Origin of the sequence: Legionella sp. PC997, from assembly GCF_014109825.1 — a bacterium.
In the GTDB taxonomy this organism is placed as follows: domain Bacteria; phylum Pseudomonadota; class Gammaproteobacteria; order Legionellales; family Legionellaceae; genus Legionella.
The window spans coordinates 583,357-1,044,729 of sequence record NZ_CP059576.1; the positions used below are offsets into that span (position 1 = coordinate 583,357).

Genomic DNA, 461,373 nt, shown 5'->3' on the forward strand with positions numbered 1-461,373 from the left:
GGAAAAGCGCTCCATTTCATGAGCAAGCCGATGGCTATGTCCCTGGCGAAGGCGTTGTTGTGCTGCTTTTGAAAAAGGCAAACAAAGCACTGGCTGACGGGGATTCGATTTATGCATTGATTAAGGGTTTAGCATTAAATCATGGAGGGATGGGCAGTGGATTTACTGTTCCTAATGCGGCTGCCCAAGCAAAGGTGATGCAGCACGCTTTAGCCAAAGCGCGAATTAAACCTGAGCAAATCGATTACATTGAGGCACACGGAACAGGAACCTCTTTAGGTGATCCAATTGAACTTGCTGCATTAAAGCAGGTATTTGGTACGCGTTCAGTGCAAAAACCATTGTACGTGGGTTCGATTAAAAGTAATTTTGGGCATTTGGAAGCAGCTGCCGGTATGGCTGGGATTGTGAAATTGATTGCCCAATTCCAAGCGCAAGCATTAGCACCGTCCATCAATGCATTGCCTTTAAACCCGGGGTTAAATATCAATGCGGCACCCATTCAAATATGTACCCATTACTTGCCGCAACAAACACTTCACTTTGCTGGACTGAGTAGTTTCGGGGCCGGTGGCAGTAATGCACATTTAATTTTACAAAATTATTCACAAAATCTCATTGCACGACCCAAAACTCAATACAACAAACAAAATTATTGGTTGCCTGATGCAGAAATAGTGACTCATCATTGTTATCGAATGGATCGGATTATGTGTAACGTGGAGCCTGTTTCAATTTTTGAAGAGCTCTGCCAGCTGGATAATGGAGTCCAGCAAATGTATTTCAAACGGGCTACCATAGAAACACGAGGGAAAAAAGTAGTCATTGTTTTTGGGGAAGCACGCTTTACCTCAGAACAGCTTATTGCCTGGATAAGCCAATGTATTGTGGTAAATCCGGAGGTTCAATTTATATTTATCCATCAAAGTCGGACTCAATGGATGGAGTCGCATGCATTGATGATGTCTTTGCCGAATCAAGTAAAATATTATCATAAGAATATTTTAATTCCTCATTTATTTTCTTTGTCTCCTTCTGAGGTAGCCAATATAGTGAGTAATGAAGCGCAACAGCTCGATCATCGCTTGGTGGTATATGATACAACCCGCCAGGCAATTAGTTTAAGTTTAGTAACCACGCCACTTCACCCAATACGACTCCAATCGGAACTGCGGGTAGTTGTATTGGGTGGTTTGGGCGCTATTGGATACCAATTTTGCCACACATTAATAGCTGCCGGAATTTATCGATTTGATGTTATTGGACGCAGTGCCCTGGATGTGAAACGACACCAGATGCTTGCTGATTTAGGAGGCGAAATTCAGTACATCCAACATGATTTTTCTAGTCCATATCATCGTTCTTTTACTTACGATTTCATCATTAATTGTTTAGGAGTGATGCCTGGTAAAAACAAAAATGAAGTGGCACAACGAAAAAAAATACAACCTCACTTAAGTCGATTTATTCAACTAAATCATCCCCATAAACTAATCAGTATTTCTTCTTTATCTGCATTAGCTGGATTTAGTAACCAAGAGGATTATGCAATTTATAATGCTGCTTTGATTGCACATTCTGACTATTGCCAAGAACATGTGTGTGTCTACTTACCTTTTGTCATGACGGAAACCTCAGCATCATCTGCTGAGTTAAATTGGTTGAGATGGAGTAAAAATACTCAGGGTTTAGAACCGTTAACGACGGACAACATACAAAGTATTTGTCGCCAGCTACTTACTTTAGAAGCAGGTGAGTACATTCCGTTTAAGGGGGATCCTCAACAATTTCATAAATATTTAACCCAAGAATGTTTGACGGTTCAAGTTAAGAAATTGCAGGAACGTATAAGCCTCAATCAAGGGAATTCATTATATGAATTAATTGAATCCATTTTGGGAATTTCTGCTCAGCAAATTAAAGCAGAGAATACTTTTTATCAATTGGGATTTAATTCATTGACGCTTAGTGAATTCGCCGAAGCAATCGCCAAACAGTATCATATACACATTGATCCTAACCAGTTTTTTGAATTCCATACGCTACAGAAACTACATGAATATTTACAGAATAATACCAAAAATTTTCCTCTCCCGTTGTCCAAAAAACTGAATTCAACCTCAGTCGGTGTGGTTATTTGTGGCTATCATTGTTCTTTCCCTCAATGTCCTACCCCCGAAGAATACTGGCACGCTTTATTGACTGGTAAAGATTGTACTCAGATGCCTTTAAAGATCCGTTTTAAGGATGAGCACGATGAATCACGTAAGATAGGCTTTATTGACCATTATGCGGATTTTGATTTTCACTTTTTTGAGTTGGGTTTGGAACAAGCAAAATATATGGATCCCCAACAGCGCAAGCTATTAGAACTATCCTGGCATGTATTCGAGCAGGGGGGCGTTTCACCTGCCACATTGAAAGGAAAAAATATCGGGGTATTTGTTGCTATCCAATTTGATGATTATGCACGTCTATTGGATCGGAGTCAGATAAATAGTCTTTATCAAATTACCGGGTGTGCAAAGACTTTCGCTGCAAACCGCATTTCCCATTTTTTTGATTTCCATGGTCCGAGTGAGACCATTGATACAGCTTGCTCGAGCAGTTTTACCGCCTTGAACCGTGCTGTTGCGGCAATTAAGAACGGTGAATGTGAGTCCGCACTGGTTCTAGGTGTGAGTTTGCTTTGTGATATAAAAACACTTGAATTGACGACCCAATTAAATGTTCTCTCACCCACGAATTATTGCCGTCCTTTTGATGCCCAAGCGGATGGGTATGTAAAAGGTGAAGGGGTTGCTGGTCTATGGTTGGTGGGGGATACTTTGGCGGCCGCGCAAAAGTTACGTATTGAAGCCACAATAAAAGCGATTCAAGTCAATCATGGAGGGCAATCACAATCATTAACTGCTCCGAATCCGCTGGCACAAAAACAATTATTATCACAAGTGTATCAGGGTGGAATATCGATTGATGAAATCGATTATTTTGAAGCACATGCGACCGCAACTCGTCTAGGGGATCCCATTGAGTTCTCGGTCTTACAGGAGTTATTTGCGCCACGAATAAAGCCGCTTTATATCGGTTCGGTAAAGAGTAATATAGGTCATACCGAGCCTGTGGCAGGCCTTGCGGGGGTGATTAAAGGATTGTTGATGTTGAAACACCAAATAATTCCGCCGCAGGCAAATTTTCAGGAAGTGAATCCCCTCATTCGACTTGCTGAAAGCCCGTTTCGAATTGCCAAAAAAGCGGAGGTTACTCAATTAACAACGATTGCGATTAATAGTTTTGGTTTTGGGGGCAGTAATGGTCATTGTATTTTGACGCGCGATGAGACCTCCTCAGAACAATTACCGAAGCTGCCTTATGTTCCGATCAAATTATCCGCCAAGAGCAATGAAGCGTTGGTAAGAATTTCAGAACAGCTACTGGATTATGTATGTACTGTACCCGATAGTGTTTGTCTGACTCAATTAAGTTATACCTTAAACGTAGGACGTGCTGATTTTGAATGCCGCAAGTTATTGATTGTGGAAGACCTTGATGATTTGTGTGAACAATTAAAAAGGGAGGGTAAATCATCTAATTCGGTACATGAGAATTACTCCCAGGAACAGACTCTTCTTGGGTTGCAGCATATTCCTCATCAATTGAAGGGTTATTTAGAAAGGCTTGCCCTTGTCTATCAAGAGGGTCGTTCAATTGATTGGCAACATGTTTATGAGGGTATTAATGCCATTCCATTGGTATTACCTGTTTATCCTTTTGCAACCCATTATTGTTGGTTTGACGCTCCAGAGACATCTAAAGCTATTAATAAAGAGATTGAAGCGTATGAGCCAATTTGGAGGAAAAAAAATGTTCGTTCGCTGGAGTTGCATCGTTATCAGCACCGGGCTCTATTTTTAACGCGAATGCAGGAGCAACAGGTAAAAGAAGCGCTGCAGCAAATTCCCTATAAAGGGATGAGTTGTTTTATCTTTGTTGAAGAGCAGGATTCAGTAGAACAGGGCATGCGATGGCTGCACGAACACCCTTGTGAATTGATTTATTATTTTGCGGGGATGTGTCAAGAGCCCATAAACACGATATCTCTTCTGGACTCCCAGCGCTTGGGAATGGCAGGCTTTTTAGATTTAATTAAAAGGCTGGAAGAACTGGCCTATCGTGAAAAATCCTTAACCCTTTATATTTTTAGCAATAATGCTTATGGATTAAAGGAATCGGTTATTAATCCTTATGCGGCAAGCATGCATGGTTTAGCCCAATCATTAAAAAAGGAACATCCATTTTGGTTGATTGAGTGCATTGATCTTGCGGACAATAGGATTAGTGCTCAAGCGCTTGTTTTATCAAATCAAGGCCAAGCTTTTCCTTTGGTTTTGGCGCATGACGGAGTGTGGCACCGGCAACTTAAAGCTGTGAATCATACATTAAATCCCTGCCAACGTACTGATGAGGTCATCGTGCTTATTGGTGGTGATGGGCACGTAGGAAGGCTTTTGGTGCCCAAGTTTATTGAACGTAATCCTCGCGCACTCATTATTGTTGGTCGCTCTATCAAAACACGAACCGAAGGAGTCCTTCATTGGAAAACAATGGATTGCACGGTAGCGGTTGAAGTTGACTCTTTGCTAGATGAGGTGATTCAACGCTATGGGACAATTGATTGGCTCTATCATTTAGGCGCTTGTTATAGTGAATCTCCGGTGACTTCATTGAATTATGAAGATTATTTGTCGCAAATGAGTGTGAAGGTATTAGGTACTTATCATTTAATCAAAGCATGTCATCGTAGGGAAGTGAAACACGTTATCATCACTTCTTCAGTACAAATTTATACGCAAAATAAAAATAGAGGTGCTTACTCTGCAACCTGTTATTATGCGGATGCATTAATTAAGGCGTTGCGTTCTGAGAAAACGAAATTGGTTCATTGGGGTTTTTGGCAACAAGACGATGAGGTTGCAAACCAATTGATGCTCTCCTCAGGGATTTCTCCGATTACTCCAGAGCAAGGTTATCATTCCTTACAATTGACAGCTTCTTTGCCTCAGTCTGATCTAAGTTTTTTCAATGTTTCAGAATCAGTAAAAACCATGATGCCAATTTGCACGGATTCCCTAACCCAAGAAACCGAGGATTTGCTTCTCTTTAATCGAGGATTATTTGAGTTAGAGTATTTTTGTTTTCACTTAATGAAACATCATTTGCAGACCCAAGGGTTAGTTTGGAGTCAAAATTATTCAAGATCAGAAGTGCAAAAGGACTATGAACCTTATTATTTAGCATTAATCAACATGCTCAAAGATTTTGAACGAAATCATGTTTCTCAAAACCCACATCAAATTAAATCCCACGTTGAATTACTTCACGATCAATTGCAATTAATAAGGAAATACCCTCAAATTAAACCGTTTGTTCAATTACTTAAGGTGTGTGGACTGCATTTTACTGAGGTAGTTACAGGGCAAAAAACCATCCAGCAGATTATGTTCCCTTTTGGCCGAGATGATTTAGTTCGTGGTATTTATCAAAAGAATCTTTTGGCACATTATTACAATCAAACCATTGCCTCTTTAGTTAAGGACATTAGTGATGCCCGTCATACTCAGGTTGATATTCTTGAGTTAGGAGGGGGTACGGGGGCCACAACAGAAGCAATACTCACGCAATGTGCACATAAGGTTCATTTCACATTCAGTGACATTAATCCTCAATTTGTGGCGCGGGCTAAAGAATACTTCTCTAAGTATGCTGAAGTGGAAACATGTATTCTAGATATTAACAAGCCCATGATGAACAAACAATTTGATCTCATTATTGCAAGTAATGTATTGCATACTACTGATAATATTCGTCAATGCCTGCTGAACATTATTCCATTACTTCGTAAGGATGGTGTATTGATTATCAATGAAGCAACAGCGAATAGCTTATTTCTTGCTTGTACCTTCGGCTTATTTAAGCAATGGCATACCAATAAAGATGAATATCGTATCCCCGCAAGCGCGTTACTCCATGCAGAAACTTGGGAAAAACTACTGCAAGAAATTGGTTTTTCAGTGGAGATGTTGGCGATGCCTAAAGAGGTAGATCAATCGATTTTTGTGGCACGCTTAAAAATAGGACCTCGCCCTCATACTTTGGTACAAAAGGCGATGGTCTCTCAAAAAGAGAGGGAATTGATGCCTGCAAAAACTGCGAATTCAGATGAGTTATTGACACTTTTTGCAAGACATGTACATTGTGCAACAACCACCTTGGATTTAAATCAATCATTAGTCCATTACGGCTTAGATTCATTGGCAGCAATTCATTTGGCAGAGCAAATTAAAGGTGAGTTAAAACTTAATATTTCACCCACTGTATTACTTGAGCCTGTTTCTATATTACAACTCATTAATTCTATTGCGAAGAAGAAGGAAGAACTTTTATGTTAAGTAATGAAGAATATACTGAAGTGAGAAAATCACTGAATTTTAAGCGTCAACTTACAAAGAGTCTTGGTTTTTTAATTGCTGATATCGCTTTGCTTTATGCTGCAGTTATTTTGTTGGGAAAAAACAACTTACTATTCTATTGCCTGGGTGAACTTTTTTTGGCGATTTTATTTCTGCATAATTTTATTTTACTGCATGAGTGTGGTCATAATACTTTATCGAATAAATCCTGGCTCAATGTGGTTCTGGGTCATTACATGAGTATTTTTTGTTGTATGCCATTTTATCCATGGAAAATCATTCATGAAGAGCACCATAAGTGGACTGGGCATATCGATAAAGATCCGGTATTTGAATTACTGAAGCAGGCCAAAATAAGTAAGAAGTTACCGTGGATCTTTCATGTAGGCTGGAGAACCTTTATTCCCTTAAATGTGTTGTTCTTACATCTGGTTTATTGGACTTATCCTCTTAAATTGCTCAAACAAAAAAAACTATCCCAAATCAGGTTTCGACAATGTTTGTTTTCGGTACTCTTTTTATTTTTTGCTTATGTATTTTTAAAATGGTGTTTCCCTAGTTTTGTAACGTTTAAAAACCTAGTTCCAGCGATTTTGATTTATGGAGTCCTCTGGGAAACTTTGTCTACTCCGCAGCATTTAGGTTTAGAACCTACTCAACATCGACCTACCCTAAAAGAACATACTTTAACGACGCGAAGTACCTGGTTTCCACGATGGTTACAGCATTATTTATTTTTAAACTTTGGTTATCACGTGGAGCATCACTTTTTTCCAGCTTTACCTTGGCATGAATTGGAAAAAGCACATTACAAAATTAAGCCCTTGTTAAGTAATGAATATCAAATGGTAACAGGTGGAATATGGAATATTCAAATGCGTAGCCAAAACATGGAGAAGGCGATTGGAGTGCGTGATGATTAAGATTTTGAATGTGACTCATTTTGAGCCCGTAACATGTGAAGCGGCATTGTGTTTGGAAAAACAAATAATCGTTAGTGAGTTTCAAGCCGGAAAAGGTTCTAAAAGTCACTATATTGATTATCTCGATTTAACAACTTCCTATGTCATGCTCATTGCAGAGCAAGATGCGCAATTCTTGCTATGGGAAAGTGAAGCATTGCTAGAACATTGTCAGGAAAATTATATTATAAAGATTCATTTCAAATTGTCTGCTAATGAGCTTGCACTATTTGAGGGAGAGAAAGCATTAGAATCTTGGTGTGCGCGAAACCGTATGGTTTTACGGAAACTCAAAGATGAGGCCCATATCTCGTATTATTTTACGTTGTTTGATTCTCATAAAATCACCGGTGAGCTGCTGGTGTCTCCAGTACTTTATTTTGATAAAAATCCAGTCTTTACCCTGCAAACGGAAGAGGATGTAGTATCGCGGTTGGTTGAGGTAAAACCTGTTGTTTTAGAAGTCAAAAAAAATCAGCTTATTTGCTTTGATAAGTACCATTATCAAATGATGTATCACCCTGATTTTAATTTTATACGAGTTCATGATGTACATCGAAATCATTAAAACCCAGCGATTCAAATTTATAAATTACTGTCCTGTTGTTGTCGATACAGAAAATAAAACGTGCATTTTTATCGATCCTTCATGGGAAAAAAGAAAATTTCAGAATTTTGTAACGCGCAATGAATTAAGGGTTGTCGCAATTTTGTTAACCCATCATCATCTCGATCATTCGCATTTGGCGAATTATTTTGCCAAATATTATGAGTGTCCTGTGTTTATGAGTAGTTCTGAAATAGAGTATTATGGATTTCAATGTCATAATCTTAAAGCGATTTATCCTTTTCAAAACCTCCTTAATTTAGAGCATCTTCCCAGCATCATCATCCATCAAACCCCGGGACATACTTTCGGCGGTCTTTGCTTTCAAATTGATAACGTTTTATTTACAGGGGATACTTTGTTTAATGAAGGGTGTGGGTTTTGCCATAGCAAAGGTGGAGATGCAGGCATGATGTTTGATTCCCTGAATTATCTAAAAAAAATGATACCTGATGAAGTGTTGGTGTATCCAGGCCACCGTTATCATCATGATCTGGGGCAGTGTTTTTCGGAAGTGAAAAAAATGAATATTTATCTAAATATTGAAGATCGCAACGATTTTATCCAGTTTCGTACTCGAAAAACAAAAGGGTTATTAAATTTTAGGTGAGCTATGAGTGTATTATTATTTCCAGGACAAGGATCTCAACACAAAGGGATGGGAAAGGAGTTATTTACATTATTTCCCGAGATGGTGGAGCAAGCAAATCAAATACTCGGTTATGACATTAAGCAAGCTGTATTTAGCGAAGTAATAAATCAAACACGATACACCCAACCACTCATTTACTGTATTTCGATTATGGCTTGGCTTGAGAGAAAAGCTGATTTAAAAGTGGATATGGTGTTGGGACATAGTTTAGGGGAATATGCAGCACTGTATGCCTCTGAAGTTTTCGATTTTGCGACGGGATTAAACATCGTTAAACGCCGCGCAGAATTGATGAGTGAGGCTAAAGAAGGGGCCATGGCGGCAATTGTAGGAATAGGTCCGATACAAATTCAGGAGATTATCGAAAAAAAACAACTGTCGGTTGTAATTGCTAATTATAATTCCCCAATGCAAACCGTAATTGCAGGAACAAAGCAATCAATTGATGCCAGTTCCAAATTATTCGTTGAAGGACGCTTTATTCCCTTAAAGGTAAGCGGTGCATTCCATTCACCCTTGATGCATGAGGCTGCTGATACCTTTTATTCTTATCTCAAGGAATTCAAATTGAATCCACCGCGATATCCCATCATCTTCAATGCAACCGCACGGGCACATGTTGATTGTCCAATAGAGATGGCGAAACTACTTAGCCAGCAGTTAGTGAGTCCTGTATTTTGGCATCAAAGCATAGAATATTGTTTAGCTTTGGGATATTTGGATTTTGTTGAGCTGGGACCAGGTCAGATCTTAACTTCCTTGGTGGATGCGATTCTTCACGATCCAGTAATAACAAGTGCCGTCAACTGACTCCAGAGGCTCAGCAATCTGATGTTGTTTGCGATACTCATCCACCGCTCTTTGGCATTCAGTAAAGCCACCATAATCATCAATAATGCAAATACCATTTTGCGCGAGCTTGGGATATAAGGTGTTAAGCACATCCAACGTGGATTGATAAAAATCAGCGTCAATCCGCAAAAGAGCAATCTGTTCAATTTGCTCTTGCATTTGCGGCAAGGTGTCTTTAAACCAGCCTGGCATTAATTTGATGGTGTCATCATACAAATCATATCGTTTGAACGCCTCTAAAAGATCCTGATGAGAAGTTGAAATTAATGATTCTTTTTTAATATAGGTCAATGAATTGGCGAGAGCAAAAATCTTACTTAAAGTAGTTTTATCATATTGTTCATTAGGAAAGGCTTCCATCACATAGTTCGCCAAACGTTGTTGAGATTTTTTGGGCAAAAGCCTTCTGATTTTTAATAAACTTTTAAGACGAATTAATTTAGAATAAGAAGTCACTAAGGAGCTTGATTCAGGGAATAAATCAGCACCCCAAACATTCCTTTTGAGTACGTCCTGATCACCATAAGCATCCAGACAAGCTTTTAAATACAATAAAGCACCGCCTCGCCAGCATCCTGCTTCAACAACATCCCCCACTACACGGTTACTCGTTATATGTTTGATTGATTGTTCTATATTATCTAAGCGCTTAGGACCGATAAGTGTTCTTACTTGTCCGTTCGTCATAAATGACCTAAAGGCTTTGGTGGAAGCAATGTTAAATTGCCAGTGGTCTGGTTGAGAAGTGTCTAATGAACCAGTAAGTGATTTTTTAATTACAGTGAGATACTTTTCTGCGATTTTATGTAGTGAATTCATTGTATATTATAAGTAGCAAACAGATTAAATGGATTAAGAATGAAACGACTCATTGAATATTCCGCCTAGTTTTCCGGGAATTATTATACAGATTAACTTATTGTTTTGTATCAATTAATATGAGGTTTGATTGAAAAAAATTAGATACCGCGCATAAAGCGCGGTATCTGGAGATCCAGTCTTGACCTAAAATTGATACGCAGTACTTTGTTCGTATTGGGTATTGATGTCTACACCGTAGGTAGCCTGGCCAAATTTTCTTAATGTTTCCCATGAGTTGGGAAATTTATAAGGATCAAAATAGTGAAAGAAACGATATACCGCTGAACCATAGCCGATAACATCTCCCTTGGTGCTGGTTGTGACATTGAAATGAAGTTGTAATGGTTTTTTTAAGCCTTCTATTTTCGCTAAAAAGTCTTCTAATGATGTGGTCTCTTTGACGTGCTCCACAAGCGAATTTTTTAGTTCTTGCCACTCATTTTGATTTTGTTGGGCTCGGGCATTGATTAATTGAACTTCAAATTGTTTCGGATCGAGATCATCTATAACGGGGACGGATTTTACCCCGGATTTAGCCTCCTCAACTGAGTGTTGCTTTTTTAACGCTGCGGTTTCCATTTTCCCACAATTAGGTAGACCCGCGTATGGCAAAGGTTTTTCTCCGGATAAAACGCGTTCCAGATTTCTAAAATTGTGGAATTTTTTGTGCAGTCTTGTTTGTTCTTCTTTGGATTTATAGTCTATATGCTTTAAAAATTCATTCTCATCGCGATAAGTCTTAATCAGAAAACCATCAGAGTTCCAATAATCTCTACTGACGATTTTATCGGCGATTTTCGTAGCATATTCAGACGCGGTAAGTTCAAGATGGGTTTGGACTTCTTTAGTCCTAGAATATGAGGTCTCATCCTTTACCTCTTCAGTTAAAACAAATGTGGCTTTCGCATGAGGATCTACTCCATGTGCGATTAGAGCTTGAATTATTGCAAGATGTTTCTCGATTGATTGCATCGAATCATCAGTCCGAGTCATATTATCCAGGTAGAAATGCAACAAAGTCATATTTTTTGCCGATACTTTTCTCTTACTACTATATGCATCACTCCTGAACGGATCAGTATAAAAAGTACGCTCAATGGTTTTATCAAACTCAGCTCCCTTCTCTTTGAGAGTCGATAGGAGTTTTAGAATATCGAGTTGTCTTAATTTGTTATCATCTTCAAATAACTGAAAAATTAAATAGAAAGGGGAATGTTTCGCACGATGGTTTAATGTCGCTGTACCTGCTTTCTCCAATAAGAAATAAAATAGATTTTTAAACCCCAAATTCATCGCAGCCATCAAGGGGACGTGTCCATTATTAGGGTTCGTTACATCAAGGGTAGCCCCGTGATCAAGCAGTGTTTTTACGATTTCGAATATGGCTGCTTCTCGTGCATTATGACGATATAACACTGGAGCTGATATCACTTGCATGATTGCAGGTAAATTAAGCGCATCAGAAGTTTGAGGATTGGCTCCTTGTTGCATTAAATAGTTTAGTATCTGTAATGAATTTTCTCGGCCATCAAGAACAGCCATAATTGCTGGATTAAGAACACTCATTCGACTGATGTCACCTGCTTTTTGAATGCTACCTGCAGCAAGGATTATATTTCGAACTAAATCTATGCGACCAGCGGCAATTGCAACATGAAGAGGAAGCTCATTTAAATACTGCTTTTTAGGAATTAATTTTGCGGTTTTAAATTCTTCAAACAACTTTGGATGTTGAATGAGCTTTTCCCAAGTGAATATGGGACTCTCTTTATCGGTCATAACCCATTTAAATATTGATACTTTATCCTTAGAAGAAAATGGAGAAAAATAATCATTTGCGAGAAGATCCAGTACAGAGGGCAGGTCCGGTTTGGGTTTGAAAAAAGGGCTGGCTCCAAGCTTTACTAATAATTGGAACACTTCAACAGAACCTGAATTTATTGCTGCTTCCAGAGGTGTGTATCCTAAATAAGAAGACTCATCAAATAAATCGAGTGTTTTGGATTCTTTAAGAATTTTCTGTGCTTGATCTTCAATGGCTTTTAATTGCTTCTTTAGTTTTTTCTCGGTTCTAGCATTTTTACTTATTGTTTTTAACAATTCTCTTAAAGACTTGCCCATGAATTTTCCTAACCCTTCAAGTTTATAAAAATTTAAAATTAAAAATCATTTTTTAATCTTCATGCGCAGTTTATCACCGAGAATAGGGTTCCTCAACCGACCATTGAATTGCAAATAAGTAACAGTTTGTGGGTATCTTCATTGAATGATTAGTAGGAATTTTAGAGCAGGGCTAATACCAAGTCGCTTTACTTTTAAAGGGGTTCACGTCTTACATAGCTATATTTTTAGTAGTTTCTGAAAAATCGGGGACCACGATGCTCTCATCGCTGCAGACCGCTTCCATTTTGGCTTGAAGTTCCTTCTTCCAGTCAGTTGGATTATCACCTTGGATGCCAAAAACTTTTCTTAAACCTTCATCCTTAGAGATTTCATTAATTAAATTTATAGCGGATGTTGTTGATGTAGAATAGGATTGCATAATATTGGTTCTTGTTTTACATACAGTCTTAAGTAGGAGGTTAATGGCCTCTTCTAGTTTTTGTTCGTCTCCTTTCATGTAATAAACACTTATTTTTATTAAATTTTGTTTAATATAATTCTCTTTTTTATCTTTAAACTTTCCTTCTTCCTTATTCACCAATTCCTTTTGAAGATGAATAGGATTAAGTTCAGGATTTTTTTGCAACATCATGCGAATTTCGTCTTCCGATAAATTTGCATAGGGATTTTCTGGAGATTTACTCACTAATACTCTTTGTTCAACCGGGGACAAACTAGCGACCGGGGCATGGACAAATTGCTCTTTTTGTTTGGCATACGCTTCCATCATTTTTTGCCAGCCTTCCTGATATCTTGAGGCAAATTGTGGATCTAAGTTCATTTGTTGTTGATAAAATTGATGAAAATTAGGTGGATTAGCAACAGTGTCTTTACTCGGAGGTGATACCTGATAACCAGGGATCAGATCCAATGCGTATTGGGCTGGTCCAAGCACCTCATGCAAGCTATGAAGCCCTCCGCTTACCATATACGCAGATACCGCGGATAAATAGTGTTGCTTTGCTTCAACACTTGTAAAATTCCCATAGTTTTCCATGATCCCCATAAATAAACTGGTCATCCCGGATGGCCCTGCGGCATAGATTGCATCATTTTCAATTAAGTCGCGAGTAAAGGGTGCATCTAGATTTGGTTCTTGATACTTCGAATCAGGAGTCCAGCTAGAGCGGTCTATATCCAATCCTTCTTGATTTTGCCCTACACGCATAAGCCCCATTTGGCTTGAGAACGTATTAGGTAAACTTCCTTCGCGCCCTCTTGTTGGATCCGCTCTAAATAATTCGGAACCATATATCTGTATATCAGAAATAAATTTTAATTTCAGGTCATCAAATTCTTGAAAAAATGCTTGGGGATTATCTCGATATTCTCCATTGTTGTATTCTTTGACTAATTCAAGCATTTTCCCTGTCGGCGCATTCCTATTAGGAGGTAGTATCGACTCGGGTAGTTTTCTCATCCACTTTTGCGCAAAGAGAAATTGGATAAACATGATTTGATTAAAATCATTAGGGTCATTTCTTTGTAAAATTTGTTTCACTTGATCTAGATTAATTTGTACTGGCTGGGAGCCAAACCCAGTCTGCTCTTTTCCGCTTGTCAAATTTTCTGCAAATTCATCCAAAATATCCCCGTAGCCCTGGTGTTCTATTTGTTCAAAAACATTTAATAAGGCTTGGGATACATGGTTAACGGATTCCATCATTTTATCCGTCGGATTCTTGAGTAAGGCGATTTGCATTTCTGATTCAAAACGCCTTGCTAATGGATTTTCATATTTTTCTTGTGGTGTTTGTTGATAGGCACTATGTTCAATAGTTGAAGCAATGTCACGAAGCAATGTTTGGTGTTCCTCATTTGTAATTTTTTCTGCAAGAGTAGTTAGAAGAGTAGCAGCTTTCTTTGGATCCTGTTCATGATTTTCAATTAGGATTTTCATCTCTTCTATAGTGTTCATTTCTTTCATTGCGTCACGGGCATTACTATCGTTTTTTTCAAGCTCCATCAAGTTGTACAAAGCAAAAAAATAGGCTTCAGATTTTGATTTGAAGGGGGATTTTTCTACTTTGATATCATGTGCAATAGCTTGTAAACTTTCTTTTGCCTGCTGTACACTGAAACGTTGATCGGCATCAGGATGAGTTAAACCGAGAACCAGCGCTTTAAATTTTTGACCTTTGGGGGATTGAAATACGTCCTCATCACACTTCAGAAAATCTGGATGATCTTTAGCTTCTTTAGGAACATGGTTAATCTCTCTTCCTGTTAAATAACAATACAAGCTAAGACCCATAAGATAGGAATGTTCTTTCTCTGCAGAGAAGGATAATGCTCCAGCATGCTCCGCCTGTTCAAATTGTAAGGAACGAAATCCCAATGTATATTGTAAATAACCTTCTTGGTGTATTTTAACCGGATCCACAAGTCCATTTACGGTATTTATGAACGATTTTGTATCCGCGATAAGCACCTGATCAAATTCAGTCACTAAAAAATTTGTGGGCTTTGCATCCGGAAAAAAAGCATTATTTGCTTGAAAATTTAAAAAAGTATCAGCCATTTGGCCATAAATATTGACTGCATTCAAAATTTGGATTTCTTTTAGCTGAGCAAGTATTTTTTGTTTTTCATCCACTAAAACTTCAGCTTCAACTGAAACTTCATCTGCATCTGTGAGTTTAAATTCATCGTATAATTTTTGTAATTCTATCTGGTCTGTCTCTTCAATGGTGCCTGCGATATCTTTTTCAATGAGTGCAATTTTTGCTTGGATTTTTATGCCATGAGATAAAACATCCCCTTTAGCGCAAAACTGCGTCAGCTCAAGACTATACATGTAATCACTAAAATACTGCTGGATGGCTTGTTGACCCGCATATACTTCTGCAATATTGTCCCTAACAGAGGTTTCTTTAAGTCGCTCATATGTTTTTCGGTAATTTCCTTTATGGGGGGTAATTTTTAATACTTGTCTCAAGCCGGTTTCATTGTCTGTAAGCAAATAATTTTTAGAATTTTCACCACCTAAAAATTTTATTTCATATTTTTCTATTCCTGGGATTACTGGGTCAAATTCTTGATGAAATGTTTCAGCATCAAACTCACCGGGGTTAATAAGCATCGTGGTAATTTTTTTTACGTGCTCAAAGCTTAAATTGTCAATGGTTTGAGCCAAATCGATATCTTCAGGGGGGTAAACTTTAGAACGTAATTGAGGATTATTTTTTACTATGTTAAACAAGCGGTTATTTATTCTACCAATAAGATCATTTAATTTTTCTCTATCTGGGGTAGAAATGGTTTCTGATGCAATTAAATCACGAAGAGATCGTTTTAATCTAGAAAGTTGGTAATAATTTTCTTCGGTATTTTCAGAAACGATTCTAGGATCGAGCTCTTTCAATAAACGAGTTGCTTTTCCTATTGCTGGTGATGTTTGTGTACCGAAAATTTGTGAAAAGAAATCTGGCTTGTTTTCTTTTTCAAATAATCCAGCTGAAGGGATACTATCAGTCTTTTTACACGTTTCAATGTCCCATTGATTAATTTGTTTCGCACTGAACCCAGGACACCCTAAAGCATTCAACTCATTGCGAATTTCTCTAGATAAATCTTGATAAAATTTAGTGTAAGGAAAGTTTGTAGCAATTATTACAACGGCTATGGTACCCCCAATATTCGCATCAATTTTAAGTAATTGTTGGCGCACCTGTAATAACGCTTCCGCTTTTTGGGCATGTGGAGCTAAGTTATAAACATCAATTAAACGATTTAATTTTTCTATATCCCGATTAATATCGTCTATATAAGTATCCTCATCATCTTCTTTTTTAAATAACTTGGCTTTATTTATCATAGGGCACCACGCAGTGTAAATTAGGTGAGTGTACTCACAACAGGCCGATCCCATTTGCTATTAATATAGCTTTGTAGGGATTGATCCATTTTATCCGTTAGCTCGAGCTGGGCTCCCGCTTCGAGAAGAGTATTTACTAATGTCTCAACTTTATGGAAGTTGGGCTCCTCTTTGTCTACTTCGCGAAATTCATGTAATAAATTCATTAGAGCGGTTCGTCCCGATTTATCTTGTTGATTCACATTGATCCCTTCAACATTAGTAAGCAGCCAGTTGACCAATTCAGCATTGAGTGACATCAATGCATAATGAAGAACATCCTTTCCATATTGATCCTGCAATGTCACATTTGCACCTTTTTGAATGAGTAGCTTAACTTGTTCCGTATGTCCTTGTTCGGCTGCTAACATTAATGGGGTTTTTAAATTAAGGTCTTGAGCGTCGAGATAAGGATTCCTCGCAAATTGCCCTAGCATGGATCCTTTGCTGTACATCGCGGCATAATGAATCGGCAATCGACCATTTTTATCAGGTATAGCTAATAAAGCTTCATCTTTGATTAGAACGTCTACACATTCGCTTTGGTTATTTAAAATTGCAGAATGAAGTGGAGTATGAGTAGCTGAATTCTTCATCTTAAGAAGGCTTGGATAATCAAGGAAATCTTTAAGAATGTCAGTAAATCCATTTTCAGCCGCAATATGTGCTAAGGTATTATCACTGTCATCAGTTGCATTGATACTTCTTGGATTATCAACCCATAGGTCATAAAAAATGGTTTGCTTTCTTTTTAAGAGACACGGTTTATCTTTAGCTAAAATAGACGGTGGCATGGTCAGGGCTAAATGAGCTGGGGTTTGATGAAGTCGAGTCGGTAAATTAGATTTGGCGCCGTGCTCAAGTAATACTGTTGTGGTAAATGGGTGGCCATAAAGTGCAGCAAGATGCAAGGGAGATAATTGGCCATTTGTAACCACATTAACTGCACTTCTATCTTGTTCTAAAATCTTATTCAAGTAGAGATCATATCCCTTCTTACTGGCGTATTGTATCGCATTCATACCACCTAAATGATCAAATTTTTCAGAACACTTGACGACGGGAATGTCAACAACTGTATCAAGAAAATGAGAAATCTCTTGTTTTAAGAGCGTTAGTTTCTTATCCGCCGTAGTCGAATTTTCATAAAGAGGTTGTTTACTAACATTCTGTAAATACCATAGCTCAACTTTGCTTACGTCGCGCGGAGCAAGCTTTTGAGGATTTAAGGATAAAGATTTAAGTAGCTCTTCCCATTTTGACACGTTATTCTCCAAATAAATTTAAATGAATTAGTATTTATATCATTATAAAAATATTGAGGTTAATTTATAATCAAAAACTTTTTTATAAGTATAATACAATATAAGCACATTGCTTTTTTATTAAGCAGTAGCCTATCTTGGATAGAGAAGAAATTCTCTTGTTCTTTAAGCAGGGCCTTTGTTTAGGAACAACAAAAGAATATAGAATTTAATTGTTCTAAAAATGTAGCAGCCTCTTTGGGCTCCGGGTAATTTTGAATGGGTATTAGCTCAGGATATTGTTCAACCATCCAACTCATTGTACTTTCCCAAGCACGATTAATATTCCTTGATATTACTTGATTGTTCCTAAATAATTTAAAGAAATCGCTATAGTTTCCTGCATGAGGTCCATCCGTTTTGTAGTTAGGTAATAAGCCTAAGCGCTCATGAATCACAGTGAGGGTTTCATGAATACTATGGAGCCCTCCACCTACCATAAACACGATAATTGCTAAAATATAATGGTAGTGCTCTTCCAGGGTTTGAAATTGTCCCATAAATAACATACTGGCACTTAACAAAGAGGTCATTCCAGATGGACCTGCAACATAAGGGATGCCACGATGAATAAGAGACTGCGTGTACTTTGAATCCAAATCTGCTTCTTGACAAATGCAATCAGGATTCCATGTCGTTTCAAATGAGGGGAATTGTTTACGATCCTCTTGAGTGATACAGATACCTAGCTTTTTGGAACTACAATATTTAAATTCGCCTCTACCCCTATCATGATATAAGGGAAATGAAGAATAATTCCAGAAAAAAGTACCAATATTCGTCTTATTTTCTAAAATAAATTGTCTCAGACTCCCTTCATATCTAAAGCCTTTGATATGCATTTGAGATTGTAGAGGGAGCTCAAAATGAAAATAAACATCTCGCATAAACATAAAATGAATTAACATGATTCTTGCGAAATTTCTTCGTTCTTTAAGCGTTTCTATAATCTCCTTAATATCTGGAGTCATTAAATAGCGTCCAAAAGCCAAAGCGAGCTTTGGATTTTGTGGTTCTCCAGGATCAGGGCCTAAATTTTCGAGAAACACGTCGAAGATTTTTTGATCATAGTTTGATTCTATAAATTGAATGATGTTGTTACTTACTTTATTCATACAATCCCAGGTTGTTTTGCTGAGATTTTGCAACATGACGGTTGCGATATTAGATTCAAAAATACGAGCTATTCGGCATTCAAGATCTTCAGTATGGATCTCCGCCTTTTTAAAGTAATTTAGAAAATCAGAATTACTTGTTTTTTCAATCACATGGTTAATAAAATATTTAAGAGGTTCTGAAATGTTTGGATGTTGGTTTAAATGGTGTTTTAAAGTGAATGCCAGGGTCACAAAAGATTGCTCATGATCAAGGAAAGAATTTTTTAGATCAGAAATTATTGACCGAATAAATTGGTTATCCTGGGCAATTGCTGTCTTATGCAAAGAGAGCTTTGTGATGATCAAAGCAAGTACGTTAAGTTTTTCTTTGCCAGGCAATTGGCGCACTTCCTGAAAAAAATCTCGCATAAGTTTTCAAAATAGCAGTCAGATTTCCAAATGGTACCACATTTCACTTCGATTATAGATTCATAAATCAACACAAGGCATCAAACTCAACTATACTAACTGCAGAGATGTACTATTAACGACCATCATTGGTAATATAACTGTGGAGTGTCAAATGTTAGTAAAAAATATTCAAAAGATTTTAATGATTTTCATTATGAGCAGTTTTGTATCGAGCTCTTTTGCTGCTTGGGGATATCATAAAAGCTCTACGAAGTGCTACAACGGTACATGTTATCATAAAAGCGTTAATAAAGGTTGTGCTAACGGTAAATGCGGTAAAGTACGGACGGGGACTACCTGGCACAGATAATAGAGAAATTCTTATTCTTCGTTTGGAAAAAAGTCAATTTGGCGCACCAAATGATGATTTGATTTTTTTACACAACTCTTTATAGTACTAACTCTGCTACTACGGCACAAAACAAGACCACAATCCAGGCTTGAACACGCCAAAATTGCAGCAAGAGAAATGCCGTCATGGCTAACAAATAATCATTTAATGAAAAAATTGCACTGGTCCAGACGGGTTGGTAAAAAGCAGTTAATAAAAGACCCACTACGGCGGCATTAATTCCTAATATTGCTCGTTGCATGGATGGATGTTGACGCAAATTCTCCCATAAAGGCAATGCTCCGATTATCAATAAAAACGAAGGCAAGAAAATAGCAATTAAAGCAACCAAGGCTCCAACCCATCCATTGGGGGTATTGGTTGACACAGCACCAAGGAAGGCTGCGAATGAAAAAAGGGGGCCAGGTAAGGCTTGTGCTGCACCATAACCAGCAAGAAAAATAGAATTATCAACCCATCCAGTAGGGACAACTTTCGCTTGTAATAAAGGCAAAACTACATGCCCTCCACCAAAAACCAAAGATCCTGCCTGATAAAAGGCATTAAATAGTTGCAAAGGGTACTTTGCGAGGTAAGAAGATAACCAGGGTAATAAAGTGAGTACAATAAAAAAAACAAGCAATACAATGATTCCAGTGCGTTTACTGAGATTAACTGTTAATTCACTAGGAGGGAGTGATTTTTGGGGAGAAAGAAAAAATAAGCCAAAAAAGCCACCAATTAGGATCATGAGTATTTGTCCGCTGGCATGTGGAATCATGCTTGAGCCGATGCAGGTCAATACTGCAAGACTTGCTCTGGTTTTATCAGGGCATAAAGCAAGGCTCATTCCCCAAAGTGCTTGGGCAACAACCGCCACCGCCACAACTTTTAGGCCATGTAGCCATGAAGGATTATCATGAATGCCTATCTGGATCAGAGCAAAACCAAACATTACCATCAATAAAGCCGAGGGTAGAGTAAATCCAAGCCAAGCCGCAGCTGCACCCCGAATACCGCCTTTGGATAGTCCAAGAGCAATACCCACTTGGCTACTCGCAGGTCCAGGCAAAAATTGACATAATGCGACTAAATCGGCATATGCATGGTCGCTTAACCATTTTAACCGACCCACAAATTCATCGCGGAAATAACCCAGATGAGCTATTGGGCCACCGAAGCTAATGCATCCTAGCTTCAGAAAAATTAGGAATATTTCTAATATTGGGAGGTGTTCTTTTTTATACTTTTGGTTAATCAAAGACCTCTCCATAAGTATATAGTTTTTGTGAATTTCAGAGAAAAGCCTAACATTAAATGATGAGGCTCCACAACAAATAGGATCTCCTAAATGTATAGTGGCCTACTTTAAATAGATAGGCATGAATTATTAATGGAAAAAGAAAACTTAGCTTGCATTAAAAATTTTTATAGCTAGGGCGTTGCTAGGATACTCTGTTCTTTTGCGCATATCTTCCAAACTGGTGAAGAAATTAAATGTCCAATTGCAATCTTGATAAGCACCTGTATGTCGTCCAGATGTTGTCCCTGCGTCTCGCTCAAGAAATCCTTTTTCAGAATCTGAATCTGCAATATTTACCAAGGCATGAATGGGATTAGATGCATCCCTCTTAACCAGGCAGATACCCTGATTTAAGCCAATATCTTTAAAAGAACAATCAACAATTTTATATTTTTTTACACTTCTCAACGCGCGAACAAGTAATTGAATATCTGCTACTTGTGTACTCGCCTTAATTGTAAAAACAGATGTTTTTTTAGTATATGAAATCCTGACATTGTTCTTATTCAGGGTATTATCATATTTGTGAAGGAGACTCAAAATCGCTTTTTTTTCATCTCGAGCATTCATTTTTTTTGTACTACAGGATAATGGAATTAGATACATCACCTTCTGTTTGGATTTAGGTTCAGATTCTGATTTAAAGTTCGCCACTTTATCCTGCATAGCGATTACATGTTCTGTTGATGCCAAGCAAGAAACCGGCAAAGTAGGGGATTTAGATGTTCTTGAAATAATATAGTGAGTTTTATCGATCTTTTGTTTTTTTACAATAGAAGTATTCACGTCCACGCTTCTCCCATGAAACATATAGGATGAATAACCGGATTCCCGGGAAGTATGTGGAGGGGGGCTGGAGTGCCGTTCCATAAATTGGTCAATTTTTCTTTGTTCTTCTTCATCTTCTATGCAAACAAGGCTCGTGCCCACTTCTTTATAATAATGCTGTTCCTGTTCACTTGGGGGAAATTTTCTTTTCATGGTTATCTTGGTAAAAAAAAATCAAAACGATTAATTGTAACCCAATTTTATATGGAAATTAAGTTAAGAACAATAAAAAGAGCATTTTTTAAACACTTTATCGGTCTTTATAGGCTCAATTTGTTCTATAATGTATCGCAGGAGGTGATTGCTATGATTTTGAATATTACTGCAACGCAATTTCCTGATATGACGCTTGATGATATTGAATACAGTCGAAATATCTATAAAAGCATTGATTTCAACTTCGGTAAAGATGCCAGCATTGCATTAAATGAAGCCAATCTGGAGCGATTTACAAGTCGATTTAAGGCGATTCATAGTACTCATGCTAAACCGCTTGATGGAATCATTACTCTAGGAAGAATGAAAAATGTTTCTCCAGATACCATAAAATTGCTCTTAACTATGGATGATTTTTCAGACATGCTGGATTATCGAAGTTTTTTAAAGTTAGTAGTAAGCTCTGATGAAATAGCGCAATTTGTACTCGATAATCCTAAACTTAAAGCAAAACTCGATAGTATTGAACCTTCGATAGACACCCAAAAATTTAAAAACTCGTGTACAGCAAGGGCGATAATGAAAATACTTTTGGAGCGAGGGAAGATTGAACCAAGTGATTACACACCAAGCAAAGAATTGGAAATATATAAAGAAATTTGGCTAGAACCGGGAAAAGTCGCCTCACCCGAAAAGATCGTGGATTACTTCCGCAAACATAACCTGGATGCAATTGGAGTTGAAATTCGAGAGCTATCTAAAGCTTCACTCAATAAATACTCAAAAAACACACTTATAACCTCACTCTATTCATTGTTTAAGACCGATGTTTCCACAAGAAAAAAAGTAACTCTTGTGGGAATGAGCGAAGCTGATTTTCCTGACGGAATGACCGCGCTGATTGTCATCAATACTGGAGTACTCCATACCTTATTAGGTAAGAAATGCGATGGGCAGTTTGAAGTGGTCGATCCTCAATTTGGCGACAAAAAATTATATAAGGGATTCATGGATTTTCTTGAAAAAGAGAGAAGAAGTCTCGGTGTTTTTTTTGAAATTTCTTCGGAGCCTGGGGAAACTTTTAGGCCTTAAGGTTCCCGCAATATAAAACCCTGGTTTCGCTGGAAAAATCAGAGCTGCTTCCTTAAAAATCGTTCTTTGTATAACTCTCTTAATAATCCGAATTGCGAGCTGCTTCAGGCTTATGCTCCCACAACCACTTTTCTTTCAAAAGAAAAATGGCTGAGTACTTCATAGGTGCTAGTATATTCAGCAACAAGGTCAAGATGGAACTCGAGTATTCCTTGGTTGTGGTCAATTCTTTTAAATGATGTCCTTGACAAGGACATTGTGAATTACAATAATTTCAGTTGATTTTTTGATAATCACATTGCTGCAGGGATTGCCGGCCCTAACTAGGAAAAAAAATGAACAATAAAATAGTTATGTTGGCTCTGACCTCCTTATCTTTTACGTATTCGCTCTCTACCTATGCTGCTGATTACAATTTAGATGGCTTATCATTAAGTACCTCCGTAGGAATACTTTCCGGAACGGCTCACGAATATGTTTATTATCCAAAAACAAATACTAAGCTAAGCCAGCTCGATTGGCGCATAAAAAATGCTGCAATAATTAATGGGGAATTAAATTATGATTTACTCGGGTGGCTTAGCATGAATGGACGAGGCTGGACCACAATAGCAAAAAATAAGGCGGCTATGGATGATTATGATTGGTTCAACCCCAATCAAGAAGCTTGGACCCATTGGTCGCATCATGACGATACTCATCTAAATTATGCCAATCAATTTGATTTAAGTTTAAGAGCATGGCTCATGCAAAAATCAGATTATCAATTGGGCTTGGCTGCTGGGTATCAGTGGGATTCTTTCCGTTGGCGAGCAATTGGTGGTTGTTATCAATACAATAACGGAACCGAGATTGGTTGTTTTCCTAGTACTCAAGCTGGAATTGGCTACCAACAAAAATTTAGAACTCCTTATGTGGGTGTAGCCGGAAAATATTTCATTCATAATTTTGAATTTAATGCAATTTTAAAATTTAGTAATTGGGTTTCAGCGCGGGATCACGACGAGCATTATGCTCGCAACATCACGTTTGACGAGCATGGAACTAACTTTAGATATTATGCGGCAACGATTAATTCTGGTTATTTTGTAACACCTAACGCGAAAGTTTTTGTTGAGGCTTCCTACAACCATTATTCGAATGGACGCGCCGATACCGAAATAACAGATAATGATACGGGTGAAAACGGTTATGAACTTAATTCCGCGGGTTTATCCAATAAAAACTATTCTCTAGCACTAGGTTTACAGTATCTTTTTTAACAATAAGCATAGCAAGGTAGGTTGTTTGACTCAACCTACTTACTGCGCTTTAACTCCTAGCACAAGTGATATTAGTCATAAATTGGTTTCGCCCAATCATCATCGTAATAGGTTACTGCTTCTTTGGCTCGATGGGATATAAGCTCATCAAGTGATTGAGTGTAATAGTGTTTTTTGAATAAATCATCAGATGCAATAACAGCACGGTCTTTCATCAAATCCGCTTGGGGTTCTTGCGGATTTGATTGGAAAAAATAGCCCATAAATTCTGGGTGGAGTTCAACCAATTTTTGAAGTGTGTTGTTAAAAGGATTGTCAATTCCACTGTGCTTGGCATAAAACTCAAGATAAGCGGCAACATATTCTCGGAGCGCTAATTGTTCATCGTGATGGTCTATTTTCTGCGTGTATTTATTTCTTAAAAGTGAAACAAACTGGCAGTAGAGACCATGGAATTCTTTTATCGCTTCTTGATTATCACTAGAAATAGCTACATAGAACGGATTATTGACTTCTTTTTTGTTGATTGTAATTTTTTTTATACTGCAATAAGGTACAGCTAAGGCCACATGCTCTGTTTCCCGCTCCATCCGCCCAGGAAGGTTGAGGCTATTGTGACGATATGTTGCATGAAGATCTACAGCAAAAGTACGGAACAAAGTAGGGTCAATTGTAATAAAACATCCTTGTCCCCAATCTAGTGCAACTAGAGGATTTTCAGACATACTTACCATGTGAAAATCATTGGAAAGATTTGTTAATTTGTGCTGTTTAATCTCTTCAATAGTTATAACTTCAGGGTAAACTCTACCAAAAATACCCATAAGAAGGGTGGGAATTCCAAAAATGACAGAGGGGAGATTCTCCTCCCCTCGATACAAATTGGAAATATCGGGCGATGTTTTTATAACATTTGAAAACTTAATACCTGAACTTGAGTTTTCTTTTTCATTTTGAAAAAATTGGGGATATTTACAGTACATAGATAATGACTTTGCGATTCAAATTTGGAGAAAATAATAACATATATTGCTATTTTTTTACAGAAAAGGTTGGGTACTTTATTAAATAACGAAAAATGAAATCAAACTGTACTATTTTAGGGTGAGGTTCGAGCTGGGCAGGGTTGGCATTTCTTCAAAAACTTTACGCACAAAATTATTCATTAATGCGGATTCGGCTTTTTTTCGAAATAACATATTAACGAAATCTGCGGCTTCGGTAGGCCAATAATCTTCAGGGTTTGATTCCTTGCTATTTTCTTCAGTGATTAGGTTATCATTTTCTTTTAAATGGGCTTTTATTGCTTCTTCATCGTATGCTACAAGAGCTCCAGAACGTATACTTAAAAATCCACCCTTGGGGATTACTTTGTATTCTTTTTTATCGGCCATATGGATGTATTTATTTTTATTCGAGTCATAGGCATACAACTCATCATCGGTAGGAACTGGGATAATAAAAAGTTTTAGTCCTCTCTTTTTCAACAACTGATGCACTTGAAAGGGTTCAAATCCAGACTCACGGATCGTATTGAGGGGCAAATAACCCAATGCTTTTGTTTTTCCAACTTGTGCCAAATCCTTCATTTCTGGATGTGAGAAAAAGTCATAAGTGGGTTTTGTTGGTGCAAATAGAGGCTTACTTGTGCTGACAGGTTCGTCATCGGAAGACTTCGTGGTTAACTTATTTTGTTTTCCCGATGGTTTCTTTTTAAAAAGTTCTTTTAATGATTTCATGTTGAGCAAATAAAGAAACGTTTGTATAAATTATATGCAATTTATGGAGATTCATCAAAGCTCGTGACAGTAAGGGGAATCAAAAACCTGTACTAAATTTATGTTTGTTGAATTTTGTTATTCAATTTTGACAAGGGCGGGTGATTTTGCTTTGAGTTTTTTTTGGGGAATATTCTATACTCTTAGATAAGTCAAACACGAGGTCATAAAAATGGACTATAAAAGGCCCGAAACTGAGTCTCTAGATGATGCTATCCTAAAAGTTCTAAATACATTATTAGAATTGGAGATGGCAGGTGTAGTACGTTATACCCATTATTCCTTTATGGTCTTTGGCTTTAATCGCATTCCTATCTGTAAATGGATGCGTGAGCAGGCCCAAGAAAGTTTAACTCATGCTCATTTGTTAGGCGAGCTTATCACGCATTTTTCCCAGCATCCATCGCTTAAGATTGGCAAATTATTAGAAACTCATCAGCATAATATTGGGAATATTTTAGAAGAGGCTCTGGAGCACGAAAAACAGGGCTTGGATTTGTATTATCAATTATTGCAGCATGCAGAAAAAAAATCGGTATTGATTGAAGAGTTTGCCAGAAAAATGATTCAGGAAGAAGAAATGCATATTGGTGAAATTCAAAAAATGTTAACTCCTCCTGGCATGTTAAAAAATTAGAATATTCCTCTAATACATGCATTTATGGCGATACTACCCCGATTTATTTGATAAAAAATCAAATTTGATGAGACCTATTTTAAAAATTATGAGCATAAGGTAGTCTGCAAAAAATAGACTTAAATTGTAACTTATTGTATGGCGAGATATAAATTTGAAGTAACTTACTTGCAAAACGAAGATATCCGTATATCAGCCCGAGATAGAGTAACAAGTGAACTATATGGATATGTTCAAATCAGCTCTTCGTTGAACTTGGAAAAAAAAGAATTAATAGAAATAGCGCAGCTCTATGTTATTTCCAATAAAAGAGGTTCTGGGTTAGGAAGTATACTTACATCCAGAGCCATTGAGTATGCTCTAAAAATAAATAAGGGCATTCATATGTTGATCCAACCTGGCTCTGAAGGATTTTGGAAAAAATATTTTAATGCTCGTTTTAATGGAAAAAGAATGACCTTATTGGGTGGAGAGACCTTAAATTCAAAACTCTATGAAGGAGCTGTATTCGAAATATCAATGATGAGTTTAATTCGAAACTATAAGTTTCCTCTGGATAAAGAGTTACGTTTACCTGGTGTTGAGCGAGCATGTCGGATTGTGTGATAAAAATGCAAAATGGGGAAGATAATTTCTTTATGGGTTTCCGATTTGCTATTCGCATTAATCAGACTACTCTATAAATATTAGACACAAAAGAAGTCCATCTTGGAGGGAACCAAATGAAAAAATTACTGATTTCTACATTCCTCACTGCATTAAGTACGGTTGCCACCGCAGACAGTGTGATTGTGACGCAAACTCAATCCTGGCAAAGTGTGCCTATTGTAGTAAATACGGAGAAACATATTTATACCATTGAAAAACCCGTACCTAAAGGTAATTTTTATTATACCTATTCGGGTTATCGATGCTTAAGAGAGCAAACTAATATTGTGGGTGTCAATGCAGTGGTTCTACATGCAGGGGTTGCTGGTGAAAGTGATATATATTGTTACCCCGAGTAATTTAGGAAAAAAAATTCTCCTTTTGACTGGGTAGCTGGCTTGTTTTGCAGACAAACTCCCACTATCTAGTGTAATGGGGTTGCTTTTATGGGATTTTATTCCGTTGCAACCTGCGGACAAGCAATCTGACTGTCAGATTCACTACGCTGTCCTCCTGTTAGGACCGTAAGGTAGAATTAAGTTGTATAATTCCTAGCTCACCATTGCTCTTCCGACCTATAGTTAAATCAATCTTAAGTAATTGCGTTACATTACCATTTTCAAATTGATAATTAATCTTTAAAGGAAGGGTGAGTGTCCATTGATTATATCTCGAGTCAATGAGTTGAGGTGGCCCGTCTATTTGACTTATTGCACTTAGTTTTTTGGTCTTAAATGCCTGCATGTTTCCTGATTTTTCAAGGGCATTTATAAATTGATTCCATCCCTGTTCCGTATAGCAAGATTGCAGTTTCTGCAATTGGTTATCTATGGCCTCCGAATCAAAATTAAATGATTTAATGGTAGCATATTCAGCCCAAGCTAAAATTGTGGCTTGATTAATATCTCCTACACCATTAGGAGTTTTATAATCACAATCGATAAAGTCTGCTGTTTTTTGGGGTGCTAGAGCAGATGAATGCATATTGTTTAAGCTGGGTTGATTAGATTGAGCTACTGGAGATTGATTGTTTGTTGCGGTATTGTTATTTACCGAGTCTTTGAGCGCGGCAACAATTCGCATAATTCCAAATTCACCACTCAGTTTACGTACCATCGTTAAATTAACATTCAGGAATTGAGTTACGTTGATTTGTTTGTTTTGATAAACAACTTTTAAGGGAAGCTCTATATTCCATTGATTATTTTTCGTCCTAATGAGTTTAATTTGGCCATCAACCTTGCTGGTCATAGTAAAATTTTGTGATTGAATCGCCTCAATATTTCCTGATTTCTCTAAAGCACTTTTAAAATTTTCCCAGCCAGTTGCAGTATAACAGGACTCTAATTTCTTTAATTGAGAGGGTATCGATAAGGAATTAAAATCAAAAGATTGAGTTGTGGCATATTCTGCCCACTTTATTATCAGATCTTCATCAACCTTGGTCATCTCCTCAGGAATTTTATAATCACAATTAATTATCTCTGATCCTTTTAATTCCTCAGAGGGTTTATTATAGGTCATTTGAGGGATTTTAGAGGATTTCGAAGGTGTCCCATTTTGAGCGAGTTGTATTTTATTATCTTGCAGTAGTTTTTGAGTCGGAGCTCTTCGATTAGAAAATAAATTCATATTGGATGCCAAAGGCGAAGCACGATTGGAGGATAAAGGAAGTACACTCGGAATGGTTTTCATTTGTAAAATGACAAGCTCCCCACTCATTTTCTTGCCTAAAGTTAAATTAATATTAAATAGCTGGTTAATTTGATTCTTATTATTTGGATGAGCTATGTGTAATGGTAAGGAAGTCCCTGCTTGATTTTTAAGAGGGGATTCTTTTTTTCTTTGCTGATTGACTGGGTTTTGAGTTTTAATCATTTTTAAATTATCTAAATCACTCAATGCGGAATAAAATTGGGCGGATTCGATTTTTTTAAAATAGGCGAATAATTGAGGCCATTTCGTATCAAAAATATCTGATATAATAGCGCTAAAGTGATTATTAAACCATTCATACCCATATGCAAGGGCAGGTGTGGCAATAGATTCCTCTTCAACATCTTTTTTATAGTTTTCCGAAGTTAATTGTGCTACCTGAATATGGTTTACTCTACCCGGATCGAAGCCTTGATCATTTGGTGCTTCAATAATATTCTGAAAAAATTTGATATTACTGTGTTCTGATTTTAAACACAAACCGGGCTGATTTAAGGCTCTGTCCATCTCAGAAAAGATGATGTTTGGATCCGATATGAATAAAGAACTTAGAAATGCAGCCCCCCTTTTTTTTAGGTTTTCCAAAGTGTTTATTTGATCAGTCACGCCCCAAGAAAGACTTCTCATCGCCTCTCTAAGTGATGAAGCTTTTATGGATATGGAGGCGGAACGTGGGGTGGTGATCATTTGCACAATTCCAAGTTTAAATGCATTTCTCCAGCTAATGATGATGTACACATTCAGAAAATGAGTTACCTCTTCTTGATCATTCTTGTAAAAAACTTTAATAGGAACCGTTATTTTCCATTGATTTTCCTGATCATCAATGACTTGGACTTCTCCATCCAACGTACTGCTTACTGTTAGATTTTGGGTTTTAATTGAATTAATATTTCCTGATTCTTTTAATGCATTAGTAAAACCAATCCATCCATTTTCTGTATAACATGCTCTTAAATTTTTCATCTGCGAATCAAAGGATGGAAAATCAAAATTAAAAGAATGAAGTACAGCATATTTTGCCCAATTTATGATTAAGTTTTTATCAATTTTTTGAGTGTCCCCAGAAATTCGATAATCACAATTGATTTCAAGTGACAGGGGTTTTGTTATAGCGTTTGTTTTTTGGGACTGAGCCGACTTTGCACGGGTAGATATTTTTTCGGAAATCGTATCTGAAGTTTGAACAGCATATACTTGAGTACAGATTAAATTAAATAATGCTACGCAAACTATATTTTTTTTCATGTGATAACATCCTTATTAATATCTAGTAGGTTCTTGCTAACATCCTGTAATTATAGTTAATATTTTTAATAATTTCTTATTAAGTGTATTCAATAGTACGGGAATTTCAACACAGAACGGATGAATCTTTTACTAAAAGTAATTTTGTTAATTGTTCCGGGGCGGGGCCTATAGGAGCTCGGAAAAATGACGCGTAATCCGAGAAATTCAGCAAAAAAAACCGGGGTTCAGGCTTACGCCTTCACCCTGGATACAATTAGTTGTAGATAAGCAAATATGCAGTGCTTAATTGCTATACTGAACTTAATTTCATTGACGTTAAAGTTTGCTCTTCCAGCTCCTTTCCTTCTTTCTTTAAATTTGAGAGCTGTTTTCCTAAATCATCTTGTTTGACTTTATTGTTCCAAATGAGCAAATGAGTTTTTTTCGATATTTCTTCTTTAATCGTAGCAATTTGCTTAGGGGTAAGTTCCTGTGTATGACGATAATAAGCATAAAGTTGGGCACATATTTCTTCGATTTTTGCTTCTTCGCTTAAACCATCATTCTCCGGTTTTAGATGAAAATCGATCACGGAGCACAATGTAGCTCGTACATTGTTCATGTGAAACGCAGACATAAATGCCCGGTAATATGCGCTATTACGAACAAATAAAGGAATGACTGGATTTTGCAAACTCCAAAAACCATCAAGTCGAATCACATGAATAGGTACTTTATTCATCAATGCAAGTCGGGCTGCACCCGTGTAGACTCTAGGTGGTTCTTGACCTAATCGTGAAAAATTCCCTTGTGGAAACAGCGCGACGCATCCATTTTCATTAAGCGCTTTACTCGCCTCCTCTAACGCACCGGCATTAGCAGGACGTCCAGCCTCACTTTTAGTAGCTTTTGACTCTACGGGTATTGCATGAAACATTTTTAAAAATCCCTTCACCCCGGGTATATTATTATAAGCATCTGTTGCAAAAAAACGTGGGGGTGTGCCTTTTATTTTTGAGGCAACAACAACTGCTTCCCAGCCCGTTCTATGTGGGCCTACTGCAATGAGTTGTTTTTGGGTATCAGTAAGTTCTAAGTCTCCCCCTTTGGTATGCATCATTCGCGTCATAAGCAATAAAAAACCAGCTAATATCCGCGCAAAACGATTTTCATAGTTTAGGTGATTGTTAGATTCAGCGATTCTTGCAATCGCATAGGTCATCATCGTAAGGCCAGCAAGTAAGAACAATAGGGTAAAGGTACTTGATCCAGACTCATCATTATTATTAAGTTGTTCTAAATTGGAATACATGTTGATTACTCCTTGTAAAGACTAGATATATTAAGCGCTAGCCATCCAAAATCTGTTATAGTACCTTTAAAATTAATGTTGTCAATTAAATACCCAAAAAGAAAGAATGAAATATTTTGGGGCACTTTTAGTAAACAGTGATTAGTATTTAGGGGTGTGGTGGGAGAGTGAATCGATCCTGGTTTGTGCAATAAATAGAAGAATATTGCTGCACACTCGTCCTATAATTAGTGCTATAGAGGCGCTGAGCAGCCCATTCATTGGATAAAAATTATAGAATAAAACGAGTGGGAGAACTAACCCAATTAATTCCGCAAAAACAGACCATGTTAATACATGGGTTTTCAGTTGATGAATTATTACAGAACGCTGCCAAATAACGAGTAATGTCAATAGAGGATAGATGATTAATATTTTTAATGGTAGAACTGCAGCTTGAGACAGATCAGATTGCAGTACGTTGATCTTTGTTAAATAAATATTTAATAAAGGGGTAAAAATAATTCCAAATAAAACTGCAAACATAATAAGAGTGATAAGAGCAAAAAACTTTTTTAACTGTAACTTGTTTTCCTCACTAAGATTTAAAAAATAAATGACTACGTTCTGCAACGACATTGCAGTTGATTTAAAAATCATAATAAACCCATTGATAACCGGAAAGACAGCTAGTGACAGGGTTGGGTTCAGGCCATAATTCAGAAAAATGGTAATAATAGGAGTGGTTATAATACTGGCTACGGTGGTTATAATTAACGGATAATAGAAATGTGAAATTCTATAGTAGGAAAGCTTATAAGAGGATTTCACCTCAAAGATTCCATGGATGGGTTTTCTGGCAAACACACGAGTTATTGTCGCTTCAACGAACAAACCAATCGAGAACCCAATTGCCGCCACATAAGCACTGTTTAAAGAGCTAAAATTTGCCAGACACACCGCAGTAACTACACTCGATATAAATCGAAAAATAATCGCATAAAATATGATGGGCTGCTTATCTCGAGAAATTAATACTCCTTGATAAAAAGCTTTAAATCCCGCAATAGCAAAAGCAGGAAGAAGAATTGTAACTACATGTTGGCTAATAACTGCAATAGTTCTATCGAATGATAATCTTGTGATGAATAAATATTGATACAGAGGCGTCAATACAAACAGCATCATGCAAATTAATAAAAAACTTACTACGTAAATGAAGAAATTTCTAACTTTTTCATAAGACTGTTTATTTTTTATAAGCTTTATAGCCACTGTATTGAACATTAATAATGGTGATTCTGCGAGCAAGAATAAGGAGTAGGCAAGACCAAATGCAGCTAAATTAAGTTGTTTATCGGGCAGGTACGTAATTATTATGGTTAATAGAGGAAATTCAAAAGCGAGCACCAGCCATAAAAATAACAAAGGGGCCCAAAAAATAAAGATTGTTTTATTGCTAAGCACTTGTGCTGTCATGAAGTTATTATTCGCTCAATTGCTTCTAAAAAATGATCAATTTCTTCACTTGTATTCGAATAGCCCAGACTTACTCTCACAGTACCATTTGGAAATGTTTTTAATGCCTTATGGATCAGTGGAGCACAATGCAACCCTGTTCTAACAATAATATTATAATTATCGGAAAGCAACGCGCCAATATGTGAAGGCAACATGTTATTCACGGAAAATGATATAAGGGGTATTTTCTTTTCAGAGTCCTCAGTACCATAAATTTTTATTCGATCAAATCGTTTCAAACCAGCGAGGCATTTGCTATTTAACGCTTGTTTATGAGCAAACATGGTTTGAAGATTTTGTTGCTTGATATATTCAATTCCTGCGGCTAAGCCAGCGATTCCGATATAATTTGGAGTTCCTGCCTCAAATTTTTCTGGCGCCACAATGGGATGAAAGAAGGGGGCTGAATTTGTGCCCGTCCCGCCAGTGATTACTGAATCGACACATTTCGTATCTCGAATGTAGGCCAGACCAATGCCAAAAGGCCCCAGTAAACTTTTATGACCGGTTACAAATAAAAAATCGCAATTTATTTGTTCCACATCAATGGGTAAAATTCCGGCAGATTGTGACGCATCAACTGCAACTTTTACATTAAATTGCTGCGCTATTTTTATGACGTCCTCAATTGGATTAATATTCCCGGTGACATTCGATACATGATTAACGATAATTAATTTGGTATTACTTTTTATAAGTTGCGGTAACACATCCAATTGTAACTCGCCCTTGAGATCACAAGGAATACGGCTCAATTCGATATGCCGGCAATCTTGCAAATAATGTAATGGACGAATGACTGAATTATGCTCCGTATCCGTGTAAATTACATGATCTTCATTTTTAATAAACCCTAGTAGCACTTGGTTGATGGCAAAAGTAGCATTCAAGGTGAAAATAATATGATCCACGCTAGGGATATTGAAAAATTCGGCAATGTTTTCCCGGGCATGTGCAATCCCTTTATCCGGTTTGATCTGATGCTCGCTGCTGGCCCGTTTTGCACAGCTATCCATGGTCTGCATTAATTCTACAATGGCATTGATCACTTCTGGGGGCTTGGGAAATGAAGTTGAACCATGATTTAGATAAATAATGTCTTTATTCATTTGGCTAACCTATTAAGAATAGGCATGTAATTTTCAATGGCTTTATTTACTAAATCTAAATTGGTATGTGTTTCCCAATTTGAGCGCTCTGGATAGCCAATTTTATTGCAAATTAAAGTTCGCAATAAATGTGACTCTACTTGGCTGTCAGAAGCTGGGTATATATTGATATGACCTGAAAAATCCTCGAAATATAAATAACTCCCGTATCGCTCAAAAAATTGAAAAATTTGCGAATATTGTTCTAATTCCATTTGGATAAATAATTTTTCCAACTCAGAATTAATGGATACTTTTAGGGGGAGTACATGCAAATGAAAATGATCACATTTTATTGCGGTATTGACTATGGTTGAACAATGGCCAGCTCGCCCATGCTCGTAATAAGCCGCAGCACCATAAGCTGTTTTTACAATCTCACCTGCGACTTTTTTTAAGATTAAATATTCCTCACGAAGCATAGGATCGATTTCACCTGAACACCCAATGTGGGTATTAGAGGTAATCATTAAATGTCCGTCTACAATCGGTGAAATATCACAAATCAGTGAGAAATTAGCAGTGCGAGCAAGAATTTCGGTTTCCGAATCAGGTTTACATAAAAAGCATCCATGAATGAGTTCCGGAACCTGTTGCATGTAACTTGGCACAATTTTATGTAGAGATATAACTTCGTGATTATTTAACATGGTAACCACACTTATGAAACAACTTAATTGAATTATAGTTAAAAAATTATGATTTTGGGCGATAGCAAAAGATTTGAATGTGTTTTATAGCAAACGCTATGATCAATATTTTGTGTCTAAACTCCTCTCATCGGGCCAGCGGTTATCCCTCTACATATCAAGCGTCATTCGCGGTATGTCGGTTTATACCTCATCTAGATCAAGTAGCAATTACGGGTGTTGAACTTTGCAGATAGGGGCGGTTTGTAGTTAAAAGTTCATCCCGTTGTCAACATGCCACAAGATATACCTGTGACTGTTTTTCTTAAAAGAGGTAAATCATTTCTTTTCATCGCCTCAATCTGGATAAGGTTCAAAGGATGAACCAAGGTTGATCTTAATTGAATACTTTCCCCAAGCCAGGGTTGATGAAAACAAAAATCAGTTTCACCAGTTATTTGCTGGAAGAATTGAACGGTTGATTCCAGTTCTGATTGAAATGGTTTGAGATATTTATTAGAGCCAGTTAATTGACATAAGTACTGTTCCCAGATTGGGAGGTATACTTTGGAAAGGGTTACGCCTACTTGTTTTATAAAAGCAGCGAAAAGAGAGTTTTCTGTATAAAGCACCTTAAGCTTATTTTTTTCAAGGTTATTAAGCTCTAGCCAGGTTGAGCCAAGACCCCACCACGTTGGGAAAAGAAGTCGTGTTTGAGTCCAACATAAAATCCAAGGGATGGCTCGAAGCTTTCTTTGATCGGGCCCTGATTTACGTTTGGTTGGCCGTGAACCAATTTTCAACTCAGTCAAAAAATGATATGGAGAGGCCTGTTCAATTGTGGGCCAAAACCATTCGCTTTGAATCAGGTCTTTATATTTCTGACTGACTTTATTCGAAAATACCACCAACTCCTCGGGATAACCATTATCTATGTTGTTTTCTTTTTGTGAATAGATATCAATAAATTTGTCAACCTGACTTTTGAGTATGGAACTCGAACCAAAGAGTCTTGCAACCATCTCTCCTTGTATCGTCACTTTATAATGAGTCATCATTTCTTTAGACCAGGAGGCCGTTTGTTCTTTGATATCCCCGCCTCCTCGCTCAATACTGCCGCCCGAGCCATGAAAAAAAATAGGCTTAAGGTTTTTTCTTTCTAGGGTAGACTGAATACTTTTTAAACTTTTAGCAATCATAACCCGGGAAGGTAAAACGCCATTTTCTTTGGACGAGTCTGAATAGCCCAGCATGACTTCATAATTTCCACCCCACTGTTGAAGATGCTTCTGTCTAATATCTTCAGTAATCGAGTGATTTAAGATTGTATCAGCGCTGGTCAGCGCAAGTTGGTTTTCAAACAAGGGGACGACAGGTAAGGCGTAACTTTTAAAAACATGTTTTACTAGGTTAATGCCATTTTTTATATCTTCAGCAGATTCAACCATGCTGAGAATAAAACCGCGGATGTAATTTTTGGGCTCTGCCCCTTGGGTAATCGAGTAAACCTGCTCCAGCATCTTGATAATCGTGGTTTTTTTTATACAGGTTAAACTTTCTTTTACAACCCCTGAATCTTCCCTGAGTTCTAGGGGTATAACCAGTCCGGGATAAAGTTGAAAAATACTGAAAATAATGGAAAATTGTTCGGGTTTGAAATTCAAAAATTGTAAAGTATTTTTTTGTAACGAAGCTAATTCTTCTTTGAATACAGATACTTTTTCGTGATCCCGTGGTTTTATTTTCCTGAGTTCCTGCGCTTTTTGAGCACTCTGTTTGATTTGATTTGTCAAAGTTTTGTCTTTGTCTAAAGCGGTGGAGAGTTTGACAATTTCTAGTACTTCTTGCAGAGATTCTTGAATGTAGGTTATAAAAAAAGAGCGAGAAAGTTCGAGACTCCTAACCATGATTTTTTCATTAACACCAGAGTGTCCATCTTTATCCCCGCCTACCCAAGTACGTAATTGGATAGGAATGCCTTGAGTTAAAAAGGAATGATACAGTTCAACATTAAGAGGATTAAGAGCGTATTGATAGATATAGCGCGCCTCGTCTTCTACGCTTGGTTTTTCGTGATAGGAAATATTAATTTGCAGTGAGATTTTAAGCATTTGATCTAAATGAGTCTCATTCATTAGATAGGGGGATTTAAGTACTTCAACCAGATAATCCCTAATTGCTTTAAACAGTTTTAAAAATTCATTGGTTCGCGCTTCTGTGGGATGTGCAGTTAAGACATAATGAATACCTTGAGGCTTCTCAGAAAAGACTTTTTCCTTTCTTTGATTAATACGAAAAATCCGGTAGGCACTTTCACAAGCATTGATGAGCTCCATCATGAGGGAAAACCCATGTGCAATTTGATAAAGCTGCTTTCCTTTTAGCGTGGAAAGCTCCATTTGCAGACTGTGAAGTGCCTTTCTTAGTGCACCGGTGCCACTGCCAATAGTATCTTGCATGGACAGTCGAATTTGCTCAATTTGTTCATAGGTCTCCTTCCCATAAACTTCTGCAATGGATTTTCCCAACCGAGTAAGGGACCATGAAACCATGTGGCTCAGTTCCCTTGGCAAATGGGAGACATTTTGTTTCATCGGTAACTCCGTGTAATAAAAGGATCTAAATAGTTCCATTCTGCAATCCGTCACGCATCATCTAATTCGATTCTAGGCGCCATTAAAAGAGCTTCCTCAACTGGTTAAAACACGTTTAATCTAAATGCCCATTAAAGAAAAATCTTAAAATGTTCAAATATACTTATACTGGAAAATAGTTTGTTTTACTAATCTCTCTGTCAAAGAAATGCAATTACCCAAAGCAAATTACCTATCAATTTTTTACGTTTTTATGAGTGTCTGGTGAGTTTATTTGAATGGCTTGGGCAGAAGTGATGGTACTGCCCCTTTTAAATCCTTAATTTTAATTTAAATGCTCGCAACCCGAGTCTGGGCTGTTAAAGCCCGGACTTAGCGCACCTCGGCCATTGCATCAGTTATTTCTGAATTTATTTTAGCTAGCTCCATCAATAAAAGAGGTTGCAATTTTTTCTGATAAAGCTTTTTCACAAAAAAAATTCAAAAGTAAATTAACTTTTTGTTCATCCGCCAGGGACTTGGGAAAAATTGCGTAAAGATTAATATCGGGAGACGATTCGTGAGGTAACACTGGGATTAAGGTTTCATTTTTTATTTCTTCATAAACTGAAAAATAAGGGGCCCATAGAAGCCCTACATCTGCAACGGCCGCCTGTTTTAAAACGGCTGCATTATTGCTTTTAAAATTTCCGGAGACAGGAATAATTTTTTTATTAAAAACCCATTTATTTTGAAGACCATAAAGCGAATTAATCAAACAATTATGCTTTGGTAAGTCATCGATCGTTTGAGGTGTTCCATGTTGCGCAAGATAACCCGGTGCGGCAAAGACACTCCGTTGGATCGAAAATAATTTTTTGCAAACCAGTTTAGAATGCTTCAGATCTTCAAATGAAATAGCTAGATCAAATGTAGAGGAATAAAGTTCTTTTATATCAGAGCCTACGATAACATCTAGCTCAATCTTAGGGAATTGTCGCATGAATTCAATAGATAATGAGGTTAAATAGGGAATGGCTGGGGTAACGGTAAGATAGAGTTTAATTGTGCCAATAAGTTCGACCTGAGCTGGTGTCGCAATTCCCTTTACTAACTCCAACTGCTCGAAAAGTTTCAATGCCTTTTCATACAGCTGATGCCCTGATTCAGTGACAACTAAGCGTGTTGTAGAGCGAATCAATAGGGTAACTTTTAATTCCTCCTCCAACCAAGTTATTTGCTTACTCAATTTAGAGGGAGATATATATAATTTCTGAGCGGCTTTTGAAAAACTTTTACAGTCAACTGTTGCAATAAAGCCTTTCAAACACGATAAGATATTCATATTTAATTTAATTTTAAATTTAATTCTTTCTAAGTGTATAGACCTATATGATTGTTTTGTAAATTCACATCTAATAACTCAGCGAGGGGAAGCTCCTATTGCTTCTGAAAATGATTAAAGATATCAATATGATATAATTTTGCCCCCGTAACTGTTTTTATATTTATTGTTTAAAAGCTATGCCTAATCCTATTTGTTTTATTAATCCAACTTTAACCAAAAATATCCCTACTGTTGAAGCACTTATGAATTCAGTACATGGGGGGATCTAGGATTAGTAGAGGCCTATAAAGTTTATTGTGTGCCCAGTCAACTGGTGAGGATATACGCTTCGTACTTTCACCTGTTTTTTATTCAAAACAGTCGCTCCAGCGAATGGTTGTATCTTCATAAATTATAAAGAAGGACAAATAATCAGAAATCTCAAGTTTACAAAAACGTAGAATAATTGTATTTTCCGCTGGGATTCTTACGGTACACGATTTGAATCGAATGATCCTATACGCATCCATGGAAAAGTGGGTCACAAAGCGTATTTCTTTATTTTTATTCATGAGGTTTAATATGAAATTGTTTCGAATGATATTGCTAGGCTTTTTATTTTCTACTGCCCTAATTACTCATGCTGCGGCTGTTCCGACGGAAGATTATGATTTTCAACAAGAGCGAATGAAGCTTACGCCTGATTCTGTGATGGTTATTTCAACGTTTGATAGTCAAGATCATGTTACTGCCTATACCTATGCTGGAGTCCGTTTATGGAATGTCCCTTTCCACGCTAAAATATTATCATGGCAAATTGCAGGAGATTACGTTTTTGTTTTTTCAAAAGATCGCAAAGGAACAAAAACTTATATTACCTGCCTAAACCGACATACCGGAGCCCCAATTTGGCAAAAGCCTTAAGGCTTTAGTTCACCTGCTCTTTCATGTACCTTTTGAGAAAGTAATGGCAAATGCTCTGTCTATAAATCCTTATTTCTATAGAGCCCATTGTTCCATTCATTGCTCTCTATAGTCATGGTTTTCTTGAGTGTCATTCCCGCTTAGGCGGGAATACGTCCCTCCAATTAATTTCCTATTTGAGCTACGGATTCCGGCTGCGCAGGAATGCCTTAAATTTATGGAGGGTAAGAGATAGATGATGCTCGTTAGAGTAAAATAGGTTTGTATTTATTTAAAGATTTATGTATAAGCATTTCTTTTTTAACGTAAACAAGAGAAATAATATGCCAAAAACAATAAAAAATAATTGTCCTGGAGATGAAAACGCTTATGTTGAATTTGACAGTGGTTCAAAGATTTTTCGCGCAGTAGTACAAGATGTGGAATTTTTTGACACTCCAACAGCCTTAACTCATGTGAAAGTGGATTTTAATCGCGATGAAGCGAGGGTGGAGTTAAGTTTTGTTATTTCAGATAATCAATCCGTAGCAAAAAATCAAGCAAGTGAATTTCAAAATTTAGTAGGAAAATTAAACGCTACAAGCTTTTTAAATCAATTTTACCTTTCTCGAACCGACTTTTTTCAAAAACAATGCAAACATTTTGTCGGCTTGACTTCTAATGCCTCCAGTGAGAAGAAAAGCTCCATCACAAATCCCCATGAAAGCAATAGCCACAATGGAAATTTTGCATTTTAATTTTAAATTAGAATAGGTTGTTTTGATCAACGTTAGAATTTTGACAATAGTGGTTGAGTCAAACGACTCAACCACTAATGAGCCATTACTTTCTTGGTGGAATCATTTTCAATAACTAAGTTTTGAGTATAAAGACTAGGTTTTCGGGTTAATATAGCAAAACCAAACACCAGCAGGCTAAAGAGTAATAAATACACTAAATCCCAATACGGAGGGATAATATGTTTGCCCCCGTAATTACCAAGATAAGAGAAAATACCTAGACCAACAAGATACAATATAAACCACAGGGCTTGTTTAACATCCAATTCACGGTTCTCTTTCTTTTTTATAAAACAATAAAAAACGGTCCATCCTAGTCCCAGAAGCGTGATTACCAATAGTTTTCGCACGCTGTTGAACCCGGCCCAATAAACACCAACTGTGCAAACATAAAACCCGATAAAAGCAATAAGATTGCAACTCGGTAATTGAAAAGGTCGTTTATAGTTTGGTAATTGTTTACGTAAACAAATAAGTGCGATAGGCCCGATGGAATAACTAACCATTAATACCGCCACAAGAAAAGCGGACATTTCCTGCCATCCATGTAATACAAGTGACATTATCGCAGCAAGAACAAAGTTCACGCCTAAACTCACCCACGGTACTTGGTACTTATTGCGTTTGGCAAGGAGTTTAGGTGTATGCACAACCGAGCTCATACTGCTTAACATATGAGCTGCTGTCGTTGAATACACCAGACCAGTTGAATAAGGTGATATGAACGCATCAATGTACAATAAAATACTCAACCATACTATGCCGGCTAGAGCAGCTAGAGCCGCGAATGGTCCTGCGTCTCCTATAAACGATAAATTCATCCAGCCCTTTGCAAGTGAAGGACCACTAACACTGCCTATAAAAGCCCATTGTAAGCCTGTGTAAAGTAACGTTGTAAATAACAATGAACCACACAAAATCAACGGAATGTATTGGCCTGGTTTCTCAAGCTCGCCCATCATGATCACCACTTGCCTAAATCCCAATAAAGAGAAAAGTACACCACCACTTGACATCGCAGCCATAATCCCCTGCCAACCGTAAGGCATGAAACCACCATATTGAAAAAAATTACCTGGGTGATAACTCATGGTTACTAAGCTTGCGATGGTGAGTACGGGGATTATTATCTTCCAGACCGTAAATGCTGCATTAATGCGGGCAAATAAACCAATTCCAAAATAATTGAACAAAACAAAACTCATTAATACTATTAAGGACAGTAGATAGCCTAAGGGAGTATTTTTATAATTAACCCCATGCTGCATTACTAGACCGGGGATATAATTACTGGCGTATTGAATGACTCCTTGGGTTTCAATTACCGGCAGGATGGCTAACGAAAACCAGGTCATGCTGTTCACGAGCGCACTTGTTAAACGCCCATGAGTATATAAAGACAAGCAGGCCAAGCTATCGGACTGCGGAAACATCGTACCTAACTCAGCATAGGATAAGGCCACAAATAAAAGTAAAAACCCTGCAATTGGCCAGGCAATAATGGCAGCCGGGCCAGCAAAATGAGCTGAATATAAAGAACCGAATAACCATCCAGAACCTACCATGCTGGTAATAGAAATCCAAAGTAAACTCAGTGGGGTTAAATTATTCTTCATCTGAATTTCCATGTCCTTATGGTTGATGCAAGCAACTTCAGCTCTACGAGCATAAGTAATTAATTGTAAACAGAAATTTCCAGGTTACCAACTATAAAAATAAACGAGAGTGCCCTTTCGTTCCTTATAAAGATCTGAGAGGGGGACCTTGTGATGATGATCACCCAAGGCTCAAATGAGTTAGCCCTGACAAACTTTATGAAAATGAATCAGAGAAATACGGAATGTGAGCCCAAATCAAAACTAAAACATGCACGAGAATTTTAGTAGAACAGACAAAAAACATAGAGTCATTATTTCAACTATCCACTCATTTGGAAATTATTACTTTCCAAATGAGTATATTCTCAAAATTTACAAATTGTTTAAAATAAGACCATTTGATAATGAATTAGGATTTGATATGAGAAATCGGACAGCGGCGCAAAACTTTCTTACTCGAGTGGAACAATTTATTACCCCTCAATCAAATCCGCAAATTATGAAACAATTATTCTCTGCACTGGGTCTAAATGAACTGACCACGACCAATGAAGAATATAAATTTTTTATTCAAACAATTAAAAAACGAGCAATTGATCTGAATCCCCTAATCTCAAAAATCAAAGAAGGTATATTAAATAATGAGTCCGTATGTAGATTACTGGCCTATATCGAAAAACATGAATTAATCAATGATGCAGAACTCCAAAACGCGGCTTCGACGATCCAGTTACAGATCAATTTACTATGCCTTTTAGAAGCGATCACCATTACTATGGCTAATAGTAACGATTTTGCTCATGACATGTATAACCATATGATGAAGCAGAGGGGAAGCGGGCCAACAGGTAATCCTTTTTACAACCTATTAATTGGAATCCCTTCACGGGCAACTTTATTCGAACGTTTAAAACTGATTTCGATAGATCCTGGTGTAACAAGTATCATATTTCATCGACTGATGGAAACCAATCCTGAAACTCCCGAAGATCTTCAGGATTTTGTAAATCAAAAACATTTGTCTGGATGGAATGCCGATATCGAACTTGCTAATATGGATGTTGCATCAACCAGCACACTCCCCGCAATGGCTGTTAATATTTTAGAAGCAGTATGGGAAGACGCTACAGGCCACAACAAAAATACCAGTGGTATGTTGAATGCCCAAGCAGGTTTAGGACTAATTGGTTTAATGGAAGAAAAAGAATACACAACTTCTTTTAAACTTGCTGAAACCACCTTACCTCAAGGAACTACGATTGCATCAGATTTAAGCTATTCACTGATACCCGAACTGAAAGTAGATAACTCAGTAAAAAAAGTATCCCAGTTTCATATCGATAAGGAATGGATGAATTTATACAATAGTTGGAATTTATTGTTTGTAATTGCAAATATTGATCCTGTATTCGTACCCATTAAATTGTTAATACCTAGTGTTTTTTCTGCCGAGGCATCCAATTACAAGGAAACGAGAGTACTCGCCTTATTCCTGGTAGCGAATCTCTTTTTAAATGAGCAGACTTCAAGCAATCCGCTTTTCACTAATAATTATTTTTTTCAAAACGGAACTGCAATTCTGAAAAAATGGGGTGAAATTAATAAAAATCATTCGAATGAATTATTGCAACAGTTATCTCCCCAAAAGGGCAATGACTCTCAGGTCTTATATAATCAAGTTCTTGGGGAGCATCCTACTGTAAACTTTGGATTAAAACTTCTATCTTACTTTCAAGATTCACATCAGTTTAGACTCACTAAAAAAGCAAAAGAAAATACATTAAATAATTATTCTTTTTTCTTAGGTAATGCAGAGTCTAGGAATCCTGTAAAACCTGTGAATTTAGATACTCCGAAGCCAGTGTTGGGATAAATTAATTAAGATTTATTAGTAATGATTAAAAATAGGAATTATTGTGTATAGTCCATGCGAATATGTTGCACCCTCGTTGGATAAAACAAAAGACAACAAATACAAAAAATTTGTGCGAGAAATAACAGAAAATTATAACTCTCGTTCTTTTGCGGAAAAATTAGAGAAGTTTTTTGCTGCTTCCACAGAAAGAAATCCACCGCGAGTAGCCTCGCTTCCTGATTTGTTAAAGACGAACTTTATTGTAGGCGAAACCCACCATGATCGCGCTCCTAAGAATTTTTTAATTGAAAATATGCGCATTCTAAAGGCAGCAGGTTATACTACTTTATTCCTGGAACATCTATATTACGATGATCAGCAAGAGCTTGATGAGTACGATCCGGACTGGTTCTGTAACTCAGAAAAATATCAGCGAACTGAAGCTCGTATCGAACGTTTAAATGATGATTTTTCCTACCCTCTGGAAGTAAGAGCTGCTCATGATGAATCTTGCCATTGCCGACAATGTACTTATTTGGAAAAGAATCATTTTTTACAACTGGTCAAGGCGGCCAAACGTTGTGGAATCCGTGTGGTAGGAATTGATACGGAGTATACTTATTCGGAACAATATAATGAGCGGCATAAAGAATATGCTTATGGCGGTCCAACAACTGTAAATAAGGATTCGTTTCGCGAAAGAAGTATGAATTATACTGCCGCCAAAATTATAGAGAAAGAAACCCAAGAGCATACTGGGAAATGGTTCGCTTTAATGGGAGAATATCACTGCTATTCATCAGAAGAATTTAGTGGTGTACCCCAGCTTACAGGAGCTACAACGGCTCTTGTAAGTACGGACAAAAAATTGGATAAAATAAAAGTACAATTCGATGGAGTTGCGTCTTCCGAGGAGTCCATAGAATTTGGGAGTAATTTGACGCGAATAGTAAAGGTTCCTTACGGTGTCAATATTCAGACACCTCTTTTCAAATCCATTCCAGCTATTAAAAGCCCGGTAGTTCAGACTATGGATTCCCGAAAGGAAGAAGAAAAAGAGCAATTACGAAGAGAGTTTCCTCGCCGCTGTGCAGCTCAAATTAAACGTTTGGATTCCCTCTCAAAAATATTTAACAATCCCCATGCGAGGGAGAAAAAGAGAATTCTTGAATCAGCGCAAAAAATCTTGAATAATGAGAACTTAAGTGTAAGCGATAGATTCACTGCATTTCATACATTTATTAATGACAACCGGGCTATTTTAACCAGACCTCATAGTACGATCCCCAAAGATGTGATGAAGGGATTGCTGGTTTTTGTTGTTTCCACACTTTTAGTGGTTCCGGGTATTTTGCTTGGCATGCGCTTTTTTAGTTCGCATCGCTCCACTACTATAGAAGAAGAAATAGTAAAACCATTAAATGATCTCACGTTATAGAAGATGTAAGTCTTTGTAAAGGAGCCCAACAAGCGCATTTTTTTGCCATTAGATTCCTCCCAATTAAATTATCCCCTCTCCTCAACTTTATAGAATCATGATATGATCTCAATTTAACCAAATTGCTTTTTTAGAGGGTTGATTTGCAAGGTAAACGAGAACCACAAGCTTATGTTGATGCTTTAAGAAAGGGTGATTACGTCTTTGCAGCTATCGGTTTAAGCAAACTAATGTATGCTAAATATCAGCCATTAAGTAATAGGGTTCTGTTTGCGGATGATGTCACCCCTTTATTGACTAATTTATTTGCGGAAACAGACCTTTCTATTAACGACTTACCACTTATCCAATTCGGAATATTATATAATCAGGCATCCAATGAGTCAGAGGTTACCTATTATTTGACTCAAATGATGGCATCTGCCGCAGAGCTATTAAGTCATGAAGAATGGTTAAGAGAACAAGAAGGTAATCGAAATAAATCACCTAAAGATATTCGTCAATTAGTTAGGGATGAAATAACTGAAGCTTTTAAAAAACAAAATGGACTTCAGGAAGCTGAACGAATAACTGAAGGAAAAATGGGTATGGATCCGGGTGTTTTGGTTGCAAAAGAAACAACGTACAAAAAGACATGGGCATACGCTGTTAATCATTTAATAAATGAAAATAATGTTCTAATACGAGAAACCGGAAAAATACTACTTGATCGTCTCGACGAAGTAGGAGCTGAAATAGAAGAATTAGATCGAAAAGCTGTTTCCAAAGAAGGCGATAAAGAAATAGTAAGATTATGGCGAGAAACTCGGAAACATCAAAGAGAAGTAGAGGATCAACTTTCGATACTGATGGTTCAGCCGAAAGAGTTCCATGCAAACAAAGCTTTATCTTGGGTGATGGATCAAGATTTTTTGTACGAGGTAAAACAGCAAACTGAAGCCTATTTAAACTTTTTAAATAACAATCCTGTTGACGAACCAGAGAAACATAAAGGATTGTTAAAAACTTATGATGCACGTAAATATGCTACAGCAATGATGCTTACAGCCATTAAAACAGCTTTTTTAAGACCACCTCAAGCAACATTGGCCATTTTACAAGATAATGCTAAAAAAATTGAAAATAACCGTCCTGGCTTTTGGGAATTAGGTATTGTTGCTTGGATAATTGATCATTTCATTAAGAAATCCGAGATGACAAAAATAACCGACATGACTTTAAAGTTAACTAAAGATGAGATAAAAAAACTAGGAACTAATAATTTTTTTTACAAAAAAGCGCATCATGAAACCATATCTGAAAGGAGCGGACCTGAAGTCGTGATGAGGAGACTCCAAGTTAAGAATTAACAAGTCGACGTCGAGCCCTTAGCCCGACGTCCCCTGGTTAATAACAAGCATTTTTAAAAAACCAGTCTTCAATAAAATAACTCAACTCGCTTTAAGTAAATTCAAAACTTTTAATCTGCTCATTAAGATTCGGTTTTCCCTTCACAGTTATTTCCTTTTCCTGAAAAAAATGGTGAACGTTTTTTTTTGCAAATTGGCTTTTTAGGAAGGACTCTATACTTGAAAAGAATGCTTCTGGAACATCTGATTCCATTGAATGGTCGGCTTGGGGAAATATAATAAATTGATTGTCTGGGATCTTGCTCGCCATGAGTTCGGAATGTTTTTTGTCGGTAATCCAATCTTCTTCGCCCACAAGGATGAGTGTTTTACAGGCTATTTCATGTAAGCGATCTTCATAATCAAATGTCCTTAAAAAACCTCCAAATCCTTGATTCAAAGGTTCATGAGCAAAGATATAATCAGGAGCTGGTCGAGTCACGGGGATATGATGTCTTTTTTTCCAGGAATACATAGAATCCATAATATCAAAAAATTTATCTAATTCTTCATCACTGCTAAAACTGCCTTCCCATAACTGTTCACAGGCTTTTTGTTGCTCTAAGTTTCCTCTATTTTTGACATTTAAGCGTGCTGTATCAAGGTTTCTAAAACTTGGAGAGCCTGCTGCCAGCACCAGATTGGAAACATGGCTGGGGTAGGCAAGTGTATATCCTAATGCACACATTGCTCCATAAGACTTACCCAATAAAATGATTTTATCCAGCTTGAGATAGGTACGAATTTCTTCAACATCCAGAATATAATTTTCCATAGTATATAAGGACGGGTCGTGTTTATCGCTTAATCCACATCCTCTGGGATCGATAAAAACCATTGTTCCAATAGTGGCAAGACATTCATAATCTTTGTAATGAGAGTGATTCGCACCTGGTCCACCAGGCAGCATAAAAATGTAGGGCTTTTTATCGAGATGGTTTTCATTTTCACTCACTATCTTGATATGCAAACGAGTTGGGGGTGCATTATCTCGCGCAGGAATATCAATAAATAAATCCTTACACCACATGTATTTCTCCTGAGTATTTTTACAGACCATCTTTAAATTAACTTGTAATCAGATTTCAAACAGCCAAGTAGATTTAGGTTGTAGACCCAAGCTATTTCTTAGAAAAAATACCATAGAACAATCAGAAAGTAATCTTGTATTTACTATAGTTTGTCGGGCAACGACCCCGACAAACTCGGTAAAATATGAGACAGAAAACCAGTTGTATAGGGGTCCTAAAACAATCTCAGTCTTCAAACAAACCTCTTTTGAACTCCTTTAGAATCTGATTCCTTACTTATCTCTACCTCTTCTTTTGATGTCTTAGCTAATTCTTCTTTATTATTCCCCTTAAATATAGACAAGTTAATAAGACTGCTTTCTTCTTTAGGATTTTTCTTGTCTGTGATGACATCTTTAATAAGGCGGGCTATTTGCTCATTATTTTTTAAAATATTCCATGCTTCACTATCGTTGTAGAGTGCTTGAGCTAATTGAGGATAGTTTGGAAGGAATTCTAAAGTAAAGGAATGAAATAAGGACTTATCATCAGTTGCTGCTCGTTCAATGAATAGAGTGGCTAGTGTTCTTAGTAAAGAATGGTGTTCCGGGGACAATAATCCTGTTCTCTTGATTGCGAATAAAACAGCTATTAATTCGTCAGAACCAATTAAAGTTCTTAAATCACGAAGTATTAGAAAAAGAAGGTGAAAATAGGATTCTGATTTCTTAAAAAACGTATGAGCTAGGGATTCCACGAACTTATTCAAAGCTTCTTTCGATAAATCCTGTTTGGAATGATAGTGTAGAAGAAGCGTTGTTAAATGCTCTGGGGCAATATATTGTGAGATCTCAAAATTCCGAATAATGGGTAGAAGAGTTTGTTGGTTATCATCTGCATAACTAGGACTACTAATAAGTAATTGATTGAGTTCATCAATCGCAGGAGGAAAACCCACTTTTGCTGCACACAGGACTGAAGACAGATCACTGTTTTTCCCTTTGCATTTTACTTGATACTGATTTTGATACCATGCAACAAGGTTAGAGTTTTCTATTGCTGCAAATTTCAACAATAGAGGAGATAATTTAGTTATATCTTTATCATGCCAATAGACTACTGCCGCTAAAGCGACTGCAGGCACCTTCATAATTAATTCTTCGAATACATCAAAAGCCGCTTGATCATTTGTGCGAACCAGTTGCATGAGTGTCTCAATGGCTTCCTTTTGCTTTTCACCAGTGTGTTCTAAAATCATCGTTTTGACTTGCAGTACCTGCAATTCTTTTTGGAGACCTTGAATTTCCTTATTTCGTATACCCGAAGCAATATCTAAATAATGGTGCGCTTTACTAAAGTTTCCTGTATTAGAATAATAAGAAGCAAGCTCTTTTGCTACTTCAATCATATTTTCTATGTTCTTATCCGTATCATTTTGACTACATAGTGCATCCAAAGTTTCAACTGCCTCAGGCATCCTTTGTTTCACCGCCTGTAAAAGATAATTAACCCCTCGTCTCAAATAATAACTAACTTCCTGCCGGGCACCAGGTTTTGCATCAGGACGCATCGCTTTGATTTTCAATGCCATTGCGTAATGACAGGTTAACTTACCTAATTCACTTAGAAAAACCGAATTTTTCTTGTCTATGAGTTCCTCCGCTTTTTGTTTGCACGGACCTTCTGTGAGAAAAAAATATCGATAAATTTTTATAAAATCATCAGGCTTATTGGAAATAAAATGCATTAAATTAAATGTTTCAGGCATGTGTTCATTATCATTAGGGGTAATTCCCAGGGCTTCAAAAATTTTGAGGTACACGCGTGCTTGTAGAGTGGGTGAGGTTGCACCACTACCACTCAATAATAAGAAAAGGTACATTATTTCAAGACGACTTAATGATTCCGACTTTTCTTGCTTATTGTTATTGTTGGTAACTTCTCCTTCAATATCAAAAAATTGGTGCCCTTGATCATATAAAAATTGTGTCATTATGGCCGCACCTTCCAAATAACACTTAAGGGACAAGGAATCGGGGTGGGTGATTTGACGCCCATAATATGCCTCAATCAATGCCTTTAAAAGGATATTAAATTTTTTATAAGGACTAATTTTTTTTAGATGAGTTACTTTGGAGTCTACAGGATTTAAGTTTTGAATCGCTTTGATTAAATCCTTTTGACTTATTTCTAGATTTTGCTTTAGCGTGGAGAGCATGTTATGAAGAGAAGACTGGCCATCTGGCTTTAATAGTTTCATGCTATTTTCAAGCATCTCAATCTCAGCTTGCAATTCGTTAACTATTTTTTTAAGAGTAGTTACCTGCCCATTTGTAATCTCGTTGATTTGCGTTCCTTGTATAAAAGAAAGGAGTTGTGGTTTAGGGTCCTTTTCTAATTCAGCGAATTCTGCAAGGACATCAAAATCAGAAATAGATAACTTTTCGAACTCTTGAATCAGTAACTCAAGTTGCTTGATAAACTCCTCGGGTTTTTCTTGTAAGAAAGTCTGTAAGAAATTAGTCAAATATTCAGTAGTATACTGGCCAGCTCCCTTTAGTAAAGTCATTAAATCAAGAGAAGAAATACGATCAAAAGGGATATCCAATCCCAACGCTTCATTTAACGCGTTTTTTACTTCTGGAGGATAATTCGTATCTTGGCTTTTACTAAATCCATCAGAACTGAATATGTTTTCATAAATGTTGTCCCAATAAGTTGGACCGCTCTCCCCATCAATCCAAAACCATATATATCCATTAGATACACCAATTACTGTTGCGAGTCCTTTTGGAGACATAACCCTATCTAAAAAATAGGTTCCAAAAGGTTCGGTTGCTATCTGGCTAATCTCGAAGGAAATTAGTTTCTTGGATTTAGAAGAGATTTTGATCGTTGATACAGGCTTAATAGAATTTAAAATTTCAATTTTTTTCTGCACAATTTCACCTTGATTACTAAGATTTAGGAAAGGACATTTTTTGGCATATTAAAACAAAAAATTCAAAACGAGAACAGATACTTTATATAAAAATCATATTGATCAACAAATCCCCAGAAGGGTTTTAAATTGAAAAGTAAATTATGAAGAAAAAATGGTAATTTTCGCGCACGATGGAGTGTGCGCGCGAAAAAAAATTTTACTTGACTGGGAAGCGGTGATTTACTTGTTCTGAAAGGTTATCATGGAGTACGTTTCTGCTGTATAATATGGTTCTTCATCCACTTTGTATTCTTTGGCTAACTCTGCTGCCGTTTTATGATCAATGCATGCTATCCCAAGTTTTTTACATAGAAGCACAATCTCACCTGGCTCAAAAAATGTCTTGAAAGGGGATTTTTTATTAGCAAACTCATCTAAAGTTTTTTCTAAGCATTGTTCTTTCGCAGTGGAGTCTAATTGTTTTGCGCCAGTTTGCATCAGAGTATGCATGTAGTCGAAGGTAATGGTTAAATGGCTAAATTTACTTGATAAATCACGTAAAATTCGTATTACTTCTTCTTTTTCGAGATAAAAAGTATTTCCTTCCCATAAAATTAAAGTTGGCTTTGTGAATTCAATATCATTGTTTGCTAACTCAGCGATTAAATCCCCCTTAACATAGTCTAAACCAATATACGTGGCATTTTTATTAATACTTTGTTCGGAATAAACTTGTTCCTTGCATTTTAAAATTTGCGGATGGTCAATTTCAAAAAATCGTGCACCGAATTGTTGAGTATATTTCATTTTACGAGCGGGTAGGGTATCAAAGCCGCTTCCTAAAATGATGATTTGTGTAACCTCTTTGTTTTTGACTGCATCGGATACGGTACGTCTAAAAAAACGGGTGCGGGTAGCTAACGGCAACCACATTCTTTTATCTAAACGTTGTTCGGCTTCTTCTTTAACTTGCTCGCTCACGAAGTTTTGCATCAGAGGATCTTTAAATAAATCTTTTTCTCTTGTGCCTTGTTTTTGGGTTAATGCCGGCCAATTTTCTTTAGATTTAGCCTCTTTTTTCCAATAATTCGCTAATAGGGAAGTGGTTGCAACATTATTATCTTTTAAGATTTTTTCACGCATAAAGGGACTTTCTCTTATTTTAATAATTCATCTATAATCGGGCGCACGCCTGAATAATAAGCGGCATGATCGGCGTCTAAATATACAATATTATCGGTAACTTCTCTACTCATCCTTAGCTGATCACTTAGGAGTAAAACTTTATCATTTCGGCAAACTAAAGAACGTTTCGGAATGCAAGTATAGTGTGCGCCAACAGGGACTGGTTCGGTAAACGGACGTAAAGGTTGAGGTTGTAACCGAACCATTGCTTTTTGGGCATCCTGCGGGCGACAACAGTTAAACATTATATTGGCTAAATTCGAGGAATACTGAAGGCGAATTTCTTGTAATGTTTCATCAATGATCAAAAAAGGAGTAAGATTATTTGATTCGGATTCTTGCGCCAATGAAAACAGAGATTTATGGTTTTGCGGAACATAGGCTGCGACAAAAATGAGTTCACGAATAGCATTAGGAATAATCTCAGCAACCGCTGCAATGACTAAACCTGCCATACTGTGGCCAACCAAAGTGACCCGTTCGGGTTGTTGCTGAATCAAACTAACAACACTTTGCACATAGTGATTAAAATATATAGAGCTGCTTAGTTGATTGTTTATACCATGACCCGGCAAATCTGGCATCAATACCTTATGCCCTTTGGAGAGGAGCTCTTTTGCAATACGCCTCCAACACCAAGAAGCATGCCAGGCACCATGGATAAAGATAAAAGTTTGTGAACGTCGCATAAAACGGGACTTAGTTAATGATGATCAATTTAATGGTCATTTTATGAAAATTGAATTATTAAATAAAAGCTTTATTTCAAATTAATGAAGTGACCTTAGATTTTGAAATTTAAATTCTCTAGCCTAGGCCCAAAACTATTAATAATAAATTAATGTTGAACTGATATAATAAAATGGTAGCGATATCTCCTAGGTTATAAATCAATTTCTATCGCTACACCCTCCCTATTTTCATATCAACTTACTCCTGCATAATTTTTTTATTCTAATCGCCCAAAAAAAGATTTATTTTTTAAAGACCTATGCTATTTTACTTACCCGTTGAGGACTATATTTTCAGAAAAGAATATCTACCTCGCTGTACTATTCTGACTTTAAAAATCGATATCGGGAACAATAAATCTCCTAGCAATTTGCTAAGGAACGTTTTATTTATAATTTGACACATACTATTCCTAAATGAGAAGACCTATGCTCGAACATACAAAAAAAAATCTAACAAATACTGAGGATGCAACTCTTTCGTCAACTAATCCATCGCAACCATCCCACGAACTGAAAGTAACTCAGGGTCAAACAGAGGAAAAGGATCTCTTGAAAACATCGGACGAAGCACCTCAACTTAATAGCAAGCCGACGCTCAGTACCTCTCTTTCCGAAAATAAAGTACCCTCATTAATATCGGCACCCACAGTGAAAAAAGAACTTAAATTCACAAAGTCTTTAAAAGTAAATGATATGCACCTATTTCTTAAAAATGAAATGCCCCTTGGAGCGCTTTATGCTGATCCAGAAAAAAAACCTTCTGGACCAAAGGTATTAAAAATCAATACGACTTGGAAAAAAAATACAAAGCAAATTCAGCTACTTGCAAACAAACAGCGAAGAATACAACACGATAAATTACTCAAGAAATTATTATTACTTATTGAAACCCTTCTTGAACAACCAACGGTATTCCGCTACCTCGATCATTTAGAAAAATTTTCTGTGAAACTTCCTAATAATCTTACGAGATTTATTAATTTTTTTAATCTTTTAGAGGAAATTCGTTTCGCCATTCAGGATGCTACGATAGAAACTAAAACGGCGACTTGGTTTGCAATGAATTTAGACGGGCCCTCATTAAAGGATGATCTATTTTTAGAAGAAATCCGTTACTTTCCCGAGCGGATATCGGGTTTGATAGAAAAATTTTTTACGACTCTTGTAATTGAAGAAAAACTAAATAAGGATGTATTAACAGCAAAATTCAATGAAATTTTTTCAAAGGCTCCTCCCAATAATGAGCATATTTTTCATAATATTAACCAAAGTGTGCTTGACGCTGCCAAAGAGCTATTTTTGCAGCAAGTCAAAGAGGATTTAATTGCTCTGCGAAATAGCATTGATCACAGTTTTGATTCTTCAACATTTAAGCAAGAAAGATTCCTTTCAATTAATTCTTCTCCAGACAAGTTAACTCCCTGCAATACCTCTGCATCCAAATTACACGATGAGAAATTTTCAGATCTATTTGGCATGCTAAGAGCGATGGAATTTTCTAACTTGAAAGGAATAGTGATCCATGATTTTAGTGACTTTCAGAATAAATCTAAACTTACTCAGTTATTGTTCTTTATTGAAAAAAATCAGCAAACCTTACAGAAAGTAACAATTCTTAAAGGAGGTACTAGTGAGGATATCGTCAGTTTCCGTAGCAAATTGGAATCTTTTTCGAACATCACTTTAAATATTGAAGAAAGTCCTGCTTCTCAGCCTCAATCAGAAAAAAAAGGCTTTAAGTTCTTTAAGCGCCCAATTTTCCGACATGATGAAAGCAAGGCTCATTCTGTTGGTTCAAGGTTCAGCCAGTCTAATTCCTAGCAAAAGGCAGAAAATAGGTTGGGTCGTTTGACCCAACCTTTTGCCAGGGGTATTAAATTGTAACTACATATTCAATCCATCCATTTTTACTTCATTATGTTCCTCTCTTTTTTTAGGAGCATGAAAAATACTGTTTCTAGGTTTAGAAGGATGGGAGAGTACTAACTGTGTTTTAGAGTTGTCTAATGTAGTTAAAATTTTTATAGCCTGCGTTTGTGTAAATCTTCGAAACAATTGAGTATTAATAAAGACCATAGCCCTTTTTTCAATCTGAGGATATTCTTTCTTAAATTCGATAGGACCTCGGAGCATTAAAGTGAGGGTTTCTCTTTTATAAGTACTAAAATAAAGATTTTTAATAGTATTTTGACTCTCCTGGATCAGAGCACAGGCATTATTAAATTCCGCAATAGCTTTGGGAATTTTATTATTTTCTCTAAGTCTTTTATATTGTTTTTTCGTAGGTACAATACTTTGTTCAGCTAGTATTTTCATAGCATATGAAAAATTGCTTAGTTCATTACTTGAGTGTCTTTTAGGTGATGCGTCTCGGGGGTGGTTTAAGGGTTGAACTAATAGTTGTCGCAGATGTTTTTCCAATGTTCTCAAAGTTGGCCGATGTTCTGGCTGGTGGACGAGACATAATTGAATGAGACGATTGAGATCCGCGGAGGGTTTTAAAATGGATTGCATCATAGCGCCTAGAGCATAAACATCCATACTTTTTTGGGCAGTTATCGGCTTTTGAGACCAGCACTCGGGTGCAATTTGCGTATATTTCTTTTTATTTAATATCCGCTCCTCGTTCGTTGTTACACAAAAGATATCCGGGTCGAGTGGCCTACCTTTTTTTACAGAGATCCCTCCATCAAGCAAATAACTTTTTCCCGTGTTCTTGTCATAATGGATATTATCCGCTTTTAAATCCAGAACAATATACCCTTTATTATGGCAGTCTTTTAATGCTTCAATTGCAGAAAGAAAAAGCTTTATTTGTTGCCTTTCATTAGTCAAGCGCAACTTTTCATAGGGTACTCCGGCAATATAGGGAAGCACCAAGCGATAAGTGTCATCGCGCTCTATTAATACATGATTTTGTTTCGGATAGAGCGTCTTAAAAAATGTGTATTTATTATAAGCCTCGATAAAATCAATATCGTCTTTATCCACAGGTTTAAGCACGGCAAGTGAGCGTTGACCATCAGGAGATTGGAATTTTCGTGCTCTGGCGTACGTTCCAGAACCAATGTTTTTTTGGGGATAATATTTCGTTTCTCCGTCACTTTCATAACAAGATTCTTCAGAAGTACTATCATCATGGAATTTATAGTTTTTTGGCATATCCTTGCCCTCTCATCCCTGAATTCTTTAAATCCATTTTGCTTATTTTATATGATAAAGTCCATTATTAAAAATTCACTGACTTAAAAATTGGCCAATTCAATCAAACAGTTAAACGCCAAAGACGCGCGCCGGACATAAAGAATGGGACTTTATCTGACGCATTTTGAACCATCCAATTGGTTTGTTTTTTTAATAATATTTTGGTGCTGAATTATCGGATTTTTCTGAATTAGATTGCTCCGATTCCTGCAGTTTTTTCGTTTTACTTATACTTTGGATAACAGCAACACTAGAAGCTCTTCCTTTGCCTTTAAAATCACTTCGTTTATGAGAAACGTTCTCTTTTTTGTCTTCTTCTATCTGTATTGTTTCTCTTGTTGTTTGCGGCGTTTTATCTCTAAACATTAAATGCTTTTCTAAATCACGATGTGAATATTGGCTTGATTTTAGGTTCAACTTCGGAATGGATTTTTTTTCTTGCTCCGGTGTTGTTTGTTCCAATTCTGGATCAACGGCATATGAAGCAGAAGAAGAGGCTAATTCCTGTTCTGGCAACATTTTAATGGAAGCTTTTTTCTTGGTCTTATGTTTCTTCTTCTCTGGGACACTGGCTCTTGGGACATTTAATGGCGGGGAAGATAGCTCTGAATTTGGATTAGCAGTTGATGAAATAACATGCTTCTTCGTAGCTAGCTTTAGAATTAATAAAGCTTGGGAAAACTCCATCCGTTTACTTGATTCCTCATGAGTTAAGCCGCGGATAACCTTTCGTACACTCTTGCCTAAGGGAGAGTTAAATACGGGATGGTTAAAATCGAGTCGTGTAGCGGGTCCTTGAATACCGAGTTGATCTACATAAGCCGATAAATTGGTAACAGCCAACTGAATGGTCTGTATATCCAATCCCAGGGTGGATATGTCTTTTGTTAATTCATACTGTTGTTTGCTCATGAAGTTAAATAACGATTTCTTTGAGTTCCCAAAATTACTGGCAACCCGGATCCCTGTTATCACTTCATAAATACTAATTCCCATTTTATATCGGGATTTATAATCAATTTCCGAAATTGAATATTCATTAGTATTATCTGAGTTGGGTGTTACGCTGAGTGATGTGGGTCTGGAACGATAGATAGGGGTTTGAGCCACTTCCATCTTTGGAATAGAGCTTTCTGTGTATACATTCAATAAAGACTTAATATCAGAAAGGACTAAACGTCCATCATCAGCAATAATAAAATTACTCGGTTTAATATCGGTAAAACGAAAGCCAGCCCTCTCTATATCTACCATTTGCTGTAACATTTTCATGGAATAATCCAAAGAAGTATCGAAATTCTCTGCATCTTGCTCAAGACTTCCCTTGGCACAATATTCTATTAGCTCAAGGTAATAACTACTTTTGCGATTTTTGAAAGGAAGTAAAAGATATCGTTCGGGAAAGTGCTTAGCAACCTCTGGATTTACTCGCAGGACATCATAGGCTGCGACATATTTTTCTTCAGCGGATAACACGCGAAATATAACACTAATATCTTTATATGTTGCTGAAAAAAGAGATATCGCTGATCCACCTAGGAATTTGATTGTAACCGGCTTTTTATCAATTGTAATCAGTAAAACTTGCGGATTATCACCAGCATTAATAAGTGCTGCTAATGGAGCTTTTGCCTGGCCATTCTCTGTCACCAGTTTCTTAAATGCTGCAGTTAATTTCTCAATAATTTTGTTTCTCATTTCCGCAGTTTTGCTAACTTTCCCCATGAGTAAAACCTATAAACAAAAAGGAATAGTATTATCCATTCCAGTGATTTAAAGTCAACGAGTCCGCCTAGATTTTAAACATGCCGAAAACGATGTTGATTAAGTTCCTGTCTAAAACAATTTTTCAATCAAGTAAAATCACTGGCTTTTTGTGGCTCACCCAACTACTTTAAAAGACACGCAAAATTATTCTACGGAAACGGCACTAATACGAAAGGAAGTGAGTATGAAACGTCAAGCAAAAATTGCTTTGGTTTTGCTTCTATTTTTTTTTTTAGCATGCCCACCGCTTGTGCCATGCAGTTTAATATTCATGGTACGCAAGCAAAAAAACTATACAATACGCTCACAGAGCCTGGGTTTCAAAAAGAAGGTGCAGCGGGACATTCGTATCGTAAAGGAAAAAACATTCTTTGCCGTTATACCAATGCTGATATGAGTAAGAATGGAAAAGAAGTTCCTAAGAAGTCGCCATCTCGTTACGGGTGTTCCATTCATTTTAACCACAATGGATTAGCTACTCCGGACAAAATCCAAAATAAACTCCTAGCAAATCGAAGTTAGGTCGTTTGACCCCACAGACGTGTTGATTTGTCCTATAATTAAACATCATTTAATACTCCGAGATTTTTATGGAAAAAAATCCATTTAATATAGGTACTTCAGGATGGAGCTATTCAGGATGGTTGGGTAATTTCTACCCTGAAAAGATCAAATCTAATCTAATACTCCCTTATTATGCTGAGCTGTTGAATAGTGTGGAGCTTAATAACAGCTTCTATCAAATCCCTAAAGAAAAAAATATAAGGAACTGGGTAGAAATAACACCCCCCGATTTTACTTTTTCATGTAAAGCAAACCGATACATTACCCATTTTCAAAAGTTAAAAGACAGCACTGAAAGTGTAGATAAATTACTTAAAGCCTTTAGTAATTTTGAAGAGAAGTTAGGACCTATACTGTTTCAATTTCCTCCTTGGTGGAAAATAGAAATTCCTACTTTGAAGACATTTATACAGCACCTTCCTAAAAATTATTTATACACCTTTGAATTCAGACATAAGAGCTGGTTTTGCGAAGAACTGTATGAGCTGTTAGATAAAAACCAAATGTCACTGTGTTTTTATGATCATAAAATGTATCGTTCACCGGAAATAATCACTAGTTCCTTTATCTATATCCGCATGCATGGACCTAATATAGAGGCTTATAAAGGAGCTTATGAAGAAACTACTTTAGCGGAATATGTGGAGAAATTTGTTAATTGGCATAAAGAGGGGAAAAGGATTTATTGTTATTTTGACAATGATGAAAAAGCCAATGCGCCTAAAGATGCACAACGCATTAATCAATTATTGAAAAATAAAACTGCTTTAATAAGGGCGAATTAGCTTAGTCAGGAATTAACGGTTCCCATCCAAAAACACTCCTGCCACCATACATAGGAGAGGCCTTTTTTTCATGAGCCATTATTTCTTCTACAGAGGGACCAGAAATAATATGTTGTTCTAATTCGCGTGCTTGATTATCAAGTCGTTTAATGGCATCCAATTTATCGCTTTGACCTAAATTTGCTTTTTGTATTGCAGTTTTCAACACCCCAATGGTTTCGTCATAGACTTTAACTGGAACAGGGAAGGGGTGACGATCTTTTCCGCCATGAGCCAAAGAAAAGCGGGCAGGATCGGAAAATCTGTAGGGAGCCCCGTGAATGATTTCAGCTACAAAGGCCAAAGCGAGAATAGTTCTTGCCCCAACGCCAGGTGTTAAAAGAAGCTCGGTAAAATCTTCTGGGCCTCGATTGATGGCTGCAGCAATATTGCCATGCAAACGGGTAATGGAAATATTTTCGGCTCGAACATCATGATGTGCAGGTAAGTCGAGATGGGGGAACGGAAGTTGTGCTGTTGAGTCATTTACTGACTTTAGGCCATTCTTTTTTTGCTTGGATATCTCTGCAAGAATACGCTCAGGAGAACACGTTTTCAAAAGCTCAATTTGCTTAAATCGTGATAATTGAGCCCGTTGATCGGTAAGATTGATTATATTACCTTGATGAAATCCTTCTATGGCAGTATGAGGTGCCTCAATAAAACTCGTCAATCCTTCAGATAACCAGTGATATCGTCGCGCTTGTTTATTAATCGTATTCATGCCTTGTTGAATAATTGTCCACTTGCCATCATCAGTAACGATGAAACCATGCAAGTATAGATCGAATCCATCCTGGACCGCCGCACTATCCACTTTAGCTACCAGACGGCTGCATTGCGCTAACTGCTGCCCGTCAAAACCGACTTTGCTACCAATACTAAGAAGCTCCTGCGGAGTTTGTCGTGAATATTTGCCTCTGCCACCACAAACATGAACCCCAAGTTCTTGCGCAAGTGGTGTTAAACCTCGCTTCAGGGCACCAATAACACTCGTAGTAATCCCCGAAGAATGCCAATCCATGCCCATAACTGCTCCAAAGGATTGGAACCAAAAGGGGTTTGATAAACGGCGAAGAATTTCATCTCGGCCGTAATGATGAATGATAGCTTGACATATGATCGCACCTAATTTTGCCATACGCTCCGCAAGCCAAGTAGGCACACGACCATAATGCAAAGGTAAATTGGCGCTGCCCGTTTTATGAGCCATAGAGTCTTTTTAATGAATTGGAAGTTAATAAAATTATAGCAAATTGCTGTATCAAGAAGCATTAAAATAAATAGGTCGTCTAACTTGTTTTGTCATTTCCCTGCGGGGAATCAATTCCAGAAACACGTAAGAATTAATTTGAGGGATAGATTCCCGCCTACGCGGAATGGCACTATACAGGCATGAGCTTATGTGTGAAATTTTGATAAGAAGTGTGAAGCAAAAAGGTTGGATCGAAAAGATTCAACCTCGTATTGCGCCGAACGCCAACCTGCTTGGTGGTCTAGCTTGCTGTGTTATAAGAATTAAGTCTAGATGAACTTTCGGAATGGGATGGGGCTAGAGACTCAACTACTGGAGCTAATCATGTTTAGAGTCACTCGTCAAACGAAACTCCTGAATGCATGCCTTAAAATCCCCTACATTAATTTCCTTAGCCAACATAGGTGCATCACCTTTGTTTCGATAACTGGTATAATCTATTTGAGGTATCGACTTCGATATATACCAATAATCCGGATTGATATTCTGACTACAAGGACCCTTAGAGGTTAGAGTTGCTCGTTTTGTCAAGATGCAACGGTTCGGTGTTTCAATAAATGATAAATCTTGTTTAATTGTATCTCCTTTGTAACCATAAGTAATTATTAGTGTTACAGTAGAGTAGCCTTGCCCAAGCTCACCGATAGGGCTCTCTATGTCAATTGACCGATTGGGTTTATTTAATAAGTCAGCTTGCATCAGAATAAATTTATCGCAGTGTGTCATTCCATAGTTATGAAACTGCTTTAGTAATTGCTCATTATCACTTAGTGCAACAACCTTAAACGATTGTAAGCTCAAAACAAGAAAGAGGGCGTAAAATTTTTTGTTCATTAAAAAGTTCATCTCATTAAATCGGGAATCATTGAAAACGTTAAATTTGAATCTCTAGAAAGGACCATAATCATGTTTACATTACATGATTTTTTGCTATTTTTCTAAAACTTTCGGAGTATTACATTGTAAATTTTTTTAAAAAATTGCTCAAAGGTCCTTCGACTTCCTCGTATTTTTTTGACCAGACCTCAAGTACACTGGATATTTGAGTTTGTTCTGCTTTTGAATTTTCATCAAATTTTTGCATTTCGCGCTCTATATCACCTTGCGGATCAGAGCTTTCGAGTGAAGCTTTTTTGACGGCTTTCAGTTTATCTTCTCTCTCAAAAGGTTGATAAAAACCTAAATTACCATATCTGAATTCCTTGGCTAATCCATTATTTAGTTGTTCATAATCTCTTAACATTTCTTCCTGATGTTCTATCAGATATTCAAATCGGAGAATTCCTTTTTTAATTTCTTTTATCCTCTGCTCTTTACTATAAAGGTCGATTCGATTTGGATTATATAAAATTGTCCATTTTATACCATTTGATATCAATAATAAGTTAATCAATAAATAATTGGTCCGAAGATTTACGTCATAATATAAGTGTAGAATCTCTAATTCATGGGTTAGTTTATCAATGGCTTTTATTTTATCATCCACTGTAATGGCTTCTTTAATTTCTTTATTATATATTTTAACCGCATCTAAAGCATATTCATAAGCTAACTTAGGCTCTGGAGTTAGTATATAAACAGGTACCCCTTTTTTGATTTTTTGATAAATGTTTTGAGCGAGCGCTTCTATTTCATCATCCTTAAAATTTTGAATGTTCGTGCTGGTAGCTGAAGAAGTTTCACCAGCACATGCGAGTGCATTTTTCCTCGCATCTCTAATTACATCAATTAACTCTTCTTTACTTGAAAATTCTAATTTTGAAGGACTGCCAAGCATAAATCCCTCTGCGTTGTCGTCATTTCTAATTCGAAATAATAATTCTTTGATTCCTTCTATCGTTGCTGTATCTTTGAAAATTGGAAATCCGTTGTAAATAGTGCGGTATTCATTAAGACCTTCTCCATCCCCCTCCATTTGAGCCAAACCTTGACTCAGTTGAAGATGCAATCTGTTTATGATCTCAAGTGATATATGAGTTTTAATTTTTGGATCAAACCTATATAGTTCGAGAATTGTAGTAGTGGTTTCAAACAAATTCTTAACACAATTTCGTTCCCTAAACTCATAATCAATCCAATTTTCCTTGCCATGGTGAAATAACTCAAAGTCAACAAATAATAAATATCGTAATTTTGGAGGGATTGCAGAAATATCTTTTATAATTGAGTGGGTTTTAAATTGGTCTTCCTCAACATCGTCCTTATACGATATATTTTCCTCTTCTTCTTGTTCGTGTTTTGCTGGATCGAGTTCTGCTCGAGTTATGATTATTCCACTCGTATGAGTGATGGATTCTAGCCCCTTTATAAATTGTTCTTGGTTTAACTCTTCTCCCATGGTTGTTCCATCAATTTTAATCTTTGCAATCCCAGTATGATATAATTTATGGGGATAACCATGTCGTTGTAATTCAATTCCTGTTTTTTTATATAGTTTTTTCGATGCATATGCTGCTTTTTTGAAGTCTGGGTAAGTTTTTACAGGAGTTTCTGAAATGGATTGATGTTCTGTAAAAGTTATATGGGCAATACTTTCTAAGGTTTCTCCTGCTCTTAACAACCTAGGAAAATCATTTACAAGAACATAAACATACTTGTGTTTAAGAATGCTCTTCTCTTCCATATATATTCCTCTAAACCAAAATACCTTTTAATATTAATAATAATAGATCATTTATAGACCAGTTTGGTCGTTAATTGTTGATTATGCAAGTAACAGTTTTGAAGATGTGAAAACGATTAACTCATCACAGGCGCAAGGTGAGACTTGCTTCGAGATTGGAAGAAAACAAACAGAGTTAATAGAGTCCAGGGTCTTTAACCCTGGGCGCCCCGATGGGCAACAAGTTCCGGTTTATAAAAATGTTCGATTAAATCGATGTATTCGGCAGTTTTATTGCCTAACCGAGATGTAGTGAGTGCACTAAATTCTTTGTCCTCTAATGGCTTGGTATCCGATTTTTGTTCAAGAAGGTCTATTAAATGACGAGCAGCATTTATTTTTTCTTCAACGCTCGATTCAAATTTGACTTCAATTAGTTTGGTTTTGTATTGTTTGGATGACTCAATATCTTTTCCCAACTCATCTTTTTTTGTCTGTATGTAATGGGATAAGATATTAATTAGCTTTAAGGTTCGGTCAGATTCGGATGCCTGCAGAGGTACATCCGCTTCATTTGGGTGAATTCCAGTGGTATCCAGTAAGGAATCGTCAACAACGGTTTGAACGTGTAGTTTTTCAATGGAATTTTTATCCAGTCGTTCTTTTGAAATGTCTGGGAGACCCTGGGTATTTTCTTTTATATTTTCCTGAGGAATGCTTGCTAAAAGTCTTTGAATGGCTGGATGCAAATCATGCGCTTTCACACGGTGTTCGATTTGGAAATTAAGTTCTTGCAATGCAAAATCTGCATGAGTTTGAGTGTATTGAGGTGCTGGGACTTTAGAAATTATTTCTTTATAAGTTCTATCCAGCAAAGCAACGTTGTTAATATCGTGTTCATATCTATTTAATGCCTGATCAATATAGTCCAGCTTCAATAATAGATTGTCTGTTGTAGATAGAGCATTATGGATACCCTCCAGGGTTAAGTCATCTTCTTGGTCAGATAATAAGGGATTTTCTTTTACTTGGAGTGCGTATTTTCCTAAGTTTTCATTGGTGTCAAAAAAATCTTGAGACGATATTAAATTATTTTCTTTGCCATGCATTGGGTGGAGAATATGCATATGATATCCAAAAATGTCCTCTCCGTTATAAATCGCCATGGTATTTTGGATGCCACGTTTAAGGACTGCCACATGATTACCAAAGGCATCATAAAGGTTAGGCTGGAATAGGGTAGCAGGGGGAAAGCCGTTTTGAATTAATAAACGATTTTGTAATAGATTGACGAATGTTCTGCCATTAGCATCTCCAAAAGGGTGAGTTCGTTCGAAGGCCTCCGTTGTTTCACCAATTAATTGTAAAATTTCATCAGGTTCTGTTAACGTTTTAATTTTCTCATTGTAGTTATTTATGATTTTTTCCATGATCTCATGAGGAGCTTCAGCTGCTTGGTATCTAATCTTCTCACAACGTTCTATCATAAATTTTGCTAAAGCAGAGTTACTATTTTCAATGCTGTATTTTTCTGCAATTTTTTTTCGTGATTCAGTAATGGTTGAGTGTGATAAAAATAAATTTCCGTCTTTTAAGAATGAGTATAGGTATTGCGCTTCGCCATCATTGTCATCTTCATTATCTAAAGAAAAATATCCTTCCTCCATCTTGTCAAGTAAATCAGTAAGACCTTCAACTGTCATCCATTCAGGTGCTAAATCAAAAACTGGAGTTCGTTCCCTGTAGCTTCCTCTTGGGAGGGTGTTAGTTGCACCAATAAAAGACACATCCTTAGAAACAAGAGCATGCAGTTGAAAAATTAATTCATGAGATATGAATTTATCTTCGATATTATCTAAAGCGATATTCAGCGCTGGAAAGAAAGAATTCAAAGAATTAGGCTCTCGTCGAGCATAGTCTACCCATCCATTTTCTCCACCAATTCGTTCACCGCCAATTGTACCTACTGTCTTGCCATAGAGATTTCCATCAACGGCTAATTGCCATAATCGATTTTTAGGGTAATGCTCCTTAAACATTTGCAGGGCTTCAGAAGAACTAAGCGGCTTTATTTCAAAGGATTCATCAGGCATTAATGCTTTTTGGTGGCGTTGATTGTAGGTAACTAAATGTTCCAACTTATAATACCAATCATTCAGTTGCTGGACGTCATCAAGGGTGTAATGTTCAAAGGTAATTTCTTTCAAGTCATCGAAGGAACTATTTTTTGAGCGAAGAAGTTCTTCAATTTGCTCTGAAGGTGCTGGTTGCTTTTTTATATCAATGCTTAACCTATTAGGAGAACCGGATTTTAAAAACAAATGTACTTTCATTTTAACTCTTCAACGAACTTTGGAAACTAATAAGCAGTATAGTAATTGACTTAAAAATGAGCAAACTTTGGCACTACACATTCTTTGTTGGAGTCCCTGGTTAAGTGATCAAAATCTATAAATTCGCATCAGTTAAGTTGGGTCGTTTGCGACCCAACTTCGGTACCACCTACAACAGGTTATTTTAAAAAACCGTACCTAAGCTCAATATTTCATTTATAGTGAGAAGCAGCTCCGGGCTGTTTTTCGCTCTAAATTAGGGCTGCCACGGTGCTCTTCATTCGAGCTTTCATCAAAAAATCTTAGGCCCGCTTGTTTACCTTTAGAATTATTTGATTTGGAGGATTGTTCGGAGGGTGGAGTTAGAGGGTTGTTTTGAAGTGATTGAGAAATAGGGCTTTGATTCATTTTTTTTATCAATGATTGTTCCATCTGTGAAGGATTTCGAGACGATTCTTTCCTATGAAAAACGGTTGGCCAAGTAAAAGCGACGGATACGAATACTAATATGATTGGAGACAAGATTGCCATGGTAATGGTTAAGGCAAGTTTTGCCCCTATGGCCTCACCCAGTGTTTCCCCAACATGAATTCCGCTTCGGATTCCACCGGCTACAGAATACGCAAGGGAATCACCAATCAAAGCTAATAATTTGAGCATATTGAGGGCTCCATATTTTATCTTTTCTGCTTTTGTTTGGCCTTCTTCCAGGGGTTGATATATTGATTCAAATTTCTCTTTAAGGTCGACATAGGTTTTCGGGTTAAAAACTTTATAAACTTGTGAAAAAGTATTAACAACCATGGTTGTCGAAGTACATATCATGGCAATCATATGTGCTAACAAGGTATTAGAGTTCGCCCCTATCGCATTAAAAAGCTTATTAACTCCGGATACCGTAGTAAACCAGGTTAGTGTTGCATAAACAGCTAAAAAAATCGTACTCACAACTCCTAATAAGACACATCGCAACAGACCATAGGGTTTTTGGTAATCTTCAATAAAAAGATTTTTGAATTTTGTATAATTTTCACGTATCCCTACAGCTTGAAACGAATAGAAAGAAACCGCTGCAATAAGAGATAGTCCAATCGTAACTGCCAAAACCAGAGGGTTAGAAGCCATCATACCTGCCCCTAAAAAAGTGAGCAGTCCTACGAGACCAGCATATCCGGAAATGCCCGCAGAAATACAGGCTAATAAGGTTACGATACCAAAAAATAATTTCTGACCTCTATCCAATACCGTTTTTTCTTTAATATTTTCTTCAAGAATCTTAAAGGTTTTTTGCTTTTGAGGTTGAAAGCCAGCACTATCAAGCATGGCTTGGCCACGGCTTAATAAACACACGATGCCGTTACAAAAAGACAAAACTATCGCCAAAGCGAGGCTCAACCCAAAGGGGGCTCCTAAAGTACTTAATAATCCCAGGCAAAACACCATACAAAGTGCCATGGAAGTAACGACTTTACCGGTGACTAATGGCACTCCCTTTAACAGTCTATTTCTATTTTGAGTGGGAGTTCTTGCAAATTCCTGGCCATTGCTAGAGTAGGTTGCGATTTGTAAGACTTCTTGCTTGGATAGTCTTTTTCCACCTGAAAGTATTTCCCCCCACTTAAAGGTGAGGAAACTCCAAAAATGGTGATAAAACGGACGCTCCAGAAGATCGGTTATTCGCAGATCGCCATTTAAAATAGCTTTTTGGACTTGTTGCGATTCTTTTTCGGTAAATTGATATTGGTTGAACGAAGTAATAATCCAGTCTTTTTGCGTATTGAATTTTCTCTTTAAAACCATTAGGACATCAGGACGTTTATAATTAACAAAACTGGATGGCTCTTGTTTTAATAAACTTATTATTTCTTTCATTACGACAAATCCCTTGAATGCAAATCGTGTAGCTTATTTATAATTTCACAAGAATTCCATTTAAATTTTTAATTAGTTATTAATAGATATGAGCTGCTATCATTTTAATTAGAAATGATTTGACATACTTTGTGAGTTACATTCTAATCTTATTTTTTTATCATGATGATGGATAATCATGGCATTTGTGAATTTTTTAAAACCAGCTCCATATCTTGATGAAATTCAGGATAAAACCGTTGTTAAACAGCAATATCGTTATTGGCGTATCCGCACCTTTTATGCCATGTATCTAGGATATGTTTTGTTTTATTTTACGCGAAAAAGTTTTATCTTCGCGATGCCTGCGTTGCAAAGCACCCTAGGAATGACCAAAACTGAACTCGGAATGATCGCTAGCATTTTGAGCTTAAGTTATGGCATCAGCAAATTTTTGAGTGGAATTCTGGGCGATAAGTCAAATCCCCGTTACTTAATGGCGATTGGACTAATTTTGACAGGTGTTTTTAATATTTTGTTTGGTTTGTCTTCCACTTGGTGGTTATTTGCAATCTTTTGGGGATTGAATGGTTGGTTTCAAGGCTGGGGATGGCCAGGATGTACTAAATTATTAACGCATTGGTATTCACAATCAGAACGTGGTCGTTGGTGGAGCATTTGGAATACATCACATAACGTGGGGGGTGCATTAATTCCCTTGATTGTTGCGATGTGCGCGCAATATTTCGGTTGGCGTTCAGCCATGTTTGTGCCGGGAGTAATCTGCATTTTTGGAGGCGTTTTTTTAATCAATCGTTTAAGGGATACCCCGCAATCGCTGGGTTTACCTGCGATAGAGCAATATAATAACGATTTTTCTGGTTCAACAAATCACCACCCAGAAAAAACAGAATTCTCAGTTAAAGAAATTCTTTGGAATTATGTATTAAGCAACCCATATATTTGGATTCTTTCTATTTCTTACTTGTTTATTTATGTGGTTCGAACGGCCATTAATGATTGGAGCATGCTGTACTTAACCGAAGCGAAGGATTATTCATTAATCACAGCAGGTAGTTGTGTCATATGGTTTGAGGTAGGTGGTTTTTTTGGAAGTCTGGCCGCGGGCTGGCTGTCGGATAAAATATTTCAAGGTAAACGCAATCCGATAAATGTGCTCTTTACCGCAGGTGTATTTGTCACTTTGTTGCTCTTTACATTCACTCGAGGATATACACCATTTCTCGATTCATTGTTTCTTTTTTTCTTTGGTTTTTTTATCTTTGGACCACAAATGATGATTGGTATGGCATGTGCGGAGTTAGCACACAAAAAAGCAGCGGCAACCGCAACTGGCTTTGCCGGATTTTTTGCTTATTGTTTAGGTGCTGTTCTGGCTGGTGCTCCTTTGGGTGCAATTATCAAAAATTACGGCTGGGATAATTTCTTTCTCACGCTGTTAATTTGTTGCTTGATTCCATTATTTTTGATGTTGCCACTCTGGCATGTGAAAGCCAATACAAGAGAGGGTAAATCAGAATTTTCAGGCAATTCTGAATTTGCTTAGTTTGCGTAGAATGAGTAGCCCTCTATCAAAAGGGGTAACGCACTGCTATATGTTCTTGTTTTACAAAAATGAGGATATTAGTGAGCTGCGAATTCAATTATGTAAAGAATAGGAAAAAAGTTTCAGAGATGTTATACAAAAGCTCTGGACTATCCTGACATAATCATGTGTAGGTGATATTTATTTACATTCAACAATATATCTTCCTACAAGCTGAGAAATAAATATAGCTAAATAAGCTTGGCCACAGAAGGCTTCCATCCAAGACAGGCATTGCATAATAGGGCCTGTAGCTACCACATCGCCAAATCCCACAGTAGTTAATGTGATGAACGAATAATAAATTGCTCGGGTCTCAGCATGGGGCTCCAAACCTGATATCGATTGAGGGACCAGTTCATAAATAAGCAAGTATAAATAGGCAAAGGTTAATCCAATAAAAAGATAAGCAGAGAGGGAACCAAATAAGGTTGTGATACTAATCTCTAATTTAATAGAAATATTGATTTGAAGTACTGAACTCCCATATTTCGCTTCGCTAATTCGGGCTCCCTATTTGAACCTGACCTATAATGCTAAATTACCCTGGTTGTTCTAGATTATGTTTCAAGACCGCTGAAAGCTTGCTCTTGGGAAAGGCGACAATCCCGTTCAAATTGTTCTATGGCTTGCAACGTTTTCGTTTCTAATACTTTAGCCGTCCTAATAATCTCTTGTCTTATATCTATTAATGAGGTGATGCGGGTCTCTTTTCCTATTTTCAAAAGAGTTGATGAGAGACGATTTAATTCACTTAGGGGAGTGTGCAAGCTAATTTCCAAAATTTGTTTTTTTAGTTCGCGATGCGTATTACTTATGGTTCTAATCTCTTGTAATAAACGACAATATGTTTCAAAAAATTTAAGCTTCAACATGCCGTTTTCGAGAATCAATATGTGGGTTTGATAAGTTTCTGGGGCGTAAAAACGCATGCTTTCTAAGGTGCTGCGTGCTGCTGGGAATAAACCGTTATAAGTGCATCGGAATAAAAGTGCCAAATCGCAGTTCAGTGCTTTGAAAACACACTGGTATACTTCATCAATTGTTCCACAAAATGCCGGGTCATCTGAATTTAAAGAAATCATTTCTTCTTTAAATAAAGCTTGGAATTGAGTATGGGCTTGTAAATCTGGAATGGATTTCGGAAAAAATGCAACATCACTTAAAGGACATATTTCAAGAGTCATCCCCGAAGTTTTAAGTGTTTTTTTGAGCTGGGGATAATCTGCAATATTTCTACCATGGGCAAACCAATCCAAATAATTTCTTGCAACTTCGATGGTACGTTCAGGGGACTCCGGCTCCACATGGGCAGTAAGAAAATACCAGGGATTGCCCATTTTTTGTCTAAAATGATTGAGTGATTCAAAAAATTCAAAAAAATTATCCAATGGAAAACCATCTTCTGATCCGGCAAGGCCTATAGTTGTTATCATAGGATTAGGATATTGTTGAATCATGTCCCATATTTTTTGAAATTCTTCTGAATTTATATGTCGTTCTTGATAATAGCGTAACCTCAATGTAGTGGTGTCACCAAAATCCTTGATACCTCGGGCAAGACCCCGATTATAGGCTTGGTTAAATTCAAGGAAAGTCATTTGTTCTTTACATTGAATCCAAGAAATTCCTGGCAAAGCGAAGATGACACGATGTTCATAACAGTGTTTATAAAATGCATAAATAATGTCTTCAATATCTTGCGGCGTTTGCAAAATATTTGAAATACGTCGAAAGTCTTTGATAAATTGATCAAGATTATCCGAACCAGTAAATTTCCATTGCTGAGTTTGGTCGTCGACCAAGTCATCGGGAAAAGGGATATTATTGCGGGCTGCTATTATTTTGGCTAATTTGGTATCGATCAAAATGCCCGCTTCAGCGTGAACATGCAAATCTGTTTTTGGCATTTTTTGAATAAGCAGGGTATTTATATCAATCCCTTCATCACATAAGGTCTGTAAATGATCCAAATCTTCTGAACTGAGCAAAGGTAATGAAATTGAAAATTCAGAGCGGGTTACTTTAAAAAATCGTTCTTGCATATCATCCTCTTTAAAATATGAGCCATATCCATTCTTGCTGGATATGTTCCCACAGCAACTTATTGTTTTCAAATGAAAAAATATTTAGATTACCTTTTTCAGCGGATAATTTAGTTTGCTGACTGCATGTAAACATGATCAGCTATGAAATTGGTTGTTTGTAACAGTATATTAAGATAAAGACGTCCTTGTTTCTCGTTAATTTTAATGTTTAAATTCTTAATGGCCTGATTAAAAACCGTAACGACAGTCTTTGGTCGGGATTATATTTTTTTTCAGGGAGGAAGAACTATGTCCAATATTATATTTAAAGCAACGCTGATTGGTTTGCTTAGCCTAGGATCTATAGGTATAACATTTGCTGCAGATGAAACCATGAAGGCCGAAAAGCCAACACTGTTTACCCCAAAGGATATGCAATGGAGCGAGGGTCCGAATTCAATACCAAAAGGTGCAAAGATTTCTGTATTAGAAGGTGATCTATCTAAAGAAGGGCCTTTTACAATTCGAATAATGTTGCCAGCTAATTACACTATTTCTCCCCACACTCATCCTGGAATTGAACATGTAACTGTAATTTCTGGGGAATTTAATATTGGTATGGGAGACAAATTAGATAAAAACATTGCAACAAAATTACCTACTGGGAGTTTCGCTTTTATGGATCCTCAAATGCATCATTATGCATTTACTCGAGGTAAAACTGTTATTCAATTGCATGGTATTGGACCTTGGGATATTATTTATATTAATCCAAAAGACGATCCAAGAAATAGCAATAAAACCCATGAAACTATGTAATTTATTAGAAACTGTAGGAACAAGCTCCATTGCCTCTTGCTCCTCAAAGTTCTTTCATTTTGCCTCAAGGATAACATGCACATATGGGCTTCAGACAACACACCTAAAAAACGGACCCACATTACCTCATTGAGCAAGGGGCTTTTTCAAGAGGAAGAGAGTGTGACAGGGGGAGATTTTCTTGTTTTCCAGGTAATGGGGTTATAAACTAGGAAGAGATTCTTAAAGTTCTTCCTGGTGTATACAAGTTAATTTAATCGGATTGCCCACAAACGCTCTTGGAGATGTATTGCTACGAGGATCCGCCCCATCGTAAAGTGCTATATACTGAGCACGATACCCGTGTGTAGTTTTTGTATATTTAACCGTTTCTGGTAGCGCATAAAAATATCCCATAAAAAGTTCACCATTTTCAGTAGGTTCAACAAAATAAATGGTAAATACTTTTTTATTTAGCGCTTCAACTATGTAGAGGTCTCCATATTTCTCTCTCTTTGAGCAGTATATATCACTACATTTATCCACATAACGCAGTACATGATCATTTATTTTTATTTTTAAATCATAGCCTTCACCTCGGGGATAACCTGAAATGACCATATGTTCGGATAAAGATTTACAATCAAGATTAAGTTGTGGGACACCTGCAAGGAGAGGTACAGAATAGTTTACTAAAATTAAATTAACTAAAATAATAATTAATTTTCTCACAATGTACACTCCATTATTTATGGTTTTTGCAGTGCTCTCGTTAAGTTAGTCAATAATCCATGATTCATACATGGCCTTAGCAATAGGGAGATTTATATCATATTGATCTGAAGGGGCAGTATACGCCCAAGTATAAAAAGCCAATTCATCATCTCTGGAAATGATAAATTCCAGTTGTTTAAACGTTTTACCCTTAAAAGTATAAGTAAAAACAAGGTATTCCCCATGAAATCTCTTGGGATTTTTAGGTAACTCTCCCTCACCTTGAGACAAAATTTTCGCATTAGATGCTTTCGTGGAAAGTTGTGTTTTTAAATCATCCACTATTTCTTTGATACTTGAATACTTACCTCCGGATTTTTTTGAAAGTATGGTTTGAATATTAACATTAACATGATAAGCAGCGGTTCCTTTTTTACCCATGAACACAATAGTCCCCTTTGAAGGAGAGACATAGGACCAATCGTCAGGATATCTGATTGAATATTTATTGCCCTTAGCTTCAAATAACTTGGGTAAAGAATTTTCTTGAGATGGTGTAGTACTGGGGGGCTCACTAGTTTTATTATTTATCATTATCGCTGCACCAGTAGGAACCACCTTAATATTTAAGATTTTCCAAGTATCATCTTCTTTTATTAAGCGATATTCGATTGGTGTTTTAGCACCATCTTTTGCAGTTAAAGTTCCCTTCACAAATCCTAAATTATTCTCAATTTCTCTTGTGTTAAAAAAATAGCTTTCATTATTTTTTATTGAGGGATATTGGTCTAAAAATTTTTTGAAATCATTTATAGAGGTGGTTTTTTGAAAATCTTTCGATGTATATGAGTACGCTTTTTCAATATTGCCAGATTGTAGAGCATTCAGCTGATGCTCAATGGTATAAACCAGCCCACTAGTAAAGTAAAATACGAGTGCCAATACCATAAGTACATACAATAGCAACCATGCTAAAACTGTACTAATCACTATTATTGCTGTTTTGAATGGTGAAGAGTTTTGGGTTAACTCCAATAAACCTCCTTGCTTGTCTTCAAACTTGTTAGTCACAATAAGAATCAAATCAACCAAAACCCAAATACCAAACCCACCTATTGTAACGAGCATTAATAATCCAGTGCCTATTTTACCGACATATAACCTGTGTGCACCCAACACTCCTAAAAAAAAGTTGAGGAGAAGTGCTGTGGTTGCTGATTTTGGGCTTATATGTTTAGACAATTGAATTGTTTCTTTTGGAGCTTGATCGTGTGATAAATTAGACTCATTTTTCGCACCACATTTACTACAAAATTGATCAACTGATTCAAGAGGGTTTCTGCATTGTTTACAAAAACTAGCACCGTCCATGATTTTCCTTTTTGGACACCTACTCGGCCATGACACCGAAAAATATAAGCATCACATTTGTTTTATTAAATTAATATGCATTATTTTTATAATAGGCTAAAAAACGATAATATCAACGCAAATAGATCGTAAGAGGCAAAGCGATTTCTTCTTTTGTGTTTTCTGACTTTTCGGGTATTTGTTTATTATAAATTCCTAAAAAATGCATTGCGTCACTCATAGTCAGCTTTTCATAGGGTGACTAATTGATTCATTGATATACGAGTACTCTATTCTACCTAGAAAAGAGTACTTGTATATTTCCAGACATGATTAAATCGTGGCACTACTATATCAATCAAAATGATCTGCATTCATAACTTTCGCCCAGGCAGCAACAAAGTCCTGCACGAATTTTTCTTTGTTATCATCCTGAGCATACAATTCCGCATAGGCGCGAAGAATTGAATTAGAACCAAAAACAAGATCCACTCGAGTGGCGGTCCACTTTAATGCTCCAGTTTTACGGTCACGAATTTCATACAAATTATTGCTTATAGGATTCCAGGTGTTGGCCATATCGGTCAGGTTGACAAAGAAGTCATTTGTTAGAACTTCTTCACGTTCAGTAAACACTCCATGCTTCGTACCGCTGTGGTTAGACCCTAACACACGCATGCCTCCAACAAGAACGGTCATCTCTGGGGCAGTCAGTCCCATAAGTTGGGTGCGATCGAGCATAAGCTCTTCGGCACTGACCGCATAATCTTCTTTAAGCCAGTTACGATAACCATCATAAAGTGGTTCTAACACAGCAAAAGAGGCAGCATCAGTCATCTCGTCAGTCGCATCACCACGTCCTGGAGTGAAAGGGACGGTGATGTCAAATCCAGCTTTTTTGGCAGCCTGCTCGACTCCGACATTACCTGAAAGCACAATCACATCAGCCACACTGGCGCCTGTCTCAGCGGCGATAGCCTCTAAAATCTGCAATACTTTTGCAAGACGTTGCGGCTCATTACCTTCCCAATTCTTTTGCGGTAACAGTCGGATACGTGCTCCATTAGCACCGCCTCGCATATCAGAACCACGGAAAGTTCTCGCACTATCCCATGCGGTAGAAACCATTTGACTAATACTCAGCTTGCTGGAAGTGATCTTGGCTTTGACAGCAGCAACATCATAATCTTTCTTACCTACAGGTACTGGATCCTGCCAAATCAAATCTTCCTTCGGTACATCAGGCCCAATGTAGCGTGCTTTTGGCCCCATGTCTCGGTGGGTGAGTTTGAACCAGGCTCGCGCAAAAACTTCTGAAAAATATTCAGGGTCTTTGTAAAAGCGTTCAGCAATTTTACGATAAACGGGATCCATCTTCATTGCCATATCAGCATCGGTCATGATGGGATTGTAACGAATGGAAGGATCTTCGACATCCACCGGCTTATCGTCTTCCTTGATATTAATCGGCTCCCATTGGTTGGCGCCGGCCGGGCTTTTCTTCTGTTCCCAATCATAATTGAGAAGCATATAAAAATAGCCATTATCCCACTTTGTGGGATGGGTCGTCCACGCACCTTCAATACCACTCGTAACCGTGTTACGACCAAAGCCTCGACTGGTTTTGTTAATCCAACCAAGGCCCTGATCTTCAATATTCGCCGCTTCAGGAGCAGGTCCTAAAAGATTTGTGTCGCCATTACCATGACATTTGCCAATAGTATGACCACCAGCAGTCAGTGCGACTGTTTCCTCATCATTCATAGCCATGCGTCCAAAGGTCACACGGATATCCTGAGCTGTGTTAAGCGGATCAGGGTGACCATTCACTCCCTCGGGGTTCACATAGATCAATCCCATTTGTACCGCGGCTAGCGGGTTTTCCAGCGATTCACGACTGTCGTCATCGTAACGCTTGGCGCCCAACCATTCTTTTTCTGAGCCCCAGTAAACATCTTTTTCAGGATGCCAAATATCTTCGCGGCCAAAACCAAAACCAAAGGTTTTAAGCCCCATTGATTCATAAGCGATGGTACCTGCTAACGCAATCAAGTCCGCCCAACTAATCTTGTTTCCATATTTTTTCTTAATAGGCCATAACAAGCGGCGAGCCTTGTCTAAGTTCACATTGTCAGGCCAGGAATTCAAGGGCGCAAAACGCTGATTACCTGTACCAGCACCACCACGACCATCGGCCACACGATATGAACCAGCAGCATGCCAGGACAGACGAACCATCAAACCGCCATAATGTCCCCAATCAGCAGGCCACCATGCCTGACTGTCGGTCATTAAAGCATGCAAATCGTTTTTAAGTGTCGCAAAATCAAGTTTTTTGACTTCTTCACGGTAGTTGAACTCCTTTCCCATTGGATTAGTCTTGCTATCATGCTGATTCAAAATATCGAAGTTCAAAGCATTGGGCCAAAAGTCCCTGGTCGATTCGCCTGTGACCGTTATACCACCATGCATCACTGGACATTTAGCAGCTGCGTTCCTATTTTTCCCATCCTTAGCCATCTCATCAACACCTTAATTTAAATTTGAACCTATAGCTTAACAGGATGGTCTGAGCAATCGAAGCAGGTCTTATTAAATATCTATAAAAATCGAGAGCCGGATTATGAATTACCGTAATATAAACGCAGTATGATTTCTAATTATCTTGATGGTCGAAGAGGATCCAATTTGGGCGAAATCATACCGTATAGACTTCAAAAGCAAGTGTGTTGGATAAGCTAGTTCACTAATGATGCTTTACACTCAATCGAACATTTCTTATCAGGAGAAACCATTGGTAACTATTACCCGCGGAGTTGATTGCAAACGAGGTCGCACACATGTCATCCAGTTGTGATTTAAAATCGAAACCATCACCTTGCAAGTTAGCAAAACAGACAATATCCAAATATCAATTATTAAGGGAGTTTTATGCCAAAGAAGTGAAAGGGCGACATCAAATTTAAGAATGCTGGAGTTGGTTGCATCATCGTTGTTTTGTCTTTAGGCCAGTATTATAAGTTTGGGTATTTACTTCACAAAAGGTTTGGGGTAAAGGATATGCATCAGATGCGTGATGTTTCTTATAGGGTTGGCCAAGGAGAACACTCGAACAAATTATATTATTGCATTTGCTAGGGTCGAACATGTTGGTTCAGTTCTGGTTATACCAAAATGTGGCATGTTGTCTTTATAGAATTAGAAATATTTAGCTTATAGAGAACACAATGAATTTTTTTAAAAAATTGTCTTTTGAGGATGAGTCTGAATTAGAATCATTTCTTAGTCGCTATCCAGAAACCTCAATGTTTTTACGCTCGAATTTACGTAATTCAGGTATAGAATATAAAAGTAATATTCCATATCACGGGGAGTATTTTTCGTACTGCAATTCTTTGGGGGAGATTCAAGGCGTCGTAGCGCATTATTGGAATGGAAATATTATGATGCAGTGCCCAGATCTAACTGCATTAAAGGAGTTATTCCATTATTTTAAATCGCATTGCTCTAGGCCCATTTGTGGGATCTTAGGGGATGAAATACAAGCTAAAATTGTGATTGATTTGCTGGAGATTAATTCGTCATCTTTTGCTTTAAATGCAACGGATGGTTTGTATCAGTTGTTAGTATCAGAAATGAGGGTGCCAAATTCGGTTTATCAATTAAAAAAAGCAAAGCACTGTGCTCCAGATATTGTAAAAAGATGGTTAACTGATTACCACGTTGAAGCTTTAGGTGCCGATTTAAGCAACCTATCTGATGTAGAATCAATAAATAATTCAATAAAAGAAGCCTCTAATCGTGATGATCTGTGGATCTTAGAGGATGACGGATTACCACTTTCTTTATGTGGGTTTAATGCCTCATTACCAGATATTGTGCAAATAGGACCTGTTTGGACGCCTGTTGAATATCGTAATCACGGATATGCTAGAGCCGTCGTTGCTTTATGCTTGTTGGAAGCACAAAAAAATGGGGTTAAGCAAGCGATACTATTCACAAATAATCTGGCAGCAGAACGCGCATATTTTTCAATTGGATTTAAGAAAATAGGAGAATATAGGCTAGCAATATTGAGAGATAAAATATCAAATTAATAAGGCGTAAAAATGAATCGAATTATTGAGACAGAGCGAATTTTATTAAGACCTTTTTGCATCGAAGATATTGAGCGATTTGCTGAAATTTGCGCAAATCCAAATGTGATGCGTTATATTGGTGATGGCAAACCTGTTAGTCGCGATGTTATTGCGGAGAAAATACATGAGTGGATTGAATTGTATGAAAAACAAAAATACGGTTTGATGGGGCTTGTTATGAAGGAAACTGATGAACTCATTGGGTTTTGTGGCTTTATTCATCAAACAGTCGATGAGAGCGAATATATTGAATTGGGCTACCGTTTAGATGAAGCATACTGGGGGAAAGGTATTGCAACAGAAGCTGCTGTGGCGGTTAGAGATTACGCTTTTAATGTGCTTGGGATTCCTATGTTGATTTCGATTATTAACCATAAAAATGAGGCTTCGAAGCGCGTTGCAAAAAAGGTTGGCATGCAATTGATGAAACAAACGAATTTCAAAAATGTTTTGGTTGATGTATTTTGTCTTAAAAGAGAAGAGGCCAGTTAACTGTATGAAAAACATTATTATTCGTGAGCCTAAAATTAAAGATAAAGAGAGTTTTTACAAGCGTAGTTATATTCCATCACATAATTGAGAATATAAAAATCACAGAAAATATTATCAATATTACAATAAATTTAGTGCTACTTTGCAAATTAGCTTGAAGAAAAGAATGCAAAAGCAACTCAAAGCGGGCTGGCTAAGAGCTGGCAAAGATGGCAATCCTAGCCATAAGAATACCGGGGAGTTGGCACGCCAGGCTGCATGTTTCTTCGCGCAAGATATGGAATAATGAATAAAATAGTTGGGACAGAGAAAATTCATTATTAACTGAGGGTTCACTGTATTTGATTGATTATTGTTCATTATGGTATGATTTTGATTTTTAGCATAATTGGAGATATGAATGTTTTATAAAGTAGAGTTTCCAAAAATATCTGAGCAAAAGATGAAAGAATATGAATCTAAGTGGGGTTGTTTTAAACAATGGGAGGCAGATGAACGTAAATTATTCTTTGGAACTGAAGGAAAAAAAATGAATCAAAATGCTTTCTTCTATCAACCAGAGCCTACTTATGAGGGGCCAAGTCGTATCAGTGAAGATCCTCGTGTTAAATAGTGTCCCAAATTTTAAAATGGTTTGGGACAAGTTGCGACATATAAACTTCAGTATTTACAATGTGTCTCGGATGTCCCAATTGCCCCAGTAATTATTTCTTCAAGTTCAGCTTATTCCGAGATTTTATTTTTTATTACACTTATCTCACGGCATTGAGAAAAATGAATTAGCTCTTTGCGTCGCTGGGAGATATTGAGCTCAAACCCAAAAACCCATTACCTTGCAAGATACTAAGAACCACGAAATCCACCCCCTGCTTATATCTGATTTTGTTTATGAGTTAATGGGGCGAGGAAGCCGGAATAAGATTTAGGGAGTTTGTATGCCAGCAGAAAGTAAAACGGTTATATCTATCCAACCTATAAAAGCGGTGAATTGGGTGGTGGAATTATTAGGTGTTCCCTTATTTGCATGATCTGAGAAAAACATTCGTCACTATTTACTAATTGCCTTGATCTACCCCTTATGACTTGAAGCGATTACTCAATCACAAAATGAATAATGAGGTGACAGAAGGGTATATCATGAAAGACGGAGTGATTAAGAAAACCCATGCAATAAGTAAATAATTTTATTCTTGGGCATAGAGAAGGCTGAGTTCAGTTAACCCAAAAAATTGAATCGCTTGCACCGTTGCTCTAACAATTCCAGATATTTTTCCTGCATCGGTTGAGATATAAAACTGAAACTAATCAGCTCTTGCCATTTCGGTATTACCTGATGGAACTCTTGTATGATCCCATCGATGACATTCTGGTTTAATCTTAATTTTTCAATGGCAAAATATTTAAGAAAATCACTCTGCATTAATTCACCATAAATTCCTGTTATAGCGGTAAATTTAATTGTTTTCCTGTTTTTCCCATATCTATTGAGTATAAATTTGTAAAAATTACTGTTATCGCGGTAAATTATCACGGGACTAATGGATACCCACGAATTTGAATTTATAATAGGCAGTAAATATGGGATCGAGTCACGCCAAACTAGCTATAAGGCTTTTTGCCCGCTTATGATTTAAACTGACTTTCTTAATCATAAAATAAATAACGATATTACAGCTCGAGAAAGCAATGCAGCAAATTTCTAATTTTTTAGTAAAAAAATGACTGAGCTTGCGACGAATAACCGCACATAAATTATGTTCTGTCAAAAGAGCAGTCAAAAGAATTTTTCAGTGCTGCTGGATCTCAGATAAAACACATTCCTGAAAATAGGAACGTTGAGGTTTTGAATGATTTCGTGGTTGAATACTTTAAAGCGTAATGGCTATTTCCTAGCAACTCAATAGCTTGAACTTTAAACTCTTTTATATACGTTTCTGCCATTATTACCCCTTGTGGATTAGTTTTGTCTTTTAAACAAGGGTACGGCTATTCGAAGAAAGATCACTTATTTGTTTAAAGAATAATGCAAGCTATTTTAGCTGCTTTATTGGCATTTTATTGGAAATAAACACTCTCGTTCGAGTGTATGAAACAATTATTTATTCATGAGGCATTCTTCGGAGCCAATCCTCAATGTAGGTACTGGTTTCTCCGATAGTACTTACTGCTTGGAAATAAAGCTCTTCAAATAATTCACGTTGCCCAGTTTTCCAGTAGCGTTCAACATATTGGCAGGCATACTTCATTCGTCTCAAACCAAGATAAACACTACCCCCTTTGATTTTATGGGCTAATTTTTCAATGGATGTAAAATCTTGCTTTGAGAACGCCAATTTCATCTGTTCTAAATCAGAAGGAATTTCATTAGTTACCATCAAGTAAAGCATATTTTTAAATAATGATTCATTTCCTCCGCAGTTTTTAATTCCCTCCTCAATGTGTAGTAGTTCAAACTGTTCTAATTGAAATAAATCTTCTTCTGTTGCAGGAAGATCTGCCCCAGGATCTTTGTAAACAGTGTCCTCTGGTTCAGTTATTGGTATTGAAAGATTAGTGGAGTATGTATCAATCAACTTTTGGATAAGAGCCGCATTGGCAGGCTTGGTAAAGACATCGTTCATCCCTGATGCAATACATTCCTTATAGGCTGTATCGCGAGCATGTCCGGTTAATCCTACAATAGGATGTGGGTCTAGGTTATATTCTTTCTCCCATGAACGAACTAAGGAGCAAAAATCTGTACCAGAAATCCCAGGTAAGCCAATATCTGTAATTATTAAATCGAAATGGGTAGACTTTATTAAATCTAAAGCATCTTCTCCATTTGTTGCTGATAAATACCGGCAACCTGCTTTGGAGACTAAAGATTCCAGTACTCTGAGTGCGGTTGCATTATCCTCGATTAATAAGCAATAGGGTAACGGGGCAGGGGGCTTGTTAATTTTTGGGGTCGGTGAAGGAGTACTATTATCCTCATTTTTTTGGCTTAATGAGGAAATGGACTTTTCTGTAGCCGTTTGGCACTGTAAATCAAATTGAAAAGTACTTCCTACACCTTCTTTACTAATTAAAGTGATTTGTCCACCTAATAAATGGACATAAGTTCTTGCAATGTGTAATCCTAAACCATGGCCTTTATAAACCCCTTTATAAGAGGGAGTCGAGCGAAAAAAACGATCAAAGACTTTGTCTTGAAATTCTTGAGGAATACCAATACCCGTGTCGGAAACACTAAATTTCATTTTTATCATTTCATTGTTTTGTTCAACGCATTGTACCTTAACTGTAATGTGACCTGATTGGGTGAATTTAATCGAATTACCCAATAAATTTAAAAGGATACGCTGAATTTTTTTACGGTCGCCTATGATTTTTTGTGGAATGGCTTTATCTATTTCGACAAAGAGCCCAAGATGCTTGGTCGTAGTTGTGGGGCGTTCAAGTTTGATTAAATCATCGATACATTCATATAAATTGAATAGTTTTTGATGTAATCTTCCATCATTAAAACTCCCTGCCTTAGCATCATCGAGGATGTCATTTAACATGGCGAGGAGTTCTTCGCCACTTTCATGTATGATATGAGCTTCAGTTTTATGCTCTATGTTATCTAAGGCGTTCTCTAATAGTTCTGCCATTCCGATAACTCCAGTTAATGGAGTTCGAATGTCATGTCCCATGTTGGCGATAAACTCAGTTTTAGCACGATCAGCTGCTTCTGCTGCTTCTTTTGCTAATTTCAGATCCATTTCCATTTTTTTTCTTTCGGTAATGTTGGTTGAGATACCCAGCATTCCTATAATAGTACCATCAGGGCCATGCAACGGTACTTTGTTCGACAAGTAGACAAGCTTTGTGCCATCTGGTTGATATAATGGTTCTTCAATACTTAAGGAAATTCCATTCTCCATCACCGATTTATCTGATTTCTTATAAAAAGCTGCGGATTTTTTATCATATAAATCTGCATATGTTTTACCTACGATATCATGGCGAGAAGGTAAGTTGAATAATTCGGCCATGCTGTTACTGCAGCCTAAATAGACATAATCTCTATTCATCCAATAAACGCTTACGGGAATTTCTGAAATGATGGATTCAAGATAATCAAAGTTATCCATAGTGTCATTTGGATTGGAACGATCATGTTTTTGTAACGGTTTCTGTTCACCAAAATCTGTCTTTGCCTTAGCCTTTGATTGTTCTTCACAGACAATTAACGCATAGCAACTGTACTGCTTCTTCTTGATTAGTAGGGTTATTTGCTCCAGGCTTGCATGAGTTAGTTTATTTAGGTCATCGTTTGAGCAATAAGACGTTAAAAAGGTACCAATAATTTGATTTTTCTTTATAGGAAACTTATGTTCAGCACAGAGATTGATATCACTAATGAGATAGTGTTCAGACACAGTGATAATTGGTTCTTGAGCCATTTGTAGAATCGTTGATAATGCTTGTTTATCTATAGCTATCATTTCATTTAAAATTCCGTATTGATTCAAAATATCAAACAACGAAATGCGCAAGAACTAATTAAGTTATAGCAAACTATCTAAGCTGTTTAAACAAACATTGAGTTTATTGGCTAAAGTTTTTATGTTGGGTTCAGAAAACATGCTTTCATGATTCCCAGGAACCAAATAGTATGTGATTTCGTCTGCCGTATAATTGTCCCACCAATTTAGAGGGGCATCATAATTAAAGAGGTTGGTCAGGGATTCTGCTTTAAATAAAATTAAATTGGTTTTAATACGGGGTAATTTGTAGTGCATGAGCATTTTTTCTCTATGCCATTGCAATTCTAATAAATTATCGGAGTTCGTAATCTGATGCTGTTTATGATGTTCTGAAATCCGGACATTGTGTTCACGCATTAACTCTTTAAAATGATCCTCATCTCTTTGAAGAGCTGGATATTCAGCCCATCCATCCAGCGAAATAATCGCTTTTACTCGTTCATCCATTTCTTGAAGTTGCTGGGCTATCTCAACAGCAACAGTGCTTCCGAAGGACGCTCCTCCAATAATATAAGGACCATGGGGTTGAATCGTCTGAATGACCTTGATGTATGTTTCTGCCATTTCTTCTATGGTTTTAAAAAAGAACTCTTCGTATTCAAGGCCAGGATCTTGTAACCCGTATAATGGAATATCTTGCTCAAGATAGACTCCCAGCGATTTATACCAAAAAATACTTCCCCCAATAGGATGAATAAGAAATATCGGAGTTTTATTACCTGACTCTTTAATAGGAATGAGGATGTGCTCATATAGTGTTAATTTATTGGTAACCTGCTGATTAGTATCCAATAATTGCTTGATTTCAATCGCCAATGAATGAATCATCGGAAAGTCAAATAATGTTCTGATACTTAATTTAATAGAAAATAGTTGTTGAATTTGTGAAATAACGTTCATCGCCGATAGAGAGTGACCTCCCATTTCAAAAAAATCATCATAAATACCTAAGTATTCGTTGTTCAACACAGCACACCAAATACCGTGTAATACCTTTTCAATATCATTTTGTGGCGTAAGATGTTCTTTACTCGAAAAAAGCTGCTTTAACGGTACAATAGCACTGGTTCTATCCAGTTTTCCGTTGGGGGTGGTTAATAGCTTGTCAACCACAAAAAAACGGGTTGGAATCATGTAATCTGGAAGTTCATCCTTTAAAAATGAGCGGATGTCGGTCGCGTTTACCTCTTCGTTATCTCTTAGTACCAGATAGGCGCAGAGGAATGGGTCGCCGTTCTTTGATTTTTCTGGCTTGACAAGGCATTGATAAATGGAGGGAATTTTATCAAGGGATGATTCAATTTCGCTAATTTCTATTCTAAACCCACGAATCTTTATCTGGGTATCGCGACGTTCATGATATTCTACGGTACCATTATTTTGCCATTTTACGAGATCCCCCGTTTTATAAATTCGGTTGTAGTAACTCTCAAATGGGTTGGGTAAGAATTTTTGTTGGGTAAGTTCTTCATTATGGAGATAGCCATAGGCTAATCCATGTCCTGAGATGTACAGCTCACCTAATATCCCTGTCGGAACAGGCTTCATGTGATCGTCTAATATGTAGACATTTGTATTCGAAATGGGCTTCCCTATTCGACTGACATGGGAGGTCTCGTCTTGAGTTGAGCAGGTGTGTGTCAGTGCATCAATGGTTGCTTCAGTTGGACCATACAAATTATGTAGCTTACATCCTGCACTATTATATTCATAAAAGGCATGGATAGTTTCTGGCAATAGTACCTCTCCTCCACAGAATACATGCCGTAAAGAAGAACACGATTTAAATTTTGGTGTTAAGATCATTTCCCGAAGCATTGAAGGAACAAGTTGGAGTATGCTTACTTTGTTCTTTTTCACGAGGGCAATTAATTCTTTTGGGCTTGCATGTGCGTCACGTGGAGCAATGACTACGGTTGCTCCAACCCAAAGAGGCATAAAAAATTCCCATACGGAGGCATCAAATGAGAAGGGCGTTTTTTGTAAAAATACATCACTATCATTAAAATCATACGTCTGTCGCATCCAATGCATGTGATTAGATGCAGCAAGATGTGAAATGGTAACACCTTTAGGTTTTCCCGTAGTTCCTGATGTATATATCACATAGGCTAAATCAGAAGGTTTAGTCGCGATATGAACAGGATGAGAGATGCTTCCTGTGGATTTAATAATATCTTCAACATCGATAATTAAACCCGAATAGCCATGAATGTGTTTTGATACTGATGCTTGATGAGTCAACAGAATTTTTGATTGACTGTGGCTTAGCATGTAATTAATTCGCCTATCCGGATAATGGGGATCTAGGGGTAAATAAGCTGCTCCAGATTTTAAAACACCAAGAATACTAATTAACATATACATCTCGCGGTGAATGTATATACCTATTATATCGCCCGGTTTTACTCCATGAGAGGTCAGATACTGGGCTACTTGATTAGCCTTTATATTGAGTTCTTCATAGGTGATGGTGACATTATTAAAAATAGCAGCAATGGATAGGGGGGTCTTTGCTGCCTGTCTTTCAAATTCATGATGCAGTAAAACATTCGAGTCATAAACGCTGTGAGTGTCATTCCATTCATGTAAAAGACAATGCTCTTCCTCTTTATTCAGGATGGATAATTCAAAAATCTTTGAGTCAGAACGGTTTAATGCATCTTCTAGTAATGTATGCAGATGATGTTCCATATAGTTAAAGAATGCATATGATTCTTCCTGTGATTGGTATTCCGTATTATTGTGAACGTAAATAGAGGAGCCATCTTCTGGAATGTAAAAATTTAGCTTTTTTTGAGATGACAGGGGAGGGCGGCTTGAGGTATCACAAAAAGTAAAACTGATATCAATTTCCTTGGTTAACCCTTGTAACTCTGGATAACGAATAAATACATCCTTGCAAAAGGTTGCATAAGGATTAATGCGCTCATTTTCATCTTCAATAAAAGATAAAATGTCTCTAAACGAATGGCTACTTTCAAAATGGGTGGTTAAAGGGACATGTCGTTCAAGTATATTGTCTAAACATTCAATGGTTTTAGCAAAAGAGGTTGGGCTGTAGCCTAACGAGAAGTTTTTATAGTTATTCAGTCTATAAATATAAGTCAGTAGTACTCCAAAAATAATATTTTTAACCTGAACAGAGTGATTTTTTGAATATTCCTTCATCAGAGTAAATAAGTTGTCCGATATGGTTATTGTTTTGTACCGTGGCTGATCTAATGATTGTTTGTCATTGCCTACAGTAAGATGTGATAAAAAGGAGACGCCACCATGGATACATTGTAACAGTTCTTTTAACCAGAATTGTTCTACACGAGTTTGATTGACAGCCGGATGAGATAACATTCTTTGAATGTACAGAGTATCAATATCAGGTAGTCTCTGCCCCACCGCTAATGCATAGTCTTCAATAAGTCGTTCTATAGGATACTCGTCACCTGTTAAACTCATTAATTCATAGAGGACTATATCAGTTGATCCGGTGGTAATTTGCAGATCCGTATTTGATATATGGACAATGATTCCTGGACGCTCTCCAGAAGAAATACCTAGTTTCCGGTACGATTTAATGACCAATACTTGCCCTTGAATTAATAGTTTGGGAGTGGCGAGCTCGTTTTTATAATGACCAAAAGTTAATGCCCGGCATAATCTGTCAATATGTTCCGATGGGTTTTCCCATGAAATAAAGCCATAATATTCTGGCTTATTTTGTAATCCGTAGTATGAGCGAAAGGCTAAGTTTTGTTTCACTAGAGTTGTCGTGTTGGTTTCAAATTCAATTAACAATTCATGAAAGGCTTTGACTGCATGCTCATAACATTTTAGATTTAAACTCAGTGCTGTTTCGTCGTCTTCAATTGAAAACCAGGATTGTTTTAAAATATCTCCTGAATCAACCTGTTCGTGCATGACGTGCCAACTAATTGCATGTTCCTTTTCATCATTTAGAATTGCCCAGGTGGTGGCATATAATCCAGCATATTTAGGCAAAGGGCTGTTATGATAATTCACTGCATGTACACGTGGGTAATTGAGAATAGAAGGGGGGAGAATGGCGCCATTGGCTATGCTAAACAAATAATCACATGACTGATTCATGTGATTATTTTCGAATTCCTTAATATTCTTTATATAGGGAATATCGTTTGCCTTACACCATTTTTTGATGTTTTTGGATTGGGAAATCAAGCCAAGCAATTGATGGTTTCTTGCACGTATCATCGATGCACATTGCAGAGTTATATTATCATCTCCTATGAGATAACAGCTGAATGATTTACCTTGCAATTCTTAGCCTTTTCTATTGTTATTTCATAATCAACATCAATGTACTTATGTTATTTTGATGTGACTTAGCATGAGTATTATAGCATAGGGGCTTGTAATCGATCACTTAGATTGAAATTTGATTTTTGAGCCTATATTATTCGCATAATTGAAAGTTTTTGGAAATCATTGCAAATATAGCTTTATTTTTAATAATTTCAGAGATTATTTGTACAAGTCATTATTTATATCAATTAAATTTCGCGCGTTCTTTAGTCTTCATAAGAATAACATTCTCAGTTAAGAATGTTCCTGAAAAAATTGTATATAAATGGAGTTACAGGATACTATCAATAATCAATCTTCTGAAATCGATTTAGATAATGATGAAACTGTTGTGTTTGATGATGTAAATATAATCCTTTGAATCGTTTACTGAAGTAAGAACAAAAAATATCCAGTCAAAATTACAATCAATAAGAACAATGCTAACTGATTACCTTTCTGGACAGAGGGTCGCAATATTGCAGCGATGCTTACCAGAAACTACTGAAACAATACGGCTTTATTTGCTCAATGAGTGGCTCAGGTAACTGTTACGATAATGCGGTAATGGAAAGTTTTTACCATACCTTAAAAATCGAGGCTGTCTATGGCGAGTCTTTTTAAAACGAGAATAGAGGCTCAACGAAGTCTTTTCGATACATTGAAGTCTTTTACAATCGCATGCGAATTCACTCAACTCTCGGCTATCAAACGCCAGTTGAGTTTTGGTTAGTGGCTTAATATTGGTGTACGGTTTTTCGAGGATGGATCAAAATAAAGAAGCTGATTATGGCGTACTGAATGATCTGGCACGTGGTTGCGCAAATCCCCAACGTATAGAACAACATTGGGATGACATGATGAGAATAGCCGGTTCACTCAAGCTTGGTACAGTTCAGGCATCAGAGCTTATTCGTTCTTTATTAAAAAGCGATAAACCATCAAGTTTAGCAAAGGCAATTATTGAGGTGGGTAGAATTAATAAGACGTTGTACCTTCTTAACTATATTGATGATGAAGATTACCGTCGTCGGATACTAACTCAATTAAATCGTGGTGAAGGAAGGCATAGTGTTGCTAGAGTCATTTTCCATGGCCAACGTGGAGAAATTCGTAAACGTTATCGGGAGGGACAAGAAGATCAGCTAGGTGCTCTTGGCTTCGTGACTAATGCTTTTGTTCTCTGGAATACTATTTATATGAATGCGGCAAGAAATTATTTAGAGCAAAAATCTATCGTCATAAAAGAGGAGAATGAAGCCAGACTTTCACCTCTTCAACATGGCCATATTAATGTTCTTGGCCACTATTCATTTACTCTAAGTAATTCGATTCTGAAGGACAGCTAAGGCCATTTAATCAGCTAGTGGAGGTTATTGAAGATCCTTAGCGTACGTTTTTGTACCATTGGACTTCAAACCCCATCATTTAGCCAAAGTAATTTTTTTTGGTTATTTAAAGCAATATAATTATATATTGCGCTCTTTGTTTAATTAATATATTCTTTGCGCTTGTATAATTTTTAATTTATAGGCTTAAATTATGTTCAATCCACGAGATAAAAGGGCTTCAACTTCCAATCCTTCAAAACGAAGTAGGACAGTTGGAATTAATGAGTGTCAGAAAGACGCATTATTTGAATTGCAAGACCAGGGTCTTACTTATGAAATGTTAGTCGAATATAGCGCAGAAGGTCATGCATTTTATAAGGAACACTTCTTTGCTCTAGTTAATCTAGTTAAGGAGCGCGATTATTCTGTAGTAGATGCCTTATCAGAAGTTGCTGGGTTAACTAAGAAACAAGCTAAAGGCATTGAAAACGGATTAACTCGGCAGGATGTTTTGCCTTTAACGAATGTTTGGCATATTACTGCTTTAGAAGATTTAAAAAAGGATGGCTTAACTGCGGATATTCTACTAACGTTTGACGAAAGTATATATAAGTTTGGGCCTGATCATTACAGTGCTTTGGTTTTTTTAATAAGAAATTGTCAGTATAGGGCAAAAAAGGCATTAGCAGCAATTGATGGAATAAGTGGCGAAGAAGCGCTTGAGGTAAGTGAAAAAGGTTGGTCGAATCACCGTATTGGTTCAATATTTCAGCCACGGTTTAATAGTATAAGGCCGTCATTTACGCCTTGTGACAATGTAGGGGACTCAGAAGACACAAAGCTTCTTGCTAGGTCTTTGTAATTAAAATGTGAGTGTTAATTGAAATAGTTTTGACTTAATCTGACATACCCACTTGAAAAGGTGAGAGTTTCCGGTTTTGATAGAAGTGCGAACTTTTAATCAAACCAAGAGGAAAACTCTCATGATAGATAATTCGGAAAAATGACTTTAGATTCGATTCATATGGGTACTTTGCAACCGTTTATTGACGGGCGACGTCAGGATCAAGTTAAAACAAGAACGATTAACCATGGTCTAAAAATTGTTCGCCGCATTTGTAATCTGGCTGCAACCGAGTGGATTGATGAATTTGGGCTGACTTGGTTGCTGAATGCACCCAAAATTAAATTGCTGCCAGAAGACGATTTACGCAAACCTTATCCACTAAGTTGGGATGAGCAACATAAACTCTTGCAGAGTTACCTACGCATTTAGAGCAAATGGCACTATTTGCAGTGAATACTGGATGTAGAGAAAGTGAGGTATGTCACTTGCAATGGGATTGGGAAATTAAGCTTCCTCAATTGCCGCATCTTTTAGTGTTCATCATTCCTCCTGAAATGGTTAAAAATGGTGAAGAGCGCTTGGTAGTCTGTAATCAAACGGCAAAGTCGGTAGTTGATAGCCAAAGAGGAAAACATAAACAGTTTGTGTTTACCTTTAAAGGCAATCCGATTACCCGAATAAATAATACAGGTTGGAAAGAAGCTCGTAAGAAAGCTGGTTTGGAGTTTGTGCGTGTTCATGATCTGAAACACACCTTTGGCCGACGCTTGCGTTCTGTTGGTGTGAGTTTTGAAGATAGGTAAGATCTGCTTGGGCATCGTTCAGGTCGTATTACAACGCATTACTCATCAGCTGAATTGCAGAATCTATACGAAGCTGGAAACAAGGTTTGCGAAAAGCAACAAAGTGGGGTGGTTCTCACGTTGCTTCGTAATCCAAATAATAGAAAAGAGAAAGATACATCTCAAGGACGTAAGGTAGTTAGTTTATGAGTTTGTGTCTACTATGCCCCACAAAATCCCCACAATGGCTTTTGAGGGGTTGGGATAGTCAATTGCAAGTTATTGATTTTACTGGCTTTAATTGGTGGGCCCACTAGGACTTGAACCTAGGACCAACGGATTATGAGTCTGTAAAATAGGGGTTTTAGCACGTTTTATCAAGTTTTAAATTCTGTCAAAAACCTTTTAAAATCAACGTTTATAAGCCATAATTTGCCATATTGAAATTTATTTAGTTTTAATTAATGTGTCTACATGGCGTCTACATGGGATTTTAGAGGTGAATTATGGCGGAAGCAGAAAAGGGTATTAAATTAACCAAAACCATCGTTGATAAACTCGAACATATTCCCGGAAAAACCCAGACATTTTATCGTGATCATGATTTAAAAGGCTTTGCTTTAAGAATTACCTCTGGTGGTGTTAAAAGTTTCATTGTTGAAACCAGAATTAGTGGCAAGGTGAAAAGAGTCACCTTAGGTAAATATGGAAACTTGACGGTTGAGGAAGCCAGAAAGCAAGCCAAGAGTCTTTTGGGTAGTGTAGCAAGAGGTGATGATCCCATTGCGGAAAAGAAAACCAAAAAAGTTCATGCTATGACCTTACAGCAAGTTCTGAATGATTATCTCAAAGCAAGAAAAGATTTAAAGCCGCGCACTTTAAACGATTATCAATGTGTACTGCATGAAGTAGTCCCTGACTGGCTTGATAAACCGCTGGTGAATATTACTCGAGAGATGATTGCTAAACGACATACCAAGCATGGGCAGGCAAATAGTAAGGCACGCGCCAACAATGCAATGAGGGTATTAAGAGCCATTTTTAATTATGCTATGTATGAATATCAAGACGGCAATGGCCATCCAATCATCACCATTAACCCGGTCAAGTATTTATCTCATACACGGGCATGGTATCGAGTAGATCGAAAACAAACTGTTATTAAACCGCATCAGCTAACTGACTGGTATAAAGCGGTTATTATACTGGTGGAAACTGATAACTACCGCAACGCTTTATTGTGGCATGATTATTTTTTATTGCTCTTGTTTACCGGCATGCGAAAAATGGAAGCAGCCTCTTTACGCTGGGAGGATATTGATCTCAAATCCAAAACCATCACACTGCAAGACACTAAAAACCATGAAATCCACACGCTACCCATGTCTGATTTTGTCTATGAGCTAATGGAACGCAGAAGCCGGAATAAAACCAGTGAATTTGTATTTCCAGCTGATAGTAAAACTGGTTATATCTATGAACCTAAAAAAGCAGTGAATAGGGTTGTGGAATTATCTGGTGTGCCATTTACTTTGCATGATCTGAGGAGAACCTTTGCGACTATAGCAGATAGTCTTGATTTACCTGCCTATGCTTTAAAGCGGCTTCTTAATCATAAAATGAACAATGACGTTACTGCTGGATATATTATGAAGGATGTGGAGCGGTTACGTAAGCCAATGCAGCAAGTTGCTAACTTCCTGCTAAAGCATATTGAAGAGGTTAATTCATTAAATGTCATGGTGATTTGACGAAAATGGTTATTATTTAGTATAATTAACTTACTACTTCCCCTAGGACTTCTCTCCTAGGGCGCAGAGCCTCTTCGGAGGCTCTTGTTTTTTCCGGCTTTCAAAAATGAATAAAAAACGCACTACTATATACGTTGATGGATTTAATTTGTATTATGGGTGCCTAAAAAATAGTCCTTATAAGTGGTTAGATCTAAAATCTCTCTTCTCTAATTTATTAGACCCATCACATGAAATTGTTAAGATAAAATATTACACCGCCCATATTTCCAGTCGCTCGGGTAACAATGACTCAATGTTGAGGCAAAAGTATTATCTTCAAGCAATACAAAAATATATTCCTGAACTTGAAATTTATTATGGACATTATTTAATACATCAAATTACTGCGAAAGTGGTAAATCCACCGCCTGATTTTATCAAAGTCTATAAAACAGAAGAAAAGGGATCTGATGTTAATTTAGCTTTACATGTTCTAAATGACGCATGGTTGAATGAATATGACTGCGTAGTTGTTGTTTCAAATGACAGCGATCTAGCGGAATCACTGCGTTTAGTAAAGAGCCAAAATAATAAGACAATAGGTCTAATATTTCCAAATACAAGTAGCAAACGGAAACCTTCTCGAGAATTATCTCAATATGCTAACTTTATTAAACATATTCGTACTAATGTTTTAAGTAAGTCATTACTTCCAGAAAACATACCTGGGACAGGTATTCATAAACCTACGGAATGGTAATAAGGATAGATTTTTTACCTATAGTTAACTAAATGTTCATGTTAAGAAAACTTAGAATTTTAAACATGACTTACTCTTCATGTTAAAGAAATCGAATTTTCTTAACATGTCAAAAATTTAGACTCTAGGTTTTGAATGCAAAGAATTCTATTAATAATCATTGAACCCACATAATTTTAGATATCATCAATCAAATGGTTGCTCAAACTAATGTTGATATGGTCATTCATTCTGGTGGCTTGGAGGTTTATGATGAACAAAACAGCATTGGGTAAATTAAAAAAATCTATCGGTATGGTTATAAAAAATTGGGTTAGGTTAAAAACCCGCACGATTTGAGCTTAAAGACCGAAGTTTACATAGGCTTGGCGGGTATGTTAACTGAAATTGTAATTAGATAAATATAATTATGCAAATACAGGAATTAATTTCGTTAGAACAACTTTTTTGATGTTTAGATAGCTATCCTAAGTTTCGTCAAATATGGATTATTATTCCGTCCATTATGGATTATAAGTCCGTCTAATATGGAATATAACCTCGTCCAAAATGGAATGTAAATGAATTTTGTTCATTAGCGTTTGTAGACTTATAAAAAATGCTTGGGACCAAGGGGACAAGTGGGGCATCCATGTCATTACTGGGCTAGACACGTCCCTAACTTATTTTGCAGCGCTGGGACGTATGGGACACAGATAAATCTAATAATACCAAAAGTTATGATAAATTCGCGATTCGCGAATTGCGAATTTATGACATGTTATATTTCATTTTTAGTATCAATATCCTTCGATAACACATCTTTGAAATTGATCTTTTGTGCTTGACATTCTTTGAGGGAATACGAGATACTTTTTCCAAGCTTAAGGAGTAAGCCCGATGTTCCAACAAAATGTAGGCAGTTGGAAGTCAAAGGATTAGGAGAAAAGAATATCAATCAATTGTCCATGGTGATACTGGATGATGCGTTGAGTTCTGTTCAAGGAAGATACATCTCGGCATTTGGCTGAGGAGTAAACAATTGAGGAATTTCCTATGACTTTAAAAAAACCATCCCGTTTACATCTATTAAACGAATTTGAATCTGCGCCACATTCTGCGCTTTTTAATCAACAAACGATCGCTGCAGTTTTAAGCTGCTCCACCCAGTTACTTGAACGTAACCGCTGGGCGGGTGGTGGTGTTCCCTATTTAAAAATTGGTCGCAAGGTGTTGTACCGAAAAAGCGATGTGTTGAATTTTCTCCAACAACAAAAAATTTACTACTCAACCAGTGACGAAGGTCAGTTACCGCTTGTTGAGAGCGCATAAATTTAAAATTCGTCAGAATGAATTGGATTCATTCCGATGGTTGACTGTTGCTTGGAGAATAATCTATGTCACAAAATCATGTTATTGAATTAGCCAATACACTAAAGCAGCGCCCAATTGTATGCGACTATGCCGGTGGTCGCTTTCGGTTAACTAATGAGGGGCTAACCTTTATCGGTATTGATAAGGATGGCACTCCTTTATCACCACGGTGGATATGTGCACCATTGCATGTCATTGCCAAAACTCGAGATGCTCGGAGCGGTGAATGGGGTCGTTTGCTGGAATGGCAGGATGATGATGGGGTAACTCATCAGTGGGCGATGCCATTGGCTTTGTTGCAAGGTGATGCCTCTGATGTGAGGCGGGAACTGGCAAGATTGGGATTGAGCATTTCTCCCAATAGGACTGCTCGCGATTTATTAGCCTCCTATTTACAGGTTTATCCAGTAGACGCTCGCACACGTTGTGTTGATAAACTGGGTTGGTATGGGGATGTCTTTGTAACAGCTTTTCAATGCATCGGGAACTCAACAGAAAAAATTGTATTCCAAAATACCAATGCCATTGAGCCGGCTGTATCCGTTAAGGGCAGTGTTGAAGAATGGCGTGACTCAATAGGTCGTCTGGCTTCCGGCAACTCAAGACTGGTATTTGCCATCTCGGTAGCACTTGCTCCAGTTCTGGCAAAGATTGTTGGCGAAGATTCAGGAGGCTTTCATTTCAGAGGGGCATCTTCATCAGGCAAAAGCACTGCATTGAGCTTAGCTGCCTCTGTTTGGGGAAACCCACAATCTTATTGCCGTTTATGGCGCAGCACCACCAATGGGCTTGAAGGCTTGGCTGCATTACACAATGATGGCTTGCTCATTCTTGACGAACTCAGTCAAATGGATCCCAGAGAAGCAGGGGAGGCGGCTTATTTATTAGCCAATGGCCAGGGAAAAACACGCGCCTCTCGTACTGGCACAGTTAGGCAATCCTCCCGATGGTCGCTATTTTTCTTATCTGCTGGTGAAGAGTCTTTGACAGCACTCATGGCAAAATCAGGACAGCGCATTAACGCAGGTCAGGAAATCAGGCTTGCTGATATTGAAGCCGATGCAGGTTGTCAGATGGGGATCTTTGAAACAATTAACGATCAACTAAGCCCAGCTAGTATGGCATTATCTCTTAAGAAATACAGCAGCCAATACCATGGCGCAATCGGTATGGCGTGGTTGAATAAAGTAGTTGCCAACCGACAAACAATCAGCCGATATATCACCGATACCATTCAAACCTTTGTTGATGCAGTCATTCAGCCCGATGCAACAGGTCAGATAATCCGAGTTGCCAGACGCTTTGCATTAGTTGCTGCTGCGGGAGAACTAGCTAGTCAATTTGGTCTGACAGGTTGGCAAAAAGGCGAATCTTTCAATGCTGCGAAGACTTGCTTTATTGCATGGCTGGATGCTTTTGGGATTGATGGCCAGCGCGAAGATCGCGTCATTATGGCGCAGGTACGCGCATTCTTTGAATCTCATGGTGCCAGCCGTTTTGATAATGCCAACTCACCCAACAATGACAAGATTCTCAACCGAGCAGGATTTTATCATACCGATGGCGAAGGATTTCGAATCTATATGGTGTTAACTGAGACGTACAAAAATGAACTGTGCAAAGGCTTTGATCAACGCACCGTAACCAGAGTTTTATTACAAGCCGGGTGGCTGAAACCCGCATCTGATGGCAAAACCTCACACAAGCCAAGAATCAAAGGAGTTGGAACTCCAAGATTGTATGTTTTTACAGGTAAGATTTGGGGAGGTGAATAAAAATTGACTATACCACCGGTTTTTACGTTGAGCACCGAAGGTGCGAATAAGACTCGTGAAGTTTGGTAACCAGCTCGCTGGTTAGCTAACTTCACCTATCTTGCCCTGTATTTTGAAATTTATTTTGGAACCGTATTTTGGTAATTATTCGTAATTGTTCGTTATATAACGATTAATAATGAAAATAATCATGAATAAACGGAAATAAATAATAAATTACCGAAAATTACCAAAAAGGGCTTTGTCAGTGACCGAAAGTGTCGACAATAAATAGAAATAAACATAACTACTCACCCCTACGCCCCGCTGCTTGTCAGCGGGGTCCAGAGTTCTTAAGTAGATCGCATGGATCCCGCTGACAAGCAGCGGGAGGTAGGCAGAGAGGAGGGCAGTTACAAACAAACTATAAAACTCAAAGGATTGGATAACCAGTAATATGGAGAGAAAACAATGAAAAAATCCTTAGTAGGAAACATAACATCTTCTAAACAAAGCAAACAAACAACAAACGCCAGAAAACATAAAGTGGAATTCCTGGCTATGCGTCAAAACATTTCTGAGGCCTTGGAAAAAGGCTGGTCGATAACCATCATATGGAAAACGCTTAGGGATGAGGGAAGCTTCACAGCAACTTACAATACGTTCAGGTTATACGTATTGAGATACTTGTATGGTCAAAAGTCAGGGTGTCCACAAAAGGAAGTCAACGATCAGCAACCAAAGAGACTGGCCGTAAATCAGGACAAAGAGAAAAAACCAACTGCTAAGCCTTCATTTACCTTTAATCCAAAACCCAATTTAAAGGAACTTTTATGATTGAATGGATTTTTATTGATGGATATAGTTTCCAATAAGTCCCACATGCCCCACCTTCATGGCAAAGGGTGGGGACGGCTAAAACCTAGTAGTAACGCACCTGCCCCAGTTGTCCCTTTTGTCCCCGAAATATTGGCTAACATGTTTATGTGAATTTATTTTTTGATGATATATGTTAATCCATCAAGTCAGACCTCATTGATTTCTCTCATAAGTCTATCAGTTATCGTGAACGAAAATAGAGTCTGAATATTAACCTATATGTTGTATGCTAAACTGAAATAAGTTAAGGAAAAATTGGAGTATACGTATGGAAACGCTAAAAGAGATTTTTACCCATCTAGAATTCTTAGGATATGAGATTAAAGATGGTTCTAACGATGACGGTGGCTCGAAATACTATTTGGCGCTTCATCCCAATTTGAATAATCAACTTATTTTAGAAGTACGACCGAATTTTATTACTTTTCTTGGTAGGTCTACATCTAGCAAACCAATATCAATAGAGATGATTAAGTATATAAATACTGCCAATGTATCCATGTTTATTTCTAATGCATACTATGAGAAGTCAGAAGAGGATAAAACAATAATAACTTTTAAGGCAACCTATATTGGGAACTATTCAAAACAGCTATTTGGCCAATTTTGTAATTTTTTAGAAGAAGATCAACATATATTTAAATCCCTAGAACATTTTGATGAATTATTCGTTAATTAATTTAACACAAGAAAATTATAGCTTGATGAAGAGAGGCGCGTTCCACTAAGTGGTTAATAAAGGGAGGATAGTTTGTTCAATTTAATCGTTAGCCAAAGTGGATGGGGGAAAGGACGTGACATGTTCCCTAGCAGCAGGATTTTTGAATATACTGAACCGTCGTTGGAAAATAGATTTAAACCTGGAGGCCAGCTTGATTTGGTGGCACTAGCAAAGCTGCCAACTGTCTTTGTTCAGGAGATGTTTGGAGAAGGTGAGCAAATTGCTAGAGTTGGAGGGATTATTCGCGCGTACATATCTAGGCAAGATTTGGCACTTGAGTATTTCTTCTATCCAGATATTCCGCCTATTCTAAATCGAGACCTTCAGAATTTTGCATCCGAACTTGGAATTATTGATTTCCAGTTCTCGAGAACTCATTGGTCTGTTAAGGACGTTGATTTGTACCGCGTGCTGCTTGGCAATTTGAAGCAACGCCGGAGTCGGCCGACTGTTTTTCAAATCTCTGATCCTGAGGTCATTGAACCAAAGCTTATTTCAGCCATGATGCCGTTTCACCCAAACTTTATGCCGGTCTACAAAACACTTCAAGGTGTAGCTAATGCCTTGGGTCTGAATTGTCGTCGGGCCGACGATATTTGGGAGAATCCGGCCGTAATTCAAGATGTGGTGTCTCTTATTGACCGTTCCAAAGTTATTATTTGCGATTGCTCAAGCCGCAATCCCAATGTGTTTTACGAGATTGGAATTGCTCATGCCCTTGGCCGAGAGGTAATTCTGATTACGCAATCAGTTGAAGATATTCCTTTCGACTTGAGGCATCTTCGCTATGTGCATTATTTAAATAATACTGAGGGTCGCAAAAAATTGGCAGAGGTTCTCCAGCCTCGACTGGAAACCTTGTTTGTATGAGTCCGCCGATGTATCCCCCTTTTTGTTGCCCAATAATCTATGCACATACGAAAAACGTAATATGGAGCGTTTTCCAGAAGAATTGGCTCTACCCCAACAAACACCCGTGGGGTCAGGCCTTGAATTTTGAATTACAACCACGTGCCAATAAAAAACCGGTACAATTCACAATTCAAGGCCTGACCCCATTGATGTGTTAGTGCTGAATATGTTCATTTTACTGGGTAAAATTAAGAGTGGTTTTCTGCGTCACTGCACAGATTGCAGTGGCGCAGGAATAAAAATAGTATTATTTGTTTTCTAAAAAATGATTGCTAAGTTGATCTAATATTTGGCTAGTTCTATTCAGGATATTTTTAAAAGAAGTGATAAAGTTGGATGGTTTTATCTCGAGTTTTTCAATTGCTTTTGTATAATTTTTCCCTTTTCTATGTCCTACACCTGTTGACCGAACATTATATAAATTTTTTAAAAAATCAATTATATTTTGTGCGTCTAGATGGTTATTTTCCTTTAAAAAGATATTGAAAAGGCCAATACCCTTTTCGTCATTATACTTATTAATGTTTTTTTTGATTTCCTCGACATTTATAGAATCTATTATAACTTTGCAAAGTGAAAGTATTTGATTATCAAATTCAGCTTGTTCATTTTTCATCGGTACTCTTAAAGATTGGAAATTGTGCTCATCATTTGGCGAAAGGGGCAAAAAAAGATTCCATTTAAATTTTTTCAGCCAACTATTTTGAAAAGTAATAAATTTATTTTTAAAGATTAAATCTTCGGATGAAGGGGGAGTGAATTCGGCTAGTATACTTCTTTTAAAATATGTTTCACTTATAGTTCCATCAGGAGCCACATTATAACTTTTCCAGTAAATTTGTTCTTTTTCAGGAAGGTCTCGTCCAAGATCTCCTAGGTACACAACTATATACTCATTATGATTGTTGTCTATTCTTAAGCTCCATACACCACAGCATGATAAATGATTATCATCTATCTGATAAAGTGATGGATTGTTATAATATTTTGATAAGACATCTCGTTTAAAAAATACTGGTGTTAGATAATGCGGGGAATCTAACGTGTTTTTGTCGAGATTATTTCTTAGTTTATTGGGGTTGGAAGTGAAAAAAGTTGGATGACCAGCCTCATCTTCATTAATTATAAAATCTTGATATTCTTTAACTGAGGGATTTATTTGTTTTAATTTATTGAAGTCTCCACAGGGGATTAATTTTTTGCCCATTAAATGACCAAATGAATTGAACTTCAAAGAGCCATCAAATTCATTTGCTCCTCTACTGTACCGAAGATTGTCAGTTTTTAAGTCTTTTTCAAATTGAAGCCAGTCTATTTGGCTAATACTCTCTACATTTGACATAATTGTAATGTCAAAAAATATCATTAGATCCAATTGCTTTGCAGATATAAAATCAAGTAAAAACTTCTTCTTAATTTTAATCTCACTGTCACTATATTTTATAACCTCTATTTCTTCTCCTTCATCAACGGAAACATATCTATTATTCTCTCTATCGTTATAAAGGTTATGAAACAGTATGATTTCCTCAGCCATTTCTGGATAATTTTCTTTAACGCCGTGAAAGCTTCTGAGCCTTACCAAAGGCTCACAACTTGATGTGTTTGTATAGTAATGAATTTCTGGTTGACTATTTTCATAAGTAGTTATAAAACCAGGAACAGCTTGATCCCAACAAAGGTCCCAGTCTGTGTGGTCTAGCATTTGTTTACTATCTACTTTTGGAACCAAAGCACTATAAATTGCTTCTGATATTTCTAAGTTTTCACTATCTTTGACTTTATATTTATAAATAGTAATCCAGGCTTCATTACCAAGTTTATTTTTTATGTAGCTTATCCAATCTTCGAAATAGTATTTATCTATGTTCATTATGTTTCCCTGGTTAAACACTTCAACATTAAAATAACGATATAAGGTAGAGGATGCTTCAAGAAAGATTGATCATTTTACTTAACAAGCAGCTATCTGTGAAATATAAATGAGCAATGTGTTTTGAAGCATTTCCAAATTTAACCCTATAATTAACATATTAAAAAAGTATAGCAAGCGTGGTTCGGCTTCTTGCAACTGCAATTTACTGAGCTAAAAGTGACTTAATTATCCTTTAAAAGAACTTTGCTATTCACGAAAGTCATATTCAGCACCTACATCAATTGGGACTATTAGAGGCTCACTATAATATTGACAAAGATCTAGGTATTCCGGAGTTTGATAGCATTACAGGTAAGATGAAGTCATCGGGATTTAGTATTACTGAGTTAGGCAAGAGTTTATTAAAATATATCGAGAACCCAATTTAGAGTGTCTACATTGCGTCTACATGACTTTTTCTAACTTTCTAAAAACTACCGTAACTACTTGATTTTATTGGTGGGCCCACTAGGACTTGAACCTAGGACCAACGGATTATGAGCCCGTCAATGCTAAAATAAGTCATTGATTTTATTATAATTTTAATCGCAGGAAACCACTACAATTGTCGTACGAAGTATAACAGAGTCGTACTCAAATACGCAAATTCCCCACAATGGATTTTTACGGCATTATTTTAATTTTGAAACCCATTTGACGTTATTGGGTTTTAATATTAAAATTACGGGTATGAAACTAAGTAATGAAATTACATTGAAAGATCTGTTTGCAAGACCAGTCTTTCACGCCGCAGAGGCACGTGAAGCAGGTATCCACCCCAGCCGGCTCAGTTATTATGTAAAAACTAATCGAATTGAACGCATTGGTCACGGTGTTTATCGCGGTGTTGAATCGACTGTTGATGCTGATTTTCAATGGGAAGAATTGATTATCATCGTCAAAAGTATTCCACATGGCGTAGTATGCCTAGTCTCAGCTTTGGCTCTCTATGAACTGACGGATGAAATGCCAAGAGAGAATTGGATAGCCGTTTCTCATTCTACAACAGCACCTAAGCGAGAGCATGCCCGAGTTGTTAGAATGCGTGATATGGAAACAGGTAAAACAATGTACACAATTGGAGGGGAAACGGTCGCCATTTTTGACAGAGAAAGAACGATAATAGACTCTTTTCGTTATCTCAGTAAGGAGATAGCCATAAAAGCTCTTAAAGCAGCAGTTAGTAGTAGAGCTCCCCAAAAATTGGATATTAAAAAACTTCAGAAGTATGCGAAACAATTTGGGCTTAATCTTGAACCTTATATTTTGGCGGTAACAACATGAATGGCGGGGTCCATACATGGCAATGAACTTATTAAGCAACTTTAATCGCCAATATTTTTTCAACACACTCTATTCAAAGAATCAATATCTTCCTCTTATTCCTTAAACTGTATATGTTGTATTCTTATAACCACATACGTTGAAAAACTTTGTCTCTGTTAATAACAAGATGTTTAATTGCAGCAAGAATATGAAGTGCGATTAATCCAACTAAAATCCATGCAACCACCTCATGCACTTCGAAAAACTGTTCTGATATAGCATGACTTTGATTAACCCAATTTGGTAATTCTACTCCAAAAAAAATAATACCATGTTTGCTAAAAGAAGCTCCGATAAAGCCAGTAATTGGCATTATGAGCATGCAAAAATAAAGCAACAAATGAATTCCTCTTGATACAATAGTTTGCCAATGTGGAACACTTGATGGAAGTGGGGCGGGTTTATGGGTAAATCTCCATATCAATCTAAAAAAAATCAGCATAGCAGCGATAAGGCCAAAGGATTTATGAAGGTTAAAATACCAACCACTATTAGGCTGATCCTCTATGGACATCATATACCAACCTATACTGATTAACCCTATCAAAAGAAGGGCTATAACCCAATGAAGCAATCTAGTGATAGTGTCATAATGCCAATTTTTATTGCTCTCCATGACAGCTCCTATCCAACCGGTTTATTTAATCCTTAGCCATTTTTCTAGGTTAAGTTATCTATCGGTATTAAACAAGCTCATAAGTTGATATATTGAAAGAAGCTAATTTAAATTATGGAGAGCATTTATGAGAACAATCGGAATAAAAATAGCCTTTATCTCTACATTATTAGTATCAGGTTTAATCTCACCATCGTTATTCGCAGGTTCTAAAGATGCAGCTAACAATAAAATAAATGCTGTCATTTCCTCCAAAGTTTTTGAAATGGCAAAAAAGAATGAGAACTGGAAATTAGCACTGGTGACAGGTAAAGATGCGCAGGTTGTTTTCATGAATATCACACCTAAGACCAACCCCAACAATGAGATTGGGCTCGAAACACATCCATTTGATCAAGTCATATTTGTTGTTGAAGGTCAGGCTAAATCTGTCCTCAATGGCAAAAAATCAACTGTTACAGCAGGTGATATGATTTTTGTCCCTCAAGGGATTCCTCATAATTTTATTAATCTCAATGTAAAGAAACCATTCAAAATAATTAGCGTTTATTCGGCTACTGATATCCCTGAAAATGCGGCATATAAACAGAAATCTGATACACCACAAGAGTGACTCTGTAACAAATTAACGCAGATTTATTCAGTATAGGAGTTCTGATATAGATGCAACATAAAGAATATCATCGAATTGAACGAATTGGCTGGTTACGTGCTGCAGTATTGGGTGCAAATGACGGTATTATCTCTACCGCGAGCTTATTGATTGGTGTTGCTGCTGCTCATACCCCCTATAATGGAATATTTGTAGCAGGGATTGCAGGATTAATTGCTGGCGCCATGTCTATGGCTGCAGGTGAATATATATCAGTAAGCTCTCAAGCAGATACCGAAAAATCCGCCTTAAAACGTGAAATGACAGAACTTCAAGAAAATTTACCGAATGAAATAGAAGAATTAACTACTATATATATTAATCGTGGATTGCAGCGTGATTTTGCTGAAGAAGTTGTAAAGCAATTGATGGCTAAAGATGCATTGGGCACACATGCTCGCGATGAGCTTGGTATTACTGAAGTAACCAGTGCGCGCCCACTTCAGGCAGCTCTGTTTTCTGCCTGCAGTTTTACTGTTGGCTCGTTATTACCGTTATTAATGATTTTTATTGTTCCTAGAATCTACCTTATTCCATCAGTATCAATAATGGCGGTTCTATTTTTGGCATTACTCGGAGCAGTGGCTGCAAAGGTTGGCGGAGCTCGAATAGTATTAGGATCATTGCGTGTTGTGATATGGGGAACAATAGCGATGCTTGTAAGTGCGGGTATTGGCTCGCTGTTAGGCATAGGCGTATAAAATGCGACTACCAGGTATGCCAACGGTCTAATCGTAAAGCAAGAAAAAGAGCATTACCTATGCTTCAGTTTGAGAATAAAAATCATAATGGAACAATTTAATTGGTCTTGCATCATACCTGAATATTTACAAACTGAATCTTTAGTACAACAGACAAAGGAATTAGTATTGGATAACATGTCTAATAAACTCGAATTAGTAAGATTAGGACTGGATACGAAAGATGAATTTATAGTCTATATCCATGCTGGATGTTCTATTGATAAATCAGAAGCCAATGATCCAACTAGAGAATCAATGTGGAAAGCTTTTTTGAGAAAGAATGAATTAGAGCAGAAATCATTAACAGAAGTTATTGCTGTTATCAGAAATTTGATTCAAACGCCATTTTCTTTGGCAAAGTAAAATCTTATTTTCCTGGAGAAGATAGCTTATCAATCAGAAATTCCAGGTTTTAAACAAGCTATGGACGGCGATGTTTTGACTAATTTTATCTAGTTTCGCACTTTATCATTAAGTGACGTAGTTAAGTTAACTAGGTTTAAGCGTTGGTGTTTTTTTTGATTGCGTTAAAAGATTGTTTTCCTCAGTAATAACCTTTGATTGTTGTGCCTGCTTCTGAATGTCATTCATATCGCTGCCTAGTTCTCCTTCTGCTTGCGTGACTAAGGTTTGTGACTCCTCATTTATAGATAGTGGCTTATTTACTGTTTCATGTTTGGACTTTTTTTCTGGAAGAGAAATTTCATTAGCAATGTTTATTTTTATTTCAGTTCCTGGAATATGAATTTCTGCATCTTGAAATGCGCGCTTTAGCAAACGAATTGCCGATGATTTAACTTTTAGCCAATTATATTGGCTTCCATCCAACCAAAAATAAATGCATAAAACAACATTACCAGATGTTAAACTATTAACTAAAACTAAGGGTTCAGGCTCTTGCAAAATAGCAGGATGATTTTTAAGTGTATTTAAAGCCAGTTCTTGAGCCGCAGAAATAGACGCTGTGCTGGCAATTTCAATTAAAAATGTTTCTCTGCGATTTGGATTACTTGTAAAATTATATATATTACTTTGGTATACAATAGCATTAGGAATTTGCACCTCATGTCCATCTTGAGTCATCAATAAAGTCGCTCTAATAGTTAACCCCTGTACATACCCTGTAACTCCAGCAACTTCTATCAAATCATCATTTTTGAATGGATTTTGAACGCTTAGTAAGACACTTGCTAAAAGATTCTCTGTAATATTTTTAAAAGCGATACCCAAAATAATACCCAGTACACCCGTTCCTCCCAGAATAGTCAGCGCAATATTTGTTAATCCTAAAAGTTTCAAAATGAAATAAATTCCAATAAGTACACATAAGAAAGCTGCCCCGCGAGATATTACATGGGATAAAAGGGGGTGAAGTTCTCGAGAATTTAAATATTTGCGACTTATAGTTTTTACTATTAACGCAATAATCCAGAAAATTATGAGGATTAAAAAGGATAAAATAATTATTGGTATACTTCTTAGAAAATTTTGCCACTGCTCTTTAAAGCCAGCACTTACTAATGAGCTCACGTCCCATACTGATGAAGTAAGAATCTCTATTTGATTAACAACAGCCACGACGTCCTGGGTATTTTTTGCTAAGGATTCAGCCCATTTTTTATGTTCACTCGTTTTAGTTTTTCCTTTTAAAAACACAACCCCATTTGTTACTTCTACCTTTGGATTTTCATACCAAGTAGTTGCATTAAGTATCTTTTCAATTCGATCGCTTATTTCCGTATCTCGAGCGATAGGCTTTACATCTACTTTATTAGAAACATCAGCTATTGGCGCTGAGGAAAGAGATTGCGATACATTTGATTTTATATTTTCTCCCAAAGCAGGAGTAATAAAACTTGCCCAAAACAAACCAATCAAAATAGGTATTAATTTATTTCTTCTGAGCTCTAATTTTTTTACTCGCATGAGAGGTAATATCCTTAAATAGGTTCCGTTTTATGGTCCGTTTTTCCTGCAACTATTTTGCCAACGCCCTGTAAGTTAAAATATTTACTTATTGGTTCTCACATGAATATCCTAAAGACTCCAGTCCTTTCTCCAAATAATAAGCAATAGTGGGTTTGGAGAATAAATGGGCTGTTAAATCTGGGGGTAAATTATTTCTTGCTTCCTTATGTGCACTACTCCAATCGCTTTCAACAAAATCACCTCTCCCTATATACATCAAAGAAAGGAGATCAACTTTCTCATCAATACCTAGGTCTTCTATTGTTTGTTTTACTTCAGTATAACTAAGGTCATCAGCATGGTCTGCCAAAATTTGTTGCATATCATACTCATATTCTGAGTTCGGCGCTTCTTCCGGAAAAGTAACACCCTCTTTTGCCTGAAACTCCTTTGCTTTAGCAATTATAAAACAAACAGTCTCAGGATTAATATTTAATATATTTGAATTTAACATGTTTATCTCCTTTCCCTCATTAACAAAGCAAGAAACAAACTTTTGCTTTGATCTAACTAGTTGCAGAGGATATAGGCTCTACTTTGGCTTCTGATTTAGGTTTTGTGTTAACGGGATCAAAAATCCAATATGCGATGAGCTTCACACGGTCAGTTACGAGTACCCAAACAAGCGCATACCCCCATACGAATCCTGCCCACTTCCAGCCGAGAGGCGGCATCAGGAAGCCATAAACCGCAATAAACGTCGCCAGGATTTGTGTCCCCAACACCGCCATCCATAATATACGTGCCGGGCGTATGGACCAGAATGGGCCACGCGTGCGAGTAATAAAGATGGTCATATGACCGGCCACTGACAGCATCAAATACATCATTGGTTGGAGGTGCTTGTGAGTGAGGTGAAACACTTGGTCGCCAAGGTAGAATAGGCCAAAAGCAGCTATGGGGCCAATGATGCCCAAAACTGAGGCGATCCCTAGCACCATGCGCATGTTCCATGCCTCCGGCGCATCCTTGTAATGAACGTTATCATAGGCAATGGATAGGATGGCCCCGTCATTGAGTAATGCCAGCATCACGATCATCACTGCCGTCAAGGGATAAAAATTGAAGATAAGGATGGCTGCTGTCATAAACAACAGGACACGCAAGGTCTCGGCGATACGGTAAATCGCATAGCTATTCATGCGCTGGAAAATTTTCCGGCTTTCTTTGATTGCATCAATAATCACTGATAGGCCAGGTGTTGTTAATACGATGGACGCTGCCGCACGTGCTGCATCCATGGCACTCGACACCGCGATGCCGCAATCCGCTTTTTTTAGTGCAGGGGCATCGTTCACTCCATCGCCTGTCATGCCAACCATATGTCCGCTTTTTTGCAAGGCATCTACGATGTGAAATTTCTGCTCGGGAAACACTTGGGCGAAACCATCTGCATTTTCGATGTACTTGGTCATCTTTGTCGTTTCTTTTCGATTTGCATCACCCAAAGTACTGGCATCAAGAATATTTGAGCCCATCCCCAGTTTCTCTGCAGTTTCCTTTGCGATTGCTAAAGCATCGCCAGTAACCATTTTGATCTTTACGCCCATTGCAAAAGCAGTCGCAATAGTTTTCTTGGCATCTTTGCGCGGCGGATCAAACAAAGGTAGCACACCAACAAACTGCCATTTACCCTCTCCCTCAGCGCGTGCCACACCCAACGAACGAAAGCCACGTGCTGCGAACTCATCGACCGCCTTGGTAGCATCAGCTTTTATCTGAGCGGCATTGGCTGCTAATTTCAAGATCACCTGCGGTGCGCCCTTGGTTACCTTAAACTCCTTTCCGTCTGGGCCCTTAATCGTGGCCTCTGTGCGTTTGTGTACTGGGTCAAATGGTATGAAATGAAGCATTTTATAACCCTTTAACGAATCTTTGCTTTTCAATCCAGCCATGACAGCCATATCAATGGTGTCGTTATCGTCCACTCGTGAAGCCAATGCACCATTGAGAATCACTTGTTCAGCGGTGAACTTTTTGGCACAGAATGGGTCGCCCAGCGTCAGTTTGTTTTGAGTCAGAGTGCCAGTCTTATCAGCGCACAACACATCAACACCCGCTAACTCCTCAATAGCCACCAACTTGCTTACAATCGCTTTTTTCTTGGCCAGCAAGCGCGCACCAACCGCCATGGTCACCGATAACACTGTTGGCATTGCCACAGGTATAGCAGCTACGGTCAACACCAAAGCGAACTGTAACGTGGTAAGGATAGGGTCGCCACGATAGATCGCGACACTAATAATCCCCGATACCATCACTAAAGCAAAAATGATGAGGTAATTACCAATTTTAAGTACCGCGCGTTGAAAATGGCTGACCGTGTGTGCCTCCTCAACCAGTTGTGCCGTCTTACCGAAGTAGGTTTTTTGACCCGTAGCATAGACCAGCGCACTGATTTCACCCTGACGAATGATAGATCCTGAAAATACGGCCTCGCCGGATTGGCGTGTGATAGGCAATGATTCTCCTGTTAGTGCCGACTGATCTACCTCAATTGAGTCGCCGTCTAGCAAACGCGCATCTGCGGGTACAATATCGCCCAGTCGCATCCGGATAATATCACCAGGTACCAATTCACAAGCAGGTGGGGTTATCCATTTCCCATCTCGTTTCACCAAAGATTTAATGGCTAATTTTGCTTTAAGAGCCGCGATGACATTACCAGCCTGATATTCTTCCCAAAATCCCACTACAGCATTGGAAATGAGGAGGATTAAAATGATGAAAAAGTCCGGCCAGTGCTGAACCACAGCAGACAAAATCACCGCTACTTCAATCATCCAGGGTATAGGTCCCCAAAAATAGGTAAGAAATTTTAAGAAAGGATTAATGTTTTTTTCTTCAAGCTCATTAGGACCATATTGAATCAATCGCTTTTTTGCCTCAGCTTGACTGAGTCCATTCTGTGTTGTATCCAATTTTTTCAATAATTCCGCCATGGGAATCGATTTGAGGTCGTTCTTGGTGTTTTGTTTCGATTTTTTAGCATGGTGCTTATTGGTACTTGTTTTCATCATTTTATCCTTTTGAAACAGTACTAATTAATAGTTTCAACTATTCCATCCATTGTATGTTTAGCAATCATGTATTCTTCATTGGTTGGGATGACACCTACTTTAATTTTGCTCGAGTCCTGGCTAATGACGGATGCATTAGTGCTATTTGCCTTCTCATCCAAGACAACACCTAACCAGTTTAATCGGTCACAGATTTTTTTTCTAACGAGTACCGATTTTTCACCAATACCTGCCGTAAAAATAATTGCATCGCATCCTTGTAAGATGCCACATAGTGCACTTAGTTCTCTCGCCGCGATAAAACAAAATAAATCAACCGCCTCTATTGCATGGGGTTCATCGCTTGATTGAAGTTTTCGCATATCGCTGCTAATGCCAGAGACGCCTAATAAACCAGATTCTTGATAAAGCAGGGTAGTTACTTGTTCCACTGATAATTTTTTTTCTTGCAATAAATACAATATTAATCCAGGATCAATCGAACCACTGCGAGCACCCATCATCAACCCATCCAAAGCGGTAAGTCCCATCGAGGTGGCAACACTTTTACGTTGATGCATGGCGCACATACTCGCACCACTACCTAAATGAGCCACAATCACCCGTTTATTGCCTATATCGCCAATATGTTGGGTGATGACTGAGGCAATGTATTCATAGGAAATACCATGGAATCCATAACGAATCAGACCTTCGTCTGTTAACTTTCTTGGGATAGCAAAAAGCGTTGCCAAATGCTCTTGGGTGCGATGAAAGGTGGTATCGAAACAAACCACTTGCGGCATGTCAGGGTAAATCGTTTTAATGCTCTTAATGGCCTCGAGACTCTGCGGCTCATGAAAAGGGCAAAAAGGAATTAAACTGGTTATTTTTTTCACGACCTCATCAGTCACTAATGTAGGATGAGAAAAATAGGTGCCTCCATGCACTACACGATGTCCTACTGCTTTTAATTTCATGGAGTCGGGTAAATGCTCAAACCAATTAAAAAACGCTCGTAACCCCGCTTCGGTTCCTTTAGATGAAATTTTTTTGTCTACTATTTGTGTATGGTTCGCGTCTAAAATGGTTAAAGATGGAGATTCTGAAATACTTTCAATTTCGCCATGATAGAGTAAATTTAATTTTTTTTGACAGGCAAAAATCGAAAATTTAATGCTTGAAGAACCTGTATTAATCACTAATAGGACTTCAGTCATGTAATTTCTCCTTATTACGAACATATATCAGCGCCATAGCACAAGATGCTTTACGAGAAATATCATCACTTCCACGACTGGTTAATATAATGGGGACACTCGCACCCATTACCATGCCAGCGGCTTCCATGCCCGACATATAAGTCATTTCTTTATAGAGCATATTGCCTGATTCAATATCGGGTACGATAATGATGTCAGCATAGCCCGCAACCTCTGATTTAATATTTTTCTCACGTGCAGATTCAATAGAAATGGCATTATCAAATGCCAGGGGGCCATCGACAATAGCGCCAGTTATTTCACCTCGGTCTGCCATTTTACTTAGTGCTGCGGCATCAAGCGTGGATTGCATTTTTTCATTGACTGTTTCGACAGCGCAAACAATGGCGACTTTTGGCGTGCCAAAGCCTAAGGTATGAAACAAATCAATCGCATTTTGGGTGATGTCCTTTTTTTCTTCTAAACTAGGCCGAATGTTGAGTGCGGCATCAGAGAGAAATAAAGGTTTGAAATATTTTGGGGCTTCGACATAAAAGACATGGCTCATTCTCCGTCCAGTGAGTAAGCCCGTTTCTTTATTTACCACTGGCCCCATCAATTCGTCAGTGTGGATTTTCCCTTTCATCAACGCCTCTGCTTTGCCTTCTTTTACAAGTTTTACTGCAACTTCAGCTGATTCATTGCTATGGCGAGTTGCAATCAGCTCATACGCTGAAATATCCAGTTTGGCCTCAAGGGCTGCCGCAAGAATTTTATCCTTTGGACCAACAAGAATGGGGATAATGAGATGTTCATTTGCTGCATCAACGGCACCTTGTAGGGCAAGTGGATCGACAGGATGAACTATAGCTGTTTTAAGAGGTGTCATATCTTTTGTTAATTTGATTAACTTTTTATACCATGTACCTTTAGGCTCCTTTAAAACGGCTTTGGGTAATTCAATTCGTTCTCTTTTCACTTTAAGGGTTGGTGCCATCACTGTGGCAACACCACTGATTACCACTTTATCATGTTGATTCACGCACTTGCATTCTAAAACAACAATATGGTGTTCAGGTTTTTTATCGGTCACTGTTACGCTAATCGTGATTGTATCACCGGGGACAACAGGGGCGGAAAATCGAAGTGTTTGATCTAAATAGATGGTTCCAGGGCCTGGGAGCTCTGTACCAAGTACTGTTGATATCAGTGCAGCACCCCACATACCCTGTACAATGATTTGATGAAACATATCATTTTTTGCATATTCAGCATCCACATGAGCTGGATTTACATCACCAGACATGATGGAAAAGAGTTCAATATCTTTTGGAGTTAATGTGCGCTCTATGTGTGCTGAGTCACCAATTTTAAGCTCATCAAATGTTCGATTTTCAATAAAAGACATCTTAATGCTCCTTGATAATCATCAACTCATAATGGAGTAACCTGCATCAACATAATGTACTTGTCCGGTCATATCCATAGCCGCATCGCTGGCAAGGAATGCTGCTAAATTACCGACATTTTTAATATCAACCAAACGATGCAACGGGGAGCGCTGCTTTTCTGCATCGATGTACTCATAAAAATTAGGAATTCCAGATGCAGCCCGTGTTTGGATGGGGCCTGGTGAAATGGCGTTGACTCTAATGTTTTTGGGTCCTAATTCATATGCCAGGTATCTAACCGATGCCTCTAATGCCGCCTTGACCACACCCATTAAATTATAATTAAGTATGACTTTTTGGCTGCCATAATAGGTCATAGTCAAGATACTACCGCCATTTTTCATCAAGGGTGCGGCGTATTTTGACAGTCGAATTAAAGAATGACAGGAGATATCCATCGCTTCGAGGAACCCCTCCTTAGTACAATCAACCAGTTGGTCTTCCAAGTCAGTTTTAGGGGCAAAGGCCATCGAATGCAACATGAAGTCAAGCTTCCCCCATTTTTTTTCAATAGCAGCAAATAAAGCAATAATCTCTTCTTCTTTTTGCACATCACAAGGAAGAATAAGTGGAGACTTTAATTCTAGTGCTAAAGGGTGCATGAAGGGTTCTGCTTTGGCATTAAGAAAGGTTGTTGCCAATTCTGCATTCGCTTCACAAAATTGTTCCGCACATCCGTAGGCAATGCTGTGTTCATTGGCGATGCCGGTTACTAAACCTTTTTTGTTTGTCAGGTCAATTATCATGTAAAATCTCCCTTTTATTTACAGATTAAGGCATCATTTCCACTACGACGGCAGTTGCTTCTCCACCGCCGATACACAATGCTGCAATACCACGATGTAATTTTTTTTGGTGCAATGCATTTAATAGTGTGACGATGATTCTCGCTCCTGTATCACCCAGTGGATGGCCCAGTACACAAGCACCACCAAAAAAATTCACCTGTTTTTCTGAGAGTTTTAACTCTTTAATGGCAGCCATAGGTACAACGGCAAACGCTTCGTTAATTTCATATAAATCAATATCCTTTGTGGTTAATCCTGTATTTTCAAGCACCCCGTTAATGGCACCGATGGGAGCAGTAGTAAACCAGGCGGGATCATGGGCAAAGATACAATGCCCTAAAATTTTGGCAATTGGTTTGATTCCTCTTTTTTCGGCTTCTGATTGGCGCATGATTATCAGTGCAGAAGCTCCGTCTGAAATCTGACTGGAAGTCCCCGCGGTCACTGTTCCATCTTTTACAAATGCCGGATGAAGCTTTGGAATTTTTTCAGGATCGACACAGGATATTCCTTCATCTTGAGAGACAGTCACTACGTTGTGATGTTTATCAGTCACTGAAACGGGACAGATTTCAGCTGCAAAGTATCCCTTATCGGTCGCATGTTTAGCTCGGTGGAAGGATTCAATGGCATAATCATCCTGTTCTTTTCGCGAAAATTTATATTTAGTGGCACACTGTTCTGCGAAAAAGCCCATGGCTTTTTTCGAATAAGGATCTTCCAAACCATCGAACATCATATGATCAAGGATTTCGCCATGCCCCAGTCGATAGCCAAATCGCGCTTTTGGAAGCAAGTAAGGAGCTCGTGACATATTCTCCATCCCACCTGCAATAATAATATTGCGGCTATGGGCTTGTAGCTCATCATAAGCAAAAATGACTGTTTGCATGCCCGAGCCACACACTTTATTTACAGTCACACAAGGAACTGAAGTCGGAACCCCAGCTAATATTGACGCTTGGCGAGCAGGAGCCTGACCAAGACCTGCGGGTAATACACATCCCATCAATACTTCCTGGATGTCAGCTGGTTTGAGTTTAGCTCGCTCAATGACAGCCTTAATGGCTGTGGCACCAAGCTCTATAGTGGAACAATTTTTGAAATATCCACCGAAATGACCAATTGGAGTCCGTACAGCGCTGACAATAACAATAGGATCGTTTTTATGGTCCATGATATCTCCCTTTTCATGTATTGATGATTCTTCTTCATCAATACATATGAATTCCACCATTGACCGCCAAGTTAGAGCCAGTCATAAATCCGCTACGCTCTGATGCTAAAAAAGCAATTGACCACGCAATTTCTTCGGGTTTTGCCAAACGGCCTACAGGTATATTTTCTATGATTTTTAAACGAACAGGTTCTGGAACCGACATGACCATTCTACTTTCAACATAACCTGGAGAAATAGTATTGACAGTAACTCCGTGTTTCGCAACCTCCTGGGCCAGACTTTTGGTAAATCCATAAACACCTGATTTTGCTGATGAATAATTGGTTTGACCAAATTGACCTTTTTCTGCGTTAACCGATGAGATATTAACAATACGTCCATAGCCGCGTTCAACCATTCCATTAATAAATTGTCGTGTCACATTAAACATACTGTCCATATCGGTATGGACTACTTGATTCCATTGTTCTGGTGTCATTTTCCGCAAGGTAACGTCATTAATCGTACCTGCAGCGTTGACTAAAATATCAATAGGGCCAAAACGTTGTTCAACATCTTTTGCCAAAGCAACACAGCTTTCAAACTGAGTAACGTCCATGGAGGCAATCCCCATCTCAAACCCGAGTTTCTTTTGCTGGGCTTGCCATGCCAATGCTTTGTCTTTATCTAAACGATCGGCAGCAATAACCTTAGCTCCTCGGTTACAAAATTCGTGGCAAATGGCCGTTCCGATATCTCCCATTCCTCCAGTAATTAAAGCAATACGATTTTTCATAAAAACTCCTTTTTTTAAGCTTCAATCTATTTTTGCAATACATAGGTACCTGGTGCATCACATAAAACTTTATAGCCTCGTTTCGCATTTCCCATAGCTGGTGGCAACACTTTTTTACCAGAATAACTGGCGAGCCATTGTTGCCAAGCAGGCCACCAGGATCCTTCGTTTTGTGAGGCCTTTTGTTGCCAAAGTTCTGGAAAAATATCTTTATCGCCTTTTTTATGGGTCATGAGTTGATAACTACGTCCAGGGTGACCTGGTTCATTGACCACACCTGAATTATGACCACCATTGGTTAATACAAAGGTGATGTCTGTATCAGTAAAATAATGAATTTTATAAACAGATTTCCAAGGGGCGACGTGATCTCTTAAGGCGCTTTCTGCAAAAATAGGAAGCTCAATATCCTGCAAGGTAAGAATTTTCCCATTCACACAGTAATGGCCTTCTATAAGATCATTATTTAAAAATAATTTTCTAAGGTATTCTGAATGCATCGCATAGGGCAGCCGGGTTGTATCATAATCCCATGCCATAAGATCGTTGATTGGTCTTCTTTTTCCCAATTGATAATCAAGCATAATTTTAGACCAGATAAGATCAATGGATTGCAGCATACTAAATGTTCCTGCCATTTGTTGCCCATCTAAATAGCCTTTTGTCCACATGATGTCTTCAAGATAGGCTATTTGACTCTCATCGATAAAGAGCATGAGTTCGCCCGCATCCTTAAAATCGACCTGCGATGCAAACAGGGTGATGGACTTTAATGGATTATCCTTTTCTTTTGCTATGCTTGCCGCCGCGAGCATTAATAAAGTGCCACCAAGACAATATCCGACTGAATGAATTTTTTGTTTCGGCACAATACTCGTTATCGCGTTCATTGCATCCATTGCGCCGAGACTGATGTAATCTTCCATAGTCAAATTTCTATCTTTTTCATCAGGATTTCGCCATGAAATCATGAATACGGTGTGTCCTTGATCTACTAAATATTTGACCATTGAATTATTGGGGGAAAGATCAAGAATGTAATATTTCATAATCCAGGCAGGTATCATGAGAATAGGTTCCAGGTATACTTTTGGAGTAGTAGGCTCATATTGTATGAGTTCGATTAAATGATTTCGATAGACCACTTTTCCCGGGGTAATCGCAATATTTTTCCCGACCTTAAATTGTTCTGAACCAACGGGTGGTTGTTTATTGAGTTTACGCGAAACATCTTCAATCCAATTATTTAATCCATTAACAAAATTAGCCCCCCCCTCGTTAATAGTCGCTTCAATCACTTCAGGATTTGTGAAAGGAAAATTAGATGGAGCAAACATGTCGAGTATTTGTCGGGTGGTAAAATTTACCAGATTTTCATGATGCTCCGACACCCCTCTGATAGCGGTTGTCGCTTCATTCCAAATGTGCTCATTCATTAAAAATGATTGTGCGTACATATTGAACGGGAATTGTTCCCATAATGTATTTTGAAATCGATGATCCGATTGTCTCACCCCAATGCAAGGTTCACATTTTTGACCGCTGCAAGAATGCATAAGATAATCTATAAATTGTATGTTTTTTTGTGTGGCTTCGTTGATTATATCTAATTTTTTACCAGGAGAATTATTAAAATGGGTTAACCAATCAAAATAAGCCGAAATGACAGCAGGTGGTGATAACCAACCAGTAAAATGACTTAACCACGCATGTAATGGTTTATCTATATTTATTTTAAGAGAGTCTTTTGATTCATTATCAGATACATTTGATTTATCAATTAATGATAATGAGTTTTTATTGTGCTTCCGGACTCTTCCCTGTTTTTTCATAATCCTCTCCATTTATGAAAGCCGACAAATATGTGAATTTCGATGTGTTATCCAATGTTGTTCGAGTTTTCTTGATAACAAGCTTTATGGGAAGATTATTTAACAAATTCAGTTCTTTTTTAGCGATGCCGCCTGCTAGGATGAAAAGTGAGCAAATCTCTTTATCTTCAGTTAAGATCTTAAAGTCATTATCAATAGTGAACTTGAGTATTAATCTCTAATTATAGTAGATGAAATATAAAACAAAAATCAAAACGCCATTTTAGCAAATGCGTTTTAAATTTTGATCAAAATCGCTATACCATTATTTGTTGTGTTTATACGATGTTCTACAAGACATGTACCACAATAGGATATAAGGATGAATACACTGGATTTTGTTGAAATTGCAGTTGGTACTGAATATTTTGATGGGCAGGACTATTTAGCATTTTTCAAGGAATACCACGCTTACTCAGGCAGATCCTGAATTTACCGTAAGGAGATTAACGTAATGAACATCCCTCAGGAAACAGTTGTCTCTGAAACAGGAGATGGTCAATTTACACAGAAAATTATTATAGGAAATCATATTTTAACAGCTGATGAGCCTATTATAAATGGTGGAAAAGATACTGGTCCCTCACCCTATGATTTTTTACTTGCTGCATTAGGTTCATGTACTTCGATGACGTTACGTATGTATGCAAAACTTAAGAAATTTCCTCTGGAACAAGTTATTGTGAGATTAAAACATGAAAAAATTCATGTTGACGATTGTATTGGATGTGAAAACAATAATTCAAAACTCGATCATATTGAGCGTTTAATTGAGTTGGAAGGAACACTGACTCAAGAACAACGTACTAAACTATTAGAAATAGCCGATAAATGTCCAGTGCATCGAACATTAACGTCCAAAATCATTATTACAACAAAGCTGGTTGAAAACCAATCTAAATAATCTTAAGGAGCATCGCGATGAAAGCACTTATATACCAAGGGCCTGGGAAAAAAGCTTTAGAGGATAGGCCTGCTCCAGAAATAATACATTCAACAGACGCGGTTATTAAGATCACAAAGACTACAATTTGCGGCTCTGATCTTCATATACTTAAAGGAGATGTATCAACATGCCAGCCTGGCCGAATTCTTGGTCATGAAGGCATAGGGGTGGTCCAGAAAATTGGTTCGGGAGTAACTGGATTTAAGGAAGGAGAGCATGTTCTTATTTCTTGTATCACATCCTGTAGCAAGTGTGAGTATTGTCGTAAAGGAATGTTCTCACATTGTGTAAACGGTGGTTGGACCCTTGGAAATACAATTGACGGTACTCAAGCTGAGTATGTTCGAATACCCTTTGCAGATACCAGTCTTTATAAAATTCCTGAAGGGGTAGATAAAGAAGCCCTAGTAATGCTGAGTGATATTTTACCTACAGGTTTTGAATGTGGCGTACTCAACGGCAAAATACAACCAGGTAATACTGTTGCGATTGTTGGTGCGGGGCCCATTGGCTTGGCAGCACTTCTTACTGCGCAGTTTTATTCACCCGCTGAAATTATAATGATTGATTTGGATGATAACCGTCTGGAAATAGCAAAGCGATTTGGAGCGACAGCGACAATCAATAGCCACGATGGCAAAGCCGCTGAAAAAGTAATGAAAATGACGGATGGGCGTGGAGTGGACACTGCTATTGAGGCGGTCGGAATTGGCAAGACATTTCTTATCTGCCAGGACATTGTGGCACCAGGTGGTACTATTGCAAATATTGGTGTCTATGGTGCGAAAGTAGATTTACATTTAGAGCGATTATGGTCACAGAACATCGCCATTACTACCCGACTTGTAGACACAGTTACTACACCCATGTTGCTCAAAACTGTATGTGCAAAAAAAATTGATCCTACTTTATTGATTAGTCATCATTTTAAATTTGAAGATATTACGGATGCTTATGAAACGTTCGAAACTGCAGCTAATACCCATGCACTAAAGGTAATAATTGAAGTAGCATGATCTCCAAAGCAACCCAATTCACTAGAATAGCTAACGTCAGGCTATTTATTTAAGATCCGAGAAGTGTGATTAGAGGATATCTGAGGGCTTTATTGTCTTTTATAGAGAGACAATGGAGTCCCGTTTATTCAAATAATTGACTATACTTAATGATACACACTAAGGAGATCATAATGAAACTCTATGAGCATCCAGAGGTGGTAGATATTAATAATACTTGTGACATTTCTCCACCGCCACAATATACCTCCGATGTATGTGAACTAGTTAAGGCTAATAAAGTGATTTTATTGAAGACTGTGACTACACGCATTAAAAATGACAGAGAGTTAGATCAGGCATTGAAGGACACTTTTCCAGCAAGCGATGCTATTACTAAGTATTAATAGAGTGATAATTATCAATAGTTCTTCATAAGGGCACGTCTGGCCCTAATTTGCACAATCAGTTCAATTTTATTTGGGGAAATTAGCATGAGTCATTATGATAAAAAGTTTGAAGATGAATCACAAGATGCACGTCGTAACGATCGACATGATGAAGTTCACCCTGATGATAAACTGGTGAGGCACATTGTTAAACCTACTGATAAAGTTAAATCTACTAATAAAGATAAACCAGAAGACCATAAGAAATAAACTTGATACGGAACGCTATATTCGACGTTGGGGAATTCTGGTTAGGACTTACTTGATTCTGCTTACGGTAAAACTTAGTACCATGTTTATGCTCTAATATATAACAGGTGGAGAAGGCCGTCCCATTATCACTTCGCAAAGTTGACGCCCTACATTGTCGCTTCTTCCTCTGTTCAGTAAGTTTCGAAATGGCGATCGGCGGCTACTCGACCATCCCAAGTAGGAGAAAGATCAGGAATCCCACGAAGAACATTGTAGTAGTTACGGACGTGTTTGCTGACTTGTGCGCCTCTATCAGTAGTTCTTCTGTTACCAAAAAGAGGAGCGCCGCACAGCCGAAAGCAAGCAGTCCCGCCAGGGTATGCACAGAAGCATCGGCCAGGAGGGTCCGACCGAGAATGGCGCCGACGATCATCAGGCAAGCAATTCCAGTCGGCGCAAGCACGCGCACCAGCAGCTTTGAAGTCCCGAACTCCAACGCCATTGTGAGGCCGAGAGAGAAGAACTCGAGCGTGAGCGCAATGGTGAGAAGCAGACCCTGTTTCAGCCCGGTTGTCATCGCAATGCCAATGAGGATCCCGTCGAGAAGAACATCCACGCCGATAGGGACGAGCTGCCCGGGTGATGGTCCGCTTGGAGCGCCTTGTTTGCCTCCATGATTGAATCGCTTCACCGCCGCGTCAATGATGAGCATGAACACTACCCCTGCCGCAAACGTCCAGCCGACCTCGAATGGATCATGTCCCCTCCGCACCTCGGGCAACAGTTCCACCGCAATGACTGAGAAGATGACACCCGCGGCGAAGTGTTGGATGCTGCTTCGAACGACAAGACCAGGTGCGCGCAGAGCGGCAACTACCGCGCCAAGGAACGCGGCGACAACAGGAATTGTCGAGACTAGGACGACGTAAAGTAAGCTTGGGGCTAGTACCCTCATAAGTAAATGTTACCGAACAGAGACGTAATTAACATAATTGTCCTATTTTATTTTCCTGTACAGCAACAAGAAGGGAAATACTATTAAAGCTGGAATAACCCCCGCTAGAAACCAAAGCATCGGACTGTATTGATATATATTTAAGGCAGGAACTATTTTATCAACTAAACGATATAGACTAAAAAATAAAGGTCTTTGAATTCCAATTACCTTTATTGTTGGCTCAAGAATCTTTGCTGCACGTCGCCCAGATTCAGTAGCACTTTCCATCTCAAACATATCAGTGTCTGTTTTAGTATAAGCGGTTGCAAAATACATATTTTTTAAATGAGTCTTATTTTCAGGACGCAAATAAAATGTACCTTGATTCGTACTGAATTTAGGCTCATAAGTATCTAGTTTTTTTCCATTATAAACATATGTATCCCAGACGTTGTAATCAATTATTTGCACAGCATCTAAATGCAAATACTGATTAAACTCTGATTGTAGTATTTGATACCAAACTTCCTGTTTAATTTCTTCATGCGAACATTCTACAAAAGGCTTTTTAATTAAAAGTCCCGGATGAACTGAGTCACATAAGCCAATTGACCATAAATCAGCAATTCCATTGTAACTTTTCTGCCAAATCGATCCTTGCGGCTCAATGACTAATTGCCATGGACTATCAGGTATATACATCGCTGTATTTTGATAAGGAAGATTAATTTTTTTATCAAAATATAATTGGATACTCATCATAAGTTGGTAGGAGCGCTTAGCTAACTCACTTATTCCAGGAATTTTTAATGATTCGAGCCGCGCTACACTTTCCACTGGTAGCGAACAGAAATATTCATCACCAGATACTTTAGTATTATCAGCCAAAAGAATATGTTTTATCTCATCCTCCTCAACATGAATTGCTGTTATTTCAGAGTTTAGATGAAAAATTACGCCTTTACTCTCCAGGTAGATTTTCCAATGTTCAAACCACACCTCATTCGTTGGTCCATTCATCACACTAATGGGGCGATTTAAGATTTTAAAAGATTCCAGAGTTTTAGCAACAGAGGGTACATTAACTTTTTCAGCATCAGCTCCTAGATATGGTCCCATAATATCGATGATGTATTTTTTCATGTCATGACAAAGCGAATTATCCGGATTAATGTAATTAGCCCAGGGCAATTTATCCAGAGCATTTAATCGCTTGGTCGAAATCAAAAAACAGTAGATTATTTTATTTAAAACCTGAATTTTTTGTTTTAATGGAACTTTTTTAAAAACCCGTCGCAAATCGAATAAGGTGCCGGGCCTATTGTTCATATGTACTACCGTTTGTTGATCGGCTATCAAATAATTGGAAATATCAATTAGATTATCATGTACTGTTTTGCTTGCATCATGCTTTAAGGGGATTTGCTTCAGGATATGCCGTAAATTATTATAATTGGGCCCATAAATACGCCAGCAATATTCTGTTGGCAACATGGTGTCACATCTGTTTTTCAGACCACTTCTGGCCATGCCACCAATTATGTTATGTCGATCATAAAGATGAATTTCATAAGTTGAATCTATGGAGCTAACAAGCTCGTGAGCAACCGTCAATCCACCGATGCCACAGCCCATTATAATAATTTTTGGCATAATTTAATAACCTGTCAAAAACTGCTAATCAATCAGTAAAGCAAAGTTTTGGTTAATTGTACAATCCCAATCATAATACTTCTTATCAATAGCAATACGCACAGATATGGCCAAAAATTAGACAGATCGGGTTATCTGAACTATAGTTAACATGTAGGTACCGTGGAAGCATTTATGCAGAAATGGTCCAACAACATAAGGCCACTCTTGAGTGGTTTTATGCTATTTACTACCGCTGGTTCACAATCCAGAAATTTAGTTCTCTTCAAAGAGTGTAATCGGTCATTCTTTACATGCTCTGTATCGAAACTTTGTCATACATTAATTAATATTTCATATTAGGCTGCTCAACGAATTTTGCGGTATATTATAGATTATCAATTCATTCAAAAAAGTATCATCAAAATGTTCTATACTTTATATGTGGTTTAACTCGCCAAGGAAGATATCATGCTAGGAACAATCATATTAGTTTTATTAATCCTTTTTCTCGTTGGTGGTTTACCTCATTGGGGTTATAGTAGAGGATGGGGTTATGGACCAAGCGGTATTATCGGACTTATATTGGTAATCTATCTAGTACTTGTTTTAATTGGCAGAGTACCTATAGGGTTTTAGATACAATGCTATCAATCAATAAATTATTACAAGTTAATGTTAACTATAAGCAGTGAATAGTTTGGCTCTAAGAGTGTTTGCGTTGAGCCAATTTATTCATGTGCACTCAAATCAATGTGCTATGTTCTCATATCTTTCAATTCGTAAAGACACTCTGTAAACTAATTTTTTACCTCTTTTTGCAAAAGCATATGACAAAATCCGATTCTTTTTATAATTTGGAGACTCTAGGCGGCATTTTATTATTTATCGCAGCAGTCATAGCGATAGTAGTCGCCAACTCTCCCTATCGTCATATATACGATCAATTGCTCCATATTAAAGCAACGGTTGGTGTCGGCTCGTTCCTTATAAAAAAACCATTGTTACTGTGGATTAACGATGGCTTGATGGCCATTTATTTTATGTTAATCGGTCTTGAAATAAAAAGAGAAATTCGACGTGGTGTGTTAAGCCATAAAAAGAATCTAATTGTTCCTATTATTACAGCCTTAAGTGGTTTACTCGTCCCCGCTTTAATATTTTCTTGGTTTAATGTTCATAATCCTGTTTACTTGCAAGGCTGGGCAATACCTACTGCCACTGATATCGCATTCACTTTAGGAATTGTGTCATTGCTAGGCTCACGTGTGCCGCTGTCTTTAAAAATTCTGCTGACAGCAATTGCCATTTTTGATGACATTGCTGCAATTGTCATTATTGCTTTCTTTTATACTAAAAACCTATCTTTGCTCGCACTTTCTTTTGCTCTATTATTTACCTTTATTTTAATAGGCTTAAATTATTTTAAATGTCGCCGGGTTTCTTTGTTCATAGTGGTAGGCATCTTCTTATGGATTGCAGTATTGAAGTCAGGGGTTCATGCTACATTAGCAGGAATAGTGATTGCGATGACTATTCCTGATGAGAGCAGGGGGTCGATGCTTGCCCGCCTCGAGGATGGTTTACATCCTTGGATAGTGTTTTTAATTCTCCCTGTATTTGCCTTTGCCAATGCAGGCGTAACATTTTTGGGGCTTGATGCATCGATGTTTATTCACCCTATTGTGCTAGGAATAGGATTAGGATTATTTATTGGCAAACAAATAGGGATATTTTTATCTTTAGGCTATTTTGTTAAATTTAAACACCTCCTTAAGGCCGATAACATTACCCTTGGCCAAGTTTATGGCATTGCGTTAATTTGTGGGGTTGGTTTCACCATGAGCTTGTTTATTGGCTCTTTAGCCTATCAGCATAACGATTTGAATTTAATGCCTTTAGTTAAAATAGGTGTTGTCCTTGGCTCTTTGACCTCTGGAATTCTAGGATTTATAGTATTAAAGAGGGCTTCATCGTAAGTCACCAATTGCAAACAGATTATGGATTAACACTATTATCGTTATGGTTTATTGAATTGGCTTCTAATATTGAATAAGTGATTGACGAAACAACTATTATAGGGACGAAAAATGAAGTCAAGATTATTAAACTTTCTATCAGAAACTCGAGCAAGTTATTGGTACATTCCTTTGCTTATGTCCATAGCCGCTTTATTGTTTTCTATTCTATCCCTGCGTCTTGACCATCTCTTCGTCTTGCATTGGTTAGATACATGGGGTTGGTTTCATGCGAGTAATCCTGAAGGGGCAAGAGCAATTTTATCAACCATTGCTACTTCCATGATTACAGTCGCCGGAGTCACTTTTTCGATGACTATTGTGGCTGTTGCCTTTGCTGCCAGCCAAGTGGGTCCGAGGCTTATCTCAAATTTCATGCGCGATAGGGCAAATCAAATTACACTAGGCACTTTTATCGCCACCTTTTTGTTCTGCCTGTTCATTTTAATGGCTCTTTACAATGCCAATAAAGTTGGGGTTAGTGAATCTGATGGATTGGTTTTTATTCCCCAGATATCGTTACTCATGGCTATTTTCTTTACCATAAGCAGCATCATCGTTTTAATCTATTTCATTCATCACATTCCTGAAAGCATTAACATGTCCAATGTGATTGCTCAAATCGGCGAGGAATTAAATAGGCAGGTGGATTGTTTATTCCCGATAAATGTAGGAAAAGAAATGTCTAAACAATCCGCTCATATCCCCAAAAACCATCAACATCGTGACGCTGTTGTTGCAACAAAACTGGGTTATGTCCGCATCTTAGATGGGAACACCCTTATGGCTATCGCAAAGAAACATGATTTAATCATGCAGCTGGAAGCCGGATATGGCACTTATGTTACTGAAGGTTCAACCTTACTCTATATCTATTCTTCAGAAAAAATTGAGAAGCTTATTCATAAACAATGTGTTGATGCTTTTGCTCTTGGACATCAGCGTAATCAGGAACACGATATTATTTTCCTAATCGATGAGATGGTGGAGATTATAGCTCGTGCTCTATCACCTGGTATTAATGACCCATTCACAGCAATGACATGTCTGGATTGGCTGCAATCAACTTTGCAAAAAATATCAAAAACCAGTCAACCCTCTGCGTATCGCTATGATACAGAGGATAAATTGCGATTAATTGCTCAACCCATTGCTTTTACTGAATTTTGTGACTTGATTTTTTGCAGAGTACAACCCTATGTATGTAAAGACAGAAACACCGCAATCCACATGATGGAGATGATTAACACCATTCATGCCCGCATTACTAATGATGAGCATAAAATTACCTTAACATCGCATGCCGCATCGCTCAAAAACGCAGCACTTGAATGCCTGTCAATCAATGAGGATCGAAAAAAGCTTCAAAGTCTGTATGAAAAGCACTTTGTTAATTCATTGTAAAAGATCATTCTTTAATCGAAGGAAACAAACGGATTGGTCCGCGTGTTTTAAGCTAAATGACCTCACTGAATATGCCAGTTTCTGTAAAAGTGAAGTATTGTCTGTTTAGAGTAATCGCTACCGTAATTTGATTTATTCAATGCCGAGTTTAGCAGTAATATCGATTATTCCCCAGCCGTTTTTTTGGCAAAATAGAACTATAATTTATGTACTACCACTATTCACGGAAGTAATAAATGACTAAAACACTAAAATATTTAATGCATGAGCTTAAGGGAAAGACTCTTTTGGTTTCAGTCGGTGATGAAAAATTTGATGTAGATTTAAATGATTTTGATTCTTATTCACATGAAGGAATGACTTTTATAAAGGTTACTGCCTCAGGGAAAACTCGATATATAAATCAGGCCAAAATAAAATATTTTGAGATTACCTAAAAAAAGCAGTCCAGGATCCTCACATTAAAACACAAAATATCATTCAATCATCTATACTGTACAAATTAACAATTTAGTTTCTACTGGAGTAACAATAATGGACTTACTTACTCAAGATTTCCCTGACACATTTCTTAATCCATCTGAATTACCGTGTATTTCTCTTTATCAGCCCACCCATCGAAGTCACCCTGATAATGAGCAGGATGTAATCCGTTTTAAAAACCTTACAAAAGAAATACAGCACTCATTAGAAAAAAAATATTCGAAGAGTACAATTCAATCTCTACTGAAACCATTTCATTCCTTAGCGGAAGATTTTTCATTTTGGACTCACAATAGAGATGGTCTGGCTATTTTAGCAAACCCGCAATTGTTCAAGGTATACAAGCTTAGCCACCCAGTTCCTGAGCTCACTGTTGTAGCAGATAGTTTTCACATTAAACCGTTGATACGAATAATGCAGTCTGCAGATCGATATCAAATTCTTGCCCTTAATCGTCAACAGATAAAACTTTTTGAAGGAAACCGTAATGGACTTGAAAAAATAGAACTAGAAAACGATTTTCCAAGTACGATAACCAAGGCTTTAGGTAAGGAATTAACTCAGCCATACGTTACTGCAGGGAGTTATGGTATGGGGACTGAAGGTCCTTCGATGCACCATGGACAGGGTAGCAAAAAAGATGAGATTGACGTTGATGTTGAGCGATTTTTCCGTGTGGTTGACGAGGCCATTCTAAAGTTTCATTCAGAGACTTCAAAGTTGCCTTTACTGCTGGCTGCATTACCAGAATATCATAATCTTTTTCATAAAATCAGCAAAAATCCTTTTTTAATAAAAAACGGCATCCAAATCAATACTGATGATTTATCCATAGAAGAGCTCTGTAAACAGGCTTGGAAACATATGGAGCCTCATTATTTGGAAAGACTGGATACATTAAATAAGCAATTTTATGAAGCACAATCTAACGAATTGGGGACTGATATACTGAAAGATATAGCCAAGGCAGCGGTTTCTGGACGAATATCAACATTATTGGTCGATGCAGATCGTCAGATTGCGGGCCAAATTGACCATGAATCAGGTGATATAAAACTTGATGAACTCGTAAATCCTGATATTGATGATCTTTTGGATGATTTAGGCGAATTAGTATTAAAAACAAAAGGAGAGGTTATTATTCTACCTAGCGAACGAATGCCCACGAATACTGGAGCCGCAGCCATTTTTCGCTATTAAGGCCTGGTAGTAGCCTGTCTGTAGCGAGTTGCTAATTTCTAATAAATATACCTGATTTACAATTCGCTAAAGACAGGATCAAAAAGGAACTTTTGTTCCTTTATCCCACAATATATTGCACTTTTCTTTTGCCGCACAGGAAAATAACTCAATCAACGGAAAAGCATGTGTTTCCAAGCTCACATCTTCGTCCTCTTCTTCACTCTGCGGGTTAGATATAGTCAGTTCAGCTGAGTTATTTTCCTGCTTAAATGCACTTTTTAATCGAGTAAGAGCTGCAGGGACATCTTTAGCTATAATCGCACCAGGTACAGAACCACTGTGCCCCATTATTTTGAGCAGTGGAATAGCAACGTCATCTAGCATTGTAATATCTGGATAGACGTCGCATCTAAAAGTTACCAGCATAAAAATTTCCTATTAAAAATATCTTTTGAATAAGTATAGTCCTCTTCTCGTATTAATTAATTTATCTATGACTTTTGGAGCAGGTTTAATGACAACTCCAAAAAATTTTCTTATCATAAACTTAGCAAGAAACTATGTTAACGTTCACTTTGCAGCAAAAAAAGCGTTGATTCATTATTTTCACTAATTGGTGAGTAGATCCACTGCGTCGCCCCAGTGAACCCCTCTCCAGTTGCATAACTATAAACATCCTATAATATGGTTTATATTCATGATTATCTTAAAAAATCAATAAGAAAGAGCAACATAAAGGCACAAGGTACAGTCAGCATTGCAACCGATGATAACAATGTAAACCAATTTGTTTTCCGCGTTTGTTGAGTCAAATATCGCGCTTCTGTCAGTGACTCTGATATCAGCCTTTTCATGGCATGAACAGATTCACTAGTGGTTTCTCTCAATATTTTGTCCATCGCCTCTTTACTGCTTGCCAATGCAGCATTAAGCACTTTCTCGGCTTTTTCCTTAGCATCATCCTTCCACTGAGAGGAAATGTCCTCCATTTCCTCTTTAAAGTGAGTCAGCATATCCTGTTGGGCCTTTCGGTTTTCCTCAATCAGCCTCTCGTTCATCGTTTGGAGAATGAGAACCGGATCATCTTTACCCAAAACCACACCATGTTTGACTGCAATGTCTTGAATGGCTTCATTAATTTTAACTGACATTAGATCACCATGGCGTTATCAATCTGGCTAAATAGTTGATCTCGTATAAGCTTTAATCGCTGCCTGGTCATAATATTTCGATCAGGGGAGTCGATTGCTTCATTAAATGTAATTTTTTGTTGAAGCATGTTTGACAGATCTAGGCCGAAGGTTTCTTCCTTTAAGTCAGGGATCTTGATTATCGCCGCTATTCTGTCTTTTGTTTCTTTGTATACCCTCATTTGCTCAAATGACCTTCCTTCACTCTCAATTTTTCCCCAATAGGGATTTAGCCATACAACAAAGCGAACATCTTGTGGAAATTGGTTCACCAGTTGAGAAAATCCGTGTGTTGTATCCAGTAGTGCTTGACCACCGGTGATAACGGTATGGATGATGAGTTCATGCCCCAGTCCTTTTAACAAGGTCGGCACCTGGTTGGTGAGGAGGTAATGCGATAAAGGAACAAATGAGCTGGCACCATTATCAATAATCACATCATTTTGTGTGTTTGCAATTTTTTCAATTAAAGCGTCAAAGTGGCGTGGGTTTATTTCATCTCCATCCATAATATCCAGGCGTTCGACGTTAAGTGATTTAAAACCATGAAACGTGGCATTAATGGGATCGGTATCAAAACAAAGTGGTGGTTGTTCTTTGTAGAGTTTGTATTGAGCAGTGGTTGCTGAGACAAAGGATTTGCCTACACCACCTTTGCCTTGCATCGTAATATGTATTTTTGCCATTACAAGAGTTCCTTCGGGTTGGGTATTGGATTAAAAGTAAAACCTTTGATTTCATGTGTTGTTTTACTTTTGCCCTGTTTCTCATCCTTGGTGTTTTCCTGCGCTGACTTAATTAACTTAAGTACGTAATGTCTAAATGCTTTATAACCAAATGAAATATGACCTTCATCAGACAAAGTTTCCCAAACAGCTTTCATCGAACATCCCTTATCAAGGGCTTCTTTAATGTCTTCTTGGAGTGCTATAAATTCAATCTTTGCACTGATTCGCCTGGCCTTTTTTTCTGACTGGCTCTGGATTACCCGTTCTGAAAGTGGTTTTTTCATTCTTCTTTGGCGTCACATTTTTTTATTTAAAAAGTCTAAATCATAATTCGGTTTGGAACAAGGGGAAAAGGAATTTTCTGGAATTATTAGGAGCTTACTCGAATACATAAAGGGTTTTTTAGGTCCTTTAAAGGAACTTTTATGAATAATTTGGATTTATTTGGTCCCGTGGTCGAAAAAGTTCTATAAAAAGCGTTGCAAGTTCCAAAAAGTTCCTGCTATGATTCCAAAAAGAGATCTCAAAACGCAGGGCAAGATAGGTGAAGTTAGCTAACCAGCAAGCTGGCTACCAAACCTCACAAGTCTTATTCGCACCTTCGGTGCTCAACGAAAAAACTGTTTTTTGAGATTAAATCAATACCCAAAGGATTGCATAACCACTTAATCAAGAGGTCAGCATCCTTATGGACGAGAAACTTAAGACACCCACCAGAAAAAATGGTCGCCATCTTCGCGTACCTGTCTTGCCTTCTGAAGAAATTCAAATTAAATCGAATGCAGCCACTGCCGGTCTTTCAATTGCCGAGTACTTAAGACGGATAAGTCTCGGTTATCAAATTCAAAGTAGTATTGATAAAGATCATATACTGCAGCTAGCCAAAATTAATGGGGACTTAGGACGGCTTGGTGGACTGTTAAAACTATGGTTGACTCAGGATAAACGCGTCGCGCATTTTGACCTCCAAACAGTAAAAACATTATTAAACCGTATTCAAACTACCCAGGATGCAATGTTGGAAGTGGTGAAAAAACTATGATTATTCGCCATATTCCTATGAAGAAGACAAGACTTAGTAGTTTCTCTGGTCTTGTTAAATACCTGTGTAATCAGCAAAACAAACAGGAGCGAGTGGGTAAAGTCAGATTATCAAACTGTAATAGCCTGGATCCCATTTGGGCTGTTCAGGAGGTATTAGCAACTCAAGCTAAAAACCAAAGAGCCACTGGAGATAAAACCTACCATATGCTTATTTCTTTCGCTCCAGGAGAAAACCCTTCCCCTCAAGTTTTACGTGAAATTGAGGATAGAGTGGCATTGTCGATTCGACTTAAAGAACACCAAAGAATCTCAGTTGTTCATCATGACACAGACAATCTTCATATTCATGTTGCGATTAATAAAATTCACCCTCAAACCTTTAATATGATTGAACCTTACAGGGCTTATAAGACCTTTGCTGAAGTTGCATCCCAGCTCGAAATTGAATTAGGTCTTCAAATAACTAATCATCAAACTCGGAAAAACCGTTCGGAAAATCTTGCAGACGATATGGAGCGCCATTCAGGTATTGAAAGCTTGATTAATTGGATGAAGCGTCACTGTAAAGAAAAAATAGAGGCAGTTAGAAGCTGGAAAGAGATTCATAGTATTTTGGCAGAACATGGGTTGATGATCCGTGTTAAAGCCAATGGTTTTGTTTTCTGCAATGTCCAAGGACTCACCGTTAAAGCAAGTTCAATTTCCAGAAGCTTTTCTAAAAAAAATCTCGAATCCAAGCTAGGTTCTTTCATAGCATCCTACTCAGAAGGCGATGCACCTGAGTCTAATGTTTACCGTTATGAACCATTAAATAAAAAGGTACTTGGCTCTGAGCTCTATGCCACATATAAGCATGAAAAATCACACAATAAACACATTATTTCAGACAAACTTAAAAACTTGCGAGAGGCCAGAGCCAAACTTATTGAAAAGGCTAAAAAGCGAGGTCGAATTAAAAGAGCGGCTTTGAAATTAATGAACCTTTCTAAAATACAGGAAAAATTTCTATATAGTCACATCAACAAAACGTTACTTAATGAGATTGATAGCATAAGAAAAAATTATGCCAAAGAACGAAGCAAGTTATTAGATTCCCACCGGAACAAAATCTGGGCTGATTGGTTGAAACAAAAAGCACAAGAGGGCGATCAGGAGGCCTTAGTGGCAATGCGTTATCGTAATCGTAAAAATAATCATGATTACACCATTTCAGGTAAAGACTCAGTTTCTACTATTTTCAATTTTAGAAAAATCGACTCTGTTACCAAAGAAGGCACTGAGATTTATAAGAAAGATAAGAGTGTTATTAGGGATAATGGAAAGGAAATTTTCATTTCTAAAGGTGGTTCTATTTCGGCTCTTAAAAGAGCGTTGGATATGGCGCGGCAGCGTTATGGGGACTGCATTTGTGTGAACGGGTCTCCACTATTTAAAAAGATTATTTTGCAAATTGTCATTCAATACCAAATGCCGATCACTTTTGCTGATTTGGATTTGGAAAATCAACGTCAAAAACTAAACTTTGAGCAGGAGAAATCTCATGAACAATCAAGATCAAGTGGACAAAACCATCGAGGAAGAACTTCAGGAGGCTATGAGACTATTGGAGCAGCCAATGAAAATAGAAAGAGCCGAGGCACAAAGCCCAACACTTTCAGCATTAGACAAGGCTCGCCAGCCAAAGATCACAACGGCTTGCGAAACTTGTCCCAATGCGATCTGGTTCAGTTCACCAGAAGAGGTCAAGTGCTATTGCAGGATGATGCACATGATCACCTGGAGCGGCAAGGATTCAAACCTGATAACCATGTGCGACGGGAAGTTTCTCGATTAAAGAAGAATAGGAAGGGTTATAAGAATTGAAATCTCTCTGAGACTTCAAACCAACAATTTCCTTACTATTTTGTTAGGCTCTATTGAAAATTGTTTATATGTTTTTATTGTCGTCTCTGTGTCGTGCTACTGTCGTGGTTGACAAACCTTACATTGATACAATAAAAGCTTATTTATTAACCAGTGAGGTAAGGCAATGACAAATGAACAAAATAATGGCACATACGGTCCTATACCAGCAAAATATCTTGCTTTCTACATTGTACTGTACCGCAAACAGAGAGGATGGACGCAAGAAACCGTGGCAGAACTCACGAAACTTAATGTGAGGACGATTCAGCGAGTTGAAAATGGTAAAGGTTCGAGTCCGGATGTGAGAAGAGCTCTGGCCAGTGTTTTTGGGCTTGAAGATATTGATATATTTAACAGACCCTTTCAACATCCCGATGAAGTAGCTCTAAGAGAAGAGTATGAGCGGCTAGAAAAAGAAACTATCACACTCTCTGTCAAGAAAGTCACATGCGGCAAGCAGCTTCGAGAAATGGCTGAAGAGGCACAAGCACATCAGTTTGAAGCAAGAGAAGGTCTTTCAAAGGAGTCTGAACACTGTTTTGCTGAGCTTCAAGATTATCTTCAGGATTGTGACGGGATATATCAGGAAATGACAGCAGTACAGAAATTGGAAATCAATGAAGAACTTCAGAGTATGCTTGAACGGTTTAAAAATGCAGGAGTGAGTCTTGGTATTGCCGTTGGAAGTCTTAAAATGGGGGATGATAAAGATCCTTTTTCCATAAGAAGCAATTGTTATATTGCTGCACCCAATGACAGCTTTCCAGAAAAAATTATGTTAAATAAAAGTGTACGTATGAGTATGTAATCCATTGAGAAGTGTCTTACGTTTAACCCAGGTCGGATGATTATAATACATATAATATGAATTGAATTAGTTTTGACTTAATGGCGATCATCGAATGATCGCCATTGAAATTGAATTTATGTGATACGAACCACATTCGACTTTTGCGTTAATTGCAGGCGACTGTTTTGCTTAGCAACACTATCAATTTTTGATTTTAACTGCCGTTTCACTCCCGCAATTCCCAGCTGACTTTTGTTAGCCAGATCATTAAAATCGCTAAACTGTCGAGGGTTTGATAACTGCTCTCCAGGAGCAAAAGTCGGTAGAATCATGAAACCATTAACTGAATTTGCCGCTTCACTACCTTTTTCTTTTCCAGGATTGATGCCCTTTGTTAACTCAAGATGTTTGTCATCATCTGAAGCCACAATAATTGGTGTATTGGGAAATTTATCACGTAAAGCTTTAGCGACTGGCTTGAGGTTACCGGAATCAAAGGCGGAGACGATAGCTGGTAATTTGGTTGCATCTTTTATAGTTGCAGCAGTAGCGTAACCCTCCGTAATTACAATAACAGGTGTTTCTGCTAGTTTTTCGAGACCACCCAATACATGAAAACATCCCTCTTTTTTTGAGTCTTTCGCAAAGCGTTTGGCTCCATCTTCAGAAATGTACTGAATAGTCCAAAGAGTTCCTTCGCAATCTGTTGCAGGGATGCAGGTTAGTCGTTTCTCACTATCTGTATATACTCCGTAATGATTCAGGATACCCTTAGCCTGCATATAAGGCGTGGGTTCCACAACCTCTGTCATCAGGGATAATTTTTGCTTGAGTTTTAATGCAGTACTTTTTTGTTTGGATTCCAGCTCACGTTGGCGAATTTGTTGATGTTCAAGCGCTTCTGCCTTAAGCGTTGACTTCTGTTCGTCAGTTAAAATGTAGCCTTTGCATTTCCAGTTAAGCTCAGTACCAGTTCGGTTGTTTTTAATATATCCTGCTGGGATACCGTCTAAATGGGCTACATAAAATCCTGCTTTCTCACTATTTTTATCACCCTCAGTGGAAATACGATGTGGTTTACCATCCATAATCGGATGCTCACCTGAAACGATAGCGCCAAGGCTTATCAATGCCGCTTTAAATTCGTCCTCAGGGATAAGCGCTTTTTCCTGAGTTAATACCTGATGCTCAGGAAGCCAGGCTTTGATTTTCTCAACAGAAACGCCAGGGTTTGCATACCAACATTTTTGTACTTTATCCCAGGCAATACCTGGTGTTCCATCAGGGAGTTTTCCTATAGTGGATTTGGCAATTTCTTTTTGTTGGAAGGGGATGCTTAGCCAGACCTTTTCGGAACGGATGTTTTCAGACGCCATAACGACTTCCTCTTTGAGTTTATCATCCTTGATTTCAACAAGTTCTCCCAGATTAATGTTTTGGGTTTGCTCTAAAGCACATAAGTGATTCACTATTTTCTCTGCATCTGCGGATGCCCTGAATATTTCTAAAGGATCGTCTTCTAAAACTCGTATCCATGATTTGATATATGCAGTGTGTTGAGAAGGGTCATGGCCTATACCCAGTTCGGCACCTAACAGCATGCTTGCAATTTCTGCTCTTAATTCTTCTTTGGCATAAGCATCTGAACCAAAGGGATGGCCTAAATCTCTATCCAATCTTGAGGGATGACCGCTCCAATGCCCTAGTTCATGTAGGGCAGTAGTATAGTAGTTGGCCGCAGATTTAAATTGCTCTTTAGGGGGAAGATGAATGCTATCAGTCGATAATCTATAAAAAGCTTTGTCTGCTTCTGAGTGAACAATTTTAGCACCAGAGTTATGTAGTAGTTTTTCAGCTTTTTCCATTAAGGACCAATCTGGCTCTTTTGTAATGAGTTCTGGCATATTATCAATTTGCGAGGCATGAAATACCGTTGCATAAAACACTTTGGGTCGTTCAAGATTCACCTGCACTTTTAATGGATTACCCTGTTCATCAAGAACAGGTTTACCAGTATCATCATGTTTGGTTTGTTCTTCATGAAATTTCCAATATTGGATTGTGGTGCCTTTTTCTCCCTTGCGAACTTGTGCATCCATACTTTGTGCTTGTTTGTAGGTTAACCAACGATTGTCATCACTTTGATTCACCATTAAATACAAAGCATTGATCCCTCGATAACGCTTCCCGGTGACTGGATTATATGGAATTTGACCATTGCCAACACCTGGCTCCCATGGTTTTAACCAGGGAGCGGTTCCTGCTTTCAGGCTTTCAATAATTTGATTGGCAACGACTTCATGGTAAGGCATTTTAGTCATAAATAGCCTCCATCGCATCTTCTTCATTGAGTGCATCTTCTACAAATGCTCCCATGATGTCCGCTTCTATCGGACTGACTTCAAGAAGAAATCCAGGGATTACTAAATCCTCAAATTTTTCTGCAATCACGTCCATTAACTCGGTTTCATGATTCATGTGGTTCTCTCCGTTTATTAATTACCCATATGGGTGTGATCATTCCTTTGAGTTGTCCTGTGTGAACAAGACCATAATATCGACCATCAAATGACCATTCGCTTTGACTGGTCATAGTCATCACTTCATCGTTTTGGAGTTGGTAATTCATTACTTGCCATTGAGGTAAGGAGCGCTTCATCCCATCCCGTGGTTTTGGTTTTGAGTAGGGGGTTAGTATTTGATTAACAAAAACCCCTTTATTGGTCACCGAGAGGATATCGCCAGATACAGCCACTACTTTTTTCATTAAATAACCATATCCATCACAGAAAAGACCATGGTCTATATAACCTCTATCTTTTGCTAACCTAAACGATTTCCTGCTATCAGGACAAAAAATCACATAAGCATTTTTGATAGGTGCTTCGCCGGTGATACGATATAAACCTATTGGAATGGATTCAGTCAGATTTATCCTAAAACCCATAGTATGAAATAGTACGCATAAAACAATAAGGCTTATCAAAAACATAGAGGTAAAGATTGACAGTTTTTTCATAGCCTGATGACCTCATCTTCACTTAAACGAGTACGTAAAATATCTGAGTGAGCAGGAGCATCAACTGATGCTCTTGTCATGAAGATCGGATCTTTAAAGTAAAGAGGTTGTTTACCATAAATAGCAGGGAAGCCCGCTGCATATACGACCATGTCGCCTGCTTCAACAATCAGGCCATTAGCATCTTTTTTAGGTCCTGGCATACGCAGACACTCATCAACGGTTAAGAGCGGTCTCGATATTTCCTGAACGGTTTTTGAGATTTGATTTAAGAACGTAGAAAAGCGTTTTCCACTGGTGGTGATGTGTTCTTTAACAATAGTTGTTTGACCTGTCAGCTTGGAAAGATGTTCTGCGGTTTCAACTCTGTTGGGTGGATAAGCATTTTGGATATGACAATTTGAAGTGATGGTTTCATCGGGGCCATAACCTCGCTCACGGCTTTTCAGCTGATTAATGTCCTGACAAATTAAGTAAAACTTTAAACCATAGCCTGCAACAAAAGCTAATGATTCTTGCAGTATGTCGAGTTTTCCAAGACTTGGAAATTCATCAATCATGCAAAGCAGTCGATGCTTATAGGTTTTTTTAGCACTTACATAAGATAATCCTCTGGCATCGGATACACGCTCAAATTCCATTCTGTCGGCCAATAGTCTCACTATCATATTAATCATGACTCTAACCAGAGGCTGAAGCCTTGCCTTGTCATTGGGTTGAGTAACGATATAGAGGCTCACAGGACATTCATGGTTCATTAAATCGCGGATGCAAAAATCTGAGGCAGAGACGTTATGCGCAACTACTGGATCACGATATAGCGCTAAATAAGATTTTAAAGTAGATAACACAGAACCTGCTTCTTCTTCGGGCCTATCAATCATGTCACGAGCAGAGGCTGATATAACAGGATGGGTTTTACCCTCAACATGCGGATATTGGGTCATTTCAATGAGCAGGTCAGCAATATTAATATTGGGATCAACCAGCATGCGGTCAATGTTGGGAAATGTGGCTGGTTCTCCTTGGGTTTTCAATTTATAAATCGCATGCAGGATAAAACCAACTAGAAGGGCTTGAGAGGTTTTCTGCCAGTGGGTTTCCAACCCTTTACCATCTGGATCAACCACAAGCGTTGCCAAATTTTGTACGTCACCCACCTCTGATTCTGTATCCACTCTGATTTCATCCAGAGGGTTCCAGCGTGCGCTTCCTTTTAACGTTGCAGGTTCAAATCGAATAACCTTGTTGGTGGCATGTTTTTGCCGCCATCCAGCAGTCATTGCCCAGAGCTCGCCTTTTAAATCTGTAATAACACAAGAGTGTTTCCACGATAGAAGAGTTGGAATCACAAGGCCAACACCTTTCCCTGAGCGCGTTGGTGCATACGTTAAAACATGCTCAGGCCCATTATGGCGTAGATAATGAATGGCTCCTTTGTCATCTTCAAACGCGCCAACATAAACTCCTTCATCATGTCCAATGAGACTAGCACTGTTTAAGTCTTCCCAATTAGCCCACCTGGCTGAACCATGGAGGTAGTCACTCACACTGTTCTTTTTAAAATACTTGGAAGCCAACACGATCATCATTAAAAAGAGACAACCCATCATAACGATGAGACCAAAGGCGGCATTAAAAGAATCTGGGTAATAGGGTTGATACTTAATAGCCCAGGTAAAAATCTGCCAAGGCATATAAATAGGGGCGAATGTCCCTCCAAGGGCGTCAGCATAGTGAAATTGATGCGCGAAGAATTGAGTTCCAATGTGCATGCTGATTAAGAAAGAACAAATCACTAGCAAGACTAAAGTTCTATTGATCTTGCTGTGATTTTTTTCTCTGACTTGAGGACCTATGGCTTTATTAGGTTTGTTTTGGCTCATTGGCTCTCTCCAGATGCCTTTTGGTTCACAAATTGACTGACCTCATCTGATGTCTCAAATCCCGAACTGAGACTACCTGCAGGTGTGCCCATAGATAAAATGTTTTGCGCGTTAGATTCTTGCGATTCAGAAGTGGATGTATCTACCTTGTTATGAATTGCTTCGGCAATTTTTCCACCTGTTGTGTCAGCGATTTTTTCAGCAACTGCTTCTTTAATCGAATTAGCTTTCTCACGAGCTATATCCATAGTCCCTGAGGCTAAATGTGAACCAAAAGAGCCTGCAAATTTGGCAGCACTTCCCATTGCCTCAGCTAAGCCACCGGTTTTGGAGCTTTTATCCATCCCAGACAGTGCATTGGTATCACCTGAGTTGGTTGATTGACTGGCTGCTTTAAATGCAGCATTAAGTGCAGATAATCCACCACCGCTTTGAGCAAGTACGCTACCTGCGGCACCTGCCATGGCTGCTCCTGCAATTCCAGCAGCTCCCATTGCACCACCAAGACCGAGTCCACCGCCACCACCAGAACCGCCTCCTGACACAATGGAGGCGAGTGCAGGTGGAATTTTATCTATAAGAACCAGCAACAGCACGGCAACAACTAGCATGACAAACATCTCTTTGAGCATGATGTTTTCAGACATCGCTGCGTAATATTGATCTACAAAGGATTTACCGATACCAATAATCAAAATCATGGCAAAAGCTTGTAATGCGATACCTAATACGGTTTTGTAGTAGTTAATCGCAATATCCTGTGTCCAACGGCCACCGCCAAACCCTAATAAAACAATGCCACCATAGGTTAAGATCCAAGCGGTTATTAAGATAATGAGCATGTTAATACTGACTAAAGCAAGAATAATCAGAATTACCCCTGCAACGAGCAATCCTACTGTAGTTGCTGCGGGGGACCAGATAGATGAGCTGTCTATAGCTTTTGAGACAATATCAAACCCAACATCTACAATATCAGAAGGGGAGACATGTTCATTAATTCCAGAAGCCTTGGCTGCAAGTTGCCGCATGGAGTCTATGATTGCTTTTGCAATGGCCGGTCCATTGTCTAAAATCCAATAGAAAAAACCGACAACTACAAAAAACCGTACCGTTTCAGCTAAGAATTCTTGAATGTCTGCTTTACGCAGTGCCATCAAGCCGTATGTCCACACCATACTAATTGAGGCTAAAGACCAAAAAAGATATCTGGCGTAACTCAACATAGTTTTGCTCCATAGTGCGGATGTGCTAGCAAAACGCTGTAAAATATTATCCAGTAAATCACGACTATCCATGCCATGCCCTTTGGCATGGCAGCAAGCAGAAAACCCAAATAAACCAAACGCAATGACATAGGGGATGATTTTTTTATTCATAGCATTACCACTTCTTACCAGAGCTTTTGGAATAACTACCCCCTCGGAAACACGCATCACCAATAGCTTGCAGTTCTTCTGTAGTTCGACCCTCTCTGGGGCTGCTACAGGTGAGTGTTGCCAAGTGCTCAGCTTTTTTCTGAGCCTTGGATTCAGCACTGTCGCAACCTGACAACACACAAACAACAACCATAATTGATAAAAATAAGATCTTCATTTTCCTCTCCTTTTTATGATGGATTACCACTTTTTTCCTGAACTTTTATGGTATGCGCCTGATCTGAAATGCTCATCCCCTGCGGTCTGTATCGCTTCTTTGTTGGCACTCGCTGCATCTTTGACCGCTTGAGCATTCTGCTGCGCTAATAACACGCCTCGGATTTGAAGCAATTGATGAGATTGATTACTGGCTAATTGAGAAGCTGCTTGAAGAGCCTGTTTTTGGCCTGCAGCACTTTGTGCCTGAGATTGCAAAGTACGCAACTTTGCAGAATCATTTTTTAAGCTCTGTTGTTGTTTATCAATCCCTTTAAGCATAGCGTCATTGGATCGCTTTTCAGCAACAGAAGCTGCTAATCTGCTTTGTTTGATTTTTCTAAGTTCTTCAGCAGAACATTGACCTGTGCCATTAAAACACGGGGTCTTTTGGTAGTATTCCTGACTTTGGAATCGGTCCAAGTATCCTTGGAGGCTGCCAGCTTCCTGCTTGTAGTAATCAATGGTATCAGTCGATTCAAGCAAATTATTAATAACTGAGTTGGCATTATCCCATTCAAAGGAAGTCAGTGACTTGGTGTTGTCTAACATGTTTTGGTATTGATCCATCTGATTCTTGTATTGATCGACTTGCGTTTTATATTCACTAAGCTGGGTTGCAATCATTTTTCCATTTTGAATCCAATTCGCAATATCAAACACAGGCGCGCCACCCGCGAATACTGGTAAAACAAAGCAATAAATAATCATGGATTTAAATTTCATAATGCTCTCCTTCATTAATAAGCAAATTGCTTATAGGGCTGTTTAAAGGTTAAGTCTTTCACCACGATGATATTGAAACGATAACCTGGGCGAACATTTATGGTGGGGGACACATTCAGGTTTTTTGAAACCAGTTGCGAAGTGACCTCGCCCAACTGTTGTCCTAAAGCCTGACTCATGACGCTGCCAGCTGTGGGCTGGGCATAACCGAATTGGCTAGATTGATTGGTATTTTGGCTATAAGTAATACCAGCAATAATGCCTGACATTAAAAGAGCTGAACCATAAATTCGTCCATAATGATGATCTACCTGATCACGAAATCCGGCATATCCTGCACTATCAGCACCAGGCATAGAGCCAATATCCAGGGCTTTGCTGTCTGGAAAAACCAAGCGTTGCCAGGCAACTAATACAGAGTTTTGGCCAAAAGGGACATCACTGGAATAAAGCCCTAATATCTTGGTACCTTGGGGTATTAAAAGATATTTCCCGGTAGCGGTGTCATATACGTTTTGTGATACTTGGGCAATAATTTGACCTGGTAATTCAGAGGAAATGCCACTAATCATTACACCTGGGATCACGCTGCCAGCTCTTAGTTCGTATCGACTGTTTGGGCTTTGAAGTGTTGAATTTAAATGCCAGCGCATTTCATTTTCTTCACCACCCAAGGTTTGTGGCATGGGTTTGGCTTGCCTTCCTTGTAATAATGCGAGCTGCTCTTTAAACGCCAATGAAGGGTCGATGTTTATTGCCATCTCATTGCTATTCATGGACGTTTTGGCAGTGTCGCGATTATTCAATCGTGGGTTATCTACCATTACGGAAGTCTTAGCTTTTACAGCCTCTTCAAATTCTTGAGTTTTTTCCTGACGAATGCGCTCGATTTCAGCTTCAGATACATCTTGTGTGAGAACATCTTCTTTAGGTAGAAGTTGTTCAGGAATAGGCAAAGGAGCTGCTTCATTGTTAGCAATCGTGACACTCTGGGGCGGAATTACTGCTGATTTATGGTTTCCTACCACGTCATTGGCAAGGCTCATGGTATTTTTCTTTGGGTTTTTAATCTTCACTATTTCTGGTGGCTGGTTTTGCGCATTAGCTCGTTTATTGGCAACCAATGCGATGAGCACCACAAAAAGAGTTAAAATACCAATTGCAATCATGAGGGGTACATTATTCACTCGTTTTACACCTGCGGTTTGAAGCTTTTGCGGTGAATTGTCTGGCGACAAATAATCATTATTTTTATTCATAGTTCTTATTCCTTATGAGTCCATGTGCTGATAGGGATGATGTTTTCATGGCTTTTTGCATACAGACGGCTCAATGTTTGCATTCCCACAAAAAGACTTACTCGATAACTTTGAGGTTTAAGCTCATCAAGCACGTAGAAAAAATTAGCTTTATTCTTAGGGCATTGATTTTCATTGATGCCATAACCCTTTTTTCTCAAGTTTTGAATAAGACTTAAGCCAAAGCCATCGTTGACTGCCTGACCAATACAAAATGTATTTTGAGCCGGTGGATATACTCGGGTTAATTGAGTGGCTGCATCTGCCGCCAAATAAGCATCTTTGCCTTGAGACATTTGAGTGAAATTGCCATAACGCATGCTGGCACAGCTTGATAACAAGACAGCAGCCAATAAAACACTTAATTTTTTCATCTTCAGCACCTTGTAATCGTAATTTTTTCTTGAGAAGAACCGCTGCCGATAACTAAGATGGCTTTATCAAAAACTCCATCTACGATGTAACGACAACCCTGAAGACGATAATTGACCATGACGGACTCCGATTTTTTAAATATCCCTCGACTTCTTAAAACCAGCAGCGCAGGCGCTTCACTTTGAGCCATGGTTCTTGGCATCTCAATAATTGTTTTGACACCATTGTTATAAACTCTAACTGGCTTAAATCGAGCATTGCCTTGAATTCGATAATTGAAGTTAAGATCGCCTAGATATTCATTGGTTTCTGGTAAGGTATCTACTTTTCTTCTTTCAGCCTGAATGCGTTCTAGTAACTGCCATTTTGCTTTTGCTTCATCAGGATAACTAAATGAAATGTAAGGCATAAATTCAGTTCTATCTGACTTTAATCTAAAGTGATATGTTCTTCTGTCTGTGGTGATTACCAAAGAAGAATCAAGCCCTACATCTTTAGGTTTTATTAGCAGATGGATTTGTTGCATAGCTCCAGATCCTGTGAGAGATGGTTCAACAACAAAGCGTGGGTCACCGACGTTCATGTCGTTAAACTGCTCACCTGGTTGAAGGGCAATATCACACACTTGTAAAGGGGCACAAACTACCCTGATTTGCCCTGAACCATAAATAAAACTGACTGAGCCATCAGCAGAAGCAAAGGGTATACTTGTCTTTTCTCCTTGTTGTGTACGCTCTGCAATATCTAAACCTTGTTTTTCCTGACTCGATAGCTTGGGTACAGTATCCGAAAAATAATGCTCGGCCAGAATAGTGTTATCCAATGCAAAACTTGTGAGCGGTGTTAATAAACAAAATAGCTGCATTACTCTTTTCATTGCTGTTCTCCATGCTTTAATTCGTAGGACCAGTTAAAATCGCGCACATAAATCAGGTGGGGATTTTTCAAAATGGACTCACTGGTGGCATCATTGAGTTCATTCTCCTGATACATCGTAATCATCGCTTTCATCATGCGAGGCTTTTCTTTAAGTGAGCCATCACGATTTCTCACTGTTTCAATCCAGTCAACTTGCCAGGTCTCATCTGACTCTTGAAGTACTGAACGAATGTCTATGCTCACAATCTCAAAAGCTGCTCTTTCAAAGGGATTAGATTGTTGTTTGTCGCTGTAGAATTCTTGAACCTTGGCAAGGGCTGCATCATTGGCATTTAAATAGGAATACACTTGAAACACTGCCTTCTTTTGTAGTTCCGCATCAAGGCTTACCATGCGAACGTTTTCAATGAAATGCGCTGCTGCAGCACGATAATCATCAATGCTTGCCTCACCAACCTTATCAGCACGGGTAACCGATAAGGTATTGCCATTGGCATCTTGTTGAAACACCAAAGGGATAAATTTGGATTGGCTACCTATCGCGATGAGTCCAGCAACTGCCGCCAATGCGATTAATAGGCTACCTAATCCCACCAATTGCCAAACTTGTAGTGATTTCATAAGTCCTGCGGTATGAACATTCCATGCCCGTCTGGCATTAAGATAAGGATTATTCGTTACACTTTTTTTCATGCTTCTTCTCCGTATTGTTCCATTGGAATACCTTTTTCTGAAAGCCATTGACCAACCCATTCCTCCCCATGCTTCAACTCCAGTTGCTTCATTCGTGCAATAGAATCGGGATCGGTAGCACCCACAAACGCCAAGGCATAAGGTCCAAGCGCTAATTGATAAAGACGCTGGCCTTTTTCACTGACATAGTAGTAATCACGCTTGGGTTGGGCTGCTGCGATGATGTCAATCTGACGCGGATTTAAGCCCATACGCTCATAAATGGTTCGTGTTTCAGGATCTCTTGCATAAAGATTGGGTAAAAAGATTTTGGTAGCGGTTGATTCGACAATAATGTCTAAAATGCCAGAATTGGCTGCATGCGACAGATGTTGGGTTGCCATAAACACAACACAGTTTTTCTTAGCCATTGAATCAAGCCATTCAGCAATTTTGTTTTTAAACACAGGATGTGCCAGCATTAACCAGGCTTCATCAAGCAAGATTAGGGTGGGGCGACCATCTAATGAGGTTTCAATACGCCTAAAGAGATAAAGCAACACAGGCAATGCAAATTTTTCACCTAAGCCCATTAAATGCTCGATTTCAAAGGTCATAAAGGAAGACAAACCAAGCCCATCACTTTCTGCATCCAATAAATGCCCCATTAACCCATCTATGGTGTACTGCTTTAACGTTTCTCTAATGGGCTCATCTTGAATCGTCATGACAAATTCAGATAAGGTTTTAGAACCACTTTGGTGCATGCTTAGAATGGCATGGCCGATTTCATTGCGCTGAGCTGGTGTGGTATTCAAACCATTCAAAGCTAGAATCGTATCAATCCACTCCATAGCCCAAGCTCTATCGGCTTTAGTTTCTAAAAACTGCAATGGCGCAAAGGCAAGGCGTGAGTCTTTATCTGCGATGGTGAAATGCTCCCCACCTGTTGCCTTGCAAGTTGGATACATGGACATGCCTTTATCAAAAGAATAAATGCGGGCATCTTTATATCGACGCCAGGACAATGCCAATAAACCAAGATGGGTTGATTTACCGGAGCGTGTGGGACCAAACATAATGCCATGGCCTAAGTCTCTGACATGAAGATTCAAACGAAATGGAGCATTACCGCTGGTGACACAGTGCAGCAAAGGCGGTGATTGAGGGGGAAATAGTGGGCAAGGCGCTTTATTTTCACCAGTCCAAATGCTGGATGTTGGTAACAAATCAGCCAGATTCATGGTATTCATTAGAGGCCTTCTGATGTTTTCAACACCATGACCAGGTAGGCTACCCATATAGGCATCCATGGTATTAATGGTTTCTGTACGTGCGCTAAACCCTAATGCATTGATATTCTTTTCGATGAATAGGGCTGCTTTTTCAACGTTCGCTCTATCTTCGTCCATTAACACCACAACCGATGTATAGTAACCTTGGCCTACCATTCCGGAATTGGTTTCGGCAATAGCTGCTTGCGCATCATTAACCATGCCGAGCGCGTCTTCATCAACGACACCCGAGTTGGTATTAAACATTTGGTCAAAAAAGCCTCTGACCTTTTGTTTCCATTTTTTACGGAATTTAGTGAAATGAGCTACAGCCTCATGGGGATCCATGAATATGAAGCGAGAGTTCCAGCGATATTCCACAGGCAGTTGAGTCAACAGTGTTAAAATACCTGGGTAAGACTCCATGGGGAATCCTTCAATAGCAACACACTGAATGAACTTTCGGCCAATTTTAGGTGTAATTCCTGGAGTTAATTCTTGACCGCCTATTAAAGCATCCAGATAAATTGGATTTTTAGGCAGATTCACAGGGTGATTAATCCCTGTGACACAATATTGAATGTGTCTTAAAAAGTTATCTTGAGTGACTTTATTGTTTTCATTGATGAATAGTTCTGAGCCTAGCCTTTCAAGGTGAAGTGCCGCACTCATACGTGACTCAAAGTTCCTGCATGATTGCTTGAAGGTTTCAATTAATTGATGGGTTTTGGCTTTTTGGTTTAACTTTTCCCCTGAGTCATCAAACATCAATTCCACAAAACGCTTTTGTGCCAATACCGGTGGATACCAGGTTAGTGTTATAACAAAATAACCTTCATACAATGCCCCTATACTTTCAAAGTACAGTCTTCTTTCTTCATCAACAGCTTTTGATACCGGATCCGGGAAGTATGAAGCACTCTGCTCACTGTAACCTGGAGCAGCACGTCTTATGGCATCGACATGAATCATCCAGCCATTACCCAATGAGGACATTGCCTGATTGATTCGAAAAGCCATCATTTCACGGGCTTCATCTGTAGTGTTGGCTATGTCTTCACCTTGATACAACCAGGCTGCCATAAAAGAGCCATTTTTACCTACAATCACACCATCATCGACTACTGCTGCATAATTCAGTAAATCAACTAGTCCCGCTGTATGACTTCGATGTCTTCTAACATGGTTCTTACGGCTTTTCATTCGAGCTGCGCTAAACAATGTACCCAACAACAAAAGCCCAGTAATACTGATTAAAAAAGTAATGAATCCAATCATAGGTAACCCCCTTTATTATTACGAAAAGGGGTAGAACGTGCTGGATAATAAGCCTGATAGCCTCTTTGTCTCAGATAGACTGCTCTCATATAAGGATCAGCTTTTGCCATGAGCCTTAGACCTTTTAAGGATAAAAACCAAAGGGCAAAGCCAAAAATAGCGGCAAGCCAATCTTGAGCTGCAAATACTAAGATTGCTGAGAGTAAACCTGAAAACATAACCAGCTCGCGGTCACCACCCATGAAAAGGCTTGGGCGGTTACCACATCTGCGTATAGGAATGGTGCGTAGGCTCATGGCTGCAACTCCGTAGCACTCGTTAAAACTGAGGGTTTAGCAATTTCAGCTCCCTTGCCTGTAATCGCGGTCATGGTATTTTGTGCGGCAACCAGGAATGAAAGCACTAATACAATAAAGAGAAGGGTTCGCAAAAAACCATTCATTTCACCACCAAAAATCAGCGTGGCTCCTGCACCAACTAAACCAATAATTGCAGCAGTAAAGGCAAATGGGCCGGTAATGGATTTTTGTATTTTGGTTAAATAGGAGTCAAAAGGTAAACCTCCACCGGCACTAGAAGCACATGCAGGATCTGTTATAAACAGAAGCAATAAAACAATCGCTCCTATCATCCATAGACTTCGATAATTTATATTGATTGCTTGGTTCATTCATATTCTCCTTAAATAAGTTGTTCAATGTTGTAATGACCATTTTCATATCCTTTAACCGATATGATTTCTTCAACTCTGCGTCCTTGCGGGGTTCTTGCGATATGCACCACACAATGAACTGTCTCACCAATCAAAGGTTCAATTTCGGTAGGCGCTGCGGGGTTACGGGTAATAAGTGATTTCAAACGATGGAGTCCTGCGAGGCAGTTATTAGCATGCAAAGTGGCAGCACCGCCCTCATGACCTGTATTCCAGGCATCAAGTAAATCCAGCGCTTCACTGCCTCTAACTTCACCAACCAGGATTCGGTCTGGCCTCATCCTAAGCGTGGTTTTCAAAAGCTGGGTCATATTGACATCAATGGTGGTGTGATATTGGACGCAGTTCTCTGCAGCACATTGAATTTCACCAGTATCTTCAATGATGAAGACACGCTCGGTTGGTGAGCTACAAACCATTTCATTGATAATGGCGTTTACTAAAGTAGTTTTACCTGAACCTGTGCCGCCAATGACGAGAATGTTTCGATGTGCAATAACAGCCTTCTTAATCACCGCACATTGTGCTTCTGTCATAATTCCTGATTTTACATAGTCATCTAGTGTAAAAACTGAAATGGCTTTTTTACGAATCGCAAATGTTGGTTTTGATACCACTGGTGGCAGCTGCCCTGCAAAACGTGAACCATCCAATGGCAGCTCACCTTCCAATATTGGATTAAAACGTGTTATCTCCTTACCATGAAAGCCGGCAATAGTTTTAATGATGGATTCAGCACGCGCGTCATTGATACTACCGATACAACGCATGGTTTCACCAAGGCGTTCCTGCCAAAGCTTGCCATCTGCATTGAGCATGATTTCAACGGTTTTAGGATCACTTAACGCTTGTTCAATCATGCCACCCAAGTCACGCCTTAGCTTTTCACGGGCGCGGTCTTTAACTGTGATCCCTTGTTCTTCTTGTGCATTCATACGATATAATCCTTGATTACTGATGCCTTTAAGCTGACTTCAATCCGTTTTTGAATTTGCTAATTAAACGATCAACAATGCTTTCCTTATTGGAGGGAAAGTCGCTGAACCATTGATCTTTTTGACGTTCATGATAAATGCGTCTTTGAATTTCATCACGGTGAACTGGGATTGATTGAGGGGCATCGAAAGCAAGGCGAACATTACCATCTCGATAACCCACCACAGTGCAGTAAACTTCCTCACTGATAACAACTGATTCACCAACTTTTCTTGTTAAAACCAACATAATGCGTCTCCTTAAAGTTATTTAAATAAATAGGCCTTGCACTGCCTGATATTCTCTTCAACCACTTCTTTGCTGGCTGGTTGATATTTTTCTGGTCTGACATTAAAAGCATTTCGCCTTTTGATATCACGACAAAAGCCAATCATTTGCGGCAGGGTAGGTGGCATTTCGCAATGATCTCGGCAATCAATGACGGCCTGATTCAAAATCTCATCACTGAACTGACTTAACCCCTCCAACCACTCCTTCTTGGCAAACTCCAAAAAACCATCATTCTTGAACTGACTGCGCCACAAATGCCCGTAGTAAACTGCAAAGCGGGTAAACAGGTTTTCAATACATTTTTTTCTACTGTCGGTAGCATTGCAGGTTGATGACGTTTGACTGCTTGTATTCGTCTTCATCGGTGCTTGCTGTCTCTCCTGTTTCTGGGTTCCAGAATGGATCAATGGCTCCGCTCTTAGTATTTGTGCCGCGCTTCTCATTCCTTTTCTCCTGCGTTAATTCGATTTTGACTTCATCTTCCCAACATTTTTGAGATAGCCAGTTAGCTGGAAATTTCCATGCTGGAACCCATTCTCCATGTGCTTCTTTTGCTTCACGCGCTGTGATTTGTTGATAAAGTGCTTGCAATATGCATTGCAGCAAAGGTTCGTCTGGATTGATTTGTGTAAAGATTTCAAAGGCACGTTCACGAGACTTTTTCTCGGGGTACATACGCCAAAAATGGTCGAAGCGTTGTAATAAATAAATATAATTATTTTCTTTTATTAGAGGTGTGTCGGCTTTTATGATTTCATTTGTGTCGGCTTTTTCACATACACGCTCGGAATACCCTGTATTTACAGGGGGGGTTGCATGCGGCTTTGTGTCGGCTTGCTGTGTCGGGTTTGTGCCGGGTTTATTTTGGACACAATAACTGATATCCGCTAAAAGGCATTTTAAAATAAGATGTTTATCTAAAGACTGAATGACAATAAGTCCTGCTCGTTCAAGCCCTTTAATGACCCGACGAATTTGCTGACGGCTAGGACTTCCTGACTCAGTAATACCTTGATGAGGTTCAATATAAAGTGTCTCAGCCAAGGATTGGTAACTAATCCGTCGCTTAATTCCTACTATGAAAGTATTGCGATCCATATAGGGACGAATACCTCTTAAGTAGGTAATTTGCTGGATATATGAAAGTCCACAGAGCGCATCCAATTCATTGTCATTCACTGTAAAGTACATAAATAGTCCGTTATTCCTTAACTAAAAGTCTTAGCGCTCAATGAAACTTGTGATAACATTTTGAGAACTTAAGACAAAAAATAGCTCTTAATGAGCTTAACTACTCGAAACGAGTAGTTATTGAATCTCAAAATAACACATATTGAGCTATAGTCAATATGTAAATGGATTAATTTATTAACCAAAAACCGTGGAATAGGTATGAACATCAAAGAGAAAATCGGCCAAAGAATCATGAATGAACGAAAGGCCAAAGGATTGACGAGAAAAGCATTGGCTGAGTTGACCAGTGAGTTGAAAATTTCACGTATTAATAATTATGAAAGAGGGGACCGTACCCCGGGCCCAACAGAAATTAAATTGCTGGCTGACGCGCTGGAAGTTTCAGCCTCTTATTTAATGTGTTTAACCGATAACCGTGAAGGGAAGATGACAAAATCCCTTGGCATGGGGGCATTGATTCCTGTTTTGGATTACAAACAAGCAATTGATTCAGCTACTTTCATCCAGAAAATCAAAGAGGATGTTGATACTAAAGTTGAGTTTATTCCTGTCAGTACAGCTGTCAGTGATAGCATTGGAAAAAATGCTTTCGCTCTCCAGATTAAGGATGAAAGCATGATGCCAGAGTTTCGGATTAGTGATGTACTTATCGTAGATCCTGATACAAGCCCTAAACCTGGCGATTTTATAGTGGCATTGATTGAAGGAGATCAGGAAGTCATTGTTCGCAAGTATAAGCAATTATCGGCCTCTAAAGAGGCTCACCAATTTGAATTAATTGCACTTAACGAGGATTGGGCTGACATTCGAGTGGGTTCCAGCGAAATGCAAGCCCAGATTATTGGGTGTGGTGTTAGCTTGGTTCGAGGATTGAAAAACTAAATACTTAGGAATCTCACACCGCAATCCAGATAGTCATTGCCATGACATGTTAAGAGTATTATTTGATGTTTTTGTAGGATTTGTTTCATTTTCTCGCATCTGAGATCATCAGAATTAACCAATGACATGTTTTTCTCCGTTAATGTTGAACACAACAAAAAAACTTAGTTTGCTTTATGAAAGTTCAATTGAAGCGGTGATCCATTTAGTTTGCTAAATTAATGGTTCCATTACAGCGATTATTTGGTGGTCCCTTTGAAGGTGAATGACAATTGCTATCAAAATAGTTTTGCTATAATTAACAACATAATCAAAGCATGCAAGGAAGAGTCATCATGCCATTTGATCCAACTATTCTAACTGAATCAAATCTAAATAGGTATGATAAGCAACTGGAAAGAATTTCCAATGACTCTGGTTATACGGAAAATATCCAAGAAACAGTTGTTAATGCAATTGATAACATTACCACTGGTTGCAAGTCATTTGTGATTTATGGAGAGCCACAAAGCGGAAAAACTGAGATGATGATCGCTTTAACGGCAAAATTACTTGATGAAGAAAATAAGATAATCATTATACTACTAAATGACAATGTACAACTACTAAATCAAAATTTGGATAGGTTTAAAAGATCAGGTATCAATCCGACGCCAAGAACCTTCGATGAAGTTATTAATCAAGTTACAGATATTAGAAATAGCGAATGGATTATCTTCTCCAAAAAAAACTCCAAAGATTTACAGAAGCTTCTTACAATTGTTGGTTCCGAAAAAAATAAAGTCATCATCGATGATGAGGCAGATTATGCCAGCCCAAATGCTAAAATTAACAAGCAAGAACAAACAAAAATAAACGAATTAGTTGAAAAACTTATAAGTGATAATGGTATTTACATTGGTGTTACAGCAACTCCAGCAAGGCTAGATTTAAATAATACATTTCGCAATGAAAATCAAAAATGGGTCTACTTTCATCCCCACGAAAATTATTGTGGACATGATATCTTCTTTTCTCCGGCAGAGCCGATTGGCAATCTTATTAAATTAATACCAGACAGCGAGGATAGCAAAAAATCTTTAAGTACTTGTCTATTTAGTTTTCTTATAAATATTGCATACTTAAACCTACGAAAGAATAGTAATGAGGAAAATTATTGTATGCTTGTTCATACAAGCGGAAAAAAAATAGACCATATAGAAGATCAAAAAAATCTTGAAAAGATATTCAATATCTTAACTCATCAGAGTGATTCTAAATTTACGAAATACTATGAAAAAATATGGGAAATAACTAATAATAAGTTTAATTGTGACGAAGAGTTAACCCAGGAAATAACTAAATATATTCGAAACAATATCAAACGTTACCAAATAATTGTAATAAATAGCGAACATGACAAAGAGAAAGTAAAAGGAGCTACAAGACCATCATCATTATTTACAATTGCAATTGGCGGGAATATTGTATCAAGAGGAGTTACTTTCGAAAATTTAATTTCCATGTACTTTACAAGAACAACTAAACATTACATTCAGCAAGACACTTACATTCAACGTGCAAGAATGTTTGGATATAGAAAAGGATATTTAGGACAATTTGAATTACATATTCCCGAACAGCTATACAAAGAATGGCAAAAATGCTTTGTTTATCACAGGTTATCCTTAGAGTTAATTAAGACAGGTCGAGGTGTTCCTAGCTGGTTTGAAGATAAAAGAGTTACATCCGTAGCTAAACCTAGCATAGACAAAAATACGGTCTTGTTGTATCACGGTGAAATGGCATTTGCGATTTTCAAATACACTAATGAAATAGAAAGCATCATCAATAAAGAAAGTCATTTTTATTTTGAAAAATTAACAAAACTGCACACCATTATAGGTGAAAAGTCACTTCCTATGTGTTTAATAGACTTTATACATCGAACATCAAACGGTCATAATGATAAAATTGCTATCCATAACCCTGGTTCTGTTTCAAACAGACGAACGGTTGATCCTATTACGATAACGCGAACTGGTGGAGGTATGCTGGGTACTGGTGACTTAGAGTTAAACAAGTTTCCACATGCATATCATCATATTAAGATTTTCTATACTGAAAATGGCGACGCTAAACTTTATTATAAATATCAGCGTGAACGGATAAAGATACGTAGAAATGTAGGTAATAATTATGATTAAGGAATATTATCAATATCACGGAATTGTTTTTACGCAACTAATTCAAGAGTCGTCCAGTAGTTTACAATTCAAAACATACTCTCACTCTAACAATTCAGCCTATATTATCAATGATAAAATAGGCATCTATATTAAATATTGTACAAAAAGATTTTCTCCTTGGCGCTTTACTTTATTAAAATCTCACCAAGACACTCTTTTAGAGATGAAACAATCTCTCGGAAATGTTTATTTAATCTTGATGTGTGGTAAAGATGGAATTGCTGTATTGGATTGGATTGAACTGAAGACTATTCTTGACTCAGTACATGAGGAGGTAGAGTGGATTGCGGTATCACGTGGAAAAAATCAAATGTATTCTCTATCTGGGTCAGATGGTAATCTGCAATATAAATTAGGGAGAAGTGATTTTCCATCCAAGATACTGAAACATCTGTAACTGGCTAACTAACGCCTCCTTGTTAGGAAAAATCAAGTTTAGGTATATTACGCATGTCATTAATTTGGAGGGATTTACGTTAAACGGAAGGAGTTCTTCTAATTGTTCAAGAATTTGAGCGGTATGGATATTTTATTGCACATTTAAAGCCATGCAAGGCATCTACCTAGTGCTGTTTACAGGTTTCAATCAGTGAGAAGGAGAATGCTTCCTGTGTGAGCACCGACTTCATTGCCATGGAATAGCCAGTTTTGCGGCCAATAACAAAGGGTTTAATAATCGAATGTTCAGTACGATTATTGTCAATTTCATTTAACTCTTTCAACATAATAACTCCATCATGAGCTACGATTTAATTATTTAAAAACTGAATTAACCCATTGCACAAACTCCGTCATACTCATTAACTCATGTTACGCACACCTTCTTGCAGTCCATTAAAATATGAATAAAATTTCGCCCTGAATTTTAGGGAGAAAGACGAATGGATATGCTTGATTTGTATACGGATTATTTGATATGCCAGAACAAATATGCAACAGCGACTGGTTTATCAGAGCTATTGGATGGTGAATTTGCTCACGACAAGGTGACACGTTTTCTTCGACAAGAAGATTATGACTCCAAGTCGCTCTGGGGCTATGTAAAAAAACCTGTTCGAGAAAAAGAAGCAACTGGTGGTGTTCTGCTGCTTGATGACTCAATTGAAGAAAAGCCTTACATGGATGAGAATGACATCAACTGTTGGCATTATTCTCATGCAAAAGGTGTTGTTTTGAAGGGTATCAACATCCTAACCTGTATGGTTCGATACGATGATTTTAGTGTCCCTGTGGGTTATGAGGTTATCAAAAAGGATATTTCCTACAGTGATATCAAAACAAAGCAAGAACGAAGAAAATCATCCACCACCAAGAATGAATTGTTTCGAAGTCTCATTGACCAAGCAGTTAAAAATAACGTGCTGTTTGATTATATCCTGGCTGATAACTGGTATGGCTCGAAGGCCAATATGGCTCATATCCATAATGACCTTCACAAATCGTTTATCATCGGTATTAAATCTAATCGTACATTAGCTTTATCTGAAAACGATGCCAACAACGGGCGGTACCAACAAGTAAGAGCATTAGAGCATGAAGAGGATATAGCACACACAGTCTGGCTTAAGGGCCTAGACTTCCCAGTGAGGCTCCTGAAAAAGGTTTTCAAAAACGAAAACGGCTCAACAGGCATCCTGTATCTCGTTTCTAATGACATGACTAGCAGTGCCGAACGTCTTTATGAAGTCTACCAGAAACGGTGGCGAATTGAGATCTACCAGTCATACTACCTCCGTAAAAGTCAAATGAAAATTAATGAACCTTCGTTACTCGAGAATGATAAATCCACTGCCTGGGTTGATCCTTTAAAGATCGCAGCCTAGCAATTTCAATTTCATCCGCTGTAATCAACCAAACGCCGCCGTGCGATGTATTTGTATCACGTCGTGCTTTTAGTATTCCTTTTTGCATCCACCTATATAAAGTGGGCTCTGGGGTATTCGTTTTTTGTGACAGCTCTCTAAAAGTCCACTCGTTTAGTTGTCGATTTACTTGCTGTGAACGTGTTGTTTTATTACTACTGACCTTGCTACGAGATAACAAAGAATGAACCATATCAGCTTTAAATAAAGGGCTTCGTTTAGGAGGTTTCCAGCCCTCTTGATTTAAACTCTCAGCAATTTCACTAAATGATTTACCTTCATTACGAAGTAGTTCAGCACGTGTAATGAGTTCATTGTAATAACTGAGTTGCTCAAGCTTTGCAACGGGACGAATTAAATTTGCTTGTGTTTTATGACCACCTGCCCAATGGATTTCTACAAAAACTTTTTCTGTCTTACCTTCTACAGCTACAATAATACGCTCAATTAATAAGCGTATTATTTCTTGGCGCTCATCTGAAGTGGTTGTGGCTGCGGACCACAGCGCAGGAATATCCGATGCTAATTGACGAATGGCATCACGTTCAGAAGCAGTTAATGCTGCTGGTTGTTTGTCTAAAAATTGCGCATAATCACGTTTTAATTTTTCTTCAGCAGATAAAGCTTCTTCCCATTTTTTTTCTAGTGTTCTTACAACAAGACGATTTTCAGGCTCAGTTGCATTGTATTGTCGATAGGAACGCTCAACCTCATAACGTGCGCGTTCTAATTGCTTATCCCAATGGCCTAAAAGATTTTTTCGTTCTCGCTCAATATCTTCGGCAACTTGCAAGCTGATTTCTAAAGCAGATGGCTTTAATGCGTCTAAAATCTGCTCTTCTATTAGCTGATCTAATGGATTACCTACTAATGATTGACAAACAGGATCATGATAATCAACGGACATTCTGGTGCAACTATAACGCAATTTATTACTATTATTGGTGTAATAAGTAGACATGCGTAAACCGCATCGTCCACAGATGAGTAATCCTGATAATAAAGATGGCCCCTGACGCGGAACGCCAATACCTTGCATTGAATTTGCTTCCAGTTGTCTCTCGTTACGTTCATATTGCTCCCAAGTAATATATGCGGGAAGCTTATCTTTTATCAAGACCTCCCATTCAGAAGGCTTGGCAACTGTGCGTCCTGTTGCTGGGCGCCCAGGTTTTTTCTTTCTAGGATCAGTCGGCCTACGACCGTATACATACGCACCAGCATAAATTGGATTATGTAATAAATTACCTAATGTGGGGCGATTAGGACGACGCCATACAAGTTCACCTTTTTCTAACCCTATACGCACACGATCTGGCATAAGTAGTTTATTTTTAACAAAATAAGCAAGTACAGCATTGATCGTAGAAAATTTATCAAACAATTCAAAAACAAGGCTAATGGTTGATTGAACTTGTTCGTCAGGATCTTTAATAATTTCTCCAGAAGGACGTTTTATATATCCTCTTGGAAGTTGCATACCTAACTCTCCTCGACGAGCCTTTGCTTTTTTTCCTTCAACCATTCGTTGTTTGAGCACGTGTAATTCAGCTTCAGACATGGTTCCTTTTAGCCCCAGTAATAAACGATCATTATAAGAGGTTGGATCATAGACCCCATCGGAATCACCGATCAGTGTTCGAAACAAAGCACATACTTCCAATAATTGATACCAATCACGACATGAGCGTGCTAAACGAGACATTTCTATGCCTAACACAAGCCCAACGCGATCTAACCCAACTTCTGCAACTAATCGTTGGAATCCTGGACGACCTTCAGCATTTGAACCAGATCGCCCCAAATCATCATCAATAACAATAATTTGATCTCTTGACCAACCCAAAGCGTGCGCTTTTTCGACTAAACCATATTGTAACTTAGTCGACTCACCATGTCGCTCTACCTGCTGTAATGTCGATTGTCTTATGTAGACTATTGCTAAACGATCTTGATGGTAACCTTGTATCTTGGCATTCAACTGGGACCGTTGATGTATATTGTGGGATAGGACTGTCATTGATTATCTCCTTTTCTACTATATCCATTTTGAATTTCTTCAATGCTATCTGACCCAATAAACTGATTAGTCGGTTGCTTTTCTGTTTCGGTATTTGATCCAAATCCATAGGGCTCAAGCGAGTTACTCCTGTCACGATATTTAGCGAGCCATTCCACGATGGCTAACAACGCTGCACGCCCGATTCTCGGAAATTGACTTGATTTTGTCAAGTTGAAGTTTATAGATGTTTTATCGATGGAATATCGAAGAGTATCATAAATCAATAAAACAAAATGCGAGTCTTACAAGATCCCCTGCTCGTACTGTAAAAACTCAATCCAACCATATCTTTGCCTCAATTATCGCATACTGCAAACTGGAAATGCTTAAAATAAAAACAAAACTGAATCACTTTGCGATTAAATATAAATTGATCATCAGGGCTAACCAAATCGCATTGAAGGAATTAAAAAATATGGCAAGCTAAAACTGGTTGTGCGTAACATGAGTCATTAAATCAATCTTTCGTTTTGAAGTTGAAGCTTCTTTTATATTAAATTTTTCACAAGCATCACGAAGCCATTCTATTGCTCCAGGCTTTGCCCCGCCTCCATCTAGCAAAATAATAATGTGGGGTTCCATCATTTTTTCAGAACAATTTAAAAATAAATAAGGAAGCTTTTCATCAACACTCCCAGAAACTTGCTGCCATTTACATTCAATCCTAGTGTTTAGATTGTATGCTTTTGACATTAAAACAAATTCTGTAGCACTAGCGTGTTTATAAAGTCCTTCATATGGAACGTTTTTTAATAATAGTTCTTCACCATAGCTAGATGGATTTAATTTCCAATCTTTATAACGGACAACTGTAAACCCTTTTTTTGTAAGAGCAAACTCGACTAGTCCTTCGAGAACCCCTCCACTACTATTTGCATATGAACCACCTTGTTTCATAACATTGCCCCTAATCAAATAAGGCAAGCAATTCTCGTGCCCGTCCCCTTGTGCTTCCGTTGCAACTTATATTACGCTGCACGTCAAAACTGATGATGCTTGATCCTTGATATAAATTCTGTGTAAAAGCCGTATCATGATTAGATAAAATGACAGGAACGCCTTTGGACGCTAATTCTTTAGCTAGATCAACTAATCTTCTCTGGTCTTCTTGACCAAAGGCAGTGGAATGATATTTTGTAAAATTGGCCGATGCAGATAACGGTACATATGGGGGATCGCAATAAACTACATCTCCTTTAGTAGCTTCATTCATAATTAAACTATAGTCAGCACATTTAAACTCCGCCTTTTCTGCTTTTTGAATGAAAGCTAGCATTTCATTTTCTGGAAAATAAGGCTTTTTATAATCGCCAAAAGCCGTATTGAACTTGCCAGAACTGTTGTAACGGATTAGGCCATTAAAAGCATGTCGATTAAGGTAAAGAAATAATGCAGCCTTTAAGTGGGTGTCTTTAGTCGAATTAAACTCTGAACGCAACGATAGGAAAGTAGATTTTTTATTAAATTCATTACTAAAAAATTGCTTACAAAAATAAATAAAATCATGCTGTTCATACTTCAGATGTTCAAACAAATTAATGAGATCAGCATTGATATCAGCAAGAAGAAACTTGCCATAGTCCATATTTAAAAATACTGCTCCAGAACCTACAAACGGTTCAATCAAACGAGAGCCTTTTGGTAGGCTGCTTCGAATCTTATTTATTACCTGGAACTTACCGCCAGCCCATTTTAAAAATGGCTTAATATGAAATTCCTGTTCTTTCCCTGAAGTATTGTTTTTTGTCATTATTCATCCTTTTTATCTAATTTTAGTCTAGTTTAGAAAATTAGGATTCATTGATGTCCTATAATTAAACAGTGGCGCTCTGCCTTTTGTTATTTCAACATTGAGTGATTGCTTGACTACTGGGCAATTAAGCTCAAGTACCTAGGCTTGTTCCTAGCGAAATAACAAAAAGGAGTTTTTATGCTATATAGCAAAAAAACCGTTTTTGTAAGGCAACATTGGAGAAAGCTATACAGCGATCCCATTCATGTTCAGTCTTACTGGCGGTCACCTCCTAAGAGGTAAACTCTACTAAAGGCATTTGCGCCACCCATATTCCGATTAGATATACAACAAATTAGAGGTAAAAATTTAAACCAATAAGTTTGTTTTTGCTTACAAATTAAAATCGCCCTAGAAATTTAGCTGATTTATTTAATATGTAGTTTGATGAAAAATAAATTTAAATAAGAAGGTTAAAATTATGATAGATCGCTTAGGAACAAGAGATACCCCTTGCCCTTGCAGAGATTCTGGGTGGTAGAATTAAAAGCGAGTTAATGTCCAATCAGCATGCTGAAATAATGGAATAGGTTGCGTGCTTTTGAAGGTCCTAAGAACTCTTTTCCAGCCAACACCTGGCTGAGCATCATTGGACTGGCTTCAAGTATTTGGGCTAGCTCTTTACAGTTCAATTGACTGTAAGACAGGATATAATCAATCAAATACTTTTGAGTATCTTTTTTTAATTGAAACTTAACATCAATAATAGGTTCTGAAACCTCGATAAAACATTCCATGTAACATCCTCACTTTCATCTTAATACGGCATAGTCCAATTGAAAAACAGTAAACCATAGCCGTAATATCGATAAAATTAGTTTTTTTACATGGAGAAGATCACAGGTAAAATGCAACTTTGATTAATTTATTACCTTTTTGCCTCTCCTTAAGCGGTTGTTAGAACCTCGGATGGATCTGAATCTTTTGTTTGCTCAATAACGGGTCTGATTCTTTTCGCGATCAAGTAAAGAAAAATAGCACCTAATAATGCCCACATGCCCAGCTGGTTAAATACATGCAGGTAATCGCCATTGGATAGCAATGGATTCGTTGACTCACCTTGAGTCATAGCATTGGAAAAGTAATGAGATAACGATGCTGATACCCCTGATACCATCATCCAGGTGCCCATCAGCACTCCTTGTAATTGGGGTGGAGAAATTTTACCAATCATGGCATAGCCGACAGGCCCTATTAATAACTCTGCAATTGCTTGGGTGGTAAAATGGAGCATTACCCAATAAACACTCACATATCCATGTTTATTGGCAAAGAGGATACCGCTGGCAAGACAGAAGAATGAACCTGCTAATATCAGAAATGCCCATGTAAATTGTTTGGTTATTGATACATTGTATCCTTTTGCTTGCAGTTGTGTGAGTACAGTGGATAACAATGGAGCGCCAATAATGATCACAAGTGCATTGATATTCACAAGCCATTGAGTCGCTATTTCATAATGGTACAGATGTTTATCAACATTATTTTTAATGAATAGGGTTACACCCATTGGGCCTGTGAAGTAGATCATCCAGAACAGGATTGATGTTACTGTCAGGACTAGAAAAGTCATAATCTTTTGCTTATCCAAAGTCGATTTTTGTTGGTAACCAAGGTATAAAATTACAAAAAACATCATAACGCTGAGTCCTACTACAACTCCATTGCTGAACTGGGCTTTATGAAAACAAAGCAAGGTAAATGGGATAAGAGCTAATATAATTCCCCAGCCAAAAGATTTTTTTAAATTCAGGGAAGCTTTATTTGTAACTTTAATTAAGGGGGTATCGCGATCATTCAAATTCGACCAGTAACTCCACATAAGTAAAAGTGTGATTACGTTTGGAATTATGCTGGCATAGAGTAGTGTTTGATATTGATTGGAGTAATCAAAAAAGCCGCTTATGATATAGCCAGCGCAAAAGCCTACATTCATGTAGGAGTAGCTCAAGAAAAAGGCTTTATCTCTGCGGTTATCATCCGGCGCAAAGCGTTGTGTCAGTATGCTGTTGTATGCGGTAGTGTTTAAGCCACATCCTACCAGAAATAAACTCAGTCCAAGATAAAGCAAGGACTTAACTGAAAGTGCCAAAAGTAAAATACCAATCGTTTGTATGGCTGTGGTAATCAAAAATAAGGCTCGGTTACTTAGATATCGTCCACCAACCACTCCGCCGAGTAAATGCAGAACATAGTTAAATGCGAGAAATAACCCAACAATGCTATTTGAAAGAGCATTCGACAACCCTAATTGTTTAGTGAGAAACAGGGATAATGAGGAATATAGAATTGCATAAGAGAAGGTTGAAAATGCCTGTATTAAATACAGGGGCATGATTCCTTTGGGCATTTTTTCTGGTGACAACATATTTTTTCCCTAAAACTATTTTGGAAGGTGACTCTAACATTAAAAATGGATAAACTTAATCCCTTTCTACAATTATCCTGATTTTCAAGGGATGATAATTGATGTATGGGTGTTTAGGAATGAACAAAATTAGTAGAGTTTCATGGGATGAAATCAAGCATCAAGTAAAGCAAGTTAACGAATCCATATATCATGTCATTGAAGAAATTAAACCTGGCAATACAATCCCTTTCTTTATAGCTCGATATAAATTTGGTGAGCATTTCGGCATTAAAAATCATGCTTACCTACCGACAAGCAGTGGTCAAATGGAAAAGATTGACAGCAAGCATACCGATAATGAGTTATTCAATCATCTTGGGTATGGTAAAAATAGTCTACCCCTAGGCTTAATATTGGATAAGTTTTGCGAGTGGCATTATTTTGGTGAAAATGAACGCATCTTTCCGGACTGTGTTCAGGGACCTGGTGCAATTTTTAATATGCAGGTTATTTTTGATGAGGATCAGACTGTAGATAATAATGTGCTGTCTGTTTCTTCTGGTGCACTTTCATCCTTTTTATTGCCGAATATCGGTTGTAAAAGGAAGCATGCACGAATTCAAAAATATTTTAATGTCACTGCTCCGGCACCTAAATCGCCTTATGAACATTATCTAGTATTTAAAGAGATATTGAAGGATAAAAATACTATCGATAACTGGTATAGCGAGATTCTTTATTTTTCCGAGCAGTTTATTAATGAAGTCAAACATAATGATAAATGGCTTAAGCTGAAACTATATTTCTCAGAGTCATTAAGAAAAAAACTAACGCAAAATACCTATGATGCTTCTTGTAACGATTTATTTCTCAGTGCCAAAAGTATTAATCGTTTCAGACCTACGCCATTCATCATGGATACAGCAAAATATATTTTTAATATCTGTATGGGATCAGGTATTGGTGTGAAGCCGGCAATTGATGAACAATACTTTCCAGTTAAAACAATTCAGAAAATTTATAATGAATGTTACGACTTAGAATACACAGCGACAGTAATGGTCCCGTCCGCTTTGAATGGCCAGCCTGATAGTGTTTACTATCCCTTACAGTGTCCTTTTGCTAAGATTAATACATTTAAAACCAATCAAAGTAATAGTGCTTACAGTGAACTTGAAATGCTAAAAAATGTGTTATTGGCTTATCAATCGGAGTTTACTGCAGATAACAGTTCTGCTTTTGGAAGTCTGCTTTATCATGTAAGCAAACAAACGGAATTTTCTTTTTACCATTATAAATCTTCTAGTAATAAGAGTATTAATAGCTCTGAAGAATTAGGAGGTACTGATAACAGATTTGCTTTTTCCTATTGTAGCGATAGAACGCAATTTGCCAGTGATGCGAAGTTATTTAGAGGTTGCGTTAGATTAAGCAAACAATAAGGCTATATAGATGAGAATATTAGAAACAGAACGATTATTTCTGCGGACTTTTCAAGAAAATGATGTGGAATCATTAATTGCCATTAGCCAGGACGAAAAAGTCATGCAGTTTTTTCCTGCCATACCTACTCGAGAAGAAATCATTGCATTCATAGATAGAATAATTACACATCAAGAAGAAAAAAATTTCTCCCTATATGCTGCTGAAATTAAAAATACTGGTGAGATGATAGGTTTTGTAGGTTTGTTTACAGCAACATTTAAAGCTCATTTTACTCCTGCTATTGAAATTGGTTGGCGTTTATCTTCAAAACACTGGAACCAAGGTTATGCAACAGAGGCCGCCAAAGCAGTCCTTGATTATGCTTTTAGGAAACTAGATTTGGATGAAGTTGTCTCGTTTACATCCGAATTAAATAAGCCGTCTATTCGAGTAATGCAAAAGATCGGATTACATACCAATTCAGAAGATAATTTTGATAACCCTAAAGTACCGTCAGGTAGCCCTTTAATGGGGCATGTGTTGTATAGATTAAAACGATCAGAGTATTTATCAACTCAGTATTAAATCATCAATTTTCAGATTGAGTAATTTCAGGTATTTGTTGCTAATGGCCTTTTTTTCGATCGGTGGAATATATACTGTTGTTATTGAAGAAATAGCTGATAGTTCGAGATTACTAAGTTGTATCCATTCTATTCGGGAAGGGCAAGTAGGAAGAGAGGGTGCCTCATAAAGACAAATGGAGTAATCTGCTGGATAGTATCCACTTAGATAATCTTTTAAAATTGATAGGTTGTTAGTTTTTTTTCCATCAGTTCTACCAAAATTTGCTACCTGCCAAAGTATTAAATGCGCATGAATATCAATGCACCGTTCAAATAATACCAGCTCTGTGGCTTCAATTGAAAAACATCCTTGATCGCCTGGATCAATTTCTAGATCACTAAACAAGCAGTCTTGGGAAGATATTGCAGGTAAAATAATTGCTTCGCCATTATCCTGTTTAATTTGTCTCACGGCATTAAGTGCAGAATCTGCAAATACGGTAGGATGGCCGTAAAAAACAACGCATAAAATTGAAACCTTTTTATATTCTTCAATGATATGAGTTGTTAGTGCCTGATACGCTTCAACCCGTTTTTCGCTACTAAAATAGATAGAATCCAACGATTCAGAATTTTTCGCTTCTCGTTGAATCCAGTGTTTAAGGTTATCTTCATTAATGAGATAGAGTACCTTATCAGCACTTTGAATAACCCGTTTAGTTTCTTCGGTCAGATGAGAAATCGATTTTATTCCTGACCCTACTACTATTAGTTTATGCATTAACTCGCTTTATATTAACTATCTTATTGCTATCAGGCTGATACTGTTTTTGTATTGAGACTATTTTATTAGAATAAGCCTGCCTCTGTGTATTTTGATTAGTGTTTAACAATAAATTTTTGTGGCTTATCAAATACTCATTTCCTACAGCGGCTTCAAGTTCTTCCATTAAACTCATTTGATGTACCTTTTATTAAACTTTGATAGCCATTGTACAAATAAAATTCTTATAGGTATAGCCTAAAAAAACAATTGCAGTGATTTACTCATTATGCTCTAATAACTACTCGTATCGAGTAGTTATGATTTGAGAATTACAGGAGTTGAGAAGTCATGAGCAATATTCATCTAATCCCCCGTTTGATTCGCTTAAGAGATGCTCCTACCTATGTAGGTATGGATCGACACAGATTTAATAAAGACGTTAGACCAAATTTGGTAGAAATTCCGATGGGAATTCAGGGAATTGCATTTGATCGACTTGATTTAGACGCATGGGTCGACGATTATATACAGTGTAGTGGTCGTCCTGCGGTAACCAAGCATAGGAGTTTGGAACAATGGGACGAAAAAAATCGCCGGGTCTCTTCAAAAGAGGTGACTATTGGCACATCGATAAAGCGGTCTTTGGATGCAGAATTCGAGAAAGCACTGGTACGGGCAACCTCGAAGAAGCAGAAAAATACTTTACAAAACGTATAGAAGAAATAAGGCAAGCGAGTGTTTTTGGAGTAAGACCCAAACGCACGTTTATGGAAGCAGCCATTAAATTTTTGGATGAAAACCAACATAAGCGAAGCATTGATTCTGATGCAGGGCGTTTACGTGTTCTGGTTCAGTATATTGGTAAAATGCCTTTAGACTCGATTCATATGGGAACTTTACAGCCATTTATTGATGGGCGACGTCAGGATCAGGTTAAAACAAGAACGATTAACCATGGTCTAAAAATAGTTCGTCGAATTTGTAATTTGGCTGCAACCGAGTGGATTGATGAGTTTGGGCTGACTTGGTTGCTGAATGCCCCCAAAATTAAATTGCTGCCAGAAGATGATTTACGCAAACCTTATCCACTAAGTTGGGATGAGCAACATAGACTCTTTGCAGAGTTGCCTGTGCATTTAGAGCAAATGGCGCTATTTGCAGTGAATACTGGATGTAGAGAAAGTGAAGTATGTCACTTGCAATGGGATTGGGAAATTAAGCTTCCTCAATTGCCGCATCTGTTAGTGTTCATCATTCCCCCTGAAATGGTTAAAAATGGTGAAGAGCGCTTGGTAGTCTGTAATCAAACGGCAAAATCGGTAGTTGATAGCCAAAGAGGAAAACATAAACAGTTTGTGTTTACCTTTAAAGGCAATCCGATTACCCGAATAAATAATACAGGTTGGAAAGAAGCTCGTAAGAAAGCTGGTTTGGAGTTTGTGCGTGTTCATGATCTGAAACATACCTTTGGTAGACGATTAAGATCTGTTGGAGTGAGTTTTGAAGACAGGCAAGATCTGCTTGGGCATCGTTCAGGTCGTATTACAACGCATTACTCATCAGCTGAATTGCAGAATCTATATGAAGCTGGAAACAAGGTTTGCGAAAAGCAACAAAGTGGGGTGGTTCTCACGTTACTTCGTAATCCAAATAATAGAAAAGAAAAAGATACATCTCACGGACGTAAGGTAGTTAGTTTATGAGTTTGTGTCTACTGTGCCCCACAAAATCCCCACAATGGTTTTTGAGGGGTTGGGATAATCGATTGCAAGTTGTTGATTTTACTGACTTTAATTGGTGGGCCCACTAGGACTTGAACCTAGGACCAACGGATTATGAGTCCGCTGCTCTGACCAACTGAGCTATGGGCCCGGAGAGGGGGTCATTTTAAACTTAATTTGCTTAATGTTCTAGTTTTTTTTGTGATTTTTTTAGAGTGTTTTTCCTCTCCCATTAGGGAGAGGGGAGGGAAGGGAAAGAGGCATCACAAATTCCTTTTTCCTTCCCCTTAATTTGGATCACTAACCTTCATCGCCTTCTAAGAAGCTTCTCAGCTTTTCTGAACGAGATGGGTGGCGTAGTTTGCGGAGCGCTTTGGCTTCGATCTGACGAATCCGCTCGCGGGTTACGTCAAATTGTTTGCCTACTTCTTCCAAAGTATGGTCGGTATTCATTTCAATACCAAAACGCATGCGGAGTACTTTAGCTTCTCTTGGCGTTAAAGTTTCCAAGATTTCTAAAGTGGCTTCACGCAGACCTTCGGCGGTTGCCATGTCGATTGGCGATTCGATGTTATTGTCTTCAATAAAATCACCTAAGTGCGAATCATCATCGTCACCGACTGGGGTTTCCATGGAAATAGGTTCTTTGGCAATTTTTAACACTTTACGAATCTTGTCTTCGCTTAATTCCATTTTTTCAGCCAATTCTTCAGGTGTGGCTTCACGGCCAGTTTCCTGCAGAATTTGTCGGGAAATACGGTTCAGCTTGTTAATCGTTTCGATCATGTGTACCGGAATACGGATGGTACGGGCCTGATCGGCAATCGAACGAGTAATTGCCTGTCTAATCCACCATGTTGCATAAGTAGAGAATTTGTACCCTCGGCGGTATTCAAATTTATCTACTGCTTTCATCAAACCGATGTTGCCTTCTTGAATTAAATCAAGGAATTGCAAGCCACGATTGGTGTATTTTTTAGCAATGGAAATTACCAAACGTAAGTTTGCTTCAACCATTTCTTTTTTGGCGCGTCGTGCTTTGGCTTCGCCAATCGACATTTTACGATTGATGTCTTTAATTTCACCAATGGTTAAGCCGTATTCGATTTCGAACGCGACCAATCGAGATTGGATGCGCAAAATTTCCTCGGTATATTCCTCGATACGGACCATATCGAGTTTTTTGCCGTGTTTGCTGATAATGGAATTGAGCCATTCCATATCGGTTTCCTGACCTGGAAATGTATCAATAAATAGTTTCCGTGGAATACGCGCTTTTTCTATGCAAAGACGCATAATGCTGCGCTCAAATTCTCGAATGTGGTTACGCAACTGACGGAAATGACGTGTTAAGCGATCTACCTGTCTTGACGTTAGCTTGAGCTTTAAGAATGACTCAGACATGGATTCCAATGCTTTTTCGCTTTTAGCATGTTCTCTGCCAAATTCTTTTAAAGCAGCGGCAGCAACTTCATAAGTTTCACGTAATTCATCAAAATAAATTTTAGCTTGCTCTGGATTTGGGCCATCATCGACTTCTCCCAAACCGCCACCTTCGCCTTCTTCATCTTCTTCATCAGACAGCAGTAATTCACTCACTTGCTCTTCATCAAGCATAGAGCCAATACTCGAAGCAGGAGCTATTTCATCTTCCACATCAGAGAAACCACTGATAATTTCATTCAAACGAATTTCTTGAGCATTGAAACGATCGTAATCGTCAAGCACTAACTGGACCGTTTCTGGGTAATGAGCTAAAGACTTAAGGACTTGATAAATACCTTCTTCAATCCGTTTCGCAATGCGGATTTCACCTTCACGGGTCAACAGCTCGACGGTGCCCATTTCACGCATGTACATACGAACTGGATCGGTAGTACGACCCGTTTCTTTGTCGACAGAGGCCAGCACCATTGCGGCTTCTTCGATATCAGGTACTTCTTCAGTATTCAGCAGAAGTGCCAATTCATCATCACCGGGCGGCAATTCAAAGACTTTGATGTTCATGCCTTCAAGCATGCTGATAATTACATCAAAATGTTCTGTATCGACGATATTAGGCAGCAAGTCATTGATTTGACTGTAAGTCAAATAACCTTGCTCCTTGCCTAGGCTGATGACTTTGGTTATCTGTGAGCTTTGCTGTTCTTGATCATTCATGGTCATAGGCACTTCTCTAGGGACAATTGGATATTTCCTAAAAAACAATGGAATCTACAGTATCTATAACACTAATTGGATTTAGATTGCTTCTTTAGGGTTACAAAACCTTACAATTATAAACCTTGATACTGCAACATACCAGTAGTTTTTCATCGCTTTTTTCTGAACACCTTCTTTACAAGATTTTAGCACATTATGAACAACTCCAAGAGTTGGGGTTAATACCAATTGCAAAGCAATAAACTTATTCAAGCTAAATACCACTTCAAATATGGCGTTCTTTTAACATTTCTTGTAATTTTATTCGTTCTATTTCACTCAATCCTTGCTGACGTGATTTATTAATCAACTGACGTATGGTTAATTCGCGATTTTGCTTTTGTAAAAAAAGCATAATATCGATAAATTCTTTAACTAATTCTGGTTCTGGAACCAGATGTTCCCAAGCTGCTAGCTTGTTCATGGAGCCAAAGTAAGGATGATCACGCCAGGATTCAATAAGGGTTGCGGTAGTCGCCTGTGGATTGTTTGCCAATTGCTGTAACACCTGCAAGAGGATCTCATGTTCTTGCGGATCGAAAAGCTCAAGGTTGATTTTGGGTTTAATCTGAGCATAAATTTCTGGATGTTGGAGTAGCAATGCCACCGCGATACGCATCGGCGTACGCGCAATAGTCATCACCTGTTCCTGTTGAGGGGTTTTAGACTCCTCAGTAATTAATTGATTCAGTCGATGCGTTTCGATATGGGTTAAACGTGCCAAATCTTCAATGAGCAATTGTTTGTATGACCCTTCATCCATCTTTTGTAAGAACGGCTTGGCCAAATTAATGAGTTGCGTTTTTCCTGAGGGGCGAAGTAGATTGAGATCTTTGGCTAAGCTGTCAAAAAGAAAACGATGTAATGGGGTGGCTTGATTGATACGATTTAAAAAATTTTCTTTGCCTTCCTGGCGAACCAAGCTGTCCGGATCCTGACTATCTGGCAAAAACATAAAACTGGCATCGAGCCCTAAGTTCAAATGAGACAGGCTGCTTTCTAGCGCGCGCCATGCGGCTTGTCTTCCTGCATTATCCCCATCAAAACAAAAAATCAGTGATTTGGTGTGTTTGGCCAGCAGCTGAATATGATAAGTACTGGTTGCTGTGCCTAAGGTGGCTACTGCATTCATAATTCCGTGTTGGGCTAAAGCAATCACATCCATATAGCCTTCAACCACAATGATGTATTCAATGGTCTTTTGCTGGCTTAGAATTTGATGCAAGCCATATAATTCCCTGCTTTTTTGAAAAATCACCGTTTCAGGAGAATTGAGGTATTTGGGTTTTTGGTCCTTATCGAGGACGCGTCCGCCAAAGCCTATAATTCGCCCATGGCGGTCATGAATGGGGAACATGATCCGGTTACGATACCGATCATAGATTTTTCCATCATCGTTTTTAATCAACATCCCAGTAGTCAGAAGTTCGCGTTGATTGCGAGGAAACGCTTTTTCGAGGTTATGCCAACCTTCGCTTGCATAACCTAACTGGTACAGCTTTGCAATTTCTCCGCTTAAACCTCTTCCTCGCAAATAATCAATTGCCGGTTGCCCTTCATGTTTTAATTTTTTTTGATAATAAAGACTGACATTCGCCAGGAGTTTATAAAGATCCTGAGAGGAATTATTTTTCTCGTTTTGTTTGTCTCGAGGAATAGTTAAACCCACGCGGGTAGCTAGAGTTTCAACTGCATCAACAAATCCCTGATTAAGGTAATTCATGACAAAGCTGATCGCATTGCCTGATGCACCACAGCCAAAGCAGTGATAAAACTGTTTTTTAGCAACAACGTTAAACGAAGGGGATTTTTCGTTATGAAAAGGACAGCAGGCAATATGACTGTTCCCTCTTTTTTTCAAGGGAACATAGCTGTCAATTAGTTCAACCAGATCCGTTCGGTGGAGGAGATCATCAATGAATGGCTGCGGGATTAAGCCAGACATGTTGCTCCTTAGCTTAATTGGGCCTTAATCATGGCACTAACATGAGCCATATCAGCACGTCCTTGCAAGCTAGGCTTTAAGATTGCCATTACTTTACCCATGTCAGCCATTTTTTCAGCTCCAGTTGAAGCAATAGCATCTTGAACCATTTGTTTTATTTCTGCTTCAGATAAAGGCTCTGGTAAATATTTTTTAATAATATCCAATTCAAATTGTTCTTGGGCAACTAAATCATTACGATTCGCTTTTTCGTATTGCGCTATAGATTCTTTGCGTTGTTTGCTCATTTTATCCAGAATTACCAACATACGCTCATCATCCACTTCAATGCGCTCGTCCACTTCGACTTGTTTTACTGCTGCAGTAATTAAACGAAGTGTAGATAAAAGCTCTTTATCCTTAGCCCGCATTGCATCTTTGACATCGTTATTGAGACGTTCTTTAATTGTCATTTGTTATTCCTTAAAATCTAACGAGCAGCTCGCCCTAATTCTGGAACGGCTTTCTGGCTCATCTTGAACAAACCGAACCGTTTCTCAAGATTTTTATATATTTTGAAAAGCTAAAGGCCACTAGATACGACATCATAATCATAATTATTTGTGACTATGCGCTGTATATGTGGCCTTAGTAAAAAATACAGGACAGAGAATCCTATTTACGTCGGCGTTTTCCGCCTTGTTGTTTTGCTGTCATATCACGAGAAATTTTCTTCAGATGACGTTTTACCGCTGCTGCTTGTTTGCGTTTACGCTCAGCAGTTGGTTTTTCATAAAATTCACGACGGCGTAATTCGGTTAAAATACCGGCTTTTTCACAAGAGCGCTTGAAACGGCGCAATGCATATTCTGGATTTTCGCCTTCTTTGACGCGAACGGTAGGCATTAAACTAGTCCTCTGGTTATTTGATCTTAATAGGTGGGCAATTCTAGTGCTAGTTGAAGCACTCGTCAAGTTTTAAGTAGATAAATTTTATTTTTAACTCAGTTAGAGCTCTTTTGAAACTCAGGGGAAAGAGGGATCGTTTCGTCGAAAAGGTGCTTAAATATGTGATACAATGGTTGAATTTTTTTATCAGGCTCTAATTTATGTTGGTTTTAGGTATTGAATCCTCCTGTGATGAAACCGGAGTAGCGATTTACGATTCAGAGGCAGGTTTATTAGCGCATGCCTTGCATTCGCAAATCGATACTCATCGTGTGCATGGCGGGGTAGTTCCAGAGCTGGCTTCACGTGATCATATTAATTATTTGGTGCCTTTGCTTGATAAAGTATTACAACAAGCAGGGCTAGATAAAACAGCACTGGATGGAGTTGCTTATACTGCGGGTCCGGGTTTAATTGGCGCATTATTAGTTGGATCCTGTTTTGCCAAAAGTCTGGCTTATGCCTTACACATTCCTGCTTTAGCCATTCATCATTTAGAAGCCCATCTCTTGGCCGCAAAAATGGAAACGCCTTCCCTCGAATTTCCCTTTATTGCCCTTTTAGTTTCTGGCGGTCATTGTCAATTGGTTGAAGTCAAGGAACTGGGGGATTATCGAATCCTCGGCGATACTTTAGATGATGCTGTGGGCGAAGCTTTTGATAAAACGGCCAAACTGATGGGAATTCCTTATCCAGGAGGGCCGGTACTTGCCGCTTTGGCGGATCAATGCGAATCCACTCCTTATCGATTTCCGCGTCCAATGACGGACAGGCCTGGTCTTGATTTTAGTTTCAGTGGCTTAAAAACCTTTGCATTAAATACCTGGAACCAAAGTACTAAAGATGAGCGTGCCTGTGCTGAGATTGCCAAAGCATTTCAGCAAGCAGTGGTTGATACCCTAATGATTAAATGCAAACGAGCCGTCCAGGAGTCGGGATGCAAACGATTAGTGGTTGCTGGGGGAGTCGGTGCAAATAAAGCCTTACGCTTGGGCTTGCGTGAATGGATTGAGAGCATTGGGGGTATGATTTATTTTCCGGCTTTAGAATATTGTACCGATAATGGCGCTATGATTGCTTATGCGGGATGTTTGCGGATGTTACGTGGAGAAAAAGATTCAAGTCTGGGTGTTGATGTAAGAGCAAGATGGCCTTTAGCTTGATATTGTCCTGGTCTACCTAATGTAAATTAGGAGAGAGAAGAAGTGGTATCAAATAATAATAATTTATTGAATACCACGTGTGTTAATGAGTCGAACTATATTAATATGGACAGGAAAAATAAGATGAGATCTCTTGTTTCTCAATACTCTCACCCTCGTCACCTAGGCCCTGGGAGAGATCTCTAATTTTGCTAGATTCCATATGAAAGAGTTTTCTTGCAGCATCAATAAATAGTGCCCACCAACCTCTAGTGTCTAATAGTTTTTTTGCTTGTGCGCTGCCATAATTAATTCCGCAATTGGTTACGGTCGCTTTCGCTAATACTTTATCTTCATGTGCTCTTAAATCGACATCTATAGTCATCAACGCTTGATAAACGTATGGCTTTTCACCGTTTGGGTCATCCGGAGAAATTTTAAATCGCTCTGCCCCCCCAATTACAAATAAAGCTTTTTGAGTTACTACTTCTTGGAGAATGAATCCTTTTTCAGTGGTAATGAAATTGAGCGCTCTTTTTTGGCAAACAGGGTCGGATATCGTATCTGGATCTATTGCAGGCACTGTGATTTGAGGTTTACTTTTTTGACGCTCAGGGTTGTTGAAAAATGTTGTTCCAACAATTCCTTTTTTATTAATAACACCGAAAGCGTGATCGGCAGCGGTAGTGGCGGGGCGAAGCCCTCCTTCGCTCAAGAGAATCATTACTTGGTGAAGAGCATCCTCTTGCTGTTGCTTAGGCATACGAGATACAAGATGCTTCTCAAAAAAATCTCTTAGTTCTTTCTTTGAAGTAAAATAACTTCCATCATTATATTTTGCAAATTTTCGGTCGTTTTTGAGTAACTGCTCTAAGCTCATACCGTCAATTGTAATTGAGGCGTGCTCGGTAAATCTGGACCAATCTATAGTTTCAGATCTTGGTTTTATTTCAAACTCATGAAAAGGGCTGGCTGTTGTTGTATCAAAAGAATAATACTCTTCCTTCGGGTTCTTTTCGAACACATAGTTTTGATCTTTATATGCCATAAGCCACCCACAAAATTTGAACTTACTGGGTGTTATTATACACAAGTGAAGAACTAATGTACATATTGTTGCTTGCTTGAGTTTGATTTATTAACTAAATGAATGTTCTATTCTAATTAATAAAAGGGCGGGGGTTAGCCGTATATTAATTATAGATATGGGTACAGAATCTATACCCTTATAGTTTGGCTAAAAATTAAAGAAAATTTCTAGATTAAAGCAACTAAACTTGTGGTAATTGCTGAAATACAACGCCTTTCGATAAATTAGTTATTCTTTCTTTTCTTTCTTTATTTTAGGTTTTACAGGGGCGGATTTTTTAGCCGCTTTGGTTTTCTGTTCGGGTTCCTCAGTTTTTTTAGAAGTTGTTTTTTTTACTTTAGGTTTAGTCACCACAGTTTCAGTGATAATAACTTCTTCTACTTCAATGACTGTCTCTGTAGGTATGGTTTCATTTTTGGTGGAGGTAGGGGCGGGCTCCGTTTTGCCCTCCATCATGCTGTCCAGAACATCATTTTTCAATTTTATTTTCGGTTCTTTCTTATCAATAAGACGAATAATATTCTCTTTATGCTTGTAAAGAATTAAGAGCGCCATAATGAAAATGGGGGGAAAAATATCCAGGCGTTGAATCAACAGTAGGGAATAAAATGGAGCGAAACCAACTGCAGTTATGGATGCTAAAGAGGAATAGCGTGAAAATTTGGCAACCAGCAACCACGTTGCTGCCACTAAAATACCCACCAAAAACTGGAAGCCTAAGAGTGCGCCAATTGCTGTTGCAACTCCTTTTCCTCCTTTGAAGCCGAAGAAAACAGGGTACATATGACCAATAACAGCAGCTAGAGCGGTAAATCCAATGGTTACTGGGTCAGCACCTAAGAGTTTGGCAATGAGTACTGGAATAGTACCTTTGAGAAGGTCGGCCACCATAACCAAAGCCGCATATTGTTTTCCGGCAATGCGTAATACATTGGTGGCACCGGGATTTTTTGAACCCTCTGTACGTGGATCAGGTAAGGAGCAAGCCCTGCAAACAATCACCGCCGAACAGATAGATCCCATTAAATAAGCAAGAACTACCAAAAATATGAATAACATCACCGATTGCTCCTTATCCGGAAAGTAACTTATTATTAATTAATCTTTATTGGGTAGCAAGTACTTGTGCCGTAACTTGAATTTTGAACTTGAAACGCGTTATCCGAGTTTAGATACGCTGCATACAGGCTACAATTTTTATTATAAAAATAATGCTTGTAAGTCATTGGTATAACGTCTGCCAAAAGCCGTGACTTGCCAATGAGCATCGGTTAGCGTGATGAGTTTTTTTTGTTCGGCTATTTTGAGCTTAGGGAGTAAAGCGCTCAGTGGTCTTCCTGTAGTCTGGGTGAACAGTTCTAATGGAATCGGTTGTTCTAGGCGGGTGGTGTTGAGCATAAACTCAAATAGCAGATCTTGGGGTGTCACTATATCCCTACTGGCCAAAAAAGGTTTATTTGAGTCGAGATATTCTTTAGGTTGACGATGCTTACGTGTTCTTAGGATACCTTCTGAGGTTGTTATTTTGCCATGAGCTCCGGCCCCTATACCTAAGTAATCCCCAAATAACCAGTAATTCAAGTTATGCCGAGCTTGTCGAGTAGATTGCGCAAATGCAGAAATTTCATAGCGTTCAAAACCAGATTCCTTAAGTAAGGCGAATCCTTCTTCTTCTAAGTGCCAAGCATCATCTTCGGAAGGTAAGGGAGGTTTTTCTTTGTAAAATACCGTATTTGGTTCTATGGTTAACTGGTACCAAGACAAATGTTCGGGTTGATGGGCAATCGCCGTCTTTAAATCTTCGATTCCTTGGGCTACGCTTTGCTTGGGTAAACCATGCATAATATCCAGATTTAGATTGTTAAATCCGGCATTTCGTGCGGATTCGATGGCCCGATGCGCCTGTTGGGCATCATGAATACGGCCCAAAGTATTTAAATGTTCCGGATTGAAGCTTTGAATCCCTAAGGATAGTCGATTAATCCCAATGTGTCGGTACTCAGTAAAGCGTTGTTGCTCTACAGTGCCAGGATTGGCTTCCAGAGTAATTTCAATATCTTCAGCAAAGGATAAAAGCCGTCTTAATTCGGTAAATAAGGTATCGTATGCTTGTGCGGAAAAAAGGCTAGGAGTGCCACCGCCAATAAAAATAGAGCAAATTTCACCTGCTTCAAAATGTTCCAGATCAGTTTTTAAGTCAGCAATAAGTGCCTGGACATAATTTTGTTCCGGTAAACTCTCAGGACTTTTATGGGAATTAAAATCGCAATAAGGGCACTTGCGAATGCACCATGGAATATGAATATACAACGATAAAGGGATCATTACTCTCTTTAAGACTGGCTTGTTTGGGAATGCAATAGTATCATGTTGCGAGTTTTCTAACAAAAAATGTAATCATGCAAGTTGCTTTCTTTCCTGCTTAGCGAGAGAGAATTTGTGTTGATTACCGCTAAATAAGAGGAAATCACATGGCAAATAAACGAGTTAGAGTGGCTGTTACTGGAGCAGCTGGACAAATTGGTTATGCATTATTGTTTCGAATCGCTTCTGGACAAATGTTTGGTGCAAACACTGAAGTAGAATTAAATTTACTTGAGCTAGAAGCAGCACTGCCTTCTCTAGAAGGGGTTGCAATGGAACTGGATGATTGTGCCTTTCCTTTATTGAAGCGTGTGGTTTGTACTTCCGAATTGAATAAGGCAATGGATGGAGTGAATTGGGCTTTGTTGGTTGGCTCTGTACCTCGCAAGCAAGGTATGGAACGTTCTGACTTATTGCAAATTAACGGAGGCATATTCACCAAGCAAGGGCAAGCAATTAATGATTACGCAAGTGATGATGTACGTGTCTTTGTGGTGGGTAATCCATGCAATACCAACTGCTTGATCGCAATGAATAATGCGAAAGACATCCCAAATGATCGTTTTTATGCTATGACCAGTTTGGATGAATTAAGAGCACGCAGTCAATTGGCTAAGAAAGCTGGGGTTGATATTACCGCAATCACTGAAATGACCATTTGGGGTAACCATTCTTCTACCCAATATCCTGATTTTTATAATGCGAAAATTAATGGCGTTTCTGCAGCTAAAGTGATTGATGAGTCTTGGTTAAAAGACACATTTGTTTCTACTGTACAACAACGGGGTGCTGCAGTAATTAAAGCGCGCGGTTCTTCTTCTGCTGCCTCAGCTGCCAATGCCGTGATTACTGGTGTTAATCGTTTAGTGACTGATACTCCTGCTGGTGAATCATTCTCTATGTGCCGTAGCTCTCAAGGCGAATATGGGGTTGATGAAGGTTTAATATTCTCATTCCCATGCCGACGTGAAAACGGAGAATTGAAGGTTGTAGAAGGCTTAAGCTTCAATGACTATGGTCGTGATATGTTCCACAAAACCTTAGATGAGTTAAAGCAAGAGCATGATACAGTAAAAGATTTAGGTTTGCTGGGTTAAGAATAGTTTTTTAATGCTGTTTGAATGATGCAAAATTCTTGTCTATATGTCATTCCCGCGAAGGCGGGAAATGACATATGATTTTTTTCAACAAAACTCCCTAAGAAGAGTTGTTGACATAAAAATCAAATCTAGGGAAAAATTCTTTCTCAACAATTAATAAAATCGTAGTTATAGATGTATCTCTCAACCTAAATGCCGTTATTTCAAACAAATCGAGGTTTAAATTCCTCGTGTTCTACTACTGAAGGGTGCTCTTGACGGTTTTTATATTCTTCACTTTGATATATTTGGAACAATTCTGAGCCATCCAAAACTTCTTTGGCTTTAGAATTACGTAAAAGCGTAGAAATAGAACGTCCATTGGATAATATTCCATTCAATTTATCCACCAGCTGTTCTACCTGTACTAAAGGATTGGGATGGTCCTGTAGCATATCAGGCAAATATTTAATTATTGCTTTGGCAATTTGTTCATCAGTTAAGTAAAAAATTAAGCGTGTACTCGCTATTTGAATGAACTTCTCTTTAGACTCCATAATCAAATGCAATAAAAATTCTGGCTCTTTTTGTAAGTGAGAAATGAGTCTTTGACTAAACCCAAGCTGATCTCGGTGAGCGATTAATTTGGTATGTAAGCTTGATTCTTGCTGAGCATGAATTTTTTCGTACATGGCGTTTAACCATGGGACAAAGTCAACATCTTGTTGTGTGTCGTTAAATTGGAACCTTTGGGATCTTTTAGGATGAGCAAGATACTTATCCCAGTTTATAGCTGGCATTTGATGTTGTGCAGCCAAAGAATCAATTGAATCTTTTATAGGTGCAAAATTAATACGCCATTTTTCTAAATGGTGTAACGTTGCACCTAAAGCTTTTACCAGCTCAACAAATGTTGCTTTTTCATCAGGCTGATAACGTTCTATCGCATCCTTTAGTTGCTGAATTTCGGGATAAGTATATTTTCCGTTTCTCATTGGTATTAAATGAAAAACAGATTTAACAGCTTCTATTAAAGCAGAAAAAGGGTCATCCATATTCTTCCTCAGCAGGAGCAGGCCCTTTTATAAAGGTAGTTTATAAAAAAAGAAAATGCCAAGCTTTTTTACATATTGCCAGCAATAAAGGTTGATTTTCCAAAAAATGCTCTGAAAATCCAATATTTTTATTGCATTGCAGCATATTTTGTACTTAATTTCGGCATATTTCCAAACTTCAAAAGATATAAGTACCTGGAGCCTATGAGGTGATTGTTTAGATTAATTCTGATACAATAAGTTCTTTATTTTTTCTGGGGTGGTGAGGTATGCAGTCTTTAAAAATAAACTGTATCATGATTATTGCCATTGTTTTATGGGCTTCAGCATACGTTGGAATACGCATTGGATTGACTGGTTATTCCCCAGGCGCACTTGCTCTTTTACGCTTTATGGTCGCTTCACTCTGTATGATGGTTATCTACTACGGTCTAGGAATCAAAAAACGAGTACTATGGAAAGATCGTCTTCAATTACTGCTTGCCGGCATGGCGGGCATTGGAATTTATAATATTTGTTTGAATTATGGAGAGTTGAGTGTCTCTGCGGGCATAGCCAGTTTTGTCATGGGTTTAATGCCGGCAATGACCATTCTTTTATCCCTGGTTTTTTTACGCGAGAAACTGGCGCGTGGGGTTTGGTTCGGGATTATAATTAGTCTATTGGGTTTGGCTTTATTAACGATTGGTGAGAACACAGAACCTGGAATACAACAAGGTATCACGGCGATTTTGGTTTCTGCTTTAATGGGCGCAATTTTAACGATTATTCAGAAGCGATTCGTGAGTGTTTATCATCCGGTTGCGATTATTGCCTGGGTAATGTGGGGAGGAACCTTATTGTTATCTATATTTCTTCCCGATATGCTGCAGCAAATTAGGATAGCTGAGGTGCAAACTACAGCCGCGGTTGTGTATATGGGTATTTTCCCAGCCACTCTGGCTTATTTAGCATGGGGTTATGTATTAAAATACTTATCGGCCTCCAATGCATCCATCTCTTTATATGCTCTACCCATAGTATCTACATTAATGGGATTTCTTTTGTTAAACGAACAACCTTCATTACTTTCTCTTGTGGGTTGCAGTGTTACTTTACTCGGTGCTTTTATTGCCAATCGTTTTCAAATGCGACTTACTTTTACTCAAGAAAGACAATTACCTAATTAGTCTAGGTGAAGGCATAGTTCGGTAACCTGATTCGGCAAGCTTGCATAGCATAAATTACACTTCAATGCCCTAGGCTATAGAGACTATTAAGTTTCTTATTTATTCTCTGTGAAAAGAGACGAACAGGGTTTATACTCTTGATTTTGATGTTATTTTGTGAGAATGCTCATGGAATTGAGAATTGATAATACGCCCTTTAAAGCTTTATTTCAGCCCTTAGATTTAGGTTTCACTCAATTAAAAAATCGATTGTTGATGGGATCTATGCATACCGGCCTTGAAGAAGATAAAGAGAGTCTGAATCGTTTAGCACAATTTTATCGAGAAAGAGCGCTTGGAGGAGTTGGACTTATCACAACAGGGGGATTTGCTCCCGATCGTGCTGGGCGTTTAGCTCCGTTTGCTGCCAAACTAACGAACAGCAAAGAGCAGAGTCGACATGAATTAATCACTCATACAGTACATGAAGCAGGCGGTAAAATCCTCCTGCAAGCCTTGCATGCAGGCCGCTATGGCTTTCATCCATTTATTGTTGCTCCCAGCGGTATCAAATCACCTATTAGCCCTTTTAAACCCTGGGTAATGAGTCAATATCGCATAAAAAAAACCATCAAACATTTTGCTCGTTGTGCGCGTCTTGCTCAAATGGCCGGTTATGACGGTATTGAGATTATGGGCAGTGAAGGGTACTTAATTAATCAATTTATTGTGACACACACCAATCAGCGTCAGGATGAATGGGGTGGAAGTTATACAAATCGTATTCGCTTTCCTGTTGAAGTAGTTCGGAGTGTACGAGAAGCGGTAGGCGAAAAGTTTATTATTATTTTTCGTCTATCAATGCTTGATTTGATTGCTGATGGTAGTAATTGGGAAGAGGTGGTCATCCTTGCCAAAGCGATTGAAGAAGCAGGTGCTACCTTGATTAATACAGGTATAGGTTGGCATGAAGCACGCATTCCAACGATCGCTACTATGGTACCTGCAGCAGCATTTACCCATATAACCAAGCATTTGAAACCTGAAATAAAAATTCCGGTGATTACCTCCAATCGCATCAATACCCCTGAATTGGCTAATCAATTAATCGAGTCTGGTGTGGCCGATATGGTTTCAATGGCTAGGCCTTTTTTGGCGGATCCATTGTTTGCTGAAAAAGCCAGAATAGGTGAAAGCGAAGCAATAAATGTATGTATTGCCTGCAACCAGGCATGTCTTGATCGAGTTTTTGTAAACAAAACCGCCTCCTGTTTGGTGAATCCACGCGCATGCAATGAAACGGAATTGATTTATGAGGTCACTGCAAAACCAAAATCTATCGCGGTCGTGGGATCGGGGCCTGCCGGGCTTGCTTTTGCCACGGTGGCTGCAGAACGCGGGCATAAAATCACGTTATTTGAAAAAGGCAACCAAATTGGTGGACAATTTAATCTAGCTAAAAAAATTCCAGGTAAGGAAATTTTTCAACAAACTTTGGATTATTTTAATTATCAATTGCAAAAATATAAGGTGACTATCCTGCTCGATACTGAAGCAACAGCCGAGTTATTACAAGATTTTGATGAGGTTGTTTTAGCAAGCGGAATTAAACCACGTGTTCCTGAGATCAAAGGCATTGACCATCCTAAAGTTGTTAGTTACATCGATGTGATTACTGGAAAAAAAGAAGTAGGTCAACGAGTGGCTATTATTGGCGCGGGTGGAATTGGCTTTGATGTGGCCGAATTTTTAACTCATGAGCATCCAGTTCCAAAGGATCAATTTTATAATGAGTGGGGGATTGATATCCAAGGAATATATCGTGGTGGCATCAAGCCTCCGGAAGTAACTCCAAGTCCTCGTGATGTTTATTTGTTACAACGTAAAAAGGAAAAAATGGGCCAACGTCTTGGCAAAACAACAGGCTGGATTCATCGTTTAAGCCTGAAGCATAAGCAAGTCAAAATGATTTCTGGTGTACATTATGAAAGGATTGATGATGAAGGTTTGCATGTAAATATCAATGACAAAGCGCAGATTTTACCCGTAGATACAGTGGTTATATGCGCTGGACAAATCGAATTCGCTGAATTGTATACCCCTTTGAAAGAGGCAGGAAAACTCGTGCATCTAGTGGGAGGTGCCTATAAAGCATTGGAGCTAGATGCACGCCATGCCATAGATCAGGCCTGTCGTTTAGCAGCATTGATCTAATTTAGAGCTTAGGGGCGAAGGGGTAGTCGAGACCAAGAATTTTTTGATAATTCATACAAATTATGGACTGATCTTTTACAAGTAGACTATAATAACAACAGAACAATTAATACGGATTTACCTTAATCAATTCATAAATATAGTGCATTATTTTGTTTATTTTGTTATTATACTGTTCAATTTTTATATCACTTAGCCTATTAGAGGTTATGTTTTAATCGATCAGGATTTTTATGTCTCAAGAAATCACAAGCTTCGCGTCCTTTAATTTTTCAGATGCTTTAAACAAAGCACTAGAGGACATGAAGTTTACTACACCATCTCCAATTCAAGTACAAACAATTCCCTTATTGCTGGAAGGTCGTGATGCGATTGCACTGGCACAAACCGGAACAGGGAAAACTGCAGCCTTCGCTTTGCCTATATTGCAGAATTTATCTCCTAAGGTGCAAGGTACTCAAGCATTGATTTTGGCTCCAACTCGCGAATTAGCAATACAAGTTGCTGAGCAGTTTGAGCTATTAAGTGCGAACCAACGTGGTATTACTGTTGCTGTTTTATGTGGCGGACAAGATTACAGTCGTCAATTAAAGCAATTGAAAGCAGGTGCTCAGGTTGTGGTTGGAACTCCAGGCCGTATTTTAGATCATATCGATAGGCGTACTTTGCAATTAGAGAATTTGCGTACGTTTATTCTGGACGAAGCCGACGAGATGTTGCGTATGGGCTTTATTGAAGATATTGAAACCATTATGGCAAAACTGCCCGAAGAAAAACAAATCGGTCTTTTTTCAGCAACAATGCCACATCGTATACGCCAAATTGCCAATACTTATTTGCACAATCCGGTTTCTATCGAAATACGAACAGAAACGGCAACGGTTAAAAGTATCGAGCAACGCTTTTTATTTGCTTCTGGACATCAAAAACCTGATGCATTATTGCGTGTGCTAGCTGTAGAAGAATATCAAGGGGTTATCGTATTTGTGCGCACTAAAAGCAGCACTGAAGAAGTTGCCGAGTGTTTACAACAACAAGGATTGCGCGCGATGGCCATTCATGGCGATATTACCCAGGCATTACGCGAACGCATTATTGCGCAATTCAGACAAGGTGCAATTGATATCCTGGTAGCAACAGATGTAGCTGCACGGGGTTTGGATGTAGAGCGTGTAACTCATGTAATTAACTATGATTTGCCTCATGATAATGAAACGTACGTGCATCGTATCGGTCGAACAGGGAGAGCTGGACGTTCTGGAGTCGCTGTTTTATTCGTAACACCAAAAGAATCGCGTTTAATTACCAGCATTGAGCGACATACCCGTCAGCGTATTACCAAAGTAGCCGTACCCAATGATCATATGATTCAAGTTGCGCGGCAGGAACGTTTCATGGCCAATATTACTGCACGTTTAGAACATGAAAACTTACCTTCATACAAACGCATCATTGAAGAGTACATTAAAGACCATGAGGTTTCTGCTGTAGATGTTGCTGCAACACTTGCCTTATTACTCCACAAAGATCTTCCTTGGCAAAAGGAACAAGCGTTACCTAAAGCGTCACGTCCTGCTAAAGAGGGACGGGTTGAGCGTGGTGGCAAATTTGAACGTTCTCGGCCAGATGAGCGAAGAGGGGGTTCTAGTGACAAGAAAGGGTTCCGAGACGGTCGTGAACAGCGTAAAAAATTTAATGACGACTTTGTAGAACAAGATTTATTCCGGATTGATGTAGGTAAAGTTCATGGAGTAAAGCCAGGGAATATCGTCGGTGCGATTGCCAACGAGGCGGGTTTACAAAGTAAACAAATCACAGGTCTGAAAATTCATGAAGATCATTCAACAGTACGCTTACCTAAAGGGATGCCTAAAGAGGTCATGAGTGATTTAACCAAAGCCTGGGTTTGTGGGCGCCAATTAAAAATAACCTTGATTGGTAGCGCTTAATAAAGTCGTAAACCGGATCTCTATAAAAATATCCTTCCTCCGGGTGTTGTTGCACCCGGATACCTCCTCGTTTTATTCTTTCAGTTATGCTTTATAAGCCAAAAATGCTGCTGTGGTAGCGGCGGCAGCAATCACCACCAAGCCTGCAGTGACCGGTGTAAAAAAAACATAGGGGTTTTCAGTTCGTTCTATCTTATTTTTGAGATCGTTTTTAACATCTATAATCTTTTCTTTTACTGAATTAATTCGGTTATTTGGATTGGTATTTTCAGTTAAGAGTGGTAGATATTGTTCCAAAAATATTGTATTGGCAGCACTTAATTCTTGAACTCGTTCATCGTCTTCTGAGTAAAATGATAAAGAACTGCGAGCAATTGCTTCAAAAACAATGGCACTAAAATGTAATTTATCCTGTTCACTCCAGTGTGATGCATCAGTTATTTTGGAGTTTAGTTGGTAACGAGAGGTAGGCGATTTATTTTCGAGATAATGATGAATTGCTTTGGCTAATTCATCCTCATCAGAAAGAATTTGTTCCATACAATCCAGACATTTAAGGAGGAAATTTTGTTCAAAAGTCATTTTTGGAGCTTCCCTGGCAAAAATACTAATATAAATATCTTTTGATTAAGGAGCAATGGGAAACCCTTCGAGATGGTCTTCTTGTCCATGAAATAAGCATATTTATGATTTAAATAGTTGATTTTAGAGTGACTGAATTTTCTTAACCTTTTGATAAATATATTAAAATAAGGAAAATTAGGTTTATGCAAAAAAATTGCTTATGAATGATCTTTCATACTATAATGCGGGTGGCTTTTTGTTTTTAAAATAACCAGATACACTCTTCAAAATTCAGTGCAGTAGCAATTTTATAATAAGATGTCACTGCTTTATTTAGGATTAGACTTAAGGGTATTCATGAAACTGTTAGCAACTATAGGGGCTTTTTTATTTTCCGGGATTATTTGGGCTACACCTCTTCATAATATAGTTGTATTTGGTGATAGTTTATCTGATAACGGTAATTTGTATAAATTTATGAAGTATCAATTACCCCCATCCCCACCTTATTTCGAAGGTCGTTTTTCAAACGGACCTGTTTGGATCGAATATGTAATTGCTTCGTACTTCCCTGAAAACCCTGCGGGACATTTATTAGATTATGCTTATGGTGGTGCTGGTGTGTCTGAGGAAGAAGGGGCTGATGATGTTTTATTTACTTTAAGAAGAGAAGTAAATAATTATTTGATGGAGCATAATGATAAAGCGAGTGAAGACAGTCTTTTTGTAATATGGATAGGCTCAAATAACTATCTTGCTTTTCCATCTGATACCGAACAAACATTGCATGATGTGCATTCAGGAATTGTACACAGCATCCATCGATTAGTAGAAAAAGGGGCGAAACATATTTTAGTGGTTAATTTGCCAGATTTAGGACGCACTCCCGCTGCAATTGAATTCGGTTCAATTAACGAAATGACTTATTATGCTCAAGAGCATAATAATATGTTAAATAAGTCCATTGAGGAATTCAAACAAAAATACCCCGATGTAGAGTGGTTATACTATGATTTGCATCAGGCATTTGAAGAAGTCATGATGCATCCTCAAGATTATGGATTCACCAATATCACGGGCACTTGCGTTAATTCTGTAGTGGATGAGATAACCAAAAAATCGGTTTTAAAAATGGCGGCAGCCGTCAAAAATAAAATTGCGCCGGATGCATGTAACGGTTATTTGTTTTTTGATTTAGTACATCCAACTGCCTTAGCGCACCAAATTCTGGGAGAAAAAGCCAGAATAATGTTGGATCAATCGGGTATAGAATTAACAGATTAACTCGCCTTTAATTTATCTGGATGCAGCATATTTCCCTATGTTGTATCAAGGATAAATTGAGCTAGGAACATGTATTAGGATGATATGAAAAATAGTACAAGGATAGTTTTAATATTTTTTTTGGTATGTTCAGCTGCTTTTGCAGACAAACTAACCATCAAGGTAGAGGGCAAGAGTATCGATTTGCCTTATTGGCCCGCCAAGAAAGAAAAATATGGCGCAGTGCTCTTAGTAAATGGAGGAGCACAGCCACAATCTACCCTTCTGTTAGATAATCTGGCAAATGAATTAGCACAAAATGGATGGCAGGTTGTATTACTCAATTATAAAAGCAGTACTGCTGTAGCCTGGATCAAACAATTTCCGGAAGTGGTCACGACTTTGCGGAATCAAAAAAACATGCGTATAGTGGTCGTCCACTATGGGGAACAATTAAAAGAAACATTTGATTATCTTGAAAAACCCCCCGTTCCTGAAATTGAAGGATTGGTCTTGTTATCCGCATACGATATTCCTCCATTTAAAAATAAAAAACCTAAATTAAATATGCCCGTCTTTGATATTGTTGCTCAGTTTGATTTTGATTTGACAAAAGAAGACATGGCAGCAAGGAAAAAAGAATTTGGCCCGGATAAAAACAATTATTTAGCTTTAGAGATACCCGGTGCCCATCATGATTACGAATACAGTAAACAACTTCTCTTTTCATTTATTCATGGATGGATGGTAAAGTTGCCCAAGTTTCACCCTAAATCCCCTCCCGTGATGTACTCCTATTTAGGGCCGATCACCCCTTTTTTAAAAGATTCGGCTTTTAACTGACCCTGAAGATTTCTTTTGGTGCACTTTATTTCGATGAAGTTACCAGCCTTTACTGGTGCAAATTAACTCATAAGCTTTCACTATTTTCTGGGTTTTTTCATTGGCTATCTTAATCATTTCTTGGGGTAAACCTTGGGCAATTAATTTGTCCGGATGATTACGACTTAACAAACGCCTATAAGCCTTTTTTACTTCTTGTTTGGTGGCATTTGGCGATACCTCCAAAAGAGCATAGGCATAATCCATATTGGTTTTACTGGGTTGGTAATTGTATCTACTGTAGGATGAATACGAGTGAGACGACGAGGAGGATTGTTGGGATTGTTGCTTCCTGTCATCGGGTGCTTCCGAGGAATAACTGGTACCAAAATCTTCATAAAAACGATATTGTCTGTGCAGTGGTGCAAAATCGAGTTTCGAAAAAATTTTATCTAATATTTGGATTTTCTTTGTCCCAAGTCCATCTGCTTGGGCGGCGCGATACTGAATATCAATAAACAATCGTAACAAGTCACGATTATCCTTACAGACCTTCTTTAATTGTGCAAGCGCTTCATCTAAGTTAAATTGGGGTTTTTTGCCATCATTAAATAATTGTTTTGCCCGAGTTTTTTGTTCACTACTTAAACGCATTTCGTCCATAAAAAGACGCGCCATGTCTAGTTCATGTTCCGAAACACGTCCATCCGCTTTGGCCAAATGTCCCATAATGGAAAAGGTGGCTTCGAAAAAAACATTTTGAATTGCTTTACGTTTTTCGGTGTAATACAGCCAATTAGGATTGGAAAAATAATTGTATAAACCCCGATCAAAGAAATTACCCACCAAAAGACCAAAGATAGCCCCTGTAGGACCGTCGATTAAATAGCCAAAAAATGCGCCAATAATCTTCCCCCACCACGTTGATACAATAAAAAAGTCTCGAAGAGACATTACAAAGGATTCCTTATATTTAGTACGTTAAATTGATTTTATCGCTTTATACCACACTTTAAGTATATACTGTCGGTTTTTGGGTTTGGTTTTATATGCGATTTTTTTACTCTTTTTTGATGTATTTGCTAAGTCCTTTTTTAATCATTCGTTTATGGTGGAAAGGAAGAAGCTTACCTTCATATAGGGAGCGTATATCCGAACGTTTTTTTCTTGGAAAGCATGATTATAAACCTTTTGATGTTTGGATTCATGCGGTATCTTTGGGTGAAGTAATTGCCGCCATCCCCTTGATTGATGCCCTATTGGAAAAAAACTGGTCCGTATTGGTCACTACGATGACTCCAACGGGTTCAGAGCGGGTGCAAGCACGCTTTGGTAATAAGGTCACTCATCAATACATACCCTATGATCTTCCTTGGGTGCTCAAACGCTTCTTTAAACAAACTCAGCCGCGTGTTGGTGTGATTATGGAGACAGAGTTATGGCCAAATTTAATTTATGAAGCTCGGGCAGCACAGGTGCCACTGTTACTAGCTAATGCACGGATATCTGATGATTCCTTGAATGGATATAAAAAGATTAAATTTTTAATTAAACCTATTTTGAATCAATTCTCTGCCATTTTGGCGCAAGGTGAAGAGGATGCCAGACGTTATATCACTCTAGGTGCAAGAAAAGAGATAGTACATGTCTTAGGGAATATGAAATTTGATCTGCAAACCAATAAGATAGACAGCGAACGTTTTAGCGATTTAAAAAGTCACTGGGGCGCAGAGCGAGTGGCTGTGATTGCTGCAAGTACTCACGAGAACGAAGAAATGCAGATTTTATCGCATTTAAAACGATTGCAACAAGCAATCCCTGGGGTCGTTTTATTAATCGCGCCTCGTCACCCTGAACGGTTCCAAGCGGTTTATCACTTATGCCTGCAATCAGGATTTAAAACGGGATTACGCTCGGATCTAAAATCCTTAAGTCCCGAAAACGAAATTGTTGTATTAGACAGCTTGGGTGAGCTTTTAGGTTTATATCAAATTAGTAATTATGCTTTTGTAGGCGGAAGCCTAGTTCCTGTAGGTGGGCATAATGTCTTAGAACCCATTGCGATGGGAGTACCGGTATTAAGTGGAAATCACATTCATAACTTTAAAGCCATTTGCGATGAATTACAGGCGGCTGAGGGAATCATGTTGGTGGATCAAGCAAATGCAGTGATTGATGGAATTATTAAACTGCATACACAGTCCGAGCTCCGTCAACAGATAATTCAAAATGCAACTGCCATTTTTGAGAAAAATAAAGGTTCAGTAGTACGGCATTTACAGCAAATCGAAGGGCTCATTTAGGTTCAATGTTCCGTTCAAGTCACCCTGAAAGGATCTATCCATCCAATTAATTCTAAACGTTGTTTTGAGATGGATTCTTGCGTGCGAGGAAATGACATGAATTTGAGGTGAATGTCATGAATTTGTGTATAACGCCTTATTGTTATAAATAGAGAGCATTAGACCTTTGTATCAAGAAAGGAACTTATGTATCAAATTCGGAAAGACCTAAGGTCTCCGAACTAACGTCTTTGCGTTGGGGTAGGAATTCAGGTAATAGAACTCGAATAAATGGTATTGAATTTTGAAGAGGCCTCTTCTTTGCAGAAGAGGAGGTCTTTCAAATTAAGAACCTTGATTTTGTTTTTCTTTAATCTCTGACAAGGTCTTACAATCAATACATAAAGTGGCTGTAGGTCTTGCTTCTAAACGTTTGAGGCCGATTTCGATACCACATGCTTCGCAATAACCAAAATCTTCATTTCGCAAACGCTCTAAAGCATCCTCAATCTTCTTAATCAATTTACGCTCACGATCACGCGTACGTAATTCAATACTGAATTCTTCTTCTTGACTGGCTCTATCTGAAGGATCTGGAAAATTAGCCGCTTCATCTTTCATGTGCGTCACGGTACGGTCGACTTCTTCCATCAACGATTGACGCCAAGCTAGCAATATTTTTTCAATATGTGCTAACTGCTTTTCATTCATATATTCTTCACCAGGGGCTTCCTTATAGGGGGTGATTCCCATACTACCTATCGCGTCGTTTTTCACGTTGTGTCGTCTCTCATTGGTTTTATCAATTAATTGCTCGGTCATTTTTAGCCTCCGTTCCCATGTACAACTTTGGGTTTACAGAAAGCGGTTAGGTATACCAAAAAACGATTGTATCATCAATAAAATTATCGCCAACCCCCACTTACTCTGTCATTTCCCTGTATATCTTGCCAACATTGTACGTTCTTATATTGTAATTCATTAAGTATAGTTTGTACTTTTAACTTTTGATCATACCCGTGTTCTAGCAAAATCAGACCATCCGGTAACAGGTACTCATAACCTTGTTTAATAATACATTGTAGATCAGCTAAACCTTCTTGACTACTCACTAAAGCATTTCTTGGTTCAAAACGTAAGTCACCTTGGTGTATATGGGGATCCTGTTCTGAAATATAAGGCGGATTCGCAAGCAGTGCATGATATTGGCGTCGAGGGATAGTACTAAACCAATTGGATAAATGAAACGTTACATTCTTTATCTCATGGCGTTGTGCATTTTCTTGTGCAATATTTAAAGCTTCTGCACTGATGTCCGTCGCGATGATGTGCCAAGCGGGTCGCTCTTTAGCGAGAGCCAAGGCGATTGCTCCGCTGCCAGTTCCTAGATCAAGGACATAGGTATCTGGGCGATTGGGAATAAGCTCCAAGGCTAATTCCACTAATCGTTCGGTTTCATGTCGTGGAATTAAGGTATGCTCATTAACTTTTAAATTCAGGGACCAGAATTCGCGTTCACCAATGAGATAGGCAATGGGAACTCCTTGGGCTCTTTGGACTATTAAATTTTGAAAGAATTCCCATTGTTCTGAAGTAAGTAATTCTTCAGGATGTGCAAACAGGTAAGTCCTGGTTTTTTTTAAAGTGTGACACAGTAAAATCTCAGTTTCCAGATCCGGGGTTTTTCCCAGGGCAGAACGAATATTAATCATTTCGTCCCAGCTCTGCGAGTAATTCGGCATGGTACTCGCGTTTTAATGGTTCGATTACTAATGCTAAATTTCCTTCCATCACGTCATTGAGTTGATAGATGGTTAAGTTAATCCGATGATCCGTCAAACGTCCCTGAGGATAGTTATAAGTACGAATTCGCTCCGAACGATCGCCTGTTCCCACCAATGATTTGCGAGTTTGTGCTTGTTCTTTCTTTTGTTTGCTTTGTTCTGCGTCCAGCAAACGTGTTTTAAGTAACGACATTGCTTTAGCACGGTTTTTATGTTGAGAGCGCTCATCCTGGCATTCTACTACCACACCGGTTGGGATATGTGTAATCCGTATGGCAGAATCCGTTTTATTGACGTGCTGACCTCCAGCGCCCGAAGAACGATAGGTATCAATTCGCAAATCATCGGGATTAATTTGAATGTCGTCAATCTCATCTACCTCGGGCATAATAGCTACCGTGCACGCGGAGGTATGTACCCGACCTTGAGATTCGGTTTCAGGAACACGTTGCACACGATGAGCCCCAGATTCAAATTTAAGTTGCGAGTACACAGCATTACCACTAATACGGACGATGATTTCTTTATATCCACCGTGCTCGCCATGGCTGGCACTGATTAACTCTTGTTGCCAACCTTTTCCTTCTGCATATCGACTATACATCCGATAAAGATCTCCTGCAAAAATTGCGGCTTCATCACCGCCTGTTCCTGCTCGGACTTCGAGATAAATATTACGTTCATCATCTGGATCTTTAGGTATTAAATGCCACTGTAATTGTTCATCAAGCTCTTCTATTTGTTGTTGAGCTTCTACTAACTCTTCTGAAGCCATAGAAGCCAGCTCTTCATCCTCTCCCTCGAGTAATTCGTTCAATGAGGACAAGTTATTTTTGGCCTCAACATAGGTGGCATAACATGTTGCTACGGGTTCTAGCTGCGCATATTCTTTCGAAAGAGTTTTAAACTGATTCTGATCTGCAATAACGGATGCTTCAGATAACAAGCGACCCACTTCTTCATACCGCTCAAGCATTTGTTGCAGTTTGAGTTCAAGAGATTTCTTCATAGGATGACTGATGTGTTGTAGTATTAAAAAGATATTGTGCCAAAGTAAATAAATCTTCCCGGCCATCTTTAGCGATTTGCCTTAAACCTGCAGTAGGGTTGTGGGTAAGTTTATTAACCAAGCGTTCGCTAAATTCATTTAAAACGACCTGCTGACATTGTCCTGCAGAAAGTTTTTTCAAAGCACGTTGCAACTCTTTTTGAGCCAAGTCTTGCATTTGACTGCGATAATCACAAATGACTTTTTTGGCTTTAAGTGAGCGATGTTTGCGGATGTATTTATTCAATTCTTCATCGATTAAGTGTTCCGCATGTAATGCGGCATTGCGTCTTTCTTCCATCCCTTTATTGATCATGAATTGCAAATCATCAATGTTATAAAGTTGGATTGGTCCCAATTCCTTAATGTTTTCTTCTACATCGCGGGGAACGGATAAATCCAAAAAAAACATGGGTGCATGATTTCTTTGATTTAATGCCTCTTCGACCAAACTTTTATTAAGAAAATGAATTGGACAGTTTGTGGCAGAAACAATCACATCTGCTTGAGGTAAATATTCAGCAATATCAGTGATAGGTATGGTTTTTCCATTAAACGAGGTTGCAAGTTTTTCTGCATTTTCTAGGGTTCTACTTGCAACCATAAACCGTTCAACACCTTGTTGACGCAAGTATTTAGCAACTAAAGAAGCAGTTTCACCTGAACCAATTAAAAAAACATTAAGCGATTTGTAGTCTGTAAAAATCTGGCCTATTAATTGTACAGCAGCATAGGCAATTGAAACGGGATTTGTTCCAACCCCACTTTCCGTTCGTATTCGCTTTGAAGCACTAAAAACATATTCAAAAATTGGACGTAATTCTGTTTTTATCGCACCGAGGTTGCAAGCATGCTGGTAAGCTTGTTTCATTTGCCCAAGAATCTGGGGCTCTCCAATCATCATAGAGTCTAAACCACTGGCAACACGTAATAAATGCTTGATTCCTTGATGGCCTTTATGCACATAAAAAAATGGGGATAACGAATCTAGTGGTAATTGATGTTCCTTGGTAAGCCAATGGGCAATTACTTGTGGGTCTTGGGTGTTGCAATATATTTCTGTGCGATTACAGGTCGATAAAATAGCCGCTTCATTTACTCCTGGAAGTTTTAACAAGCTATGAAGCAAGGAATCCTGGGTAGCCGGAGATAAGGCGACTTTTTCACGCACGTTTATTGGAGCAGTTTTATGATTTAGCCCGCAAGCAACAAACACCATAGGATATAAATTATTTGAATATGAATTATTGAGTTAATCGTGGAATTGTAAACGATTAGGCAGTAAATTTGTAGGGGCCTACTGTCTTATTTCTTATTTTGATTCTAAGTAAAGGATTCTATAACCTCAATGAGGTGCAGTATAGCCAGCTTATGGCTGTATTTCCCGCTTAATAAAAAAAAACTTAATTGTAAAATTAAAGTACATATTTATTCTGCCGCTAACAAGAATAGAGGGTTTTATACAAAATCCCAAGTATGGGGAGAGCATCATGGATATTATCCTGCAGGGCGAACATAGTGGCGAAGAAGCAGCAAAAAGCTTGGCACGTGTATTAGAATTATTTAAAGATCGATATCATATCGCTGGATTTCGGGAGATTCATTTAACGGTCACGTTAATTGATGAACAGGGTGATGATGTTGAATTGGTTGATAGCGAATCGAATCAGGCGTATCGTATTTTTGAGGTTTATAGACAAGGTTATGAACTAAACGGTAAGAAGGGTACACCGGTATTACAATTAATTGTAGATAACACGCGCCCTCGATAAAGGAGTAGCTTATGTTTTTGGCAATTATCGCCATTATTCTCACATTGATTCTGGTTGTTGGAATACATGAGGGGGGGCATGCATTAGTAGCCCGTATATTTTCAGTAAAAATCAAAAAAATTTCTATCGGTTTTGGGAAGCCGTTATTAGTTTGGCAAAGTCGAAGTGGTTGTGAATGGGTATGGGCCTTTTTTCCATTAGGTGGTTATGTTCAATTAGAAAATACGCGGATTAGTCCTGTAGATCCTAAAGATCATTCCGTATGTTTTGATAAAAAACCAATTTGGCAGCGTATTCTTATTTTATTAGCGGGAGCGGTAGCTAATCTGATTACCGCCTGGTTTGCTTTTATCCTGGTGTATAGCATAGGCCTTACCTATACGATGCCAGAAATCAAAGAAGTACTTCCCAACAGTACTGCAGCACAAAAAGGAATGCTTCCTGGGGACAAATTCAAATCAATTAACGGTTCTGCTACTCCGACTTGGAGCGATGTGGGAATGAGTTTGGTAACTCTTTGGGGAAAGGATAATATTCCAGTTACGCTGATTCGGGCTGATGGTCAAGAGTCAAATACCACACTTGACTTAAGCCATCAGCAGTTTCATGGGACAAAAATATCTTTATTGACGGAATTAGGAATTAAACCGAATTTATCTGCACCAAAAAATACATTGCGGGCATCATCCCTTATGGATGCCATACATAAAACGAATGCATTTATGGGGAACATGGTTTATTTTTTTCTGATGATATTGAAACAATTACTGACCGGAGTGATCCCTTTTTCAGTCTTATTAGGACCCTTAGGTATTTTTGCAGCGTCAGTGGCTTCACTCACCCAAGGAATGGTGGTTTTTCTATTCTTCATAGCCAGTTTAAGTTTGGCGGTTGCAGTAGTTAACCTATTCCCTATCCCTGGTTTGGATGGAGGCTCTATAGTGTATGCGCTCATTGAAAAAGTTCGTGGAAAAGCGGTCTCTGTACCTATGGAACTTTTATTGCATCGATTGGCATTTATAATATTTTGTGTCTTGTTGGTCCATTTAATAATGAATGATCTGCAGCGAATCTAAATTATTTTCGATCTAGCTATTGCTCATGGGTGATTTACTTTCTCCTTGGAGGCCAATTACAATTGAGCACTTTAGATAAAAATGGGACAAATCATGTATCGAAAATTGCAAAAAGAAGAGCCAGTCGAACGGCAAACATCAAGTTATAAGCGTTTTTTTTCGACAGAAAAAAAGAAAAAAGGAGAATGTGATAGGATTCAAATTAAGATTGAAAATACTCACTTAAATATTGATAGAGGTAGCTTTGAAGGCAGTATTGGAGCAGCAGAAGAAGCAATTCAATCTTTTGCAGATCACCATGAGATATCCTATAAATCTCTTGGACATGGTAATGCAACATTGATTGTTCAAGGAATGGAGCATGGCATTACACCCTATGGTATTGATATTTCCATGATGTTGAAATTTTGTAATATTGATGAGTCACAATTAACCCAGAAACTGGATATATAATAAAACCTTCAGCTCTTATCCGAGGTCCAGCAGCTTGACCTCGGAATCCAAAAGCATTGCTCTACAATCCTGGAAACCGCGGGGAGTAGACTAAGAGGGGCACTAAAGTGGCAGCGAAACCCTGGATCCGGATTTTTATAATTTACCCACCGTACGTGCACAGCACCATACATCTACCAGTTTTACTCCCGACTTTTTTAAAGTCAATGCCAGCTCATTTGCAGTGCTTCCGGTCGTTAAGAGATCATCAATAATTGCTACATGATGCCATGGAAGTTTTTTTGTTTTAAACGCATGGCGTAGATTTCTTTGTCGGTGTTCTCCATCAAGACTTGCCTGAGGTTCTGTATTAATGATTTTTTGGCAACTGGTTAAATCATAGGGTAACTGGAGTTTTTTGGCGAGTAAACGAACTAAAACGGCAGCATGATTAAATCCACGTGCCTTGATCCGTTGCGGATGCATGGGGACTGGGATTAAACATTGGGGCTTCGTTTCATGACCGAGAGAATTCACAATCAAGTGACTTAAAAAAGAACCCAGATAAAGACCATTATGGTATTTAAATTGATGCAAAAGACTACGCAGTGGCTCTTCAAAAATGTAATGAATAATTGTTCGATCGAAATAAGGAGTTTTTTTAATACAGCGACCGCAGACTAACAGATGCGTATCAGGTAAAGGATAAGCGCAGTAATGACACGCAGGGCCTAAACGAGTCAGGAGCTCAATACACGCGTTGCATACCGCCATTTTGCAATTATGAAATTGGTTGCATAGAGCACATATTGAGTACAAGCGTAAACTTTGTGTTAAACTCCATATTTTCTGGCGCACGAGCGTTGGAATCCATTAATTTTTTCCTGGTTTTATAATGGCTGTTATCTACGAAATTAGCAAGGCATTTAATCAACATGCCGCTGAATATGAACGTACTGCTAAGGTACAACAAGAAATTGGAGTACGGTTACTCGATCGATTACAGTATTTGAATATGAAGCCGCAGCGTATTCTTGACCTAGGATGTGGGCCGGGCTTTTTTTCTTATGAATTGAGTAAAATGTATCCAAAGTCCCAAGTTATTGGTTTGGATTTGGCTCAGCTTATGTTAATCCAGGCACAAAAAAAACAAGGTTGGCGACGCAAATGGCCTTTAGTAGCAGCAGATATGTTGCATATGCCATTTGTTACAGGCACATTTGATTTAATCTTTGCCAACCAAGTTATTCACTGGGGCGGTCCTTTGCAGCGAGTTTTTCGAGAATTGAATCGAGTCATGAATGCCAATGGATGTTTGATGTTTACTACCTTGGGACCAGATACCTTTAAAGAATTGAAACATGCCTGGTCCGGAGTAAATAAGTATGCTCATGTGAATGAGTTTGCCGACATGCATGATGTAGGGGATTTCTTAATGTCAGAGCATTTTTTGGAACCAGTGGTCGATATGGAAGTATTGGCAGTGCATTATGAAACATTGCCCCAGTTATTACATGCTTTAAAAGCTCAAGGAGTAATCAATATTAATCCGCAACGAAACCAAGGTTTAACCGGGAAAACAGCTTGGCAACAATTCGAACAAAATTATTCTACCCAGCAAACTGCTAATGGAAAGTATCCATTGACCTATGAAGTCGTGTACGGACATGCCTGGAAGGGAGAACAAAGAAAGACAGAACTCGGGGTTGAAACCATGATCCCTATTTCACAGATAATAAGACGCAAGAGCTAAATATCTATTTTTTCTTAATTGCTTGATATTCTTGTAATGCTCTTTTCCTTGCTAGATTATGATCTATTATTGGTAGAGGATAATCTTGGCCTAGAGTGATGGGTAACTCATTTTGAGGGGCTTCCCAAGGTTTGTGAATCCATTTATTGGGAACCTGCGTTAATTCCGGTATCCATGTTTTAACGTATTTACCGAGGGGATCGAATTTTTCTCCTTGGAGTATGGGGTTGAAAATACGAAAGTAAGGTGCGGAATCAGTCCCTGTTCCCGCTATCCATTGCCAACTGGTGGAATTGTTTGCTAAATCAGCATCAAGAAGTGTGTACCAAAACCATTTAGCTCCTTCTCGCCAATCGATTAATAAATCTTTAACCAGGAAAGAGGCAACAATCATTCGTACTCGGTTATGCATGTAGCCGGTCCTCCATAATTCCCGCATCCCCGCATCGACAATTGGAAATCCGGTTAAGCCTTGCTGCCAGAGTTTGAGTTGTTTCTTATTTTTTTGCCATGAAAAAGCATTGAACTCTTGACGAAAATTTTCATGAGGTAAATTCGGAACATGGTAAAGTAAATGATAGGAAAACTCTCTCCAACCTAGTTCTGTTTGAAAGCATTCCACCGAACTTAAATTATATTTTTTTTGAAACTGGATTTGTTCGATTGCTCTCCATATTTGCCAAGGGCTGATTTCACCAAAATGTAAATGGGGTGATAGACGGGAGGTACCTTCTTGACTCGGTTCGTCACGAGATTTTTTATAATTTTGTAAGTGATTTTGAATAAAAAAATCCAGCTTTTTCTGGGCTCCAAGCTCACCGGGTTCCCAAAACTCATGAAATTCTTTTGCCCAATCAGGTTTTTTAGGTAAGAGGTTCCATTCGGCTAGATTTTCTGAACTTGTGTTAAGGCTATTAGGCCAATTATGAATTACAAGATAATTGGGTAGTTCAATTTGCTGTAAACATTGTTTCCAAAATGGGGTAAACACTTTAAAGTACTCGCCGCTTTTATTTTTGATAGTCCACGGCTCATTAAGCAAACTCCCGTTGAACGAGGTGACTTTTATACCTAAGGTAGTCAACTCATTCTTAATGTGTTTATCCCGTGCAATACGTGCTGGCTCATAACATCGATTCCAATAAATCTCAGTAATTGCATGGTGTTCGATGAGTTTTTTTAAAATCTGTAATGCATTTCCTTTTTTAAAGCATAGCTTCAGACCCTGTTTTTTTAATTCATTTTGCAAACTAGCGAGGCTATGATGTAGCCACCAACCTTGAGATCCACCAATTAATTCGTCGAGGTCTTCTAAAATGTAAAGAGGTATGATCGTGCGATTATTTTTACACGCTGTATACAATGCTGGATTATCATGACAGCGCAAGTCTTGACGAAACCATACAATTGCAATTGACATTCCTGATTCCTTTTAGGCATGGATTAACTTGAAATGACGGTAATTATTCGCTTTAACATTACTTTAGCAATATAACTGAATTTTACTAACTATCCAGTTTACTACGTTCGTGTAATTGTTGGGTTAAGTCAATCAATGCAAGTGCTTTCTGATCAAATATTTTGAGCGCATCGAATGCAATTTGATAATGCGCGTTAATTTCTTCTTCCAATTTACTTTTTGAATATAAGGTGGCAAATGTGGTTTTTTGGTTTGCCAAGTCAGAAGAGCGGCCTTTACCCAAGTCTGCAGGAGCATAATAATCTAAGTAGTCATCTTGCATTTGAAACACCAGACCTAAATGACTGGCATAAGTCCTTAAAGCAACTTGATGTACTTTGGATACTGTATGGGCATTTAGGACCATTTCAATGCACGCTAAAATAAGTCGACCCGTTTTAAGATAGTGGATTTCTCTCAGTTGTTTTTCGCTAGTAGAAGATTTCGCTAATTCAGACAAATCTAGGCTTTGTCCACTCACCATACCGCTAATGCCGCTAGCTTTAACCAGTTCAAGAGTCACCGCAATAACTTGTTGGGGTTCAATTAGCGGAGAAAGATGGGTCAAGAGAACTTCAACTGCCAAGGGTTGCATGCCATCACCGGCTAAAATGGCTGTTGCCTCATCAAAGGCTTTATGACAGCTCGGTTTACCACGACGCAAATCATCATTGTCCATAGCAGGAAGATCATCATGAATTAAAGAATAACAATGCGTTAATTCAATTGCGGCAGCAATAACATCGAGAATTTTTAGATCCAGATCCAGCAACTCTCCAGTTAAATAGACTAAAATAGGTCTAATTCTCTTTCCACCGGTGAACAGGGAATAATTAATTGCAGAACGTATCGTTGTGGCAGGTACAGAAGAGTTATTGATTATTTGTTTGAGAAATTCTTCATGCCGTTTTATGTAATTACTTATCACTTAATTGTTCATCCGAGCTGGGTTCTGCCGAGGTTAATGTTTCTATTTTCTGTTCGGCTTTTTGTAGCACATCCTGACAACTTCTAGCTAGGCTAATTCCTTTCTCAAATTGTTTCAGTGAGTCTTCTAAAGAGAGTTCGCCTTTTTCTAGTTGCCTGACAATTTCCTCTAGTTCCGTAATCGACTGCTCAAAATGCATACCTTGGCTCATAGATTTTGTCCTGATTGTGCAAAATGTACTGATTATACTGAGTTGTACTCAGGATTCAATGTCAGTAAATTAATTTTATTTGACTTGGATTTCCGGGTTACTTCGCTGCACCTAGTCTACCTCGGAATCGAGCGAGTGAAGATTCGATAGACGAAATCGTGTATATTAAACAGCAACCGAATTAGATGGAATAAGTATGAAAACGAAAACCCAATTTGTATGCAGTCAATGCGCCGCAATTTTTAAGCAATGGGCCGGACAATGCACGCAGTGTGGGGTATGGAATTCTATTGCTGAAGAAGGGATGCCGGTCAATAAAAATTCGCGCAGCGGTTCTTGGGTGAATCAACGTTCGGTAATCACTGCTGTAGAAGATGTAGTTATGGATAAAGAAGTACGCATGGATTGTGGTTTATCCGAATTGAACAGAGTCCTTGGTGGCGGTTTAGTTTATGGCTCTGTAGTTCTGATCGGGGGAGATCCGGGTATAGGTAAATCCACTTTGTTACTGCAAACTTTGGCAAATCTCTCCATGCAGGAAACCGTTTTATATGTCACTGGTGAAGAATCCTTACAGCAAGTAGCGATGCGTGCCAAACGCCTGGGATTGCCTTTGGCCGGTTTGAGGCTTTTAGCGGAGACACAGGTTGAATCAATTATTGCTCATGCCCAAAAAGAAAGTCCCAAAGTTATTGTTATCGATTCCATTCAAACAATTTTTACGGAAAATATAAGTTCTGCTCCAGGAGGAGTAAGCCAGGTACGTGAGTCGGCCGCTCAATTGGTTCGTTTCGCGAAGCTAACCCAGACCGCAGTGTTTCTAGTTGGACATGTAACGAAGGAAGGCGCTTTAGCCGGTCCACGAGTTTTGGAGCATATGGTAGACAGCGTTTTGTATTTTGAAGGTCAAAGTGACAGCCGGTTCCGAGTCATTCGTGCCATTAAAAATCGTTTTGGTGCAGTCAATGAGCTGGGTGTGTTTGCAATGACGGACAAGGGTCTAAAAGAAGTGGCCAATCCTTCAGCGATTTTTTTATCGCGTCAACCAGAGCCTACTGCAGGTAGTGCAGTGATGGTTACTTGGGAAGGGTCGCGTCCAATGCTGGTAGAAGTTCAAGCGCTAGTGGATGAAGCGCATGGGCAGCAATCCAAACGTGTAACAGTTGGACTTGAGTCCAATCGCTTGGCTATTTTACTGGCTGTTTTACATCGACATGGAGGAATTGCTACCTACGATCAAGATATTTTTATTAATGTAGTAGGGGGTGTGAAAGTGACGGAAACAGGATCTGATTTGGCTTTATTAGCCGCCGTAGTGTCGAGTTTACGTAATCGAATTTTTGATCGGGAAACCATTATCTTTGGGGAAGTTGGATTGGCCGGTGAAATTAGACCCGTACAAAGTGGACAAGAACGATTAAAAGAAGCAGCAAAACATGGTTTTAAACGAGCAATAGTGCCTTTTGCCAATGCACCCAAACAGCAAAACTCGTCAATGCTGATCGAACCCGTTAAATATTTACACGAAGTTTTGGAAAAAATGTAATTCTACAATAGAAGCCTGAGTGCGCGCACTTGGGTTACGGCTTGGCCTGCACCTAAACCATACGCTTGGATCTCATTCCTATATGTAACGTTTCAAGAATTTATGACATGATGGGTGAATAAAGTCTTTACCTTTTTTGATGCAATCAACGATAGGAGCAATGATGACTTTTCCAGCCAAGCTAAAATTTGATTTTATGGATATGCTAACCCGCAACAAAATTTCGTTTAGTCAGGGGTGGACGAATTTTATGGGCAACGTACGTAATCCCTCTGCCGTAGTTGTTGATGTAGACAAAAAAGCACAAGTCCAATTAATCATGAAAGAACTAGCCCGGATGAATAAGGACCGGACTCCTAAAGATAAAATTACCTTAAGAGTGACTGCCGGTTGGGAAGATAAAGATAAAAGCTTGAGCTGTTGTTTATTTCCGTGGTCCAAAGTCCAAGCAGCAGAATATGGTAAAGGCAGTTTCTCTTTTTCAGAAGTGGTAGGAGGAAGAGCATCGCCTGAAGGTGAAGGCACCGACATTATTCTTCGTTTTAAAAAGAAATTTCACAAAGCCAAAGTTCTGGGTCCTCTTCATACGAAACCAGCATGGCTAAATCCCAACAATCCAATTCATCAACTTCAAGCTTTTTTGGTTGAAGTAAGTGCTGGAATGCAAATAGCTGAATATGCGGAATTTTTGCGCAAAAATAATTTATCTTCTTCGACATTGAGTATGTTGAGTTGGGCAAGTTTGATTGGACTACTTGGGCCTGGAGGACATGGTACTGGCCGAGATGAACCGGCAGTAAGTAGCTTGATTGAATCAATCGAAGTGTGTGATATGGATGGGAACATTCGTGAGCTCACTCCCGAGCATCCTGATTTTCACACGTTGCGTGCTGCACATAGCGGTTTTCTAGGCGTTATTCTTAGTGTCAAAATGCGCGCGGTACAGGCTTACAATTTGCGTGAAACAATTGCAGTATTTCACAATACCGAAGAGATGAAGGGCAAGCTGGGGGATATATTAAGGAATAATCACTACGTGAGTGTTATGGGAATGCCAAGCTCTTCCCCTCTGGGTGAAAACGTTCATCAGTGGCAAGTGCGTATGTGGAATTACACTACGGATAAACCCACTCAAAAAAGTCAACCCACCTATTCACCAACAATTACATCTTTTGTTCAAGAGTTGGGATTAAGATTGGGTGAAGATTTAATGGACTTTTTGGTTAATTCGGAGTTAAAAGGTTTATTACCCGAGTTTATGTTAATTGCTGCAGCTCAGTCGATTGAGGAACGTGGAACAAAACCTATAGTCGATTTTGAAAATCATCTCACTCATCCTCAAGTCGCTTTCCCCGAAAAATTACGTGATGTGGATTATTTTATTCCTGTCCAAGATGATAAAGCGGGGGAACATTTAGAGGCTATTTTGCACCAAATCGAAAATCAAGTTATTAAGGCATCGAGGCTTGGGGAATATCCGATAACCTATGCAGTCTATGTTCGTTATCTGAAAGGGACTAATGGGGGATTGTCCCCAACCGGTACGAGTAGTCCTGATGAACATATTATTGCTTTAGATGTAGTCACTCACCCCCAAACACCAGGTATTGTACGTTTTGAAAAAGAATTTTTAGGGTTTTTGAAGGAACAAAAATTCGAAGTAAGAAATCATTTAGGAAAACAATTTCCCGCTGGGGTGATTCATTATTCTCAGTTTTTAGATTCGAAAAACATGAAAGAATTTATCGAAGCAGCGCAACGGTGGAATGCGACACCCAATAAAAATGACGGGGCAGAGCGTTTGGCTATGGCTCCTTTTAATACCAATTATTTCCAAGAAATGCTTGATTTAAGCCCGGCTTTGGAAGCTGAATTAAAGAATATGAGTATAAAAGAGGAACGTCTTCCCCACAAAGTGAAATCCATAGAATATACTAAAGAAGAATGTGTAAATTTTTTGATGCGTCTCTATGAGGTGGTAGATTTAATGCCAGTCCAGAGCGAGGCAGCAAAAAATGCCAAAACGATTTTTCTAAAGGCGTGTCAGAATGAATTAGAAAATCGAAGGATACGGGATTTGGTGATTTCTTAACGAGTCTTACAGTGTAGTCTTGGTGTTTTACACAGGCTACACTCTGACGATGGTAGGATAATATATGGACATTACTCCTTTTTTTAAATTGATGGTTGATCGCGGTGCTTCAGACTTATTTTTCAGTGTAGGGGCGCCACCTAATATTAAAATTGAAGGGGTAATTTCTCCTGTAGGCCAAGTACCACTCAAATCCCAACAAATGGCTGAAATCGCATTATCGTTGATGAGCGATGATCAGCGTAAAGAATTCGAGTCTACTTTAGAACTGAATATGGCACTCTCCATTGCCTCGGTCGGGCGTTTCAGAATTAATATGTTTCGCCAGCGTGGAGACATCTCGATGGTGGTGCGTTATATTAAGAATAAGATTCCTTCACTGGAACAATTAAATTTACCTCTGATTTTAAAATCGATTGTTATGGAGTTACGCGGACTGGTTTTAGTGGTAGGTGCTACCGGTTCGGGTAAGTCAACCACCTTGGCATCAATGATTGATTATCGCAATGAAAATCAAAGTGGGCATATTTTAACCATTGAAGACCCAATCGAATTTATTCATCAACATAAAAAATCAATAGTCGATCAACGTGAAGTAGGTATTGATACGATGAGTTATGATAATGCGTTAGTCAATGCAATGCGTGAAGCCCCGGATGTGATTTTAATTGGTGAGATTCGTGAGCGCAATGCTATGAAGCATGCTATTGCTTATGCAGAAACAGGACATTTATGTATTTCGACACTTCATGCCAATAATGCAAACCAGGCTATGGATCGAATTGTCAATTTTTTCCCCGAAGACGCCCGAAAACAGGTATTGATGGATTTGTCACTTAACTTACGGTCTATTATTTCCATGCGCCTTATTCCTGGTGTGAATAATCAGCGCATGGCCGCTGTAGAATTATTATTAAATACACCTTATGTTTCTGATTTGATCGAGAAAGGAAAAATTGATGATATTAAAGAGGCAATGGAACGCAGCACCGAACAGGGCATGCAGACATTCGATCAGGCTCTATTAAAATTGTACCGCAGCGGAGCCATTTCCCAAGAAAATGCAATTAAGTATGCTGATTCCAAAAATAATGTGGGTTTGCAAATCCGTTTAAACAGCAGCGGAGATTTTGATTCTCAAAATGATACTTTAACCATTGATGAGAATTGATTTTTTTGTTCTTTATGTTAAAATTTAGCGCAACTTGATTCCAATTTATGGTTCATGGCTGCATTTTTTCAGATTAGAGATATTACTTTAGGACCGGCGTCACACGCATCGGGTCATGAGGCCTATCTTAAAGCGGTATATACTCCTCCGGGTAAGGAAATATCTCCTTACCGAATCATTTATAAAAAGAATAAATACGGACAATCTGGATTTTCTCGTTTTGAAGTGATGTTTAGCCAATTGGCTCGCCTGTTTTTATTGTCAAATCTAACTCCACCCAACAACCTGGTGGTCGATGATGACCAAAACATTCTTGGTTTGGCGGTTCAGCATCTTTGCTATGTTATAGCAAATAGGGAGGGGTTCGAGCATGATTTTTATACGTTAAATGATCCGAATACAGGTTGTGCCTCCACTCCTATAAGTCTTAATGATCCTACTCAAATACCTATTTATTTTCTGGATAAGTTGCCGCAGGGTTTTTTTGCGCGCTTAGTTGAAGCGGAGATTGAAAAAAAATTAACCATTGATTATGACTCTTTAGCCAGCATCCTTTCGACTTCTTATACTTTGGAAGAAGATGATCTGCATAAAGGGAATTATGGATTTTATCTGGTAGAGCGCCATGGCAAACCTAGAGCAGTGTTCTTTAAAATTGATCATGATTTGATGTTTGTAGACAGCATCATGAGCTTTCAAACTCGCCGGCCGTTCCATTTAATACATGGGGCTCATGCGTTTGACATTATGGTCCAGGATCTTAAATCACTAACGTGTTTAACCTATTCTTCTAATTCCTATTGGCCAACCAAATTTAGCTATATTGCTAATCCCTTTGACAATAAGGAATATCATAATTATGCCGATATTAAAGCTTTTTCTTTATTAAGTAATAATCCTAAGTTCATTAAAGCAAAATGGAAATCATTTTATAAACATATTTTAATACCCCATGAGCTTATTGAGCAGACCCTTCAAGATTGTGCAGAGATGGATAATGCTGCCGATCGGGCAGAAGTTGCATTGATGACTCAAACTACCATAGCAAGGCTTTCCCGTTTGCGAGCTGCATTATTCTCGGTAAAAGAGTTTCGAGATTATGTGGGAAATTTGGATAGTAAAAATACCCATGACTTATTGAAAGAAATTATTCCCCCCCATCTAATAACGGCGGCTCTTGTTGAAAAAGTTCGTACATCCTTTAAACGTTATAAGAGTTTATGCCTTAAAGGGGGTGGATTTGAAAAAGGGGATACGCCGTTACATACCGCAATTAAACTGGGTGAATATCGGTATGAAGAAACTTTAAGTATGTTTGGCCAGTTCATTAATGTAAAAAATAAAGCCGGTAAAACTCCTTTAGATTGTATAGCAGAACGAGTTCAAGCTGGATTAAATGAAGAGAAGGATGTAACAAAAAATGGAATGCTAATCCTCAAAAATTTAATTGAAAATGGGGCCCATATGACCGAAAAATTTAGAGCCTCCGATCTTATGTCTTTAGTGAAAGCCTATACGTTTAAAAATCCTTATTTGGATAAAATCAAACCGAACATAAGTTATCCCGCGCTAAAATTGATTTTAAGAGATATAGGTGAAGATCATCATTTTTGTCTAAAATTTCAAAAGAATTTAGCCTTAGAATGTATTAAACGCTTTATTGAAGTGAATCAGAATCGGCCTAATTTTGAGAATACGCTGCATCATTTAAGATATGACATAAATGGTAGCTCATCTGAGGAAGAATCGGCAGGAGTAAAATACATACGTCAGCTCCGCAGTAAGTTATGGATTATACGCCAGCTACGTGGATTATACGGTTGGAGTTCTACACAATGGGAAATCAATATCTTGATTAATCGAGCTTTAGAGCGCAATCAATCCAAAGACTCCAATCTTTTTTCATTCTTTTCTTGTGGTCAGAAAAAAGAAGCTGTTTTGGAATATGAGTTGCAAGAATCCTATTGTGCGACATAACCCAGCTTGATAATGACAAAAATGACCAACTTAATCCCTCAAATGCTCGCGACGATTAAAGATTAATGCGTTTGCATTTCTCCAAGGTGGAATGGGTAGTCATGTCGGCAACGGGCATACGCAGCGCCAATTTTAGTAGGATCCGGATAAAACGCATAATGAGTTGCTTTATAAGCACAACAGGGAACGGCACTCACAAAACAGCCCCTTTTAGCGTTCCAGCGATAATGGCCATCTTCTGCAAGTTGTAGTGTTTTGCCATCAAAACAAACATAGCGGGGGTGCGAAGGAATCTCGCCAATGACACAACCTTGAGCATAAGCAAAATTAATTAATGTTAACAAAAGTCCTAGAAGTATAATTTTCATTATTTTAATCCCTTTTATCTTACATACTAATGTTATACGTTAGTTCATCCTATAGTGATCCTTCAAGCAAGATAAATTATTTATTATTTAATGCGATACTTAAGGATAATTTAATTATTTTATCCTAAAATATACAGATAATGGTTTGAATGGTTTTACTATGCCCGCAAAGAATAAATCTCTTTTAAGTGCAATATACAATTCTGCGTTGTTATCAAAAGGAGATACAGCACGCCAAGCACTGGATGAATTAATCTCAGTTGATTTAAGTAATTCAGAGAGTCTACGTAAAGCAGTGACAAAACACCGGGCTTTATGGGGAGGCGAGTTTAATATAAGGCCGGATGGAATTTTAAACTGGGAGTCTACAGTTCCAAGATTTTTGGGAGGAGTCGATCCGGATGATTATCTAAATGATGACTCTTTTTTAAATTCAACGGATGCGGAGGATAATTTTGAAAAAATCAAACAAGCCGCTACAGAACAGCGAATCCAGTTTGGTTTGAATGCAGTAACAGATAAAGAAGTTTTAATTAATATTTTAAAATATAATGCGGATGAGTGCAGGGCTTATTTGAAGAAAAAAATAGTACCTGATATGCCTGAGCCTCAAGGATGGAAGGCAACAGTTCCTCATGCTACACCAGGACATCCTGGCACCAATGATTCTACTAGTATCCTAACTAATGAAGCTGTGACGCGAATTCAACAGCAGGCAGCGAAACAATTATTATTTCAATTAATCGCCAAACCCGATCTGCGTAATCCCAAATTACTCGATGATTTAATTAGTGCCAAAAATAACTCAGCCCAACTTAAATTAGCTGCACAGGCACTGGGCTTTCCAGCGGAGGGTTTGGCTTCTTTAGATCAAGTATTTCCAGATGCGATTTTTGAAAAAGCTAAAGAACGTAGTGATGAATTAAAAAAGATTGCTGCATTGGAAGAATTCAATCGAATTCTCAACACACTTGATTACACATGGCTCTCAACTAAAACCCCCATATTAGGAATTGCGAGTCCGGAAGGGTTCCTTGATACCTTACTCAATCAGTCAGAATTCGCTGCTGTAAAAGATACACTTAAAGAAGATAAGACTGTATTAGGTGCAAAAGTTCAACAACAACTGTGTGAACGATATTTGCAAGATAAGTTATTAAAAGATGGTATTAATCTAGGAGATCGTAGTACAAAAGCAGTTCCAATTTGTAATGCCCAGAATGAAGTCGATTTAAAAGCCGCATTAAAAAATGGAATTGCTGGACATGATGCGATTATCGATAAAGCGGTTGGAGCGAATAATCTGGATTCGATTAAGGTATCTATGTTAAAGGGATTATTGTCAAAAATTCCTTCTAATTCCCATAACATATCTTATATGCAAAATCTTGATCGGGCCAGCGCAAAAAATTTACCAAAATTGTTGGCAAGATTTATAGAAGGTACTGATACTTTTTCATTAGCTTTTCTTAAGCCTGAACATCTAAATGATATAAAGGGTGTCATTCGTGATCGACTTAAAGTGTTTGCTCGCGATAAGCGTATAGAGGATTTTAAGAACTTGATAGATAGATTTCAATCAAGTTATGGTCGAGAAGCCCATGCAGCATTAATTGATTTGTTTCGCCAATTGCCGGATGAAAAACAAAAAGAAATCACTTCAACAGAAAAGCTTAATGACCTAAATCTTGTACTTAATGCGCAAACTCCGGAACAGATTCAATTTTTTTGGGGAAAGGTTGATTCCAAAGGTCAGCCTCTGAATGTTGGCGCACTGGTTTCAGAAAATAAAAGGAATGCAGTTTTCAAGGAGATTCATAATCCGATTATCGCCAAGTCATTGGTCAGCCTAGGTATCCCTATCGATATTGGAGCAATAAATCAAGCTCTATATGATCATAGAGCGCTTGATTTCTCTGGTCTAAATGATTATCAAACATTGGTTGAAGCACTTTGGGTCGCAAGTGGAAGTCCTGTCGATAAAGACAAATTTTATCAAGCGTTTGATTTAACAGCTGCTAATTCTAATGTTTTGGTGTCTCCACATAAAGTAGCCGCTAAAATTCAAGCACATCATAAGAATAATGTTATTGTTTATGAGCGACTAGAAGAACCTAAATTATTGCCTGCTGGAAAAAGGCTTGATGAAATATTTCTAAAAGTAGGCAGGCCTGTTTCCTGGAATTCGGCAGATGATATCAAAAGAGCAGAACACCTTTTTGTGGAAAGCAAAAATGTTCATGAGTTTCTTGATAAGTTGCTTCCGGAGTCGGATGATAAACCACTAAACGCGAAGGATAAAGCACTGAAGGAGTCCTTAAGCAGAGCGCTTACCCCAACGATATTCAGGGAAATAAAGGCTGAAAAAAGAAAGAGTCTATTTGATAAAGATAACGATACAAATAAACAAAAAATTATTACTGAAGTAAATCAGGAGCTCACCGAGCTACAAAAATATAAACAATCTATTCAAGGGCATAAGGCCAAATTAGAAAAAATTCCTGACAATAAGGTACTGCAAGCAAGTTTATATAACTTGGCAATAGAAGGTAACACACGGGAAAAAACTCAGGCAATGAAGAAGACATATAATGAATTGTCTGAACAATGCGATGAGATTCTAGAACATTTACACAGTAACTTACGCGATTTGGATGCATGTCTTGAAAGTACAAAAGAGCCTCAACCACCGCATGACATTAAAAGTGTGGATGTAAGGCTGCAATTTACAGAGATGCGCGAAAAGTTAGAGGCTGAGAAAAGAAACGTGGTTGAGCAGATAGCTTTTTATCAAAAGGCTAAAGCTAAAATTTCGGGTGAAAAAGGTTTGTTATCAACAATCGATGAGTTTTCCAGCGGTAAAAGTAGATTACAGCATAGTTCATTGAATGTAACTTATAAAACCATCGAAAAAGATAAAGTAGCAACTTTAGATACGCAATTAAATCCAGCTGCAGCTACATCGAGAGGAACAACTTTAAGTACCAATAGAGAGCCGAATTTTTCAATAGAAGAAATCCCTCCAGAGGGCAAAGTTTTATGCGCTGACATGGTTCATTATAAGCCTGACCCAAGTGATCCGGCCAAAAAAATCGAGGCCGATAAAGGACGTTTTACTGTGGATTTTCATCCTGAAGGGAAAATTGCTCCCGGAGTCTTGCAGGGATCGGAAGTTTATAAACGTCACCCGCAGGAATTAAAGATAATGTATTTATCTAAAGATCCAAATTACAAAGCAAAAGATGCGATAGAAGCAGCCATGAATATACTAGAACGTTGGGATGGTAGAACGCCTATTCGATTGAAGGGAATTAAAGGAAAAGAAGATGAGTTACAATTTTTATGGACTGCGTTAGTTGTTCTTGGTGAACACCATCCTAACTTTTCTGCAAGCAAATTAGAAATTTCACCACGAAATTCAGCTGCATGGAGTCCAATCCATGAGAAAAATTGGAGAGGTTTCACTAACGAATCCGTCTATGAGACCGTATTTAAAGGTACGGCTAAAAGCCATATTGCAGAACAAGTCGCAGATTTTAAGGATCTTATGGATAAAAGAAAAAGAGAAGAATTGGATTCCGGAATGAATAAAACAGTTGCAGATTATAAAGAAAATTTGGGTGGAATTAAAACACCCACTGACAAAAATAAAAAAATAGAGGGACCAGTCAGTTCTCAAGGTGCTAATCGTATTAAAAGTTAGCAATGAGATTAAGTGTAATGGAAACAAATTTTATAACGATCTGAAGTTAATGAATAATGCCCTAGGCCATTATTATAGTATAGGTACAGCGACACTTTGTATGTAGGAGAAAAAATATGGCAGGTAGATATCGTCAGAAGTATATAAATCTGGTTAATCAGTGTAAAAACCCTAATGACCTTCAGCCAATTATTGACGCCAAAGGGGGGTGGGGTACTGCCGAGTGCACCATGATTCGTCAGCGATTAAGCGAATTTGCAACACGACAACCATTGCCATTAGGCACAAACTTTGCCAACGACTACGACCTCAACACATTTTTTACAGTCGGTACAGCATATGGAAGCCATAAAGAACTTGATGATACAGATGTCAAAGATTTACAAACTTTAGCCATTGCAAAAAAAGCCTCGCTGCTTAAAGAACGAGCTCTTACCCAAACAATAACAGGGTTAACGCTTACGGATGTTACTACTAATACGGCGGGCTACGTGTCCCTCAATGCTTATGCCCCCCCTGGTTTAGCTGCTACTCCTGCTGCCAAGCTTTTGGCTCTGGGAACGGCTGGGTTCGATACAACCAACCTAAGGGAAGAAGACGCCGTTAGATTAGACGCCTTAGTGATTGCAAAAAAAGCCTCGCTGCTTAAAGAACAAGCGCTTACCCAAACAATAACAGGGTTAACGCTTACGGATGTTACTACTAATACGGCGGACTACCAGCACCTCCATGCTTATGCAACCCCTCTTTCAGGTACTGCTGCTGACAAGCTTTTGGCTCTGGGAACGGCTGGGTTTGATACAGCCAGCCTAAGGGAAGAAGACGCCGTTAGATTAGACGCCTTAGTGATTGCAAAAAAAGCCTCGCTGCTTAAAGAACAAGCGCTTACCCAAACAATAACAGGGTTAACGCTTACGGATGTTACTACTAATACGGCGAACTACCAGCACCTCAATGCTTATGTAACCCCTGGTTCAGGTACTGCTGCTGACAAGCTTTTGGCTCTGGGAACGGCTGGGTTCGATACAACCAACCTAAGGAAAGAAGACGCCGTTAGATTAGACGCCTTAGTGATTGCAAAAAAAGCCTCGCTGCTTAAAGAACGAGCTCTTACCCAAACAATAACAGGGTTAACGCTTACGGATGTTACTACTAATACGGCGAACTACCAGCACCTCCATGCTTATGCAACCCCTCTTTCAGGTACTGCTGCTGACAAGCTTTTGGCTCTGGGAACGGCTGGGTTTGATACAGCCAGCCTAAGGGAAGAAGACGCCGTTAGATTAGACGCCTTAGTGATTGCAAAAAAAGCCTCGCTGCTTAAAGAACAAGCGCTTACCCAAACAATAACAGGGTTAACGCTTACGGATGTTACTACTAATACGGCGGGCTACGTGTCCCTCAATGCTTATGCCCCCCCTGGTTTAGCTGCTACTCCTGCTGCCAAGCTTTTGGCTCTGGGAACGGCTGGGTTCGATACAACCAACCTAAGGGAAGAAGACGCCGTTAGATTAGACGCCTTAGTGATTGCAAAAAAAGCCTCGCTGCTTAAAGAACGAGCTCTTACCCAAACAATAACAGGGTTAACGCTTACGGATGTTACTACTAATACGGCGGACTACCAGCACCTCCATGCTTATGCAACCCCTCTTTCAGGTACTGCTGCTGACAAGCTTTTGGCTCTGGGAACGGCTGGGTTTGATACAGCCAGCCTAAGGGAAGAAGACGCCGTTAGATTAGACGCCTTAGTGATTGCAAAAAAAGCCTCGCTGCTTAAAGAACAAGCGCTTACCCAAACAATAACAGGGTTAACGCTTACGGATGTTACTACTAATACGGCGGACTACCAGCACCTCCATGCTTATGCAACCCCTCTTTCAGGTACTGCTGCTGACAAGCTTTTGGCTCTGGGAACGGCTGGGTTTGATACAGCCAGCCTAAGGGAAGAAGACGCCGTTAGATTAGACGCCTTAGTGATTGCAAAAAAAGCCTCGCTGCTTAAAGAACAAGCGCTTACCCAAACAATAACAGGGTTAACGCTTACGGATGTTACTACTAATACGGCGAACTACCAGCACCTCAATGCTTATGCAACCCCTGGTTCAGGTACTGCTGCTGACAAGCTTTTGGCTCTGGGAACGGCTGGGTTCGATACAACCAACCTAAGGAAAGAAGACGCCGTTAGATTAGACGCCTTAGTGATTGCAAAAAAAACCTCACTTACCAATGCCAAAACGATTACCGATGCCATTAACACCAATTTAACAATGAGCAACGATAAAGTTGTAAATGCAAATATCCTGAAAGTTCTGAGAGGTATTGCTACAGCGCCTATGGATACTGTCAGAACGAAGTTAAATTCAGCTAGGGTTATACTTGGAAATGTTGATTTAAGTGCTGCATTGACTACTGAAGACTTGTTATCAGATGCCGATGCACGAGATATAAAAAAACGAGCTAAAGAAAAGTATCATTTTTTTATGATTTCAGAGGCCATTAAAAAAATTGATCAGCCTCAACTCTTGGCGCGCATTGCTGCAGCGGGAGATGAAGATCAGATACTTGCTGAAGTAAATAGACAACGAACCAGTTGGCGTGTTAATCAAGATTTTGTAAGAAATGATCTATCAGATAGAGATTGGCAGGAAATAAAGAGACAAGCTGGATTAAAACTTGCCGCCATTAATACAAAACCAAATATGGCAGATTCTTTTTGGCAAACAGGAAAAGATCCTCGTCTCCAACATTTTACTGATAAATTAGTAACAAATGACGGGACCGTATCTAATCCTACTGCTTCAACTGTGGCTCCAAGTACGGGTGCTGTGGGTATCAGTGCTGCAAATCCTATTGAAACTCGTTATCAAGGGGTAAAATTACAGCAAGGAGATAAAATTGAATCAGTTGCCAACTTTCCACAAAAAGCGAGAGGCCAAAATGCTGCACAAGCTACAGCTACAGGAAAGTTAGTTCAGGATCATACTGGTAAAGTAACCGATATAACAGATGCTGTTGAACGAGATAAAATGACGGAACAAGAAAAATCTCAGATGGCAATTAAACAAGCTAAAATGCTCATAACCAATATGAAAGGAACGGGTGAACAAACTATCTTTATTACCGGTGACGATGAGCATCATGCAGATAGAGTTTATGCCGCGCTTCTTTTAATGAAAAACGATTTAAAATTTAAAATAGAATCCCATGTTCCGGGCTGTGAAGGTCCACGTAAGAGAGCGGGATTAGAGTTGCAATCAACTGTTGATGATAAATTTATCAAGGATAAGTTGAGGGGCTACAATGAGAAGGCGCTGGAAGGTTTTAAAACAGAGGCTAAGGATTTCATTACTAATACAAGAAAGTCACGAGAACAAATGTCTCTTATGAGAGATGGGCAAGCTGGGAGCTCGAAAGATGGTTTGAAGGTCGACGAACACCTAGCTGCTTCTGGAAAAAAAATATAATTAGATCTCGATGCTTGATAGTATATTAGAGACCTGGGAAAGGCTCTACACGAGAATTAAATAAACCTATTAACTTATGGTATAGAATTTTACGAAATAAAATTCATACAGGGGGTTATACAATTGAATTCAAACCAACTGGCGATTGGTGTATTTGACTCAGGGATGGGCGGCTTAACGGTTTTACGTGCATTGCGGGAGAGCTTACCGCAAGAATCGTTTATCTATTTGGGGGATACAGCTCGACTTCCTTATGGGACTAAAAGTCCAGATACGGTAAAACAATATGCCATGCAAATGGCAAAATTGTTGGTAGAGCGGCGGATTAAGGCTTTGGTAATTGCTTGTAATACCGCTACTACAGCCGCCTTACCGTATTTACAGGAAATGTTACCCGGTATGCCGGTGCTTGGTGTGGTTGCACCCGGTGCCGCGGCAGCCGTTTCGGCAACTGAAAACAAACGCATAATTGTTTTAGCTACCGAAACAACGATTGCCTCCAATGCATACCAACAATTAATCACGCAACACTTACCCCAAGCAATCATTAATACGCGCGCATGCAGTGTTTTAGTTGCCTTAGCAGAAGAAGGGATGGTCAACAATCAAGTAGCCCGCGAAGCGTTAAAACATTACCTGGATGGTTTTACCAATGAAGATACAGTGCTCCTGGGATGTACCCATTTTCCTGTTTTTAAGACTTTGTTGAGCGACTTGTTACCTAAAGGAGTCACTATAGTCGATTCAGCTCATGCCACTTCCCAGGCCCTGTATCAATTGCTTGAAAAGCAGGACTTGTTGAGTGATGCTCCTTCTTTGGGACGTTCGGTAAGTTATTTAGTAACCGACTCAATCAAGCGTTTTCAGATTGTTGGCGAAATATTTTTGGGCGATCGCTTGTCCTCTGAGGATATCGAGCTAGTGGATGTTAAAGGCTAAACGTAATTTCACTGTACATTTTGGCAACGCTGCATACTATTTAAAAAATTTCGTCCCCGCTTTCGCGGGAATGACATAGTCGGCGATGTCGTCGCTCCAAATTTATTCTTCCTTGGGTGGCCGACTCATTAGATTTTGGACCACTTGTTTTGGACTAATTTTTCCTTGTAGCAGTGCATTAATTTGTTCACAGATGGGCATTTCTACCTGCTGTTGTTTGGCGAGGAAGCATACTTGCGAAGCGTTATATTTCCCTTCTACGACTTGGCCAATTTGCTGTTCTGCATCGTTGATGCTGATATTTTGTCCTAAAAGTAAGCCGAAGCGGCGGTTTCGGGACTGATCATCGGTACAAGTTAAAACTAAGTCGCCGACACCGGCTAGACCAAGAAAAGTTTCTGCTCGTGCTCCCAAAGCTAATCCTAGGCGCTCCATTTCGGCCAGTCCGCGGGTAATTAATGCGGCTTTTGCATTCGCACCATATCCTAAGCCGTCACTGATCCCACAGCCAATGGCCAAGACATTTTTAATAGCACCACAAATTTGCACGCCGATGAGATCGTCGCTCAAGTACACACGGAGGTTATCATGATGAAGTAACGCACGCACCTCTTTTTGATATTGCGCATTATTGGAAGCTAAAGTCACTGCAGTGGGCAGGAAGTGAGCTACTTCTTTGGCAAATGATGGACCTGAAATAATTGCCTTAGGAAAAGTAGGACCAAAAGCTTGACTCACTAAATCACTTAATAATTGATGGCTTTGTGGATCAATACCCTTAGTCAGCCAAGCAAGTCCTTGAGGTGGTTTTTTTATTTTGCTGATAATTTCTCCAAAAGCATGGGAAGGAACAGCAATAATAACGAAATTGGCTTCGTTCATGCACTGATCAAAATCAGTTGAAGGTTCTAAAGTTTTAGGGAAACCAATATCAGGTAAATAGCGTGAGTTTGTTTTTTTCTCAGTCATAAGAGCAATTTGCTGCGGATCATGTCCCCACAACAAAACACGATGTCCCACTTTGGCTAGGTGAATTGCCACCGCAGTTCCCCAAGAGCCAGCACCTAATATGGCAATGTTTTTTTGGTTCATTTTATGCTCTTAAAAAGGAGTGTATTGGTTAGCGAGATAAGCGTAGTATCTGAGTTGAAAAAATAGAATTCTTATTCCCACTCCCGGGTTAGGGCTTTGCCTAAACCCGGGCAAACAATACTTTAGTTCATACTTAGTATTTTTAAGCTTGGCCTTCTTTTTGTTTTTCTGCAACTTGTTGCATGTATAACGCATCAAAATTAATAGGTGCCAATACCAGTTGAGGGAAACTGCCACGAATTACCTGTGAGGTAATTGCTTCACGGGCATATGGGAATAAAATATTGGGGCAGAAGCTGTTTAATATATGATCCAGTTGATTGGCTGGAGCACCCTGAATGGTGAAAATACCTGCTTGTTTTACTTCTACAAGAAATGCAGTTGCTTTTTGGTTGCTTACGGTGGCAGTTACTGTTAATACTACTTCATAAACACCTTCTTCCAGTTTGGTGTTGGAAGTATTGAGTTCGAGGTTTAACTCAGGTTCCCATTGTTGTTGAAACACAGCAGGTGTATTCGGCGTTTCATAAGATAAATCTTTAATATAAATCCTTTGAATCATGAATTGGGTTTCATTTTGGTTTTGCGCTGGGTTTGCTTGTTCGCTCATGATATTGCTATCCTCTTAGTAATTGATCGAGTGTTCCCTGGGCATCCAGGGCATATAAATCATCGCAGCCACCGACATGTTGGCCATTAATAAAAATTTGCGGTACGGTATGTCTTCCGCTTTTAGCTATCATTTCCTGACGTAATTCGGGCTGTAAATCAATGCGAAGGTCAGTAAATGAAGTACCTTTATGGTGTAATAATTCTCTGGCTTTGACACAGTAGGGGCAATAACCCGTACTGTACATAATTATTTCTGCCATAATCTATTTTCCTTTAACCAAGGGTAATTCTGCATTTTGCCAGGCAGTAATTCCGCCGCTAAGTACATGCGGTTGGTACCCTTGGGCGCGAATTTTGTTGGCTAGAGTTTGGGCTTCCATTGCTCGTGTAGCAATTAGGATAAGGGGGGTATTTTTATATTTATCCATTTTCTGTTGTTCAAAATCCTCGTTTTTGGCATTGATCGCATCAATAATATGTCCTTGTTTAAAGGCATCTTTGTCACGCAAATCGATGACTACAGCATTCTCATTATTGATCAAATCAACAGCTGCCTGAGGAGTCAGTTCTTTTGCTTTCTTTTTCTGTGTAAACAACTCATTGATGAATATAAGTAATAAAACCACAATAAGGGCAAGCCATAACTGCCAATGATTTATGATAAATTGACCTAAATGTTCCATGTTCTCTCTTGATATTTTATTTATGTAGCGAATTATCCTCAGAATAGGGCATGAACGCAAGTAAACGAACTATATAAAAATAGCATTGGTTGAGCACAACCAAACTCGGGTTAAGGGATGGTGCCAACCAGGGTGTGGTTAGCGCTGTTTTTTAAGCAGTACATAGACTGCACCGTTCCCACCATCCTTTGGTAAGGCGCTATGGAAAGCTAAAACTTCCTCGAATTGAGGCAACCAACGGTTCAGTAAATTTTTAATTACGGGTGGTGCACCGAGATGGCCTCCTTTGCCGTGAATTATTAATAGACATCGTTTACCCTGTTCGGCCTGGGTTTGAATAAACTGGCACAAGATGTCCTTCGCTTTTTCGCCTTTTAAACCATGTAAATCCAACCGTGCTTCCCAGAGAATTTGTCCATTTCTTAATGCTTTTAATCGCTGGTGGGAAATACTTGGATGTGAATAGGAAAGGGTGGTTTCAGAAAGTACCGTGTCCACAATCATATCGGACAAGTAATATTCTTTTATTACGGGTGTGACTGACAATTTGCTCTTTTTGATGGGAATTGAAGGCTTAGGTTCAGAAGTTTTTACCCGCTGGGTTTTTTCATTTAATGGTTTTACCGAGCTCATGTGTTCACGGAACAGGGCTTTGTCTTCATCGGATAAAAAATCATCAGCCATTTTTTACTAGAAATGATTAAGTGATAAAAGAAGTATAACTCAGGTAGAGGGCGATTGTACCTTGGATTTGAATGCGGTAGATGTAAGTGGGGTCTAACTTCTACTATTTAAATTAAACTGTGTGGCCCTGAGGCTACATTTGTTGTTTAACATAGGGTACAATTTGTACTTTTTCTGGATGAGAATCGTAATCCCATGAGCAATTATATACTTAAAGAAACGGAAGAATTAGACACCATTTTGGATTTTTTACGTTTTAGTGTGTCCTGCGCAATGAATGCGAATTTGTATTATGGTCACGGCACGGATAATGCTTGGGATGATATGCATTCCTTGATTTTGAGAAGTTTATTTTTGCCCTACGATTTAGAATCAAATTGGCTTAATGCACGCTTAACTACTAGTGAGAAAAAACATTTACATCAGCAATTGGAAAAACGGATTAATCAACGAGTACCCGTCCCGTATTTAATCAAAGAAGCTTATTTTTGTGATATTCCATTTTATGTGGATGAACGGGTTCTCATTCCTCGCTCTCCCATAGCAGAACTGATCAAAAATGAATTTTCTCCCTGGGTCAATGCAGAGAAAGTACATCGTATTTTAGATTTATGTACTGGCAGCGGATGTATTGCGATTGCCTGTTGCTATGCTTTTCCGGAAGCTCAAGTCGATGCAGTGGATATTTCTAGTGAAGCACTGGCTGTTGCTGCAATCAATCGTGAACAACTCGGTGTCGAAGAGCAACTTAATTTAATTGAATCAGATTGTTTCTCGAAAGTGCCCAAGGTAGGCTATGATTTAATAGTAAGTAATCCTCCATATGTAGGTAAGGAAGAGATGCAAACCTTACCTGACGAATTCCGTCATGAGCCTGTGTTGGCTTTGGAAACGAGTAATAATGGATTGGCCATTGTCGAAACAATTCTTAATAACGCTTATGATTATTTAAATGAAGAAGGTGTTCTGATTGTTGAGGTTGGGAATAGTGAAGCAGCTTTATGTGAGGCCTATCCTCAGGTTCCTTTCACTTGGCTGGAAATGAGTCATGGGGGACAGGGGATATTTTTGTTAACGAAGCAGCAACTAAAAGAGTACTTTAATGTCCGGTAATACCTTTGGCACTTTATTTACAGTAACAACTTTTGGTGAAAGCCATGGTCCGGCTATTGGCTGTGTGGTTGATGGTTGCCCGCCAGGATTACTGTTAAAAGAAGAAGACATCCAGCCTTTTCTGGACAAACGCAAACCGGGGCAATCCAAATTTACAACACAACGCCGAGAAGAGGATAAAGTACAGATCCTTTCTGGTGTTTTTGAGGGTAAAACTACAGGCGCTCCTATAGCTTTATTGATTCACAATACAGACCAACGTTCTCGGGATTATGAAGAAATTAAAAATTTATTTCGTCCTGGGCATGCAGATTTTACTTATCATCATAAATACGGCCATCGGGATTATCGTGGTGGTGGGCGCTCTTCAGCACGAGAGACTGCAGCACGTGTGGCGGCCGGAGCTATTGCACGCTTGTATCTGCAGCATCATTTAAACCTGGAAATTGTGGGTTATTTGCAACAAATGGGTGATCTGGTTTTGCACTTTGCAGATGAATCAGAGATTTATAATAATTCTTTTTTCTGCCCTAATAATACGCAGATTCAGGAACTTGCTCATGCGATCGAGCAATTAAGACGCCAAGGGGATTCAGTAGGCGCTCGCGTCAAGGTACTTGCTAAAAATGTACCTGTAGGACTGGGAGATCCTGTATTCGATAAACTCGATGCCACACTAGCTTATGCTATGATGTCTATTAATGCAGTTAAAGGTGTTGAAGTGGGTGCAGGTTTTGCAGCCGTGAATCAGTTAGGTTCTGTGCATCGCGATCAAATGTCTCACCAGGGTTTTCTTAGCAATCATGCGGGAGGAATTCTAGGAGGGATTTCTACGGGACAAAATATAGAAGTTAGTATTGCGCTAAAGCCTACTTCAAGTATTACAACTCCGGGAAAGACACTCAATGTTTTTGGCGAGGAAGTAACCGTAGTGACTAAAGGGCGGCATGACCCTTGCGTGGGAATTAGAGCGGTGCCTATCGCTGAAGCAATGATGGCTTTAGTTTTAATGGATCATTATTTGAGACATAAGGCATTGATTTCTAATTCATAATTGGAAAATGTCCAGAATTCTCACCCTTCAATGGAGAGGGGATATACCCCCTTTTTTTACTTGGGAAAGAAAGTGCCCGTAAGGGCTCATAAGCATATAGAAGAGGTCATAAATGAGCAGAGAATTAAATGTAGCCATAGTTGGGGCCACAGGTGCAGTTGGCGAAACTTTTCTAACCGTATTGGAAGAACGAAAATTTCCAATAAAGACGCTCTATCCTTTAGCTAGTTCTCGTTCCGTTGGTAAAACAATAACATTTAAAAACAAACAATTGGATGTTTTGGACCTCGCTGAGTTTGATTTTAGCAAAGCGGATATCGCCTTATTTTCGGCAGGTGGGTCGGTTTCTAAAGAATATGCGCCTAAGGCGGCTGCAAGTGGCTGTGTGGTTGTTGATAATAGCTCTTGTTTTCGTTACGAAGATGATATTCCTTTAGTAGTTCCCGAAGTTAATGCACATCGTATTGCTGAATATAAAAACAGAGGGATTATTGCCAATCCGAATTGTTCTACCATTCAAATGGTTGTGGCCCTGAAGCCTTTGTATGATGCTGTAGGAATTACCCGCATTAATGTTGCCACCTATCAATCCGTTTCTGGGACCGGCAAGAAAGCGATTAGCGAATTGGTTTCCCAAGTAGGAGACCTTCTGAATGGCAGACCAGCGCAGGTGAACGTTTATCCGCAGCAGATTGCCTTTAATGCCATTCCGCATATTGATCAGTTTGAAGAAAATGGTTATACCCGCGAAGAAATGAAAATGGTGTGGGAAACACGCAAAATTATGGAAGACGACAGTCTGATGGTTAATCCAACCGCAGTGAGAGTTCCTGTTATTTATGGGCATTCAGAGGCCATTCATTTAGAACTAAAAAAACCTTTAACTGCGGAAAAAGCACGGCAAATACTCTCTAAAGCTCCCGGTATTAAAGTGATTGATAATGTAAACAAAACAAGCTATCCGACTGCAATAAAAAATGCGATTGGCAAGGATGATGTATTTGTTGGTCGAATTCGAGAAGATATTTCTCATCCAAATGGATTAAATTTATGGGTTGTTGCAGATAACATTCGTAAAGGTGCTGCGTCTAATGCTGTTCAAATTGCTGAAATTTTGCAACGAGAGTATTTATAGTTTCAATGGTTTTTCGATGCCTTCTCCTCTTGGTGGGGGGGAAGGATCTTCATCATGCCAACATAGTATTTCGATCAAACAGATCGTTAAAAAAATCCTCCTACTTTTTATAACCTAAGTTATACTTTGATTAATACAATTGGATTTTTGAAATATGCTAAATGAATATTATTTAACTGATGATATTGAAGAACCTGTTCTAGCGAGCAGTATTTTATCTTATGCTACTCCTCGTGTTTCGGGCAAACGTTTTAATGAATTAAAAACAGGACAAATAGCCTGGGAAGCAAAACTGGATCTTTCTGATTTATCACCAGAGGGAGCCCGTAACGCTTTGTTGCAGTTTATCCAAAAACAGATAAAGATGCATAAACAATGCATACTTATCACACACGGTACAGCAAGTTCTAGAAATACTCCGCCCGTATTAAAAAATTTAGTTAATCACTGGCTGCCACAAATCAAAGAGGTTACTGCTTTTCACAGCGCTCTTCCGAAAGATGGTGGCATTGGTGCTGTATATGTTTTGCTAAGATCAGCCTTGGATTTGCCCGTACCTACACGCATCGAGAAGAGTACTTCTTTTTTGGTTGCCGAAACCAAGGCAATGGAACGACAGAGGCGTCTGGCTGAACAACAAGGCGAGCGACGGATCGCCTTAGTGAAAGCCCGCGAGCATTCCGATTATGAACCTTCGCCAGGTCCTGAAGGCGAGTTGCAAAATAATATTTTACAACATCCCGCGTTAGACAGTCAGCGTTATGATGGCGTGGACTCTCCTTTAAACCCTGAGCCACCTTTGAATACGGATGCCCGACGTGAGTTTGATAATGAGTTACGCAATCAGGAACAAGAAAAACAACTGCGTTTAGGTAATATGCCCAAATTTAACAATACACCTAAACCTAGAGGTCCTTATTAATGACTATTGCAAGTGACATAATCAGTCGTCGAATGCCTGATTTTGAAGCTTATCTTCGAGCAGGTGAATCGCTGGACGATATCGATGAATATGGTTTTACACCCTTAATTGAGTGTGCTATCACACGTCAAATAGAAATTGCCGAACAATTGATTGCTCGAAAGGTGGATGTCAATAAAGGAGATGTAACCGGACGAACTCCTTTACATTGGGCTGTAGATAATAATGATGTTGCATTGGCACGTTTGCTCTTAGATCATGGCGCAGATCCCAATGCGTATACCCGCAATGGGCTTTCTATATTGGTTTATCCGGTATTACGTAATCAAGACACGCTCAAACATTTACTTTATCAATATGGGGCAAAGCTTGATTTTGCCCTTGATTTTATTAATGGCAAATTGGTTGGGCATCGTTTTGAATTACAAGGTGATGTAGATATAGTTAATGCTAAAGGTGAGTTTATTGAACTTGATTATGAAGGATTCATTCTTGAATTTACCGTTGCCGTGATAAGAGATGCGTTAAGACGCTTTATCAATAGTTATTCAACCCGCCATTTACGTGAGTATTTTCCCTTAGCTTATGTAATCATGGACGCGTTTACGCTTGCAGAAGAACTGTTACAATATCAACACTTACCGTTCCTTAGTGCACAACATATTCAAAGACTCGACGATTTATTAAAAGTCCCTATGTTAATTCTGCCCGCTGCAAGTCGAGGGCATGCAATGGGCTTTATTCGTTTTGGTCAATGGTGGGCTAAAATTGATCGCGGTGAAAACAGTCTCCAGGAAGGAAGTGTTAATATCTATAAAATTACTCGCCCAGAAGCACTAAATGCTCATTTTTTAGAAAATTTTCTTTATAAAAAACAAGCCAGAAATTTTTTCCATCAGAAGATTAACCATCAACTAGGCTTGGTACCGGTAGCAAAGATTCCCATTAGTTCGCAAATTAGCGGCAATTGTTCTTGGGCCAATATACAAGCCATTGTAGCCGTTGCTTATGCCATTCAAGAATTGGAGAAAAACGGGTTTTTAAACTCAGATCCTGCTATGACCTTTTATAATGAATGGGTCGCATGGGATAAGGATCGGGCTATAGATGAATGCATCCAGCGTTTTTATTTGGCCAATCCTGTGCGTAAAGCCAGTATTGCGGCAATGTTAGGGGGTGTTTTATTCCAAGCATTAAATTATGAGAACGAGCGGCATTTAGAGATGGCGGAAAAAATACTTAAAATTCTAACCCTGCCCGATTATGAATATATTTTGAAAAGTTATCTTGAAGAGTACTGCATCAAGCGACTGACTAAAAAAGGCAATAATTTACTCAAAATCCTCGATGATTGCGGCATTAATCCCAATATTGGGGTCAACCCTATTGCTACAGGCTTATGATTCTTTGAAACGTAATTATAATGCAGGGTCCTATCGTCTTATTGTGCTTATTTTTTCGGCTATAATCTAAAGGTAAGAACAATAATATCCTGATAAGGAGATCTCTATGTTGAAGTGGGCGCTCATATTTTTGCTAATCTCCATGGTTGCGGGATTATTTGGTTTTCGTGGTGTTGCCTCTAGATCTGCCAAGGTCGCTAAAGTGCTTTTCTTTTTATGTATAATTATTTTTCTGACTATTTTAATTTTATTCATATTTGGGACCGCATCCCTCATTTCAGCACCGTAAATTTTTTTTATCTGGGCGATACCCTCTCCCTTAGGGGAGAAGGTGAACTTAATTACAAGAATAGTTAAGATAGCGAGGCAATATCAATCACAAAGCGATAGCGGACATCGCTTTTCACCACTCGTTCATAAGCGTCATTAACTTGTTGAATAGGGATTAATTCGATATCCGATACAATGTTGTGTTGGCCACAAAAATCCAGCATTTCTTGAGTTTCCTCAATGCCTCCAATGACGGAGCCAGCCAGGCTTCTCCGTTGAGCAATCAGGGGAAATGGATTGAGCGGTACAGCCTCTTCAGGAATGCCGACCACCACCATAGTGCCATCACGTTTGAGTAGTTTGATGTAATCTTCCCAATTAATTTTTGCAGAAACCGTACAGATAATGAGATCAAAATAATTTTTTAATTTTGGAAAAGTATTCGAGTCTGAAGAAGCAAAAAAATGATCAGCACCCAGACGTTTACTGTCGGCTTCTTTATTCTGAGAGTGACTCAAGACGCTTACTTCGGCGCCCATTGCATGAGCCAGTTTCACCCCCATATGTCCAAGTCCTCCCAAACCTAAAATAGCGACACGTTTTCCAGGACCGATATGCCAGTGTTTCAGAGGAGAATAGAGTGTTATTCCAGCACAAAGAAGGGGGGCTGCTGCATCCATAGGTAAGTTTTCTGGAATTCTAAGAACGTAATTTTCATCCACAACAATTTTGGTCGAGTAGCCTCCTTGAGCTAAGTTGTTACTATTTGGCTCATAATTGTTATAGGTGAAAGTTATTCCTCCTTCGCAATACTGTTCTAACCCTTCATGACAACTTTCACATCGTCGGCAAGAATCAACTAAGCAGCCAACCCCCACATGATCGCCAACTTTAAATTTACTGACAGAGGAACCGACTTGACTCACGATACCAATAATTTCATGCCCAGGAACCATTGGAAATATGGATCCTCCCCATTCATCTTTCACTTGATGAATATCTGAATGACAAATACCACAATAGTGGATTTCAATCAGTACATCATTTTTTCCAACTTCACGACGATTAAATGAATAGGGGGTCAGTGGTGCTTTGGCCTTTTGAGCTGCATAACCTTTTACAGGTATCATTTAAACTCTCCTTGTTAATGGGTAGTCATATTTTTATCACCCTTTAAAAAGTGTATAACTTATTCCGTTGTAATGCGTATTGTAGAGATAAAATTAAATTGTGATACCTAAACAAGCTTAACTTAGTGCCATTCCTACATGGGGGATTTCTTTATTTAATTCATCAAAAATCCCGCCTTTAGAAACAAGAGCTTTTTCAAAGGATTCTAATTTTCTCAGCGAGTCTGTTTTAGTATTAAAAAAGGTGCCTAGATAACCTTGTTCACAATATAATGCAGTCAAAATGCCCGGGGCAATAGTTAAGCCTGCAATAATTCCGCCTATTGCTTTGACACATATAATAAGTGATTTTAATATAGGGTTCAGTTCATTATACCACTTTGCCCAGCCGCGATATTTGCCAAACTCTTCTTTGGCACTTTGAATTGAATCGTGACAAGTTTGTTTGAACTTTGTAAAACTTTTTTGTGAAAGAGGATTATTGAAAAAACTAGTCCCAGCATCGAGCAGGCTTGCGCCTAATAATTGCGCAATAGGAGCTACGGTTGAGTAATTGGGGTCGAAGTTATCATTTAATAGAGCTGGTTCATCGGAAGTATGAGGCTCATAAGTTTTAGTTCCTTTATCTGCCAACTCATGTAATTTAAACTTGAGCATTTGCAGCAACTGATTAAATTTATGTTCTTCTCTTTCAATAGCCAACATAGCTGCAAATTTTTCTTCCACTTTAGGCAAGGTCTGTTGAATTGAACGTTGTTCAAAATGTTCTGATAAATGATTATTGATTTTTTCGACCAAGCGATCGACTAGAACTGAGAGATTATTATCAGCAATCTTATAAACAGCAAGTTTTTTTCTAAGGAGTAGAAGTGCTTCTAAATCAAGCTCTAATAAATTACCTGCTGCCACAAATAAAGAGGAGGATTTGATGGAAAATTCAATATTATCGTCGGGAAGAATAACCGAATAGAGAGTGTGAAAACTATTATAAAAATAATGTTCGCTATCAAACGTACTCTCGGGAAATTTATGTTCTATTCGATTAACAATTTGAATAAATTGAGTTTTTTCATCTTCACTAAGTGAAGATTCTTTTACACTGGGATTAAGACCGAACTCCAAAGCGGAACGCCTTTTATTGTCTCGAAATAAAATATTACTTGTATGGCCTTGACGGAAGATGCACTTCAGGGGTTTACCTTGCAGGGGGTGTAATGCCCCGGCTGACTCGAGCACCATATATTCGATAATATCAGTACGTTGTAGTTGCTGTTCTTCGTAGTAAAAACCGGATTGATTTAAGTGATCTGCAATAAGTTTATAGAAAGACATAATTTTAAAATAAATGATAAAAAGGTGCGAAACTCTAACATAAATTTGCACCACTTCCATTTTATTTTTTAATTATCACATGGTTAACTCTTCTTGTTGGGTTAAAAGTTAAGAATGTTTGCTCAGAATTATTTTTTCGGGGAGATGAAAGTTTTTTAATGCGAGGAGTAATCACCTGCGGATTCTTGAATCCAGTTCTGGATGAAACAAAGCGAAATCGGATTTTCTGAGAAAAGAGTTCCCCAGGTTTCGGCTTTCGCCTCACCCAGGGTACATTTTCAACATTATTCCTTTATTGCTGGTTCTCTTTTTTTATTGCTTTCTCCCTTGGCAACAGTGGATTTGATATTTCCTTGTTGTTGACCTTGTTGACCTGTTTTTCTTCGATTTTGGTTGGAGGGAGAAGTATTACCTGTATTGGTACGTTGCTGTTGTTGTTGATTACCGCTAGGCCGACGTCGTCGATTTTGCGATCTTCTATCACCAGAACTTCTGGAAGATTTGGCTTGCGGTTGATTACGGCCTGGGATTTTTTTAGCTTGATTTTGTGGCACTGCAGCCGCAGAGTCTGTATGTCCACCGAATAAGCTGGACCATAAACGTTTGATGAAACTAGTTTGGCCACTTTTTGCGGGTTGATGTTCTGTAAATGGTTTGACGGCGGGTTCATCCCGTAAAGAAGCTTCTGCCTCACTGCTGGTAACGTGTAATTCAGGCTGTTGAATTAAAGAATAACTGGGTTTTTTAGATTTACCCACATTATCCTCTTTAAGCCGAGTAATCGTATACTGCGGTAAGTGCATATAAGGATTGGCGATAATTACTACCGAAACGCCATGTCTCTTTTCAATATCTTTAATGAAATTACGCTTCTCATTTATGATGAACGTTGCCATTTCTGCAGGAAGTTGTACTTGTATCTCAGCGGTCTTTTCCTTTAATGCTTCTTCTTCGATAAGACGTGTAATCGAGAGCCCGTGAGACTGAATGTTACGAACAGTCCCTCGTCCTTCACAGCGTGGGCAAACTTCTTGAGCGCTTTCGCCTAAGGATAATCTTAGGCGTTGACGAGACATTTCTAATAGTCCAAAACGAGAAATACGTCCAACCTGAATCCGTGCTCTATCAGCTTGCAAAGCTTCTTTTAAGCGATTCTCAACATCACGTTGATTTTTACTCGAACTCATATCGATAAAATCGATAACGACCAGACCACCCAAATCACGTAGACGTAATTGACGGGCAATTTCGTCAGCTGCTTCAATATTGGTATTGAAGGCTGTGGCTTCGATATCTGCTCCACCCGTTGCTTTGGCTGAGTTTACATCAATTGAAACCAGAGCTTCGGTTCGGTCAATCACCAAAGCACCTCCAGAAGGCAACATAACTTGGCGTTGATATGCCGTTTCTATTTGGCTTTCAATTTGATAAAAATTAAACAAGGGGATACTGCTGTTGTAAAGCTTCAAATTGGGCAAGAATTCAGGCTTTACTCGCTCAATATATTGCTTGGCTTTAATATAAGAAATCTGATCATCAATGATGATTTCGCTGATTGACTTGCGTAAGTTGTCGCGAATGGACCGAATGATGACATCACCTTCTTGATGGATCAAGCTAGGAGCAAGTTCTGTGTTGTAAGCCTGTTTGATTGATTGCCATTGATTACACAACATATCCAGGTCATCTTGCAACTCTTCTTGGCTTTTGCCAACGCCTGCTGTACGGATTATAAGCCCCATATCATCAGGAAGAGTCAATGCGTTGAGTGTTTCACGTAATTCATCACGTTCTTCTCCCTCAATACGTCTGGAGATACCACCAGAGCGAGGATTGTTAGGCATCAGAACTAAATAGCAGCCTGCCAAAGTGATATAGGTAGTGAGTGCTGCACCTTTGCTACCACGTTCCTCTTTGTCTACTTGAACCAATAATTCCTGACCTTCACGAATTAATGAAGTAATGGGAGGCTTTTCATCGCCAAACTCTTCAGGATTTTTGCTTAAATATTCAGGTGCAATTTCTTTAAGTGGCAAGAAACCTTGACGCTTAGAACCGTATTCTACAAAAACGGCATCGAGGCTGGGCTCCCGTCGGGTGACGGTTGCTTTATAAATATTCCCCTTTTTCTTCACTTCACCAGGACATTCAATATCCAGGTCAAATAAATAACGATCTTTGATAAGTGCAACACGAACTTCCTCAGTTTGAATTGCATTGATTAACATTTTTTCCATCTATTACCCCAATATTAGGGCGCCGTCATTTAAGTCGAGATAGTATAAGGCTCAAAATTCCTTAGAGGTTCAATTGGATATACTGACATTGATACGCTTTGGGTGGAGGTCTGAATTTTCTGTGCATCGATGCACACATCTGTATGCTTTGTTGCAATATTTGAAAACCCGGGAGTTTCACCACAAGAAGGTAATAGGTCAGTAGCACCTGGAATTGAACAATAAGCGATGTGATCTTTAAGCGAACCCATGGCCGTATAAACAGACTTTACGCAGGTTACCTGTTCAATAGACCTCTTTACTGCACTGGATAACTGCGTCATCGGTACGGGGCTCGAATCTTCATGTACTGAGGAGTACGCTCCGGTTCGGTGCTTCGTTTTCCCGAGCATGTATTTCCTTGCAGCGAGTTTCGAAAGGGGTCTAAAGATAGGTGCATGCTCTGAAATATACTGGTTACAAATCAAACGGGTTGAAATATGAAGCCAAAGGCGTGCGAAAGCCCGGAAATAATTCGTAATCGGTATAAAGCATGTCTGGCATGCGTAGGTTTCTGTCAAAAATATGCTCAATTTATCTCTGGCATTGGGTTGCTTCCTTATATCTGCTTAAATGGAAGCGCTATTTCTTATGTAACTATAATTTAACAAGTAAATCACTCATTTAGGGCGGGTCAAGACCCAATTTCCTTAATGTTCAGCATATACTTAAAGTAAATAGTCACGCTTTTTTTATTTAAATGCGTTATAATTCGGTTGCATGGAAATTTTCCCACGCTACAGGCGATCATACCAAAAAAATCACGCCCAGCAAACAGGTTTATTGACAATGAGTGAAGTTAGTTATAAAGAAATCAGTAATGAAGAAGAAGGGCAACGTCTCGATAATTATCTGATTCGTATTTTGAAAGGTGTTCCTAAAAGCCATATCTATAGAATTATTCGTGGTGGTGAGGTACGAGTTAATAAAAAAAGAGCCCAAGCTAATACACGATTATATGCTGGTGATAGTGTACGTATTCCTCCTATTCGTTTGTCAGAATCAAAAGAGGTGTTTGTAGGTGACGCCTTGGCAAAACGACTTACCGAATGCATTATTTTTGAAGATTCTTCTTTCTTAGTAATCAATAAGCCGGCAGGTATCGCAGTTCATGGAGGAAGTGGTTTAAGTCTCGGTGTGATCGAGGCGTTGAGAAAAACAAGACAAGATTTAGCTTATTTAGAATTAATTCATCGTCTCGACAAGGAGACGTCAGGTTGCCTTTTATTAGCCAAAAAAAGAAGTACTTTAAGGGCAATGCATGCATTGCTTGAAGCGCGTGAAGTACAAAAGACTTATTGGGCATTACTGACCCATCGCTGGGAAGGTAAAAAACAGGTGACTGTTCGTGCCGCACTTGAAAAAAATATTTTAAAATCAGGTGAACGTATTGTTTCGGTGAAAGAAGAAGGGAAAGCCTCGGAAACAGGTTTTAAACTTCTTGAAAACTATCAACATGCTTGTTGGGTTGAGGCCACTCCAAAAACCGGGCGCACACACCAAATTCGTGTGCATAGTGCCCACTTAGGACATGTTATAGTTGGCGATAAAAAATATGGATCACTTGCAGGAGAAATAGAAGGGATAGATAATCTGGATCATCGTCTTTTTTTACATGCGCGATCCATTCAATTTGAATTGAATGGTACAAAGCATTTGTTTCAAGCTGATGCAGATAACCATTTTTCTACCGCACTAAAACAGTTACGTGCGAGGAGCGTAGTGAGCAATGAGCAATCCATATGATTTAGTAGTATTTGACTGGGAAGGTACTATTGCGGATACTTTAGGAATCGTTTTACATATAGTTGCTACAGAAGCAAATTTATTAGGATTTGGTAATTTTGATCCGTACCAGGCCAGAAAATATGTTGAGTTGGGTTTAGTGCAAGCTTTGCGGAAAACATATCCCCATTTGACTACCACACAACATCAACAATTATTACAAGCCGTACAATTAGCCATGCATTCTCGATCAACGGATGTCTGTTTGATGCCGGGAGTACGTGAACTGATCTATCAGTTGCATGAGGCTAACATAACCCTTGCGATTGCAACGAATAAAGGACAGCAATCTTTATTACGTGCCTTGCAGACTACGGGTCTTGATAAAATATTTAAAATAACCCGCTCTGCGGGACAGGTTCCAGCGAAACCTTGTCCGCAAATGTTGGAAGAGATTATTGAAGAACACGGTGGAACTGCAGCTACTACATTAATGATAGGCGATTCGCTTACAGATATGGAAATGGCAAAGGGTCTCCAAGTTACTGCCGTAGGAATAGACATTTATCATCAACAAGAAGAGACTGCACTTAAAGCTGCCGGTGCAGTTGTTGTATTCGATGATTATGAACAAATAGGAGGTTTTTTAAATTTATCGAAGAGTAGTTAAACCCATACATATTATCTGTAGGCATGGTGAGAAAATAAAAACGAGTCCGAATTCATAAAAACCAATTCGCTCAGGCTCCATTTTATTTGTAGACTACTCAAAGGATGGGGGTTGCTTTATTTCGTCTTATGTAAAGGGAGTATCAAGCGTTGAGTACATTAACCAGTTTGCCAAATTTATTAACTTTACTGCGCATTGTTTTGATTCCAGTATTTGTTATTGTATTTTATTTACCGTTTTCTTTCGCACATATGCTGGCAGCATGCATTTTTGGTGCAGCAAGCTTTACTGATTGGTTGGATGGATATTTGGCACGTAAGCTCAAAATGATGTCTCCTTTTGGTGCTTTTCTTGATCCTGTCGCTGACAAGTTACTCGTTTCTACAAGTTTATTGTTGTTAGTCGGAGCTAAAGAGATTAATTATATTACTATCCCGGCGATTGTAATTGTTGGGCGTGAAATTGTTATTTCTGCGTTACGCGAGTGGATGGCGGAAATCGGCCGACGTGCAAGTGTTACGGTTGGATATGTGGGAAAGATAAAAACTTTTCTGCAAATGGTCGCTTTGATTTTATTATTGGCATTTAATTCTTTAGATACTTGGGGCGGAATTTTTGGTTTTGTCCTGCTGTATGTGGCAGCAATTTTAACGATTTGGTCGATGATTATTTACTTGGCAATTGCATGGCCCGAATTAACGAAAAAAAATTAACTTTATTATTGACAGGGTGTTAAATTTCGGTAGAATCACACCCCGTAGAGACGCGGGAATAGCTCAGTTGGTAGAGCACAACCTTGCCAAGGTTGGGGTCGCGAGTTCGAGTCTCGTTTCCCGCTCCAAATTAAAGCGACACAAAAGTCGCTTTTTTTTTAGAGCTTGAAGAAGTATTAGAAGTATCAATGAGGCTGTGTGGCAGAGTGGTCATGCAGCGGCCTGCAAAGCCGTGGACGCCGGTTCGATTCCGGCCTCAGCCTCCAAAACCAATTGCCCAGGTGGCGAAACAGGTAGACGCAAGGGACTTAAAATCCCTCGGAGGAAACTCCATGCCGGTTCGATTCCGGCCCTGGGCACCAATCACCAATCATTCTGAAGCGAACAAGATTAAAGCCAGAATCGCAAAGACCATACCCAATCCATGTTTTAATGTTAATCCTTGTTTAAGAAATACAACGCTAAGTAGTAGCGTGATCATAGGATACATAGAGGTGACCAGTACGACTGGCATCGTAGGTCCATTACGTAGTGCCAAAATGAAAAAAATGCAGGCAATACCACTCGCTAAACCATTCAATAAGCCATAGGTGCTTCCTTTGGGACAAAGATCCAATTTAAAATCAAGTAATATCAATGCGATAATGCCGGAAATTAAAACGCCAATGCTTGAATAAAAAGTGATCGATAAAGGATTAATAAAATTTGATGCTCTGGTACCCCAATATCCCCAGGCACCATAAAGAAATAAAGCAATGAGCGAAGGAAAATACCAAGAGCTAGGATTCATACAAATTACCTTACCTGATAACAGGTTTACAGATTATTATATAGGATAAGGTACTTTATTAAGATAATACAACCGAATATTCTTTCTCGGGGCTAAGTTAAACATTTAACCTTACTGCCTGACTGAAATTTAATATGTAAAGATAATTGCCATCTTTGCGAAAGATTTCGTTTCTCAATGTGGGTCTTTATTGGATCCTTTGAACACCCTCTTAACTTAAAGAAATCGGACTCATCTACCTAGGTTGCTATTTGAAGTCGATGCCTGGGCAATTGCTGCTTGTTCGGACTGAAATTCCAGTTCTCTTTGCTGGTCTAACCATTCAATTAATCGAGGACGAAAGGTTCTAAAAAATAAATAAAAACGATTGGATGAGCGAATCTTGGCTCCTTCATCCTGTTGATATAAAGACATCAATTTTTTTGGGGTTGTTAGTTTTAAATTTAAAGCAATTTTATCTGCGTGAAAGGCGATATCAGTCAAATCATGATTCGTTAATTTGAAAAAATCTTCAATGATTTCACGACCTTCTATTTTGAAATCGTTGAGAGTAAATTGATGTTTTGCAAAATAGTCACTTTTTTTTCCATTGGCTGTTTTTAGGTCTTGTTTTGCACCAGCTGCAAAAAGCTCCCTACTTAAATCATCAAAATGATAAAATCTTGCCCAATGAAGTGCGGTCATTCCTTGCGCATCCGCGTGGTTCACGGTGCAACCTAATTCATGCATTTTACTCAATATATGTCTTGCTGCTTCTTTATCTGCCAGTTTACATGCTAATAACAGAGCTGTATTGCCATAAGAAGTCGCTAAAAGAAATTTTGAATTGGCTAAATGCAATGCCTGTTGCAGCTTCGATGGATTACGTTCAATAATGGCTTGATGTAAGGGGGTATTTGTAGGTACTTCATCATCATAACTGTCTTTATCATGAACAGACAATTGGCAGTATAGATTTAGATTTTTTAATGTTTCTTGATATGAATCTAAGCATTGTAATTCTTTAAGATAGATAGCAAAAAAATTTTTAAGCGCGTTTGAATGATGTAATAAAGGCAAGGTGGGTTCTAAAATATGAGGATTTAACAAATCATGATCCCGCAAATAGCTCAGAAAGGATTGAAGAGTTTCTATGCTGCTTTTATATCTTAGTTGGGGCAACATGGATTGTATTATTTCTCTTTGTACGAGACCCAGTTTGTTGATGAATTTAAAAAAAGTGCTGAGGGATAAAATAGCCTCCACTGAAAGATTTGTCTCTATTAATAGATCTGCGAGTAATGGGATTAAGTGATGAGGAAGACTTTTACAAAGCCCAAATACATCAAAAATCAAATACCATTCACTGTATTCTTCTATATATAGGGAATCAGAATCCCCTTTATCCATAGCAAAACGGACCGGAGTAACGTGGCTAAGTGCGGTATAACGAACAAGCTTGTTTTCTTGTGCTAGAAAACAAAGGAGATCATAAATTTTATCCTCTTGCTCCGGGGCGAGCCTTATCGCTTTGACCAGAGCTATTCGCGTTTCCAGATTCGTATTTTTATCCGTAAACACCCGTAGAGCCCAGATCGGATTAGAAAAACGTTTTGCTTTAATGAAGGACACAAGATGAAGGAAATCAGTGAGCTGATCAAGAGCTCCTCCGGATGCAGTTAAGCTAAGTTCTTCACTTAACAAAGCATCAATTTCATCAAAATGCACGTCGGGTTTATTAACTAAAGCAGTAATCTTATCGCTAAAAAGGATTTTTTTTACGTTCCTTTCTGAGGAGGCCATAATGTTCCCTCATTAAAATATTAAATTTTTTATCACGAGTTACTTATCTATAAGATAAGGCTCTTAAAAGACTCAAGTTATACCTGCTATGGAGAAACCAATTGTTACTTCTACAAGAGAACAATATTTTGCCATTGTGCACATCTTCATCATTTCAGTCAATTTGTTTATCTTCCTGGTTGAGGGCTAAAACTTAAGAATTCTAAATGATTGATTACATGATCATCGTGTAAAACCACTAATACTGCGGAACTGAAACAATACTATTATTAATCCCTTAATCACTGAATTATTATTGAAATCAATTCTATTCGGCGCCTCTGACTAAATATCCACAAATTCTGTGGATAACTATGTGAGTTAACTGATGAAGAAATAATAAATAACAGAACTCTACATAAGGTATATCGCTTGGATGATTTTTTCTCTACAATAAGACTTTAACCAAAATAAAAGCAAACATGTATAAACCATTAGCCCTTTTTATGGGGTTACGCTATACGCGGTCAAGAAAGAAGAATCATTTTGTCTCCTTTATTTCGCTGAGTTCAATGCTAGGTATTGGCATAGGCGTTATGGTTCTCATTACCGTCTTATCGGTAATGAATGGGTTTGACCAACAAATACATAATCGATTTTTTGGAATGGCTCCTGAGATTACGGTTTCTGGACCCAATGAACGTCTTAGTGATTGGCCCGAAGTAGCTAAAAAAATTCAAACGGTTCCGGAAATCAAGGCACTTGCACCCTATGTAGGTGGGCAAGGATTAATGGTTCATGAGGGACAGGTTTATCCTATTGTTTTAACAGGTGTGTTGCCTGAAAAAGAAGAAACGATGAGCCATTTACAAAAAAAACTATTGGCCGGAAATCTAAGTAATTTAAAGGATTTTGGTATTATTCTGGGTAAAGGGCTTGCAGATAATATGGGAACGATGATTGGAGATAAGGTAACAGTCATGATTCCCCAAGCAACTGTAACTCCCGCTGGAATGATTCCTCGTTTTAAACGATTCACTGTAGTAGGGGTTTTTTCTGCAGGAAGTGGATTTAATTTTGATACAAAACTGGCATTCATCAATATGGGAGATGCCCAAAAGTTATTGCAAATGGGCGATGAAGTAACTGGAATCAAAATGAAAATAGCGAATGTCTATCAAGCACCTGAATTAACTTCTCGGTTATCCCATTTATTAGGTGAAGAATATCAAGTAGGTAATTGGACACAGCAATATGGAGCATTTTTCCAGGCAGTTAAAATGGAAAAAACGATGATGTTTATGATTTTATTGCTGATTATCGCAGTAGCTGCGTTTAATTTGGTCTCTTCTTTGGTAATGGTTGTTAATGACAAACAAGCAGAGATCGCGATTTTAAGAACCATTGGTGCAACTCCTTCCACAATACTATGGACATTTATTGTTCAAGGAATGATGGTGGGAATTGTAGGCACAATTTTTGGTTTGGTGGGTGGATTAATATTGGCAAAGAATGCAACTACAATAGTGAATCATCTGCAATCCTGGTTTCATTTTAAAGCCTTATCATCCAGTATTTATTTTGTTGATTATTTGCCTTCTAAAATTCTATTGAGCGATCTATGGAAAGTTTGCGTTATGGCATTGTTAATGAGCTTTTTTGCAACAATTTATCCTGCATGGCGCGCCTCAAAAACAGTGATTGCGGAGGCTTTGCATTATGAGTGATATTATTTTAAATGCTAATAAATTATGTAAGTCCTATAACGACGGCGCTTCGAAAGTGAATGTATTACGCGGGATAGACTTATCTATAGGTAAGGGCGAACGTTTGGCAATTATTGGTCCTTCAGGCTCCGGTAAAAGCACTTTATTGCATTTATTGGGTGGGCTGGATAAACCCACAAGTGGCGATGTATGGATAAAGGGTACCAATTGGCAAAAGATAAATGAAAAACAGCGTTGTAAATTACGTAATCAAGGTTTGGGATTTATATATCAATTTCATCATTTGTTACCGGAGTTTACCGCACTTGAAAATGTTTCCATGCCGCTATTGTTAGGAAATGTTTCAGTAAAGGATGCAGAGGCTGAAGCGAGTAAAATGCTCGATGACGTTGGCCTTAAAGAAAGAAAAACACATAAGCCTGCACAACTTTCTGGAGGAGAACGGCAAAGGGTTGCAATTGCCCGAGCCTTGGTGCACCAACCTTATTGTGTCCTGGCTGATGAGCCTACAGGAAACCTGGATCAGACTACTGCAACGAAAGTATTTGAGTTAATGCTGGAGTTGAATCGAAAAAGAAACACTGCTTTGGTAATTGTGACTCATGATCAGCAATTAGCAAGACAAATGGATAGAGTTCTAGTGCTAGGAGAAGGGATGTTATTAGAAGGTTAAAGAAAGTACTGTCCTAGTCTTAGTACTGTTTCAGATAAGGATTATCAACAAACAGAGGAGTTAACAAGGATGTTTAAGAAAAAAGCAGTCAATGTCAGTGAAACTGCAGAGAGTACTACTAAGGAAGCTACCTCAGTTAATTTTAAGAATTTTCTTGAAGGTGCAAAAAAGGACGCCAAGAAATATGACCTGATTGATACCGGGGTCACTATACCCTCTTATCCATTTTTATCACCCCAAAACAAATATAAAAGATTGAAACCTCAGATCCCGCCGTTTATTGTTCAGGGACTACAAATTATGGATGAAGAACCATTCGAGCCAAAACCCACTTCACCATAAACAACTATCGGATAACTTTTAAACCCTGTGAGAGCAAGAATTTAGTTCGTTTAGGAAACCCAGGGTTATGGCTTTAATCCGTAACTCTGAGTTTTAAGGGTTCCTGAGGCAGGCGTTTGATCTATGATAACGTAAGTTTTCTCTTAATAATCCGCGTGTCCTGGTGTACGAGGGAAAGGAATTACATCTCGTACGTTGGCTAAACCGGTGACATAGCTTACCAAACGCTCAAAACCCAAACCAAATCCTGCATGCGGCACAGTACCGTATCGGCGCAGATCTCGATACCATTGATAATTCTCTTTACTTAGATTGCATTCTTCGATTCGTCTATCTAGAACATCGAGACGTTCTTCGCGTTGACTTCCCCCGATAATTTCACCGATTCCAGGTGCTAAAACGTCCATAGCAGCGACGGTTTTTCCATCATCATTGAGCCGCATATAAAAACCTTTAATTTCTTGGGGATAATTGGTCAGAATTACCGGTTTTTTACAATGGACTTCTGCTAGATAACGCTCATGCTCTGATTGTAAATCCAAGCCCCAACTTACAGGGAATTCAAATTTTTGGCCGCATTGTTCCAAAATTTTAATCGCATTAGTATAGGTCATGACTTCAAAATCTGAATCTGCAATATGCTCTAAACGTTCGATACATCCTGGAGCAACAAATTGGTTGAAAAATTCCATATCATCCATGCGCTCTTCCAAGACCGCTTTGCATAAATAGCGCAACATTCGTTGGCTTAAATCACAAATATCTTGCAAGGTAGCGAAAGCGACTTCAGGTTCAATCATCCAGAATTCAGCGAGATGGCGACTGGTATTTGAGTTTTCAGCACGAAATGTTGGGCCAAAAGTGTATACTTTTGACATGGCCATACAATATGCCTCTAAGTTGAGTTGCCCTGAAACGGTAAGAAAAGTCTCTTTACCAAAGAAATCTTTGTTAAAGTCAATTTGGCCGAATTCATTTTTAGGTACATTCAAAAGATCTAAGGTGGATACCCGAAACATTTCACCAGCGCCCTCACAATCACTAGAAGTAATGATAGGGGTGTGGATCCAGAAGAAACCTTGTTCGTGGAAAAAACGATGAATGGCTTGCGATAAACAATGACGGATTCGAGTAACAGCGCTAATTGTATTTGTACGAGGACGAAGATGAGCTACCTCTCGTAGAAATTCCAGCGTATGACGTTTTGCCTGAATAGGATAAGTATCTGGATTTTCAACCCAACCCACGACTTTTATAAAGTCAGCTTGAATTTCAAATGATTGGCCTTTCCCTTGGGAGGCAACCAGTTTTCCTGATGCAATCAAAGAACAGCCAGCGTTGAGTTTCGTGACTTCTTCATGATAATTTGCTAAACCATCGGTAGCTACGATTTGAATGGGAGCAAAACAGGAACCATCATGCAGGCTAATAAAAGACAATCCTGTTTTTGAATCACGCCGGGTCTTTACCCAACCTCTAACGGTAACGTATTCATCAATTTTGATTTCACCATCCAAACATTGTTTTATGGTAAAAACTTCGGTCATTTTTAACTCCTCACTCTATATATTCGTGCATGGTCATAAGGTATGTTTAAAGTACTTTTTAAATTCTATCCGTCTGCATACGCTGATTGGGATAAAGCGCATATGTAGCATTACATCACGCTTACCTATTGAAGAATTAGTTGGGTTAACGAGTCTGGATATGCCAAAATCGTAATTGGGAACCCATGAGTATAGATACCTTTAACTAAAAATGAGATGATACACTGGGGTTATTCGCATTTCTACTATCTTAGTGCTAAAACCTATTGATTTTCTCATTCCAGTACGTTATTCCTAAGGCAAAAATTAACCTGTTTCAATTATCGTTGAGGCACCATTATGTTGCGAAAAGTATTCTGCATCTCGTTGTTTTTGTGTTCCTTTGTTGTTTCAGCAAATGATACCGTATTAAAATTATATAGACCTTATGGTGAGGTATCAGAGCAGGTAGTTCCTCAGGTGAAAAAAGAGCTTTTAGGTGAATGTTACTCTCAATCTCAATTAATCATTCGTGAAGATGCCTGGCGTTGTATTGCAGGGGGTAAAACATATGATCCGTGCTTCGTTAAAGCAGGTCCGAATAGGACTGAAGCTTTATGCCCTCGCTCTCCCTGGAATGGAGACAGTGTGCAGATTAAAGTTAAAGTGCCTTTGAATAATGAGCACCACAAAACATTAGATATGTCTCGTACTTATCCTTGGGGAATCGAGTTAACCAATGGAGAGCAGTGTCGCGCGATTAAGTCGGATATGATTTACGATCAAATGCCCGTGCGTTATAAATGCAGTAATAAAAATTACTTGGTTGGTTATTTACAACGATGTAAAACGGTATGGAGTATGCTTGAAAAAACACCTCAGGGTGTTGTAACTGTAGAATTAAGTAAAGTTTGGTTCTAATAGAAGATAAATATCTGCCTTTAAGCCTATTTATTTTTCATTTTATAAAAATTTTAGTTGATAATGTCATTAAAAAACCTGAAAATTCCCCTTTTTTAAAGCTAATATGTTTTGTAAGGATCCAATATGCAACAAAAACAAGAAACAATATTTGAGGATTCCCGTTTCCTTAAAAATGAAAACGAACTGAATCAATTACAAAGTTCTGAGGTGTATCTGCCTCATAGAAAAGTTCAATTATTAAAAGAAAATATAAAAAAACTAACCGATGTAATACATTATTATGATGATGCAAATTTGCAAATTCGCATTTTGGATAAACTAGGCGAATATAATGCTACTTTATCAGCGGTATTAGCTTCTATTGTTAATCCAACACAGAGGGATATAGCCGATCAACTTGAGTCCATAGTACTGGCTCAAGAGTATAATCCCGAAACAGTCAATAAATTAGATGAACAATTAGCTACTAGTCTGCAAGAAGAAGAATATTCTACTCAAATATTGGGCGATAAATTTGGCAAACTAACAGAAATTGAAAAAAGTTGTTCCAAACTGCGATTCTTTAAATCGGGAACCAATGAGTTGGATACACAGGATATGGCTGAAGAGGAGCATCCAGCTGCGTCCTCATTGAAATAACGTGTTGGAATGTTATTCCCTACTTAAAACTGTACTAAGGCAACGCCATATGACGTTGCCAACAACGGTTGCAGATTTAAATCCGGGTAAGAGCTCCTATTCCGGAACTGCTTTCCTAAATGGCTCTAGAGTTAGACAATGAGCATTGATTTCATTAATAAGAGGATAGTTATCCATTGCAAAATGAAAGCGGTTGGCATTATAGACTTGAGGGATAAGACAAAGATCGGCCAAAGTTACTGCATCGCCAAAACAAAAGGGCTGGCTCCGTTTGATATTCAATAACTTCGCTTCAAAGGCATCAAATCCTGCTTTAAGCCAGTGGTGGTACCATTCTGTAACTTGTGATTCATTTGCTTGAAACTGCTCTTTTAATCGATTTAATACTCTTAAATTATTTAGTGGGTGCATATCACAGGCTACGATTAAGGCAAGAGATCTTAGGGTCGCTCTATCGAAAGAATTTTGAGGTAATAATGCAGGGTTAGGATACATCTCATCCAGATAGTCTATGATCGCAAGTGATTGGCTTATAACCTGGCCGTTAATTTCTAAATTAGGTACTAATTCTTGCGGATTTACCTCTCTATATTCAGCACTATGCTGCTCACCACCATGATTCACTAAATGAATGTTAATTTTTTCATAAGTGATATTCTTTAGGTTCAGAGCAATACGCACCCGATAACATGCTGTGGAGCGAAAATAATCATAAAGTTTCATGGCTTATTACCTGTTTAACAACTTGATCAATGGCTCCAAACAAGCTTTTACCGTGTTTATCGAGCATTTCAATACGAATTCTATCTCCAAAACGCATAAAAGAAGTTTTTGCTTGGCCCTTTTCTATAATTTCCAACATCCGTCTTTCGGCAATACAAGAAGAACCTTTACTGCGGTCGAGATTAGAAACAGTCCCTGAACCAATAATAGTCCCGGCACTGAGTACTCTGGTTTTTGCCGCATGTTGAATCAGTTCTGGAAAAGAAAAAGTCATATCAATTCCAGCATTGGGTTGACCAAACAATTGACCGTTCAGATGACTCAATAAGGGTAAATGCACACGTTGTCCATCCCAATCCGTACCTAGTTCATCGGGAGTAATCGCTACGGGAGAAAAACTGCTCGAAGGTTTGGAATGGAAAAAACCAAAACCTTTTGCCAATTCATCCGGTATCAAATTACGTAATGAAACATCGTTGACGAGCATTAATAGTTTAATGTGCTGTCCTGCATTTTTATGGCTTATACCCATGGGAACATCATCTGTAATAACTGCAACTTCTGCTTCAAAGTCGATACCAAATGCCTCATCCGCAACTGATATGGGATCTCTAGGTCCCAGAAATGAATCAGAACCTCCCTGATACATCAATGGATCAGTCCAGAAATTCTCTGGTAATACTGCACCCCGAGCCTTGCGTACAAGTTCGACATGGTTCACATAGGCACTGCCATCAGCCCATTGATAAGCACGTGGTAAGGGAGAGGTACATTGTTGTGGATCAAAATCGAAGGTGTTTTCCAAATAGCCTTCATTAAGTTGTTGGTAAACATACTCTAACTGTTCTTTTACTGCATCCCAATGATCGAGAGCATTTAGTAAGTTGGGTGCTATTTGGGGCACAGGTCGTGCAAGAGTCATTGCTTGATTGACGACACATAGCTCACCGTCTCGTGATGATTTTGATTTTAAACTGGCAAGTTTCATAAGCTCCTCATTTATATACTGGATGAAGCAGAGTGTAAACGAATTTGAAAACACTGGGTTTCCGTTTAGCATCACTTCATTAAATTATGAATTTTGTCATCCCGCGTAGGCGGGAATCCATCGCTGAATGCCTTTGGCGTCCAATTAGAATTGGATCCCCGCCTACGCGGGGATGACAAGGTCACGAATGATAGTGGCGCTTGGTTAACCAGATGTATTCTTTACACAGATTCTTTTAAAGTACCACGTCGGATTTGATCACGTTCAATGGCCTCGAATAGTGCCTGGAAATTACCTTCACCAAATCCCTGATTTCCTTTGCGATGAATAATTTCAAAAAATACTGGACCAAAGATATTTTCGGTGAAGATTTGCAGTAATAATCCATGTTTCGGATCGTGTTCACCATCGATCAGAATTTTTTCTTCTTGAAGTTGTTTGACGGGTTCGTGATGCCAAGGGAGACGATCATGCAACATTTCATAATAGGTGTCGGGAACATCAAGGAATTTAACACCTTGTTCTCGTAATGAATGTACCGTCTCGTAAATATTCTCAGTGGTTAATGCGATATGTTGAATGCCTTCGCCTTTGTATTCGTGAAGAAATTCTTCAATTTGTGAAAAATCATCTTTAGATTCATTTAAAGGAATTTTGATTTTTCCACAAGGACTACCTAAAGCTCGACTTAATAAGCCAGTCATTTTTCCTTTAATATTAAAATAACGAATTTCCTGGAAGTTAAAAATGGATTCATAAAATTGAGCCCATTTATCCATATTGCCTCGGAATACATTATGGGTTAGATGATCAATCATCACCAAGCCATTACCCGCTAATTGTTTATTCGCTTGATGTTCCCAGTGGCCAGAGAAGGGTTGGTGTTGATCATCAACAAAATAAATCACACTCCCGCCGATGGCTTGAATACCAAGTAAGCCATGATGTGCATGTGCGCAATCTTCAAAAGCTATCGCTCCATGTTGTAGAGCATATTCAAAAGCTGCTTTAGCATTTTTTACTTTAAATCCCATGGCGCATGCACCGGCTCCATGAGTATTGCTGTGTGTTTCAGCTTGGCAATTTGTGGCAGCATTCACTATAAATTGAATCTCACCTTGTTGAAATAATGTGATGTCTTGGTTTATATGGTGTGCAGTAGCTTGGAAACCCATATCAGTGAATTGTTGATGCAGGCGTTTTTTATCTGGACCTGAAAATTCTAGGAAGGCAAAACCATCTAATCCACAAGGGTTGCTGTTTGATTGCATTGTTATTACTCCTTTAAAAGTATTCGGTACTTAAAAAATCCTTTCCTATGAGACGGGAAAAACAAGACACGTTTGCCTAGGTGACACTGCGAACCCAGGAATTTTTGAAAACCTGGTTGCGGTGTACATCATAAGGGCTAACGTTATGTCTTAAGATGGCTGTACTAAAAATAATCCATCAGCTATAGGTAACAAACTAATAAAAACACGTTGATCATTTTTAAGTAATTCATTAAGTTTTCTGATTTCTCTGGTTTGTCCACCCGTTTCATTTTCATCGATTACCTTACCATCCCAGAATATATTATCAATAGCAATTATTCCCTGAGGCTGAATGAGTTTTAATGCCAGTTCATAATAATTCACGTAATTGGTTTTGTCGGCGTCTATAAAAATAAAATCGAATTTTTGCTCCCAACCTTCGGCAATTAAAGCATGTAATGTATCTAATGCTCGACCCAGTCGTAATTCAATTTTATGATCCTGTTTCGCTTCTTTCCAAAAAGGATGGGCCTTGCTTGTCCATTCTGCACTGATGTCACAGGTAATCAGTTTACCATCCTCAGGCAGCATTAAAGACATGGCCAAAGCACTATAACCAGTAAAGGTTCCTAACTCCAAAACATTTTTGGCGCGGACTAAACGCAAAAGAAATTGCATAAACTGTGCTTGTTCCGGTGCAACTTGCATGTTTGCAAGTTCCATGGTGGATGTCACTTTGCGTAGACCCGTTAAGGAAGGGTGCTCACGCAAAGATTTATCCAGCATGTATTCATAAAGTTCAGGAGTAAGGCTTAAGTGTTTCATATCATTCGTTCTTTTTAAGATAATTTCTCTTTTGCCAAATTATCTGCAATTTCGCTAGTGGGTAGATTTTCTTTAACCGACAGAGTGAAGATTTCAGTTAGATGGGTATAAATCGCATCAATCTGTTGGTTAATTTGTTCTTCGGGAGTATGAAGATATTTAGATGCAGCAAAAATTAACCCTCCCGCATTAATGACATAGTCTACTGCAAATAAAATGCCTTTATCATGTAATTTTTTACCATGATAGGTATGAGCGAGCTGGTTATTTGCTGCACCTGCAATAATTGTAGTTTGCAATTGAGAAATTGTGATGTCGTTGATAATCGCACCTAATGCACAAGGAGCAAAAACATCACAAGGAACTTTGTGAATTTGATCCGTACTTACAGCTTTAGCACCCAACTCAGTAACCGCGCGATCGACTGCGGCTGCAGAGACATCAGCCACAGTTAGGGTAGCTCCTAATTCATATAAATGTCGGGCCAATATAAATCCGACATGTCCCAAGCCTTGGATGGCTACATGAATTCCGTTTAGACTTTCCTTCCCTAGTTTGAAGGCAACTGCGGCTTGGATACCCCGTAGAATACCTTGAGCCGTAGAAGGAGATGGGTCGCCATCATACTTAGATAAGCTCGCTACATAAGGAGTATGTTCTGCAATAATGTCCATATCTGGTAATTCAGTTCCACTATCCAGAGCAGTAATGTAACGGCCATTTAATTCGTGAACAAATCGACCAAATTGATGCATGTACTGAGCTCGATCAAATGGACCTTGAGGTTTTATAATCACCGATTTACCACCACCTAATGGCAAGTTCACAGACGCTGCTTTAAAACTCATTCCTCGAGCAAGGCGCATTGCATCTTGAATCGCAGCATAAGTATTAGGATACTCGATAAAACGGCAACCTCCTAAAGCAGGCCCCAATTTTGTGTTATGAATGGCGATTATTGCTTTCATTCCAGTTATGGGATCTACTTTAAAATGTAAGTCACCAAAACCATGAGAGAGGGCGTAATCGAGGAAATCATCATCGGCTATCATTTGGTTAGTATTTGATATATCGTCCACAGAAATCATTGCTTTTGCTCCTCTTGCAAATATTTTGCAGAAGTTATATTCCTATTTTTTGATTAAATCAATGGTACAGTTAATAATTTGGTGTCTTTAGGTATGCTGGTATACACTTATTTATTAATTCATCAGACTGGAGAGTGTTATGCGCCAAGTGTTTGTGAAAATGCTGATTTTAATGCTAGTTACACCGTTTGCTTTCGCTGCAGAGATTATACCGCCACCTATTCCACGCCCTCAATTGGTTCTGGACAAAATTGATTTTCAACTTTCAGCAAAGCAGTGGGTTACAACTCAAACTGCATTATTAGGCGTCAATATTAATGTGACCCTAACCAATGCTGATTTGGTGAAAGCACGAACTGATATTATGGACCGCTTGAATAAAATTGCAAAAGGCGAGTGGCATTTGACTGAATTCGATCGATCCCAGGACAACTCTGGTCTTGAAAAGTTGTATGTTCAAGCACAAGCACGAGTTAATCAAAGCGTGTTAACTGATATTTATAAGAATGCCAAAGACGTGAGTTTACCTGGGGCAAAATATGAGATTGGCAGTGTCGATTTTAAACCAAGCTTTGATGAAACACAGGCTGTTTTAAGTCAGGTTCGAGAACGATTGTATCAACAGGTGAATGATGAGCTTGCGCGAATTAATAAAGCTTACCCAGGGCAAAATTATAGCCTTAGCAGTTTGGATTTTATTGAAGGAAACAATCCATCTCAACCACGGCCTTATCAAGCTAAGACGATGAATACGATGATGGTAGGCGAGTCAGCCGCTTCAGCACCTGCATTAACTGTCAGTAATGAGTTAATATTAACTGCAGTGGTTGAGGTTGCCTCAAATAGGAAGCAATAAACAACGACCAGAGTGGCTTGTCATACATTGAATCCCATGGGACAAGCCCTATTATGGCAAAATGTAGGATGTTAATAATAAGAATGTTTAATAACAGGGATGATGGTAACAAGGGGTAGGTAATTAATAGCTGGCTGCTTGTATAAAAACTCGTATTTACACAAGGGGAATTAATTGTTGGTTGTTGAAAAAATTATTGGGCATCGAGGAGCTTCGGCTTATGCTCCTGAAAATACTTTGGCTTCATTTGATAAAGCTTTGACTTTAGGATGTCGCTTCATTGAGTTTGATGTAATGTGTAGCGCCGATGGAGAGCCTTTTGTAATCCATGACGATAATTTGAAAAGAACCACGAACGGACGTGGGGAAGTGGGCTTGGTTGAAGCGAGTTATTTGCAATCTTTGGATGCAGGTTCATGGTTTTCGCGGCAATTTAAAGGCGAATCTATTCCTCATTTTAAAGAAGTTTTGAAATGGTTATCTTTTGCAGGTGTACAGGCAAATGTGGAAATCAAACCTTATCCGGGTGCAGAAGAACAAACAGCTGTAGCGGTGATGAGTCATATCCAACGGTATTGGCCCCAAGATAAAGAGTTACCTTTAGTTTCCAGTTTTTCTTGGGATGCCCTTGTATTATGCCGCAGTATTGCACCAGAAATGCCTTTAGGTTTGCTACTTCATGAATGGGATGAGCAATGGCAACAAAAAGCAAAGCAATTGGAATGTTTTTCCATTCATTTTAATCGAAGAGTGTTAACCGAGCAGCGGGTAAAAGCAATCAAAGCTGCGGGCTATATTCTTTGTGCTTATACGGTGAACCGCAGACGTTTGGCTAATAAATTATTTGGCTGGGGCGTCGATGCGGTCTTTAGTGATTATCCCGACTTACTCGCATGAAAAAAATACTTCTTTATTTATTCATTATCTTTTCTACCTTCTCAGTCCAGGCAAAACGGGTAGAGTTAATGTTTTGGCATGGAATGGCTGGGCATTTAGGGGAAGAAGTGAGACTTTTGGCTGATGAATTTAATCACAGTCAAAGTCAATACACTATTAAACCGGTTTATAAGGGCAATTATGTAGAAACATTAACGAGTTTTGCTGCTGCATTTAGAGCACATCACCCGCCTGCGATAGTACAAATTTTTGAAGTGGGTACTGCCATTATGGAGTCACCAGAAGGGGTAATCAAACCGGTAGATGAACTTATGCAGGAACAAGGAATAAGCTTACCCAAAGAGGACTTTATTCCGTCTATTCGTGAGTTTTATAGTAAAAATGGGCACTTGATGGCTTTGCCTTTTAACCTCTCCGTTGCAACTTTGTATTACAACCTGGATGTCCTTGCCAAAGTTGGTTATTCCCAGGCTAATTTTCCGCGCACCTGGGGTGAAATGGAAGTGCTGGCAAAAAAGTTAAAAAAAGCAGGTTATGATTGTACTTATACTACAGCCTATCCAGGCTGGGTGCTTTTTGAATCGTTTTTGGCGATTCATGGATTACCTTTGACTCAGGATAATCCCGTTCGCGCCGTGTATGTGACACCACAATTGGTCCGTCATTTTGAACGTTTGCAGCGTTGGTACTCACTGCATTATTTCAGATATGCAGGCAGAGTTGATGATGCCACCATTTTATTTACTAGTGGGGTTTGCCCCTTATTTAGCCAATCATCGGGTGCTTATAACAGTTTATCTGCCTTGGTACCGTTTCATATAGGCATCGCTAGTATGCCTTTGGATACCTCAGTAAGTCAGGTGAGGCACGCAAATGTTGCCGGAGGAGCTGCGTTATGGGCAGTAGCGGGTCAATCGGAGACTCATTATAAGGGAATAGCCCAATTTTTTGCGTTTATTGCAAAACCTGAAATACAGAAGCGATGGCATGAGCAAACTGGTTATCTTCCTATAGGTTTACAGGGAATTTATGCGGATATTTTGCAAAGCAGTACTCATCCTACCTTATTAATGGCACGTACTGATTTAACAGGGGAGGTTTCGGAAAAACCATTACCTCGCTTTGGGCCACAAAATCAGATTCGCGGTATAAACGATGAAGTCTTAGAGGCAATGTTTGCAGGGCTTCTGAGTCCGAAGGAAGCGTTGCACGAATCTGCGGTACGTACTGATCATGTGTTGTGGCGCTTTGCTAGGAATACTAAAGGACAATAATCAATTAATTCGTTCTGGTCATGAATATATTGGATGGAGTTATACGGATGTTTAATCTACAAATATAAAAAAACCTCCGCCGAGGCGGAGGTTTAATCTAGGTAAAAGAACACTTATCTCAATTTAGAGGGTTAGTTCTTGTTTTATTCCAAGTTGCTCTTCCAGTTTTGTTGCATTTTTTTGCATTTTTTCCAATGTTGCCGTTCCTAGTTGGATTGTTCTTTCAAGTTCAGTGGTCTCAACTTTTAACTGCTTGATGTCCTTTTCTATTACTGATATGTTTTGTGCTATTTCTTCGAGGGCTCCCTTCGTGTCACTTGCACCTATCCCCATTGCTGGTCGCAAAAGTGATTCCCTCACCCACTGAAGATAGTAGAAAGGATTTCTAGCAAATTCCGTTGGAAGAGTTTGTCCTAACTTTCTTCCTGGGAGAATCGATAGTTCTTCTACAGACTTAGCTAATTGCTGGAGTTTGTCGTTTACTTTTTCTTTTATGTCTAAGGTCTTTTTCAAATCATTTAATCGTCCTTCAGCCAACTCCAAGTTCTTCTTGTGTCTCTCAATCTCCTGGGGTAACGGTTGATATTGTTTAAACAGACTAGAAGTTTGATAGCTTCGTATGACACTTTGAAGGCTAATAATAGCTTTTTCTTCTAATTGTGCCTGTTTTTCTCGGTTCAACATTACTGTTCTTGTTTTTGCTGCCGATTCTTTAGGATCAATAATCTCTTCTACAGTAAGAATTAGACCTTTACCTTCATATCGTTTATCAATGTATTGTTGAGCACGAGCTGAAACATCTTTATTTCGTACACAACGACCAGTTGCCTGCGGACCTGAAAGTATTCCGTTAATCACATTAATATCTGATTCAATCACCGGCGAATTTGTGTTGAGAATTTGCACGTTTAAGATATCTCTGATACTAACTCCGGTTGCAATGACCTGATCCGCTACAATATGTGTTCTTAGGCCTACTTCAATTTGAGCAAGTTGATCATCAATTGTAGATTGCTTTGTCCCCATATCAATTGCACTGGCATAACTTTCAGTTGCTTTTAAAGCTTTTAAGTCAACTGGAACAGCTTTGCTGACAATCTCAGATATAGGTTTTGAGGCTTTGATGCTGCTAACCATTTCTTCTGCTCTATCCAAAATCAACTTGACAATGGCATCTTTTTGCTCTGCAGGCAATTTGGAAATGGGGGCTCCCAACTTCGTCAATGCTTCATTTAATTTTATTCTGCTTTTCCCTTCACAATCTTTCAGCTTAGACAAAAACATCTCATGAATCTCGCCATTTCTTATTTTATATTTTGCGATATGCTGATCCCAGTCTTTTATATATTCTTCCAGTTTATGAGTTCGGTCCTTTTCAGCTAGATCAGTAGGCTTTTCATTAAAGACAAGTGCAAGAGCGTAGCTGTTGATTGTTCTTTGAATATCTTTTTGCTGTTCTTTATCGATATCCTTTTTTAAATCTACTGCGCGTACTGGAACTTCTTGTTCTATTGTCGTCTTCTCAATCCCGGCATTGAATTTTTTAGTCAATTGTAATTTTGCTTCAATTTCAGAAGTTCGTCTGAGTTCAGCAACTTTAGCTTGGAATTGTTCAATAGTGGGGCCATCTCCCTTTGCAATATTTTGATAAATTTCAGCTAATTTCTCACGAGTTGCTTTGTCATCGGAGAAAGCCATATTGCGTTGACAACGGATACGATTCAATTCCAACGCTTGCTCAATGGCCATTTCTTGAGCTTTAGAATCTCCAATATCAGTATGTTCTTTCTTGATCTGTTCTTTTAATTCAACAGGATCCGTATAACCATTCATTCCTTCTTTGAGATAATAATCATCAAAGTAATGGAGTACAGCTTCATTAACTAAATCTTTCTCTGCGAGATAAGCTACTTCGGGTTTAATTGGACGAATTGTTCCTAATTCAATTGCAGCACCAAGACTTAAATCATCTAGAGGTTCACCCGCGAAAAGATCATACAGCTTGGAAGTGGGTGTAGCTGTTAATGCCAGAATTGAATTGCGATCCTTTAATCCTTTCAAAATTTGAGCGTCTTCATCATTAAATGTATGACGATGGCTTTCATCGATTAAAACCATGGAATCTTTTATTTCACCAGCAATAATTTTGAACAAAGGATGCTCAGCTTGTAAAACGATTTGATCAAAATGCTCATCAGAAGTATCTGCAATCACAGTGGCAAAATATTCTTTGATGGCTTGGATATCAAACTCAGTCAACGGCTGATCCCAGTCAACGTCAACATTTCGTTTTAGGGTATCAAAAGTAAACACGGTAGGAGTATGCTTATTACCATTGATAACACCAGCACCAAGCATTTTTTGAGTTTCAAGTGATTGTTGATCAACCAAGGTTTTATCAGGAACAATCATAACGGTGCGTCCAACAGCTTGAGCTATACCAGCCATAACAATACTTTTACCTGAACCGGTTCCCATTACTGCAAGTCGTTGTTCTTTTCCTGCTTTCAGACTGTTGTAAAATTTAGCTAAAATTTCTGTTTGATAAGCATGTGGAATAAAAGATTTGGTTTCTACAGATAACCCTTTCTTAGTGACTGCATGAAGATCACCTTCTTTGTCATAAATTAATTTAACCGTTGCAGTCTGAGTTGGATCAAAAAATAATTTTCCTCGGCTCACTTCTGCTTTCAATTGACTGGTGATATTAACAGTATATTCTTGTTTATCATCTTGGATCCCATCATAGGTCATATCAACAGTGTAAACAGCACCACCGATAGTAATTGCGGCTACAAGATGTAACTTACTGTCTTCTTTTTCGACCCAATGACTTTTTGACTCACCTGGTTTTCCTGCCTGTGCTAAAATCGCTTTCACGACATTACCAATTTTAGGCTCTTTCTTTGAGTTTTCTATATCAATAAGTTTTTCCGCCTGACCTACTGTAACTACTGCCCCATTAGTAACAACTTCTTTTAATAAGTGAACAGCTGCAACGGTATCGGTGTAATCTTTAAGATCTTCAATTTGTTTTTCAACAATTTTACTTTCTGCGCCCATATGATTCTCCCCTTAAGAATGCTTTTTAACTTTATTTAGGTTAGGTCATTGTGAGTTTTATTAGTGGATGTAGATCACAATTTACCTAATAGAGGGGATTATACAAAAAAAATATTAAGTGACTATTAAGTGATTTCATTGAAAACAAATTAATCATTTGGAGGTATAATTAATAATACAATCGTAGTGAAGAAAAGATGGATTGTATTTTTATTATTTACTGTATTTTAAATTTCTTTTCTTTGTTAATATTTGTGGCTAGATGGCTCATTTTTTAATGATACATAATTTAGTCTTTTGTTTGAGAAAAGATAAGATGACACACTACAGGATAGTAAGGGCGAGGGCGGAAAATGGCATATCTTAAGTTCAATCAAGGTGGGATAAAAAATAAAATTAATACTCGCCTTATTAGTTTAGGTCTAGAACCTGATGATCGAATGATGAAAACCCTTGAAGATAACCCCCAATATGTGAATCGTCTTACTACTTTATTCAATGTCTTAAAAAAATATAAAATTGTATTGGATGACTCGCTGCATAGGGCCATAGCAAGTAATGCCGCTCAGGCAGGAGCCCTGGTTAACTTATTAGAATTTATGCACGCAGAAGAGATTGATCTCGCATTTATATCAATAGAACGTTTATTGGCGAGTGCAAAATCTGAAACCACCCTAAAACAAGGGATGCAAATACTTAAAACTCATGATTCACTAGATTCTGAGAGTATGAATCTGATATTCCTTTATCCGGAGCAATCTTTATTAATTGCTGATTTAATCGTCAATTTTCAAAAACATGCTTATCCGACTGATAAAATAATTAAAAAGCTTTATCAATTTTCAGTAGAGAATATAAGTACGGTGATTGAACTCCTAACGATGCTGTTAAATAAAAATCTCTATTATTTTGAATGTTTCGATATTCTTTTAAGACAACAAGAATATGTACATAAAATTTATGAAGGTGCTAAAAAACTTGCTGCGGAAGATAAACTTGCACCAAGTTATTTCGAGGTTGTCGAGAAGTTCCCTAAAAACGCCAATATTTTTGCAAATATTATTTTGTTATTAAATCATGGGTCAATAATTGATTATCAAAAAACTGAAGATGTATTAATAGCAAGCAAATTAGGAATTGGGGAGTTTCATTTTTTGACTCATTTGCAGCAAGCAAATATGTTAGATGTGGAAAACTATAAAAAAATTTGCCAATATAATCATCCTATTTTAACCAATCCGGAAGTGATTGAACTATTTGGCAGTCTTCCCTTATTTGAAGAATTCGATAAAACTGAATTAGAAAAAATGCTGACTTTAATTACTAAAGAACCAAGTCTAGATATTCATTTAGCTGAATTCATTGAACTGATTCAAAAACACCAGTTCAGCAACAAGCCCCATTTATAAGCAGATGAAATTTTTTTGCTTAATACTGCTGTTATGTGATATATTTTGTCCTTAGAGAACAATTTAAGGACAGTTATGGCTGATACTACCAATTGCCAAGAGCCCGGACCAGTGGGAAATAAAAGCACTCAAACAATGCTCAGAGCTCTAAATGATGCTGCAAAAGCGGAGGAGCCGGTTAACGATTTTGTTAGCCGTTTAAGAAGGTTAAATTTGGAACCTGATGAGGGAATGCTCAGACTTCTTTCAGACCATCCTAACTATGGTAATCGTCTCATTTCTTTATTCAAGATGTTTAAACAAACTAACGTTTCGATGACTGATAAGCTTTCAGACATCATTTCCAAGAATATTAGCAGTGTCGGTGGAGCGGTCAATTTGTTAGGATTGATAAAGGAATTAGAGATTGATCCTCAAACGATTTCATTGGCCTGTTTATTTGATGCGGCGCGATTTGATTTAAATATAGCTCAAAGTGCACGAGAACTTCACCATCAAGGCCAACTTGATTCAGCTACTTTTAAATTGTTGCTTACTCACCCAGAGCAATCACTTGAAATTTCAAGATTACTCATTAATCTTCAAGAACATGCATACAATGTTGAAAGTCTTGTAGAAAGACTTGGTGCCAGTTCGATTTCCAGCAAACATATGAGTACCATACTCGATCTACTTAATTTAATGCTTGAGAATGAGAGCTATTACTCAAATGCAGTTGATATTTTTTTAAGACAAGAACAATATATCACTAAAATTTATGAAGGGGCTAAAAAACTTGTAGCTGAACATTATCCCTTGTGTGGCTATTTTGAGTTGGTTGAGAATAATCCACAAAATGCTAATGTTTTTGCGAAAAATATTTTGTTATTCCACAATGCATCACTCATCGAACCTGATTATGATTTATTAGGGATAAGCAAGTTAGGGGTCGGAGCATACCATTTCATGAAACATTTACAACAAGCAGATATGTTAAGGGCCGCGAACCTTCAAACAATGGGTCAGCCCAATAATATATTGAATCAAAAAGAAGTTATTGAACATTTAAGTAGTCTTCCTTTAATCACCAACTTCGAAAGGGAAGAATTAGCTATGATGTTAGAATTAGCGAACAAAGAGGAAGTTTCCCCGAAAGAGATTCAAATCTTCAATGCACTACTAGAGGATCATCTTATTTCATCCAGTATCTGCGCACCCTCTCTATGTTACTGAGCAAACAGCCCCGCTGTTTGCTTTCCTTTACAAATCAAATTTGAATTCAACACAGGTCAACTTACTTCCAATTTGAGGTTAATTGAAAGTCTGATGCCCCATTCAATCCTTTAATTTTCCTGGTATTGAAGTTTTGGAAGAGCATTCATTTGCAACTGAATTGCTTGCTGCCGTGCAGCTTCATCTTCTTTTTCTTTTATGGCAAGAGCATCATTAATGGCATTAAGTTCAGTTTCTTGTTGGATAATTTCAGGACTGTCCAGAGATGTATCAGCATCTACTGGCACGTCTGGGTAAGCTACTTGTGGCGGATTATACCCAGGAGCGTAAGTATAATGGATTGGTTGATATGTTGTTCCAACCACATAGGCTGTTGGAGCGCAACCCGTGAGAATAAAAGCTATCCCTAAGAGACTAACGATCCAGGGTTTCTTTATCATAAGACATTGCCTTTAAAGCCTATTGGATTAGCTTCTTTGCTTAATATTGTATAATTATAGATCAAAATGTTGAATAATAGTTCCGTTTCGGGGGCGAACGACACGTGATTTGAGATACTGAGCATCTGTTAGTTCTCCCGGTTCCTGTTTTATGGAGCCGGGCGTGGACAGTTATAAGGGTTCTAGGAAATTCTCAAGATTAGGTTTTTGGCCCAAGCGATACTGATAAACAATATAGAACGCCATGATATTCTTTAAATAATTTCGCGTTTCTTGCCAAGGTAAGGTCTCTATCCAAACATCAATCTCTTTAGGAGGATGGGTTTTTAACCAATAAACAACTTGTTTTGGTCCTGCATTATAGGCTGCAGCCATGAGGATGGGGTGATTACCGAATCGCTTTGCAAGCTGTTTTAAATAAGCTACACCAATATTGATATTCTTTTGAGATAGAAACAACTGCTTTTGATCATTATAAGGAATCTTGTCAGCTTTTGAGACCACTCTCGCCGTATAAGGCATGACTTGCATTAGACCTCGAGCACCTACCGAAGAAGTTGCATCATCCCTAAAACCACTTTCCTGCCGAATAATTGCGTAAATAAATTCCGGTGCAACCGCATATTTTTTAGAATAAAGCGAAACGCTGTTTTTATAAGCCAACGGAAACCTTAACGAAAGTTGGTTATTTAAGGTTTCGTTATTGCTCAAATAGACCGATTTACCATGCCATTCGAGTTTTTGATCGATCCAGTAGACCAAGGCACTCGCCTCATCTTTAGGTAATTCACTAATGAAATCATTGAGCAAACGTGATGCTTGAAGCGTTTGCTTGCTGGTATAGAGCATTTCGATTTGATCTATAAAGGCCTGATAGGGTTTCAAAACCTCCAAGTTTGTGGTCGGAGTTTCATTGGTAAAACTAGGTTTCTTATTAAGATGAAGACTGGCTAGAAAACCATAATACTGTCTGTTTTTGGCTAAAGGCTCATAGAGAGTTCGCGCCTCTACTTTTTTTCCTTGTTCTTCTAAGGAGCGTGCTAACCAGTACTGCCAACAGGGTTCACTTTTCCGTTTGGAATCATTAATTAATTCAGCGACTTGAGGCCAGTTTTTTCGTTTTAAAGCAAAACGTATTTGCCAATCCAATAATACATCATTGTAGTATTCTGGTTTCACTTTGGTAAACCATTGCAAGGCATCTTCATGATTTCTCATGGCCTTATAAAGTGCAATATGGGCTAAAAATGCTTGGTTCTGCGCAGAACTTAGCATTTTTTGAGTTTTACTTTGTTGCCATAATTTAAGCGCTTTATTCATATTAATTGAAACCATACGCTTAAGGCCATAAAGATAGATGCTGCTATTTAATCCACCTGGAGGTAACTTAATAATGTTCTCTGGATTTTGATAAACGGCATTTAAATTATTTAACTCAGCTAAATGAGGTGTTTTATATTGTTTTAATAGATATCGTGCTAATTGAATATTGCGTTGATCTAAAGCCAAATCAATTCGTTGGGTAATTAAATTTTGATCAAAGTTATTATCTTTAAGAAGAATATCAAACAAACTGTTGCAAGAAGGGGGTCTTGAATCACCGCTCAGCCATAAAGGGATAGATTCTTTCAGGGCTTCTTGTTCTTTACCCGTATTGTATTTTGCAATTTGTTCATAACAAACAAGATTCAAATCATTAGAGGGTTGATAATATTGGCTAAAGTGGATCCAATCTCTATTCTTAGCCAATTCATACAGCCACTTTTCACGCAATTTTGTGGATAAAGGAGTTGTACCACTAATAAAATCCAAAAAGGTTGCGCTGGGTGTGGCTGTGCTTGGAAGATTTTGGGTGAAGGATAAATAGGTATTGAAACGTTGCATATAGGCTTCCCCTGAGAGGGCAAGGCAAACCTGAGAGCTAAAAAATCCACATAGGAGTAAAATAATTTTTTTCATAACTGTCTTAATTAATTTCTTGAATATTTGCTAATTGTTTTCGCATGGCATCAATTGTTTCTTTATAATTTTTGCTCTTGAAAACTGCAGCACCGGCTACAAATTGGTTTGCACCCGCGCGCGCCAAAGTAGCAATATTATCAATGTTTACTCCCCCATCGACACACAGATCAAGTTGAGGATAGAGTTTCCGGATTTGTGGGATTTTATCAATAATTTCAGTTATCATTTTTTGTCCCCCAAAGCCTGGATTTACGGTCATGATCAGGACAAAGTCTAATTTATAGGCACACCAGGTCAAGATTTCAATGGGTGTAGCTGGATTTAATACAAGACCTGCTTCACATCCTAAATCTTTTATAAGGTTCAAACTGCGATCAAGGTGTATGGTGGCATCTGGATGAATACTAATTCTTTTTGCGCCTGCATTTGCAAACGATTCAATGAGAGCATCAACAGGTTCAACCATCAGATGAACATCAATGGGGAGTTGCGGAAAACGCTTGCGAAACGCCTCACAGAAGGCAGGTCCAAATGTTAGATTGGGTACATAATGATTATCCATGACATCAAAATGAATAAAATCTGCTCCCGCATTCATTACAGATTCTACTTCATTGCCCAAACACATGAGATCCGCAGATAAAATCGAGGGTAAGATATGATAAGTCATAGGAGTAGTTTTTTTAATTTGGGTAAGTATTATATCATATGCTGTCTTAAGAAAACATTCTACGATGTTGTATCAAGAGGGTTGGATTTTATTGTCTTTAGTGAATTAAACAACCCGATGCAAGGCTCGTTGCAGCTTGAAAATTTGGTCAAAATATGAGACAATATGTTTCTATTTCTGCTCTTGTAATTTTTGAAAATTATCTCAGATAATGCAAGATTACAGAGACCTAATCATGCTTTTTAGGGAGGATAATATGAATCAAAACTGGCCTACCAGAGACAGAGATTTACAAGCAGCCCGTGTGATTATGGAGGAATATGCGAGTGAACGTGAAAGTGACTCATTAGGTCTTTTTGAAATTGTGGTCGATCAAACGGAAAAAAAAATGAGTTTCCGTTTATCCGCCTGGGTCGTTACTTTAGCAAAGCATTTTAATTCAATGTATGGACTAAGTCAGGGCGATTTTGTAACGCGACAAGTGATTACACGTTGTCTTACTCAAGGACAAACGTTACATTAATAATATTTTCCAACAAGGCCTGGAAAAAGAGCACAGGATCTAATCCAGGCTTTCATAAGAACTAAACCTCTCAGATTATACCCATTCTCCGGTGCACTTAAAATTCAAAAAGGTATTTATCATAATTTAATTTAAAGTCCTTAGAATTTTGAAATTGGACGAGGGCTTGATTTATTTGGGTTAATAAATCTGGATCAGCAGGATTGATGGCTATTCCATAGCCATGACCGTACATGTAGGGTGGGCCTATTAATTTAAATGAATCTGCAGAATTCGATGCCCAATAAACAGCCGTTGCATTATCCAGCAAAATAATATCTACATCGCCCCTGCCTAATGCTGATAATTGGTCTTCAATGCCAGGATATTCCTTAATATTGGGATTTTTAACCCCCATCTCTAAAAGTTGGTCTAAAAATACGGTCCCCGATTCGAGCCCTATGGTTTTAGTATTTAACAAATCGAGATTAAAAGGTTCTTTGGAAATAGACTTTCTTTCTAAAAATCGCGAATAACTGAGTAAATAAGGTAAACTGAAATTGACTATTTTAGCGCGATCCTGAGTAATCGTTATCGAACTGACTGCGACATCTAATTTTTTGCTGGCAACTGCATCGATTAATTGAGCAAAACGCATCACATGAAAGGCACATTTCCGGTTCATGATTTGGCATAGACTATTCATCATATCAACGTCGAAACCATAGGCTTCATTATGAGATCCTTGCATCACAAATGGGGGATCAAAGCTCTCAATACCTACATTTAAAGGTTCACCCAGAGCAAAGAGCGAGGAAGTAGAACAAATAAATGCAATCAGTATTAATCGAATCATTTTGAATCTATGAATTGTTATTGATTTTTATAGGTTATATTATAACGAGAGTATTAATTTTGGGAATGAAATATAAGAAATTTATGCAAATAGAAATTCCTGAGTTATTGCAAGCAAAAGCATGGTTCATTGAAAAACATCTCTCAGATTTGCACCATCCTTTGCGTGAAATTGCCATTAAGTTACTTCTTATTAGTGATTATGCATCAAGGCAGATTCAATTATTAAAAATATTACTTATGGAAGATGAATGCTGTTCTTTGCTGTCACGTGAAGACTACTTTCATGCTTTAAAAAATATATCATTCCAACAGCCGCAATCCTCTTATTTACGAGCCTTGCGTCAATTTCGTAATACTCATTTTTTACGCTTACTTCTTCTAGAACTATCCGGTATTGCAAACACAGAGCAAATTCTCTGCGCCTGGTCTGATTGCGCCGATGCACTTATTTTGCACGCAATAGATTATTGCAAACACGAGTTGTCCGGACGTTATGGTATTCCGCGGGATAATGCCGGAGATGAAGTCGAGTTATACACGCTGGCAATGGGAAAGCTGGGAGGAAGAGAGTTAAATTATTCTTCTGATGTGGATCTTATTTTCGCATATACTATGGTCGGAGAAACCGATGGTGAGGAGCATATTGATAATCAGCATTATTTTAGCCGATTGGTTCAGCAACTGGTGCAAACATTACAAAATGTAACTGCAGATGGATTCGTGTTTCGGGTCGATTTAAGATTACGCCCCAATGGAGACAGTGGACCCCTGGTTTCAAGCTTGGCTGCAATGGAAACTTATTACCAAGAGCAAGGGCGTGATTGGGAACGATATGCTATGGTTAAGACTCGGGTAATTACTGAGAACGTAGATGAGGTCCCCTGGTTTCAGCGTTTAATTGTTCCTTTTGTATATCGCCGCTATGTGGATTTTAGCGTTATTGAATCGTTGCGTAGTATGAAGGCTATGATCGAGCGGGAAGTTCAATTAAATCCACGTTTGGATGATATAAAACGGGGTCGAGGTGGCATTAGGGAAGTAGAGTTTGTTATCCAGAATTTTCAGTTAATACGGGGTGGTCGTTTGCCGCAATTACAAGAGCAAAATGCTTTGACTGCACTTGCTGTTTTAAAGCACGAAAAATTATTACCCCATACTGACGCTTTAAAACAAGCGTATCTTTTTTTACGAAAACTCGAAAATACCCTCCAAAGTTTAAATGATCAGCAGACTCATTCATTGCCCGAAGATCGGGTGAAACAAAAGCAAATTACTCTCGCTATGGGATATCTTTCTTGGGACGATTTAATTAATAAATTACATAAATATCAGCGTATTATAAGTTACGCATTCCATTCAGTACTTGGTAAAGTTAAAGATTATGAAGATGAGAAAAGACTCTTAGCCAATCAATTATCCAGCCTTTGGCAAGGACATGTTGAAACCAGTATGGCAATTAACTTGTTAACCAGCTTAGGTTTTGAAGATGCGACGCATTGTTATCAAATGATCCATTCTTTTCGTCATAGTCCTCGTTGCCGTCGGTTAACCCAAGGCGCACGCATGCGTCTGGACCGATTCATGGTGATGTTACTTGCTGAACTCACTCAGGTTGAAAAAACGGATGAAGTTTTATTACAAGTTATGCACCTGTTGGAAAATATTGTTGGTCGTAGTGCGTATCTTGCTTTATTAACCGAGAATCCTCAGGTTTTAACTGAATTGTTGTTTTGGTTTGCCCAAAGTCCGTTTATCACTTCTTTATTAGTGAACCAACCCTTTTTGTTGGAAGTATTGTTGGATCAAGGACAAGAATGGCGTCCTCAATCCTTGCATCAATTGCAAAGGCTATTGATAGAAAAACTAGCTCATCATCCTGATGTGGAAGTGCAAGAGGAATTATTGCGCCAATTTAAACTTACCAATTGGTTAATGGCTGCACGTGCTGAACTATATGGTTTTTGTAATGCAGTACGTATTGGTCAATTTTTGTCTGATGTAGCACAAGTTATTGTAAATCAGGTTTTAGTGATCGCAAGCGAACAATTGGATTTACGATATCCGGAGATGGAACAAGCCAAATCACATTTTGTAATTATTGCGTATGGTAAGCTGGGAAGTCGTGAAATGAATTATGCTTCAGATTTGGATTTGGTTTTTTTACATTCAGCGAAACCCGCAGAAGAGGGATTGATTACTCGTTTAACTCAAAAAATTTTGCATATGCTAACAACACGTTCTCAGTCTGGAGTACTTTATACAGTAGATACACGTCTTAGACCTTCTGGTGCAGCGGGGTTGTTAGTAAGTCACGTTGATGCTTTTGTGGCATATCAAAAAAATCAGGCTTGGACATGGGAACATCAGGCGTTACTAAAAGCGCGTGTTCTGACAGGAAATACCCGGATCAGGAATACATTTCTGCAATTGAAAAAATCGGTATTATTGTTAGCACGCGATAGGCCTACTTTGCTGCATGATGTATTGGCGATGAGATCCAAAATGGAACAGCATCAAGATAGGAATGCTATTTCGGGTGGTTTGTTGGACCTGGAATTTTTAGTTCAGTTTTTAATACTCCATCTAGGAGAGCCTTCTTCAGCTCGATACACTAATACATTAAGTCAATTACATCATTTGTTTTTAATAGGTGCGTTAAGTAAAGAGCAGTACACTTTCTTTAAAAAAGCATATAAGAAACACCATCAATTACTGCACCAAAATTTGCTGCGTCCCGGCAGTGTAAAGGACCAAAGCCTGCAGGATGAAATATTAGCAATGTGTAAAGAAATTTATAATCGCACTCTGTAGCCTGTTGGCGCGCTGCGAACCCCGGTGATTAAAGGAGAGATTCGCATTAGTAATCTAGGTTATAGCTGCGCCTTCACTCTGGTTACTTCAAGCTAGTGGTTGAATTCGGCATAAAGGTCGTAATCATCACTATCTGTGATAACTACCTCGGCAAAAGAGCCCGCTTTAATACCCGGAGTAGGTGGTAGGATAACAAGACCGTCAATTTCCGGAGCATCACTTTGGCTGCGTGCGATAATTTGTTCCTGACCTACCTCATCAATTAAGACGGTTTGGATGCTACCTATTTTATTTTCCAGTTTATTGCGACTAATTTCTGCTTGTAATTGCATAAAACGATGATAACGTTCCTCTTTAATTTCTTCGGGTACTGGATCGCTTAATTCATTGGCCTTGGCTCCTTCCACCGGAGAGTATTTGAAACAACCTACTCTATCCAACTGTGCTTCCTCAAGAAAGTCGAGTAGTTCTTCAAACTCCTCTTCTGTTTCCCCAGGAAAACCCACGATAAAGGTCGAGCGGAGAGTGATATCTGGACAAATTTCTCGCCAAGAAGCAATGCGTAATAAAGTGTTTTCACTGCTTGCAGGACGTTTCATTGCTTTGAGTATCCGTGAATTAGCATGTTGTAATGGAATATCCAAATAGGGGAGAATCAATCCATCACGCATTAAAGGGATAATCTCATCTACATGCGGATAAGGATAAACATAATGCAGGCGAACCCAAATACCCAGCTCGCCTAATTGTTCGCATAAATCATAAAAACGTGTGTTAACTGTTTTGTTTTTCCAGCTGACAGGTTGATAGCGTGTATCTACCCCATAGGCGCTAGTATCCTGAGAAATCACCAAAATTTCGTTAACCCCTGCATCTTTTAATTTTTGGGCTTCAGTTAAAACCTGGGCCATGGGGTAACTTTGTAACTTTCCACGCATTGTAGGGATAATGCAAAAGGTACATTTTTGATTGCATCCCTCAGATATTTTCAAGTAAGCATAATGGCGGGGGGTTAATTTAATCCCTTGTGGCGGAATAAGTTGTGTAAATGGATCCACCGGCGGAGGTAAATGCTGGTGAACTGCATTAATTACTTCTTCATAGGCATGCGCACCGCTAATGTGCAAAACATCAGGGCAAGCTTCTTTAATAATTTCCGCTTTAGCGCCTAAGCAACCGGTGACAATAACACGTCCATTTTCTGCCATTGCTTCTTTTATGGTATCCAATGATTCTTTGACCGCACTATCAATAAACCCACAGGTATTAATTACTACCACTCCTGCATCTTGATAACTGGATACTAATTCATATCCTTGTGCACGCAGTTGGGTAATGATACGTTCTGAATCGACTAATGCTTTGGGACAACCCAGGCTAACAAAACCTACTTTATGATTCATAAAACTCTAACTGTAAAAAAAGTGAACGAATTATACCTCTTAATGCATCTTATTGTCGACAGGATTCTTTGATTTAAATCATTTTTTGATGGAACTTACTTGATTTTTATTTTGATTTAAAAAGGCATACACATTAGCCATGGTTTCATTCCATGAAGGAAAGTTCTCGTAGGTGGAAAGAGAAGAAATACTCATTTCCATTAACATGTCTCGATCTTTAATTAATTTGATAATGTAATCTCGAAGCATAGTGCTATCTCCGGGTTCGATCAAGAATCCATTAATCCTATCATGGACAATTTCCGGAACCCCTCCAGTGTTACTTGCGATAACGGGGATACCTGCTCCCATTGCTTCGGTATAAACAATTCCATAACTCTCAAAATAGGAAGGAACAATCAATACATGCTGTGAGAGCAGTTCCTTTTTCAAGTGTTCAATATCCAGTAAGCCATGAATTTTGATATTTGCTTCTAGTTTTAAGGTGCGAATCATCGTGAAGATTTTTTGGGTATACTTAAAATCAAAATTAAAATCACCAACGATGGATAATTGCCATAAGTCGTGATCTATTTCGGATAAGGCCTGAAGGAGTAGATGCAGCCCCTTGTTATATAATAAATTGCCAACAAAAATAATCATGAATTTGTTATTTTGACACTTAAATTTAATGTTATTTTTTTTAATATCCAATTGCAGTCGATCTTTACCAGGGTAAGCAATCAATGAATTTTGATGGGCTCCAATAATTTTGTAGATGGATTGTTCTGTAGAAATACTATTGAAAATAAAACCATCGACTGACTTAAGGTATAGACGCTCGATTTTTTTGGTTATCCATTTTGTCCAAAAATGGTGTAATGCATTCGCTTGTAACAAATGCACAATACTTATAATCGGAAAATCCCTTATTTGTTTTAGCTTGTTATTCAAAATAAATAATGAACTAAAATTCATTTCATCTTCTAGAAGAACATCAGGAGAAAACTCAATCACTTCGTTGAGGAGTTTTTTTGAAAAATTATTGCTAAGTAATCCCCAAAAACCTTTTGGCTGTTGGGAGAAAACCTTAACGATTACTCCTTGTGCACGTAGATATTCAACTAACTTATGGTCATAAATATAGCCACCCGTAGTGGTATTTAGGGACCCATATACAATTAATCCTACGCGCATTTTGCTTCTCGATAGCTGGCTTGAGCAATCTCATCTTCCCATAATCGCACCGTAATTTGGCTGCTCGTTGGGAGTTCAAAATGATGATTAAATTTTTGCCAGAGAATTTTAGAAAACAATTCAAGACTCGGATTTTGATTCTTAAACTCAGGGAGCTCATTTAATGTTTTATCCTGGAAATAGGATATTAATTGGTCAATACGTGCTTTTACTTCAACAATATCAATCAGGAAATTGTATTGATCCAGTTTTGTATCCTCAATTTCGAGTTCGAAACTATAATGGTGAGAATGTCTCTCATTTTCTGCCCCAAAATCTTTCCCGATTAAAAAATGTTGGGCAATGAAATTTTTTCGTAACATTAGACAATGCATTTTTACACCTCATAAGTTAAAGTGATAAATAAAGTATCCTTTGGATTAGAAGCCAATAATTGATACGCTGCATCTGCCTCCGTAATATGAATGTTATGCGAAATAAAACGAGACGGTTTTATTTTTTCCAACATGTTAAATGCAACTTCGATGCGTCGCTCTTTAGTCCATCTGCCTTGAAGTTCAGAAGCAATGGTACTGACTTGACTGGCGATGACTTTAATTCGATTTCGATGAAATTTACCTCCTAAATCAATAGAACATGATTTTCTGCCATACCACGACCCTAGAACGATGCGTCCCTCAAAAGCTGCAAACTCAATGGCAGTATTGAGCGCATCCGGATTACCGGTCAATTCATAAATAAGATCTATCGTGTTCTGTTTTGACTGTTCCAGGTATTGATTAAATTGCAACTTAAGATCTGGATGTGTGGCATCAAAAACATATTCTGCCCCTAACTCCTTACATAAGGTTCTTCTTTTTTCATATAAATCAATTCCTATAAGGGTAGTTAAGGGGAATTGTTGCAGTAAGGCAGTAGTAAGAATGCCTACCACACCCAGCCCTAAAATGAGAACATTTTCTCCAATCAAAGGAGAGCCATCTAATACTAAGTTGATTGCTGTTTCCATATTGGGTAGGAATAAAGCATCATAGGGCGATATATGCTCGGGTAAAAGGATTAGATGTTGTTCCTTTGCGCAAAAATAACTTTCATGCGGATTGAAGACGAAAACCCATTTATTTAATAAGTGGTTTAATTTTTTATTGCCTGTCTCAATGACTTTCCCCACAGAACAATAACCATATTTAAATGGATAATTCAGTTTGTGCCTAAGCGAGGGAATGCTTGCATCAATGCAGAGGTCGGTGGGCATTAAACCGCGATAAAAAAGCATTTCCGTCCCTGCACTGATGCCTGACAAGACATTTTGCACTAACACTTCATCTGTTTTTGGCCTGGGAATGGATTCTTCCAGGACAGAAACTTGGTTAGGTTTATTAAAATACAATACATGGTTTTTCAATGTAGATTCCTTTCTATATCAGCCATGATAATAATATCCTTGCCGAGTTTATATTGAAGTACGTTTTTTAGTTGAGGAAAGCCTACGTGTTCCTTTATTTCTTTCGATAACACCGAAACTCCGCCAACGAAAATGGGAGCTACCGTTATAATTACTTTGTCGACATGGTTTTCATTAAGAAAATTGGTGATAATGCCTCTTCCGCCTTCCACCATTACTGTCTTAATACCCAAAGTAAATAACTTTTCTAAAGTTTGGTTTAAATCTGTTCGACCTTCACTTGTTGCACCAACTTGCACGACCGTCGCATTCATTTCAGTGAGTAATTTTTGTTTTTCCGGATCCGCTTGATCGGTAGTGAAAATTATAGGAGGTTTTGAGTTTTTCAAAACCCGTGCAGTTAAAGGAATGCGCAGTTTACTGTCTAATATAACAACTTGTGGATTATTCCCTTTATAATGTCGTACGGTTAGAAGAGGATCATCTGCAATAATGGTTCCCACTCCAACCAAAATGGCATCATTTTCAGAGCGCAATTTGTGCGTCATTACTAGAGATTCTTGAGAGCTCAACATGAGTCTTTTTTTGCGGTGAAATGAAATGGAGCCATCCAAGCTTTGTGCATAAGCCAAGGTGACTAAAGGTTTTTTCTTTTTAAAGAAAGAAGAACATTTTTCATATAACTCTTTAAGATCTTCCTCTTCAAAAACATGGTTCATTTTTTGGGTTTTAGTCAACAGATAAAATGCATTATGATGGTGTATAGAACCTTTGATAGGGACTCTTGAGGTGACATTTAATTGATACTGATTGAGCGCTTCAATTTTTTTAGGATTATTAGTAAGCAAACGAAGCGATTTGATTTGTAATTCTTTTAAAATTTGAGCGGCCACTTCATAAGAACGCTCATCTCCTCCATGACCTAATGCTAAATTCGCATCCACTGTATCCTTACCTTGATCTTGTAAGTTATAAGTGCGTAATTTATCGATTAATCCAATTCCCCGTCCTTCTTGGCGAAGGTAAATAATAATTCCCCGACCTTCAATAGCAATTTGACTCATACTCAATTGTAATTGCTCACCACAATCACAGCGTAAGGAGCCTAAAATATCGCCTGTCATACATTCGGAATGAATTCGAACTAAAATATTATCTTCGTTATGTACTGCACCATAGGTGAGTAATAGATGCTCTTTATCATCTTGATTTGTAGTAAAGAGTGAAAGCTCAAAATCCCCATATTTTGAAGGAATTGCTGCAGAAACTTCTTTTTTTACAATCAGTTGATTATCCATAATCTGTTCCTTAGACGGAATTCCGCCCCTCAGGTTTCTTATTGCCTATATAACTATAGTCCATAAAAAAAGACGGTCAACTTAAAATCACTTAAGTAAAACAATAATCACAGTATCCATTTATATTTGTAAATGTGTTATTTATGAGCATCGTTAATTTTGGGAAGATTTGCGGAATTACTAGCGTCTGTTGAGCAGCTGTGACAGGAATAATCCACTTTAAAGCTGAATAATTATGAAAAAATGCATTGTTATCTTCAAAGAGATTAAGGTAATCCTTAGGATTATTCTATTTGATTTAAGATGTTTAAAAACTTATTTGCTGAAACTTCACCCACCACTGTAAGACTATTAAGCTCTTTACCTTTGGCATCTAAAAAAATAAAAGTTGGAGGTGCTACCACATGAAAGTGGTTGAGTAGAGCTTTATTTTCGGCATTGTTTGCGGTGACATCTATTTTTATTACCGTAAAGCGAGTTAATTCTTTTTGCACCTGAGGATCTTTGAATGTAGTTGTTTCCATTACTTTACATGAAGTGCACCAATCCGCATAAAAATCCAGCATCACGGGTTTGCCATAGGCATCCGCTATTGCTTGTTTTATCGTGGTCAAGCTCTGATCCTGCTGTAGTTTAATGGGGGCAGCGATCGCGGATTGTATGGTTAAAGGTTGTAATGGATTTGTGGCACCCATACTGGCACCCACTAAAATCAAGAACCCATAGACGAGGAGAATGAGCCCTATACCCTGATTAAATTTTTCGCGATGAGTCACAGAATAGGTGAGGGCACCACTGTAAATCCCTGAAAAAATGAGTAAGCTTGCCCAAAGGAGCATGCTGATCAATGGGGGAGCTATTCGAGCGATGAGGGTAATGGCAACGGCAATAAAAATAATGCCAAATAGGGATTTGATGGTATTCATCCAGTCGCCAGTTTCAGGTAACCATCTGCCAGCAGAAGTCCCAATGAGAAGAAGTGGAGTGCCCATTCCCAAACTTAAGACAAATAAAGTCAGACATCCTAGAAGAACATTCCCGGTTTGAGCAATATAGGTTAATACTCCAATCAGTGGCGCAGTTACACAAGGCGAGAGAATCAGAGTGGATAAACACCCCATAATTGCGGCCCCAATATAGTGCCCGCCCCTTTGATTACTGGAGCCGTGTATTTTCGCTTGCCAAGAATGGGGTAGCTTAAATTCATAAAATCCAAACATGGATAAAGCCAGCAGAACAAAAATCAGGCTAAATACTCCCAAAGCCCAAGGTGATTGCATGCTAATTTGCAAGTTGGCTCCTAGCAAAGCCACTACAGCCCCAATGATTGAATAGGTAATCGACATGCTAAGTACGTAGCTTAGCGAAAGAAAAAATGCTTTTCTTGTGGTAATTTCTTTACCATGACCTACAATAATTCCTGATAAAACCGGAACCATAGGTAGAATGCATGGTGTGAATGATAAAAGTAAACCAAATCCATAAAAAGAGAAGAGAATTAGGAACCAATTGTGGCTCAAAAAGATTTTGGTCACCCCATCATTTTGTGATTCTTCAGTAACTTCGGGCACAATATCTGGGAGTGGCTCCAAATTCACGTGTGCTAAAGCCAAATCATTATCTATGGACAATTGAATTTTCTTAGTTTCCGGAGCATAACAAAAACCATCATCAGAACATCCCTGATAATGTAAATCAATTAAGGCATCTCCTGGCTTATTCCCTAAAATTCCAACGGGAATAGTGACTTGATTCCGATAGACAGAAAACTCATGTCCTAATTTATCTATTTTTTTCTCCGGGGGGGGGAAACGCAGGGTTCCTAAATGAACTGTGCCATTTTTTTCCGTTGTTAATTTAATGCGATCGCTATAAAGAAAATAATGGGGTTTGATCTGGAAATTTATTGCAAATGTATTAGGATCAATCTTGTTTGCATTCACATGAAATACTTCAGCAGCCGGAAGTGGGTTTGCATGGAGAGCAAATGTAGTTATGCAGCAAAATAACAATAAAAACCATTTTCTCATCTGAAAACCTTTATAATTCGGAGCTTAAAATAGATATATAGGTTACTATATCAGAACATCCCGTAGTGTGAATAAAAATAAATACTAAAATTTTTTTATTTTAACCCTTGAAACTTATTTACTTGTCCCCATATGACTGTCAGTGACATTACAAATTGACTTTTAAGTTTAATTAATCAGGAGATAGAAGCATGAAAATTCGTCCTTTACACGATCGAGTTGTTGTTCGTCGTCTGGAAGAAGAACGTACTACAGCTGGTGGTATTGTTATTCCAGATAGCGCCACTGAAAAACCAATGCGTGGTGAAATCATTGCTGTTGGTGCTGGTAAAATCCTGGACAACGGTGATGTCCGTGCGTTGGCAGTAAAAGTGGGTGATGTTGTCCTGTTCGGCAAATACTCAGGGACCGAAGTGAAAATCGACGGTAAAGAACTGGTTGTGATGCGTGAAGACGACATCATGGGTGTAATTGAGAAGTAATCGATTCATTAGGAGAGAGAGATAATGGCTAAAGAATTACGTTTTGGTGACGATGCGCGTTTACAAATGCTCGCTGGTGTTAATGCATTAGCTGATGCAGTGCAAGTAACAATGGGCCCACGTGGTCGTAATGTGGTATTAGAAAAAGCTTATGGTGCTCCAACTGTTACTAAAGACGGTGTATCTGTTGCTAAAGAAATCGAATTCGACCAACGCTTCATGAACATGGGCGCGCAAATGGTTAAAGAAGTTGCTTCTAAAACTTCTGATACTGCTGGAGACGGTACTACTACCGCTACTGTATTGGCTCGTTCGATTGTGGTTGAAGGTTATAAAGCAATTGCTGCTGGCATGAATCCTATGGATTTGAAGCGCGGAATTGACAAAGCAGTTACAGCAATTACTAAAAAATTGCAAGCAATGTCTAAACCTTGCAAAGACAACAAAGCAATTGCCCAAGTAGGTACCATTTCTGCTAACTCTGATGAAGCAATTGGCGCTATCATCGCGAGTGCAATGGATAAAGTTGGTAAAGAGGGTGTTATTACTGTTGAAGACGGTAACAGCCTTGAAAATGAATTATCTGTTGTTGAAGGAATGCAGTTTGATCGTGGTTATATTTCTCCATACTTCATCAACAATCAACAAAACATGACTTGTGAACTTGAGCATCCATTCATTCTGTTGGTTGACAAGAAAATCTCCAGTATTCGTGACATGTTGTCTGTATTGGAAGGCGTTGCTAAATCAGGTCGTCCATTGTTGATCATTGCTGAAGATGTTGAAGGCGAAGCCTTAGCTACTCTAGTAGTTAACAACATGCGTGGTATTGTTAAAGTATGTGCTGTTAAAGCTCCTGGTTTTGGTGATCGTCGCAAAGCAATGTTGCAAGACATCGCAATTCTGACTCATGGTGAAGTAATTTCTGAAGAAATTGGTAAGAGCTTAGAAGCTGCTACTTTGGAAGATTTAGGTACTGCAAAACGTGTCGTAGTAACCAAAGAAAATACTACGATTATTGATGGCGAAGGTAAAGCGGCTGAAATCAATGCGCGTATCGCTCAAATTCGTGCTCAAATCGAAGAAACTACTTCTGATTACGATCGTGAGAAATTACAAGAGCGTGTTGCTAAACTTTCTGGCGGTGTTGCGGTTATCAAAGTTGGTGCTGCTACTGAAGTAGAAATGAAAGAGAAGAAAGCTCGTGTTGAAGATGCATTACACGCTACTCGTGCTGCTGTAGAAGAAGGTATCGTAGCGGGTGGTGGTGTTGCTTTAATCCGTGCACAAAAAGCTCTGGATTCTTTAAAAGGCGACAATGACGATCAAAACATGGGTATCAACATCCTACGTCGTGCTATTGAAGCACCTATGCGCCAGATCGTATCAAACGCTGGTTATGAAGCTTCAGTAGTTGTAAACAAAGTAGCTGAAAACAAAGACAACTATGGTTTCAATGCTGCGACTGGTGATTTTGGTGACATGGTTGACATGGGTATTTTAGATCCAACTAAAGTAACTCGTATGGCACTACAAAATGCTGCTTCTGTAGCAAGTTTGATGTTGACTACTGAGTGTATGGTTGCTGATTTACCGAAGAAAGATGAAGGTGCTGCTGATATGGGCGGCATGGGTGGAATGGGTGGTATGGGAGGCATGGGCGGCATGATGTAAGCCTCTCTCCATTTCTATCCTTTGAAAACCCGCCTTTATGGCGGGTTTTTTTTATTTGAAAATAATGGAATTTTTACCGTGTATCATCCAAAATGAGGAAGAAATAATAAAGTCAGGAGCCATGATGGGAGCAATGATTAAAAAGTTGGAAGTGGTTTTAGCAGATACCTATGCTTTGTATCTTAAAACTCAAAATTATCACTGGCATGTTAAGGGAGCGCAGTTTAAAAGTTTGCATGAATTATTTGAAATGCAATATAAGGCATTGGCAGAGGCGGTGGATGAAATTGCAGAGCGAATTTTAATTCTAGGACATAAAGCCCCAGCTACTTTTACAGCATTGAATCAATTAAAAACAATTAAAGACGGTGACTCGAATATTGATGCGAATCACATGGTAAGTGAGCTGGCTCAAGATCATGGAAGTTTGGTCAAAGATTTAAACGCCGCAGTGAAACTCGCACAGGAACATGATGATGAAGGGACCGTTGCGTTGCTCAGTGAGCGTATTGGGGCCCATGAAAAAGCACGCTGGATGTTGAACGCGTCTGTTGGCTAAATCTATTCATGACCCGGGTTCAGCAAAGCGGAGCCCGGATCTTCGGTTTCACTTCTTTTATCTGGCGCCAAGGGTTTACTTATTCTTTATCACTTTCTTTTCGGCACTTTTTTTCATGACAATAATGCTAATGCGTCTGTTTTCAGGACTGTAGGGATCTTTTAAATTAAGAGGCACAGTGGATGAAAATCCTGACACACGTAAAACTCTATCAGGATTGAAACCTGCTTTAACCAACGCGCGTCGGGCGGCATTGGCTCTTTGGGCTGACAATTCCCAGTTAGTGTATTCTAATTCATCAGGATTGTGGTAGGGATGGGCATCGGTGTGCCCTTCAATGGTAATTTTATTGGGGACGTTATTCAGTAGTTTTGCGATTTGAATAAAGACATGCTCCATGCCTGGATTTAGTTTATCTGAACCCACATCAAACATAGGTTTATTTTGATTATCGATTAATTGAATGCGCAAGCCATTTTTTACGACTTCCATAATTAATTGATTTTTTAAACCAGCAAGAGAAGGATCTTCTTTGATGCTTAAATTAATTTTTGACTTTAACTCTTCAAGTTTTTGGGTTTCAGATTCGGTGGATTGAATTATTTGAATATCTTGGGCTTTTTTATTCGGAGCAGAGGGGTGATCTGTGGTTGAAACCTGACCATTAGTATCTTTTACTTTAGGTCCGCCCCCTTTAAGATTAAGTTGCTGATTACCCACGTTCTCTCCACCAAAAAAAGTGATTTTCAGTGGTTGTTTAAAGTACTCGGAAATACCGTCTTTTTGCGCTTTATTTAGAGAAGCAATCAACCACATTAACAAGAAGAAGGCCATCATTGCGGTTACAAAATCAGCAAAAGCAATTTTCCACGATCCTCCGTGATGCTTATGTTGATTTTTTTTTACCTTTCGAATTATAGGGGCTGTGCTAGATTTTCCTTTATTGCTGTCATTCATGTTCTAACCTCATTAGCCCGGAGTGGGTTCTGCAGAAGAACTTTCCTCTGAATTGGATGAGGATGCTGCCGGCTTAAAATTTTTGATTTCTTCATTGAGTTGGGTAAAGGAGGGGCGTTGTGCGGAAAACAATACTTTACGTCCAAATTCAACGGCAATAATAGGTGGATTGTTGTGTAAACTCGCCAAAATTGTAGCTTTGATACACTGCAGCATCAATTGCTCCTGATTGGCCTGATGCTCCATTGCTGAGGCTACGGGACCAACAAATCCATAGCCGATTAAAATACCTAAAAAAGTACCTACAAGCGCATGGGCAATGAGAACTCCTAATTCTGGAGGAGGCAAGTTTATAGATTCCATGGTATGTACTACACCCAGAACAGCCGCAACGATACCAAAAGCGGGCATAGCATCAGCAAGTTTGGATAGGGCATTAGCAGGAATCATTTCTTCTTCATGATGCGATTCAATTTCCATATCAATTAAAGCCTCCAGCTGAAAAGGTTGGAGGTTTGAAGTGATGATTAATCTTAAATAATCACAAATGAATTCAATAATATGGTGGTTTTTCATTATTGAAGGGTAGGCATTGAAAATCGCGCTTTCTTTGGGGGCTTCAATATCAGTTTCTAAAGACATTAATCCTTGTTGGCGTGCCTTATTCAGTAGAGTGTATAATAGGCTTAGTAAATTACTGGAAGTATCCTTAATAGATTTTTCTCCCCGAAAAACCTTAGGTAGCGCTTTCAACAATGATTTTAATATTGCAGCACTATTCCCAACAATCAGTGAGCCTATGGCTGCACCACCTATAATAAGCAACTCAATAGGTTGAAACACTGCAGCCAGGTGGCCTCCACCCAAAGCAAATCCCCCAAAAACACAAAGTAATATGACAACATAGCCAATTAGAATTAACATTTTTAAACGATCTCCAAATCCTTTTGAATCTTCCGTATTCTTTATTTAAGGTAATCGTGCACTACACGACCATAAGGTAAAGTGAGATCCGTTAATAAATGTACTCCATTTACTATGCGTTTTACTGGCAAGTTTGCTACTGGTGCCAAGGCGTGATGTTTCATTTCCAATTGAGCTGGTCCTTTCCATGCACCTTTGATGACGACATTTTCCAGGTAGTATTCAACGAGCTCACAAACTCGAACAGTCCCATCCACATGAGGAATGATTTTAAGCAAGTAATTGGGCGTGGCGAGTGATTCAGCCACTTTTTTTACGTCCAGTGCTTCGTATTTATAACCCATAGTTGCTGTAGCAATTCGACAAGGTCCATATTCTAAAGTACCCAACAACGTTTCATGAACTACTTCCAATTTAGGTTGGGCCAGCTTTTTGGGAAATCCCCAAATTTCTCGACCGCCAGCAATAGGAGGAAGATCGTCTAAAAACATAGCATGCGTATAATTTCCTTTTTTCCCTTTATAGCTGACTGGGATAACTTGGCCTGATTCGGTATAGTCCCCAAATCCTGTTGAGTCAGGCATGCGAATAAATTCGAACTTAACTAAAGGTTCTACTACTTCTAATGGTTCTGGAACCACTTCACGGAGCAGCTCTATATCCGTTTCATAGGTAATAATTAAAAATTCCCTATTGATAAAACGGTAAGGACCACGAGGATAACATGGACTGATGAGTGGCATGGCAAATGCTTGTTTGATTACCTCTGCTTCATTCATTTTTCAGACTCCTCTTTTAAATGTTTATTTGGCGACATGTCATATACAGCAATGCCGTTTGTATCGGGTATTTTTTGGTCCCAGGGAGATTTTTTGACAGCTTTTCTTCCATCCTTGTACCCATTTTGTATGCGTTCCAGGATACTCTTTTTTGAAAATTCATAATCTTTCGAAGAAAACTCAGTCTCATCATGTTCATATAAAAAGCGAACCAAAGAAATGGTAGATTGATGTCCACGGGCCATGCACAGTTTAAGTTCTGGATTCCCTTTTTCCGATTCAGGAATATAACGTGAAAGCACGTGAATGGTATTTTTTAATGCATGTATTTGTTGGTACATTTCTACGGCTTGTGCAAAACGGCTGGAATACTCTATATCCTTTCGACGCTTCATTACGGCATCCAAGGACGTTGGGTATAAGCCATAGGAGTCAAATAAATGAATTGCAAAACACAGTAAATGACGAGGGCATTGATTGACAGATAAGATGTACGTTGCTGGAGAGTTACTGGATATTCCACCATCCCAGTAGTATTTCCCTTCAATTTCAACCGCTGGAAAACCAGGAGGCAATGCCCCACTGGCCATAATATGCTCAGGACCAATTTTTGTATTTTGTGAATCAAAATAAACCATTTCGCCTGAGCAAATTTCAACGGCACCAAGGCTTATGCGGGTCTCATTGGAGTTATTGAGTCGATCAAAATCAATAAATTGTTCCAGAGTCGATCTTAAACTCTTGGTGTCGTAAAAACTTATGGTATCGGGTGTATCGTAATATCCCATAAGCAGGGGGGGAAAACGGGGGGAAAAAAATCCGGGTTGTCCCATAATTAATGCAGTTTGGGCGGATAGAAAATGTTCGATTTTTCGACTTGCAACATCATCGGGAAGCAGCCTACTCTCGAGAAAAGAGGGGGTAGCTATGGTCTCCCAAAATTGATACATTTTTTCAACCCGTATTTTGGGTGGATTGCCTGCGGCAATTGCCGCATTAATCGCGCCGATTGAGGTGCCTGCGAACCAGCTTGGATAGTAGCCTGCTTCATCCAAAGCACGCAAAACCCCTACTTGATAGGCCCCTAAAGCGCCTCCACCCTGAAAACAACAAGCAACATGATGGTGCGTTGTAACTTTTTTTGTTTGCGCCATAGGCCTTACTCCATGAACCATCCATGACTAACAATCAGCGACTGACCGGTCAAGGCATTTGATTCAAAAGAAGCAAAAAATAACGCGGTTTGTGCTACGTCATCCGTGGTAGTGAATTCTCCATCCACTGTATATTTAAGCATTACGTTCTTAATAACTTGTTCTTCGGTAATTCCTAATTCTTTAGCTTGTTCAGGAATTTGTTTATCGACGAGTGGTGTACGTACAAATCCTGGGCAAATCACATTCGCTCTAACATTATGGGCGGCCCCTTCTTTGGCTACCACTTTACACAAACCTAGCAAACCATGTTTTGCAGTCACATAAGGTGCTTTTAATTTAGAGGCTTCTTTGGAATGGACTGAACCCATATAAATAATGCTTCCCCCTTTTCCAGAGTCATACATGTGTCTTAGGGCTGCTCGTGTTGTTAAAAAGGCTCCATCCAATTGGATTGATATTAACTTTTTCCAATCAGAAAACGAGAGTTGTTCCACAGGACTGATGATTTGAATTCCTGCGTTGCTGACCATAACGTCAACCCCACCAAAGTATTTAGCAACTTCATCTACGCCTTTATCCACTTGGTTTTCATCCGTGACATTCATGGCAACAGCCATGGCTTCTCCACCTTTAGATTTTATTTCTTCTGCTGCAAGATTGGCTTGTTCCAGATTTAGATCTGCAATGGCAACTTTAGCACCTTCTTTTGCATAGACTAGAGCGATTTCTTTACCTATGCCGCTGGCGGCCCCTGTAATTATTGCTACTTTATTTTTTAAGCGCATGAGTACAATCCTTGTATTTTGAGTTAATGATCAGATATTTAGGCTTATTTAAAATTCTTTAAGAAGTATAGCAATGGAAATTTGATATTGCCTTATATTCCTAAGATTTTTGTTAGATATAGAAAAATAGGTTATCAAGGACTGTTATCCTAAAGGTTAAAGAGAGAACAAAAACGGCAAATTACCCGAGTATAATTATGATGGTTCACTTTTGGTTCTTCCTGGATTCTAATAATTCTTGTTAAGTGTTAGGAGAGGGGATTTCAAATACGAAAATCAACCCCCTTAACCCTTGGAGGTTAAGGGGGAAGTTCAGTTGTATTAGTAGTAATAATAAGGGCGATAGTATCGGCCGTAATAGTATGCACGGCGGTCTTGATTTTGACCGATTGCATTTCCGACTAGTGCTCCAGCGCCTGCACCAATTACAGTTCCGAGTGCACTACCTCCAGATACAGCATAACCGATACCTGCACCGGCAGCACCACCTGCAGCAGTACCTACTTGAGTATTGGTGCATCCCCCAAGCATAAAAGCTGATACCCCAACAAAAACTAAGGGAGCGATAATTTTTTTCATAGTGTAACTCCTTTTTATAGTTTTCAGGATTTCTGCATTAATAGAGCACGATTCAATACAATAAATCCTAGTTGCTTCATCTTCACTATGATTCTAGTACAAAAAAAACATTTTATGTAAAATAATTGACCATATTATGGATTGCACGTTTTTTTTTAATATCAAATTTTACTCTTACCCATATTTTCCAGTAGTATTAGTACTATGAAGAATAATAAAAACAGAGGACTTTATGTTTAAAGGAAGCATAGTAGCTTTATTAACACCCATGAAGAATGATCAGATTGATGTCCCTCGTTTGCGAGAGTTAGTCGAATTTCATATTGAAATGGGGAGTCATGGTATTGTTGCTGCGGGGTCTACCGGTGAATCAGGTACCTTATCCCATGAAGAAAAATTACTGGTTATAAAAACAGTAGTGGATCAAGCTAAAGAACGAATCCCTGTTATTGCCGGTACTGGTATGAATGCAACCCGAGATTGTATTCAATTAACCAAAGAAGCAATGGAATGTGGTGCACATGCCGCACTCATTATGACTCCTGCTTATATCAGACCGACACAAGAGGGGCTATATTTGCATTATAGTCAAATCGCTGAAGCGGTTGCTATACCTATTATTCTATATAATGTGCCAACGAGAACGGCATGTGATATGTTACCTGAAACGGTCGGAAGACTTGCGAAGATTTCCAATATTGTGGGAATAAAAGATGCGACGGGACAGATGACACGATTACAACAAATTTTGCGACTTTCAGAAGGCAGTATCGATGTGTATAGTGGAGATGATTTTACTGCCGCCTCCTGGATGTTGGCAGGTGCGAAGGGGAATATTTCAGCAGCAGCTAATGTGGTTGCCAAACTAATGGCTAAATTATGCGACTCGGCCTTAGATGGCGATCATGCGGCATGCTTACGTTTAAACGAACAATTAATGCCTTTATATGAATTATTGTTTGTTGAAACCAATCCAATTGCAATAAAATGGGCAGCGAACAGAATGGGGTTAATGGATAATGAATTAAGATTGCCATTAACTCGTTTATCAAAAGAGCATCATGAACCATTGGAAAAGATGATGAAGAGTTTGGAGTTGATTTAAGTGAAAAAGTTGGGTTTTATTTTTTTTGTAACACTTGTGCTCTGTGGCTGTAGTCGTTATGCCAGTAATGGTGAACATCTTTATTTGAGTAGTCGAAATGGTCCCTCATTGGAAGTTCCACCACCATTAACGAAAGCAAATATTAGTAATTTTTATGATTTGCCTGAACAGAACCAGGATGCACGTGTAAGTATCGCGCCACCTGTATCATAAGGGGTTTATTATGACGCCATCAGAATCAGCTGAGTTACTTATTGTACAGGAGTTGTCGCAGCGTATTGTGGAAGCGCAGCGTAAAATCAGGATTCTTGATAGTATTAAATGGGATGAATCAATAAGAAAGGATTTTTTTAAACATAAAGGCAAAAAGCTTCCAGCTGTCGATAAAGAGTATTATGACAAAAAGCCTTTACCTTTTGATGTCCATGATAAACAAGAAGAATTCCGGATTATTTTACGAGATACCCAGAACCAACTTGGACAATATTCTACTTTAACTCGTTTAATACGTCGGCAGTGCGAGGAATACAGTCGGGCTACGCAGATGCTTGCCAAACGAGGTACTCCCGCGTTTTCAGAATTGGCCACAGAATTGTATGGCAGTCCAAACGATGTATTCTATGCGGGCGGGCCCCGTATGTCTGAGATGGGTACTTTACTCTTTGATGTCTTAACAGGGCTTAGTGTTCAGTTACAGTCTGAAGCCGACGTAAAGCGTTATACACCCCAACAAGCTCAAGAAATTCTACAAACACGATTAGGCCAATTTTTCGACAAACATCCTGGTAAGGTCACCGTAATGGTCAGTGACGATATGATTGCCGATGCTTCTGCAGGTGCAGACAGTATTAAATTGAGTCAGCAAGCCATGTTTAGTGATCGAGATATTCGTTATCTTGAAGTACATGAAGGCTGGGTGCATGTAGGGACCACCCTCAATGGTTCCATGCAGCCTAATTGTTTTTTTCTTTCTAAAGGGTCTCCTTCCAGCAGTGTTATTCAGGAAGGTTTGGCGGTGATTACGGAGATTGTTACTTTTTCTTCATATCCTAGTCGCATGTTAAAGATTACTAATCGGGTGATTGCTTTGGACATGGTGACTCAAGGAGCAGATTTTCTCGATATTTATAATTATTTCATGGAATGTGGGTTAAGCGAAGAAGACAGTTACAATCAATCTGTACGTGTCTTTAGAGGAAGTACGCCTACAGGTGGCCCGTTTACTAAAGATTTATCTTATGCCAAGGGATTTGTATTGATTTACAATTACATCCGTTTTGCGATCAGCCGCAAGCATGTTGATTCCATTCCTTTATTGTTTACGGGAAAATTAGTTCTCGATGATTTGCCTTTACTTACTGAACTTAAAGAGCGGGGAATTTTATCCAATCCTGTGTACCTTCCACCTCCATTCCAGGATCTAGCTGCGTTAAGTGCATGGATGAGTTTTTCCTTGTATTTGAATCAATTTGATCTCAATGAAATCCAAAAGAATTTTCGCTTTTTGATTGTTTAGAACATCGGCGTAGCTTAGGCAAAGCGCAGAGAAAGCCGGAAGGGACCATTGGCTCATTCCGGGGTTCTCTCAATCTAACCAGCGTGGTGGCCGTAAATTGAGGGCATTTCAGTATAGAGAGCCTGGGTTACGGACTTTGCTTTCACCCAGGGCTAAGACATTTATGATTAAGCTTTACACGCAACAGCCTGGGCAAGCTCAACTGGTTCTTCTTGTTTCCGTTGTTGAGGAAAGAAGCGAGACAAACTGTAATTTACGTTAGGTTTCTCTTGCTCTTGTATGGTTTTTAAAAGCCCAGGATATTCATCCAAAAGCAATTGAGCTTGTTCTTTAATGTAGGAATCATTCGATTTATTAATCATATTGAAATAATAAGTCGCGGTTTGTAGATCCTTAGCATCATTTGAGTTCCCTAAAATTTGTACCATAACAAGCATGGCGTTAGTACATTTCAAATTAGCCGCCTGCCGCATGGTTTGTTTGTATTCAGAGGACGTGGGTGGATATATATGGGCTAAGTGATATAAAGCCATAGGATTATCCCGAGCTAACGCGATCATTTTTGGTAAATGTTGGATCACTGCTTGTTGTAAAACATGATCGTTAGGTGATCTATGTAGTTGATTTACCAATGCCGCAAATTCATTACTTGAAGTGGCCATATCCTACCCCCTAACGTGACTACATACCCTTGTAGGATAAAAGATCAAGGTTAAGGTAAGATTAAGGGGGGGATGCTTTACGATTTTTTTACGCTTTCAAATGCTGCCCATCCTAAATGGAACAACATATGGGCCAATATCGCGGCAATAAGTCCCCATTGCCAAAATAAATAGCCAAAAAGTAATGATTGATAAAGGCTTAGTATAATTAGCGAGTAAATAAAACGTCTGGTAGACGTACAACCGGAAGCGATGTACACAGGGAGCTGGCTTACTACCAATACCAAACCGCTAATAAAAATTGAAATCCAGATGATTAAGCTAGGGTATTTGTTTGTAAAGAGTAACGCAAAAAAGGTTGCAAGGTTCATTAAACCCCAGCGGCCAATAATTTCTTCTACTACACCACCATAAAGAACACAGCCATCTACCCCCAGGGCGGTGCGTAAACGAGTCATGGTTTCCATATTGTTCTTATCGACGATGCGTGCGATGAGGCCATAATAGAGAATTAAAAAAATTATTACTCCCACCACGGCATACAAAACAGTAGGTAATAAAATAGGAAGTAATACACTTACTCCTGCTGTACCTTGCAGCAGAGCCTCAAGCCTTGCGTCATGTAAACCGGTCGTGGGAGATAACACGGCGCCTGCAAAGCTGAGAATAAAGATCATAAATAAGGTTTGCAAAATGGCGAAGCGACTCATTCTGTTCTTTAGTTCTTCGGAATTATTCGGCAATAAAAAATAAATTAAACGTTTGATAGCAATGACGACGCCAGGGATGGATAAGCAGAATAGAACGATGATCAAAGGCCAATTGATTGTCATTTTTTATCCTTAAATAGAACTGCATAGAAAAAGCCATCCATACCTTGTTCTCCGGGTAAAATTTGTTGACCATGCCCTGTTGCCCGTCCCCATGGCCTAGGTTCTCTTATTATCGTACAGTCAGAATGGGTTGCAACAAAATTTGCGATTTGTTGCTCATTTTCAACAGCCATTACTGAACAGGTAGCATAAACAAGTAAACCACCTTTTGCGAGCAAGGGCCATAAGCAATTCAGCATGTTGTGCTGAATTTTGGTTATGGCAGCAATTTCTTCATTATTACGTAATAACTTAATATCGGAGTGGCGTCGAATAACTCCTGTTGCAGAGCAGGGGGCATCCAATAAAATACGATCAAATAGTTGGCCATCCCACCACTTGGCGGGAGTTAAGGCATCCCCTTCGACTAAATCGGCATGCAAGTTGAGCCGATCTAAGTTTTCTTGAACTCGCTTCAATCGTTTAGCATCAACATCTAAGCCAATGCACGCGGACAGATGGGGTTCCTTTTCTAGAATATGACACGTTTTTCCTCCGGGAGCGCAGCAGGCATCGAGGAGGCGTAATCCAGATTCTAAAGACAGTAAAGAGGCTGCTAATTGTGCTGCAGCGTCTTGAACAGAAACTCGTCCCTCTGCAAATCCTGGAAGTTTGTGCACATCACACGGTTTGCTTAAAGTAATTCCTTCAGCTGCTGTAGGGTGAGGTTCAGCTGCAATGCCTTCTTGATTTAAAATTTGAAGGTATTCAGTAACTGAATTTTTTTGCCCATTTACCCGTAAGGTCATGGGTGGATGCATATCATTTGCTTTGGCAATTTCTTGCCAGTTATCCGGCCAATCTGCTTGCAAACGTTCCAACAACCATTGGGGTTGGCCATGAATAAATCGAGTATCTTTTTTTAAGCGTTCCAGAATTTCTTTTTGCTGGCGGCAGAAATTGCGTAAAACAGCATTGACTAAACCCTTTGCCCAGCTTTTTTTGATTTTTTCAAGTAAGGAAACTGTTTCTTTGACTACAGCATAATCAGGTGCTTGCATGTAGTGCAATTGATAAAGCCCTATGAGTAATGCAACCCAAATTTCCAGTTCTTTCGGTTTTTTTTGCAGTAAGCATTCCGCGATAGCTTGTAAACGAAAATAATGACGACAAAAACCGAAGCAAATCTCTTTGGTCATCGGGGTGACTTCGGCTGTTGCAGGCATAAGTTGCGATAAAGAGGATTTCTCAGTTAATAACTGTGTTAAAATTTTTAAAGCGTGCAGACGTTCGTTCTTGTTCATCAAAACACAAACCCTGCATGTACTTGTGCTTTTTTGGAGTTTAGCCAATCGGCAATTGAGATTACTTTAGCACCTGGAAGTTGGATTCGTTCTACCAGCAGACTTTGGTTTCCAGTTGCAATCAACATGCCTTTTTTGTCGATGCGAATGACGGTACCGGGTGTTTGTGAGAATGATTGGTTTACGACAGTTGCTTGATGAATGCGCAACGCTTCCTCCCCAAGGGTTGTATAGGCGATGGGCCAAGGATTAAACGCACGAATTTTTCGGTCGATTTCTACAGCTGAGTCCTGCCAATTGATGCATGCATCTTCTTTGTTAATTTTGCTGGCATAAGTAGCCAAATCATTATTTTGAATTTCAGGTTTTTCAGTGTGGGTTGCTAATTCATCGAGGGTTTGTAATAAAGGTCTAGCCGAAATCTGTGCCAGTTTGTCATGTAAGGTTTGTGCAGTCTCGGATGCTGTGATCGGGCAGGCAACCTTGTGAAGCATAGCACCGGTATCCATGCCTGCATCCATTTGCATAATCGTAACCCCGGATTCGGTATCCCCATGAAGGAGTACAGATTGAATAGGGGAGGCACCACGCCAACGAGGCAACAAGGAGGCATGCACATTAATACAACCTAAGCGTGGAATTTCCAACACTGCTTTAGGTAAAATCAATCCATAAGCAATCACCACTAAGACATCAGGTTTTAAAGCTGAAAGCTCTGCAATTGCTTCGGGATTTTTAAAATTCACAGGTTGAAATACTGGAATATTATGATTTAAAGCCCACTCTTTTACCGCGGAAGCTTGTAGTTTTCTACCCCGACCAGCAGGACGGTCTGGTTGAGTATAAATGGCTTTAATATGATGTTTTGAATGCAGCAATGCCTCAAGACAAGGCAAACCAAATTCTGGAGTTCCAGCAAAAACTATATTCAATGTACTCATGGTAACTACCTGTCGATCAAGGATCGTCTTTAAGGGACGCATCTTTATGAAAAATCTTGTGGAACCTACAAGACCTTATCTACGTGCATGTTGGCGCTTGAATTTATCTAGTTTTTTTCGTGCCATAGCTTTTTTTAACGGAGATAGTAGATCAATAAACAGTTTGCCATTCATATGATCAATTTCATGCTGCAAACATTCGGCAAGTAAGCCTTCTGCTTCAATCTCAAAAGGTTTTCCGTTTCGATCTAAAGCTTTGACGGTAACTTTTTCGGCACGAATAACTGTATCATAAGCCCCAGGAACAGAAAGGCAGCCTTCTTCAAATTTTTTTTCACCTTCTGACGCAATAATTTCAGGATTAATGATAACCAATTGGTTCTGCTTGTCTCCCATAATATCAATAACGGATAGACGCAAGCTCACACCAATTTGAGGTGCTGCAAGTCCGACGCCCCGTGCGTCATACATTGTTTCAAACATATCGTCGATTAAAGTTTGCAATTTATCATCAAAATGCACAACTGGTTTTGCCACATCTCTTAATCGAGAGTCAGGTAAATATAGAATCGTATGAATAGCCATTGTTTATCTGGTTCTCTGTACAAAAATCATGTTAATATTATCCTTCATATATTGTAAGGCTGCAAGATATTCCAACAAAGGATTGACTCTAATGAGATTTATTCTCTTTATATTCTTTTTTTTCCTATCTAACTTAAACTATGCATTAAGTTTAAAAGCAGATGCTCCAGGACGTTATGTTGTGCAACCCGGGGATACTTTATGGACAATAGCCAATCGCTATCTCAATAATCCATGGGAATGGAAGCAGCTTTTGCAGGCCAACCCTCAGCTAAAGAACCCTAATCGTTTATACCCAGGAGCTGTGCTTGTTTTACGTTATTCCAAAAACCAACCTTACCTTAAAGTATTATCCAATGGGACAATAAAGTTATCTCCTAATGTCCGTCCTTTGCCTTTAGATGAACCCATTCCTGCAATCCATTTAAGCGATATAAAGCCATTTCTAAATGAATCGCTGATATTAGATCAGGATGTAGTCAGTAGGGCCCCTTATATTGTTGCGTTGATAGGGGAACACATGTTAGGTGGTCAAGGAGATGAGGTCTATGTTCGAGGATTACATCCAGCACGAGAAATTCCCCCTGGCGGGATTCCTGCCTATTCTATTTTTAGAGGGGGGAAAGATTATGTGGATCCAAAAACTAAGGAACTCTTAGGATATCGAGCCGATTTGATTGGTTATGCCGAGTTGATAGCGGGGGGTGAGCCAGCAACTATTTTATTAACCAGCATTAATGAGGGAGTTAGAATACATGATAGTGTTCTAATTAATAATAGTCCTGAATTTAACTTGTACTTTGAACCTAAAGCACCTCTCTTTATTGTACGAGGCTATATTATTGACATGCCTAATGGGATGCCTAGTGGGAATGTTGAAGAGGCAGCAGGGGGTGTGGTGGTTATTAGTTTGGGTGCTCGTGATGGATTGGAAGCTGGGGATGTTCTCGGTATTTATAGGGAGTCAGGCACTGTTAATGACCCCAAAAATCCTTTGATCCCTATTCGATTACCGCCTGAACGTATTGGTGAGCTTATGGTGTTTCGGGTGTTTAGTAAAACAAGTTTTGCCTTGGTTGTTCGGTCAACACGCGCTGTTAATTTATTAAATTATGTGGCTAATCCATGAATAATTTACCCTATTATCTTGCATTAAACCGAATGGAACGAGTGGGTCCCCGCACCGTTATCAAACTACAAAATCGTTGGCCTGAGTTGCAGCAAATGTTTCAACTCTCCGTCACTGAACTCGAACAAGCGGGCTTACCGGGGGCTTTGGCGCAGGCTATAGCTCAATTCGATATGAATGTGATTGAAGAAGATTTGCGTTGGTTGCATGCAGCAGACGATCATCATCTTCTTACCTGGGAGTCTCCTGAATATCCTTCTTTACTAAAGGAAATTACGGATCCTCCCATTGTTTTATATGCTAAAGGCCAGCTTGCCTGTTTAAAGCAGCTAAAACTTGCAATAGTAGGAAGTCGTAATCCGACAGTAACTGGAAGTGAAAACGCACGACACTTTGCAAAGGCAATCGCTTCGCATGGAGTGGCTATTGTGAGTGGTTTGGCTCTAGGTATTGATGCGCAGGCTCATCAAGGGTGTTTAGAGGCCGAAGGGCAAACAATAGCCGTATTAGGGACAGGAATTGATCGAATTTATCCCCATCGGCATCAGGCATTATCACAAAAAATTACTCAAAATGGCCTATTAATAAGCGAATTTCCTTTGAAAAGTCCTCCTATCGCTGGACATTTCCCCCGAAGAAATCGTATAATAAGTGGTTTATCATTGTGCATTTTGGTTGTTGAGTCGGCAATCAAGAGTGGATCACTAATCACGGCACGAATGGCCTTAGAACAAAATCGAGATGTTTTAGCGATCCCGGGCTCCATTCACAATCCTCTGGCTCGAGGGTGTCATTACCTGTTGCAGCAAGGAGCCAAATTAGTTACTTCAGTTGTGGATGTTCTTGAGGAGTTAGGAATTGTTTCGGAACCGCAAACAGCTGATAAAGCTATTTTACCTCTTGCCAGCGGGAATAAAAACCTAGTAAAGTTCATTGGCTTTGAAATGACTACAGTGGATCAGATCATTTTACGTAGCGGATGCACCGTTGAGCAAGTCACAAGTGAACTTGCAGAATTAGAATTAAATGGGGCTGTTGTATCTGTGCCCGGTGGCTATATGAGGTGTTAGTATATGAAAGATAACTTATTTGAGATGTTATTGAGTTTATTTGAACAAAGTCTTACTCAACTACAAGAAAGCCATAAAACCGCTGATTCGGATGCAACGGAACTAAATGAAGATGAAGACGTAGCTTCTGAAGAAGTTTTACATTTGAAATTACAACAACACACATCAACTCGTATTTTCACTTACGATGAGCAAATGAAACTGACTAAGGCCAGTTATCAATTTCTCATGCGTATGAAATTATGGAAAGTTCTTAATACCGAATCATTTGAAATGATTATGAATCAATTATTATTTTCTGAGTCTCGCATCGTTACTCTTCAAGAAACTAAATGGACAATAAGAAATGCTTTGGCGACTTCTTTGAATGAAGAACAATTGGCTTTTCTTGATTTAGTTCTCTATCAAACAGAAGATGAATTGACATTACATTAAAAGATCGTCTATTACCTATATTACTATAAGTTGGTGATATTTCATTTTCAGCCTCTCTATCCCATGTTGTTCTCAAACGTGGGTATTGGGATGCTTAGGGATGAAGTGAAAAGGATAAGGTTAACGTTATATGAGTAAACATTTGGTGATTGTTGAATCACCCGCAAAAGCGAAGACAATTCAAAAATATTTAGGCGGTGATTATGAGGTTGTAGCCTCTTATGGACATGTGCGCGATTTGCCAGCACGTAAGGGGTCCGTTAATCCCGAAAAACAATTTGCAATGACTTATGTTCCTATTGAAAAGAACTCACGTCATATCGAAACCATTGCCAAAATGCTCAAAAAGTCAGATTCCTTATTCCTCGCAACGGACCCTGATCGCGAAGGTGAAGCTATTTCTTGGCATATTTTTGAATTAATGAAAGAAAAAAATCTTACCAAAGATAAACCTATTCATCGAATTTTTTTCAATGAAATTACTAAATCAGCAATCCAGGACGCCATAAATAACCCACGTTCAATTTCGATGGATTTAGTGAATGCGCAACAAGCGCGACGCGCGTTGGATTATTTGGTGGGATTTAATTTATCTCCCTTGTTATGGAAGAAAGTTAGAAGAGGGCTTTCTGCGGGCCGTGTACAAAGTCCAGCACTGCGACTTATTGTCGAGCGAGAAGAGGAAATTGAACGTTTTGTTGCTCAAGAATATTGGAAGATTTTAGCGGAGTGCCTTCATACAAAAGTATCTTTTGAGGCGCGTTTGACGCATTACAAAAATGAAAAATTACAGCAATTTACGGTATCCAAAGAAGAACAGGCTCAACTCATCAAAGAGGACTTGATTCGTCAAGCCCAAGGTTCTTTACTTGTAACTCAAATTGAGAAAAAGCAACGCAAACGTAAACCTTCCCCTCCGTTTATCACCTCAACCCTCCAACAAGAAGCCGCACGAAAATTGGGTTTTACTGCCCGAAAGTCGATGATGGTTGCGCAACAATTGTATGAAGGTATAGATATTGGAACGGGGACTGTGGGTCTTATCTCCTACATGCGTACCGACTCAGTGAATTTATCGTCAGAAGCAATAGAGGAGACACGACAATTTATTTCGGAACGTTATGGTGCCGATAATTGTCCTGCAACCCCCAGAGTTTATAAAACGAAATCTAAAAATGCTCAAGAAGCGCATGAGGCAATTCGGCCCACATCTATTAAACGAACACCAGAAATGGTGCAATCGGCTTTAACTACCGATCAATACAAACTCTACAGTTTAATTTGGAAGCGTACCGTAGCCTGCCAAATGGCTGATGCAATTTTGGATACGGTTGCTGTTGATTTAAGTTGTGGTGAAGGCAATATGTTCCGTGCGAATGGTTCGACAATTACGTTTCCTGGTTTTCTCTCTGTGTATGAAGAAGGCCGTGATGATACCAAAGACGATGAAAATGAAGGGTCATTATTACCTGCTTTGACCGTTGGTGAAAAAGTAAAAGTACAAGATATATTAGCCAACCAACATTTCACTGAGCCGCCGCCAAGATATTCTGAAGCAACTTTGGTTAAGGCACTGGAAGAATATGATATTGGACGACCGTCCACTTATGCATCGATCATTCACACATTGCAACAGCGTGAATACGTTATTGTTGATAAGAAAAGATTCTTTCCAACGGACGTTGGTCGCATAGTAAATCGCTTTTTGACCGGTTATTTTACCCGGTACGTAGACTATAAATTCACTGCTGAACTTGAAGATACCCTGGATGCCATCGCCCGGGGTGAAAAAGAATGGATTCCGGTTTTAGAGGACTTCTGGCAGCCATTTGTCCAGCAAATTCAAACTACGGATGAACAGGTACAACGTAAAGATGTAACCACTGAAGTTTTAGACGAAGAGTGTCCAAAATGTGGAAAACCCTTATCCATAAGATTAGGTAAACGTGGACGCTTCATTGGCTGTACGGGCTATCCAGAGTGTGATTACACGCAAGATATCGCAGGTCAGGATCATGAAAAAAATGAACCTGAAGTGGTTGAGGGAAGAGTATGCCCGTCCTGTTCCAGTTCCCTGCATATAAAAACAGGACGTTATGGTCGTTTTATTGGTTGCAGTAATTATCCTCAATGCAAGCATATGGAACCTATAGAAAAACCAGCTGACACAGGGGTGGAATGTCCTAAATGCCATGAAGCAAAAATCTTGCAACGCAAATCAAGAAAAGGAAAGATTTTCTATTCTTGTGGAAATTATCCTAAATGTAATTATGCTCTCTGGAATGAACCGATAAATCATAAATGCCCAAACTGTAATTGGCCGATTTTGACGGTAAAAGAAAGCAAAAAGTTTGGTCGACAAATTCTTTGTCCACAAGAGGGATGTGGTTATTCTTCAAAGGAAGAACTTGAGGAATCTAAATAGACCTTTTAATCCTGGGTACGGTGTGTACCGCGCCCAGGGTATAAATGGTTTATCAATAAAAATCAATATTAGTCGTAGTCACATCTAATGGACCTACTGGATAAGAATAAACCGATACGGGTTCAACAACGGGTGCAACAGCAGGAGTTACAACGCGTGTGACAGCAACAGGTCTGTAGGAAACTACCGGTCGATATCTAACTACAGGTTTGTATGTAACTGCTGAGGTATATGAAATTGCCGGTGTGTATACCGGTGTATAAGCGGTGGTGCAACAACATCCTGCCAAAGCAATACTTCCTAAAAGAATAATCCATTTCATTATGTAGCCCCCTTTAATGGATGCCTACAAAAAGTGTAGATTATTTAAACACTAAACTCAAGATTTGAACTATTAAGACCTTTGTAACTGTGGAGCAGTTCCCTTTCTCTATGAAAATAAACTCATTCTTCCTGTTCATTTTGAATCAGTATATACTCATCATTTTCTTCTTAGAAATAACTCAAACAGGATGTAATGATGTTAGACAGGACCATTGTAGTTGATGAGCAATTTTTAAATCGAGTACAACAAGCAGATTTTCCCAAACCCCATAGTACAATGTGTCCGGAAACGGCGGAATTGGATAAGAAAACTGCTATCGAGCTCTTTGATTCGCAAATCAAATCACGCCTTCTTGATTTGATTGCCAGACAGCTCAAGGAAAAAGGTTTATCATTTTATACTATTGGCAGTAGCGGACATGAGGGTAACGCGGTTTGGGGGCAAGTTTTTCGTCCCGATGACATGGCCTTTTTGCACTATCGAAGCGGCGCTTTTTATTTACAGCGTGCTAAAAAAGTACCAGGTACGGACGGAGTTAGAGACATTTTACTTTCTTTAGTTGCCGCCTCTACTGATCCGATTTCAGGAGGACGACACAAAGTTTTTGGTAGTGTCCCTCTAAATATACCGCCACAAACTTCAACCATTGCTTCGCATTTACCCAAAGCTTTGGGTGCTGCATTATCGATTACGCGAGCCAAAGAATTAAATATTCAAAGTAACCTAAATCCAGACTCAATCATTATTTGTTCCTTTGGAGATGCATCTACAAACCATGCTTCCACGCAAACCACTCTAAATGCTTGCTCATGGATTGCCCAACAAAATTATCCTGTTCCCATCGTGTTTATTTGTGAAGACAATGGAATAGGAATTTCAGTACCCACACCACCTCAGTGGATAGAGCGCTCCATCAGTTCTCGACCTGGTTTGCATTATATTGCTTGTGATGGCTTGAATATTGCTGATGCCTATGCGAGCGCACAAGAGGCAGAGTACTTGGCGCGGGTCAAAAAACAGCCTGTTTTCTTACACATGCGTTGTGTCCGTTTATTAGGGCATGCAGGATCAGATATTGAATCACAATATTGTACGCAAGCGGAAATCGAAGCTCGAGAAGCGCAAGATCCTTTATTGCATACGGCGGGTCTTTTGTATCGCGAAGGTTGGATGAGTATTGAAGACTTATTGAGTCTATATCAAAGTAATAAAGATTTAATTGCAGCCAAAGCGGTGGAGGTCATAAGACAGCCTAAACTCTCTAGTGCCGAAGCCGTAATGTCTTCATTGATTCCCAGCGGACCTAAGAAACAACCATTTCCTTTGCCAAGCGAAGAACAGCGCGCAAAAGTTTTTGCCAATGCCTTTTCACAATTAGCTCAAAAACGAAATTTATGCCAGCAGATCAATTTTGCTTTGACTGATTTAATGCTGCAATATCCTAATATGCTGATTTTCGGTGAAGATGTTGGCAAGAAGGGTGGGGTTTATAGAGTGACCGCCGATTTACAGGCTCGTTTTGGACAACGCCGAGTATTTGATACGATATTAGATGAAACCACAATTCTCGGGACTGCAATTGGCATGGCGCACAATGGATTTATTCCCGTCCCAGAAATCCAGTTTTTGGCTTATTTGCATAATGCTGAGGACCAGCTTCGTGGCGAAGCCTCCACGTTATCCTTCTTTTCCAGTGGCCAATATCAAAACCCTATGGTTTTGCGTATAGCCTCATTGGCTTATCAGAAGGGATTTGGGGGGCATTTCCATAATGATAATTCTATTGCTGTGTTACGTGATTTGCCGGGTGTGATTGTCGCCTCTCCTTCAAATGGACCTGACGCAGCAAAAATGTTGCGTACATGCATGCGTCTGGCGCATGAAGAGGGAAGGGTAGTCGTCTTTTTAGAGCCAATTGCTTTGTATATGACCAAAGATTTGCATGAAGCGGGTGATAATGGATGGTTATTTAATTATCCAGCACCTGATGCCCAGATCGAGCCGGGAGAAGTAGGTGTTTTTGGAGAGGGCCCCACAGTCATATTAACCTATGCCAATGGATATTATTTATCACGGCAAGCTGCAAAGGTACTGCAAGAAGAACACAAGATTGCTGTGAAAATAGTCGATTTACGTTGGCTTAGTCCCTTACCGGTCGAAGCAATTTTGAAAGAAATAGCCAAAGCGAAACAAGTATTAATTGTCGATGAAGGCCGACAAAGTGGCTCAGTAAGCGAAGGATTAATGACCATGTTGTTGGAAGAAGCCTCATCCAAATTGAAAATCAAACGAATTACCGGCAAAGATTGCTTCATTCCTTTGGGTAATGCTTGGCAATATTTGTTACCCAGTAAAGAAAGTATTATTGAAGCGGTAATTGCGTTACAGTCAGATAAAAGGGAGAAAGAAAGTGGACGACTTGTTGTTTCTTGATGATCAATTAAACGGTGATGAACGCATGATACGTGATAGTGTCGCGCGGTTTGTTACTAATGATGTAATACCTTTGATGGTAGAGTCTTTTGAACATGCTCAATTTCCACGCGAGCTTATTAGAAAATCTGCAGAAATGGGGTTGTTGGGTTTGACCTTACCGGCGGAATATGGTGGGGCAGAGGCTTCTTACGTGGCTTATGGCCTAGTGTGTCAGGAGTTAGAACGCGGAGATAGTGGCTTACGTAGCTTTGTTTCGGTACAAAGTTCTTTATGTATGTTTCCCATCTTTCGTTTTGGTTCTGAAGAACAACGATTGCGCTTTTTACCTGGAATGGCTACAGGTGAGATCATTGGCTGTTTCGGCTTGACTGAGCCTGATTTCGGTTCCGATCCTTCGGGTATGAGAACTACTGCCAAAAAAGTTAAAGGCGGATGGACTCTGAATGGTGCAAAAATGTGGATCACCAATGCACCCATTGCTGATATTGCTATTGTGTGGGCAAAAACCGAGGAAGGAGTTCGTGGATTTATTGTAGATACTAAATCTGAAGGATTAAGATGTCCTGAAATCAAATTAAAGATGTCATTGCGTGCTTCAATCACTGGCGAATTAGTATTTGATAATGTTTTTGTTCCTGATGAAAACTATCTTCCTGGCAGTGAAAAAGGTTTAGGGGCTCCTCTGAGTTGCTTAAGCCAGGCACGATATGGAATTGCTTGGGGGGCGATGGGCGCGGCAATGGCTTGTTTTGATATCACTCGCGACTACCTGTTAGAGCGTAAACAATTTGACAAACCTTTGGCATCATTTCAGCTTATTCAAAAAGATCTGGCAGATATGTATACTGAAATTCTTAAGGCACAATGTCTTAATTTACAAATAGGCCGAATAAAAGATAATCATCGTGAAAATCCAGTGATGATTTCTCTGGCTAAAGGTAATGCATGTCGGGAAGCATTAAATATTGCACGAAAGTGTAGGAACCTATTAGGTGCTAATGGAATCAGCCTTGAATATCATGTGATTCGTCACATGCTTAACTTAGAATCAGTCTTTACGTACGAGGGTACAGATAACGTTCACACTCTTGTACTAGGAAAACATATTACAGGAATTAATGCTTTTGCTTAAACCAAGCACAAAAACGGTTAAGCACCAAGCTCAATGACTTAAACGTAACCCGTGCATTCTAACGGGTTACATTCTCTTTCACCCACGACAAGTCATTGGCATCGGTAGAGTTTAACAGGAGTTCCTTTCTCAAAAATGGAACTTATCTTCATGCAATGGGATTGTGTGAAGTAAAGCAGGTTTATTGGGCAACTTACAGGAGTATCTATGTATAAAATGATTTTAAAAAGAGCGTTAATATTAAGTTTACCTGTATTAAGCATGAATGTGCAGTCCGGGCCAAGCAAAGAGTTTTTAGCCAATCAATGCTATGAGCTTTCTCGAGTTATAATATCCTTGGCGGATAATCAGGAAAAAAAGAGCTGCATCAATAAGCTTCATAGAGCTTCCGTACAAATGAGCACTGCAGCCCTTTTAATAATGGAAGACTCTTCTGATGTAGCAAAAGAGATATTGAATAATGCAGTAGCAGACCTGCAATATGCAGAATTACTCAGCTGCAAACAATACATTCAAATTGCACACTCTAAATTTGAAGCTCAGAAGATTAAAACATTATTGTAATAATGATACTCTTCAAGTGCTTATAGAAGCCTTGAAGAGTTTGAGGAGCTTTTAGTGTATTCCTATTTAAAAATTCTATTTTTAGTTCTTATTATTTTTGTTGTTGGCGTTGCAATTGGCGTGCAGTTCCATCCATCAATTCATGAATTCATGGAAAAAATCTGGAATAAGCTCACTCGAGAACAAATAATGGAAGAAGTGCATTTTTGTCCTCCAGCTCATATCGTCCAACAACATCAATATAACCCTGAAGCATTTCAAGTCGATAAATTATATTGGCAGATGGAGTATCAAGGCTGGAAAGCACCTGAGAAGATAAGCTTTATGCAAGCACTCATTAATTCTAATAATAATTTAGTGTGCTATTACCACTGGCCAAATCCAAAAGATAAAGGCACTTATTTATGGCTGACCATTCACCTATCCCCCTCTGTTAATCAAATAGTGACCCCTTATGGACCCTACTGGACCATTCAAAAGGAAGAGATGCAATCACTATGCAGTGCAGGAATAACTGCCTGTGGCATTTTGCTTTCAGAAAGTACTAAAAGAATTATTCCTCAAAAAAAAATGCTTTAGCAGTACCCGGGTAGGGTCTAAAACTCGGGTACTGAGCTCAAAGTCCCCGAGTGTCGCTGGACTCCACCCGATTAAAAATACTCGTTATTCGATAACCCCTTGTTATTTCCCCCAGACTTAGTTATCATTTGCCACCAGATCGGGGCGTAGCGCAGCCTGGTAGCGTACTAGCATGGGGTGCTAGTGGTCGAAGGTTCAAATCCTTCCGTCCCGACCAATCCCAGTAAGGTTTTTATAAGTTTTTCTCCCTCCTCGAAAGATTTTAATGGGTACTTTAGTGGGTACTTAGAATAAAATGTTGATTCCCATAACGGCCACAATCATGGCAGTAGAGCTTATATGCTTTAGATCTTAATATACTGCGACGATGACCTATTAATTCATGATGCACCTGACGCACCTAAGAAGATTTCTTGCGAACGTGCTTACTGTGACAGTGGCTACAACGGGCTTAGCGGTTATACGATATATCTAACTAACCACTTCATCTTTCCAGGAACATTGAATCAGATTTAAAGTTTGACTATCATGCACCATCTCTAATTAGAGGTGTAAAAATGCTGGAACTACTCGAAAAAAAGAACTTTTTTTTGCTTTGTGACATGCTTGACCATAAAGATTTAAATACCCTGAAACTAGTCAGCCGTTTCTTAAATAAATCAGTTACAGAGTATAACCATTTATCAGGATTTCTAAAATTAATTGAGCAATACCAGCAGGAAAATCCGACAGTTTTAATCGATTTATTACAAAAAAAGCTAATTCATCCTGAACTGATTAGCAGCCTTATGGTACGTTTAGTCGATACTTATCCTGAAACTAATACACCGCGTTTAACCTACCATGGATTAACCTTAGTTGATTCATTAAGTCCTCAATCTTTACTTGGTCTTCATCGCTCATCGGTTATGATTTATCCTTTTCCAGCACCTAAAGTTGCAGCAATGATGATCTACTATGCAAAGGTGCAGGACGAAGAATATATTGTATTTATCAAAAGCAAACGCCGTAGTGATGGGATTTCCAAAGAGTTAGCCTTGCCAGGCGGGAATTTAAATGTCATCGGGCCCTTTGGAGCGGAGCAAGGAGTAAGTCGTGTAGAGGATAAAATACGCGATGAAGCAGAAGAACAAATTATGAAAGGGAATTCTTCCGCTTATCAAACCCTGCAAACCAGTCCATCGAGAAATTCTTTACCCTTACAGCCAGAACGATATCATCAGAGTTTGAAAGACTGTGCCAAAACCGAAGGAGTTGAGGAAACTGGAATAAATATCACAGTGAGCATAAAGGAGAGTGCGCTGTTTGTTTGTCAAAAGGAATATCTTAGCCGAAGTCGACGCATGCATTTAATTTTACATTATTTTGTTACCGATTGTGGTTCTTTTGATCATGAAGAGGATTTGCCGAATCTTCTGCCACAAGATGAATATGAAGTTGAGTCAGCACAATGGATCAAGGTTCGTGATATTACAGTGTCCACTTGTTCTAAGGATTTTTCTGGTGTCGCATTTCAACTGAGCTATCAAGATAACTCCATTGCAAAACCACATCTTGATGGCTTAAACCAATCATTACGATTTATCAGAGATAAGGAAATACAGCGGCGCTCTAGGGGTTGTTATTCTGGAATGGAATCCTTGTATCACACAAGTAAACAAGCCGATTTTAAATTTTTAGAGCCCTATGTTCATAATGGGGCTTGTGAGTTTGATGAAATTCAGACAGCAAATCATATCAAACTCTGCAATCAAATAGAGAACCGGGTGAAAATCAAAAAAGATTGTTCAGACAGTATGATAAAAAAAGGCTTAATAGGATTTGGACTTTTTGCCCTCGGTGCTGCAAGCGTTTTGATAACACAACATATACAAAACAATGGCCTCAATCTAGGAAGTCGATCCTAATTAAATACTCTCTGAGTAATTTTACAGTAACTGGGTTTTCTTTTCTCTGGTGTAGACCTAATGTATTCAAAAACTGAAATATCAACCTCACCGTTTAAAAAACAAGAAATAGTTTATGTTATTGGTGGCTGATTTATCAGAAATTAATTTTACGCAATTCCAGAAATTCAGTGAGATAAAAAATCACCACCTATTCCCAAAAAGGAATGCGCTAAATGCCAATTTAGAACACTTCATGAAGATGAAACAGGTGTTTTTTTAATTGGCGCCTTATATTTCCATGCTATATTGCTTCAAAATTTCCTCTTCTTGTGACAGGTCCTTTGCCAAATAACCAACTGTGCTGAGAAATCCGGGTGAAAGAGGTATGTAAGAACTTACAGCAGCGGGATTTTCTGACTCTTGAACTGTAGCTGTATCCGCTTGATTTTGCTCTTCTTCCACAGGTTTTTTCTTAGTTAGTGAATATTGAGAAAAAAAACCAAACTTAGATGATGTTGTTTGTGCCAAACTTTCTTGACTTACCTTTTGAGGGTTATGAGCGAGTATTTGCTCTAGATTGAATCTAGGAATAACCAGCTCTCCATCTATCACAGTAATAGCCCCACTTTTTATAACAGCTTGCTTATCTTCTATACTCACTACATTACCTTTATAATTATAATTGTGCATAGTAAAATCGCTTAGACGTATGTAATCGCTAGAAGAACATTGTGGGTCAGTCTCACTTCTGTTATTGAATCCTTCGTTGGTCGGCATTGTAGAATCGGTTTCCCCAGAAGTTTGGCCTATTTTTCTTCTCTTTGCTGAGGGATTTTGAGTGTCACTGTCCATTTTTTGAAAGGTAGATCTTCTTTGCCAAAAAATTTCTTTTCCAAACACCGTAACGGTTCCATCAGCGTAAATTGTAGCATTACGCAAGTCATTTTTAGGCACTACTTCTTTATTGCTTTTAAAAAGATATTGACGTTTCAAAAAGGACTCTTTTCTAATCGGATTTTCGGTGCCGATTCTAAAGTACTGAAATACTTTTAATTCCCTAAGTTGTAAAACCGTTGGATTATCAGCATAATCCAATGGCCTCTTATGGGAGGCTCTATCGGAGTGTTGAATAATGGGTTTACCTCCAACTGTAATAGTCCCATCTGGGAATAAGAAGGCATTGCGCAAAGAATGTCTATTAATAAAAGATTTATTATCGCTGCCTTCAAAAACATAGTTACGTTTTAGAAACGCATTAACAGTAATTTTATAGTCTCGAATTTTAATTGTATCGTACAATGATAAATCATTAATTTTTATGTACGCTCCGTCAGCAGTCAGATGTTGCGGGTGTAAGGTTGAGTCATATCTAGGTGTATTGGACAGAAATAATTTTGTTTGCATAGAAATACTTAAATTGAGTTTTAAATTTGGACTCTTGTGTCATTCAACACACTCTGTCCCCAAAAGTTTTTGCGGTAACCCTCTTCGGGTAAAGTGAGTGGCAGTACGCAATGCTTGTTTCCGGTCGTTTATACCATATTTCTCCTGCATATTGTTTATTGTAAATTTCTAATTTGGAAACATTTGCTTTCTTAAATACGGCATACGTCCCATTTATAATTTAATCAGTGCTTAATGAAATACATTTGATCCACCTTAAATGGCACGATGAGCTTCATGTTATCTATGAAAAAAATGGGGTCAGGGCTTGAATTTTGAATTTGAGGTTTTTATTAGTCTCATAGTTGCAATTCAAAATTCAAGGCCTGCCCCCGAAGTTTGAATACTACGAATTTTGGTTGCTTCATTGCCAGTTTAGGCTGGATATGCGGGAAAACTCATAAGACTGAAGGAAACGATAGCACTAAAATTTCATTAATTGCAGATGGCAGTGTCGAGAGTTAATTTACTTCTAAAATAGTTATAAGCTTACTTTGATAACTTAACCACATTTCTTAATACTATTTGCCTTGTTTTTCACCTGTCGAAAAGTAGGACAGCGAGGGCACGAAAACCCCCCTTTTTATTCGAAGGATGATGACGAAGGAATGTCGCAAAAAAATGTTTTTGAGTCATTATGAATTTGACGATAAATAATTAAGAATGAACCTACATTGCCTTTGCGCTGGAGCCACCTTAACTTAAAGGTTACAGATGGAAAATGTTCGTAGATTTAAATTTTCAGTAAGTTCGCAGCATTTAAGTAACTTATTTTCATTTTATCTTCATCGTTCAATTGTACTGAATCCAACCATTGACTTGCTTTCAAATTATCTTCATAAGGATAGTCAACTGAAAACATTATTCTATCTGTACTCACGGTAGAAATTGCATGCATCAAAGAAGGAGTATCAAAAAAACCGCTTGTTGTTAGGAAGATATTAGTATTGAGATACTCTGTAATTGTTTTTTTACATTCAATTTTTTCACGCCAACCTTCTTCCTTTAGTCGATGATCAAGTCGCCAAGCCCAAAATGCAAGCATTTCCCCCATGTGACCAATGATAATTTTAAGGTTAGGGTATCTATCGAAAAGTCCTGATAGCATTAAGCGCAAAACATGTTCCGCTGTTTCAATGTGAAATCCCCACGCTGAGCCATGTAATGCTGCGTAAGGTGAATATGTAGCTATTCTTTCTTCAGGGATTCCTCTAGGGTGTATATAAACTGGAATGTTATTGCTATGAATGTATCCCCAAAACTCATCAAAAGCTTTTTCATCAAGATATTTTGCCGGTGTATAGTTACTACTATCATAACCATTTATTAGGCAACCAACGATTTCTTTAGCACCTTGAATGCGTTCAAGTTCTTTGATTGCAAGTTCTGGTGCATAAGTAGGTAGGCATGCAAAGGCCCGAAATCTATTAGGAGATTTATTAACGCAGTCTATTAAATAATCATTCCACTTTTGGGCGCAAGATTCTAATTGCGCTGCTATCGCTAATGATTGTAATCCTGGAGTGGTTACAGAGAGCACTGAGAGGGCAATTCCAGCTTCATCCATACTCTCAATTCGTAGTTCATGAATATCTTTTAAACGAGCTAAGTTTTGACTAAATTCGAAATGGCTTTTGTGTTCTAAAATTAAATCTCGGCCAGGAACAACAATCGCTTCCTCTAAAGCAATCTTTTTCATTTTTAATCTCTTCCCTTGAGGATATAAAAATAAGTTTAGCCTAATTTAGGAGTACAATTAACAATTTTTATAGCGCTTTGTGTGTTCCCAGCAAATGCTCTGATGAATTTGCTGATATTTGCGTTATTATTTATGCTTTTAAATTAATAATTAATTTCCGGGTAAACATCAGGATCGGACGCTGGGCTTACTGCCTAGCTATGCTTACGAAAACAAAAAAACATTAATTGCTAAACCAGTATAGGAACAAATATTCATCAGATATCGTGGCTAAAATTATCTACCTTATGATTCTCCGGTAATTTTTCAAGTATTTGATTAAATAGCTCCAGGTGTTTCTTAATCACATTTTCATAAAGCCTGGAAGTAGTCAATGCGCCAATATCAGTCTCAGTTAATTTCATTTCTTTAGGTCTTTCTTCAAGCTTATCTTGCATATCTAAAGCATAAATCAGTTTATTTACTGCTGCTATTTTTTGTTCAGCACTATAGCCAAATTTAAGTGTAATTATCTTTGTACGATGATGAGCGGCAAAATCGTGACTCCCTGCTTCGGACATGCGCTTAAAAACATAATCTTGCAAATCTTCTTTAAATTTTTCCTTTGCCTGGCTAGAAATAGAGGGTCGATCGGTTTGGGGTATGGATGTCTGAGGTGGGCCTTCTTTCTGAGATGCGTTTACTCTCGCTTCTACAGCATGCTCTTGAGAATCGTTTAGGAGGACATTAGTAGCTTCCTGTTCTTTTTTCTGTTTCTTTCCAGTGGTTGAATCCTGCTCAACTCGTTCTTCTTTAGGAGAACGCACTTTATCTAGTAATCTTTTTGCAGCGTAAGCAAGATAGATGTTATAACTGGTCTCATCGTTATCAATAAACAACATTGCGTCCCGTTTTTCACAAGCCTCGTCACAACCTCGCAACCATTTCTCACTAAAAGTATCAAATTTATCAATTAGATTCTGATTGAGTTCAGCGGTCTTATGATCACCTAACAAACGCGCTCTTATTCTTGATTCCAGCAATAATTGTTGCAGATCATGAGGGGTTGGTTGATCTGAAGAAATCTCCACTTTTCTTCCCATAAGCATTTGGTAAAATTTTATAAATTTATCATTTTGTGAGTATTGCATAATATTGGGTGGCGGAATAAAAACATAATTTAGCTTATTATTTTCATCATAAAGCGGAATTCTTAAACTGTCTTCAAAGAGTGCTTTACCATTACCCTGCAATAATTTTTTGAGATATAAAACACAAAGCGCACCGGAATGGCTTTGATCCACCTGCTGTTGAGGGGGGCGGCCCTCATCAGAGAGCAAGTCTGCTCTAGGAGAGAAAAAGGCAGCCGAGTTTAATCCCTTATCGGTATGATCTAATATTTCCTTTGGAAGTTTGTCGAACCCCCATTCTACTGGTTTAATAATTTCATGTTTGGTAATTATAACGGCTTCAAAATGTACATTGCTCCTTTGGCTACGCACATTGTTTGTAAATACATATCCAACCATCTCATCTTCACCAAGAGACTTTTGGATATCGAGCATTTCATCAATTGCTTGCTCTTTTGTTAAGCAACAAGTGTGCATTTTAGAGGCAAAGTCTGAGCTTAAACGTTTTCTTCTTCCTTCTAATTTGGCTTTAGCTTGAGCAGATAAATTTGTTTGGCAAAAATTCTCAATCTCAAGTATTTGTTCTGATTTTAGATCTTCCTTTAATCTGTTATTTTCCAGAAATCCTTTAGATTTCAGAAAACTATAAAGCTCATTTAGCTCTTTAGTTAAAAGGTGTGCATGTGACTTTGACTTATCAGAATCACTGAATTCGCATATTTTTAAAAAATTATAGTATGGGAACGTTTTAGCGGTAACTGCATCAAGTTGAGCAGCAAAACCCTTGATATTAGCTTGTAGGACAGGCGTATTAAAATCTCCATTTCTTATCAAACGGATCCCAAGTTTGTTTCTATAATAAGCAAAAATCTCCCCCAGCTTTACATAATCAAGTGAGGTTTCATGTTCATCAAAACTCGGGATTGCTCCAATTGGCGAAGCCTGGAATTGTGCCTTTCGTTTAGATTTTTCTCTCATGATAACTCCGTCGAAAGAAATACTTTGGAATAAGATGATTTTTTGGATCATCCGAATTTGGATTTATGTTAATTAGTATAGTATTTCTAATCAAAGTGCGAGCAACACGTATGCACTATGAGCAAATATTGATGTTCCAAAATTTAAATGATGGCTGTGAATAAAATCAGCTTCAATAAATGGAATACCTGAGGACGACACTATATGAGTTGGGGAAAAACTTGTTCTCCCATAAATTTCTCTTAAAATTAGAGCAAGCGTGGGCTGAGCTGAAGATTTGTTGATAAAACGAACCCACTAAGATTGTTAGGCATAGGATCCAAATTAGAAAAGATTTATGAGGGCATTCAATTGCCTTTATTTTTAAGTTGATCCGCAAAAAAGGTGCTTTGTGTAAAGGTAAAATAAAGAGAGCTCAAGCCTTTGTTACTTTTGAGCTCATTTTTGTACTAAAGCAGTTTTTGATTATTTAACCAGCGATGTTGTCATTCTGACCCACATTGATTATTCACGATTAAAAAATATGCCAGGGAAAACTATATACTATTATTCAAAATGAGAAATAAGGCGCATTGTCATTTTACTAGTGCTCTAGTATAAATTGTTGGGTCAAAAATGACCCAACTTATTGCAAATTAGGGTTTCGCAAAACTGTTTGCTGCCATTTCAACATCTGACTCATTTTCTTGGATGACATTCTCATCATTTCCTTTTAAAGATGCGATTGAAATCAAAAGCTCTTTAGGCAAACTGCTAAAAATTGAAGTTCCAGTACGAAACGCTTGAGCGAGAGTTCGTGAATTTTTTCTTATTTCTGCGATCCTATCAAACTCATTTTTTAATGTCTCAGAGGTGGGTTCTAGCTCTTCACTTGATAAGGCAATTCTTATTCGTTGCGCTCCAAAGCTGTTATCATCACGTACCGATTTTTCTATAACTTCTCGAGTTACTAAAGCACCCGCTTGAATAAGAGTTTTAACAGTCATCGCTTGTAGTTTATAAATACTATTAGAAGGATCAACCGCACTGTCACGCATCCATGCATCAGAAATGGCTTTCTTTGTCACTTTTGCACGATCTTCGATCATTATATTCAGGCATTCTGTGGTTGGTTTTAAGCCAATTGTAATTGCATATGCCAGAACATTTCTAATAATCATAAAATCATACGTAGCCAATGCTTTTTCTAATAATTGAGGGGTTAAATCCACTCCTTGCTCGATAAGAGCACGCACTATTTTTCTTCGTTCAAAAAAATCGGTATTTTCTAACGCTTGTTCTAAATTTATATCTAGATGTATTTCTTGTTTCATTTGCATATAAAAACCCTTTATATCCAGTTTAATAAAGTCAACGAATCATATTTCGTCAGTATTTAAAAAATTACTTTATTGAGAGGGCAGAGGTTAATCTAAAAGAAGAAGTCTTCAATTTTCCAAGTAACCGAATTGCTCTCGACAAATCAATTTCCTAGTCGTCTGAATTTAAACAAATGGTTCATTTTAAATCCAACAGTTTGTACTGATATGTCATATTAGAATTTTTAATATCAATATGTTTTTCAATGGGTTAGATTTATCGGGTATGAAGTTTTTGATTAAAAAAACTTAAAGACAATATTTTGGAAATTCTAGGTTTGTGCATTTAATTTGAATTAGAGGCATTGTTCTTTAATGATTTTCATAAGCCATAGGAGTGGTTTGTAATTGCATAAACGCTGGTGATACAACATCTGTACGGCAAATTTTTTTTTAGGAAAAGGCAGAGGTTTTATTACAAAATGCTTCTTTTCATTTAAGGATGTTGCCAGACATCGCGGTACAATTGCTAGGTAATCTGTATCACGAATAACTTCAAGAGCACTAATTAAATTGGGTACTGTTATTTTAATATTCCTTTTGATGTGAGATGGATCCAATTGATTATTTAGTGCTTTTTCAATGAATAGTATGTTCACATGGTCTGCTTCAATAAGCATTTTTTGAGTTAACTCTTTATCAGCAAGCGGATGTGATGTGCGCATTGCACAAGCCATTTCATCTTCAAGTAAAAATTCTTTGCTAATCATTTTACCGTGCGGTAGAAAACTTGCCAGAATAGCTAAATCAGTTGTGGTTGCTAACAATTCATCTAGATTTGAATTCTCTGATATCCAAACTATTTTTAATGTAATATTAGGAGCATATCGCGCCAGATAACTCGATAATTTAGATAAAAGCAAAAGTTCTCCATGACTTCCTAAGACCACATTAAATGTGGCTATTTCAGTACTAGGATTAAATTCATCTTTTGAAAAAATGTCATCCGCGTAAGTTAAAAAAGTTTTAATCTTGGGCATTAAATCTAAGGCTTTAGGGGTGGGTTTAAGGCCATGTGCTTCCCGAATAAATAAAGGATCCTCGAAGACATCCCTTAACTGTCTCAAAATGCCACTCATAGCCGACTGACATAGGTTAGATTTATCTGCAGCTTTTGAAACAGAAAGCTCGTTTAATAAGGTGTTAAGATATACCAGTAAATTTAAATTCACTTTTTTCAAGTCCATAAAATTAACCTGTTACCAGATAAATTTGGAATGCCGTAATCTGAGTATAGTTAATTTTAAATCATATCCCTCTTGATTAAGCTTCGTGAGCTGGGTGAAAAGCCCAGCGAATGCCCTAAAGAATAAACTGATATTTACATTATTATATTTTTCAATGAATCATCAATTTTCCAGGTAACGTCACGCTCTGACGGTGGTTAAGTGAGGTTGCAGCAGCTATGATTTTATACAATGCAAGCATGATATGTTTTTGATCAGTTCTAGTCTGCTAAACTATCCCAAAGAAGATCTGGATTCAACCAGGGGAGCATCCAGAATTTTTTTAAATTCGGGAACTAAAGAGAGTAATTCACGAATTTTTTTGAAGTTATCATTTGTAGCGTTTTCAAATGTATCCAGAATGTTCAAAACAAAAAAATTATCCTCTCTATCTCTATTATGAGCTTTAATTAATCCTTTAATTTCTCTAATTTTTTCAGAAATATGCTCTATGTCGTGAGAATCAATCTGCTCTACAATCGCTTTGATACTTTGCACTACATCAGGAGTTGTGTTGTCCTTATTGTTAAGTATAGGGCTATTCAGTACATTGAGGACAGCGAGAATATTCTGGTCCCGTTCGTTAGCGGGTATTTTTATAATATTCATGTGGCATTTTAGCTCTAATTGCTTTTTATGTTCAGTAGGAGCAGACATTCGTTTAATATGTTCTTCCATACATTGTTCTAAAATTTCATTTCCTTCATATCTTGCTTTTTCAAGGGCACTTTTATCTCCCACTATGAGATGGGGATCTGCGCCATTTCTTAATAAACTATTTAATGCATTTGTATTATTAGTAGTTTCTATTAATATATTCAAAGGGGATATATACTCCAAATCTCCTTCAATAATTTGATTGACTGAATTTTTTTTAAAAACAGTTTTTCCATATAAATTGGCTAATTCGGTTTTATTTAAAACAGAATCAAAGTAATTGCTCAAACGTGCAAATTCAAAAGGATCAATTTCATTGAAATTATTTTCTTCAACTGTTTTATAAAATGCATGTGCTTGCACTTCTTTTGCATTATTTTTAATATCAATGTCACTGGGGTAATGAGTATATTGAGGATGGGTTTTTAAATCGAGAATGCTCACCCTGTCAAACTCAAAAAAAGTATTTATTTCTGGAGGCGCTCTAAAAAAAAGTTGTTTATAAATTTCTTTTGCTGCTTCAATTTGTCCGCTTTGACTTCTTAAATTAAATTCTCTGGGAATGGTTTTTTTCCCCGTTTGCTTGTCATAATTTGAATCAAATAGATATAAAGTCCCATTCTTGATTCCAGCTGAAACTACATGATTATGAGAGTAAAAGGCCATTCCTTTTTCCAGGCTCTCCAATTGACCCAATAAAAAAGCAAGAGAATTGATGGTAAATTGGTCTTTATAAAATTTTTCCTCGCTTAATGTGTCTACATAAGTATGCCACATCTTTTGATGTCGACTAAAAAAGTCAGGCACTGTTATTAATTGTTTTGGTAATTCGATATCGTCAATAGATAATGGCTCATCAGATAAGATCTGTTTTTCTCGAAGTATCTGCTCTCTTACGGCCAGTTTTGAATTAGCTACTTGTCGTTTTTCATGATTCAATTTTTCTCGATCCATTTGATACATTCTGGTTAGTGAAATGGCAACTTCAAATTTTGATTTTAACCCTTCACTTAATTGTTCAACGGAACAATCCCAATAAACAATGTCTGAGAATAATTCATAATATTTATTCTCTTTATTTTTTAGCCATAACTCTAACCAAATTGCAGACAGTCCATTACAATGGCCTTCGTTTAGGGCGTCAATAATAGCTGTAATATCCTCTTCCTTGTAGTCATCGGGTTTAAGCTGATTTTGTATTTTTAAATATACAATAAATTGATTTAAAATATGCGCTTGCCTCCAGGACGGCCCAAAAACTCGAGCGGCAGCTTCTCTGAATTGGAGCTTTCAACATCAGCAGCGCATTGATAGGGTATTTTACCCTCTTTATTTCTTATAGCATAACTGGCGGCGAAACCTCTTTCATAAGCTTGGCTTGCTCTCATGAGCGATAGATTTCCTGACTTTATCAGATGATGGAATAGTGTATTCCCCTCATCATCAACTAACTTGGGTAATTCTTTTATATGTTTATTTTTTGCTAGAATATCTTGAAGCTTATCAGCATCTTGTTTTTTAATTAATTCAACAATTTCTTTATAAAGTTCCTCATGCGCCATAACTCGTACCAACCAGGAAATATATTTTTTAAATCGATGAGCATTTTTTAAACAAAAATTAATTTAAATATAGATAGACAACGCTCTATGTGCAAGTAACTAGTACCATCCCCTTAATGTCCATGAAGAATTAATGGCATATGTTTATTGATGCTAAATGCTGTTATTTCCATTTTAGACTAAATTAATTTCTAAAATTACTCTTTCTCAGATTAGATTATTTAAATACAATCTGCCCGCTAATATTTATTCTTCGAAAACTTAGTCATTGAAAAGCTGTCACAGCTCAAGAATTATAGCGCAAGAAATGCCCTAACAACCTCACATCATCGAGAGTTTATCAATTCCATATATAGATGAATTTAATAGATGCATTTGGAGAAAAAACATGTTTTTTAAAAAAGAGACTAACGCATTATCAACTAAAATTGAAATTCAGGGTAAATGGACTCCCTTTCCAACATACTATAATCTCCCCAACAAAAAAGTGTTACACGTCTTTAAGGATTATGAGAAAAAGAAAGTAATCCTTAAAATCTTTTTAGCTACAAATCTGGCGACAGCAATTTGTGAAAAGGATTTTGATGACTGTTTTTATCGCTTTAACTTATTGGGGATCTTTCAAGATGGCTCTATCTTAATCAAATTAAACCAACAACTCATAAAAATTTCTGCTGAGGACTTGAGTATTATTTCATCCCAAGAATGCCCCTTTAGTCGAAATTTGGTAGGATTGATAGATAATAATAATTTTTTTGTGATTGATTTCGTCGAGCATAGGCGCCCCTATTTTTTATTCATTTATGGCTGGCATGAAGATAAGTTTATCCCAGTACATCAAGAAGAACTGAAAACGCAACCTAAGAAGAATCTTGGATATTATGATACGGGAGAATTTACCAATGTAACCTCTTTGGGACAAAATCGTTATTGCTGTCATATTCATAATTCGAATCCATTTGAATTTACACTATTAATTCTAGAAATTAATTCCCAAAATAATAAAGTAAAAGAAATAAATCAAATTCAATTGGGAGCACCTGATACTCAGGGAGAAATATATCTTTTAGGAGGAAAGTATCTTGTCTTTCCTAATGGGTACCTGCTTACCTATTATCCACACCACGATGGTCTCCAAATATGGGATCCTGTAGCTGGATCGTGCATAAAACAATGGAATTGGGGTGACCTTGATCTACCAAATAATTTTAATCTTCGAAATATAAAGATGGCGGTTTTTCCGGATTCAATACACTTATTAATCCATATAAATAATAACTTATTTTTATTTAATACTCATAATTTAACAATGCAAATCATTAAGGACGCCGGTGAAGTAGAGAAATTTCTTGAACTTCATATATTGACAGGTGGTGACGCTATGGTGGCTTTTAGAAAAGGTGATGAACTTAACGTCTCATCCTTCGTTTTGCCGCAAATAAAACACGAGCGAGATGCTTTTGTCGACAGTCAACTTTTTTTTAGATGGGCAGCTCGTGAAGCAAATATCCCCAGAGAATTAGTTGATTTGATTCTTTTACAAACCATCACTCCCGATGCGAAACATCTATTAGCGACAAAGTTAACTGATATGACAGAAATTGAAAAAGAACAATGTTCACTAACAGAAATCTACAAATATTAAAAGGATAATGACGTTTGGTATCTAGCAAGTTGTTTGATACTCTGGCAGGACCATAGCATGAGCCGCATTGTGTAATTCAGTCATTGCTTTAGCTGCTCTTTCTTCTACTGCTTCTTTAGAGACCTCATCAGGCAAAAGAAAGGTATTACTAACCCAGACGCCAAAATCTTGATTCATCTGCACATAAGGACGTAGTAGCTGGTTATATTTATCAAAGGCATGAGCATAGTTATCTCTAGCTACTTGTAATTCTCCTGCTAAAATATAAGCGCCCACTAAGGCTAAACTTGTTCCTTGGCCGGACAAAGGTGAGGCGCAATAACCAGAATCACCAAGGAGGGCAACTCTTCCTTTAGTCCACGACTTCATTTTTACTTGCATTATCGCATCAAAATAAAAATCATTACTTTGTTCCATAAGGTCAAGTATTTTATTTGATTCCCAGCCTAGATCCCTAAAGGTAGTGCGAAGAAATTCTTTCTGTTCCTGTTCATCGCGAATATCATTTAATTGATGATTAGAACGAAACATAAAACCAACATGCGCCATAGTTGGGGTTCGATCGTTACTTATATGGATAAGTTTTTGATCCAATTCAAAAAGAAGCTCACTCTTATTTAAATTAAGATAATTAGGTATGCTACATACACTAATATATGAACCAAGAGGAACCAAGTTATATTCTTCTTTAGAGAAAATCATTCGTCGGGTGGATGAATGTAAGCCATCAGCTCCAATTACTAAGTCGTAGTGTTCAGTAAGGCCGCCATTGAAGATAACTTTTAAACCATCTTTTTGCTGTTCTATTTGCTCTACAGTTCGATCATAATAACAAGGAATGTCTTTAATTAACTGCATTAAGATCTCAATTAAGTCGCCGCGAACAAGCTCAACCTCATCTTCTTTTCTAAAACCAAACTTTGCCCCTTCTTCTTGATGCAGGATATCGCCCTGGGCATTTACATAACAGCCATTTTGTAACTGAGTCCGTTTAGCATAAATCTCTTCATATATGCCCATCTTTTTAACTAAACTCGTGGCAATTCCACGAATGTCGATCGCGTAACCACCTTTTCTCATAGAAGAATTTTTTTCAATTAGTGTAGGTGAGAAGCCAAATTTTTTTAGCCAGTAGCATACAGCAGGGCCGGCGACACCGGCGCCAATTACTAGGATTTTTTGTATTTTGGACATGAGTTTTTCGTTAAACTATAATTTTGTATGATAATTGATCGTAGTGATAAAGACAATTCAAGGAATTTGTGCTTTCCGATATCTTCCTCGGCATTATCTTGTGCAGGAAGTTGTAAGCATAGGTCGGGCTCTCGACCTATTCTTAGTACATTAGCAATGTTTTCACCATAATCTTATCTATTTAAATAGCTATAAACATTTGCTAAGTCTGGCGGTAATTCATATTGTACTGGGTCTGATTTTAGCCATTTATTACTGAAAAAACTTAAATTGGATTTTACAAATTCATGAGCATTAGATACTGCCTTCTTACCGATCTCATAAATTCCCAAGGGGTTGGTGAGTTGTATCATACTATCAATAAAAATCGCATGAAAAATCGACTGCGCATCCGGCTTCTTATTTTTTCTTAATAAACGCTCCAGGCTGTTTTGAGCGGAATTAATAAACAGAATATTAAATACTCCTAAACCAATAGAGGAGAAACTTTCATCGAGTAAATTAACAATTAGAGACATAGTATTAGTAGTTACTAAGAGCCCAGCTATATATCTAGTTAATTGTACGTACACCGCATTTTGGAATGCAATCTTAATTCTGCTACTCTCAATTTCAGATATAAGTCTGTAGGTATTTAATAGAAATAATAAGTCATGCTCTTCTTTTAACGAATTATTGATTATTTCATTAAGTGTTTGATAATAGGTTGCCATATTACCAGGCCTAAAAAAGAAATCCAAAGTTCTTTGTCGTGGAGGAGGGTGCCTCAAAAAATTTGTCTTGTATTCACTTATAAATTGACGATCAGGCAAAAGTCTAAGAGCTGGAACAGTTTGCTCTCGCTCTTGGATCCGAGTTCCTAGTGGATTATTAGTTATGTCCCCTTTGAAACTTCTTAATTGCCAATTGAATTTGTTTTCTGTATCAATCTTGGCAAGAACCTCATTATCATCAATAAGAGTATTAATGTCATTACTTGTCAGCAACTTGCTTACTAAATCTTCCCTAGTAACATTTTCGTGAGAGAGTTGGATTTTACTTGATAATTTAAGTGCATAATAATAGCCTTTTCGCCTTGATAAAGGGCAAGAAGAAAGCTTTCTCAGAGTTTCCTCATCCCTAATATAGAAGTAAATGTCTTTTTCCTCCTTATTCTGCTTAGGAACTTTTATTAAAAGAGTATTTTCTTCGGTTAGTGGTTCGAAAGAGATTGGGCATTTATTAGTGTATGGCATGGATTATTTCTTCTTATTTAAATTCCGAATTCTTAGTTAAACTCTTACTCGAAGTTTCTCTATCTCTAGATATCGGGTGAGGCAGTCATTAGAGGGAATTTTAAATCCTTCCTTATTACAAAGATTAATTGTAGTAACACTGCTGCTGTTGTGCAATAGTATATTCCTCTTCCTCATCGCTGTAATACGATTGGATTTCTGTAGGCTGGTTATGTCTATCCTTTTCTTTGTAATAAGCTCTTTCCAACAAACGAAATTGCTCACGTTCTATTTCTAATCTTGTTTGATCGCTCTGAGATTCTCTATGACGTTCATTATTTGTGTCGTTTTTTGTAGAAACATATAAATTCATCTGACCCAACATAGTTTGAGTGCTATCTGGATACATCCCTGCTTCTTGTTGCAATGCAAATTTGGCTTCTAGAAACAATTCTTTCCATGCTATCAGAGCTTCTTTCATAAGAGGTAAGCGATCGTCTAATTTTGATAGGCTACTGATAATTTCAGTGGCTTTTAGATGTGACCGAGAGCCTAACTTCCAAACTCCAGCACGCAAAGCTGTATCATGGCTTAAGGCTAAAAGATACAAGAGATCAACTCCATTATACTTGTCTAACGAAGTTAACTTATGATGTGCTATGAAATCTATAAAATCTTGCCCTAAGAGTATGTCTTTTCTTGTCGTTAAAAGAGAATGCTTGTATTGCGAAGAAAAAATAATAGGGGCAACAGCCTGATAATGAGCACTTTTTTCCGCTGATTTTTCATCTAGGGGAAATGAATGAGATATCAATTCATCCATGGAATTTGTCACATGGATCTGGGCATTTTTTTTATAGAAAAAAGGCATTTGTTTTCCTTTTAAAGAGTGAGAGTGAAATCTAGCATAAATACTCATTTACATAAAAATAGAATATTTGTATTTAGGTTATATAATATTTTTATAATCTTATTGCATGATCTATGAAGGCATGCGATTTCAAAAAGTTTTCAGCCCCAGTTTCTATTTTTCTCAGCAAGCGTAGGTCTTGCTTATCCTGGAGCGGTTCGCATCTTATAAAGTTTTTTGGCCCAAAAGAAAGGGCCATTTATTAGAGCAACGCTTTTTTAGGGAAATCGTTGCCAGGAAACTCTTGCTGCTGGATTATATTTGAAATATGTTGTTGCTCAAGAAACAACGTTTTTTTAATGTAATTAGGATGTAAATCATTTCGTGAAAACTGAACCAATTGCAGCTCATATAAATTTAAAAGAAATTTAGGAGTGCAGTCATACCCCGATTCCACTTTTAAAATTATGTTTTGAAGAACTTGTTTTATTTCATTGCGATAATCCTCAGAGCAATTTGGAAAATATCCTATGGTTGTTGTGAGTACCTGTGAACCGTGCTTAGCAATTGCACCTATTTGAATAAGAGATTCTCGCAAATCCAAAATCTGCTCATTTAATTTCCATTTTATTCCTAAGCTTCCGTTTGCATTTAATGAAATGGATTCCATTTCCAACTCAATGCTAGGATTGTTAAGAATTTGGTTAACTATTGATTGCTCTGCTGTGGTATTAATTAAAGAGCTATGGCTTTGGGATTTAATAAAATGAAGAACATCAGTATCTTCGTCTTCTATTCTTAAGATTTTCCTTAAAAGAGCTGGAGGTAGTTCATTAAGGACGTTGTCTAAATTCCTGTTATCCAAAATCAGAAGTTTGCATCGTTCAATAATTTCAATTTCTTCATTTTTGGGAGGATATTGCATTAGTTTGGTATACAAATAGGATTGCACAAGGCAATTATTCCAGCTGTTTTCATCGTATGAATCAATCACTCTTAATGCAGCGATAGTAGTATGTGGGTTAGTAATCGGAGCAAAAAAAGTGGGCTGCGCGGATTCTTCCTTCTCACTTACGAATTGTTTGGACTCTAGATTTTGGACTGCTTTGGTGAAATAGTTAAGTAATTCATTTTGGAAGTTAACAATAAATTGTCCTAATGCAGTACCTGGCTCATGGAAAATAACCAGTGTTTCACCAAAACTACCAAATAGTTTATTTGTTCGATTTAACCTCACTTTTACTTCATCGATTGCAGAAGTTTTCAAATCGATTTTTTGCAGTTTCGAACGGAATCCAAAAAAGGTGTTACTGCTTGTTTCTAACTGTGATTTCATAATTACTCAAATAAACTAAAAAATTCCATGTTTTCTCTTAATCTTCACTTAATGTAAAAGATTTATACTATTGGTAAATTAATTTTCATTCCAGCTTTTTTATGGTCACCATATCTTTTGGGCAAGCATTACTGTTATTAATGGATAAATTTAAAGACGACTCGCTCCGTTGCAACACTTTGAAACAATACTATATTCAAGGCGTGGTTTCTTCAAGTGATTTAACATACATCCAAAAATTGTTTCAAATGAGTCAATTAACAAGCAATTATACGATCTCATACAGTGATAAAGACATCGATGAAGATGCTTCTCGCCGTTATTTTGAAACCCATTTGGCTTTTGAAACGTTAGTAAATTCACTAGACCAAATGAACAAGAAAGATATTTTACAATATAATAATGTACTTTATGATGCGTTACCTCAAGAAAGTCGAGATAAATTCAACGATTTTATCGATGGGAAGATTTCTCCCAAAACAGACGGTTTTGCTACGGAATACATGGACGCATTCCATAAAGTTCAGCATCATGAAAATTATCAGGGATTATCCGCAGAACAGAAAGAAAAAGTCTTATTAATTCTCCGGGTATCTTGGATAGGGGTGTTGCATGCTAGAAATCCTGAAGTTCCTGTGAATCTATATGGAACTGGGTTTTTCTCAGAAGAGAATAGAGGCCGAGTGGTTAAGGATAAACCGATCATATCCAGTTCAGCTTCAACGTCTCCTTCTGGAAAATCACCGTTCTTTTCAAATCATTTTGGCTTGATGAAAACCACCATGCCAGTACCACGTAATGATATTGCTTACGCAGAATCGGGATTTACTTTTATTAAACCATCGGACCAAAATACCTATAATCCAAAAGCTGCATGGCCTGAATTGAATTTTTCTAAGTTGGTTCATCCGTTTTCCTGCTCTATATCAGGAACAATATTATGCCAATTACGTCTAATGATAAAATTTCAGGACGAACAGAAGCAGGTCTTTGATACCCAAGAAAAATTTACTAATTTTTTAAAGTGTTTTATGTCAAGTCTTTTATTCAATAGTGGGGGTCACGTTTTTAATGAATTTTTAGGTGTATTAGAATTACCGCAAGTGCGGGAAAAATTCACATTTATTGATGGGTTTGATCAAATTAATGCAACAAGTTTATTATTGAAGGGAAATGAAAAGGCTTTTGATAAAGCCTTAGTCGATACGCTCGAATATACCAAAGTATTGTTAGCCAAAAAAGCTATGCAGGAGGAACTGACATCTCCCTTGGTAAAGCTCAATTAGAGATGACTCGTTATAGTATTTATTCAGTTGACTGATTTCAAATTAATGTTAACAACTTTTTGTTGGATGATTAATGCAGGAAATTGGAAACATCTCCGTGGTCATGGAGATTAAGGTTAAACCAAAAATTATATGAAGTTATTGGTCAAGCTCGTCATAGTGAAACAAGGGAAGAGATGATAGTGTACAACGCACTTTATCATTCGGATCGGGGATTACCATCTTTGGGTACGATCTAGAAAATGTTTTTTGAGAATGTCATTTATAAAGTAAAATTGGTCCAACGATAGATTTCGCTCGTTCTTCGTTTCATGTTACACACTCTTCGACCACATACCTAGTATATATAAAGAAGCGAAGTAATATACAGGGTCATTGATTTCAAGAAAGTCCAATGTGTTGCAATCAAGGTCAAATTGAGGTAAGGTTGGGCAAAACTCATCATGACGACATAATTATGTTTTTAAAACGATTTCCTGAAAATTCACTTATTAAGAAAATCAAAATTAGCGGCCCTTTTATTAGCGTTTATGTCCCTGAAGCTGAATTAGAAAATTTTCAAAAAAAATATAAAAAGCTATTAAGCCAATACTCAGTTTTATCGATTGGCGAAGGATTAATGCACGATTTTGCTCATTATACTCATAACAAACACTTCTCATTTCTTTTTGGCAAAAAATCAAAGAAAGAGAAGAATGAACATTTTCATTTCATTTTACCTGCAACAGCTACTGAAGCTAACATAACAACATTCTTAAACTTTTTTGAAGATGAAGACTTAAGTAAAGGACAAAAAAAACAACTATTAAAAGAGTTTAAGGATCATTCCAAAACAGTGACCCTAGAAACATTATCAGAGCAAATTAAATCTTATAAGTATATCCTATCTGCGTTGTTACAAGAGGATCCTTACCTTTCAAAAATGATGCCATTATTTACTGAAATGGTTCATGACGTAGAACCTTATTTGAGTGCTAATCCAGATAAACCGGTGGATATATCTCCATCGATTATGATCAAGGTCGGTGATCACCAAGTGTCTGCTCGTGATGCAGCCAATAATGTTACTGCATTATTCACCCACTTAGGGCTTTTATCTTCCATTGAAGAGATTATTGACCGAATAAACAAAGGTGGGAAAGAGGCAGTTACACCTGAGACAATAAATACACTGAATGAACTCTTCCATTCTGCATCTAAAACTCCATTCCCTAATTTTAGTACATCACCTTATCTATTCAACGAATTGGTAGCACATTTCCCCTTCATTGATGGGCATTTAAATAATCTATACGAAATGCTCAAACAACAATTCGCAAGTCGGTTAGAAACAGGAAAACTTATTTTTGTCCCACAAATAACTAATCTTCCTCCTGAGGATATTTCCTATAATGAAGCAATACTTTTCTTAAGTAAGCAGGGAAATATGGGATTAAAAATCATGGAAGTTATGGCTCGCTTGCAAGAAGGAAAAAAGAGTTTGAACCCCTACTGGATTAACAGTGGTACAAAACTTCAGGGTATAGTTGATGCCGTATTAAATCTTAAAAATAGAGAAGAGGATCTAGGAAAAATAGTTCCAAATCCCGAGTCCGAGCTTTACTTAGCGCTTAATAAACCACGTCTTTTACCTTTAACTTTCTTAGGAAGTTTTTCTGTAAACAAATCAAAATCAATGATGGAAGTTGAGGCTGAAATTTCAAGTTCACTTACATGCTGATAAGCATGTAAGCGGACATAGTAGCTTATTAGATTTTGGATAGTTGAATAATCATGCGAGGATTATTTCGCTCCTCATACTATGCTCATTTGAAATCTCGGAGGTTTTGAAGAAATTTTAATGAGTTTTTGAAATAAAAGTGATAGGGGAACAGGGAACTGCAATTCGCTATGATTAACGACGAAAGCTACTCAATGATTTTGAATGTATAATGAACAATCAAACCTAGCTATTGGTTATTTGTAAAAATAAGAGCGAAGTCCCGATTCGCCTTTCAAAATTTCTTTTACCTCATTCCAGGTGTTAGTTGAGGTAAATAAATTATAAAACCTATTTTCAAGAGGATAAATTAAAAATGGCTTTTGATTTTCCCATTTTTGCATGGAATTAAATAATTGAGTTTTATCATCCTGATTCCAGTTGTTGGTAAAAAATTTAATAAGCTCGATAAATTCAACCTTTAATTCTCCAATTTCTAAAAATTTTTGTTTTTTATCCTTCATTGATAGCTGAACAGCAGTAAATTTTGATACATAATCATCATAAATATGCTTAATGCGTTCGATCGCTTCATGATTATCCGCTCCTTGAGACGAATAAAACGCTTCATGCGTTTTGTTATAGTCAGGTGCGTTTAATAAAGGTGGAATGGACTCAGGAAATTTGGTTTCTCTTATCGAAGAACCGCGCAAGTCCTCACCTTCTAAATATTTTTCTAATAAAAAAGGAAAAATTTTCGGTGCAGCTTGAGCGGGAGCTTCTTTATATTCATTCACCTCATCTTCCAATTTGAGCATAATATCCTCAAATAAATGATAAACATCATCATTTTTTTTTAGAAAATCTAACTTCTCTAATTTTTTTTGGTACCAGGCTAGCCTAGGTTCAGTCGAGAATTGTTTTATCTCTCGTTTTAGTTCGGTTAAATAGATTAGTTTAAAACAATCTAGATAATTTTGTGGCGCCGCTGAGATGGGTTCAAAAGGTTTGATTGGTTTACCCATTAAAACTCGATGAAGGTTATAAATTAAACTGGCTCGAATAAAGGGATCCTCTTTAATATCCATCACCGTTATGTCCCTTAAATCCAGGTTGGGAATTGAAAGCAGCGCCGAAACGCCAGGAGCTCTCAATTCTTTCATGCTAACATTATGATTGGCTCCCACAACTGCGATATATTTTTCACGACTTTGGGAAATAATTTCAGCGGCGGTAGGATTCATTGACAAGGCACGTTTTTTTGAAAATTTAGTTTCATTTTTTTTGGCATAGCCAGTAATGCCATCATAAGCCTCAGTGCTATCGATAGGGATAACGTGTATACCAAGCATTTGCGCCATGACAATAATACCTAAACTGGAGTATGGGTTAGTTCTATAGCTATATAAAAAATCATCGGAATTTTTTCCTGCAATAATGCGATTGCTGAGATCCTGATTAATTAATTCGACTAATAATGCTTTGGGTAATAAGCCTGTTTGGAAAAATTGTTCATATAAAGCCGTTTGAGTATCGTAAAATCCTAACTCAACAAATAATTGTTTGATTCCAGAGGCTACAAGGTTAGGCATAGAAGTAACTAAAAATTTTTTATGTGAAACCTCAGAATGGGTCTCGCCAATGCAGACACCTTGATGTTCCGAAATTTTTTTTAGTAAATGTTCTTTTGCAGAGGAAGCCGAGTTACCGCTAATTTCAGTAATTTTATTATCAGACAAACTGTCAAAATCCATATTTTGTAGATCATGCTTTGCTTTGCGAATTTTATTTCTTAGCTTAACTGTTACGGGTTCTTCGCATCGCTCAAAAACGATACCCGCTTTTTCATGGATAAATTTTTTTTCAAAAACAGTTTCTTCATCTAATGCAATGGGTCCATCTGCCTTTTTAAAATCTAATATAAGCGGTAAAAATTCAGAAATAAAAGCACTAATTTCATTTAAATTATGGCGAAAATAAATTGCATTGTGTTTGAAAACAATCGATTTTTCAGAATTATTTAAAAATCCAGCTTTTTGTAAATGAATCACTAAGGCACCAAAAATGCTAGAAGAAGGTTCAGAACCCGCTTTAATCACATAAAGATACCCTGTATTGTTTTCTGCGCGAGCTTTCAAATTATTACTCTTTTACCATGAATTGTATAATTATAATACATTTTGGTTTTAAGAAAGCCGAAATAAACTAAACTGATTCAAAAATTGATTTTAGGAAACACTCCTTGTATAAAGATTAATTGGTAGCGAGATCATCCCCCAAAGGCTTATTTGCTTAGGAGAATTACATTCTATGCGGCAACAATTTTAGAGAAAAATTTAACTCTATCTTCCCCCCTGATTCTCCAGAGAGCCGAAATATTCTATAATATTAGAACGTATTCCTTAAAAAGGATTTAACAATTAAACGGAATTTGAAGAACTGCTATACAATTAAAGAAAATTGTCTCAATAAAGTGGGGAATATAAGCATATTTGCACCCATCCTGACTGCCTTTAAACAAAGCATTAACACAAGTTTATCCTATTCATTTGTTATATTTAAAGTTAGAGTATTAATTCAGGTTATATCCAGGATCGAGGTCTTATAATGAATCTAAGTACGAAAATGTTTTTAATCGCATTTTCAACTATTTTGATTATTATAGGTTCAATCACCTGGTTGTCTTATGAAATTGTGCTGAATGATTATGAAGCTATGGAGAAAAAAGATATTCAACAAGAGGTATTACGCACAAAAGAAGCATTAAAACGTATAGAGGAAAGCCTGGCGCTGATCACGATCGATTGGGCACATTGGGATGATGCATATGAATTTTTAGCAGGAAAAAATACATCATTTAAAAAAATTAATTTAATGAACAAAGTATCTTTTTTGGATACGCACAGTGATTTTATCTTATTTTTCGATAATAAAGGCCGTTATTTTGAAGGAAACGCTTTAGACAAAAAGCAGAAACAATTTGTCCCAGTTTCAAAAAATTTAATAGATTATATTTATAAAAATAGAATAATTCTCCAACATCAAAGCCCTCAAGATACCGTGACTGGCTTTATTCGCATCCCAGAAGGGTTGTTACTTTTGACTTCATATGCCGTAAGTGATAGTGGGACTACCCAAAAACCAAACGGGAATGTTATTTTAGCTTATTTTTTTGAAAAAACAGATTTAGAGCGTTTAGCAAAAACATTACAAGTCCAGCTTAGGTTATATTATTTAGAAGATATAGCTGAGAACACAGAACTGCAAGAAATTTTCAACAAATTAAAGACTGTAGATGATTACTACATCGTTCCGCATGATGATAAAATTCTTTATTATTATTCTTTATTGAACGACATTAACAGTAAACCAATCGCCATTTTGAGAACCACCTTTCCTCGTCAAACTTACTTAGAAGGGCTTAGCACTGTTCATTTGTATATATTCATAGTTGCTCTTATTGGCCTGATAATTATGGGGCTTGTTTTTTTCTTATTAAAATTTTCTATCGTAAGAAGAATCAACTCGTTCAAAGATCAATTAAGCATAATTACTTCCAAACAAGATTTTTCAAAAACTATTGAGATGTCAGGTAGGGATGAAATTTATGAGATGGGCAAGGATTGCAATAAAATGCTTCAAGTTATCAATACGACCCAAGCCCAACTTAATCAATCCATTCATGAACTAACACGGCGCAATAATCTTATAAAACATAACAATGAAGAGTTAAAAGAACGTGAACATGCAATGATGCTTATTAATAAAATCAATGAAAAATTACAGATGTGTCAAAATATATCCGAAGCTTATTCTTTAATCAATGAAACTGTCGATGAATTATTTACAGGTTGGAGAGGGGGGATTGTGATTGCAGATCCTACCTCTGGTGAGTTGAAAACCGTTACGGAGTGGGGCGATAAAAAAACATTAAAGCTATCTTTTCATTCTGATGAATGTTGGGCCATAAGGAGTGGAACAATCTATATTGTAGATAAATTCCGCCCCCACCTTGATTGCCGTCATTATATCTCTAATGAGATTAGCAAATCTTTATGTATTCCCTTAATTGCTGCAGGTAAATTTATTGGTATATTAAATCTCAATTCGGAAAAAAATACTGCCGTATCGAATTATTATCATCAACAATTAGTCATTACGTTATCAGAAGTCATTGCTTTGTCTTTCGCAAATATAAATTTACGTGATTCATTACGCGATCAATCCATCCATGATCCGCTAACTGGTTTATTCAATCGTCGATATTTAGAAGAGCGGTTTCCTACAGAGATAGAGAGGGCCATTAGGAACAAAAGTATTTTTTCAGTGGGAATGATTGATATAGACTTCTTTAAAAACTTTAATGACCGATACGGTCATGCCGCAGGCGACGAGGTCTTAAAAAAACTTGCCGTATCATTAATGGAAAATTTTCGAGGTTATGATGTAATTTTTCGTTTCGGTGGAGAGGAATTTTTAGTCATTTTAATAGATAACTCTGTGAGTAAGGCCAGTGAACGAATGAATTTTTTCCGCGAACAAGTAAAAAAGACCTCAATTACATTTAAACATATCAACTTACCGCCTATAACCATTTCAATTGGTTTAGTCGAAGCGCCTACAGAAGGTACTTCTTTAGAAGAGATTGCGCGTAAAGCTGATATCGCCCTATATCATGCCAAAGAAAATGGACGAGATCGGGTCGAAATTTTTACTGAAAATAAATCAAAACCAATTGGTCCGAATTAAACACAGAATAGGTAAATTAAAGAAGAATTAAGTATCAAAGAGTAGAGGAATTTTATAGGAGTTCTTATATTAAGTGAAATTTCAGATTTTTATGAGCTCTCTTGTTTAAAACATTCTTTAAATTTAATATTATTGGTGCATCCAAACATTTCCAAGAAAAGTTTTTAAGGATTATAATGATTAGAGGGTTTGATGGACCTCCTAAAAAAAATAATTCCCTCCAAAAAGTTGATGTATTTCTTATTGAAGATGATTTAGGGATAAAAGACGCTCTTTCTTGGTTTATTAATTTAGTAGGATACAGTATCGCTATTGTTAGTAATGGTGAGCATGCCCTAGAAGAATTAAAATATAATATCTCGCCCTCTGTAATTATTTTAGATTTAATGATGCCTGGAATGGATGGGTTTGCCTTTCGTGAAGAACAAGCACAATCAGTTATTTTAAAAAATATCCCCACTATAATAATGTCAGCAAGTACAAAAACTGATGCGTTAGTAATGCAGGAAAATGAAGTTTTAATAAAAAAACCACTAAATACTCAAATTCTATTAACATACTTAAAAAAATATATAAATAATCATCAGAATTAAGTGAATAATATGAATCAAAATGCAACAGAAGAAGCTGTTTGTACTCCGACTTTTCTAAAGTCTAAAATAGTTACAGATTCAGGCATACCTGCGATTGGTCTGCTAAAATGGGGGACGCATTTTTGTAATTTTTATACAACACCTCAAGATTTGATGGAAGTGCTTATTCCATACTTTCAAAAGGGTCTTAATAACAATGAACTTTGCATCTGGATAAATTCCGAAGATACGAATCTTGTTTATAACCGATTGATTCAGGATATCCCTGACATAAAGACAAAAATAGATAAAGGGCAAATGCTTTTGTTTGAAAGAGAAGTTTGGTTTAGGAATGCTTGTGCTGAAACAGCCGAACCACTTCTCGCTAATATACTGGCATTAGAAAAAAATGCACTAAAACAAGGATATACTGGCTTACGCGTTGCCGGAGGACCTACTAATTTTTCCACCCCACAAGCAAAAAATGATTTTTTATGCTTCGAAAATAAAGTGTGTGCTACCTTGTATAATCACAAAATCATTGCCCTATGTTGTTATCGTACTTGTGAAAGTGATTCAAAAGTAATTTTTGATGTAATAAAAAGTCACCAATTCGCTTTGATTCTTCAAGATGGACAATGGGAAATGGTGGAGAATGCTTCATTAAAAGTGCTAAAAGAGGAATTACAGAAGCAAAATAATGAATTAGAAAATCAAGTTAAATTAAGAACCATGGAGTTGGAAAATGCTTTAAAGAGCCGCGATCATTTTCTTTCAATTGCTTCTCATGAACTTAAAACCCCTATTACTGCTTTAAGCCTCTATGTAGATGGAATTCTTTCAATGGATAAAAAATATGTTATGGGGCATGTTGAGGAATTCATGAATCTCATAAGAAAGATTAAAGATCAGAGTCTATGTTTAGAGATTCTTATTAATAAGCTTTTAGATTTTACCTGGGTGTTAAACAAAAAAAATATACCTTTAGAGTTTCAGTATTTCGATTTATCGAACATGATTCAAAGGGTGGTTGAGAAATTTGCAGGAAAATGTCGTAGTGCAAAATGTGAGATAAAAACTAATGTTCCTTCTTCTCTAACTGTTTTTTTGGATCCTACTCGTATTGAGCAAGTTTTAACAAATCTCCTTGATAATGCAATTAAATATGCTCCTGAACATCCCATTTCGATTAATTTGAGGCAAGATTTTAAAGGGATAATTTTAGAAATTAAGGACCAAGGAAAAGGTATCGCTAGATCGTATCAAGAGCTAGTATTTAAGCCTTATATGCAACTGCTTTCAAATAAAACTCAATATGGCATGGGGCTGGGCTTATGGCTTGTTCAACAAATTGTTACTGCTCATAAGGGAAACATTTCTCTTGTAAGTGATATCGGCAGAGGATGTCATTTTATAATTAAATTACCTACAGAAGTGAGTTAGGTAGTACTACTGAGAAAAGTCTGCTTTAATGCAAGGTAATTTCAAAATCACCACGTTTTCTCGGTATAGGTCCTTGCTATGAGCTTTTTAAAAACAAAATTTAAAATCTGATTGAATTGATTTGAAAACACTAAAGGATTTTATTAGTCTACTCTCTTCATGAAATTTGTTTGCAGAAAGGAAGCCTATTATGAGCAATCACTTAAAGTTCTACATCAATGGTCAATGGGTTCCCCCTGTTGTTCCAGCTACTCTTGACGTCATTAATCCCGCCACGGAAAAGGCTTACACTCAAATTTCTATAGGCTCTAAGGCGGATGTAGATAAGGCAGTTATTGCAGCTAAGACTGCATTCGAAACGTTCTCCAAAACGTCGCACACTTCTCGTATGGCACTTCTAATGAATATTCTTGAACTCTACAACGAACGCTTTGAGGATATAGCACAGGCGGTTTCCGCCGAAATGGGGGCACCCATTGCATTTGCTCGCGATGCACAAGCCTTAGTGGGTCGTGTCCATCTGGAAGCCACTATTACTGCATTTAAGAATTATACCTTTAGTGAAAACCGTGGTAGAACCACCATTGTTAAGGAACCCATAGGTGTTTGTGCATTAATTACGCCATGGAATTGGCCGCTCAATCAAATAGTTTGTAAAGTTGCCCCAGCCCTTGCTGCTGGCTGTACTGTAATTCTAAAACCATCCGAAATTGCACCCATAAGCGGCATCATTTTTGCGGAGATTATGGATGCTGCCGGCGTGCCTAAAGGGGTTTTTAACATGATTAATGGAACTGGGCAGGAGGTTGGTCAAGAGATGGCATCCCATCCTGATGTGGATATGGTCTCCTTCACCGGTTCAACCCGCGCCGGTATCATCGTCGCCAAAGTTGCAGCGGATACAGTCAAGCGTGTGACTCAAGAACTTGGCGGTAAATCGGCTAACATTATTTTGCCAGACGCTGATTTTGTAACTGCCGTCACTAAGGGGGTGCAAAATTGCTTCGGAAATAGCGGACAATCCTGCGATGCACCAACTCGTATGCTAGTACCCAAAGAGAGGCACGAAGAAGCATTGAATATCGCAAAAGTAGCAGCTGAAGCTTTTAGAACCGGTGATCCTAAAGACCCTGAATCTGATCTAGGTCCAGTGGTCAGTCAACTGCAATACGATAAAATCCAGGCTCTGATTCAATCTGGACTGGAGGAGGGTGCTACCCTTGTGACTGGTGGTTTAGGTCGTCCAGAATCTCTGAATCAGGGTTATTATATCCGTCCCACTGTATTTGGACACGTAACACCCGAAATGAAAATTGCTCGCGAGGAGATATTTGGACCGGTCTTGTCGATCATTTCTTATACGGATGAGGAGGATGCGATCCGTATTGCCAATGACACCATCTATGGACTTGCTGCCTATATCCAGTCAGAAAATATAGATCATGCCCGGGCTGTAGCCAGAGAATTACGGGTCGGTACAGTATCAATAAACTATCCGGACTGGGACGCCTTCTCATCATTTGGGGGCTATAAGCAGTCTGGTAATGGCCGGGAATACGCTGATTTCGGCATCCATGAATTTCTCGAGATTAAGAGTATAGTTGTTTAAAAACGATTGAACTTTTTGATTAAGCCTGTTTTCAGTAAAGGCAGTAGAGATAAAGCCAGCTAGTAAAGCAAAGTTTCAAGTTAGAATGTTTCCAAAGCAGAAGAATATGAGAAGTTGATTATGGAAAAGTTTTACCAAAGAATAAATCTTCGGTAAAACTTATTTTCTAACTTTTCCTTAATATCAATAATATCAATGCAGGTGAATTTTACATGAGTACACATGCACATGGATCCTCTTTATTTTCTTGACCTGCTAATGCTATACCAGGATAGTCAGAAACTTGACCGGAAAGAAATTTAAGATTACTCACATCCACTGGTACATATTCAGTTGCTTTGGTTTTGGGTCCTTGTCTGAAGAGGGTATAAAAAGCGGGCGTGATCTCATTTTTAGTAATAGCACTCACTACGGGTTCTTTCAATTTCACATGAAAAACAGCTGCTATCCGGTCAATCCTAGAGTGGTTTTCTTCTGAAGTTTCTAGAGCATAGCTTTGTGCTTCTTTTAGCGTGCGGAACAATTTCATCGTACCTTGTTTTGGTATAGCATTTTTTATTTCATTTTCTGGAATTGCCTTTCGATCTTTTCTATAAGGAAAACCTCTATCCCATGGATTTGTAGATTGTGAAATGTCTACTTTTGCTCCAACAGCATAGTAATCGGATGTAGGGCTTAAAGTTCGTTCTCTTGGGTAACCTGCATGGAGCTCATTTAAAAGTTCTGTACTTTGTTTGTGTAGGGATGTGGAAACCTTAGCTGTTTTTATTAGCTCGGGTGCATCAAGATTAGATAGAATCATTTTTTGCAATTCGACGGGTAATTTTTCAAAAGACATTACATTCTCCAATTTGTATAATTTAAGCAAATACGATATAAAAAATACATCGATAGGGCATATTTTAACCAGTCCAATATCACAGGAGAATGTATTCATTTTGAAACCATTTTTTTCCAAAATGGAAAGAGATAAGTAGATAGGGGTTCTTGAATTTGTCTTTTTGATCCCACCTTTTGACTGTGAGCCCGGGCAAATCTTTGAAGATGAGGATGCATGGAAATGGGTTTCAGGGATAGGAGAGTATTGAGTGACAAAATAAGCCTAGGCTTATTTATATTTTCTTGTATAAGGCCATGTTGCTGATAGGTCTCTACTATACTAAATAATAATGAATAGGACGGGGAGTTTTTATCCATGGCAAAAGCAAAAGTTCAACACGGTAAAAACCCTTCCTTTCAAATAATGGTCTGTGGGACCACAAATTCGGGTAAAACAAAACTTTGTAATGCGTTGCGAGGCGAAAATTCACCGGGGAACATACACACATCGTCAATTGATACGTACAATATATCTATTGATGATGGATCTCAACTTAGATTACTGGATTTCGCAGGCTCATACGATACTATCGCTCCATACATAACAAAACATTATATTGAACAATCACAAATTTGTGTGGTTTGCATCGATAGACAAAATTCGCATTCATTTGAGGTTGCTAAAAAAGCGGTGCAAGAAATTCGTGAACTGGATCCTAACAACAGAATTCCTATTGTTATCGCACTTACTAAAGAAGATCAAAACTTGGGATTAGCTGACTACGAGATACTAATAAGAGATAGAGAACTTAAAGAATTTGAAGAACAATATGGCCTCGAAGGTTCTGTCAAAACCAGTGCCCTAGATGATAAGATGGGGGCAATCGAATTGCGAAAAAAACTTCTTGATCTTCGAGAGAACATTATGGCTAGGGAAGAAATGGGCATACCCGATATCTCCTCTATCGAGGAGTATTTCGCCGAGGAAGATTCTTTAGAAGAAGTAAAAAATAGAATAGACAATATAAGCTCGCTCTTAAATAATGCTCATTTGGAGCTTACGGCCCAGCTTGCTTCTACGCAAAATAAATCTGATATTGCTGCTATTGAGAAATCAATTACGAGTGTACTTGAATTTTCACAGAAACTATCTGAAATAAAAAAAATTCCCAATCAAATGAATACAGCCTCAGATGTAGAGAAGAGAGATGCTATGCTCAAAGCCTATGAAAGAGAATTTAAGGATTTTGCTCGCGAAGTTACTCTCGATTTCGCAGTCCAACCGAAAAATGTGAAGAATTTGTTTATAAGGGTGGTTCGTCTACTATTTGTCAGAAAATGGTATACGGATGAAGAAAAAACCGAGATACAACGCTTTAAACACCAAAATGACTTCAAAAACAGACTCCAGAGAGCAGAAGGAGTAGATAAGGAAAAAAATAGCCGCAAGGATGAGCAAAAAAAAGAAAATAATGACGATTCTGCATTAGATTCGAATGTACATCCTGAACAATAAGGTAAGCAAGAACAACACTTTTTTACCTGAATTTAGTACCGTCACAAAGGGTGAACAAGACGATTAATTTTTGCGGTAAAGGATGTGTTCTAAAGGTTCATCTGCCTTTGTAGAAACTAAGTCAGGAGTGTTATATTTTAGAGTAAATTCGCTCACCTTAAGCATATAACCTGTGCCGGACTCATTTTTTACCATCTCGATTTTTGCTTTTATATTGGCAATAGGGACTATATTGTCCTGGGTTTCACCTCTAACTTCTTTAGCACATTGTTCCATAGATTTTTCGAGCTCATTGTCATTTAGCTCTATCAAAGAAATACCATCACTACCCATTGCAAAAATTTGTTGAGGACTATACTCGTCAGCAGGATTTGCATAAGAGCACGTGAGGATTTTCAAATTAATCGTCGCATAAATTTTACCATTACCATCTTTTGACCAATTGATGTGGCCAGTCGTTCGACCACGTTCTATGCCTTGAATATCACCTTCAACCAACTTGGTTGTATTAGTAAATTCCCGCAAGAGGCTGCCATGTAAAAATTGACCACCAAAATTATAAAGTTTATTTGCTCGTGAATGGGGGACACTAATTTTATCACCTGCAAAATTTTCTATAGCTTCCATCAGAATAGCATCTTTATGATCATCGATATTCCTCGGAATAATTGCAGCGCCATATATTGTTACTCCTCTTCGTACAAGATCTTTAATCACTGTAGAATTATCGCTCGTTACTTCGTCCTGGGTCGTTGTTTCTATATCATAAATAGCTTGTGACTCTTTAAGATCACTTTGGCTATAGGTGAATTTGCTGCAAGGAATTTCCCCTTGGGCATGAAAATAGGCCAATTCATAATGACTAATTAAGGTATCATGTGTTTTGACAAGCAGACGAAAGAGAGAAGAATTTTCCTGTATTGGAAATTGAACATCTTTTTTCTCTGCGACACTTCTATCATCTCTCTTTTCAATACCAATGTCTGGAGAAGTCCGGTAGCGATTACGGTCCAACCAGTTAGCAAAAGAAACTTTTTTAAGGTCTGCAGTAACGATAGTTAAATGTTCTAAAACCTGCAACGCCTCAGCCAATTCGCTGATATTCATTGGCTGACGATCCAGTGCTATCCTATTAAAAAAGTCATCAATTGCTGTTAAGCTACTGCCAGTTTTAAAAAAACTCTTTTCTTGACTGCTATTGATCATCCCTTTTAAAATGCTCCATTCCTTTGCAATATGGGCAAGTGCAGTTTGCTCTGTTTTCATATCATTGTTTCTCGTAAAAATTGATCATTATGCTTATTTTATGATATAAAAATTAAGTCTATATTAAGTTGAAGAGGTTCACCGCGGGGACAGAACATGAAAAAAACTTCTAACCTTATCTAATTTAAGGATATTTTCGACTTAAAGCATAATTATTCGAAGATTAAATAAAATTATATGGAAGTTTGAGGATTCGTTTGTTTATGCTGCGCTGAATTGCTATTTAAAGGGAGATAATATGTTTTTTAATCCAGCACCTAAAAAAAACCTTGAAGATGAAAAACTACGTTGCTTTTTCATTCCGATCGTCGAACAAATAAAATCCAGTGATTACCACAAAATATATATCTGGAATTTAGCGAAAGAAAGTAATATAACCCGCAAATTTTATTCCTCGCCCGAGGCACTTGCTCGTATGGAGTCAGGACGGCTAGGTTCAAACAATATCTTATCGTGCTATAAAGTATCACTGACCGAAACGCAATACCAACAATTAAGAACAATCAGCGGTAGAGACAATGTCTTTCTCGGTTCCTTTAATTTTAACTACTCTGATGTTGAAAGCCTGATCCGTTTTGTCCAAGGCCAGCAGCAAGAGCATGCGAATCCTTTCTATAAGCAAGAGACAACGTTAAATCAACCGGTTTGTGCTGCTTAACCCCTAGCAAGGATTTAAAAGAAAAATGAAGGAATAACTGAGGTTGGATTATCCACAATAGGTTCTAGTTGGTTTGTCACTGCATGAATTCGTGTAACCCAGTCAGCCACAGTCTGAACGAGTAATTCTTCTAAGGTGCTGGTTGGTGGGGTATCCATTTTAAAAATAAGGTGGTTGTTAATCAGAATATAACAAAGTAAACGGCAAGCCATGATGCGAATATCAGGGTTTTCGTTTTTAAGTAAGTTTTTTATTGGATCAATAAGTTGGCCTATCATTTCTTTGTCTATAGCTGAGATCAATTTGAGAAGACAACCCATTGCTGCAATGCGCGTTGTGTCGCATTCATAAAGCAGTGTACTTTTCACTGGGATTATTAGGGATTCCTGGGTGTTTTTATCCATAAAAGAGCTAAGTGCTGCTAAACAATCTAATCCTTGGTTACGTGTTATTTTATCTTGACTATCGAGTTTATTTTGTAAGTCACCAATAAGCTGTTTCAGGGGATCTTGGTCTATTCGGACAGCAAAAGCTATTAAACAGTGCCGTGCTGCATGACGTAAATTGGGATCGGGGTCATTGAGTTTGCTTAATATGGGTTTGACAAGGTTTTCCAATTTTTTTGCGTCAATTCGGGTGGCGGCTGCTACTAAAAATTTTAACAGAGTCTTAGAATTGATAAACTTAGTGTCATTGAGTTTGTTTTGCGCCAGATCGAATAGTTTTTCCAGAGTTTCTTTGTGCATACTTGCGGCAAGCTTTGCCAAACATTCGAATGCTACTTCGCGGACATGTCCATTTGTGTCATCCAGTTTGGTTTTTATTACCTCAATAAAATCTTCTGGAATTTCTTTCCCCTTCTTCGGGCATAATGCTACTAAATAATATAATGTTAAAATTCGAACATTATGATCGGGATCATTACTCATGCTTTTTATTGACTGGGTAATGGGCTGCAGCATTTCTGTTTTCATTCGGGGTGCAAGCGCTTTAATACATTGTATGGCTGCAGAACGAACAAAGGCTTCATGGTCATTGAGTTTATTTTTTATTGAATTAATTAAGTGTTCGTCTATCTCATTACTCGAAGAGTAAATCAGTTTTGCCAAACAGTCTAAGGCACTCTCTCTCACTTTTGGATTATCTTCATTCAGTGTTTCTTCCACTAAATTGACCACATCTTCTTGCATTTTTTTATCCATTGCAGGAGCAAGTGTGGGTAAATACCCTAAGGTAATACATCTTATATTCCATTTGCCATCGTTTAGTTTATTTTGAATAGATTCTAACAGCGTGAGACGGATTTCCGTGGTCATCAGGGAAGACAATGCTGACAAACATTCTGCGGCCGCAATGGAAAGACTCAATGAAGGGGCCTCAAGTTGATTTTTCAAAGGTTCGATAAGAGATTCCAGTGCATTTTTGTCCATTTCAGGCGCTAGCTTAGCGAAACAATTTAGTGCCTCAGTACAAACATATTCAGAATTTTCTCTCCTTAAAGGGTTGCCAGCTTTCGCACCATTCATAACCTCTTTAATCGAATTAACCAGAGGTTCCATCATTTCTGGTTCTATTTTAGGTGCTAATGTTGCTAGATATCGTAATGCGGCTATAAACGGTCCTTTCTTTTCATCAAGGTGCTGTTTCACTGAGTTTACAAGAGGAGCTAATGTTTGTTTATCCAATTTGGTTACAAGTATGGCTAGCATTTCGTTTAGCCCACCACTAAGCCAACTCTCGTTATAGTCAAGTATGCTCTTTACAGGATCAACTAAAAGCATAAGATCTTTTTTATCCGCTTTGTGAGCCAAGCTCGATAAAAATGCAATGGAGCGGCAATTCATTTCGGGATCTGAGGGCGTTAGTTTGCTTTTTAACTCATCCATCAAGGCTTCCAGATCCTCTTTGCTCACTGATTCAATTAAAACGTTCCTTAAAAAAAATAGGTGAAAGAACTTGGGTGAAGATAGTGTACTTGGGATATCTAATGAAGGAAGTGATACTTTATTCATCTCGGCGGTTAGCTTTATACCCTGCATCAGTTGCTGGAGGCTTAAATTAGGATCATTCAATTGAGTTGCCAGTTTCCTACCTAAATAGGCTAAATGCTCTGGATCACTTTCGGTTAATGTATCTTCAGAGATTAGTGTTCTTAATAACTTGATTTTAGCAGGATAAAATTCAATCCCTTCTTTGTCGAATAAAGCAAGTTCGATCGCTCTTTGCTGTCTTTTGGTTCGTCGCTTGGAACCCTTATTCGCGAGCCATGCGGCTAAAAAATCCTGTGGAGTGTTTATATGAGAATATAGGTAAGCCGATACTTCGAGAGGAGCTTTTTTAAAAAATTTAGAACCGAATACCAAAGAGGTAACCTCCGATTTAATTATAGAAGTGGATGCAGGATGGGCAAACTATATATAAACTTTTTGCCCTAAGTCATGAAAGGTAAAAACCTTTGATTCACCCAATGAGTCACTAATTTCCAAATGTATATTCCTCAAAAGCTGGGCTTTGCAGCCCAGTATCTGTCGTTTATCGATATTAATTATATCTTTTTGCAGTAATTGATCCCTTGCCGAATATACTTTTAGCCAACTCTTCATCGGTCATGCCTTCATCTTCGCTAGGTGCATTGACTTTTACTTCAAATAAGCCCGGTGAATAGGAGGGATTTGCAAAGATTTTGCTCTCTTGATTCCCTTTAGCAAATTTAGTTTCAAATAAATCGAGCATGGTCCGTGAGTTAACATCATTTGGATTATTATCGTTTTTAACTACATAATTAAATGCTTTATGACTAGGGTTGGACTCAATAATTTTTTTAACTACGGATATGGAGGGATGTTCAGGATCAGCACCATGCTTAATTAATGCGCCAATTAGCCTTGAGTCACCGCCGCGTAATAGTAAATAAGCAATTGGATTCATCGAACAATAAATGGGTATACCTGAATAGGTTTTAAGGTAGAAAGTACTATTAAAGTCAACATGATGTTTTTTTAATAGTGTGAGATTACTCAGTGTATTTTGGTGCGCATAACTATGGTGGATGGCAGCAAATACAGGGGACCAGCCTTTCAATCTGGTAATGAAGGATGCTAAATCGTTAGAGTGACTTAACTTTTGTTTTAAACCATAGGTATTTCCTGAAAGTAATAGTTTTTGCACCACTCCATAACCTCTAGAACTGAAAAGATGGTCCTTCATGAGTTTTGCTGCAGCATTAAATTGTTGGGATTGAGCAAAAAAAAGAGGGGTACAATTTTGAAAGGATTTATTTTGAGTATTAGCCCCATTTTCAAGAAGGCATTGAACCACCGCAACCGCTTCTAATGAATCACGATTAGAACTGGACAATTGATTATTGATTGCGCGGTGCAAGGGTAGTTTTTTCATGTTGTGATCAGGAATATCGGGATTAGCACCCATATCAATCAGTCTTTGGACCATTTCAACATCTTTACCGTACTCACAAGCCAAACCTAACATGGTATAGCCATGGTGATCAAAAGCATTAGCAGCCATATTTACTAATTTAGAAGGATATTTTTCTGGCTGAAATGACCTGAATAATTCTGCCCAATTATCCTTATTGTGATAAGGGAAAAAAGACATGATTTCCTTTAATTGTTCGATTTGCTCAGCCGAAAGTTGTTCGTTGCTGTCAATATAATTTTTTGAATTATTGAAATAATAACGCTTCATGATAAGTCCCTGTTCTTGTTTTTATTAGTTTGCGGCCATTATATACACTACTTCAAAACTTTTGAATTTAAAGAACAGGGATTTCATACATCTTCTATGAAAAAATGCTATGTGTGGAACTTATGTTTTAGGAAGGACATAGCACTAACCCATCCTTTATCTGTTTCAACCCTTGTGCCACTTTTTCTTTACTTAAGGCATAACAAAGACGCACTACATTTTTCCCTTTATCTGGATTTAAATAAAAAGAACGTCCCGGAACCACGGCAACTTTGGCCTGTTCCAGTAGCATGCGGGTCATATCGGCATCATTTTTAAAGCCCATGCGTGAAAAATCAGCCATAATATAATAAGCGCCCTGGGGAACAGTTACTTCAAAACCAATGTCACGTAACTCACGTACAGTCTGATCTCGTTTTTCCAAATAAGTTTGACACATCTCTTGATAATAAATGTCTTGTAATTTAAACGCATCGACCGCTGCATGTTGTAATGGGGTTGCAGGACACACATATACTAAATCTTGAATTAAAGCCATTTTGGCAATTACATGCCCGGGGCCACTTGCATAACCTAACCGCCATCCTGTCATATTATAAGTTTTTGAACATCCTGAAATCGTGATGGTGCGCTCTTTAAAATTTTTTAAACGAGCAAAGGATATATGTTTGTGACCTGGGTAAGTAATATATTCATAAATTTCATCGGTGATAACCGCTAAATTATAGTGTTCTGCAATTTCGCCAATCGCTAACAATTCCTGCTCAGAAAACACCTTGCCACAGGGGTTACACGGTGTGCAAATGATAATCGCACGAGTTTTAGGGGTAACCGCTTGTTCAAGATCCTCCATTTGAATGCTAAAGTCATGTAAATTAATCGGTACTGATCTAACATTCACTTGGTATAGCTCCAGAATATTTTTGTGGTAGCCATAAAAAGGTTCAAACAAAATAACTTCATCACCAGGATTAAACAAAGACATCACCGCACAAATAAATGCGCCAGTAGAGCCGTGGGTCACCAGAACTTCTGTTTCGGCATCAACTGGAATTTTATTAAATGTTTGAATTTTATCGGCAATAGCCTGACGTAAATGGAACACCCCTTCACAAGCAGAGTACACATTTTTTTCTTGTTCAATCGCACGGATAGCTGCCTGTTTAATTACCGCTGGGGTTGGTAAATCACAAATACCTTGCCCTAAATTTATACCGCCAATTTTTTCACATTCTGTGCTTGCGGCACGAATACCCGATTGACGCAAGTTTTCACTCACTTGACTCGTTTTCAGCATGTTGTTAGTTCCTTTTTGATTCTCGTCCTGCAGAAAAGAAATCCCTCCTGGTTACGGTTTAACCGCCGCAACGGTACAGATACTAAATTTGATCTAAAACAGGGGGGATGGGTGGACAGGATACCACTTAAAATTCTTACACCCAAGGAGTAGATAACCATTTGCTGAGTGGACGAACTAATAGTTATATTGAGTAAATTCCCGCGGTTAATCAGGCAACTCCCACGGTTTATATGTCATTCACACGCAGGCGAATCTATCCTTCAATCTTTGCGTGAGTATAAATGTTTCCCACAGTAGGATAAATTTGTTGTATTAATCGATTTAAGTTGTTTCCTTCATTAACCTCTATATTATTTACAAAACTACCGCATCATTTAAGGAAATCCATATGCGACAGTTATTAATTTCAATGTTGATTTTGTTTTTTTCTCAGAGTGCATTTTGTGCACCTGCTTTTGAACTTGTTCCTCTGGGGGTTTATGGTGGTTTGAAAGATGGAAATTTATCTGCTTACTTATTAAAGACGATCGAGAGTGAGGATTATGTGGCTCTTGATGGGGGGACGTTGGTGCATGGTCTAGAAGTTGCAGTTGAAAGACAATCAGTCCGTCATAAAAATATTGAAGATTTGCTGCAAAAACATATTCCCGTGTATCTCATTTCTCATGCCCATCTTGATCATCTTATGGGGCTGGTGATGGCACAACCCGAATTGCGAGAGGGGCAAACAATTATGTCTCGCGAAGAAACCATGCTGGCATTGCAGAAAAATATTTTTAATTGGTCGGTGTGGGGTAATTTTGGGGATAAAGGAGACATTCCGCATTTGAATTATCAACACTATCAAAATCTGCCCTTACTCCAGTGGATTGATATTCCTAAAACGGATCTGCAGGTTAAAGCGTTTCCTTTGAGTCATAGTGGGATGCCATCAAGTGCTTTTTTAATCCGTTACAATAATGAATATCTTTTATATTTTGGCGACACGGGAGCTGATAGCACGGAGCAATCGACCAACATGGAGAATATTTGGCACGAGATTGCACCACTTATAAGAAATAGGCAGCTTCATGGCATCATGCTCGAATGCTCATTTTTAAATTCCCAACCCAATAACAAATTATTCGGTCATTTAAAACCAAACTTATTCATGTCTGAATTGCGACAATTGGCGTCGATCGTTGATCCTCTAAATTTAAAAAATTCATTACGAGGACTTCCAGTTGTTGTAACTCACATCAAACCTAGATTTGGAGATGGTTCAAACTCTAAGGACGATGTAGGAAGGCAGATTTTAGAGGAGCTGTTTCAAGAAAATGATATTGGTGTAGAACTGATTAAACCGAAACAGGGTGTATTGTTAAATTTATAATGTAAATGCAATTTCGCCAAATAAGGTAGGTGGGCTATAAATTCCCAAGATTTATAATGTCATTCCCGCGCAGGCGGGAATCTATCAAATATTAATTGCTTACTGTGTTTGAGAGGATATTGCTCATAGTCTTATCTATTTGTTGCTCTTGCGATTCAGTTTTCCAGAACATATCTCTGGTTACAGCAGGTAAACCTGATTTTTTTAATGTTTTATCATCTTCATTAATAAGCAAATTAATTAATATATGATTTGAACTTTCTTGTGGGCGGCGCAGAGCGGCATATTTGGCGGATAATCTTATTTTTTCATTTAGAGGTTTAATCTGAGTAGAATAAAATTCTATATGCTCTTCAACATTTTTTGTATTTGTATCGATTGATTTCAAATAGTTACTTAGACAAAGATCTGCATCCAGCTCAAGAAACACTTTGATATCCAATTTTGAGCGTAATTGTTCATCTAAAAAAATATCAGCCCCAAAAATAATGATATCGCCCTTAACATTTTCGATGGCAGCTAATAATGAATTGCTGGACTTAAAATCTGAACTATCAATCAATAGGGTCTTATCTTTATTTAATAAAGAATAACATTCTTGGCTGAACGTCTTAAAATCACTACCTATAGGTCCACAAACCGCTAATATTGTCATTGTAACCACCATGCTGGATAAAAAATTGGCAATTATACTTCTTTGGTAACCAATTTCAAATAATTGAATCAAAAAGTAGGTTAGGGTATTTCGATCAACAAACTCAATGCAAATTTTGTGATGATAAAGTTGCAGATTTTTAAGAAAAAAGGAAAATGAGAAAAAAATTCAACGAGACAATTTTATGATGTTAATCGTTTTTGGTGGGTTACCTGGCACGGGCAAAACGACAATTTCTAAAATTATTGCCCAGCGCTTAAAGGCAGTTTACTTACGAGTAGATACTATTGAGCAGGCGTTAATTAATCTGGATGAGTATTCAGGTAAGTTGATAGTGGGCTCAGAGGGATATTTAATCAGTTATGCCGTTGCTCGTGAAAATTTGACCTTAGGATTAAATGTTGTGGCGGACTCGGTTAATCCTATCGCGATAACACGCCAAGCTTGGCAACAAGTAGCCAAACAAACGGACTCAGATCTTATCCAGATCGAATTAATTTGTTCCGATGAACAAGTTCATCAAAGTCGTGTAGAAGGACGCATTGCGGATATAAAAGGACACAAACTTCCTACATGGCAAGCCGTTCTGGATCGAAATTATGAACCCTGGGATAGCAAGCAAATTGTGATTGATACGTCAAAATACTTAATCGATGAATCGGTAGCTATCATTATGAATTTTATAATTTCTAGGGGGTAAGCGCTAAGGAGTTTTTTTTATGGATATTTCTAAGCGGTTCAGTACTGTTTGTTAAAAGAGGTGGATTAAAATACACCTCTTCGCAATTGCTTAATTAGCCAATAGTCCAGTGGATTTCACCAGGAAGAGAGCTCCACCAACTGCCTATAGTGGTAAGGAAATCAGCATGAACGTTGTTTGAACTCGAGTAGCTACCAGAAATAGCCCCTGCATACATAACACATAAATCTTGTCGTGAAACGATACTTATTGTTTTATTATCACATTCGTATTCAAGGCGAATGTTTGGACCCGCGCTGTAAGTTTGTTGAAGTGTGAAAGAGGGAGCTTTTTCTCCATTTGCAATTATTCCTGGCGCTTGACCTATTATAATCTGACCGTTTATTAAATTCATTGCTCGCAAAGTACAGGTGTGACCGCTTTTATTAAAAACAGAAACATTCAAAGTGCCACAATTATTAGCGTGGGCAGAATAAATGCCGGTAATTAAGGAAATAGCGAGTAAAATTTTAGTTTTCATTGGTTAATCTCGATTGAAATACGATCATCAAGTATACATAGGGTGATTTTTGAGATCAATGTGCGTGATATTGATCTTTAAGTTCAAATTTATTCCATTCGCACACGAAAAGAATGTACTAAAGCGGCTACCTTTGATAGCCGCTTAAATAAAATCTAGTAATTATCCCAAACATTGTTGGTTAGCAAAAATCTCAGCTTCCGAGCGAGTTTTATTCATACCGCCACTGGAATAGGCAAACTTATAATTGTCGATATAACATTGCAATGAGTTTTTAGTGTAATACTTTGTAGCTTCGTAATCACTTATTTTAGTGGCAACGTTTTTGGCCTCCGAGCGGGTTTTATTCATGCCATCGCTTGCGTAAGCAAATTTATAGGCGGGTTTAAAAACCTTAAAGTAGGCGGCTGGGCAGGATTTACTTATTATGAACGTGGCAAATTTTTCTGCTCCAGAGGATGTTTCATTTAAGCCATCAGAACTATACGACCATTTGTACGCTTCTTGAAAAACATCACTCTTTGTTCCACAGGTAACATCATTGGGTATACTTATGACGGCTTCAATTTGATTGGATAGCTCTTCCGTCATTTGTCGTTGTTCTGGACTTAATGAATGCTCAGTATAATAAATTTGCTCTGCCAGCCTGTATATTTTTTCATATAAACTAGCACTGCTTGTTGATGCCATGGTTGTCATAGATAAAGAACCCAGTATTATAAATACTGATTTATTTATAATTTTCATTATTTCCACCTATGTTAAATTCAAAAAACCCAGCGAAGCTTAACAGGAAACGAATAGTTTTTTAACCCAAAGAGCGCAGAGAAGAGAATTAATTTTGAACGATTAATCACTTTATTTTTCCTTGTTTATATGCAAAGTCGCTTACAAAGCAGTTCATCTTTAACCGTTCCGATTGCTTCTCAAGGTTGACAAATATTGCTACAATGCACTGCTGCAGTTTGTATGACGATTTGAGAAGTATTCTTCTAAATATCGCCCATTTGTCCATTATCAAGAAGATAAGTATTATGGCATCAAGATCCTTTCCACTATCACTCGTGTCACTCATTATTATTTCATTATTGGGTTGCTGTATGGAAATCGATATTTCCTTACCCAGCTTTCCTAGTATTATGAAGTTCTTCGGAAGTACTGAGGCCCAAGTACAAAGTACCTTAAGCCTTAATTTTTTAGCCTTTTGTCTTTCTGGATTGTTATACGGGCCATTATCCGAATCTTTAGGAAGGCGTGGTTTAATGATTTTTGGAGCAACCTGTTTTTTAGTTGGAGCAGTAGGTTGTGTTTTTTCATTTTCAATATACCAATTGATGTTTTGGCGTTTTATTCAAGGTTTAGGCGCTAGTAGTACCGTAGTACTTGGATTTACTATGATCTCTGATCGATATAATGGTGCAATAGCTGCAAATTATATTGGTAAAATTAATGCCTATGTAACTATTTTTATGGCAGCAGCTCCGATTTTAGGCAGCACGCTCATCAATTATTTTACTTGGAGAGCTAATTTTACGTTTATTGCAATTATTGCTTTGATTTCATGGCTTTTTTTGGTATGGCAATTGCCTGAAACTAAAGAAGAAAAGCAGCCATTAAAGCTTTCGACTATATTTAATGATTATCAAACTGTGTGTGCGCATGGTAAGTTTTTAATTTATGCCAGCATGCCGAACATGTTAGTTACGGCTTATTTAACTTTTGTGGGTAGTGCTTCATTTTATTATATTAGTACGTGTAAATTATCCTATTTTCAATTCGCAATGCAGCAAGGATTAATTGTATTAATTTTTTCGCTTACCAGCTTTTATGCGAATAACATAATTAATCGAATTGGCAGCCGAAAAGCGGTCTACTTAGGGATGGTATGTTGCATCCTATCAATAGTACTGCTTACTTATTTTGCATTTCAATATCCAAGCTATCCACGATTGATTACATTTGCAATGTGCTGGATGGCGTTTGGTTGCGCATTCCCAATGAGCGTGACATTTGCCAAATCATTAGAAATTTTACCTGACCTCAAAGGAGTTTGTTCTTCGTTCATTATGTCTACCCGGTTATTGTTTTCTTCCTGCGCCGTCGCTTTAACAGGTCTTTTGTTCGATGGTTCGATGCGCCCGGTGGTTCTCGTTATTGATGGGGTCATCCTTTTGGGGGTGTGCATGTACATTATTATGGAGCGAATGGGTGAGGATGAAGTTCTATCCAAAGCTACCAGTGCCTTGATTTAGACTGCAGGCAAAATAACCTTTGCAATCAGATTTATTACAAATGAACTGAATCCTGCAAGCAACAATAATAATCCTAGTTTATTGCTGGGTAATTTGATTTAACCGTTGATGAAATAGTATAACCTCCGTGGGAGAGCTTTGGAGTTTTTTACTTCGACTAAGATAGTATGGCTGTGAGCAATCTGGCTGCTCTTGTTTAATATTGGTTTAATATCTACTATTAATTGAGTTAAAAAATCGTTTTGAACTGCTTGATAAAATATTGGGTTTTAAAGTTTAATAAGGGAATGGGGGATTCTAATGTATCAATTTTTGTTACTACTGTGTCTTCCCCTCCTAAGTTATTCCAATTTATCGTTTGCTGAAGCTCCCTTGTCTAAGCCTTTGGCTCCTGTTTTTGATAATCTGGGTTCTTTTCATTTTACTGTTTCTACGAACAATAAATCAGCGCAAAAATTTTTTAACCAAGGAATGGTTCTTTTTTATGGTTTTGAATGGGGGGAGTCTGCTCGTTCTTTTAAAGAAGCTATTCGATTAGACCCTCAATGCGGAATGTGTTATTGGGGATTTGCCTTGGCAACAGGTTCTAAAATTAATGCACCAATGTCAGGGCATGAATATCAGGATGCAAAAAAGGCAATTGAGAAGGCAGTTTCCCTCAAACAATACATGACGTCCCAGGAAAACGCTTATATTCTTGCTCTTATGGAGCGCTTTAAACATCCACCGCGACAGCAAGAAACTGAATCTTCGGGAACTTTTAGTTGTCATCGCTCCAGCACTACTTTTGATAAATCATCTTCCACTGAAATGGCGGCTTATGCTGAAGCAATGGAAAAAATTATTGCTCATTATCCTACTGATCATAACGCAAAGGCATTATACGCTTATGCCCTTTTTGAGGTGATTGAATGGAAATTTTGGGGGATCGATGGCAAAGAAAATCCCAAAACAGCCCTGATTGTTAACGCTTTAAAAAATATCCTTGCGAATGAGCCGGAACATATTGGTGCGAATCATTATTTCATTCATGCAATTGAAAGTTCCAAAGAGCCCCAAAAAGCGATGGATAGTGCTAACAGGTTAACTACGTTAGTTCCTGGCTCAGAACATTTAGTCCATATGCCGGCACATATCTACTTTCTTACTGGAAAATATGCTCAAGGAAGTGAGTCCAATCTAAAGGCAATTGAGGCATTCAATATGTATAATACTACATGTAGGCAACAAGGGTTCGCTCCTGAAATTAATTATCTTTATATGCATAACTATGATTTTTTAAGAACCACTGCCACCATGGAAGGGCGACAAAAATTAGCACTCTGGGCAGCACGAAAAATGCTTGCGCCACCATTTAATGACTGGTTAAAAAATGAAGCCTCTTTGCAATGGTTTATTCCTATTCCTTACTTTGTTCAGGCTCGTTTTGCTTTATGGGATGATTTACTCAAAGAGCCTAAACCGTCTAAAGAATATCAATATGCTTTGGGTATGTGGCATTACGCTCAAGGGATGGCTTTGTCTCATACAGATCAAATAAAACAAGCCCAACAGGAATTAACTGAGTTAAAGGCAATTATCGAGCAAGGTCCAAGTAAAGAAAACTTGGAAAAGAATGGAGTATCTCTTTTAAAAATTGCTGCTGCTGTTTTAACTGCTCGTTTAGAGGCTATACAGGGTAATAAGGAAGAGAGCATCAATCAATTGAAGATCGCTTCAGCAATTCAGCATGATATGGGCTATCATGAACCACCAGATTGGTATGTTCCAATAAAAGAGCTGTTAGGTGATGTTTATCTAAGATGGAACCGTCCTTTAGAGGCAATCAAAATGTATGAGGCTGATTTAAAAGAATATCCGAATAATGGTTGGGCTCTTTGGGGTTTATCGAACAGCCTGAAAAAAATGGGACGCACAAAAGATGCGGAACAAGTAGAAAAAAAATTTCACGAAGCCTGGAGTGCCGCAGATGTAAAGACGCCACCTAATTTATTTTAATTTTTGATTATGAGATTTTTATTGTGAGTGTGTATAGCGATAAAATAGTGAGCTGCTATTTCTTAGGATTTAATGCTATTTCATCTTCAGGGACTACAATTTGGTTTGTGATTTCGCTGATTCTTTTCTTATAATCTTGTGTCACTTGACCTACGGGACGTTTATATTCAAACTCAATCTCCCATTCTTTACAGAACTCTGCTATGGCTTCCATGACCCTGTTATAGATTTTATCCATTTCATCAAGTCCTGCTTCATCAAGCTCATTATAGTGTTCCTCATCGAAACATTTAGAGACTGTAGAAGGTAAACTCGTAAGAAAAGTTGATGCATCAGTTATTGCGGTTTCAAACTCTTCACTGCCTGGGTAACATGTTTCAAGATCGTTTACTATTCTCTGTCCATTTTGCCATAGATTAACCATATTTCCATTTATAGCCAGCAATAAAGCTTTTTGCTCTTGAGTCATATCTTTGTTATAAGTATTGTTAATTTCAAAATTTAATGCACCCAATACTTCTAGTGCTGCAATTAATTTTGTAGGTAATTCGCCGACTGCCTTTTCGCGTATGTCTTTTAACATTTGATATTGTTCGCGTCCTGCATCCAAAATGCATTTATTGTCTTGTAACGTCATTATTAGATTTTTATAATCCACATTGGTTTCAAACCCATGCCTCTTAATTCTTTCCAATTGAGCCCGATTAGTTCGATATTCTATTAAGTTTTCTTTTACTTGTTGGTTGTTAATAACTGCGTTGATTTGAACCCATTCATCCACTTGTTGGGTTCCATGTAAACGGGGATTATAAGTTTTTGATTCACTGGGATAAGTGGTTAGCACGCAATCAATCATCTGTGTCCATTTTTTTTGAATTCCAGATAACCGTTCAACTTGTGCAGAAAGCTGATTTAACCTGCTGACCCGATTAAAACAGTCCTCTGCATTTTGGGGCTCAGTTAAAATAATGCTATTTATTTCTTCGTTTAGGTTCCTCAACCAAGAGGGATGAGAGACCTCTTGAATGAATTGTTTATCCTCATTAGAAAGAAATGGAATGTCCATTTTTCCCAACGATTCTTGCAAAAACTCAGACCACTTTAAAAAATCCGCATTTTTTTCAATGAGGGAATAAAAATCTTGGGGAAATCCTAGTTTTGTTAAATGAAGGGAGGCTTGATCTAATGAATGACTCTCGACGTTTGCTTTAATTTTTTCTTGGAGTCGAATTAATTTCTCAGGAGCATCTAGAGTGAGTTCATCTTCTAAACCTTGAGATAGGGAGTGGCCCAGTGCACCCATTTGTATTTCATAGAACGTATTAAAACTATTATAAATCTGCTCCTGTTTTAGTTTCTCTAAGCTGTTTTCTATTGCACCCAATAAGTTTTTAGAAAGAAAAGCGTAAATAGGTTTGGACCCAACAGACTGTTTTAAGTGGAGTAAATCGTCCATTACTTTAGATTTTGGAGCGATAGCTTGTTCTATTTCAATGTGCTTTTGAATTACAGTAAGGTAATGTACTTTGAGAATGGTGGCAATGAGATCCCGGCTGGAACGTAATGCAGATAAATCTGAGAGATTCGAATGCTGAAACTGCTCCTCACTTGGGAGCTGCATGTCTCGCTGTAGGTAATGATAAGTCTGAAGTTCCTGACGCAAAAATGCTTCAAGATCTCCCTGATTGTTTACATCAATCAATATCTGCGAAAGTCGTTCATCGCTAATTTGCCTAACAATCTCTTCTGAAAACTCCAGTTTCGTGAGAAATGCTGGCATTGCATCTAGGTTGATAGGGGGATATTGATTTGTAAAATCCCTTTTTAGATATGAGTAGCTGGAATAGATGGATTTAATCATTCTATCAAGCTCATCCGTATTGTCAGCCGCGACAGAAATAAATGCAGACATTTGACGGAAGAGGGTAAGAGGATTCACTTGCGATTGAGCACCAAATGACATTGCATCTTCAAATGATGCGATGGCTGCTGGATTGTATTGTGCTGAGTAGGCTTCGATACCTCCTATAAGTGCGATCTCAGCAAATTCGGCAAGCTGTTTGCAATAGGCGACTAATTCTTCTCGCGACCAAATAGTTAGATGAGTAACCCATCCCTCAAAGTCAAAATCTTCCGCAGCAATGAGAAAATCTTCTCTATTAAGAGTTTCTCTGAACCGATCATGTTGGTTAAGATCGATTGTTAGGTGGATATCTCGATAATGGGGAGCATCCCTTAACTGTTCCATGGTGCTTAATAGAGGATCTTTGCTAAATCGATACCTATTACATAAAGCTCTAAAGTGTTGCTGAGCCACTGTTTGAGATACTTTTGCCTTGATTAGGGTTTCACTTAAATGTTCCAGTGTTGAATTAATTGCTTCTAACTCTTCTTCAACCTCTTTAATGGGGGCGTCGGTCAAAGCTTTTTCAAAGCGGTGAATTTTAGCATCCAGGAACTTGATTATCTCTTGTTGTATTTCTTCAGCTTTAAATTGAGTATGAGACAATCGCAAGGTCTCATTAATTTCAAGAAGCATTTCTCTTTTAATGGAGAACTCTTCCCTTATTTGATTTTCTCTTTTTTGTTCGGGAATTCTCTCTTCAATCTTTTTGAAAATAGTTCTTGCCCTTTCCTCAGCTTTTTCTAATTTAAAAACATGATTTAATAGGCTACTGTAATTTCCAAGATTTGCTTTGGTAGCTTCCTTGATCTCTTCATGCGCCTTGAGTGTCTGTTGAACTAAATCATCTAATTCTTGTTTTAGTCCCTCAATTTCCGAACCATTTTTATTCTTTAATCTTAAAAGCAGTTCCTTTTCAAACTCGGCTACTTCATTTAAAAATGGCTCGTAGTGTTCATAAAACTCTGCTTTTTTGATAGAAAATAATTCTTCCTGTTGGTCGGATTTTTTGAAGTCTATTAATACCTTATCGATGCCCAACATCTTATTAATGATTGGATTAACCTTCTCCAGTCTTTCTTTCAATAATTTATTTTGCTCTTCTAATAATTTATTTGCAGCTCGCAGGTAATGCTCTCTATTTAGTTTCATTGCTTTGAGTTTTTCAGTCTCTTGAGAAAAGTTATCCATGTCTTTTTCGAGCTGCAGTAATTGAGCGTCTGCTTCTTGCTTTAACTGTTCTGCCTCTTCACTCTGCTCACCAAACATTTCGTGTTTTAATTCACGAATTTTTACAGTGAGTTGAGAAAAACGTTCCAGAATAGTTAAAGAAGAACTGCCTAGTGCCTTTCGATAAAAATCTTCAAGTTTTTTAATCGCTTCATTCTGGGGAAAGGGTTTAAGCTTAAGCTCTTCCCATTGGGTAGTTTCTAGCATGTGGAGAATTTCTAAATTGCTGGTAATGGTAGAAATCAATGAGGCGTTTAACTCTGAAAGCAAACTGGTCTCATCTTCAAAACCGTCTACGATATCCCGAATTTTAATTTTTCTCTTTTTAGTCGCTACCTTTTCAATTTTTTGTCCCTTGGACAACCTGTTTTGCGGGATTTTTTCCAGGTCCTCTAATTGATGAAGGGCATTTAAAAGATTCACATAATCTTGGGTTGTTGGGAGCTCTTGTTGAAATTCTTTACGGATAATTTGTTCTACCTCTTGCCATTTTTGTTTTAAGGGTTCGATACTAAGTTCAGTATCCAATCGCTCCTTAATGGATGCCATCTTTTCTTGTGCAAGAGACTGCATTGCAGCATAAGAGGTTTTCTTGCTGTACTCAAAGGATTTTATATCGGTATCAATCTCAATTGCTCTCGCGAATTTGGGGCCTATTTCTTTTAAAGCTTCTGTAAAAATGGCTTTTTGCTTAGGAAGACGCTCATTTTCAGGGAGTGAGACAAGTGAGTTAATGTCTAATTCTAATTGAGAAAAAATTCTCCAAAGATCTTTCCAAAGTTCATTGACCTCATCCACCTCTAAATCTGAATTTTGATTTGGTCGTTCAGTTGGCATTAATGAAGTGAGAAAATTATTGGCAGTTGCGAGGGGAGAAAATCTTTTAATGAGTCCGTTAAATACCATTTGCTCAAACTTAGGTTGTTTGAGTTTTTGAAATTGCGTATTTTTTAAGCTTCGTAATTCGTCGAGAAGAAGTCGAACCTCATCAACGATTTTGAATTGCTCTTCCTTCGACTGTGACATACTTCTTACCCGCAAATGAATTACTTATAATCATATAGTACAAACATTAAGTATTTATTAAGAGCGATACGTTTTTACGGTTTGACTGTTCCAACTAACGGCCCATATTTACAGCAATTCCCATATTTCACTCCGTGCTTAAAGTATGTATAAAAGTCTACTGTTGAACTAGAAATTTCTTACCATCGAAAACTGTTTTCAACACTGCAATAAGGTTTTTGGATGAACCAATTTTAAAAAGTCCTCACCTTTGATTTTTAGCAGTTGATCATGGTTTCCCGCATTAAAGACAAGCCATTCTTTATGTGCAAGACTATCGGCCAGATAGACCTCCATATTATAAAGTTCACCTAAAAGGGGTATCGCGCCCACTTCGCAGTCAGTAAATTTGTTTTGAAATTCGAACTCTTTAGCAATTTCTGCTCGTTTTGCTTGAGTCTCTTTTTTGAATAGGTCTAAATTGAGACGGGTATTGGCGGGGATTGCGACCAATACAAATTTGCCATCCAATTTAACCACTACTGATTTAGCAAAATGATTTCCTTTAATATGGGCTGCCTGGGCACATTGGGATGCGGTATATGCTCTAGGATGACTGATGGTCTTATAGGGAATATTATGAGTGTGCATGTATTTTCTAATTGATGGGCTTAACATAGTGGGGCTCCCACAAGAATGGATATGATTAATTATAGAACAATTTCTCCGCTCTCGTTGCTTAAAAAAGGAGCTTATCTACCATCAGTTTTAAATTTGTGACACTATATTTAGCTTTCTCCTGTACTGAGATCCCAGGAGTGGTAGGTGTCTGCTAAAAACAAGGAATAGTAATGCGCAATGCCGGTCAACAAAATCAAAGTCCTTTTGATAAACTTGCTAATGAAATACTCTTAATGATTCTTAATGCTCAGAATGAAGATAAAAATTATCTTCTTAACCCTAGAGATATGCTGTCTGTTGCATTAAGCTGCCAACGCTTTAATGGGATAAGTTTAGATGCCAATTGCTTTTTTTCTCCTTACAAGTACAACGATTTTCGACAAAAAGCTTCGGATTATCAAGAGTATAAGGAACAACGACTTACCCAATTGAAAAATATTCAAAGAATGCGATATGAAAAGAATGGGGCATTTTATTGGAATAGGACCATTAGAAGTAGAATGGCCAGTGGATTAGGCTTACTACTAGCATCCTTGATCGCGTTCCAGTTTGACATGGACTATGGAGCTTTTTTCCTAACCACATTAGCCTTATCTATACTGGCGTTGATTATTAACGACCTTCTTTTTGGCTACTTAGAGCGTTCGTTAATTCCATCTGAAGTAAAAAATATTCCTCTTCAATTTTTTGAAGAGGAAATAGTAGGAAAATCCAATTCATTGAACCAATAATTTGGAGTTTGTTTCGTTTAGTTGAAGTAGATTTTTGAATAAGTCATTTGTAATAAATCTGTAAAAAAGTTTAATTTAAAATAAATCTTGATTGATTTTTAGACTACAATACTTCAAAAATAGCTGGAGTTTAGTGATGAGTTCAAAGCAAGAAGAACTTAAAAAAGAGATTCAACGATTACTTGATTTAAAGAAAAAACAGGAAGATCTGGGTGTTTTAAATCAAAATGATATGCAAGAGAAAATGAAACTCGAGACCAAGCATAAAGAGTTTTTGCAAATGAGCAGCCAGCAAATGGAAGAAGAATTGAAGAAAGGGTTTATGAAAAAAATTGGAGTTGAGAGCGAAGACTCTAAACTTATTCTTGAAGACTATAAGAGAAAATACAGCGAGCAAAGTTGGTATAAAGAACCTGAAGAAAAAAATGGAAAACTCACTTTAAGTTTTCCTTCTGAGGAAGAAGTAGGTGTTTTCTTTGGAGCTCAAGCTAAAGCAAATCGCTCTTTTATTCTGGTTAATGAGAAAAATGAAGTGCTCGCTTATTCCAATGGAGATGGTACTTTATACAATGGAAATGGAAGTGTGTATGAAGGTGGAAAATTCCAATCATCGAATCAACCTCTTAGTGACTTTGTAATGCCTGAAAGAGAGGGCGCTTCAATGAGAATGGGCTCCTAATACAGCAGTCATAAGATCGAAAAGTCAAAAAAACAGGAACCGTGAGGGACACCCACCTTTCCATAAGGGGAGGGCCTGCGACACTTATGCCCACCTTCAATGAACTGTTCAATTAAAGGGTTCTGATAAACAGTATAAATAATACCACGATCGGTATTTTTGGTTGAGTTAAGTCCATGTCTTTGTGTCTTATTTTTCTAAAATTTAGGAAGTAAACTGGGCTTTGTTAAGATAGGCCGCTTGCTTTTTAGGTCAAATGATCTTATTTGTTTTTGTGATACGATTGTGTTAAAAATCAACTAATTGCTTTCATAATAAAAGTTCAATCTTTTATTACTAATAGAGATTTTCATGGACGAAAATACTAATAAATCCCTAACCCTTCATGTTTGGATAGTTTGTGCCTTGGGTTTGTTCATTGATGGTTATGATTTATATATCGCTTCAGTAGCTGAACCTTTTATTTATGCTGTGTATCATCCTTCCTCCTTTATGATTGGGCTTACTCAGGCTGCAGCTCCCCTTGGGGCAGTATTTGGCGCAATTATCGTGGGACGATTGGCAGATATGGTGGGTAGGAAAAGCATGCTCATTATAAATCTGATTTTTTTTGTATTTGTCGCGATTTGTTCGGCCTTTGCTTGGAATATCACCTCTCTTTGTGTATTCCGATTCTTACTTGGTTTTGGGGTAGGTGCGGATTATCCTATTTGTGCAGCCTATTTGGCCGAAATGATCCCACCTCATAAAAATAATCAATTCATTGCAACGGCGATGTTTATCAATTGTCTTGCTTCCCCAGTAGGTGTCCTCGTTGCTTGGTTACTCTTTAAACTTCATCCACAATTGGATGTGTGGCGTTGGATATTTGCCTCGGGCGCGATTCCTGCTGTGGTAGGGTTGTTATTTAGAGCCAAATTGCCTGAAAGTTTTTTATGGAAAGTTCATCAACGTTTAAAGCCACACTCCAAACATACTATTCTTACAAACTACCAATTCATATTTTCTCCTCGAATGATAAAGATTACTGTGTGTCTTTGTCTGTGTTGGTTTTTATTAGATATTTCTTATTATGGAATAGGGTTATTTACCCCCTATGTTTTACAAGCATTTAACTTATCGAGCGAAGCGAGCTTTTTAAGCGCACAAACCGAAGTTTTGAAAAGCACTTTAGTGGTCAATATTTTTGTTTCGTTAGGCGCTTTTGCAGTCATTTTTTTTGTAAATCACGTACCCCTGATTAAATTGCAAAAAACTGGATTCTTGTTTTCGTTTTTGGGCTTATTAATTCTTAGCATAAGTTACCTCTTTCCCAACACCAGTACGATTTTTGTCGGCTTCATCCTCTTCAATTTTTTTATAAATTTTGGACCAGGAATTTCAACTTATCTGCTGCCTGCAAAAATTTATAATCCTGAATTTAAAGCCACTGGTCATGGACTCGCGGCGGGGACAGGTAAGTTCGGAGCGTTTATCGGCACCGTATTTTTACCTGTATTTCAAGTTCGATTGGGTATCTATCTGACTCTAGCTATCCTGGCAAGCACCGTTCTGCTGGGCTGGTTATTAACAATATATTTAGAAAAGGAAGAAGCTAAATTGGTTACGTTATCAGAACCAATTACTGAAAATACAATGCTAACAACGTCGTAAGGAAAAATATGGATTATCTACTGAGTGAAGAACAATATGATTTCTGGAGCGCGCAGGGATTTATAGTAATACGGGATTTCTTATTTAGTGAGTTGAAGCAGCAACTGCAAATCTGGTGTGATGAATTAACCTCTTGGCCCGAAACACCAGGAAAATGGATGAAATATTTTGAGCAAAATGCGAAGGGGGAGCGCCAGCTTTGTCGCGTCGAAAATTTTATTGATTACCATCAAGGTATGTATGAGGTAGCTAATAGTGCACGTACTTTAAACTTGGTTTCTTCATTAATGGGAGAGAAAGCGGCTATTTTCAAAGAAAAAATTAATTATAAATTCCCAGGCGGAGGAGGATTTAAGCCGCACCAAGATGCTCCTGCTTTTATTAGTTTTAATCAACGATTTCACATTACCATGATGGTGGCTATAGATGACTGCACCTTAGAAAATGGGTGTTTGCAAGTAGTCCAGGGCGGTGCGAATAAACCTATGATTCTTCCTCAAGAGGTGGATGGATCCATCAGGAAAGAGATTGCTGAGACTTTTTCATGGTCTCCAATTGAATGTAGAACGGGGGACGTTATATTGTTTGATTCCTATTTACCCCATTATTCTGAGGCTAATCGTAGCAATAAACCTCGGCGTGCGCTGTTTATCACATTTAGCAAATTTGCTGAAGGTGGGATTAAACGGGACGCTTATTATCAGGATAAAAGAGACAAATTTCCTCCAGACTGTGAGCGTGATCCTAATAAAGATTATTCCGCAGGTGCTGCTATTTATAATGTGGCTAATCCGATTACCGCAACCGAAGTTATGTAAATGAACTCAATAAACCAAAAAATTGATAGGGCATTTCAGTATTTGGGTTGCGCCGAAGACATGGATTACATAGGAGAGTCTGTGTCGCAATTAGAACACGCTTTACAATGTGCTTATTTTGCGGAGCAAGCGGGGCATAATCTGGAAGTTATTCTTGCCTGCTTATTTCATGATATTGGACATTTTATTCCCGGTACCCAACAAAATATGATGGCTGATTTAGGCGTGGTGCATCATGAATGGCTCGGAGCCCAACTGGCCTATTCTCTTGGATTTTCTGCAAAAATTGCCTTGCTTATTGGCAATCATGTAAATGCGAAACGCTATTTAGCAGCCAAGAAAAAGGACTATTATGCACGATTATCTGCGGCAAGCAGGCAAACGCTCATCTTTCAAGGTGGAGTCATGTCGGATGATGAGATGCTTAATTTTGAAAGGAATATTTATTTTAAAGATATATTGCGTGTACGGGTTAATGATGAAAAAGCCAAACAAATAGATTTGCAAGTCCCTGCCCTTACTTATTATCGCCCCTATTTGTATAAACATTTTGAAGCCACAATGCGTCCTACGGAGAATTTAGTGCTGCCTGATTTTGTTGATAATACATGGGTAGAGCAATTTAAAGCGTTGCTTGAAAATGACTGTAATGCTGTAAGTTACGGTCAGTTTTAAATATGATTCAATAATGTTCTTTATGAAAAAATATCGACCTATGGAGAAAAAAAAGTTAGAATAATCGAAATCTTTTAAGTCAATAGCCTGGTTAGTTCAATGGCCAAGAAGGAACATGTACACGCAAACAACTCAAGAAAAAAGACAACTCTGGATTATTTTACTGATCGTCTTTATCAGTTTTATTGGTTCATCTATTGCTTATCCCATTTTGCCGCCTCTATTTTTACAATCGTCAAACCAGTTGATTATTTCTCCCGGGTGGAGTGAAAACAGCAGACGTATTTTACTCGGGCTAACTCTTGCAATTTTTCCGCTGGGACAATTCATTGGTTCCCCTATTTTGGGGCGAAGTTCAGATTTGTACGGCCGCAAAAAAATAATGATGATTAGTTTGGCGGGCAGCACACTGGGTTATCTCCTAACAGTCATCTCTTTTTGGACCAATTGCTTTTGGGTATTATTATTCAGTCGCTTTTTAACGGGATTCATGGAGGGGACTTTTGCTGTTGCAAGGGCACTCGCGTCTGAGCTAACTACCATCAACAAGTATGTGAGTTTTGGCCGGATCAACAGTATGGCCGGAGTAGGTTACATCATTGGACCAATTATTGGTGGACTATTATCCAACTCATCCATCGTCCCCTGGTTTTCGTGGTCTCTCCCTTTTACTTTTGCAGCAATGGCTTCAATTTCCACACTGGGACTTTCCTGGTGGAAATTACCCGACTATAAAATTTTGCACCAACTTGAAAAAGAAAGTATATGGAATAGACTCAACATTATCCGACAATTCAAATTATTATTTCAAAATCACCCACATTTGATACATTTGTTGGTTATCAGTACCCTGTTTACCTTTGCCGTAGATATCTTTTATGAATTTGGGCCAGTTTATCTAGCAGGAAAATGGGATATGTCACCAGGGATGATTGCAGGGTATAATGCGGTATTATCAGCCGCACTTGCTTTAGGTGCTTCATGGCTCCCACAGCATCTTTCAAAACGTATGCCGATTCATAAAATTATAATTCTGGCGATGATGGCAACCACTTTGATTTTTGCTGCCATGATTGCTTTTCAATATCCTTCGATTATGATTCTTTTTTTTGGACTCCTTGGGTTTAGCATCACCAGTGTTACCACAACCATGACTATACATATCTCAAATCGATCCCATACTACCATTCAGGGCGAAGTTATGGGCGCACAATTAAGCTTGCGGACCTTAGGTGATGCTATTATTTGCTTTGCCGGCGGTTTGCTGATTGTTGTATCCATTATTTTGCCCATTGTTTTATGTTGTATTACTGCATTGGTTGCAAGCATTTTGTGTTTAGCCTACTTAAAACCCACAGTACAAACCAGCAATCGTATAAGTAAATTATCTTACATCAGTAAGAATCCTAATATCATATCGACTAAAACCAATGAATGAATTCTTTCTCATCCACCTTCTAGGTTAAATCAATGAACTCGACCCGATTGCGTCCTTGCGATTTTGCACGATACAGCGCTTCATCTGCAAAATTTAATAGGTAATTTAGGTTATCTTCTTTAGGAAGACAACAGGCTACACCCACACTAATCGTTATAAAAGGAGATATAACTGAATCAGGGTGTGGGAGTTTCAATTTAAACACAGCTTGGCGTAAGGACTCGGCGAACTTAAGTGAGCCGGCCATTTGCGTATCGGGTAAAATACAAGTGAATTCTTCACCACCATACCGTGCAAGCAAGTCAGTACTTCGGGTTACTCTATTTTTTAATGCTCGAGCGACATATTTCAAAGCGTCATCGCCAGCCAGGTGACCAAGGCTGTCGTTGTAACGCTTAAAGAAATCAATGTCCATCATAATAATGGATAGGGGTTTGGAATAACGCAATGCACGATTCCATTCCTGTTTAAGAAAGTCATCAAATCGACGACGATTGGCGATCCCGGTCAATCCATCCCGATAAGACATTTCTTGGAGCAATACCTGGAGTTTCTTTTTTTCAGTGATATCTTCCCCTACACCCACAAAATGTTGAATTTCTCCATGAGTATTAAAAACAGGGGCAATGCTCCACGATTGCCAGAGTGGCTTTCCATTATTTCGGTGGTAGAGAAGTTCGCCATTCCAGGGTCGGCCAGATTGAATCTTTTTCCATAAATCAGCTAATACATTTCTAGGTGTCATTTTTCCATGAAAAATTTCTGTTTTTTGACCGTATAATTGTTCCCGAGAATAGCCTGTTAATTTGATGATTTGCGGATTGGCATAAATAATCGTTCTTTGTTTATCCACGATCAGAACGGATACAGGGCTTTGTTCAATAGCTGCTTGCATTTCCCGTAAACGATTTCGCTCTTGTATTGATTGAGTTATATCATGAAATGCAATCACAATCCCTTTGGTATTTTTTTTTAATCGAATGGGCGTAGTAATTATAGAAACAGGGAAGCATGATCCATCTTTACGCCAAAAATAATCTTCATCACTCATATAAGGTTTTTCGGTTTGTATCACTTCCATATTTTTACAATCCTCTATTGGAGAGGGGATACCACTATGGTAGGAATGATGAAATAGTTGATGGGCATTTTGACCCAGCATTTCAGCTTCTGTATAGCCTAAGATACTGCATGCTGCGTCATTCGCAAACTCAATCTTACTTTCTTTATTGATGACTAATAAACCCTCACCCAACGCAGATGTAATGTCACGTAAATACTGTTCACTTTGTTCCACCTGCTTTTTTGCTTGGTGTAAATCACGAGTTATCTTTGCATTTATTTGGAGTGATTCTTCTAACTCTTGAGTGCGTTTTCTTACTTTATCTTCAAGAATAATTGTGTTTTGAAATACTCCAAAATCTGTTCGTGGAGCATTCATATCTTGTTCAGCTCTATCAATCAATGCCTTAACAATTTTATTGAGGCGTTCAATTTCCGCTTGCAATTCTTTAGTATTATTAAGACTCTTCTCAGGCATCGTGATTTTCCCGTAATGCTCCTATTGCTAGCCCTGTTATGGTTTGATTTATATGAATGCCCTTAAATTGTTCCCCATAAGTGCTAAAGCCAACCACGTTATTGTTCCTAAAAATCTTTTCTACGTCCTCTTTCAATCCCTGACGTTGCATCTCCAAATTTCGCAGTATGCAATCACATGCTAGGACCAATTGTGGCTTGCCGATAGATGTTTGAATTTCTTGAAAGGTTTGCTCCACATTTTTTATTAGATCAATTCCATGAGCAGCCATAAAAACTAAACCGTTATCGATTGCGCAGTAAAACATTAAACTACCATCTGGGTTAGCTTTTTGAATCGATCGCACATAATCAACTCCGTTGATGCGTATCACCAAGGGCGTTAATGAAAACTGCATGGGATCCAGTTCATTCACTGGGGTTTTTACGATGCGGGCATACTCTTCTACTGCTGGATAACCATTAATTTCATTGACAATTCGTTGCTCGGGATCTGCTTGGGTCACGACCATTTTTTCATTTCCACAAACAAAATGCTGAGCTTTGAACAACTTAAAAGGATAAATTGTATTAACCAAGATAAGAACGACAGAATCTGTATGGAAGGCACCCTCTGCAAAGACCCATGTTTTCTTGAAACGAAGGTCATCGCCGGCGGAGCCACCAAAAAGCTCAATTTCCCCTAAGATATCTTGTAAAATATTAGTAACTTGTTCTTCGCGTTGCGATAATCCATCTACTAACAAAAAGGCAAAGCTGTTTTCAGAATTAGTAGAAGGAGCTCGCGCTTCAAGTTGTTGAAGCAAATTATTAACAAATACCTGTCCCTTATTATAATTTATATTTTTTAAATCGTTTAGATAACCCGCAACGGCTGTAAAACCATCGGATGCAAAGCTAACACCTGAAAGAGTATGATCTGTATAACCATTGGGTCCAATTTCACCCGCGGTTGTACATCCAATTACTTTCACATTCGGAAAGAGGGTATTTAATTCATTAGCTATGGCATTAAGATCATAAAAACTGGAGCAAAAAAAGAGAACAAGTTCCATATTAGGTTGACATACTGCAGCATGAAACTCTTTGACTGCGGTTTGCGGTTCTTTTGCGGCTGACTGTCCAATACGAATGGATTGCTGGGTACTCATCTAACATACTCCATGTTTTGAGAGATGTAAGCTTGAAAATCGGCTCTAACTATCTTTTCTTAAAATATTAGCAATGATTCATTTAATTAAATATAGCATACGCGTAAACCATGAAGTTTAAACAGGAGAGAGCTCTACTCGCGCTAATTGTAAGTCCAATGGGTCTCGGGTTCGGATGAATCTTGGACAGTAGGGGGCTTTGATAAGAAGCCACATTGCAGCATACCCGTTACAGGCCAGCTCAATTGCTGATGCTCTATTACTTTGCCATGACATGAACTCAAAATAAGTTGTCCATTTCTATTAAAAATAGAAAAATTTTTGTCATCCGATAAATTGTGAATCCCTTCCCTAGATAAAGAAGTTATTCGGGGGTTGGTGATAAGTGCGGTATACATAAAATCCATACGATTTTCTGGCGATTCATGTGGCATCGATTCAAAATATTTTTGCGCGCAAAATGATAATGAAGCTGCGCTGCCTGCCAGTGTTTTAACGGATCCTTCTTCTCCAGAGGGTAAAATTCCTTTTTTCATAAGAAAATCGCCTTTATTATCTGCCAAATAGAAACTATTTTGTTCTTTACAAATATCCAAGGTCCCTAGTTTATAGACTCCATCTTTACAACCCGTGGGACCAAGGGCATCTGTTACCAGTATAATTTTGTTTTTAATGGTACTGCGTATCAGAGAAATAAATGAAGGTGATAGGTGTACTCCATCCGCAATAAGTTCCACACCCGCAGGGCAACGCTCAGGATTTTCAAGTATCCATTGGACCACGTGGCTTTTTGCATCATTTAAAGTAAGTTTTCGTGTTTCTCGGCTACATGATTCTTGACAACCATTACCGAGATGCGTAAATCCACAAGCTCCTGCTGCAACAGCGCGCCCAATGAGTTCTTTATCGGGTGGATTGCAATGTCCGATAAATACTTTTACAAAAATGCCTTCCTGCTCCAGATTTTTTGTCTGTTTGATAAATTCTTCTGCGCCTGGTAAATCGGGTGCGATGGTAATTTTCCATTGTTTTATATTCGGTGCTACGCTAATAATCTCTCTAAATTTTTCTATAGAAATACTGTCCTGCAGCGCCTCTTCAGCATGAGCTCCCTTGCAACTCTTGGCGATGAAGGGTCCCTCTAGATGAACTCCCACGATTTGAGTTTGACCTGCAATAGGAAAAAGTTCTTGTTTCAAAACAAAATCATTTATTTCTATCAATGATTTCTTTAAGGCGGGTATTGGCATAGATACTAAAGTTGCCAATGCATAAGAAAGTCCCGTTTTTCCTAGTGCTTTAACAATGCACTCCAACGATTCATCACTCTTTTCATCATCTAAGTCAGCGAAATCAATACCCCCTTGACCATGGACATGCGCATCTAACAATCCTGGCATTAGGAAATAAGAGCCTTTAGAGTCAATTGTTTTTTCCTCTTGAAGAGGCGACAAATCCTCATCTACATTGAAGAGTACCTTTACACCATTATCGGTAACTTGCACATGTTTTAATTCCTTCATCCCTGAATCGTTATAAACATAGATATTTTTAATTACCATTTCAGTCCCCTCTTGGGATTAGCTGCAGTTAAGGATCTAAAGAGATTCTTTAGAACTTAACTCCTCAGGAAATGCCAAGAGTTCCCTTGCTCAATTAGCTAGAATCGTAAGTCGATAAATCAAATTTTTACTATTCATTGGCATCCTGCACATGATGCATTGTAACAAAATATAAGAATGAGATGAATGAGCGGTTGTAAGAAGCGTGCTTTTAGTAGCCATTCGTTTTATTATAAATTCTGGATTTTATCGGTTATTACCCTCGAACTCACGGAGAAAGTTTTTTATGTTTAGTCGCATTTTTGTTAGGGAAACACCTGAAGGAATGGCAAGTAAGGCTGCTCGAGCACTTCAAAAGAAAATAATGGAAAATAATGAGAAAAGGATACCGACGGTTTTAGGTCTTGCAACAGGGAGCACTCCCGAGCCTTTATATAAAGAGTTAATTCGACTACATCAAAAAGAACACTTAGATTTTTCATTAGTAATTACATTTAATTTAGATGAATATTGGGGTTTGGAGCCAAGCCATAATCAATCTTATAATTACTATATGCATGAACATTTTTTTAATCATGTGAATATTAAAAAAGAAAATATTCATATGCTTGATGGCACGGTGCCGCTTGAATTAATTGAGGAACATGCAAAAAAATTTGAAGAACAGATTAAAGAGGTGGGGGGCATAGACATTCAAATTTTAGGTTTGGGTTTAAACGGTCATATCGGTTTTAATGAGCCAGGATCTGCATTTAATTCTAAGACACGATTAATCCAGTTAGATGATAAGACTCGTGAAGCCAACCAACGATTTTTTAAGACTAAAGATGAAGTACCAACACATGCTATAACGATGGGTATCGGAACAATCATCCAAAACGCTAAAGCATGTTATTTGTTAGCGACAGGTTTTGCCAAAGCAGACATAATTTCAAGGGTTTATGCTGCTTCTTCACCGAATGAAGAAATCCCGGCTACTGCTTTATATGCTCATAAAAACGTTACGGTACTACTCGATAAAGAAGCGGCATCGAAGCTGCCGCATTCGCTAAACCCCTGCAAGTCATCATTATTATCTGAAAGTATTTATGCTCCTAAAACTCCTGTGGACCCTCAATTCGTTCCTGTTTCTGACGAATTTTTTCATACTAATTTTACCCAATAAAACATGGCCCTCCGGAATCTGAGATTAGCTGCTTTAAAATGTTCTTTAATTTTAAAGCGGCAAAATATGCACCTTAGATGAAGCAAAACCTTTACCCTCCTTAATTTAAAAGAGGATTTTGAATTTCAGTAGTGGCTGGTGGGGGTGAGTGAAAAATATATATAATAAGCAATAAGAGAAAAATCAGTGTAGAAATATAAAATACAATTTTAGCATTCGGTGTTGATGTAGGATCGGTTCCTTTAAATGCAATGTATCCTGAAACGATAGCTATAACTAAAAAAATAAAAGCAGCGGTTAACATTTTAATCTTTCCTTTTGCTGAGTAAAAAGTATTTATTGCCTTACTTTAGAATTAAATTCTTCATACCTTTTAAGTTCTATTTGTTTTAATTATAGATATCTTTGGCGGGGTTAGTATGTTCATAGCGGTTAACAAAAAAGGTTAGGACAAAACCAAGTCCTAACCTACGTTCATTATTATTAATTTATTAATAACCTACCTGCCCATTTTGAGGGGCCATTTGGTTCTTTTTATATTTTCCTTGTGCTTGGGCACCTTGATAATTTACTTGTTTTTTTTGGTAAGTACCTTGACCACTTTGATAATTTACTTGGTTTTTTTGGTAAGTACCTTGACCACTTTGGTAATTTACTTGGTTTTTATGGTAAGTACCTTGACCGTTCTGATAATTTATCTGCCCTTTTTGGTAAGTACCTTGACCATAATTAAGCTGGGTATTTTGATGACCTAGCTGATTACTTTGGTAATTAACTTGGGAATGTCTATATCTTTTTTGATAATTTACTTGACCACTTTGATAACCGACTTGGTTGCTTTGATACCTCATGTGGCGGTTATAATACTTAGTATTTCCATATCCAACATAATTATTCTGATATCCGATATGTCTATTATAGTGTCTATAGCCGGAGTAATATCCTGTTCCAATTCCATATCCTAAATTGTTGGAGTAATACCCTACACCAGAATAATAATTAGGACTGTAACCATAACCATAAGAAGTATTATAGTAACGATAAGGGCTGTTATAGTAACCGCTATTCAAGCCTACCCCATAATAACTTCTTGTATACCCCGGTGAAACATAACCCGAAGAATAGGCATAATTAGTTCGATATCCAGGTGAATTCACCGTTTCCGTTGTAGTACAAGCACCTAGGCCAAGCATTGTTGAAGCAACACATACCAAATTGATAGTTTTATTCATTACAAACCTCCTTGTGATAAATGCCACTTTAGTGTAGTAGTTGATTTTAAATTAATCAAACTGGAATGTTATCAATCATTTACCTTATTAGTTGCGCAGGAGCTTATTTATATGATTCAACGTTTTATTACTTATAAATAATTATTCTGGAAAATTATGATTAAAAATGAAACGAATTGCGGGTAAATATTAGTTTGATCCTAGGATAAACCCTCAGAAAAAAACGGGAGCGCTGATGTATATTATAATTAAAAGAGTACATAGGGAGTTAGTCACTCGCTCCTATGGAACAGATAGGGAGATACAACATGACTACTCAGGTTGATATTTTATATGTAGAGGATGATGAAGTTGATATTGAGACGATGCAACGTGAGTTTACCAAAATGAACAAGGCAGTTGAGATTGCTGTAGCAAAAAATGGGAAACAAGCACTGGACATGTTATATGGACGTCATGGTCAAAATAAGATCAAGCCAAATGTAATATTGCTTGATCTAAATATGCCTCAAATGAACGGCATCGATTTTTTGAAAAAGTTAAGGAAGGGTTTTGATTTTGGGGATATTAAGGTTTTTGTGCTTACTAGCGTTTATACTACGGAAGAAAAACTCATTACCCGAGATTTACATGTATCGGGATGTATTATTAAACCTCTGCAGTATACGGATGCACTAAATATTTTGTGGTGTGCATCTGCAAGTGAAGAAATGTCAAAATTATTTTTTATGCAGTAAATAACCATATATTTCAGTATGGTTTCAAGTAATTAATTCTCATTATTCTTGAGTAAAAATAAAACATTATAAATGTTCGTTATTCAATTCTATTTTGAGATTTAATAAAATTTTTTATTTGCGTAAAACAGTAATGAAGAAATGTTTCGTTGATTTTTATTTTAGAGGCACCTTCTTGGTGATTTATAAGTTCAAGTAGAGAAGTATGGGTAGCTGAATTTAGAAGATGTAGCGTCTCTTGGGTATCGATTCCATATCGGTCTGAATCTAACCTTCCATTTCCATGTAATAAGCAATTTCGAATTTTAGAAATATCAAGTAAGGCGCTCCAGTACACACCACCAACATCGTATCCTAGCTCTCTAAGGGCCATTTCAAATCGAGATATGCTGGCCTTTTTCTTAATTGAATAAGCCCTGCACTCAAGATACAAGCCCGCTTCGAGTTGGGAATACATTTGTAAAAAAGTTGATTCAATCAGGAGGTTTAGACATTCTTGAGAGAGTTCTAGAGCATTTGCTTCGTCTTTTGATAGTTGTTGGCTAATTAGCTTGGATTGGAGATGCCGTATGTCATTTTGGATGGATGCTGCTATTAATTCGTAAGTATTTAGTTGATAATTAATTATTTTTAAAAATTTAAATTGATTCATCAATCATTATCCAAGATTATAAAAGTCTATCTATTTTCTAAATAGAAACATAGCTGCAGATTGTAACAAAATAATATTAAATAATTCAGCTAAAACAAGGACGAAAATGATTTTAATGAGCTTTTGGAGTTTTTTAAAAGAGCTATTTAATAATTGGAGTGAAGACAGAGTTTCAAGTAAAGCTGCAGCACTTGCATATTATATGTTGTTTTCGCTTGCTCCCATTTTATTAATTTGTATCTCTATTGTGGGGATGGTCTTTGGAGAGGAAGCGTCTCGTAGCCAAATCTTGTCTCAAGCAAGCAGTTTAATAGGAAGAGAACCTGCATTACAAATTCAGGAAATAATTCAAAATGCGAATAAGCCCAACAATTCCTTTGTAACAAAAATAGCAAGCTTTATTATCCTTTTGTTTAGTGCCTCGGGAGTATTCACGGAAATTCAAGTGGGGTTAAATGAGATATGGGGAGTTAAAATTAATCCTAACAAAACATGGTTTACCAAGATAAAAAACCGTTTTTTTCCTTTTGTAATTGTTTTAGGAGTTGCATTTTTATTATTAGTCTCCCTAATTTTCAGTACCTTTTTAGCAATTTTAGGTAAGTATTTAAATTATATTGTAGGTACAAGTATTTTAAGGGATTTTATAATCAGTCATGTGTTCTCTTTTGTTCTAATTACATTCTTATTTGCCATGACATTTAAAGTTCTGCCTGATGTGATTTTGAAATGGCGTGATGTGTGGTTAGGCGCATTAATCACTTCGGTATTATTTAGTTGCGGTAAAATTCTCATTGAGTTTTACCTGATTCAATTTCATAAATTTTCTGTATTTGGAGCTGCCGGATCGTTAATTATTATCTTGATATGGATGTTTTACTCATCTCAAATTTTCTTTATTGGAGTAGAAATCACCAAAATACTCTTTATAAATGAGGGCAAAAAAATTGTAATTATGAGAAATGCCATTAAAGAAAATAAGTAAATTAATACAGATCCCACCGCGAAGTTGAGCTAGGCTCCACCGTTTCATTTTTGGAGGTGGAATGTGAAGGTATTTGTTCAAACAAAGAACCAAAATAAGGGATATCCTTTAAAATTTCTCGAACTTCATTAGAATTTTTTGGCAATTTGCTGTAGCTGTGTTTTATCGGAGATTCGTCATTAGTTATATTAAGCGCAGTAAAAAGACGATTTATTCCATCTTTTGCAATAAAGTACGCGCTGCTTATCGCTAAGGCAGGTGGTAATAAAATAGAAACAACCCCTGCAGCAAGAATCGCCCCAGCCGCAATGGGGGCGGGGAGTAGTAAAAGGAAGAGAAGGGTTGTGGATATTGAGGCAATTAGAGGTCCTTTGCCTGGATCTAACTCCTTGTTCTGATTCGGGAACAGCCAATCCGTAAATTTCTCGGAGAGAGCGCCTGCTCCTAATAAAGTACCGCCAAGAACAACAACGGGAAAAACAAGGGCAAACATGGCAAGCAACAATGCAACTAATGCAACACTGACTAGCGCAGTGAAGGGCAATAAAAGTACAGCCAGTAGACCAGTTAGTGCGTTTTTCATCTTTATTTACCACGGCGGCGGTGTTTTTTATATTAACACAATGATTATTAAGCGATGCTTAAGTGCCCGCCAGGAGGAGCATATATCCACTTATTAAGCTATACTTTTGGGTATGGAATACTGAAGAAAAAATAATTATGCAAAGTAAATTGGATTCTAAACAATTAGTTACCGAAATCCGTCAAAATCTTTCCGATTGGCAGCATTCGGCGATGCCTCCACAATATCGACAGGCAAAGGAAGAACTAATTGAAGGCATAAAATTGCGTGTCAATGAATTAGAAGGGAATTTGTCGGATACATCCAAGGCCGAGCAGGCGCATAAATCTCTTTTAGATTTGCGTAGCAGTACAAACACAGCTCAATTGTTAAGTAATGCGGTAATAACGACTTATGAACGAACTAAGGATGAAAAGATTGATCCCAAGGCTGTGCTCAACAATGCAACAGATTCAATTAGGATCGCATGGAATTTGGCCACCGGATTTGCTTTTGATGATTCAAAATCCCTGAAAGATAAAGCGATAGGTTTTGCAAAAGCTTGCGTTCAAGGCACTATAGGCATGTGTCAAGGTGCACTAAAGGGATATGAAGAGGGCAAGGGTTTTTTTGATACTGCCGCGAAAATGTGGGCAGGAAGCTTCGACCAGGGTATGAAGGGATACAATAAATCACTTGCCATGAGTACTTTAGATGAGAAAGAGAGGGCCAAGCAAATCATAGCGGATATTAGAGCAGAGCATCGGAAAGTATTAGATGACCCTGATGAAAGTCCAATAAAAGAAGCGAGAAAAAACATCATCGAGGAAGAAGAAAAATATATAAAGACGTTGGAAGAAAATTTAACTTCAGACGTTTCTAAAGAAGCTCTCTCAAAGACAGTTCGTTCCCTAGAATTACTTCAATTGAGTAACGCTGCTACTTCCTTACAAAGCACCGGCTTAACATTCCTGCATCGCACGATCCTTGGAGAAAAAGAAAACGTATCTCCTGATGTTCTGGAGAAATTAGGAAAAGATACTTTAAATGTCACTAAAAATTTGAATCGAATTCTTGATGATTCAACACAAAGTTTCCCATCAAAATTATGGACCATGACTAAAGCTTATGCTGGCGCAGCAGTAGAAGGGTTAAAGTCCTTCTTTCAAGGCTTCGAAGGAGCTGGTTTAAAAGAAAAATCCGTAAATGCTTTAGTGAGTGGTTTTTCCGGTTTTATGAGTAAATTTTCTGAATCCCTTGCTCCCAAAACAGAGTCTCCAGAATTCGATGATGATGATGAATATGAATATATAGAGATGAGTCCTATGTCATCGAATCAAGTGGGGAAGGTACAGAAAGCTATATCAGAAATTCCACTAAGTGGATTGAAATCTCCATCTGATGAAAAAACTACAAAAGAAGACCCCAATCCAGACCTGCAAACTCCAACTGTCACTCAAAAGTAGGTTTTTAATATCATCTCTTATTAAGGTGATACTGAGCGCATGATAGGATTTTGTAATGAGATCAACGTCTCCGTTGATTGAATTTCTTCAATAAGCTGAATTTTATTGACTAAAAGTTGCTGTAAGGTCTCTATTGATTGACACATTACCTTAATAAAGATATTAAAATGATGGCCAATAGTGTAATAAGCTTCAATGACCTCCTCTAAATCTTCCAGTTTTTTTAAGACGGCCTGATAATCTTTCGCATGATTAAGAGTAATTCCAATGAAACAACAGACATCATATCCTAAACGTTTAGGGTTAACATGCACATGCACCCCTTCAATAATTCCTGCTTGACGCATTTTTTCTACTCGGACATGAATCGTAGCGGGGCTTACAGCATATTTTTTAGCTAATTCCGCATACGCAGTACGCGCATTTTTCATTAAGTCGTTAAGTATTTTTTGGTCCAGATTATCGATTTGATAATTTTCAAGGTCTTTCATGGCAATTTTTTAAATTATTTCTAATAATAATGCTATTTTAATGAATATTATTTTTCATATCTAGATTTATTTTAAATTTAGAACAAAAATACATAAAAAAAGCAATATAATATCAACTTTATTAATTTTAAAGGTAGTATTATGAAGCAGGCATTTATTGAAAAACAAAAACAAATAAGCTTTGTTAAGACTTCTTTTTCTCGCGAATTAGAACAAAGATTAGGTCTTATTGAAGTGCAAGGACCATTATTAACGTGTGTCGGGGATGGCGTACAAGATAATTTGTCAGGCACAGAGCAAGCAGTCTCTGTGAAAATTAAAGCCATGCCAGAACGTTCCTTTGAAATTGTTCATTCTTTAGCAAAATGGAAAAGGAAATTGCTCGCAGACTTTGGTTTTCAAGCTGAAGAAGGTATTTATACTCATATGAGTGCTTTAAGACCTGATGAGGAGGTATTAAGCGCAACCCATTCAGTTTTTGTAGACCAATGGGATTGGGAGCGGGTTATAAATGCTCATGATCGCGGTTTAAGTTATCTGAAAAAAACGGTTATTGAACTCTATGGAGCAATAAAGAAAACGGAAAAAATGGTGAGTGATTTTTATGGTTTAAAACCCTTTCTCCCTGAATATATTCATTTTATTTATACTGAAGAGTTGCTCGCGTTATATCCGCATTTATCCCCTAAAGAAAGAGAGCGGGCTATTACTAAGAAATATGGAGCAGTTTTTTTAATTGGAATTGGCGGTGCACTATCTGATGGCAAGCCCCATGATTTACGCGCACCGGATTATGATGATTGGAGTACAGTGAATGAAGTGGGTTTCACTGGACTAAACGGTGATATTTTAGTTTGGAATCCAATACTTTCAGATGTTTTTGAAATTTCTTCGATGGGTATTCGAGTTAATGAGTCCACCTTAAAATATCAATTGGCATTAACGGGTTGCCAAAACCGGTTGGATTTTGATTGGCACCAGAAATTAATCTCTGGTTCTTTACCTCAAACGATTGGAGGCGGTATTGGTCAATCTCGTTTGGTAATGCTGTTATTACAGAAAAAACATATTGGACAGGTTCAATGTGGCGTTTGGCCCGAAGCGATAGAAATTTGAATAACGATAGAGGGTTGCAACCGTAATCTAAGATACTGCAAAGTACTTGGATTACGCTACAAGTTCATTCGAAAAATCTTTATTTTTCCCAAAATATACTTATTTGTAATTCCGAAATTCATTTAATCAACTGTAATTTTTCAATTACAGAGCTCCTTTTTAATGGATAAGTAAATGAAAACATTCACGCAATAAATCGATTAGCTCAAGTGCAATGGAAGGGGGCTGATTTATTAACACAGTTTAAGAAGTCGAATGTAATAATACGTGATGTGATTATTAGACACGGTCAAACAAGCCTTTAGACACTGGCGAGCCTCACGAACAATGCGCGGGCAAATTCCTGATGAGTTATGGGAGCAGGTCAAGGGATTATTGGGTGATTATACTCCTTCGAAAATCGGCAGTCATTTAGGGATTAGTCCAATCCAAATCAGGAAAAAATTATTGCCTGTAGAGAAAACGGACCTGAAATTTGTTGAGGTAAAAGGAAAACCTACGGGGAGGCTTGATTCAGAGTTTCTATCGAATAACGATGCGCTTGGTAGTGTTGAACTTCATCGTCCCTGTGGCAGTATACTGAAAATCAATGCAGTGCCTCTGAGTAGGGTATCAAAACTCATTCTGGATTTCTGGAGCAATGATGCTGCAGATTACCCCACAACATCGCTTGTTACTTGCTGTTGAACCCATTGATTTTAGAAAAGGCATCGATGGCTTGAAAGCCTTATTCCGACAAAAGTTTCTTGATGACCCCTTCAGCCGCGGCGTATTTGTTTTTACCAATCGCATGCGAATGTGAACCAAAGAACCATTGGCCGCTAGTTTCTCTAAGACTGGGAATACCAACAACGCACAACCAGCTAATTCTTCCATCAGTTGCCATTGGGTAGATGTCGGAATGGGAAAACCAAGAAGTGATTGAACGTATTCTTGCCGATGAAATGGCATGGCCATGTAGTACTTTTGTAACGCCAAGATTGCTTTAAAACTCGGATGATATTTTTCTTTATCGACATGGGCTGGGATGGTGGCTGAAAAGATTTCATTACATAAAGCACATCGTAGCTTCTCAGTCCAGTATTTATCAACAGAGGCCAGATTTTGACCTTTGATGTTAATGAGGACGCCGGGATTGATGAAATAAAGTCTGCCGCCACAGCTATGTGGACATAGTTCACAGGCGCTCAGGAACTCTTACGGAATGGTGTGTTCCTGTACATTGATGTAGGCGGTATGCGGAAGGCGTCCATGTCCTTTAGGCTCTTTGGGCGCATGGCTCTCTTAATTTGATTGGCTCGGCGCAGGTTCTCCTGCAGCAGTGTTATTATGTTCTACCTTTGGAGATTGTCTTATTGGTTCGTGGTCTTATCTCTGTTGCCAAAGATAAACCGCTTTAAATTGGATACAGAGACTTTATGCTCGAGCAGTGCCCGCGGGATCCAAGAAGCCAGGTGAATACAACCAATGACAAACGGTTTTGTGCCCTCAGGTAGGTTGGATGAGTGCACCAATGCAACGATCTGCTCAACTTCTTCCTGAGATTTTTAATGACAATGGGTAATTCTTTTGCTGGTGTCATTAGCAACATTGCTCCTCTTAGGGGAGCAAGATTAGCTAGCAGTCTTAATAAAATCAATAGGTTGTGCTGAAAATAATGAATCAATGCTTTTTGGCTGCAAAGTCAGAAAGTATTTATAGTGTTCCATAAGTTAATCTGGATGGGGGAATATGTTGTAACGGTGTACTTTCATTTACTGTAATAACAATTTCCCTACGTGAAAAAATTGAATATGCTGATAATTTTTCATTATTTGTTACGTCTCGTCGTATTACCTTTAATGCCTCAATACAACGTGTAAATATATTAATGGTATCCTCCAGGTACTGATCCTGTTTTAATAAGCCAATATCTCGCAATAATTGCACGTGAATGTCATGATGAATTGGGGCGTGAAGCCCTTGCATATCAGCCAGCTTATTCGAAATGAGTTCCAATCTTTCAATAAAGCGTTGATATTCAAGATTTGCAATCTTTTTTTCTATATTCCAAAAATTAGCAGAGCACGTAGATATCCCGACTACAGGAATAAGAAGAAGCCAAGGTGTCAATATTGCAAGAGCCCCGTATAAGTCAACCTGCTCTCTATAATATCCTCTTGTTTCATAGTCAAGCACTTCTTTATGAGATTTCAAATATTGGTAGGCATCAACAGCACGATAAATAAAATATAATATAATAACTAGTGAACAACAAATAGATCCACCTGACATACTTATTGTTGCCGCCCTAAAACATGGATCAGCTTGTGGAGTGCGTCTTTGTAAGTCAGCTAAATAATCTTCCATCTGCTTAATCAAGCAATTCAAAACAAGCCTGTCATTATTTGAATGTTGGTAGTGATAAGTGATTGAAGATGAAGGAAAGGATTTCGAAATATTGCTCCTTGCTACTGTATTAAGCTTTGTGTCTGATTTTAAATTATCTTTGAACGCTCGCGGCATCTCCACTAATATGGAGTCCGGGATGATTTCTTGTCCTATCATTAAGACAAAGTCTTCGTCATTTTTATCACCACGATCTTCAACTATTTCTTTACCTTTTTCTGATTCAAAAGATCTTTGATCTGACTCGATAAAAGCATACCCCCTAGCTTCATAGGATAATATTTGATCTTTTGGTACGCTCACACTTTGCAGATATAATGCTCTTGGAATCATTCTTGGATTACATAAATAATTAGCTCTTACTAACTCGACCAGGCTAAGAGTTCCGCTATATCGTATATAAATACTTTTTACCATGGGATCATATTTGCCTTTTTGTTCTTCGAATAACTGAGCATAAGCACGTAAAAATTGTGCCCTCTCTCCGCTTTTAAGACAAAGCAAAATATGTTCTTGATCGCGGATAGGAAGTTGCCTATGCAACATAAAAGGTGTGATATTTTCATTATTGAAAAGATGTAGGTCTGCTCCATTTTTAAATAGTATTACTATGATCTGAATGTGCTTTTTTATAGACTCCTCATCTATTGGTTGTTCTTTCCTGCAATCCAGAAGTACCTGATAGCATTTATGCAATGCCGTATTACCATCATCATCAGCTTGATTAATAAATTCATTATCTTTATCTGAAATGACATGATGAAATAAGATATCTATAATTTTAAGCTGACCAAGCCAAGCTGTTTTATGTAAAAGTGTAGATTTATATATGTCACATGCAAAAATCAAAGTTTGTTGCTCGTCCTTTTTTGCCTGATTTAGTAGCTTGATAAAAATATCGCAAAATGAATCTTTTGCTGCATACCAAAAAACCGTTCTTAATTCATGGTCTTTTGTATAAATCACTTTATTATTTTTCATTTCATTAAATAAAAAGTTAGATAGTTCCTCATCACCAGTTGCTAAGGCCAGATGTAAAAGCGTTTTATTCTCTTCATCACAAGCAAATAAAGAAGCGGGCGATCGCTCATTGATTAACCTAACCAGGTCTATCACATCCTCGAAGTTATTTTCTTTAATAGCTTTAATTAATGCATCAACGAAATAGCGTCTCGTGTACATCCATAACTTCCTTAATTGTATATAAAATGTTTAATGTCTTTCAGTTTAATCGATAGATCAGAAAGCTCATAAGAAAAACATTGGTTAGTACTCTTTTAATTTCATATTATCTAGGGAGTAAAATGAAATTGAAGTATCAAAAATCAATCATATTATAAAACCAAACGCCCAAAGATATATAACTTCCTCAAATGAAAATTGGTTATATCCAGAGAAAGATATTAGATCTAGTTGCGATTTTTTGAGAGGAATCTTATTGCCTCCAAAGAATCAGCTGCATAAATTTGACACAATATCCTTAAGTGCACGAGTTGACGATGGCTCCACTTACCACCAGGACGCATTTGCTAAAAGCGTCCCTCATTTTACCTGTAGTGTTCTGTAAATGAAGACACTCTTTTCCCCATTCATCTTCGCATTGGAATTCATACTGGAGCTGTAGTGGGCGGAGTCATTGGCAAGAAAAAATTTGCCTATGATTTGTGGGGGAAAGCCATCAATATAGCAAGCCGTATGGAGTCTCATGGTGAGTCTGATCGAATTCATGTGAGTGAAGAAACTTATCAACTGCTGAAAGATCTTTTTGAATTTGAAAAAAGAGGAACCATTTTAGTCAAAGGAATAGGGGATATGCCCACCTATTTTTTAGTAAAGCCCAAATCCACCCAGTGATTTGAATAATTTCGATAATTTGTTGCTTCTTCTTATTAATCGTTACCCACTTATAAATTAAAGTACTAAAATTAATTTATGGACACACCTCATCATTACTTATATGGACATAAATTACAATATCGCAAGAAGTTCAATTATTTTAAAAGAATATGTGAACAAATATGCTTATATAGGATTAAGCATTTCGATTTGTAGTATTTTAATCGCTTCGCTGGTTGTGTCTTATCAAATCACAGGATTTGTCAATCTAAATGGTTTTATTAGGGCGCAAACAACAAATCCTGCCATTTGGATTCTTGATTTAACTCCTTTTCTATTTGCTTATTGGGGGCAATCATTTTTCCATGGATTGGTGAACACCACAGAATCACTTGTTGCAGATAAAACGGAAGCTCTTCTATATAAAAGTAGCGATCTCGAATCAAAACTAAAATATAAAAGTGAACATGATTATTTCACACAGTTACCTAATGCCTTTCTGTTTAGTGAGCAAATCAAACAAGCCATTGATAAAATGGAAGAATTACATGAGTTGGGGGTTATTATATTAAAATTAAATGATTTTAAGGTCATTCACGATAATTTCGGTGATTTTAATGCCAATAGTGTTTTAACCCAGTTTGTTAAAAAACTAAAAGATATGTTAATTAACCCTTTTATGCTCAAAGCGACTATGGGCATAAATACTATAGCTCGGATAGAAAGTGATGAATTTGCTTTATTGCTTCCTAGATTGAATGAACAGGTTAATTATAACACCTTGTTGAAAAACATTGTTGAGATAACGACTCTTGATTTTATAGTAGATGGTATCCATGTAAATATTGGTACCACGGCCGGAGCTGCAATTTATCCTCGTGATGGAGATGATAACGTTTCTTTAATCAGTCATGCACGAACGGCAGTTTTTCATGCAAGAAAGAAAGAAAAGCCTTTTGCTATTTATAATGCAAATATGGAAGAGGACTTTACTACCAACCGAATTGTGATGAATGCCCTGAAGAAATCTATAGAAAATCAGGAGATGAAAATCTATTATCAACCTGCTGTGGAGCTGAAAACAGGTAGAATCATTGGTGCTGAAGTCATGGTGCGTTTTGTACATGAACAATATGGCTTACTCAGTTTGGAAAAATTTATGCCACTTATTGAGCGATCGAGTTTAACTCAGCAATTAACCTCGTTCATGTTAATAAATGTTACGAAACAATTAGTACTTTGGCATCAGGCAGGACATAAAATTTTTGCATCGGTTAATCTTTCTGTTCAAGATGCGATTGATAAAAAATTACCAGAATTTGTAGAGAAATTACTTAAAGAAAATAAAATTGCTCCAGAGTATTTAACCTTAGAGTTTAATGAGCGAGCTTGTCTATCGGATCAGGAACAATCAATTGAAGTATTAAATCAATTAAGCAATTTAGGCGTGAAGCTAGCAATACATGATTTTTGTAGTGGGTATTCTTCAATTCTTTATTTAGCCAATTTGCCAATCAATGAAATAAAAATTGATAAGTCACTTATTTTGAACATGATTAAAGACAAGAGGAAGTCTAAAATTGTTGAAGCGATTGTTAAACTAGCACAAACCTTAGAGCTAGAGGTACTGGCTGATGGTGTAGAAAATAAGGAAATTAGAGAACAGCTGAAGCAATATGGTTGTAAATATGGGCAAGGAACGTATTTCTCAAACCAACTGAGTCCTTATGAGTTTATGGCTTTATTAAATTCAGGTATAAGATAAAAGGTTCGTGAAATGAAGGAGGAGACTTTATCCTCCTCGTTACTCACTCATTCATTTACTTTAGGTGTAAATCCAGACTTTTGATAATCATTGGTCGACGTGGAGGTTGTTTCTGTTTTTGGGGTATTAAAAATCCCTACTTTCCCTAAGGCATCGCTTAGAGCATGAGGGTCTTTAATACTAATAGAAGGTTGAGCAAGCGCACCGGACTCAGGTAATGGAATAGAGTATTTTTCCGGATTATTGTGATCAAGTGAAGGGTACGTTTTAGATATTCCATCTTTAGTTGCTGTTTTAGTTTGCAAAATTAGATTACTTATTTCTATGTTATCTGCAAACTTAATAGCCCCTTCGACATATTCGACATTCGCTGACTCTAAAATTAACTTAACCTCTTTTCCTGAAAAAAAGTCATTTAAGGTACCGTCAAATAAAAAGGGGGCCAACTCTTCTTTTCTGTGAGTACATAAATTTAAATCGCCTCTATAGGTTACTGTATCAAAGTCTTCACTCTGTTTAATGATTTTTAATAATCCAAGGAGTTTATTTTTTACATCGTTATTATCGTATTTTTCAGGAAGAGATTCTTCTAGTTTTTTTAAGTCTCCCGACTTTAAGCCATCCTTTTTAATTAAAGCAAAACCATTAACCATGGATTGGACTTTTTCATGATAACTTGAGATGACTAGTTCTTTTTTGGGAGTAACTGCGTAAGAAATAAAAATTTTAGGGGACATATCATAACCTCCCTTATTTATTTAAAAATAAGGATCATTGTATTATTTATAATATAGACCATTTGTTCTATTTTAGATCAGTTGAGGGTCTACCTAAGCAGGAAGCGGAGATTTCTGCAAGAGCGTTGGTATAATATGCAATAAAAAAATCTTTGGCCTGGGAGGGTAATTCAAACCTCCTAGAATTACTGCATTTAAGGCCTGCACCTATACTTGCATTTTGAATGCTGTATTTGCTTTCGTTTAAAATTAATTCTGCATAATCCAAAGCATCTAAAACATGCTTATATTCAATTTGAGCTTCTTCAATTTTAGAGTTATTGAGTAACCATAAGCAGTAGTTAGATATTGCCTCCGCCAAAACCATATAACCATAACTTCCATAATAGGGAAGCATCCGTTTGCTATTGAAGATTAGTTCTTGATAAAGAGTGTTCGATTCTTCAATACTAGCTTGTTGTAATTTATGGTAAATGTATTCATTGTAACGCTGAATTGCATGAACAGAACCGTATCGAATGGCAATTTTGAGTGATTCAACTTCGGAAAATCCGAAATCGTTCTTCATATTTTTTTTTATTTCTTGTGAGTAATGAAAAAAATATGCACCCCGTACTAAATTAAATTGATTTAATTGGGGTTGGGAGAAAAACATCATTAAGGGTAAATTTTTCTGCTGTGCTAAAGCCACACCATATGCGCACCATATTTTTCCCCAGTATTCAACTAATTCTTGATCCTGGCAAAATTCTTCGATGGAAGGGACGTGATAGGTAATGCGAGCAATTGTTTCAATCTTCTGATTTTTAATTAGTGCAAGTTTCTTTTCACGATTTGCTTGATTAAACATATAGATAAACATTCTATCTTGTAGTGTTAATTTTAAGGACATATTCCATGTCTTAAAATCAAAAAAACCATACATATTTAGTACCTGCTTTCCTAGTTTTGTGAAGTTGACATAAAGTGACATTCACATGTTCTGGTTTGTTTGCTAACTGCACTCAGGGCTATAATACCATAAGTGTGTATTGAATATATTCATCAGGAAGCAGATTTGGTTTGGGAGATGAGGTCAAGGGAGTATCAAGGCGCTAAAAATGCGGGGCTCGGAGCATTCTGCTCCGAGTTAATAACACTACTATTTTGCGGCAATTTCTTTCCACCAATTGGTTTTGGTCTCAGTGACCCAATGTCCTTCACGCATACGAGCAACAAATTCCTCAGCTTTTTCAGGAGTGGATGATTTTTGATCCAATTTAATGCACCAATCCCATTCGCCTGTTGTAGACCACATTTTTTCTACGCCATCCCATTTAGCCATAGCATTCATATCAGACATTGCTTTGTTACTTTTTACAAAAATTACACTATTCCATGCATTCATTATTACTATCCTTATAAAATTATTTGTATACTTGAGTACGAAACTCAAGATTAAGAATATAATAATTCTCGAATTCTTTCCATTTATCCCAACATTTTTTATTGCTTGATTTTTATAGTAATTTTTCAAGTATTATCCACTGAAACAATGCGCTATAGCCTGGATGCGGGGAAAGGAGAATCTTGGTGTCTTTTGTCAAAGAAAAATTACTCGGGTTCTGCCTCGAGGTACCTCATTGCAAAAGGAGCAATTAACTTTACTGGATCATCAATTATACAATTGGGTTTTTTGCTATCCATACGCTTTTTTTGTTATCATCCAGCTTAAAATTCAATATTGATTAAAAAAATGTCTTATAAAAAATTCGATATCCTTTCGTGTGCCATTGAACACGATCAAGCTGCTGTTGCTGAGCAATGGGCAAAAACTTTTATTTATAATCCTAAGAATGATATTGCCGTTAATATGACGCAGTTATTACTATCCTGTTTAGCATCGGGTGATTTCAAAGTACGCCCTTATTTATCTAAAACATCGAAATTACAAGCTCCCTCGGATCAATTAACTATTGCTGATTATTTATCGCATGCCAGTCGTATTATTCTTGACTATAAAGGATTAACCGGAGCAAATAGGGAAGAATTATTAAATTATTTCCCTCCTGATGGAAAAAATGTTTTTTCCCGCTCAGCCACACATAATGTGCGTCGCGGTATGGGTGGTGAAATTGTCGAAGGAAAGGGTTTTTTGCTGGGTTTAATGGGACAATTACCCGGTCTTATCAAAACTCCCCAGGATTTTGGTATTAATATCGCTATGGGTGGCGAGGGGCAAGATAATTTTTATGGAAAAAAAATAACAGCTAATGGTTTCAGTGGTCATTTTTATTTTCACCGCAATGACACAGATTGTTTGCTCATGCTTGGTCTTGAACAAACAGCACCTGCCGCTTCCCCGGTAGAATTTTTAATGGGGGCAAAAAAGTATCCTAATAATGTACAACAAGACCATGATCAATTCGGTCAAGGACATTCATTAAAGGGCGCTTCAGATACGTATACTGCTGCTGGGTCTTTATATTTTAGTGATCCAGTATATCAAGCCAAACTTGTAAGCGAAAAAGGTGTTTTCCCACCGGATAAATACGGCGCAATGCAAGTTACGATTAACGATGAGAATTGGCCATCTGTCAAAAATACTTTAGAGCAACTCCGGCTTCTGGCTGACGAAGATCATAAAAAAGATTTATTAGCGTTTCTGCTCTCCAAACCAAAAACTGCTGTACCGACTGAAAATAATCCCTTAAGTTACATTACACTTGATTTTGATACTTATTTGAAACGTATTTATCAGGTGTTCATTATTGAGGGGCAAATGGATTTTGAGAGTCAATCTGCTCTCTCAAACCTACAGGCCAATTTGTTATTAACGATTAAAAAATTACAACAAGGTGATGTGAATAGTTATGAACCGTTGAAACATCAGATTGCAGAAATTAAGCAATTAAAAAATATTCCACTTCCGTACCAGAAAGCTATTGATCGCATTCAAAAGTTATTTAAATTGCAGCTTGGGATTGATCCGAAATTGAAACAAACCCATCAGGAACTGTTGCTAAGAAATCAATACGATGATTTACAGGAAGAAAGCAAAGTTATCTTGGAAAAGCTATTGATTATGCAAAAGCATTTTAAGAAACAGCCCATTACCAAAGAGCAAGAAGCACTGGAATTTTTTCTTCAACAGATTGAGATCCAAATAAATGCCCTGCAAAATCCCTTCCCATCATCCTTAGAAGAGATATCTGATTTAAGTACAAGCTGGGTGTTATGCGATGAGCCAGTTTCTATCAGTATAGAGTCTATTGATAAGCTGAGAAAAATTACAGACCGGGCAAAAGAATTTACTCAACCTATCACTTTAACAACCAGCGAGGAAATTTCATTTCCTCAACTGATATCCGGAATACAAAAAAATCTCTTACCCCTTGCTCAAATCAATCTAATTGATTACTCGAAATTAGATTTAAACGATCTGGCGAAACAATTTAATTTATATGTAGACTATTTAGCTGAAAACGCAGAGGCTCTTAATCATTGGGAACACAATTTTTCTCAAACAACAAATATTCTAGCTAATTACTCGAATAAAAAAACCGAGCTTAATGAGGGACATGCTTTTTTGCCCCAGTATCGTGAGAGTACCATCCTAAGACGTTTATATGCTTTAAATAGTACCGATCTTTGTTCTTTGCCGTTTAAGCCGTACGAACATCCTGCTGCAGAATGTAGAATCCATCAACCTCATACTTACTGGAGCAAAATAAGTAACTTACTATCTGCGGGTACTGAGGTAGTTTTAATACTCCGAGATTTAAAAAAGCAACAAATAGCCAAAACCTCATGGGAGGAGATGAATGCTACAGTCACTTTATTTCAAGAAGCTGTTGAACGATTTAAAAAAGCAAATGAAGAATTAACAAAACACTCCAGTAACATTCAGGAGCTTCCGGTCGAGGTTTTTGAAAGTCCATTTTTCTATCCTATTAGTGATGAGGAGCTGCACCAAATGAATGGTGTGCAACTTGTTACTCTATGTTTGGAAGAGTTAAATGCAGAAATGCCGAGTGCTTTAGTTCGACGAGTCACGAATAATCAAGAATTGTGGCTACGTATGGATAAAGCATTTCAAATTGAAGAGGTGGGTTTTAAAAAGCGTAAAGATAATATTGAACAGAAAATCATTAAATTACGTACGATTTACCATTTTGGAGAACAGGTTCGTCAGTTTAAAGAACATGTGGATCTAATTGACAAAGAGAGGTTTTTTACAGAGCTGCAAAAGTTAGCGCATGAAACTTCCTTTATTTTTGAGGCTCATAAAGCGGTTGAACAGGCTCAGTGTGAACTTGTAAATTTACGCGAATTCCTAACGCTTCTGCACGATTTTGCAAAAGAAGAAGATCCCAATGCAGCGCTTAAAGTATTAGAGCAAAAATACCAAAGGCTTCCGGAAAAAGAGCAAAAACATTATGCGCCTCAATTGCAAGACTCCACAGCGCTTGCTTTTAAGGCGTATCTTGAAAAAATCAATTCAGCCCAAAAGTTTACAGAGAAAAGAAGAAACTTTGTATTCTTAAAGCAATTAATTGAAAAATTACCACCCGACCCGTTTCAAGATGAATATAAAATAAAACAAACAGAGGATAGTTTGTATCAATTATATTTTGAGCTAAGGAAAGCAACTTCTGTAGATGCTAAAAAACGTATATTTGATAATCCATCATTTTCCATAATCATAGAAAATTTTGAGCAATTAAATCCTGAATTGACTGCTGAATGTGCCAAAAAAATTCATAAGAAATTAGTTCGGACCAAATATATATATGAACAGCTACTTGAGGTCAAAGTTATTTCACCTGAATCTCCAACACAACTGGTAGATCCGCTTCTATACCGGCTGGAACCAATCCTTAATGGCATTAAAGAACCGCTCCAAATTCAATTAATGAAGGCACTTTTACAAGATAAAATTTTTAAGCAAGTAATTTTAAGGCAAAAATCATATGAAAAGTTCACTTCAGTTTTGATTCAGGATCTATTAACTCTAAAAGAGTTCCGAGATCAAAAAATTGCTCTTAGTAAAGAGAAGAAATATGAAAGCGAATACGATCAATCAATTGATCAATTTTATAAAAAGGCCTTGGATATCCGATTGTCAGACCTTCCCCTAAAAAAGCAAGCTGAGAATATAATTAATGCCGCCCACGCTGAATTTAAACATCGCCACGATGGACGCCGTCTAATAGCTGATATCGCGATGATTGTGAGTGTCACTTTTTTTGGCTTAGGGATTTTTATAGGACTAGGGCGTTTAGCTGCAGGAAAAACTTTATTTTTCAGTAGTTTCCTTAACAAGGTAGAAACGGATAGAGAAGTAGATTTAAAAGATCATTGGCTTACTAAGCAATTACCGGAAGAAGGAAGCGAAGCTCGCTTACTGACCGCTCCTGCTGCGTAAGAAGCGGTCAACGACAGCTTTATAAATAGCAATTAAGTGCAAGAGCACCAGTTACGAATTTAGCTGCATGAGGTCCAGTTACAGAAAACCAAACTCCACCAATAAGACCGAGATTGGAGGTAAAATTATACTCAATAGCAGGAGCGAGTGACACTTGTTCATTCGCTTTTCCTCCAATACCTGCCACAGTACCCCCCGGCGTGAATCCTGGATTACCATCAAAATTGCTGCTGGGGTTGTGGACAAACAAAACTTCAAAAACCGGAACCCAATTTTGGGTTAGCGTATACTCAAAGGCTAAGTCGGCAGAATAACTATTATCCAGTTTTACCCTACCTTCGGTGGTAGGGCTACCACCAAAAACATTCACTCCTTGCACTTCGACATCAGAAAATTTTGCCCCTACCAAGCTCAAACGCGTACGCAAATAATGGTCATTTTTCAACTGAAACAATCTTTGAAAATTAAAACCAAGATAAGTTTGATAGGATCCTAAACCGGTTTGGTCGGTACCCAGCCTCTTAGGGTCTAAATGATCATAGCGTCCTGTAGGAAAAACCTCTTGTACTACTATGCGAAGATCGGGAAGCCAAGAACCTTCTTGTTGTCGCAAAGCTTGAAATCCCAATGCTAAGCTGTAATCTCCAACACCATCTCCATGCTGCCCATTATCCCAACTGTAATCATATGGTATCGATGTTTGTAAATCTACAAAACTAAAAACTCCCACGCTGAGAATAGGAACAACTTCAAAGTTTCTAAACCCTTTGGGATAGCCGCTGTAAAATGCATAGGGTTCAAAATTTAGATGGCCTCTGGGGATTGTTTTTCCAGCCGGAGCAAGTAATGGTCCTGTAAACCATGGACTTGCCATTGCAGCATTAACAAAAAAAATTAATAAAAAAAGGAGTCTTAAGCGCATGGTAAACTTGTTCTTAGTATTAGTAGGCGTTGATAGAATTTAAAACTTTTTTCGTATTAATGGAATCTATTTTTACTTGCTTCTCCAACTTTTTGTGAAAAATTATGCTCGCCGTGGATTAATCTTCAAATATTTTTAAAATCTTAAGTTGTGAGTCTAATGCTTAGTGCAGAAAATGGCGAGTAATAGGAAGAAGTAGTACATTTATGAGCCCTACTAAAATCATAACCAAGCCAGCAATCGCTCCTTCGGGAGGCCCTATTTTATGAGCTTGTGCAGCACCTGCTGCGTGTGCTCCAGCACCGAAAAGAGACCCACGAGCTAGGGTTGAATGAAATGAAAAACGTTTGAGAAGGAGCTCACCAATAACCGCTCCCGATATCCCTGTAATAATCACAAATATCGCTGTTAATTCTGGGCTGCCGCCTATGCTATGTGATGCTTCAAGCGCGAAGGGCGTGCTGAGGGAACGAGGCAATAGGCTTAAGCTTATATTTTTATCAAGTCCTACCAACATCGCTAATCCCCAGCTTGTTAATACTGAGGTAAAACTTCCGACACATACCCCAATTAAAAGTACAAGCCAATGTTGACGTATAAGGGCACGTTTCTCATAAATAGGAATTGCGAAGGCAACAGTCATCGGTCCAATTAATTGGACTATCCATCGGGTGCCTCGAAAATAGTCTTGATAGTTTTGATGGAGCAAAAGAATAAGGCCTCCAATAATTGTAGGTGTTAATATCAGAGGCATTAACCACCAAAATGACCAGCGTATATATAATTTTTTGGCTATAAAATACATGCCAATGGTTATAAAGGACCAGAAGATGGTTTGCGCTATGGGTTCAGAGCGAATGTGACTTAACACGGTTAGTCCTCCAATGATAACAATAATCCACAACAGTCCCAGTAACTAACATGACACATAAAGTACTTAGCAAAATAACAAAGAGAATTTTAAGGCCCAAAAGACCAATAAACTCGTGATGCTCAAGTATCGCAAGAATTGCTGGAATAAAAAAAAGCAACATATCTGCAAGGATTAATTCCGCTCCATGTTTTATGAGATTGAGGGTTAAACGTTTTGTAGCTAAAAGCAGTAAAACCATCCCCAAACCAAAAATTCCTCCTGAAAAGGGAAGCTTTAAAAAGTGAACTATAAGTTCGCTGGATAACCAGAAAAGACATACTAATCCAACTTGAAGTATTGCATTGTGCTGAATTTTAGATGTTATATATTTTTTCATTTTGATTATTCCAATTTCAATTAAGTTTACACTTTTTTATAATATGAATAAAATGAATTTATAGACTAATAATGATTCTAAAATGGAATAATTATGGAATTAAAACTTCTCCGTGCGTTTATTGAGGTTGTTCGCCAAGGTGGTTTTTCTAAGGCAGCAGAAACTCTTTTTGCGACTCAGTCTACCGTGAGTAAAGCAATAAAGCAGCTTGAGGAAGATCTAGGCATTCCTCTGATTGAGCGATTTAAAAAGCGTAGTATTCCTACAGCTGCGGGTGAAATTGTTTATCGTCGAGGTATTAAATTGCTTGCAGAGTGCGATGATCTTCTAAAAGAACTTGATGAACTTCGTGGTTTGAAGCAAGGAAGATTACGTCTTGGTATTGCTCCAGTGGGTAGCAGTACTCTATTTGCGCCTCTTTTTGCACGTTATAATCAACGTTATCCTGGTATTGAAGTAGAACTGATCGAACATGGAAGTGTAAAGCTTGCCGAATGTTTACGAGCAGGAGAAATCGATTTTGCAGGAACATTATTAACAACTTCCGATGAGTTCGATAGTCAATTAATCCGGAGTGAGCCCTTAGTTGCTCTTTTGGCGTCGAGCCATCCTTTGGCAAGTCGGCATGCAATTGGTTTATCCGAGCTTAAAGATACGCCGTTTATCTTATTTGGTAGTGGTTTTGCCTTACATCGAATCATACTGAATGCAAGCCATAAGGCGGGTTTCGAGCCTAAAGTAGTTTCCCAAAGCAGTCAGATTGATTTTATGTTGGAGCTGGTTGCTGCAGGTCTTGGTGTGGCGTTTTTACCAAGAATGATCGCTCTTGAAAAGTCAAATCCCCAAGTTTCCTATCCATTACTGAAAGGAGATGAGTTTCAATGGAATATGGCAATGACCTGGAGACGTGGGGCGTATCTTTCTGAGGCAGCAAAAGCATGGTTAGCTCTAGTACGCGAAGTATATGTTGATACGTAATCTTTATCCAATGTGACTACCTAAAGGCAGCTTTCTCCAAATTACTTTCGAAATAATTCACATTGGTCAGGCTGACCTGAGGTAATGGCATTCTGAGGTTTGTAATGTTCGGCAGGTGAGAAGCTATCGATTCAATTTAATTCTTTACTAAGTCGTGGGATATTCCCGCCTGCGCGGGAATGACCAGTGAGAATGACCAACCTCTTTGGTAGTTTATTACGGAGTATAAGCGTGGGTCAGTTCTGCTAAAGATTGATCGAGTGTTTCAAGTATGAAGTTGACCTGCTCTCGATTAATTGTTAAAGGGGGTGCAATTCGGAAAACATTACCAAACTGTCCTCCTTTTCCAACTAAGAGTCCTTTATCCTTGCAAAGATCCATTAATTGAAATGCTTCATCAGATGCAGGTACTTTTGTTTGAGGATCTTTAACTAATTCAATTCCCAACATTAATCCTCGACCACGAACATCGCCAATGAGAGGATACTTCTTTTGTAACTGACAAAAACCATCTTTTAATAAATCTCCCATGGCACGTGCATTTTCAATGAGTTGTTCTTCTTTAATAATTTCCAAAGTGAGCTTGGTTTGGATCATTTGTAATGGGTCACCTCCAAACGTATTAAAATATGTTTTGCCAGTCATTGTTTCCGCGACGTCACTTTTCATAAGCACAGCGCCAACGGGAGCGCCATTACCTAAGCCTTTAGCCATAGTCACCATATCTGCATCGATATCTAAAGTTTTGGTGAGAAAGAGATCACCGCCACCACGACCGGCCCCGGTCTGAACTTCATCACTGATGTATTTGCCACCGTAATTATGCACAATACGGGCAACTTCACTAAAATATTCATCTGGAGGTGTAATAAAGCCACCAACACCCATCACGGGTTCAAGAATAAAAGCTGCGATTTTTCCATGCGTTGAATTCTGAATGGTTGTTTCAACATTTTTTGCGCAGGATAGATCACAACTATCTGGTTTTTGTTTAAAAGGACAGCGGTAACAGTAGGGTTCAACTGCAGAGGTTACGCCTGTAACAGGCTGCGCTTTAAATCGCCATATTGAATGGCCACAAGAGGCAAGTGCAGCAGAGGTTCCACCATGATAAGAATGACGCACATTCACGACCATTGTTTCTCCTGTCGCATGGCGTGCTGCCATGATGGCTAATTCATTGGCTTCTGAACCGGAATTAGTAAAAGATACTCTGTCCATGCCATAAGGTGCTTCTTCAAGCAAACGTTCGGCAGCTTCAATAGGTGCCTGATTTAAATAAAGAAGACTTGTGTGTTGAATGGTATCATTTTCAATTGCTTCAATGAGAGCTTTTTTAATTTTAGGATGATTATGTCCGGCTGAGATACAAACAATTCCACCAATAGCATCTAGATAACGTTTTCCTTCTGAGTCCCATACATACGTGTCTTGTGCTTTGACGAGCTGGATTGGCTCTTTGTGGTAAAATCCTGCGGTAGGCAAAAAATGTTTTTTTCTGAAATTGGTTAATTCTTCGTTTGAGCGTAACTGTACTGAATCATTATTTTCATTCATGAGGGTTGCTTCCTTTTATGTTTATAAAGACTTGAACTTGTAAATAAAGAGCTTTTACAGAGCCTTTTTACCTCAAATTCTTGTGGCATTATTTTGAGATTTACATCTTTTCCCTGGTTTTTTTGAACACTATATTCTTCGAAATTCATATCCTTATCCTTCTCCTGTGTGTATTTCCGCTTTAAAATTTCATATCAATTGACTCGACTTCATCTAAAAATGGAGCAGGGTCCCAATTATTTAATATGTATAAAACTTCTATTAGTTTGTAGAGTTTAATATTATTTGGCTAGATGCATAGATGCCATATTTTTTGGAGAATTAAAAGGGTTCTTTCAATTTAATTTGATTATTGAATAAGTAAGTAACTTACTAAAAATATTGGATAACTTTTAACTTTAAGTCCAGAAAAATCATACAACTAGCACTTTATTTACAGTCACAAAATGTTAGATTGACCATTATTCTGCAGCTGCTTTGAGTGTGGCTATATTCAGTTTTTTCATGTTCAATAAAGCATTCATCACTTTTCCTGATGTAGCTGTATTTTGCATTAATTGATCTAAAACAGTCGGAACGATTTGCCAGGAAATACCGAACTTATCTTTGAGCCAACCGCAAGGTCCTTCCTCTCCACCGCTAGAAAGATGTTCCCAAAAGTAATCAATTTCTTCCTGAGTATCACAATTGATTATAAATGAGATGGCCTCATTGAATTTAAATTGAGGACCACCATTAAGAGCCATATATTTTTGACCATTGATCTTAAAAATTACGGTCATAACACTGCCGATAGGTCTCTGGTGTATTTTAAAACCTTCTTCTCCGTAATAAGAAGTTTGTTCAATACTCCCATTTTTAAAAACAGAAATATAAAAATTAGCCGCTTCTTCAGCTTGACCATCAAACCATAGACAAGGTGTTATTTTTTGCATTAGCTTATATCCTTATGAACTAATAAATAAAATAGTATAGTAATTTACGAAATCATGGCAAGGGTACACTCGAATAAAATGATTTAAGATTTTTTGTATCTTACCTAATTTTTGAATTATTAGCAGAACGTAATACCTCATTGGCAGTGAAAACCTCATTTTTTGTATCAAAAAAAGTATGCTTGAAGAACGAAAATATCGTGTTTGATGTTGTTTTTGTTGTCGAGAGCCGCTCAGGTGATCTATCTGGATCGAATTGATGATTGGTTCTTGAACTATAAAAGGCTATTGCATCCAGTGCTGTTTGGTTACCGTGATTTTCTGCGATCTCATAAGCGGTTTCTCCCTTCTGGTTCGTGAGCGTGAGATCGGCGCCAGCGTCTAAAAGCAATTTAAATAATGCATGATTTTTTTTGGTATAAGCTGATTTACAGGCCAGCATTAAAGGGGTCATTTCTTTGGAGTTCTTGATATTAACGTTAATGTCGCCATTGCGAAGCAATAATTGCACCACACTTTCATTTCCATACGTACAGGCAACGCAAAGGGCCGAGGCGCCATCATTGTCACAAGGACTATTTATATCTATCTTGGGAATACCCATCAGTTGATACATCATATGAGAACGATTGCAGGCTGCAGCATAAAAGAATGCATGTTCTAATTCGGATTGGCTGATTACCGGCGATTTATTATGTAATCTCAGTATCTTCCAGACTGTATGGCGATCGTCATTTTGAACCCCGATGGCTAATGGACCATAGCCACGACAATTACTGATTTTGGTGTCCTCAAAATTGACCGGATACAATGCATCGAGAGATTGTATTTGTTGGGTTAAATTTCGTTGGCCGGTTTTTGCAATGAAAGAGCAGTGAAATACTAATTGTTTACTAGTCTCAAAAAGGGACTGATATAGGGTTGGGCAAAGTTCTTCGCTCGTTAAAAGTTGATAAGGATACTCTTCGCTTTGTTCATATAAGTGATTGATATCCATGAATAACCATACATTATTTTTGTACTTTTTAAAACCTACTGTGTGCTCTTCACTGCTACATACCACTACGACATTATTTTTAATAAAAAGAATTTCACTGAGTTTTTGTAAAAATTTATTGAGGTCTGTAGGACATGTAAAACTCATTGTTTTACCAAATAAGTTTTTAACCGTACTTTGAGATCTACACAGATGAAGCTGGATCATTTTGTAGATGGTATCAATATTCGATTGTTGGAGTGCTTGAGAATAGAATTCGTAATAATTATCAGGAGACTGAGCCAGACATATGGCTTCCAGAAAAGGCCTTATTTCAATCCGTTTTTGTTCTTTTTTAGATAAAGTTTGGCTTGATTTTATTTTTTCTGTTATAGCGTATAAGCTATTGGGTAAAGTTTGTTTTTCTCGTTTGATTAGATTAAGACGGCTATAAAATTGATAATCTAGTCCTAATGCTGCTTCTTGAGCCCAGGTTAAAGTAAAACCATGACACACCCCATCATCGTGTTGATAATTAAATTTATCAAACAGAGTTAACAAATCTTCATGCTCTAAAGCATTATCGTTGGAGGCCTCAGAGGATAAAGCGGGGATTATTCGATTAAATGCAATAAAATGCTTTTGCATTACAATTAGTAGAAAGATTAGGAGAAGCACGAAGAGGGCGTATATCATTTTACTAATTAGTTAATTCCTTTACCAAATCAAATCACAATCTGTAAATGAAAGCAACTGTATAAAAAATATAAAATATGGACAAAATGAAACATAGATCTACACTTAATGTATCTAAAGTCTCCTATTTTAAATAGCAGAATAATGATGGGATTAGTTTCTCTCTATATAAGAAAAATTCCAAATAAGCATAGAGTCACGGAGGATATATGAGAATTTGGCAATCACGTCGAGTGGGAATTTTACTGTTGCTTTTCTTGGGTCAAGCCAATGCGCAAACCATCGTCACGCCGCTCACTCCTACTAACAATATCACTAATTATCTGCAATTAGTGGCAGCGGTTGAGAGTGGGAATGATGTCCGAGCAATTATACATTTTGATAACTGTGAAGTAAAAGGTCCGGAACTTCAGGCACAAATAAGAAAACAATTAGATGGTGCCACGACTCGATTTAATTTTACTCAGTTTTTTCATGGGAAAAAGAATGTTAATGATCATTTGATGGATACTGTAACTACTTCTATGAAAATTTTTATTGAGAGTTCTTCGGGAGAGTTTTTAACGCTTTCTGGTCGCTTAAGTATTTTTGAGGATAATACTGCAACACTACATGTGGATTTTTTCGATCCCATTCTCCATAAACAAAAATTGGTTGTCGATTGGTTTTGCGCTATAAGTAATGGGGAAGACAATAATGGCTTGGTGTTATTTAATTTTTCTTAGCACATGCAAAGTCTAAGGTCATATTCTGATGTTCTGCGGCTTATCCCTATTTTTTTAAAAAATTTTTCTATGTTAATCAATCCTTAAGCTTAATTGTTTTACACTGATGAAAAGGCAAGAGGAGATTAACATGTCAAACAAAAAACTCACTGAACGTTTGAACTATGAACTTGATGAACTAGGTGTTCCAGCCTTAATGACAGAGCGGGTTCAAGTATGTACTAAATTGTTTGAATTACCTAAATATAAAATAGAAGCGCTGTTATATGGAGTTGTTGCTCTAGATACTCCTTCTATGCATAAAATTGCCGATGAGCTCGAGGTAAGTTTTGATTGGCTGTTCGGTCAAGCAAAGGAAAAAACACAACACTGATTAATGAAATCCCGTATACAAACATATACGGGATTTCATTTTCACCTTTCTCCAACATCTTGTCAGACAGTTCTGGTTTGACCGCTATGTTTTGTCATACTAATCTGTAATTAACTAGGGTATTCAAGGTATACCATGACATGGAGTCGTTTCTTTAGTAGAGTACTTTACCCACATAATGAATCATTCAAAACTAAATTTCTTTTGATTGTTTTGATTGGGCTTTTGTTATCCTATGCTACTACAGTCAGGGCTTTGAATGTAGAACTGAGAGAAACAAGTCCGGTATCACCTGCACTATTACATCAAGACGAAGCGCTGTATATTCTAATTCATTATCAAAGTGAACAGCCGTTACGTTTCCAGGCTATGGGAATATATAACGGACAGGAAATAAAGGCCAATATCCGTATGAATCCGTCACCAGCCTATCCTGCAGGTGAAGATCAAGCGATTGCCTGGGTGTCTTATTACAAAGAAACCCAGATTGATTCCGTAAAGGTCTCGGTTTATGATGCAAATTGGCAGCTGTTAGAAACCCAATCCATACCACTTTCAGCAACCTGGCAAAAGGATAATAATAGTTTATCGAATCCAAAGGCTTCATGGGTAAACGAGCTGAATCGGCAGCAGCAAGCCAGAGTGAAACCTAAACAATCCCTTTCAACTTGGGATATTTTATTCGTACAACTACTCTGTTTTTCGATACCCATATACTGGATTTTGCAGCTCAGATTGTTATGGAAATGGACTGGTAGATGGCGAAGATTTGCTTGCATTCCTTTGTTCATTAGTCTGCCTTTACTTGTTTATACAGTTTTTGCATTATTTTTAGGCTCCAATCTGTGGCCTTTGTTGATGATTTTTATTACACCTTTTACTTTATTAATGCTGTTAATCATTATGAGTTTTAAAAGAATGAGATCTAGTACTTGATCGCAGCTCCTATCCCTCATTCCAGAATTGCTCTAAATTATCAGGTTCCGATAAGATAGGTTAATTTAGCGACCCTAACAGCTAGGAAAGCGGTACTGCCCATTTACCTTAATTCTTCTAAGTAAAACCCACCATTGTATAAAAGTACCTAGATTTTAAAATGAATCATCCTGGGGGGATCTTCTTTGTTGTGCTTAAAACATAGTTATCATTAAAATTTTTTCCAACAAAAGACATTGCTTTGAACTCGCAGCATTAAGGAATATGACAAGGTCAGAAAAAATAAAAAGAACTGTAAAATGGTTTAATGAACGCAAGGTCTTGGATTTATTCAATGCGAAGAACAGGAGTATTTTTTACATTTAGCTCCATTCAAGAAACTGTTTTTAAGACACTTCGACGAGACGCGGTAGTCTTTAAACAAGGAGAGGACAGAAGGGGCTTTTAGCGGATGAAGTACAAGTTGTTTAGTTTTATTTGTCCTACCCTACAGTAAGATTAGATAAGTTAATGAAACCCACATAGAAATTCCGCGGGCCAGAGGTCTGCAGAACTTCTTGTTCAATCCACATTCCTTTTATTTGATGTTATTAAACAGAACAGTGGCTCATATGACCCGTCGGTCTACGCCTCCATTTCTTCTGGCAAATCCGCATCAACCTTTGCTGAAAATTCGTTTTTTATTGCATATTTTTTTAAAAGATAAACCACGATTCCATCAATTTGATTTTCTTTTTCTTCAAACGTTTCTATGTTTTTATTATCCATAATGACTCCATTCTTTAGGTTACTTCGATGCATTAATCGAGATACAGCCAACTAAGCTATTATGAAACATTGTATTATACTGGTATATCAGTAAGTCTGTTTGATTATCAATAAAAAAACGATTTAAAAATCATTCTATCGTTTTTATTTTTTGGAATAAAGTATTATTGAGCTTCTTATCAACAATTGTTGCCATTTTAAGTGCTATCTACTTTTTTTAACATCCTTGATCGTACTGATGAAATTAAGGAAAACACGTATAGTGCAAATTAGAAAAAGAGGACCTAGGTATTAAATTATCAAAATTAAAGATGTTTACAAAGTTTCCTCTTCCTAGAGATGCAATTTTTATGATTTAGTAGTTTATTTAAGTTTTTGCAATGGTTGTTTTCATATACATTCCGGCCTCAAAATGACCGGGAATATTACAGGAGAAAACCACTTCATGTTTTGAGTTGGATTGAAACTTCCAAGTCAATTTTTTGGTTTCCCCGGGATTAATTGTAATGGTATTGCCATCTTCATGAACCATTCCTGGCATAGACTGCATCATTTTCTGGTGTTCTTTTTGTTCTGCTTCATCACCTATAGAAAATTCATGAGCTACCTTACCTATATTTGTGACTTCAAATGTGATGATCTCACCCTCATGAAGTTCGGGTTTTTCTGAAAAAGTAAAGCGCATATCATCTGAGGCAGTTACCTTTATTATTTTGGTAGTGTTTGTTGCGGCTACAGGATTTCCTATGGAGCTTGTTTCATGATGAGCATGAGCAAAGGAGGTATTTATATAAATTCCCGCGAGAAGACTCGTTAACGTAATGTTTCTTGCCAATGTTGCTCTCATATAAAGGTCCTATTTTAATCAATAAATGTCGAAATAAATCTATTGTGATAATTTAAAGTTGATAGTGTATCATCATTGATCAGCAACAGCATCCCATTACACAAAGAGAATGCTATTTTGGTAACGTAAAAACAAACCAAGCGCCTTTTCCATTATGAGCTTTTAAAGAAAGTTTCCCTTGATGGGCCTCAATGAGGTTTTTGCAAATATTAAGACCTAAGCCGTTCCCTTGATTTTTGGTGGTAAAGAAAGAGTTAAAAATTTTCTCCACATGTTCGGGAATGATACCTTTCCCATTATCACGGAAATGAACTTCAATATGTTTCTCTTCATTTTTTGTTTGTATGGTGAGTTCAGGAGTATGGTTTTTGAGTTCTTGCATCGCTTCCATGCTATTGCGGGTTAAATTTATAATGATTTGCATTATTTGAATTTTATCTATATGAACTTGAGGGAGATTTTCATCTAATTGTAAATTGATTTTTAATTTTGAATTGCTTAATTCATAATCTAGAAAAATCATTGTGTCCTTAATTAATGAATTCAAATCCGCTAATTCCAGTAAATATACATCTTGATAAATAAAGCTTTTCAAACGTTTCATTACTTCACTAGCATGTTTGGCTTGTGTAATTATTTTATTCATTAAGGATAATAAATTAGCGTTTAATTTATTTTCTTCGACTAGTTTTTTAATTTTCAAGAGACACATTTGGCTATACAGAAAAATCGCCGTTAAAGGTTGATTCATTTCATGAGCTAATGCCGATGCCATTCCTTCCATGGTATTTAAGCGAATTGAATCAACTAATTTGGCCTGTTCTTTCATTTTTAATTTTTTTTGTAAAAAAATATCGGTCAAATCTTTAATAAGCAGAATAATTTCGGTTTTTTGAGAAAAGTGGTTATGGATTGGATTAAAATTTAATTCAATGCAAAAATTAGTTTCAGGTGTTTCACCCGTATTTTCAATTAAAATACATGTTCCAATCCCTAATAAAGCTTGTTGACAAGCATGAATAAATTGCTGCTTATATTCTGAAAAGGTAGAAATAAGCGTAAAGAAATTCATTCCCCGCTCAATTTCAATTGCAAAAATTTTAGAAAAATATTCAGTAAAAGATGGAGTAATTATTTTAAAATAAAATTCATTATCTAAAGTAGCAATTGCATCTGAAACATTTTTCAATAAATTAGTAATTGTCTCTATTGATTGGTTTAATTGAGTTTGTTGTGATTCTAATTGGCGTATATAAGTAATATCTCTCAGGAGCAGTAGGATTAATTTATCCTTGGTAAAGAAACATTCGATATTTATATATTTACGTTTTCCTCCTTTTTGTAATAATTCCAACTCACAAACTTGCTTAACATTGTTTCTAATGAGATCTTTAATGCACTTTTTTAAAGTATCTTCTTGAAGATGATTTACAAAATTTAAAAAATTCTTGTTAATTAATTGGTTACGGTCGTATTCGAGTAAAAGAGCACCTTGAAAATTTACAGCATGAATTAAAAAATTCTCATCGATCGTAAAAAATGCTGAAGAATTAAAATCATAAAATTCATTAATTTGAACTTTTAATTCTTCTATTTCACAATGGAGAGAACTTATTTCTTGCTCTTTTTCATTTAACTTATTTCTTTTAAATAACAAACGGTCTTGCAAATTTTTAATTTCTTTTTGAATTTGGAATGATGACTCTTCGATAATCTTTGAATCCATTTTATAAGTTCCTTAAACAAATATAGGGTAATCCTTAATTCACCGAATGTATTACTTAATTTTTTTTTTCTTATAAATCCTTTAGTTTTGAATTTGAAAAACAATTTGCTGCTTATTGTATTGTAATGTTCTTTATTGTTTTTTCGGATTTAAAGTTTTTTCCGTTCGTATCCACTCTATAAACTAATAGCGACTTATTTCTCTAAAAGAATGGAACAAGTCGCATATACGCTCAAAGTAAAATTAAACCTAAGTTTAAAATTCCAATTCATAAATGCTTAATACATTGATCGATCCATTCATCAAAATATTTTAATTTGAATTACAAGATTTTTTTAAGAGCATGAAATAAATCATTAAGTTCAAAAGGTTTGGGTAAAAAAATTTCATACGGCATTTTTTCCATTTTTTCCAAATTGGTTTTAGCGGAAGTTATAATTGTTGGGATATGTCTTATCCGCTGAGATATCTTTTTTTTCTCTCGGAATTCAAAGCCATCGAGAACAGGCATCATCAAATCTAAAAAAATTGCCATGGGCAAAGAACCATTATCCAGTAAATTTAATGCTTCTTGGCCATTTTGCACAGTCACTGTTTCATATCCCGCATATTCCAAAGCCCAAACCAAAGCCTCTCGGACTGCAGTATTATCTTCGACTAATAAAATAAATTGCTCTTTTTTTAGTTGCATAAATTTGATAATTGTAAGTTAAAAAATGCATTGCTGCTCAATCTTTCATACACTGATGTATCTCACAAAAATTATTTATACGTCAATTGATGCAAAGGTTGGGATCGATAATTTTTGTGTGTATCAGATTAATTTTTATAAGCTCTGCTAAAGATTTTACCCCCATTTTTCTCATCACATTTGCACGATGAACTTCTACTGTTGATATGGATATATCAAGTTCATAAGCAATTTGTTTGTTGAGCTTCCCTTCAACAACCAGCTCCATAACTTCTTTTTCACGTTTGGTTAAGCTTTGCATACGCTCATCAATATTAGATTGGGATGGGTTATTGCTTTTAATTTTTTTAAGACATTTTTGGGTGATTTCAAGTAAATGCTGATGATTAACTGGTTTTAGAATGAAGTCTTCTGCCCCTGCTTTCATAGCACGGATCGCCATAGAGATATCCCCATAACCTGTAATGATGATTACTGGTAGCTGAGCATGTGAAGAGTTCAAATGCTCTAGCAATTCCAAACCACTCATTATGGGCATTCGCACATCGATGATTAAACACCCAGGTTGATGGGTATAACTGGAAAGAAAATCTTTAGCATTTTTATAAGTTTGCACGGGAAGGTTGATAGATTCAAATAACCATTGAAATGATTTGCATATCTCAGGATCATCATCTACAACAAAAACTGTCGAATTAGTAGGCATATCCATTTACCTTAATTAACTATGATAAGTTGAAAAACAATACTATCAGCAAATAATTCCGCTGATAAACTACTCTTTTCCAGATTAAGAAAAGAACGACAATAAGCAAGGTCACTTTCAAAGTCTTCTTTTCGAATTAAAAAATAACTTTTTATTATGATTTTTGCTGTGTTTTGGTCCTTGATTGTTTGAATTTCTATTTTTGCCTGAGAAATTTTATTTTGTTCTATAGCATGAATACACTTTGTTAATAAACGAAATAAAATCTGTTTAACCTGAAATGGATTAATACGTAAGTTGGGAAAATTTGTTTCGAAATTCAAGATTAAATTTAATTTGTGATGTTCTATTTCATAGGAATAAAGTGAAATAATCTCTAGAATCATGCTCTGCAGATTGACAGGCTCTATTAATTGATCTTGAGCAGATAACTCTTTCATGAATTCAATTTTATTTTTTAATAACTCAGTATGTTCATTAATTTTTTGCAAAACTTCAATCATTTGCTTTGGATGTAAGTCGTTTTTTTGTAGTCTAAGTTCGCAACCGCCGAGATAGGCTTTAATTGCTGTTAGAGGTTGATTTAAATCATGAATTAGGTTTAAAAGCTTTTCCATTTGTGAATTTCTTGAATTGGGGGTTTTCATGTTTTACTCCCAACGAAAAGCAAAATTTTTTAGTTTTTTTGTTTCGACATGTATTAGGAAAAACCCTAATCTACCTATCATTTCTTACACAAAGAAAAATTCATATTAATCTATATGGTGGGTGTAGTTTATTCTGGTTAACCATTAGAACATACAGGGTTATCTTAGTTATGAAGTACCATAGATGCAAGCTTGGGATAAAAAAAGGTACGTTTTATTGCTTAGGACTGCATTTGACAAAGCTGGTGGATGTACCACAATTATAGATTATATGGAGGTGTATCATGAGCAAAGTAACCCAATTTAAGAAAGGAACTCCCAGCAAAAGTTCCAGTACCAGTAAAGGATCTTCAATTCAAATTAATCGTTCACAAAATCCATTTTTAAATCTTCAAAATGAAGTGGATCGATTATTTAGCGATTTTAATGAATTTTTTTCTCCATCCCGATTTAATTGGGGGAAGTTTGAAAAATTAGATCTTGCCCCTTCAATGGACATTGTGGAAGACAAGGAGCATTTTTGTGTTCAATTAGAAATGCCTGGTATGGATGAAAAAGATATTAAGGTAGCTATTACTGACAACGTGCTCACTATTAGTGGCGAAAAATCCAGTTCGAAAAAAAATGAAGGTAAAAAATATCTTTCCAGAGAAATTAGCTTTGGTCGATATGAACGCTCTATCTCTTTACCTTCAACTGTTGATGTAGCTAAAGCGAAGGCAACTTTTAAAAAGGGAATGCTCTGGGTGGATTTACCTAAAAAAATGGAATCTAGAACAGGTTCCCACGATATAAAAATTGAACAAGCAAAATAGTTTTGTAATTACTATATAGTTAGGCTATTGGGCAACCCCTATTGCTGCGGTTGCTCAGGCTTTTATCCAAAAAATACGAACTAGAACATACAAAATTGTCATGCCGAGAATAGGAATAACAAGAAAGGCAAGAAAGTTGTAAAATCCTATTCTATTTTCCGCTGAGGCATTATAAAACTCTTTAAATTTCTTCCAAACAGACTTCACGCAAAGGCTCCAATTCTTAATTAAGATTATAGATTCTAGTATATACGATTCCTATAGGTCTTATTAGCGACTTGTTATTTCTTCTAGTTCGATAATCTTAAATTTAAAGAAATGAATATTCTATCCTAGCAACTCGTTGAAAAAAGTTTATCTCTCTATTGTTTATAGTTTAATATTCGAATTCAGAAACAAGCATTAGGATGTAAGATGTTAATTTTTAGCACCACGTTATTTAATCATAAATTGAAGTTTACTCCATTATCTGAATGTATGGATCATTTGTCGTTGGCTGCAGCTTGGGCTGAGGGTGAATGGGGATATATTCGGAATAAAGGTGTTGAATACCGTAAGAATCTTCTTAATGGCTTGAAGGATTATGTGTATGTAGGAACATTGGGCGATGAGCCTGTCGCGCTTTTTGCTATTTTTCCCAAAGAAATGGCTGCTGAGTTTAGCAATAAAAAATTTAAAGCGCCTGCTGTGAGTGAGTTAATGTATGTTTATGTGGACAAACCCTATCGCGGTTTAGGTTTAGGTAGGCAAATAATTGAGAAAGCGAAGCAAATAGCAAAAGCACAAGAGGCGGAATTCATCATGCTTGATACTTTAAAACCTTCATTAAATCGGTTTTATGGAAATGGTAAGGAACATTCCAAGACTCAAATTATTGCAGAAAATCAATTGTTTTCTCACCCTACCGATGTACTGGTAATTAAATTGTAGTAGCAAAATTTGTTCATTAATCATCCTACATGCCTCATTTCCTGATATAATAATTGCTTTAATTTGAACTATTTACATAGTGAGTATTAATTGATTACCCATCGCATGGAGCTTCGTTCCTATCATACTGAAAGTTGTAGTCATTCTCATGATTTTGCACAATGGATTCTTCCTCTTTCCGGTTCTATGGAGTTAGAAGCGGGTCATTACTCAGGGGTTGTAAAGGAGCATATTGGAGTATTCATCGCACCTAATGAAAGGCATTGTTTTGCTGGGAGTATGGAAAATCTTTTTTTAGTGATTGATGTGCCTACTGAAAATCATCTTTTCGAAGAGGGTAGATCGCATGCCTTTGATTTAACAACCAATATTAAAAAACTCATCACCTTTACACATCACTACTTGGCAGATCATGAAGGAGATATTTTTGCTGATTCTTTGATTAATCAATTAATTATTCATTTTGCCACTAAATCGTGTACACCTGAATTGGATCCCGTTGCGATTAAGGCAAAAAACTGGATTGATTTGAATTTTCCCCATGCAGTTAATGTAAGTAAAGTGGCACAATATTGCTATCTCAGCATCAGTCAACTGCAACGGCGATTCAAACTTGCTCTAGGTTGTAGTGTGGCAGAGTACTGGCGCTTTAAAAAATTGCATCATGCTCAGCAATTACTTGCTTCACAAGATCGCTCTATTGAAGCCATCGCTCTTGCAGTAGGTTATGAAAATTTGTCTGCGTTCAGTCGACGCTTCAGTAAAGTATTTGGTGAATCGCCTTCTCAATGGAGAACAAAAGCGTTATCAGCACATAAAATGCGTGAAATGGATAACTCATACTGAGTTCAAACTTGATAAACTATGAATTCGTTCTCATTTTATTCAATGAAGTAATTTATTATGAACAAATCCAATGCTTCTTTTTTCAAGGGTATGTTTTTCCTTATTTTGGCGCAAATTATGGTGGGTATAAATATTGTTTTTTCCAAGTATGTCCTCTCTTCGATTCCCGTGGTATTTATATTAACACTCCGCTTTACTCTGGCTGCGCTCATTTTATTGCCTTTGCATTGGTTTACAGCCGCGAAAAACAAACCGGTTAGGTTTTATTTTTCTCAGTTGAAGTTAAGAGATTGGTATTTTATTGGGGCTCAGGCAATTTCCGCTGGAATATTGTTTAATTTCCTTATCTTATGGGGATTAAATTATACCGATGCTAATGTGGCAGGTATTATTACCAGTGCCTTGCCAGCCATCATCGCGATCATGTCTTGGCTTATTCTGGGTGAAAAAATTTCAGGGAAAAAAACTATTTGTGTAGGATTTGCCACACTGGGATTAATAATTATTGCTTACAATAAGCTGGCTGGAATTGAAGCGAACCATTCTTTTTTTGGAGATGCACTTGTTTTAATTTCTCTTTTGCCCGAAGCGACCTATTATATTTTAAGCAGAATACATGCTAATTCTCTGCCAGTGTTTCTGATTTCTTCTTTACTCAATGCTATGAATGCCCTTTTATTAATACTTTGTTTAAGTTTTAGTTCTTGGAGTGACTTAACGATCCATCCAATAGATTGGCTTATTCTAATCATTTTAGGTTTAAGCTCTGGCCTTTTTTATGTTTTTTGGAATTTTGGATGTCAGAAAGTAGATGGTGTGATGGCCTCATTATCTACCGCGGTGATGCCCTTGGCTACCGTACTTATTGCCTGGATGTTGCTTGGTGAACGTTTGACTACTGGACAATCTATAGGGATGGGAATGGTAATTCTGTCTATAGCCGTATATGCAAAGCGCTAATATACATAATAGAGCTCTGCGGTGTTCATTTACTTCAGGTAGACGGTGTTTCCGTAACCGACATGCCTTGCACCAAAAACTGCAGGTTACAGAAGAGTTCCAATGTTGATGCTTTAGGCAAGAAAGTTGATTTACTTTGCAACATCTCCTCAAGCCACGTTATGATTTACTATACCCATTTTAAGTTTAATTATTATGCCTCACTTGATTTTGGAATTAAGCAGTAATATTAAGACTCGGCCTTTAAATCAGTTATTTGATAAGTTACATCATTTGCTTGCAGAAAAACTTCCTACTCAATTATCAAATTGTAGGAGCAGATGTATGGTGCATCCGTTATTTTTTATTGGAGATCAAAGAATTGAAAATGCATTTGTACATTTAACTCTGAAAATACTCCCTGGGAGAGAAGATGCTAAGAAAAAAAACCTAGCTAAAGAGATTTTTGATTCATTAAAGGATTTTTTCAGATCGGAAGAAAATCAATTAAATATCATGTTTTCAGTAGAAATATTAGACTTGGATGGCCATTATTTTAAAGGTTAAGGTATTTTTCTCCTGGACTAGGGTTTTACTAATTCAGGTCCTTCTCAAGTTATAAAACAGGATTCTAATGATTGCGAAAAAAAAATGGGAACATTTTTCTCATGAATCAGATATCGGGGTAAGAGGATATGGTTCTACTTTATCTGCGGCGTTTGCTATGGGAGCTTTAGCTTTGACCAATGTGATTACAAACGCCCAATCGGTCCAACCCAATAAGACATTGCATATAACGTGTGAGGCACCAAGCCAGGAAATTTTATTTGTCGACTGGTTAAATGCCATCATTTATAACATGGCTGTTCATAACATGCTTTTTAGCCAGTTCGAGGTTTCCATCAAGGATTTGCAGTTAACTGCTATAATTGCAGGAGAACCCGTGGATATCAAGCGACATCAACCCGCAGTAGAAGTCAAGGGTGCTACGTTCACCGAATTAAAAGTGTTCCACGACAATAAGTCTTGGATCGCACAATGTGTTGTTGATGTATAAGACTTAAATTTATTTCAATAGGCTCTTAGGAATTAAGGTAGGGAACCAATGGATCTAAATCTGTTAGAAAAAATAAGTGATGTTGAATGGCGAATTCCCAAACATGGGAAGATGCGCGTTCCTGGGATTATTTTTGCTTCAGAAGAGTTGATCCTTAATATGGATATGAAAGTCCATGAACAAGTCAGTAACGTAGCAACTTTGCCAGGCATTGTTCGTGGTTCCTATGCTATGCCTGATGCACATTGGGGGTATGGATTCCCAATTGGAGGTGTTGCTGCATTTGATCCGGATAATGACGGTGTGGTTTCTGCTGGGGGTGTGGGTTTTGATATTTCTTGTGGGGTACGACTTTTATCTACAGGTCTTAAACGGGAAGAATTTGATCCTTATAAGGAACAATTGGCAGATTCACTCTTTGCTCATATCCCGGCAGGCGTAGGAAGTAAAAGCCGGATTAATCTAACAATGAAGCAAATGGATGATATGCTGCGTGGTGGGGCTGTTTGGGCTGTCAAGCAAGGATATGGTGAACGTGAAGATTTGGAACGAATCGAAGATAATGGTCGAGTAGCAGGGGCGTTACCTGAACATGTTTCAGAACAAGCCAAAAAACGACAAAAAAATGAAATGGGTACTTTAGGTTCAGGCAACCATTATTTAGAAATTCAAGAAGTACGAACTGTATATTGTGAAAAAACCGCTGCTGCATTTGGTTTAGCTCAAGGAGACGTAGTAGTGAGTATTCATTGCGGTTCTCGCGGATTAGGTCATCAAATTGGAACCGATTTTCTGCGTTCCATGTTAATTCATGCACAGCAATATGGTATTCAACTTATTGATCGAGAATTAGCCTGCGCGCCTATTCGTTCCCCGATGGGTGAACGTTATTTAGGCGCGATGCGTTCAGCAATTAATTGTGCCCTGGCAAATCGAGAAATTATTACTCATTTTATGCGTGAGGTTTTTCAGAATGAGATACCAGGAACGCAAATCAAACTTATCTATGATGTATCCCATAACACCTGTAAGGAGGAAACGCATGAGGTAGATGGTAAGACCATGCGTTTATTTGTCCATCGCAAAGGAGCCACTCGAGCTTTTGGTCCTGGAAATCCTCAATTAACCCAAGCTTTAAGCCATGTAGGCCAACCGGTAATTATTGGGGGCAGCATGGGTACCTCATCGTATGTTCTTGTGGGAACAGCAAGTGCCGAACTTAAATCTTTTGGCTCTGCTTGTCATGGTGCAGGACGTGCCATGAGTCGACATCAAGCCACCAAGCAATGGAGGGGTAGTGAAATCATTGATCGATTAGCACAACAAGGCATTCTAATTCGCAGTAGTTCCTATCGGGGCGTAGCAGAGGAGGCTCCGGAGGCCTACAAGAATGTTGATTTCGTTGTTGATTCGGCCCAAGAATCCGGACTAACCAAAAAGGTCGCCAAGCTTATACCTATTGTTTGTATTAAAGGATAGTCTAACCCTTCATAATCGTTCACACCCCATCCACTGAAATTTTAATTTGCTACAAAGTTTTTTGCGCCAGCAAAAGACCAAAGAGACCCTGAATTGGCTTGCCTGATTCATCAAGCTTATGTAGTTTCCCGATGGTTTCTCTATATTCTAAAATGGACCAGCCGCAGTCTTGATAATCATGATAAAGTTCTTCGGGGTCGGCCAAGTAAGTAAAGAATGAGGGTAATTCAAATTGCTCTGACCGAATCGGGAAAACCAGAAAATGAAATCCTTGCATTACGGTGGCATCTCGTAATTCATGCAAAAGAGATGGAATTCGTTCCGCATTTAAAAATTGTAGGGATACGGTTGCAATGACTAAATCATAAGCTTCTTTTTCAAGATTTAATGGATGGTGGAGATCATGCACTACAGGATTAAGTGTGGCTATTTTTTCATCATGAGCGATCTTACGAATGTTTTCTATAGCCGCTTCATTATGATCCATTCCAGTTACCGTATGCCCCTTAAGTGCTAAGAAAAGAGGGTTTCTTCCTGAACCACAACCTACATCAAGAATCTTTAATTTGTTTTGGTGCTGGAAGTAGGTGGTATAAACATAATATAAATCAGAATGCACATTACCTAATTTGTATTTTTTATCAAAATAGCGATGGGGTTTACAATAAAAGTCTAAAGAGGCATTAAAAACCGGACTGATGGGTATTATCTTGTGCCAAGAAGCAGGGGGGATTATGATTTGTGCGTTTTTTTCATTTAGGCATTGGCGAGACAATTCGTTTCCATGTCCGTCTAAGAAAACAAAATCAATTTCCCCAGCGTGAACTTGTAGTTTACCCCAGGTTCCTTCTTTGGTACTGTGCTTCTCTAGGAAGAATTTGAGCTTCCCATCATGGGTTATATGGAGTTGTTTATAGCAAATAAGATCATCATAAAAAGCAGCCATGCATTCCTCTCTAAAATATGTTGAGTACAGATCCTCTAGTGGAAATTATAGCTTTATTTGCCTAGTGTATTAAAAGGATTAATGAATATTTTCAACGAAAGAGCAGGTTTGGGCATGAGCACCTCTTTGATTTTACATCCTGTTGCGCCTTTTAGATTGGATTATACTGTTTTTGCTTTACGCAGAAGAAGTAAAAACAATGTGGATCTATGGGATGGGCAACATTACACAAGACTGTTAGTCATGGACAACATGCCTGTCAAAGTGGTTGTTACACAAGAACTCAATGAGGCGCAACTATTACTCACTATTGAGAGCGAATACCCCGAGTTATTTTTAAACCGCATTGGTAATGAACTGGAGAAGCTTCTGGGGCTAAAATGCAATTTAAATCATTTTTATCAAATCACGCAACAAGATGCTCAATTACAACCTGTTGTTTGCCAATTTAAAGGTCTTAAACCCCCCCGATTTCCTTCCATTTTTGAAGCACTGGTTAATGCGATTTCCTGTCAACAAATATCTCTAGACGCTGGATTGCATATTCAAAATCGATTGACCGAGTTCTTAAGTATAAGACTACAGGAAAAAGAGCGAGTCCTTTATGCATTTCCAAGACCGGATGCAGTGGCAAATTGCACCGTTTCTGAACTTAAAAAAATAGGCTATAGCACTCATAAAAGTGAAACTCTAATTCAAATCGCAGCGGCCATTGTTGACGATCAATCAAGTTTTAGTTCTTTGGAAAATAAATCAAATGATGAGGTCCTTAGCTTTTTATGTCGTTTTAAAGGAATAGGACGTTGGACGGCTGAATATGTTTTATTACGCGGTTTGGGACGAACCGATATTTTTCCTGGTGATGATGTGGGTGCACAAAATAATTTATATCAAATGTTACATCTTGATAAGAAGCCAGATTATAAAAAAATAGCGGAAATCACTGCGAAATGGTATCCCTATGCAGGGCTTGTTTATTTTCATTTATTATTAAAAAAACTGGATGAAAAAAGGGTACTAAAATAATCTTCGGTTTATAAAATCAATCCACTGAAAGCCTTTGTTTTATGATAAATTTTGTATAAAATTATCAGCTTAGCTCGGGATAGGCTGTATACTGCTGCTTATTTCGGTTTCTGCGGTGTTCAACTTAGGTGAACTTCGCTCTTTTAAAACAAAGAAGCACTAGAGCAAAACTTTATGGTAGGAAATGAGCTCTATATTCACATAAGGAATGTGTCGAATGGATTATCTATCCTCAAATTCAATCGCTGAACCCATCAACTCGGATAAAGTCTCAAACGTATTAAAATGGGTTCTTTTAATTACGGCCATTATTTGCTTTATCATATTAATTTGGGGAACCTATAAAACCTATCAACTTGCCCCTCCTTTACCGCAGCAATTTCAATCCCCTTCGGGACAGGTCGTCATGACTGCAGAGGATATAGTCGCGGGTAAAGCAGGTTTTCAACGTGCAGACCTTATGGATTATGGAAGTCTTTATGGAATGGGTTCTTATTTTGGCGAGGATTATACGGCAAAATATTTAGTAAGCCTGGGACGAATTACAGAGGATAAAATAGCACAACAACGTTTTGGCAAACCTTTTATGAATCTGGCTGAAGGGGAACAATACGTCGTTCGCCAAGCAATGCAACGCGATTTACAACAGACAGATTTGAGCCAACCAATCAGTATGTTGTCGCAGCCAGTAGCTGATGCGATAGTGCAATTGCGGAATCAAATTTCACAAACCCTACTTAATCATGATCCAGAAACCGGTTGGACCAAAGCGTACAGCTTGAATCAGCAAACTGCCCTGCAGACGGCTGATTTTCTAATTTATTCTTCCCTTACTACAATTGCTCATAGACCAGGACAAAACAGTTCTTATACCAATAATTGGCCCTATGAACCTACAATGGGTAACACACCCACACCCAATACTTTCTTCTGGACCTGGGTATCATTTTGTTTCGTATTTTTGGGGTTTGGCGCAGTACTTTATATTTATCATCGCTTTTTGAGTGGGCCTGATGACGCATTCAAAACACCTATATTTTGGGGATTTGAGCCCTTAACGCCGAGTCAGCGCAAGGTGGGGCAGTATTTTGTAATTGTGGCACTGGTTTTGCTGATTCAAATCGCTGTAGGTGTAATTATGGCGCACTATTATGCAGAACGTACGGGTTTTTATGGAATAAATATCAATGATTTTTTACCTTTTAATTTCTTGCGTGATGTACACATCCAGACACCGATTGTTTGGATCGCTCTTTCATGGGTGAGCGCGGCAGTTTTTATGGCACCGCTTATCAGTAAAAAAGAAGCGAAAAGACAAGGTCTGCTAGTCGACCTTCTCTTTTGGGTCACCCTTTTTATTGTGGGCGGTGCAATCATTGGTAATTACTTGGGAATTATGGGATATGTGAATGAATCTTGGTTTTGGATAGGTAATCAGGGATTATCCTATCTGCAGCTCGGTCGATTATGGCAAATTGGATTCTGTTTAGGGCTTTTCTTGTGGAGTTTTATCGTGTTCCGAGGTATGTGGCCTACGTGGAATGGCTTAAAAACTGCTACGGTTGAGTTTTGGACCGGTCGTATTCGTTTAGAGCATCTTTTTTGGGCAAGCACGATAAATGTGGCTGTATTGTATTGTTTTGGCATGATTCCTTTAACCGGAATTGAAAAATCGTTCACAATCACGGACTTCTGGCGTTGGTGGGTGGTTCACCTCTGGGTGGAGCAGTCTTTTGAGTTTTTTGCAGCGTGTGCTACGGCTTATCTTTTAATGGGAACAGGGCTTGTATCTCGTGCTTTAGCGGAACGAACAATGTATTTTGAAACCATTTTAATATTCTTAGGCGGTATTATTGGCACAGGTCATCACTGGTATTGGACTGGCACTCCGGATCTGTGGGTGCCATTAGGAACAATGTTTTCCTTTATTGAAGTATTGCCTTTGGTTCTTCTTATCATTGATTCCATTGAACATCGTCAATTAATTAAACGAGAACGTGCGTTTACCTATAATCTGGCCTATGTCTATATCTTGGGGGCCTCTTTTTGGAATTTTGTGGGCGCAGGAGTATTTGGTGGCGGTACGCTGAATGCCCCACTTGTAAATTATTATGAGCATGGAACTTTTCTTACTTTAAACCATGCCCATACGGCACTATTCGGGGCATTTGGTTTGCTGGGTCTTGGTTTAATTTATTTTTGTTTACGTTATGCCGCAGGAGATCGCTACCCATGGAGTGATCGTTTAGGAATCTGGGCTTTTTGGTTATATAACCTGGGGCTTGTTTTATGGATTGTTTTGAATTTCTTTCCTATTGGGTGGGCGCAGTTGATGGATGTGTATGAGCATGGTTTTGCTCATTCACGAAGCCTTGAATTTTATAATACAACCTTATTATGGCAATGGTTACGCTTTCCTGGAGATGTTGTATTTGCTTTAGGCGCATTATTGATGGCCTATGATTTTATCAAAAAGCTGCGTCCATTTTTTCCACGTTGGGTAGGAGCGAAGACTTTAGAACAACAACCTGTTGAGGATTTGAGAGCAATGTAAATTTAAGGGAGGGATTTATGCCTGAGCTTTTTACGATTGGTCATTCAACACATACTTTGCAGGAGTTTCTTGAAATAATTCAAGCACATCAAATAACTCATGTTGTTGATGTGCGAACAATACCTCGTTCGCGCACTGTTCCATGGTTTAATAAAGGAGAATTTGAAAAATCGCTTGGAAAAGAAAAAATTGCGTACACACACATTGCTAAATTAGGTGGTTTGCGTAAGGTTGAAAAAAACTCTATTAATACTGGATGGCGAAATCCGAGTTTTCGTGGATTTGCTGATTATATGCAAACGGAGGATTTTCTTGAAGGAATTGATGCCTTAAATCATTTAATAAAAGACTATAAAGTTGCGATTATGTGTGCCGAAGCAGTCCCTTGGCGGTGTCATCGTTCGCTCATTGGGGATGCTGAAATAATTCGAGATTATACCGTTTGGGATATAATGAACAAAACAACCGCAAAACCCCATCAGTTGACTTCTTTTGCTGTGGTAGATAAAAAGAAGGAGCCCGTGCAAATTTATTATCCTCAACAGTAAGTTAAATCAAGACGTAGGTTACCACCCTCCCTGATGCGGTCTATGTTTCTTCATTTGGCTTTCATTTTCACCCCGATGATAATGTAATTTCCATACCGATTGATTGGCCTTTTTATCCCAAAACGGATGATAGTCAATGGCAAAACAGCGCTTTAATTTCCCATGTTCCAGTTCCTTATAAATATTAAATCCACCTCCGCCACTTTTCTCATAAAACAAAAAAGCAGCACGGTAATTGCCTTTGCGAAGTAAGGCATACATTGCTATAGAGGTAGTTAGGATGCCAATGGTGCGGTTCATTATTTTTTGATTTTCAGGGGATATTTTTTCTTCAGTAGGAATTTTTTCGTTTTTATTCATCATTTTCTAGGGTGTCCTTAAATGCGCGTTATAGTGCTGGATTTTATACTATTTTCAATTCGCTTACGCCACATTTTAAAGTGCTTATAATCAATAAGTTAGTTTAACATTTCACAAGACTCATGTTTTGGTATACTTTTGAGTTAACTCTCTTATTCAATTGTGCCGAAATGTACATTCACTCCAATCAATTAGTTTTTTCACCCTCCGATCTCACTCAATTTATGGAGAGTCCTTTTGTATCTTGGATAGAACATCTTGCCGTGGTACATCCTAATTTATTACCGCCGCCTGATGAGAGCGATAAATTAATTGATGTATTGCAATATTTAGGTCATCAGCATGAATTAGAGCTCTTGGCTTTTTTTGAAAAGCAAGGATTATCCGTTGCGAATCTGTTTCAACACCCGAATTCATATGAGGCAACATTAACAGCGATGAAGGATGGAATCGAGGTGATCTATCAGGCTCATTTGCAATTGCTTCCCTTTCAGGGTTATGCAGATTTTCTAATAAAAACTACAGGAAAAAGTCGGTTTGGTGAGTACAATTATGAGGTGTTGGATACCAAACTTGCCCGTTCGGTAAAACCTGGTTTTCTGTTGCAATTATGTTGCTATGCAGAAATGCTTGAAGCCATGCAAGGCTGTAGAACAGAATATCTCACTGTCGTTTTAGGGAATAAGGAACAGAAACGTTTCCGTACGGCAGATTTTTTTTATTATTACCAGAATTTGAAACATCAGTTTTTATTGGCGCAGCAAAATTTTGATCCTACTGCATGTCCTGATCCTGCTGCATCTAAAAGTTGGGGAAGATGGAGCACGTATGCTGAAGAATTATTAATCAACGCTGATCATTTAATTCAAGTTGCCACCATTACGGCAGCACAAATCAAAAAGTTGTATTCGGCGGGTATTAAGACGATGACTGCATTAGCTCATGCAGAGTGCTCCTGGGTCAAAGGAATTAAACCGGATCGTTTTGCACGTTTGCAAGCACAAGCTAAAATCCAAAAGAAAAGTATGGGTAAGGATAGTCCTCTATATAAAATACTCCCTCATGTCCCCGGCCACAAACAAGGTTTGGCCCTTTTACCTTTTGGATCATCACATGATGTATTTTTTGATATCGAAGGATTTCCTCTCGAAGATGGAGGATTGGAATACCTTTGGGGGGTTGCCTATTTTGATGATCAAGGTCAACGCCAGTACAAGGATTTCTGGGCTCATAATTCGGAACAAGAAAAAGAAAGTTTTCAAGCGTTTATAAAGTGGGTTTTTCAGCGCTGGAAAGAAGATCCCCAAATGCATATTTATCATTATGCCAACTATGAAGTTTCCGCATGTCGTCGTCTCATGGGACGATACGGCGTGTGCGAAGAGGAAGTGGATCAACTTTTACGCAATGAAGTATTTGTTGATTTATATAAAATCGTCAAAGCCTCTCTAATTATCGGTGAGCCGCGTTATTCAATTAAAAATGTAGAGCATTTATACCGAAGCAAACGAGATACGGAAGTGGGATCTGGAGGGGATTCAGTCGTTGTTTACGAACAGTGGCGAGAAAATTCCGATGGAGAAAATTGGCAAACTTCAAAAATATTAAATGATATTCGTGATTATAATATTGATGATTGTTATTCCACTTTAGAGTTGGTTGATTGGTTGAGAGCCCGACAACAAGAACAAGGCATAAGTTATTTAGGAAAAACTGAACCTGTTGAACTTGAGGTCAAAAAAGAGTTGGGTGAGCGTATTCAATTACGCGATCGATTACTTGCAAACGCTGAACGCTTAAAGGCAGAGGGCAACTTATCCTTAGCCAAAATCCATTTAATTTTAGCCTGGTCAATTGAATTCCATAGACGTGAAGCCAAACCCGTCTTTTGGAGAATGTTTGAACGCCTGGGATTAACTGGAGAAGAACTACTCGATGATATTGATTGTTTGGCCTATTGTCGACGAACCCCTAAACCTCCTTATAAGCCTACACCTAAGTCACGAACTTTAGCTTATGAGTATTTTTTTGATCCAGAACAGGAGTTTAAAGGGGGAGCCCAGCAATATTTTATTTTAGGTAAGGAAACAGAGGAGGGGAAAACCGTCACTGTCAATTATTATGAAAAAGACAGTGATTTGGAGCATGGGATTATTGTCCTGCAAATGAAAAATGGAGTGGATGACCCAATTACTTTGATCCCTAATGAATACGTAGATCCCCATTCGATTCCCGATGCAATTGCCAAACAGGCGGCTTTATTTGAGCAAGGCTTACTTGAACATACTGCAATATTGGATTTTCTGAACAGGTCTTATCCGCGAATTAAAAATCATCCTCAAGGACTTGCTATAGCACCAAGTCATCATCCTGAGGAGCGACTGGAGGAGCTAGTTCGGGCCGTTTTAAATTTAAACAATAGTTATTTAACACTTCAAGGTCCTCCAGGAGCTGGAAAAACCTATACCGGAAAACATCTAATCGCCGAGCTTATTCAAAGAGGAAAAAAAGTAGGCATCTCCTCCAATAGCCATAAAGCAATCAATAATTTGTTAGTGAGTACTGCTGATTATTGCCGCAAAAACGGAATAAAAGGGCATTTTGCTTGTACCCGTAATACCGATGGGAACATCAAGGCTTCGGATATTGCAGTCCTGGAGAATAAAGAGGTGGTTCATTTCATTAAACCTGGGTGTGTTGTAGGTACTACAGCTTGGGGGTTTAGCAGAGAAGAGTTAGCTGGTGCTTTTGATTATCTTTTTATTGATGAGGCAGGACAAGTGAGTGTGGCCAATTTGATTGCGATGAGTCGTGCAACCCACAATATTGTATTAATGGGCGACCAAATGCAGTTAGGCCAACCCTCCCAGGGATGTCATCCTGAAGAAAGTGGTTTATCCATATTAGAGTACTTGTTACACACGACCCCAACAATTCCAGATTCTATGGGAGTTTTTCTGGGCACAACTTATAGAATGCATCCTGCAGTAAATCAATTTATCAGTCATGCGATTTATGAAAGCAAACTGGAAACTGCTCCTGGAAATGAGCACCAATTAATAGTAATTCCTCCGGGATATCAGGGCTTGTTAACTAAAGAGGCCGGTATTATTCCTGTACCCGTCATTCATGAAGGAAATACCCAAGCGAGTGATGAAGAAGTCCAACAAATTGTTTTATTAACCAAGGAACTATTAGGCAGAACCTTTCAGGATAAAAATGGCTCACAAAAAGAAATCAGTTGGGAGGATATCCTTTTTGTTGCTCCCTATAATCATCAGGTCAATAAATTGAAGAATGCACTTGGTGAACAGGCTAAAGTAGGAAGCGTTGATAAATTTCAAGGCCAAGAAGCGCCAATCGTTTTTTTAAGTATGTGTGCAAGTAATGCAAATGAATCGCCTCGAGGACTTGGTTTTCTTTTTGATAAAAACAGAATCAACGTTGCCATTTCGCGAGCTCAGTGTTTAGCAATCGTTGTCTATTCGCCTTTCTTGCTTGAAGCGACCCCAACGAATATAGAGCAAATTGCGATGATGAATGTATTTTGTCAATTGGTAAAAAATTAGGAAGAGTTTAGCCTCTATTCCTCAAGATCCAAGCATACTCCGACACGTGTCGAGTGAGCCGTAATGCATCGAGGTCCAATCCTGTGCCCTAATAAACGCGCCGTGGCTTTAATTTATGAGCAATGAGCGCAAGGATACTTACAATAGGTAATATGATTGGGAATATTATGAACTCTATCATTTTCATTAGATATTTTTTTACTCCACTTGCTAAGGCATAGCGCTCGCTAAATTTTTTAACGATAGGCCAATTACTAATTAAAAAGCCCGTTGGCTCTTTAAAACCGAGAAAAAAATATCCTGTAAAATACCCATAAATCTGTAGGATTTTTTTGGGATAAAAAATATAACACGCAGAAGAAGAAGGCTCGAGATATTCAGTATAGTGCCAACAATTTCTCGGCATAAATAACATATCCCCTCTTTCAAGGGTAACCCTGTATCCCTCAGCATGTTGTGATCTGGGATATTGCTGATTAATTTCCTCTAAAGGTCGACTAAAATCGATCAAGCTATCGCTCACAAAAGGAAGTTTATAAAGCGCTTCACTCTGATCTTGAGTAAAGAGTAAAAATCTCTTTCTCCCACTGAAACATACATGAAGATTGCTGCAATGCTCTCGGTCATAATGCATATAGGTATGAGTATTTTGGCCACCAAAAAAATAGATTACTTTCAAGGTCTTATTAAAGTATCTTGGTCTTAAGGGGATATGTTGCCAAAGGGGTATATGCTTTTCAATCTCGGCCGATTGTTTTTCAGTAAGAATTTGCCCAAAGATTCGATAGGGCATATTTTGTTTGATTTTAGCTATTATTGTTCCAAAATCAGCAGGTTGATGCGCCACACGACGGTTATTTTCAAAAGTAGCATAGGTTGTATCGGCATGAATGTGTTTTTCAAAATAATCTAAATTAAAGTTACCTTTAAAGTTTTTTATTTTTATGAGCAGAGGTTCCCTGGATTTATATAGAATATTCTTGATTTTCTCTTCTTCGCCATAAACATATTCGATGGTCTTAACATTCATGATTTTCATTGACTAACCTTTTGAATCAAATAATAAAAATAATATTTTTTTCCATAAATAAGCGTTTTTTTTCGTTCTTTTTTTGCAATGTGACGGAGACTTGTTTTTTTAAACAAAAAAAACCACCAGGGAAGAAATGCTAATCCCATGGAACTAACGAAATCTTGAAGTTCTTCATCCTCACTGGTCATCGAATTAATATAGGCTAATATTTTTTGTTCATTTACAATCAAGCGATGATAAATAGCCGATTGAACCATCCGCGTAATGTCTACCTTTTGAATTACTCTTAAGGTGGTACTTGTCTCAAGATATTCGTCTAATTTCTTTGCTTGTAATTTACCTTTAATATTAAGGTCAGAATAACAAAAAAAACCATTAGGCGACAAAATACGCTCTACTTCTGAAAAAAATAGCTCAATTTGTGGGTAAAGATGTGAGCTTTCAAGATTGGTTATAATATCAAAACTGTTATTTTCAAAAGGCAAATGTTCCGCATCGGATTGAATATAATTAATTGTGTTTTCTTTGTAGAAATTTTGATATGCGTGGTTAACTAATTCTTTGGTTAAATCAACACCTAAAGCATATTTTGTTTTTAGTAATAGAGAACTCACTTTTAAACCAATTCCATTGCCACACCCAATTTCAAGCAGTTTTTTATCAAAAAATTGCATCCTGATTAACGGTCTTATCAGATGATAGAGAAGTAAAGGAGAATAAATATCCTGGATAGTACATATTTTTGAAAAATCAAAGTTTAAGGAAGCGTATTCATTATATACTTTTTTATTCCATAACCCCCAATTCAAAAAGGACTTATCAAAAATAATATGTGCAAAACTTTTATAGCTTTCTTGAATCTGATTTTTAATTAATTTTACTTCTGAGGGATGGGGATTCCCTAGTTTTAATAATGAACGAATTTGCTTTAAAGCCTGGCCATACGTTTTAATGTTATTTTCCGTGATTAAATGTTTCATTAAATAAATAACCTACCATGGAGTGTTGTATTTATCAAATACAACTCCCCGTCAATACTGCGACAAAGAAGATTTTAGCTCTGTTTTTTTGTTCTATTGAATCTTTTGTGCTATTAAATAAGTATGAGTGTCATGATGCTCATTTTCAAGCCACTTTGTGAATAAATCTTGAGCCATGACGTTATGGTTTGCAGATGAAATAAAGGTAGTGGGGATATGTTGTATAAACATATAAAGGAAACTGATATTCAGTAATAAACAAAATCAAGGTGTGTTTATCCTACCACGCAAAAATTCAGTGTCTTGTTATAAGTCCTTATTATTGCTATTTTTTATTTTTATTTTATGTACTGCCTCTGGTGGTCACCGCCATTAAACTTAATGGCATTGTCTCTGGTGGTATGGGAGTATTTTAAAGTGGTGAAAAAAAACCAGGAACTTGATCTAAAAGACATTCTTAATGAACCTCTTGCCATCATAGGAATGAATTGCCAATTTCCTGGTATTGATTCAGATATAGAAGATGTTGAGACGTTTTATGAGATGTTGCTCAAGGGGCTTTCGCCTATTAAAGAAATGCCAAAAAACCGTTGGGATGTTGATGAATATTATGATCCTGATCGAGAGAAGGCCGATAAAATAATTGGTCGTAAAGGAGGCTTTCTTAATAATCCTCAATTATTTGATGCATCTTTTTTTAAAATATCTGCAGTAGAAGCCAAACAAATGGATCCGCAACATCGTCTTTTTTTAGAGGTGGCGATTCGTGCTTTAAATCATGCCAACATCCCACTAGACTCATTGAATAATTCAAATGCCGGGGTATTTTACGGCGCTTCAACCCAGGATTACAGCCAGCTCAATTATAAAGACAATATCGAATTTAATGCCTATACCCAAATTGGTGCGGCCAGCAGCGCTGCTCCAGGACGATTGTCACATTTTCTCAATTTAAAAGGTCCCAGTATGGCTGTAGATACAGCCTGTTCCTCTTCATTGGCAGCGCTGTATGTTGCAGCATCCTCATTGAGAATGAAGCAATGTTCTATGGCTATTGTGGGTGGAGTTCATCTTAGTCTTTGCCCTGAAAGTTTTATCAGTGTAACTAAAGCAAATATGTTATCTGCACAGGATCAATGCAGCAGCTTTGATATCCATGCTGATGGTTATGTGCGAAGCGAAGGGTGTGGGGTAATAATTTTAAAACGCTTAACTGATGCGATTAAAGATCAAGACACCATTCATGCAGTACTCAAAAGTATTGCTATGAATCAGGATGGTGATGATGGGACGATTTTGGTTGCTCCAAATATTAAGTCACAAATTGCCATGCATCATGAAGTGCTGGCGCTGGCTCATTTAACTCCAAGTGACATTGATTATATTGAAGCTCATGGAACAGGTACGGTTGTTGGTGATTCAGTTGAGTTTAATGCAATCCAACAGATCCACAAAGGGTGTCACACTCAAGATAAACCTCTAATTATTGGCGCAGTGAAAAGTAATATAGGCCACAGTATTGCCTCATCTGGGGTCGCCTCACTGATTAAAGCAATTGGTGCATTGAAGCATGAAACAATTCCTGCCAATTTACATTATACTCAACCAAATAAAACTATAGATCCAGAAAGCATACCCGCAATTTTACCCGTACAAGCACTTCCTTTTAAGAAACAAAAAAATAAAAAAAGACATGTGCAAATATCTAATTTTGGCTTCAGTGGCACTAATGTAAGTGCCATCATTGAAGAAGCAGAAAATGATATCTTAACACCAGAATCATTAGATGATGGACAAGCAACATGTTTTGTTGTTTCAGCAAATAGTGAGTATTCATTAAGGAAGATGTTAGTACGTTTTGCACAATATCTTCGAGGAACGTCGACAAGTTTACATGATATTTGTTGTACCCTTATTAGCTGTCGTGATCATTATAAATATCGTTGCGCCATTGTGACTCAGGATAAAGAAACATTGATTCACACGATCGAATCTGAATCTTATGAGATTCAAAAGGTCACTATAAAAAAAGAAATCCAAAAATTATCTCCTGACGCCAAGCTGATACACGAGGCCTATTTTGCGGGATTTAATATAAAAATTGATCCTGAAGATGTGCAATTTAATAAAGCAGATTTACCACTTTATTTTTTTGATAGAAAACCCTATTGGCATGAAACTAGAGAGAAAAATGGGCTAATTACTCTATCTTTGCAACCCAAAGAAGAACAAATAGAATCCATCAAAGAGAAACTGACTGCTTACATACAATTCCTTTTAAAAATAGAACCCATTGGAGAACATCAGGATTTCGGCTCTTTAGGATTCAACCAGGAATCATTAACCGCACTAGAGCAGGGTGTTTATGAACTGTTCTCTTATAAGATGTCCATTCCTGCTTTTCTTAGTTTGGACAAGTTGGCCAGACATATACATCAAGTCCAGATGCCAGAACCTGTGTACCGACAACCCACGGTCAATATACTGAGCAATGAACCTATTGCGATCATTGGCATGAGTTGTCGTTTCCCTAAAGCAGAAACCATAGATGCGTTTTTGTCCTTATTAGAGCGTGGCGAAACCGGTATGGCGGATATTCCTTTGGAGCGATGGGATAATGAGAAATTTTATGATCCGGACGTTAATGCTTTAGGCCGTCTGTATATCAAACAACTTGGCTTAATTGAAAATATAAAAAATTTTGATGCAGATTTTTTTAATATCAGCCCTCGTGAAGCCAAACTCATGTCCCCACAATTACGCGTATTTCTGGAGACGAGCTATCATGCATTGGAAGATGCAAACTTATCTCTTTCTACAATTAAAGACAGTAAAACTGGAGTTTTTGTTGGTTGTGGTACGAATGAATATCCACGTTTATTAGCAGGCCTTGGTGTTGGTTTAGAAGATCTAAACATTTATTTTGCCACAGGAAATGTTTTAAATGCGATACCGGGTCGAGTCGCTTATGCGTTTGATTTCCACGGACCAATACAGGCAATTGATACAGCTTGCTCCTCTTCGATGACCGCCATTCATGATGCATGCTTAAGTTTGCAAAATGGCGATTGTGATATGGCTCTTGCAGGGGGAGTGAATATCCTACTTGCTCCCGATTCAAATATCACGCTCTCAAAAGCCAGGATGTTGTCCCCGGAGAGCCGCTGCAAGACATTTAGTGAGGATGCGGATGGTTATGCACGTAGTGAAGGGTGTGGTGTCATCGTTTTAAAACGATTAAGCACGGCGTTAAAAGACAAGGATAACATTCTTGCGGTAATTAAAGGAACTTCCATTAATAGCGATGGTAAGAGTGGCGGATTTACTGTTCCTAATGGTATTGCTCAAGAAGAGGTGATTCGCAGTGCTCTCGCTAAATCACATTTATCACCCAAAGATATTGATTACGTAGAAGCCCATGGTACCGGTACACCATTGGCTGATCCCATTGAAGTGAGTGCACTAAGCAAAATTTTTAGTGAATACCATAGTAAGGAAAAACCGCTTTACATCAGCTCGGTAAAAACCAATATAGGCCATTCTGAAAGTGCATCTGGAGTGGCCGGTGTAATTAAGGCTGTTTTAAGTTTACATGCTCGTAAAATTTTTAAACACCTTAATTTCAAGAGATTAAATCCTGAAATTGAGTTAAAAAATACAGTTATTCCATTAAAGACCCTGGATTGGGTCAAGGAAGAAGGATTACGATGTGCTGGGGTGAGTTCCTTTGGATTTAGCGGAGCGAATGCACACATCGTACTCCAAGAAGCTCCTGTACGAACCATAGAGAAACGTACACTCCCTCAAGAGTCCTTATTACTTATTTCCGCCAAAAGTAAAAAAGCGCTAGAGTTACTTTTAGCAAGTTATCAAAATTATCTAGAAAATACGCAAGAGGAATTTGCGGATATATGCTATACCGCTGCAACGTGTCGCAGCCATTTCTTATTTCGGGTTGCTATTAGAGCACGTACGGCGAAAGAAGCCGCTGCCGTGATTGAGAACAATGGGTACACCATCACTCAAATCAAAAAGGAAAAAAGGAATCCCGCCTCTTTGCTACAAACCAAGTCATTGACGGAATTACAGGCAGATTTTCAAGCAGGGTTGATTATAAATTGGGTTGAGTTTTATCAGTCACTCAACACTCAGTTTCTAAAAGTTAAACTTCCTTTATACGAATTTGCTCGCGAAGAACATTGGTTTGAAACAAAAGACAAACTAAAAGATGCCCCTTTACCTCAAGATTGGTGTTTTCAATTGCAATGGCTGCCTCAACTCTGTACTCGCACTAATCGTAAAATGCAAGGAAATAATTGGCTTTTAATTGGCGCACAACACCTTGCTCCCCGCCTTATTGCCCAGGGATTAGATATTCACCTTGAAGAAGAGAGTCCACCCTTAAAGCAATTGGATGGGATTATTTTTGCGGTAGGTTTGGATGCTCCTAAAACTGAAGATATTGCGTCCAGTATCCATTTTCAAAAAAACACCCTTAAAAAGTTACTGGCCCTTGTTAAAGAGCTGGATCATAAAGCTATAAAATTGCAACTTATTGTGCTTACATCCAATGCAATAGCAGAACTGGCAGCAGGGGCGCTGAATCTGAATGATAGCCCACTTATTGGGTTTTGCCGCACATTAGTATTAGAGCTGCCGCAATTGAATACTATTTTGATTGATACCGAAAAAACAGAAGACGAAAATTATGCGGGACAAATTGTCGATGAAATTAGGCATAATTTTGAGGAATGTTATGAACACATCGTTGCATATCGAGAAAGCAAACGTTTTATTGCGCGATTGCAAAAAACCAAACTCTTGGATAAGCGAAGATCGCTTTATGGAGAAGGCCGTTATTTAATTACGGGTGGTTGTGGTGGTTTAGGCCTAATCACGGCGCAAGCTTTGCTTTCAGCTGGTGCAAGGGAAGTAATTCTTGGTTCGCGAAATGTGGAGAAACCCGCAGTAAAAGAAGCAATTAAGAAAATTCAATACAGTTATACCGGGCGAATTATTCGTCCTGTAAATTTGGATGTTACTGACAAAGAAAAAGTACATGAGTTACTTCTTGAATTGAATGCAGACGGATTGTTAAAAGGCATTATTCACGCAGCAGGTGTAGCAATTAAAGCCCCATTATTGGAGCATAACAATGAGGATGTCGATTATTTATTTTCTGCCAAGGTGCAAGGCAGTTGGTATTTGCATGAATTAACTAAAAACCTCGACCTCGACTTTTTTGTTATCTATTCTTCGATTTCCTCCGTATTTGGCAGCAATAAAGAGTCAGTTTACAGTGGCACTAATAGTTTCGTAGACGCTTTGATTGCGGAGCGCCGACGTTTGGGATTGGTTGGAACTGCAATTGAATGGGGTCCTTGGGGCGAAGTGGGGATGGCTAAAAAGCGATCTCAAGACCAAGGATTAAAACAGTCTTTGATCAGTAATGAACAAGGTCATACGTTCATTAAAATTCTTATTAATGATCAGTTAAGTCATGCAGTTATTATTTCTCCTGATTATCTCAAATTTATGCTTGATTTTGTTCCGAAACCCCTACCGGGTTTCCATAAATATTTAGCGGATAATCTGCATGTTTCAGAACAATTTGCAAATAAGAATTTATCTTCTTGGCTTAATGATTATTTGGAAATTCATCCAGAGAATCGCCTCCAATTTTGTAAGGATTTGGTGTGTTTTATTTGTAAAGAAATTCTTGAGCTTACCCAGGTGGATGAGCTGGATGAAGATGAGGGATTCTTTGAGCTTGGGTTTGATTCATTGATGATTACCGAGTTGGCAACCAAGCTCAAGGAAAAACTAGCACCAACCCTTAAAGTCACTGCGACAATAGGTTTTGATTATCCTTCAATTAATAAATTGACTCAGCATATAGAGTCTGAATTGGGGAACCATTTAGTTATCCAACAAGGTCCCAAACCCGTAAAAGAACAAACCAATGATGCAATTGCAATTATTGGTATGAGTTGCAATTTCCCCAATGCCAGCGATATTGAGGCCTTTGAGATACTACTCGAAGAGGGTAAAAGTGGAATGAAAGATATACCCATTGAGCGCTGGGACAATCGAAAATATTATGATCCCGATATGGATGCGCCAGGGAAATCTTATGTTAATAAACTCGGGTTAATCGAACAGATTAAATGCTTTGATGCAAATTTTTTTGGGATTAGTCCTCGTGAGGCAAAGTTGATGGAGCCTCAACAACGAATCTTTTTAGAATGTTCGTATAAGGCTATTGAAAATGCAAATTATTTACCTGACTCTTTACGGGGCAGTTTAACGGGAGTTTTTGCAGGTGTAGGTCCCAATGAATACTACGCACAGCTAGAAAAATCGGGTTTCTCTAACGAAGAGCTAAGTGTTTACTCGATAACGGGGAATGTGTCTAATCTGATTCCAGGACGGGTAGCGTATACTTTTGATTTAAAAGGCCCATCAATCAGTGTGGACACTGCCTGTTCCTCATCTTTAGTAGCGATTCATTATGCATGTCAAAGTTTAAAAAACAGAGAAATTGATTATGCGCTTGCGGGTGGGGTCAATGTGCTTTTAATGCCGGAAGCAAATATTACTTTATGCAAAGCCAAAGCGTTAGCTCCTGATGGTCACTGTAAAACTTTTGATGAGCATGCAGATGGATATGCAAGAGGAGAGGGCTGTGGCGTACTGCTCCTAAAAAGACTTTCCGATGCATTACGCGACAAGGATACCATTTTAGCTGTTATTAAAGCTTCGGCAGTAAATAATGATGGACGTTCTGCAGGATTGACTGTTCCTAATGGCAAAAGCCAGGAAGAAGTAATGCTAAAAGCTTTAAGTCAAACGGATTTATCCAGTGGTGATATCAGTTATATAGAAGCACATGGAACCGGTACACCCTTAGGCGATCCTATTGAAGTACATGCAATTAATCAGGTTTATGGAAAAGGACACACTCTGAATAATCCTTTATATCTTGGTGCAGTAAAAACTAATATTGGACATCTTGAAAGTGCAGCTGGTGTGGCAAGTGTTATTAAAACAGTGATCAGTCTGCAAAAGAAGAAAATTTATAAATTGCTCCATTTTAAAAAATTAAATCCACACATTCATCTAGGGGATACTCGGCTTCCTTTACAAAACCTAGATTGGGAAACGGATTCAAAATTGAGAAGTGCAGGGGTCAGTGCATTTGGTTTTAGTGGAACAAACGCTCACCTTATTTTACAAGAATTTCCAAACCCTGCCGCCCAGGAACCCGTTAAATCCCCTAATGCCCAATTATTAGTCCTGTCTGCGAGCTCACAAACCGCTTTAGAGCATTTAGCGCAAAGTTATCAACAGTATTTAGCAAAAACATCAGAAGCGTTTAGTGATATTTGTTTTACAGCAGCTACCTGCCGCGAACATTATAATTATCGGTTGGCTTTAATTGCCCATACGGCTCAAGAAGCAGGTAGAATGTTGGAGTCAGGTCAGTTTGCTCTATCTAACGGCAAAGGTATCGCTCTTGATGTTCAAGATGCTCCTCTCCACTCTATTGTGACAAGTTACATGCAAGGGAAATCGATCGACTGGACTCAATACTATAAAAACAGTAGCCAGGTATTTAACAAAGTTAATTTACCTCATTATGTATTTGATGCGACTGTATTTTGGGTTGAGAAAAAAAGCTCCATACAGTCACCTACTGATGTGGTGCATCCTCTTTTAGGACAAATGTTGTCGTTGCCTGGCAATGAGTTTTTATTTAGTAACAAGCTGGACTTAGAACATTTAACGTACATTAAGCAGAATTTTATTTTTGACAAAGTTATATTCCCAGCTAGCGCTTTTATTGAGTCGGGTTTGGCAACCGCTAAATTTATATTGAAATCCAATGCGTTTTCAATTGAAAAATTTCATATTGAGCGTCCATTATATCCAAAGCAGGCCCAAGAGTTTCAGTTGCAAGTCAAACCACAGAGTGTCGAACAATACAAAATCAATATTTTTGCGAAACAAGATGATAATTGGCAATTGTTTTCTGAAATGGAAATCAATTCACGATCGCCGTTGCTTCCTGTGTCAGTTGATATAAATGAATTAAAATCAACTTTTGAGCGCAGCTTGGATGGATCGCAAATATATGAGCATTTTAAAAATCATGCTCTCTTTTATCCAGAGGAACTACAGGTTTTGCAAGAGAGTTATCTTGGAAATGACAGCATTCTTTCAAAAGTAGTACTTACTAAACTCAGCCAAGGGATCAACTATTATTATCCGCCTATTTTGCTCGATGGTGTAATGCAAAGTATTTTATTACTTAAAAAAAATCAGTTTAAGCATTCCACGTATGTACCATATACGTTTGCACGAATGACTACAATTCATGAAGCTCCTCGAAGTGTATGGAGCTGTTTAACCCAGAAAACTTCCGAGCATGATAATGAATTGTGTTTTGATGTCAAATTTTATGATAATGCAGGTTTACTCATTGGTGAAATTGAACAGTTTAAATTAAGAAGGGTAACGCAAAGCCATTTTATTCCTTATGAATCTTATCTTCAAAATTTGTATCAAACTCGATGGAGTCCATTTAAGTACAATGAACTGACACCAATGCAGCTTCCCCAGTTATTTGTGATATCCAAAGAACCGGATCGGGCCAAAAAACTATTCGGTGATTTGGATTATCAATTCATATCTAGTCTGGATGAATTGGGACCTATTGAGAATAAAAATATAGTATTCTTATACAATCAAAGCCATTTCAATGACTTATTTCATTGCTGTCAAAAAATGTTTAAGTCACGACCTCATAGCTTCACATTAGTCACAGAAAATGCATATGCGGTTCATGAAACAGATAAGGTAAATCCCTACCATACTATGGCATGTTCTTTTTGGAAAACTTTTAGTAATGAACTTGAGCTTGGTAAAAATTATGCAATTGATTTGGATAGCAAAAGTACGTTGCCAGAGCTATTAAAATATATATTGACCAATAACAGCGTTGAAAATCAGTTTGCGATCCGAGATACATTTTATATTCCTCGATTAAAGAAAGCACAGGTTTCTGCAAATCTCATACATCAAGAGCTATTTAAAAGTGATGCAACCTATCTGATCACAGGTGGTACTGGAGCCTTGGCAAAAACATTAATTGAGTACCTTATTCATAGGGGCGTGCAACACATTGTCATTACCAGTAGATCTGAAAGTTCAGAGGATACCAAAAGGATCATCGAGCAAGCGCGCAAAAAGCAAGTATTCATCAAACACTATCAGGCAGATGCCAGTAATTATCAGCAAATGGAACAGATCATTAACGATATCGAACAGAATTCCAAACCACTACAAGGCATATTTCATCTCGCAGGTATTGTGCAAGATGGTTTGTTAGTTAATTTAAATGATGATGAGATGCAAAATGTATTAAGTGCAAAAATGGATAGTGCTCTAATTTTGCATCAATTAACCAAAGACATTCCTCTAGATCTATTTGTTTTGTTCTCATCCTTCGCTTCTATCTTAGGTACAAGAGGACAAGCAAATTATGTGGCAGCTAATGGATTTCTCGATGGATTGGCATATTTACGACAGCAACAAGGATTACCAGGACTTTCCATTAATTGGGGACCTTTCCATTCAATGGGGATGACTGCAAATCTAAGCCAGGCTATCCAACAACGCGGATTTAGTTTGTTAGATAAAGATAGTATTGATGTTCTTGATGTTTTATTAACCCTTCAATTGCCGCAAATTGGTGTATGTCCTATCAATTGGGACATTTATTTTAAATATTCTCCGAAAAATGCATGGTTGGTTGAGCTTATGAAGCACTCTCAGCCCGCCGATCAGCATTTATTAAACTCTCTTCGTCAGCATACCAAAGAAGAATCAATTGCCATCCTGAGTCAGATCTTACGAGAAATTACAGTGGATGTTTTAGGGTTAGACGATCCAGAACAAATTGAAGTGGATGATGGTTTGTTTTCATTAGGGTTAGACTCACTAATGGCCATAGAAATTCGCAATCGTATTCATGACAAATTACAAACTCCTACCCTTAACTTATCAATAGAATACTTTATTAATGAGCCCAGTATTAGCAAGATTGCTAAAAATATTGCCAATGAATTACAGAATTTGTTTCAATTTGAAAATAAAGCAATGCCTAATGCCGCTATAACTCTCGTGGGTGAAGAGGTTCCTTTATGTGATTTTCAATACATTTTTTGGGTGCTTAATAGGCAAGGCTATTCTTATAACGTTGGAACGCAATTACAGATTCAAGGCAAGTTGAATAAGGATTATATCGCTCAGGCATTTGATGCCGTAGTAAAAAACAACAGTGCTTTTTGGCTGAGCTTTGATTCCGAAGTGCCCACCCAAGTGTTAAAGAAAAAAGGACAGTTTGAATTAATTTATAAAGACATCTCCCTAGACAATGAAGAGATCGTACTCAATCAAGAATTTCAAAATAATATGTTGCGTGAGATTCCACTAACAGATCAACCACTAATAAGAGTTTTTCTTTATAAAATAAATAGCGATCTGCATGAATTGCACATGATAATCCCTCACATTATAGTGGATGGTCCTTCCTGTGATCTTGTCTTGAGTCAATTTAAAAAATACTATGAAATGCTGGCACAAGGGAAGCCGTTAAGTGTAGAGCCCGAAAAAGATTTGTTTCTTAATTTTGTCAAAAAAAATAATCATCTTTATGAGACGAATTTAAAACATAAAATTAATTTTTGGCAAAATTATAATAAAGGATTCAAAATGTTGTATCTTGGACATAAACACTTTATGGCTATAGATAGTCAGAAAAAGTATTTATTCCATTATCCTATTGAGTCCAATAAGGCCGAGCAATTTCTAGAGTGGCATAAAACTAAAAATATGAATGTGAGCACCGGACTAATCGCTGCATGTCATCTTGTCTTTTATAAGCTCAGCAGACAGAAGAAAATACCTTTTATTCAAATTCATAGTGGAAGGGAAGGCAGTCAATACAATGCTGTTGTGGGTTTGTTCTCAGAATATAAACGTTTAAATATTGCAGTAGATGATCAATACACCTTCATCGATTTTGTTAGGTCAATTGATGAACAACAATTAAAAACTGCTTCTTTTCAAAAATGCTCGCATGTAATTAAAAACAGTGAGTTTAAAGATTCGGGATTAACAATGAGCCATTATTTATTTTATAGATGGAATAAGCTCTGGTTAACGAAACAATTTAAGAGAAGTAAGCTTCATTCGGGGATTGTTGATTTTTACCTTAAATATTTGAGTTGGGCTGAAGCAATTCGTTTTAATGCCTTATTTAAACGCAAAATTAATAAATTATTTAATTTAAAAATCCCTTTAAAAAAACCAGAACGATTGAGAATTTTGGTGAATATTACCCCTTCTTTTTTCAGTAAAGCGGTTTCAGAATCGAGTAATACGAATCTTAAATTTCAATATGCAAATCATTTTGGTAGTGAAGATCGTCCTGTAAGCAATCGAACTTTATGGATTTTATTTTCTAGGAATCAGGAAGGTGAATATTTAATTTCGATTAATGGTCCCGTAACAACCGATTGCAAAGAGTTAATTGCTAATGAATTTAATAAGCTGATTGCGAAGGTAGTAGCAAAAGAGGCATATATCGTCGAAGATTTAATTCGATGAAATAAAATTATCTTCGTTATGAGTAATTAATTTGCCATCATGTTTGTTAACTTTTGAAAGGCGCTTGGGCAATCATATTCTAATTTATTAAATTTTGGTCTTTGTCATTTCCCTGGGGTTCGATTTCCGTCCCATTGCGATCAGTTTTAGATGGACCAAAAAAAACACTGAAAAAATGAAAAAAGCCTCTTTTGGATTCAAGAACATTATCTAATGATTTGTCCACAAAATCGCTTATTAAATTAATTTGTTCTTCTCTTTTATCCGGCTTGGGAATCTCCTTTAAAGTACTTATCCTTTCTACTAATGTTTCGATATATTGCTTATCTAAGTATTTTTCATAAAACGATTTATCCTGAAGCATTTCCTTTAATGTTATAATTTGTGATTCGGCTATCTTGGTAACAGCAGACTTTTGCATTTTGCAATTCGGATCGGACAGCGAAAAAAGGCATTCGATACCAAATTTAGGGCTAAAATTACGGGATTCTTTATTCGCTAAAAATGAGAGGATAAAAACAGAAGATTTAGCTGGTTTAAACGGGTTGGCACCATGAGCAAGTAGCTCTCGCACAATTTCAGGACTCTCAAGAACCCTGCGAGTAAAGATAGTTTCGGAACTATATTTGCATGCCTTATTAGGATCAGCACCGGCCTTTAAGATGGCTTTTATTGTTTCGAGATCGCCACATTGTAACGCGTGAAATAGTGGGCTACGACCTGAGGCATCCCATTTATTTGGTTTATTTTTAGCCAAGTTAATTAATTCCTGGTTATGATTATCAAAAACTTTGTTAAAATCCTCCTGTAATTCTTTGAATTTTAATTTTAAAAGTTCACTTTTATAAGTCTTTAAAACTTCATTGAGGGCGTTTAATTGATTGGCTATTTCTACTCGGTATTGTTTTACTATTGACGGATTATTTGTTAAAAAAGCATTCCATTCTTGTATTTTCTTATCGATTTGATCCTCGTCAGGGTCAATCTCGAGCGGCACGGACTCATTAGCAGGATCCGGCGTCGGTAGAATTGAATTAGCTGAACCAGCTGCGACTCCTACATTATGTATCTTAAATATTTTCTTCAGAAATTTTTCTATAACATCTTCTGGTTTTGCATCATCGACCAAGATTGTGTGAGATAAATATTTTTTCAAATCAATTTTATTTCCTTTCTCTCCCTTTTCTACCGCATATTCCAATAGTTCACCTATTAAAATGCGGCCCAAGCCTAATATCCTAAACCAGCGAAGACCTTGCATAAACAAGCATGCTAGTCGGGCATTATTGGAGCATAGGGCATTGTATTTGGATATGTGTAATGTTAATTCGGGAGTTTCATTATCCGCTGAATTCTTTGGAATTTTACCTAATAACTTCGCGGCTTCTAAACCATTATTAAGACCATGTCCTGCTGGATAATTGGGTGTAAAATAGGCATCCCCAATTAAATAGAATCCATGACCATTTGCTTGAATGGCGGCTTTATTGGCTTGCTTGCTTCCTCCCTGAAAAGTTAAAATTTTCAAATTATCTTTTGCAGCCTGCTTCTTACTCGCAGTAATCGTTACATCTAAGTCATTTTCATCAATTTCTAAATAATCTGCTACAGCTTTTTTAACATAGTTTAAAGCTAATTCTTGCCTTTTTACTTTAAGCCTCTCCTTTTGTATTTCAACATTGGAGTTCATTTCTTTGTCCAAATTTTCGGCCTGTTTATTTAAAGACTCAATTTCCTGGCTCAATATTTGAGTTTGATTAAAAACATTCTTTGGAACTTCACCAATAAATCCCAATTTTACGGATTTTCTTCCGCTATTTTTATAGGAACTCTCATCAAATCTTAAAAAGTAAAGTTGATTTTCAGTCGATTGCCCCTCTTGCTTATTCTCTAAAAAGGATGAGGCAAATTCTTTTTCAGATAATTTTAATTCTTTGCCATTCTTCAATGAGATTTTTACATAGGCTCCTAAATGATAACTTCCTTCCAGATGTTGCATAGCCATTGGCGTTTTGCGCTCGATCTTTTCATTATCATTCAGTGTTGCATTAACTAATTCCAAAGTAGATGAATTAGAGCCGTCTGCCCCTACCAGATGATTGAAGTGCACTGTTTGTTTTTGGCCGTTAGTCGAGATAGTTGCCTCACCGTTCTTAAGATCAACTGTGCCTTCTTGCAGTGTAGTCTCATATAAAATCTCTACCGGTGCAATTGAGCCAGATTTACTTTGATTTTTTATTCGATTTAAAATGAACCGCTGAACGGAGGATACTTTGATCTCAGCAGAAGTGCTTAAAGAATCTAAAAAAGAAATATCACTTTCATCAAGGTCTTCTCCTTGTCCGATCATAGCAATTAGTTGTGCTTTGCTGCGAGGGTTTAAAGCAATTACTTGTGGCCTGATTGCGGCGGTGCTTTCAGAACGTTTTTCAATGATTAATATTTTTTTTTTATTTTTAGCTGCTTCATATGCGGAAGCGAGGCCGATAGGACCCATACCTACTATTAATAAATCATTTGGCATAGTATTTGCACTGTATATTTTACAGACCTAGGATAGATGAATATTAATTATTATAGTATTTAATTGAGCGGAAAGAATAAAATATACTCTTTCTGCTCGAATATGAAGCTGCAGCATTCTGAAAAAAAATGCAATATTGAGTGATTGCGAACTAAAAAAATTTTCTAAATGCTTCATTGGATCGAAGTGATGCATTGCTCTCATGGGATAGGGACGTGGACTTTTCAAAAAATAGGGATAAGGAAATTATGAAACACGAAGCATGCGAACACGAGCATCAGAAAAAAAATTCAAAGCCCTTAAATGTTCCTCATGCATGTCACCAGCATCATCAGATGCATCAACAGCGCACCATGGAGGGAATTGCAACGGGTACCTATACCTGTCCCATGCACCCAGAGATTCGTCAATCTGGGCCTGGGAATTGTCCTATTTGTGGCATGGCTTTAGAACCGGAAAGCATCTCTGCAGAAAAAGAAAATCCTGAATACAAGAGCATGAAGTATCGGTTTTGGCTTGCACTTATACTGAGTGTACCAGTATTTGTATTAGAGATGGGTGGACATATATTCCATGATTTAATCTCGGCTTATCGTTCTGCCTGGATTCAGTTTTTATTGGCCACGCCGGTTGTTTTATACTGTGGTTTTCCCTTTTTTCAACGTGGTTTTATTTCCCTGAAAACACGGCAATTGAATATGTTTACCCTCATTGCTATAGGAATAGGTGTAGCTTGGACTTATAGTACAATAGCGCTGTTATTCCCTGATCTTTTTCCTGCTGCCCTACGTCCTCAAGGGATAATCAATGTTTATTTCGAAGCGGCCGCAGTCATCACCACTTTGGTTCTACTGGGACAAGTCCTGGAATTAAAAGCACGAGAACAAACTGGAGGTGCTATTCGCGCCTTATTAAACTTAGCTCCGGAAAGCGCCCGCCGAATTGATCCGCAGGGAAATGAAGAAGAAGTAACCTTAGATCAAGTGCAAGTGGGGGACAAACTTCGTGTTCGGCCTGGCGAAAAAATTCCTGTAGATGGTGAGGTGTTCGAAGGACGCAGTAATGTAGATGAATCTATGGTTACTGGGGAATCGATGCCCATAAGTAAAGAGGTGGGTTCAAAAGTAATTGGAGCTACAATAAACCAAAATGGAAGTTTTATAATGAAAGCCGAGCATGTTGGCAGCGATACCATGTTATCACACATTGTACACATGGTGAGTGAAGCGCAACGTAGCCGTGCTCCTATTCAACGACTTGCCGATACTGTTTCAGGCTGGTTTGTGCCGCTGGTTATTTTAATCGCAATAATTGCTTTTTTCGCATGGTTCTTCCTAGGCCCGCAACCCGCTTTCAGCTATGGATTACTAGCTGCGGTTTCAGTACTGATCATTGCTTGTCCTTGTGCGCTCGGTTTAGCAACCCCTATGTCCATCATGGTAGGTGTGGGTAAAGGGGCGCAGAATGGGGTCTTAGTGAAAAATGCTGTCGCTTTGGAACAAATGGAGCAAGTTAAGGTACTCGTTGTTGATAAAACAGGTACTTTGACGCTTGGCCACCCAAAATTAACCCAAATTCTTACTGATAAAGAGTTTGAAGCCGATGAAATATTGGCTTTAGCGGCTGCACTCGAACACCAAAGTGAGCATCCACTGGCTAATGCAATCATCTCTGAAGCAAAAGAGAAGCAATTATCATTTGCTAAGGTATCAGATTTTGAATCGATTTCGGGAAAAGGGGTTATTGGCAAAGTTGATGGTTTAAAAATTGCACTTGGTAATCTGCAATTGATGCAAGAACATGGGACAAATAACCCATCACTTATTGAAAGTGCGGATGAGTTACGTGCTAGGGGAGCAACCGTCATGTTTCTTGCTGTCTCTGGTGAAACAGTTGCGATTCTGGCAGTTGAGGATCCCATCAAGTCGAGCACACCTGATGCCATACTTGAGTTGCAAAAAAATGGAATTGCAGTCTATATGCTCACTGGAGACAGTAAAGCAACTGCAGAGGCCGTGGCAAGTCGGTTAGGTATTAATCACGTGATTGCTGAAATTATGCCTGAAGATAAGCGTCGTATCGTTAGTGAGCTTAAAGAGAAAGGTTTTGTTGTTGCAATGGCAGGGGATGGAGTTAATGATGCCCCTGCGTTGGCAGTTGCGGATATTGGTATTGCGATGGGCACAGGCACTGATGTTGCAATTGAGAGTGCCGGTATTACTTTGCTCCATGGTGATTTAAATGGAATTGTTAAAGCTCACCATCTGTCTCGGGCAACAATGAGCAATATACGTCAGAATTTATTTTTTGCTTTTATTTATAATGGATTAGGAGTTCCCTTGGCAGCGGGAGTCCTATACCCTGTAACAGGATGGCTATTAAATCCCATTATCGCTGCAACGGCAATGGCATTAAGTTCGGTTTCGGTGATTATTAATGCACTGAGATTACGAAAAGTTACCCTGTAATAGCCTTGTTTCACCCAGTGCTATGGACTATAGTTTCGTAATCGATGTGATTTAATTGATACAAAAATAATGCCTAAAATACTCCTAAGCGCTTGTCTTCTTGGCCATAAAGTTCGTTATGATGGGGGTGATTGTTTGCAAAATCATCCACTCTTACAGCAATGGTTTGAGGAGGGGAAAATCATTATCTTTTGTCCGGAAATGGCAGGTGGGTTACCTACACCAAGAGCTCCCGCTGAGATTCAGGATAAAAAATCGGGTGCGGATGTATTAAATAGAAATGCTTTAGTCAAAACAAAAAATGGTCAGGATGTGACTCATTTTTTTCTTCAAGGAGCACAAAAAGCACTTGAGCTTGTAAAAAAGTATGACCTACGTGTTGCTATTTTGAAGTCCCGAAGTCCTTCTTGCGGTGCGCAGGAGATTTACGATGGATCATATACACGTACATTGATGGAAGGTGAGGGCGTTACGGCTGCTCTTTTAAGGGAGCACGGTGTACAGATATTCGATGAACACCATATTGATGAAGCATTGGATGCGGCATTAAGGTAAACCCCAAAAAAGCTGATCTAGATTTACAAGAACATTATATTGTGGCTATAGTTAACCAAGAAAACGAGGCTCGTTGAGAGGTAATGATACACTTTGCTAGATTGTTGGGTTGAAATTTATTCTGATAAGGAGAAATTGTGATGGAATACAAATGTCATAAATGTGGAATGGGTGTGAAAAACTTAACATGTACCAAATGCAATTCCCCATTGGTTAGCGATGTTGTAAAAACAGACCATGGCAAAGTGCAAGTTTCGAAATGTCCTCACGGCTGTGGACAAATTAAATCACCAACATGTTGCGGTCATGATATGGTATGTTCTGCTTAATGATTTAATATAATCCACGGGTAGTCCGCTGGATCCAAAACTAAAGTTATAAATTTATTCTCCGTCCCGCGGCTAGTTCGCGGGATCCAGCTTTTCTTTAAAGAGTTCAGCCCCTTAACTGACTCAAGGTAAGCTTGCAAACAAATGGATTTGTAAATTAAGAATAAATCCATATTTCATGCAATATTCTGCTGCATATTCATGATTGCGTTGATTTTTTTGCAGATCTAAAAGACCAGGCTCCCAAAAGCTCACTACTTCATTGATTTCCGAACGTTCTGCCAACGTTAGATCGCGTCCTTTATCACGCATGGCACGAACACGCTGAGGTTCTTTTTGGTACCTATTCATAGGGCTCACAAAAACCTGTTTATTGGTTTTTTCAGCCCATTCATGTGCCCATGCAGGTATTCTACTATAAGTTTTGTATTGTTCATCTTCCGGGGCTGACATGACAAACTTCAAATAATCTGCTCGTTCCAACATTTTGGTATTTGGTTCTAAATATCGAATTGATTTCCCATTTTTTTCCAAGCACTTGGGACTCACTACTAATATCGTGCTTGTAGGAAGGTCAGATAAAATAGAGATGCCATTGGATTCGATCTGAGTATATTGGAAGTATGGTTTAGCTTCCTCTAAAAATGCTGATAAATTTTGTTGTAGTGAAGGCTCTCCACCGGTGATGACTAAAACTATTTTTTTTGCATGCCCTTGCGCCCAGGAAGGAGTTGGCAGGCTACGATTCTGAAAAAAAGCATCAATTAGAGTATCTGCTTCTTCTAATAATGAAGAAAAACTTCTCCATTCTCCCATCTCAAAGTAAGTATCACAAAAAGAACATGCTAAATTACATTTGGCTAAACGAATAAAATAGGCTGGATGACCACGAAAAGGTCCTTCTCCTTGCAAAGTAAAAAAACGACTGGTAACAAAAAGCTCCCCTGGCTTTGCCTCCTTAAAAAAAGATTTTCCTACTTTTTCGTTCAGTCCGAACATTGATTGACCTTGATGTGTATAAATTTTTTACATATTATACTCTATTGCTTTTAAAATGTGAGCCCTTGTCATTTATTTTTTATTTTATAAGCTCCTAGAGAACGCGCAGCAAAAGCATGTATTTCTCATGTGATGATTACTTTTGGTTTGCAGATTGAATCAAAGAGAACCGCTCGATTAAATGGATATTTTCTGAGGCCAATTGATAAATTCTTGCAATGGTCTCCTGACTTATTTGATTGAAAATCAGTCTTATCTCATTTTGTTGCTGTGGCAAAATGGGTGAATACCGATGCGAGCACAGAATTTTTTTCATCAAGTGCAAGTCAATAGCATCAAAAGCATAGAAATTATTACGAGTATAAATTTTAATCGGAAACGACGCTTTTTTTATTTCAGTATTGAAATTCAGCTTACTAAAAGGCTGTTTATTGTAACAGGTGCTATCGAATTCTTTATATCGCTTTATGAAGTTTATTCGATTTAAATAGAAAAAATCCTGCGAAATTCCGCTTAGTTTTCTGTTTACAAAAGAGCAGTTAATTAGGGGAAGACCTAAACCCACATAATTAATAAAAAGTAATTCGAATATTTTTTCGATGTAGAGTTCTATTTTATGCTCATGGTGATTGAGCAGTGCTTCATGAATAAAGTGAAAGTCTAGTCCTTTCCATGGTGTAGTATCAAAATGTAAATACCAAAGCAGGTAGTAAACTCCATCCCAAGGTTTGGCGTAGTACTGCTCTGCTATTTTATTTTGCAGTTTACGAATCTCATGCACCAGGGAAGGGGTAATGATATAAGGAATTTTGGGCTTTAAACAAACCGTCATGCCATTTGTTTTATTAGCACGAATGGCTAGTAATTCGATGTTATGCACAGCAATCCTTATTAAAATAATAAAAAAGAATATCCAAATAAGGGAACAACATATAAGAGTGTAGTAAAGAAAATAGAGTATTTCCAAAAAAAAGTTAATTTTATTATTTGAGAGCGTTAGAAACCAATCGTACATCTATTATATTGGGGATGCTTTTCAATTTATCGCATAGGGGGGGTAATGATTCTTTAGGCCCAGATATATCAATCAGGTTTACAGCAATTTTCCCACGGGATTTATTTTCCATTTGCTCAATATTGTATTTTAGTTTGGATATATTTTGAGTGATTTTACCCATGGCTCCTGGGGTATTTTTGTTGGTCACTAATATACGGTAGCAATTCGGTACCTGCGTCGCCGAGAGGGATATATTAGGAAAATTAATAGAATATTCGATGATACCATGTTCTAAATAATTGCAAATATTGCGAATGACCATTTCTGCAGCACTTTGTTCCGCCTCTTGAGTACTTGCTCCCAAATGAGGAAAGGACAAAACATTGGGATGACCCGCCAAATTAATTGTTGGGAAATCAGTGATATATCCCATAATTTGCTGATTATTTAACTGTTGCAAAATTGCAGCTTCATTAACGATTTGTTCGCGAGAAAAATTGAGTAATAATGTATGAGGTTTCACCAAGGCAATATTTTCTTCATTAATTAGATGCGTGGTCGCTGCATTTAATGGGATATGCAGGGTAATAATATCTGAGTGAGCAAGTAAGGTATTCATTTCCATAACTTTTTCAACACCCGGCATTAATGCCAAAGCATTAGTCAAAGTCATATTCGTATCAAAACCTAGTACTTTCATCCCTAAAGCCAGACCTGCATTAGCTACTTTAACGCCTATATTGCCCAAGCCAATTACACCTAAAGTTTTTCCTGAAATTTCATGCCCAATAAACTTCTTTTTATTCGTTTCAATTTCTCGACTGAATAATTGATCATCCCCTTTAGCCAGTTCACTAATAAAGGAGCGGGTTTCGTCTAAATGTCGATAACCCATGATCATTGCTGCCATTACCAGTTCTTTTACGGCATTAGCATTTGCTCCAGGAGCATAAAATACGGGGATCCCCATATTGGTAAGTATTTCAACAGGGATATTATCAGTACCCGTTCCTGCTCGTGCTACTGCCTTTAAGTTTTTTGAAAATGGATGATCATGTAATTTATGGGAACGTACTAGTATGACATCAGGATCAACAGGATTGAGACCTAATTGATAGATGTCATGATGAAACAAACTCAAGCCCTGTGGTGATATATTATCAAGAATTTGAATGATAAACATGGGTATCTCCCTTGATCAGAACGCTAGAATTGTAAATTTCTGTAAGTCCCTGTTCATAATAAGCATAATATTGGGGAGGCAATTCGTTCAACTCATCCTGAGTTAATCCTAAAGGGATTATTGGGTAAAAGCTAGTAGTGCTGATGTAAAGATCTGAGTGATTTTTTACCCACTCTTTAGGATTTAAGCCAGAAAAACCAATAAATCGGGTGACTATTTGCCGAGCTTCCCAGTCACTTACCCCATCCCCTACCAATAAAGAGCGCTCCTCGGATTTAAGTACTGAGGCAATTTCTACCGTTTTCCCATTACCTTTCGTCATGTTGCTTTGTCCATCAAATCCTTCATAATTACCTTGCTTATCAAAATATACTTCCACTGCGAGTACATTGCTTGCTGGAATTCCTAAAGTCTTGGCAAACTGGACTACTGCCAGCTTAATTCCAGCCGAAATGATATAGATTTTTTTATTCAAACGTTGTAATAGTTGAATGAGTTCTTGTGCCCCAGGAGCAATATGTTGTCTGTAGTGCTTTGCCAACTCCTCTATTTGTTTTCGGGTGGGTTGCACGTACTCTAAGCGTTGTCGATAATCACTTGGAGTCATACCGGTTTGACCCATACATCGTGCAGTAATCTGATGAACTTGCTCTCCAACTCCATTGCTTGTTGCTAAGACATTAATGCCCTCAATAAGGGAAAGCGTTCCATCACAATCAAAGAAAAAAGTATCAATGGGAGCCTTTAAAGCCCAAGAATTTTGATTATGCATGAATAATTGCCCTTATATTTAAACAGAGACTCACAGAACGGGAGTTTCTGAGTTGTGGTGGTAGTCTTCTTTGGCCATTAAAAGGTGTAACTGCTCTGAAATTTTATGCCAATAGTTATTATCAAAAACTACACTTTCCCGAGGTTTCTGTTCATGACGTTCTAACAGTTTGTTGAATTCTTCGAATAAATAAGTGGCAAAAGAGTGGTTTTCATAGCGGGTAAAGGGCGCTTCGAAAAATAGCCCTAACTGTTCCATAATTTTATGAGGATCATCGCTTGCCTGTGCTTCTTTATTGATTCGCTCGGCTCTTTTTTGGCCATCCTCAGTATGACGCCACCAACTAAACCAACCATTAGCTTGGCGAGTATTAATACCCAATTTATAGTAATTATTATAGGCAACCCATGCATCCGATATAGTGGTTTTCAACGCATTCAACCAGTCTACTGGTACCTTTATCTCCCTTACTTTACTGCTTATTTGCTCATTTTGTTTAAAAAAATCCGATGTTGATTCTGAGGTTTTGCGTCGTCGTGAAGGCTTTTTGTGCCCTATTTGAGGTCTAGATTTAGTAAGATGAGAGAGTGGTTTCGGATTAAGATTATCGGTATCAATGGAGGCCATTTCTTTTAATCTGGATTGTTCTCTGGCGGCAATTAATTCCGCTCTTCTTTGAGCAACCAATCCTGTAGGAATATCAAAATTCTTCTTTCTTATAAATGAAGTTGTCTGCTTGTTGTTTTTGCCCATGATAATTCCTTATCCCTAAGTTATTTATTAGAGCACTTTCATAACTTGCCTTTTTATGGCTGGTTATTTTCCTTTCTGAGGGCTCAGTTACTTCATGTATACTCCGCTCCTCGTATAAAGACTGTCGTGTACGAATAATCTATAGTTATGAAATAGCTCATTTATCGCATCAAATTGACATAATTTTAACGCAACTTAATCATATAGGCTCTTTTTTTACTATGCAATAATTCAGCTCTAAATTGCTGTTGCTCTAATTTGAAATAAGTTACCGGCTTAGCATCGCATCTCATCTCAAGAATAAGTCTATACTTTGGGATAATATCGGTTCCAGAAAAGGAATTCCCATGAACGCTTATACGGTAGACATCCAACATCCAGTAACCATTCCCAGTAAAAATGTTTATCTGAACGGGTTTCTATTTATCCCTGAAGAAGCGAAAGGGATGGTGATTTTTGTACACGGAAGTGGGAGTAGTCGATTCAGTAGTCGCAATCAATTTGTGGCAAATATCTTGAACGAAGGAAAATATGCAACTTTGCTCTTTGATCTGCTTACTTCACAAGAAGAGGTTATTGATAACGTAACTCGAGAGTTTCGTTTTGATATTCATTTGTTAGCTTCTCGGCTTCTTGATGTAATTCATTGGTGTACTAAAGAATTTGCTGAATACCATTTTCCTATTGGTTTGTTTGGATCGAGCACCGGAGGGGCTGCGGCACTTGTTGCTGCAGCTCAGGGACCTAATTTGGTCAAAGCCATTGTATCACGTGGTGGCAGACCTGATTTAGCAGGAGCCTATTTACCACAAGTCAAAACACCTACGTTACTCATTGTGGGAGGCGATGATGAGATGGTAATTGGACTCAATCAGCAAGCGATGGCTCAGATGAGTTGTATCACCCAATTGCAACTAGTTGCTGGCGCAACTCATTTGTTTGAGGAGCCTGGGACTTTACAAGAGGTTTCACACTTGGCCAAAAAATGGTTTGAGCAATATTGTATTGGGTAATTGAATAATGCATAACTTTAATATTATGCGGAGGAGGCTCTATGAATAAGGATGCGCTGCAAAAGTTAATCGATGAACTGAACGAGGCCGTTGTTGCCCTAGATGCCCAGGATGAAGATTATAATGCGGTGCTTGAGAAAATAGGAGATGCTCGTTTTGTATTGATTGGGGAGGCCTCCCATGGAACTTATGAATTTTATCAGACTCGTATCAATATATCCAAACGTCTGATCAAAGAGCGCGGATTTATGGCGATTGCAATTGAAGGCGATTGGCCTGATGCGTACCCTGTCCATCGTTATTTACAAGGAGAAGGGAGTATAGCACATAGTGAGCAGTCGTTGGATGCTTTTGAACGATTTCCCACTTGGATGTGGCGTAATACCACGATTCCGCCTTTTCTTAATTGGCTACGTCTTTACAATGATCGCTTGCCTACAGCCCAAAAAATTGGATTTTATGGACTTGATTTATATAGTTTAAATTCCTCCATGCAAGCGGTAATTGATTTTTTAAATAAAGTCGATCCTGAAGCAGCACAACGTGCCAAACATCGTTATGCGTGTTTTGATCATCTTAATCAAGATCCTCAAATGTATGGCTATTTAATTAGCGCAGGAATTAAGAAAGCCTGTATTAATGAAGCAGTGGCTCAACTCGTGGAATTGCAGCACCGTGCTTTTGAATATCTGCATCGGGATGGCATTGCTGTGGAGGATGAGTATTTTTTTGCCACTCAAAATGCTCGATTGGTAAAAAATGCAGAAAATTATTATCGTTCTATGTTGGAAGGTCGGATCTCTACATGGAATATCCGAGATACTCATATGGCCGAAACAATTAATGTGTTAGCGGATCATTTAGAATCACGATTGAATAAACCGGCTAAAATTATCATCTGGGCCCATAATTCTCATATCGGAGATGCCCGTGCGACCGAAATGGGGGAACGTGACGAATTGAATTTAGGTCAGTTAATACGTGAGCAATATGGCATACATTCTTATTCTCTTGGTTTTTCAACGTATGAAGGGACTGTTATGGCTGCATCTGATTGGGGAGGACCCGGAGAGAAAAAGCAAGTAAGACCTGGTTTGCCAGGAAGCTTTGAGGAACTTTTTCACCAATTAAAATACCCGAATTTTTTCTTAAATTTACAAAATAATGAAAAATTGGAACATTATCTCAATATTCCTCGCTTGCAACGGGCAATAGGCGTGATCTATCTCCCTGATACCGAGCGCTTCAGCCATTATTTTTTTACGCGACTCCCTTATCAGTTTGATGGACTAATTCATTTTGATAAAACGAATGCTTTAAAGTCATTAAGTCAGAGGAGTTTATGAAGACTCAATGCAACAAAGCGCGTCCAGACGAAGACAGCCTGGGCAGTTATTACTTGATATGTAAGTTAGCTAAATCCTCTTCAGTTAATGTTTCTTTTTTCAATAACAATGTTGCCCCTTTTTCTAAAATTTTAATGTGTTTTTTTATAACTTTTACGGCATCGTCAAATGCAGTTTGGATAATTTTGCGGACAGCTGCATCAATATCACATGCGGTTTCTTCACTAAATTCTCGTTCGTGATAGGTCATAGGGGACTCTAGAAAGGGTGAATTTTCTTTCTGGTAAGTTACAGGTCCAAGTTGTTTGTCCATACCGTAACGCATGACCATATTTCGTGCAATATCTGTTGCCTTGGCAAGATCATCTGCTGCACCTGTTGAAAATCGACCAAATACAACAAACTCTGCAGCCCTTCCTCCGAGCAAGACCATCATTTTACATTTCAATTCTTCTTCGGTCATCAGATAACGATCTTCTGTAGGACGTTGAATGGTATAACCTAAACTTCCTATACCCCGTGGAATAATGGAAACTTTATGGACTGGATCTACATTTGGTAATGAGAGGGCTATCAATGTGTGTCCCATTTCGTGATATGCGACTGCTTTACGCTCTTCGGGGTTGAGCAAGCGATTCTTTTTCTCCAAACCAGCCACAATTCGTTCAACAGCGTTGGTAAAATCATCCATATTTACAGAGTCTGCATTGTGGCGCGTGGCAAGCAGTGCTGCCTCGTTGACTAGATTTGCTAAATCAGCACCAGAAAATCCTGGGGTTAAGGCTGCAATTTTTTCGGGATCAACATCCGGGGCCCGTATTATTTTTTTCAGATGAACATTCAGAATTTCTATTCGCCCTTTTTTATCGGGTCGGTCGACAAGTACATGGCGATCGAAACGTCCCGCACGTAATAATGCCGGATCCAGAATTTCGGGTCGATTCGTTGCGGCGATTAAAATTAATCCTTCACTCGGATCGAAGCCATCCATTTCTGAAAGTAACTGATTTAAGGTCTGTTCCTTCTCGTCATGTCCTCCGCCGATAGGATATGCACCTCGTGCCCTCCCTAGGGCATCAAGTTCATCAATAAAAATAATCGCAGGGGCCGTTTCACGAGCATGGATAAAAAGATCGCGTACTCGAGCCGCTCCAACCCCAACAAACATTTCTACAAACTCTGAGCCATTAATTGAAAAAAATGGAACTCCGGCTTCACCGGCCACCGCTCGTGCAAGTAAGGTTTTACCTGTTCCAGGAGGTCCAACTAAAAGAACTCCTTTAGGTATATGAGCACCAATACGCGTATAATGCTCCGGATTCTTAAGAAATTCGACTACTTCCATAAGCTCGGTTTTTGCTTCATCTACTCCGGCAACATCTTGAAATGATACATGGGTTTCTTTTTCCATGTAGATTTTGGCTTTACTTTTTCCAACATCCAAAACTCCGCCAGCTGCTGATCCCATCCGTCTTAATAAAAAACTCCACAAAGCAAAGAAAAGTAATGCGGGTATAGTCCACGAGAGCAGCAGGGTTAGCCATTTGTTCTCAGCCTCTCCCTTAAATTTTACTTTGGCTGCCTCAAGAGTGGATACAAGAGACGGATCATTAATACGAACTGTAGTAACTTGCGGGTCTTTACCCCCGTATTCTTTTATTTCATTAAGCTTATCTTCTGGAAGTAAATTTGTTAAACCTTCAGGTTTTAGGTTTGCGGTAATGTAGCTTTCGGTAAGTACAACATTGTCTAACTTTTCTGCTTTTAAAAGTTTGATAAAATCACTATAACCTATATCTACAGGATGTGATGCAAAAAAAAAGTTCTGGAATAAGAGGATAATCCAGAAAATTATCAGAACATACCAGAGCGAAAACTGCCATTGTTTATTTTCCACCACTCCCCCTCAATTAAGATGATTATCTTATTAGTAGAAAAAACGAGCTGGTTTTATACAGTATATACCAAAGGGATAAATGATGTGGTTTAAAGTAAGTCTATATGTTGAATTTATGTATATTTGGATTAAAATTAAACTATTAGTGGTCATTAAGTATTTTTTTATGTTTAAAGATTCAGTGGATAAAAATATTAATTCTATTCCTAGAAAAGAGAACTATGTTCTTGATTATCCTAATGAAAATGATTTATCCGACTTCTTACATTATGTTAAGCATGACGATGCCATGGCAGAAATTTATTTTAAGAATAATGAAGTGTTAGAGGATGAAACAATTCAGTTATTTAAGAATCAAGGAAAATTTATACATAAAAGTGATAATAAAATTAACCAGCGATGTGATTTAATGCTGGTTTTACGAGACCATGGGAAAGTCATCGGTTTTATTGAATTAAGGTTAACTAAAAACTCTAAAATGATGCCTCAATTATTTAGTTTATTTATAGATGAGCCTTATCGCCGTAAAGGACTAGCCAATTTAATGATGGTCCATGCCTTGGATTTTTTCGTACATAGTGGCCAGAAAGATATGACCGTAAGTCCTACTGCAGAATCACTTACTGTTTATAATAAATTTGCTTTTTATCCGCCAGAATTTGATGATAATGGATTAAAAAATTGGTTCGAAAAGAAGGAGGACGAACGACTGGATATTTTGCAAAATGAGCCTTCAGAGTTTCTTATGATGGATCTAAGGAATCCATCCTGTCGTGAAACTTTTGAATTTCATCGTAAAAAAGCAGTTCAGAATTTTGTAAAATTTGATATCTCTCCACTTTTAAAAGACGATTTAAAAACTGATGTTTTTGAGTGGAGAAAAAAAGCAACTACGCCTCCCTCACTAGCTAATAATGACTTAGGCGTTTTAAGCATTTTAGACGATAAGAAAAAAAGAAAAGCAGAAAAAATTGAGCAAGAATCGTTTCCAGATCAGGACAATAATCCCCTAAATAATTCTTGAACTCTGCAAAACCAAGTTATTTATTTTTATCATTGAGCGCAAGTCCTTTATAAAATCCTTTACACTGATCGCTAAACCAAACTCCCTGGGTTATTCCTGATTCACTGCGTTTATATAAAAAATAATCAATTCGATCATGCCAAGATGTTGTTGCTGTTGTTCTCGATGCAATCAAACTACCGTGGAGAAGATAAATACCGTCTACTTTATCGATGTTAAAGGAAATTTGTTTTAGTTTAATGCCTTTATCAGTAACAATAGGATGAGCAATTCCATCCTTTAGGGTGTGAATGAAAGTACCTGGACAGTGCTCCCGACAGTATTTTTTTGTAATCCCTTTTTGATTAGGGACGGCTTTGTAATAAATTCCTTTCCAAGTAATTAAATCAAGATTGGCCAATGAAACATTGGAAAAAAATAAGGTATATAAAAAAAATAATATATATTTCAACATGATTATCCTTATCTAGGGATGAAGTGGCGCAACTCTTAATTTAAATTCAGGATTTTGGGGTCGACTTGGCCTCGCACCAACTACTTAAGCTCATAGTAGTGATTGATAAAAAGTGGTTCAAAACCAAGACGTTTATAAAGATTAAGTCCTGAACTCGATGCTTCTAAAAAGCAGGTTTGAACTTTTAAATCCAATGCTTTTTTTAAGGCATAAGTCATCATTGCAGTAGCAAAGCCGCGTTTTTGAAAGTGGGGCATTGTGGCTAAATCATCAATGCGGGCAAAGTGTTCTTTTACTGTTAAGGTCATAGATACGACAACTTCTCCTGCAAAAAAACCAGAAAGGTGATACAGATCTGGACATTTTTGCAACGCTAAATCATGTCTTTGTGTATAAACCTGGTTAATTTCTGGAGTTGATTGAAAGCCATGGATGAGCGGAATACCCCAGATATTTAGATCGTCATTGAGTACTCTAAATTCAAGTTGATGATTCAAAGGGGGTAACAAACTCGATAACAGATTGAATTCCATGGCAACACCACAGTCAGTTAATTCATAATCATGTAGAAATTGACTCTTTTGCTGCGTGTCGATGGGGGTATGCTCTGAAATAACAATAGCCCAAGGTAAATTTTTTTGAGCGAAGTGGGATCTGCAGTGTGCAAGATCGTTTAAAAATTCCTTATCTGTTAGGGTTACGAACGCAGGATTAAGTCCTGCTGCGAGAACTCCGGTTTCAAAAGCAGTGATGGTTGGATGATTCAGGCAATTTAAGCTAATCAGTGAGAAAAAATGCCGCTCTAACTCATGATACTCATTATTCGGTCTTTGCATTAAATAAATCCAATAAGTGATCTTGGGCTGCATTATAACAAACGCAAGAGAGGATACTATGCATAATTAAAAATCGGCTATGAATACACGAGGTAGTATCCTCACTTCTTTGTAGTATTTATCGAGTTATTGGGGTGGTTATAAGGTCATTGCCAACGGTGTGGGTATGACCTTAATCGAACGCATTTCTATTCTGGGAATACCAATGAAGAATAACCTTCCGCTAACCAATTAGGATTGTTTGCCTCGGATTAGAAGAATCGGGATGGGAGCATTGCGAATAACACCTTCTGCGACGCTACCAAGCAGTAGATGCTGATAGCCACGACGACCATGCGTACCTATGACAATCAAATCAGCAGACCAATCTTTTGCTGCTTCAATGATTTTTTCTGGGACTTTTTCTTCGGATGGATTCATTTCAATCAGTTGCGCTTCACATTCGGCATGCTTTTTGCGTGCGATGGTTTTCATCTTATCTAAAAATTGTTGACCATACTCTTTGAATGAGGCTTCTAACTTCTCATAATCCACCCCAGTTCCAACATAAGGAGCATAAAATTCATTTGCAATGTGTACAATTCTTAATTTTGCTTGATGCACTTTACTCAGTTTAATTGCTTCCTCGAAGGCTTGCATTGACGTATCACTATCATCAATCGCAACTATTATATTTTTATACATTTCTATATCCTTATAAAAGGTAATGAGATCATCTATGGGGATATCTTACCTATAATCAAGAATGAAACATAGATAGAATGGTTAATAAGCGAAAAGAAATAAATGAATTATTTTGATGAATAACTGCACGAGGCAAAAAAATCATGAACCATGAAATTTTATTTAGTCCGTTCAATCTAAGAGGTCTGACTCTTAAAAATCGGATTGTTATGGCTCCATTGACGAGAAATCGTTCGATCCATGGAATCGATACTCCTTCAGAACTTAACGCAGAGTACTATGCGCAACGTGCAGATGCAGGCTTAATCATCGCAGAGGCCACACAAATTTCCCCGACTGGAAAAGGGTATGCATGGACCCCCGGAATCTATTCCTCAGAACAAATTGCGGGATGGAAATTAGTAACGGATGCTGTTCATGCAAAAGGGGGAGCTATTTATTTGCAACTCTGGCATGTCGGACGAATCTCGCATCCTTCTCTGCAGCCAGGTGGTATTGCTCCTGTTGCACCCTCTGCTATTGCGGCAACAGGGCAGCGCACTTTTATTGAAAACGGTACCTTTGTCGAAGTAGGAGCTCCGCGTGCATTAAAGCTTAGTGAAATTCCCCGTATAATTGAAGATTATCGAACTGCTGCGAGGAATGCTATTTTAGCGGGATTTGATGGGGTAGAAATTCATGCAGCTAATGGATATCTAATCCATCAATTTTTGTGTGATGGGACAAATCAGCGAACAGATCAATATGGGGGGTCAATTGCCAATCGATTGCGTTTTGCGCTTGAAGTGACCGATGCTATTGTCGCTGAAATTGGCGCAAATCGAACAGGAATCCGTCTTGCTCCAGTAAGTCATGCTAATGGAGTCAACGATACTTCGCCTTCAACGGTATTTTTTCCGCTTGTACAAGAACTGAGTCGACTTGAATTAGCTTATGTGCACGTTATTGAAGGAGAAACCCAAGGGGCTCGCGATTATTATGGTTTTGATTTCCAAGCATTACGCAAAGAGTTTAACGGTCCTTGGATGGTAAATAATGGTTATACATTAGAGATGGCCCATGAAGTCCTCACTAGTGGATATGCTGATCTCGTTGCGTTTGGAAGATATTTTATTGCAAATCCCGACCTGGTTATGCGATTTAGGACAAATGCGCCATTGAATGAATTGGATCGTTCAACTTTATACGGAGGTAGTACAAAAGGGTATACAGATTATCCTTTTTTACAATTAACTCAATGAATAGGTATGGAATCTAATAATGCTAAAGCAATGGTTGGTAGGACTAATTCTTTTTATTTTAATTGTTACTGTCGCGTATTTCTGGCAACGTTATTTCATTTATTTCCCATCTTTTGAGAAACCAAATCTTGAAGATTTTCAGGCAAAAGATATGCAAATCATTGAAATCCGGGTTGCAGATGGATTGACTTTAAGTTCTTGGTATAAACCCCCATTGGATAAGAAACCTATAATTCTCTATTTACATGGAAACGCAGGACATATCGGTTATCGGATGCCTCTTGCTCGTCAGTTCCTCTCCCAAGGTTTTGGGGTGTTATTACTTGAATATCGAGGGTATGGTGGAAATCCGGGTAAGCCCACCGAATCCGGATTATATAAAGATGCACGAGCGGCAATGCAATTCTTGCAACATCAAGGATTTGAGAAAAAAAATATCGTTCTCTACGGAGAATCCTTAGGAACTGGGGTGGCGACACAAATGGCGACAGAGTTTCCCGTTTGCGCCTTAATCCTGCAATCCCCATATACCTCGTTAACTGCTCTGGCTCGCTACCATTATTCCTGGGTACCTATGCCTATGATTGATAAGTATGATTCTTTATCACGAATTCAAAACATTCATGTCCCCATTTTAATGTTGCATGGGAAACTGGATAGAGTGGTACCTTACAATCAAGGATTAACTTTGTTTAATCAAGCCAATCAACCCAAGGAGTGGGTTGAGCTTTCTGATAAAGGACATCTGAATTTATGGAATGATCATTTTGCACAGACGGTTATTCATTTTATTTATGCTTATTGTAGCGCAGATTCCAAGCAAGTATTCGAGAGATACCCCGTGTGGCTTGGGTGAGGGCAAAGCCATAATCCGGTATCTTCACTTTGACAACGGATATATAAACTCAAAACGGATAAAATATTTACAAATATTCACTCATCAAGTACTATAGGTATAGGCTTCATGGGACGCCTATACCCACGAAAGAGGATCTCACCCTGGTTAGTAATTGATATTAATTATTCATTAACCTTTTTGTTGCTAGAGCAGTGGGTGTCTGGCCATAGCAAAGGGGATTCACATGAATAAGCCACACCCATCATTTAGCGTTGTAGAATGTAAGATTCAAGCGTCTATTTTATTGAAATCACTACGCGCAACAGATCTCTTAACAGCACAAAATGCCGCAAAACGCTTTCAAAATTTACCTGAATTTAGAAATTGTTCTCTCGAGGAAATAATTCAAGCTGATATTCAACGTAAACATGCACTAGCGGTTATCGCCATGGGAAAAGGTTTTAATTCTTGGACCGATTTAAAATGCCAATTGCCATTGATTCGTGGTGGTTTTCTTAATTTATGGTTTGCACAGTATACAGAAGCTAAAGCGCATCAGCGCTCCCAAGGGGGCTTTTTATTGCCATTTAAAAATCAATTTTTTATTTGTGATGCAGACTATATTCATAATCTTGGCTTTAACCCAGAGGATGAGGATTGGAAATTAATAGGCTATGATTGGGTTAATCCAGAAAGAAAAGATGCTTGGAAAAGACTCTATAAAAAATGGATGGAAATTGAGAAAAAATAATAAATTCATTTATTTACTTAAAGTAGCCTGCTGAGTGGAACAACCTCGGCAGGTGAGTTGCAAATAAATTGGTAAATTTTGAACCAATAGTCTTGCAGTAGGAAAAAAAATTAACATAGAATGGTTTATTTCTTTATTAAGGGGTTATGGATGACCTATTTGAAGCGCATTACCGTTCTTTTTAATACTTTATTGTTAACTCAGGGGTTAAGTTTTGCGAAAACAAATACAGAAACGAGGATATGCGATGCGAGTATCCATAATCCCTGTATTGTGCAAGACAGTGAATTTTCATCTTCTTCCTTAAAATGGTTACGTGATGCCTCTATGATTGCTAAGGCTTATCAAGGGAATATCTTAGGCATTAACGAATTGACCATTTCTGGAAGTGAAGAGCCAAGTGAAAAAGGATGGAAAGATATTTCTGATTATATTGTTAGGCATGGACATCCAAGGAGTAAACCTGTGTTGGTGTTGGATCTCCGGCAGGAGAGCCATGGTTATCTTAATGGCAAAGCAATTACATTAGTCAGTCAATACGATTGGATCAATCGAGGCAAAACAAATGCTCAAAGCCTCACAGATCAAGAAAATTGGTTGAAGTCGTTACAAACTCAGAAAAAGATACGGGGGATTTTATCCTCACAACAGTTTGCTTCTAAGGATTTTTCAAGTGGTAAAACTATCTCGGTAAAAAAAGTAAAAAATGAAGCGGAATTAGTTTCAAGATTAGGTTTTGAATATCATCACTTATATGTTACGGATCACAGTGCACCATCTGATGAAGAGGTTGATACATTTTTAACGATAATACAAAATGCCTCTAAAGATACATGGTTTCATATCCATTGCAGAGGAGGAAAAGGACGGACCACGAGCTTTTTTGTGATGTTCGATATGTTAAAAAATGCAGATAAAGTGAGTTTTGAAGAAATTATTGCACGACATGCATCAATACCCCCTTATTATAATTTGTTTGAAGTTAATCGAGCAGAGGCGTACCTTACTCCTTTTTATGAGCAAAGAATTTTATTTTTAGCCCATTTTTATCAGTTCGCTCAACAGCGTTTGAAGGGGTATCAAGGAACGTGGCAACAATGGAATATGAGTAATCCTGCTGTATTTGATAAGGTTTAATGGAATTTTTAGAAATTTTCAAAGAGAGGGGGACTAAAGAATTTCCCTTCTCCTTTTGGGGTTAATATGCCCCAAGGACCTTAACGGAATTTCCTAAGTCTTTTCTACCGGAGATGTATACCATTTCTCTCCGAGAATGATCTGTTCCCACCAAGAAGACATTTTTGACTCATTCATTTCTTGCCATTTTACGGGGTGTAAGACTAAGGCATCAGCCATCCGTTTTGATAAATCATACATCGCAATTCGTTTAGGAAGAGAGTCTTTCTCCCATTCAACAATTGCTTGCTGAAGATCATCATATTTCCTCAGATGTTTACTAAGGCTTAATGCATCTTGAATGGCTAAAGAAGCACCATTCCCAACATGAGGGCGTAATAAAATGCTCGCATCACCTAATAACAGTGCTCCCTGCGTGACAAGACGGTCAACACAGACATCAACAATTTTTTGCATAAAGGGAGATTGCGTATCAAGAATGATTTGTGCAACAGCCTGAGGTAATTTATCATGTGCTAATTGGTAAAGATGTTTTTTGGCTTTACCAGAGAAGTTGATTAATGAGGTTGAACCCAAGTCATGTAGATCTTCAAGAGTTATTTTTTCGTAAAAAACCCAGTTTAATTTATTCGTTTGGTGATGATATACAGGATAAGTTAATAAATGTCCCTTACTAAAACAGTAATAAAGTACCTGTTCATTAAAAAGCGTTTTATTCTTAATCTGTTCAAACTCTAGGGTGCCACGCCAAGCTACATAACCGGAATATTCTGGCTTCAAATTGGAAATCATGGGTCTTCCTATCGATTGAATGCCATCTGCAAAAACAATTAAATCACATTGCAATGTTTCGCCAGATTCTAGAGTAACTTGCCCAGACCCCTTATCCTTTAGTTGCACGTCCACGACTTTAATGCCAGCACGGTATATTGGTTCTGGTATCCTTTTTCGTAAATTGGTAAATAAAGTATCCCAGTGCAGGGTTGCCATAGAAATTCCCTGCTGCCATAAAAATTTACCATAAACTGGTTCGTTATCTGCTTGGCAATAAAAACTGCGAGCAATGAATGTATGAGATAAGGTATCTTGATCAATAAGATTTTTTTCGAACAAAACGTGCAGCAATTCGGTAGAAATCGTAATACCTGCTCCCCGTGAATGTAAATTATCTACTTGCTCAAAAACCGTAACTTGGAATCGATCTTTTAATAATAAGGCCAGGGCGCAGCCTGCTATAGAACCCCCGATAATACCAATTTTCAAGGTAATTTCTTCCTGGAAATCGAATGAATACAACGAATTATATTAAGTAATCCCACAAAATCAATAAATACCACTTAAACCAGAGTTTCAGTTAAACCAGCATTTTAATATTAGGTTGCCCTTTTTGCTGTATTCCCTGGTTCTGTTGGGTTTCACTTAAATGGCATTAGATATGAGCCACAAAACGCAAGATTCCATTGGTTCCTTGGGGACGATTTCTCGCATCTTGTTCAGAATACACATTTAAAAAGATAAAGTGGTTTTTGCTAAGGCTATACACCATCCCTGGACCAATCGCCCAAACACTTTCCTTACGTCCTGGGAATGCGATCCCATTCACCAAGGTGTCCGTAATTTGGTTAAAAAAGTACCCATTTACGCCTACAGTAAACTTATCTATTATGGCGTATCCTACAGCAATGTCTGCAAAAATTGCCTGTCCTGCTTGAATGGAATTCACATTGGGTCCAAAGGCAACATTAGGACTATGGTTGACATCATTCCAAAGATAATGAAACCGAGCTGAAGTAGATAATTTAGGAGTCATCCAAAAGGTAAAAGCCCAGTAGGGATTTATAGACCAAAAGCGGCTACTGGCATTAATTGCATTAATGTTGCTGTATCGTCCAATCGGGGCGACAATATCCAGTTCGAGGCGCGAAACAAATAAAGGTCCTTTGCCATCTTTTCGCATAATGGGATCAAATTGCAGTGCAGGTCCAATCCACAAATCCCCAGGGCCATTTTCTGCTTTTAGTACGGTATTTCCCAATCCATCATCCACACGGTCATAAACTACCCAAGGTAAGAGTGTAGAAAAACCTAAATTAGCTCCGAAAATTTTTTTTGTGGTTACATAAATAAACTGGGTTATATTTGCAACAACATCAAGATCGGTACGGGGCAGGGGAAGTCGGTTGCCTTTGTTGTCGTTAAAGCGATTGGATGTGTAGTATTGAAAATAATCTTGGAAGTAGAAACCAGGGCCAGAAGGAGGACTTCCATCATAAAAACTTGTATAACCCAAATTTACAACCGGTTCATCGTAGGCCAGGGCTGACGATGCGATTAATAAAATTACTAAACTAAAGAAAAAATGCAGAATCCTCTTCCATTGCATAAAAAATGTCCTTTCTAAATCAGTCTCTTTTTAGAATTGCTAGGTTGCTATGTTCTATTATGTGGGCAGTGTGCTGCAATTGCAGAACCATCAGCTTACTCGCTTTTTGACTTTGGCTAGAGAAGATCCTGATGATTTTTTTTGTATATTTAATTGGCATAATAAATCATTATTCATTGATAATTCATGAAATTATGTCTGATTTATGCAAGAAGAACAATATGAAAAAAATTGATTTTTTATATGAATCAATGAGTAAATGTCAATATGAGGAATTTAATAAGATGCCCCCATAGTTTTTATGGACAATTCAAGCGAAGAAGGACTCGCCGTCATATACAAGGGTATTTAAGGAGGTAATACGATGCGTACCGCATTTATAGGTCTGGACTATATTATTGATATTATGCATCCGCAAGGCAAGATTGCACGTTCAGCTGCGCACGCTCAGGAGCGTGATGTAATTAAAAAAGTAAATAAAGCTCTTGAAATTGCAGAATTAAAAAAATGGATATCCATCATGGTGAAAGTGGGTTTTAGTGCACATTATGCGGAACAACCAAAGAATTCACCAATTTTGGTAAGGTTCACGAATTGGATGCGCTAAAGCTTGGTTCTAAAGGAACAGAATTTCATCCTGAATTACAGATTGGCACTAGTTTAGTACTGATAAAACCTAGGGTGAGCGCATTTTATGGAACGGCCCTCGAAGCAGTGCTTCGAGCAAATCAAATTGAACGGGTGATACTAGGGGGTGTAAGTACTTCCTGGGCAGTGCAAAGTACCGCTCGCGATGCCCATGACCGGGATTACAATGTGTGTATCGTAGAAGATATTTGTGCTGCTGCAAATCAGGAGGAACATCTATTTTCCATTCAATTATTGGAAAAAATAGCGCAAATTGTCACTGTAGATGAATTAAAAGGACTCTAATGCATGTTATTTCTAAGACGATACAGGTGCTCAAAGATGAAATTCAGATTGGAGCTTTGCTGAGAGGGATCCTCGTATTGGTGCCCTTTGCCGTTATTTATCTGCATAACCATAACCCAATTTGGCTACAAACCTCAGTATTAACTATGTCAACCCTTATTGTAGAAGAGCGTCTTGAATTGACTGCATTAGGAGTGTTACTTCATGGGTTTATCATCATTGTAATGTTTTATTTCCTTTTTTTAACCCAACCTATCCCTGTACTGTATATCGTCTCATGTACCCTCGCAGCTACGACAGTGATCTTGGTTACAATAAAGGGGGAGAAATTGCGTCCTTTAGGGAACTGGACTTTTATTCCTTCCATAATTCTTGCTACAGAGTTTGCTGCAGAAACTAATCCTACAGAAATGTTACATCGGGCTCCTCAATTTTTACCTTATCTATTGTTCGCATTAGTACCTACTGTATTGCTTGCTCAATTTGATGAAATGAGAACATACTACAAAAAGCGTGAGATTCATTACCATCCATTGCGATTAGGAAGGTTGAATGATTTCGGGGAGCAAAATCCTTATATTGAAAATATGATCGCTATGGCAATTGCTGTTTGTATTTCGACCTTTTTGGTTGAATATTTTCAAATGGACAATGGGCAGTGGATGATTTGGGGCACTGCCAGTGTCGTTACTGGTAATGTAACGACCTCTCCAAAAAAATTGAGTCAACGTATCATAGGGGTATCACTGGGTGTTCCATTAGGCATCTTATTCGGATTGATTCTCCCCAGCACCCCATTAGCCTTAACCCTTGCCATATGTGGCATTTTCTTAACTTTGGTTGCCTTTCGTCGTTATGTCATCGCTTATTCTTTTCGTTGTTTCTTTGTTGCAACCACAGTCATGTTGGTCACTCATTCGGCGAGTGTCGCATCGGAACGGTTGACGCATGTTATTCTGGGTGGACTCGTAGGATTCGGATCAGTTATATTCTGTCATCTGGCACAATCGCATTGGGTCAAGAAATAAAACGCAAATTTGGTTGAGTTTTGCGATCACTGCCTCTGCCGCTGTATTTTAGCAAATTTTTCTGTATTATTTTAAAAATTATCTGCAATAGACCCTACAGGAGGTAACCATGCGTCGTATTGTTTCTTCACATTCTTTTAGCCGGGTTTTATCGATCTTAATTATAATTCCGACGCTCTCACTGGCAGCTCAAAAATCTCATCTACGTGGGGAACGTTATTGTGAAATTATTGTTGCTAAAAGCATAAGTGATTATGCGGTATACAATACTATTGGTCTTAATGATTGCCCACAAAAAATTTGGGACAAAATAACCCCTGAAAATATAAAAAAAGAAACGGGATCTACCCATGTTCATTTAAATGGTCCTCGTTACTGGATGATAGATGGCATGCAAAACTCCAATTTAGTGAACACTCATGTCAAAACATTTAACGGATTAGCGATGCGAGAAGCCGGCATACTCCATATCCCTTTAAAAGATTTATTATTAGAAGCCCCATATCGGCCTCTAAAGGTTGCGCGCAAAACTACCTGGATCTACGAAGCTGGAAAACCTGTTTATGAACTTATCGATCCTAAGGGGCATGTGTTTGTTATGCAGTCTTATAGTGTTCAAAAAATGCCCCAAACAGAACAATCTCTTTCGCAATTGAGCACAAAATTGAAGTTACCTGCTAAATGGCAATTTAAAACCGGAACTCTTAAAAAAACAGAAACGGTTCAAGCGATTCAGGATACGGCTGTAGTCGTTCAGGATAATTTTTTAAACACCTACCAACAGGCCACTCACGATCTCTTGGTAGATAAGATAATTTCCTGATTTATGAAGTTATTTTATTATCTAAATACAGTTCTAGAAGGATCTAATTCTGTGGCTCATCGTTTACGATGAACCAGGAATTTTTTATTTAAAACTTTAAACAGAAAACCAATAGATAGTTCCTTAAGTCGCACCTTGAACTTGTGCTGGGTAAATAATTCAGTAGTAGCGCTCTTGGTAATGGATCTACTTTATTTCCATACTAGAATTTCTGGTGATTTACGCGCCACTTCAGGCGTTTCAGCAGCCGGAATACCTACAATAATTGGCGCAATGGCTGTAATATCAGCGGGGAGATTCAGTTTTGTTTTCCACTCTGGAGTATTGAGTGTTGAAACAGCAAGACCAATAACACACGTACCCAACCCTTGAGCACACGCCGTCAGCATCAAGTTTTCAGCTGCTAACCAACAATCTGCCGCTACAAAAGGACCATGGTATTTACTGTAAATAACAATGAGTGTATTTGCATTATAAAATGCATGAAAATCAGGATTATTAACCAAATCTTGCAGATATTTCATCTGCATTTTAGAATAATTATGGGCTTCCGTATAAAGTAGGGATTTCACGCTGTCTGATAAACGATTTAATATATCTTGATCTTGGATTATCACAAAGGACCAAGGCTCCTCATGCATAGCGGTAGGTGCTTGCACAGCAGCATCAAGCAATGAGTGAATGAGCGCTGGATCTAGTTTTTGCGGTTTATAATTACGTACAGCGCGACGCCTATAAATTGCATCAATTTCACTCATTAGGGCCTTTTCTTCCTTAAATTTTTTTGAAGTAGCCATAATCTTCTCCATATAAACCATAATATTAAATAATCCCTTTATGGTTCTTAAATTCTGGTTCATCTTCCTGCTTTGTCAAGTTCATAAGCTCACTCGATTAACAAAGGTTCATTATAAGTAGCCCGTTTAAGAGATTAACGGTATTAAAAATTTCGCTTATCATATAAATCATTCGATTGTATAATAAATGAATATTTTGTTTATAAGATTAAGCATGACCTTTGAAAAGTTAATTAAAATTGAACAGTTAAAACTGGATAAAATTAAAGAACCAAAACAACGCGATGAGATTTTAAAAACAATTCAAGAAAAATATATAAAAGAAATTAATCGTCTTATAGAACTATTAAACAAAAGCCAAGATGCTCAATCTAGTGAGCTATTAAAACAAATTAAAGAAACAGACAAACTCTTCTTTGAAATAAAAGGAATTCAAGTTAGAAGTCACATCTTATTCAGTCGTCATGGAAAATGCACAAGTTGGGGGCAAAAGAAATTTGGTTTAAATCCCAATGCAGCGCTTTCTGAAGAGGCAATGAGAAATATGGAACGAACGAGTCAATCCACGGGCAATTTATTATTTTATTTTCCAAACGAGCTGCCCCTTTCAATTGGTGTTTCTCCACTGAATCGAGCACTACAAACCGCTGGATTGGTTATTCCTAAAGAAATTAAAAATGCAAAGATTGCTGTTCTTCCTTTTTTAGCGGAAAACAGTGATGCACCCTCTGGTTATGATGTTCGTTCTATAGCAGATATGCAGAAGTTATATAATCAGCTGTCTTTTTGGACATCTCCTATCAGAAAAATTCTTTTAAAACTTTCACTGTGGATTTTTAGTGATCAAGACTTTGACTTACTCAAGAAAGGGAGAAAAACTGCTGTTGAAAAAATCCAGGAGCATGGCAATAAGATTCTTCTCGAGGAGCGTGATGATGTGTATCAAGATTTGGATTATGCTGGGGACAAAATAGAAGATACTAAAATTTTTATTGAACGTGCAGCACATCAAGATTGTTGGTTATTTGGACATGGAAAAAATTTCAAAGCCTTTTTTCAAACAGTTTTAGGTATTACGTCCGATTTTGATTATGGTGAAACACGCCGGGTCTATAAGATTGAAGATAAGAATAATAAATCGTCACTCTTTGTTCCTCCCTATGTGATGTTCATTGATCAAGAAACAGGAAAAATAAGAGGAAAATATACAGGTCTAATCGGTACTTCTTTGCAAAAACAATCGGAAGCTCTGTCTGATGGAGAGATATATCCAGATGTATCTACGGCTATTGCCGGTCTAGGGATGCCGGTTTCAACACCCGAGCACTGGGAAGAACAATCTTGCCCTTCACCCAGTACGGAGGTATGTACTGATTTAAAAACACAACATCCGGAGAGTAAAACTTTAATAGTAAAAAACTTCTAATATGGACCACTTATGTTTTATACCAATTTTCTTATCAGATTTATGTACTGATAAAATGATGCTACAGTTCTCTAAGGCTTAGCGGAATGAAGGTGAATTTTGGATACCATGTATGATGCAATTATCTTTGATTTTGACGGGGTTATTTTAGACAGTGAACCTCTTCATTATGAAACATGTTGTGAGGTTCTTAAGCCACTAGGAATAAGCATAAGCTATTCTGAGTACGTTGAAAATTATTTGGGCCTAGCAGATAAAGAATTGTTCCCTAAGCTATTGCACAATGTGGGTATTCATAGGTCAAATGAAGAAATCAAACGTTTGATTCAGAAAAAAACTGAGCTTTACATCCAGATTATTAACACCCGCGACTCTTTACCCCTAATTGTAGACTTTGAGCAATTTATTTTTAAAGTTGCTTCTAAAGTAAATAAAATTGCCATTTGTAGTGGATCCAGCCGTAGTGAAATAGCGGCAGTACTTTCTAGAGTAAGACAGGGTAAATTGCAGACTTATTTTGATTCAATTGTCACAACGGAGGATGTACAGAGCGGGAAGCCCTCTCCTGAAGGCTATTTATTAGCAGCAAGACGTCTCAATGTTCTCCCAGGACGTTGTTTAGTCATCGAAGACACCTTGCATGGAATAAAAGCAGCTAAAGCCGCTGGGATGCAGGTAATTGGTTTGACTACAACTTACGACCGAAATCATTTTTTAATTGCCGATCAAGTCGTTACAGGTTACCGACAGTTATTAGGAAGAGTCTGGTAACCGCTATTGACTGGCTAGCCAATCTTCATAGGTGAGAGCAAAACGAAAATGATCACACCACACGCCATTAATTTTTAAGTATCTTGGCGAGAACCCTTCTTTCAGAAAACCATTTTGAGTAACTAAGTGGATGGATGCAGTATTCGTTGGTTGAATGTTCGCTTCAATCCGGTGTAGTTTTAGTTCGAGGAAAATTTCTTTTAAAACCAGTTTTAATGCCTGACTCATTAACCCTTGGCCTGCATAAGTTACGGATGCAAAATATCCCATATAGGCACTTTGAAATACCCCTTGAATTATTTCATTAATGTTGAAGACACCGATAATGTGTTCCTGTTGGTTTAATGCCAAAAAACATCGGCGCTCCTCTTTCTGAAATTTGTGTAGGTAGGCTTTGAATTCCTCATGAGTTTGGGGGGCGATCACAAAAGGGTAGTGGAAATCCCGGCTTTTTTTCATGGTCAATAGGAAATTTGTCTCATCATCTTGAGTTAATTGACGCAAATATATCGAATTTGTAGTGAGCATAAAAGTAGAAGGCTTGAAAAAGAGGAAATTTTAGCACAGCTCCTATGCTGGGTAATACGCTGAATATTTACAAAAATTAAAGAACTCCTAATTTGAATCACTCTCTTTTTTGGGATAAGATTGCGCTAAAAAACAACAGCTAATAATTATTTTGTGATTAACGAAAGAAAATGAATTAAATTAAATTATGATGTACAGAGTATGCTTAGGCATTATGCTATTTTTTTTCTTAATTGGGAATTCAACGAGTATGACTATGGATATAGTAACTGTGGAGCAACCTGAATACCGTCAGGTGCTAAAGAATAAGGCCCATGAGGTTTTGTTTCCATTAAGTCAAGCAGACAAAGAGTTAATTGCTGCTATGAAAAGTAAATTATATGAACTAGGTGGGGTGGGTTTAGCAGCTCCCCAAGTTAACTTTCCGAGAAGAATCATTGCGGTATACATTCCAGAAGAGGCAACTTTATTAAGAGATAATGTTAATAAATTTTATCCTATGCATATAATGATTAATCCAAGCTATGAGCCCGCGTCAGATTCTGTAATGCATCACGATTTTGAAGGATGTTATTCTGTTTCTAGTAAATCCGGAAAGGTCCCGCGCTATGAGAAAATCATGCTGAGCTATTATGATGAATCAGGCCAGTTTCATCAGAGTATAGAAGAAGGATTTTATGCTCGAGTTTTGCAGCATGAGATTGATCATTTAAATGGCTTTTTGATTCTCGATCGTCTTACTCCAGATTGTATCCAAGGTTCTCTTGAAGAAATGATGGCTTTAAGGAGAGAGTCTTTGTCTCCAGAAAAAAGAACTATCTTTGATCAGGTTATGGCACGTAAGACAAAAAAATAGCCCGCATTCACAGATTAAACTATCGCATTACTAGCAGGAGATTGAAAGTTGCTGTTTAATAGCTCTGCAAGATTTTGAGCCGTAAGCTGGGCTTTTGCTTGTTCATATCCTTCTTCAGTAATTTCGTTGTATTTTTTAAAATCCAAAATACCGTATTGGTCTAGTTTTAAAGTAATCCCATAATCTGCCATGGCCATCATTTTAGCAGTATTTTGATGGGAGCTGATGGTTAATAATCGCAACACCAACTCACCTAAATTAATAGGCAATATGGACTCTTTTCCCATAAATTTATTGTAAAGCAACTTCCAGCCTGAAAGTGAGTACGGTATAGGAGTTAATTTGAAGAAGTTATTATTATTTACATTGGAGGCAATAATCTTACTACTATGTGAATACTGTCTCATGATATCGATGGGTATATTATTTAATACACCGCCATCAATAAGCAACTTGTCATTAAATGATACGGGCGGATAAATAAAGGGTAGAGATATACTCGAACGAATCGATTCCCACAATCGCCCTCGATCATGAATATATAAATTTTTGCTGATTAAGTCTGTTGAGACACAAAAGTAGTTAAGCCATAAATCTTCGATTTGACTGTCCTCGCCATAGAGTTCTATTAAGCTGTCTGTGGCTCTTCTGCCTGTGGCAATGGCAATATACGGGAAGGTAAAATCGATCTTAGCTCCTTTGATTAAATATTCTTCAACAAATTTTAAAAGCTCGCTAGAAGAATATCCCTTTGCTAAAACAGCGGCGAGCATGGCCCCCATGCTTGTTCCCGCGATGTAGTCCACGGGTATTCCTCGCTCTTCTAATAAGCGATAAACACCTATGTGCGCAAGTCCTCGCGCTCCACCTCCACTGAGGACTAAGGAAATGGTATTGTCAGTAAAAATTCGCATTAGGCGGGAAATTCCTTCATCTGTATTGCTTCGGACATGAAAATGACCATTGACGACGCGTTTTTCTAACCAGCTTTTTGTATTTTGGGGGGCATTTGCAGTTTGATGGAGAAGCACTAATACATTCCGTTTAATAAAATTATGTTGCATATTTAATACATAATCTTCTACTTCGGATAAGTCAGCATTATGTTCTTCTGCAAGGGCTAAATAAGCGAGCGAATCAGCTTGACGGACACAAAATTTAGTCCAATTGGTTATCGATTCGTCAGCTAGATAAAAAATAAAAGAATACTCCTTTTCAAGTTGGTTAATTAATAAAATTCCTTCATTACTCATATTCCCATTGTCATCCAAGAGACCTTGTCTTTTCTCTAGGCAACTACTGGTTAATAAAAGTATTTTTTCGCCGTAAGAAAAACGAAAAATCATTTCTTGCAATAGAAATTCTAGATCTTTTATTGGTCTTATGGGGATTAAAGCTATGGATTTATTACGTGAGGTGGTAGCGTGAATTCCCTGTAACGAATTGGTTAATCGTTTTATGGTAAATTGGGTTATCTTATTGAGCAGCTCAGGATATCGTCTACATAGTTTTAAAAAATTTTCCTTCGATAATTTTAAAATGATGCTGTCGCGTAATGTATAAACATTGGCCGAGCGGGGCAAATCAGATAAAAGAGCCATTTCCCCGATGATGGCTCCTTCCTGTAACTCGCCTTGGAACGTCACATTACCTTCTGTATCCGTGATCTGATAGTAGAGACGGCCTTTTATTAAAATGTAAAGATCATTCGTGTTTTCCCCTTTTTGAATTAAAAGGGAATCAGCAGTTCGAGATTCTATTTCCAAAACTCGGGAAAGTTTTGAAAGACATGCTTCGCTCAGGAAACTAAAAGGTTCATAGTGCTTAATAAATTCAAAAATTTCTTTGGGTGTGAACAGAGGTTGATTCATATTTTATTATTAATAGTCCTTTAATTATTCTTATTATAGACATGTTTTTAATTGCAAGGATGGAGGCTTTAAATAATAATCTTTAATTGAAGTTTAGAATTCTTTTATCAGGGAAAACAGGAGAAAGGAATCGTGTCTCATAATTACAGTGAGTTTGATGCCGATGCGAGATCTGGAACGGATTTGCGTATCGCAGTTCTGGGCATCTGTCTGCTCGCTTGTGCCTTATTTGCACTGACCATTTTTCTTGATGTTCAATCTCATAAAGGGTATATCAAATACCCAAGCTGGTTATCAATAGGTGATGTTGATGATGCCAGAGTGATGCTTGTTGCTATTATTGGTGCAGTGAGTACTGTTCTAGGACTTGTTTTTTCTGTCGTACTTCTGGTTTTATCCATGGCTTCAACTCAGTTTGGTCCACGTCTTCTACGTCGATTTATTATTGAGCAAAATGGACAAGGAACAATAGGCTTATTCTCCTCTACTTTTCTTTTTAGTTTATTTACCTTGGTTGTAGTGCGATATCAGGATGGGCACGAATTTGTACCTCACTTGACTACATTAACTGCCGTGTTAATGATGATCCTCTCATTTGCAGCATTAATTACCTTTAGCCAAAATATCCGTAAAGAGATCCAAACAGGAAATTTAATTGCTAAAGTTGATGAAGATTTGACTCGAGTAATTACTAATTATGTCGCATTGCGGAAGGCGCGAACCAAAGAAAGTGCGAATATCGCGCCAGAGGAGCACCCTGAGGTATTACGTAAACGCTCTTTGAATGAGAGTTATTCGGTTCTTGCGAGTAACCCAGGCTATTTGCAGTCAATTAATTACAGCAAGTTAATCAAAGCGGCAACCCGGGAAGATGCGGTAATTATTTTAAAAGTTCGTCCAGGTCATTTTGTTATTACGGAAACAACTTTAGCTGATATTATTCCAAATGAAAAAGGTCCTATTTTAATAAAAACCATCCATGAGACTTTGCGCATCGGTCCGAATCGTACATTACCACAAGATCCTGAATTTGCTATGGCACAGATTGTTGAAATTGGTATTCGTGCATTGGGCGATGCAATTAATGATACTTTTACCGGGATTGCGTGTGTGGATTGGCTTACTAACAATATTAGTGTTTTAGTTGATCTGCCTGAAACTGGAGAATCCTGGCAAGATGGAGCAGGCCGTACTCGACTCATTGAAATGCCTGTAACATTTTCTCATCTAGTGGGTGCAGCTTTTGATATGATACGAGAGTCAGGTGGAAAAAATCCAGCAATTCTAATCCGAATGCTGCAAAATTTTACCCGCATTGCTCCTCACTTGCGCAGCGATAAGCAACGTGCTGCGATCATGCGTCAGATAACAGCAATCAGGGAATTTGTTGATTTACATCCTTTTACGCGTACTGATATGAAGGACATGATTGAAATTTATGATAAAGCCTGTGCTGCATTGAACATTGCAATTTAATGAAAACCATTATTTTTCAATGCTGAACTTGACAAAAATTAATGTAAGTTCTTAAAATGCAAGTGGCTAAATTATATTTTGCCTATAGCTTATTTAACTAATCTAAAAGGAATTAAGTAAATGAACAAATTACAATTAACAGGCGTTGCTTTAGCAATTGGGGCTGCTTCAATGTTCGCTATTGCTCCTGCTTTTGCAGCTGATGATGCTTCTGCTGGTATGGTAAAATGCCAAGGTGGAAACACTTGCAAAGGACAAGGCGCTTGCAAAACTGCAGACAATGCTTGTAAAGGCCAAAATGCTTGCAAAGGCAAGGGAATGGCTGAAATGACTAAAGAAGACTGCCAAAAAGCTGGTGGTACTGTTGTTCAATAATTTCAATTGAGTTTCGCATTACTCAGGCATGCAATGCATGCCTAGTTTCCTCTTCCCTCGGATTTTACCTATGGATAGCCTTAAATATACAGTGCCTAAGAAAATGCCTTTCTTAGGGTTTGGACTTGGATTACGACCCGACTATTATGAAGTAATCTTGGAGCAAAAACCTAATTTAGATTGGTTTGAGATACTCACTGAAAATTACATGGTTCCTGGTGGAAAACCACTTTATTATCTTGACCAAATTCGCGCCCACTATCCTGTTGTAATGCATGGTGTTTCTCTCTCCATAGGAAGTGCGGATCCGTTAGATAAACACTATTTAAAACAATTAAAGGAACTTGCAACCCGAATCGAACCGGAATGGATTTCCGATCATCTATGCTGGACAGGAGTTAACGGAATTAATGCCCATGATTTGTTGCCTATTCCCTATACACGTGAAGCGGTAAACCATATTGTATCGCGAATTCAACAAGTACAAGATTTTCTAGGACGGTCCATTTTAATTGAAAACGTTTCCAGCTATCTAACCTACAAACAATCTGAGATGTACGAGTGGGAATTTATTCTGGAAATTGTAAAACAAGCAGATTGTTATATATTATTAGACGTAAATAATATTTATGTTAGTTCTGTGAATCATCAGTTTAACCCTATGGATTACATTTGTGCGATGCCTCCCGAACGAGTTGCTCAAATACATTTAGCTGGTCATTCAAATCATGGTAATTACATTATTGATACGCATGATGCACCAGTAATTCAACCCGTATGGGATCTTTATGCTGCTACATTACAGCGCTTGGGGCCAATATCGTCGATGATTGAACGAGATGATAACATGCCTCCTTTTGGAGAATTGCTTGCGGAAATCAATCATGCAAGGCGAATTGCTGAATCAATCGTGCTCGAAGAGGTGCCAGCATGAGTGGACTTTTACAATTAGAAGAACAATTTCAAAAATTTCTCTTGTCAGGTCAGGCAGACATTCATGATTCTATTGTGGAAACTGAATCTGTTTCGGTAAATACTCGGTTAGACATTTATCGTGATGCGTACAAACTTCGACTCATTGAAAGTTTAAGTATTAATTTCCCTGCTTTGTATGCTTATTTAGGAACTGAAGAATTTAATACGCTAGCCACTTATTATATAGATGCCCATCCTTCACCTTATCGATCTATTCGTTGGTATGGTGATGGATTATCTGAATTCATTAAACACAATTACTCACAATATCCCTATTTAGCAGAGCTTGCTGATTTTGAATGGAAAATGAACTGGGCATTTGATGCGGCTGATGAAGAAATTGTACGGGTTGAGGATATGGCTGTTATCCCTCCTGAAGCGTGGGCAAATCTACAATTTAAACTTCATCCATCCCTACAAAAAACTAATTACTCATGGAATATAATTCCTCTTTGGCAGTCTCTAGTTCATGATAGGGATCTTCCTGAATTACAGCACAGTTCAGAATGCACAGCATGGGTCATCTGGCGTGCACCAGAATATAAGATTCAATTCTATAGTTTATCTCAAGAAGAAACTTGGGCTTTGGATGGTTTATCAAAAGGACTTTCTTTCGGTGCTCTTTGTGAAGGGTTATGTCAATGGATCCCACCTGAAGAAGTGGGTATGAAAGCCGCTTCTTATTTAAAGGGTTGGATTCAAAAGGGCATGCTTTCGCAATTGCTCATTGTAGAGTAGCCTACTTATTTCCAAAACAGAATACTTCCTATTGCGAGTTGATCGCTCTCGTAGCATAATATGTGAACATCTTGTATTCCTAGATGTGAAATCGGGGGGAGCAAAAATCAATGTCTATGAGTAAAACTGTAATTAGCAAGGAACAACCCAAGGCTAATCCCAGTCCCGAGGAGAACCTTACTATAGAGTTGCAAGAACGGATAATCGATAACCCTGCTAAAGGTAATTGTGGGTATTATGCTTTCGCAATTGGCTTAATTAACATTATTCAACAAGAAGGTAATGGAATAACATTTGAAAAATGGGTTAAATTAGATCCTTCTATAAGGGATTATTATAATGCCATATTTAAATTCGATTTGGACAAACCCGATAATAAATTACTCGATGTATTGCAAAGAGCGTTAAGATTACTTACCTATAATTTACAGATCAAGGAATTACGTTGGGCATGCATACATGCAGAAAAAAATGATGAATATAAGGCATTGGTAGCAATAAGTACTTATAGGAAATTTGCTGAAATGTATCATGGGACTCATTTAGATCCACGTTTCAACCAATTTCTTTCATCCACCCCTATTAAAAAAGCGTTAGCAAAAATTAATGAATCCACCATTGTGGCGGAACATGAAGCTTTAGTATTGGTACCATTATTTATCTCATTGATTTATGGTGAAGAGGTCGCTCCAGAGACGATAACATCAGAAACCGAACCAAAATTAAATTCTCCTATAATTCAAGCATTACAAAACATCACTGAGGATTCTGTGTGGGCAACTCATTTGGAGCTGGATTATTTAGCGAATGCATTTGAAGTGAATCTACATACTCTGGAAAATGGGAGGCAGAGATATGACTACCAAGACATGCCCAATCGACATACACTTACGCTAAATAATCAGAATAATACTCATTGGACTACAAAAGTAACAATGATTAAATCATCAAAGCCCTCAACTCAAGCTAAGGATTCTTTAGGAAGCACTTCGTTCGGTTTAAGTAGCAAAAAAATAAACGCTCTGGATTTGGGAGCTCATCCCAAAAAACACACTGAGAGAGAAACCGATTTCATGACATTAGAGGGTCTAGAAGAGGATTGGCAGAAAAAGAAAGCGGATGATCAAGAGAAAACTCTGCCGCTGCGCATGAATGTTGTAAAAAAACATAACAAAAAACCGAATAAATCCCAGCAGTTTTCCGCTCAACATAATCTGTTTAGTCAACCCGAAGCAATACCTTTAGAATTGAAAACCTCAAAAGCGGAACAAAAAGAATTGGTTCAGTTAGTCCGTATAGTAAATAGATCGGTGCTGGACTATTGTTCTTACAGTGATGGGATTGTGTTTTCATTGTTTCATAGACATGGAAGTTCCGGGAGGAGAAGAGCTCGGAAATTTAATGGTGAATTTTGTAAGTTTGATTATGAGTTTTCTAAGGCTGGGGGTGAGTTTTTTTCTGAGATGTCCCTTGCTCAAGCAAAAACAATGCTCATTCATTATCTAAGTGATAGTAAAAACGGTAGAACTCATCCTCACTCATTTAGGACTATGCTCTTACATGAATTATTAACTAATCTGTTAAACTACAAGATCACTCTAAAAGAGGTTTCTAAAAATTATTCTAATCTGTTGGCGGCCTTTCAAGAGTTTTTGATTCCTGATGTAGGTTATCAATATAATTGATTATGGTAACCTGAATGGGGATCCAGGTTACTTTTTATTTGCCCAAAGCTCGCTTTCGATTCAATAAAGTGAGAATAGGTGGTAATAAAGAAATAAAAATAATACTGTAAATTACTATCGAGAAATTTTCTTTTATGATGGGAATTGATCCTAGGAAATAACCTAAGCTTAATAGGCTCAGGATCCATGTAAAACCACTCACTAAATTGTAAAGGGTGAAATGAAGAACTCTCATCGAACCTATGCCCGCTACAAAAGGTGCAAAAGTACGTATGATGGGGAGGAAACGGGCAAAAATGATAGTTTTACCTCCATGTTTTTCATAAAACTCATGAGTTTCTTGTAAGTGTTTTTTATTAAGTAACCAGGATTTATCCGCAGCAAAAATTCGTGGTCCTAGTAAACGTCCAATCATAAAATTGAGTTGGTTTCCTAAAACCGAAGCAAGGAAAAGTAGGAAAAATAATATCGCTATATTCAATGGATTTCCGGCTTGGGCTGCAATACTTCCCGCCGCAAAAAGCAAGGAATCTCCAGGTAGAAAAGGTGTTACTATAAGTCCAGTCTCACAGAAAATCACCGCAAATAAAAGCAAATAGGTCCAAAATCCATAAGTTGATACTATGGTATTTAAATATACATCAACGTGAATTATGTAATCAAAAATAGAGTTCAAATGCATTTTATGTTGAAATTGGATTAAATAGGGTAATATTTTTACACACTTATTTGTTAATTAATATAAATTTTATCTCTTAAGCATAAATTAGCTTTGTTATTCTTTTTTGAATACCCATTATAAGGAGTATGATGAACACTTTATTTCATCTTGCGTTTCCAGTGCATGACCTCAACTTGGCGAAACAGTTTTATCATCACCAATTAGGGTTTTCATTAGGGCGTGAATCCGAGCATGCATTGATTTTTGAGTTTGGCAACCACCAAATTGTAGCCCATAAAATTGACACTATTCTTCCTCCACAAGATAGCATCTATCCAAGACATTTTGGTTTAATTTTTCTGGAGCGATATGAATTTGATGACTTTGTGGAACACCTTAAAAAAAAGCAGATTTCTTTTGAGATTCCATTGAAAACACGTTTTAAAGGTACACGAATTGAACATCAATCTTTTTTCTTGAAAGATCCCAGCAATAATTTGCTGGAATTTAAATATTATCAATTTGGATCAGCAATTTTTGGTGAAAAGGATTTTACACGTATTGGCGAATCATCTCTCAGGAAATGAATAAACCGTAATTAAAAATCGCGGCTTAAGTGAAACGAAGTGGGGCTCGGTTTTTCCAGACCAGGAAATGTCACCTGATTTTCGCAAGGAAATGATTTATTACCCAATATCTGTTTCCTTCCCGCTTTTAAGGGTAACAATATCTAAAACAGGATAAGTTGAATAACAATTTATGTAACCTTACAATGTTCTTTATGAAAGTTCTTGAGTCAAGGATGCTTGGTGCGTTTTTTATTCTCCATTAGCTTATTCTTAAGTGCCATTCTGTTATTTAGTATTCAACCCATGGTCGCTAAATCTTTGTTGCCTGTTTATGGAGGAACACCGGCTGTCTGGACCATTTGTATGCTTTTTTTTCAGATGTTGCTGCTGTTCGCCTATGGATATGCTGTTGTTCTGGGGCTATTTAATAAACCTATAATATGGCGTGCGATCCATAGTTTTCTTATTCTTTTGAGTTTTATAGCTTTGCCTCTTGTATTCCGGCCTTTGATTATTGATAAGTCTCCTGAATGGAGTATTTTATCGAATTTGTTAACCCAACTGGGGTTACCTTTACTCATTATTGGTGCTTCAGCTCCATTATTACAATTTGCCTACAGTCAAACCCAAGAAAGGAATGCGGCCGATCCCTATTTTCTATATGCTGCGTCTAACCTAGGAAGTCTCCTATCTTTAATTCTTTATCCCTGGGCTATAGAACGTTTTATTGGATTAAAAAATCAATTTTATTTATGGAGTATTGGTTATGGAATTTATGTGGTTCTATTGTTCTTTATTCTTTATGCTAATCGTTATCAATCACTAAAAAAACAAAATAATTTCTTTACCTTATGGCCTTGGCAAAGCTTGTTGAATTGGATTTTTTTAAGTTTTGTTCCGTGCAGTTTAATGCTTGGCGTCACTCTATATATTACTACGGATATTGCCGCAACTCCTTTGTTTTGGGTGCTCCCCTTGGCTCTATATCTACTTACTTTTGTCCTTGCATTTACGAATAAACCTTTGATTTCGTTCCCGTGGATTGTACGAAATAGTATTTTTTTCCTTATTTTTCCCATTATTGGATTTATTTTAAATGCGGGGCAAATAAATATTTGGCAAAGTATCTTCTTTCATTTATTGAATTTTTTCATTTTGTCCCTACTTTGTCATCGCCAGTTATTTTTAGATAGGCCTAAGCCTCAATTGCTAACATTATTTTATTTTTGTTTGGCCCTGGGGGGTGTTTTAGCCGGAGTATTTAATGGAATTTTGGCGCCACATTGGTTCAATGGAATTTATGAATATCCTTTAGCAATTTTATTAAGCTTATTTGCTTTACCACAATTGCCCAAGAAAAATGGTTGGTGGGTTCCTATAGCCGTTCTGATTATTTTGTTGCTTCATTACTGCCTCTCTGGTATTCATTGGCCTGGAGGTTTTTCATCTTTTCAAATATGTGCTCTTTTGGCATTAATTATTATCGTTGTCTGGCAAAAAAGTAAAAGCAGTTTGATTGTATCTTTATTGATTTTATTTGGATTTATTTTCTTACCCTTTTCCCAAACTGAAACAATGTTAATACAGGCTCGTAATTTTTATGGGATAAAAAAAGTGATCGATAAACAAGGTACACATGTCTTAGTGAGTCAGTCTACTGTGCATGGACTGCAAGTTTTAGGAGAAAAACCGAAGGGGATGAGTACTTATTATGGAGCAATTAACCCCGTCGTGGTTGCCATGCAACAACAAAACAGCTCGTTAACAGTTACAATTATTGGTTTAGGCATTGGTACAATGCTCTGTCAATTTCGAAAAGAGGATAGGATCAAAGTGATTGAAATTGATGAGCAAGTCATTAATGTTGCAAAAAATCCTAAATTATTTACATACTTACGCGATTGTTCAGGTGTAACCATCATAAAAAACGACGGACGATTAGCATTGGAGCAATTACCTGCACATTCCCAAAATTTAGTGATTGTCGATGCTTTTAATTCAGATGCAATCCCGATACATTTATTGACTCTTGAAGCCTTTAAGTTATACCAACAGAAAATTACAAAAGACGGTGGCATATTGATTCATTTAAGTAATCGACATTTGCAATTATTACCGGTAATTAATGCTGCAGGAAAGCTTTTACAGCTGAGGGTGCTTTATGTCCATAATAAAGGTGCTTTGGCATTGAATCAATTTGATTCGGAGTGGGCTTTGTTGACGGCGAATGACCATTTGGCTTTCCAAATGGTGAAAGAAACGAATTGGCAGTTTTTTACCTCTGATAAACAATTTTTATGGACTGATGATTATTCTAATATTATCCCATTGTTAAAATGGTAGCGGAACCAGGAATTAAAAATTAGGCAGGTTGAGAAATCCCAGTTCCATAGGTGGAAATGAAGGTAAAATTCAACAAACATTAAACTTCAGCTAAGTTTCCTTTAGTTTCTAACCAAACCTTTCTATCGCCTGCCCTTTTTTTATTTAACATCATATCCATAATGGCTTCAGCTCCTTCCTCATCGTCCATAGTGAGTTGAACCAAGCGTCGGGTATTGGGATCCATCGTCGTTTCACGTAGTTGGATGGGATTCATTTCACCCAAACCTTTAAACCGTTGGACATTCGGTTTGGCGCGAGATGTTTGTGTCAGGTGGTTGAGAATCCGAGTTTTTTCTTCATCATCCAGTGCATAATAAACATCTTTACCTGCATCGATTCGATAAAGTGGGGGCATTGCAACGAACACATGCCCAGCTTGGACTAAGGGTTTAAAGTGGCGTAAAAATAAAGCGCAAATTAAAGTAGCAATATGGGCTCCATCTGAATCTGCATCTGCGAGAATACATAATTTACCGTAACGAAGCCCGCTTAGATCAGAAGAGCCAGGATCCACTCCTATAGCAACAGAAATATCATGAATTTCCTGAGATGCTAAAACTTGGGATGAATCAACCTCCCATGAATTAAGAATTTTTCCGCGTAACGGTAAAATTGCTTGGAAATCTTTATTTCGGGCTTGTTTTGCTGAACCGCCCGCGGAATCACCTTCCACTAAAAATAATTCAGCTTGGCTGAGATCAGTAAGCAAACAATCCGCTAACTTACCTGGAAGGGCGGGACCCTGACTCACTCGTTTACGTGCTACTTGTTTTGCTTGTCTTAAACGTTTTTGTGCGCGATCGATGGCCAAAGAGGCGATTGCTTCACCTTGGTTCCGATGTTGATTGAGCCATAGTGCAAAAGCGTCTTTAACGACATTACTAACAAAAGCAGAAATTTGACGGGAACTTAGGCGTTCTTTGGTTTGACCTGCAAATTGTGGCTCTTTCATTTTAACCGATAATACATACTGGCAGGGCTCCCACAGGTCATCTGCTGTAAGCTTTATTCCTCTTGGAAGTAAATTTCTTAGCTCACAAAATTCTGCCATAGCATCAAATAATCCGGAGCGTAGACCATTAACGTGGGTTCCACCTTGAATGGTTGGAATTAAATTTACATAACTTTCACTAAAACCACTAATTGAGCCATTCGACCAAACCAAGGCCCAGTCCACCGTTGCTTCATCACTTTTGAATTCACCTATGAAGGGTTCTTCAGGTAAAAAATCTCCATCAGGCAATGACTGATTTAAATAATCAATAAGACCTTGTTCAAAGCACCAATGCATTTCTTCATTAGTTGCCTTATTAATAAAAGTCATAGACAAACCCGTACAGAGTACGGCTTTAGCACGCAACACATGGGTTAAGTGTTTTACGGAGATACGAGTTGTATCAAAATACTTTGGGTTTGGCCAAAAACGGATAATTGTACCGGTGTCTCTTTTTTTAGTGAGACCTGTTTCATTTAACTCGCATAGTTTATCGCCATTGGCAAAAGACATTTGGTACACAATTCCATTACGTTTTATGGTCACATCAAGACGGTCAGAAAGAGCATTTACCACGGAAACACCCACTCCATGTAATCCACCTGAAAAACTGTAATTTTTATCAGAAAATTTACCGCCGGCATGTAATCGAGTCATAATGACTTCGACACCACTTAACCCTAACTGTGGATGTAAATCCACAGGCATGCCCCGCCCATCATCTTCCACTTCAATAGAACCATCTTCATGAAGTGTTACTCGGATATGAGTTGCAAAACCAGCCAGTACTTCATCCACACTGTTATCAATCACTTCTTGAGCTAAGTGGTTTGGACGCGTCGTATCGGTATACATGCCGGGGCGTCGTTGAACAGGTTCCAGTCCACTTAGGACTTCAATTGCTTGGGCAGTATAGTTTTCTGACATGGGTATTTCTCAAATAAAAGTTAGGTTTATTTTACCATATATTATGATACAGTAGGCGAAAGACGAATAGTTCCTTTGTAAATCTATTATAAAGATCCCCTGTTCTGCAAGCGGGAGAAACCAAGAGTTGTTATGGAGGCCTGGATTTGGCGAGTCTTAATCTGGGAGAGTAAAGAGGATTGCCTGGGCGTATCTTTGATTAACTACCACTAAGTTGAGGAAAAACTGTCTTTCCCGCTAAAGCGGAATCCATTTCTAAACAAGACATCATGCCAATCGAAGAGTTAATTCTGCCTTCGAATGACAAAGAATCCTCAAACTAATGCGGTGATGCTATGACCAGGCCAGGAGCTAAATAGAAGACCTATGCAAAAAAACAGTGCTGCAATTCATCAACTATCTGTAGCTTTTCAACAACACCATCAAACGGTGCCTGCTTTGGATGAAGTCAGCTTTAATTTATATCCTGGTGAAACCCTAGTTTTATTGGGTGAATCCGGGTGTGGCAAATCCCTCACTTCTTTAGCGTTAATGCGCTTGTTACCTAAATCCGGTGTTTATGGCGTTGATAGTGTAATCCATGTGGATGGGCAAGACATTTTGGATTTACCAGAACACATGATGCGTCAATTAAGAGGTCGCAAAATGGCTATGATTTTCCAAGAGCCAATGACTGCACTTAATCCAGTAATGACCATAGGAGAACAGTTAACCGAGGCCTTAGTAAAATGCAACTCATTTAAGAACCAAGAATTGCAAGATGCATTATTATCTTTGCTTTATGAAGTGGAAATGCCTCAACCAGAAATTAAAATTCACCAATACCCCCATCAATTATCCGGTGGACAGAAACAGCGTGTTGTTATTGCCATGGCATTGGCTTGTAAACCCGATATTTTAATTGCTGATGAACCAACCACCGCTTTGGACGTTACAATTCAAGCGCAAATTCTTGCTTTATTAAAAAAAATCCAAAAAAATCATGAAATGAGTTTATTGTTGATTACTCATGATCTAGGAGTAGTGAAAGCCATGGCATCACGCGTCTGTGTGATGTATGCAGGACAAGTGGTAGCGCAATCCTCGGTAGAAGATTTTTTTTCGCGAGTGAAACAACATCCTTATGTACAACAGTTACTGGCTTCTATACCTTCTTTAGCAAAACGCGAGGAACGTTTGTCAGTAATTCGTGGCTTGGTGCCTGCTTTAGATGAAATGCCTACAGGTTGTCGTTTTCATCCTCGTTGTATTTATGCTTTCGAACGCTGTCCGGTAGAGGAGCCGCAATTACAAAAACAACAGGGCCGATTGGTACGATGTCATCTCTATCCTGACCTCGAAGAGTTACCGCCATTACAAAAAAACAAAATTATTTGGGATGTTGGAACTACAGAGACAAAATCCATACTAACAGTCAATGATTTATGCGTAAGTTTTATTCAGAAAAAAGGCCTATTCAGTCGTCATAGAGTTTTATTTAAAGCAGTGGATGGTCTCTCATTTCGTTTATTGCAAGGAAAAACATTAGCTTTAGTGGGGGAGTCAGGATGTGGAAAAACCACTGCAAGTCGTGCATTGTTACGATTACTCCCCATTTGTGGCGGCGAAATACACTTTAAACAACAGGATGTGCGCGCATTAAAAGGGCGCTCCTTAAGAGAATATCGAAAAAAAGTACAGATTATTTTTCAGGATCCTTTTTCTTCCATGAACCCGCGCATGACAGTAGGTGAAATAATCGCCGAAGGCATGCATGCCCAAGGGATGAAGCGGTCAGTAATCAGCGCAAGACAAAAAGAACTACTGAATCAGGTGAATTTGCCAAGCAGCAGCTTACATCGTTATCCCCATCAATTTTCCGGAGGGCAACGACAAAGAATCTGTATCGCTCGCGCTCTAGCTACTGGACCAGAACTCTTAATTTGTGACGAACCAACCAGCGCTTTGGATGTTTCTGTGCAGGCCCAAATCCTTAATTTATTAAAAGAGTTACAGCAAGAAACAGGCATATCCTATCTATTTATCACGCATAATATGGGAGTGGTTTCCTATATCGCCGATGAAGTGTTGGTTATGAAGAATGGAGTGGGCGTCGAGTTTGGGAGTTGTGAATCACTTTTTAAATCCCCTAAAGAAGCTTATACCAAGCAGCTTTTGAATGCTGTTTTGGATGTTTTTTAATCATCTATCTAAGTAAGTACTCTCTTTTTCCGTATTTTATTCATTAAAAATGTGATATATTTGCGCACTATTTGGATAATAAAGTCTTTGTATTTATTATTTGGGGGACATGGTTTCATGAGAATCACTGTAGGCGAATATAGCTTTAATAATATCGAGAATTTTACTGCCTATTTAGAAAAGACCTACGAGCAAGATAAGTTGGTTTCTGGCGAAGTCACTTTATCTGTGACGTGTGATGCATTTAACCAAGAAGAATTCAATAAATGGGTTGATTTCGTTTCAAAACCAGAACGTACGAGACTTTACAAATTTGAAATTAAACCACCAGAGACCCGATATCAACTTGCTTTTGATAATGCTTATTTGTTTAGTAAACGACAAAGATTTTCTCTCGAGTTCCAACAACAAGTAGCGGAGCTCTCTAACGCAGCAAATTTTTTTGATCCGCATACCAATAAAATACGAAAAGCGAAAAAAAATTGGATCGAGGGTATAAAAAGTCCCAGTATG

The 461,373-nt window shown here is 37.9% G+C and carries 385 protein-coding genes, 5 tRNA genes and 5 pseudogenes (2 of these 395 cut by a window edge); 188 read left to right on the forward strand and 207 right to left on the reverse strand.

The features are described 5' to 3' along the window. The 5 genes in view from HBNCFIEN_RS02395 to fabD are tightly spaced (at most 3 nt apart) and all read left to right on the forward strand, a layout consistent with a single transcriptional unit that may run on beyond the window. Window positions 1-6,449, forward strand: the 3' portion of a protein-coding gene (locus HBNCFIEN_RS02395) for an SDR family NAD(P)-dependent oxidoreductase (RefSeq protein WP_182392556.1). Its footprint begins 3,061 nt before the window's first position; 6,449 of the gene's 9,510 nt are visible here — the last part of the coding sequence; its start codon lies off the left edge, out of view; its stop codon occupies window positions 6,447-6,449. Then, window positions 6,443-7,393, forward strand: coding sequence for a fatty acid desaturase (locus HBNCFIEN_RS02400; protein ID WP_182392557.1), 951 nt, complete (start codon window positions 6,443-6,445; stop codon window positions 7,391-7,393). Before HBNCFIEN_RS02395 ends, HBNCFIEN_RS02400 begins: the two co-directional genes overlap by 7 nt. Continuing rightward, window positions 7,386-8,000 (forward strand): hypothetical protein, encoded by a 615-nt coding sequence (locus HBNCFIEN_RS02405; RefSeq protein ID WP_182392558.1) that lies wholly within the window; start codon window positions 7,386-7,388, stop codon window positions 7,998-8,000. Before HBNCFIEN_RS02400 ends, HBNCFIEN_RS02405 begins: the two co-directional genes overlap by 8 nt. Next, window positions 7,978-8,649 carry an MBL fold metallo-hydrolase gene (locus HBNCFIEN_RS02410; protein ID WP_255464314.1) on the forward strand — a complete coding sequence of 224 codons (672 nt, stop codon included), beginning with the start codon at window positions 7,978-7,980 and terminating at the stop codon, window positions 8,647-8,649. The genes HBNCFIEN_RS02405 and HBNCFIEN_RS02410 overlap by 23 nt, the downstream gene beginning before the upstream one ends. A 3-nt stretch (window positions 8,650-8,652) precedes the next feature. After that, the gene (gene fabD, locus HBNCFIEN_RS02415) at window positions 8,653-9,501 is read left to right on the forward strand and encodes an ACP S-malonyltransferase (RefSeq protein WP_182392559.1); all 849 of its coding nucleotides are present in this window, start codon (window positions 8,653-8,655) and stop codon (window positions 9,499-9,501) included. Here the strand turns inward: fabD and HBNCFIEN_RS02420 are convergent. The 8 genes and pseudogenes from HBNCFIEN_RS02420 to HBNCFIEN_RS02450 all read right to left on the reverse strand — a co-directional run bounded on the left by HBNCFIEN_RS02420 (window position 9,442) and on the right by HBNCFIEN_RS02450 (window position 21,910). Then, window positions 9,442-10,362, reverse strand: coding sequence for a TylF/MycF/NovP-related O-methyltransferase (locus HBNCFIEN_RS02420; RefSeq protein ID WP_182392560.1), 921 nt, complete (start codon window positions 10,360-10,362; stop codon window positions 9,442-9,444). The two genes, fabD and HBNCFIEN_RS02420, sit on opposite strands and share 60 nt — an antisense overlap. Window positions 10,363-10,548: 186 nt before the next feature. Continuing rightward, on the reverse strand, window positions 10,549-12,525 hold the full coding sequence (locus tag HBNCFIEN_RS02425) for an ankyrin repeat domain-containing protein (protein WP_182392561.1): 1,977 nt from the start codon (window positions 12,523-12,525) through the stop codon (window positions 10,549-10,551). Between the two features lie 211 nt (window positions 12,526-12,736). Further along, window positions 12,737-16,384, reverse strand: coding sequence for a hypothetical protein (locus HBNCFIEN_RS02430; RefSeq protein WP_182392562.1), 3,648 nt, complete (start codon window positions 16,382-16,384; stop codon window positions 12,737-12,739). A gap of 20 nt (window positions 16,385-16,404) precedes the next feature. Then, complete coding sequence (locus HBNCFIEN_RS17820) at window positions 16,405-17,217, reverse strand: ankyrin repeat domain-containing protein (protein ID WP_370530117.1); 813 nt, start codon at window positions 17,215-17,217, stop codon at window positions 16,405-16,407. 30 nt (window positions 17,218-17,247) lie between these two features. Continuing rightward, a pseudogene (locus HBNCFIEN_RS17825) lies at window positions 17,248-17,373 on the reverse strand (hypothetical protein); the annotation flags it as partial. Window positions 17,374-17,870: 497 nt separating this feature from the next. Then, entirely contained in the window at window positions 17,871-19,253 is a 1,383-nt protein-coding gene (locus tag HBNCFIEN_RS02440; protein WP_182392564.1) for a hypothetical protein, read from the reverse strand. Window positions 19,254-19,684: 431 nt separating this feature from the next. After that, window positions 19,685-20,899 carry a chromate efflux transporter gene (chrA, locus tag HBNCFIEN_RS02445; protein ID WP_182392565.1) on the reverse strand — a complete coding sequence of 405 codons (1,215 nt, stop codon included), beginning with the start codon at window positions 20,897-20,899 and terminating at the stop codon, window positions 19,685-19,687. Between the two features lie 135 nt (window positions 20,900-21,034). After that, window positions 21,035-21,910, reverse strand: coding sequence for a hypothetical protein (locus tag HBNCFIEN_RS02450; protein ID WP_182392566.1), 876 nt, complete (start codon window positions 21,908-21,910; stop codon window positions 21,035-21,037). Window positions 21,911-22,063: 153 nt separating this feature from the next. Between HBNCFIEN_RS02450 and HBNCFIEN_RS02455 the strand changes: the two genes are divergently transcribed. Next, window positions 22,064-23,005, forward strand: a complete 942-nt coding sequence (locus HBNCFIEN_RS02455) for a dehydrogenase (protein ID WP_182392567.1) — start codon at window positions 22,064-22,066, stop codon at window positions 23,003-23,005. Between the two features lie 335 nt (window positions 23,006-23,340). Continuing rightward, on the forward strand, window positions 23,341-24,267 hold the full coding sequence (locus HBNCFIEN_RS02460; RefSeq protein ID WP_182392568.1) for an omptin family outer membrane protease: 927 nt from the start codon (window positions 23,341-23,343) through the stop codon (window positions 24,265-24,267). A gap of 71 nt (window positions 24,268-24,338) precedes the next feature. Here the strand turns inward: HBNCFIEN_RS02460 and HBNCFIEN_RS02465 are convergent, their stop codons facing one another. Beyond that, on the reverse strand, window positions 24,339-25,250 hold the full coding sequence (locus HBNCFIEN_RS02465; RefSeq protein ID WP_182392569.1) for a hypothetical protein: 912 nt from the start codon (window positions 25,248-25,250) through the stop codon (window positions 24,339-24,341). A gap of 111 nt (window positions 25,251-25,361) precedes the next feature. After that, window positions 25,362-26,006 (reverse strand): hypothetical protein, encoded by a 645-nt coding sequence (locus tag HBNCFIEN_RS02470; protein ID WP_182392570.1) that lies wholly within the window; start codon window positions 26,004-26,006, stop codon window positions 25,362-25,364. Window positions 26,007-26,217: 211 nt separating this feature from the next. On the opposite strand from HBNCFIEN_RS02470, the gene HBNCFIEN_RS02475 reads away from it, so the two are divergent. The 3 genes from HBNCFIEN_RS02475 to HBNCFIEN_RS02485 all read left to right on the forward strand — a co-directional run bounded on the left by HBNCFIEN_RS02475 (window position 26,218) and on the right by HBNCFIEN_RS02485 (window position 27,689). Continuing rightward, entirely contained in the window at window positions 26,218-26,682 is a 465-nt protein-coding gene (locus HBNCFIEN_RS02475) for a bacterioferritin (protein ID WP_182392571.1), read from the forward strand. Between the two features lie 138 nt (window positions 26,683-26,820). Then, window positions 26,821-27,288 carry a GNAT family N-acetyltransferase gene (locus tag HBNCFIEN_RS02480; protein ID WP_182392572.1) on the forward strand — a complete coding sequence of 156 codons (468 nt, stop codon included), beginning with the start codon at window positions 26,821-26,823 and terminating at the stop codon, window positions 27,286-27,288. A 116-nt stretch (window positions 27,289-27,404) separates the two neighbouring features. Next, the gene (locus tag HBNCFIEN_RS02485; RefSeq protein WP_182392573.1) at window positions 27,405-27,689 is read left to right on the forward strand and encodes a hypothetical protein; all 285 of its coding nucleotides are present in this window, start codon (window positions 27,405-27,407) and stop codon (window positions 27,687-27,689) included. 157 nt (window positions 27,690-27,846) lie between these two features. Here the strand turns inward: HBNCFIEN_RS02485 and HBNCFIEN_RS02490 are convergent, their stop codons facing one another. From HBNCFIEN_RS02490 to HBNCFIEN_RS02520, 7 genes are all read right to left on the reverse strand, one after another. After that, the gene (locus HBNCFIEN_RS02490; protein WP_182392574.1) at window positions 27,847-30,294 is read right to left on the reverse strand and encodes a DotI/IcmL family type IV secretion protein; all 2,448 of its coding nucleotides are present in this window, start codon (window positions 30,292-30,294) and stop codon (window positions 27,847-27,849) included. A gap of 292 nt (window positions 30,295-30,586) precedes the next feature. Then, window positions 30,587-31,588 (reverse strand): 1-acyl-sn-glycerol-3-phosphate acyltransferase, encoded by a 1,002-nt coding sequence (locus tag HBNCFIEN_RS02495; protein ID WP_182392575.1) that lies wholly within the window; start codon window positions 31,586-31,588, stop codon window positions 30,587-30,589. A 141-nt stretch (window positions 31,589-31,729) separates the two neighbouring features. After that, window positions 31,730-33,046, reverse strand: a complete 1,317-nt coding sequence (locus HBNCFIEN_RS02500; protein WP_182392576.1) for a hypothetical protein — start codon at window positions 33,044-33,046, stop codon at window positions 31,730-31,732. Next, entirely contained in the window at window positions 33,043-34,197 is a 1,155-nt protein-coding gene (locus HBNCFIEN_RS02505) for an aminotransferase class V-fold PLP-dependent enzyme (RefSeq protein WP_182392577.1), read from the reverse strand. Before HBNCFIEN_RS02505 ends, HBNCFIEN_RS02500 begins: the two co-directional genes overlap by 4 nt. Then, window positions 34,194-34,886, reverse strand: a complete 693-nt coding sequence (locus HBNCFIEN_RS02510; RefSeq protein WP_182392578.1) for an HIT family protein — start codon at window positions 34,884-34,886, stop codon at window positions 34,194-34,196. The genes HBNCFIEN_RS02505 and HBNCFIEN_RS02510 overlap by 4 nt, the downstream gene beginning before the upstream one ends. A gap of 257 nt (window positions 34,887-35,143) precedes the next feature. Beyond that, window positions 35,144-37,459 carry a phosphoenolpyruvate carboxylase gene (locus HBNCFIEN_RS02515; RefSeq protein WP_182392579.1) on the reverse strand — a complete coding sequence of 772 codons (2,316 nt, stop codon included), beginning with the start codon at window positions 37,457-37,459 and terminating at the stop codon, window positions 35,144-35,146. Between the two features lie 415 nt (window positions 37,460-37,874). After that, complete coding sequence (locus tag HBNCFIEN_RS02520; protein ID WP_182392580.1) at window positions 37,875-38,783, reverse strand: LysR family transcriptional regulator; 909 nt, start codon at window positions 38,781-38,783, stop codon at window positions 37,875-37,877. A 564-nt stretch (window positions 38,784-39,347) separates the two neighbouring features. Between HBNCFIEN_RS02520 and HBNCFIEN_RS02525 the strand changes: the two genes are divergently transcribed. After that, window positions 39,348-39,689, forward strand: a complete 342-nt coding sequence (locus HBNCFIEN_RS02525; RefSeq protein WP_182392581.1) for a hypothetical protein — start codon at window positions 39,348-39,350, stop codon at window positions 39,687-39,689. A gap of 323 nt (window positions 39,690-40,012) precedes the next feature. Further along, on the forward strand, window positions 40,013-40,426 hold the full coding sequence (locus HBNCFIEN_RS02530) for a hypothetical protein (RefSeq protein WP_182392582.1): 414 nt from the start codon (window positions 40,013-40,015) through the stop codon (window positions 40,424-40,426). 74 nt (window positions 40,427-40,500) lie between these two features. Here the strand turns inward: HBNCFIEN_RS02530 and HBNCFIEN_RS02535 are convergent, their stop codons facing one another. Further along, window positions 40,501-42,084: an APC family permease gene (locus tag HBNCFIEN_RS02535; protein ID WP_182392583.1), complete on the reverse strand. Its 1,584-nt coding sequence runs from the start codon at window positions 42,082-42,084 to the stop codon at window positions 40,501-40,503. A gap of 403 nt (window positions 42,085-42,487) precedes the next feature. On the opposite strand from HBNCFIEN_RS02535, the gene HBNCFIEN_RS02540 reads away from it, so the two are divergent. From HBNCFIEN_RS02540 to HBNCFIEN_RS02550, 3 genes are all read left to right on the forward strand, one after another. Next, window positions 42,488-43,939, forward strand: a complete 1,452-nt coding sequence (locus HBNCFIEN_RS02540) for a symporter (protein ID WP_182392584.1) — start codon at window positions 42,488-42,490, stop codon at window positions 43,937-43,939. A 43-nt stretch (window positions 43,940-43,982) separates the two neighbouring features. Next, on the forward strand, window positions 43,983-45,359 hold the full coding sequence (locus HBNCFIEN_RS02545; protein ID WP_182392585.1) for a membrane-targeted effector domain-containing toxin: 1,377 nt from the start codon (window positions 43,983-43,985) through the stop codon (window positions 45,357-45,359). Between the two features lie 143 nt (window positions 45,360-45,502). Then, window positions 45,503-46,708, forward strand: a complete 1,206-nt coding sequence (locus HBNCFIEN_RS02550) for a hypothetical protein (protein ID WP_182392586.1) — start codon at window positions 45,503-45,505, stop codon at window positions 46,706-46,708. Between the two features lie 91 nt (window positions 46,709-46,799). Here the strand turns inward: HBNCFIEN_RS02550 and HBNCFIEN_RS02555 are convergent, their stop codons facing one another. The 4 genes from HBNCFIEN_RS02555 to HBNCFIEN_RS02570 form a co-directional block, all read right to left on the reverse strand. Continuing rightward, complete coding sequence (locus tag HBNCFIEN_RS02555) at window positions 46,800-47,777, reverse strand: alpha/beta fold hydrolase (RefSeq protein WP_182392587.1); 978 nt, start codon at window positions 47,775-47,777, stop codon at window positions 46,800-46,802. Between the two features lie 233 nt (window positions 47,778-48,010). Next, window positions 48,011-50,698: a hypothetical protein gene (locus HBNCFIEN_RS02560; protein ID WP_182392588.1), complete on the reverse strand. Its 2,688-nt coding sequence runs from the start codon at window positions 50,696-50,698 to the stop codon at window positions 48,011-48,013. A 222-nt stretch (window positions 50,699-50,920) separates the two neighbouring features. Then, complete coding sequence (locus HBNCFIEN_RS02565) at window positions 50,921-51,823, reverse strand: class I SAM-dependent methyltransferase (RefSeq protein WP_182392589.1); 903 nt, start codon at window positions 51,821-51,823, stop codon at window positions 50,921-50,923. 14 nt (window positions 51,824-51,837) lie between these two features. Continuing rightward, window positions 51,838-52,554: an alpha/beta hydrolase gene (locus HBNCFIEN_RS02570; RefSeq protein ID WP_182392590.1), complete on the reverse strand. Its 717-nt coding sequence runs from the start codon at window positions 52,552-52,554 to the stop codon at window positions 51,838-51,840. Between the two features lie 693 nt (window positions 52,555-53,247). Between HBNCFIEN_RS02570 and HBNCFIEN_RS02575 the strand changes: the two genes are divergently transcribed. Next, entirely contained in the window at window positions 53,248-54,420 is a 1,173-nt protein-coding gene (locus tag HBNCFIEN_RS02575) for a hypothetical protein (RefSeq protein ID WP_182392591.1), read from the forward strand. A 63-nt stretch (window positions 54,421-54,483) separates the two neighbouring features. On the opposite strand, the gene HBNCFIEN_RS02580 is transcribed toward HBNCFIEN_RS02575, so the two are convergent. Both HBNCFIEN_RS02580 and HBNCFIEN_RS02585 read right to left on the reverse strand, forming a co-directional pair. Further along, the gene (locus HBNCFIEN_RS02580) at window positions 54,484-55,761 is read right to left on the reverse strand and encodes a protein kinase family protein (RefSeq protein WP_182392592.1); all 1,278 of its coding nucleotides are present in this window, start codon (window positions 55,759-55,761) and stop codon (window positions 54,484-54,486) included. 192 nt (window positions 55,762-55,953) lie between these two features. Next, window positions 55,954-57,528, reverse strand: coding sequence for a hypothetical protein (locus HBNCFIEN_RS02585; RefSeq protein ID WP_182392593.1), 1,575 nt, complete (start codon window positions 57,526-57,528; stop codon window positions 55,954-55,956). 297 nt (window positions 57,529-57,825) lie between these two features. On the opposite strand from HBNCFIEN_RS02585, the gene HBNCFIEN_RS02590 reads away from it, so the two are divergent. Beyond that, complete coding sequence (locus tag HBNCFIEN_RS02590) at window positions 57,826-58,092, forward strand: hypothetical protein (RefSeq protein ID WP_255464315.1); 267 nt, start codon at window positions 57,826-57,828, stop codon at window positions 58,090-58,092. Between the two features lie 68 nt (window positions 58,093-58,160). Then, entirely contained in the window at window positions 58,161-58,919 is a 759-nt protein-coding gene (locus tag HBNCFIEN_RS02595; RefSeq protein WP_182392595.1) for a DUF72 domain-containing protein, read from the forward strand. A 1-nt stretch (window position 58,920) separates the two neighbouring features. Here HBNCFIEN_RS02595 and HBNCFIEN_RS02600 read toward each other — a convergent pair whose 3' ends face one another. The 5 genes from HBNCFIEN_RS02600 to HBNCFIEN_RS02620 form a co-directional block, all read right to left on the reverse strand. Further along, on the reverse strand, window positions 58,921-60,171 hold the full coding sequence (locus HBNCFIEN_RS02600; RefSeq protein ID WP_182392596.1) for a DUF763 domain-containing protein: 1,251 nt from the start codon (window positions 60,169-60,171) through the stop codon (window positions 58,921-58,923). Between the two features lie 360 nt (window positions 60,172-60,531). Further along, window positions 60,532-61,047 carry a hypothetical protein gene (locus tag HBNCFIEN_RS02605; protein WP_182392597.1) on the reverse strand — a complete coding sequence of 172 codons (516 nt, stop codon included), beginning with the start codon at window positions 61,045-61,047 and terminating at the stop codon, window positions 60,532-60,534. Between the two features lie 121 nt (window positions 61,048-61,168). Continuing rightward, entirely contained in the window at window positions 61,169-62,551 is a 1,383-nt protein-coding gene (locus HBNCFIEN_RS02610; protein ID WP_182392598.1) for a hypothetical protein, read from the reverse strand. A gap of 479 nt (window positions 62,552-63,030) precedes the next feature. Beyond that, window positions 63,031-65,148: a Fic family protein gene (locus HBNCFIEN_RS02615; RefSeq protein WP_182392599.1), complete on the reverse strand. Its 2,118-nt coding sequence runs from the start codon at window positions 65,146-65,148 to the stop codon at window positions 63,031-63,033. Between the two features lie 216 nt (window positions 65,149-65,364). Then, window positions 65,365-67,020: a hypothetical protein gene (locus HBNCFIEN_RS02620; RefSeq protein WP_182392600.1), complete on the reverse strand. Its 1,656-nt coding sequence runs from the start codon at window positions 67,018-67,020 to the stop codon at window positions 65,365-65,367. A gap of 178 nt (window positions 67,021-67,198) precedes the next feature. Between HBNCFIEN_RS02620 and pgtP the strand changes: the two genes are divergently transcribed. Next, window positions 67,199-68,566 carry an MFS transporter gene (gene pgtP, locus HBNCFIEN_RS02625; RefSeq protein ID WP_182392601.1) on the forward strand — a complete coding sequence of 456 codons (1,368 nt, stop codon included), beginning with the start codon at window positions 67,199-67,201 and terminating at the stop codon, window positions 68,564-68,566. A 180-nt stretch (window positions 68,567-68,746) separates the two neighbouring features. Here the strand turns inward: pgtP and HBNCFIEN_RS17830 are convergent, their stop codons facing one another. Beyond that, window positions 68,747-68,977, reverse strand: a complete 231-nt coding sequence (locus HBNCFIEN_RS17830; RefSeq protein ID WP_182392602.1) for a potassium channel family protein — start codon at window positions 68,975-68,977, stop codon at window positions 68,747-68,749. A gap of 188 nt (window positions 68,978-69,165) precedes the next feature. Continuing rightward, window positions 69,166-70,650 carry a hypothetical protein gene (locus HBNCFIEN_RS02635; protein WP_182392603.1) on the reverse strand — a complete coding sequence of 495 codons (1,485 nt, stop codon included), beginning with the start codon at window positions 70,648-70,650 and terminating at the stop codon, window positions 69,166-69,168. Window positions 70,651-70,941: 291 nt separating this feature from the next. Between HBNCFIEN_RS02635 and HBNCFIEN_RS02640 the strand changes: the two genes are divergently transcribed. Continuing rightward, entirely contained in the window at window positions 70,942-71,451 is a 510-nt protein-coding gene (locus tag HBNCFIEN_RS02640; protein ID WP_182392604.1) for a cupin domain-containing protein, read from the forward strand. Window positions 71,452-71,673: 222 nt separating this feature from the next. Here HBNCFIEN_RS02640 and HBNCFIEN_RS02645 read toward each other — a convergent pair whose 3' ends face one another. From HBNCFIEN_RS02645 to katG, 3 genes are all read right to left on the reverse strand, one after another. Then, window positions 71,674-72,162, reverse strand: a complete 489-nt coding sequence (locus HBNCFIEN_RS02645; protein WP_182392605.1) for a hypothetical protein — start codon at window positions 72,160-72,162, stop codon at window positions 71,674-71,676. A gap of 45 nt (window positions 72,163-72,207) precedes the next feature. After that, on the reverse strand, window positions 72,208-73,515 hold the full coding sequence (locus HBNCFIEN_RS02650) for a DUF4864 domain-containing protein (protein WP_182392606.1): 1,308 nt from the start codon (window positions 73,513-73,515) through the stop codon (window positions 72,208-72,210). 333 nt (window positions 73,516-73,848) lie between these two features. Next, window positions 73,849-76,014 carry a catalase/peroxidase HPI gene (gene katG, locus HBNCFIEN_RS02655; protein WP_182392607.1) on the reverse strand — a complete coding sequence of 722 codons (2,166 nt, stop codon included), beginning with the start codon at window positions 76,012-76,014 and terminating at the stop codon, window positions 73,849-73,851. A gap of 707 nt (window positions 76,015-76,721) precedes the next feature. Between katG and HBNCFIEN_RS02660 the strand changes: the two genes are divergently transcribed. The 3 genes from HBNCFIEN_RS02660 to HBNCFIEN_RS02670 all read left to right on the forward strand — a co-directional run bounded on the left by HBNCFIEN_RS02660 (window position 76,722) and on the right by HBNCFIEN_RS02670 (window position 78,738). Beyond that, on the forward strand, window positions 76,722-77,591 hold the full coding sequence (locus HBNCFIEN_RS02660) for a GNAT family N-acetyltransferase (RefSeq protein WP_182392608.1): 870 nt from the start codon (window positions 76,722-76,724) through the stop codon (window positions 77,589-77,591). A gap of 12 nt (window positions 77,592-77,603) precedes the next feature. Next, entirely contained in the window at window positions 77,604-78,125 is a 522-nt protein-coding gene (locus tag HBNCFIEN_RS02665; RefSeq protein WP_182392609.1) for a GNAT family N-acetyltransferase, read from the forward strand. 400 nt (window positions 78,126-78,525) lie between these two features. Next, a complete protein-coding gene (locus HBNCFIEN_RS02670) occupies window positions 78,526-78,738 on the forward strand; it encodes a hypothetical protein (protein ID WP_182392610.1) in 213 nt (70 codons plus the stop codon). 603 nt (window positions 78,739-79,341) lie between these two features. On the opposite strand, the pseudogene HBNCFIEN_RS02675 reads toward HBNCFIEN_RS02670, so the two are convergent. The 3 genes and pseudogenes from HBNCFIEN_RS02675 to HBNCFIEN_RS02685 all read right to left on the reverse strand — a co-directional run. Beyond that, window positions 79,342-79,548, reverse strand: a pseudogene (locus HBNCFIEN_RS02675) (type II toxin-antitoxin system HipA family toxin); the annotation flags it as partial. Between the two features lie 676 nt (window positions 79,549-80,224). After that, a complete protein-coding gene (locus tag HBNCFIEN_RS02680) occupies window positions 80,225-82,600 on the reverse strand; it encodes an ATP-binding protein (protein ID WP_182392611.1) in 2,376 nt (791 codons plus the stop codon). Between the two features lie 63 nt (window positions 82,601-82,663). Beyond that, window positions 82,664-86,872, reverse strand: a complete 4,209-nt coding sequence (locus tag HBNCFIEN_RS02685; RefSeq protein ID WP_182392612.1) for an amino acid adenylation domain-containing protein — start codon at window positions 86,870-86,872, stop codon at window positions 82,664-82,666. Between the two features lie 552 nt (window positions 86,873-87,424). On the opposite strand from HBNCFIEN_RS02685, the pseudogene HBNCFIEN_RS17835 reads away from it, so the two are divergent. From HBNCFIEN_RS17835 to HBNCFIEN_RS02740, 11 genes and pseudogenes are all read left to right on the forward strand, one after another. Then, window positions 87,425-87,703, forward strand: a pseudogene (locus HBNCFIEN_RS17835) (IS3 family transposase); the annotation flags it as partial. A gap of 32 nt (window positions 87,704-87,735) precedes the next feature. Beyond that, window positions 87,736-88,311 (forward strand): annotated as a pseudogene (locus HBNCFIEN_RS02695) (Tn3 family transposase); the annotation flags it as partial. Window positions 88,312-88,504: 193 nt separating this feature from the next. Then, window positions 88,505-89,155, forward strand: coding sequence for a hypothetical protein (locus tag HBNCFIEN_RS02700; protein WP_182392613.1), 651 nt, complete (start codon window positions 88,505-88,507; stop codon window positions 89,153-89,155). 135 nt (window positions 89,156-89,290) lie between these two features. Then, window positions 89,291-90,132 (forward strand): annotated as a pseudogene (locus HBNCFIEN_RS02705) (tyrosine-type recombinase/integrase); the annotation flags it as partial. A gap of 296 nt (window positions 90,133-90,428) precedes the next feature. Next, on the forward strand, window positions 90,429-91,673 hold the full coding sequence (locus HBNCFIEN_RS02710) for an integrase family protein (protein WP_182392614.1): 1,245 nt from the start codon (window positions 90,429-90,431) through the stop codon (window positions 91,671-91,673). Between the two features lie 106 nt (window positions 91,674-91,779). Further along, complete coding sequence (locus HBNCFIEN_RS02715) at window positions 91,780-92,415, forward strand: NYN domain-containing protein (RefSeq protein WP_182392615.1); 636 nt, start codon at window positions 91,780-91,782, stop codon at window positions 92,413-92,415. A 1,035-nt stretch (window positions 92,416-93,450) separates the two neighbouring features. Continuing rightward, entirely contained in the window at window positions 93,451-93,726 is a 276-nt protein-coding gene (locus tag HBNCFIEN_RS02720) for a DNA-binding protein (protein ID WP_182392616.1), read from the forward strand. A 65-nt stretch (window positions 93,727-93,791) separates the two neighbouring features. Next, the gene (locus HBNCFIEN_RS02725) at window positions 93,792-95,543 is read left to right on the forward strand and encodes a DUF927 domain-containing protein (protein WP_182392617.1); all 1,752 of its coding nucleotides are present in this window, start codon (window positions 93,792-93,794) and stop codon (window positions 95,541-95,543) included. A gap of 450 nt (window positions 95,544-95,993) precedes the next feature. Then, entirely contained in the window at window positions 95,994-96,359 is a 366-nt protein-coding gene (locus HBNCFIEN_RS02730) for a TraK family protein (protein ID WP_182392618.1), read from the forward strand. A gap of 310 nt (window positions 96,360-96,669) precedes the next feature. Next, the gene (locus HBNCFIEN_RS02735; RefSeq protein ID WP_182392619.1) at window positions 96,670-97,080 is read left to right on the forward strand and encodes a hypothetical protein; all 411 of its coding nucleotides are present in this window, start codon (window positions 96,670-96,672) and stop codon (window positions 97,078-97,080) included. A gap of 120 nt (window positions 97,081-97,200) precedes the next feature. Continuing rightward, window positions 97,201-97,992 (forward strand): hypothetical protein, encoded by a 792-nt coding sequence (locus tag HBNCFIEN_RS02740; RefSeq protein ID WP_220471003.1) that lies wholly within the window; start codon window positions 97,201-97,203, stop codon window positions 97,990-97,992. Window positions 97,993-98,281: 289 nt separating this feature from the next. On the opposite strand, the gene HBNCFIEN_RS02745 is transcribed toward HBNCFIEN_RS02740, so the two are convergent. Continuing rightward, window positions 98,282-99,907, reverse strand: coding sequence for a hypothetical protein (locus HBNCFIEN_RS02745; RefSeq protein WP_182392621.1), 1,626 nt, complete (start codon window positions 99,905-99,907; stop codon window positions 98,282-98,284). 732 nt (window positions 99,908-100,639) lie between these two features. Here HBNCFIEN_RS02745 and HBNCFIEN_RS02750 point away from each other — a divergent pair. After that, window positions 100,640-101,233 (forward strand): type IV toxin-antitoxin system AbiEi family antitoxin domain-containing protein, encoded by a 594-nt coding sequence (locus tag HBNCFIEN_RS02750; RefSeq protein ID WP_042754988.1) that lies wholly within the window; start codon window positions 100,640-100,642, stop codon window positions 101,231-101,233. Window positions 101,234-101,357: 124 nt separating this feature from the next. Here the strand turns inward: HBNCFIEN_RS02750 and HBNCFIEN_RS02755 are convergent, their stop codons facing one another. Further along, window positions 101,358-101,891 (reverse strand): cytochrome b, encoded by a 534-nt coding sequence (locus HBNCFIEN_RS02755; protein WP_042754958.1) that lies wholly within the window; start codon window positions 101,889-101,891, stop codon window positions 101,358-101,360. Between the two features lie 127 nt (window positions 101,892-102,018). Between HBNCFIEN_RS02755 and HBNCFIEN_RS02760 the strand changes: the two genes are divergently transcribed. The 3 genes from HBNCFIEN_RS02760 to HBNCFIEN_RS17650 all read left to right on the forward strand — a co-directional run bounded on the left by HBNCFIEN_RS02760 (window position 102,019) and on the right by HBNCFIEN_RS17650 (window position 103,649). After that, window positions 102,019-102,504, forward strand: coding sequence for a cupin domain-containing protein (locus HBNCFIEN_RS02760; RefSeq protein ID WP_182392622.1), 486 nt, complete (start codon window positions 102,019-102,021; stop codon window positions 102,502-102,504). A 50-nt stretch (window positions 102,505-102,554) separates the two neighbouring features. Next, window positions 102,555-103,244, forward strand: coding sequence for a VIT family protein (locus HBNCFIEN_RS02765; RefSeq protein WP_042754957.1), 690 nt, complete (start codon window positions 102,555-102,557; stop codon window positions 103,242-103,244). An 87-nt stretch (window positions 103,245-103,331) separates the two neighbouring features. After that, the gene (locus tag HBNCFIEN_RS17650; RefSeq protein WP_042754956.1) at window positions 103,332-103,649 is read left to right on the forward strand and encodes a hypothetical protein; all 318 of its coding nucleotides are present in this window, start codon (window positions 103,332-103,334) and stop codon (window positions 103,647-103,649) included. Between the two features lie 126 nt (window positions 103,650-103,775). On the opposite strand, the gene HBNCFIEN_RS02775 is transcribed toward HBNCFIEN_RS17650, so the two are convergent. The 9 genes from HBNCFIEN_RS02775 to HBNCFIEN_RS02815 all read right to left on the reverse strand — a co-directional run bounded on the left by HBNCFIEN_RS02775 (window position 103,776) and on the right by HBNCFIEN_RS02815 (window position 115,481). Further along, entirely contained in the window at window positions 103,776-105,212 is a 1,437-nt protein-coding gene (locus tag HBNCFIEN_RS02775) for a mechanosensitive ion channel family protein (RefSeq protein ID WP_051720927.1), read from the reverse strand. An 88-nt stretch (window positions 105,213-105,300) separates the two neighbouring features. Further along, a complete protein-coding gene (locus HBNCFIEN_RS02780) occupies window positions 105,301-105,708 on the reverse strand; it encodes a DUF3775 domain-containing protein (protein ID WP_051720924.1) in 408 nt (135 codons plus the stop codon). Between the two features lie 52 nt (window positions 105,709-105,760). Further along, window positions 105,761-108,274, reverse strand: a complete 2,514-nt coding sequence (locus tag HBNCFIEN_RS02785) for a plasma-membrane proton-efflux P-type ATPase (RefSeq protein ID WP_182392623.1) — start codon at window positions 108,272-108,274, stop codon at window positions 105,761-105,763. Between the two features lie 20 nt (window positions 108,275-108,294). After that, entirely contained in the window at window positions 108,295-109,473 is a 1,179-nt protein-coding gene (locus HBNCFIEN_RS02790) for an acetate/propionate family kinase (protein ID WP_042754955.1), read from the reverse strand. Further along, window positions 109,466-110,863: a bifunctional enoyl-CoA hydratase/phosphate acetyltransferase gene (locus HBNCFIEN_RS02795; protein ID WP_042754954.1), complete on the reverse strand. Its 1,398-nt coding sequence runs from the start codon at window positions 110,861-110,863 to the stop codon at window positions 109,466-109,468. The genes HBNCFIEN_RS02790 and HBNCFIEN_RS02795 overlap by 8 nt, the downstream gene beginning before the upstream one ends. 21 nt (window positions 110,864-110,884) lie before the next feature. Next, window positions 110,885-111,652 carry an enoyl-ACP reductase FabI gene (gene fabI / locus HBNCFIEN_RS02800; RefSeq protein WP_161503163.1) on the reverse strand — a complete coding sequence of 256 codons (768 nt, stop codon included), beginning with the start codon at window positions 111,650-111,652 and terminating at the stop codon, window positions 110,885-110,887. A 25-nt stretch (window positions 111,653-111,677) separates the two neighbouring features. After that, window positions 111,678-112,871 carry a thiolase family protein gene (locus tag HBNCFIEN_RS02805; RefSeq protein ID WP_042754982.1) on the reverse strand — a complete coding sequence of 398 codons (1,194 nt, stop codon included), beginning with the start codon at window positions 112,869-112,871 and terminating at the stop codon, window positions 111,678-111,680. Window positions 112,872-112,908: 37 nt separating this feature from the next. Continuing rightward, window positions 112,909-113,649, reverse strand: coding sequence for an acetoacetyl-CoA reductase (phbB, locus tag HBNCFIEN_RS02810; protein WP_042754953.1), 741 nt, complete (start codon window positions 113,647-113,649; stop codon window positions 112,909-112,911). A 26-nt stretch (window positions 113,650-113,675) separates the two neighbouring features. Then, window positions 113,676-115,481 (reverse strand): alpha/beta hydrolase, encoded by a 1,806-nt coding sequence (locus HBNCFIEN_RS02815; protein ID WP_161503164.1) that lies wholly within the window; start codon window positions 115,479-115,481, stop codon window positions 113,676-113,678. A gap of 493 nt (window positions 115,482-115,974) precedes the next feature. Between HBNCFIEN_RS02815 and HBNCFIEN_RS02820 the strand changes: the two genes are divergently transcribed. The 4 genes from HBNCFIEN_RS02820 to HBNCFIEN_RS02835 all read left to right on the forward strand — a co-directional run bounded on the left by HBNCFIEN_RS02820 (window position 115,975) and on the right by HBNCFIEN_RS02835 (window position 118,120). After that, the gene (locus HBNCFIEN_RS02820; RefSeq protein WP_042754951.1) at window positions 115,975-116,424 is read left to right on the forward strand and encodes an OsmC family protein; all 450 of its coding nucleotides are present in this window, start codon (window positions 115,975-115,977) and stop codon (window positions 116,422-116,424) included. A gap of 17 nt (window positions 116,425-116,441) precedes the next feature. After that, window positions 116,442-117,482 (forward strand): zinc-dependent alcohol dehydrogenase family protein, encoded by a 1,041-nt coding sequence (locus HBNCFIEN_RS02825; RefSeq protein WP_042754950.1) that lies wholly within the window; start codon window positions 116,442-116,444, stop codon window positions 117,480-117,482. Between the two features lie 173 nt (window positions 117,483-117,655). Further along, window positions 117,656-117,868, forward strand: coding sequence for a hypothetical protein (locus HBNCFIEN_RS02830; protein ID WP_042754949.1), 213 nt, complete (start codon window positions 117,656-117,658; stop codon window positions 117,866-117,868). A gap of 87 nt (window positions 117,869-117,955) precedes the next feature. After that, window positions 117,956-118,120 carry a hypothetical protein gene (locus HBNCFIEN_RS02835; protein ID WP_182392624.1) on the forward strand — a complete coding sequence of 55 codons (165 nt, stop codon included), beginning with the start codon at window positions 117,956-117,958 and terminating at the stop codon, window positions 118,118-118,120. 202 nt (window positions 118,121-118,322) lie between these two features. On the opposite strand, the gene HBNCFIEN_RS02840 is transcribed toward HBNCFIEN_RS02835, so the two are convergent. After that, complete coding sequence (locus HBNCFIEN_RS02840; protein ID WP_202621206.1) at window positions 118,323-118,814, reverse strand: hypothetical protein; 492 nt, start codon at window positions 118,812-118,814, stop codon at window positions 118,323-118,325. A 285-nt stretch (window positions 118,815-119,099) separates the two neighbouring features. Then, complete coding sequence (locus HBNCFIEN_RS02845) at window positions 119,100-120,692, reverse strand: FAD-dependent oxidoreductase (protein WP_042754947.1); 1,593 nt, start codon at window positions 120,690-120,692, stop codon at window positions 119,100-119,102. Window positions 120,693-121,142: 450 nt separating this feature from the next. Between HBNCFIEN_RS02845 and HBNCFIEN_RS02850 the strand changes: the two genes are divergently transcribed. The 5 genes from HBNCFIEN_RS02850 to HBNCFIEN_RS02870 all read left to right on the forward strand — a co-directional run bounded on the left by HBNCFIEN_RS02850 (window position 121,143) and on the right by HBNCFIEN_RS02870 (window position 125,776). Further along, the gene (locus HBNCFIEN_RS02850) at window positions 121,143-121,310 is read left to right on the forward strand and encodes a DUF3309 family protein (RefSeq protein WP_161503165.1); all 168 of its coding nucleotides are present in this window, start codon (window positions 121,143-121,145) and stop codon (window positions 121,308-121,310) included. 191 nt (window positions 121,311-121,501) lie between these two features. After that, window positions 121,502-122,650, forward strand: a complete 1,149-nt coding sequence (gene nhaA, locus HBNCFIEN_RS02855; RefSeq protein ID WP_042754946.1) for a Na+/H+ antiporter NhaA — start codon at window positions 121,502-121,504, stop codon at window positions 122,648-122,650. Between the two features lie 111 nt (window positions 122,651-122,761). Next, window positions 122,762-124,093 carry a DUF2254 domain-containing protein gene (locus tag HBNCFIEN_RS02860; protein ID WP_051720920.1) on the forward strand — a complete coding sequence of 444 codons (1,332 nt, stop codon included), beginning with the start codon at window positions 122,762-122,764 and terminating at the stop codon, window positions 124,091-124,093. Between the two features lie 236 nt (window positions 124,094-124,329). After that, window positions 124,330-124,530, forward strand: a complete 201-nt coding sequence (locus tag HBNCFIEN_RS02865; RefSeq protein ID WP_042754944.1) for a hypothetical protein — start codon at window positions 124,330-124,332, stop codon at window positions 124,528-124,530. 97 nt (window positions 124,531-124,627) lie between these two features. Continuing rightward, window positions 124,628-125,776 carry a hypothetical protein gene (locus HBNCFIEN_RS02870; protein WP_042754943.1) on the forward strand — a complete coding sequence of 383 codons (1,149 nt, stop codon included), beginning with the start codon at window positions 124,628-124,630 and terminating at the stop codon, window positions 125,774-125,776. Between the two features lie 78 nt (window positions 125,777-125,854). Here the strand turns inward: HBNCFIEN_RS02870 and HBNCFIEN_RS02875 are convergent, their stop codons facing one another. From HBNCFIEN_RS02875 to HBNCFIEN_RS02890, 4 genes are all read right to left on the reverse strand, one after another. Then, the gene (locus HBNCFIEN_RS02875; protein ID WP_042754942.1) at window positions 125,855-126,184 is read right to left on the reverse strand and encodes a DUF1840 domain-containing protein; all 330 of its coding nucleotides are present in this window, start codon (window positions 126,182-126,184) and stop codon (window positions 125,855-125,857) included. Window positions 126,185-126,459: 275 nt separating this feature from the next. After that, window positions 126,460-126,909, reverse strand: coding sequence for a conjugal transfer protein TraM (locus HBNCFIEN_RS02880; RefSeq protein ID WP_042754940.1), 450 nt, complete (start codon window positions 126,907-126,909; stop codon window positions 126,460-126,462). Beyond that, window positions 126,909-127,634, reverse strand: coding sequence for a conjugal transfer protein TraL (locus tag HBNCFIEN_RS02885; protein WP_042754939.1), 726 nt, complete (start codon window positions 127,632-127,634; stop codon window positions 126,909-126,911). Before HBNCFIEN_RS02885 ends, HBNCFIEN_RS02880 begins: the two co-directional genes overlap by 1 nt. Further along, the gene (locus tag HBNCFIEN_RS02890) at window positions 127,634-127,960 is read right to left on the reverse strand and encodes a TraK family protein (RefSeq protein ID WP_042754938.1); all 327 of its coding nucleotides are present in this window, start codon (window positions 127,958-127,960) and stop codon (window positions 127,634-127,636) included. The genes HBNCFIEN_RS02885 and HBNCFIEN_RS02890 overlap by 1 nt, the downstream gene beginning before the upstream one ends. A gap of 404 nt (window positions 127,961-128,364) precedes the next feature. On the opposite strand from HBNCFIEN_RS02890, the gene traJ reads away from it, so the two are divergent. From traJ to HBNCFIEN_RS02905, 3 genes are all read left to right on the forward strand, one after another. Beyond that, entirely contained in the window at window positions 128,365-128,718 is a 354-nt protein-coding gene (traJ, locus tag HBNCFIEN_RS02895; protein WP_042754937.1) for a conjugal transfer transcriptional regulator TraJ, read from the forward strand. Next, on the forward strand, window positions 128,715-130,583 hold the full coding sequence (gene traI / locus HBNCFIEN_RS02900) for a TraI/MobA(P) family conjugative relaxase (RefSeq protein ID WP_042754936.1): 1,869 nt from the start codon (window positions 128,715-128,717) through the stop codon (window positions 130,581-130,583). Before traJ ends, traI begins: the two co-directional genes overlap by 4 nt. 166 nt (window positions 130,584-130,749) lie before the next feature. Next, window positions 130,750-131,433 (forward strand): helix-turn-helix domain-containing protein, encoded by a 684-nt coding sequence (locus HBNCFIEN_RS02905; protein ID WP_051720918.1) that lies wholly within the window; start codon window positions 130,750-130,752, stop codon window positions 131,431-131,433. A 116-nt stretch (window positions 131,434-131,549) separates the two neighbouring features. On the opposite strand, the gene HBNCFIEN_RS02910 is transcribed toward HBNCFIEN_RS02905, so the two are convergent. From HBNCFIEN_RS02910 to HBNCFIEN_RS02995, 18 genes are read right to left on the reverse strand one after another with little or no spacing between them, the layout of a single operon-like run. Beyond that, window positions 131,550-133,736 (reverse strand): zincin-like metallopeptidase domain-containing protein, encoded by a 2,187-nt coding sequence (locus tag HBNCFIEN_RS02910; protein WP_042754935.1) that lies wholly within the window; start codon window positions 133,734-133,736, stop codon window positions 131,550-131,552. Next, entirely contained in the window at window positions 133,729-133,893 is a 165-nt protein-coding gene (locus HBNCFIEN_RS02915; RefSeq protein WP_042754934.1) for a hypothetical protein, read from the reverse strand. Before HBNCFIEN_RS02915 ends, HBNCFIEN_RS02910 begins: the two co-directional genes overlap by 8 nt. After that, complete coding sequence (gene traF / locus HBNCFIEN_RS02920) at window positions 133,883-134,434, reverse strand: conjugative transfer signal peptidase TraF (protein ID WP_042754933.1); 552 nt, start codon at window positions 134,432-134,434, stop codon at window positions 133,883-133,885. Before traF ends, HBNCFIEN_RS02915 begins: the two co-directional genes overlap by 11 nt. Next, window positions 134,431-136,320, reverse strand: a complete 1,890-nt coding sequence (locus HBNCFIEN_RS02925; RefSeq protein ID WP_042754932.1) for a type IV secretory system conjugative DNA transfer family protein — start codon at window positions 136,318-136,320, stop codon at window positions 134,431-134,433. Before HBNCFIEN_RS02925 ends, traF begins: the two co-directional genes overlap by 4 nt. Then, on the reverse strand, window positions 136,317-137,699 hold the full coding sequence (gene trbL, locus HBNCFIEN_RS02930; RefSeq protein WP_042754931.1) for a P-type conjugative transfer protein TrbL: 1,383 nt from the start codon (window positions 137,697-137,699) through the stop codon (window positions 136,317-136,319). The genes HBNCFIEN_RS02925 and trbL overlap by 4 nt, the downstream gene beginning before the upstream one ends. 4 nt (window positions 137,700-137,703) lie before the next feature. Further along, the gene (locus HBNCFIEN_RS02935) at window positions 137,704-137,916 is read right to left on the reverse strand and encodes a hypothetical protein (RefSeq protein WP_042754930.1); all 213 of its coding nucleotides are present in this window, start codon (window positions 137,914-137,916) and stop codon (window positions 137,704-137,706) included. Between the two features lie 23 nt (window positions 137,917-137,939). Further along, on the reverse strand, window positions 137,940-138,680 hold the full coding sequence (gene trbJ / locus HBNCFIEN_RS02940; protein ID WP_042754978.1) for a P-type conjugative transfer protein TrbJ: 741 nt from the start codon (window positions 138,678-138,680) through the stop codon (window positions 137,940-137,942). Window positions 138,681-138,694: 14 nt separating this feature from the next. Further along, complete coding sequence (locus tag HBNCFIEN_RS02945) at window positions 138,695-139,939, reverse strand: TrbI/VirB10 family protein (protein ID WP_161503166.1); 1,245 nt, start codon at window positions 139,937-139,939, stop codon at window positions 138,695-138,697. 5 nt (window positions 139,940-139,944) lie between these two features. After that, window positions 139,945-140,352 carry a conjugal transfer protein TrbH gene (locus HBNCFIEN_RS02950; protein WP_042754678.1) on the reverse strand — a complete coding sequence of 136 codons (408 nt, stop codon included), beginning with the start codon at window positions 140,350-140,352 and terminating at the stop codon, window positions 139,945-139,947. A 2-nt stretch (window positions 140,353-140,354) separates the two neighbouring features. Further along, window positions 140,355-141,230, reverse strand: coding sequence for a P-type conjugative transfer protein TrbG (gene trbG, locus HBNCFIEN_RS02955; protein WP_042754680.1), 876 nt, complete (start codon window positions 141,228-141,230; stop codon window positions 140,355-140,357). Beyond that, entirely contained in the window at window positions 141,227-141,925 is a 699-nt protein-coding gene (locus HBNCFIEN_RS02960) for a conjugal transfer protein TrbF (protein WP_042754898.1), read from the reverse strand. Before HBNCFIEN_RS02960 ends, trbG begins: the two co-directional genes overlap by 4 nt. Further along, a complete protein-coding gene (locus HBNCFIEN_RS02965; protein ID WP_042754899.1) occupies window positions 141,922-144,456 on the reverse strand; it encodes a conjugal transfer protein TrbE in 2,535 nt (844 codons plus the stop codon). Before HBNCFIEN_RS02965 ends, HBNCFIEN_RS02960 begins: the two co-directional genes overlap by 4 nt. Further along, window positions 144,453-144,752 (reverse strand): conjugal transfer protein TrbD, encoded by a 300-nt coding sequence (locus HBNCFIEN_RS02970; RefSeq protein WP_038839093.1) that lies wholly within the window; start codon window positions 144,750-144,752, stop codon window positions 144,453-144,455. The genes HBNCFIEN_RS02965 and HBNCFIEN_RS02970 overlap by 4 nt, the downstream gene beginning before the upstream one ends. Further along, window positions 144,749-145,126, reverse strand: a complete 378-nt coding sequence (locus HBNCFIEN_RS02975) for a TrbC/VirB2 family protein (RefSeq protein ID WP_042754900.1) — start codon at window positions 145,124-145,126, stop codon at window positions 144,749-144,751. The genes HBNCFIEN_RS02970 and HBNCFIEN_RS02975 overlap by 4 nt, the downstream gene beginning before the upstream one ends. 11 nt (window positions 145,127-145,137) lie before the next feature. After that, window positions 145,138-146,103: a P-type conjugative transfer ATPase TrbB gene (gene trbB, locus HBNCFIEN_RS02980; protein ID WP_042754901.1), complete on the reverse strand. Its 966-nt coding sequence runs from the start codon at window positions 146,101-146,103 to the stop codon at window positions 145,138-145,140. Window positions 146,104-146,131: 28 nt separating this feature from the next. Next, complete coding sequence (csrA, locus tag HBNCFIEN_RS02985) at window positions 146,132-146,392, reverse strand: carbon storage regulator CsrA (RefSeq protein WP_042754902.1); 261 nt, start codon at window positions 146,390-146,392, stop codon at window positions 146,132-146,134. A gap of 17 nt (window positions 146,393-146,409) precedes the next feature. Then, a complete protein-coding gene (locus HBNCFIEN_RS02990; protein WP_042755139.1) occupies window positions 146,410-146,721 on the reverse strand; it encodes a Vir protein in 312 nt (103 codons plus the stop codon). A 19-nt stretch (window positions 146,722-146,740) separates the two neighbouring features. After that, on the reverse strand, window positions 146,741-147,625 hold the full coding sequence (locus tag HBNCFIEN_RS02995) for a hypothetical protein (RefSeq protein WP_042755082.1): 885 nt from the start codon (window positions 147,623-147,625) through the stop codon (window positions 146,741-146,743). Window positions 147,626-147,826: 201 nt separating this feature from the next. On the opposite strand from HBNCFIEN_RS02995, the gene HBNCFIEN_RS03000 reads away from it, so the two are divergent. The 3 genes from HBNCFIEN_RS03000 (at window position 147,827) to HBNCFIEN_RS03010 (ending at window position 151,135) form a co-directional block, all read left to right on the forward strand. Next, the gene (locus HBNCFIEN_RS03000; RefSeq protein ID WP_042755083.1) at window positions 147,827-148,510 is read left to right on the forward strand and encodes an XRE family transcriptional regulator; all 684 of its coding nucleotides are present in this window, start codon (window positions 147,827-147,829) and stop codon (window positions 148,508-148,510) included. 335 nt (window positions 148,511-148,845) lie between these two features. Continuing rightward, window positions 148,846-150,696 carry a Z1 domain-containing protein gene (locus tag HBNCFIEN_RS03005; RefSeq protein ID WP_042755084.1) on the forward strand — a complete coding sequence of 617 codons (1,851 nt, stop codon included), beginning with the start codon at window positions 148,846-148,848 and terminating at the stop codon, window positions 150,694-150,696. Further along, on the forward strand, window positions 150,689-151,135 hold the full coding sequence (locus tag HBNCFIEN_RS03010) for a hypothetical protein (RefSeq protein ID WP_042755085.1): 447 nt from the start codon (window positions 150,689-150,691) through the stop codon (window positions 151,133-151,135). Before HBNCFIEN_RS03005 ends, HBNCFIEN_RS03010 begins: the two co-directional genes overlap by 8 nt. Window positions 151,136-151,301: 166 nt before the next feature. Here the strand turns inward: HBNCFIEN_RS03010 and HBNCFIEN_RS03015 are convergent, their stop codons facing one another. Continuing rightward, on the reverse strand, window positions 151,302-151,463 hold the full coding sequence (locus HBNCFIEN_RS03015; RefSeq protein ID WP_161503168.1) for a hypothetical protein: 162 nt from the start codon (window positions 151,461-151,463) through the stop codon (window positions 151,302-151,304). Window positions 151,464-151,619: 156 nt separating this feature from the next. Here HBNCFIEN_RS03015 and HBNCFIEN_RS03020 point away from each other — a divergent pair, with 156 nt between their 5' ends. Then, window positions 151,620-152,561, forward strand: a complete 942-nt coding sequence (locus tag HBNCFIEN_RS03020; protein WP_161503169.1) for a transposase — start codon at window positions 151,620-151,622, stop codon at window positions 152,559-152,561. Here the strand turns inward: HBNCFIEN_RS03020 and HBNCFIEN_RS03025 are convergent. From HBNCFIEN_RS03025 to HBNCFIEN_RS03045, 5 genes are all read right to left on the reverse strand, one after another. Then, window positions 152,491-154,620: a recombinase family protein gene (locus HBNCFIEN_RS03025; RefSeq protein WP_051720933.1), complete on the reverse strand. Its 2,130-nt coding sequence runs from the start codon at window positions 154,618-154,620 to the stop codon at window positions 152,491-152,493. The two genes, HBNCFIEN_RS03020 and HBNCFIEN_RS03025, sit on opposite strands and share 71 nt — an antisense overlap. 465 nt (window positions 154,621-155,085) lie before the next feature. Beyond that, entirely contained in the window at window positions 155,086-155,559 is a 474-nt protein-coding gene (locus HBNCFIEN_RS03030) for a PD-(D/E)XK nuclease superfamily protein (RefSeq protein ID WP_042755087.1), read from the reverse strand. A 10-nt stretch (window positions 155,560-155,569) separates the two neighbouring features. Beyond that, on the reverse strand, window positions 155,570-156,412 hold the full coding sequence (locus tag HBNCFIEN_RS03035) for a Dam family site-specific DNA-(adenine-N6)-methyltransferase (protein ID WP_042755088.1): 843 nt from the start codon (window positions 156,410-156,412) through the stop codon (window positions 155,570-155,572). Window positions 156,413-156,948: 536 nt separating this feature from the next. Beyond that, a complete protein-coding gene (locus HBNCFIEN_RS03040; protein WP_042755089.1) occupies window positions 156,949-157,191 on the reverse strand; it encodes a hypothetical protein in 243 nt (80 codons plus the stop codon). Between the two features lie 149 nt (window positions 157,192-157,340). Next, window positions 157,341-158,822, reverse strand: a complete 1,482-nt coding sequence (locus tag HBNCFIEN_RS03045; protein ID WP_042755090.1) for a peptide MFS transporter — start codon at window positions 158,820-158,822, stop codon at window positions 157,341-157,343. Between the two features lie 119 nt (window positions 158,823-158,941). Between HBNCFIEN_RS03045 and HBNCFIEN_RS03050 the strand changes: the two genes are divergently transcribed. Beyond that, window positions 158,942-160,246, forward strand: coding sequence for a hypothetical protein (locus HBNCFIEN_RS03050; protein ID WP_042755143.1), 1,305 nt, complete (start codon window positions 158,942-158,944; stop codon window positions 160,244-160,246). Window positions 160,247-160,256: 10 nt separating this feature from the next. After that, complete coding sequence (locus tag HBNCFIEN_RS03055; protein ID WP_042755091.1) at window positions 160,257-160,814, forward strand: GNAT family N-acetyltransferase; 558 nt, start codon at window positions 160,257-160,259, stop codon at window positions 160,812-160,814. Here HBNCFIEN_RS03055 and HBNCFIEN_RS03060 read toward each other — a convergent pair. Next, window positions 160,800-161,576 carry an SAM-dependent methyltransferase gene (locus tag HBNCFIEN_RS03060; RefSeq protein WP_042755092.1) on the reverse strand — a complete coding sequence of 259 codons (777 nt, stop codon included), beginning with the start codon at window positions 161,574-161,576 and terminating at the stop codon, window positions 160,800-160,802. The genes HBNCFIEN_RS03055 and HBNCFIEN_RS03060 overlap by 15 nt on opposite strands. Beyond that, entirely contained in the window at window positions 161,569-161,754 is a 186-nt protein-coding gene (locus tag HBNCFIEN_RS03065; protein WP_042755093.1) for a hypothetical protein, read from the reverse strand. Before HBNCFIEN_RS03065 ends, HBNCFIEN_RS03060 begins: the two co-directional genes overlap by 8 nt. A gap of 155 nt (window positions 161,755-161,909) precedes the next feature. On the opposite strand from HBNCFIEN_RS03065, the gene HBNCFIEN_RS17655 reads away from it, so the two are divergent. Further along, window positions 161,910-162,278 carry a hypothetical protein gene (locus HBNCFIEN_RS17655; protein ID WP_019234437.1) on the forward strand — a complete coding sequence of 123 codons (369 nt, stop codon included), beginning with the start codon at window positions 161,910-161,912 and terminating at the stop codon, window positions 162,276-162,278. A gap of 50 nt (window positions 162,279-162,328) precedes the next feature. Beyond that, window positions 162,329-163,264: a site-specific integrase gene (locus HBNCFIEN_RS03070; protein WP_051720935.1), complete on the forward strand. Its 936-nt coding sequence runs from the start codon at window positions 162,329-162,331 to the stop codon at window positions 163,262-163,264. A 92-nt stretch (window positions 163,265-163,356) separates the two neighbouring features. On the opposite strand, the gene HBNCFIEN_RS03075 is transcribed toward HBNCFIEN_RS03070, so the two are convergent. From HBNCFIEN_RS03075 to rpsU, 5 genes are all read right to left on the reverse strand, one after another. Further along, window positions 163,357-163,433: transfer RNA gene (locus HBNCFIEN_RS03075), tRNA-Ile, on the reverse strand. A 149-nt stretch (window positions 163,434-163,582) separates the two neighbouring features. After that, on the reverse strand, window positions 163,583-165,448 hold the full coding sequence (gene rpoD / locus HBNCFIEN_RS03080) for an RNA polymerase sigma factor RpoD (RefSeq protein WP_182392626.1): 1,866 nt from the start codon (window positions 165,446-165,448) through the stop codon (window positions 163,583-163,585). Between the two features lie 262 nt (window positions 165,449-165,710). After that, on the reverse strand, window positions 165,711-167,429 hold the full coding sequence (gene dnaG, locus HBNCFIEN_RS03085; RefSeq protein ID WP_182392627.1) for a DNA primase: 1,719 nt from the start codon (window positions 167,427-167,429) through the stop codon (window positions 165,711-165,713). A gap of 8 nt (window positions 167,430-167,437) precedes the next feature. Continuing rightward, window positions 167,438-167,881: a GatB/YqeY domain-containing protein gene (locus tag HBNCFIEN_RS03090; RefSeq protein ID WP_182392628.1), complete on the reverse strand. Its 444-nt coding sequence runs from the start codon at window positions 167,879-167,881 to the stop codon at window positions 167,438-167,440. A 202-nt stretch (window positions 167,882-168,083) separates the two neighbouring features. Next, a complete protein-coding gene (gene rpsU / locus HBNCFIEN_RS03095; RefSeq protein WP_010652681.1) occupies window positions 168,084-168,314 on the reverse strand; it encodes a 30S ribosomal protein S21 in 231 nt (76 codons plus the stop codon). 203 nt (window positions 168,315-168,517) lie between these two features. Here rpsU and tsaD point away from each other — a divergent pair, with 203 nt between their 5' ends. Further along, entirely contained in the window at window positions 168,518-169,519 is a 1,002-nt protein-coding gene (tsaD, locus tag HBNCFIEN_RS03100; RefSeq protein ID WP_182392629.1) for a tRNA (adenosine(37)-N6)-threonylcarbamoyltransferase complex transferase subunit TsaD, read from the forward strand. 100 nt (window positions 169,520-169,619) lie between these two features. Here tsaD and HBNCFIEN_RS03105 read toward each other — a convergent pair whose 3' ends face one another. From HBNCFIEN_RS03105 to hemW, 3 genes are all read right to left on the reverse strand, one after another. Further along, complete coding sequence (locus tag HBNCFIEN_RS03105) at window positions 169,620-170,546, reverse strand: hypothetical protein (protein ID WP_182392630.1); 927 nt, start codon at window positions 170,544-170,546, stop codon at window positions 169,620-169,622. Between the two features lie 270 nt (window positions 170,547-170,816). Next, window positions 170,817-171,650, reverse strand: coding sequence for a glycerol-3-phosphate 1-O-acyltransferase PlsY (gene plsY / locus HBNCFIEN_RS03110; protein ID WP_182392631.1), 834 nt, complete (start codon window positions 171,648-171,650; stop codon window positions 170,817-170,819). Between the two features lie 138 nt (window positions 171,651-171,788). Then, window positions 171,789-172,913, reverse strand: coding sequence for a radical SAM family heme chaperone HemW (hemW, locus tag HBNCFIEN_RS03115; protein ID WP_182392632.1), 1,125 nt, complete (start codon window positions 172,911-172,913; stop codon window positions 171,789-171,791). A 146-nt stretch (window positions 172,914-173,059) separates the two neighbouring features. Here hemW and HBNCFIEN_RS03120 point away from each other — a divergent pair, with 146 nt between their 5' ends. Further along, on the forward strand, window positions 173,060-174,049 hold the full coding sequence (locus HBNCFIEN_RS03120; RefSeq protein WP_182392633.1) for a malate dehydrogenase: 990 nt from the start codon (window positions 173,060-173,062) through the stop codon (window positions 174,047-174,049). A gap of 206 nt (window positions 174,050-174,255) precedes the next feature. Here HBNCFIEN_RS03120 and HBNCFIEN_RS03125 read toward each other — a convergent pair whose 3' ends face one another. Then, on the reverse strand, window positions 174,256-175,086 hold the full coding sequence (locus HBNCFIEN_RS03125) for a hypothetical protein (protein WP_182392634.1): 831 nt from the start codon (window positions 175,084-175,086) through the stop codon (window positions 174,256-174,258). Between the two features lie 269 nt (window positions 175,087-175,355). Between HBNCFIEN_RS03125 and HBNCFIEN_RS03130 the strand changes: the two genes are divergently transcribed. From HBNCFIEN_RS03130 to HBNCFIEN_RS03140, 3 genes are all read left to right on the forward strand, one after another. After that, window positions 175,356-176,255: a DMT family transporter gene (locus tag HBNCFIEN_RS03130; protein ID WP_182392635.1), complete on the forward strand. Its 900-nt coding sequence runs from the start codon at window positions 175,356-175,358 to the stop codon at window positions 176,253-176,255. Window positions 176,256-176,423: 168 nt separating this feature from the next. Further along, on the forward strand, window positions 176,424-178,448 hold the full coding sequence (locus HBNCFIEN_RS03135; protein WP_182392636.1) for an FAD-dependent oxidoreductase: 2,025 nt from the start codon (window positions 176,424-176,426) through the stop codon (window positions 178,446-178,448). Window positions 178,449-178,681: 233 nt separating this feature from the next. Next, window positions 178,682-180,397 (forward strand): DEAD/DEAH box helicase, encoded by a 1,716-nt coding sequence (locus HBNCFIEN_RS03140; protein ID WP_182392637.1) that lies wholly within the window; start codon window positions 178,682-178,684, stop codon window positions 180,395-180,397. A gap of 84 nt (window positions 180,398-180,481) precedes the next feature. Here HBNCFIEN_RS03140 and HBNCFIEN_RS03145 read toward each other — a convergent pair whose 3' ends face one another. Beyond that, window positions 180,482-180,979, reverse strand: a complete 498-nt coding sequence (locus HBNCFIEN_RS03145) for a hypothetical protein (RefSeq protein ID WP_182392638.1) — start codon at window positions 180,977-180,979, stop codon at window positions 180,482-180,484. Window positions 180,980-181,318: 339 nt separating this feature from the next. On the opposite strand from HBNCFIEN_RS03145, the gene plaA reads away from it, so the two are divergent. Both plaA and HBNCFIEN_RS03155 read left to right on the forward strand, forming a co-directional pair. After that, complete coding sequence (gene plaA, locus HBNCFIEN_RS03150; protein WP_182392639.1) at window positions 181,319-182,245, forward strand: GDSL family lysophospholipase PlaA; 927 nt, start codon at window positions 181,319-181,321, stop codon at window positions 182,243-182,245. A gap of 84 nt (window positions 182,246-182,329) precedes the next feature. Continuing rightward, window positions 182,330-183,067 carry an alpha/beta hydrolase gene (locus tag HBNCFIEN_RS03155; RefSeq protein ID WP_182392640.1) on the forward strand — a complete coding sequence of 246 codons (738 nt, stop codon included), beginning with the start codon at window positions 182,330-182,332 and terminating at the stop codon, window positions 183,065-183,067. Window positions 183,068-183,106: 39 nt separating this feature from the next. Here HBNCFIEN_RS03155 and djlA read toward each other — a convergent pair whose 3' ends face one another. Further along, window positions 183,107-184,000 (reverse strand): co-chaperone DjlA, encoded by an 894-nt coding sequence (gene djlA / locus HBNCFIEN_RS03160; RefSeq protein WP_182392641.1) that lies wholly within the window; start codon window positions 183,998-184,000, stop codon window positions 183,107-183,109. A gap of 95 nt (window positions 184,001-184,095) precedes the next feature. Here djlA and waaA point away from each other — a divergent pair, with 95 nt between their 5' ends. Beyond that, on the forward strand, window positions 184,096-185,349 hold the full coding sequence (waaA, locus tag HBNCFIEN_RS03165) for a lipid IV(A) 3-deoxy-D-manno-octulosonic acid transferase (protein ID WP_182392642.1): 1,254 nt from the start codon (window positions 184,096-184,098) through the stop codon (window positions 185,347-185,349). Window positions 185,350-185,673: 324 nt separating this feature from the next. Here the strand turns inward: waaA and dksA are convergent, their stop codons facing one another. From dksA to hemA, 4 genes are all read right to left on the reverse strand, one after another. After that, window positions 185,674-186,150 (reverse strand): RNA polymerase-binding protein DksA, encoded by a 477-nt coding sequence (gene dksA / locus HBNCFIEN_RS03170; protein ID WP_031562609.1) that lies wholly within the window; start codon window positions 186,148-186,150, stop codon window positions 185,674-185,676. An 83-nt stretch (window positions 186,151-186,233) separates the two neighbouring features. Further along, window positions 186,234-187,040: a peptide chain release factor N(5)-glutamine methyltransferase gene (gene prmC, locus HBNCFIEN_RS03175; protein ID WP_182392643.1), complete on the reverse strand. Its 807-nt coding sequence runs from the start codon at window positions 187,038-187,040 to the stop codon at window positions 186,234-186,236. After that, on the reverse strand, window positions 187,033-188,121 hold the full coding sequence (gene prfA, locus HBNCFIEN_RS03180) for a peptide chain release factor 1 (RefSeq protein ID WP_182392644.1): 1,089 nt from the start codon (window positions 188,119-188,121) through the stop codon (window positions 187,033-187,035). Before prfA ends, prmC begins: the two co-directional genes overlap by 8 nt. Continuing rightward, on the reverse strand, window positions 188,105-189,379 hold the full coding sequence (gene hemA, locus HBNCFIEN_RS03185; RefSeq protein ID WP_182392645.1) for a glutamyl-tRNA reductase: 1,275 nt from the start codon (window positions 189,377-189,379) through the stop codon (window positions 188,105-188,107). Before hemA ends, prfA begins: the two co-directional genes overlap by 17 nt. Before the next feature lie 271 nt (window positions 189,380-189,650). On the opposite strand from hemA, the gene HBNCFIEN_RS03190 reads away from it, so the two are divergent. The 3 genes from HBNCFIEN_RS03190 to HBNCFIEN_RS03200 all read left to right on the forward strand — a co-directional run bounded on the left by HBNCFIEN_RS03190 (window position 189,651) and on the right by HBNCFIEN_RS03200 (window position 191,461). Then, complete coding sequence (locus tag HBNCFIEN_RS03190) at window positions 189,651-189,932, forward strand: hypothetical protein (RefSeq protein WP_182392646.1); 282 nt, start codon at window positions 189,651-189,653, stop codon at window positions 189,930-189,932. 11 nt (window positions 189,933-189,943) lie between these two features. Continuing rightward, on the forward strand, window positions 189,944-191,008 hold the full coding sequence (locus HBNCFIEN_RS03195) for an RIP metalloprotease (protein WP_182392647.1): 1,065 nt from the start codon (window positions 189,944-189,946) through the stop codon (window positions 191,006-191,008). A gap of 93 nt (window positions 191,009-191,101) precedes the next feature. Beyond that, window positions 191,102-191,461, forward strand: a complete 360-nt coding sequence (locus HBNCFIEN_RS03200) for a hypothetical protein (protein ID WP_182392648.1) — start codon at window positions 191,102-191,104, stop codon at window positions 191,459-191,461. Between the two features lie 135 nt (window positions 191,462-191,596). Here the strand turns inward: HBNCFIEN_RS03200 and HBNCFIEN_RS03205 are convergent, their stop codons facing one another. Beyond that, window positions 191,597-192,298, reverse strand: coding sequence for a ComF family protein (locus tag HBNCFIEN_RS03205; protein ID WP_370530105.1), 702 nt, complete (start codon window positions 192,296-192,298; stop codon window positions 191,597-191,599). A 37-nt stretch (window positions 192,299-192,335) separates the two neighbouring features. Between HBNCFIEN_RS03205 and bioC the strand changes: the two genes are divergently transcribed. Continuing rightward, the gene (gene bioC, locus HBNCFIEN_RS03210) at window positions 192,336-193,193 is read left to right on the forward strand and encodes a malonyl-ACP O-methyltransferase BioC (protein ID WP_182392649.1); all 858 of its coding nucleotides are present in this window, start codon (window positions 192,336-192,338) and stop codon (window positions 193,191-193,193) included. Window positions 193,194-193,197: 4 nt separating this feature from the next. On the opposite strand, the gene HBNCFIEN_RS03215 is transcribed toward bioC, so the two are convergent. The 3 genes from HBNCFIEN_RS03215 to HBNCFIEN_RS03225 form a co-directional block, all read right to left on the reverse strand. Beyond that, complete coding sequence (locus HBNCFIEN_RS03215; protein ID WP_182392650.1) at window positions 193,198-194,613, reverse strand: deoxyribodipyrimidine photo-lyase; 1,416 nt, start codon at window positions 194,611-194,613, stop codon at window positions 193,198-193,200. A gap of 85 nt (window positions 194,614-194,698) precedes the next feature. Continuing rightward, window positions 194,699-195,580, reverse strand: a complete 882-nt coding sequence (locus tag HBNCFIEN_RS03220; protein ID WP_182392651.1) for a polyprenyl synthetase family protein — start codon at window positions 195,578-195,580, stop codon at window positions 194,699-194,701. Continuing rightward, window positions 195,570-195,791 (reverse strand): exodeoxyribonuclease VII small subunit, encoded by a 222-nt coding sequence (locus tag HBNCFIEN_RS03225; RefSeq protein WP_182392652.1) that lies wholly within the window; start codon window positions 195,789-195,791, stop codon window positions 195,570-195,572. The genes HBNCFIEN_RS03220 and HBNCFIEN_RS03225 overlap by 11 nt, the downstream gene beginning before the upstream one ends. 196 nt (window positions 195,792-195,987) lie before the next feature. Between HBNCFIEN_RS03225 and radA the strand changes: the two genes are divergently transcribed. From radA to ankK, 4 genes are all read left to right on the forward strand, one after another. Next, window positions 195,988-197,337 carry a DNA repair protein RadA gene (radA, locus tag HBNCFIEN_RS03230; RefSeq protein WP_182392653.1) on the forward strand — a complete coding sequence of 450 codons (1,350 nt, stop codon included), beginning with the start codon at window positions 195,988-195,990 and terminating at the stop codon, window positions 197,335-197,337. Between the two features lie 160 nt (window positions 197,338-197,497). After that, entirely contained in the window at window positions 197,498-199,429 is a 1,932-nt protein-coding gene (locus tag HBNCFIEN_RS03235; RefSeq protein ID WP_255464320.1) for an L-gulono-gamma-lactone oxidase, read from the forward strand. A 64-nt stretch (window positions 199,430-199,493) separates the two neighbouring features. After that, window positions 199,494-200,600 (forward strand): PilT/PilU family type 4a pilus ATPase, encoded by a 1,107-nt coding sequence (locus HBNCFIEN_RS03240; RefSeq protein WP_182392654.1) that lies wholly within the window; start codon window positions 199,494-199,496, stop codon window positions 200,598-200,600. A gap of 54 nt (window positions 200,601-200,654) precedes the next feature. Continuing rightward, on the forward strand, window positions 200,655-202,577 hold the full coding sequence (ankK, locus tag HBNCFIEN_RS03245) for a Dot/Icm T4SS effector AnkK/LegA5 (RefSeq protein WP_182392655.1): 1,923 nt from the start codon (window positions 200,655-200,657) through the stop codon (window positions 202,575-202,577). A gap of 62 nt (window positions 202,578-202,639) precedes the next feature. Here ankK and HBNCFIEN_RS03250 read toward each other — a convergent pair whose 3' ends face one another. After that, window positions 202,640-202,945 (reverse strand): hypothetical protein, encoded by a 306-nt coding sequence (locus tag HBNCFIEN_RS03250; protein ID WP_182392656.1) that lies wholly within the window; start codon window positions 202,943-202,945, stop codon window positions 202,640-202,642. A gap of 160 nt (window positions 202,946-203,105) precedes the next feature. Between HBNCFIEN_RS03250 and HBNCFIEN_RS03255 the strand changes: the two genes are divergently transcribed. From HBNCFIEN_RS03255 to murI, 3 genes are all read left to right on the forward strand, one after another. Next, window positions 203,106-206,648: a hypothetical protein gene (locus HBNCFIEN_RS03255; protein ID WP_182392657.1), complete on the forward strand. Its 3,543-nt coding sequence runs from the start codon at window positions 203,106-203,108 to the stop codon at window positions 206,646-206,648. Window positions 206,649-206,764: 116 nt separating this feature from the next. Continuing rightward, window positions 206,765-210,112, forward strand: a complete 3,348-nt coding sequence (locus HBNCFIEN_RS03260) for a hypothetical protein (protein WP_182392658.1) — start codon at window positions 206,765-206,767, stop codon at window positions 210,110-210,112. A 123-nt stretch (window positions 210,113-210,235) separates the two neighbouring features. Next, window positions 210,236-211,051: a glutamate racemase gene (murI, locus tag HBNCFIEN_RS03265; protein WP_182392659.1), complete on the forward strand. Its 816-nt coding sequence runs from the start codon at window positions 210,236-210,238 to the stop codon at window positions 211,049-211,051. Between the two features lie 102 nt (window positions 211,052-211,153). On the opposite strand, the gene HBNCFIEN_RS03270 is transcribed toward murI, so the two are convergent. The 5 genes from HBNCFIEN_RS03270 to HBNCFIEN_RS03290 all read right to left on the reverse strand — a co-directional run bounded on the left by HBNCFIEN_RS03270 (window position 211,154) and on the right by HBNCFIEN_RS03290 (window position 214,122). Then, on the reverse strand, window positions 211,154-212,143 hold the full coding sequence (locus tag HBNCFIEN_RS03270; protein ID WP_182392660.1) for an NAD(P)H-dependent glycerol-3-phosphate dehydrogenase: 990 nt from the start codon (window positions 212,141-212,143) through the stop codon (window positions 211,154-211,156). A 142-nt stretch (window positions 212,144-212,285) separates the two neighbouring features. Further along, window positions 212,286-212,753: a protein-export chaperone SecB gene (secB, locus tag HBNCFIEN_RS03275; protein WP_182392661.1), complete on the reverse strand. Its 468-nt coding sequence runs from the start codon at window positions 212,751-212,753 to the stop codon at window positions 212,286-212,288. A gap of 7 nt (window positions 212,754-212,760) precedes the next feature. After that, on the reverse strand, window positions 212,761-213,015 hold the full coding sequence (gene grxC, locus HBNCFIEN_RS03280) for a glutaredoxin 3 (RefSeq protein WP_182392662.1): 255 nt from the start codon (window positions 213,013-213,015) through the stop codon (window positions 212,761-212,763). 3 nt (window positions 213,016-213,018) lie between these two features. Next, window positions 213,019-213,438, reverse strand: coding sequence for a rhodanese-like domain-containing protein (locus tag HBNCFIEN_RS03285; RefSeq protein ID WP_182392663.1), 420 nt, complete (start codon window positions 213,436-213,438; stop codon window positions 213,019-213,021). 138 nt (window positions 213,439-213,576) lie between these two features. After that, window positions 213,577-214,122 (reverse strand): Smr/MutS family protein, encoded by a 546-nt coding sequence (locus HBNCFIEN_RS03290; protein WP_182392664.1) that lies wholly within the window; start codon window positions 214,120-214,122, stop codon window positions 213,577-213,579. Between the two features lie 195 nt (window positions 214,123-214,317). Here HBNCFIEN_RS03290 and prmB point away from each other — a divergent pair, with 195 nt between their 5' ends. From prmB to HBNCFIEN_RS03320, 6 genes are all read left to right on the forward strand, one after another. Then, entirely contained in the window at window positions 214,318-215,235 is a 918-nt protein-coding gene (prmB, locus tag HBNCFIEN_RS03295; RefSeq protein WP_182392665.1) for a 50S ribosomal protein L3 N(5)-glutamine methyltransferase, read from the forward strand. Further along, window positions 215,225-216,289 (forward strand): chorismate synthase, encoded by a 1,065-nt coding sequence (aroC, locus tag HBNCFIEN_RS03300; RefSeq protein WP_182392666.1) that lies wholly within the window; start codon window positions 215,225-215,227, stop codon window positions 216,287-216,289. The genes prmB and aroC overlap by 11 nt, the downstream gene beginning before the upstream one ends. 112 nt (window positions 216,290-216,401) lie before the next feature. Next, on the forward strand, window positions 216,402-217,424 hold the full coding sequence (locus tag HBNCFIEN_RS03305) for an aspartate-semialdehyde dehydrogenase (protein ID WP_182392667.1): 1,023 nt from the start codon (window positions 216,402-216,404) through the stop codon (window positions 217,422-217,424). 154 nt (window positions 217,425-217,578) lie between these two features. Next, complete coding sequence (locus HBNCFIEN_RS03310) at window positions 217,579-218,346, forward strand: Smr/MutS family protein (RefSeq protein ID WP_182392668.1); 768 nt, start codon at window positions 217,579-217,581, stop codon at window positions 218,344-218,346. Beyond that, complete coding sequence (gene ankH / locus HBNCFIEN_RS03315) at window positions 218,346-219,749, forward strand: Dot/Icm T4SS effector AnkH/LegA3 (protein ID WP_182392669.1); 1,404 nt, start codon at window positions 218,346-218,348, stop codon at window positions 219,747-219,749. The genes HBNCFIEN_RS03310 and ankH overlap by 1 nt, the downstream gene beginning before the upstream one ends. 106 nt (window positions 219,750-219,855) lie before the next feature. After that, on the forward strand, window positions 219,856-220,038 hold the full coding sequence (locus HBNCFIEN_RS03320; RefSeq protein WP_182392670.1) for a DUF1328 domain-containing protein: 183 nt from the start codon (window positions 219,856-219,858) through the stop codon (window positions 220,036-220,038). A gap of 64 nt (window positions 220,039-220,102) precedes the next feature. Here HBNCFIEN_RS03320 and HBNCFIEN_RS03325 read toward each other — a convergent pair whose 3' ends face one another. From HBNCFIEN_RS03325 to HBNCFIEN_RS03340, 4 genes are all read right to left on the reverse strand, one after another. Beyond that, window positions 220,103-221,149, reverse strand: coding sequence for an NAD(P)-dependent alcohol dehydrogenase (locus HBNCFIEN_RS03325; protein ID WP_182392671.1), 1,047 nt, complete (start codon window positions 221,147-221,149; stop codon window positions 220,103-220,105). A 117-nt stretch (window positions 221,150-221,266) separates the two neighbouring features. Next, a complete protein-coding gene (locus HBNCFIEN_RS03330; protein WP_182392672.1) occupies window positions 221,267-222,481 on the reverse strand; it encodes a hypothetical protein in 1,215 nt (404 codons plus the stop codon). A gap of 284 nt (window positions 222,482-222,765) precedes the next feature. After that, window positions 222,766-224,718 carry an Rne/Rng family ribonuclease gene (locus HBNCFIEN_RS03335; RefSeq protein ID WP_182392673.1) on the reverse strand — a complete coding sequence of 651 codons (1,953 nt, stop codon included), beginning with the start codon at window positions 224,716-224,718 and terminating at the stop codon, window positions 222,766-222,768. 29 nt (window positions 224,719-224,747) lie between these two features. Further along, the gene (locus HBNCFIEN_RS03340; RefSeq protein ID WP_182392674.1) at window positions 224,748-225,110 is read right to left on the reverse strand and encodes a hypothetical protein; all 363 of its coding nucleotides are present in this window, start codon (window positions 225,108-225,110) and stop codon (window positions 224,748-224,750) included. A gap of 436 nt (window positions 225,111-225,546) precedes the next feature. Here HBNCFIEN_RS03340 and HBNCFIEN_RS03345 point away from each other — a divergent pair, with 436 nt between their 5' ends. The 6 genes from HBNCFIEN_RS03345 to HBNCFIEN_RS03370 all read left to right on the forward strand — a co-directional run bounded on the left by HBNCFIEN_RS03345 (window position 225,547) and on the right by HBNCFIEN_RS03370 (window position 228,227). Continuing rightward, window positions 225,547-226,503, forward strand: coding sequence for an RluA family pseudouridine synthase (locus HBNCFIEN_RS03345; RefSeq protein WP_182392675.1), 957 nt, complete (start codon window positions 225,547-225,549; stop codon window positions 226,501-226,503). Beyond that, window positions 226,487-227,152 (forward strand): HAD family hydrolase, encoded by a 666-nt coding sequence (locus HBNCFIEN_RS03350; RefSeq protein WP_182392676.1) that lies wholly within the window; start codon window positions 226,487-226,489, stop codon window positions 227,150-227,152. Before HBNCFIEN_RS03345 ends, HBNCFIEN_RS03350 begins: the two co-directional genes overlap by 17 nt. 149 nt (window positions 227,153-227,301) lie before the next feature. Beyond that, window positions 227,302-227,865, forward strand: coding sequence for a CDP-diacylglycerol--glycerol-3-phosphate 3-phosphatidyltransferase (gene pgsA / locus HBNCFIEN_RS03355; protein WP_182392677.1), 564 nt, complete (start codon window positions 227,302-227,304; stop codon window positions 227,863-227,865). 52 nt (window positions 227,866-227,917) lie between these two features. Further along, window positions 227,918-227,993 (forward strand) — tRNA-Gly (locus tag HBNCFIEN_RS03360). A gap of 64 nt (window positions 227,994-228,057) precedes the next feature. After that, window positions 228,058-228,131 (forward strand) — tRNA-Cys (locus tag HBNCFIEN_RS03365). Window positions 228,132-228,140: 9 nt separating this feature from the next. Beyond that, window positions 228,141-228,227 (forward strand) — tRNA-Leu (locus HBNCFIEN_RS03370). An 8-nt stretch (window positions 228,228-228,235) separates the two neighbouring features. Here HBNCFIEN_RS03370 and HBNCFIEN_RS03375 read toward each other — a convergent pair. Beyond that, the gene (locus HBNCFIEN_RS03375) at window positions 228,236-228,655 is read right to left on the reverse strand and encodes an EamA family transporter (RefSeq protein ID WP_182392678.1); all 420 of its coding nucleotides are present in this window, start codon (window positions 228,653-228,655) and stop codon (window positions 228,236-228,238) included. A gap of 231 nt (window positions 228,656-228,886) precedes the next feature. Continuing rightward, window positions 228,887-230,437: a Dot/Icm T4SS effector AnkQ/LegA10 gene (ankQ, locus tag HBNCFIEN_RS03380; protein ID WP_182392679.1), complete on the reverse strand. Its 1,551-nt coding sequence runs from the start codon at window positions 230,435-230,437 to the stop codon at window positions 228,887-228,889. A 461-nt stretch (window positions 230,438-230,898) separates the two neighbouring features. Between ankQ and HBNCFIEN_RS03385 the strand changes: the two genes are divergently transcribed. From HBNCFIEN_RS03385 to HBNCFIEN_RS03395, 3 genes are all read left to right on the forward strand, one after another. Then, on the forward strand, window positions 230,899-232,143 hold the full coding sequence (locus HBNCFIEN_RS03385; protein ID WP_182392680.1) for a lipoprotein-releasing ABC transporter permease subunit: 1,245 nt from the start codon (window positions 230,899-230,901) through the stop codon (window positions 232,141-232,143). Beyond that, a complete protein-coding gene (gene lolD / locus HBNCFIEN_RS03390) occupies window positions 232,136-232,816 on the forward strand; it encodes a lipoprotein-releasing ABC transporter ATP-binding protein LolD (RefSeq protein WP_182392681.1) in 681 nt (226 codons plus the stop codon). Before HBNCFIEN_RS03385 ends, lolD begins: the two co-directional genes overlap by 8 nt. A 69-nt stretch (window positions 232,817-232,885) precedes the next feature. Next, window positions 232,886-233,158, forward strand: coding sequence for a hypothetical protein (locus HBNCFIEN_RS03395; RefSeq protein ID WP_182392682.1), 273 nt, complete (start codon window positions 232,886-232,888; stop codon window positions 233,156-233,158). Between the two features lie 143 nt (window positions 233,159-233,301). Here HBNCFIEN_RS03395 and asnS read toward each other — a convergent pair whose 3' ends face one another. Then, window positions 233,302-234,705, reverse strand: a complete 1,404-nt coding sequence (gene asnS, locus HBNCFIEN_RS03400) for an asparagine--tRNA ligase (protein WP_182392683.1) — start codon at window positions 234,703-234,705, stop codon at window positions 233,302-233,304. A gap of 339 nt (window positions 234,706-235,044) precedes the next feature. On the opposite strand from asnS, the gene HBNCFIEN_RS03405 reads away from it, so the two are divergent. Next, window positions 235,045-235,605, forward strand: a complete 561-nt coding sequence (locus HBNCFIEN_RS03405; RefSeq protein WP_182392684.1) for a hypothetical protein — start codon at window positions 235,045-235,047, stop codon at window positions 235,603-235,605. A 126-nt stretch (window positions 235,606-235,731) separates the two neighbouring features. Beyond that, window positions 235,732-236,247: a hypothetical protein gene (locus HBNCFIEN_RS03410; RefSeq protein ID WP_182392685.1), complete on the forward strand. Its 516-nt coding sequence runs from the start codon at window positions 235,732-235,734 to the stop codon at window positions 236,245-236,247. A 96-nt stretch (window positions 236,248-236,343) separates the two neighbouring features. Here the strand turns inward: HBNCFIEN_RS03410 and maiA are convergent, their stop codons facing one another. The 5 genes from maiA to HBNCFIEN_RS03435 form a co-directional block, all read right to left on the reverse strand. Next, window positions 236,344-236,970, reverse strand: a complete 627-nt coding sequence (gene maiA / locus HBNCFIEN_RS03415; RefSeq protein ID WP_182392686.1) for a maleylacetoacetate isomerase — start codon at window positions 236,968-236,970, stop codon at window positions 236,344-236,346. Next, on the reverse strand, window positions 236,957-237,958 hold the full coding sequence (locus HBNCFIEN_RS03420; protein ID WP_182392687.1) for a fumarylacetoacetate hydrolase family protein: 1,002 nt from the start codon (window positions 237,956-237,958) through the stop codon (window positions 236,957-236,959). The genes maiA and HBNCFIEN_RS03420 overlap by 14 nt, the downstream gene beginning before the upstream one ends. Window positions 237,959-238,179: 221 nt before the next feature. Beyond that, window positions 238,180-239,229, reverse strand: a complete 1,050-nt coding sequence (hppD, locus tag HBNCFIEN_RS03425) for a 4-hydroxyphenylpyruvate dioxygenase (RefSeq protein WP_182392688.1) — start codon at window positions 239,227-239,229, stop codon at window positions 238,180-238,182. Window positions 239,230-239,379: 150 nt separating this feature from the next. Further along, window positions 239,380-240,036 carry a class I SAM-dependent methyltransferase gene (locus HBNCFIEN_RS03430; protein WP_182392689.1) on the reverse strand — a complete coding sequence of 219 codons (657 nt, stop codon included), beginning with the start codon at window positions 240,034-240,036 and terminating at the stop codon, window positions 239,380-239,382. 14 nt (window positions 240,037-240,050) lie between these two features. Further along, window positions 240,051-241,124: an amino acid dehydrogenase gene (locus HBNCFIEN_RS03435; RefSeq protein WP_182392690.1), complete on the reverse strand. Its 1,074-nt coding sequence runs from the start codon at window positions 241,122-241,124 to the stop codon at window positions 240,051-240,053. A 139-nt stretch (window positions 241,125-241,263) separates the two neighbouring features. On the opposite strand from HBNCFIEN_RS03435, the gene HBNCFIEN_RS03440 reads away from it, so the two are divergent. The 3 genes from HBNCFIEN_RS03440 to HBNCFIEN_RS03450 all read left to right on the forward strand — a co-directional run bounded on the left by HBNCFIEN_RS03440 (window position 241,264) and on the right by HBNCFIEN_RS03450 (window position 244,151). Then, the gene (locus HBNCFIEN_RS03440; RefSeq protein WP_182392691.1) at window positions 241,264-241,980 is read left to right on the forward strand and encodes a hypothetical protein; all 717 of its coding nucleotides are present in this window, start codon (window positions 241,264-241,266) and stop codon (window positions 241,978-241,980) included. Window positions 241,981-242,157: 177 nt separating this feature from the next. Next, complete coding sequence (ugpQ, locus tag HBNCFIEN_RS03445; RefSeq protein ID WP_182393593.1) at window positions 242,158-242,877, forward strand: glycerophosphodiester phosphodiesterase; 720 nt, start codon at window positions 242,158-242,160, stop codon at window positions 242,875-242,877. After that, entirely contained in the window at window positions 242,874-244,151 is a 1,278-nt protein-coding gene (locus HBNCFIEN_RS03450; protein WP_182392692.1) for an extracellular solute-binding protein, read from the forward strand. The genes ugpQ and HBNCFIEN_RS03450 overlap by 4 nt, the downstream gene beginning before the upstream one ends. A gap of 123 nt (window positions 244,152-244,274) precedes the next feature. Here the strand turns inward: HBNCFIEN_RS03450 and HBNCFIEN_RS03455 are convergent, their stop codons facing one another. After that, window positions 244,275-247,214: a DEAD/DEAH box helicase family protein gene (locus HBNCFIEN_RS03455; protein ID WP_182392693.1), complete on the reverse strand. Its 2,940-nt coding sequence runs from the start codon at window positions 247,212-247,214 to the stop codon at window positions 244,275-244,277. Between the two features lie 353 nt (window positions 247,215-247,567). Here HBNCFIEN_RS03455 and HBNCFIEN_RS03460 point away from each other — a divergent pair, with 353 nt between their 5' ends. Both HBNCFIEN_RS03460 and HBNCFIEN_RS03465 read left to right on the forward strand, forming a co-directional pair. After that, on the forward strand, window positions 247,568-248,623 hold the full coding sequence (locus HBNCFIEN_RS03460) for a hypothetical protein (protein ID WP_182392694.1): 1,056 nt from the start codon (window positions 247,568-247,570) through the stop codon (window positions 248,621-248,623). 75 nt (window positions 248,624-248,698) lie between these two features. Then, window positions 248,699-249,835: a hypothetical protein gene (locus HBNCFIEN_RS03465; protein ID WP_182392695.1), complete on the forward strand. Its 1,137-nt coding sequence runs from the start codon at window positions 248,699-248,701 to the stop codon at window positions 249,833-249,835. A gap of 110 nt (window positions 249,836-249,945) precedes the next feature. Here HBNCFIEN_RS03465 and HBNCFIEN_RS03470 read toward each other — a convergent pair whose 3' ends face one another. The 3 genes from HBNCFIEN_RS03470 to rpe all read right to left on the reverse strand — a co-directional run bounded on the left by HBNCFIEN_RS03470 (window position 249,946) and on the right by rpe (window position 252,907). Beyond that, window positions 249,946-250,275 carry a hypothetical protein gene (locus HBNCFIEN_RS03470; protein WP_182392696.1) on the reverse strand — a complete coding sequence of 110 codons (330 nt, stop codon included), beginning with the start codon at window positions 250,273-250,275 and terminating at the stop codon, window positions 249,946-249,948. Window positions 250,276-250,446: 171 nt separating this feature from the next. Then, window positions 250,447-252,234 (reverse strand): transglycosylase SLT domain-containing protein, encoded by a 1,788-nt coding sequence (locus HBNCFIEN_RS03475; protein ID WP_182392697.1) that lies wholly within the window; start codon window positions 252,232-252,234, stop codon window positions 250,447-250,449. Window positions 252,235-252,241: 7 nt separating this feature from the next. Then, window positions 252,242-252,907, reverse strand: coding sequence for a ribulose-phosphate 3-epimerase (gene rpe, locus HBNCFIEN_RS03480; RefSeq protein ID WP_182392698.1), 666 nt, complete (start codon window positions 252,905-252,907; stop codon window positions 252,242-252,244). A gap of 256 nt (window positions 252,908-253,163) precedes the next feature. Here rpe and HBNCFIEN_RS03485 point away from each other — a divergent pair, with 256 nt between their 5' ends. Beyond that, the gene (locus HBNCFIEN_RS03485) at window positions 253,164-253,430 is read left to right on the forward strand and encodes a hypothetical protein (RefSeq protein ID WP_182392699.1); all 267 of its coding nucleotides are present in this window, start codon (window positions 253,164-253,166) and stop codon (window positions 253,428-253,430) included. 97 nt (window positions 253,431-253,527) lie between these two features. On the opposite strand, the gene HBNCFIEN_RS03490 is transcribed toward HBNCFIEN_RS03485, so the two are convergent. Beyond that, window positions 253,528-254,265, reverse strand: coding sequence for a transporter substrate-binding domain-containing protein (locus HBNCFIEN_RS03490; RefSeq protein ID WP_182392700.1), 738 nt, complete (start codon window positions 254,263-254,265; stop codon window positions 253,528-253,530). An 83-nt stretch (window positions 254,266-254,348) separates the two neighbouring features. On the opposite strand from HBNCFIEN_RS03490, the gene glnE reads away from it, so the two are divergent. Further along, entirely contained in the window at window positions 254,349-257,078 is a 2,730-nt protein-coding gene (glnE, locus tag HBNCFIEN_RS03495; RefSeq protein ID WP_255464322.1) for a bifunctional [glutamate--ammonia ligase]-adenylyl-L-tyrosine phosphorylase/[glutamate--ammonia-ligase] adenylyltransferase, read from the forward strand. A gap of 92 nt (window positions 257,079-257,170) precedes the next feature. On the opposite strand, the gene rimO is transcribed toward glnE, so the two are convergent. The 6 genes from rimO to dsbD form a co-directional block, all read right to left on the reverse strand. After that, window positions 257,171-258,481 (reverse strand): 30S ribosomal protein S12 methylthiotransferase RimO, encoded by a 1,311-nt coding sequence (gene rimO, locus HBNCFIEN_RS03500; protein ID WP_182392702.1) that lies wholly within the window; start codon window positions 258,479-258,481, stop codon window positions 257,171-257,173. A 78-nt stretch (window positions 258,482-258,559) separates the two neighbouring features. Next, a complete protein-coding gene (locus HBNCFIEN_RS03505) occupies window positions 258,560-259,657 on the reverse strand; it encodes a glycosyltransferase family 4 protein (protein ID WP_182392703.1) in 1,098 nt (365 codons plus the stop codon). Beyond that, on the reverse strand, window positions 259,648-260,019 hold the full coding sequence (locus HBNCFIEN_RS03510; protein WP_255464324.1) for a 6-carboxytetrahydropterin synthase: 372 nt from the start codon (window positions 260,017-260,019) through the stop codon (window positions 259,648-259,650). Before HBNCFIEN_RS03510 ends, HBNCFIEN_RS03505 begins: the two co-directional genes overlap by 10 nt. A 14-nt stretch (window positions 260,020-260,033) precedes the next feature. Then, entirely contained in the window at window positions 260,034-261,062 is a 1,029-nt protein-coding gene (locus HBNCFIEN_RS03515) for a zinc-binding alcohol dehydrogenase (protein WP_182392705.1), read from the reverse strand. Further along, entirely contained in the window at window positions 261,059-262,360 is a 1,302-nt protein-coding gene (gene ribA, locus HBNCFIEN_RS03520; protein ID WP_182392706.1) for a GTP cyclohydrolase II, read from the reverse strand. Before ribA ends, HBNCFIEN_RS03515 begins: the two co-directional genes overlap by 4 nt. Before the next feature lie 284 nt (window positions 262,361-262,644). Continuing rightward, window positions 262,645-264,390, reverse strand: coding sequence for a protein-disulfide reductase DsbD (gene dsbD / locus HBNCFIEN_RS03525; RefSeq protein ID WP_182392707.1), 1,746 nt, complete (start codon window positions 264,388-264,390; stop codon window positions 262,645-262,647). A gap of 191 nt (window positions 264,391-264,581) precedes the next feature. On the opposite strand from dsbD, the gene groES reads away from it, so the two are divergent. The 3 genes from groES to HBNCFIEN_RS03540 all read left to right on the forward strand — a co-directional run bounded on the left by groES (window position 264,582) and on the right by HBNCFIEN_RS03540 (window position 267,105). Then, the gene (gene groES, locus HBNCFIEN_RS03530) at window positions 264,582-264,872 is read left to right on the forward strand and encodes a co-chaperone GroES (protein WP_182392708.1); all 291 of its coding nucleotides are present in this window, start codon (window positions 264,582-264,584) and stop codon (window positions 264,870-264,872) included. Window positions 264,873-264,896: 24 nt separating this feature from the next. Continuing rightward, window positions 264,897-266,546 carry a chaperonin GroEL gene (gene groL / locus HBNCFIEN_RS03535; RefSeq protein WP_182392709.1) on the forward strand — a complete coding sequence of 550 codons (1,650 nt, stop codon included), beginning with the start codon at window positions 264,897-264,899 and terminating at the stop codon, window positions 266,544-266,546. Window positions 266,547-266,670: 124 nt separating this feature from the next. Beyond that, the gene (locus HBNCFIEN_RS03540; protein ID WP_182393594.1) at window positions 266,671-267,105 is read left to right on the forward strand and encodes a Dps family protein; all 435 of its coding nucleotides are present in this window, start codon (window positions 266,671-266,673) and stop codon (window positions 267,103-267,105) included. Window positions 267,106-267,180: 75 nt separating this feature from the next. Here HBNCFIEN_RS03540 and motB read toward each other — a convergent pair whose 3' ends face one another. The 6 genes from motB to HBNCFIEN_RS03570 all read right to left on the reverse strand — a co-directional run bounded on the left by motB (window position 267,181) and on the right by HBNCFIEN_RS03570 (window position 272,286). Further along, window positions 267,181-268,062, reverse strand: coding sequence for a flagellar motor protein MotB (gene motB / locus HBNCFIEN_RS03545; RefSeq protein WP_182392710.1), 882 nt, complete (start codon window positions 268,060-268,062; stop codon window positions 267,181-267,183). Between the two features lie 12 nt (window positions 268,063-268,074). Then, window positions 268,075-268,986, reverse strand: coding sequence for a flagellar motor stator protein MotA (gene motA / locus HBNCFIEN_RS03550; protein WP_182392711.1), 912 nt, complete (start codon window positions 268,984-268,986; stop codon window positions 268,075-268,077). Window positions 268,987-269,027: 41 nt separating this feature from the next. Continuing rightward, window positions 269,028-269,765 (reverse strand): acetoacetate decarboxylase, encoded by a 738-nt coding sequence (locus HBNCFIEN_RS03555; RefSeq protein WP_182392712.1) that lies wholly within the window; start codon window positions 269,763-269,765, stop codon window positions 269,028-269,030. Then, window positions 269,762-270,919: a patatin-like phospholipase family protein gene (locus HBNCFIEN_RS03560; protein ID WP_182392713.1), complete on the reverse strand. Its 1,158-nt coding sequence runs from the start codon at window positions 270,917-270,919 to the stop codon at window positions 269,762-269,764. The genes HBNCFIEN_RS03555 and HBNCFIEN_RS03560 overlap by 4 nt, the downstream gene beginning before the upstream one ends. A 5-nt stretch (window positions 270,920-270,924) precedes the next feature. Next, the gene (locus tag HBNCFIEN_RS03565; protein ID WP_182392714.1) at window positions 270,925-271,707 is read right to left on the reverse strand and encodes a 3-hydroxybutyrate dehydrogenase; all 783 of its coding nucleotides are present in this window, start codon (window positions 271,705-271,707) and stop codon (window positions 270,925-270,927) included. A gap of 321 nt (window positions 271,708-272,028) precedes the next feature. Further along, a complete protein-coding gene (locus tag HBNCFIEN_RS03570; RefSeq protein WP_182392715.1) occupies window positions 272,029-272,286 on the reverse strand; it encodes a glycine zipper domain-containing protein in 258 nt (85 codons plus the stop codon). A 232-nt stretch (window positions 272,287-272,518) separates the two neighbouring features. On the opposite strand from HBNCFIEN_RS03570, the gene dapA reads away from it, so the two are divergent. Genes dapA through HBNCFIEN_RS03585 form a run of 3 tightly spaced genes read left to right on the forward strand, consistent with a single transcriptional unit; the run spans window position 272,519 to window position 274,907 of the window. Then, window positions 272,519-273,391: a 4-hydroxy-tetrahydrodipicolinate synthase gene (gene dapA, locus HBNCFIEN_RS03575; protein ID WP_182392716.1), complete on the forward strand. Its 873-nt coding sequence runs from the start codon at window positions 272,519-272,521 to the stop codon at window positions 273,389-273,391. Further along, window positions 273,392-273,604, forward strand: a complete 213-nt coding sequence (locus tag HBNCFIEN_RS03580; protein ID WP_182392717.1) for a hypothetical protein — start codon at window positions 273,392-273,394, stop codon at window positions 273,602-273,604. A 10-nt stretch (window positions 273,605-273,614) separates the two neighbouring features. Continuing rightward, a complete protein-coding gene (locus tag HBNCFIEN_RS03585; RefSeq protein WP_182392718.1) occupies window positions 273,615-274,907 on the forward strand; it encodes a flavohemoglobin expression-modulating QEGLA motif protein in 1,293 nt (430 codons plus the stop codon). A 167-nt stretch (window positions 274,908-275,074) separates the two neighbouring features. Here HBNCFIEN_RS03585 and HBNCFIEN_RS03590 read toward each other — a convergent pair whose 3' ends face one another. The 5 genes from HBNCFIEN_RS03590 to def form a co-directional block, all read right to left on the reverse strand. After that, window positions 275,075-275,569 (reverse strand): hypothetical protein, encoded by a 495-nt coding sequence (locus HBNCFIEN_RS03590; RefSeq protein WP_182392719.1) that lies wholly within the window; start codon window positions 275,567-275,569, stop codon window positions 275,075-275,077. Between the two features lie 77 nt (window positions 275,570-275,646). Further along, on the reverse strand, window positions 275,647-276,402 hold the full coding sequence (locus HBNCFIEN_RS03595; protein ID WP_182392720.1) for a CPBP family intramembrane metalloprotease: 756 nt from the start codon (window positions 276,400-276,402) through the stop codon (window positions 275,647-275,649). Then, window positions 276,399-277,685, reverse strand: coding sequence for a 16S rRNA (cytosine(967)-C(5))-methyltransferase RsmB (gene rsmB / locus HBNCFIEN_RS03600; RefSeq protein WP_182392721.1), 1,287 nt, complete (start codon window positions 277,683-277,685; stop codon window positions 276,399-276,401). Before rsmB ends, HBNCFIEN_RS03595 begins: the two co-directional genes overlap by 4 nt. Next, a complete protein-coding gene (gene fmt, locus HBNCFIEN_RS03605; RefSeq protein WP_182392722.1) occupies window positions 277,685-278,626 on the reverse strand; it encodes a methionyl-tRNA formyltransferase in 942 nt (313 codons plus the stop codon). Before fmt ends, rsmB begins: the two co-directional genes overlap by 1 nt. Window positions 278,627-278,701: 75 nt before the next feature. Then, a complete protein-coding gene (gene def / locus HBNCFIEN_RS03610; protein ID WP_182392723.1) occupies window positions 278,702-279,211 on the reverse strand; it encodes a peptide deformylase in 510 nt (169 codons plus the stop codon). 91 nt (window positions 279,212-279,302) lie between these two features. On the opposite strand from def, the gene HBNCFIEN_RS03615 reads away from it, so the two are divergent. The 4 genes from HBNCFIEN_RS03615 (at window position 279,303) to topA (ending at window position 284,270) form a co-directional block, all read left to right on the forward strand. Further along, on the forward strand, window positions 279,303-280,340 hold the full coding sequence (locus HBNCFIEN_RS03615; protein ID WP_182392724.1) for a LysM peptidoglycan-binding domain-containing protein: 1,038 nt from the start codon (window positions 279,303-279,305) through the stop codon (window positions 280,338-280,340). Then, complete coding sequence (dprA, locus tag HBNCFIEN_RS03620) at window positions 280,337-281,410, forward strand: DNA-processing protein DprA (protein WP_182392725.1); 1,074 nt, start codon at window positions 280,337-280,339, stop codon at window positions 281,408-281,410. Before HBNCFIEN_RS03615 ends, dprA begins: the two co-directional genes overlap by 4 nt. A gap of 3 nt (window positions 281,411-281,413) precedes the next feature. After that, a complete protein-coding gene (locus HBNCFIEN_RS03625) occupies window positions 281,414-281,845 on the forward strand; it encodes a DUF494 family protein (protein ID WP_182392726.1) in 432 nt (143 codons plus the stop codon). A gap of 130 nt (window positions 281,846-281,975) precedes the next feature. Beyond that, the gene (gene topA, locus HBNCFIEN_RS03630) at window positions 281,976-284,270 is read left to right on the forward strand and encodes a type I DNA topoisomerase (protein ID WP_182392727.1); all 2,295 of its coding nucleotides are present in this window, start codon (window positions 281,976-281,978) and stop codon (window positions 284,268-284,270) included. A gap of 52 nt (window positions 284,271-284,322) precedes the next feature. On the opposite strand, the gene HBNCFIEN_RS03635 is transcribed toward topA, so the two are convergent. Further along, window positions 284,323-284,592, reverse strand: a complete 270-nt coding sequence (locus tag HBNCFIEN_RS03635) for a hypothetical protein (RefSeq protein WP_182392728.1) — start codon at window positions 284,590-284,592, stop codon at window positions 284,323-284,325. Window positions 284,593-284,790: 198 nt separating this feature from the next. Here HBNCFIEN_RS03635 and HBNCFIEN_RS03640 point away from each other — a divergent pair, with 198 nt between their 5' ends. The 6 genes from HBNCFIEN_RS03640 (at window position 284,791) to HBNCFIEN_RS03665 (ending at window position 291,213) form a co-directional block, all read left to right on the forward strand. Beyond that, complete coding sequence (locus HBNCFIEN_RS03640) at window positions 284,791-287,028, forward strand: alpha-ketoacid dehydrogenase subunit alpha/beta (RefSeq protein WP_182393595.1); 2,238 nt, start codon at window positions 284,791-284,793, stop codon at window positions 287,026-287,028. Next, on the forward strand, window positions 287,006-288,163 hold the full coding sequence (locus HBNCFIEN_RS03645) for an acyl-CoA dehydrogenase family protein (protein ID WP_182392729.1): 1,158 nt from the start codon (window positions 287,006-287,008) through the stop codon (window positions 288,161-288,163). The genes HBNCFIEN_RS03640 and HBNCFIEN_RS03645 overlap by 23 nt, the downstream gene beginning before the upstream one ends. 207 nt (window positions 288,164-288,370) lie before the next feature. Further along, window positions 288,371-288,727, forward strand: a complete 357-nt coding sequence (locus HBNCFIEN_RS03650; protein WP_182392730.1) for a hypothetical protein — start codon at window positions 288,371-288,373, stop codon at window positions 288,725-288,727. Between the two features lie 54 nt (window positions 288,728-288,781). Further along, window positions 288,782-289,306, forward strand: a complete 525-nt coding sequence (locus HBNCFIEN_RS03655; protein WP_182392731.1) for a hypothetical protein — start codon at window positions 288,782-288,784, stop codon at window positions 289,304-289,306. Window positions 289,307-289,446: 140 nt separating this feature from the next. Beyond that, window positions 289,447-289,523, forward strand: a tRNA-Pro gene (locus HBNCFIEN_RS03660). A 340-nt stretch (window positions 289,524-289,863) separates the two neighbouring features. Further along, window positions 289,864-291,213 carry an NUDIX hydrolase gene (locus HBNCFIEN_RS03665; RefSeq protein ID WP_182392732.1) on the forward strand — a complete coding sequence of 450 codons (1,350 nt, stop codon included), beginning with the start codon at window positions 289,864-289,866 and terminating at the stop codon, window positions 291,211-291,213. A gap of 270 nt (window positions 291,214-291,483) precedes the next feature. Here the strand turns inward: HBNCFIEN_RS03665 and HBNCFIEN_RS03670 are convergent, their stop codons facing one another. The 7 genes from HBNCFIEN_RS03670 to HBNCFIEN_RS03700 form a co-directional block, all read right to left on the reverse strand. Then, a complete protein-coding gene (locus HBNCFIEN_RS03670) occupies window positions 291,484-292,599 on the reverse strand; it encodes a hypothetical protein (protein ID WP_182392733.1) in 1,116 nt (371 codons plus the stop codon). Between the two features lie 772 nt (window positions 292,600-293,371). Next, window positions 293,372-294,337 (reverse strand): amidohydrolase family protein, encoded by a 966-nt coding sequence (locus HBNCFIEN_RS03675; RefSeq protein ID WP_182392734.1) that lies wholly within the window; start codon window positions 294,335-294,337, stop codon window positions 293,372-293,374. A 257-nt stretch (window positions 294,338-294,594) separates the two neighbouring features. After that, entirely contained in the window at window positions 294,595-296,424 is a 1,830-nt protein-coding gene (locus HBNCFIEN_RS03680) for a hypothetical protein (protein ID WP_182392735.1), read from the reverse strand. A 635-nt stretch (window positions 296,425-297,059) separates the two neighbouring features. Beyond that, window positions 297,060-297,743 (reverse strand): hypothetical protein, encoded by a 684-nt coding sequence (locus tag HBNCFIEN_RS03685; RefSeq protein WP_182392736.1) that lies wholly within the window; start codon window positions 297,741-297,743, stop codon window positions 297,060-297,062. 335 nt (window positions 297,744-298,078) lie between these two features. Next, entirely contained in the window at window positions 298,079-298,969 is an 891-nt protein-coding gene (locus HBNCFIEN_RS03690) for a LysR family transcriptional regulator (RefSeq protein WP_182392737.1), read from the reverse strand. Window positions 298,970-299,242: 273 nt separating this feature from the next. After that, complete coding sequence (locus HBNCFIEN_RS03695; protein ID WP_182392738.1) at window positions 299,243-300,619, reverse strand: hypothetical protein; 1,377 nt, start codon at window positions 300,617-300,619, stop codon at window positions 299,243-299,245. A 269-nt stretch (window positions 300,620-300,888) separates the two neighbouring features. Next, window positions 300,889-301,227 (reverse strand): hypothetical protein, encoded by a 339-nt coding sequence (locus tag HBNCFIEN_RS03700; RefSeq protein ID WP_182392739.1) that lies wholly within the window; start codon window positions 301,225-301,227, stop codon window positions 300,889-300,891. Between the two features lie 388 nt (window positions 301,228-301,615). Between HBNCFIEN_RS03700 and HBNCFIEN_RS03705 the strand changes: the two genes are divergently transcribed. Next, complete coding sequence (locus tag HBNCFIEN_RS03705) at window positions 301,616-302,872, forward strand: hypothetical protein (RefSeq protein ID WP_182392740.1); 1,257 nt, start codon at window positions 301,616-301,618, stop codon at window positions 302,870-302,872. A gap of 21 nt (window positions 302,873-302,893) precedes the next feature. Here HBNCFIEN_RS03705 and HBNCFIEN_RS03710 read toward each other — a convergent pair whose 3' ends face one another. From HBNCFIEN_RS03710 to HBNCFIEN_RS03725, 4 genes are all read right to left on the reverse strand, one after another. Further along, the gene (locus HBNCFIEN_RS03710) at window positions 302,894-304,066 is read right to left on the reverse strand and encodes a tetracycline destructase (RefSeq protein WP_182392741.1); all 1,173 of its coding nucleotides are present in this window, start codon (window positions 304,064-304,066) and stop codon (window positions 302,894-302,896) included. 173 nt (window positions 304,067-304,239) lie between these two features. Further along, entirely contained in the window at window positions 304,240-305,301 is a 1,062-nt protein-coding gene (locus HBNCFIEN_RS03715) for a hypothetical protein (RefSeq protein WP_182392742.1), read from the reverse strand. 124 nt (window positions 305,302-305,425) lie between these two features. Then, the gene (locus tag HBNCFIEN_RS03720; RefSeq protein ID WP_182392743.1) at window positions 305,426-306,151 is read right to left on the reverse strand and encodes a hypothetical protein; all 726 of its coding nucleotides are present in this window, start codon (window positions 306,149-306,151) and stop codon (window positions 305,426-305,428) included. A gap of 241 nt (window positions 306,152-306,392) precedes the next feature. Next, window positions 306,393-307,466, reverse strand: coding sequence for a hypothetical protein (locus HBNCFIEN_RS03725; protein ID WP_182392744.1), 1,074 nt, complete (start codon window positions 307,464-307,466; stop codon window positions 306,393-306,395). Window positions 307,467-307,606: 140 nt separating this feature from the next. Here HBNCFIEN_RS03725 and HBNCFIEN_RS03730 point away from each other — a divergent pair, with 140 nt between their 5' ends. The 3 genes from HBNCFIEN_RS03730 (at window position 307,607) to HBNCFIEN_RS03740 (ending at window position 310,472) form a co-directional block, all read left to right on the forward strand. Further along, a complete protein-coding gene (locus HBNCFIEN_RS03730) occupies window positions 307,607-308,752 on the forward strand; it encodes a hypothetical protein (protein ID WP_182392745.1) in 1,146 nt (381 codons plus the stop codon). 83 nt (window positions 308,753-308,835) lie between these two features. Continuing rightward, window positions 308,836-308,991: a DUF1653 domain-containing protein gene (locus tag HBNCFIEN_RS03735; protein ID WP_182392746.1), complete on the forward strand. Its 156-nt coding sequence runs from the start codon at window positions 308,836-308,838 to the stop codon at window positions 308,989-308,991. A 218-nt stretch (window positions 308,992-309,209) separates the two neighbouring features. Next, entirely contained in the window at window positions 309,210-310,472 is a 1,263-nt protein-coding gene (locus tag HBNCFIEN_RS03740) for a hypothetical protein (protein ID WP_182392747.1), read from the forward strand. A 236-nt stretch (window positions 310,473-310,708) separates the two neighbouring features. Here the strand turns inward: HBNCFIEN_RS03740 and HBNCFIEN_RS03745 are convergent, their stop codons facing one another. Next, complete coding sequence (locus HBNCFIEN_RS03745; RefSeq protein WP_182392748.1) at window positions 310,709-312,589, reverse strand: membrane-targeted effector domain-containing toxin; 1,881 nt, start codon at window positions 312,587-312,589, stop codon at window positions 310,709-310,711. 469 nt (window positions 312,590-313,058) lie between these two features. Between HBNCFIEN_RS03745 and HBNCFIEN_RS03750 the strand changes: the two genes are divergently transcribed. From HBNCFIEN_RS03750 to HBNCFIEN_RS03765, 4 genes are all read left to right on the forward strand, one after another. Beyond that, on the forward strand, window positions 313,059-315,200 hold the full coding sequence (locus tag HBNCFIEN_RS03750; RefSeq protein WP_182392749.1) for a diguanylate cyclase: 2,142 nt from the start codon (window positions 313,059-313,061) through the stop codon (window positions 315,198-315,200). 176 nt (window positions 315,201-315,376) lie between these two features. Beyond that, window positions 315,377-315,793, forward strand: a complete 417-nt coding sequence (locus HBNCFIEN_RS03755) for a response regulator (RefSeq protein ID WP_220471004.1) — start codon at window positions 315,377-315,379, stop codon at window positions 315,791-315,793. A gap of 9 nt (window positions 315,794-315,802) precedes the next feature. Further along, window positions 315,803-317,215 (forward strand): MEDS domain-containing protein, encoded by a 1,413-nt coding sequence (locus HBNCFIEN_RS03760; RefSeq protein WP_182392751.1) that lies wholly within the window; start codon window positions 315,803-315,805, stop codon window positions 317,213-317,215. A 190-nt stretch (window positions 317,216-317,405) separates the two neighbouring features. Then, the gene (locus HBNCFIEN_RS03765; protein WP_182392752.1) at window positions 317,406-318,824 is read left to right on the forward strand and encodes an aldehyde dehydrogenase family protein; all 1,419 of its coding nucleotides are present in this window, start codon (window positions 317,406-317,408) and stop codon (window positions 318,822-318,824) included. A gap of 208 nt (window positions 318,825-319,032) precedes the next feature. Here HBNCFIEN_RS03765 and HBNCFIEN_RS03770 read toward each other — a convergent pair whose 3' ends face one another. Then, entirely contained in the window at window positions 319,033-319,662 is a 630-nt protein-coding gene (locus tag HBNCFIEN_RS03770) for an F-box protein (RefSeq protein WP_182392753.1), read from the reverse strand. 357 nt (window positions 319,663-320,019) lie between these two features. Between HBNCFIEN_RS03770 and HBNCFIEN_RS03775 the strand changes: the two genes are divergently transcribed. Further along, window positions 320,020-321,159: a GTPase domain-containing protein gene (locus tag HBNCFIEN_RS03775; RefSeq protein ID WP_182392754.1), complete on the forward strand. Its 1,140-nt coding sequence runs from the start codon at window positions 320,020-320,022 to the stop codon at window positions 321,157-321,159. A 63-nt stretch (window positions 321,160-321,222) separates the two neighbouring features. Here HBNCFIEN_RS03775 and HBNCFIEN_RS03780 read toward each other — a convergent pair whose 3' ends face one another. Continuing rightward, a complete protein-coding gene (locus tag HBNCFIEN_RS03780; RefSeq protein ID WP_182392755.1) occupies window positions 321,223-322,425 on the reverse strand; it encodes a hypothetical protein in 1,203 nt (400 codons plus the stop codon). A gap of 238 nt (window positions 322,426-322,663) precedes the next feature. On the opposite strand from HBNCFIEN_RS03780, the gene HBNCFIEN_RS03785 reads away from it, so the two are divergent. After that, the gene (locus tag HBNCFIEN_RS03785; protein ID WP_182392756.1) at window positions 322,664-323,083 is read left to right on the forward strand and encodes a hypothetical protein; all 420 of its coding nucleotides are present in this window, start codon (window positions 322,664-322,666) and stop codon (window positions 323,081-323,083) included. Between the two features lie 14 nt (window positions 323,084-323,097). On the opposite strand, the gene HBNCFIEN_RS03790 is transcribed toward HBNCFIEN_RS03785, so the two are convergent. The 3 genes from HBNCFIEN_RS03790 to HBNCFIEN_RS03800 form a co-directional block, all read right to left on the reverse strand. After that, the gene (locus HBNCFIEN_RS03790; RefSeq protein ID WP_182392757.1) at window positions 323,098-325,446 is read right to left on the reverse strand and encodes a hypothetical protein; all 2,349 of its coding nucleotides are present in this window, start codon (window positions 325,444-325,446) and stop codon (window positions 323,098-323,100) included. Between the two features lie 178 nt (window positions 325,447-325,624). Then, complete coding sequence (locus tag HBNCFIEN_RS03795) at window positions 325,625-326,788, reverse strand: ankyrin repeat domain-containing protein (RefSeq protein WP_182392758.1); 1,164 nt, start codon at window positions 326,786-326,788, stop codon at window positions 325,625-325,627. A gap of 127 nt (window positions 326,789-326,915) precedes the next feature. Continuing rightward, a complete protein-coding gene (locus tag HBNCFIEN_RS03800; RefSeq protein ID WP_182392759.1) occupies window positions 326,916-328,085 on the reverse strand; it encodes a pyridoxal phosphate-dependent aminotransferase in 1,170 nt (389 codons plus the stop codon). 391 nt (window positions 328,086-328,476) lie between these two features. Here HBNCFIEN_RS03800 and HBNCFIEN_RS03805 point away from each other — a divergent pair, with 391 nt between their 5' ends. After that, the gene (locus HBNCFIEN_RS03805; protein ID WP_182392760.1) at window positions 328,477-329,460 is read left to right on the forward strand and encodes an MBL fold metallo-hydrolase; all 984 of its coding nucleotides are present in this window, start codon (window positions 328,477-328,479) and stop codon (window positions 329,458-329,460) included. A 91-nt stretch (window positions 329,461-329,551) separates the two neighbouring features. Here the strand turns inward: HBNCFIEN_RS03805 and HBNCFIEN_RS03810 are convergent, their stop codons facing one another. Then, window positions 329,552-330,115 carry a uridine kinase gene (locus HBNCFIEN_RS03810; protein ID WP_182392761.1) on the reverse strand — a complete coding sequence of 188 codons (564 nt, stop codon included), beginning with the start codon at window positions 330,113-330,115 and terminating at the stop codon, window positions 329,552-329,554. A 184-nt stretch (window positions 330,116-330,299) separates the two neighbouring features. On the opposite strand from HBNCFIEN_RS03810, the gene HBNCFIEN_RS03815 reads away from it, so the two are divergent. After that, window positions 330,300-330,815, forward strand: a complete 516-nt coding sequence (locus HBNCFIEN_RS03815; RefSeq protein WP_255464325.1) for an AAA family ATPase — start codon at window positions 330,300-330,302, stop codon at window positions 330,813-330,815. Between the two features lie 94 nt (window positions 330,816-330,909). Here the strand turns inward: HBNCFIEN_RS03815 and HBNCFIEN_RS03820 are convergent, their stop codons facing one another. Further along, entirely contained in the window at window positions 330,910-331,335 is a 426-nt protein-coding gene (locus HBNCFIEN_RS03820) for a hypothetical protein (RefSeq protein ID WP_182392762.1), read from the reverse strand. A gap of 162 nt (window positions 331,336-331,497) precedes the next feature. Next, window positions 331,498-332,082, reverse strand: a complete 585-nt coding sequence (locus tag HBNCFIEN_RS03825) for a hypothetical protein (RefSeq protein ID WP_182392763.1) — start codon at window positions 332,080-332,082, stop codon at window positions 331,498-331,500. A gap of 287 nt (window positions 332,083-332,369) precedes the next feature. Between HBNCFIEN_RS03825 and HBNCFIEN_RS03830 the strand changes: the two genes are divergently transcribed. Together HBNCFIEN_RS03830 and HBNCFIEN_RS03835 are read left to right on the forward strand one after the other, a co-directional pair. After that, window positions 332,370-333,587 (forward strand): multidrug effflux MFS transporter, encoded by a 1,218-nt coding sequence (locus HBNCFIEN_RS03830; protein ID WP_182392764.1) that lies wholly within the window; start codon window positions 332,370-332,372, stop codon window positions 333,585-333,587. 300 nt (window positions 333,588-333,887) lie between these two features. Beyond that, on the forward strand, window positions 333,888-335,585 hold the full coding sequence (locus tag HBNCFIEN_RS03835; protein ID WP_182392765.1) for a hypothetical protein: 1,698 nt from the start codon (window positions 333,888-333,890) through the stop codon (window positions 335,583-335,585). A 55-nt stretch (window positions 335,586-335,640) separates the two neighbouring features. Here HBNCFIEN_RS03835 and HBNCFIEN_RS03840 read toward each other — a convergent pair whose 3' ends face one another. Beyond that, window positions 335,641-339,744, reverse strand: a complete 4,104-nt coding sequence (locus tag HBNCFIEN_RS03840) for a hypothetical protein (protein WP_182392766.1) — start codon at window positions 339,742-339,744, stop codon at window positions 335,641-335,643. Window positions 339,745-339,942: 198 nt separating this feature from the next. Further along, a complete protein-coding gene (locus HBNCFIEN_RS03845) occupies window positions 339,943-340,401 on the reverse strand; it encodes an aminoacyl-tRNA deacylase (protein WP_182392767.1) in 459 nt (152 codons plus the stop codon). A gap of 173 nt (window positions 340,402-340,574) precedes the next feature. Here HBNCFIEN_RS03845 and HBNCFIEN_RS03850 point away from each other — a divergent pair, with 173 nt between their 5' ends. The 6 genes from HBNCFIEN_RS03850 (at window position 340,575) to HBNCFIEN_RS03875 (ending at window position 346,398) form a co-directional block, all read left to right on the forward strand. Further along, complete coding sequence (locus HBNCFIEN_RS03850; protein WP_182392768.1) at window positions 340,575-341,135, forward strand: F-box protein; 561 nt, start codon at window positions 340,575-340,577, stop codon at window positions 341,133-341,135. Between the two features lie 136 nt (window positions 341,136-341,271). Continuing rightward, window positions 341,272-341,814, forward strand: a complete 543-nt coding sequence (locus tag HBNCFIEN_RS03855) for a type IV secretion protein Dot (protein WP_182392769.1) — start codon at window positions 341,272-341,274, stop codon at window positions 341,812-341,814. Window positions 341,815-342,165: 351 nt separating this feature from the next. Further along, window positions 342,166-343,467, forward strand: a complete 1,302-nt coding sequence (locus tag HBNCFIEN_RS03860; RefSeq protein ID WP_182392770.1) for an MFS transporter — start codon at window positions 342,166-342,168, stop codon at window positions 343,465-343,467. Window positions 343,468-343,475: 8 nt separating this feature from the next. Further along, complete coding sequence (locus tag HBNCFIEN_RS03865) at window positions 343,476-344,285, forward strand: phytanoyl-CoA dioxygenase family protein (protein ID WP_182392771.1); 810 nt, start codon at window positions 343,476-343,478, stop codon at window positions 344,283-344,285. Next, complete coding sequence (locus HBNCFIEN_RS03870) at window positions 344,286-344,960, forward strand: HD domain-containing protein (protein WP_182392772.1); 675 nt, start codon at window positions 344,286-344,288, stop codon at window positions 344,958-344,960. Between the two features lie 115 nt (window positions 344,961-345,075). After that, window positions 345,076-346,398, forward strand: coding sequence for an MFS transporter (locus HBNCFIEN_RS03875; protein ID WP_182392773.1), 1,323 nt, complete (start codon window positions 345,076-345,078; stop codon window positions 346,396-346,398). 19 nt (window positions 346,399-346,417) lie between these two features. Here HBNCFIEN_RS03875 and HBNCFIEN_RS03880 read toward each other — a convergent pair whose 3' ends face one another. The 3 genes from HBNCFIEN_RS03880 to HBNCFIEN_RS03890 form a co-directional block, all read right to left on the reverse strand. Next, on the reverse strand, window positions 346,418-347,938 hold the full coding sequence (locus tag HBNCFIEN_RS03880) for a diguanylate cyclase (RefSeq protein WP_182392774.1): 1,521 nt from the start codon (window positions 347,936-347,938) through the stop codon (window positions 346,418-346,420). Next, a complete protein-coding gene (gene nosP / locus HBNCFIEN_RS03885) occupies window positions 347,931-349,088 on the reverse strand; it encodes a nitric oxide-sensing protein NosP (protein WP_182392775.1) in 1,158 nt (385 codons plus the stop codon). The genes HBNCFIEN_RS03880 and nosP overlap by 8 nt, the downstream gene beginning before the upstream one ends. A 143-nt stretch (window positions 349,089-349,231) precedes the next feature. Continuing rightward, window positions 349,232-350,650: an N-acetylglucosamine-6-phosphate deacetylase gene (locus HBNCFIEN_RS03890; RefSeq protein ID WP_182392776.1), complete on the reverse strand. Its 1,419-nt coding sequence runs from the start codon at window positions 350,648-350,650 to the stop codon at window positions 349,232-349,234. Window positions 350,651-350,936: 286 nt separating this feature from the next. Here HBNCFIEN_RS03890 and nagB point away from each other — a divergent pair, with 286 nt between their 5' ends. Beyond that, complete coding sequence (nagB, locus tag HBNCFIEN_RS03895) at window positions 350,937-351,815, forward strand: glucosamine-6-phosphate deaminase (RefSeq protein ID WP_182392777.1); 879 nt, start codon at window positions 350,937-350,939, stop codon at window positions 351,813-351,815. 100 nt (window positions 351,816-351,915) lie between these two features. Here the strand turns inward: nagB and HBNCFIEN_RS03900 are convergent, their stop codons facing one another. Beyond that, on the reverse strand, window positions 351,916-352,119 hold the full coding sequence (locus HBNCFIEN_RS03900; protein ID WP_182392778.1) for a DUF1328 family protein: 204 nt from the start codon (window positions 352,117-352,119) through the stop codon (window positions 351,916-351,918). A 187-nt stretch (window positions 352,120-352,306) separates the two neighbouring features. Then, a complete protein-coding gene (locus HBNCFIEN_RS03905) occupies window positions 352,307-353,047 on the reverse strand; it encodes a hypothetical protein (RefSeq protein WP_182392779.1) in 741 nt (246 codons plus the stop codon). 308 nt (window positions 353,048-353,355) lie between these two features. Between HBNCFIEN_RS03905 and HBNCFIEN_RS03910 the strand changes: the two genes are divergently transcribed. Next, complete coding sequence (locus tag HBNCFIEN_RS03910; protein ID WP_182392780.1) at window positions 353,356-353,784, forward strand: response regulator; 429 nt, start codon at window positions 353,356-353,358, stop codon at window positions 353,782-353,784. Window positions 353,785-353,863: 79 nt separating this feature from the next. Here HBNCFIEN_RS03910 and HBNCFIEN_RS03915 read toward each other — a convergent pair whose 3' ends face one another. Continuing rightward, window positions 353,864-354,436: a hypothetical protein gene (locus HBNCFIEN_RS03915; RefSeq protein ID WP_182392781.1), complete on the reverse strand. Its 573-nt coding sequence runs from the start codon at window positions 354,434-354,436 to the stop codon at window positions 353,864-353,866. A 106-nt stretch (window positions 354,437-354,542) separates the two neighbouring features. Between HBNCFIEN_RS03915 and HBNCFIEN_RS03920 the strand changes: the two genes are divergently transcribed. After that, window positions 354,543-355,421: a YihY/virulence factor BrkB family protein gene (locus HBNCFIEN_RS03920; RefSeq protein WP_182392782.1), complete on the forward strand. Its 879-nt coding sequence runs from the start codon at window positions 354,543-354,545 to the stop codon at window positions 355,419-355,421. Between the two features lies 1 nt (window position 355,422). Here the strand turns inward: HBNCFIEN_RS03920 and HBNCFIEN_RS03925 are convergent, their stop codons facing one another. Beyond that, window positions 355,423-356,004 carry a hypothetical protein gene (locus HBNCFIEN_RS03925; RefSeq protein ID WP_182392783.1) on the reverse strand — a complete coding sequence of 194 codons (582 nt, stop codon included), beginning with the start codon at window positions 356,002-356,004 and terminating at the stop codon, window positions 355,423-355,425. Between the two features lie 137 nt (window positions 356,005-356,141). On the opposite strand from HBNCFIEN_RS03925, the gene HBNCFIEN_RS03930 reads away from it, so the two are divergent. Beyond that, window positions 356,142-357,449 carry a hypothetical protein gene (locus HBNCFIEN_RS03930; protein WP_182392784.1) on the forward strand — a complete coding sequence of 436 codons (1,308 nt, stop codon included), beginning with the start codon at window positions 356,142-356,144 and terminating at the stop codon, window positions 357,447-357,449. A 20-nt stretch (window positions 357,450-357,469) separates the two neighbouring features. Here the strand turns inward: HBNCFIEN_RS03930 and asnC are convergent, their stop codons facing one another. Then, window positions 357,470-357,940, reverse strand: a complete 471-nt coding sequence (gene asnC / locus HBNCFIEN_RS03935) for a transcriptional regulator AsnC (protein ID WP_182392785.1) — start codon at window positions 357,938-357,940, stop codon at window positions 357,470-357,472. Window positions 357,941-358,081: 141 nt separating this feature from the next. Between asnC and asnA the strand changes: the two genes are divergently transcribed. From asnA to tnpB, 3 genes are all read left to right on the forward strand, one after another. Then, window positions 358,082-359,056: an aspartate--ammonia ligase gene (gene asnA, locus HBNCFIEN_RS03940; RefSeq protein ID WP_182392786.1), complete on the forward strand. Its 975-nt coding sequence runs from the start codon at window positions 358,082-358,084 to the stop codon at window positions 359,054-359,056. 327 nt (window positions 359,057-359,383) lie between these two features. Next, window positions 359,384-359,743, forward strand: coding sequence for a hypothetical protein (locus HBNCFIEN_RS17660; protein WP_182392787.1), 360 nt, complete (start codon window positions 359,384-359,386; stop codon window positions 359,741-359,743). Further along, a complete protein-coding gene (gene tnpB, locus HBNCFIEN_RS17840; RefSeq protein ID WP_370530118.1) occupies window positions 359,700-359,858 on the forward strand; it encodes an IS66 family insertion sequence element accessory protein TnpB in 159 nt (52 codons plus the stop codon). The genes HBNCFIEN_RS17660 and tnpB overlap by 44 nt, the downstream gene beginning before the upstream one ends. Window positions 359,859-360,751: 893 nt before the next feature. Here tnpB and HBNCFIEN_RS03955 read toward each other — a convergent pair. Next, entirely contained in the window at window positions 360,752-362,626 is a 1,875-nt protein-coding gene (locus HBNCFIEN_RS03955; protein ID WP_182392789.1) for an ankyrin repeat domain-containing protein, read from the reverse strand. 441 nt (window positions 362,627-363,067) lie between these two features. Here HBNCFIEN_RS03955 and HBNCFIEN_RS03960 point away from each other — a divergent pair, with 441 nt between their 5' ends. Both HBNCFIEN_RS03960 and HBNCFIEN_RS03965 read left to right on the forward strand, forming a co-directional pair. Further along, window positions 363,068-363,298: an adenylate/guanylate cyclase domain-containing protein gene (locus tag HBNCFIEN_RS03960; protein ID WP_255464330.1), complete on the forward strand. Its 231-nt coding sequence runs from the start codon at window positions 363,068-363,070 to the stop codon at window positions 363,296-363,298. A 103-nt stretch (window positions 363,299-363,401) separates the two neighbouring features. Beyond that, window positions 363,402-365,045 carry a bifunctional diguanylate cyclase/phosphodiesterase gene (locus tag HBNCFIEN_RS03965; RefSeq protein WP_182392790.1) on the forward strand — a complete coding sequence of 548 codons (1,644 nt, stop codon included), beginning with the start codon at window positions 363,402-363,404 and terminating at the stop codon, window positions 365,043-365,045. A gap of 47 nt (window positions 365,046-365,092) precedes the next feature. On the opposite strand, the gene HBNCFIEN_RS03970 is transcribed toward HBNCFIEN_RS03965, so the two are convergent. The 3 genes from HBNCFIEN_RS03970 to HBNCFIEN_RS03980 form a co-directional block, all read right to left on the reverse strand. Continuing rightward, window positions 365,093-365,782: a hypothetical protein gene (locus HBNCFIEN_RS03970; RefSeq protein WP_182392791.1), complete on the reverse strand. Its 690-nt coding sequence runs from the start codon at window positions 365,780-365,782 to the stop codon at window positions 365,093-365,095. Between the two features lie 67 nt (window positions 365,783-365,849). Continuing rightward, a complete protein-coding gene (locus HBNCFIEN_RS03975; RefSeq protein ID WP_255464331.1) occupies window positions 365,850-366,755 on the reverse strand; it encodes a DUF5630 domain-containing protein in 906 nt (301 codons plus the stop codon). Between the two features lie 168 nt (window positions 366,756-366,923). Then, entirely contained in the window at window positions 366,924-367,169 is a 246-nt protein-coding gene (locus HBNCFIEN_RS03980) for a hypothetical protein (RefSeq protein ID WP_182392792.1), read from the reverse strand. Between the two features lie 348 nt (window positions 367,170-367,517). Here HBNCFIEN_RS03980 and HBNCFIEN_RS03985 point away from each other — a divergent pair, with 348 nt between their 5' ends. Continuing rightward, window positions 367,518-371,189, forward strand: a complete 3,672-nt coding sequence (locus tag HBNCFIEN_RS03985; RefSeq protein ID WP_182392793.1) for a LepB GTPase-activating domain-containing protein — start codon at window positions 367,518-367,520, stop codon at window positions 371,187-371,189. A 19-nt stretch (window positions 371,190-371,208) separates the two neighbouring features. On the opposite strand, the gene HBNCFIEN_RS03990 is transcribed toward HBNCFIEN_RS03985, so the two are convergent. The 3 genes from HBNCFIEN_RS03990 to HBNCFIEN_RS04000 all read right to left on the reverse strand — a co-directional run bounded on the left by HBNCFIEN_RS03990 (window position 371,209) and on the right by HBNCFIEN_RS04000 (window position 373,361). After that, the gene (locus HBNCFIEN_RS03990; protein ID WP_182392794.1) at window positions 371,209-372,111 is read right to left on the reverse strand and encodes a hypothetical protein; all 903 of its coding nucleotides are present in this window, start codon (window positions 372,109-372,111) and stop codon (window positions 371,209-371,211) included. A gap of 163 nt (window positions 372,112-372,274) precedes the next feature. Next, window positions 372,275-372,982 (reverse strand): LrgB family protein, encoded by a 708-nt coding sequence (locus tag HBNCFIEN_RS03995; RefSeq protein ID WP_182392795.1) that lies wholly within the window; start codon window positions 372,980-372,982, stop codon window positions 372,275-372,277. After that, the gene (locus tag HBNCFIEN_RS04000) at window positions 372,960-373,361 is read right to left on the reverse strand and encodes a CidA/LrgA family protein (protein ID WP_182392796.1); all 402 of its coding nucleotides are present in this window, start codon (window positions 373,359-373,361) and stop codon (window positions 372,960-372,962) included. The genes HBNCFIEN_RS03995 and HBNCFIEN_RS04000 overlap by 23 nt, the downstream gene beginning before the upstream one ends. Before the next feature lie 93 nt (window positions 373,362-373,454). On the opposite strand from HBNCFIEN_RS04000, the gene HBNCFIEN_RS04005 reads away from it, so the two are divergent. Beyond that, window positions 373,455-374,339, forward strand: a complete 885-nt coding sequence (locus tag HBNCFIEN_RS04005; protein ID WP_182392797.1) for a LysR family transcriptional regulator — start codon at window positions 373,455-373,457, stop codon at window positions 374,337-374,339. Window positions 374,340-374,555: 216 nt separating this feature from the next. Here the strand turns inward: HBNCFIEN_RS04005 and HBNCFIEN_RS04010 are convergent, their stop codons facing one another. The 3 genes from HBNCFIEN_RS04010 to ankG form a co-directional block, all read right to left on the reverse strand. Beyond that, complete coding sequence (locus HBNCFIEN_RS04010) at window positions 374,556-375,896, reverse strand: aspartate aminotransferase family protein (protein WP_182392798.1); 1,341 nt, start codon at window positions 375,894-375,896, stop codon at window positions 374,556-374,558. Window positions 375,897-376,357: 461 nt separating this feature from the next. Further along, window positions 376,358-376,831 (reverse strand): VOC family protein, encoded by a 474-nt coding sequence (locus tag HBNCFIEN_RS04015; protein WP_182392799.1) that lies wholly within the window; start codon window positions 376,829-376,831, stop codon window positions 376,358-376,360. A 100-nt stretch (window positions 376,832-376,931) separates the two neighbouring features. Beyond that, a complete protein-coding gene (ankG, locus tag HBNCFIEN_RS04020) occupies window positions 376,932-378,455 on the reverse strand; it encodes a Dot/Icm T4SS effector AnkG/AnkZ/LegA7 (protein ID WP_255464332.1) in 1,524 nt (507 codons plus the stop codon). Window positions 378,456-378,712: 257 nt separating this feature from the next. Between ankG and HBNCFIEN_RS04025 the strand changes: the two genes are divergently transcribed. From HBNCFIEN_RS04025 to HBNCFIEN_RS04035, 3 genes are all read left to right on the forward strand, one after another. Next, complete coding sequence (locus HBNCFIEN_RS04025) at window positions 378,713-379,228, forward strand: hypothetical protein (RefSeq protein WP_182392801.1); 516 nt, start codon at window positions 378,713-378,715, stop codon at window positions 379,226-379,228. Window positions 379,229-379,358: 130 nt separating this feature from the next. Further along, window positions 379,359-379,601, forward strand: coding sequence for a hypothetical protein (locus HBNCFIEN_RS04030; protein ID WP_182392802.1), 243 nt, complete (start codon window positions 379,359-379,361; stop codon window positions 379,599-379,601). A 135-nt stretch (window positions 379,602-379,736) separates the two neighbouring features. Further along, window positions 379,737-380,537 (forward strand): hypothetical protein, encoded by an 801-nt coding sequence (locus HBNCFIEN_RS04035; RefSeq protein ID WP_255464333.1) that lies wholly within the window; start codon window positions 379,737-379,739, stop codon window positions 380,535-380,537. Between the two features lie 624 nt (window positions 380,538-381,161). Here HBNCFIEN_RS04035 and HBNCFIEN_RS04040 read toward each other — a convergent pair. The 6 genes from HBNCFIEN_RS04040 to HBNCFIEN_RS04065 all read right to left on the reverse strand — a co-directional run bounded on the left by HBNCFIEN_RS04040 (window position 381,162) and on the right by HBNCFIEN_RS04065 (window position 385,922). Then, window positions 381,162-381,305, reverse strand: coding sequence for a hypothetical protein (locus tag HBNCFIEN_RS04040; RefSeq protein WP_182392803.1), 144 nt, complete (start codon window positions 381,303-381,305; stop codon window positions 381,162-381,164). A gap of 367 nt (window positions 381,306-381,672) precedes the next feature. Beyond that, window positions 381,673-382,152, reverse strand: coding sequence for a hypothetical protein (locus HBNCFIEN_RS04045; RefSeq protein ID WP_182392804.1), 480 nt, complete (start codon window positions 382,150-382,152; stop codon window positions 381,673-381,675). 112 nt (window positions 382,153-382,264) lie between these two features. Then, window positions 382,265-383,878 (reverse strand): ATP-binding protein, encoded by a 1,614-nt coding sequence (locus HBNCFIEN_RS04050; protein WP_182392805.1) that lies wholly within the window; start codon window positions 383,876-383,878, stop codon window positions 382,265-382,267. Between the two features lie 322 nt (window positions 383,879-384,200). After that, a complete protein-coding gene (locus tag HBNCFIEN_RS04055) occupies window positions 384,201-384,569 on the reverse strand; it encodes a response regulator (RefSeq protein ID WP_182392806.1) in 369 nt (122 codons plus the stop codon). Between the two features lie 82 nt (window positions 384,570-384,651). Continuing rightward, entirely contained in the window at window positions 384,652-385,275 is a 624-nt protein-coding gene (locus tag HBNCFIEN_RS04060; protein WP_182392807.1) for a response regulator transcription factor, read from the reverse strand. An 11-nt stretch (window positions 385,276-385,286) separates the two neighbouring features. Beyond that, a complete protein-coding gene (locus HBNCFIEN_RS04065; protein ID WP_182392808.1) occupies window positions 385,287-385,922 on the reverse strand; it encodes a HAMP domain-containing histidine kinase in 636 nt (211 codons plus the stop codon). A gap of 284 nt (window positions 385,923-386,206) precedes the next feature. On the opposite strand from HBNCFIEN_RS04065, the gene HBNCFIEN_RS04070 reads away from it, so the two are divergent. From HBNCFIEN_RS04070 to HBNCFIEN_RS04100, 7 genes are all read left to right on the forward strand, one after another. Beyond that, window positions 386,207-386,737: an Hsp20/alpha crystallin family protein gene (locus HBNCFIEN_RS04070; protein WP_182392809.1), complete on the forward strand. Its 531-nt coding sequence runs from the start codon at window positions 386,207-386,209 to the stop codon at window positions 386,735-386,737. Window positions 386,738-387,151: 414 nt separating this feature from the next. Then, window positions 387,152-387,667, forward strand: a complete 516-nt coding sequence (locus tag HBNCFIEN_RS04075) for a GNAT family N-acetyltransferase (RefSeq protein ID WP_182392810.1) — start codon at window positions 387,152-387,154, stop codon at window positions 387,665-387,667. Window positions 387,668-387,772: 105 nt separating this feature from the next. Continuing rightward, window positions 387,773-388,513 carry an AraC family transcriptional regulator gene (locus HBNCFIEN_RS04080; protein WP_182393600.1) on the forward strand — a complete coding sequence of 247 codons (741 nt, stop codon included), beginning with the start codon at window positions 387,773-387,775 and terminating at the stop codon, window positions 388,511-388,513. Window positions 388,514-388,570: 57 nt separating this feature from the next. Continuing rightward, window positions 388,571-389,473, forward strand: coding sequence for a DMT family transporter (locus HBNCFIEN_RS04085; RefSeq protein WP_182392811.1), 903 nt, complete (start codon window positions 388,571-388,573; stop codon window positions 389,471-389,473). Window positions 389,474-389,668: 195 nt separating this feature from the next. After that, window positions 389,669-390,019, forward strand: coding sequence for a 5-carboxymethyl-2-hydroxymuconate Delta-isomerase (locus tag HBNCFIEN_RS04090; RefSeq protein WP_182392812.1), 351 nt, complete (start codon window positions 389,669-389,671; stop codon window positions 390,017-390,019). 67 nt (window positions 390,020-390,086) lie between these two features. Then, window positions 390,087-390,509, forward strand: coding sequence for an archease (locus tag HBNCFIEN_RS04095; protein WP_182392813.1), 423 nt, complete (start codon window positions 390,087-390,089; stop codon window positions 390,507-390,509). Window positions 390,510-390,557: 48 nt separating this feature from the next. After that, on the forward strand, window positions 390,558-391,988 hold the full coding sequence (locus HBNCFIEN_RS04100; RefSeq protein ID WP_182392814.1) for an RtcB family protein: 1,431 nt from the start codon (window positions 390,558-390,560) through the stop codon (window positions 391,986-391,988). 49 nt (window positions 391,989-392,037) lie between these two features. Here HBNCFIEN_RS04100 and tehB read toward each other — a convergent pair whose 3' ends face one another. Continuing rightward, window positions 392,038-392,934, reverse strand: coding sequence for an SAM-dependent methyltransferase TehB (gene tehB / locus HBNCFIEN_RS04105; protein WP_182392815.1), 897 nt, complete (start codon window positions 392,932-392,934; stop codon window positions 392,038-392,040). 81 nt (window positions 392,935-393,015) lie between these two features. Between tehB and HBNCFIEN_RS04110 the strand changes: the two genes are divergently transcribed. The 3 genes from HBNCFIEN_RS04110 to HBNCFIEN_RS04120 all read left to right on the forward strand — a co-directional run bounded on the left by HBNCFIEN_RS04110 (window position 393,016) and on the right by HBNCFIEN_RS04120 (window position 397,062). Then, window positions 393,016-393,960 (forward strand): DNA-3-methyladenine glycosylase, encoded by a 945-nt coding sequence (locus HBNCFIEN_RS04110; RefSeq protein ID WP_255464335.1) that lies wholly within the window; start codon window positions 393,016-393,018, stop codon window positions 393,958-393,960. A 217-nt stretch (window positions 393,961-394,177) separates the two neighbouring features. Further along, window positions 394,178-396,514, forward strand: coding sequence for a nitric-oxide reductase large subunit (locus HBNCFIEN_RS04115; RefSeq protein WP_182392816.1), 2,337 nt, complete (start codon window positions 394,178-394,180; stop codon window positions 396,512-396,514). A 17-nt stretch (window positions 396,515-396,531) separates the two neighbouring features. Further along, on the forward strand, window positions 396,532-397,062 hold the full coding sequence (locus tag HBNCFIEN_RS04120) for a DUF488 family protein (RefSeq protein WP_182392817.1): 531 nt from the start codon (window positions 396,532-396,534) through the stop codon (window positions 397,060-397,062). A gap of 18 nt (window positions 397,063-397,080) precedes the next feature. Here HBNCFIEN_RS04120 and HBNCFIEN_RS04125 read toward each other — a convergent pair whose 3' ends face one another. Further along, complete coding sequence (locus HBNCFIEN_RS04125; RefSeq protein WP_182392818.1) at window positions 397,081-397,425, reverse strand: hypothetical protein; 345 nt, start codon at window positions 397,423-397,425, stop codon at window positions 397,081-397,083. A gap of 167 nt (window positions 397,426-397,592) precedes the next feature. On the opposite strand from HBNCFIEN_RS04125, the gene HBNCFIEN_RS04130 reads away from it, so the two are divergent. Next, window positions 397,593-400,991, forward strand: coding sequence for a TM0106 family RecB-like putative nuclease (locus tag HBNCFIEN_RS04130; RefSeq protein ID WP_182392819.1), 3,399 nt, complete (start codon window positions 397,593-397,595; stop codon window positions 400,989-400,991). A gap of 88 nt (window positions 400,992-401,079) precedes the next feature. On the opposite strand, the gene HBNCFIEN_RS04135 is transcribed toward HBNCFIEN_RS04130, so the two are convergent. Further along, entirely contained in the window at window positions 401,080-402,030 is a 951-nt protein-coding gene (locus HBNCFIEN_RS04135; RefSeq protein ID WP_182392820.1) for a cupin-like domain-containing protein, read from the reverse strand. Beyond that, window positions 402,027-403,004, reverse strand: coding sequence for a class I SAM-dependent methyltransferase (locus tag HBNCFIEN_RS04140; RefSeq protein WP_182392821.1), 978 nt, complete (start codon window positions 403,002-403,004; stop codon window positions 402,027-402,029). Before HBNCFIEN_RS04140 ends, HBNCFIEN_RS04135 begins: the two co-directional genes overlap by 4 nt. A gap of 417 nt (window positions 403,005-403,421) precedes the next feature. On the opposite strand from HBNCFIEN_RS04140, the gene HBNCFIEN_RS04145 reads away from it, so the two are divergent. Next, the gene (locus HBNCFIEN_RS04145) at window positions 403,422-414,677 is read left to right on the forward strand and encodes an SDR family NAD(P)-dependent oxidoreductase (RefSeq protein ID WP_370530106.1); all 11,256 of its coding nucleotides are present in this window, start codon (window positions 403,422-403,424) and stop codon (window positions 414,675-414,677) included. Window positions 414,678-414,756: 79 nt separating this feature from the next. Here HBNCFIEN_RS04145 and HBNCFIEN_RS04150 read toward each other — a convergent pair whose 3' ends face one another. After that, on the reverse strand, window positions 414,757-417,201 hold the full coding sequence (locus tag HBNCFIEN_RS04150) for a hypothetical protein (protein WP_182392823.1): 2,445 nt from the start codon (window positions 417,199-417,201) through the stop codon (window positions 414,757-414,759). 248 nt (window positions 417,202-417,449) lie between these two features. On the opposite strand from HBNCFIEN_RS04150, the gene HBNCFIEN_RS04155 reads away from it, so the two are divergent. Together HBNCFIEN_RS04155 and HBNCFIEN_RS04160 are read left to right on the forward strand one after the other, a co-directional pair. Then, entirely contained in the window at window positions 417,450-419,669 is a 2,220-nt protein-coding gene (locus HBNCFIEN_RS04155) for a copper-translocating P-type ATPase (protein WP_182392824.1), read from the forward strand. 69 nt (window positions 419,670-419,738) lie between these two features. After that, window positions 419,739-420,224, forward strand: a complete 486-nt coding sequence (locus HBNCFIEN_RS04160) for a DUF523 domain-containing protein (protein WP_182392825.1) — start codon at window positions 419,739-419,741, stop codon at window positions 420,222-420,224. A 452-nt stretch (window positions 420,225-420,676) separates the two neighbouring features. Here the strand turns inward: HBNCFIEN_RS04160 and HBNCFIEN_RS04165 are convergent, their stop codons facing one another. From HBNCFIEN_RS04165 to HBNCFIEN_RS04185, 5 genes are all read right to left on the reverse strand, one after another. Continuing rightward, entirely contained in the window at window positions 420,677-421,552 is an 876-nt protein-coding gene (locus HBNCFIEN_RS04165; protein ID WP_182392826.1) for a 7-carboxy-7-deazaguanine synthase QueE, read from the reverse strand. Between the two features lie 136 nt (window positions 421,553-421,688). After that, window positions 421,689-422,432: a hypothetical protein gene (locus HBNCFIEN_RS04170; RefSeq protein WP_182392827.1), complete on the reverse strand. Its 744-nt coding sequence runs from the start codon at window positions 422,430-422,432 to the stop codon at window positions 421,689-421,691. A 103-nt stretch (window positions 422,433-422,535) separates the two neighbouring features. Then, window positions 422,536-423,732: a 3-phosphoglycerate dehydrogenase family protein gene (locus HBNCFIEN_RS04175; protein WP_182392828.1), complete on the reverse strand. Its 1,197-nt coding sequence runs from the start codon at window positions 423,730-423,732 to the stop codon at window positions 422,536-422,538. Next, window positions 423,710-424,504, reverse strand: coding sequence for an HAD-IB family phosphatase (locus HBNCFIEN_RS04180; RefSeq protein WP_182392829.1), 795 nt, complete (start codon window positions 424,502-424,504; stop codon window positions 423,710-423,712). The genes HBNCFIEN_RS04175 and HBNCFIEN_RS04180 overlap by 23 nt, the downstream gene beginning before the upstream one ends. 30 nt (window positions 424,505-424,534) lie before the next feature. After that, on the reverse strand, window positions 424,535-425,257 hold the full coding sequence (locus HBNCFIEN_RS04185) for a hypothetical protein (RefSeq protein WP_182392830.1): 723 nt from the start codon (window positions 425,255-425,257) through the stop codon (window positions 424,535-424,537). A 347-nt stretch (window positions 425,258-425,604) separates the two neighbouring features. On the opposite strand from HBNCFIEN_RS04185, the gene HBNCFIEN_RS04190 reads away from it, so the two are divergent. Both HBNCFIEN_RS04190 and HBNCFIEN_RS04195 read left to right on the forward strand, forming a co-directional pair. Next, window positions 425,605-426,270, forward strand: a complete 666-nt coding sequence (locus tag HBNCFIEN_RS04190) for a dienelactone hydrolase family protein (protein WP_182392831.1) — start codon at window positions 425,605-425,607, stop codon at window positions 426,268-426,270. Between the two features lie 41 nt (window positions 426,271-426,311). After that, window positions 426,312-427,616, forward strand: a complete 1,305-nt coding sequence (locus HBNCFIEN_RS04195) for an erythromycin esterase family protein (RefSeq protein ID WP_182392832.1) — start codon at window positions 426,312-426,314, stop codon at window positions 427,614-427,616. 49 nt (window positions 427,617-427,665) lie between these two features. On the opposite strand, the gene ftsH is transcribed toward HBNCFIEN_RS04195, so the two are convergent. Further along, complete coding sequence (gene ftsH / locus HBNCFIEN_RS04200; protein ID WP_182392833.1) at window positions 427,666-429,513, reverse strand: ATP-dependent zinc metalloprotease FtsH; 1,848 nt, start codon at window positions 429,511-429,513, stop codon at window positions 427,666-427,668. Between the two features lie 166 nt (window positions 429,514-429,679). Here ftsH and HBNCFIEN_RS04205 point away from each other — a divergent pair, with 166 nt between their 5' ends. Further along, window positions 429,680-430,537: a GNAT family N-acetyltransferase gene (locus tag HBNCFIEN_RS04205; RefSeq protein WP_182392834.1), complete on the forward strand. Its 858-nt coding sequence runs from the start codon at window positions 429,680-429,682 to the stop codon at window positions 430,535-430,537. 16 nt (window positions 430,538-430,553) lie between these two features. Here HBNCFIEN_RS04205 and HBNCFIEN_RS04210 read toward each other — a convergent pair whose 3' ends face one another. From HBNCFIEN_RS04210 to HBNCFIEN_RS04220, 3 genes are all read right to left on the reverse strand, one after another. Beyond that, the gene (locus HBNCFIEN_RS04210; protein WP_182392835.1) at window positions 430,554-430,991 is read right to left on the reverse strand and encodes a hypothetical protein; all 438 of its coding nucleotides are present in this window, start codon (window positions 430,989-430,991) and stop codon (window positions 430,554-430,556) included. A gap of 80 nt (window positions 430,992-431,071) precedes the next feature. Then, a complete protein-coding gene (locus tag HBNCFIEN_RS04215; RefSeq protein ID WP_182392836.1) occupies window positions 431,072-431,827 on the reverse strand; it encodes an N-acetyltransferase in 756 nt (251 codons plus the stop codon). 231 nt (window positions 431,828-432,058) lie between these two features. After that, on the reverse strand, window positions 432,059-432,511 hold the full coding sequence (locus HBNCFIEN_RS04220; protein WP_182392837.1) for a universal stress protein: 453 nt from the start codon (window positions 432,509-432,511) through the stop codon (window positions 432,059-432,061). Window positions 432,512-432,654: 143 nt separating this feature from the next. Between HBNCFIEN_RS04220 and HBNCFIEN_RS04225 the strand changes: the two genes are divergently transcribed. The 4 genes from HBNCFIEN_RS04225 (at window position 432,655) to HBNCFIEN_RS04240 (ending at window position 436,478) form a co-directional block, all read left to right on the forward strand. Beyond that, window positions 432,655-433,752, forward strand: a complete 1,098-nt coding sequence (locus HBNCFIEN_RS04225) for an alkene reductase (protein WP_182392838.1) — start codon at window positions 432,655-432,657, stop codon at window positions 433,750-433,752. A gap of 19 nt (window positions 433,753-433,771) precedes the next feature. Then, the gene (locus tag HBNCFIEN_RS04230) at window positions 433,772-434,608 is read left to right on the forward strand and encodes an alpha/beta hydrolase (RefSeq protein ID WP_182392839.1); all 837 of its coding nucleotides are present in this window, start codon (window positions 433,772-433,774) and stop codon (window positions 434,606-434,608) included. Between the two features lie 226 nt (window positions 434,609-434,834). Further along, window positions 434,835-435,341, forward strand: coding sequence for a hypothetical protein (locus HBNCFIEN_RS04235; RefSeq protein ID WP_182392840.1), 507 nt, complete (start codon window positions 434,835-434,837; stop codon window positions 435,339-435,341). 150 nt (window positions 435,342-435,491) lie between these two features. Further along, a complete protein-coding gene (locus HBNCFIEN_RS04240; protein ID WP_182392841.1) occupies window positions 435,492-436,478 on the forward strand; it encodes a tyrosine protein phosphatase in 987 nt (328 codons plus the stop codon). Window positions 436,479-436,571: 93 nt separating this feature from the next. Here the strand turns inward: HBNCFIEN_RS04240 and HBNCFIEN_RS04245 are convergent, their stop codons facing one another. Further along, a complete protein-coding gene (locus HBNCFIEN_RS04245; protein ID WP_182392842.1) occupies window positions 436,572-437,741 on the reverse strand; it encodes an FAD-dependent monooxygenase in 1,170 nt (389 codons plus the stop codon). A 166-nt stretch (window positions 437,742-437,907) separates the two neighbouring features. Beyond that, window positions 437,908-438,861 carry a transporter gene (locus tag HBNCFIEN_RS04250; RefSeq protein WP_182392843.1) on the reverse strand — a complete coding sequence of 318 codons (954 nt, stop codon included), beginning with the start codon at window positions 438,859-438,861 and terminating at the stop codon, window positions 437,908-437,910. Between the two features lie 364 nt (window positions 438,862-439,225). Here HBNCFIEN_RS04250 and HBNCFIEN_RS17665 point away from each other — a divergent pair, with 364 nt between their 5' ends. The 4 genes from HBNCFIEN_RS17665 to HBNCFIEN_RS04265 all read left to right on the forward strand — a co-directional run bounded on the left by HBNCFIEN_RS17665 (window position 439,226) and on the right by HBNCFIEN_RS04265 (window position 441,645). Continuing rightward, on the forward strand, window positions 439,226-439,468 hold the full coding sequence (locus tag HBNCFIEN_RS17665) for a hypothetical protein (protein ID WP_255464337.1): 243 nt from the start codon (window positions 439,226-439,228) through the stop codon (window positions 439,466-439,468). Beyond that, a complete protein-coding gene (locus HBNCFIEN_RS17670) occupies window positions 439,456-439,794 on the forward strand; it encodes a cysteine hydrolase family protein (RefSeq protein WP_255464338.1) in 339 nt (112 codons plus the stop codon). The genes HBNCFIEN_RS17665 and HBNCFIEN_RS17670 overlap by 13 nt, the downstream gene beginning before the upstream one ends. Then, window positions 439,794-440,822 carry an FUSC family protein gene (locus HBNCFIEN_RS04260; protein WP_182392844.1) on the forward strand — a complete coding sequence of 343 codons (1,029 nt, stop codon included), beginning with the start codon at window positions 439,794-439,796 and terminating at the stop codon, window positions 440,820-440,822. The genes HBNCFIEN_RS17670 and HBNCFIEN_RS04260 overlap by 1 nt, the downstream gene beginning before the upstream one ends. Before the next feature lie 109 nt (window positions 440,823-440,931). After that, window positions 440,932-441,645: a hypothetical protein gene (locus HBNCFIEN_RS04265; RefSeq protein ID WP_182392845.1), complete on the forward strand. Its 714-nt coding sequence runs from the start codon at window positions 440,932-440,934 to the stop codon at window positions 441,643-441,645. A gap of 191 nt (window positions 441,646-441,836) precedes the next feature. On the opposite strand, the gene HBNCFIEN_RS04270 is transcribed toward HBNCFIEN_RS04265, so the two are convergent. Then, entirely contained in the window at window positions 441,837-442,442 is a 606-nt protein-coding gene (locus HBNCFIEN_RS04270; protein ID WP_182392846.1) for a nitroreductase family protein, read from the reverse strand. Window positions 442,443-442,656: 214 nt separating this feature from the next. Between HBNCFIEN_RS04270 and HBNCFIEN_RS04275 the strand changes: the two genes are divergently transcribed. After that, on the forward strand, window positions 442,657-443,868 hold the full coding sequence (locus HBNCFIEN_RS04275; RefSeq protein ID WP_182392847.1) for a histidine phosphatase family protein: 1,212 nt from the start codon (window positions 442,657-442,659) through the stop codon (window positions 443,866-443,868). A gap of 108 nt (window positions 443,869-443,976) precedes the next feature. Next, a complete protein-coding gene (locus HBNCFIEN_RS04280; RefSeq protein ID WP_182393602.1) occupies window positions 443,977-444,639 on the forward strand; it encodes an HAD family phosphatase in 663 nt (220 codons plus the stop codon). A gap of 3 nt (window positions 444,640-444,642) precedes the next feature. Here the strand turns inward: HBNCFIEN_RS04280 and HBNCFIEN_RS04285 are convergent, their stop codons facing one another. Beyond that, on the reverse strand, window positions 444,643-445,167 hold the full coding sequence (locus tag HBNCFIEN_RS04285) for a GNAT family N-acetyltransferase (protein WP_182392848.1): 525 nt from the start codon (window positions 445,165-445,167) through the stop codon (window positions 444,643-444,645). A gap of 250 nt (window positions 445,168-445,417) precedes the next feature. Here HBNCFIEN_RS04285 and HBNCFIEN_RS04290 point away from each other — a divergent pair, with 250 nt between their 5' ends. Continuing rightward, a complete protein-coding gene (locus tag HBNCFIEN_RS04290) occupies window positions 445,418-446,023 on the forward strand; it encodes a peptide deformylase (RefSeq protein ID WP_182392849.1) in 606 nt (201 codons plus the stop codon). A 14-nt stretch (window positions 446,024-446,037) separates the two neighbouring features. Here the strand turns inward: HBNCFIEN_RS04290 and HBNCFIEN_RS04295 are convergent, their stop codons facing one another. Then, window positions 446,038-447,894 (reverse strand): cyclic nucleotide-binding and patatin-like phospholipase domain-containing protein, encoded by a 1,857-nt coding sequence (locus HBNCFIEN_RS04295; protein ID WP_182392850.1) that lies wholly within the window; start codon window positions 447,892-447,894, stop codon window positions 446,038-446,040. A gap of 132 nt (window positions 447,895-448,026) precedes the next feature. Here HBNCFIEN_RS04295 and HBNCFIEN_RS04300 point away from each other — a divergent pair, with 132 nt between their 5' ends. The 5 genes from HBNCFIEN_RS04300 to HBNCFIEN_RS04320 all read left to right on the forward strand — a co-directional run bounded on the left by HBNCFIEN_RS04300 (window position 448,027) and on the right by HBNCFIEN_RS04320 (window position 453,143). Continuing rightward, window positions 448,027-449,370, forward strand: a complete 1,344-nt coding sequence (locus HBNCFIEN_RS04300; RefSeq protein ID WP_182392851.1) for a DUF2254 domain-containing protein — start codon at window positions 448,027-448,029, stop codon at window positions 449,368-449,370. A gap of 120 nt (window positions 449,371-449,490) precedes the next feature. Continuing rightward, window positions 449,491-449,745, forward strand: coding sequence for a hypothetical protein (locus HBNCFIEN_RS04305; protein WP_182392852.1), 255 nt, complete (start codon window positions 449,491-449,493; stop codon window positions 449,743-449,745). 70 nt (window positions 449,746-449,815) lie between these two features. Continuing rightward, window positions 449,816-450,679 (forward strand): DUF692 domain-containing protein, encoded by an 864-nt coding sequence (locus HBNCFIEN_RS04310; RefSeq protein WP_182392853.1) that lies wholly within the window; start codon window positions 449,816-449,818, stop codon window positions 450,677-450,679. Continuing rightward, a complete protein-coding gene (locus HBNCFIEN_RS04315) occupies window positions 450,676-451,458 on the forward strand; it encodes a DUF2063 domain-containing protein (RefSeq protein WP_182392854.1) in 783 nt (260 codons plus the stop codon). Before HBNCFIEN_RS04310 ends, HBNCFIEN_RS04315 begins: the two co-directional genes overlap by 4 nt. A gap of 110 nt (window positions 451,459-451,568) precedes the next feature. Beyond that, window positions 451,569-453,143 carry a hypothetical protein gene (locus HBNCFIEN_RS04320; RefSeq protein ID WP_182392855.1) on the forward strand — a complete coding sequence of 525 codons (1,575 nt, stop codon included), beginning with the start codon at window positions 451,569-451,571 and terminating at the stop codon, window positions 453,141-453,143. A 34-nt stretch (window positions 453,144-453,177) separates the two neighbouring features. On the opposite strand, the gene HBNCFIEN_RS04325 is transcribed toward HBNCFIEN_RS04320, so the two are convergent. Next, on the reverse strand, window positions 453,178-453,825 hold the full coding sequence (locus HBNCFIEN_RS04325) for a DedA family protein (RefSeq protein WP_182392856.1): 648 nt from the start codon (window positions 453,823-453,825) through the stop codon (window positions 453,178-453,180). Window positions 453,826-453,950: 125 nt separating this feature from the next. Between HBNCFIEN_RS04325 and HBNCFIEN_RS04330 the strand changes: the two genes are divergently transcribed. After that, window positions 453,951-454,391 (forward strand): VOC family protein, encoded by a 441-nt coding sequence (locus tag HBNCFIEN_RS04330; protein WP_255464343.1) that lies wholly within the window; start codon window positions 453,951-453,953, stop codon window positions 454,389-454,391. 219 nt (window positions 454,392-454,610) lie between these two features. Further along, window positions 454,611-456,716, forward strand: a complete 2,106-nt coding sequence (locus HBNCFIEN_RS04335) for a fused MFS/spermidine synthase (protein WP_182393604.1) — start codon at window positions 454,611-454,613, stop codon at window positions 456,714-456,716. A 79-nt stretch (window positions 456,717-456,795) separates the two neighbouring features. On the opposite strand, the gene parE is transcribed toward HBNCFIEN_RS04335, so the two are convergent. Further along, entirely contained in the window at window positions 456,796-458,679 is a 1,884-nt protein-coding gene (gene parE, locus HBNCFIEN_RS04340; protein ID WP_182392857.1) for a DNA topoisomerase IV subunit B, read from the reverse strand. Between the two features lie 366 nt (window positions 458,680-459,045). Here parE and HBNCFIEN_RS04345 point away from each other — a divergent pair, with 366 nt between their 5' ends. Together HBNCFIEN_RS04345 and HBNCFIEN_RS04350 are read left to right on the forward strand one after the other, a co-directional pair. Continuing rightward, window positions 459,046-460,860 carry an ABC transporter ATP-binding protein gene (locus HBNCFIEN_RS04345; RefSeq protein ID WP_182392858.1) on the forward strand — a complete coding sequence of 605 codons (1,815 nt, stop codon included), beginning with the start codon at window positions 459,046-459,048 and terminating at the stop codon, window positions 460,858-460,860. Between the two features lie 117 nt (window positions 460,861-460,977). Next, window positions 460,978-461,373: the 5' end (the start) of a hypothetical protein gene (locus tag HBNCFIEN_RS04350; RefSeq protein WP_182392859.1), read on the forward strand. The gene runs 7,908 nt beyond the window's last position; 396 of the gene's 8,304 nt are visible here — the first part of the coding sequence; it begins with the start codon at window positions 460,978-460,980; the stop codon falls past the right edge of the window.

Coding starts and splice junctions, on each gene's coding strand:
- HBNCFIEN_RS02400 (WP_182392557.1), top strand. CDS start 6,443: ATGTTAAGTAATGAAGAATATACTGAAGTGAGAAAATCACTGAATTTT.
- HBNCFIEN_RS02405 (WP_182392558.1), top strand. CDS start 7,386: ATGATTAAGATTTTGAATGTGACTCATTTTGAGCCCGTAACATGTGAA.
- HBNCFIEN_RS02410 (WP_255464314.1), top strand. CDS start 7,978: ATGATGTACATCGAAATCATTAAAACCCAGCGATTCAAATTTATAAAT.
- fabD (WP_182392559.1), top strand. CDS start 8,653: ATGAGTGTATTATTATTTCCAGGACAAGGATCTCAACACAAAGGGATG.
- HBNCFIEN_RS02420 (WP_182392560.1), bottom strand. CDS start 10,362: ATGAATTCACTACATAAAATCGCAGAAAAGTATCTCACTGTAATTAAA.
- HBNCFIEN_RS02425 (WP_182392561.1), bottom strand. CDS start 12,525: ATGGGCAAGTCTTTAAGAGAATTGTTAAAAACAATAAGTAAAAATGCT.
- HBNCFIEN_RS02430 (WP_182392562.1), bottom strand. CDS start 16,384: ATGATAAATAAAGCCAAGTTATTTAAAAAAGAAGATGATGAGGATACT.
- HBNCFIEN_RS17820 (WP_370530117.1), bottom strand. CDS start 17,217: ATGCCACCGTCTATTTTAGCTAAAGATAAACCGTGTCTCTTAAAAAGA.
- HBNCFIEN_RS02440 (WP_182392564.1), bottom strand. CDS start 19,253: ATGCGAGATTTTTTTCAGGAAGTGCGCCAATTGCCTGGCAAAGAAAAA.
- chrA (WP_182392565.1), bottom strand. CDS start 20,899: ATGGAGAGGTCTTTGATTAACCAAAAGTATAAAAAAGAACACCTCCCA.
- HBNCFIEN_RS02450 (WP_182392566.1), bottom strand. CDS start 21,910: ATGAAAAGAAAATTTCCCCCAAGTGAACAGGAACAGCATTATTATAAA.
- HBNCFIEN_RS02455 (WP_182392567.1), top strand. CDS start 22,064: ATGATTTTGAATATTACTGCAACGCAATTTCCTGATATGACGCTTGAT.
- HBNCFIEN_RS02460 (WP_182392568.1), top strand. CDS start 23,341: ATGAACAATAAAATAGTTATGTTGGCTCTGACCTCCTTATCTTTTACG.
- HBNCFIEN_RS02465 (WP_182392569.1), bottom strand. CDS start 25,250: ATGTACTGTAAATATCCCCAATTTTTTCAAAATGAAAAAGAAAACTCA.
- HBNCFIEN_RS02470 (WP_182392570.1), bottom strand. CDS start 26,006: ATGAAATCATTAAAAGAACTTTTTAAAAAGAAACCATCGGGAAAACAA.
- HBNCFIEN_RS02475 (WP_182392571.1), top strand. CDS start 26,218: ATGGACTATAAAAGGCCCGAAACTGAGTCTCTAGATGATGCTATCCTA.
- HBNCFIEN_RS02480 (WP_182392572.1), top strand. CDS start 26,821: ATGGCGAGATATAAATTTGAAGTAACTTACTTGCAAAACGAAGATATC.
- HBNCFIEN_RS02485 (WP_182392573.1), top strand. CDS start 27,405: ATGAAAAAATTACTGATTTCTACATTCCTCACTGCATTAAGTACGGTT.
- HBNCFIEN_RS02490 (WP_182392574.1), bottom strand. CDS start 30,294: ATGAAAAAAAATATAGTTTGCGTAGCATTATTTAATTTAATCTGTACT.
- HBNCFIEN_RS02495 (WP_182392575.1), bottom strand. CDS start 31,588: ATGTATTCCAATTTAGAACAACTTAATAATAATGATGAGTCTGGATCA.
- HBNCFIEN_RS02500 (WP_182392576.1), bottom strand. CDS start 33,046: ATGACAGCACAAGTGCTTAGCAATAAAACAATCTTTATTTTTTGGGCC.
- HBNCFIEN_RS02505 (WP_182392577.1), bottom strand. CDS start 34,197: ATGAATAAAGACATTATTTATCTAAATCATGGTTCAACTTCATTTCCC.
- HBNCFIEN_RS02510 (WP_182392578.1), bottom strand. CDS start 34,886: ATGTTAAATAATCACGAAGTTATATCTCTACATAAAATTGTGCCAAGT.
- HBNCFIEN_RS02515 (WP_182392579.1), bottom strand. CDS start 37,459: ATGAAACAAAATGTCTCCCATTTGCCAAGGGAACTGAGCCACATGGTT.
- HBNCFIEN_RS02520 (WP_182392580.1), bottom strand. CDS start 38,783: ATGAATATCTTATCGTGTTTGAAAGGCTTTATTGCAACAGTTGACTGT.
- HBNCFIEN_RS02525 (WP_182392581.1), top strand. CDS start 39,348: ATGAAATTGTTTCGAATGATATTGCTAGGCTTTTTATTTTCTACTGCC.
- HBNCFIEN_RS02530 (WP_182392582.1), top strand. CDS start 40,013: ATGCCAAAAACAATAAAAAATAATTGTCCTGGAGATGAAAACGCTTAT.
- HBNCFIEN_RS02535 (WP_182392583.1), bottom strand. CDS start 42,084: ATGAAGAATAATTTAACCCCACTGAGTTTACTTTGGATTTCTATTACC.
- HBNCFIEN_RS02540 (WP_182392584.1), top strand. CDS start 42,488: ATGAGAAATCGGACAGCGGCGCAAAACTTTCTTACTCGAGTGGAACAA.
- HBNCFIEN_RS02555 (WP_182392587.1), bottom strand. CDS start 47,777: ATGTGGTGTAAGGATTTATTTATTGATATTCCTGCGCGAGATAATGCA.
- HBNCFIEN_RS02565 (WP_182392589.1), bottom strand. CDS start 51,823: ATGCGTGAAAAAATCTTAAAAGATAATAATGTTGCAACCACTTCCCTA.
- HBNCFIEN_RS02570 (WP_182392590.1), bottom strand. CDS start 52,554: ATGCGACGTTCACAAACTTTTATCTTTATCCATGGTGCCTGGCATGCT.
- HBNCFIEN_RS02580 (WP_182392592.1), bottom strand. CDS start 55,761: ATGCCAAAAAACTATAAATTCCATGATGATAGTACTTCTGAAGAATCT.
- HBNCFIEN_RS02585 (WP_182392593.1), bottom strand. CDS start 57,528: ATGGGGAAAGTTAGCAAAACTGCGGAAATGAGAAACAAAATTATTGAG.
- HBNCFIEN_RS02590 (WP_255464315.1), top strand. CDS start 57,826: ATGCAGTTTAATATTCATGGTACGCAAGCAAAAAAACTATACAATACG.
- HBNCFIEN_RS02595 (WP_182392595.1), top strand. CDS start 58,161: ATGGAAAAAAATCCATTTAATATAGGTACTTCAGGATGGAGCTATTCA.
- HBNCFIEN_RS02600 (WP_182392596.1), bottom strand. CDS start 60,171: ATGGCTCATAAAACGGGCAGCGCCAATTTACCTTTGCATTATGGTCGT.
- HBNCFIEN_RS02605 (WP_182392597.1), bottom strand. CDS start 61,047: ATGAACAAAAAATTTTACGCCCTCTTTCTTGTTTTGAGCTTACAATCG.
- HBNCFIEN_RS02610 (WP_182392598.1), bottom strand. CDS start 62,551: ATGGGAGAAGAGTTAAACCAAGAACAATTTATAAAGGGGCTAGAATCC.
- HBNCFIEN_RS02615 (WP_182392599.1), bottom strand. CDS start 65,148: ATGAAAGTACATTTGTTTTTAAAATCCGGTTCTCCTAATAGGTTAAGC.
- HBNCFIEN_RS02620 (WP_182392600.1), bottom strand. CDS start 67,020: ATGAAAGAAATAATAAGTTTATTAAAACAAGAGCCATCCAGTTTTGTT.
- pgtP (WP_182392601.1), top strand. CDS start 67,199: ATGGCATTTGTGAATTTTTTAAAACCAGCTCCATATCTTGATGAAATT.
- HBNCFIEN_RS02635 (WP_182392603.1), bottom strand. CDS start 70,650: ATGCAAGAACGATTTTTTAAAGTAACCCGCTCTGAATTTTCAATTTCA.
- HBNCFIEN_RS02640 (WP_182392604.1), top strand. CDS start 70,942: ATGTCCAATATTATATTTAAAGCAACGCTGATTGGTTTGCTTAGCCTA.
- HBNCFIEN_RS02650 (WP_182392606.1), bottom strand. CDS start 73,515: ATGGACGGTGCTAGTTTTTGTAAACAATGCAGAAACCCTCTTGAATCA.
- katG (WP_182392607.1), bottom strand. CDS start 76,014: ATGGCTAAGGATGGGAAAAATAGGAACGCAGCTGCTAAATGTCCAGTG.
- HBNCFIEN_RS02660 (WP_182392608.1), top strand. CDS start 76,722: ATGAATTTTTTTAAAAAATTGTCTTTTGAGGATGAGTCTGAATTAGAA.
- HBNCFIEN_RS02665 (WP_182392609.1), top strand. CDS start 77,604: ATGAATCGAATTATTGAGACAGAGCGAATTTTATTAAGACCTTTTTGC.
- HBNCFIEN_RS02670 (WP_182392610.1), top strand. CDS start 78,526: ATGTTTTATAAAGTAGAGTTTCCAAAAATATCTGAGCAAAAGATGAAA.
- HBNCFIEN_RS02680 (WP_182392611.1), bottom strand. CDS start 82,600: ATGATAGCTATAGATAAACAAGCATTATCAACGATTCTACAAATGGCT.
- HBNCFIEN_RS02685 (WP_182392612.1), bottom strand. CDS start 86,872: ATGATACGTGCAAGAAACCATCAATTGCTTGGCTTGATTTCCCAATCC.
- HBNCFIEN_RS02700 (WP_182392613.1), top strand. CDS start 88,505: ATGTTCAATCCACGAGATAAAAGGGCTTCAACTTCCAATCCTTCAAAA.
- HBNCFIEN_RS02710 (WP_182392614.1), top strand. CDS start 90,429: ATGGCGGAAGCAGAAAAGGGTATTAAATTAACCAAAACCATCGTTGAT.
- HBNCFIEN_RS02715 (WP_182392615.1), top strand. CDS start 91,780: ATGAATAAAAAACGCACTACTATATACGTTGATGGATTTAATTTGTAT.
- HBNCFIEN_RS02720 (WP_182392616.1), top strand. CDS start 93,451: ATGACTTTAAAAAAACCATCCCGTTTACATCTATTAAACGAATTTGAA.
- HBNCFIEN_RS02725 (WP_182392617.1), top strand. CDS start 93,792: ATGTCACAAAATCATGTTATTGAATTAGCCAATACACTAAAGCAGCGC.
- HBNCFIEN_RS02730 (WP_182392618.1), top strand. CDS start 95,994: ATGAAAAAATCCTTAGTAGGAAACATAACATCTTCTAAACAAAGCAAA.
- HBNCFIEN_RS02735 (WP_182392619.1), top strand. CDS start 96,670: ATGGAAACGCTAAAAGAGATTTTTACCCATCTAGAATTCTTAGGATAT.
- HBNCFIEN_RS02740 (WP_220471003.1), top strand. CDS start 97,201: ATGTTCCCTAGCAGCAGGATTTTTGAATATACTGAACCGTCGTTGGAA.
- HBNCFIEN_RS02745 (WP_182392621.1), bottom strand. CDS start 99,907: ATGAACATAGATAAATACTATTTCGAAGATTGGATAAGCTACATAAAA.
- HBNCFIEN_RS02750 (WP_042754988.1), top strand. CDS start 100,640: ATGAAACTAAGTAATGAAATTACATTGAAAGATCTGTTTGCAAGACCA.
- HBNCFIEN_RS02755 (WP_042754958.1), bottom strand. CDS start 101,891: ATGGAGAGCAATAAAAATTGGCATTATGACACTATCACTAGATTGCTT.
- HBNCFIEN_RS02760 (WP_182392622.1), top strand. CDS start 102,019: ATGAGAACAATCGGAATAAAAATAGCCTTTATCTCTACATTATTAGTA.
- HBNCFIEN_RS02765 (WP_042754957.1), top strand. CDS start 102,555: ATGCAACATAAAGAATATCATCGAATTGAACGAATTGGCTGGTTACGT.
- HBNCFIEN_RS17650 (WP_042754956.1), top strand. CDS start 103,332: ATGGAACAATTTAATTGGTCTTGCATCATACCTGAATATTTACAAACT.
- HBNCFIEN_RS02775 (WP_051720927.1), bottom strand. CDS start 105,212: ATGCGAGTAAAAAAATTAGAGCTCAGAAGAAATAAATTAATACCTATT.
- HBNCFIEN_RS02780 (WP_051720924.1), bottom strand. CDS start 105,708: ATGTTAAATTCAAATATATTAAATATTAATCCTGAGACTGTTTGTTTT.
- HBNCFIEN_RS02785 (WP_182392623.1), bottom strand. CDS start 108,274: ATGATGAAAACAAGTACCAATAAGCACCATGCTAAAAAATCGAAACAA.
- HBNCFIEN_RS02790 (WP_042754955.1), bottom strand. CDS start 109,473: ATGACTGAAGTCCTATTAGTGATTAATACAGGTTCTTCAAGCATTAAA.
- HBNCFIEN_RS02795 (WP_042754954.1), bottom strand. CDS start 110,863: ATGTCTTTTATTGAAAATCGAACATTTGATGAGCTTAAAATTGGTGAC.
- fabI (WP_161503163.1), bottom strand. CDS start 111,652: ATGATAATTGACCTGACAAACAAAAAAGGTTTAGTAACCGGCATCGCC.
- HBNCFIEN_RS02805 (WP_042754982.1), bottom strand. CDS start 112,871: ATGGACCATAAAAACGATCCTATTGTTATTGTCAGCGCTGTACGGACT.
- phbB (WP_042754953.1), bottom strand. CDS start 113,649: ATGAAAAATCGTATTGCTTTAATTACTGGAGGAATGGGAGATATCGGA.
- HBNCFIEN_RS02815 (WP_161503164.1), bottom strand. CDS start 115,481: ATGAAAAAACAGGGAAGAGTCCGGAAGCACAATAAAAACTCATTATCA.
- HBNCFIEN_RS02820 (WP_042754951.1), top strand. CDS start 115,975: ATGAACATCCCTCAGGAAACAGTTGTCTCTGAAACAGGAGATGGTCAA.
- HBNCFIEN_RS02825 (WP_042754950.1), top strand. CDS start 116,442: ATGAAAGCACTTATATACCAAGGGCCTGGGAAAAAAGCTTTAGAGGAT.
- HBNCFIEN_RS02830 (WP_042754949.1), top strand. CDS start 117,656: ATGAAACTCTATGAGCATCCAGAGGTGGTAGATATTAATAATACTTGT.
- HBNCFIEN_RS02835 (WP_182392624.1), top strand. CDS start 117,956: ATGAGTCATTATGATAAAAAGTTTGAAGATGAATCACAAGATGCACGT.
- HBNCFIEN_RS02840 (WP_202621206.1), bottom strand. CDS start 118,814: ATGCTCATCATTGACGCGGCGGTGAAGCGATTCAATCATGGAGGCAAA.
- HBNCFIEN_RS02845 (WP_042754947.1), bottom strand. CDS start 120,692: ATGCCAAAAATTATTATAATGGGCTGTGGCATCGGTGGATTGACGGTT.
- HBNCFIEN_RS02850 (WP_161503165.1), top strand. CDS start 121,143: ATGCTAGGAACAATCATATTAGTTTTATTAATCCTTTTTCTCGTTGGT.
- nhaA (WP_042754946.1), top strand. CDS start 121,502: ATGACAAAATCCGATTCTTTTTATAATTTGGAGACTCTAGGCGGCATT.
- HBNCFIEN_RS02860 (WP_051720920.1), top strand. CDS start 122,762: ATGAAGTCAAGATTATTAAACTTTCTATCAGAAACTCGAGCAAGTTAT.
- HBNCFIEN_RS02865 (WP_042754944.1), top strand. CDS start 124,330: ATGACTAAAACACTAAAATATTTAATGCATGAGCTTAAGGGAAAGACT.
- HBNCFIEN_RS02870 (WP_042754943.1), top strand. CDS start 124,628: ATGGACTTACTTACTCAAGATTTCCCTGACACATTTCTTAATCCATCT.
- HBNCFIEN_RS02875 (WP_042754942.1), bottom strand. CDS start 126,184: ATGCTGGTAACTTTTAGATGCGACGTCTATCCAGATATTACAATGCTA.
- HBNCFIEN_RS02880 (WP_042754940.1), bottom strand. CDS start 126,909: ATGTCAGTTAAAATTAATGAAGCCATTCAAGACATTGCAGTCAAACAT.
- HBNCFIEN_RS02885 (WP_042754939.1), bottom strand. CDS start 127,634: ATGGCAAAAATACATATTACGATGCAAGGCAAAGGTGGTGTAGGCAAA.
- HBNCFIEN_RS02890 (WP_042754938.1), bottom strand. CDS start 127,960: ATGAAAAAACCACTTTCAGAACGGGTAATCCAGAGCCAGTCAGAAAAA.
- traJ (WP_042754937.1), top strand. CDS start 128,365: ATGGACGAGAAACTTAAGACACCCACCAGAAAAAATGGTCGCCATCTT.
- traI (WP_042754936.1), top strand. CDS start 128,715: ATGATTATTCGCCATATTCCTATGAAGAAGACAAGACTTAGTAGTTTC.
- HBNCFIEN_RS02905 (WP_051720918.1), top strand. CDS start 130,750: ATGACAAATGAACAAAATAATGGCACATACGGTCCTATACCAGCAAAA.
- HBNCFIEN_RS02910 (WP_042754935.1), bottom strand. CDS start 133,736: ATGACTAAAATGCCTTACCATGAAGTCGTTGCCAATCAAATTATTGAA.
- HBNCFIEN_RS02915 (WP_042754934.1), bottom strand. CDS start 133,893: ATGAATCATGAAACCGAGTTAATGGACGTGATTGCAGAAAAATTTGAG.
- traF (WP_042754933.1), bottom strand. CDS start 134,434: ATGAAAAAACTGTCAATCTTTACCTCTATGTTTTTGATAAGCCTTATT.
- HBNCFIEN_RS02925 (WP_042754932.1), bottom strand. CDS start 136,320: ATGAGCCAAAACAAACCTAATAAAGCCATAGGTCCTCAAGTCAGAGAA.
- trbL (WP_042754931.1), bottom strand. CDS start 137,699: ATGAATAAAAAAATCATCCCCTATGTCATTGCGTTTGGTTTATTTGGG.
- HBNCFIEN_RS02935 (WP_042754930.1), bottom strand. CDS start 137,916: ATGAAGATCTTATTTTTATCAATTATGGTTGTTGTTTGTGTGTTGTCA.
- trbJ (WP_042754978.1), bottom strand. CDS start 138,680: ATGAAATTTAAATCCATGATTATTTATTGCTTTGTTTTACCAGTATTC.
- HBNCFIEN_RS02945 (WP_161503166.1), bottom strand. CDS start 139,939: ATGAATAAAAATAATGATTATTTGTCGCCAGACAATTCACCGCAAAAG.
- HBNCFIEN_RS02950 (WP_042754678.1), bottom strand. CDS start 140,352: ATGAAAAAATTAAGTGTTTTATTGGCTGCTGTCTTGTTATCAAGCTGT.
- trbG (WP_042754680.1), bottom strand. CDS start 141,230: ATGAAAAGAGTAATGCAGCTATTTTGTTTATTAACACCGCTCACAAGT.
- HBNCFIEN_RS02960 (WP_042754898.1), bottom strand. CDS start 141,925: ATGAAAAAAAGTGTAACGAATAATCCTTATCTTAATGCCAGACGGGCA.
- HBNCFIEN_RS02965 (WP_042754899.1), bottom strand. CDS start 144,456: ATGATTGGATTCATTACTTTTTTAATCAGTATTACTGGGCTTTTGTTG.
- HBNCFIEN_RS02970 (WP_038839093.1), bottom strand. CDS start 144,752: ATGAGCCTACGCACCATTCCTATACGCAGATGTGGTAACCGCCCAAGC.
- HBNCFIEN_RS02975 (WP_042754900.1), bottom strand. CDS start 145,126: ATGAACCAAGCAATCAATATAAATTATCGAAGTCTATGGATGATAGGA.
- trbB (WP_042754901.1), bottom strand. CDS start 146,103: ATGAATGCACAAGAAGAACAAGGGATCACAGTTAAAGACCGCGCCCGT.
- csrA (WP_042754902.1), bottom strand. CDS start 146,392: ATGTTGGTTTTAACAAGAAAAGTTGGTGAATCAGTTGTTATCAGTGAG.
- HBNCFIEN_RS02995 (WP_042755082.1), bottom strand. CDS start 147,625: ATGTACTTTACAGTGAATGACAATGAATTGGATGCGCTCTGTGGACTT.
- HBNCFIEN_RS03000 (WP_042755083.1), top strand. CDS start 147,827: ATGAACATCAAAGAGAAAATCGGCCAAAGAATCATGAATGAACGAAAG.
- HBNCFIEN_RS03005 (WP_042755084.1), top strand. CDS start 148,846: ATGCCATTTGATCCAACTATTCTAACTGAATCAAATCTAAATAGGTAT.
- HBNCFIEN_RS03010 (WP_042755085.1), top strand. CDS start 150,689: ATGATTAAGGAATATTATCAATATCACGGAATTGTTTTTACGCAACTA.
- HBNCFIEN_RS03015 (WP_161503168.1), bottom strand. CDS start 151,463: ATGTTGAAAGAGTTAAATGAAATTGACAATAATCGTACTGAACATTCG.
- HBNCFIEN_RS03020 (WP_161503169.1), top strand. CDS start 151,620: ATGGATATGCTTGATTTGTATACGGATTATTTGATATGCCAGAACAAA.
- HBNCFIEN_RS03025 (WP_051720933.1), bottom strand. CDS start 154,620: ATGACAGTCCTATCCCACAATATACATCAACGGTCCCAGTTGAATGCC.
- HBNCFIEN_RS03030 (WP_042755087.1), bottom strand. CDS start 155,559: ATGAAACAAGGTGGTTCATATGCAAATAGTAGTGGAGGGGTTCTCGAA.
- HBNCFIEN_RS03035 (WP_042755088.1), bottom strand. CDS start 156,412: ATGACAAAAAACAATACTTCAGGGAAAGAACAGGAATTTCATATTAAG.
- HBNCFIEN_RS03040 (WP_042755089.1), bottom strand. CDS start 157,191: ATGGAATGTTTTATCGAGGTTTCAGAACCTATTATTGATGTTAAGTTT.
- HBNCFIEN_RS03045 (WP_042755090.1), bottom strand. CDS start 158,822: ATGTTGTCACCAGAAAAAATGCCCAAAGGAATCATGCCCCTGTATTTA.
- HBNCFIEN_RS03050 (WP_042755143.1), top strand. CDS start 158,942: ATGAACAAAATTAGTAGAGTTTCATGGGATGAAATCAAGCATCAAGTA.
- HBNCFIEN_RS03055 (WP_042755091.1), top strand. CDS start 160,257: ATGAGAATATTAGAAACAGAACGATTATTTCTGCGGACTTTTCAAGAA.
- HBNCFIEN_RS03060 (WP_042755092.1), bottom strand. CDS start 161,576: ATGCATAAACTAATAGTAGTAGGGTCAGGAATAAAATCGATTTCTCAT.
- HBNCFIEN_RS03065 (WP_042755093.1), bottom strand. CDS start 161,754: ATGAGTTTAATGGAAGAACTTGAAGCCGCTGTAGGAAATGAGTATTTG.
- HBNCFIEN_RS17655 (WP_019234437.1), top strand. CDS start 161,910: ATGAGCAATATTCATCTAATCCCCCGTTTGATTCGCTTAAGAGATGCT.
- HBNCFIEN_RS03070 (WP_051720935.1), top strand. CDS start 162,329: ATGGAAGCAGCCATTAAATTTTTGGATGAAAACCAACATAAGCGAAGC.
- rpoD (WP_182392626.1), bottom strand. CDS start 165,448: ATGACCATGAATGATCAAGAACAGCAAAGCTCACAGATAACCAAAGTC.
- dnaG (WP_182392627.1), bottom strand. CDS start 167,429: ATGTCTGGCTTAATCCCGCAGCCATTCATTGATGATCTCCTCCACCGA.
- HBNCFIEN_RS03090 (WP_182392628.1), bottom strand. CDS start 167,881: ATGACAATTAAAGAACGTCTCAATAACGATGTCAAAGATGCAATGCGG.
- rpsU (WP_010652681.1), bottom strand. CDS start 168,314: ATGCCTACCGTTCGCGTCAAAGAAGGCGAAAATCCAGAATATGCATTG.
- tsaD (WP_182392629.1), top strand. CDS start 168,518: ATGTTGGTTTTAGGTATTGAATCCTCCTGTGATGAAACCGGAGTAGCG.
- HBNCFIEN_RS03105 (WP_182392630.1), bottom strand. CDS start 170,546: ATGGCATATAAAGATCAAAACTATGTGTTCGAAAAGAACCCGAAGGAA.
- hemW (WP_182392632.1), bottom strand. CDS start 172,913: ATGATCCCTTTATCGTTGTATATTCATATTCCATGGTGCATTCGCAAG.
- HBNCFIEN_RS03120 (WP_182392633.1), top strand. CDS start 173,060: ATGGCAAATAAACGAGTTAGAGTGGCTGTTACTGGAGCAGCTGGACAA.
- HBNCFIEN_RS03125 (WP_182392634.1), bottom strand. CDS start 175,086: ATGGATGACCCTTTTTCTGCTTTAATAGAAGCTGTTAAATCTGTTTTT.
- HBNCFIEN_RS03130 (WP_182392635.1), top strand. CDS start 175,356: ATGCAGTCTTTAAAAATAAACTGTATCATGATTATTGCCATTGTTTTA.
- HBNCFIEN_RS03135 (WP_182392636.1), top strand. CDS start 176,424: ATGGAATTGAGAATTGATAATACGCCCTTTAAAGCTTTATTTCAGCCC.
- HBNCFIEN_RS03140 (WP_182392637.1), top strand. CDS start 178,682: ATGTCTCAAGAAATCACAAGCTTCGCGTCCTTTAATTTTTCAGATGCT.
- HBNCFIEN_RS03145 (WP_182392638.1), bottom strand. CDS start 180,979: ATGACTTTTGAACAAAATTTCCTCCTTAAATGTCTGGATTGTATGGAA.
- plaA (WP_182392639.1), top strand. CDS start 181,319: ATGAAACTGTTAGCAACTATAGGGGCTTTTTTATTTTCCGGGATTATT.
- HBNCFIEN_RS03155 (WP_182392640.1), top strand. CDS start 182,330: ATGAAAAATAGTACAAGGATAGTTTTAATATTTTTTTTGGTATGTTCA.
- djlA (WP_182392641.1), bottom strand. CDS start 184,000: ATGTCTCTTCGAGACTTTTTTATTGTATCAACGTGGTGGGGGAAGATT.
- waaA (WP_182392642.1), top strand. CDS start 184,096: ATGCGATTTTTTTACTCTTTTTTGATGTATTTGCTAAGTCCTTTTTTA.
- dksA (WP_031562609.1), bottom strand. CDS start 186,150: ATGACCGAGCAATTAATTGATAAAACCAATGAGAGACGACACAACGTG.
- prmC (WP_182392643.1), bottom strand. CDS start 187,040: ATGATTAATATTCGTTCTGCCCTGGGAAAAACCCCGGATCTGGAAACT.
- prfA (WP_182392644.1), bottom strand. CDS start 188,121: ATGAAGAAATCTCTTGAACTCAAACTGCAACAAATGCTTGAGCGGTAT.
- hemA (WP_182392645.1), bottom strand. CDS start 189,379: ATGGTGTTTGTTGCTTGCGGGCTAAATCATAAAACTGCTCCAATAAAC.
- HBNCFIEN_RS03190 (WP_182392646.1), top strand. CDS start 189,651: ATGGATATTATCCTGCAGGGCGAACATAGTGGCGAAGAAGCAGCAAAA.
- HBNCFIEN_RS03195 (WP_182392647.1), top strand. CDS start 189,944: ATGTTTTTGGCAATTATCGCCATTATTCTCACATTGATTCTGGTTGTT.
- HBNCFIEN_RS03200 (WP_182392648.1), top strand. CDS start 191,102: ATGTATCGAAAATTGCAAAAAGAAGAGCCAGTCGAACGGCAAACATCA.
- bioC (WP_182392649.1), top strand. CDS start 192,336: ATGGCTGTTATCTACGAAATTAGCAAGGCATTTAATCAACATGCCGCT.
- HBNCFIEN_RS03215 (WP_182392650.1), bottom strand. CDS start 194,613: ATGTCAATTGCAATTGTATGGTTTCGTCAAGACTTGCGCTGTCATGAT.
- HBNCFIEN_RS03225 (WP_182392652.1), bottom strand. CDS start 195,791: ATGAGCCAAGGTATGCATTTTGAGCAGTCGATTACGGAACTAGAGGAA.
- radA (WP_182392653.1), top strand. CDS start 195,988: ATGAAAACGAAAACCCAATTTGTATGCAGTCAATGCGCCGCAATTTTT.
- HBNCFIEN_RS03235 (WP_255464320.1), top strand. CDS start 197,498: ATGATGACTTTTCCAGCCAAGCTAAAATTTGATTTTATGGATATGCTA.
- HBNCFIEN_RS03240 (WP_182392654.1), top strand. CDS start 199,494: ATGGACATTACTCCTTTTTTTAAATTGATGGTTGATCGCGGTGCTTCA.
- ankK (WP_182392655.1), top strand. CDS start 200,655: ATGGCTGCATTTTTTCAGATTAGAGATATTACTTTAGGACCGGCGTCA.
- HBNCFIEN_RS03250 (WP_182392656.1), bottom strand. CDS start 202,945: ATGAAAATTATACTTCTAGGACTTTTGTTAACATTAATTAATTTTGCT.
- HBNCFIEN_RS03255 (WP_182392657.1), top strand. CDS start 203,106: ATGCCCGCAAAGAATAAATCTCTTTTAAGTGCAATATACAATTCTGCG.
- HBNCFIEN_RS03260 (WP_182392658.1), top strand. CDS start 206,765: ATGGCAGGTAGATATCGTCAGAAGTATATAAATCTGGTTAATCAGTGT.
- HBNCFIEN_RS03270 (WP_182392660.1), bottom strand. CDS start 212,143: ATGAACCAAAAAAACATTGCCATATTAGGTGCTGGCTCTTGGGGAACT.
- secB (WP_182392661.1), bottom strand. CDS start 212,753: ATGAGCGAACAAGCAAACCCAGCGCAAAACCAAAATGAAACCCAATTC.
- grxC (WP_182392662.1), bottom strand. CDS start 213,015: ATGGCAGAAATAATTATGTACAGTACGGGTTATTGCCCCTACTGTGTC.
- HBNCFIEN_RS03285 (WP_182392663.1), bottom strand. CDS start 213,438: ATGGAACATTTAGGTCAATTTATCATAAATCATTGGCAGTTATGGCTT.
- HBNCFIEN_RS03290 (WP_182392664.1), bottom strand. CDS start 214,122: ATGGCTGATGATTTTTTATCCGATGAAGACAAAGCCCTGTTCCGTGAA.
- prmB (WP_182392665.1), top strand. CDS start 214,318: ATGAGCAATTATATACTTAAAGAAACGGAAGAATTAGACACCATTTTG.
- aroC (WP_182392666.1), top strand. CDS start 215,225: ATGTCCGGTAATACCTTTGGCACTTTATTTACAGTAACAACTTTTGGT.
- HBNCFIEN_RS03305 (WP_182392667.1), top strand. CDS start 216,402: ATGAGCAGAGAATTAAATGTAGCCATAGTTGGGGCCACAGGTGCAGTT.
- HBNCFIEN_RS03310 (WP_182392668.1), top strand. CDS start 217,579: ATGCTAAATGAATATTATTTAACTGATGATATTGAAGAACCTGTTCTA.
- ankH (WP_182392669.1), top strand. CDS start 218,346: ATGACTATTGCAAGTGACATAATCAGTCGTCGAATGCCTGATTTTGAA.
- HBNCFIEN_RS03320 (WP_182392670.1), top strand. CDS start 219,856: ATGTTGAAGTGGGCGCTCATATTTTTGCTAATCTCCATGGTTGCGGGA.
- HBNCFIEN_RS03325 (WP_182392671.1), bottom strand. CDS start 221,149: ATGATACCTGTAAAAGGTTATGCAGCTCAAAAGGCCAAAGCACCACTG.
- HBNCFIEN_RS03330 (WP_182392672.1), bottom strand. CDS start 222,481: ATGTCTTTCTATAAACTTATTGCAGATCACTTAAATCAATCCGGTTTT.
- HBNCFIEN_RS03335 (WP_182392673.1), bottom strand. CDS start 224,718: ATGGAAAAAATGTTAATCAATGCAATTCAAACTGAGGAAGTTCGTGTT.
- HBNCFIEN_RS03340 (WP_182392674.1), bottom strand. CDS start 225,110: ATGCTCGGGAAAACGAAGCACCGAACCGGAGCGTACTCCTCAGTACAT.
- HBNCFIEN_RS03345 (WP_182392675.1), top strand. CDS start 225,547: ATGAGTGAAGTTAGTTATAAAGAAATCAGTAATGAAGAAGAAGGGCAA.
- HBNCFIEN_RS03350 (WP_182392676.1), top strand. CDS start 226,487: ATGAGCAATCCATATGATTTAGTAGTATTTGACTGGGAAGGTACTATT.
- HBNCFIEN_RS03375 (WP_182392678.1), bottom strand. CDS start 228,655: ATGAATCCTAGCTCTTGGTATTTTCCTTCGCTCATTGCTTTATTTCTT.
- ankQ (WP_182392679.1), bottom strand. CDS start 230,437: ATGGCCTCCTCAGAAAGGAACGTAAAAAAAATCCTTTTTAGCGATAAG.
- HBNCFIEN_RS03385 (WP_182392680.1), top strand. CDS start 230,899: ATGTATAAACCATTAGCCCTTTTTATGGGGTTACGCTATACGCGGTCA.
- lolD (WP_182392681.1), top strand. CDS start 232,136: ATGAGTGATATTATTTTAAATGCTAATAAATTATGTAAGTCCTATAAC.
- HBNCFIEN_RS03395 (WP_182392682.1), top strand. CDS start 232,886: ATGTTTAAGAAAAAAGCAGTCAATGTCAGTGAAACTGCAGAGAGTACT.
- asnS (WP_182392683.1), bottom strand. CDS start 234,705: ATGACCGAAGTTTTTACCATAAAACAATGTTTGGATGGTGAAATCAAA.
- HBNCFIEN_RS03405 (WP_182392684.1), top strand. CDS start 235,045: ATGTTGCGAAAAGTATTCTGCATCTCGTTGTTTTTGTGTTCCTTTGTT.
- HBNCFIEN_RS03410 (WP_182392685.1), top strand. CDS start 235,732: ATGCAACAAAAACAAGAAACAATATTTGAGGATTCCCGTTTCCTTAAA.
- maiA (WP_182392686.1), bottom strand. CDS start 236,970: ATGAAACTTTATGATTATTTTCGCTCCACAGCATGTTATCGGGTGCGT.
- HBNCFIEN_RS03420 (WP_182392687.1), bottom strand. CDS start 237,958: ATGAAACTTGCCAGTTTAAAATCAAAATCATCACGAGACGGTGAGCTA.
- hppD (WP_182392688.1), bottom strand. CDS start 239,229: ATGCAATCAAACAGCAACCCTTGTGGATTAGATGGTTTTGCCTTCCTA.
- HBNCFIEN_RS03430 (WP_182392689.1), bottom strand. CDS start 240,036: ATGAAACACTTAAGCCTTACTCCTGAACTTTATGAATACATGCTGGAT.
- HBNCFIEN_RS03435 (WP_182392690.1), bottom strand. CDS start 241,124: ATGATTTCTGTGGACGATATATCAAATACTAACCAAATGATAGCCGAT.
- HBNCFIEN_RS03440 (WP_182392691.1), top strand. CDS start 241,264: ATGCGCCAAGTGTTTGTGAAAATGCTGATTTTAATGCTAGTTACACCG.
- HBNCFIEN_RS03450 (WP_182392692.1), top strand. CDS start 242,874: ATGAAAAAAATACTTCTTTATTTATTCATTATCTTTTCTACCTTCTCA.
- HBNCFIEN_RS03455 (WP_182392693.1), bottom strand. CDS start 247,214: ATGGGCGCAGAAAGTAAAATTGTTGAAAAACAAATTGAAGATCTTAAA.
- HBNCFIEN_RS03460 (WP_182392694.1), top strand. CDS start 247,568: ATGGCATATCTTAAGTTCAATCAAGGTGGGATAAAAAATAAAATTAAT.
- HBNCFIEN_RS03465 (WP_182392695.1), top strand. CDS start 248,699: ATGGCTGATACTACCAATTGCCAAGAGCCCGGACCAGTGGGAAATAAA.
- HBNCFIEN_RS03470 (WP_182392696.1), bottom strand. CDS start 250,275: ATGATAAAGAAACCCTGGATCGTTAGTCTCTTAGGGATAGCTTTTATT.
- HBNCFIEN_RS03475 (WP_182392697.1), bottom strand. CDS start 252,234: ATGAAAAAAATTATTTTACTCCTATGTGGATTTTTTAGCTCTCAGGTT.
- rpe (WP_182392698.1), bottom strand. CDS start 252,907: ATGACTTATCATATCTTACCCTCGATTTTATCTGCGGATCTCATGTGT.
- HBNCFIEN_RS03485 (WP_182392699.1), top strand. CDS start 253,164: ATGAATCAAAACTGGCCTACCAGAGACAGAGATTTACAAGCAGCCCGT.
- HBNCFIEN_RS03490 (WP_182392700.1), bottom strand. CDS start 254,265: ATGATTCGATTAATACTGATTGCATTTATTTGTTCTACTTCCTCGCTC.
- glnE (WP_255464322.1), top strand. CDS start 254,349: ATGCAAATAGAAATTCCTGAGTTATTGCAAGCAAAAGCATGGTTCATT.
- rimO (WP_182392702.1), bottom strand. CDS start 258,481: ATGAATCATAAAGTAGGTTTTGTTAGCCTGGGTTGTCCCAAAGCATTA.
- HBNCFIEN_RS03505 (WP_182392703.1), bottom strand. CDS start 259,657: ATGCGCGTAGGATTAATTGTATATGGGTCCCTAAATACCACTACGGGT.
- HBNCFIEN_RS03510 (WP_255464324.1), bottom strand. CDS start 260,019: ATGTTACGAAAAAATTTCATTGCCCAACATTTTTTAATCGGGAAAGAT.
- ribA (WP_182392706.1), bottom strand. CDS start 262,360: ATGGATAATCAACTGATTGTAAAAAAAGAAGTTTCTGCAGCAATTCCT.
- dsbD (WP_182392707.1), bottom strand. CDS start 264,390: ATGAGAAAATGGTTTTTATTGTTATTTTGCTGCATAACTACATTTGCT.
- groES (WP_182392708.1), top strand. CDS start 264,582: ATGAAAATTCGTCCTTTACACGATCGAGTTGTTGTTCGTCGTCTGGAA.
- groL (WP_182392709.1), top strand. CDS start 264,897: ATGGCTAAAGAATTACGTTTTGGTGACGATGCGCGTTTACAAATGCTC.
- HBNCFIEN_RS03540 (WP_182393594.1), top strand. CDS start 266,671: ATGGGAGCAATGATTAAAAAGTTGGAAGTGGTTTTAGCAGATACCTAT.
- motB (WP_182392710.1), bottom strand. CDS start 268,062: ATGAATGACAGCAATAAAGGAAAATCTAGCACAGCCCCTATAATTCGA.
- motA (WP_182392711.1), bottom strand. CDS start 268,986: ATGTTAATTCTAATTGGCTATGTTGTCATATTACTTTGTGTTTTTGGG.
- HBNCFIEN_RS03555 (WP_182392712.1), bottom strand. CDS start 269,765: ATGAATGAAGCAGAGGTAATCAAACAAGCATTTGCCATGCCACTCATC.
- HBNCFIEN_RS03560 (WP_182392713.1), bottom strand. CDS start 270,919: ATGGCGCAAACAAAAAAAGTTACAACGCACCATCATGTTGCTTGTTGT.
- HBNCFIEN_RS03565 (WP_182392714.1), bottom strand. CDS start 271,707: ATGCGCTTAAAAAATAAAGTAGCAATAATTACAGGGGCCGCCAGCGGC.
- HBNCFIEN_RS03570 (WP_182392715.1), bottom strand. CDS start 272,286: ATGAAAAAAATTATCGCTCCCTTAGTTTTTGTTGGGGTATCAGCTTTT.
- dapA (WP_182392716.1), top strand. CDS start 272,519: ATGTTTAAAGGAAGCATAGTAGCTTTATTAACACCCATGAAGAATGAT.
- HBNCFIEN_RS03585 (WP_182392718.1), top strand. CDS start 273,615: ATGACGCCATCAGAATCAGCTGAGTTACTTATTGTACAGGAGTTGTCG.
- HBNCFIEN_RS03590 (WP_182392719.1), bottom strand. CDS start 275,569: ATGGCCACTTCAAGTAATGAATTTGCGGCATTGGTAAATCAACTACAT.
- HBNCFIEN_RS03595 (WP_182392720.1), bottom strand. CDS start 276,402: ATGACAATCAATTGGCCTTTGATCATCGTTCTATTCTGCTTATCCATC.
- rsmB (WP_182392721.1), bottom strand. CDS start 277,685: ATGAACAAGAACGAACGTCTGCACGCTTTAAAAATTTTAACACAGTTA.
- fmt (WP_182392722.1), bottom strand. CDS start 278,626: ATGAGTACATTGAATATAGTTTTTGCTGGAACTCCAGAATTTGGTTTG.
- def (WP_182392723.1), bottom strand. CDS start 279,211: ATGGCTATTCATACGATTCTATATTTACCTGACTCTCGATTAAGAGAT.
- HBNCFIEN_RS03615 (WP_182392724.1), top strand. CDS start 279,303: ATGAGATTTATTCTCTTTATATTCTTTTTTTTCCTATCTAACTTAAAC.
- dprA (WP_182392725.1), top strand. CDS start 280,337: ATGAATAATTTACCCTATTATCTTGCATTAAACCGAATGGAACGAGTG.
- HBNCFIEN_RS03625 (WP_182392726.1), top strand. CDS start 281,414: ATGAAAGATAACTTATTTGAGATGTTATTGAGTTTATTTGAACAAAGT.
- topA (WP_182392727.1), top strand. CDS start 281,976: ATGAGTAAACATTTGGTGATTGTTGAATCACCCGCAAAAGCGAAGACA.
- HBNCFIEN_RS03635 (WP_182392728.1), bottom strand. CDS start 284,592: ATGAAATGGATTATTCTTTTAGGAAGTATTGCTTTGGCAGGATGTTGT.
- HBNCFIEN_RS03640 (WP_182393595.1), top strand. CDS start 284,791: ATGTTAGACAGGACCATTGTAGTTGATGAGCAATTTTTAAATCGAGTA.
- HBNCFIEN_RS03650 (WP_182392730.1), top strand. CDS start 288,371: ATGTATAAAATGATTTTAAAAAGAGCGTTAATATTAAGTTTACCTGTA.
- HBNCFIEN_RS03665 (WP_182392732.1), top strand. CDS start 289,864: ATGCTGGAACTACTCGAAAAAAAGAACTTTTTTTTGCTTTGTGACATG.
- HBNCFIEN_RS03670 (WP_182392733.1), bottom strand. CDS start 292,599: ATGCAAACAAAATTATTTCTGTCCAATACACCTAGATATGACTCAACC.
- HBNCFIEN_RS03675 (WP_182392734.1), bottom strand. CDS start 294,337: ATGAAAAAGATTGCTTTAGAGGAAGCGATTGTTGTTCCTGGCCGAGAT.
- HBNCFIEN_RS03680 (WP_182392735.1), bottom strand. CDS start 296,424: ATGAGAGAAAAATCTAAACGAAAGGCACAATTCCAGGCTTCGCCAATT.
- HBNCFIEN_RS03685 (WP_182392736.1), bottom strand. CDS start 297,743: ATGCAAATGAAACAAGAAATACATCTAGATATAAATTTAGAACAAGCG.
- HBNCFIEN_RS03690 (WP_182392737.1), bottom strand. CDS start 298,969: ATGGACTTGAAAAAAGTGAATTTAAATTTACTGGTATATCTTAACACC.
- HBNCFIEN_RS03695 (WP_182392738.1), bottom strand. CDS start 300,619: ATGGATCGAGAAAAATTGAATCATGAAAAACGACAAGTAGCTAATTCA.
- HBNCFIEN_RS03700 (WP_182392739.1), bottom strand. CDS start 301,227: ATGGCGCATGAGGAACTTTATAAAGAAATTGTTGAATTAATTAAAAAA.
- HBNCFIEN_RS03705 (WP_182392740.1), top strand. CDS start 301,616: ATGTTTTTTAAAAAAGAGACTAACGCATTATCAACTAAAATTGAAATT.
- HBNCFIEN_RS03710 (WP_182392741.1), bottom strand. CDS start 304,066: ATGTCCAAAATACAAAAAATCCTAGTAATTGGCGCCGGTGTCGCCGGC.
- HBNCFIEN_RS03715 (WP_182392742.1), bottom strand. CDS start 305,301: ATGCCATACACTAATAAATGCCCAATCTCTTTCGAACCACTAACCGAA.
- HBNCFIEN_RS03720 (WP_182392743.1), bottom strand. CDS start 306,151: ATGCCTTTTTTCTATAAAAAAAATGCCCAGATCCATGTGACAAATTCC.
- HBNCFIEN_RS03725 (WP_182392744.1), bottom strand. CDS start 307,466: ATGAAATCACAGTTAGAAACAAGCAGTAACACCTTTTTTGGATTCCGT.
- HBNCFIEN_RS03730 (WP_182392745.1), top strand. CDS start 307,607: ATGGATAAATTTAAAGACGACTCGCTCCGTTGCAACACTTTGAAACAA.
- HBNCFIEN_RS03740 (WP_182392747.1), top strand. CDS start 309,210: ATGTTTTTAAAACGATTTCCTGAAAATTCACTTATTAAGAAAATCAAA.
- HBNCFIEN_RS03750 (WP_182392749.1), top strand. CDS start 313,059: ATGAATCTAAGTACGAAAATGTTTTTAATCGCATTTTCAACTATTTTG.
- HBNCFIEN_RS03755 (WP_220471004.1), top strand. CDS start 315,377: ATGATTAGAGGGTTTGATGGACCTCCTAAAAAAAATAATTCCCTCCAA.
- HBNCFIEN_RS03760 (WP_182392751.1), top strand. CDS start 315,803: ATGAATCAAAATGCAACAGAAGAAGCTGTTTGTACTCCGACTTTTCTA.
- HBNCFIEN_RS03765 (WP_182392752.1), top strand. CDS start 317,406: ATGAGCAATCACTTAAAGTTCTACATCAATGGTCAATGGGTTCCCCCT.
- HBNCFIEN_RS03770 (WP_182392753.1), bottom strand. CDS start 319,662: ATGTCTTTTGAAAAATTACCCGTCGAATTGCAAAAAATGATTCTATCT.
- HBNCFIEN_RS03775 (WP_182392754.1), top strand. CDS start 320,020: ATGGCAAAAGCAAAAGTTCAACACGGTAAAAACCCTTCCTTTCAAATA.
- HBNCFIEN_RS03780 (WP_182392755.1), bottom strand. CDS start 322,425: ATGAAAACAGAGCAAACTGCACTTGCCCATATTGCAAAGGAATGGAGC.
- HBNCFIEN_RS03785 (WP_182392756.1), top strand. CDS start 322,664: ATGTTTTTTAATCCAGCACCTAAAAAAAACCTTGAAGATGAAAAACTA.
- HBNCFIEN_RS03795 (WP_182392758.1), bottom strand. CDS start 326,788: ATGAAGCGTTATTATTTCAATAATTCAAAAAATTATATTGACAGCAAC.
- HBNCFIEN_RS03800 (WP_182392759.1), bottom strand. CDS start 328,085: ATGCTGAAAACGAGTCAAGTGAGTGAAAACTTGCGTCAATCGGGTATT.
- HBNCFIEN_RS03805 (WP_182392760.1), top strand. CDS start 328,477: ATGCGACAGTTATTAATTTCAATGTTGATTTTGTTTTTTTCTCAGAGT.
- HBNCFIEN_RS03810 (WP_182392761.1), bottom strand. CDS start 330,115: ATGACAATATTAGCGGTTTGTGGACCTATAGGTAGTGATTTTAAGACG.
- HBNCFIEN_RS03815 (WP_255464325.1), top strand. CDS start 330,300: ATGATGTTAATCGTTTTTGGTGGGTTACCTGGCACGGGCAAAACGACA.
- HBNCFIEN_RS03820 (WP_182392762.1), bottom strand. CDS start 331,335: ATGAAAACTAAAATTTTACTCGCTATTTCCTTAATTACCGGCATTTAT.
- HBNCFIEN_RS03825 (WP_182392763.1), bottom strand. CDS start 332,082: ATGAAAATTATAAATAAATCAGTATTTATAATACTGGGTTCTTTATCT.
- HBNCFIEN_RS03830 (WP_182392764.1), top strand. CDS start 332,370: ATGGCATCAAGATCCTTTCCACTATCACTCGTGTCACTCATTATTATT.
- HBNCFIEN_RS03835 (WP_182392765.1), top strand. CDS start 333,888: ATGTATCAATTTTTGTTACTACTGTGTCTTCCCCTCCTAAGTTATTCC.
- HBNCFIEN_RS03840 (WP_182392766.1), bottom strand. CDS start 339,744: ATGTCACAGTCGAAGGAAGAGCAATTCAAAATCGTTGATGAGGTTCGA.
- HBNCFIEN_RS03845 (WP_182392767.1), bottom strand. CDS start 340,401: ATGTTAAGCCCATCAATTAGAAAATACATGCACACTCATAATATTCCC.
- HBNCFIEN_RS03850 (WP_182392768.1), top strand. CDS start 340,575: ATGCGCAATGCCGGTCAACAAAATCAAAGTCCTTTTGATAAACTTGCT.
- HBNCFIEN_RS03855 (WP_182392769.1), top strand. CDS start 341,272: ATGAGTTCAAAGCAAGAAGAACTTAAAAAAGAGATTCAACGATTACTT.
- HBNCFIEN_RS03860 (WP_182392770.1), top strand. CDS start 342,166: ATGGACGAAAATACTAATAAATCCCTAACCCTTCATGTTTGGATAGTT.
- HBNCFIEN_RS03865 (WP_182392771.1), top strand. CDS start 343,476: ATGGATTATCTACTGAGTGAAGAACAATATGATTTCTGGAGCGCGCAG.
- HBNCFIEN_RS03870 (WP_182392772.1), top strand. CDS start 344,286: ATGAACTCAATAAACCAAAAAATTGATAGGGCATTTCAGTATTTGGGT.
- HBNCFIEN_RS03875 (WP_182392773.1), top strand. CDS start 345,076: ATGTACACGCAAACAACTCAAGAAAAAAGACAACTCTGGATTATTTTA.
- HBNCFIEN_RS03880 (WP_182392774.1), bottom strand. CDS start 347,938: ATGCCTGAGAAGAGTCTTAATAATACTAAAGAATTGCAAGCGGAAATT.
- nosP (WP_182392775.1), bottom strand. CDS start 349,088: ATGAGTACCCAGCAATCCATTCGTATTGGACAGTCAGCCGCAAAAGAA.
- HBNCFIEN_RS03890 (WP_182392776.1), bottom strand. CDS start 350,650: ATGGTAATTAAAAATATCTATGTTTATAACGATTCAGGGATGAAGGAA.
- nagB (WP_182392777.1), top strand. CDS start 350,937: ATGTTTAGTCGCATTTTTGTTAGGGAAACACCTGAAGGAATGGCAAGT.
- HBNCFIEN_RS03900 (WP_182392778.1), bottom strand. CDS start 352,119: ATGTTAACCGCTGCTTTTATTTTTTTAGTTATAGCTATCGTTTCAGGA.
- HBNCFIEN_RS03905 (WP_182392779.1), bottom strand. CDS start 353,047: ATGAATAAAACTATCAATTTGGTATGTGTTGCTTCAACAATGCTTGGC.
- HBNCFIEN_RS03910 (WP_182392780.1), top strand. CDS start 353,356: ATGACTACTCAGGTTGATATTTTATATGTAGAGGATGATGAAGTTGAT.
- HBNCFIEN_RS03915 (WP_182392781.1), bottom strand. CDS start 354,436: ATGAATCAATTTAAATTTTTAAAAATAATTAATTATCAACTAAATACT.
- HBNCFIEN_RS03920 (WP_182392782.1), top strand. CDS start 354,543: ATGATTTTAATGAGCTTTTGGAGTTTTTTAAAAGAGCTATTTAATAAT.
- HBNCFIEN_RS03925 (WP_182392783.1), bottom strand. CDS start 356,004: ATGAAAAACGCACTAACTGGTCTACTGGCTGTACTTTTATTGCCCTTC.
- HBNCFIEN_RS03930 (WP_182392784.1), top strand. CDS start 356,142: ATGCAAAGTAAATTGGATTCTAAACAATTAGTTACCGAAATCCGTCAA.
- asnC (WP_182392785.1), bottom strand. CDS start 357,940: ATGAAAGACCTTGAAAATTATCAAATCGATAATCTGGACCAAAAAATA.
- asnA (WP_182392786.1), top strand. CDS start 358,082: ATGAAGCAGGCATTTATTGAAAAACAAAAACAAATAAGCTTTGTTAAG.
- HBNCFIEN_RS17660 (WP_182392787.1), top strand. CDS start 359,384: ATGCGCGGGCAAATTCCTGATGAGTTATGGGAGCAGGTCAAGGGATTA.
- tnpB (WP_370530118.1), top strand. CDS start 359,700: ATGCTGCAGATTACCCCACAACATCGCTTGTTACTTGCTGTTGAACCC.
- HBNCFIEN_RS03955 (WP_182392789.1), bottom strand. CDS start 362,626: ATGTACACGAGACGCTATTTCGTTGATGCATTAATTAAAGCTATTAAA.
- HBNCFIEN_RS03965 (WP_182392790.1), top strand. CDS start 363,402: ATGGACATAAATTACAATATCGCAAGAAGTTCAATTATTTTAAAAGAA.
- HBNCFIEN_RS03970 (WP_182392791.1), bottom strand. CDS start 365,782: ATGTCCCCTAAAATTTTTATTTCTTACGCAGTTACTCCCAAAAAAGAA.
- HBNCFIEN_RS03975 (WP_255464331.1), bottom strand. CDS start 366,755: ATGTCACTTTATGTCAACTTCACAAAACTAGGAAAGCAGGTACTAAAT.
- HBNCFIEN_RS03980 (WP_182392792.1), bottom strand. CDS start 367,169: ATGAATGCATGGAATAGTGTAATTTTTGTAAAAAGTAACAAAGCAATG.
- HBNCFIEN_RS03985 (WP_182392793.1), top strand. CDS start 367,518: ATGTCTTATAAAAAATTCGATATCCTTTCGTGTGCCATTGAACACGAT.
- HBNCFIEN_RS03990 (WP_182392794.1), bottom strand. CDS start 372,111: ATGCGCTTAAGACTCCTTTTTTTATTAATTTTTTTTGTTAATGCTGCA.
- HBNCFIEN_RS04000 (WP_182392796.1), bottom strand. CDS start 373,361: ATGAAAAAATATATAACATCTAAAATTCAGCACAATGCAATACTTCAA.
- HBNCFIEN_RS04005 (WP_182392797.1), top strand. CDS start 373,455: ATGGAATTAAAACTTCTCCGTGCGTTTATTGAGGTTGTTCGCCAAGGT.
- HBNCFIEN_RS04010 (WP_182392798.1), bottom strand. CDS start 375,896: ATGAATGAAAATAATGATTCAGTACAGTTACGCTCAAACGAAGAATTA.
- HBNCFIEN_RS04015 (WP_182392799.1), bottom strand. CDS start 376,831: ATGCAAAAAATAACACCTTGTCTATGGTTTGATGGTCAAGCTGAAGAA.
- ankG (WP_255464332.1), bottom strand. CDS start 378,455: ATGCAAAAGCATTTTATTGCATTTAATCGAATAATCCCCGCTTTATCC.
- HBNCFIEN_RS04025 (WP_182392801.1), top strand. CDS start 378,713: ATGAGAATTTGGCAATCACGTCGAGTGGGAATTTTACTGTTGCTTTTC.
- HBNCFIEN_RS04030 (WP_182392802.1), top strand. CDS start 379,359: ATGTCAAACAAAAAACTCACTGAACGTTTGAACTATGAACTTGATGAA.
- HBNCFIEN_RS04035 (WP_255464333.1), top strand. CDS start 379,737: ATGACATGGAGTCGTTTCTTTAGTAGAGTACTTTACCCACATAATGAA.
- HBNCFIEN_RS04040 (WP_182392803.1), bottom strand. CDS start 381,305: ATGGATAATAAAAACATAGAAACGTTTGAAGAAAAAGAAAATCAAATT.
- HBNCFIEN_RS04045 (WP_182392804.1), bottom strand. CDS start 382,152: ATGAGAGCAACATTGGCAAGAAACATTACGTTAACGAGTCTTCTCGCG.
- HBNCFIEN_RS04050 (WP_182392805.1), bottom strand. CDS start 383,878: ATGGATTCAAAGATTATCGAAGAGTCATCATTCCAAATTCAAAAAGAA.
- HBNCFIEN_RS04055 (WP_182392806.1), bottom strand. CDS start 384,569: ATGCAACTAAAAAAAGAGCAATTTATTTTATTAGTCGAAGATAATACT.
- HBNCFIEN_RS04060 (WP_182392807.1), bottom strand. CDS start 385,275: ATGCCTACTAATTCGACAGTTTTTGTTGTAGATGATGATCCTGAGATA.
- HBNCFIEN_RS04065 (WP_182392808.1), bottom strand. CDS start 385,922: ATGAAAACCCCCAATTCAAGAAATTCACAAATGGAAAAGCTTTTAAAC.
- HBNCFIEN_RS04070 (WP_182392809.1), top strand. CDS start 386,207: ATGAGCAAAGTAACCCAATTTAAGAAAGGAACTCCCAGCAAAAGTTCC.
- HBNCFIEN_RS04075 (WP_182392810.1), top strand. CDS start 387,152: ATGTTAATTTTTAGCACCACGTTATTTAATCATAAATTGAAGTTTACT.
- HBNCFIEN_RS04080 (WP_182393600.1), top strand. CDS start 387,773: ATGGAGCTTCGTTCCTATCATACTGAAAGTTGTAGTCATTCTCATGAT.
- HBNCFIEN_RS04085 (WP_182392811.1), top strand. CDS start 388,571: ATGAACAAATCCAATGCTTCTTTTTTCAAGGGTATGTTTTTCCTTATT.
- HBNCFIEN_RS04090 (WP_182392812.1), top strand. CDS start 389,669: ATGCCTCACTTGATTTTGGAATTAAGCAGTAATATTAAGACTCGGCCT.
- HBNCFIEN_RS04095 (WP_182392813.1), top strand. CDS start 390,087: ATGATTGCGAAAAAAAAATGGGAACATTTTTCTCATGAATCAGATATC.
- HBNCFIEN_RS04100 (WP_182392814.1), top strand. CDS start 390,558: ATGGATCTAAATCTGTTAGAAAAAATAAGTGATGTTGAATGGCGAATT.
- tehB (WP_182392815.1), bottom strand. CDS start 392,934: ATGGCTGCTTTTTATGATGATCTTATTTGCTATAAACAACTCCATATA.
- HBNCFIEN_RS04110 (WP_255464335.1), top strand. CDS start 393,016: ATGAATATTTTCAACGAAAGAGCAGGTTTGGGCATGAGCACCTCTTTG.
- HBNCFIEN_RS04115 (WP_182392816.1), top strand. CDS start 394,178: ATGGATTATCTATCCTCAAATTCAATCGCTGAACCCATCAACTCGGAT.
- HBNCFIEN_RS04120 (WP_182392817.1), top strand. CDS start 396,532: ATGCCTGAGCTTTTTACGATTGGTCATTCAACACATACTTTGCAGGAG.
- HBNCFIEN_RS04125 (WP_182392818.1), bottom strand. CDS start 397,425: ATGATGAATAAAAACGAAAAAATTCCTACTGAAGAAAAAATATCCCCT.
- HBNCFIEN_RS04130 (WP_182392819.1), top strand. CDS start 397,593: ATGTACATTCACTCCAATCAATTAGTTTTTTCACCCTCCGATCTCACT.
- HBNCFIEN_RS04135 (WP_182392820.1), bottom strand. CDS start 402,030: ATGAAAATCATGAATGTTAAGACCATCGAATATGTTTATGGCGAAGAA.
- HBNCFIEN_RS04140 (WP_182392821.1), bottom strand. CDS start 403,004: ATGAAACATTTAATCACGGAAAATAACATTAAAACGTATGGCCAGGCT.
- HBNCFIEN_RS04150 (WP_182392823.1), bottom strand. CDS start 417,201: ATGCCAAATGATTTATTAATAGTAGGTATGGGTCCTATCGGCCTCGCT.
- HBNCFIEN_RS04155 (WP_182392824.1), top strand. CDS start 417,450: ATGAAACACGAAGCATGCGAACACGAGCATCAGAAAAAAAATTCAAAG.
- HBNCFIEN_RS04160 (WP_182392825.1), top strand. CDS start 419,739: ATGCCTAAAATACTCCTAAGCGCTTGTCTTCTTGGCCATAAAGTTCGT.
- HBNCFIEN_RS04165 (WP_182392826.1), bottom strand. CDS start 421,552: ATGTTCGGACTGAACGAAAAAGTAGGAAAATCTTTTTTTAAGGAGGCA.
- HBNCFIEN_RS04175 (WP_182392828.1), bottom strand. CDS start 423,732: ATGTTTATCATTCAAATTCTTGATAATATATCACCACAGGGCTTGAGT.
- HBNCFIEN_RS04180 (WP_182392829.1), bottom strand. CDS start 424,504: ATGCATAATCAAAATTCTTGGGCTTTAAAGGCTCCCATTGATACTTTT.
- HBNCFIEN_RS04185 (WP_182392830.1), bottom strand. CDS start 425,257: ATGGGCAAAAACAACAAGCAGACAACTTCATTTATAAGAAAGAAGAAT.
- HBNCFIEN_RS04190 (WP_182392831.1), top strand. CDS start 425,605: ATGAACGCTTATACGGTAGACATCCAACATCCAGTAACCATTCCCAGT.
- HBNCFIEN_RS04195 (WP_182392832.1), top strand. CDS start 426,312: ATGAATAAGGATGCGCTGCAAAAGTTAATCGATGAACTGAACGAGGCC.
- HBNCFIEN_RS04205 (WP_182392834.1), top strand. CDS start 429,680: ATGTTTAAAGATTCAGTGGATAAAAATATTAATTCTATTCCTAGAAAA.
- HBNCFIEN_RS04210 (WP_182392835.1), bottom strand. CDS start 430,991: ATGTTGAAATATATATTATTTTTTTTATATACCTTATTTTTTTCCAAT.
- HBNCFIEN_RS04215 (WP_182392836.1), bottom strand. CDS start 431,827: ATGCAAAGACCGAATAATGAGTATCATGAGTTAGAGCGGCATTTTTTC.
- HBNCFIEN_RS04220 (WP_182392837.1), bottom strand. CDS start 432,511: ATGTATAAAAATATAATAGTTGCGATTGATGATAGTGATACGTCAATG.
- HBNCFIEN_RS04225 (WP_182392838.1), top strand. CDS start 432,655: ATGAACCATGAAATTTTATTTAGTCCGTTCAATCTAAGAGGTCTGACT.
- HBNCFIEN_RS04230 (WP_182392839.1), top strand. CDS start 433,772: ATGCTAAAGCAATGGTTGGTAGGACTAATTCTTTTTATTTTAATTGTT.
- HBNCFIEN_RS04235 (WP_182392840.1), top strand. CDS start 434,835: ATGAATAAGCCACACCCATCATTTAGCGTTGTAGAATGTAAGATTCAA.
- HBNCFIEN_RS04240 (WP_182392841.1), top strand. CDS start 435,492: ATGACCTATTTGAAGCGCATTACCGTTCTTTTTAATACTTTATTGTTA.
- HBNCFIEN_RS04250 (WP_182392843.1), bottom strand. CDS start 438,861: ATGCAATGGAAGAGGATTCTGCATTTTTTCTTTAGTTTAGTAATTTTA.
- HBNCFIEN_RS17665 (WP_255464337.1), top strand. CDS start 439,226: ATGCGTACCGCATTTATAGGTCTGGACTATATTATTGATATTATGCAT.
- HBNCFIEN_RS04260 (WP_182392844.1), top strand. CDS start 439,794: ATGCATGTTATTTCTAAGACGATACAGGTGCTCAAAGATGAAATTCAG.
- HBNCFIEN_RS04265 (WP_182392845.1), top strand. CDS start 440,932: ATGCGTCGTATTGTTTCTTCACATTCTTTTAGCCGGGTTTTATCGATC.
- HBNCFIEN_RS04270 (WP_182392846.1), bottom strand. CDS start 442,442: ATGGCTACTTCAAAAAAATTTAAGGAAGAAAAGGCCCTAATGAGTGAA.
- HBNCFIEN_RS04275 (WP_182392847.1), top strand. CDS start 442,657: ATGACCTTTGAAAAGTTAATTAAAATTGAACAGTTAAAACTGGATAAA.
- HBNCFIEN_RS04280 (WP_182393602.1), top strand. CDS start 443,977: ATGTATGATGCAATTATCTTTGATTTTGACGGGGTTATTTTAGACAGT.
- HBNCFIEN_RS04285 (WP_182392848.1), bottom strand. CDS start 445,167: ATGCTCACTACAAATTCGATATATTTGCGTCAATTAACTCAAGATGAT.
- HBNCFIEN_RS04290 (WP_182392849.1), top strand. CDS start 445,418: ATGACTATGGATATAGTAACTGTGGAGCAACCTGAATACCGTCAGGTG.
- HBNCFIEN_RS04295 (WP_182392850.1), bottom strand. CDS start 447,894: ATGAATCAACCTCTGTTCACACCCAAAGAAATTTTTGAATTTATTAAG.
- HBNCFIEN_RS04305 (WP_182392852.1), top strand. CDS start 449,491: ATGAACAAATTACAATTAACAGGCGTTGCTTTAGCAATTGGGGCTGCT.
- HBNCFIEN_RS04310 (WP_182392853.1), top strand. CDS start 449,816: ATGGATAGCCTTAAATATACAGTGCCTAAGAAAATGCCTTTCTTAGGG.
- HBNCFIEN_RS04315 (WP_182392854.1), top strand. CDS start 450,676: ATGAGTGGACTTTTACAATTAGAAGAACAATTTCAAAAATTTCTCTTG.
- HBNCFIEN_RS04320 (WP_182392855.1), top strand. CDS start 451,569: ATGTCTATGAGTAAAACTGTAATTAGCAAGGAACAACCCAAGGCTAAT.
- HBNCFIEN_RS04325 (WP_182392856.1), bottom strand. CDS start 453,825: ATGCATTTGAACTCTATTTTTGATTACATAATTCACGTTGATGTATAT.
- HBNCFIEN_RS04330 (WP_255464343.1), top strand. CDS start 453,951: ATGATGAACACTTTATTTCATCTTGCGTTTCCAGTGCATGACCTCAAC.
- parE (WP_182392857.1), bottom strand. CDS start 458,679: ATGTCAGAAAACTATACTGCCCAAGCAATTGAAGTCCTAAGTGGACTG.
- HBNCFIEN_RS04345 (WP_182392858.1), top strand. CDS start 459,046: ATGCAAAAAAACAGTGCTGCAATTCATCAACTATCTGTAGCTTTTCAA.